This window comes from Anaeromassilibacillus senegalensis, from assembly GCF_001261775.1.
In the GTDB taxonomy this organism is placed as follows: domain Bacteria; phylum Bacillota; class Clostridia; order Oscillospirales; family Acutalibacteraceae; genus Anaeromassilibacillus; species Anaeromassilibacillus senegalensis.
The window spans coordinates 460,123-921,495 of the sequence record NZ_LN868537.1; the positions used below are offsets into that span (position 1 = coordinate 460,123).

424 protein-coding genes, 3 tRNA genes, 1 other RNA gene, 1 pseudogene, 1 CRISPR repeat array, 5 riboswitches and 2 other annotated features (1 of these 437 only partly in view) are annotated in these 461,373 nt (G+C 50.7%); of the genes and pseudogenes, 195 read left to right on the forward strand and 234 right to left on the reverse strand.

What is annotated here, in order from left to right:
- From BN2106_RS07880 to BN2106_RS07910, 7 genes are all read left to right on the forward strand, one after another.
- Positions 1 to 173, forward strand: the 3' portion of a protein-coding gene (locus BN2106_RS07880; RefSeq protein WP_050698009.1) for a phage tail protein I. Its footprint begins 415 nt before the window's first position; only the last 173 of its 588 coding nucleotides appear in the window; its start codon lies off the left edge, out of view; the stop codon is at positions 171 to 173.
- A 17-nt stretch (positions 174 to 190) separates the two neighbouring features.
- Positions 191 to 1,861: a hypothetical protein gene (locus BN2106_RS07885; RefSeq protein ID WP_050698010.1), complete on the forward strand. Its 1,671-nt coding sequence runs from the start codon at positions 191 to 193 to the stop codon at positions 1,859 to 1,861.
- A gap of 12 nt (positions 1,862 to 1,873) precedes the next feature.
- Positions 1,874 to 2,821 carry a DUF6273 domain-containing protein gene (locus tag BN2106_RS07890; RefSeq protein WP_050698011.1) on the forward strand — a complete coding sequence of 316 codons (948 nt, stop codon included), beginning with the start codon at positions 1,874 to 1,876 and terminating at the stop codon, positions 2,819 to 2,821.
- A 13-nt stretch (positions 2,822 to 2,834) separates the two neighbouring features.
- Positions 2,835 to 3,602: a peptidoglycan recognition protein family protein gene (locus tag BN2106_RS07895; protein WP_050698012.1), complete on the forward strand. Its 768-nt coding sequence runs from the start codon at positions 2,835 to 2,837 to the stop codon at positions 3,600 to 3,602.
- Positions 3,603 to 3,617: 15 nt separating this feature from the next.
- Complete coding sequence (locus tag BN2106_RS07900; protein WP_050698013.1) at positions 3,618 to 4,106, forward strand: phage holin family protein; 489 nt, start codon at positions 3,618 to 3,620, stop codon at positions 4,104 to 4,106.
- Positions 4,107 to 4,168: 62 nt separating this feature from the next.
- The gene (locus BN2106_RS07905; RefSeq protein ID WP_050698014.1) at positions 4,169 to 6,157 is read left to right on the forward strand and encodes an SGNH/GDSL hydrolase family protein; all 1,989 of its coding nucleotides are present in this window, start codon (positions 4,169 to 4,171) and stop codon (positions 6,155 to 6,157) included.
- 175 nt (positions 6,158 to 6,332) lie between these two features.
- On the forward strand, positions 6,333 to 6,917 hold the full coding sequence (locus BN2106_RS07910; RefSeq protein ID WP_050698015.1) for a restriction endonuclease: 585 nt from the start codon (positions 6,333 to 6,335) through the stop codon (positions 6,915 to 6,917).
- A 171-nt stretch (positions 6,918 to 7,088) separates the two neighbouring features.
- Here BN2106_RS07910 and BN2106_RS07915 read toward each other — a convergent pair whose 3' ends face one another.
- From BN2106_RS07915 to hsdR, 4 genes are all read right to left on the reverse strand, one after another.
- On the reverse strand, positions 7,089 to 8,453 hold the full coding sequence (locus BN2106_RS07915; protein ID WP_050698016.1) for a restriction endonuclease subunit S: 1,365 nt from the start codon (positions 8,451 to 8,453) through the stop codon (positions 7,089 to 7,091).
- A complete protein-coding gene (locus BN2106_RS07920; protein ID WP_050698017.1) occupies positions 8,453 to 9,868 on the reverse strand; it encodes a type I restriction-modification system subunit M in 1,416 nt (471 codons plus the stop codon). Before BN2106_RS07920 ends, BN2106_RS07915 begins: the two co-directional genes overlap by 1 nt.
- Positions 9,865 to 10,617 carry a type I restriction-modification enzyme R subunit C-terminal domain-containing protein gene (locus tag BN2106_RS16940; RefSeq protein ID WP_330379800.1) on the reverse strand — a complete coding sequence of 251 codons (753 nt, stop codon included), beginning with the start codon at positions 10,615 to 10,617 and terminating at the stop codon, positions 9,865 to 9,867. The genes BN2106_RS07920 and BN2106_RS16940 overlap by 4 nt, the downstream gene beginning before the upstream one ends.
- 66 nt (positions 10,618 to 10,683) lie before the next feature.
- Positions 10,684 to 13,128, reverse strand: a complete 2,445-nt coding sequence (gene hsdR / locus BN2106_RS07925; protein WP_330379801.1) for a type I restriction-modification system endonuclease — start codon at positions 13,126 to 13,128, stop codon at positions 10,684 to 10,686.
- 514 nt (positions 13,129 to 13,642) lie between these two features.
- Between hsdR and BN2106_RS07930 the strand changes: the two genes are divergently transcribed.
- The gene (locus BN2106_RS07930; RefSeq protein WP_050698018.1) at positions 13,643 to 19,426 is read left to right on the forward strand and encodes a DUF3320 domain-containing protein; all 5,784 of its coding nucleotides are present in this window, start codon (positions 13,643 to 13,645) and stop codon (positions 19,424 to 19,426) included.
- 685 nt (positions 19,427 to 20,111) lie between these two features.
- Here BN2106_RS07930 and BN2106_RS07935 read toward each other — a convergent pair.
- Complete coding sequence (locus BN2106_RS07935) at positions 20,112 to 21,173, reverse strand: tyrosine-type recombinase/integrase (protein WP_242846278.1); 1,062 nt, start codon at positions 21,171 to 21,173, stop codon at positions 20,112 to 20,114.
- 752 nt (positions 21,174 to 21,925) lie between these two features.
- Positions 21,926 to 22,306, reverse strand: a complete 381-nt coding sequence (locus tag BN2106_RS15580) for a helix-turn-helix transcriptional regulator (RefSeq protein ID WP_082236416.1) — start codon at positions 22,304 to 22,306, stop codon at positions 21,926 to 21,928.
- Between the two features lie 134 nt (positions 22,307 to 22,440).
- Between BN2106_RS15580 and BN2106_RS16125 the strand changes: the two genes are divergently transcribed.
- Positions 22,441 to 22,608, forward strand: a complete 168-nt coding sequence (locus BN2106_RS16125; RefSeq protein ID WP_154666452.1) for a hypothetical protein — start codon at positions 22,441 to 22,443, stop codon at positions 22,606 to 22,608.
- Between the two features lie 82 nt (positions 22,609 to 22,690).
- On the opposite strand, the gene BN2106_RS07940 is transcribed toward BN2106_RS16125, so the two are convergent.
- A complete protein-coding gene (locus BN2106_RS07940; protein ID WP_050697701.1) occupies positions 22,691 to 23,203 on the reverse strand; it encodes a hypothetical protein in 513 nt (170 codons plus the stop codon).
- Positions 23,204 to 23,619: 416 nt separating this feature from the next.
- Here BN2106_RS07940 and BN2106_RS07945 point away from each other — a divergent pair, with 416 nt between their 5' ends.
- The 22 genes from BN2106_RS07945 to BN2106_RS08045 all read left to right on the forward strand — a co-directional run bounded on the left by BN2106_RS07945 (position 23,620) and on the right by BN2106_RS08045 (position 38,219).
- On the forward strand, positions 23,620 to 23,841 hold the full coding sequence (locus tag BN2106_RS07945) for a hypothetical protein (protein WP_050698020.1): 222 nt from the start codon (positions 23,620 to 23,622) through the stop codon (positions 23,839 to 23,841).
- Between the two features lie 82 nt (positions 23,842 to 23,923).
- Positions 23,924 to 24,145, forward strand: a complete 222-nt coding sequence (locus BN2106_RS07950; RefSeq protein ID WP_050698021.1) for a hypothetical protein — start codon at positions 23,924 to 23,926, stop codon at positions 24,143 to 24,145.
- A 17-nt stretch (positions 24,146 to 24,162) separates the two neighbouring features.
- Positions 24,163 to 25,257: a hypothetical protein gene (locus tag BN2106_RS07955; protein ID WP_407921733.1), complete on the forward strand. Its 1,095-nt coding sequence runs from the start codon at positions 24,163 to 24,165 to the stop codon at positions 25,255 to 25,257.
- A gap of 7 nt (positions 25,258 to 25,264) precedes the next feature.
- On the forward strand, positions 25,265 to 25,528 hold the full coding sequence (locus tag BN2106_RS07960) for a helix-turn-helix domain-containing protein (RefSeq protein ID WP_050698022.1): 264 nt from the start codon (positions 25,265 to 25,267) through the stop codon (positions 25,526 to 25,528).
- A gap of 2 nt (positions 25,529 to 25,530) precedes the next feature.
- Positions 25,531 to 25,824: a hypothetical protein gene (locus BN2106_RS07965; RefSeq protein WP_050698023.1), complete on the forward strand. Its 294-nt coding sequence runs from the start codon at positions 25,531 to 25,533 to the stop codon at positions 25,822 to 25,824.
- An 11-nt stretch (positions 25,825 to 25,835) separates the two neighbouring features.
- The gene (locus BN2106_RS16605) at positions 25,836 to 26,321 is read left to right on the forward strand and encodes a hypothetical protein (protein WP_207641707.1); all 486 of its coding nucleotides are present in this window, start codon (positions 25,836 to 25,838) and stop codon (positions 26,319 to 26,321) included.
- 570 nt (positions 26,322 to 26,891) lie between these two features.
- A complete protein-coding gene (locus tag BN2106_RS07975; protein WP_050698025.1) occupies positions 26,892 to 27,695 on the forward strand; it encodes a rolling circle replication-associated protein in 804 nt (267 codons plus the stop codon).
- Positions 27,696 to 27,963: 268 nt separating this feature from the next.
- Positions 27,964 to 28,331: direct repeats of the CRISPR family, unit length 33 nt; unit sequence GTCAAAATCCACGCCCCGTAAGGGGACGGAAAC.
- A 143-nt stretch (positions 28,332 to 28,474) separates the two neighbouring features.
- Positions 28,475 to 28,885: a hypothetical protein gene (locus BN2106_RS07980; protein WP_050698026.1), complete on the forward strand. Its 411-nt coding sequence runs from the start codon at positions 28,475 to 28,477 to the stop codon at positions 28,883 to 28,885.
- A 159-nt stretch (positions 28,886 to 29,044) separates the two neighbouring features.
- Positions 29,045 to 29,251 carry a hypothetical protein gene (locus tag BN2106_RS07985; protein WP_050698027.1) on the forward strand — a complete coding sequence of 69 codons (207 nt, stop codon included), beginning with the start codon at positions 29,045 to 29,047 and terminating at the stop codon, positions 29,249 to 29,251.
- Entirely contained in the window at positions 29,251 to 29,772 is a 522-nt protein-coding gene (locus BN2106_RS07990; protein WP_050698028.1) for a terminase small subunit, read from the forward strand. Before BN2106_RS07985 ends, BN2106_RS07990 begins: the two co-directional genes overlap by 1 nt.
- On the forward strand, positions 29,765 to 31,129 hold the full coding sequence (locus BN2106_RS07995) for a terminase (protein ID WP_050698029.1): 1,365 nt from the start codon (positions 29,765 to 29,767) through the stop codon (positions 31,127 to 31,129). The genes BN2106_RS07990 and BN2106_RS07995 overlap by 8 nt, the downstream gene beginning before the upstream one ends.
- A 23-nt stretch (positions 31,130 to 31,152) precedes the next feature.
- Positions 31,153 to 32,601: a hypothetical protein gene (locus BN2106_RS08000; RefSeq protein WP_050698030.1), complete on the forward strand. Its 1,449-nt coding sequence runs from the start codon at positions 31,153 to 31,155 to the stop codon at positions 32,599 to 32,601.
- Positions 32,598 to 34,259 (forward strand): phage minor capsid protein, encoded by a 1,662-nt coding sequence (locus tag BN2106_RS08005; RefSeq protein ID WP_050698031.1) that lies wholly within the window; start codon positions 32,598 to 32,600, stop codon positions 34,257 to 34,259. Before BN2106_RS08000 ends, BN2106_RS08005 begins: the two co-directional genes overlap by 4 nt.
- Positions 34,237 to 34,413, forward strand: a complete 177-nt coding sequence (locus tag BN2106_RS16610) for a hypothetical protein (protein WP_207641708.1) — start codon at positions 34,237 to 34,239, stop codon at positions 34,411 to 34,413. The genes BN2106_RS08005 and BN2106_RS16610 overlap by 23 nt, the downstream gene beginning before the upstream one ends.
- A 93-nt stretch (positions 34,414 to 34,506) precedes the next feature.
- Positions 34,507 to 35,100 carry a hypothetical protein gene (locus BN2106_RS08010; RefSeq protein WP_050698032.1) on the forward strand — a complete coding sequence of 198 codons (594 nt, stop codon included), beginning with the start codon at positions 34,507 to 34,509 and terminating at the stop codon, positions 35,098 to 35,100.
- A 6-nt stretch (positions 35,101 to 35,106) separates the two neighbouring features.
- On the forward strand, positions 35,107 to 36,000 hold the full coding sequence (locus BN2106_RS08015; protein ID WP_050698033.1) for a hypothetical protein: 894 nt from the start codon (positions 35,107 to 35,109) through the stop codon (positions 35,998 to 36,000).
- Positions 36,001 to 36,014: 14 nt separating this feature from the next.
- Entirely contained in the window at positions 36,015 to 36,248 is a 234-nt protein-coding gene (locus BN2106_RS08020) for a hypothetical protein (protein ID WP_050698034.1), read from the forward strand.
- 11 nt (positions 36,249 to 36,259) lie between these two features.
- Entirely contained in the window at positions 36,260 to 36,634 is a 375-nt protein-coding gene (locus tag BN2106_RS08025) for a head-tail connector protein (RefSeq protein ID WP_050698035.1), read from the forward strand.
- Between the two features lie 3 nt (positions 36,635 to 36,637).
- Positions 36,638 to 36,985: a hypothetical protein gene (locus BN2106_RS08030; protein ID WP_050698036.1), complete on the forward strand. Its 348-nt coding sequence runs from the start codon at positions 36,638 to 36,640 to the stop codon at positions 36,983 to 36,985.
- Between the two features lies 1 nt (position 36,986).
- Positions 36,987 to 37,364 carry a hypothetical protein gene (locus BN2106_RS08035; RefSeq protein WP_050698037.1) on the forward strand — a complete coding sequence of 126 codons (378 nt, stop codon included), beginning with the start codon at positions 36,987 to 36,989 and terminating at the stop codon, positions 37,362 to 37,364.
- Entirely contained in the window at positions 37,364 to 37,771 is a 408-nt protein-coding gene (locus BN2106_RS08040) for a phage tail terminator protein (protein WP_050698038.1), read from the forward strand. Before BN2106_RS08035 ends, BN2106_RS08040 begins: the two co-directional genes overlap by 1 nt.
- Before the next feature lies 1 nt (position 37,772).
- A complete protein-coding gene (locus tag BN2106_RS08045) occupies positions 37,773 to 38,219 on the forward strand; it encodes a phage tail tube protein (RefSeq protein WP_050698039.1) in 447 nt (148 codons plus the stop codon).
- A 48-nt stretch (positions 38,220 to 38,267) separates the two neighbouring features.
- Here BN2106_RS08045 and BN2106_RS16745 read toward each other — a convergent pair whose 3' ends face one another.
- Positions 38,268 to 38,816 carry a TM2 domain-containing protein gene (locus BN2106_RS16745; protein WP_242846279.1) on the reverse strand — a complete coding sequence of 183 codons (549 nt, stop codon included), beginning with the start codon at positions 38,814 to 38,816 and terminating at the stop codon, positions 38,268 to 38,270.
- 180 nt (positions 38,817 to 38,996) lie between these two features.
- On the opposite strand from BN2106_RS16745, the gene BN2106_RS08055 reads away from it, so the two are divergent.
- The 19 genes from BN2106_RS08055 to BN2106_RS08145 all read left to right on the forward strand — a co-directional run bounded on the left by BN2106_RS08055 (position 38,997) and on the right by BN2106_RS08145 (position 58,825).
- On the forward strand, positions 38,997 to 39,329 hold the full coding sequence (locus BN2106_RS08055; protein WP_050698040.1) for a hypothetical protein: 333 nt from the start codon (positions 38,997 to 38,999) through the stop codon (positions 39,327 to 39,329).
- The gene (locus BN2106_RS08060; protein WP_195891804.1) at positions 39,250 to 39,666 is read left to right on the forward strand and encodes a Gp15 family bacteriophage protein; all 417 of its coding nucleotides are present in this window, start codon (positions 39,250 to 39,252) and stop codon (positions 39,664 to 39,666) included. The genes BN2106_RS08055 and BN2106_RS08060 overlap by 80 nt, the downstream gene beginning before the upstream one ends.
- Before the next feature lie 4 nt (positions 39,667 to 39,670).
- Positions 39,671 to 40,897, forward strand: coding sequence for a hypothetical protein (locus BN2106_RS08065; RefSeq protein ID WP_050698041.1), 1,227 nt, complete (start codon positions 39,671 to 39,673; stop codon positions 40,895 to 40,897).
- Positions 40,830 to 42,338, forward strand: a complete 1,509-nt coding sequence (locus BN2106_RS08070) for a hypothetical protein (protein ID WP_154666455.1) — start codon at positions 40,830 to 40,832, stop codon at positions 42,336 to 42,338. The genes BN2106_RS08065 and BN2106_RS08070 overlap by 68 nt, the downstream gene beginning before the upstream one ends.
- A 1-nt stretch (position 42,339) precedes the next feature.
- A complete protein-coding gene (locus BN2106_RS08075) occupies positions 42,340 to 42,696 on the forward strand; it encodes a DUF6711 family protein (protein WP_050698043.1) in 357 nt (118 codons plus the stop codon).
- 2 nt (positions 42,697 to 42,698) lie between these two features.
- On the forward strand, positions 42,699 to 44,366 hold the full coding sequence (locus tag BN2106_RS08080) for a hypothetical protein (protein ID WP_050698044.1): 1,668 nt from the start codon (positions 42,699 to 42,701) through the stop codon (positions 44,364 to 44,366).
- A 16-nt stretch (positions 44,367 to 44,382) separates the two neighbouring features.
- A complete protein-coding gene (locus BN2106_RS08085; RefSeq protein WP_050698045.1) occupies positions 44,383 to 46,146 on the forward strand; it encodes a BppU family phage baseplate upper protein in 1,764 nt (587 codons plus the stop codon).
- Between the two features lie 10 nt (positions 46,147 to 46,156).
- Entirely contained in the window at positions 46,157 to 47,110 is a 954-nt protein-coding gene (locus BN2106_RS08090; protein ID WP_050698046.1) for a DUF6273 domain-containing protein, read from the forward strand.
- 21 nt (positions 47,111 to 47,131) lie between these two features.
- Positions 47,132 to 47,884, forward strand: coding sequence for a carbohydrate-binding protein (locus BN2106_RS16130; protein WP_050698047.1), 753 nt, complete (start codon positions 47,132 to 47,134; stop codon positions 47,882 to 47,884).
- Positions 47,881 to 48,648, forward strand: a complete 768-nt coding sequence (locus tag BN2106_RS08100) for a peptidoglycan recognition protein family protein (RefSeq protein WP_050698048.1) — start codon at positions 47,881 to 47,883, stop codon at positions 48,646 to 48,648. Before BN2106_RS16130 ends, BN2106_RS08100 begins: the two co-directional genes overlap by 4 nt.
- Positions 48,649 to 48,711: 63 nt before the next feature.
- Positions 48,712 to 49,206, forward strand: a complete 495-nt coding sequence (locus tag BN2106_RS08105; protein ID WP_330379803.1) for a phage holin family protein — start codon at positions 48,712 to 48,714, stop codon at positions 49,204 to 49,206.
- A gap of 53 nt (positions 49,207 to 49,259) precedes the next feature.
- The gene (locus BN2106_RS08110; RefSeq protein ID WP_050698049.1) at positions 49,260 to 51,275 is read left to right on the forward strand and encodes an SGNH/GDSL hydrolase family protein; all 2,016 of its coding nucleotides are present in this window, start codon (positions 49,260 to 49,262) and stop codon (positions 51,273 to 51,275) included.
- Between the two features lie 397 nt (positions 51,276 to 51,672).
- Complete coding sequence (cas10, locus tag BN2106_RS08115) at positions 51,673 to 53,907, forward strand: type III-A CRISPR-associated protein Cas10/Csm1 (protein WP_050698050.1); 2,235 nt, start codon at positions 51,673 to 51,675, stop codon at positions 53,905 to 53,907.
- Complete coding sequence (gene csm2, locus BN2106_RS08120) at positions 53,897 to 54,445, forward strand: type III-A CRISPR-associated protein Csm2 (protein WP_050698051.1); 549 nt, start codon at positions 53,897 to 53,899, stop codon at positions 54,443 to 54,445. The genes cas10 and csm2 overlap by 11 nt, the downstream gene beginning before the upstream one ends.
- Before the next feature lie 12 nt (positions 54,446 to 54,457).
- Entirely contained in the window at positions 54,458 to 55,198 is a 741-nt protein-coding gene (csm3, locus tag BN2106_RS08125; RefSeq protein ID WP_050698052.1) for a type III-A CRISPR-associated RAMP protein Csm3, read from the forward strand.
- Positions 55,176 to 56,132, forward strand: a complete 957-nt coding sequence (gene csm4 / locus BN2106_RS08130; protein WP_050698053.1) for a type III-A CRISPR-associated RAMP protein Csm4 — start codon at positions 55,176 to 55,178, stop codon at positions 56,130 to 56,132. The genes csm3 and csm4 overlap by 23 nt, the downstream gene beginning before the upstream one ends.
- Complete coding sequence (csm5, locus tag BN2106_RS08135) at positions 56,129 to 57,322, forward strand: type III-A CRISPR-associated RAMP protein Csm5 (RefSeq protein WP_050698054.1); 1,194 nt, start codon at positions 56,129 to 56,131, stop codon at positions 57,320 to 57,322. Before csm4 ends, csm5 begins: the two co-directional genes overlap by 4 nt.
- A gap of 1 nt (position 57,323) precedes the next feature.
- Entirely contained in the window at positions 57,324 to 58,091 is a 768-nt protein-coding gene (gene cas6 / locus BN2106_RS08140; protein ID WP_050698055.1) for a CRISPR system precrRNA processing endoribonuclease RAMP protein Cas6, read from the forward strand.
- Positions 58,088 to 58,825 carry a DUF6602 domain-containing protein gene (locus tag BN2106_RS08145; protein ID WP_050698056.1) on the forward strand — a complete coding sequence of 246 codons (738 nt, stop codon included), beginning with the start codon at positions 58,088 to 58,090 and terminating at the stop codon, positions 58,823 to 58,825. The genes cas6 and BN2106_RS08145 overlap by 4 nt, the downstream gene beginning before the upstream one ends.
- A 1,446-nt stretch (positions 58,826 to 60,271) precedes the next feature.
- Here BN2106_RS08145 and ssrA read toward each other — a convergent pair.
- The 3 genes from ssrA to BN2106_RS16135 form a co-directional block, all read right to left on the reverse strand.
- Positions 60,272 to 60,619, reverse strand: a transfer-messenger RNA (tmRNA) gene (gene ssrA, locus BN2106_RS15590).
- A gap of 12 nt (positions 60,620 to 60,631) precedes the next feature.
- Positions 60,632 to 61,096 (reverse strand): SsrA-binding protein SmpB, encoded by a 465-nt coding sequence (gene smpB / locus BN2106_RS08150; protein ID WP_050698057.1) that lies wholly within the window; start codon positions 61,094 to 61,096, stop codon positions 60,632 to 60,634.
- 141 nt (positions 61,097 to 61,237) lie between these two features.
- Entirely contained in the window at positions 61,238 to 61,405 is a 168-nt protein-coding gene (locus BN2106_RS16135; RefSeq protein ID WP_154666456.1) for a hypothetical protein, read from the reverse strand.
- Between the two features lie 94 nt (positions 61,406 to 61,499).
- On the opposite strand from BN2106_RS16135, the gene BN2106_RS08155 reads away from it, so the two are divergent.
- Both BN2106_RS08155 and BN2106_RS08160 read left to right on the forward strand, forming a co-directional pair.
- The gene (locus BN2106_RS08155) at positions 61,500 to 61,742 is read left to right on the forward strand and encodes a hypothetical protein (protein ID WP_050698058.1); all 243 of its coding nucleotides are present in this window, start codon (positions 61,500 to 61,502) and stop codon (positions 61,740 to 61,742) included.
- Between the two features lie 39 nt (positions 61,743 to 61,781).
- The gene (locus BN2106_RS08160; RefSeq protein ID WP_050698059.1) at positions 61,782 to 62,705 is read left to right on the forward strand and encodes a GH25 family lysozyme; all 924 of its coding nucleotides are present in this window, start codon (positions 61,782 to 61,784) and stop codon (positions 62,703 to 62,705) included.
- A gap of 36 nt (positions 62,706 to 62,741) precedes the next feature.
- Here the strand turns inward: BN2106_RS08160 and BN2106_RS08165 are convergent.
- Positions 62,742 to 62,827: transfer RNA gene (locus tag BN2106_RS08165), tRNA-Ser, on the reverse strand.
- A 212-nt stretch (positions 62,828 to 63,039) separates the two neighbouring features.
- Here BN2106_RS08165 and asnS point away from each other — a divergent pair.
- The 4 genes from asnS (at position 63,040) to secF (ending at position 68,682) form a co-directional block, all read left to right on the forward strand.
- Positions 63,040 to 64,437 carry an asparagine--tRNA ligase gene (asnS, locus tag BN2106_RS08170; RefSeq protein WP_407921745.1) on the forward strand — a complete coding sequence of 466 codons (1,398 nt, stop codon included), beginning with the start codon at positions 63,040 to 63,042 and terminating at the stop codon, positions 64,435 to 64,437.
- Positions 64,438 to 64,820: 383 nt separating this feature from the next.
- Positions 64,821 to 66,110, forward strand: coding sequence for an aspartate aminotransferase type Ic (locus tag BN2106_RS08175; RefSeq protein ID WP_050698061.1), 1,290 nt, complete (start codon positions 64,821 to 64,823; stop codon positions 66,108 to 66,110).
- Positions 66,111 to 66,358: 248 nt separating this feature from the next.
- Positions 66,359 to 67,714, forward strand: coding sequence for a preprotein translocase subunit SecD (locus BN2106_RS08180; protein ID WP_050698062.1), 1,356 nt, complete (start codon positions 66,359 to 66,361; stop codon positions 67,712 to 67,714).
- Complete coding sequence (gene secF / locus BN2106_RS08185) at positions 67,711 to 68,682, forward strand: protein translocase subunit SecF (protein WP_050698063.1); 972 nt, start codon at positions 67,711 to 67,713, stop codon at positions 68,680 to 68,682. The genes BN2106_RS08180 and secF overlap by 4 nt, the downstream gene beginning before the upstream one ends.
- Positions 68,683 to 68,740: 58 nt before the next feature.
- Here the strand turns inward: secF and BN2106_RS08190 are convergent, their stop codons facing one another.
- Entirely contained in the window at positions 68,741 to 69,700 is a 960-nt protein-coding gene (locus BN2106_RS08190; protein ID WP_050698064.1) for an RluA family pseudouridine synthase, read from the reverse strand.
- Positions 69,701 to 69,849: 149 nt separating this feature from the next.
- Positions 69,850 to 69,949, forward strand: a riboswitch (TPP riboswitch).
- 73 nt (positions 69,950 to 70,022) lie between these two features.
- Between BN2106_RS08190 and thiD the strand changes: the two genes are divergently transcribed.
- Genes thiD through BN2106_RS08205 form a run of 3 tightly spaced genes read left to right on the forward strand, consistent with a single transcriptional unit; the run spans position 70,023 to position 72,847 of the window.
- A complete protein-coding gene (thiD, locus tag BN2106_RS08195) occupies positions 70,023 to 70,838 on the forward strand; it encodes a bifunctional hydroxymethylpyrimidine kinase/phosphomethylpyrimidine kinase (protein WP_050698065.1) in 816 nt (271 codons plus the stop codon).
- A 30-nt stretch (positions 70,839 to 70,868) separates the two neighbouring features.
- A complete protein-coding gene (thiC, locus tag BN2106_RS08200; RefSeq protein ID WP_050698066.1) occupies positions 70,869 to 72,191 on the forward strand; it encodes a phosphomethylpyrimidine synthase ThiC in 1,323 nt (440 codons plus the stop codon).
- A gap of 14 nt (positions 72,192 to 72,205) precedes the next feature.
- Complete coding sequence (locus tag BN2106_RS08205) at positions 72,206 to 72,847, forward strand: HAD family hydrolase (protein ID WP_050698067.1); 642 nt, start codon at positions 72,206 to 72,208, stop codon at positions 72,845 to 72,847.
- 99 nt (positions 72,848 to 72,946) lie between these two features.
- On the opposite strand, the gene BN2106_RS08210 is transcribed toward BN2106_RS08205, so the two are convergent.
- The 5 genes from BN2106_RS08210 to BN2106_RS08230 are packed head-to-tail and all read right to left on the reverse strand — an operon-like array spanning position 72,947 to position 76,402.
- Complete coding sequence (locus BN2106_RS08210) at positions 72,947 to 73,690, reverse strand: ABC transporter permease (RefSeq protein WP_050698068.1); 744 nt, start codon at positions 73,688 to 73,690, stop codon at positions 72,947 to 72,949.
- 3 nt (positions 73,691 to 73,693) lie between these two features.
- Positions 73,694 to 74,407 (reverse strand): ABC transporter ATP-binding protein, encoded by a 714-nt coding sequence (locus BN2106_RS08215; protein WP_050698069.1) that lies wholly within the window; start codon positions 74,405 to 74,407, stop codon positions 73,694 to 73,696.
- Between the two features lie 42 nt (positions 74,408 to 74,449).
- Positions 74,450 to 75,220, reverse strand: coding sequence for a MerR family transcriptional regulator (locus BN2106_RS08220; protein ID WP_050698070.1), 771 nt, complete (start codon positions 75,218 to 75,220; stop codon positions 74,450 to 74,452).
- A 58-nt stretch (positions 75,221 to 75,278) separates the two neighbouring features.
- On the reverse strand, positions 75,279 to 75,758 hold the full coding sequence (locus BN2106_RS08225; RefSeq protein ID WP_050698071.1) for a flavodoxin domain-containing protein: 480 nt from the start codon (positions 75,756 to 75,758) through the stop codon (positions 75,279 to 75,281).
- Positions 75,758 to 76,402 (reverse strand): TetR/AcrR family transcriptional regulator, encoded by a 645-nt coding sequence (locus BN2106_RS08230; protein WP_050698072.1) that lies wholly within the window; start codon positions 76,400 to 76,402, stop codon positions 75,758 to 75,760. Before BN2106_RS08230 ends, BN2106_RS08225 begins: the two co-directional genes overlap by 1 nt.
- A 151-nt stretch (positions 76,403 to 76,553) precedes the next feature.
- Between BN2106_RS08230 and spoIIIAA the strand changes: the two genes are divergently transcribed.
- The 34 genes from spoIIIAA (at position 76,554) to mreB (ending at position 105,694) form a co-directional block, all read left to right on the forward strand.
- Positions 76,554 to 77,573: a stage III sporulation protein AA gene (gene spoIIIAA / locus BN2106_RS08235; RefSeq protein WP_050698073.1), complete on the forward strand. Its 1,020-nt coding sequence runs from the start codon at positions 76,554 to 76,556 to the stop codon at positions 77,571 to 77,573.
- Positions 77,560 to 78,000: a stage III sporulation protein AB gene (locus BN2106_RS08240; protein WP_242846280.1), complete on the forward strand. Its 441-nt coding sequence runs from the start codon at positions 77,560 to 77,562 to the stop codon at positions 77,998 to 78,000. The genes spoIIIAA and BN2106_RS08240 overlap by 14 nt, the downstream gene beginning before the upstream one ends.
- Positions 78,001 to 78,067: 67 nt before the next feature.
- The gene (gene spoIIIAC, locus BN2106_RS08245; RefSeq protein ID WP_050698074.1) at positions 78,068 to 78,262 is read left to right on the forward strand and encodes a stage III sporulation protein AC; all 195 of its coding nucleotides are present in this window, start codon (positions 78,068 to 78,070) and stop codon (positions 78,260 to 78,262) included.
- 30 nt (positions 78,263 to 78,292) lie between these two features.
- Positions 78,293 to 78,682, forward strand: coding sequence for a SpoIIIAC/SpoIIIAD family protein (locus BN2106_RS08250; protein ID WP_050698075.1), 390 nt, complete (start codon positions 78,293 to 78,295; stop codon positions 78,680 to 78,682).
- 31 nt (positions 78,683 to 78,713) lie between these two features.
- Complete coding sequence (locus BN2106_RS08255; RefSeq protein ID WP_050698076.1) at positions 78,714 to 79,853, forward strand: stage III sporulation protein AE; 1,140 nt, start codon at positions 78,714 to 78,716, stop codon at positions 79,851 to 79,853.
- Positions 79,853 to 80,341, forward strand: a complete 489-nt coding sequence (locus tag BN2106_RS08260; RefSeq protein WP_050698077.1) for a stage III sporulation protein AF — start codon at positions 79,853 to 79,855, stop codon at positions 80,339 to 80,341. Before BN2106_RS08255 ends, BN2106_RS08260 begins: the two co-directional genes overlap by 1 nt.
- Positions 80,322 to 80,879: a stage III sporulation protein AG gene (locus tag BN2106_RS08265; protein ID WP_050698078.1), complete on the forward strand. Its 558-nt coding sequence runs from the start codon at positions 80,322 to 80,324 to the stop codon at positions 80,877 to 80,879. Before BN2106_RS08260 ends, BN2106_RS08265 begins: the two co-directional genes overlap by 20 nt.
- Positions 80,880 to 80,981: 102 nt before the next feature.
- Entirely contained in the window at positions 80,982 to 81,566 is a 585-nt protein-coding gene (locus BN2106_RS08270) for a SpoIIIAH-like family protein (RefSeq protein ID WP_050698079.1), read from the forward strand.
- Positions 81,567 to 81,733: 167 nt separating this feature from the next.
- Positions 81,734 to 82,141, forward strand: a complete 408-nt coding sequence (gene nusB, locus BN2106_RS08275; RefSeq protein ID WP_050698080.1) for a transcription antitermination factor NusB — start codon at positions 81,734 to 81,736, stop codon at positions 82,139 to 82,141.
- A complete protein-coding gene (locus BN2106_RS08280) occupies positions 82,134 to 83,060 on the forward strand; it encodes a tRNA (adenosine(37)-N6)-threonylcarbamoyltransferase complex transferase subunit TsaD (protein WP_050698081.1) in 927 nt (308 codons plus the stop codon). The genes nusB and BN2106_RS08280 overlap by 8 nt, the downstream gene beginning before the upstream one ends.
- Before the next feature lie 11 nt (positions 83,061 to 83,071).
- The gene (gene xseA, locus BN2106_RS08285; RefSeq protein WP_050698082.1) at positions 83,072 to 84,334 is read left to right on the forward strand and encodes an exodeoxyribonuclease VII large subunit; all 1,263 of its coding nucleotides are present in this window, start codon (positions 83,072 to 83,074) and stop codon (positions 84,332 to 84,334) included.
- Complete coding sequence (locus BN2106_RS08290; RefSeq protein WP_050698083.1) at positions 84,309 to 84,518, forward strand: exodeoxyribonuclease VII small subunit; 210 nt, start codon at positions 84,309 to 84,311, stop codon at positions 84,516 to 84,518. The genes xseA and BN2106_RS08290 overlap by 26 nt, the downstream gene beginning before the upstream one ends.
- Complete coding sequence (locus tag BN2106_RS08295; protein WP_050698084.1) at positions 84,515 to 85,393, forward strand: polyprenyl synthetase family protein; 879 nt, start codon at positions 84,515 to 84,517, stop codon at positions 85,391 to 85,393. The genes BN2106_RS08290 and BN2106_RS08295 overlap by 4 nt, the downstream gene beginning before the upstream one ends.
- Before the next feature lie 123 nt (positions 85,394 to 85,516).
- Positions 85,517 to 85,825, forward strand: coding sequence for a 50S ribosomal protein L21 (rplU, locus tag BN2106_RS08300; protein ID WP_050698085.1), 309 nt, complete (start codon positions 85,517 to 85,519; stop codon positions 85,823 to 85,825).
- The gene (locus tag BN2106_RS08305; RefSeq protein ID WP_050698086.1) at positions 85,825 to 86,145 is read left to right on the forward strand and encodes a ribosomal-processing cysteine protease Prp; all 321 of its coding nucleotides are present in this window, start codon (positions 85,825 to 85,827) and stop codon (positions 86,143 to 86,145) included. The genes rplU and BN2106_RS08305 overlap by 1 nt, the downstream gene beginning before the upstream one ends.
- Before the next feature lie 3 nt (positions 86,146 to 86,148).
- Entirely contained in the window at positions 86,149 to 86,433 is a 285-nt protein-coding gene (rpmA, locus tag BN2106_RS08310; protein ID WP_050698087.1) for a 50S ribosomal protein L27, read from the forward strand.
- Between the two features lie 127 nt (positions 86,434 to 86,560).
- Positions 86,561 to 87,832: a GTPase ObgE gene (gene obgE, locus BN2106_RS08315; protein WP_050698088.1), complete on the forward strand. Its 1,272-nt coding sequence runs from the start codon at positions 86,561 to 86,563 to the stop codon at positions 87,830 to 87,832.
- Between the two features lie 5 nt (positions 87,833 to 87,837).
- Complete coding sequence (locus tag BN2106_RS08320) at positions 87,838 to 88,236, forward strand: Mini-ribonuclease 3 (RefSeq protein WP_050698089.1); 399 nt, start codon at positions 87,838 to 87,840, stop codon at positions 88,234 to 88,236.
- A gap of 30 nt (positions 88,237 to 88,266) precedes the next feature.
- Complete coding sequence (locus BN2106_RS08325; protein ID WP_242846281.1) at positions 88,267 to 89,211, forward strand: YitT family protein; 945 nt, start codon at positions 88,267 to 88,269, stop codon at positions 89,209 to 89,211.
- 482 nt (positions 89,212 to 89,693) lie between these two features.
- A complete protein-coding gene (locus BN2106_RS08335) occupies positions 89,694 to 91,016 on the forward strand; it encodes an RsmB/NOP family class I SAM-dependent RNA methyltransferase (protein WP_154666457.1) in 1,323 nt (440 codons plus the stop codon).
- 104 nt (positions 91,017 to 91,120) lie between these two features.
- Positions 91,121 to 92,191 carry a branched-chain amino acid aminotransferase gene (locus tag BN2106_RS08340; RefSeq protein ID WP_050698476.1) on the forward strand — a complete coding sequence of 357 codons (1,071 nt, stop codon included), beginning with the start codon at positions 91,121 to 91,123 and terminating at the stop codon, positions 92,189 to 92,191.
- A gap of 67 nt (positions 92,192 to 92,258) precedes the next feature.
- On the forward strand, positions 92,259 to 93,164 hold the full coding sequence (locus tag BN2106_RS08345; protein WP_050698477.1) for an RluA family pseudouridine synthase: 906 nt from the start codon (positions 92,259 to 92,261) through the stop codon (positions 93,162 to 93,164).
- Positions 93,165 to 93,277: 113 nt separating this feature from the next.
- Positions 93,278 to 94,063 (forward strand): transporter substrate-binding domain-containing protein, encoded by a 786-nt coding sequence (locus BN2106_RS08350; protein WP_050698092.1) that lies wholly within the window; start codon positions 93,278 to 93,280, stop codon positions 94,061 to 94,063.
- A gap of 73 nt (positions 94,064 to 94,136) precedes the next feature.
- Positions 94,137 to 94,862, forward strand: coding sequence for an amino acid ABC transporter permease (locus tag BN2106_RS08355; protein WP_050698093.1), 726 nt, complete (start codon positions 94,137 to 94,139; stop codon positions 94,860 to 94,862).
- Complete coding sequence (locus BN2106_RS08360; RefSeq protein WP_050698094.1) at positions 94,849 to 95,583, forward strand: amino acid ABC transporter ATP-binding protein; 735 nt, start codon at positions 94,849 to 94,851, stop codon at positions 95,581 to 95,583. The genes BN2106_RS08355 and BN2106_RS08360 overlap by 14 nt, the downstream gene beginning before the upstream one ends.
- Positions 95,584 to 95,665: 82 nt before the next feature.
- Positions 95,666 to 96,550, forward strand: a complete 885-nt coding sequence (locus BN2106_RS08365; protein WP_050698095.1) for a zinc dependent phospholipase C family protein — start codon at positions 95,666 to 95,668, stop codon at positions 96,548 to 96,550.
- 20 nt (positions 96,551 to 96,570) lie between these two features.
- Positions 96,571 to 97,029: an S-ribosylhomocysteine lyase gene (locus tag BN2106_RS08370; RefSeq protein WP_050698096.1), complete on the forward strand. Its 459-nt coding sequence runs from the start codon at positions 96,571 to 96,573 to the stop codon at positions 97,027 to 97,029.
- Positions 97,030 to 97,573: 544 nt separating this feature from the next.
- A complete protein-coding gene (locus tag BN2106_RS08375) occupies positions 97,574 to 98,818 on the forward strand; it encodes a CapA family protein (RefSeq protein WP_195891807.1) in 1,245 nt (414 codons plus the stop codon).
- 40 nt (positions 98,819 to 98,858) lie between these two features.
- Positions 98,859 to 98,988, forward strand: a riboswitch (FMN riboswitch).
- A gap of 80 nt (positions 98,989 to 99,068) precedes the next feature.
- Positions 99,069 to 99,638: an ECF transporter S component gene (locus tag BN2106_RS08380; RefSeq protein ID WP_050698098.1), complete on the forward strand. Its 570-nt coding sequence runs from the start codon at positions 99,069 to 99,071 to the stop codon at positions 99,636 to 99,638.
- Positions 99,639 to 99,745: 107 nt separating this feature from the next.
- Positions 99,746 to 99,844, forward strand: a riboswitch (SAM riboswitch).
- Positions 99,845 to 99,945: 101 nt separating this feature from the next.
- Positions 99,946 to 101,130, forward strand: coding sequence for a methionine adenosyltransferase (gene metK, locus BN2106_RS08385; protein WP_050698099.1), 1,185 nt, complete (start codon positions 99,946 to 99,948; stop codon positions 101,128 to 101,130).
- A 66-nt stretch (positions 101,131 to 101,196) separates the two neighbouring features.
- Positions 101,197 to 101,550, forward strand: a complete 354-nt coding sequence (locus tag BN2106_RS08390) for a hypothetical protein (protein ID WP_050698100.1) — start codon at positions 101,197 to 101,199, stop codon at positions 101,548 to 101,550.
- An 89-nt stretch (positions 101,551 to 101,639) separates the two neighbouring features.
- A complete protein-coding gene (recD2, locus tag BN2106_RS08395; RefSeq protein WP_050698478.1) occupies positions 101,640 to 103,871 on the forward strand; it encodes an SF1B family DNA helicase RecD2 in 2,232 nt (743 codons plus the stop codon).
- Positions 103,872 to 104,074: 203 nt separating this feature from the next.
- Positions 104,075 to 104,560 (forward strand): ComF family protein, encoded by a 486-nt coding sequence (locus BN2106_RS08400; protein WP_050698101.1) that lies wholly within the window; start codon positions 104,075 to 104,077, stop codon positions 104,558 to 104,560.
- A gap of 108 nt (positions 104,561 to 104,668) precedes the next feature.
- Entirely contained in the window at positions 104,669 to 105,694 is a 1,026-nt protein-coding gene (gene mreB / locus BN2106_RS08405; protein ID WP_050698102.1) for a rod shape-determining protein, read from the forward strand.
- Between the two features lie 82 nt (positions 105,695 to 105,776).
- Here mreB and BN2106_RS08410 read toward each other — a convergent pair whose 3' ends face one another.
- The 5 genes from BN2106_RS08410 to BN2106_RS08430 form a co-directional block, all read right to left on the reverse strand.
- Positions 105,777 to 108,158 (reverse strand): homocysteine S-methyltransferase family protein, encoded by a 2,382-nt coding sequence (locus tag BN2106_RS08410; protein WP_050698103.1) that lies wholly within the window; start codon positions 108,156 to 108,158, stop codon positions 105,777 to 105,779.
- A gap of 4 nt (positions 108,159 to 108,162) precedes the next feature.
- Positions 108,163 to 108,807, reverse strand: coding sequence for a vitamin B12 dependent-methionine synthase activation domain-containing protein (locus BN2106_RS08415; RefSeq protein ID WP_050698104.1), 645 nt, complete (start codon positions 108,805 to 108,807; stop codon positions 108,163 to 108,165).
- Complete coding sequence (gene metF / locus BN2106_RS08420; protein WP_050698105.1) at positions 108,804 to 109,682, reverse strand: methylenetetrahydrofolate reductase [NAD(P)H]; 879 nt, start codon at positions 109,680 to 109,682, stop codon at positions 108,804 to 108,806. The genes BN2106_RS08415 and metF overlap by 4 nt, the downstream gene beginning before the upstream one ends.
- 194 nt (positions 109,683 to 109,876) lie before the next feature.
- On the reverse strand, positions 109,877 to 111,163 hold the full coding sequence (locus BN2106_RS08425) for an O-acetylhomoserine aminocarboxypropyltransferase/cysteine synthase family protein (protein WP_050698106.1): 1,287 nt from the start codon (positions 111,161 to 111,163) through the stop codon (positions 109,877 to 109,879).
- Positions 111,164 to 111,470: 307 nt separating this feature from the next.
- Positions 111,471 to 111,914 carry an RrF2 family transcriptional regulator gene (locus BN2106_RS08430; protein ID WP_050698107.1) on the reverse strand — a complete coding sequence of 148 codons (444 nt, stop codon included), beginning with the start codon at positions 111,912 to 111,914 and terminating at the stop codon, positions 111,471 to 111,473.
- A 214-nt stretch (positions 111,915 to 112,128) separates the two neighbouring features.
- Here BN2106_RS08430 and BN2106_RS08435 point away from each other — a divergent pair, with 214 nt between their 5' ends.
- Positions 112,129 to 113,511, forward strand: a complete 1,383-nt coding sequence (locus tag BN2106_RS08435) for a sodium-dependent transporter (RefSeq protein WP_050698108.1) — start codon at positions 112,129 to 112,131, stop codon at positions 113,509 to 113,511.
- A 160-nt stretch (positions 113,512 to 113,671) separates the two neighbouring features.
- Here the strand turns inward: BN2106_RS08435 and BN2106_RS08440 are convergent, their stop codons facing one another.
- Together BN2106_RS08440 and BN2106_RS08445 are read right to left on the reverse strand one after the other, a co-directional pair.
- Complete coding sequence (locus BN2106_RS08440) at positions 113,672 to 114,973, reverse strand: anti-sigma-I factor RsgI family protein (protein WP_050698109.1); 1,302 nt, start codon at positions 114,971 to 114,973, stop codon at positions 113,672 to 113,674.
- 55 nt (positions 114,974 to 115,028) lie between these two features.
- Positions 115,029 to 115,592, reverse strand: a complete 564-nt coding sequence (locus tag BN2106_RS08445) for an RNA polymerase sigma factor (protein WP_050698110.1) — start codon at positions 115,590 to 115,592, stop codon at positions 115,029 to 115,031.
- A gap of 522 nt (positions 115,593 to 116,114) precedes the next feature.
- Between BN2106_RS08445 and BN2106_RS08450 the strand changes: the two genes are divergently transcribed.
- The 5 genes from BN2106_RS08450 to BN2106_RS08470 all read left to right on the forward strand — a co-directional run bounded on the left by BN2106_RS08450 (position 116,115) and on the right by BN2106_RS08470 (position 121,110).
- Complete coding sequence (locus BN2106_RS08450; RefSeq protein WP_082236450.1) at positions 116,115 to 116,735, forward strand: N-acetylmuramoyl-L-alanine amidase; 621 nt, start codon at positions 116,115 to 116,117, stop codon at positions 116,733 to 116,735.
- A 72-nt stretch (positions 116,736 to 116,807) separates the two neighbouring features.
- Entirely contained in the window at positions 116,808 to 118,178 is a 1,371-nt protein-coding gene (gene radA, locus BN2106_RS08455; protein ID WP_050698112.1) for a DNA repair protein RadA, read from the forward strand.
- Positions 118,179 to 118,499: 321 nt separating this feature from the next.
- Positions 118,500 to 119,489, forward strand: coding sequence for an efflux RND transporter periplasmic adaptor subunit (locus BN2106_RS08460; protein ID WP_050698113.1), 990 nt, complete (start codon positions 118,500 to 118,502; stop codon positions 119,487 to 119,489).
- A complete protein-coding gene (locus BN2106_RS08465; protein WP_050698114.1) occupies positions 119,482 to 120,666 on the forward strand; it encodes an ABC transporter permease in 1,185 nt (394 codons plus the stop codon). The genes BN2106_RS08460 and BN2106_RS08465 overlap by 8 nt, the downstream gene beginning before the upstream one ends.
- 84 nt (positions 120,667 to 120,750) lie before the next feature.
- A complete protein-coding gene (locus BN2106_RS08470; protein ID WP_050698115.1) occupies positions 120,751 to 121,110 on the forward strand; it encodes a tyrosine-type recombinase/integrase in 360 nt (119 codons plus the stop codon).
- A 256-nt stretch (positions 121,111 to 121,366) separates the two neighbouring features.
- On the opposite strand, the gene BN2106_RS08475 is transcribed toward BN2106_RS08470, so the two are convergent.
- Complete coding sequence (locus BN2106_RS08475; RefSeq protein WP_050698116.1) at positions 121,367 to 121,729, reverse strand: hypothetical protein; 363 nt, start codon at positions 121,727 to 121,729, stop codon at positions 121,367 to 121,369.
- Between BN2106_RS08475 and BN2106_RS08480 the strand changes: the two genes are divergently transcribed.
- From BN2106_RS08480 to BN2106_RS08505, 5 genes are all read left to right on the forward strand, one after another.
- Positions 121,704 to 122,126: a hypothetical protein gene (locus BN2106_RS08480; RefSeq protein ID WP_154666458.1), complete on the forward strand. Its 423-nt coding sequence runs from the start codon at positions 121,704 to 121,706 to the stop codon at positions 122,124 to 122,126. The two genes, BN2106_RS08475 and BN2106_RS08480, sit on opposite strands and share 26 nt — an antisense overlap.
- A 113-nt stretch (positions 122,127 to 122,239) precedes the next feature.
- Positions 122,240 to 123,535, forward strand: coding sequence for a protein rep (locus BN2106_RS08490; RefSeq protein WP_207641709.1), 1,296 nt, complete (start codon positions 122,240 to 122,242; stop codon positions 123,533 to 123,535).
- Positions 123,536 to 123,775: a hypothetical protein gene (locus tag BN2106_RS08495; RefSeq protein ID WP_050698120.1), complete on the forward strand. Its 240-nt coding sequence runs from the start codon at positions 123,536 to 123,538 to the stop codon at positions 123,773 to 123,775.
- Between the two features lie 120 nt (positions 123,776 to 123,895).
- Positions 123,896 to 124,387, forward strand: a complete 492-nt coding sequence (locus BN2106_RS08500; protein WP_050698121.1) for a tyrosine-type recombinase/integrase — start codon at positions 123,896 to 123,898, stop codon at positions 124,385 to 124,387.
- 336 nt (positions 124,388 to 124,723) lie between these two features.
- Positions 124,724 to 125,710 (forward strand): tyrosine recombinase XerC, encoded by a 987-nt coding sequence (locus BN2106_RS08505; protein WP_050698122.1) that lies wholly within the window; start codon positions 124,724 to 124,726, stop codon positions 125,708 to 125,710.
- Positions 125,711 to 125,758: 48 nt separating this feature from the next.
- Here the strand turns inward: BN2106_RS08505 and BN2106_RS08510 are convergent, their stop codons facing one another.
- From BN2106_RS08510 to tgt, 7 genes are all read right to left on the reverse strand, one after another.
- Entirely contained in the window at positions 125,759 to 126,649 is an 891-nt protein-coding gene (locus BN2106_RS08510; RefSeq protein WP_050698123.1) for a site-specific tyrosine recombinase, read from the reverse strand.
- A 21-nt stretch (positions 126,650 to 126,670) separates the two neighbouring features.
- Entirely contained in the window at positions 126,671 to 127,300 is a 630-nt protein-coding gene (locus BN2106_RS08515; protein ID WP_242846282.1) for a stage II sporulation protein M, read from the reverse strand.
- Positions 127,301 to 127,631: 331 nt separating this feature from the next.
- Entirely contained in the window at positions 127,632 to 128,990 is a 1,359-nt protein-coding gene (scfB, locus tag BN2106_RS08520) for a thioether cross-link-forming SCIFF peptide maturase (protein ID WP_050698125.1), read from the reverse strand.
- A gap of 79 nt (positions 128,991 to 129,069) precedes the next feature.
- Complete coding sequence (gene scfA, locus BN2106_RS15595; protein WP_074017471.1) at positions 129,070 to 129,216, reverse strand: six-cysteine ranthipeptide SCIFF; 147 nt, start codon at positions 129,214 to 129,216, stop codon at positions 129,070 to 129,072.
- Positions 129,217 to 129,283: 67 nt separating this feature from the next.
- Positions 129,284 to 129,694, reverse strand: coding sequence for a TIGR04086 family membrane protein (locus tag BN2106_RS08525; protein WP_050698126.1), 411 nt, complete (start codon positions 129,692 to 129,694; stop codon positions 129,284 to 129,286).
- A 71-nt stretch (positions 129,695 to 129,765) separates the two neighbouring features.
- Complete coding sequence (gene yajC, locus BN2106_RS08530) at positions 129,766 to 130,104, reverse strand: preprotein translocase subunit YajC (RefSeq protein WP_050698127.1); 339 nt, start codon at positions 130,102 to 130,104, stop codon at positions 129,766 to 129,768.
- Positions 130,105 to 130,179: 75 nt separating this feature from the next.
- A complete protein-coding gene (gene tgt / locus BN2106_RS08535) occupies positions 130,180 to 131,310 on the reverse strand; it encodes a tRNA guanosine(34) transglycosylase Tgt (RefSeq protein ID WP_050698128.1) in 1,131 nt (376 codons plus the stop codon).
- Between the two features lie 634 nt (positions 131,311 to 131,944).
- On the opposite strand from tgt, the gene BN2106_RS08540 reads away from it, so the two are divergent.
- On the forward strand, positions 131,945 to 133,156 hold the full coding sequence (locus BN2106_RS08540) for an FprA family A-type flavoprotein (RefSeq protein WP_050698129.1): 1,212 nt from the start codon (positions 131,945 to 131,947) through the stop codon (positions 133,154 to 133,156).
- A gap of 148 nt (positions 133,157 to 133,304) precedes the next feature.
- Here BN2106_RS08540 and queA read toward each other — a convergent pair whose 3' ends face one another.
- Positions 133,305 to 134,342, reverse strand: coding sequence for a tRNA preQ1(34) S-adenosylmethionine ribosyltransferase-isomerase QueA (gene queA, locus BN2106_RS08545; protein ID WP_050698130.1), 1,038 nt, complete (start codon positions 134,340 to 134,342; stop codon positions 133,305 to 133,307).
- Between the two features lie 117 nt (positions 134,343 to 134,459).
- Positions 134,460 to 134,641, forward strand: a riboswitch (Lysine riboswitch).
- 167 nt (positions 134,642 to 134,808) lie between these two features.
- On the opposite strand from queA, the gene asd reads away from it, so the two are divergent.
- Genes asd through BN2106_RS08565 form a run of 4 tightly spaced genes read left to right on the forward strand, consistent with a single transcriptional unit; the run spans position 134,809 to position 138,072 of the window.
- Positions 134,809 to 135,888, forward strand: a complete 1,080-nt coding sequence (asd, locus tag BN2106_RS08550) for an aspartate-semialdehyde dehydrogenase (protein WP_050698131.1) — start codon at positions 134,809 to 134,811, stop codon at positions 135,886 to 135,888.
- Positions 135,889 to 135,929: 41 nt separating this feature from the next.
- Positions 135,930 to 136,817 (forward strand): 4-hydroxy-tetrahydrodipicolinate synthase, encoded by an 888-nt coding sequence (gene dapA / locus BN2106_RS08555; RefSeq protein WP_050698132.1) that lies wholly within the window; start codon positions 135,930 to 135,932, stop codon positions 136,815 to 136,817.
- A gap of 31 nt (positions 136,818 to 136,848) precedes the next feature.
- Entirely contained in the window at positions 136,849 to 137,601 is a 753-nt protein-coding gene (gene dapB, locus BN2106_RS08560; protein ID WP_074017472.1) for a 4-hydroxy-tetrahydrodipicolinate reductase, read from the forward strand.
- 12 nt (positions 137,602 to 137,613) lie between these two features.
- Positions 137,614 to 138,072 (forward strand): ACT domain-containing protein, encoded by a 459-nt coding sequence (locus BN2106_RS08565; RefSeq protein ID WP_050698133.1) that lies wholly within the window; start codon positions 137,614 to 137,616, stop codon positions 138,070 to 138,072.
- A gap of 173 nt (positions 138,073 to 138,245) precedes the next feature.
- Here BN2106_RS08565 and tyrS read toward each other — a convergent pair whose 3' ends face one another.
- The 10 genes from tyrS to yfmF form a co-directional block, all read right to left on the reverse strand.
- Positions 138,246 to 139,475 carry a tyrosine--tRNA ligase gene (tyrS, locus tag BN2106_RS08570; protein WP_050698134.1) on the reverse strand — a complete coding sequence of 410 codons (1,230 nt, stop codon included), beginning with the start codon at positions 139,473 to 139,475 and terminating at the stop codon, positions 138,246 to 138,248.
- A gap of 64 nt (positions 139,476 to 139,539) precedes the next feature.
- Positions 139,540 to 139,783, reverse strand: a binding site (T-box leader).
- 30 nt (positions 139,784 to 139,813) lie between these two features.
- The gene (gene recN / locus BN2106_RS08575) at positions 139,814 to 141,490 is read right to left on the reverse strand and encodes a DNA repair protein RecN (RefSeq protein WP_050698135.1); all 1,677 of its coding nucleotides are present in this window, start codon (positions 141,488 to 141,490) and stop codon (positions 139,814 to 139,816) included.
- Between the two features lie 6 nt (positions 141,491 to 141,496).
- Positions 141,497 to 141,946: an arginine repressor gene (locus BN2106_RS08580; RefSeq protein WP_050698136.1), complete on the reverse strand. Its 450-nt coding sequence runs from the start codon at positions 141,944 to 141,946 to the stop codon at positions 141,497 to 141,499.
- Between the two features lies 1 nt (position 141,947).
- The gene (locus BN2106_RS08585) at positions 141,948 to 142,805 is read right to left on the reverse strand and encodes an NAD(+)/NADH kinase (protein WP_050698137.1); all 858 of its coding nucleotides are present in this window, start codon (positions 142,803 to 142,805) and stop codon (positions 141,948 to 141,950) included.
- Complete coding sequence (locus BN2106_RS08590) at positions 142,802 to 143,620, reverse strand: TlyA family RNA methyltransferase (protein WP_050698138.1); 819 nt, start codon at positions 143,618 to 143,620, stop codon at positions 142,802 to 142,804. Before BN2106_RS08590 ends, BN2106_RS08585 begins: the two co-directional genes overlap by 4 nt.
- A 26-nt stretch (positions 143,621 to 143,646) precedes the next feature.
- Positions 143,647 to 145,530 (reverse strand): 1-deoxy-D-xylulose-5-phosphate synthase, encoded by a 1,884-nt coding sequence (gene dxs, locus BN2106_RS08595; RefSeq protein WP_050698480.1) that lies wholly within the window; start codon positions 145,528 to 145,530, stop codon positions 143,647 to 143,649.
- 46 nt (positions 145,531 to 145,576) lie between these two features.
- A complete protein-coding gene (folD, locus tag BN2106_RS08600) occupies positions 145,577 to 146,434 on the reverse strand; it encodes a bifunctional methylenetetrahydrofolate dehydrogenase/methenyltetrahydrofolate cyclohydrolase FolD (protein WP_050698139.1) in 858 nt (285 codons plus the stop codon).
- Positions 146,435 to 146,455: 21 nt separating this feature from the next.
- Positions 146,456 to 147,508: a prolipoprotein diacylglyceryl transferase gene (gene lgt / locus BN2106_RS08605; RefSeq protein WP_050698481.1), complete on the reverse strand. Its 1,053-nt coding sequence runs from the start codon at positions 147,506 to 147,508 to the stop codon at positions 146,456 to 146,458.
- 84 nt (positions 147,509 to 147,592) lie between these two features.
- Positions 147,593 to 148,876, reverse strand: coding sequence for an EF-P 5-aminopentanol modification-associated protein YfmH (yfmH, locus tag BN2106_RS08610; RefSeq protein ID WP_050698140.1), 1,284 nt, complete (start codon positions 148,874 to 148,876; stop codon positions 147,593 to 147,595).
- Entirely contained in the window at positions 148,873 to 150,156 is a 1,284-nt protein-coding gene (gene yfmF, locus BN2106_RS08615) for an EF-P 5-aminopentanol modification-associated protein YfmF (protein ID WP_050698141.1), read from the reverse strand. Before yfmF ends, yfmH begins: the two co-directional genes overlap by 4 nt.
- A 211-nt stretch (positions 150,157 to 150,367) precedes the next feature.
- Here yfmF and BN2106_RS08620 point away from each other — a divergent pair, with 211 nt between their 5' ends.
- On the forward strand, positions 150,368 to 151,294 hold the full coding sequence (locus BN2106_RS08620; RefSeq protein ID WP_050698142.1) for a DMT family transporter: 927 nt from the start codon (positions 150,368 to 150,370) through the stop codon (positions 151,292 to 151,294).
- The gene (locus tag BN2106_RS08625) at positions 151,291 to 152,058 is read left to right on the forward strand and encodes an alpha/beta hydrolase (protein ID WP_050698143.1); all 768 of its coding nucleotides are present in this window, start codon (positions 151,291 to 151,293) and stop codon (positions 152,056 to 152,058) included. Before BN2106_RS08620 ends, BN2106_RS08625 begins: the two co-directional genes overlap by 4 nt.
- 190 nt (positions 152,059 to 152,248) lie before the next feature.
- Here the strand turns inward: BN2106_RS08625 and BN2106_RS08630 are convergent, their stop codons facing one another.
- The 13 genes from BN2106_RS08630 to BN2106_RS08690 form a co-directional block, all read right to left on the reverse strand.
- Positions 152,249 to 159,151: an NPCBM/NEW2 domain-containing protein gene (locus tag BN2106_RS08630; RefSeq protein ID WP_050698144.1), complete on the reverse strand. Its 6,903-nt coding sequence runs from the start codon at positions 159,149 to 159,151 to the stop codon at positions 152,249 to 152,251.
- A 346-nt stretch (positions 159,152 to 159,497) separates the two neighbouring features.
- Positions 159,498 to 161,477, reverse strand: coding sequence for an NAD-dependent DNA ligase LigA (gene ligA / locus BN2106_RS08635; protein ID WP_050698145.1), 1,980 nt, complete (start codon positions 161,475 to 161,477; stop codon positions 159,498 to 159,500).
- A gap of 153 nt (positions 161,478 to 161,630) precedes the next feature.
- Positions 161,631 to 162,272, reverse strand: a complete 642-nt coding sequence (gene yunB / locus BN2106_RS08640) for a sporulation protein YunB (RefSeq protein ID WP_050698146.1) — start codon at positions 162,270 to 162,272, stop codon at positions 161,631 to 161,633.
- A gap of 134 nt (positions 162,273 to 162,406) precedes the next feature.
- A complete protein-coding gene (locus BN2106_RS08645; protein WP_050698147.1) occupies positions 162,407 to 164,389 on the reverse strand; it encodes a bifunctional 4-hydroxy-3-methylbut-2-enyl diphosphate reductase/30S ribosomal protein S1 in 1,983 nt (660 codons plus the stop codon).
- Positions 164,390 to 164,425: 36 nt separating this feature from the next.
- On the reverse strand, positions 164,426 to 165,037 hold the full coding sequence (locus BN2106_RS08650; protein WP_050698148.1) for a lysophospholipid acyltransferase family protein: 612 nt from the start codon (positions 165,035 to 165,037) through the stop codon (positions 164,426 to 164,428).
- Between the two features lie 17 nt (positions 165,038 to 165,054).
- Positions 165,055 to 165,708 (reverse strand): lysophospholipid acyltransferase family protein, encoded by a 654-nt coding sequence (locus BN2106_RS08655; protein ID WP_050698149.1) that lies wholly within the window; start codon positions 165,706 to 165,708, stop codon positions 165,055 to 165,057.
- 53 nt (positions 165,709 to 165,761) lie between these two features.
- Positions 165,762 to 166,427, reverse strand: a complete 666-nt coding sequence (gene cmk, locus BN2106_RS08660; protein ID WP_050698150.1) for a (d)CMP kinase — start codon at positions 166,425 to 166,427, stop codon at positions 165,762 to 165,764.
- The gene (locus tag BN2106_RS08665; protein ID WP_050698151.1) at positions 166,428 to 167,702 is read right to left on the reverse strand and encodes a BaiN/RdsA family NAD(P)/FAD-dependent oxidoreductase; all 1,275 of its coding nucleotides are present in this window, start codon (positions 167,700 to 167,702) and stop codon (positions 166,428 to 166,430) included. It lies immediately after the preceding gene.
- Positions 167,662 to 168,546, reverse strand: a complete 885-nt coding sequence (locus BN2106_RS08670) for a MurR/RpiR family transcriptional regulator (RefSeq protein WP_050698152.1) — start codon at positions 168,544 to 168,546, stop codon at positions 167,662 to 167,664. Before BN2106_RS08670 ends, BN2106_RS08665 begins: the two co-directional genes overlap by 41 nt.
- A 168-nt stretch (positions 168,547 to 168,714) precedes the next feature.
- Positions 168,715 to 169,257, reverse strand: a complete 543-nt coding sequence (locus BN2106_RS08675) for a hypothetical protein (RefSeq protein WP_242846283.1) — start codon at positions 169,255 to 169,257, stop codon at positions 168,715 to 168,717.
- Positions 169,254 to 169,865 carry a J domain-containing protein gene (locus tag BN2106_RS08680; protein WP_050698154.1) on the reverse strand — a complete coding sequence of 204 codons (612 nt, stop codon included), beginning with the start codon at positions 169,863 to 169,865 and terminating at the stop codon, positions 169,254 to 169,256. The genes BN2106_RS08675 and BN2106_RS08680 overlap by 4 nt, the downstream gene beginning before the upstream one ends.
- Positions 169,849 to 170,751, reverse strand: a complete 903-nt coding sequence (locus BN2106_RS08685; protein ID WP_050698155.1) for a DUF5685 family protein — start codon at positions 170,749 to 170,751, stop codon at positions 169,849 to 169,851. The genes BN2106_RS08680 and BN2106_RS08685 overlap by 17 nt, the downstream gene beginning before the upstream one ends.
- 205 nt (positions 170,752 to 170,956) lie before the next feature.
- Positions 170,957 to 172,615 carry an extracellular solute-binding protein gene (locus tag BN2106_RS08690; protein ID WP_050698156.1) on the reverse strand — a complete coding sequence of 553 codons (1,659 nt, stop codon included), beginning with the start codon at positions 172,613 to 172,615 and terminating at the stop codon, positions 170,957 to 170,959.
- A 197-nt stretch (positions 172,616 to 172,812) separates the two neighbouring features.
- Here BN2106_RS08690 and BN2106_RS08695 point away from each other — a divergent pair, with 197 nt between their 5' ends.
- Positions 172,813 to 174,090 carry a response regulator transcription factor gene (locus BN2106_RS08695; RefSeq protein WP_050698157.1) on the forward strand — a complete coding sequence of 426 codons (1,278 nt, stop codon included), beginning with the start codon at positions 172,813 to 172,815 and terminating at the stop codon, positions 174,088 to 174,090.
- Positions 174,091 to 174,093: 3 nt separating this feature from the next.
- Positions 174,094 to 175,818, forward strand: coding sequence for a sensor histidine kinase (locus tag BN2106_RS08700; protein WP_050698158.1), 1,725 nt, complete (start codon positions 174,094 to 174,096; stop codon positions 175,816 to 175,818).
- Here BN2106_RS08700 and BN2106_RS08705 read toward each other — a convergent pair.
- Entirely contained in the window at positions 175,804 to 176,520 is a 717-nt protein-coding gene (locus BN2106_RS08705; RefSeq protein ID WP_050698159.1) for a GNAT family N-acetyltransferase, read from the reverse strand. The two genes, BN2106_RS08700 and BN2106_RS08705, sit on opposite strands and share 15 nt — an antisense overlap.
- A 152-nt stretch (positions 176,521 to 176,672) precedes the next feature.
- Between BN2106_RS08705 and BN2106_RS08710 the strand changes: the two genes are divergently transcribed.
- Positions 176,673 to 176,912, forward strand: coding sequence for a heavy-metal-associated domain-containing protein (locus BN2106_RS08710; protein ID WP_050698160.1), 240 nt, complete (start codon positions 176,673 to 176,675; stop codon positions 176,910 to 176,912).
- Between the two features lie 235 nt (positions 176,913 to 177,147).
- Here BN2106_RS08710 and BN2106_RS08715 read toward each other — a convergent pair whose 3' ends face one another.
- The 5 genes from BN2106_RS08715 to dpsA form a co-directional block, all read right to left on the reverse strand.
- Positions 177,148 to 178,422 (reverse strand): O-acetylhomoserine aminocarboxypropyltransferase/cysteine synthase family protein, encoded by a 1,275-nt coding sequence (locus tag BN2106_RS08715; RefSeq protein ID WP_050698161.1) that lies wholly within the window; start codon positions 178,420 to 178,422, stop codon positions 177,148 to 177,150.
- Positions 178,423 to 179,426: 1,004 nt separating this feature from the next.
- Positions 179,427 to 179,774, reverse strand: a complete 348-nt coding sequence (locus BN2106_RS08720) for a hypothetical protein (RefSeq protein WP_050698162.1) — start codon at positions 179,772 to 179,774, stop codon at positions 179,427 to 179,429.
- 397 nt (positions 179,775 to 180,171) lie between these two features.
- The gene (locus BN2106_RS08725; RefSeq protein WP_050698163.1) at positions 180,172 to 180,651 is read right to left on the reverse strand and encodes a hypothetical protein; all 480 of its coding nucleotides are present in this window, start codon (positions 180,649 to 180,651) and stop codon (positions 180,172 to 180,174) included.
- 78 nt (positions 180,652 to 180,729) lie between these two features.
- The gene (locus BN2106_RS08730) at positions 180,730 to 181,302 is read right to left on the reverse strand and encodes a dipicolinate synthase subunit B (RefSeq protein WP_050698164.1); all 573 of its coding nucleotides are present in this window, start codon (positions 181,300 to 181,302) and stop codon (positions 180,730 to 180,732) included.
- A 5-nt stretch (positions 181,303 to 181,307) separates the two neighbouring features.
- On the reverse strand, positions 181,308 to 182,168 hold the full coding sequence (dpsA, locus tag BN2106_RS08735) for a dipicolinate synthase subunit DpsA (protein WP_074017474.1): 861 nt from the start codon (positions 182,166 to 182,168) through the stop codon (positions 181,308 to 181,310).
- 242 nt (positions 182,169 to 182,410) lie between these two features.
- On the opposite strand from dpsA, the gene murC reads away from it, so the two are divergent.
- A complete protein-coding gene (gene murC, locus BN2106_RS08740) occupies positions 182,411 to 183,793 on the forward strand; it encodes a UDP-N-acetylmuramate--L-alanine ligase (RefSeq protein ID WP_050698165.1) in 1,383 nt (460 codons plus the stop codon).
- A gap of 77 nt (positions 183,794 to 183,870) precedes the next feature.
- Here murC and BN2106_RS08745 read toward each other — a convergent pair whose 3' ends face one another.
- The 6 genes from BN2106_RS08745 to BN2106_RS08770 form a co-directional block, all read right to left on the reverse strand.
- Positions 183,871 to 184,257, reverse strand: a complete 387-nt coding sequence (locus BN2106_RS08745; RefSeq protein WP_242846284.1) for a hypothetical protein — start codon at positions 184,255 to 184,257, stop codon at positions 183,871 to 183,873.
- Positions 184,258 to 184,327: 70 nt separating this feature from the next.
- Positions 184,328 to 184,777 carry a DUF1893 domain-containing protein gene (locus tag BN2106_RS08750; RefSeq protein WP_050698166.1) on the reverse strand — a complete coding sequence of 150 codons (450 nt, stop codon included), beginning with the start codon at positions 184,775 to 184,777 and terminating at the stop codon, positions 184,328 to 184,330.
- Between the two features lie 159 nt (positions 184,778 to 184,936).
- Entirely contained in the window at positions 184,937 to 185,377 is a 441-nt protein-coding gene (locus BN2106_RS08755) for a GNAT family N-acetyltransferase (RefSeq protein WP_050698167.1), read from the reverse strand.
- 484 nt (positions 185,378 to 185,861) lie between these two features.
- Complete coding sequence (locus BN2106_RS08760; protein WP_050698168.1) at positions 185,862 to 187,112, reverse strand: ABC transporter permease; 1,251 nt, start codon at positions 187,110 to 187,112, stop codon at positions 185,862 to 185,864.
- A complete protein-coding gene (locus BN2106_RS08765) occupies positions 187,109 to 187,828 on the reverse strand; it encodes an ABC transporter ATP-binding protein (RefSeq protein WP_050698169.1) in 720 nt (239 codons plus the stop codon). Before BN2106_RS08765 ends, BN2106_RS08760 begins: the two co-directional genes overlap by 4 nt.
- Positions 187,821 to 189,584 carry an efflux RND transporter periplasmic adaptor subunit gene (locus BN2106_RS08770; RefSeq protein WP_050698170.1) on the reverse strand — a complete coding sequence of 588 codons (1,764 nt, stop codon included), beginning with the start codon at positions 189,582 to 189,584 and terminating at the stop codon, positions 187,821 to 187,823. The genes BN2106_RS08765 and BN2106_RS08770 overlap by 8 nt, the downstream gene beginning before the upstream one ends.
- A gap of 449 nt (positions 189,585 to 190,033) precedes the next feature.
- Between BN2106_RS08770 and BN2106_RS08775 the strand changes: the two genes are divergently transcribed.
- Positions 190,034 to 190,570, forward strand: a complete 537-nt coding sequence (locus BN2106_RS08775; protein WP_050698171.1) for an ECF transporter S component — start codon at positions 190,034 to 190,036, stop codon at positions 190,568 to 190,570.
- Positions 190,571 to 190,715: 145 nt separating this feature from the next.
- On the opposite strand, the gene BN2106_RS08780 is transcribed toward BN2106_RS08775, so the two are convergent.
- The 9 genes from BN2106_RS08780 to BN2106_RS08820 all read right to left on the reverse strand — a co-directional run bounded on the left by BN2106_RS08780 (position 190,716) and on the right by BN2106_RS08820 (position 207,600).
- Positions 190,716 to 192,368 (reverse strand): SGNH/GDSL hydrolase family protein, encoded by a 1,653-nt coding sequence (locus BN2106_RS08780; protein ID WP_050698172.1) that lies wholly within the window; start codon positions 192,366 to 192,368, stop codon positions 190,716 to 190,718.
- A 15-nt stretch (positions 192,369 to 192,383) separates the two neighbouring features.
- Positions 192,384 to 193,112 carry a hypothetical protein gene (locus tag BN2106_RS08785; RefSeq protein WP_050698173.1) on the reverse strand — a complete coding sequence of 243 codons (729 nt, stop codon included), beginning with the start codon at positions 193,110 to 193,112 and terminating at the stop codon, positions 192,384 to 192,386.
- Positions 193,113 to 193,419: 307 nt separating this feature from the next.
- Positions 193,420 to 198,948 (reverse strand): glycosyl hydrolase family 95 catalytic domain-containing protein, encoded by a 5,529-nt coding sequence (locus BN2106_RS08790; protein ID WP_195891809.1) that lies wholly within the window; start codon positions 198,946 to 198,948, stop codon positions 193,420 to 193,422.
- 225 nt (positions 198,949 to 199,173) lie between these two features.
- Positions 199,174 to 200,778, reverse strand: coding sequence for a response regulator transcription factor (locus BN2106_RS08795; RefSeq protein ID WP_050698175.1), 1,605 nt, complete (start codon positions 200,776 to 200,778; stop codon positions 199,174 to 199,176).
- A gap of 243 nt (positions 200,779 to 201,021) precedes the next feature.
- Positions 201,022 to 202,023 carry an ABC transporter substrate-binding protein gene (locus BN2106_RS08800; RefSeq protein ID WP_050698176.1) on the reverse strand — a complete coding sequence of 334 codons (1,002 nt, stop codon included), beginning with the start codon at positions 202,021 to 202,023 and terminating at the stop codon, positions 201,022 to 201,024.
- Positions 202,024 to 202,054: 31 nt separating this feature from the next.
- A complete protein-coding gene (locus BN2106_RS08805) occupies positions 202,055 to 203,098 on the reverse strand; it encodes an ABC transporter permease (RefSeq protein WP_050698177.1) in 1,044 nt (347 codons plus the stop codon).
- A gap of 2 nt (positions 203,099 to 203,100) precedes the next feature.
- Positions 203,101 to 204,612 carry a sugar ABC transporter ATP-binding protein gene (locus BN2106_RS08810; protein ID WP_050698178.1) on the reverse strand — a complete coding sequence of 504 codons (1,512 nt, stop codon included), beginning with the start codon at positions 204,610 to 204,612 and terminating at the stop codon, positions 203,101 to 203,103.
- Positions 204,613 to 204,850: 238 nt separating this feature from the next.
- Positions 204,851 to 205,846 carry a substrate-binding domain-containing protein gene (locus BN2106_RS08815; protein ID WP_050698179.1) on the reverse strand — a complete coding sequence of 332 codons (996 nt, stop codon included), beginning with the start codon at positions 205,844 to 205,846 and terminating at the stop codon, positions 204,851 to 204,853.
- The gene (locus BN2106_RS08820; RefSeq protein ID WP_050698180.1) at positions 205,843 to 207,600 is read right to left on the reverse strand and encodes a cache domain-containing sensor histidine kinase; all 1,758 of its coding nucleotides are present in this window, start codon (positions 207,598 to 207,600) and stop codon (positions 205,843 to 205,845) included. Before BN2106_RS08820 ends, BN2106_RS08815 begins: the two co-directional genes overlap by 4 nt.
- Positions 207,601 to 207,794: 194 nt before the next feature.
- On the opposite strand from BN2106_RS08820, the gene BN2106_RS08825 reads away from it, so the two are divergent.
- The 13 genes from BN2106_RS08825 to BN2106_RS08880 all read left to right on the forward strand — a co-directional run bounded on the left by BN2106_RS08825 (position 207,795) and on the right by BN2106_RS08880 (position 218,919).
- A complete protein-coding gene (locus BN2106_RS08825; protein ID WP_050698181.1) occupies positions 207,795 to 208,646 on the forward strand; it encodes a class II fructose-bisphosphate aldolase in 852 nt (283 codons plus the stop codon).
- Positions 208,647 to 208,661: 15 nt separating this feature from the next.
- Complete coding sequence (gene pfkB, locus BN2106_RS08830; protein ID WP_050698182.1) at positions 208,662 to 209,591, forward strand: 1-phosphofructokinase; 930 nt, start codon at positions 208,662 to 208,664, stop codon at positions 209,589 to 209,591.
- Complete coding sequence (locus BN2106_RS08835; protein ID WP_195891811.1) at positions 209,584 to 211,230, forward strand: xylulokinase; 1,647 nt, start codon at positions 209,584 to 209,586, stop codon at positions 211,228 to 211,230. The genes pfkB and BN2106_RS08835 overlap by 8 nt, the downstream gene beginning before the upstream one ends.
- Positions 211,230 to 212,279, forward strand: a complete 1,050-nt coding sequence (locus BN2106_RS08840; RefSeq protein ID WP_050698183.1) for a galactitol-1-phosphate 5-dehydrogenase — start codon at positions 211,230 to 211,232, stop codon at positions 212,277 to 212,279. Before BN2106_RS08835 ends, BN2106_RS08840 begins: the two co-directional genes overlap by 1 nt.
- A gap of 53 nt (positions 212,280 to 212,332) precedes the next feature.
- Positions 212,333 to 213,379, forward strand: coding sequence for an aldo/keto reductase (locus tag BN2106_RS08845; RefSeq protein WP_050698484.1), 1,047 nt, complete (start codon positions 212,333 to 212,335; stop codon positions 213,377 to 213,379).
- Entirely contained in the window at positions 213,373 to 213,813 is a 441-nt protein-coding gene (locus BN2106_RS08850) for an RbsD/FucU family protein (protein ID WP_050698184.1), read from the forward strand. Before BN2106_RS08845 ends, BN2106_RS08850 begins: the two co-directional genes overlap by 7 nt.
- A 110-nt stretch (positions 213,814 to 213,923) precedes the next feature.
- On the forward strand, positions 213,924 to 214,121 hold the full coding sequence (locus BN2106_RS08855; RefSeq protein WP_050698185.1) for a hypothetical protein: 198 nt from the start codon (positions 213,924 to 213,926) through the stop codon (positions 214,119 to 214,121).
- Positions 214,122 to 214,753: 632 nt separating this feature from the next.
- Positions 214,754 to 215,359, forward strand: coding sequence for an RNA polymerase sigma factor (locus tag BN2106_RS08860; RefSeq protein ID WP_050698186.1), 606 nt, complete (start codon positions 214,754 to 214,756; stop codon positions 215,357 to 215,359).
- Positions 215,349 to 216,065 carry a DUF4367 domain-containing protein gene (locus BN2106_RS08865; RefSeq protein ID WP_050698187.1) on the forward strand — a complete coding sequence of 239 codons (717 nt, stop codon included), beginning with the start codon at positions 215,349 to 215,351 and terminating at the stop codon, positions 216,063 to 216,065. Before BN2106_RS08860 ends, BN2106_RS08865 begins: the two co-directional genes overlap by 11 nt.
- Before the next feature lie 6 nt (positions 216,066 to 216,071).
- Positions 216,072 to 216,602 (forward strand): hypothetical protein, encoded by a 531-nt coding sequence (locus BN2106_RS16145; protein WP_154666462.1) that lies wholly within the window; start codon positions 216,072 to 216,074, stop codon positions 216,600 to 216,602.
- Positions 216,603 to 216,835: 233 nt separating this feature from the next.
- Positions 216,836 to 218,077, forward strand: a complete 1,242-nt coding sequence (gene dinB / locus BN2106_RS08870) for a DNA polymerase IV (protein WP_050698188.1) — start codon at positions 216,836 to 216,838, stop codon at positions 218,075 to 218,077.
- 19 nt (positions 218,078 to 218,096) lie between these two features.
- Positions 218,097 to 218,354, forward strand: coding sequence for a hypothetical protein (locus tag BN2106_RS08875; RefSeq protein WP_050698189.1), 258 nt, complete (start codon positions 218,097 to 218,099; stop codon positions 218,352 to 218,354).
- A gap of 1 nt (position 218,355) precedes the next feature.
- Entirely contained in the window at positions 218,356 to 218,919 is a 564-nt protein-coding gene (locus BN2106_RS08880; protein WP_050698190.1) for an SOS response-associated peptidase, read from the forward strand.
- Positions 218,920 to 218,977: 58 nt separating this feature from the next.
- Here the strand turns inward: BN2106_RS08880 and BN2106_RS08885 are convergent, their stop codons facing one another.
- Positions 218,978 to 219,862 carry a LysR family transcriptional regulator gene (locus BN2106_RS08885; RefSeq protein ID WP_050698191.1) on the reverse strand — a complete coding sequence of 295 codons (885 nt, stop codon included), beginning with the start codon at positions 219,860 to 219,862 and terminating at the stop codon, positions 218,978 to 218,980.
- 176 nt (positions 219,863 to 220,038) lie between these two features.
- Here BN2106_RS08885 and BN2106_RS08890 point away from each other — a divergent pair, with 176 nt between their 5' ends.
- From BN2106_RS08890 to BN2106_RS16750, 3 genes are read left to right on the forward strand one after another with little or no spacing between them, the layout of a single operon-like run.
- Positions 220,039 to 220,608, forward strand: a complete 570-nt coding sequence (locus tag BN2106_RS08890) for a sugar O-acetyltransferase (RefSeq protein WP_195891812.1) — start codon at positions 220,039 to 220,041, stop codon at positions 220,606 to 220,608.
- A gap of 32 nt (positions 220,609 to 220,640) precedes the next feature.
- Positions 220,641 to 221,195 carry a flavodoxin family protein gene (locus BN2106_RS08895; protein ID WP_050698193.1) on the forward strand — a complete coding sequence of 185 codons (555 nt, stop codon included), beginning with the start codon at positions 220,641 to 220,643 and terminating at the stop codon, positions 221,193 to 221,195.
- Between the two features lies 1 nt (position 221,196).
- Positions 221,197 to 222,309 carry a cyclophilin-like fold protein gene (locus tag BN2106_RS16750; RefSeq protein ID WP_242846285.1) on the forward strand — a complete coding sequence of 371 codons (1,113 nt, stop codon included), beginning with the start codon at positions 221,197 to 221,199 and terminating at the stop codon, positions 222,307 to 222,309.
- 133 nt (positions 222,310 to 222,442) lie between these two features.
- Here the strand turns inward: BN2106_RS16750 and BN2106_RS08905 are convergent, their stop codons facing one another.
- The 7 genes from BN2106_RS08905 to nagB all read right to left on the reverse strand — a co-directional run bounded on the left by BN2106_RS08905 (position 222,443) and on the right by nagB (position 234,784).
- Complete coding sequence (locus tag BN2106_RS08905) at positions 222,443 to 222,853, reverse strand: DUF3842 family protein (protein WP_050698194.1); 411 nt, start codon at positions 222,851 to 222,853, stop codon at positions 222,443 to 222,445.
- Positions 222,854 to 222,876: 23 nt separating this feature from the next.
- Complete coding sequence (locus BN2106_RS08910) at positions 222,877 to 224,364, reverse strand: DUF1846 domain-containing protein (RefSeq protein ID WP_050698195.1); 1,488 nt, start codon at positions 224,362 to 224,364, stop codon at positions 222,877 to 222,879.
- 105 nt (positions 224,365 to 224,469) lie between these two features.
- Complete coding sequence (locus BN2106_RS08915; RefSeq protein WP_050698196.1) at positions 224,470 to 226,809, reverse strand: ATP-dependent DNA helicase; 2,340 nt, start codon at positions 226,807 to 226,809, stop codon at positions 224,470 to 224,472.
- 202 nt (positions 226,810 to 227,011) lie between these two features.
- Positions 227,012 to 227,314 (reverse strand): hypothetical protein, encoded by a 303-nt coding sequence (locus BN2106_RS08920; protein WP_154666463.1) that lies wholly within the window; start codon positions 227,312 to 227,314, stop codon positions 227,012 to 227,014.
- A 207-nt stretch (positions 227,315 to 227,521) separates the two neighbouring features.
- A complete protein-coding gene (locus BN2106_RS08925; protein ID WP_050698198.1) occupies positions 227,522 to 230,185 on the reverse strand; it encodes a translation factor GTPase family protein in 2,664 nt (887 codons plus the stop codon).
- A gap of 222 nt (positions 230,186 to 230,407) precedes the next feature.
- A complete protein-coding gene (locus tag BN2106_RS08930) occupies positions 230,408 to 233,668 on the reverse strand; it encodes a lectin like domain-containing protein (RefSeq protein WP_050698199.1) in 3,261 nt (1,086 codons plus the stop codon).
- Positions 233,669 to 234,031: 363 nt separating this feature from the next.
- Positions 234,032 to 234,784 (reverse strand): glucosamine-6-phosphate deaminase, encoded by a 753-nt coding sequence (gene nagB / locus BN2106_RS08935; RefSeq protein WP_050698200.1) that lies wholly within the window; start codon positions 234,782 to 234,784, stop codon positions 234,032 to 234,034.
- A gap of 180 nt (positions 234,785 to 234,964) precedes the next feature.
- Here nagB and BN2106_RS08940 point away from each other — a divergent pair, with 180 nt between their 5' ends.
- The gene (locus BN2106_RS08940) at positions 234,965 to 235,369 is read left to right on the forward strand and encodes a putative ABC transporter permease (RefSeq protein ID WP_050698201.1); all 405 of its coding nucleotides are present in this window, start codon (positions 234,965 to 234,967) and stop codon (positions 235,367 to 235,369) included.
- 95 nt (positions 235,370 to 235,464) lie between these two features.
- A tRNA-Leu gene (locus tag BN2106_RS08945) sits at positions 235,465 to 235,551 on the forward strand.
- A gap of 64 nt (positions 235,552 to 235,615) precedes the next feature.
- On the opposite strand, the gene BN2106_RS08950 is transcribed toward BN2106_RS08945, so the two are convergent.
- The 3 genes from BN2106_RS08950 to BN2106_RS08960 are packed head-to-tail and all read right to left on the reverse strand — an operon-like array spanning position 235,616 to position 237,280.
- Positions 235,616 to 235,810, reverse strand: coding sequence for a hypothetical protein (locus BN2106_RS08950; RefSeq protein ID WP_050698202.1), 195 nt, complete (start codon positions 235,808 to 235,810; stop codon positions 235,616 to 235,618).
- Between the two features lie 47 nt (positions 235,811 to 235,857).
- Entirely contained in the window at positions 235,858 to 236,586 is a 729-nt protein-coding gene (locus BN2106_RS08955) for a tRNA threonylcarbamoyladenosine dehydratase (protein WP_050698203.1), read from the reverse strand.
- Positions 236,576 to 237,280 carry a sugar transferase gene (locus BN2106_RS08960; RefSeq protein WP_330379811.1) on the reverse strand — a complete coding sequence of 235 codons (705 nt, stop codon included), beginning with the start codon at positions 237,278 to 237,280 and terminating at the stop codon, positions 236,576 to 236,578. Before BN2106_RS08960 ends, BN2106_RS08955 begins: the two co-directional genes overlap by 11 nt.
- A gap of 260 nt (positions 237,281 to 237,540) precedes the next feature.
- Between BN2106_RS08960 and BN2106_RS08965 the strand changes: the two genes are divergently transcribed.
- The 7 genes from BN2106_RS08965 to BN2106_RS08995 all read left to right on the forward strand — a co-directional run bounded on the left by BN2106_RS08965 (position 237,541) and on the right by BN2106_RS08995 (position 247,719).
- Complete coding sequence (locus BN2106_RS08965) at positions 237,541 to 238,494, forward strand: ROK family protein (protein ID WP_050698204.1); 954 nt, start codon at positions 237,541 to 237,543, stop codon at positions 238,492 to 238,494.
- Positions 238,495 to 238,520: 26 nt separating this feature from the next.
- Positions 238,521 to 239,579, forward strand: coding sequence for an aldose epimerase family protein (locus BN2106_RS08970; RefSeq protein WP_050698205.1), 1,059 nt, complete (start codon positions 238,521 to 238,523; stop codon positions 239,577 to 239,579).
- Positions 239,580 to 240,336: 757 nt separating this feature from the next.
- Positions 240,337 to 240,528: a helix-turn-helix domain-containing protein gene (locus tag BN2106_RS08975; protein WP_050698206.1), complete on the forward strand. Its 192-nt coding sequence runs from the start codon at positions 240,337 to 240,339 to the stop codon at positions 240,526 to 240,528.
- 130 nt (positions 240,529 to 240,658) lie between these two features.
- On the forward strand, positions 240,659 to 242,206 hold the full coding sequence (locus BN2106_RS08980; RefSeq protein ID WP_050698207.1) for a type I restriction-modification system subunit M: 1,548 nt from the start codon (positions 240,659 to 240,661) through the stop codon (positions 242,204 to 242,206).
- Between the two features lie 2 nt (positions 242,207 to 242,208).
- A complete protein-coding gene (locus tag BN2106_RS08985; protein WP_050698208.1) occupies positions 242,209 to 243,399 on the forward strand; it encodes a restriction endonuclease subunit S in 1,191 nt (396 codons plus the stop codon).
- 1 nt (position 243,400) lies between these two features.
- Positions 243,401 to 244,618, forward strand: coding sequence for an AAA family ATPase (locus BN2106_RS08990; protein ID WP_050698209.1), 1,218 nt, complete (start codon positions 243,401 to 243,403; stop codon positions 244,616 to 244,618).
- Between the two features lie 2 nt (positions 244,619 to 244,620).
- Positions 244,621 to 247,719, forward strand: a complete 3,099-nt coding sequence (locus BN2106_RS08995) for a type I restriction endonuclease subunit R (protein ID WP_050698210.1) — start codon at positions 244,621 to 244,623, stop codon at positions 247,717 to 247,719.
- Positions 247,720 to 247,972: 253 nt separating this feature from the next.
- Here the strand turns inward: BN2106_RS08995 and BN2106_RS16755 are convergent, their stop codons facing one another.
- Positions 247,973 to 248,377 (reverse strand): hypothetical protein, encoded by a 405-nt coding sequence (locus BN2106_RS16755; protein WP_242846286.1) that lies wholly within the window; start codon positions 248,375 to 248,377, stop codon positions 247,973 to 247,975.
- A gap of 20 nt (positions 248,378 to 248,397) precedes the next feature.
- Positions 248,398 to 249,165 (reverse strand): relaxase/mobilization nuclease domain-containing protein, encoded by a 768-nt coding sequence (locus BN2106_RS16760; RefSeq protein WP_242846287.1) that lies wholly within the window; start codon positions 249,163 to 249,165, stop codon positions 248,398 to 248,400.
- A gap of 367 nt (positions 249,166 to 249,532) precedes the next feature.
- On the opposite strand from BN2106_RS16760, the gene BN2106_RS09005 reads away from it, so the two are divergent.
- A complete protein-coding gene (locus tag BN2106_RS09005) occupies positions 249,533 to 249,835 on the forward strand; it encodes a hypothetical protein (RefSeq protein ID WP_050698211.1) in 303 nt (100 codons plus the stop codon).
- Positions 249,836 to 250,104: 269 nt separating this feature from the next.
- Positions 250,105 to 250,671 (forward strand): IS3 family transposase, encoded by a 567-nt coding sequence (locus BN2106_RS09010; RefSeq protein WP_154666464.1) that lies wholly within the window; start codon positions 250,105 to 250,107, stop codon positions 250,669 to 250,671.
- A 208-nt stretch (positions 250,672 to 250,879) separates the two neighbouring features.
- Here the strand turns inward: BN2106_RS09010 and guaA (BN2106_RS09015) are convergent, their stop codons facing one another.
- From guaA (BN2106_RS09015) to BN2106_RS09070, 12 genes are all read right to left on the reverse strand, one after another.
- Entirely contained in the window at positions 250,880 to 252,184 is a 1,305-nt protein-coding gene (guaA, locus tag BN2106_RS09015) for a glutamine-hydrolyzing GMP synthase (RefSeq protein ID WP_050698212.1), read from the reverse strand.
- A gap of 109 nt (positions 252,185 to 252,293) precedes the next feature.
- Entirely contained in the window at positions 252,294 to 253,829 is a 1,536-nt protein-coding gene (gene guaA / locus BN2106_RS09020) for a glutamine-hydrolyzing GMP synthase (protein ID WP_195891824.1), read from the reverse strand.
- Positions 253,830 to 253,909: 80 nt separating this feature from the next.
- Positions 253,910 to 255,736 carry a glutamine--fructose-6-phosphate transaminase (isomerizing) gene (glmS, locus tag BN2106_RS09025; RefSeq protein WP_050698214.1) on the reverse strand — a complete coding sequence of 609 codons (1,827 nt, stop codon included), beginning with the start codon at positions 255,734 to 255,736 and terminating at the stop codon, positions 253,910 to 253,912.
- A gap of 46 nt (positions 255,737 to 255,782) precedes the next feature.
- The gene (locus BN2106_RS09030) at positions 255,783 to 257,060 is read right to left on the reverse strand and encodes an adenylosuccinate synthase (protein WP_050698215.1); all 1,278 of its coding nucleotides are present in this window, start codon (positions 257,058 to 257,060) and stop codon (positions 255,783 to 255,785) included.
- A gap of 100 nt (positions 257,061 to 257,160) precedes the next feature.
- Positions 257,161 to 258,591, reverse strand: coding sequence for an adenylosuccinate lyase (purB, locus tag BN2106_RS09035; protein WP_050698216.1), 1,431 nt, complete (start codon positions 258,589 to 258,591; stop codon positions 257,161 to 257,163).
- A gap of 14 nt (positions 258,592 to 258,605) precedes the next feature.
- Entirely contained in the window at positions 258,606 to 260,051 is a 1,446-nt protein-coding gene (gene purF / locus BN2106_RS09040; RefSeq protein ID WP_050698217.1) for an amidophosphoribosyltransferase, read from the reverse strand.
- Between the two features lie 87 nt (positions 260,052 to 260,138).
- Positions 260,139 to 260,846 (reverse strand): phosphoribosylaminoimidazolesuccinocarboxamide synthase, encoded by a 708-nt coding sequence (purC, locus tag BN2106_RS09045; RefSeq protein WP_050698218.1) that lies wholly within the window; start codon positions 260,844 to 260,846, stop codon positions 260,139 to 260,141.
- A gap of 85 nt (positions 260,847 to 260,931) precedes the next feature.
- A complete protein-coding gene (gene carB, locus BN2106_RS09050) occupies positions 260,932 to 264,150 on the reverse strand; it encodes a carbamoyl-phosphate synthase large subunit (RefSeq protein WP_050698219.1) in 3,219 nt (1,072 codons plus the stop codon).
- Positions 264,147 to 265,223: a carbamoyl phosphate synthase small subunit gene (locus BN2106_RS09055; protein WP_050698220.1), complete on the reverse strand. Its 1,077-nt coding sequence runs from the start codon at positions 265,221 to 265,223 to the stop codon at positions 264,147 to 264,149. Before BN2106_RS09055 ends, carB begins: the two co-directional genes overlap by 4 nt.
- 106 nt (positions 265,224 to 265,329) lie before the next feature.
- Complete coding sequence (locus BN2106_RS09060; protein WP_050698221.1) at positions 265,330 to 266,547, reverse strand: LL-diaminopimelate aminotransferase; 1,218 nt, start codon at positions 266,545 to 266,547, stop codon at positions 265,330 to 265,332.
- 68 nt (positions 266,548 to 266,615) lie between these two features.
- Positions 266,616 to 267,452 carry a diaminopimelate epimerase gene (gene dapF, locus BN2106_RS09065; protein WP_050698222.1) on the reverse strand — a complete coding sequence of 279 codons (837 nt, stop codon included), beginning with the start codon at positions 267,450 to 267,452 and terminating at the stop codon, positions 266,616 to 266,618.
- A gap of 272 nt (positions 267,453 to 267,724) precedes the next feature.
- The gene (locus BN2106_RS09070; RefSeq protein ID WP_050698223.1) at positions 267,725 to 269,056 is read right to left on the reverse strand and encodes a glutamine synthetase family protein; all 1,332 of its coding nucleotides are present in this window, start codon (positions 269,054 to 269,056) and stop codon (positions 267,725 to 267,727) included.
- A gap of 447 nt (positions 269,057 to 269,503) precedes the next feature.
- Here BN2106_RS09070 and gdhA point away from each other — a divergent pair, with 447 nt between their 5' ends.
- Positions 269,504 to 270,835 (forward strand): NADP-specific glutamate dehydrogenase, encoded by a 1,332-nt coding sequence (gdhA, locus tag BN2106_RS09075; RefSeq protein WP_050698224.1) that lies wholly within the window; start codon positions 269,504 to 269,506, stop codon positions 270,833 to 270,835.
- Positions 270,836 to 271,047: 212 nt separating this feature from the next.
- A complete protein-coding gene (locus BN2106_RS09080; RefSeq protein WP_154666465.1) occupies positions 271,048 to 272,088 on the forward strand; it encodes a PTS sugar transporter subunit IIC in 1,041 nt (346 codons plus the stop codon).
- Between the two features lie 50 nt (positions 272,089 to 272,138).
- Here the strand turns inward: BN2106_RS09080 and hisF are convergent, their stop codons facing one another.
- Both hisF and hisH read right to left on the reverse strand, forming a co-directional pair.
- Positions 272,139 to 272,897 carry an imidazole glycerol phosphate synthase subunit HisF gene (gene hisF / locus BN2106_RS09085; RefSeq protein ID WP_050698225.1) on the reverse strand — a complete coding sequence of 253 codons (759 nt, stop codon included), beginning with the start codon at positions 272,895 to 272,897 and terminating at the stop codon, positions 272,139 to 272,141.
- Positions 272,898 to 272,910: 13 nt separating this feature from the next.
- Complete coding sequence (gene hisH, locus BN2106_RS09090; RefSeq protein WP_050698226.1) at positions 272,911 to 273,528, reverse strand: imidazole glycerol phosphate synthase subunit HisH; 618 nt, start codon at positions 273,526 to 273,528, stop codon at positions 272,911 to 272,913.
- Between the two features lie 230 nt (positions 273,529 to 273,758).
- Here hisH and BN2106_RS09095 point away from each other — a divergent pair, with 230 nt between their 5' ends.
- Positions 273,759 to 274,346 carry a manganese efflux pump MntP gene (locus tag BN2106_RS09095; RefSeq protein ID WP_050698227.1) on the forward strand — a complete coding sequence of 196 codons (588 nt, stop codon included), beginning with the start codon at positions 273,759 to 273,761 and terminating at the stop codon, positions 274,344 to 274,346.
- A gap of 149 nt (positions 274,347 to 274,495) precedes the next feature.
- Positions 274,496 to 276,055, forward strand: a complete 1,560-nt coding sequence (locus tag BN2106_RS09100; RefSeq protein WP_050698228.1) for an acyl CoA:acetate/3-ketoacid CoA transferase — start codon at positions 274,496 to 274,498, stop codon at positions 276,053 to 276,055.
- 109 nt (positions 276,056 to 276,164) lie between these two features.
- Here the strand turns inward: BN2106_RS09100 and BN2106_RS09105 are convergent, their stop codons facing one another.
- The 9 genes from BN2106_RS09105 to BN2106_RS09145 form a co-directional block, all read right to left on the reverse strand.
- Positions 276,165 to 277,391 (reverse strand): sensor domain-containing diguanylate cyclase, encoded by a 1,227-nt coding sequence (locus BN2106_RS09105; RefSeq protein ID WP_050698229.1) that lies wholly within the window; start codon positions 277,389 to 277,391, stop codon positions 276,165 to 276,167.
- Positions 277,392 to 277,465: 74 nt separating this feature from the next.
- A complete protein-coding gene (locus BN2106_RS09110; protein WP_207641716.1) occupies positions 277,466 to 278,086 on the reverse strand; it encodes an IS3 family transposase in 621 nt (206 codons plus the stop codon).
- On the reverse strand, positions 278,080 to 278,277 hold the full coding sequence (locus BN2106_RS09115) for a hypothetical protein (RefSeq protein ID WP_050698230.1): 198 nt from the start codon (positions 278,275 to 278,277) through the stop codon (positions 278,080 to 278,082). Before BN2106_RS09115 ends, BN2106_RS09110 begins: the two co-directional genes overlap by 7 nt.
- A gap of 109 nt (positions 278,278 to 278,386) precedes the next feature.
- Entirely contained in the window at positions 278,387 to 279,403 is a 1,017-nt protein-coding gene (locus BN2106_RS09120; protein ID WP_050698231.1) for an electron transfer flavoprotein subunit alpha/FixB family protein, read from the reverse strand.
- Positions 279,404 to 279,460: 57 nt separating this feature from the next.
- On the reverse strand, positions 279,461 to 280,243 hold the full coding sequence (locus tag BN2106_RS09125; protein WP_050698232.1) for an electron transfer flavoprotein subunit beta/FixA family protein: 783 nt from the start codon (positions 280,241 to 280,243) through the stop codon (positions 279,461 to 279,463).
- 29 nt (positions 280,244 to 280,272) lie between these two features.
- Positions 280,273 to 281,412, reverse strand: coding sequence for an acyl-CoA dehydrogenase (locus BN2106_RS09130; protein WP_050698233.1), 1,140 nt, complete (start codon positions 281,410 to 281,412; stop codon positions 280,273 to 280,275).
- A gap of 39 nt (positions 281,413 to 281,451) precedes the next feature.
- Positions 281,452 to 282,291 carry a 3-hydroxybutyryl-CoA dehydrogenase gene (locus BN2106_RS09135; RefSeq protein WP_050698234.1) on the reverse strand — a complete coding sequence of 280 codons (840 nt, stop codon included), beginning with the start codon at positions 282,289 to 282,291 and terminating at the stop codon, positions 281,452 to 281,454.
- A 191-nt stretch (positions 282,292 to 282,482) separates the two neighbouring features.
- Positions 282,483 to 283,259, reverse strand: coding sequence for an enoyl-CoA hydratase-related protein (locus BN2106_RS09140; protein ID WP_050698235.1), 777 nt, complete (start codon positions 283,257 to 283,259; stop codon positions 282,483 to 282,485).
- A 17-nt stretch (positions 283,260 to 283,276) separates the two neighbouring features.
- Complete coding sequence (locus BN2106_RS09145; RefSeq protein WP_050698236.1) at positions 283,277 to 284,461, reverse strand: acetyl-CoA C-acetyltransferase; 1,185 nt, start codon at positions 284,459 to 284,461, stop codon at positions 283,277 to 283,279.
- Between the two features lie 336 nt (positions 284,462 to 284,797).
- On the opposite strand from BN2106_RS09145, the gene BN2106_RS09150 reads away from it, so the two are divergent.
- From BN2106_RS09150 to asnA, 3 genes are all read left to right on the forward strand, one after another.
- Complete coding sequence (locus BN2106_RS09150) at positions 284,798 to 284,989, forward strand: hypothetical protein (protein WP_050698237.1); 192 nt, start codon at positions 284,798 to 284,800, stop codon at positions 284,987 to 284,989.
- The gene (locus BN2106_RS09155) at positions 284,982 to 285,167 is read left to right on the forward strand and encodes a hypothetical protein (protein ID WP_154666466.1); all 186 of its coding nucleotides are present in this window, start codon (positions 284,982 to 284,984) and stop codon (positions 285,165 to 285,167) included. The genes BN2106_RS09150 and BN2106_RS09155 overlap by 8 nt, the downstream gene beginning before the upstream one ends.
- 131 nt (positions 285,168 to 285,298) lie before the next feature.
- Entirely contained in the window at positions 285,299 to 286,312 is a 1,014-nt protein-coding gene (gene asnA / locus BN2106_RS09160; protein ID WP_050698239.1) for an aspartate--ammonia ligase, read from the forward strand.
- A 131-nt stretch (positions 286,313 to 286,443) separates the two neighbouring features.
- Here asnA and glgB read toward each other — a convergent pair whose 3' ends face one another.
- The 5 genes from glgB to BN2106_RS09185 form a co-directional block, all read right to left on the reverse strand.
- Positions 286,444 to 288,360, reverse strand: a complete 1,917-nt coding sequence (gene glgB / locus BN2106_RS09165) for a 1,4-alpha-glucan branching protein GlgB (RefSeq protein ID WP_074017475.1) — start codon at positions 288,358 to 288,360, stop codon at positions 286,444 to 286,446.
- A 246-nt stretch (positions 288,361 to 288,606) separates the two neighbouring features.
- Positions 288,607 to 289,827 carry an aspartate kinase gene (locus BN2106_RS09170; RefSeq protein WP_050698240.1) on the reverse strand — a complete coding sequence of 407 codons (1,221 nt, stop codon included), beginning with the start codon at positions 289,825 to 289,827 and terminating at the stop codon, positions 288,607 to 288,609.
- Between the two features lie 102 nt (positions 289,828 to 289,929).
- Positions 289,930 to 290,826, reverse strand: a complete 897-nt coding sequence (gene thrB, locus BN2106_RS09175) for a homoserine kinase (protein ID WP_050698241.1) — start codon at positions 290,824 to 290,826, stop codon at positions 289,930 to 289,932.
- A gap of 35 nt (positions 290,827 to 290,861) precedes the next feature.
- Positions 290,862 to 292,106 (reverse strand): homoserine dehydrogenase, encoded by a 1,245-nt coding sequence (locus BN2106_RS09180; RefSeq protein WP_050698242.1) that lies wholly within the window; start codon positions 292,104 to 292,106, stop codon positions 290,862 to 290,864.
- Positions 292,107 to 292,385: 279 nt separating this feature from the next.
- Positions 292,386 to 294,761 (reverse strand): transglycosylase domain-containing protein, encoded by a 2,376-nt coding sequence (locus tag BN2106_RS09185; RefSeq protein ID WP_050698243.1) that lies wholly within the window; start codon positions 294,759 to 294,761, stop codon positions 292,386 to 292,388.
- Positions 294,762 to 294,852: 91 nt separating this feature from the next.
- Between BN2106_RS09185 and BN2106_RS09190 the strand changes: the two genes are divergently transcribed.
- Positions 294,853 to 295,230, forward strand: coding sequence for a hypothetical protein (locus BN2106_RS09190; RefSeq protein WP_195891814.1), 378 nt, complete (start codon positions 294,853 to 294,855; stop codon positions 295,228 to 295,230).
- A gap of 98 nt (positions 295,231 to 295,328) precedes the next feature.
- Here the strand turns inward: BN2106_RS09190 and BN2106_RS09195 are convergent, their stop codons facing one another.
- The 5 genes from BN2106_RS09195 to BN2106_RS16150 form a co-directional block, all read right to left on the reverse strand.
- Entirely contained in the window at positions 295,329 to 295,520 is a 192-nt protein-coding gene (locus BN2106_RS09195; RefSeq protein ID WP_050698245.1) for an alpha/beta-type small acid-soluble spore protein, read from the reverse strand.
- A gap of 114 nt (positions 295,521 to 295,634) precedes the next feature.
- Positions 295,635 to 296,180: a hypothetical protein gene (locus tag BN2106_RS09200; protein ID WP_050698246.1), complete on the reverse strand. Its 546-nt coding sequence runs from the start codon at positions 296,178 to 296,180 to the stop codon at positions 295,635 to 295,637.
- Positions 296,181 to 296,292: 112 nt separating this feature from the next.
- A complete protein-coding gene (locus BN2106_RS09205) occupies positions 296,293 to 296,514 on the reverse strand; it encodes a hypothetical protein (RefSeq protein ID WP_050698247.1) in 222 nt (73 codons plus the stop codon).
- 258 nt (positions 296,515 to 296,772) lie between these two features.
- Positions 296,773 to 298,293 carry a recombinase family protein gene (locus BN2106_RS09215; RefSeq protein ID WP_050698249.1) on the reverse strand — a complete coding sequence of 507 codons (1,521 nt, stop codon included), beginning with the start codon at positions 298,291 to 298,293 and terminating at the stop codon, positions 296,773 to 296,775.
- A gap of 78 nt (positions 298,294 to 298,371) precedes the next feature.
- On the reverse strand, positions 298,372 to 298,530 hold the full coding sequence (locus BN2106_RS16150; RefSeq protein ID WP_154666469.1) for a hypothetical protein: 159 nt from the start codon (positions 298,528 to 298,530) through the stop codon (positions 298,372 to 298,374).
- A gap of 129 nt (positions 298,531 to 298,659) precedes the next feature.
- Here BN2106_RS16150 and BN2106_RS09220 point away from each other — a divergent pair, with 129 nt between their 5' ends.
- Together BN2106_RS09220 and nox are read left to right on the forward strand one after the other, a co-directional pair.
- Entirely contained in the window at positions 298,660 to 299,070 is a 411-nt protein-coding gene (locus BN2106_RS09220; protein ID WP_050698250.1) for a hypothetical protein, read from the forward strand.
- A 158-nt stretch (positions 299,071 to 299,228) separates the two neighbouring features.
- Positions 299,229 to 300,560 (forward strand): H2O-forming NADH oxidase, encoded by a 1,332-nt coding sequence (nox, locus tag BN2106_RS09225; RefSeq protein WP_050698251.1) that lies wholly within the window; start codon positions 299,229 to 299,231, stop codon positions 300,558 to 300,560.
- On the opposite strand, the gene BN2106_RS16475 is transcribed toward nox, so the two are convergent.
- Entirely contained in the window at positions 300,532 to 301,071 is a 540-nt protein-coding gene (locus BN2106_RS16475; RefSeq protein WP_195891815.1) for a polysaccharide deacetylase family protein, read from the reverse strand. The genes nox and BN2106_RS16475 overlap by 29 nt on opposite strands.
- A gap of 157 nt (positions 301,072 to 301,228) precedes the next feature.
- On the reverse strand, positions 301,229 to 301,951 hold the full coding sequence (locus BN2106_RS09235; RefSeq protein WP_050698253.1) for a M48 family metallopeptidase: 723 nt from the start codon (positions 301,949 to 301,951) through the stop codon (positions 301,229 to 301,231).
- Positions 301,952 to 302,252: 301 nt separating this feature from the next.
- Here BN2106_RS09235 and BN2106_RS09240 point away from each other — a divergent pair, with 301 nt between their 5' ends.
- Entirely contained in the window at positions 302,253 to 302,975 is a 723-nt protein-coding gene (locus tag BN2106_RS09240) for an MBL fold metallo-hydrolase (protein WP_050698254.1), read from the forward strand.
- Positions 302,976 to 303,010: 35 nt separating this feature from the next.
- On the opposite strand, the gene BN2106_RS09245 is transcribed toward BN2106_RS09240, so the two are convergent.
- The 17 genes from BN2106_RS09245 to BN2106_RS09325 form a co-directional block, all read right to left on the reverse strand.
- Positions 303,011 to 303,787, reverse strand: coding sequence for a sirohydrochlorin cobaltochelatase (locus BN2106_RS09245; protein WP_242846288.1), 777 nt, complete (start codon positions 303,785 to 303,787; stop codon positions 303,011 to 303,013).
- Positions 303,788 to 303,806: 19 nt separating this feature from the next.
- Positions 303,807 to 304,442, reverse strand: a complete 636-nt coding sequence (locus tag BN2106_RS09250; protein WP_050698255.1) for a precorrin-8X methylmutase — start codon at positions 304,440 to 304,442, stop codon at positions 303,807 to 303,809.
- A 12-nt stretch (positions 304,443 to 304,454) separates the two neighbouring features.
- Positions 304,455 to 305,957, reverse strand: a complete 1,503-nt coding sequence (locus tag BN2106_RS09255; RefSeq protein WP_050698256.1) for a cobyric acid synthase — start codon at positions 305,955 to 305,957, stop codon at positions 304,455 to 304,457.
- A gap of 7 nt (positions 305,958 to 305,964) precedes the next feature.
- A complete protein-coding gene (gene cobD / locus BN2106_RS09260; protein WP_242846289.1) occupies positions 305,965 to 307,026 on the reverse strand; it encodes a threonine-phosphate decarboxylase CobD in 1,062 nt (353 codons plus the stop codon).
- Positions 307,027 to 307,031: 5 nt separating this feature from the next.
- Entirely contained in the window at positions 307,032 to 308,003 is a 972-nt protein-coding gene (cbiB, locus tag BN2106_RS09265) for an adenosylcobinamide-phosphate synthase CbiB (protein ID WP_195891816.1), read from the reverse strand.
- Positions 308,000 to 308,383, reverse strand: coding sequence for a bifunctional adenosylcobinamide kinase/adenosylcobinamide-phosphate guanylyltransferase (locus tag BN2106_RS09270; RefSeq protein ID WP_050698258.1), 384 nt, complete (start codon positions 308,381 to 308,383; stop codon positions 308,000 to 308,002). The genes cbiB and BN2106_RS09270 overlap by 4 nt, the downstream gene beginning before the upstream one ends.
- Before the next feature lie 18 nt (positions 308,384 to 308,401).
- On the reverse strand, positions 308,402 to 309,166 hold the full coding sequence (gene cobS / locus BN2106_RS09275; protein WP_050698259.1) for an adenosylcobinamide-GDP ribazoletransferase: 765 nt from the start codon (positions 309,164 to 309,166) through the stop codon (positions 308,402 to 308,404).
- Complete coding sequence (locus tag BN2106_RS09280) at positions 309,157 to 309,696, reverse strand: bifunctional adenosylcobinamide kinase/adenosylcobinamide-phosphate guanylyltransferase (protein WP_050698260.1); 540 nt, start codon at positions 309,694 to 309,696, stop codon at positions 309,157 to 309,159. Before BN2106_RS09280 ends, cobS begins: the two co-directional genes overlap by 10 nt.
- A gap of 12 nt (positions 309,697 to 309,708) precedes the next feature.
- Positions 309,709 to 310,767 (reverse strand): nicotinate-nucleotide--dimethylbenzimidazole phosphoribosyltransferase, encoded by a 1,059-nt coding sequence (gene cobT / locus BN2106_RS09285; RefSeq protein ID WP_050698261.1) that lies wholly within the window; start codon positions 310,765 to 310,767, stop codon positions 309,709 to 309,711.
- A complete protein-coding gene (locus tag BN2106_RS09290) occupies positions 310,754 to 312,136 on the reverse strand; it encodes a cobyrinic acid a,c-diamide synthase CobB (protein ID WP_154666471.1) in 1,383 nt (460 codons plus the stop codon). Before BN2106_RS09290 ends, cobT begins: the two co-directional genes overlap by 14 nt.
- Positions 312,133 to 313,338 (reverse strand): precorrin-6y C5,15-methyltransferase (decarboxylating) subunit CbiE, encoded by a 1,206-nt coding sequence (gene cbiE, locus BN2106_RS15800; protein ID WP_050698262.1) that lies wholly within the window; start codon positions 313,336 to 313,338, stop codon positions 312,133 to 312,135. Before cbiE ends, BN2106_RS09290 begins: the two co-directional genes overlap by 4 nt.
- Before the next feature lie 12 nt (positions 313,339 to 313,350).
- Complete coding sequence (gene cobK / locus BN2106_RS15805; RefSeq protein WP_050698263.1) at positions 313,351 to 314,118, reverse strand: precorrin-6A reductase; 768 nt, start codon at positions 314,116 to 314,118, stop codon at positions 313,351 to 313,353.
- Positions 314,118 to 314,849, reverse strand: a complete 732-nt coding sequence (gene cobJ / locus BN2106_RS09305) for a precorrin-3B C(17)-methyltransferase (protein WP_050698264.1) — start codon at positions 314,847 to 314,849, stop codon at positions 314,118 to 314,120. The genes cobK and cobJ overlap by 1 nt, the downstream gene beginning before the upstream one ends.
- Before the next feature lie 2 nt (positions 314,850 to 314,851).
- Positions 314,852 to 315,898, reverse strand: coding sequence for a cobalt-precorrin 5A hydrolase (locus tag BN2106_RS09310; protein WP_050698265.1), 1,047 nt, complete (start codon positions 315,896 to 315,898; stop codon positions 314,852 to 314,854).
- Positions 315,888 to 316,667: a precorrin-4 C(11)-methyltransferase gene (gene cobM, locus BN2106_RS09315; protein ID WP_050698266.1), complete on the reverse strand. Its 780-nt coding sequence runs from the start codon at positions 316,665 to 316,667 to the stop codon at positions 315,888 to 315,890. The genes BN2106_RS09310 and cobM overlap by 11 nt, the downstream gene beginning before the upstream one ends.
- Entirely contained in the window at positions 316,664 to 317,809 is a 1,146-nt protein-coding gene (cbiD, locus tag BN2106_RS09320; RefSeq protein ID WP_050698267.1) for a cobalt-precorrin-5B (C(1))-methyltransferase CbiD, read from the reverse strand. The genes cobM and cbiD overlap by 4 nt, the downstream gene beginning before the upstream one ends.
- A 135-nt stretch (positions 317,810 to 317,944) precedes the next feature.
- Positions 317,945 to 318,124, reverse strand: a riboswitch (cobalamin riboswitch).
- Positions 318,125 to 318,145: 21 nt separating this feature from the next.
- Entirely contained in the window at positions 318,146 to 318,979 is an 834-nt protein-coding gene (locus tag BN2106_RS09325; protein ID WP_082236433.1) for a mechanosensitive ion channel family protein, read from the reverse strand.
- Positions 318,980 to 319,193: 214 nt separating this feature from the next.
- Between BN2106_RS09325 and BN2106_RS09330 the strand changes: the two genes are divergently transcribed.
- From BN2106_RS09330 to BN2106_RS09360, 7 genes are all read left to right on the forward strand, one after another.
- Complete coding sequence (locus BN2106_RS09330; protein ID WP_050698269.1) at positions 319,194 to 319,835, forward strand: phosphoribosyltransferase; 642 nt, start codon at positions 319,194 to 319,196, stop codon at positions 319,833 to 319,835.
- 208 nt (positions 319,836 to 320,043) lie between these two features.
- Positions 320,044 to 320,262, forward strand: coding sequence for a hypothetical protein (locus BN2106_RS09335; RefSeq protein WP_050698270.1), 219 nt, complete (start codon positions 320,044 to 320,046; stop codon positions 320,260 to 320,262).
- Positions 320,263 to 320,430: 168 nt separating this feature from the next.
- Positions 320,431 to 322,251 (forward strand): potassium-transporting ATPase subunit KdpA, encoded by a 1,821-nt coding sequence (gene kdpA, locus BN2106_RS09340; RefSeq protein WP_050698271.1) that lies wholly within the window; start codon positions 320,431 to 320,433, stop codon positions 322,249 to 322,251.
- 14 nt (positions 322,252 to 322,265) lie between these two features.
- Positions 322,266 to 324,335 (forward strand): potassium-transporting ATPase subunit KdpB, encoded by a 2,070-nt coding sequence (gene kdpB, locus BN2106_RS09345; protein WP_050698272.1) that lies wholly within the window; start codon positions 322,266 to 322,268, stop codon positions 324,333 to 324,335.
- Between the two features lie 32 nt (positions 324,336 to 324,367).
- Positions 324,368 to 324,970, forward strand: a complete 603-nt coding sequence (gene kdpC, locus BN2106_RS09350) for a potassium-transporting ATPase subunit KdpC (protein ID WP_050698273.1) — start codon at positions 324,368 to 324,370, stop codon at positions 324,968 to 324,970.
- A gap of 161 nt (positions 324,971 to 325,131) precedes the next feature.
- Positions 325,132 to 327,828 (forward strand): sensor histidine kinase, encoded by a 2,697-nt coding sequence (locus BN2106_RS09355; protein ID WP_050698274.1) that lies wholly within the window; start codon positions 325,132 to 325,134, stop codon positions 327,826 to 327,828.
- Complete coding sequence (locus tag BN2106_RS09360; protein ID WP_050698275.1) at positions 327,821 to 328,519, forward strand: response regulator; 699 nt, start codon at positions 327,821 to 327,823, stop codon at positions 328,517 to 328,519. The genes BN2106_RS09355 and BN2106_RS09360 overlap by 8 nt, the downstream gene beginning before the upstream one ends.
- Positions 328,520 to 328,661: 142 nt before the next feature.
- On the opposite strand, the gene BN2106_RS09365 is transcribed toward BN2106_RS09360, so the two are convergent.
- The 13 genes from BN2106_RS09365 to rpsU all read right to left on the reverse strand — a co-directional run bounded on the left by BN2106_RS09365 (position 328,662) and on the right by rpsU (position 342,135).
- A complete protein-coding gene (locus BN2106_RS09365; protein ID WP_050698276.1) occupies positions 328,662 to 330,032 on the reverse strand; it encodes an ABC transporter permease in 1,371 nt (456 codons plus the stop codon).
- Between the two features lie 39 nt (positions 330,033 to 330,071).
- Positions 330,072 to 331,922 (reverse strand): COG1361 family protein, encoded by a 1,851-nt coding sequence (locus tag BN2106_RS09370; protein WP_050698277.1) that lies wholly within the window; start codon positions 331,920 to 331,922, stop codon positions 330,072 to 330,074.
- Between the two features lie 10 nt (positions 331,923 to 331,932).
- The gene (locus BN2106_RS09375) at positions 331,933 to 332,673 is read right to left on the reverse strand and encodes an ABC transporter ATP-binding protein (protein WP_050698278.1); all 741 of its coding nucleotides are present in this window, start codon (positions 332,671 to 332,673) and stop codon (positions 331,933 to 331,935) included.
- Between the two features lie 335 nt (positions 332,674 to 333,008).
- On the reverse strand, positions 333,009 to 334,412 hold the full coding sequence (locus BN2106_RS09380) for a glycoside hydrolase family 10-like protein (protein ID WP_050698279.1): 1,404 nt from the start codon (positions 334,410 to 334,412) through the stop codon (positions 333,009 to 333,011).
- A gap of 265 nt (positions 334,413 to 334,677) precedes the next feature.
- Complete coding sequence (locus BN2106_RS09385; RefSeq protein WP_082236434.1) at positions 334,678 to 336,582, reverse strand: nucleoside-diphosphate sugar epimerase/dehydratase; 1,905 nt, start codon at positions 336,580 to 336,582, stop codon at positions 334,678 to 334,680.
- Between the two features lie 547 nt (positions 336,583 to 337,129).
- On the reverse strand, positions 337,130 to 337,744 hold the full coding sequence (locus BN2106_RS09390; RefSeq protein WP_050698281.1) for an ABC transporter ATP-binding protein: 615 nt from the start codon (positions 337,742 to 337,744) through the stop codon (positions 337,130 to 337,132).
- 10 nt (positions 337,745 to 337,754) lie between these two features.
- On the reverse strand, positions 337,755 to 338,369 hold the full coding sequence (locus tag BN2106_RS09395; RefSeq protein WP_242846290.1) for an ABC transporter permease: 615 nt from the start codon (positions 338,367 to 338,369) through the stop codon (positions 337,755 to 337,757).
- 154 nt (positions 338,370 to 338,523) lie between these two features.
- Positions 338,524 to 339,579, reverse strand: a complete 1,056-nt coding sequence (locus BN2106_RS09400; RefSeq protein ID WP_050698283.1) for an ABC transporter substrate-binding protein — start codon at positions 339,577 to 339,579, stop codon at positions 338,524 to 338,526.
- A 119-nt stretch (positions 339,580 to 339,698) separates the two neighbouring features.
- Positions 339,699 to 340,112, reverse strand: coding sequence for a CD1247 N-terminal domain-containing protein (locus tag BN2106_RS09405; RefSeq protein ID WP_050698284.1), 414 nt, complete (start codon positions 340,110 to 340,112; stop codon positions 339,699 to 339,701).
- A gap of 100 nt (positions 340,113 to 340,212) precedes the next feature.
- The gene (efp, locus tag BN2106_RS09410) at positions 340,213 to 340,770 is read right to left on the reverse strand and encodes an elongation factor P (protein ID WP_050698285.1); all 558 of its coding nucleotides are present in this window, start codon (positions 340,768 to 340,770) and stop codon (positions 340,213 to 340,215) included.
- Between the two features lie 124 nt (positions 340,771 to 340,894).
- Positions 340,895 to 341,329 carry a type II 3-dehydroquinate dehydratase gene (aroQ, locus tag BN2106_RS09415; RefSeq protein ID WP_050698286.1) on the reverse strand — a complete coding sequence of 145 codons (435 nt, stop codon included), beginning with the start codon at positions 341,327 to 341,329 and terminating at the stop codon, positions 340,895 to 340,897.
- Between the two features lie 4 nt (positions 341,330 to 341,333).
- Entirely contained in the window at positions 341,334 to 341,852 is a 519-nt protein-coding gene (locus tag BN2106_RS09420; RefSeq protein WP_050698287.1) for a YqeG family HAD IIIA-type phosphatase, read from the reverse strand.
- Between the two features lie 106 nt (positions 341,853 to 341,958).
- Entirely contained in the window at positions 341,959 to 342,135 is a 177-nt protein-coding gene (rpsU, locus tag BN2106_RS09425; RefSeq protein ID WP_050698288.1) for a 30S ribosomal protein S21, read from the reverse strand.
- Positions 342,136 to 342,438: 303 nt separating this feature from the next.
- Between rpsU and BN2106_RS09430 the strand changes: the two genes are divergently transcribed.
- A complete protein-coding gene (locus BN2106_RS09430; RefSeq protein ID WP_050698289.1) occupies positions 342,439 to 342,768 on the forward strand; it encodes a helix-turn-helix domain-containing protein in 330 nt (109 codons plus the stop codon).
- An 11-nt stretch (positions 342,769 to 342,779) separates the two neighbouring features.
- Positions 342,780 to 343,508 carry an ImmA/IrrE family metallo-endopeptidase gene (locus tag BN2106_RS09435; protein ID WP_050698290.1) on the forward strand — a complete coding sequence of 243 codons (729 nt, stop codon included), beginning with the start codon at positions 342,780 to 342,782 and terminating at the stop codon, positions 343,506 to 343,508.
- Between the two features lie 152 nt (positions 343,509 to 343,660).
- On the opposite strand, the gene hisE is transcribed toward BN2106_RS09435, so the two are convergent.
- The 20 genes from hisE to BN2106_RS09535 form a co-directional block, all read right to left on the reverse strand.
- Complete coding sequence (gene hisE / locus BN2106_RS09440; RefSeq protein ID WP_050698291.1) at positions 343,661 to 343,987, reverse strand: phosphoribosyl-ATP diphosphatase; 327 nt, start codon at positions 343,985 to 343,987, stop codon at positions 343,661 to 343,663.
- A gap of 18 nt (positions 343,988 to 344,005) precedes the next feature.
- On the reverse strand, positions 344,006 to 344,362 hold the full coding sequence (hisI, locus tag BN2106_RS09445; protein WP_050698292.1) for a phosphoribosyl-AMP cyclohydrolase: 357 nt from the start codon (positions 344,360 to 344,362) through the stop codon (positions 344,006 to 344,008).
- Positions 344,359 to 345,087 carry a 1-(5-phosphoribosyl)-5-[(5-phosphoribosylamino)methylideneamino]imidazole-4-carboxamide isomerase gene (hisA, locus tag BN2106_RS09450; protein ID WP_050698293.1) on the reverse strand — a complete coding sequence of 243 codons (729 nt, stop codon included), beginning with the start codon at positions 345,085 to 345,087 and terminating at the stop codon, positions 344,359 to 344,361. Before hisA ends, hisI begins: the two co-directional genes overlap by 4 nt.
- Positions 345,088 to 345,146: 59 nt before the next feature.
- Positions 345,147 to 345,722 (reverse strand): imidazoleglycerol-phosphate dehydratase HisB, encoded by a 576-nt coding sequence (gene hisB / locus BN2106_RS09455; RefSeq protein ID WP_050698294.1) that lies wholly within the window; start codon positions 345,720 to 345,722, stop codon positions 345,147 to 345,149.
- 42 nt (positions 345,723 to 345,764) lie between these two features.
- Complete coding sequence (gene hisC, locus BN2106_RS09460) at positions 345,765 to 346,832, reverse strand: histidinol-phosphate transaminase (RefSeq protein WP_050698295.1); 1,068 nt, start codon at positions 346,830 to 346,832, stop codon at positions 345,765 to 345,767.
- Between the two features lie 13 nt (positions 346,833 to 346,845).
- Entirely contained in the window at positions 346,846 to 348,132 is a 1,287-nt protein-coding gene (hisD, locus tag BN2106_RS09465) for a histidinol dehydrogenase (RefSeq protein WP_050698296.1), read from the reverse strand.
- A 17-nt stretch (positions 348,133 to 348,149) separates the two neighbouring features.
- Positions 348,150 to 348,782: an ATP phosphoribosyltransferase gene (gene hisG, locus BN2106_RS09470; RefSeq protein ID WP_050698297.1), complete on the reverse strand. Its 633-nt coding sequence runs from the start codon at positions 348,780 to 348,782 to the stop codon at positions 348,150 to 348,152.
- Positions 348,779 to 349,987: an ATP phosphoribosyltransferase regulatory subunit gene (hisZ, locus tag BN2106_RS09475; RefSeq protein ID WP_050698298.1), complete on the reverse strand. Its 1,209-nt coding sequence runs from the start codon at positions 349,985 to 349,987 to the stop codon at positions 348,779 to 348,781. Before hisZ ends, hisG begins: the two co-directional genes overlap by 4 nt.
- A gap of 86 nt (positions 349,988 to 350,073) precedes the next feature.
- Positions 350,074 to 350,760, reverse strand: a complete 687-nt coding sequence (locus BN2106_RS09480; protein ID WP_050698491.1) for a YjjG family noncanonical pyrimidine nucleotidase — start codon at positions 350,758 to 350,760, stop codon at positions 350,074 to 350,076.
- Positions 350,757 to 351,257 (reverse strand): gamma carbonic anhydrase family protein, encoded by a 501-nt coding sequence (locus tag BN2106_RS09485; protein ID WP_050698299.1) that lies wholly within the window; start codon positions 351,255 to 351,257, stop codon positions 350,757 to 350,759. The genes BN2106_RS09480 and BN2106_RS09485 overlap by 4 nt, the downstream gene beginning before the upstream one ends.
- A 13-nt stretch (positions 351,258 to 351,270) precedes the next feature.
- Entirely contained in the window at positions 351,271 to 355,626 is a 4,356-nt protein-coding gene (locus BN2106_RS09490; RefSeq protein ID WP_050698300.1) for a PolC-type DNA polymerase III, read from the reverse strand.
- Between the two features lie 50 nt (positions 355,627 to 355,676).
- Positions 355,677 to 356,720, reverse strand: a complete 1,044-nt coding sequence (gene ispG, locus BN2106_RS09495; RefSeq protein WP_050698301.1) for a flavodoxin-dependent (E)-4-hydroxy-3-methylbut-2-enyl-diphosphate synthase — start codon at positions 356,718 to 356,720, stop codon at positions 355,677 to 355,679.
- Complete coding sequence (locus tag BN2106_RS09500) at positions 356,720 to 357,799, reverse strand: M50 family metallopeptidase (RefSeq protein WP_242846291.1); 1,080 nt, start codon at positions 357,797 to 357,799, stop codon at positions 356,720 to 356,722. Before BN2106_RS09500 ends, ispG begins: the two co-directional genes overlap by 1 nt.
- 4 nt (positions 357,800 to 357,803) lie before the next feature.
- Positions 357,804 to 358,955, reverse strand: a complete 1,152-nt coding sequence (locus BN2106_RS09505) for a 1-deoxy-D-xylulose-5-phosphate reductoisomerase (RefSeq protein ID WP_050698302.1) — start codon at positions 358,953 to 358,955, stop codon at positions 357,804 to 357,806.
- Between the two features lie 91 nt (positions 358,956 to 359,046).
- Positions 359,047 to 359,871 carry a phosphatidate cytidylyltransferase gene (locus BN2106_RS09510; protein ID WP_050698303.1) on the reverse strand — a complete coding sequence of 275 codons (825 nt, stop codon included), beginning with the start codon at positions 359,869 to 359,871 and terminating at the stop codon, positions 359,047 to 359,049.
- A complete protein-coding gene (locus BN2106_RS09515) occupies positions 359,872 to 360,600 on the reverse strand; it encodes an isoprenyl transferase (RefSeq protein ID WP_074017477.1) in 729 nt (242 codons plus the stop codon).
- Positions 360,601 to 360,661: 61 nt separating this feature from the next.
- Entirely contained in the window at positions 360,662 to 361,216 is a 555-nt protein-coding gene (gene frr, locus BN2106_RS09520; RefSeq protein WP_050698304.1) for a ribosome recycling factor, read from the reverse strand.
- Positions 361,217 to 361,930, reverse strand: a complete 714-nt coding sequence (gene pyrH, locus BN2106_RS09525; protein ID WP_050698305.1) for a UMP kinase — start codon at positions 361,928 to 361,930, stop codon at positions 361,217 to 361,219. It lies immediately after the preceding gene.
- A 175-nt stretch (positions 361,931 to 362,105) separates the two neighbouring features.
- The gene (gene sigG, locus BN2106_RS09530) at positions 362,106 to 362,873 is read right to left on the reverse strand and encodes an RNA polymerase sporulation sigma factor SigG (protein ID WP_050698306.1); all 768 of its coding nucleotides are present in this window, start codon (positions 362,871 to 362,873) and stop codon (positions 362,106 to 362,108) included.
- 169 nt (positions 362,874 to 363,042) lie between these two features.
- Entirely contained in the window at positions 363,043 to 363,573 is a 531-nt protein-coding gene (locus BN2106_RS09535; RefSeq protein ID WP_050698307.1) for an inorganic diphosphatase, read from the reverse strand.
- Between the two features lie 207 nt (positions 363,574 to 363,780).
- Here BN2106_RS09535 and BN2106_RS09540 point away from each other — a divergent pair, with 207 nt between their 5' ends.
- The 3 genes from BN2106_RS09540 (at position 363,781) to tsf (ending at position 365,958) form a co-directional block, all read left to right on the forward strand.
- Positions 363,781 to 364,065, forward strand: a complete 285-nt coding sequence (locus BN2106_RS09540; protein WP_050698308.1) for a YlmC/YmxH family sporulation protein — start codon at positions 363,781 to 363,783, stop codon at positions 364,063 to 364,065.
- 146 nt (positions 364,066 to 364,211) lie between these two features.
- Complete coding sequence (gene rpsB / locus BN2106_RS09545) at positions 364,212 to 364,952, forward strand: 30S ribosomal protein S2 (protein ID WP_050698309.1); 741 nt, start codon at positions 364,212 to 364,214, stop codon at positions 364,950 to 364,952.
- A gap of 88 nt (positions 364,953 to 365,040) precedes the next feature.
- Positions 365,041 to 365,958, forward strand: a complete 918-nt coding sequence (gene tsf, locus BN2106_RS09550; RefSeq protein ID WP_050698310.1) for a translation elongation factor Ts — start codon at positions 365,041 to 365,043, stop codon at positions 365,956 to 365,958.
- Between the two features lie 160 nt (positions 365,959 to 366,118).
- Here the strand turns inward: tsf and BN2106_RS09555 are convergent, their stop codons facing one another.
- From BN2106_RS09555 to BN2106_RS09640, 19 genes and pseudogenes are all read right to left on the reverse strand, one after another.
- Positions 366,119 to 366,649: a GNAT family N-acetyltransferase gene (locus tag BN2106_RS09555; RefSeq protein ID WP_050698311.1), complete on the reverse strand. Its 531-nt coding sequence runs from the start codon at positions 366,647 to 366,649 to the stop codon at positions 366,119 to 366,121.
- A 307-nt stretch (positions 366,650 to 366,956) separates the two neighbouring features.
- The gene (locus BN2106_RS09560) at positions 366,957 to 367,406 is read right to left on the reverse strand and encodes an RrF2 family transcriptional regulator (RefSeq protein ID WP_195891817.1); all 450 of its coding nucleotides are present in this window, start codon (positions 367,404 to 367,406) and stop codon (positions 366,957 to 366,959) included.
- 38 nt (positions 367,407 to 367,444) lie between these two features.
- Complete coding sequence (locus BN2106_RS09565; RefSeq protein WP_050698313.1) at positions 367,445 to 368,038, reverse strand: sortase; 594 nt, start codon at positions 368,036 to 368,038, stop codon at positions 367,445 to 367,447.
- Positions 368,039 to 368,040: 2 nt separating this feature from the next.
- Positions 368,041 to 368,364, reverse strand: coding sequence for a hypothetical protein (locus tag BN2106_RS09570; protein WP_050698314.1), 324 nt, complete (start codon positions 368,362 to 368,364; stop codon positions 368,041 to 368,043).
- Between the two features lie 2 nt (positions 368,365 to 368,366).
- Positions 368,367 to 369,416 (reverse strand): Cna B-type domain-containing protein, encoded by a 1,050-nt coding sequence (locus tag BN2106_RS09575; protein ID WP_050698315.1) that lies wholly within the window; start codon positions 369,414 to 369,416, stop codon positions 368,367 to 368,369.
- 2 nt (positions 369,417 to 369,418) lie between these two features.
- Positions 369,419 to 370,267 carry a class C sortase gene (locus tag BN2106_RS09580; RefSeq protein ID WP_050698316.1) on the reverse strand — a complete coding sequence of 283 codons (849 nt, stop codon included), beginning with the start codon at positions 370,265 to 370,267 and terminating at the stop codon, positions 369,419 to 369,421.
- Positions 370,268 to 370,543: 276 nt separating this feature from the next.
- Positions 370,544 to 372,388, reverse strand: coding sequence for a SpaA isopeptide-forming pilin-related protein (locus BN2106_RS16480; RefSeq protein ID WP_050698317.1), 1,845 nt, complete (start codon positions 372,386 to 372,388; stop codon positions 370,544 to 370,546).
- Positions 372,389 to 372,472: 84 nt separating this feature from the next.
- Positions 372,473 to 378,403, reverse strand: coding sequence for a DUF7604 domain-containing protein (locus BN2106_RS09590; protein ID WP_207641712.1), 5,931 nt, complete (start codon positions 378,401 to 378,403; stop codon positions 372,473 to 372,475).
- Positions 378,404 to 378,427: 24 nt separating this feature from the next.
- Entirely contained in the window at positions 378,428 to 379,009 is a 582-nt protein-coding gene (lepB, locus tag BN2106_RS09595; RefSeq protein ID WP_050698319.1) for a signal peptidase I, read from the reverse strand.
- Positions 378,939 to 379,538 carry a hypothetical protein gene (locus BN2106_RS09600; protein WP_050698320.1) on the reverse strand — a complete coding sequence of 200 codons (600 nt, stop codon included), beginning with the start codon at positions 379,536 to 379,538 and terminating at the stop codon, positions 378,939 to 378,941. Before BN2106_RS09600 ends, lepB begins: the two co-directional genes overlap by 71 nt.
- A 323-nt stretch (positions 379,539 to 379,861) precedes the next feature.
- Positions 379,862 to 382,483 (reverse strand): diguanylate cyclase domain-containing protein, encoded by a 2,622-nt coding sequence (locus BN2106_RS09605; protein WP_195891818.1) that lies wholly within the window; start codon positions 382,481 to 382,483, stop codon positions 379,862 to 379,864.
- 132 nt (positions 382,484 to 382,615) lie between these two features.
- Positions 382,616 to 383,173: pseudogene (locus BN2106_RS16950) on the reverse strand (PAS domain-containing protein); the annotation flags it as partial.
- Between the two features lie 392 nt (positions 383,174 to 383,565).
- Entirely contained in the window at positions 383,566 to 384,630 is a 1,065-nt protein-coding gene (locus BN2106_RS09610) for a type IV pilus twitching motility protein PilT (RefSeq protein ID WP_050698322.1), read from the reverse strand.
- Between the two features lie 15 nt (positions 384,631 to 384,645).
- Positions 384,646 to 385,047: a hypothetical protein gene (locus tag BN2106_RS09615; RefSeq protein WP_154666473.1), complete on the reverse strand. Its 402-nt coding sequence runs from the start codon at positions 385,045 to 385,047 to the stop codon at positions 384,646 to 384,648.
- Entirely contained in the window at positions 385,037 to 385,498 is a 462-nt protein-coding gene (locus BN2106_RS09620; protein ID WP_050698324.1) for a hypothetical protein, read from the reverse strand. The genes BN2106_RS09615 and BN2106_RS09620 overlap by 11 nt, the downstream gene beginning before the upstream one ends.
- Positions 385,495 to 385,947, reverse strand: a complete 453-nt coding sequence (locus BN2106_RS09625) for a DUF4860 domain-containing protein (RefSeq protein ID WP_195891819.1) — start codon at positions 385,945 to 385,947, stop codon at positions 385,495 to 385,497. The genes BN2106_RS09620 and BN2106_RS09625 overlap by 4 nt, the downstream gene beginning before the upstream one ends.
- Before the next feature lie 52 nt (positions 385,948 to 385,999).
- Positions 386,000 to 386,314 carry a hypothetical protein gene (locus tag BN2106_RS09630; RefSeq protein ID WP_050698326.1) on the reverse strand — a complete coding sequence of 105 codons (315 nt, stop codon included), beginning with the start codon at positions 386,312 to 386,314 and terminating at the stop codon, positions 386,000 to 386,002.
- A 35-nt stretch (positions 386,315 to 386,349) separates the two neighbouring features.
- Complete coding sequence (locus BN2106_RS09635) at positions 386,350 to 387,393, reverse strand: type II secretion system F family protein (RefSeq protein ID WP_074017478.1); 1,044 nt, start codon at positions 387,391 to 387,393, stop codon at positions 386,350 to 386,352.
- Between the two features lie 70 nt (positions 387,394 to 387,463).
- Positions 387,464 to 388,453 (reverse strand): transglutaminase-like domain-containing protein, encoded by a 990-nt coding sequence (locus BN2106_RS09640; RefSeq protein WP_050698327.1) that lies wholly within the window; start codon positions 388,451 to 388,453, stop codon positions 387,464 to 387,466.
- 380 nt (positions 388,454 to 388,833) lie between these two features.
- On the opposite strand from BN2106_RS09640, the gene BN2106_RS09645 reads away from it, so the two are divergent.
- From BN2106_RS09645 to BN2106_RS09655, 3 genes are all read left to right on the forward strand, one after another.
- The gene (locus BN2106_RS09645; RefSeq protein WP_074017479.1) at positions 388,834 to 390,210 is read left to right on the forward strand and encodes a CCA tRNA nucleotidyltransferase; all 1,377 of its coding nucleotides are present in this window, start codon (positions 388,834 to 388,836) and stop codon (positions 390,208 to 390,210) included.
- Positions 390,211 to 390,223: 13 nt separating this feature from the next.
- Positions 390,224 to 390,718: a DNA-deoxyinosine glycosylase gene (locus BN2106_RS09650; RefSeq protein WP_050698328.1), complete on the forward strand. Its 495-nt coding sequence runs from the start codon at positions 390,224 to 390,226 to the stop codon at positions 390,716 to 390,718.
- A gap of 186 nt (positions 390,719 to 390,904) precedes the next feature.
- Positions 390,905 to 392,215, forward strand: a complete 1,311-nt coding sequence (locus tag BN2106_RS09655) for an alpha-amylase family glycosyl hydrolase (RefSeq protein ID WP_050698329.1) — start codon at positions 390,905 to 390,907, stop codon at positions 392,213 to 392,215.
- Positions 392,216 to 392,381: 166 nt separating this feature from the next.
- On the opposite strand, the gene sigE is transcribed toward BN2106_RS09655, so the two are convergent.
- From sigE to BN2106_RS09680, 5 genes are all read right to left on the reverse strand, one after another.
- A complete protein-coding gene (gene sigE, locus BN2106_RS09660) occupies positions 392,382 to 393,104 on the reverse strand; it encodes an RNA polymerase sporulation sigma factor SigE (RefSeq protein ID WP_050698330.1) in 723 nt (240 codons plus the stop codon).
- A gap of 96 nt (positions 393,105 to 393,200) precedes the next feature.
- Positions 393,201 to 394,028 (reverse strand): sigma-E processing peptidase SpoIIGA, encoded by an 828-nt coding sequence (locus BN2106_RS09665; protein ID WP_050698331.1) that lies wholly within the window; start codon positions 394,026 to 394,028, stop codon positions 393,201 to 393,203.
- A 160-nt stretch (positions 394,029 to 394,188) separates the two neighbouring features.
- On the reverse strand, positions 394,189 to 394,452 hold the full coding sequence (locus BN2106_RS09670; RefSeq protein WP_050698332.1) for a spore coat protein: 264 nt from the start codon (positions 394,450 to 394,452) through the stop codon (positions 394,189 to 394,191).
- Positions 394,453 to 394,465: 13 nt separating this feature from the next.
- Positions 394,466 to 394,648, reverse strand: a complete 183-nt coding sequence (locus BN2106_RS09675) for a hypothetical protein (protein WP_050698333.1) — start codon at positions 394,646 to 394,648, stop codon at positions 394,466 to 394,468.
- Positions 394,649 to 394,789: 141 nt separating this feature from the next.
- Positions 394,790 to 395,161: a type II toxin-antitoxin system PemK/MazF family toxin gene (locus BN2106_RS09680; protein ID WP_050698334.1), complete on the reverse strand. Its 372-nt coding sequence runs from the start codon at positions 395,159 to 395,161 to the stop codon at positions 394,790 to 394,792.
- Between the two features lie 989 nt (positions 395,162 to 396,150).
- Here BN2106_RS09680 and BN2106_RS09685 point away from each other — a divergent pair.
- Positions 396,151 to 397,455 (forward strand): ABC transporter substrate-binding protein, encoded by a 1,305-nt coding sequence (locus BN2106_RS09685; protein ID WP_242846292.1) that lies wholly within the window; start codon positions 396,151 to 396,153, stop codon positions 397,453 to 397,455.
- Positions 397,452 to 399,965, forward strand: a complete 2,514-nt coding sequence (locus BN2106_RS09690; protein WP_050698335.1) for a response regulator — start codon at positions 397,452 to 397,454, stop codon at positions 399,963 to 399,965. The genes BN2106_RS09685 and BN2106_RS09690 overlap by 4 nt, the downstream gene beginning before the upstream one ends.
- 364 nt (positions 399,966 to 400,329) lie before the next feature.
- Here the strand turns inward: BN2106_RS09690 and BN2106_RS09695 are convergent, their stop codons facing one another.
- From BN2106_RS09695 to malQ, 5 genes are all read right to left on the reverse strand, one after another.
- Positions 400,330 to 400,845: a hypothetical protein gene (locus BN2106_RS09695; RefSeq protein ID WP_050698336.1), complete on the reverse strand. Its 516-nt coding sequence runs from the start codon at positions 400,843 to 400,845 to the stop codon at positions 400,330 to 400,332.
- A gap of 21 nt (positions 400,846 to 400,866) precedes the next feature.
- Positions 400,867 to 402,402, reverse strand: coding sequence for a bifunctional ADP-dependent NAD(P)H-hydrate dehydratase/NAD(P)H-hydrate epimerase (locus tag BN2106_RS09700; protein WP_074017480.1), 1,536 nt, complete (start codon positions 402,400 to 402,402; stop codon positions 400,867 to 400,869).
- The gene (gene acpS, locus BN2106_RS09705) at positions 402,399 to 402,806 is read right to left on the reverse strand and encodes a holo-ACP synthase (protein ID WP_050698337.1); all 408 of its coding nucleotides are present in this window, start codon (positions 402,804 to 402,806) and stop codon (positions 402,399 to 402,401) included. The genes BN2106_RS09700 and acpS overlap by 4 nt, the downstream gene beginning before the upstream one ends.
- A gap of 156 nt (positions 402,807 to 402,962) precedes the next feature.
- Positions 402,963 to 405,302, reverse strand: a complete 2,340-nt coding sequence (locus BN2106_RS16765) for a glycogen/starch/alpha-glucan phosphorylase (RefSeq protein WP_050698338.1) — start codon at positions 405,300 to 405,302, stop codon at positions 402,963 to 402,965.
- 18 nt (positions 405,303 to 405,320) lie between these two features.
- A complete protein-coding gene (gene malQ / locus BN2106_RS16770) occupies positions 405,321 to 406,817 on the reverse strand; it encodes a 4-alpha-glucanotransferase (protein WP_050698339.1) in 1,497 nt (498 codons plus the stop codon).
- Positions 406,818 to 407,026: 209 nt separating this feature from the next.
- Between malQ and BN2106_RS09720 the strand changes: the two genes are divergently transcribed.
- The 5 genes from BN2106_RS09720 to BN2106_RS09740 all read left to right on the forward strand — a co-directional run bounded on the left by BN2106_RS09720 (position 407,027) and on the right by BN2106_RS09740 (position 412,615).
- Positions 407,027 to 408,037 (forward strand): LacI family DNA-binding transcriptional regulator, encoded by a 1,011-nt coding sequence (locus BN2106_RS09720; protein ID WP_050698340.1) that lies wholly within the window; start codon positions 407,027 to 407,029, stop codon positions 408,035 to 408,037.
- 27 nt (positions 408,038 to 408,064) lie between these two features.
- Positions 408,065 to 408,310 (forward strand) — a binding site (T-box leader).
- An 81-nt stretch (positions 408,311 to 408,391) separates the two neighbouring features.
- The gene (gene pheS, locus BN2106_RS09725) at positions 408,392 to 409,411 is read left to right on the forward strand and encodes a phenylalanine--tRNA ligase subunit alpha (RefSeq protein ID WP_050698341.1); all 1,020 of its coding nucleotides are present in this window, start codon (positions 408,392 to 408,394) and stop codon (positions 409,409 to 409,411) included.
- A gap of 47 nt (positions 409,412 to 409,458) precedes the next feature.
- Positions 409,459 to 411,843, forward strand: coding sequence for a phenylalanine--tRNA ligase subunit beta (gene pheT / locus BN2106_RS09730; protein ID WP_050698342.1), 2,385 nt, complete (start codon positions 409,459 to 409,461; stop codon positions 411,841 to 411,843).
- A 172-nt stretch (positions 411,844 to 412,015) separates the two neighbouring features.
- Positions 412,016 to 412,264, forward strand: coding sequence for an IreB family regulatory phosphoprotein (locus BN2106_RS09735; protein WP_050698343.1), 249 nt, complete (start codon positions 412,016 to 412,018; stop codon positions 412,262 to 412,264).
- Between the two features lie 54 nt (positions 412,265 to 412,318).
- Positions 412,319 to 412,615, forward strand: coding sequence for a hypothetical protein (locus BN2106_RS09740; protein ID WP_050698344.1), 297 nt, complete (start codon positions 412,319 to 412,321; stop codon positions 412,613 to 412,615).
- 149 nt (positions 412,616 to 412,764) lie between these two features.
- Here the strand turns inward: BN2106_RS09740 and BN2106_RS09745 are convergent, their stop codons facing one another.
- The 3 genes from BN2106_RS09745 to BN2106_RS09755 form a co-directional block, all read right to left on the reverse strand.
- Entirely contained in the window at positions 412,765 to 413,688 is a 924-nt protein-coding gene (locus BN2106_RS09745; RefSeq protein WP_050698345.1) for a 3'-5' exonuclease, read from the reverse strand.
- 32 nt (positions 413,689 to 413,720) lie between these two features.
- Positions 413,721 to 415,541 (reverse strand): translational GTPase TypA, encoded by a 1,821-nt coding sequence (gene typA / locus BN2106_RS09750; RefSeq protein WP_050698346.1) that lies wholly within the window; start codon positions 415,539 to 415,541, stop codon positions 413,721 to 413,723.
- 262 nt (positions 415,542 to 415,803) lie between these two features.
- Positions 415,804 to 415,879, reverse strand: a tRNA-Gly gene (locus BN2106_RS09755).
- A gap of 273 nt (positions 415,880 to 416,152) precedes the next feature.
- On the opposite strand from BN2106_RS09755, the gene BN2106_RS09760 reads away from it, so the two are divergent.
- Together BN2106_RS09760 and BN2106_RS09765 are read left to right on the forward strand one after the other, a co-directional pair.
- Entirely contained in the window at positions 416,153 to 417,181 is a 1,029-nt protein-coding gene (locus BN2106_RS09760) for a DnaD domain protein (protein WP_242846293.1), read from the forward strand.
- A complete protein-coding gene (locus tag BN2106_RS09765) occupies positions 417,178 to 418,179 on the forward strand; it encodes an ATP-binding protein (RefSeq protein ID WP_242846294.1) in 1,002 nt (333 codons plus the stop codon). The genes BN2106_RS09760 and BN2106_RS09765 overlap by 4 nt, the downstream gene beginning before the upstream one ends.
- A 126-nt stretch (positions 418,180 to 418,305) precedes the next feature.
- Here the strand turns inward: BN2106_RS09765 and prfB are convergent, their stop codons facing one another.
- On the reverse strand, positions 418,306 to 419,433 hold the full coding sequence (prfB, locus tag BN2106_RS09770; protein ID WP_050698349.1) for a peptide chain release factor 2: 1,128 nt from the start codon (positions 419,431 to 419,433) through the stop codon (positions 418,306 to 418,308).
- Positions 419,434 to 419,747: 314 nt separating this feature from the next.
- Here prfB and BN2106_RS09775 point away from each other — a divergent pair, with 314 nt between their 5' ends.
- The 6 genes from BN2106_RS09775 to BN2106_RS09800 all read left to right on the forward strand — a co-directional run bounded on the left by BN2106_RS09775 (position 419,748) and on the right by BN2106_RS09800 (position 424,003).
- Entirely contained in the window at positions 419,748 to 420,812 is a 1,065-nt protein-coding gene (locus tag BN2106_RS09775) for an RING finger protein (protein ID WP_050698350.1), read from the forward strand.
- A 191-nt stretch (positions 420,813 to 421,003) separates the two neighbouring features.
- Positions 421,004 to 421,879 (forward strand): UTP--glucose-1-phosphate uridylyltransferase GalU, encoded by an 876-nt coding sequence (gene galU / locus BN2106_RS09780; protein WP_050698351.1) that lies wholly within the window; start codon positions 421,004 to 421,006, stop codon positions 421,877 to 421,879.
- Positions 421,880 to 422,026: 147 nt separating this feature from the next.
- Positions 422,027 to 422,341 carry a 30S ribosomal protein S6 gene (gene rpsF / locus BN2106_RS09785; protein ID WP_050698352.1) on the forward strand — a complete coding sequence of 105 codons (315 nt, stop codon included), beginning with the start codon at positions 422,027 to 422,029 and terminating at the stop codon, positions 422,339 to 422,341.
- Between the two features lie 5 nt (positions 422,342 to 422,346).
- Positions 422,347 to 422,838, forward strand: a complete 492-nt coding sequence (locus BN2106_RS09790) for a single-stranded DNA-binding protein (RefSeq protein WP_050698353.1) — start codon at positions 422,347 to 422,349, stop codon at positions 422,836 to 422,838.
- 44 nt (positions 422,839 to 422,882) lie between these two features.
- Positions 422,883 to 423,140 carry a 30S ribosomal protein S18 gene (rpsR, locus tag BN2106_RS09795; protein WP_050698354.1) on the forward strand — a complete coding sequence of 86 codons (258 nt, stop codon included), beginning with the start codon at positions 422,883 to 422,885 and terminating at the stop codon, positions 423,138 to 423,140.
- A 74-nt stretch (positions 423,141 to 423,214) separates the two neighbouring features.
- Positions 423,215 to 424,003 carry an amidohydrolase family protein gene (locus tag BN2106_RS09800; RefSeq protein WP_050698355.1) on the forward strand — a complete coding sequence of 263 codons (789 nt, stop codon included), beginning with the start codon at positions 423,215 to 423,217 and terminating at the stop codon, positions 424,001 to 424,003.
- Positions 424,004 to 424,117: 114 nt separating this feature from the next.
- Here the strand turns inward: BN2106_RS09800 and BN2106_RS09805 are convergent, their stop codons facing one another.
- The 4 genes from BN2106_RS09805 to pyrB all read right to left on the reverse strand — a co-directional run bounded on the left by BN2106_RS09805 (position 424,118) and on the right by pyrB (position 428,405).
- Positions 424,118 to 425,875, reverse strand: a complete 1,758-nt coding sequence (locus BN2106_RS09805) for a PASTA domain-containing protein (protein ID WP_074017481.1) — start codon at positions 425,873 to 425,875, stop codon at positions 424,118 to 424,120.
- A 67-nt stretch (positions 425,876 to 425,942) separates the two neighbouring features.
- Positions 425,943 to 426,689 (reverse strand): YebC/PmpR family DNA-binding transcriptional regulator, encoded by a 747-nt coding sequence (locus tag BN2106_RS09810; protein ID WP_050698356.1) that lies wholly within the window; start codon positions 426,687 to 426,689, stop codon positions 425,943 to 425,945.
- Positions 426,690 to 426,776: 87 nt separating this feature from the next.
- Positions 426,777 to 427,346, reverse strand: a complete 570-nt coding sequence (locus tag BN2106_RS09815; RefSeq protein ID WP_050698357.1) for a flavodoxin family protein — start codon at positions 427,344 to 427,346, stop codon at positions 426,777 to 426,779.
- On the reverse strand, positions 427,347 to 428,405 hold the full coding sequence (pyrB, locus tag BN2106_RS09820) for an aspartate carbamoyltransferase (RefSeq protein ID WP_050698498.1): 1,059 nt from the start codon (positions 428,403 to 428,405) through the stop codon (positions 427,347 to 427,349). It lies immediately after the preceding gene.
- A 319-nt stretch (positions 428,406 to 428,724) separates the two neighbouring features.
- Here pyrB and BN2106_RS09825 point away from each other — a divergent pair, with 319 nt between their 5' ends.
- The 3 genes from BN2106_RS09825 to mscL are packed head-to-tail and all read left to right on the forward strand — an operon-like array spanning position 428,725 to position 433,375.
- Positions 428,725 to 431,619 (forward strand): acyl-CoA dehydratase activase, encoded by a 2,895-nt coding sequence (locus BN2106_RS09825; protein ID WP_074017482.1) that lies wholly within the window; start codon positions 428,725 to 428,727, stop codon positions 431,617 to 431,619.
- A gap of 56 nt (positions 431,620 to 431,675) precedes the next feature.
- Positions 431,676 to 432,971, forward strand: coding sequence for a 2-hydroxyacyl-CoA dehydratase (locus tag BN2106_RS09830; RefSeq protein WP_050698358.1), 1,296 nt, complete (start codon positions 431,676 to 431,678; stop codon positions 432,969 to 432,971).
- Positions 432,968 to 433,375 (forward strand): large-conductance mechanosensitive channel protein MscL, encoded by a 408-nt coding sequence (gene mscL / locus BN2106_RS09835; RefSeq protein ID WP_050698359.1) that lies wholly within the window; start codon positions 432,968 to 432,970, stop codon positions 433,373 to 433,375. Before BN2106_RS09830 ends, mscL begins: the two co-directional genes overlap by 4 nt.
- 38 nt (positions 433,376 to 433,413) lie before the next feature.
- On the opposite strand, the gene BN2106_RS09840 is transcribed toward mscL, so the two are convergent.
- The 3 genes from BN2106_RS09840 to BN2106_RS09850 are packed head-to-tail and all read right to left on the reverse strand — an operon-like array spanning position 433,414 to position 437,116.
- Positions 433,414 to 434,544 carry a Ger(x)C family spore germination protein gene (locus BN2106_RS09840; RefSeq protein ID WP_050698360.1) on the reverse strand — a complete coding sequence of 377 codons (1,131 nt, stop codon included), beginning with the start codon at positions 434,542 to 434,544 and terminating at the stop codon, positions 433,414 to 433,416.
- On the reverse strand, positions 434,541 to 435,644 hold the full coding sequence (locus BN2106_RS09845; protein WP_050698361.1) for a GerAB/ArcD/ProY family transporter: 1,104 nt from the start codon (positions 435,642 to 435,644) through the stop codon (positions 434,541 to 434,543). Before BN2106_RS09845 ends, BN2106_RS09840 begins: the two co-directional genes overlap by 4 nt.
- Entirely contained in the window at positions 435,641 to 437,116 is a 1,476-nt protein-coding gene (locus tag BN2106_RS09850) for a spore germination protein (protein WP_195891820.1), read from the reverse strand. Before BN2106_RS09850 ends, BN2106_RS09845 begins: the two co-directional genes overlap by 4 nt.
- A gap of 204 nt (positions 437,117 to 437,320) precedes the next feature.
- On the opposite strand from BN2106_RS09850, the gene BN2106_RS09855 reads away from it, so the two are divergent.
- The gene (locus BN2106_RS09855) at positions 437,321 to 437,992 is read left to right on the forward strand and encodes a DUF421 domain-containing protein (protein ID WP_050698363.1); all 672 of its coding nucleotides are present in this window, start codon (positions 437,321 to 437,323) and stop codon (positions 437,990 to 437,992) included.
- Between the two features lie 13 nt (positions 437,993 to 438,005).
- A complete protein-coding gene (locus BN2106_RS09860) occupies positions 438,006 to 438,386 on the forward strand; it encodes a DUF4363 family protein (RefSeq protein ID WP_050698364.1) in 381 nt (126 codons plus the stop codon).
- A 99-nt stretch (positions 438,387 to 438,485) separates the two neighbouring features.
- Here the strand turns inward: BN2106_RS09860 and nrdR are convergent, their stop codons facing one another.
- On the reverse strand, positions 438,486 to 438,950 hold the full coding sequence (nrdR, locus tag BN2106_RS09865) for a transcriptional regulator NrdR (protein WP_050698500.1): 465 nt from the start codon (positions 438,948 to 438,950) through the stop codon (positions 438,486 to 438,488).
- A gap of 101 nt (positions 438,951 to 439,051) precedes the next feature.
- Positions 439,052 to 439,834 (reverse strand): sugar phosphate isomerase/epimerase family protein, encoded by a 783-nt coding sequence (locus BN2106_RS09870; protein WP_050698365.1) that lies wholly within the window; start codon positions 439,832 to 439,834, stop codon positions 439,052 to 439,054.
- A 364-nt stretch (positions 439,835 to 440,198) separates the two neighbouring features.
- Here BN2106_RS09870 and BN2106_RS09875 point away from each other — a divergent pair, with 364 nt between their 5' ends.
- Positions 440,199 to 440,642 (forward strand): hypothetical protein, encoded by a 444-nt coding sequence (locus BN2106_RS09875; RefSeq protein ID WP_050698366.1) that lies wholly within the window; start codon positions 440,199 to 440,201, stop codon positions 440,640 to 440,642.
- Positions 440,643 to 440,748: 106 nt separating this feature from the next.
- On the opposite strand, the gene BN2106_RS09880 is transcribed toward BN2106_RS09875, so the two are convergent.
- On the reverse strand, positions 440,749 to 440,997 hold the full coding sequence (locus BN2106_RS09880; protein WP_050698367.1) for an AbrB/MazE/SpoVT family DNA-binding domain-containing protein: 249 nt from the start codon (positions 440,995 to 440,997) through the stop codon (positions 440,749 to 440,751).
- A 154-nt stretch (positions 440,998 to 441,151) separates the two neighbouring features.
- Between BN2106_RS09880 and BN2106_RS09885 the strand changes: the two genes are divergently transcribed.
- A complete protein-coding gene (locus BN2106_RS09885; protein ID WP_050698368.1) occupies positions 441,152 to 441,400 on the forward strand; it encodes a helix-turn-helix domain-containing protein in 249 nt (82 codons plus the stop codon).
- A 394-nt stretch (positions 441,401 to 441,794) separates the two neighbouring features.
- Positions 441,795 to 443,705 (forward strand): ribosomal protection-like ABC-F family protein, encoded by a 1,911-nt coding sequence (gene abc-f, locus BN2106_RS09890; RefSeq protein ID WP_050698369.1) that lies wholly within the window; start codon positions 441,795 to 441,797, stop codon positions 443,703 to 443,705.
- A gap of 42 nt (positions 443,706 to 443,747) precedes the next feature.
- On the opposite strand, the gene BN2106_RS09895 is transcribed toward abc-f, so the two are convergent.
- The gene (locus BN2106_RS09895) at positions 443,748 to 443,993 is read right to left on the reverse strand and encodes an HPr family phosphocarrier protein (RefSeq protein ID WP_050698370.1); all 246 of its coding nucleotides are present in this window, start codon (positions 443,991 to 443,993) and stop codon (positions 443,748 to 443,750) included.
- Between the two features lie 101 nt (positions 443,994 to 444,094).
- On the opposite strand from BN2106_RS09895, the gene mtaB reads away from it, so the two are divergent.
- Entirely contained in the window at positions 444,095 to 445,384 is a 1,290-nt protein-coding gene (gene mtaB, locus BN2106_RS09900) for a tRNA (N(6)-L-threonylcarbamoyladenosine(37)-C(2))-methylthiotransferase MtaB (protein WP_050698371.1), read from the forward strand.
- A 34-nt stretch (positions 445,385 to 445,418) separates the two neighbouring features.
- Here mtaB and BN2106_RS09905 read toward each other — a convergent pair whose 3' ends face one another.
- Positions 445,419 to 446,729, reverse strand: a complete 1,311-nt coding sequence (locus BN2106_RS09905) for a glycoside hydrolase family 10-like protein (protein ID WP_050698372.1) — start codon at positions 446,727 to 446,729, stop codon at positions 445,419 to 445,421.
- Between the two features lie 154 nt (positions 446,730 to 446,883).
- Between BN2106_RS09905 and BN2106_RS09910 the strand changes: the two genes are divergently transcribed.
- Complete coding sequence (locus tag BN2106_RS09910; protein WP_050698373.1) at positions 446,884 to 447,249, forward strand: zinc-ribbon domain-containing protein; 366 nt, start codon at positions 446,884 to 446,886, stop codon at positions 447,247 to 447,249.
- Positions 447,249 to 447,536, forward strand: a complete 288-nt coding sequence (locus tag BN2106_RS09915; protein WP_050698374.1) for a DUF1294 domain-containing protein — start codon at positions 447,249 to 447,251, stop codon at positions 447,534 to 447,536. The genes BN2106_RS09910 and BN2106_RS09915 overlap by 1 nt, the downstream gene beginning before the upstream one ends.
- 104 nt (positions 447,537 to 447,640) lie before the next feature.
- On the opposite strand, the gene BN2106_RS09920 is transcribed toward BN2106_RS09915, so the two are convergent.
- From BN2106_RS09920 to plsX, 13 genes are all read right to left on the reverse strand, one after another.
- On the reverse strand, positions 447,641 to 448,486 hold the full coding sequence (locus BN2106_RS09920) for a 4Fe-4S binding protein (protein WP_242846295.1): 846 nt from the start codon (positions 448,484 to 448,486) through the stop codon (positions 447,641 to 447,643).
- 90 nt (positions 448,487 to 448,576) lie between these two features.
- A complete protein-coding gene (gene leuS, locus BN2106_RS09925; protein ID WP_050698375.1) occupies positions 448,577 to 450,988 on the reverse strand; it encodes a leucine--tRNA ligase in 2,412 nt (803 codons plus the stop codon).
- 35 nt (positions 450,989 to 451,023) lie between these two features.
- Positions 451,024 to 451,389, reverse strand: coding sequence for a ribosome silencing factor (gene rsfS, locus BN2106_RS09930; protein ID WP_050698376.1), 366 nt, complete (start codon positions 451,387 to 451,389; stop codon positions 451,024 to 451,026).
- Between the two features lie 36 nt (positions 451,390 to 451,425).
- A complete protein-coding gene (yqeK, locus tag BN2106_RS09935; RefSeq protein WP_050698377.1) occupies positions 451,426 to 452,001 on the reverse strand; it encodes a bis(5'-nucleosyl)-tetraphosphatase (symmetrical) YqeK in 576 nt (191 codons plus the stop codon).
- Positions 452,002 to 452,014: 13 nt separating this feature from the next.
- Positions 452,015 to 452,635, reverse strand: a complete 621-nt coding sequence (nadD, locus tag BN2106_RS09940) for a nicotinate-nucleotide adenylyltransferase (protein WP_050698378.1) — start codon at positions 452,633 to 452,635, stop codon at positions 452,015 to 452,017.
- 24 nt (positions 452,636 to 452,659) lie between these two features.
- Positions 452,660 to 452,965, reverse strand: a complete 306-nt coding sequence (locus BN2106_RS09945; protein ID WP_050698379.1) for a YhbY family RNA-binding protein — start codon at positions 452,963 to 452,965, stop codon at positions 452,660 to 452,662.
- 14 nt (positions 452,966 to 452,979) lie between these two features.
- Positions 452,980 to 453,516, reverse strand: a complete 537-nt coding sequence (locus BN2106_RS09950; RefSeq protein ID WP_050698380.1) for a GNAT family N-acetyltransferase — start codon at positions 453,514 to 453,516, stop codon at positions 452,980 to 452,982.
- A complete protein-coding gene (locus tag BN2106_RS09955) occupies positions 453,506 to 454,084 on the reverse strand; it encodes an XTP/dITP diphosphatase (protein ID WP_050698381.1) in 579 nt (192 codons plus the stop codon). Before BN2106_RS09955 ends, BN2106_RS09950 begins: the two co-directional genes overlap by 11 nt.
- 12 nt (positions 454,085 to 454,096) lie before the next feature.
- The gene (gene ftsY / locus BN2106_RS09960; RefSeq protein ID WP_050698382.1) at positions 454,097 to 455,005 is read right to left on the reverse strand and encodes a signal recognition particle-docking protein FtsY; all 909 of its coding nucleotides are present in this window, start codon (positions 455,003 to 455,005) and stop codon (positions 454,097 to 454,099) included.
- A gap of 42 nt (positions 455,006 to 455,047) precedes the next feature.
- Positions 455,048 to 458,626 (reverse strand): chromosome segregation protein SMC, encoded by a 3,579-nt coding sequence (smc, locus tag BN2106_RS09965; RefSeq protein WP_050698383.1) that lies wholly within the window; start codon positions 458,624 to 458,626, stop codon positions 455,048 to 455,050.
- A gap of 34 nt (positions 458,627 to 458,660) precedes the next feature.
- Complete coding sequence (locus BN2106_RS09970; protein ID WP_050698384.1) at positions 458,661 to 459,662, reverse strand: elongator complex protein 3; 1,002 nt, start codon at positions 459,660 to 459,662, stop codon at positions 458,661 to 458,663.
- Positions 459,659 to 460,342 (reverse strand): ribonuclease III, encoded by a 684-nt coding sequence (gene rnc / locus BN2106_RS09975; protein WP_050698385.1) that lies wholly within the window; start codon positions 460,340 to 460,342, stop codon positions 459,659 to 459,661. Before rnc ends, BN2106_RS09970 begins: the two co-directional genes overlap by 4 nt.
- 18 nt (positions 460,343 to 460,360) lie before the next feature.
- Positions 460,361 to 461,368 (reverse strand): phosphate acyltransferase PlsX, encoded by a 1,008-nt coding sequence (gene plsX, locus BN2106_RS09980; protein ID WP_050698386.1) that lies wholly within the window; start codon positions 461,366 to 461,368, stop codon positions 460,361 to 460,363.
- Between the last annotated feature and the right edge of the window lie 5 nt (positions 461,369 to 461,373).

Here is a 461,373-nt window from a genome sequence, read left to right on the forward strand (position 1 = left end):
TAGATCCTGAGAAGTATCGACGTGTTCTCGAAAAAGTGGACTACTACAAAAATTTACGTTCTGTGCTGGATGAAGTGGAATATTACGACTCAGGCGGCACGGCTGCTGTCTATGCGGCAGCCGCTTGCATCGGATGTGAAGTTGAAGATGGAGCAACGGCAGAGCATTATTAGACGGAGGTGTTTTTTCTATGGCAAATTGGATCGGCGTCGTCACAAACGTCGGTAATGCACTCTTTTCTCAATGGCTCGTTGGGACCAAACTAAATATTAGTAGCGCTGCAGCAGGTACAGGAACTGTTCCACCCGCAGCTTTGCTTGCGCAGACGGCTCTTGTAAATCAAAAGCAGGTAGCGAGCATAGTGTCTTACGAACGTATGGAAAAGGGAATTAAACTCAAAGTGCAAATCACTGCACCGCAAACTGGCTATTTTCTCAATCAGTTTGGCTTATGGGGAACTTTGGACAGCGGAACGCCAACGATGGTTGCTATTTTCCAGAACGAAGACAGCATTCCAATTCCCAATCATGCAGATTCCCCTGACTTTGTGTATACTTTCTACGGTATTATTGCCATGTCTAACACGGGAGATTTTTCGGTAACGGTTGATGCCAGTGCAGTAGTTTCGATGTCTACAATGACTGCAGCTATTTCTGAAGCTGTTGCAACGAAGCAAGAGGCAATTAAAACTGTCGGTGTATTAAAAGGACAGGGAAACGGTTCTGTGTCTGCAGCGCTCGCTGGAACAGACTATGTTACACCAAGCAACCTGAACAGCGCAGTAGAAACGCACAGCACTAATTCAGCTGCTCATAGAGATATCCGGCAAGCAGTTGAAACAGCACAGACGGCGGCAAACGACGCAAAGGCGGTTGCGAATGGAATCACTTTAGGGTCAATTTCCGGAATATTGCCGGTCAGCCGCGGGGGTACGGGAAAGACAAGCTGGGTTGCCAATCGTTTGGCTTATCCTTCGGGTAGCACGACGATGACGCAACTTCTTAATCCGACGACATCCGGTTCGTTTCTGCGTCAAAACACCAGCGGCGCTCCATTTTGGACAGGACCAGCCGATGTGCTTGGAGCAATCGGCGCCGTACCAGAAACACGCACAATAAATGGGAAGGCTCTAACAGGCAATATCACTTTGACCGCACCAGAGATGGGCGCTCCGTCTTTGGGGAATGACGGGAAAATCTCATTGGAGCAGATGCCCAATATTCCGCCTGCTGTCACTACATCGGGAAGTGGAAGTGCGTATACCGCTACGATTGATGGTATCACAGAAATTTCAAAAGGATTGCTTATCACAATTATCCCACACACATCGAGCACCAGCGTCAGTCCTACACTCAACCTCAACGGAATGGGCGCAAAGACGATCAAACGGCGATACAGCTATACCAATGATAGTATGGCAAGCGGACAAACCAGCAGCTGGCTTTATTCTGGCAGAACTCAATTGTTGCAGTATGACGGCGGTTATTGGATTGCCATTGGTGCCAATAAACCTTATGGTCCGGATATGTACGGTACAGTGGGAATTTCCAATGGCGGTACTGGGAAGACAAGCTGGACCAGCAATCGCTTGGTTTATGCTTCCACAAGTTCTACGTTAACACAGTTAGCGCCGCCAACTTCTGGAACAGGATATTTATCGCAGGGTGTAAGCGGTGCACCATCCTGGGTTTTTCCAGCTAATATGGAAGTTGGCAGAGCAGATTTTTCAACAGAATCTGCTTCTGCAACTGAGGCGGTTCATGCTTTGGATTCCGATAGTGTAAACGGATACACAATTGTCGTTTCTGATTCAGCACCAACCGATGTTGTGCCTGGGCGGATCACTCTTGTATATGAATAGGAGGATTTGCTCATGCCTTTATATTTGGATTCAAGCTCAACCAATCAAAAAATTTCTAAAATTTATATTGATTCTTCGGATAGTGTGCAAAAGGTAGTAAAAGAAGCGTGGCTGGCAGATGAAGCGGGTGTAAACCGAAAAATATTCAGTATGGGTATTCCTATTGGTCAGCTTCCTATTGGTAGTGTCGTAAAAGATATAAACACAAAATACAATGATGCAGTTATAAGGTTCATTGTAGGGTATAAGGATGTAAATGCCGTACGACTGATTACAGAACGAATTATTACCTTAAAGTGCTTTGACGCAAAGGAACCTACAAATCCAAACAGCCAGAGGAAAAGCTATGGAAATAACCGTTATAGCCAATCTAATATAGATCAATGGTTGAACAGTACTGCTACTGCTGGCACATGGTATAATGCACGCCATGAATACGATACACCTCCTGCAAGTGCAAACGTTAGCAGTAACTATTACGATCAACAGCCTGGGTTTTTAGTGGGCTTTTCAGAACCTCTTAAAAACATCCTTCAGGATGATACTGTTGTAATCGCTTTAAATACAGTCTCGGATGGAGGAGGGTCGGAAACAATCACTAGAAAGGTTCGCCTTATCACCAGGACAGAAGCAGGAAAAGGAAATGAAAATGGAATTGTTGAAGGGGCTCAATGGGAATATTTTAAAAGTTACCAAAACCGCCAAGCATTTCCTACATATGAAGCAGCTCAACAGTCTGAATATTCTGTATCGGCCTCCCAACCTTGGTGGTGGTTTTTGGCTACACCGTATATTGGGCGTGCAGGATCTGTTCGATTTATCTCGGAAAATGATGATCCGATTAGTTTCAAGAATGCTTATGACGGAAGTGGTGGGATTCGACCAGCAATATTTTTGTCGCCTACTACCTTAGTATTTCCGAAGCCAGATACGGACGGCGCATATATGTTGCAATTTTAAGAGGAACATAAATATGGATATAAAAAAGGATCTTTTGACAATTAATTCCTACAGCCGGCCCGGTACAAAGCTTAGCAAAGTTACCAAGATTGCAGTACACTACGTCGGCAATCCAGGAAGCACGGCACAGGCCAATCGGAACTATTTTGAATCGCTAAAGGAAGGAAAGTGCAACAGTAGCGGCCAGCTGATTTATGCATCATCCCACTATATCGTTGGATTGGATGGAGAGATTCTCCAGTGTATCCCGGAAATGGAGATCAGTTACGCGACGAACCAAGCCAACCTGTATAGCATCAGCATTGAGTGCTGCCACCCGGCGGCGGACGGCAAGTTTACAGTGGCCACAGAACGGGCGCTGGTTGTCCTCTGCGCCGATCTCTGCCAGCGGTACAAGCTCGATCCTCTGAAAGATATCATTCGTCATTACGATGTGACGAAAAAGGTGTGTCCAAAGTACTATGTTGATCATCCGGAGGCCTACGAGGATTTCAGGCAACGCGTGCGAAGCTTAATGGTTATTGAGATTGACACCACCATGGACGTCGTACGGCGGCACGGAGACTGCTACACGGTAGCTATGAAATGTGTAGACAAGCCGGTGATCTATCCCGGCACAGAAAAGGTTGTGACGGTCTGCCCACCCTACCCCTACGGCGGCGGCTGGCGGGCGAATATCGTTGCGATAAACCAGGCAGGGAGCAGCACGGGGATTTATACGCGCCTTCCGGATCAGGATAAGACGGACGGTGTACTGCGGTTTGAGTTTAAAATTACATAATAGGAGGATGGACTTATGAACGAACACACCATTATTGGAATCAAAGCAACTATTACTGCGGCCTGCGCCGCTATGTCTGCCTGGCTGGGTTGGTTTGGGTGGCTCGTCGTCGCTTGGGCTGCATGCATGGTCTTGGATTACCTCACCGGATCGGCGGCGGCATGCAGAGCCGGCGAATGGAGTAGCGCAATAGCAAGGGACGGACTGTGGCATAAAGCAGGAGCAATCGTTGCAGTCGCTGCATCTCTACTAACGGATATTTTAGTTGGTTTGGTTGTCAATCACATTCCTGCTATTTCTCTGCCGTTTGCATACACAGTGCTCTTCTGCCCAGTTGTAATCGTGTGGTATATTTTAACTGAATTAGGATCAATTGTCGAAAATGCCGGTAAGCTGGGCGCTCCCGTTCCGCCTTTTTTGGCGCGAGTAATTACCATTTGCAAGGGAAGCGTGGATGCTGCCGGAGATAAGATCTCAGAAGAAAAAGAGGATAAACAGGACTGACAACAACAGCGCCCTGCTTCGTGAGTGGAGCAGGGCGCTTTCGTTATTTTGGGGGTATTCATATGATTACTTTAAATGACAAGTGGATATTATTAGGCAATTGGGGGGATACGGATCTCGGATATGCAGGCGAAAACGAGGTGCGTATCATGCATATACAAATGCCCGAAGTTCTGTATAACGATTGGAGCATTGTTATAGACGTCAAATACGATAATACGAAAAAGAATATTTGGGCAACTGAAAAGAGCATAGACAATGGGAAACTGATTCTGTCAACTGTGATCAGAAAGGAGTATATTCCAAAAGAAGGAAATATCCATATTCAGGTTCGTGCGTCAAGCTCTGATGGCAGAGTTAAAAAATCGTCCTTACTTACCCTAAACATTAAAGATAGCATTAATGCCCCGGATATGGTTCCATTGCCACTTCCATCCGAGTTCTATGAATACGAACAGAATGTCATAAGTGCAAAATCTGCGGCTGAAATTGCAGCAAGTCGTGCTGGACTATCTGAACAGTCTGCGGAAAACTCGGTAGCAGAATGTGAACGCATTCTTGAAGAGGTAAAGGACAATAACACTTGGCGTGAATATGGACAAACACCTTGCAAATTTAATTTATCATTATTTGGAGAAGTAAAGTTAAAATCAGAAGGAGAATGTTCATATTGTATCTATTCCGATACGGTTAAGGACATGGCGAGCCAAGAACGAAATTATTATGGCAGCATTACGGAAGACACCAGCCGTGGTTACTATGAGTTTACGTTGGGCAGCAAAGCAACTGCCTGGTATAATGTGTACTTCAAAATGACTTTCTCTAAACTGGAAATAGGGAAGGCGTACAAGATTTATGTTGATACTACCGGGTTGCAGCCAGGCTCTACGACTGCAACCATGATGTATGGACAATTTCTTTTGGCTGAATTGATCAACGGTCAAAAGGGAAATCAAATCATGGCGCCAACGCGTATATCTTCAGCAGGGCTACATGGATTCGAGTTTGTGCCAACGACTGCTGATATTATCTTGGAGTACTATCCGGGCAATGTATTAGCAGAACTTGTTGCAGGTTACCAGTTCCGTTTTCGTGATTTATATGTAAACCGATCGGGTAGCGGGGATGAGCACACACCTATTTATGAAAAGAGGGGCATATTTAATGGCGAGACTATAATACAGGATGCAGTTTCCGGTTTGAATCTTGAATCGGTTCCGGTTTGCACTGTATGGTATTCTAAAGCACAATCTAACGTTTATACAGTCAACGGTATTCGCCCGGACGATACCGGGAACGTACTGCTCCAGAAACCTCCTTTATCGAGGCTGGAGGGTAAGATACTGGCCTGCTTTGGAGACAGTATTACAGGGAATTTTCAGCCGCCGGTGGACTATCCTTCCGTAATTGCAAAGCTGACCGGTATGCAGGTATATAACTTTGGGGTGGGCGGCTGCCGGATGTCTCAGCACCCGGATCAGTATTATGACGCCTTTAGCATGTACCGGCTGGCAGACGCCGTAACTACTGGAAATTTTGCGTTACAGGAAGCGGCGGTGGGGCATACCGCAAATTATGCAGCCGACCGCGTGACATCATTAAAATCTATTGACTGGACAAAAGTGGACTATGTTACCATTCTATTTGGAACAAACGATATTCAGGGAGGCGTGTCACTGGATATCGTAAATGATCCCAAAGATGTCACAACTTACCTGGGTGCTGCCCGGTACAGCCTGGAAGCGCTCTGGAACCGCTATCCGAATCTGCGGGTTTTGCTTTTGACTCCCATTTATCGCTACTGGGATAATGAACGTATTGATAGCGATGAAAAAATGTTTGGAAACAGGCACTTTTACGAATTTGGAAATGCGCTTCTTCAGTTGGCAAAGGATTACAAAACACCAGCGCTGGATTTATATTATACTTTGGGAATCAACAAATACAACCGGGGGCAGTATTTCTCAACTGGCGATGGGACACATCCAAATGATGCGGGCCGCGTGTTGTTGGGAGAAAAGGTCGCATGGAAGCTGCTGAGTGAGTTTTAATGTCATAAATTACCTCTAGCCCCCGGTGAATGTGGCAGTCTCTTCATGGGGACAAAGCGCTCGACCTCTTTATTGCCAAAATTGCAGGTTAGGGGCTCTTTTATATTTAATGACTATTACACAAAATCTTGATATAATAGGACACACCAAGATAAGTTTGGAAGGGAGTAGTGGTATGTCTAATACTGGAAAATTGTTTGAAGACCTTGTGTACAATATAGTTGTAAGCCAAGTCAATAAGGGGCAATTTTTACTATCTGACCCTAATGTACGTGTTTGCAGGAATGCAAAATACTACTCGAAAGATAGAGAGGCAAATATTGAGTGCGAAATATCCGTAGAAAAATATCTAATAGATCCAAGTACTAACACTGATGTGCGACCGTCTATTATTGTAATTATAGAATGCAAAGACTATTCAGGACCTATTCCAGTCAGTGATGTAGAAGAGTTTCATGCTAAGTTGCAGCAGATCGGTGCGGACAACACGAAAGGTATTATAATTATAAGATCGGGATACTATCAAAAGAGTGCTTTAAAGTATGCGCTATCAAAAGGGATTACCTTAGCAAGGATAATGCCTGAAAATCAAGTGAGCTATATTTTGTATAGAAGGGCAAACAGCTTTTCGAACGTTTTAGGTGCAAGCATGTTCCGAGCGCTCACTGAGCCGGGTTTTTGTTCAGATGATGGCGAGGAATTTTTTTCATTATCCGGAGAAAAGTGCTTATGTAGCCTTATTGATAATTTAATAAAATAAACAATTCTCCTGATCAGCTGTAACAGCCTATCAGGAGAATTGTTTATTTTACGTTATATTGAGTTTTAGTTGCCTTCCGCCCATAATTTCAAGGGTAGCTTCCGTATCCATAATCCACTGGTCTTTTTCTTTGCGCGACACGATCACCGGAATGGGGGCCAGTTTTCCATTTTATAGGATGCTTTTTAAAAGTTCCACCGCACTTTCTTCGGTGGGATCGTTTGTACCAAGCTCCCCGCGAAAAGCACGGGAGAGGATAGATTTTTTAATGAGGTCAATGTTGTCAAGCATAGAACAGAGTTCCTTTGCCTTTTGCTCTTTGGCAAAGAAGTCGTCAAGGATACGGACGATTTCGGTTTGCTCAACTAAAGGAGGTAGATATAGGGGATATGTTTCCATGAAATCTTTTGGTACACGTTGTTGCCCCACTGCGCCGCTCATAACTGCTTGTGCTTTATCCCTAAAAGTACGGTTACGTACAATGTAATATAAATATCGGTTATATAACTCTTTTTCGCACCTTAATACAAAAAATTCAGTTGATCCATAGCCAATGTCGTTTATTAATTTACCAATTATGGCCGACTTTCCGTTCTCCATACAAGGAGTAATTTTCGCAAATACAACGTCACCTTCTGAAAAATTTGTAAATCCAGTACGAACGTCTTTCAGCTTTCGCTTTTGCGGTGCCACTATTGCTCCGTGGATTTCGGACAATGAAGCCATTGGAAAAAAAGAGACATCAAGACTGTCAGGCAGATCTTTTGTATTGGCTTTTTTGGGGTTGACAGTACAAACTTGGCGCAATTCAAATTTTTTCCATGTTTCTATATCCACATCGTTTTCCCTGCGCCATTTGGTAGTCAGCTCGCCAGTAAAGGCTTTATGGAGAATGGCGGCCTTACGGGTTTCAAAACTGTCTAGTGCTGCCTGTGCCTTTTCCTTGACCTCGTCCAGCTTGGAAAATAGTCTTTCGATACGGCCAACGATACGTTGTTGCTCGGCAAGGGGAGGTAGTGGTATAGGATAATTTTGAACGTACTTTGGCTGTGCTCTCATCAAAGATCCACCAACACCAGATACATTTGAAAGCATAAATTCTCTAAAATACTTTGATTGGTAACACCACATTAAATAGTCTGGACTAATCTGGGGCGCACGAATTATAATCCATTCTGATGATGCCAAAAGAATATTTTCTGTATGCTTGGACACTTTCCATACGCGGTTAATTCGAGGATTGATTTTGCACAACAAAATATCGTTCTTCTCTACCAGTTGTTTCGTTGAGCCAATTTCGCTTCCATATACAATTTCAGGGGAATTTTCTGCACTGCTTGGAACACTGTATAATTCAAATGTTGAATCTGGTGACTGTATTGGATTAATTGAAGTACCTCGATATTTATTTATTGCTACAACTCTCGTCCAACACCAATTCCCCGGCACAGGATATGGTTGCTCTGCCTCTGGCACCAACGCCTGTTCCAGCCGTTCCTCCAATGTGAGGTCATCTGCTTTTTTTGCTTTTGCCATTACTCTACCTCCAATGCTCGCAGCTCTTTCACCACGCTCATCAGAAGGTCAACGGCTTCTTCCAGCTGTGCAATGGCTTCTTCCGCACTGTCAGCAGGGTCGGGGAGGTCGTTATAGTCCAAAACGCTGTCGTCCCGAATCAAACCGAGATCAAGGCTGTTGCTCTTGGCGGCAATCTCCTCGCGCGTGAAACAGTTCCAGCGTTCATCCTGTACCGTGTGACGGTCATCCGAGCGGTAAGCCGCCTCAAAGCTCGTAAAATGTTCCGTTTTTAGTGGATTTGTCTTGCCGAAGGAAGGCATATTGGTGCGCAAATCATAGAACCAGACCTCTTTTGTATTGCCCTTATCCGCCGCTCCGCGCGTGAAAAACAGCACATTGGTTTTTACGCCCTGCGCATAAAAAATTCCGGTGGGCAGACGCAACACCGTATGCAGATTGCATTTTTCCATCAAGTCCTCACGGATCTTCTCTCCATCACCGTCGGCAAACAAGACGTTATCTGGTAGCACCACAGCGGCGCGCGATTTCCCATTTGGTTTCAAGCTTCGATAAATGTGTTGCAAGAAATTAAGCTGCTTATTGCTGGTGGGGTAGGTAAAGTCGTCACGGGTAGCTCGCTCACCGCCCTTCTTAGTACCGAAAGGCGGATTGGTCAGCACCACATCAAATCCGCTCATTTGCTTACCGAAGTTGGAGAGGGTATCACCCAGCAAAATTTGTCCGTCAATATCATGGAGCATGGCGTTCATCAAAGCGAGACGGTGGGTTTCGTGCACCAGCTCACATCCGGTGAAGGCCGCTTCTCGCTGAAATTTGGCGGTATCGGCATCCAAATCGAAAAGCTGATCAGTGTGTTCTTTAATATAGCGGTCGGCGGCGATCATAAAGCCAAACGTGCCGCAGGCAGGGTCGTTGCATTTTTCTCCGGCCTGTGGGTCAACAAGGCGGGTCATTACATCGATCAGTACGCGAGGCGTAAAATACTGTCCGGCGCCAGACTTCTTTTCATTGGCATTCTTTTCAAGCAATCCTTCATAGAGATTGCCCAACCCCTCTTCCCGGGCGGAATACCAGTCCAGAGAATCGATGGTGGCAATGATTTTTTCAAGGTTTTTCGGTTCTTCGATGTTGGAGGAAGCCCCTTGGTAAATCTCCCGGACACGTCCGGTGCATTGCTCACCCAGGTGGTTAAGCAGTTCTTTGTAAAAATGTTTCAACTCCGTACCGCTTAAAGCAGTCAGTTTATTCCAGCGATAATCCTCTGGAATGTGCTCTTCGGTACCTGTTTCTTTTGCCATTTTTAAAAAAAGAATATACGTGAGTTCGGTGACATATTGGTGGTAGGTAATCCCATCATCCCGCAGTACGTTACATAAGTTCCATAGTTTTGATACGATTTCTTGGGTTGTCATGCAGTTTTTCCTCCGTCGTCGTATAGATATTCATTGAGTTCTATTACAATGCTCTCTAATTTATTATGAAACACTTTGTTTATCTTTGAAAAACCGCCCTGCGATTTGAAACGTCCGTCCTCGTCAAACACAGATATATTTAGAACAGATTCCTCCATTAGGTACTTTTCCATGCGACCAATCCAGCCCATCTCCATTTTGGAAAAAGAGTGCGATTTTTTTAACCTGTCTACTGCGCGGCGAATGCGGGCTTCGTGGCTTAGAAGTGTGGAACCGATGGCATACCGGCGAATCAAACTGATAATGTCCGCAGCAATTTCTTCGTTGGTAAGCTCAGAGAGCGCGGTATTCAGCTGCTGGGCAGTAAAGCCCTCCCGGTCTAATGAGAGCCGCAAAGTTTTAAGCGTGTCCCGTGTCAGCTCCTTAGGGCGGGTGCAGACGATGCTTAAAGCGGCAATCTCGTTCATGTTGTTTTTTACGTAGTCGGCAAACGCATCCAGATAATCTTCTGGCTTGTTGCCTTTCCCATATCCGCGCTCATGGCTGATGAGGCGGTCTTCTTTGTCGGAAATCACTACGGGGCGGCGGCCATTGGTGTGTATCTCATCCAATAGGGCAAAGAGCATGTCACCGTTTAAGAGGTGGGTTTTGGCATCTTCGGGGCTGCGTTCCAGCACGTCACCAATAAACTGTGTTGGGTCAAGCCCTCCGGACAAATCTATAAAGTGCTCCATTGCCTTTGCGTCCATATCGCGCTTTTTGCGCTGTATCTTGGCAAGTATCTGGTTGATTTGATATTGGACCTGCTGTGGTTCCTACATCGTTTCCAGACCGTTCAGAAGTTGCTCAAAGGTAGCAGAGGGATTTACGACAACGGGTTTCATAGTATTCAGTTTGTCCAAGTCCTCATACACGCCCACCGCATCGTAAATCTCGAAATGGGTCTTATGTATATCCGGACAGAGACGGGTGGCACGCCCCAGCATCTGCTCGTACAGGATACGGGATTTTACCTTGCGCATAAACACAAGGCTTGTGATTTCCGGCACGTCGATACCGGTCGTCAATAAATCCACCGTCACAGCGATGCTGGGAAATCGTTCATTTTTAAAACGTTTGATTGCTTCCAGTACCTTTTTCTTGTTGCCGCCGCCCACACTGCCGGTGATTTTCATAATGGCGTCGTTATCGACGCCGCGTTCAGTGTATAACTCTTTTAAGATCTTTACAATCAAATCCGCATGCTGGTCGTCCACGGCATAAATCAAGGTTTTACCTTGTTCCGGCGATTCAGGGTCGATATCTTGGGAAATTTCTTCCAGTATTGCTCGGTTAAACGGCTCGGTGATAACCTGTCGGTTAAATGTTTCTACATCAAACTGTAATTCGTCCTCAAGCGCATCGCTGTTGGTTATTTCACCTGTTACCGGATCGTAGATGGCCAATGTTTCGCCTTTGGTGTAGTGAATGCCATTTTTACTGAGGTCTGTTCCCAAAAGATGAGGCGCATCGTGATCCACCAAATAGCCTTCGATGACTGCTTCCCGGTAAGAATAGGTGAATACCGGACGGCCAAAAATCTCCGTTGTGTGCTTGGCAGGAGTTGCGGTAAGGGCGATCTTGACGGCATCAAAATAGTCAATTACCGTACGGTATTTACTGACATAATCCCGCTGGTCACGATACAAAAGTTCATCTTCACCCATTTCTTTATCCAATATGTAGCCACGGTGCGCTTCGTCAATGATAATTAGGTCATAATCCGTTACGGCGGGCATGCTTTCTTCATCGTTATACAGGAGGCGCTTGACCATTCCCTGTACGGTACTTATTTGAACGCGGGTTTCCGGATCTATGGATTTTTCATCCAGACCTTTAATGTTATATATGTCGTCCAGCGTCATCAATTCTTCCAGCTTAACTTCTTTGAAAACATCCTGCGCTTGTTCACCCAAGGCAGTTCGGTCGACCAAGAAAAGGATTCGACGGAAACGCCCCGTTTTTAGGAAACGATAGATCATTCCTAAAATGGTTCTGGTTTTGCCGGTACCGGTTGCCATGGCGAGCAAAGCCGTGTTTTGTCCATCTATAATTGCCTGTTCAACGGCACGGATTGCCTTTAGCTGGTATTCACGCAAATTCAGTCCGTCTTTATCACGCAATAAATCGTAGGGCGCTGCTTGGAGCGTTTGATTTGCGCTTGCAATGTCTTTTTTTAATAGTTCCATCATGCCGGAAGGGCTGATCCAGCCTTGCAACGCTCTGGGGGAATTTGACGGCTGACGCAGATCAAGAAACCATATACCGGACTTTGTTTCCAACTGCTTCAAATAGGGTCTGCCGTTGGTAGCAAATGTAAAGGGAACTTTGTAAGCTCCCCATGTGCCAATTAGATAATTTGTATCCTCTTCCCGGATGCAGCGGGGGTAATCCTTGCCTTGATAATCAATGACCGATGGAATGTCCTTGTGTTCGGCTTTGGCTTCAATGATACCCACCAGTTTCGTGTCAATGAATAAGGCGTAATCGGCAAATCCCTTCGCTCCCAGTTTTGATTTTGTTGGCCACTCGGCAATGGCAAGGTTCCGCCCCTTCGTCGGGCGGGTCCCCTTGGAATAACGAAGATGGATTGTATCTGCCTCCCAGCCAACTTTCCGCAATTGTTCATCTATTAAATATCTTGTTTCGGCCTCTGATTTTTGCCGCTGGCTGGCAGCCTTGCTGGCGCGTGCCTTACGATCAGTTTGAGAAACCGACGGGGCAGAAGCCGCTTGCGCTTCGGCTTGTTTTAGCAGCAATTTTTCTTGCTCGTCTATGGTTTTGGTGTCCGGGAGATTTGTTTCCGGCGCTTGCCGCGGCAACGTAAAAGGCTGATTTTGATAATTCCAATCGCCGTAAGTTTGCATAAACCATTCGCAAAGGCTGTGCGCCATTTGCAACAGGGTCTTTCCGTCTTCGATAGACGCATAGTTTTCATGTACCGCACGGTTGCGTGCTTTTCGCAAAGCGTGAAGAACATCTATGATATCTCGTGTAAGTAAGCCTTCGTTACTTAAACGGTTAATGCGGGCAATGGCTGTATTTTCTGTAGGTAATGATATTTTATCGTAGGTGAACATAAGGTTTGCAATTGTTTCGCCTACCATTCCCAGCTTCATCAGGCAGGAATTAGGATCTGAATAAAGATAGGCTTCTGCTGTTTTCCCCAGCTGAGATAAAACTGGAAACTCCTGATCCATAAAGCTGAAATTACTTCCCATCTTTTAATCCTCCTCTAAAAGATTGAATAATCCATTTACTAGCTTTTAAGTATTGCATGAAATAACCCATATTTTCCCCAACGGGCGGCCCCTGAAATTTTTATGTACTCACGTGAAATCTGAACTTAGCACATAGTAAGTTGCCATGGCTCTGTCAGTCCCTTTGCAGTAACATAATCCTAGAGATATCACCATATTCCACCATTTTCTTCATTATAATTCATTAATGCGAGCAATACAAGCAGAGTATGGAAAAGCTGTCAAAGACAAAACCTCGGTGGCCATTTGTAGCCTCAAGAGATTAATCAAATAGGGTGTTTTCTGCTACCATAAATGTACCGAAAAACAATCCGATATCAAGCGATAAATGCGATTTAAAAAAATGATAAAATAATTGCTTATGATAAAAATATTTGGTATAGTTAATACAAAGATTATTTAAAGATTTACGTTTTAATGAGTAAGCATTTATTAAGTTATCTGGCAGGGAAATCAACAGAATGAGGTGGCAATTGTGGGGCAAGGGAAAGAGAATATTTATCTGCGCATAGAAATGATGACGGTGGTCAATTATGCACTGCAGCAAAATTCTGTGCCGGTAATCCAGGAAATTAAAATTGAAAACGCTACAAAACAAGACATTACTGATGTTACAATTCAGGTACAAAGCAGTCCAGCTATTGTATGTCCTTTTGCTTTAAATATAGCTGCGCTTTCAGCAGGAGAATCTTATTCTATTAGGGAGCCTTCGCTTGTATTAGACGGCGCGTATTTAGCGGGATTAACAGAGCGTATCAACGTAATATTGCAAATTTTTGTAAAAAAAGAGTCAAATACTTTAGCTTCCTTTGAAAGGTCTCTGACAGTTCTGGCTTTTGACGAGTGGCCGGGAATAACGGTTCTCCCGGAACTCCTGACTGCATTTATCTTACCAAACCATTCGGAAGTAGTACAAATAAATGCGAAAGCGGCAAAATTTTTGGAACAGTGGAGTGGAGATCCTTCCTTAGATGCATATCAGTCTCGCGACCCCAACCGAGCCCGGTTGCAGGCAGCCGCCATATACGGTGCTTTGCAGGCGCAAAATATTGTATATTCGGTTCCGCCAGCCAGTTTTGAAGCAATTGGCCAACGTATACGATTATGCGATGCTGTTATGCAGCAAAAGATGGGGACCTGTATGGACTTAACGTTACTCTATGCCGCCTGTTTGGAGGCCGCTGGATTGCATCCGTTGCTTCTATTGCAGCCGGGCCATATTTTTGCAGGCGTATGGTTGGAGGACTTAACGTTTCCGGAGGCAATACAGGATGATCCTTCTCTAATAACAAAGCGTTTGGCGGACGGTGTCAACGAAATTGCTGTTGTGGAATGTACCGCGTTTACAGCTGGCAAAGGGTTAAGCTTTGAACAGGCATCTTCTGCTGCGGAACAGAAACTGACGGGAGGGTCGTTGGACTGCCTGATTGATGTTTTTCGTGCAAGATTAAGTGGAATTCACCCTCTACCTTTGCGCGTTTTGGATGGAAATCAATGGACGATTGCTCGTGATGAAGTAGATATTGAAAAGATTACAAAGGCTCCTGCGTCAAAGATCGAAACCGTTCGCGTTTTGGAAGGCCATCCAGAGAATGCTGGAAAAATGGCGCAGTGGGAACGAAAATTGCTTGACTTAGGAATGCGGAATACATTGCTAAATCTCCGTCTTACGCGAACGGTTATTCCAATTCTGTCTCCGTCTCTCCGCGATTTAGTGGAGGCACTGGTGGATCGAGGCGAATTTGGTATTGCGTCGCGTCCGGATGAATGGTCTGTCCGTGAGGAAGATCAAAAGGATCCGGAAAAGCTCGTGTGTACAAGCAATATACATCATTTAATTAAGTGTGAATTTCATAATATGCGATTGCGTACGTCTCTCAGCGAAGGGGAATTGGCCCGGTCTGTCATCCATTTATACCGTTCCGCTAGAACCGCTTTGGAGGAAAACGGGGCAAATACGCTGTATTTAGCCATAGGTTTGCTGCGATGGTATGAAACGAAAACAAGTCAAACAGCGAGATATGCGCCGGTCGTGTTGTTGCCAGTGGAGATTGTCCGGAAATCTGCCTTGAAAGGCTATGTAATCCGCTCCCGAAGTGATGAGGAACCACAGATAAACGTTACACTTTTGGAGAAGCTCAAACAAGATTTTGAAATTACCATTAGCGGGTTGGACCCATTGCCGCAGGATGAAAACGGCTTAGATATTCGGCTTATTTTGGTCAGGATGCGTAGGGCAATTATGGATCAACGCGGATGGGATGTTCTGGAAACAGCAGTTCTTGGAGTTTTCTCTTTTTCCCAGTTTGTAATGTGGAATGATATACGTAATCGTGCGGAAGATTTGCAAAAAAATAGACTTGTGCGCAGTTTAATGGATGGAAAACTGGCGTGGATGCCACCGGCAATGCAATTGGGAGCATGCGTTCCGGAAGAAGGTGTTTTGTTGCCTATTCCAGCGGATGCATCCCAGCTTTATGCTATCGAAGCGGCGGCCCGTGGAGAGAGTTTTGTATTGCATGGCCCGCCAGGCACAGGCAAATCCCAGACAATTACGGCCATGATAGCCAATGCGGTTGCACAGGGTAAGACGGTTCTTTTTGTTGCAGAAAAAATGGCGGCTCTATCGGTTGTACAGCGCCGGTTAGAAGAAATAGGCATTGGACCGTTTTGCTTGGAATTACATTCTAATAAGTCTCAAAAGCATGCTGTATTGGAGCAACTGCGTATGGCAACAGAAATCGCCAATCGAAATGAATCCGCGAACTATAAAGAACAAGCGGAGCAAGCAGCGCAAATGCGTAAGGAGTTGGATGCGTACGCGCGTTCTCTACATCAAAAGAGAGCGTCGGGCCTATCTCTTTTTGAGATGATCAGTGGCTATGAAAAATGCCGGCTTGCGCCGGATACCGTTCATTTCTCCGATGAATTTGCCTTTTCAGCTAATTGCTCTGTGTTGGCTAAGTATAAACTGTTGATTGGTCAGCTTATCGCTGCTGGCAAGGCGATTGGACATCCATATGGAAACCCGTTGCGTTTGATTCCTTTATCCGTTTATACGCAGCAGTTGCACTTCGGTTTGCCTAACGCGCTGATTTCTTACCGATCTGCTTTAGAGCAGCTTGAAGAGGCAGGGACGCAGTTTTCAGAAGCTTTGGATCGGAAGGTACCGGATAGTTTGGAAGAGTGGAAACAACTTTATCAGATAGCCGAAGCGTTAATGAAATGGATTTTCATTCCAAGAGCTTGGGCAAAGGATGAAACCTTTTCTTATTCCATGCAGAAGATGAGAGAAATGTCACGGCATTACCAAAAGGCACGCGAACTTTCCGATGATTTAAACGGTTCGTGGAACAAAGAGTTTTTAAAACAAGATGGCGAAGCTTTACTTACACAATGGCGGCAAATTTCTAGTCAATGGTTTTTAACAAAGGCGTTAGGTCAAAACAAAATAGAGAGTCAACTTTCGCCGTTTGCCCGCAGAATTGTAAATAAAACGTTGTTGGAACGGGACCTAGAACGATTGGTCAATTATCAAAAGGAGCAGTCTGCTGCCAATGAGTTGTTTACGTTCTATAAAGAGTATTTGGAGCCAGTTTTTAAGGGCGAAGATACGGACTGGAAACAACTCGAAACACAAATTGAACAGGCATTGCACGATGCGTCTGAGTTAGCTGAATTGACTGGTGGAGAGGAAATGCGTCTCCGTTTTGCTGCCCGAAAAGAACTTCAGGGCACAATCGGGCAAATGATAGAATCTTATTCTGTTATGCAAGACGCCAAATCCTCGCTGTACTCCCTGCTGGAGGTATATGACGGAGAATGGGGGCCAGCTGATTGGTTACATGGGCAATTGCAATTTTGTAATCAGATGGAAAAACATATTGAGATGCTGCGTGATTGGATTTTATGGAATCGCACCTGCCAGGAAATAGAAAAAGAGGGACTTGGACCGTTGGTGAGAGCTTATGAAAATGGGCTGGAACATGAAAATGTTGAAAGTGCTTGTTTTCGAGGCATTTATAAAGCGTTAATTGAGCATACCATTGACGAGGATCCTGCACTGTTGCGGTTTTCCGGCGCGATGTTCAATGAAAAGATTCAGCAATTTAAACAAATGGATCAAAAATTGCAGAAATTGGCGAAGGTTGAAATATACAACCAATTGACAGCCAAGATGCCTCATTTTGAGCTGGAGGCAGTGCAAAGTTCGGAAGTGGGTATACTGCAAAGAGCCATTCGCAGTGGTGGCCGAGGAATCAGTATCCGACGGTTGTTTGAACAAATTCCTGAACTTTTGACTAGATTGTGTCCCTGCATGCTTATGAGTCCTATTTCAGCGGCGCAATACTTGAATCCGAAATGTAAGCCTTTTGATATTGTGGTGTTTGACGAAGCTTCTCAAATGCCAACTTGCAAAGCAGTAGGAGCGATCGCCAGGGGGAAGAGTGCGGTGATTGTGGGTGATCCCAAACAGATGCCACCGACCAGTTTTTTCTCCGGCAATACAGTAGATGAAGATAATTTACAGCAAGAAGATTTGGAAAGCATTCTGGATGATTGCCTGGCGATCCAATTGCCGCAGGCGTATTTGCTCTGGCACTATCGAAGCCATCATGAAAGCCTGATCTCTTTTAGTAATAGTCAATTTTATGAGAACAAACTTTATACGTTTCCATCGGCGGATGATTTGGCATCCAAAGTTTCGTTAGTGCATGTAGAAGGCTTTTTTGATCGGGGAAAAACAAGACAAAATAAAGCAGAAGCGAAAGCGGTCATCCATGAGTTACAAAGGCGTTGCCACAATCCAGTTTTTGCAAACCAGAGTGTGGGCGTTGTAACGTTTAATATAACACAACAGAGTCTGATCGAAGATCTTTTGACAGATGCTTGTAAAGAAGATGCGGATTTAGAAGATTGGGCATACAACCGGCCTGAGCCACTGTTTATAAAAAATCTGGAGAATGTACAGGGTGATGAGCGGGACGTTGTATTGTTTTCTGTGGGATATGGTCCTGATGAGCAAGGCCGTATTACTATGAATTTTGGACCGCTCAATCGGGACGGCGGTTGGTGCAGGTTAAACGTAGCTGTTTCCCGAGCGCGGGAAGAAATGATAGTGTTTTCTACTATCACTGCGGAGCAGATCAATTTATCCAGGTGCGGCGGGGCAGGTGTAGCTGCCTTAAAAGCATTTTTAAGGTATGCCAACGGTGAGCGAATCGCGGAACAAAAAGAGACAGGACAGGAGCATACGATTCGTAATGGGATTGCGGACATGCTTTGTTGTAAGCTGACCGATGAGGGATATGAAACCCGGACAATGATTGGCCGTTCCGACTTTCGGATAGATGTAGGTGTTGTGGATCCAAGTCAGCCGAAACAATATTTGCTGGGTATTTTGTTAGACGGCCCTATGTACGGCGCAGCTAAAACAACGCGTGACCGTGAAATTGCTCGAGCGGATGTATTAAAAAAGCTGGGGTGGGAGCTTCATCGCATTTGGTCAATAGATTGGTGGATCAACAGTCAAAAAGAATTTGATCGTTTACTGGAACATATAAAGCAAACCGTTGAGAGTCGTAAAAAGCTCCAAGCGGATCCAGAGTACAACCTGTCCGTTAAATCAAGTAAGCGCTTGGTGGCAGATAGCTGCGCGCAGTATGCACCATGTGTCCAGGAATCATGTATTTTACTTTATGAAGCCGCCTCGTTGGCGAAAGAGACGCTCTCTTCCGACGCTTTTTTATTGCCGCAGTATGATAATCGAATTAAAGAGGCGTTTGAACAAGTCCTGAGTGTAGAGGCTCCTATTAGAGAAAGTTTACTAATCCGGCGCGTTCTGCAAAGTTTTGGATTTGGAAGGACTGGCGCCCGGCTGCAGGAACGGGCAGAGATTTTGTTGAAGCAGATGGGTCTTTCCTATACAATGCAGCGAGGCGAAAAATTTTACTGGCGCAATGACCAGAACCCCGATACATATTCAGAATTCCGTCAATCTGGTATAGGAAATCACAAGCGAGACGCGCAGGATCTACCTGTAGAAGAAGTGTCGAATGCGGTTTGCAGGGTTTTGCAGGATAAGGTTGGTCTGCAAAAAGAGGACCTTATTCGTGAAACTGCAAGGCTGCTAGGCTATGCGAGATCGGGTAATGTTGTCGTTGAAGTTGTGACCTACGGAATAAAACATGCCTTAAAGACAAGTAAAATACTTGTAGACGACACAGCCCATTTGTATAACTTAAAACAAAATAGATAATTATCTTGCAGTTCGTTCTCACTTTATTCTTTATCTTTTACTGAAGATATTGCATAGGGCCTACATTGAATCATCATTCTAAGGAAGTAAGCCGGTCAACTGGCACAAGGATTCAAATCCCTTTACCCTCCGACAAAAGCCGCATGGTTAAGCCGTTTTCGGACAACCATGCGACTTTTTTATTGCTTTCAGGCAGGTTCAACAAAAACAGCGCGAAGCTATCCGGAAATGGATAGTTGCGCCACGATTGACAGATTCCAGTTTCGGGTGCAAAATATTTTATAATGTAAAGAAAATCTAATCGAACTCATCTAAAATATCGAGGAGTTCAGAACCATGCAGTGATGGGGAGAAGATCGTCGGGAAGCTTCTGAGCGAGTGTAATGGCAAAAATAAAAGCGCAGCTATTCATTGCGGACGGCTGTATTAAAATTTTAGCCATTCCCACTCTATTCCCACTTTATGTTCAAAGTATTGCATAAAGCCACAAAATAAATCACCCCTGCTAAGGGAGTAGGTCGGGCAACTGGCGCAAGGGTTCAAATCCCTTCTTCTCCGCCAAAAGCCGCATGGTTAAGCCGTTTTTCGGACAACCATGCGGCTTTTTTGTTATGCAAAAGTACGCGGTTTGTGGCACTGCCGCGTGCAAAAAATGAAGCTATTACACACCTATTACACACAGGATTTAAAGCTGATCCACAGCTTTTAAGAGTTCTTCCAAAGGAGTATGAATGTAGTTCTCGTAGGTGGTTTCAAAATCAGCGTGCCCGCCCGCTTCTGCAATCACCGCTGGGGCAATGGTGCTCTTGCTTGCGAGGCGCGTGAAATAGGTATGCCGGCAAGTGTAGGGAACAAGGTGCCGGACGCCTACACGCTCTACAGTCTCCCAATAGGCAGCATAGAAATTGTCTTCATTCATTTCAAGTAGCTTGCGGCGTCGGGAATGCATGAGTTCCCGGATGATGGGGACGATCTTTGTGGCGATCGGGATTCTTCGGTTTGTGCCTGCTTCGGTTTTGTTTCCTCCGATCATATACCGTTCATCCAGATAAATGTTTTTTAAAAGGATGTCGAAGAGTTCTCCCGGGCGCATACCGGTATATAGAAGAATCAGTATGTATCCGGTAAAAGGGTGCAGCCTCTGGCCGATGTCGTTGAGCTCATTAAAGTCTTTCCAAAAACGCTGCACTTCCAGATCGTCAAACGCTTCTCGCTGTTTCTTTTTTAACTCAGGAAGTTCCAGATTCTCTGTTTTATTATAGGTGCAGATTTCTTTTTTCATCGCCAGTTTGTACAGGTGCGAAAGCATGTCTCGCATATCCCTGGCGGGGTAATAGGTATTCGTCATTCTATTGATAACGGTTTGCATATCATCCACACCGGTTTCGGAAATTGGCTTCCGATGCAGGGCGGCCAGTCGCTTCCAGGCATACCCAAGCTTGTCCTTCTGCGATTTGCTGAGCTTTTGGTATTTGCGCGATTCCAGAAACTCGTTGTGCAATTGTTCAAAGGTGATACCTGCTTTGTCGCTTGTGCCCGCCAAAGTAGGGAGGTAGTCCACCGCATCCTTTTTCCTTTCAAAGGTTTTGGTGGCCTTCTTCCGATGAAGATTTCCGTCGTCTCCTATGTAGTAGTAAAGCGTGACTTCGGCAACGTACTTCTTACCGCGCTGATATACGGTTCCGGTACCGTTCCCCCTGGACTTAGGTTTGCGCTCCCTGGCAGCGAGACCCCGCAGTAAAGGCAATATGCAGAACTGTCGGGAATCTCCTTTCCGCATTTTTTGTTTTTACAAATCACGTTGTACCTCCTTGGAAAAGGGCGCAAAAAAGCAGCCCCTTGATTCAAAGGGCTGTGCATGGTACAATATGACTGCGAAATCTTATCGTACCGGCAGCCCGATCGGGTTTGTTGGTCAGCCGCTTCATCCTGTTGGCGCAGGGTGGGGCGGCTTTTTTATTTTGCTGGGTGAAACTTTTTGACATTTTCCAAATATTAGGTAATAATTCGCTAAATTGGTAAATATTACATGTCCGTAAAATTGCATCTCAATCGTTGTAGGGGTAGAAGGGGATTTGTTTAATCCACAATGCCCTGAAACTTCAACGAAGGGGATGAACAATATATGCGGTCAGAATTACCAAAAATTAACATGTCGCCTTTTACCTCGCCCAATCGTTACATTTATAGAGGGATATTTAAATTTAACCTACAGGTTCCCACGGAGCCTGTCTTGTGCGGACTGGGGGCTATTACAATGCGGATAATTTGCATTTCCACAATAGGTCGTAGTTAGTTTATTCAATCCATAAGCTTGCATGGAACCTGACTTTAAAAATACGGGGAATGAGAGGGCTGCACAATGAATGAATTAGAGTTTAAGCAACATATTACCGAAATGGTGAATCACATACATAAAATTAGCAGCTTGGAAAGAATATTGAATCTTATTCTATATTTGATAACAAAAGAATAAACTGGGGCCGGAGAAATCCGGCCTTATTTTTTTTGTCTTAAAGATTCTGCAACGTCGCAAATTACTTTATAAATGACCTGCCATTCATCGTCTCCCAGCTTTGCCAAAGCTTTAAAAAGCGCCTTTGCTGTTTCGTTGCTGCCGGCCATGATGCGGTCAAACATCGCAGTTGTATCCGCTTCATCGGAAAGAAATGTGTCTCCGATGCCTTTTGTGAGCCATAAAAAAGAGACGTTAAATTCTCGGCTAATAGATTTTAAAGATTGTTCAGAGAAATTTCGTCTTCCATTTTCCCATGCACAGACTGATGATCTTGTAACACCTATTCTATCTCCGAATTCTTCTTGGCTTAGGTTTAGCCTTTGTCTTACTTCAATTACACGATCTTTTATAGATTGCTCCAATGGTTACACCACCTTTTACTAACATCATATACTATGTTGTAAGCTATGTCAACATTTAAGTAAAAAAAGTTGTTCACAATGTAATCTTAGTATACTATAATGTAAGCGTAGTAAACAGAAGGGGGTGACATAGAATGGCGAGCATTGAACTCATGACTAAGGTCGCAGTGAAATTTGCTGGAATGCCGAAAGAGGGGCAAGATACAGCGGAAATCTTATTGTGCGGAATGAAACTTATGTACGATGCCTTGAAGGATAAGCTTCCTCCGGATCCCAGCCCGCCCGAAAAGAAACCTGCATAGAAAAAGCTGCCCGAAGGCGTCAAGGAGATGGTGAAAATATACGAGTTTGAAATTGCCAGATTAGTTTTGGCTGTCACAGCTATTATTCTTTCTGTTGCAACAATTGCTTTACGTCGGAGAATATAGGAACTTCTATTTCCTTCTGAAGGTTTCCTCTATTGGTATATATGAAAATAATTATCTTTTGATATGGAAGTAAAAAGGATTCAGATGTTGTACTCAATTTAAAAAGATTACCACTTGCTTCTAACCCTTGGAGCGAAAGAGGAAAGGAAGTCGATCGAATGATTCTTTGATTCAGAAGTTCGGTACCTTTATGATTATTAATTTCCATTATAATTTTGGAATCGTATTCAACATTGTGTGTAACCGACCCATCTGATATAGCTAACTTTGTAATAGAAATTGGTAACTGTGACTTATTGGATATTGTAAAACGTAACGCATATGCTGAGTTTTTATCATTGAGATTTAAGGGGTAAATTTTGTCAAGGAATATATCTACCTTTTTTCTGTTCGAAATTACACTGTATACAAAATTATAAACTGACAAAGCAAATGCTGCGATTGTTAAAATATTTAAAAATAAGTTCATGTTTTTTATCTCCTCTCATCAAAATTTTACCACTCAAAAGAGGTCGATGCAATGATGAAATCTTGCAAAGTAAAAAAGCCGCCCGAAGGCGGCGAGGGGGTGAACATAGTTGGACTCGTCATATTTAAGCCAGCTCAAAGATGAGCTCGCAGACGCATACAAAAGGTATTCAAACTCCAATAAGGTTGGACGTGGAGAGGTGGCACATCAAATTCGGCAGATAAAGCGAGATATTCGGTGTAATTCTATGAAATCGGGAGATACGTAATTTTTATGTAAACTCAAAGTTGCACAAAGTTTTGAGAAGTGATTTTTAGCCGAAAAGTTTATTCTTGGGAAATAAAAATTGTCCCATATCAAATTTGAGAAAGTAAAGCAAACGCGAGACAATTGAAAAGTAAATGAGGTGAATAAAATTGACTAAAGAAGAAATTATGGCGTCTGAAAAAGACCCATTGACCCCGGCAGATATAGCCCCAATTCTTGGTTGCGATCCGCAGCTTATTCGTGTGGCTGCCAAAGATAAGGAAAACCGGCACCTGTTGTCCTTTCCAGTGGACATCATAGGGAACCGCGTGAAAATTCCACGCATTCCGTTTATTCGATCGCGTGGATGGAAGTCAGGTGAAGAATACTGATCAAATCAATTGAAAAAATTGTCTTCTATGTGGTCAGACAACGGGAGACGAGCAGAAATCACGCAATGAAGGAGAACAAGCCGTGAACAAAGACAGTCCATACATAAAGCACAGCCGTCTGGGCGTGATCTTGTTTGTTACCGGCCTGATCGGGGCCTTCCTCACAGCCATGGCGTCGGACAGCGGAATGCTGACCGTCTACCAAGTGTTGATTATGACAACGGCAGAGAGTTTGGCTATGGGGATTGGCGGGTTGCTGCGTGATAAAGATTCACAGAATGGAGGTCGAGAAAAACAAAAATGAAAAGCTGTATGGAGAGAATGAAGGAGAATCACACAGACGAGAAAATCGCTTCGTTTCGGGTAAAACAGAAACTACCGTATGAAGCAAAAATAAACTATGCATACACACGCGCATGGGAGTTCTACAACGAGTGTGGCAAGCGAGGACTGAACTGTCATGTATCCGTAGGTGGTCTGGACAGCATTACTTTGCTGTTGTTTTTGCGGTCCATTGGGATAGATGTTCCAGCGGTTTCGGTATCGACCCTGGAGGACAAGAGCATTCAGGCCATACATAAAACATTGGGAATCATTTCACTGAAACCTTTAAAGAGCAAAACACAAGTTCTGCAGGAATGTGGGTTCCCGGTACTGTCTAAAGAAACGGCGTCGAAGATCGAGCTGCTACAGAATCCATCTCCAAAGAATGCCACAGTCCGGCATGCAATCATCACAGGAGAAACCGGAGCATACGGAGGAAACCGGACAGGCACCCGGATGAAGATGGCTCAGAAATGGCTGGAACTGTTTGCAGGAGGTGAAAATGAACGGGAGGATGTGCAATATCAATGTGCGCCGTTTAAAGTATCCGCCAAGTGTTGCTATTACCTCAAAGAGAAGCCATGTGATGACTGGGCGAAAGAACACAACAGTGTACCGTATCTGGGTCTCATGGCGTCCGAAGGAGGTCGCCGCCAAAAGTCGCTCATGATGAATGGATGCAACTACTTTGGAAAGACAGCGATACGGTCAGCGCCATTTGCGATATTTGACCGCCAAGATCTGTTGCAGCTTGCCCTTGACCTGGATGTACCTGTTCCAGAGGTATACGGCACCATAGAATGCCAAGCAGATGGCACGCTTTACACAACAAGAGCACAGAGGACAGGCTGCTCCATGTGCGGGTTTGGAATCCAGCTCGAAAAGAGACCGCATCGATTTGACCGGCTCTACGAAGACAACCCGAAAGAATGGAATTTTTGGATGCACCGATGTGTGAAAGATCCAGTTACAAATGAAGTATATGGGTGGGGTAGGGTGCTGGACTACATAGGGGTACATTGGACACAGGGATCATTACAAACAGATCTGGACTTGCAAGCAGGGAAAACTGCCAGCAGAAAGAAAGGATGACGAAGACTTGAGATTGCGAGAATATCCATTGGGGAACCGCAATATTGTAGGTGCCCGTGTTACGGAAGCACGCCGCCGTGTGAACATGCCTCAAAGAGTCTTACTTGCAAAAATGCAGGTCAAAGGCATAGAACTGAACACATCCGGTTTATCCAAATTGGAAGGGCAGCACCGGTATGTTATGGATTTTGAACTTGCGGCGCTGGCTGATGTTTTGGATGTAAAAGTGGATTGGCTCCTTGGAAGAGACGACTACATAAAGGGGAAGTAGAAATGCAGAAGGACAAAAAAGAAGCCGCCCTGGGCGTTACGAGCACCCAAAGCGGCAAAGCGAAATGCGACAACATTTCTAATCAAAGTGTAGAGCAGAATAGCGTGAATGTCAAGACGCTGGAAATGGTAAAGGAATTGGTTTGGTTAAAGGAAAACGTGGAAAAGCGGTATACCGCCGGCAAGGTGGATTCCTGTTATGTGTATACCCATGACGATGATAACGGTGCACAGGCAGGTGTTTCCTTTACGTGTGCGGGAGAGCTGTACACGTTGACATTGCATCATGAGGTTTAAATGGTAGAGATATGACACGTGCAGAGTTGATATCCATCTTAAATACGACACTGGATGCTACCTTGAGAGACTGTAAAGAGGACAACCCCATTGTATTCTGGACGTTCTTCATGAATCACTTTGACGGAACAGTTCGCCGCAAAATCGGTGATGATCTGGAACGCAAGGGAAAGAACCGATACACAGGAGAACCAGCAAAAGCCAAACAGACAGAATCTGCGGTAATAAGCAAATGTGACCAGTGCTGGTGTGACACATGCAAGAACTTTGATGACTGTGTGATTGATATGGAGGACTGTGATGCAGAGGTGGAGCCATGTCCCTGTGATGCATGTGTAGACAGAGACTGCCCACCTTATTCACCCATTACAGCGGAACCGCCATGCGGCAAATACCGCGCACACGAAGCAGGAAGGATGGAACATGCCCAAGAAAAAGAACAGAAACAGAATATTTATCAGCCAAAAAGAAGCCTGCGAAAACTGCCAGTGCCATGACTGCGCAAAGCGGGAAATCTGCCGGCTGCGCCGTCCACCGCCTCCGCCACCAGAACGGGAAATGCTGCCATATCCCTGTCAGGGCTGCGGGAGGGATGGGGTTTACCAGCCCTTTGTCCCGAGGACTACGGCGGCGATCTGCCAGATGTGCATAACGTCGTAGGGGGGACCGGTGAAATGAAACCGCCCTATGATAATACAATTTGCCCACTATGCGGAAAGGACGTGCAACAAACGCGTGTCTGGACACATTGTCCATTGTATGAAGCTATGATTTGTCAGGATCACTGCTATGCCGGCTGTTCTTCCAGAAATGAATGGTCCCCGCACTGCAGGTACGATGCCGCATTGGGACAGGTAAACGGCAATTGAATATGAATAAAAATCACCCATCGACATGAGGCCCGGCAGCCGTCGATGGGTGAAGCATTACCCGGATAGTATCCGGAGCAAATACATTGTACACCATCTGCTCCATGTGTATTATCCCAATAGGCAAAAGTCCGGGCCTTTTCTGCCTTGGTTGAGGTATTAACATTACGGGCATAACTGGGAGAGGGAGGAAGAGCGGTGTACCTGAAGAAGACCTGTAAAGCTGGAATCACTATAGAAGTACACAAGAGCTATTCCGCCCGGTACGGCCGAAACATCCCAAGGGGAAAAAGAGAAAGCCGCACACCGGAGGCGATGAAAAAATACAACGAGAAGATGGCGTGGAGAAAGCTCACCCGGCAGATCAACGCGAACTTTGTTCCCGGGGATCTATTCCTGACCTGCACCTACCGGAAGGAGGTGCGTCCGGATCCACAGCGGGCGAAGCAAAATATAGAGAATTTCCTGGACCGTGTACGTAGGCGTTTCAAAAAGGCAGGGGTGGAGTTTAAATACATTCTGGTGACAGCCTATGGAAAGCAGGGCGGGATCCATCATCACGTGATCATTCCTGCATTTGATTATCAGGTTGTTACAGCATGTTGGCCGCACGGAGCTATGCGGTTTGAGGCCCTGTATCCAGATGGCGAATACTCCGCCCTTGCCTGGTATCTTATCAAACAATCCCGCCTGTCCCCAGATGGAAGGGAATCCATTCCCGGGAATCGATGGTCCGGAAGCCGGAATCTTATCAAGCCGGTGGAGAAGGTGCAGGAGGTAGACGCCAGGGAGTGGCGCGAGGAACCGAAACCTGTTAAAGGCTATTACATAGATCCGAATTCTGTAGAGAATGGGATTTCGCCGGTCACGGGGATTCCATATCAGTTCTACAGGATGATTCAAATACAGTCATTACAAAAGGAAAGAGAAAGTTTAACAAATACAAAGCGATCCAAGGGAGAGAAACTAAAAGATAAACGAAGTAAAGGACATTCTAAATAGAATTAAAAGTAAAATCAACCGGTCGTAAGTGTTTAAAGTACAGCGGCTTAAAGAGCAAAAGTCACGTGCGTTGAGCTTTTTCTAACGAGCATATAGATAAAGTGCGAATCGCAAGCTCACATAGATTTCTTAAGAGATTCGCACCTCGCATAGTTACTGGATTTTTTGCATTTTAATTCTCATACAGGGGAATTGTTTTCTCATTTTTATGGGATTCGCATTTTAGGCCTTTACAACCCGCATGGTTACTGGGTATAATAGGGGTGCAGTCAAAATCCACGCCCCGTAAGGGGACGGAAACCCCCTGCTTCCCGATGCGGTAAATCCCGAAGTCGTGTCAAAATCCACGCCCCGTAAGGGGACGGAAACAGCTCTTTCTACATCCAACTGATAAGTTTCATAGGTCAAAATCCACGCCCCGTAAGGGGACGGAAACGGCTGACCGCCAAGCCGCACCAGTAAAATGCGCGTCTAAATCCACGCCCCGTAAGGGGACGGAAACATTCCAAAGCTGCTTTAGCTTTGTAGGATTACCGGTCTAAATCCACGCCCCGTAAGGGGACGGAAACCCGCCCTGAATATCATTCGTCCCATAAAAGATGGGTCTAAATCCACGCCCCGTAAGGGGACAAAAAGAAGCGCCCATTCCGGAAACTTGCCGGAATGGGCGCTTTGTTCGCGTCTAAAAACTGCATCTGTTCCATTTGTGCGATACTTAGAAATAATAGAAGGTATCAATATATCGCATACCACAGCGGTTAAGAATGGAGGCAGGCAGCGTGGGGCGCAGAGACCTGAATTTGGATGAATACAATATCACAAAACTACAGTATCGAGAACTTCATAACTTTTGTTTGCAATATGCTGATAAGAAACAGCAGCTTGCGGAACTGAAAAATCCATATGGGAGTTCACAGGGTTACAATACGCCGACTGGCTGTACAATAGGAGATCCAACTGCAAGGACAGCGGAACGAATCATAATCCTTTCTAAAGAGATTGAAGCAATTGAACAAACCGCTATGGAGATCGCCCCGGAAGAATACCAGAATATTCTGTTGGCGGTAACGGAGGACGTTCCCTGGCATTTCCTACAGCTGTTAAAAGGGTTAGAAATGGGAAGGCATGACTTTGAATGTGCTAGAAGGCGCTTTTACTATAATCTTGCACAAAGAAAAGGGATGATATAAGGAAATATTTTATATTGCTTGGCGTTCTGAACACATACCTATGGTTTATGATAGAATTACCGAAAACAAAATAAAATACAAGATCTTCTTCTCTTCCTTCCGTGATAGCGCTCTGCATTCGCAGGGCGCTATTTCTTTACCTGAAAGGAGGCCATTGTATTGAATTACAAAGAAACGATAGCAGAATGTGAGGCCGAAATAGCCGTTATTGACGCAAAGCTTGCCCAGATCAGAACCAGCAACAATTGGCTGGAGAACGCCCGATACAATCAGCTCTCTTGTATGCGCGGGGACCTGTGTCTGCAGCTCCACGCGGCACGGATCGCAGCGAGCAGGGGCCGGCCACCGGATGGAGGTGATCCGTAATGGCATTAAAAGCAAAACAAAAACGATTCGTTGAAGAATACCTTGTTGATTTAAATGCAACGCAGGCGGCAATCCGCGCCGGATATTCTCCGGAATCTGCTGGATCAATCGGGAGTGAAAACCTGCATAAACCTGAAATCCGCACGCGTATAGACAAGGCTATGGCCGAACGCTCGAAACGGACCGGAATCAACGCCGACCGTGTCCTTATGGAATTGGGTAAGATTGCCTTCATCAATGCCACCGACGTGATCAATATGGATGATGCGACAATCTTGTCTGAAGCCAATCGCGACGACACAGCCGCAATTGCATCCGTGAAAGTCAAGACCATACCCGGAGAAGATGGAGATGGTGTCGAACGGGAAATCCGCTTGGCTGATAAACTAAAAGCTTTGGAATTGCTGGGTAAACATTTGGGCCTCTTTACCGATAAGGTAGAAGTGAAAGGGCAGATCGACACCGGGCAGAAAAAGCTTGAGGACATTTTAAGCCAGCTGCGAGGGGATTCCGGTGAATGAGCGCCTGATACTTTCAGAAAAGTATAAAGCCTTTCTCCGGTGCCGGGCACCGTATGAGTTCCTGGAGGGGACCACGGCCGCCGGCAAAACCACGGTGGGGCTGTTCAAATTCATGCTTCGCGTTGCGGAAAGCCCGAAGAAAATACATATCCTTTCCGGCCTTGACCTTGGCACAATCGAGAAGAACATTATCAACAAAGACCTGGGGATTCTTGACGACTTCGGCCCGCTGGTGGAATACAATGCGTCCGGCCGCGGACAGAATTCCTTGCCGCATTTGCTTTTCCATGCGCCGTCAGAGGACAAAATCGTTTACGTGCTTGGCTACGATAACAAGGCCCGCTGGAAAAAGGCTCTGGGCGGACAGTACGGGTGCCTGTACATTGATGAGATCAATATTGCAGACATGGAATTCGTCCGTGAAGCGTCTATGCGTTGCGACTACCTGTTGGCCACGCTCAACCCGGATAATCCGGATCTTCCTATCTACTCGGAATACATCAACCATGCCCGTCCTTTGCCGGAGTGGGAAAACGAGACACCAAAAGAAATATTGTCGATGCTCAACGAAAAACCAAAGCCAGGCTGGGTGCATTGGTTCTTTTCTTTTGAACATAATCTCGGGTTGCCAGCGGAAAAGGTGCAGCAGATCAGGGACAGCGTCCCGAAGGGTACAAAGCTTTATAAAAACAAAATTCAGGGCCTGCGCGGCCGCGCAACAGGGCTGGTGTTCAACTTGCAGCCGCATAATCTGGTTTCCGCCAAGTGGCTTCTGGAACAGATGCAGAGCAATCAAATTAAATTTCTGCAAGTGTCTGCAGGCGTAGATACATCGTATTCGCAGCAGTCAGCCGATACATTTGCATTCGTGTTTTCCGGTATTACGACCGACAGGCGGAAGATCACGCTGGCCACGGAGGTACACAACAACCGGGGTCTAACAACGCCGCTGGCGCCCAGCGATATACCACCTCTGCTGATCACGTTCTTGGAGAAGTATCGCACCATCTTTGATCTGTTCGCCCGCAGCGTCTTCATCGATTCCGCGGATGAGGCCACGATCATTGAATGCCAGAAATACAAACGTCTGCACGGAAGCGTCTATGAGTTTTGCCCGGCCTGGAAGAAGACAAAAATCATTGACCGTATCAATTTACAGTCCGGCTGGCTGGCGAGCGGGGATTATCTCCTTGTAACAGAATATTGCAGAGCGGAGATTGATGAACTGAATGCATATAGCTGGAAGGAAGACAAAGACAATGAGCCGGAGGACGGCAACGACCATACGATCAACGCAGACCAGTACAGCTGGCTGCCGTACAAAGGCAGGATAGGGGGCAAGGTGATGGTTACTTGAAATTGAGGGAGAAGGTGAAAGATATGCTGCGCAATTGGCTGCAAATCCAGCCCGCAACGCCGAACGGGATCGTAATCCAGGAGCCCTTGGATTTTCAGGCGTCGGTGATACGCAATCAAATTTGGTATCGCGGGGAGGCTGCGGAGCTGGAGCAGCTCTACAAGCAGCTTGGAGCGCAGGACAGTACGAACGCATCCCGGTTTTGGGCTGCCGTGCCCGCCAACGCGATGAAACTGCGCAAAATTCATTCCGGCCTGCCCGCGATCCTGGTAGACACACTGGCGTATTTGGTCAAGTCGGATATGGATGATGTAGCTTTTAAAGACAACTGCGGGGAAGCAGAGTGGAAGGCGATCACAGAAGAACTGGATTTTCAAGATACCGTTGGACAGGGTGTCGCCGGCGCGCTGAAAGCAGCGGACGGGGCCTGGAAAATATCCATAGATATAACCGTATCTCAGTACCCGATCGTCGAGTTTTATGAAGCGGACCGCGTGGAATACATCCAAAGCCGCGGGCGTGTAATAGGTGTGAAATTTTGGTCGGACCATTCAGACGGCTATAAGGTGTACCGGCTATGTGAGGAATACGGGAAGGGGTATGTTTCGTACGCCCTGTATGACGGGACCAGTGAAGTCCCGCTCGACCGCATACCGGAGCTGGCGGAATTGAAACCGGTTGCTTTTGATGGGGACTTCATGATGGCGGTGCCGTTCAAAGTCTTTGAGAGCGCCAAATTCCCAGGCCGCGGAAAAGCTCTGTATGAAAGCAAACTGGACAGCTTTGACGCGCTGGATGAAGTCATCAGCCAATGGTGGGACGCCATGCGCGCGGGCCGGGTGAAAAAGTATATCCCACGCGACCTGTTGCCGGTAGACCCCAAAACAGGAAATCTGTTGCCGCTGAATGATTTTGGCAGCGAGTACATCACTACGGAATCGCTGACGGATGAAAACGGCGTGAGTAGAATCGATACCATACAGCCGGAAATCCGGTATGAAGCGTTTCTGTCTTCCTATACGGCCGCGCTGGACATGTGCCTGCAGGGGGTTGTTTCCCCGGCCACTCTGGGCATTGACGTTGGTAAGATGAGCAGCGCGGAGGCCCAGCGGGAAAAAAAGGATGTCACAGGGTATACGCGCAATACCATAACCGGAGTTCTGGAAAAAGTGCTGCCGCAGCTGGTGTCGACGATCCTGATGGTCAACGATCTTATGCAGGGACGCGCCCCGGGAAACTACGAGCCATCTGTGGGCTTTGGCGAATATGGCGCACCGTCTTTTGATAGCCGGGTGGAGACAGTCAACAGGGCCGCCGCCGCCAATACCATGAGCATAGAAACACAGGTGGATGAGCTGTGGGGGAACAGTAAAGACGACGGATGGAAGACCGGTGAAGTTGCCCGCATCAAGCAACTGCGCGGGATCGAGACGGTAGATGGACCGCCCGCGGTGGGGGATGAGCTGGCATGACTTGGCGTCAAATCGCGGCACTCTTCGAGAAAATAGAACTGCGCCTGATCGCGTCCCTGAAACGGAATCTGGCTGCACACAAGCGCTGGGAGTGCGACGAAGGTTTTAAGTGGCCTGCCTGGCAGGCGGAGAAACTTCATAATCTGGAACGCTTTCGTAAGGAAAATCAGGAGATTTTAAATGAGTACCAGAACGTGATTGATGAAGAAACACAGGCCATGTTGCAGGCGCAGTTTGCAGAGGGTGCGGAAGCACCCGAAGAAAGCCTCCCTGAACCCACTTTCTTCGGCGTCAATGAGCCGCGATTAGAAAACCTGATCGAGGATATCCAACATGTGGAGGGGAAAGCCGAAAGCGCTGCACTGCGCATGATGGACGACGTCTATCGTCGGACCATACTGCAGGCGGAAACGGCTATGTCGGCAGGTGCGGTAACTTTGCCGCAGGCGATCGACCTGGCGGTCAAAGACTTTTTAGAACGTGGGATCACCTGCATTGAGTACAAAGACGGCAGCCGCCACAATATCACCGATTATGTCCAGATGGCTCTGCGCACAGCGGCAACGCGTTCCTACCTGCAAGGGGAGGCACAACGCCGGGAAGATCTGGGAATCGATACCGTACTGGTCAGCCAGTACGGGCAGTGCTCAGAAACCTGCCTCCCCTGGCAAGGGCGCGTATACATTGACGATGTTTGGGGGAGCTGGAACGGGGAACGGGCGGGAGACCGAGGGAAAAGCGTAAACGGAAAATGGTATCCGTTGCTTTCTGTGGCTGTGAAAAACGGGCTTTTTCACCCCAATTGCCGCCACACGCTCTCCACCTGGTACGAAGGGATCAGTACGGTGCCGGAGCCGATGGACGCTAAAAAAATCCGCAGGGACGCCGCTCTTGAGCAAAAACAGCGGGCGATAGAACGGAACATCCGACGCCTGAAACGCCTCTCAGAGGGCACGCAGGAGCCGGAAAAAGCGAAAGAATACCGAAGGCAGGTCAAACAAGCCCAGAAAGAGCTGCGGGACATTATCGCGGAGCACGACGACGTATTGCGCCGCGACTATTGGCGTGAAAAGACCTACGGTGTGCCGGAGGTTGAAAAGCCCGCAAAAACTGCTATACTGAGGGATATAAACACAGACTATCTGCCGGTGACCAATGCTGCAATCCAGCGTGTGCCGCTGTTAAAATCATCTCTACTGACAGACCAACAGAACAAGGAACTGCGGAAAAAGCACAGGGATCTTTTGAGATACGTTCAGGAAGATGCGGTCGGCACAGAAGCGGTTGCCTCGTATGACATGCAGCTTACGGAGCTGAACTGTTGGAAAGGGACGGAGGAGGGGAAGGTGAAACCTCCCAGAGAATCGGTCCCTTATATGGTCATTCACAATCATCCAAGCGACGGTATTTTGGCGGTCGACGATCTTTTGGAGATGCTGCGGCAAGACAACCTGCTGCTGATCACAGCGATTGGAAACGCTGGCCATGTCAGTATGATGGAACGACTTCCGAATAACGATCCGGGCGCCTATTTGGGTTTTGTTGTCCAGGAGGCCGCCCGGAAATCCGGCTGGGACCCCTCGCCGGAAGAGTGGGTGGAATTCACAGAACATATTTTGAAAGCGGGGAAAGACTATGGCTTCAGGTTTATCCGATGAGCGCCGAAAACAGTTGAAAAAGATAGCGTCCATGGCAGAACATTACCCTATGGATTCGGATGAGATGAACATGCTGGACGGCGGCGGGGATCTGCTCAGAAAATGCGCTACGCTTGCCCAGGAATTACTCGATAAAAATACCGCCAAGCCGTGAGGCCGGGCGGTATTTTTATGCCCAAAACATGCTGACGGCATAAAACTCTGCAAGGGAATTTAAGCCGACAGGCTATAAAAGGAGCGGAAAACAATGCGTGATACGTACATGGAACCCAATATCCAACTGTTTGCCGAGAAGCCGGAGGACGGCGAAGAGACAAAGCCTGCGGGTACGCAGGAAGACGAAACCGAAGAAACGGAAACCGGCTTACCCAAATCGCAGGAGGAACTTGACCAGCTGATCAACGAGCGCCTTCGCCGCGCGAAAAAAGATTGGGCGAAGAAAATCCAATCCAAGGCACCGGAAGGTGAACCGAAAGTGCAACAGACATCTCAGGCGACCGATGCGCCGCCAGTTAATCTGGAAACTGACGCTATGCGCATGGAGCTGCTGCAGAGCCGCGCGGAACTGGCCGCCTACCGGGCGAACGTGAAGTCAGAAGCAGTGGAGGACGCGGTTGTGCTGGCCATGCGTCAGGTGGAAAAGGATGGCGATGATCTGGACGACGAAACCATAGCCGAGGCATTGAAAAACATCCTCAAAAGGCACCCGGAGTGGAAAAAAGAGGATGAGAAAAAACAGGGCAGCGGATTTAAAGTTGGTGCCGGGAAAAAAGATTCCCTGGGCGCGGACGATGATACGCTGTCCTCCATCTTTGGTAATGTAAAGAAACTGAAAGGATGATTTTAAATGGCAGTATATGATTATGCGGAACTGTTCACCCGTCAGCTTGCGCAGAAATACGAAAGGGAACTGTGCTCCGACGCACTTACCAAAAGCAACTTAGGGGTGCAGTTTATCAACGCACAGACAATCAAACTTCCGCGTATGACCCTGAGCGGATACAAGGACCACACCCGCACGCCGGGCTTCAACGCCGGCACACTGTCCAACGACTGGGAACCGAAAAAGCTGGAGCATGACCGCGACGTGGAATTCTTCATCGATCCGATGGACATCGACGAAACCAATCTGGTCACGTCCGTAGCGAATATCCAGAACACCTTTGAGGAGGAACAGGCGATCCCGGAAAAGGATTCTTATCGCTTCTCCAAACTGCATGCAGAGCTGTTGCAATACAGCGTGACGCCGGATTCCACGGCGATCACCGCGCAGAATATTTTGGAGATGTTCGACGAGTATATGGCCAAAATGGACGAGGCCGGCGTCCCGGAAGAAGGCCGTATCATCTACGCAACGCCCGCGGTGAGGAAGGTTATCAAAGAGGCAGAGGGTGTACAGCGCATGATGGGTGTCACGTCCGTCGGCGGCATCAACCGCCAGGTGCACAGCCTGGATGATGTTCAGATCAAGATGGTTCCGGCCGCCCGCATGAAGACGAAGTATGACTTTACCGCTGGGTGCGTTCCGGCTTCTGATGCAAAGCAGATTAATTTCATTCTCCTGCATCCGTCTGCGGTCATTTGTCGGGATAAGTACAGCTATATCAAGCTGTTCACGCCGGGCACCGACAGCCGCACCGCCGACGGATACCTGTACCAGAACCGTAATTACGGAGACTTGTTCCTGATTGAGCGGAAGGTTGCGGGTGTTGTAATGAATGCGAAAGCTGCGGGCGCATAACAGGAGGGATTGACATGAAAGCAGTAAAAGCGAATAAGGAATACACGATCGACGAAGCACGGAAGGCACAGTATATCAAGGACGGCTTCGATATCATCGGTGATGACGGAAAAGTGGTACAGCAGGGGGCGGGTAAAACCGTCCCCTTTGCAAAATATCAGGCGGCGCTCGATGAGAACACAGCACTGAAGCAGCAGGTGGAAGACCTGCGGACGATGCTTGCTGAAAAAGAGACGCCTAAAAAGTAAGCGGTGGTGAAATGATGCGGTATATCTCGCTGGAAGACTATTGGAGACTGTACCCTGAAGGACAAGCCTCCGTAGAGGAAATGGAACAAGCTGAGGATGACATTGACGCGCTGACGCTTAACCGCATCGTCGCTCGTGGTATCGAGGCTTTGCCGGAGTTTCAGCGCCGGCTGGTGGTTCGGGCGGTGTGCCGGCAGGCAGAATTCCTGCACGACTACGGGGAGGTTTTAAGCAATCCGTTATCGTCCTACGGTATCAACGGCGTGTCCATGTCCTGGGACAAGAAAACGTTGGTACCGCGGGGACCGGTGCGGACCACAAACGCCGTATACGCCCTCCTGCAGCAGTCCGGACTTACCTATTGTGGATTGGACGGGAGGGGATAGCATATGGCAAAATGGCCTAAGCTTGTTCCTCCCGCCGCTTGCAACACGCCGATCACCGTGCGGCTGCAGGAAGGCGTGGAGGACGACGGCAGCCCAAAATATACCGTGGTGTGGGAAGGCAAGTGCAATTACTCCGAAAAATCCCGGCAGGTGCTGGATGAAAAGCGGCAGCTAGTGGAGCTGCAGGCCCGCACGTTGATCGATGGGGACATTGCCCCGGGGCAGGATATCGCAGGCGAAGCGGAGATCACGTCCGTAGGATCTCCTGGGGTTATACGGCGTATTTATAGCGCATCCCGTGCGCGGTATCCCGACGGGACAGTGAATTTTACACAGCTGGAGTTGATGTGATATGCCCGGCATCCAAATTGTGTTGGATCAGGTTGCAATTGCCCGTCTGGGAGAGGCTGCGGAACGTGCGGCGAGGATGGCGATAGACGCCCTGAAGACAGACGTTGTATCCGCGCAGGTGATGCCCTATGATATGGGCGACATGCAGGACACCCAGACATTCGTGGACGTTATACGCGAAGGGGACCGGATTCTGGCCACGCTGACCACCGGTGCCCCGCAGGCCCGCCGGCTTTACTATCACCCGGAGTACAATTTCCAGAAGGGCAACAATCCAAACGCCGGTGGGTTGTGGTTGCAGCCCTGGTTGAATGGAGAGAAGAAGAGTTTCGTTCAAGATGCGTTCGCAGAGTTCTACCGGAAGGAGGCGGGATTGTGATGCTGATGCTGAAGCAGGTGGCAGAATGGATCAAAGAAATTGATACAGAACTGCCCGGTTGCATTGCCGTCGGGACAATTGACGGAAACAAAGAAAAATATATCGGCGTCTACAACGACCCGAACGCCTCCGGAAAGCAGCGCGTCTGCCTCGGGGGCATAGCGCAGACAACGTACCGGGAAAAGCGCGTCACGCTGCTGGTGCATTGGACAAACTCGGCGGTACAGGCGGAAAAAAAGGCCGCGGAGCTATATGAAAAGCTCTGCGGCCGATCCGGATTTCAAATCGGTGAAGTGAAAATTGTGTACTTGGATCCCGGTGCGGCGCCTGTCTCTGTGGGACGAGATGTGCGGGGTATATACGAGTACGTTATAAACATGAAGATCATTTATGAAAGGATGGGATGACATGGCTAAGACAGGTGTATTCCCGGTTTTTGACAACAAATTTAAAATTGGGACTAGTGGCAGATCGAGCGCGGACTCCGACATGGTGACCATCAAGGAGATGGAAACATTCTCAGTGAAGATCGACGGCAAAGTGCAGGAGTGGAGCCCGATGGAGGAACAGGGGTGGACCAAGCGCATGACCACCGGTAAGGCAATTACGTTGTCTCTTTCTGGCAAACTGTGCCCCGGTGATCCCGGGAACGATTATGTAGCCGCGGCTGCGTGGAAAAGCGGTACGGACTGCGACACCAAGTTTGAATGGGAATTCCCCAGTGGCGCGAAGCTGGCGTTTGACGCGGTATTGAACGTGACGGATATCGGTGGTGGTGACAGCACCGCTGTGGCGGCCTTGGCATTTGACTGCATGTCACACGGCAAGCCGGTGTATACGCCTGCGCCGGAATGAGCATAAAAATAACCGCGCCCCCAAAAAAGGGACGCGGTTATAATTCATTTATTTTTTTAGGAAACAACCAGCGGAATCGGTAAAACTTCCGCAAAGAATTGTAATTAAATCTATAATCCAGCCAAACCAAAAAAGCCCGCCGGTAAAAAGCCAAATAATCCCTGTTCCTACTTTACCTACATAGAATCTATGAAAACCAAAGAATCCTAAAAATAAGCATAAAAAGAATGCCAGCCATTTGCTTTTAATACTAATTCCACCTCTGCCAGTACCGGTATTGGCCATATTCGTATTGGTGTTCGTATTATTAATAATTATTGTTGGCTGTTGTGGCATCTGGGTGGTATATGGATTTGCTGAGAACTGCGTCGGGCTCTGATGCGATTGCACGGGATTCTGGTAGGAGGGCTGCATTGGGGTGGGGTACGAAGGGGCGGGCGAGTTTGGCAATATATCGGGTTTCTGAGGTTGATATGTCGGTTGCTGGTTTATGGGTTGGGCACTGGCTGGTTCAGCTGCTTTTTGCTCTATATCAGCTCCACAAAATGGACAGAATTTGAAACCGCCGACATTTTCGCCGCACTTGGGACATTTCATAAATTCTACCTCCCAAAAGTTCATTATTTGTTCATATTATAAGGTATAACGACAATTTCTGCAATAGAAAAGAAAAATTATCTTGTTTCGTATTTGAGTTTGAATAGGCAGGAAAACCGCACTTTGTTTTGAGTGCGGTTTTCTTATACCTGAATTTTTTATCTAATGGAGGAATTTTAGATGAAGCTTTACACACTTGATGAAAAACTTCTCACCGAACGCCCGGAAATCCGGATTGGAGATAAGGTGTATCCGGTGGATGACAGGCAGAAAACCGTAGAACAGGTTACTAATCTGACGACGAAATACAGCGAGGAAAAAGATTTGAACAAAGGTATAAAAGAGACGTTCAAACTGGCCTTTGGCGACGCTGCCGCGAAAGAAATTGACGAAATGAACCTGCCGTTTGTCGCATATCAGCAGGTGTTCCAGCTTGTTATGGCGGCGATCATGGGAGAAACACCGGAAGCTGTGGCTAAACGATTTCAGGAAGCCACAAAAGCCGAAAAGTGATGCCTGGTATGATCTCGAATACGACCGCATCCTGATCGAGCAGTCCATTGCCAAGCAGTACGGTGTATTGCCGTCCGATCAGCCAGACCTGCATTACGCGGACTGGGCAAAGCTGGTTTCCGGATTGATGGACGATACGCCGCTGGGCCGGGTAGTGGCCGTGCGGTCGGAGGACGACCCGGATATGCTGAAAGCTTTTACACCGGAACAAAACCGCCTGCGCACGGAGTGGAAACAGTTCTGCGGACAAAAGGTCCTACGGGAATCAGATGAAGAAAGTGTGCGGTTGCAGATGAAAAACCTTGAAAGAATGATTGCGTCGATGTTTGGGGGGTGAACTTATGCCGGAAGCAACAGGAACTACAGTAGGTACAATATTTCTTGACCTGCAAATTCTGAACAACGTCAACAAGCAGCTATCTGATATTGCGTCCCGCGCACAGGCAAGTGTTGGACAGGCAATAAAGCGGACCGGAGAAACGGTGCAAGAAGCTTTCACACAGCCTATGGAGCGGGCAATGGAGGCGGTCAACGCGCCGCTTAAACAGACGCGCGATCAGGTGGAGCAAACCGACAGGGAGATTGCGGAGATTGCTGCACGCGCCGCGAGGCGTGTAAACTCCATTAATCCTGAAGCGGCGCTGCCGACTTCGGCCCCGCGAATACTATCGGCTATGGCCTCGCAAATTCAGCGGGGCAGCGGTGATACCAGCACCCCTTCTGCGTTGCCAGACGTTGCCGATACCTTCCGTCCTTCCATCAACGCAGCGGAGCTGTTGCGGCAAAAAATTCAGAATATCAACCTGCAGATGGATGCGGAGTATAGAAAGCTAGGGCAACTGAATTCTGAGTTTGAGAAACTGTCCTTCGGAACAAAAGCATGGGATGACATGTCAGCGAAAATTACAACGTCGGAATCGCGCCTGATCTCCATGCAAGGGACACTTAATGCAGCTCAGGACAAAATGGAAGCAATGGTTCAAAAAGCGATGGAAAGCCAGGAGGAATCGGACGGGTTAAGCTCCAGAATTTCCGACTCGATACAGGAGCAGCAGGACCGGGCAGCAGAAGCTATGGAAAATGCGGCCGAACGCGCGAGAAACGCAACACAGGCGACGGCGCGCATGCAGGCAAACGCATTTTTATCAGCTGCGAGCAGCCAGGCGACAGGGATTGCGCGTATCGGTGCGATTGGAAGAACCGCGCTTGCCAGTTTGCGAGGATTGGCGACGGCTTTGCCGATGGCGGCGGCGTTGGGAGCGCTGAAAGTCCTGCAAAAAGGGTTTGAACTCGCCAGCGAACATTCCAAAGAATTGAAGTCTAATCTGAACGCTTTACAAGCAAATTTGCAAGTGGCCTTCACGCCGATCTATCAGGCGATATTGCCCGCGCTAAACTCGCTTGTGAGTGCGCTCTCCAGGGCTCCCGAGGCTATGGCATCCCTTCATCGCCGGTATATTTGGCACAACCTACAAAAAGGCTCTGGACGCCACGAAGGACATGAAGAAGGAAACTGGTTCTGGATCAGGAGGCGGCAGCGCAAAACAAGGGACGCTTACAAGTTTTAACCAAATTCATACCTTGCAGAAAGAATCGTCCAGCGGGGGGAGCGCAGCGACTGGTGGAGTTGATTTCGGCAAATTGGAATCAGAAGGTAACGCGGCCGCTGAAGGGCTCGGCGCAAAATTTCGGGAATTTGGACAACTGGTGAAAGAAAATATCCCAACAGAAGCTATAGAGAGTTTGGCCAAGGCGTTTGAAAAATTGAAAAAGGCCTGGGACGAGCTTACGGAGGGATTTGATGTTCCCGAATTTGTTGCTCGACTAATCGCACTAGTGCCTACAAATGTGATTAATGCCATTACAGATTTACTCTTGCTTTTATCGGGGTTATTGGAAATTATGAACGGCTTGAAAAATGCGGATTTTGGAGAAGTTCTTGAGGGTTTAAAAGATGCGCTCTTGGGACTTCTGTCTTTACCAATAGATGCCCTAACAGCTTTAATAGATGCTTGGTTTGGAACAAATCTAAGTGAAGAATGGCAGAAGCTAAAACAAGCCATTATGGATTTTGATCTCGCCGAATGGTGGAATGAAAATGTTAAACCTTGGTTTACGTTAGAGCGTTGGCAGCAACTTGGTGAAGATATGAAAAAAGGAATATCCGAAAAATGGAATGAATTTATAACATGGTGGCAGACTACAGGGATTTTTAAATGGTGGCAGGAAAATGTTGCTCCGTGGTTTACAAAAGAAAAGTGGCAAAAGCTAGGAGAAGACATGAAAAGGGGCCTGTCCGATAAGTGGAACGAATTTACGACTTGGTGGGGAAATACCGGTGTGGTGAAATGGTGGAATCAAAATGTCGCTCCATGGTTTACGAAGGAGAAATGGCAGCAATTGGGGAAAGATGCAATTGGAGGCCTGAAAGGAAAATATGAGGACTTCCAGAGATCATTTGATCCTATCAAACAGTGGTGGAGTACCAATATTGCCCCTTGGTTTACAGCTGAAAAATGGCGATCAGTTGGGCAGCAGGCTATCGATGCCCTCACCTCACCGTTTCGGAACATCAAATGGCCCACGCTCAAAATGCCCAAAATCACATGGACCAAAGGCGCTGAAGCCACCGGGTGGATTGCGAACATCTTAAAGGCCATAAACCTTCCCACGTCCTTACCTAAATTGCAGGTTCAGTGGCTTGCACGCGGAGGTATCATCGATCAGCCCACCCTGTCTATGATCGGTGAACGCGGTAAGGAAGCGGTCGTGCCGCTCGAAAACAATACCGGCTGGATTGCACAGCTCGCACAGCAGGTTGCCGCATACATCGGTACCGGTCAGCCGCTTACAGAAGACTCGTTGTACCGTGTCGGAAGGCGTCTGATTTCAGAATTGCCGGCGCAGAGCGCGACCTTTGTCGCCACCATGAACAATCGCATCATTGCCCAAGAGGTCATAAAAGAAATGAAGCGTCAGAACATGCGGTATAGTCCAGTGGGAGGATAAGATGACACTGCTTAAAATAAACGGCGTGGAGGTGGAAGGGCTTGTCAGCGTTGAATTCGGGCTGCAAGACCTTTCCAGCGAGAATTCCAAACGTGATTTGTCAGGAATCATGCACAAGGATGTGGTGGCGCAGAAACGCACGCTGAATTGTAAATGCGGTGTGCTAACACTTGCGCAGGGCTCCAAATTGCTGAAGCTTTTAAACGGTGTCACGTTCAACGTCACCTATCCTGATCTTCTGGATGGTAAGCCGGAAATACGAAAATTTTATGTAGGAGACCGTACCGCCCCGTATTTTACGACTGAGGACGATACGGTCTTTGTCAATGATTTGGCCTTCAGCCTAATCGAGGTGTGATTATGCATCAAACGACAGAGTTATACAAACAACTGATTCGACGGACCGCCCGGCGGCAGATCGTGGGCGGGACCATAACGTTGTCCAGCGGGGAAACGATCGATCTCACCCCGCGAAATGTCGCAGAGGGCGGCCTGGAAATCTCCTGCGCCACCAGCCAGCAGGGCGCGTTTACGATTGGCGCGGCAGTGATCGGGGAACTCACCCTCACCCTCATTAACCATGAAAAGCAATTCGAGGCATCAGATTTCACAGGAGCCGTCATCCGATCTTCCATAGGCCTCCTGACGCAGCAAAAGTGGGACGGCACGAAAACGGTGGAGTGGGTGCCGTTGGGCGTCTACACGGTCGACGAGGCCGTGAAAACCAACGCCACAGTGACCATCACCGCGCTGGACAACATGGCCCGGTTCGAGCGACCGTACAGCGACAGCAAGCTTACCTATCCGGCCACACTGAAGCAGATTGTAACCGACGCCTGTACCGTCTGCGGCGTAACGCTGGCGGCGCCGGACTTCCCGGGCTCCGGCTACACGGTGTCCAGGCGGCCGGAGGAGAAGTCCATCACCTGCCGGGAGATACTCAGCTATGCCGCGCAGCTCGCGGGCTGCTATGCCCGCTGCAACCGCGAGGGGGCGCTGATGGTTGGGTGGTACGACATTGCGGCAGCGCCGTATGAACCGGTCGGCATCCAGTCCTCTGATGTGGCTGCGGCAGACATTGCTGTCACTGGGGTGCAGATCATCCCGCAGGACACGGAAGCCGCCCCTGTCAATTCCGGCGGTGAGGGTTATGTGGTCAAGATAGAAAATAACCCGCTTGCACAGAATAATTTGCAGGTGTTGGCGGACGATCTTGGCGCGCGTCTCGTCGGCTTCACCTTCCGGCCATATACCGTGCAATGCCTGTCCAATCCGTCCCTTGACGTGGGCGACACTGTGCGTGTGACGGACCGGCACGGTACCGTACATACAAGTTTTGTGAGCAATATCAGCTATGCACCGGATGGTTCCATGACCCTGACAGCGGACGCGGAGAGCAAGCTGAGCAATGCTTCCACGCGCTTCACCGCTGCGGAGAAGTTGCAGGAGCAGGTCAATAAGGTGGAAGATGCGGTCACAGAGCAGGGCACGGAGATCAGCCAGACTAAACAGGAAATAGAATTGAAAGCGTACAAAGATGAACTGATTTCCCTCATCAATATCAGCCCGGAAACCATTAAGATCAAAGCGAACCGCATCGAGATATCGGGTGTCATCACTGCGGAGGATTTGGAGGGCGAAGGGACTACCACCATTAACGGCGCCAATATCAAGACAGGGCGAATTGAATCGGTAGACGGAGATTGGTGGCTGGATTTGGAATCTGGGGTAGTATATCTGTCGAAAGGGACTTTCGCTGGCCGCATCGAGTGGGGAGATAATAGCTACATCGATGTGAATAGCAAAGGCCAAACAGTTTTGAAATCAAATAAAGGAGTATCGGTAGTAGCACCTGTCCTTGATGTAGATGGTGATGTTGAATGCACTGATATTATTTGCCGCAAAATTGAGTTTGGTGGCACAAGTCCTACTAGGGACGGATATGACGGGGAGGTGGGTATAACACGTAGCGACAGAAGCAAAAGAGTAATGCTATTTGAAAACGGAATTTTTGTTGGTTATGTGTAAAAAGAGGTGACAGCAATTGACCAATGAAGCAATCAAACTGAATGAGTGGGAAGTCAGCAGCGATACCGTCATGGCTGTGCAAGGCGAGGTCAATGGCCGCACGCTTGCCATTACGATCATCGATCGCAGCGGTGAACTGGACAGCACCAGCAACGCCGAAGTGATCGATCGGCCTCTCAGTCTCACAGGGAAAACATTACAATTGTACGTCGGGAAACCGGATGGAAAGGCCTGCCTTCTGGATGGAACGATCAAAGACGCTGCGAATGGCGTGGCGGAATTCGTGTTGTCGCAGCAGAGCACCGCGGTCAAGGGCAAAGCGTCCTTGGAGGTCTGGATAACGGATGCGCAGGAGAGCACGCTGAAGATCATCGGTCTTACGCTGGATGTGAAGGCGTCCGGGGAAGCTGAGATCGAGAGTTCAAATGAGTTCCAGACATTGAAACAGGCAACAGGAGCCGCATTGGAAGCCGCCGCTGCTGCCAATACCGCGGCGAAAGATGTACAGACAGCGACGACTGCTGCCAATACCGCCGCAGGGAAAGCGAACACAGCAGCGGCAACGGCGAACCAGGCGGCGGCAGACGTCGGAGATGCGGTAACACGCGCCAATACCGCAGCCTCAAATGCAGATAAGGCTACCAGGGACGCCAACACCGCGACAGGCGCTGCAAATACGGCGGCGACCAGCGCGAACACCAAAGCACAGACAGCGCAGAGTGCAGCAACCGCCGCCAATACAGCGGCGACTGCGGCCACGACTGCAGCCGAATCCGCCAATTCAGCCGCGACAAATGCCAACAGCAAAGCAACGTTAGCTAACAATGCTGCAACCGCGGCCAACAACGCCGCATCCAGCGCGAGCAGTGCCGCGACAAACGCCAATAGCAAAGCGACCTTAGCCAACAATGCGGCGTCGGCTGCTAACACAGCGGCTTCCAACGCAAACACCAAGGCAGATGCCGCGGATGCGGCGGCGACCCGCGCCAATGTGGCGGCAGAAGCGGTGGACGGCGCACTGTCAGGGGAAATTGGCCCAGCTATCACGCAGGTAATCAATGAACTGAAGGGAGCGCCAGTGGGGCTGGCTGAGCTTGACATTGCCGGAACCGTACCAATGGAACAATTGCCGATGCTACCGCCTGTTGTAAAGACAGCAGGGTCCGGCAGCGCTTACACGGCGCAGATCGAGGGGATTGGCAGTCTCGCGAAGGGCCTCATGATCGTAATCATCCCGCACGCGTCAAGCACATCTACGTCGCCCACGCTCAACCTCAACGGACTGGGCGCGAAAACGATCAAACGCCGGTACAGCTATACAAAAAGCGTTACGACGTCCGGACAGTCGAGCAACTGGCTTTCAACCAACCAGCCGCAGGTTTTGCAATATGACGGCACCTACGGGATAGCGGTCGGCGCGAACAAGCCGTATGGGCCTGACATAAATGGAACTGTCGGGGTGAGCAACGGCGGTACGGGCAAAACCAGTTGGACCAGCAACCGACTGGTTTACGCATCCAGCACCACAGCACTGACGCAGCTGGCGCCGCCGACATCCGGAACGGGCTATTTGACGCAGAGCGCGAGCGGCGCGCCTTCGTGGGTGTCACCTGCCGATATGGAGGTTGGCAAGGCAGATTACTCCACAGAATCCGGATATGCTACCACGGCGTCATACGCTCAGAGTGCATTCATTGTGGGGGAATACACTTTACTTGTTAGCGATACCACTCCAACAAACGCCCCGGCTGGCCAGATCACCTTTGTCTATGAGTCGTAAGGAGAGTTATATGGCTATTTATTTTCCTGATAACAGCGGCGTACAGCATGAAATAACCTTGGTCGCTGTTGTGACATCAGACGGCATAACCCGGGAGATAACGGAAGCCTGGCATACCGGTTCGGATAATGTAAACCGGATGGTATACCAGTCTGGTCCAAAAACGCTTGGGAGATTGCCAATCGGTTCCATAGTTGTAGACCCGGATAGTAGATATAACGGTGAGACGATTCGGTGGATGGTGGGCGATCAGCAAAGCGGAGCAACCAAACTAATTTCAAAAGATATATTGACTCTAAAATGCATAGATGCAACTGAACCTGAAAATCTTGATGGGTTGCGTCGTACGCTTGGTAATAATCGTTACACACTGTCAAACATAGACCAATGGCTAAATTCTTCTGCTGTTGACTGGTATACTGCAAGACATACCTATGATCAACCGCCAACAGAATCGCGGGTAATGATGGGAAATCCATATCAAGATGAAAGCGGATTTTTAACCAATTTGAGTTTGAATCTACAAAATGCTATGCTGAATAATACTTTTATAGCTGTAAAGAGTGTTATAGATGGTGGAGGATATGACTCATTAATCAGAAAAGTTTATTTGTTATCGCTAACGGAAGTGGCAGGTGGTACCATAAATGGAATAAGTGAAGGAGCCCAATGGGAGTGTTTTACAGATGATAAAAGCCGGAACGCAAACCCAACAATCCAGGCTGTAGAACGATCTACTTACAGACCTGAAGGGCTGAGAGCAGATAAAAGCTGGGCTTGGATACTAAGATCGATTCAAGATAATGATGAGCGAGGAGCTGGGACAACCTATGTCACAAGTACGGGCTCCATTATGAATTCAATGCCAAATTCTGGTGGACACGGTCTGCGTCCGGCGATAACTTTATCAAAAAACCTATTGACCGTAAAAAATCCAGATGGAACACGCGTAATTCAATTTTAAAGATTGAAAGGAAAATACATTATGAAACTTACACTTGCAGATAAATCCCAGTTGGAAATGATCGGAAACCGTGAAGAGCGGCAGCAATACAAGGGGTTGTACCGGGACGGCGTGCGGTTGATCTTCGACGCCGGTACATATACAGACGCTGAATTGCGTGAAATCTTCACAAATTCCGAAAAGACGCAGACCATGACGATCGATGAAGCAGAAAAGTCCCTAAAAGGTTATACGATGTTCGTGCGGTCGGTCTATGAAGAAGAGAAAATCAGTGTCACCATGGTCAAAGTGGAAAGCAGCCGTGAAGTGCAGCTTATGACGCAGGTTGAACAGCAGACCGAAGCGATTGTAACGGTGTTTGGGGCAACCCCTGACAACTTAGCAGAGGAGGCACCCAAGATCCGTGCCGGCATTGAGGCCATGAGCGCATTCGCGCCGGACGCCATTGTACTCCAACATCCGACACTGCTGCCCGCGTGGATCAGCGAGGACCATGAATACACCATTGACGACCGTGTACAGTACGGCGGCCTGCTCTATCGCTGTCTGACGGCCCATACATCGCAGGCCAGTTGGTCGCCAGATGCAGCCCCGTCGCTCTGGGTGCGCATCGACGATCCTTCCGTCGAGTGGCCGGAGTGGAGGCAGCCTGCCGGCAGCACGGACGCTTATCCTGCTGGGGCCAAAGTCAGTCACAACGGCAAGCGGTGGACCAGCGACGTTGACGCCAATGTGTGGGAACCGCCGGCCCAATGGACGGAGGTAGTCGAATGAATATTGTAAAAGATCTGCTGACGATCAATCCTTACAGCCGTCCGGGAACGAAGCTTGGCAAGGTGACCAAGATAGCCGTGCACTACGTCGGCAATCCAGGTACCAGCGCGCAAGCCAACCGGAACTATTTTGAGAGCCTGAAAGCAGGAAGCAGGGACAGTAAAGGGCAATTTGTCTATGCATCCTCCCATTACATAATCGGGCTGGGCGGCGAAGTGGTCCAGTGCATTCCGGAGAGCGAAGTCAGCTATGCGACCAATCAGGCTAATCCCTACAGCATCAGCATTGAGTGCTGCCACCCTTCCATAGACGGCAAGTTTACAGTCGAGACGGAACAGACGCTGGCAGAGCTTTGCGCGGCGCTGTGCCTCCGGTACAGGCTTGACCCGATCGGGGACATCGTCCGCCACTACGATGTGACGGGGAAGTGCTGCCCAAAGTATTATGTTGATCATCCGGATGCCTTTGAAGCCTTCAGGCAACGCGTGAAGGCGATAATGGGGACGGATATTCAGAGCGACACCAGCGGTACCGTGCAGATCAGGCGCGGCGCCTACTACACAGCAAAGTTTACGGGAGTCAATGCAGGTAAGCTTACGGTGACAGCAGGGACTGGAGGCGTGGTGACTGTCGTGCCGATCAACCGCGGCGCGGACAAGCTGGCGGCGATTGTACCAATCGGCAAGCCCGGAGATACAACGGGGATTTACACCACGCTCCCCGGCGGCAAACCGATGAAGCGGTTTGTTGCACAGGTTATTTAAAGCGTGCTTTCATTGTTGACAAAGAGACTGCCAGTAATTAAAGAAGATGGAGGATTATTTTAAATGAACATGGACGAACATGTTGTGATTGGAATCAAAACAACCGTCACAGCGGCCTGCGCGGCCTTGTCCGCCTGGCTGGGCTGGTTTGGGTGGCTTGTCGTCGCTTGGACCGCCTGTATGGTAATGGATTACATAACAGGCTCTGCAGCGGCCTGCCGGGCGGGGGAGTGGAGCAGCGCGGTTGCACGGGATGGTATTTGGCATAAGACAGGGGCCATGGTCGCGATGGTTGCCGCAGCGCTGGCCGACTGGATGATCGGTTTGGTTGTCAACAACATTCCGGCGGTTGTCCTGCCGTGGGACTACTCCGTGCTGCTGTGCCCCGTGGTCCTGGCATGGTACATCCTCACAGAACTGGGGTCGATCGTGGAGAATGCCGGCAAGCTGGGCGCGCCCGTCCCGGCATTCCTGGCCAGGATCATTGCCGCCTGCAAAGGCAGCGTGGACGCGGCAGGGGATAAGCTCGCCGGCGGAGAAGAAAAAGAAGACCAGTGAAAACAAAGCCCTGCTTCTCACGAGGCAGGGCGATTTTCTGTATGGAGGGACACATGATTGTTTTAAACGAAGACTGGACATTTACGTCGAAGGGCGGTACCTCACTTGGCTACGTCGGTGAAAACGAAGTCTGCACCCTGAAAATCCAGAAGCTTGGAACGGAATACTTGGACTGGGATATTGTGCTGGATGTATCCCAGCCAGGCAAGAAGAACATCTGGGCCGTGGAGAAAACAGAAGAAGCCGGTAATATGGTCCTGTCAGTGCTGATCAAACGGGAGTACATTGCTGCCGCCGGGAGCATCACGATCCAGCTGCGGGCCACGCATGCGGACGGCCGTGTCAAAAAGTCTGCGCAGCTCACATTGTCCGTAAGCCCAAGTATCAACGCCCCGGATGTGGTTCCGTCGCCGCTGCCGTCGGAATTCGCGGAATATGAGCTGCGGATTCTGGACGTCAAAGAGGCGGTGGAGGCGGACGCCGACCGGGCCGCTAAGGCAGCGCTCTGTTCACCGCAAATTGGCGAGAATGGCAACTGGTACACATGGAACAGTACAACCGGAGAGCTGAGTGATACCGGAATTCCGGCCAGCGGAAACGCGGAGTGGAACTTCTTTGGAACGACGCCCTGCCGGGTGTCAGGTCCGTCCATCAGTGGGGTGAAAATGGTATCCTCCACGGAGTGCAGTTACCGGCTGTACTCCGATACCGTGAAGGATATGGACAGTGCGGGCCGGACGATGAACTGGCTGACTGAGAGCCATTCCAACGGCGTATATGAGTTTACCGTCAGCATTGTAAATAATAAGCCCAGCGGATGGTATCAGGTCTTCTGGTCCATGAAGTTCACCGGTCTGGAGATAGGGAAGGCGTATAAGCTGTACATCGATACAACAGGCCTTACGCCGGATTCCACGACCACAGGGATGCATTTTGGACGATTTTTGTTGGCCAGTGTAAACAATGGGTCTAAAGGTGATTTGCTTATAAACACCACAGAAGTCGATCATGCCAGATTGAGTTCCTGGGAGTTCATAGCAACGACGCCAGATGTACTCTTGGAATATTACGCGGGAAAAGAAATCTCAGAGTTGGTAAATGGCTATCAAGTTCGCTTCAAGGATTTGTACATCAATTACGCGGACGCGGAGAGCGGACATACCCCAATCCTGAATCAGTCCGGTTCATTTACGGGGGAGCTGGTATTCCCGGAATATACGGACAAATTGCATTATGAATCTACGCCGTCCTGTTCTGTGTACTATTCTGAAGCCAAGTCCAAGCTTTTTACAATTAATGGCAAGGGACCGGATGCAAGCGGCAATATAGAGATTCCAGTCAGCCGGCTGCAGAGCAGGACGCTGGCCTGCTTTGGAGACAGTATTACAGGGGATTTTCAGCCGCCGATGGACTATCCCTCCGTAATTGCAAAGCTGACCGGTATGCAGGTATATAACCTTGGGGTGGGTGGCTGCCGTATGTCGCAACACACGGACCAGTACTATGACGCCTTTAGTATGTATCGGTTGGTGGACGCCATAACCTCCGGAGATTACACATTGCAGGAAGCGGCGGTGGGGCATACCGTAAATTATGCAGCCGACCGTATAGCGTCATTAAAATCCATTGACTGGACAAAGATAGACTATGTCACCATTCTATTTGGAACGAATGATATTCATGGAGGCGTATCACTGGATCACGCAGATGCCCCCAAAGATGTTACAACCTACCTGGGCGCGGTCCGATATAGCTTGAAAGTACTTTGGAGTCGCTATCCGCATCTGCGGGTTTTGCTTTTAACTCCTATCTACCGTTACTGGGATAATGAACAGGTAGACAGTGATGAAAAAATGTTTGGAAACAAGCATTTTTACGAATATGGAAACGCGCTCCTTCAGTTGGCAAAGAATTACAAAACGCCGGTGTTGAATTTGTATGACACTTTGGGAATCAACAAATGGAATCGGAGACAGTATTTCTCGAACGGGGATGGGACACATCCAAATGATTTGGGTCGTGCGCTGTTGGGGGAAAAGATTGCAGGAAAGCTTTTGGGCGATTTTTAAAAATGTATAGAAAATGAAAAAGTGCAGCTGTCCTTTATGGATAGCTGCACTTTTTCTGTCCCCTTACGGGGCGTGGGTTTTGACTGTACCCTCATTATACCCAGTAACCATGCGGCTTGTAAAGCCCAAAAATGCAAATCTACCGAAAAGCAAGAAATAAATATGCAAGCAGAGAATAAATTATTGAAAAATGCAGGAATTAAGCGAGGTGCGAATCAACCAGCAAATTTATGTTTGCTTGGTATTCGCACATGTTTAAAATAGATTAATACTTTCTGTTTCAACATAAAATTATATACAAATTAATTTAAATTATATTGCGCGATATAGAAAAAAGTGGTAATATGGCCAAAAGGAACGCAAAGAGTCGAAAAAGCTCACGCGGAGAGGAGGAAGTATGAAAGAAGATAATTTTGAATGGCGCTGCCTATTATACACGTTGAGGCCAGAATGTGAGCAGCAGGGCTTGCAGGTTCTGTACAAAAGTCTGTGGGACGATATGGACGCATCAGAAGAGGAACAAAAATGGATAGAACAGGCGAGTGAAATCGTCGCCGGAAAGGAATGGCGGGAGAACTCTGGCCGGGGGCTCCAGTCAGTTTTTTATTTGCTCAACGGTGGGCGGGAAGAAAAAACTTTTTATCCAGGCCCGGCTGAGGAGCTGCAGTATCCCACCGAACGGGAAGTACCAGCGAAGGCGTTTTCGGAGCGATTGGAGGTTTGCTTGGAGGGGCTACTCCAGACAAAAGGGGATCCGGAGTGGGCTCTCGAAGTTTGCAGAAAACACCTGTCCTATTACCCGTCCGCCGTTCCCGGCGTATCCCTCTACCAGAAAACGCGTCTGGAAACCTGTCTGGCCAGATGCCTGAGAGACTCCAGTGAGGAAAAGCCGTTCCTGCTGATGACCTGCGGCCTGCCGGGAATCCAAAAGTTTTTATACACGATCTCTGGTAAAGGCGTGTTAAAGTCCCTGCGAAGCCGGTCGTTTTATCTGGACCTGCTGGAAGAGCATTTGATGACAGAGCTGCTGAACCAGCTGGGGCTGTGCCGCGCGCATGTCCTGTATGTCGGGGGTGGGAGCAGCTATGCTCTCCTGCCCAATACGTTGGAAACCGTCAATATTCTGGAGACTTGCCTGCGGAATATCAACCGCTGGCTGCGGAACCGATTTTCCGATGCACTGCAATTCCTGTACGCGTGGGAGCCCTGTTCGGGGGTCGAATTGCAGAACAAAGAGCCGGGGACCTATCAGGCGATTTTTGCCCGCCTGGACCAAAAGCTAGAGGAGCGCAAGAGCCGCCGGTTCGACGCGGAAGATTTGCGGAACCTGAATGCGCAAAAGATGCACGATGCGGGGAGAGAATGCCGAGTCTGCGCGGGAAGCAGACTTCTGGTGGACGATAAAGGTCTGTGTGAAGTCTGTCGGGAATTCCGAGATGTGTCGGCGGGTCTGGTGAACGACGGCCGTGTCGCGGCGATTTGCGGCGCCGTATGGAAGGATAAACAAAACCATTTGACCGTTCCTTCTGCGGACGGTAAGGATTGGTTTGTATATATGCTGGAGGAGGACAGGCTGAAAGACCTCCAAAAAGCAATGGCGGGTACGTCGGTCCGCGTCTATGCGGCGGATGGAAAACACCTGCCACTCCCGCTGGGCTCTTACGCCTATACGGCGGACGGCGTGACCATGCCGACCTTTGAGGAGCTGGCGAAGTGGGCGCGGGGAATCAAGCGGCTTGGTGTCCTCCGGGCGGATGTGGACAACCTGGGAAGCACTTTTACCAAGGGCTTTGAGCGGAATCTGCGAGATGGAACGTGTGGCTCCGGGCTGGCGCTGACGGCGTCCCTGTCCCAGCTGTTGACACAATTTTTCAAAATGTACCTGACAGAAATTTTGAAGGGAAAATACGGTCAGTTCCATCTTCTGAAAAAAGATGAGGGAATCGCTTGGGAACGCAAAGCGATTGTTGTTTACGCGGGTGGGGACGATATGTTTCTGGTCGGTCCATGGAATGAGATCGTGGAGTTGTCCGTGGACATATACAATTGTTTCCGGGGCTTTACGGGTGGAAAGTTGACCTTTTCTGCGGGCGTCGGTCTGTTTCCGTACCACTATCCCATCTATGCAATGGCGGAGGACACAGCTATATTGGAGAGCGAGGCCAAAAATATTAATAGATTAAAAAATGGATTGGCTCTGTTTGGCATGGAATTACGACAGGGGACAGGGGATAAGATGTGTTCCATTGCAAGGCATAAATATACATGGCCTCTTTTCAAAGAAAATGTGGTGAAAGACAAGCTTCAGCGATTGGAGGTCTACTTTGATAAGACCTTTGGACAAGATAGCGGTGGAGGAACAGCCTTTCTCTATCAATTGAAACGGTTTGCGGAAGAACTGGACAAAAATCCGGCTGAAAAAATGAACTTGGCACGGTTTGCATATTTGTTGGCGCGTATGGAGCCGGGCAAGAAAGATCCGAAGCTTGCGGATTTGTATGCAGTCCTGTCTGTTGATTTGTACCGCTGGGTGCGTGATGATATAAGTCGTGGGATGTTATTGACGGCCATAGAATTATACTTGTGCATGGTCCGTAAATCGCGGAAAGAGGAGCGAGAAGATGGAGCGTGATTGGCGGGAAGTACTGGGGCAAGAGTACGATATCCCTTTAAAGCAGACGGAACAAGAGCAGAAACGGAAAGGCGGGAAGGATGACATGAAAGACAACGAAAAAGAGAATATAAATAAGCCGGAATATTTAATAGATGATCGTGATTATGTCAAAATGGCAGATGAAAAGATGAAATCATATGCTCGTTCAGAGGATCAAAAGAACCTGAGACCTATCATCGATTATCATAAACTAACCACCAGCCAGATGAGAAACTTGTATGCTCTTATTACGCGGGTTTACAATAAAATGCGTGCGGGACAAAATATTGCTGTATCGGATTTGACTAATGTTAAAGTAAGAATGGTCTACGATGCAGGTAGAAATTCCGATGTAGCAAAGTTTTTATTGAAGACAGAGCTCCTAACTGGTCTTAACTGGCTTACCGAGAATTTGGACGCTGAAGGAAAGATAAACAAAGAACTTTTTACGCGCTATGCAAATTATATGGAGGCTTTGGTAGCGTATCATTATTATTACAGCAAAAGTAAGGATTGAGAGGGAAAAAGCATGTTGGAAAAAATTAAAATCACAGGGCAGATAGAAGTTGTCACCGGCCTGCACATCGGCGCTTCGGACGTCTATGCAGCCATCGGCGCGACAAATTCCCCGGTTGTCCGAGACCCGATGACGCAGCAGCCCATCATTCCGGGAAGCAGCCTGAAGGGGAAGATGCGCACCCTGCTCGTTAAATCCAAAACTGATAAATATATCTTAGAGGAGCCGAGTCAGGACCCTCAAATGATAGTGCGGTTGTTTGGATGCACTGCCAAAGACAAAGATACGCCGGCGATCCCCTCCCGCCTGCAATTTGTGGATTGCTTTTTGTCGGAAGGCTGTCTGAAGAATTTGCCGGATAGCGGTGCAACAGAGGTGAAAACAGAAAACACCATCACCCGTGCCACCGGTCAGGCGAATCCACGATCCATGGAGCGCATCATTCGTGGAACAGTTTTTGATTTTAACCTGTTCTATACGGTGGAGCGATTCTTCCTGCAAGGAGTCGATGCAAAAACGAAGCCGAAAAAAGCGGAAGAACAAATCCGAAAAGAGATTGCAGAGGATTTTGAAACGCTGGCGGATGGAATTAAGTTGTTGCAGCAGGATTATCTGGGCGGCCACGGGACGCGGGGTAGCGGTCGTATCGCGTTTTCAAAATTACAATTGGAAGCGGTGGGGTACAAAGGGGATTTGGGAGTATTGAAAAATATAATAAATGGTGAGAAACATGATGGAACAATATCTGTATAAGTTTCATTTCAATGGTTCCGTGCATCTGGGGCGGGAAGAAGGCCGCAATGTATTGCAATCGTCCGACATGCAGCTCCGTTCTGATACGCTGTTTGCCGCGCTGTGTGTAGAGGCGGCGCGTAGCGATGATAACATATTAAATCGACTTATCGGCGAGGCGGAGGCGGGACGCCTTTTGGTATCGGACGGCCTGCCTTTCCGGGACAGGGAGCTGTTTCTGCCAAAGCCCATGCTTCTCCGTAGAGAGGGAACTGTGCCGATGGAGTCGAAACAGCGAAAGCAGCTAAAAAAGATTCCGTATATCCCGCTTTCAAAATGGAACGGTTATCTCGCGTTTTTACAGGGCGCAAAACCGCTGGACCAAGGCTTCGCGGACACCTGCAAAGACCTGTACTTTCCGGACGAGCGCACCTGCGCCGCGGTGCGCGGAAAGGAAGACCCGGACCCGTATTTAGTCAACAGCATACGGTTTAATGTGAACTGCGGACTGTACGTCCTCTTAGCGTTTGAAACGGAGGAACTGCGCATCGAAGTAGAATCGCTGTTGGAGTCCCTAAGCGTCAGCGGTGTAGGCGGAAAGCGGAGCATGGGCTTTGGAACGTTCCGGTTGGAGCGCTGCGGCGCGTTGGCTGACGTATGCCCTTCGCTGTATAAGGGGATTACCAAGGAGGGCGCCGAGCACTGGATAACACTGAACACTTCTTTTCCAACGGACGGGGAGTTGGAAGAAGTGATTCCTACTGCCGCATACGCCTTGTGCCGAAGGGGCGGATTTGTCGATGGGATGGGGTACAAAAAGCGCACCATATACGCGTTTGCTGCCGGATCCTGCTTTGAAAAGCGGTTTTCCGGAGAAGTGGCCAATGTTGCGCCAGAGGGATGCCGCCCGGCGTACCGGCTGTTAAAACCGATCTTTTTGGGGGTGGATGTATGAACCTCTTAACAATCCCGCTGACGCTGCACGTTCTGACACCCGTGCATATTGGGTGCGGGCAGCAATTGATGAAAAAGGAATACGTACTTGACCTGGATAAAAACTGCGTATACGTTTTGGACACGAAGAAGTTCCTTCCATGGCTGGTTAAGCGCGGTTTGGACGATGCATATTTTACATTTGTGACGAGCGAAGAGAAAGATTTATATGAATGGCTTCGGGGTAATGACAAAAAAGAAGAGTGGAGAAAGCTTGTCCTCTATACAGTAGAGAGGGTATATGGAGATAAGGATATAAGAGTAATACGGCGGCAAAAAAGCAATTTATCACAGATAGCCGGCCAGGCAGCAAATAATCAGAGTGATAAATTTCTCCCTATTAACCTCATGATGAAGGATCCTTATGGGAGTCCATACATCCCTGGAAGCAGCTTGAAAGGCGCGATCCGCACAGCGTTGTTGAACCAGATAATTCAAGACGACGCAGAGGATGCGAGCATGCAGGAAGTGGTCGATCTATGCAATCAACTAAGAGAAACATTGTCCAATCCAACAATGGATAATAAAAAAATAGAAAATTTAGCAAAGCAGATGCAATCTATAGAACAAGCTTGTCTACATAAATTAAAGCTGAATTTGGTTGCAGATGATAGCGACGCATTGAGGTCCATCATGCGGGGAATATCTATTTCAGACAGCAAGCCTCTAAATGCTTGTACATTAACATTGTGCCGAAAAATCGACTACGATGTGGGGGGCAAAAATCCGTCGTATATTCATTTACTAAGGGAGTGTCTAAAGCCCGGTACGGACGTGCGATTCACTATGACGCTGGATATGGATATTTTAAAGGACACAAAAATTGACAGGATCTATATTGAGAAAGCCATTAAGAACTTTTATATTCTGCAAAACCGAGAGGTTGTCAAAAAGTTTAGAGGATTTGAGTTTGCCGCAGAGGATAAACGCTGTGTACTCTATTTGGGCGGCGGCTGCGGCTTCCACTCGAAAACGCTGCTGCTGCAACTGCTGGGAGATAAAGTGACTCCTGGTACGGCCCGACTATTGCAATTCCTTTATAAGAGGGGAGGCCATAATAAGGGTGAAAGCGTTTCGCCGCACCGGCTTAAATGCACCTACTGCGGAGAAAGAGTATTAATGGGGAAGTGCGAGGTGCGGTTCGGTGGTTAAAATGTGTTTGGAGCTGGAAGAAACCCGGCAGGTTCCCCTTGTCCCCGAGGACGCCTACTGCCTGTACGGCTGGCTGATGGAGCGCGTTTCTCCAGATTTTGCGGATCAATTGCACGAGAGTAATATGCGCCCTTTTTCTCAATACCTGTTTGTACAGCGGGATACGCCGTTCCGGGCGGAATACCATTGGAATCTTTTTACAGAGGAGGCGGCTCGGGAGATCACGCCTCTGCTGTGCCCATCCAAACCGGTCCTTTTGCGCGGTGGAGAGAAGCAGATCCGAATCCGGAGAGCGGAGCAGGAACCGTTTTTGACTGCGGATACGGTTGAGCAGTGCTTCACCGCGTTGGAAATCCCCACCTCTTACAAGATGAATTTTTTAACCCCGACCACGTTTAAAACGGAAGAACACTATGCGTTATATCCCACAGCGGAATTGATCGTAAAAAGCGCCGTGGCCCGCTTTGCGCAGTTGGGCAGCGACGTTGTTTTAGAGGATGAGAAAGTCATCGCGCAGCTGGCCGGCGCGGCCAAGATTACAACCTATTCCCTGCATGCAAAAAAGTATCGAATGAAAGCGTCCTGTGTACAGGGATTCACCGGGTGGGTGCGGCTGGCGATCCATGGGCCGGAGCCGATGCGGCGGTTGTTTCGCCTGCTGATGAACGCGGCGCCGCTGACCGGAATCGGGATCAAAACCGCACTGGGAATGGGCGGCTGCAAAGTAGAAGAAACGTTTGGACGAGACTTAAAAAGGAATTTAATATGATTAAAACGAACATAAAATCATTGCTCAAAACAAAACAGACGTTGCTGGAAGCCAAACTGGACGTTTTATTTAGTCATCCAGTAACAAAAGGAGACCATTGCGAAGGCGCTTGGATTGACTTTTTTAGAAGCTTTCTGCCCAGTAAATTTGCGGTCGATAAAGGATTTGTATTTGATTGCGAGGGAAGTATTAGTGAGCAGATTGATGTGATAATCTACGACGCGCTTTATTCGCCGCTCATCTTTGGAACAGATGCAGGGGAGAAATTTATTACGGCAGAAAGCGTGTATGCGGTGTTCGACTCAAAGCCTGAAATCAATAAAGGAACGATTGGATATACGAATAAAAAAATTCAAAGCGTTGAAACCCTGCGTAGAACTTCGAGAGGTATCATCAGTGCGGGAAAAGAACTGCCTGCAAGGGGGCTACCACCCATTATTGGCGGAATACTTGCCATCAGATCAGTCGAAAAGAATGCCATTGAATCTTATATGAGAGAATTTCATTACATAGACGTAGGATGTGCCATCAAGAAGCATTCGTTCTTGGTTAAAAGAGATGAAGATAAAAAATTTTTATCCTGGGTCTGCAGTACAGAGGAAGAAACCGTTCTTGCTTTCTTTTACATGATATTGGACGAGCTTTATAAAATAGGAACAGTCCCAGCGATTGATATACGTGACTATGCAAACGCAACGTTGACAGACATAAAATTTGAAAAGGAGAACCAATAAAGAATCGAGAATTTTTGTTATATTGTACTTATAATGCGAAAACATTCATGGTAAATTCTAAAAGAGATAAATAAGGCGTCTATCCCAAGCTCATATGCTTATGGGATAGGCGCCTTGTTTATTTTCCCCCTTACAGGGCACGGAGTTAAACCCTATGTCTGAACTTGAATATTGTATGTTCGCTCTGGTTTCCGTCCCCTTACGGGGCGTGGGTTTTGACTGAAAAGGATTACAACACCAAAAAACAAAAAATTGTTTCCGTCCCCTTACGGGGCGTGGGTTTTGACCTTATCCACCATATAAAATCGAATGACGATGTTATGGTTTCCGTCCCCTTACGGGGCGTGGGTTTTGACCTTATCCACCATATAAAATCGAATGACGATGTTATGGTTTCCGTCCCCTTACGGGGCGTGGGTTTTGACTTATGGATCTCAACAATCTCGACGTCGCCAAGGTGTTTCCGTCCCCTTACGGGGCGTGGGTTTTAACCCTAACCCTGCTGCTACTCATATTAACAGCATAACGTTTCCGTCCCCTTACGGGGCGTGGGTTTTGACCAGACCACCAACCCGTGAGGCCGGAGGCATAATAAAGTTTCCGTCCCCTTACGGGGCGTGGGTTTTGACTGCCCGTTTGGGCGGTGCCTGTACATCGAGGAGCAGTTTCCGTTCCCTTACGGGGCGTGGGTTTTGACGAGGCAACTAAAAAGAAAGGTCCCCGTCTGACGACTTCCGTCCCCTTACGGGGCGTGGGTTTTGACAACGAAGTCGCAATGATACTTGTCCTTGGCGAAACTTCCGTCCCCTTACGGGGCGTGGGTTTTGACCATGCAGTAATAATGCAGGGTTTTTGCGGCAACCACTTCCGTCCCCTTACGGGGCGTGGGTTTTGACGTGTTTTAACGGGGATTGCCGTAAGCCGTGGATCACTTCCGTCCCCTTACGGGGCGTGGGTTTTGACTATTTTAAGTGTGACAACGGGCTATACTTTGTTACTTCCGTCCCCTTACGGGGCGTGGGTTTTGACTGCACCCCTATTATACCCAGTATCCATGCGGGTTGTAAAGCCCAAAAGTGCGAATCTTACGGAAAACAGAAAATAAATATACCGGGTAAGAACGAATTATCGAAAAATCCAGGATTTATGCGAGGTGCGAATCTCCAAGGAAATCTATGTGAGCTTTAGGTTCGCACGCAAAGAATATAATTCTATATAATCGATAATAATTAATTTGTTATCTTGAATTATACTGTGGATAAGAAAGGCGGCTTAAGCGCGTTTAAAAATATAAATGATTTGACACAATAGTGAAATAATGACCATGAATTACTTGAAAACAAACACGCTCACCTTATAACGACCAGACAACGACCAAAGGTGTAACTACAAAAAGAAAACCTCTCAAAAAATCCAGCATTTATGCCGATTTTCTGAGAGGTTAAGTGGTGGAGCTGAGGAGAATCGAACTCCTGTCCGAGAACCGCTTGCCCAGGCCTTCTACGAGTGTAGCCGATGTTTTCACATTCCCTCTACACAGCGCCCACAGGCAGGCTCAGTGCTTTAGTAGCCTTTAAGCCGTGACAGGGGTAAAGGCGTTCCCTTGTTCACGTTCACCGCTCATCGACGCCTCTATCCGGGCCGCGGTGCTCCCGGTAGAGACGGCAGCCTAATTAGGCTGCGTACGCAACAGTATTGTTGTCGTTTAATTTTAAGATTGCGGCTTTTAAAGCGGGTCCGCGCCGCTACTCGCTTACCAGGGTTCACAATCCCCGTCGAAACCTTTACAGCCCCATATATAAGGGTTTAACGATTTTTTTCTTTCATCGCCCGGTCAATATCGCGCTTAGCTGCTTTTGCGGCCAAATCCTGCCGCTTATCATAAAGCTTTTTGCCACGACAGAGGCCAACTTGTACTTTAACCAGTGAGTCCTTAAAATACACGGAAAGCGGGATCAAAGAGTAACCGTCCTGTTTAACAAGCCCAAACAACCGCATGATTTCCCTTTTGTGCATCAGAAGTCTTCGTACGCGCATAGGATCCTTATTAAAAATGTTACCCTGCTCATAGGCGCTGATGTGAAATCCATTAACGACCAATTCGCCGTTGACAACCGAACACCAGGCATCTTTCAAGTTGCACTGCCCGCGCCGCAGAGATTTTACCTCTGTGCCGCACAGTTCAATTCCAGCTTCCATACTTTCCTCGACAAAGTAGTCGTGATAGGCTTTTTTATTTTGTGCGATGGTTTTTAAAGACTTGGCCGCCATAAAAAAGCCTCCCTTTTCCGTCTTTGCTGTGGCTATATAGAATACCATAAATTTTGCTTTTTGTCAATTGTGAAGCGGCAAAGAGAGGGCAAAGGCGGTTCCGTCGTCTACAGATATCGCCTTTGCCAAAATAGAGATGCATTATGGTTCGTTTGCAAAATGTTCGGCAAGTTGTTGCCGCACCTCTGCTGATTCGCTGAAAACACTGTTGCTGTAAAGCGCTGCACTGCCGGAAAACTGTTTTGGCAATGCTTTTAAACTTTCCATATAGGCATTCTCATCCCGCGTGTTTGAGAAAATATTTTCCATAACAACACCTCCCGAAACTATTTTGTCTGAGAGGACACAAAAAATTTAAGGAAAATATTTCTCTTAGAATGTTTTTACCAATGGGGTGGTTTAGGTGGATGGCCTGGCCCATGTGGCGGCTTTGGAGGTGGCCCGGGAAGCCCAGGTCCGTGCGGCGGAGGTGGACGATGAAACCAGCCAGGAAAAGGCGTCCCAGGGCCATTGGGGCCGCCGGGAAGATGTGGCCAGATATAAAAACGCATGTGACTTCCTCCTTTCCTTAATAAAGGTATGCGGAAAGAAGTCAAAATGTCGCTTGCCTTGCAAACACCAGGTTGATTGGAAGAGCATATACTGAAAAAGACTTCGACTCTAACTTTATAAGGGAGGATGCACTTTGAAAGGAATTGACGTCAGTGCGGACAACCATGTGGAATGGGAAACGGCGAAAGAGGGCGGACTGGAATTTGCCATGCTTCGATGCGGATACGGAAAAGATCTGGCAAGCCAGGATGACCCTTCATTTGCCGGCAATGTTTCTGCATGTGAGCAATTGAATATACCTTGGGGAACGTATCTGTACAGCTACGCTTTAAATACAGAAGATGCCAGGAGTGAGCTGGCACATATTCTGCGCTTGGTTAAAGATCGGAAACCACTGTTTCCGGTTGTTCTGGATATGGAGGACGCGGATGGTTACAAGGAAAAACACGGTATGCCGTCGCGCAGAGTTCTCACAGATATTATTAAGACGGTTTGCGACGGATTAAAAAAAGCTGGATATCTTGCCGGATATTATGTAAATAAATCCTGGCACGACCATATGATTTATCCAGATGAATTAAAAGAGTACGAATTTTGGTATGCCCGACCGGGATATAGAAAACCGGATTTGGATTGCGGCCTTTGGCAGAATAATATTCCTGCAACAGGGGGCGAGTGGCCCGGCGTTACAACCGGCGGGGAAAACGAATGCGATACGGATGTCAGCCTTAAAGATTATCCGCAGATTGTGCGGGACGAGGGGCTGAATAACTGGCCGAAAACAAACCCGATTTCCATCGACACTACAATGGATGTCACAAAGACGCGCGGACAGTGGTACGGGGTGAAATGCACAGCAGAGGATCCCGCGAAAATTGAGCTGTATCCGGGTACGCCGGACATTGTGACGGTCATTCCGGTCAAACGGGAGGGTGACAGCCAGTTTTTCCTGGTGGTCCCAATTGGACAGCCGGGGCAGAGCACTGGCATTTGGACTCGCTATGGAGGCGACGAAGAGACGGCTCAAAGAAGATTTGTATTCAAGATCGGTCAATAAAAAAACAAGCACCTGTGAAAACAGGTGCTTGTTTTTTGGCGGAGAGGATGCGACTCGAACGCACAATGCCTTGCGGCACACCACATTTCCAATGTGGCTCCTTACCATTAGAATACCTCTCCATATGCAATTTTACGCCGCCGCAACTGACAGCTTGATTATTATAGCGGATGCGTATCAAAAAAGCAAGAGGTTTTTTGAAATTTTTTTCAAAATTATGCAAAAATTTACTTGCACCTTCCCAGAACGTGTTATAATATAAAAACAAACCAATTAAAAGTGCGGCAAAATGCAGAATAACAGAATTGCTGTACAAAAAACAGGGGGAACAAGTATTTTGAAGCGTACAGAAATCACAGAGCTTTATAAAAAAGCACAGGAGCTTGGCGGGAAGTCTGTTTTGGTCTGCGGCTGGGTGCGTACCATCCGTGATTCCAAAGCCCTTGGTTTTATCGATTTGAATGACGGCAGCTGCTTCAAAGGCGTGCAGGTTGTATTTGAAGCGGATAAGCTTTCCAATTACAAGGATATCGCAAAGTTGAATGTTGGCTCGGCTATCGTAGTTACCGGCGAGCTGCTGTTGACGCCGGAGGCAAAGCAGCCATTTGAAATCCATGCGATGGAAATCGCGGTGGAAGGTACATCCACGCCGGAGTATCCGTTGCAGAAAAAACGCCATACAATGGAATATCTGCGTACCATCGCGCATCTGCGTCCTCGTACCAATACATTCAGTGCAGCGTTCCGTGTCAGGAGCGCAGCTGCCTATGCGATTCACAAATTCTTTCATGAAAACGGATTTGTCTATGCCCATACGCCGCTGATTACCGGTAGTGACTGTGAAGGCGCTGGTGAGATGTTTACTGTGACGACGCTGGATCCTGAGAACCCGCCCCGCACAGAGGATGGCACCGTGGATTACAGCCAGGACTTTTTCCAGAAACGTACGTCCCTCACTGTTTCCGGCCAGCTGGAGGCGGAGTGTATGGCGATGGCCTTCGGCAAAGTTTATACCTTTGGCCCAACCTTCCGTGCCGAAAAATCATATACGCAGCGCCATGCGGCGGAATTCTGGATGATTGAGCCGGAGATTGCATTCGCAGACTTGAAGGACGATATGGAGCTTGCGGAAGCGATGATGAAATTCGTCATTCAATACGTTTTGGACACTTGTCCGGCGGATATCGCGTTTTTCAATCAGTTTGTGGACAAAGGCCTTTTGGACCGTCTGCACAATGTTGTCAGTTCTGAGTTTGCCTGTGTTACCTACACCGAAGCGGTGGACCTGTTGATGAAGAACAACGACAAATTTGAATACAAAGTGGAGTGGGGAACCGATCTCCAGACCGAACATGAAAAATATCTGACAGAGCAGGTTTTCGGAAAGCCGGTCTTTGTAACCGACTATCCAAAGGAAATCAAGGCTTTTTATATGCGCATGAACGACGACGGAAAGACCGTCGCGGCGGTAGACTTGCTGGTTCCCGGGATCGGCGAGATCATCGGCGGCAGCCAGCGTGAGGAGCGCATGGATATTCTGTTGCAGCGAATGAAGGACTTTAATCTGGAAGAGGAAAACTACTGGTGGTATCTGGACCTACGCAAGTACGGCGGGACAAAGCACGCTGGATTTGGCTTGGGCTTTGAACGTCTGGTGATGTACTTGACCGGCATTTCCAATATCCGCGATGTGCTGCCTTTCCCGCGGACCACTGGTACAGCGGAATTCTAAAAATGGGGTTTGCGTTTAGACATCCTGCATAAACAATCAATATATAAAGGAAAAACAGCGGCGCGCCGCGTGAAATATTCTCCGCATAATGAAAGGTGGAGGAATGTTTCATGCGGCGTAATTTTTTGTATGGTTTTATTTCTGCGTTTTCTCGTCGTTATGGACAATATTTTTTACAAGGGATTGCGAATAATTTGTCAAATAAGAGAAAATGCAGGATGCTGTTTTTTATCTTGCGTTTTTAAATGTGATGGATTAAAATAGTAAAGGTCTGTTATGGCACAGATTCTTTGATTTTTCAGTATTATATAGGAAGATTGTAAAAGAGGCCTTTTAAAATGGATGCAGGGCCACACGAAAAAAATGCATTTTAATTAAAGGAGATGCTCATTTTGGATTACCGATCAATGTCAAAGGAAGCACTGCAAGGAGCCAAGGCGGAACTGGAAAAACGCTACAAAGACATTCAGGCGATGGGCCTGAAGCTGAATATGGCGAGGGGAAAGCCCAGCCTGGCACAGCTGGATTTGTCCATGCCGATGCTTGACCTTTTGAATTCTTCTTCCAATATTAAAGCTTCCACAGGCGACGATTGCCGCAACTACGGCCTGGCGGACGGCCTGCCGGAAATGCGCGAGCTGTTTGCACAAATGCTCGGAATCGACGACCATAATATTATTGTGGGCGGGAATTCCAGCCTGAATATGATGTTCGATGCGGTTTCCTGTGCGATGACCCACGGTTTTCCGGGCAGCAAGCCCTGGGGACAGCAGGGGCATTTAAAATTCCTGTGCCCGTCTCCCGGCTATGACCGGCACTTTGCCATCACGGAATATTTTGGCTTTGAGATGATCCCGGTTCCGATGACGGCGGAGGGCCCGGATATGGATGTGGTCGATGCATTGATTCAAAATGATCCGCAAGTAAAGGGAATCTGGTGTGTACCGAAGTATTCCAATCCGACGGGTATTACCTATTCCGATGAAACGGTCCGCCGCTTTGCAGCCCTGAAGCCCGCCGCGCCCGACTTTAAGATTTTCTGGGATAATGCGTACTGCGTACATGATTTGACGGATACGCCCGACCAGCTGCTAAATTTGTGGCACGAGTGCCGCAAACAGCACAGCATCGATATGCCCATTTTCTTTGCGTCCACCAGCAAGATTACCTTCCCGGGTTCCGGCGTTGCAGCCATGGGAGCAAGTGAACATAACCTGGCGGTGTTCAGAGAGCACTATTCTTTCCAGACCATTGGCCCGGATAAGTTGAACCAGCTCCGCCATATTTACTTCTTTGGAAATATGGACGGCGTGAGGCTGCAAATGGAAAAACACCGTGCGATCCTGGAGCCCAAATTCCAGATGGTTCAGGCAAAACTGGAAGAGAATCTAAGCGGCAAAAACGTTGCGCGGTGGACCAGGCCGAACGGCGGTTATTTTGTAAGCGTCGACGTATTGGACGGCTGCGCGAAGCGCGTGGTAGGGCTTTGCAAAGAGGCCGGTGTTACACTGACTGGCGCCGGCGCAACCTATCCCTATGGGAAAGATCCGAAAGACAGCAACATCCGTGTGGCGCCGACCTTTCCGCCGGTTTCCGAACTGGAAATGGCGATGGATGTATTCTGTGTAGCGGTGCAGCTGGCAGCAGTGGAAAAACTGCTGGAGCAGGCGTAAGCCAACTGGATAAAATGCGATTGCGACCGGCGGGTGCGTTCTGGCGTCCGCCGGTTTTTGCGTTTTCTTCAGAATCGACACGAAATATTCATATTTCCTAGGAACATTGAGCAAAAAATTGGAGTATTTATAATTTTATTAGATTATTTGTACTAAATTGATTGACTTTTCGGCATAAGAATTCTATAATTAAACCTGTTACGTCTGCGATGGAACGCAGAAACCATTAGACATTGGAGGATTTACGCATGAAGCGAGCAAAGAAACCTGTATTTTTCATCGTCGCCCTCCTGATCTTGGTTTTCGCCTATACCTCTCTGTTTGGGGTACATGGTCAAAACGGAGATAACAGGATCACCTACATAAAAGGTGCCAGCGATATCAGATGGGGAATCGACATCAACGGCGGCGTTGAAGCAACATTCAGTCCGGACACACAGGGTGTGAAGGCAACGGAAGATCAGTTGAATTCCGCTAAAGCAATTGTTGAGCTGCGTCTGGTCAACCAGAACATCACCGACTATGAGCTTTACGTGGACTATAACCAGGACCACATTATTGTGCGTTTCCCGTGGAAAAACGACGAAACTACGTTTGATCCGGAGAATGCCATTCAGGAGCTTTCCGCAACGGCGCTTCTGACCTTCAGAGAAGGTACGGAATATACGGATTCCAACATTGTTCTGCAGGGAAGTGACGTTAAGAGCGCCACTGCACGGATGACGCAGAACCAGAGCACCGGCCAGACAGAATACGAGGTCGGCCTGGAGCTGAGCAGCGAAGGCACTTCCAAATTCGCAGAGGCGACAGAGCGTCTGCAGGGACAAACCATCTCTATCTGGATGGACGATACAATGATTTCCGCGCCGACAGTCAACGCGGTGATCACAGACGGAAAAGCTTCCATCACCGGCGGCTTCACCGCGTCCGATGCATCCGACCTTGCCAACAAAATCAACGCGGGCGCACTGCCCTTTAAACTGGTCACCACCAACTTTAGTACGGTCAGCCCCACATTGGGTGCTTCCGCTCTGGATGCGATGACCATCGCGGGCTTGATCGGATTCATTCTGGTCTGCCTGATGATGCTGATTGTATATCGTCTGCCGGGCTTTGTTTCCATTATTGCCCTGATCGGCCAGATGGCGATCTGCTTCGCGGCGGTTTCCGGTTATCTGCCGTTTATCAACAGCTTTACCATGACGCTGCCTGGTATTGCCGGTATCATCCTTTCGATCGGTATGGGCGTGGATGCGAATATCATTACCTTTACCAGAATCAAGGAAGAACTGAATGCGGGCAAGACCCTTGATGGCGCAATTCAGAAGGGAAATGCAAACAGCTTCTGGGCGATTTTTGACGGTAATATCACCACTATTTTGGTCGCTTTGATCCTAATGATGGTCTTCGGCCCGACCAATATTCTCTCCATGCTGTTTGGACCGTCCACCACCGGCTCGGTTTACTCCTTCGGTTACACGTTGCTGGTTGGCAACATCGGCAACTTCATCATGGGCGTTGGCGCATCCCGCTTGATGCTGAAATCCATCTCCGGGTTCAAGTGCTTCCGCAATAAATGGTTATATGGAGGTGCTGCGAAATGAAGACGTTCAATTTTCAGTTTTGTGAGAAGAAAAAACTTTTCTTCGGAATCTCTTTAGCCGTGCTGGCAATCGGCCTCATTTTTAACATCATCTTTGGCACGCAGCTGGACATCCAATTTTCCGGCGGTGCTGTCATTAAGTACTCCTACAGCGGTTCCATTACCCAGGAAGATGTAGAGAAGATCGTAAAAGATGCATCCGGCAAGGACGTCAGTGTGCGTATCCATGAGGATATGTCCACGGTAAACGATCCGACCATTGCCAACAACAGCGTTTCCATTTCCTTTGCGGGAACGGATTCCATCTCCCTGGAGCAGCAGCAGGCGATCGCCGCCGCTCTGGATGAAAAGCATCCGGACTCCAAATTTGAAGTCATCGAATCCAGTTCTGTTAACCCGACGATGGGCCGCAGTTTCCTGCTTAAATGTGCGATCGCGATCCTGATTGCGTTTGTCCTGCTGGTTGTGTACGTCGGCTTCCGCTTTAAGAAGATCGGCGGTGTTACAGCCGGTATCATGGCGATTATCGCGTTGCTGCACGACGTGCTGATTGTGTACTTTACCTTCGTGGTTTTCCGCATGCCGATTAACGACAGCTTTATGGCGGTTGTACTGACCATCCTGGGCTATTCTTTGAACAATACGATTATCATTTACGACCGTATCAGAGAAAATCGCCGCTTGATGGGGCCGAAGGCAACCTATGCGCAGCTGGTGGACACCAGCATCAATCAGACCCTTACCCGTTCCATCTTTACTTCCCTGAGCACCTTCATTGCGATTGCGGCGGTGTTTGTGGTTGGAACGGTTTACGGTTTGACCTCCGTTACCACCTTTGCGCTGCCGATGATGGTCGGCGTTGTGGTTGGCTGCTATTCTTCCATCTTTATTGCAGGTCCGCTGTATGTAGCGTGGCATGATCATAAGGATAAGAAGCGTGAGAGTGCGCAGGCCGCTGAAACAAAATAAGACAAGATAAAGGTAAACACCGGTCAATTGACCGGTGTTTTTTTGCGCGTATCTGTTGTCAGTCCCAGCTTTTAAAACCATCCAGGAACCAGATTTCTTTCGCTTCGAACGCCCGCCCGTTGAGGTAGTCCAAAAGTCCGGCAGGGGTGGAGAAATCAAACCGCAGCTTATAGGAATACAACGCCTGATATTTAAATCCGCAGGCCTTATTAATCGCATTTGTTCCATATTTTCCGTCGCCGGCAAGGGGATGGCCAATGTAGGCCAGATGGGCGCGGATCTGGTGCGTCCGCCCGGTCAGGAGTTCCACTTCCAGCAGGCTGTAACCGCCGCGCTCCTTCAGGACACGGTAACGCGTCCGGATGCTCTTCGTCTCGCTGGTCGGCTTTTTGGAGATATACACGCGGTTGCGGCTTTCGTTCTTTTCCAGGAAGGCCTCCAGCGTATCTTCTTTTTTGGGCATATGCCCGTACACAATACAGAGGTACAGTTTTGTCAGCTCGCGGTGCTTAACCTTCTCGTTCATGATGCGGAGCGTTTCCGCGTTTTTGGCTGCCATCACGATGCCGCCGGTATTGCGGTCGATGCGGTTGATCAGTGCCGGAGCGAAAGAGGCCTCATTTGCCGGCTGGTATTCTCCTTTTTCATAGAGATAATGCTGAACGCGTGCAATCAGGGAGTCATAGTGATAGTGTTCGTCCGGATGTACGATCAATCCCGGCTTTTTATCCAGCAGCATCAGGTTTTCATCTTCAAACAGAACGTTGAGCTTATTGGGCGCTTTCAGAAAATCGTATTCTTCGGGCGCCTGCTGGAAAAATTCGTCCTTCAGGTACATGGTCAGCACGTCGCCCTGTACCAGCCGAGTGGAGATTTCACAGCGCTTGCCGTTGCACTTGATGTCTTTTTTTCGAATACTCTTATACAGCATCGATTGCGGCAAATTGGGGTAGGTTTTGGTCAAAAATTTATCCAAACGCTGTCCCGCGTCGTTTGGGCCAATGGTTACTTGCTTCATAGACGTCCTCTTCCTGTCATTTTGTTTTTATGATTGATGATTTATTATAGCATGAACCTTCGGCATAGAAAAGGACAGCAGTCAGAATTTGACAGGATGCGCGCAAAATGCTATAATCAAGCACAGCAAAATCCGTAAAAATGAATAGGCTTATTTTGCGGGGGGACTGTTTTCAGTTGAGAAGGTTAAAACCTGACCCTTAGAACCTGTCGGTTAACACTGTCGTAGGGAAGCAAAACTACTTTCAACTTGGAATGGAAGCGCTTGCCCGATTTGGGCTGGCGCTTTTTTTGTTTTACCCCTTGCCGGAAAGGACAACAGAATGAAAAAAGCTTTGACCATTGCAGGCTCGGATTGCAGCGGCGGTGCGGGTATCCAGGCGGATTTAAAGACTTTTTCCGCGCACGGCGTCTTCGGTATGAGCGTCATTGTCTCCGTTGTGGCGGAAAACACCAGCCGCGTGATCGATATCCAGGACGTAACGCCAGATATGATTGGAAAGCAGATGGAGGCGGTATTTGAGGACATCCCGCCGGACGCGGTAAAGGTTGGGATGCTGTCCCGGCCGAATTGTATGGAAGCGGTTGCAGAGGGACTTCGCAGGTATCGTCCGCAGCGCATTGTGATCGATCCCGTCATGTATGCGAAGAACGGCTGCCCGCTGATGGACCCAGGTGCAATCGACCTGCTGATTGAAAAAATTGTTCCCTTGGCGGACCTTCTGACGCCGAACATTCCGGAAGCGGAAAAAATGACGGGTTTGTCCATTCGCGCGCTTGCAGATATGGAGGCGGCGGCGAAACTAATCTCCCGGATGGGCGCGCGGAATGTACTTGTCAAGGGAGGGCATGCGGAAGGAGACGCGGTGGATGTGCTCTATGACGGCGAGACGTTTCACCACTATCGTGCGGAACGGATTCCAACAAAGAACACGCATGGTACCGGGTGTACCTACTCCTCTGCCATCACTGCCAATTTGGCGCTCGGAATGTCTATGGCAGAGGCGGTGGAGCATGCGAAACAGTATGTCACTACGGCGATACGTCATGCATTGGCGCTTGGTAAAGGCCATGGACCGACCAACCATTTTTATGACCTGTACTTACACGGCCTGATAAATGGAGCGGAAATCGAATAAGCGGGCCATATGGCCGGAAGGGGAAACAGCATGGAATTCAAAACACAGATGGAAGCAGCAAAAAAGGGAATCGTTACAAAAGAGCTGAAGCGGGTGGCCGAAAAAGAAGGATACACAGAGCAGGAACTTCTGCCGCTCGTAGCGGCGGGGCGTGTGATTATACCGGTAAATATCCGCCATACCTCTTTGGACCCCAACGGTGTGGGGGAAGGGCTGCGCACGAAAATCAACGTCAATTTGGGCATTTCCGGGGACTGTGCAGACTACTGCGCGGAGATGCAGAAGGTGCAGCTGGCAATTTGCTTTGGTGCAGAGGCGATCATGGACCTGAGCAATTATGGAAAGACGAGGGAATTTCGGCAGAAGCTGATTGAGCATGCCCCGGCGATGATTGGCACAGTGCCGGTATACGATGCAATTGGATATCTGGAAAAGGACCTGATGGATATTACCGCCCAGGATTTTCTCAAGGTAGTCCGTTCCCATGCGGAAGAGGGTGTGGATTTCATGACCATCCATGCGGGAATCAATCGCCGCGCAGTAGAAGCGTTTGAGCGGACCCATCGAATTACAAATATTGTGTCCCGCGGCGGCTCTCTCCTGTTCGCCTGGATGAAAATGACCGGCAATGAAAACCCGTTTTACGAGTATTATGACGACGTGCTCGATATCCTGCGTGAATACGATGTGACCATCAGTCTGGGAGATGCGCTCCGTCCCGGCTGTATTCATGATTCCTCCGATGCGGGACAGATCGGGGAGCTGATTGAGCTGGGCAATTTGACTCGGCGCGCCTGGGACAAAGATGTACAGGTCATGGTGGAAGGGCCCGGGCACATGGCGCTTGGAGAGATTGCCGCCAATATGCAGCTGGAAAAACGCCTCTGCCACGGCGCGCCCTTCTATGTGCTCGGCCCGCTGGTGACAGACATTGCGCCGGGCTACGATCACATTACTTCCGCGATCGGCGGTGCAATTGCCGCAGCAAACGGTGCGGACTTCCTTTGCTATGTGACGCCGGCGGAGCACCTGCGCCTGCCGGATCTTTCTGACGTGCGGGAGGGAATCGTGGCGTCCCGGATTGCCGCGCACGCGGCGGATATTGCCAAGGGCGTCCGCGGTGCGCGAGCGGTAGACGATCAAATGAGTGAGGCGCGCCGAAATTTCGATTGGGATACCATGTTCCAGCTTGCGATTGACGGGGAGAAAGCAAAGGCGTATTATGAGAGCGTACCCGCGTCGGACAAGCACAGTTGTTCCATGTGTGGAAAGATGTGTGCGATGCGCACCACGAACCGGATTCTGAACGGAGAAAGCGTGGAAATTTTACAGGATGAGTGGAAGAAATCCTGACAGGAGGCAACCTTTTGAAACAGTTTCAAGCGGCCATTTTTGATTTGGACGGGACTTTGATTGATTCTCTGCATGTTTGGGAGAAGCTGGACGAGGAATTTTTAAACAAGCGCGGCTTTGCGGTGCCAGAGGGCTACTGCGAAAAAATTGCAACAATGGGTTTTTTGGACGCGGCACAGTATGCCAAACAGATTTTTGGTTTCCCGGAGCCGGCGGAAGAGATCGTCCGTGAATGGAACCAGATGGCGGCGTACGCTTATGGAAACGAGGTAAAGATGAAGCCCCATGCGCGGGAATATCTGCAAAAGCTGCAACGGGATGGAATCATACTCGGTGTGGCAACTGCATTGCCGAAGAGACTTTATACGCCTGTGCTGGAAAACAACGGCATTTTTTCCTGGTTCCAGGCGATCACTTCCGGCGACGAGGTCAGCAGGGGCAAGGGCTTTCCAGATATTTATCTGAAAACGGCGGAAAAGCTGGGTGTGTCCCCGAAGGATTGCGTTGTTTTTGAAGATATTCTGCCGGGTTTGCAGGGGGCTATTGCCGCCGGCATGCAGACTGTGGGCGTTTACGACGCCTGCTCGGGAGGTTCGGAGGAAGAAATGCGCCGCCTGTCCGACGCGTATATCTATGATTTTAAAGAACTTCTGTAAAACAAAGATTTGTTCGATAACGATAAAGTAAATAAAAGGCTGCCGGAAGAATTTTCTTCCGGCAGCCTTTTATTATGCAGTAGGTTTACCTGGTTTCGTTTATTCCCATCGGAAGAACCGGAGTGCAATCGCGATGCAGACAACTGCAATTGCCGCCATAACCACTACAGGCAGCCATATGTCATCTATGGGAAGGCCGAGTGAAGCTGCTTTTAACAGCTTGATTCCCTGTGTCAAAGGCAAAATGTCTGCGGCCTTTTGCAGCGCGGAGGGCATAGCCTCATAGGGCAGCGTTGCGCCGGAAAAGATCAGCATGGGAAAGTAGAGTACACTGGCGATTACGCCTGCGATTTTGGTGTTGGGCGCCACACCTCCCACCATCAATCCGATGCTGAACATGGAGAGCAGCACCAGCAGGTATCCGCACAGGAACAGCGCAAAGGAGCCGCGAATTTGCAGGCCGAAGAAGATGGAGGCCACCAGAAAAAGCAGAACGAGAGAAGCGAGCGCGTAGAGTGTGTAAATTGCCACCTGTACCAGCAGAATCATGGCTGGGCTGACCGGCGTGACCTGAAGGCGCTTCAAAATTTTTCGGTTCCGGTAATCCGAAACGACCAGCGGCAGCCCCATCACGCCGCCGGCACAGATGGAAATACTGGCGAGCGCGCCGAAGGACTGTTCTAAGAAAGTGTAGGATGCTCCTGCGTACGCCGGTTGATCCCCATAAAGAATACCGAGAATCACCAGTACCACGAGGGGCATGCAGATCGCGAAGATAAACATGTCCATCCCGCGGAGAGAAAGCTTCCATTCCGTTTTCAGCATCGTGCAAAAGGTTCTCACAGGCTATTCCTCCTCCGTATACCAAAGATAGGCGTCTTCAAACTGTTCAAAAGGACTTTGCTCGACCGCCTGTGCAACGGTGCCGTAAAATATGGGACGGCCGTGCTTCAAAATGCAGATCTGGTCGCAGAGCGCTTCCACCTCATCCATAAAATGGGAGGTCAGCAAAATGGTCAACCCTTTAGCCTTTAATTCGGAAAGGATTTTCCAGACGTCCCGCCTCGCCCGTGCGTCAAGCCCTGTGGTCAGCTCATCTAAAAAGACGACCTCCGGATCGGGAAGAAGCGCCAGGACGATAAACAGCCGCTGACGCTGTCCGCCGGAGAGGCTGTTGACCGGGCTTTTCTCTTTGTCCGCAAGACCGAATTCTGCCAGCAGGCGACGGAAATCGTCTGCTTTCCGGTAAAGTGACGCAGTTACTTCGCAGAGCTCGCGGACAGTGATCTTTTCCTGGTAATTGGCCTCCTGGAACTGAATCCCTACCCGCTCGAACAGCTTTTTTCGGTCGGTAGCGGGATTCTGTCCCAGAATGCGAACGGTTCCGCAATCCGGCTTCTTTGTCCCTAAGATACATTCAATGGTTGTACTTTTGCCCGCACCGTTTGCGCCCAGCAGCCCAAAAACGGTACCGCGTTCCACGCACAGGTTCAGATGATCGACTGCGGTCAACGTGCCATAGGTTTTGGAAAGGGTTTCGACTTGAATTACACAATCCATTTTTGATCCTCCTTTGTCTCGATACAAAAAGAATACCACCAATCAAAAGACTGGTGGTATAGTGGAGGGTTTATCAAACTGTGTTTTCATTTCCTGTAACATCCTCAGAATGGTTTGTGCGTTCTGTTCCGCGGCCTGCAGGGAGAGAATTAACCGGTCGCATACGGAAATGATGTCGTCATCCGGCCTGGGCGTATTGAGTGCGGTTTTCATGTCCGTATCGGGATCAGCCGAGAGGGAGTGAAGCAGCCGTAAAATAGCTTCCAGCGAGTAGTTGGCACAGCGCAGAACACGAATGATTTTTAACCGAAGAACATCCTCTTCTGTGTATACTCGATAGCCGTTTTTTCTTCGCTTGATCGTAAGCAAACCGTTCATTTCCCAATTGCGGAGCGCGTCCATGGAAATGCCAAGGCAATCGGAAACCTCTTTCCGCCTCATTGTGAAAGATTTCGCCTGCGGTTTACCGGCTAAAAGGCGCTGTACGATATCAATGGCTTCCTCAGCGTTTTTTTGCTCCTGCTGTAGTTGGGACCGGTATTCGGCGGTCATTGACATAGCCCGGTCAAAATCGCCCGCGGCGGCTGTCTTGACCACTTCAATAATTTTTTTACGCAGCCCATTTTGCAGCACTTCCATTTGGAAGGCGAGACGGGCAAGGCGGAATTGAGCAATGTGCCAATCGGTGAAAACGCGGTAGCCGTTTTTTTGCCGTTCCGGTTTTGGGATGAATCCCCATTCCTCATAAAGGCGCACGGTGTTGGGGTGAATTCCAATTATCTTTGCGATTTCAGTGGTTTTGTAGGTTTTCACAGCTTTGCATCCATTCTAATTGCATTTCTGCCGGCTGAACTCATGGCGCGGCAGCCTTTTACAGGTTGTTTATAACAGCAGCAAACTGCTGGATTTCCTCTTCTAAAATGTGCGGGTATTGGAAGTCCGGGCTTTTCTCTACCATCTTCATGACCATCCGATCGCCCCAGCTCATCTTTTCCAAGTGGATTTCCCCGCCGAAGTTTGCTTTGGCCGCTGCATGTTCCAAAAGAGCAGGGGCGTAAAGATTGTTGATATAGTTGGCCTGCGTCAAAGGCGTGGAACAGCAGATAAACAGCCCAAGCTTCTTCTGCAGCAGAAGAGCTTCATTTTGGATGCAGAAGTCTTTCAATTCTTTGCGAAGTTTCAATGCGTACACGGATGCACCCGCAAGGATGCAATCGAAGGCTTGCAGGTCGAGCTTGCCAGCCTGGCTGGCCTCACAGACGGAAACATCACATTTTAAATGCTGTTTCAGGATGGACACGCATTTTTCGGTACAGCCGTATTTACTTGCATAGACAATTAATGTTTTCATCAGGGTTCCTTCCTTTCCATTGGGGGTCGTGCGTAAATTTTTTCAAATTGTTCCAAGTGGCGCTTGAGCTCCTGCAGGGCCTTCGCCTCCTGCTCCGGGTATCCATCGTATTTGTATATCAGCAGGAAGATCGGAGAAAAAAATTGCAGTGCCATGATCTCCGAATCTGCTTCTCTGAAATATCCAACTTGGATCATCGCTTCAAATAATTGGGATTGATTTTGCAATGCGCTTTCAATGTAGATTTTTCGGAAGATATCTTTGACGGATGGATCCCGGAATTGTTCTGTGGTCAGCATACGGCGCAGCGGCGCGGCATATGGATCCTTTAAATAAAACAAGAAAAGCGCTTGAGCACTTTGTTCGATGAGGTCCAGGCCGGCTGCGGCATACTGCCGTGCGACTGAGAAAAAATCGCCCTGCGGCAGGGGAATGGAGGCAGCCTTTTCCTCGTAGCGCCGGTCCATCTCCGTGACCAGGGAATGAAATATATCCTGTTTTCCGCTGAAATGCTTATAAATAGAGCTTTCCCGGATCCCAACGGCCTGCGCAATATCGCGCATAGAGGTTCCATGGAAGCCCTGCTCGGAAAAAAGCTGAAGCGCCGATTCCAGAATGATGCTTTTGGTATCTCTCTTTGCCAAATGCAATCTCCTTTCTATAGGCTATCGTTCGTTCGCTTTCTATTTTAGCTATCAATTGATCTCTTGTCAACCCACAACCGGAATTTGTAAGAGATTTGTTCTAAGCGGGAGGTGTTGTCCATAGATATGTAAAGAAAGGAGGACAAGAGTGATGGATGATACATACAACGGCAGATTTGATACGGCGTCCAAAGCCGTTTGCGACCGGCTGCGCAGGTACCTCCGGCTTTTGCCGCAGGATATCAAGGAACAGGCGCAGGAGATCCGTCTCCGGGTGAACCGGCCGGTTTCCGTGTGCTGCGCGAACGGCGTTTACTTTTTGAATGAAAATGGCAGGCTGTCCTGCAGGCTGGACGAAAAGGGCCTTTGCGCCTCCCGGGAAGACATGGAGGAAACGTTCCGCAATGTGTGCAGCTATTCCATTTACAGTCACCAGAATGAGATTAAAAACGGGTTTGTTACCCTGAGTGGCGGGCACCGCGTAGGAATCTGCGGTACAGCGGTCATTGTGGGCGGTGCGGTAAACGGACTGCGGGACATCAGCTCAATTAATATCCGCATTGCTCGACAGATGTATGGCTGTGCGGACGGCATTATGCGAACGTTGGGAAAGAAAATCTCACAGGGAGTCCTGTTGGCCGGAACGCCTTCCAGCGGAAAAACCACGATCCTGCGCGATATGGCGCGCCAGCTCGCCTCCGGGCTCTGCGGAAACGTCCGGAAGGTTGCCGTGGTGGATGAACGCGGGGAGCTTGCGGGTACGTACCAGGGGGTTCCGCAGAACGATCTGGGAATGAGCTGCGATGTGCTGGATGGGTATCCCAAGGGAGAAGGAATTTTACAGGCAATTCGCTCGCTGTCCCCGGAATTCATTATCTGCGACGAATTGGGCGGCTTTGCCGACGTGGAAGCGGCGGCACAGGGGCTGAATGCGGGCGTTGGGATGATTGCCAGTATCCACGCGGGCAGTGTGCAGGAGCTTTTAAAACGGAAGCAGGCGGTCAGTCTGCTGGAGACCGGCGCGTTTGCCAGTGTTGTCCTGCTGGAGGGCAGCCGGGAACCCGGGCGGGTCGCTGGAATATACAGGGCGGGTGATTTGCTTGATCAAGGGATTGGGGCTGCTGCTCCTGATTCTTGCAGGGACGTTGGCGGGGTATATGGAGTCGCATAAGCTGGCGCAGCGGGTGGAACAGCTTGAAGGGTTTCTGCGCTTTTTGACGGCGGCTCAAACGGAGATCCGGTATTCAGCGGTGGACGTCGCGCAGATTGTGCAGCGGCATGGGAGTGGTCTTGGCTTTTTGCGGAAATGCGCGCAATGCTGCCGGGACGGATGGGATTTTCAGAGCGCCTGGGAAGAGGGGCTGCGCTCCGGAGCAAAAGGGACGGGCCTGACGGAAAAAGACATTTCTGTACTGCGGCGGTTTGGCGCCGGTTTTGGCGCCAGCGACCTGGAGGGACAGCTTTCCCACTGTGACCTGTATGCACAACTGGTGAACAACAGCCTGGAGAGCGCCCGGGAGGATAAAAACCGGAAGGGAAAACTGTATTTTATGCTGGGTTCCTTTTCCGGGGTGACGGTTGCACTGCTTTTATGCTGAGTTCAGGAAAGAAGAGCAATTCCAGTTGCTGTCCTTAATTACTAAAATTGCTCTAGGAGGAAAAAAGATGGATGTGGATTTGATTTTTAAAATTGCCGCGATCGGCATCATTGTTGCCGTGCTGAACCAGCTTTTGGTTCGTTCCGGGCGGGAGGAGCAGGCCATGATGACGACGCTGGCCGGGCTGATCGTCGTGCTTATGATGATTATCCAACAGATTGACGTGCTGTTCCGGTCGATCAAATCCATCTTTGGACTTTAAAGATCCTGAAGGCGGCGGGGAGGTGCACGTATGAACATTGTCGGGATTGCGGGAACGGCACTGATCGCGGCGATTCTTGCTGTTACCCTCAAGCGTTACAATCAGGAATACGCGGTGGTGATCAGTATCATTGCCGGAGTTGTGATTCTGGTGGAAATCCTTTTGAATTTAACTCCGGCAGTCCAGCAGATTTCCACCCTGCTTTCCGGCACCGGGTTGTCCAGCGAGTATGCTATGATCCTGTTTAAAAGTTTGGGGATCTGCTTCCTGGCACAGTTTTCAGCGGATTCCTGCCGGGACGCGGGGGAAAGTGCGTTGGCCTCAAAAGTGGAGCTTGCGGGAAAAATCTCGATTTTGGTGTTATCCCTGCCGCTGTTTGAAAATATTGCGCAGACGGCAATCGGGTTGATCAACGGATGAGCTCTGCGGCGTAAAAAAGGATGGATGTCAATTGAAAAGGACGGTTTGTCTGCTACTCCTGCTTTTCCTGGCGCTGTTTTGCGCGCCTTGTGCGTATGCGGAGGGCGTGGAGGATTTTTACTCGGAACAGATGCAGCAGAGCGGCGCGGAGGACCTGCCGGATTCCCTGCCGCAGGAAACGCGGGAGACGCTGGAAAGCTTGGGGATCAACGGGGTGGATTGGCAGGCGCTCACTTCTATCACGCCGGAAAGCATTTTTTCCGAAATTGGCGGTATGGCGGCGGAGCATTCACAGGGGCCGCTGCACGCTGCCGCATCGGTTGTGGCGGTCATGCTGCTCTGCGCGCTCTGCAGCGGTATGAAGCTGTCCTTTGGAGACAAGCAGCTCGGCAGCGTGGTCGGCATGGTCGGCGCGCTCTGCGTCTGTGCGGTCGTGGTAGCGCCGATCGTCAGCTTTATTCAGCAGACTGCCGATATCATCCAAGCTGCCGCCGGTTTCCTGCTTGCCTGCGTGCCGGTTCTGACGGGAATCATGCTGGCGGCGGGGCAGCCGGTTTCCTCCGGATCCTATCATCTGCTGATGATGGCGGCCGGCAATGTCATTTCCATTGTGTCCGCGGGTGTTCTAGTGCCGCTTCTCAATATTTTTCTGGCGTTGTCCATTGTCTCGGCGGTTTCTCCGGGCGTCAATCTGGGCGGAATCTGCGACGCGTTTCACAAGGTGGTCAAATGGATTCTGGGACTGTGTATGACCGTTTTCACCGGCCTGTTGACCGTACACAGCATTGTGGCTTCCTCCCTGGATGGGACCGCCGCGAAGGCCGCCAAATTTGTGGTCAGCAGTTTTGTGCCGGTGGTTGGCAGCGCGCTGGGCGAAGCGTTGCAGACGGTGACCGGCTGCGTCAAAATGCTGAAGTCCGGCATCGGTGCATTTGGTCTGCTTGCGGGTGCGTTTATCTTCCTGCCGGTGATTCTGCAATGCCTTTTGTGGATGGTGACGCTTGCCGCCTGCGAGGGCATTGGGGATATCTTTGAGTTAAAGGAAATTACCTCTTTGCTGAAAGCCGTTTCCAAAGCCCTGCAAATCATTCTGGCAATTGTACTCTGCTGCATGACTGTTTTGACGGTGTCCACCGTGATCATGCTGGCAATCGGAGGAGGGGGAAACTGATGGGTGCGGTACAGGGCTGGACAATGGCAATCTGTTTGGCGGCGCTGGCTTCCACATTGCTGCAGGGCCTGGCGCCGGGCGGTTCCATGGAACGCATGATCAAATTGGTGGTGGGCGCGTTTGTAATTTGTGCGCTGATTCTGCCGTTGAAGGACTTGGGTGCGCAGATTGCGTGGGCGTTCCAGATGGAGGCGCAGTTTCACCAGGAACCGGACCAACTGCAGAGTACAGTGGATCACCAAATGCAGACCGCCGCGCAGGCCAGTATTACCAACCTTGTGGTGGCGGAACTACGTCGGCTGGACATTCAAAGCGAAAAAATTGCGGTCAAGATGGATACAAACGAGGACAACAGCATAGGTATTAACAAGGTCGAAGTCACATTGGCCGAAGGCTATGACGCGGACTGCGGCCGTGCCCAAACGCATTTGCGGGAAACACTTGGGCTGGAAGTGGAGGTATCTGCACATGGCAGGGAAGGACAATGAAGAAAAAGGCCTGTTTGAGAAGATTGCCGGAAATGAGAAATACCGTAAAATTATTTTGTGGATCGGCGTTATTGGAATGGTCCTGATTTTTCTTTCCGGCCTGTTCAGTCCGGGGAAAGAAAAAAAGGAAGCACCAGCGGCGGCAGAGCAGAACACGAGCGCACAGTCCTATGCCAGGGAGCTGGAAGCCAGCCTGACCGATCTGGTCGCACGGATACAGGGGGCCGGTGAAGCCAAGGTGCTTGTGACGCTCGAGCGCGGAACCCAACAGGTCTACGCGCAGGAGGAAAAGAAAAGCACGCAGACGACGCAGGACCAGGGGTCCAACAACAATACGGAGACCAATTATATTCTGGTAAAGGATGCGGACGGTTCCCAACGCGCCCTGGCGGTGACAGAAATGCAGCCAGTGGTGCAGGGGGTGGTGGTGGTCTGTTCAGGCGGGGATAACCCGGCGGTTCAGCAAAGCATCATCGACGCAGTCACAACGGCTTTAAATATCACGTCGGTGCGCGTATGTGTGGTGAAAGCCGCCTGACAGTTGATTGTGCCGGTTTAAAACGGCTGCTGCAAAGCAGACGGGTTTGTATAGATCGGGCCAACGTTTGGCGAAAATTTAAAACAGGAGGAGTACATATCTATGGGTATCGGAAAACGTCAGCTTGTTCTTGCGGCTTTGGTCGTCGCGCTGGGTGCGGCGGTATATTTAAACTGGCAGTTCTCAGGCGACAACCAGCTGCTTGCGACCAATACCGTCACTTCACAGAAGGAACTGGGGGAAGCGCAGCTTGTCAACGCGTCGCTGCCGTCCTCTTCGTCTTCGGAAGTTTCTTCCGGGGCGGACGCCTCGTCGGAACCGTCGCAGGCGGACACCGGTTCAAGCTATTTTACAGAGGCGCGCTTAAACCGGCAGAAGGCCAGGGATGAAGCGGTGGAACTGCTGGAAAAGGTTCTTGGGGATGCAAAATCCAGCGATGAGGCAAAGAAAGACGCCGTGGCGCAGGCTGCCGTCATTGCACAAAACGTCCTGAAAGAGAGCAACATTGAAAACCTGATTAAGGCCAAGGGATTTGAGGACTGCGTGGTGTTTTTACAGAGCGGTGAATGCAGCGTGGTCGTCAAGGTGAAGGAATCCTCCGCCAATACAGCGGTTGTGATCAAGGACATCGTCGCGGGCCAGTCCGGCGTATCCTATGATAAAATTAAAATTGTAGAGAACAAATAGCGGGCCTGCCCCGTCATTTTGCCCTCTGTCCTGTTTGCTTTTCCGGCTCTTTGTGGTATAATAACCGCGTGGAAGTTTGAAAATCAAACCGGCGCTTTTAACCCTCCACAGAAGTGGAGGGTTTTTTTGTGAGTGCCGGGCAAATTTATACGGCGCGGAGGAACCATATGAAAAGAAGCGATGCGAGAGAGCAGGCCTTTATCCTGACGTTTGAAAGGACCATAAACAAAGACACGATCAGCCATATCATCGATGCGGCCGGCATGTCCAAGGACCTGATTGTGGACGATTTTGCAGAGCGAATTGCAGAGGGCGCGGAACAGCACGAAGCGGAAATCGACGAAAAGATCGAAAAGAACATTCGTGGATGGAAAATGAGCCGCCTTTCCAAGGTGTCACTTTCCTTGCTGCGCCTGGCAATTTATGAGATGCAGTTTGAGAAGGACATTCCAGTCAGCGTGTCCATCAACGAGGCAGTGGACCTGGCGAAGAAGTACGGCGGGGAAGATGATGCGCCGTTTGTCAACGGTGTTCTGGGTTCCATCGCGAAGGAGCTTGGTGGTCCGGATGCCTGATTTTCTGGGGATAGATACCAGCAATTATACGACGTCCGCCGCCTGTTATTTGAATGGAACCGTTGAGCAGGAAAAGCTGCTGCTGCCGGTGCGTCCGGGAGAGCTGGGACTCCGCCAGAGCGATGCGGTGTTCCACCATGTGCAGCAGCTGCCGCAGGTACTGGAAAAGCTGTATGCCCGGATAGATGGCGGCGAGATTGCCGCGGTGGGCGTGTCGAGCCGCCCGCGGAATCAGGAGGGCTCTTATATGCCCTGCTTTACGGTTGGTATGGGTACGGCCCGGTCGATTGCATTGGCGCTGCGTGTGCCGGTGTATTGCTTTTCCCACCAGGAAGGCCACATCGCCGCCGCATTGTATTCTGCAAAGCGGCTCGACTTGTTAAAAAAGCGCTTTCTAGCGTTCCACGTCTCCGGCGGAACAACGGAAGCGGTGCTGGTGGAGCCGGACCACGGTCCGTTGTTTCAGGTGCGGATTGTGGCATCCTCTCTCGATTTAAAAGGGGGACAGGCAGTCGACCGCGTCGGCGCGATGCTGGGGCTGCCATTTCCTTCCGGAAAATTTCTGGAGGAGTTGGCTCTGCAGTCGACCGCAAAATTTTCGATCCGGCCCAGTATGAAGGGCGCAGACTGTTCGCTCTCCGGTATTGAAAACCAATGCCGTGGTTTACTGGAAAAAGGCGCACCCAAAGAGGATATTGCGCGCTTCTGCCTTCTTTCGATACTGGCCGCGCTGGACGGCATGGCGGCGAAACTGCGCGAGGAATATGGAGAGATTCCCATGCTGTTCGCGGGCGGCGTCATGTCCAATGGAATCATTCGCAGTGCATTGACAGAAAAATACGGCGCATTGTTCGCGGAGCCCGCTTTTTCCAGCGACAATGCGGCGGGAATTGCGGTGTTGGCCTCTCTGAGGCGATAAGGAGTAACGTCATGCGTACACCGGCTATGCTCACAGTGACCCAGTTAAACACCTACATTAAATCCATGCTGGATGGAGATCCCAACCTGGCGAGCGTTTTTGTCAGCGGGGAAATCTCCAATTTTACCAATCACTACCGCTCCGGACATTTTTATCTGTCCTTGAAGGACGAAAAATGCGTGATTAAGTCCGTGATGTTTGCACAGTATGCCCGGCGCATTCGTTTTCAGCCGCAGGACGGCATGAAGGTGATTGTGCGCGGGCATGTGAGCGTTTACGAGCCGTCCGGGCAATACCAGCTTTATATTGAGGACATGCAGCCGGACGGCGTGGGCGCGCTGAATCTGGCCTATGAACAGTTGAAGGAAAAGCTGGGCGCGGAGGGGCTGTTCAGCGTGGAACGTAAAAAGCCTCTGCCGCCGTTTCCCACGCGTGTCGGTGTGATTACCTCTCCGACCGGTGCGGCGGTCCATGATATCTTGACGATTCTGGAACGCCGCTGGCCGCTGGCGGAGGTCGTCTTCTGCCCGGTACTGGTGCAAGGGGACGGTGCGGCTCTGCAGCTGGTTGAAGCCCTGCAGCGGATGAACCGGCAGCACTGTGCCGATGTGATTATTCTGGGCCGGGGCGGCGGATCGCTGGAAGACCTGTGGCCTTTTAATGAAGAGTCTCTGGCCCGCGCGGTTGCATCCTCGGAGATCCCGGTGATCTCCGCCGTGGGGCACGAAACGGATTTTACCATCTGCGATTTTGCGGCGGATCTGCGCGCACCTACGCCGTCGGCCGCGGCGGAACTCGCGGTGCCGGATAGCGCGGAGTTGATGCTGAACGTGCAGGCGCAGCAGGCCAGGATGAAAAGCCTGCTTTCGGGCAAAATACAGACTTTATATCAACAGTTAAACGCGCTAAGCTCCAGCCGCGTCATGCGCATGCCGCAGGAGCAGCTTTCTCTGCGGCGGATGCAGGTGGATACGCTTGCGTCCCAGATGCAGAACAGCATGAAACAGAAGCTTGTGCAGGCAAATCAGCAGCTGGCGGAAAGCAGCGGAAAGTTGCACGCGCTCAGCCCGCTGGCGGTACTTGCGCGCGGCTATGCAATTGCAAGCGACGGAGCGGGAAAAACCGTTTCCCGCGTCGCGTCGGTTCGGGAAGGCGAAACGCTTTTCCTGCGTTTGACGGATGGAAATTTATCCTGTATAGTGGAACAGATTAAAAAAACAAGTGGAACAGCCAAGGAGGAAACCACAGATGGACACGGAAAATCTGACGTTTGAGGCAGCGGTGCTTCGGCTCAATGAGATTGTGCGCCTGCTGGAGAATGGAAACGAATCGCTGGACAATTCCATGAAACTGTTTGAAGAGGGCACTGCCCTGGCGTCTTATTGTTACGATGAACTGCATACCGCGGAACAGAAGATTACGCAATTGACAGAGGAGGAAGGGGAGAACCAGGAATGATTCAATCCGATTACCCGGCGATCATAGAGCAAATGCTGGAAGAACTGCTCCCGCAGGAAACCAGCCTTTATGAGCGTTTGGTGGATTCCATGCGCTACAGCCTTTTGGATGGCGGCAAGCGGGTGCGGCCCACCCTTGTGCTGGAGTTCTGCCGGATTTGCGGCGGTAAGATGGAAGCGGCCCTTCCATATGCCTGCGCCGTGGAGATGGTGCATACCTATTCGCTGATTCACGACGACCTTCCCTGCATGGACAACGACGACATGCGGCGCGGAAAGCCGTCCAACCATAAAACCTACGGGGAGGATACCGCGCTGCTGGCCGGTGACGCACTTCTCACCATGGCGTTTGAAACGATGCTTTCTCCCGATAATGTGGCGCTGGCCGGCCCGGACCGGGCGGCTGAGGCGGCATTTATCCTTGCATCCGCCGCGGGTATGCGCGGCATGGTCGGCGGGCAGGTCATCGATCTGGCTTCTGAGGGGCAGGCGATTTCATTGGAAACGCTGCACCGGATGGATGAACAGAAAACCGGCGCGCTGATCCTTGCGGCGGCACGGATGGGCTGTGCCATTGCAGGTGCAAATGAGATCCAGCGCGGCGCGGCGGCCCGCTACGCGCAGGCAGTCGGGCTGTCCTTCCAGATCATGGACGATATTCTGGATGTCACCGGTGACGCCGAATCGTTGGGAAAGCCCACCGGCAGCGATGCGGACAATGGAAAAGCGACCTATGTTTCCCTGATGGGGCTGGAAAAAGCGCAGCAGGCCGTCCGCGATTTGACCGCGGAGGCAGTGAAGGCGCTGGAACCGTTTGGCCCGGAGGCAAAGTATCTGGCCGGGTTTGCCAAAAACCTTGCGGCACGCCAGAATTAAAGCAAAATATATTGACTTTTTTGACACAATGTGCTAACATTGATAAGCCGCATATTACGGGCTATAAGTGGGTTTTCCCGCCCGATAGTAGCGAGACTAAAGAAAAGGCAGGAACTTCTATTCATGTTTGCAGTGATTGAAACAGGCGGCAAGCAGTACAAAGTACAGAGTGGAGACACCATCTTTGTGGAAAAGCTTGCGGCGGAAGCAGAAGCAACCGTTGATTTCAAGGTTGTTATGCTTGAAAACGACGGCGCGTTTAAATTTGGCACTCCTTATGTGGAGGGTGCGTCCGTTACAGGAAAAATCCTGAAAAACGGCAAAGCCAAGAAAATCACCGTTTTCACCTATAAGCCCAAAAAGGGTGAGAAGCGCAAGATGGGCCACAGACAGCCCTACACCAAGGTACAGATCGAAGCGATCAACGCATAATGATTTGTGCTGAGTTCTTAACCAAGCCGAAGGGCGATTTGGTTGGGTTTCGCATCAGCGGCCATTCCGGCTGTGGGGATGAGGGTACGGACATTATCTGCGCGGCGGTTTCCTCCGTTGCGTATATGACGGCCAATACCATCACGGAAATTCTGCGCGTTGACGCGGAGGTACATGCTGAGGAAGGTTATATGCTTGTGCGGGTTCCAGCTGAGCTGGCCAAGGACTGCCGCACTTTGTTTGCGGGCTTTAAGCTCCATATGCTGGGGCTTGAAGAACAATATCCGGAAAATATCAATGTTAGTTATGTGGAGGTGTAAGGTATGTTGAAGATAAACATTCAGTTGTTCGCACATAAAAAGGGAATGGGTTCCACCAAGAACGGCCGTGACTCCGAGTCCAAACGTCTTGGTGTGAAGCGCGCTGACGGTCAGTTTGTTCTGGCTGGCAATATTCTTGTCAAGCAGCGCGGCACACACATCCATCCGGGTGAGAATGTGGGCAGAGGTTCCGATGATTCCCTGTTCGCTCTGGTAGACGGCCGCGTGAAGTTTGAGCGCCTGGGCCGTGACCGCAAGAAGGTCAGCGTCTACGCAGTCGAGCAGTAATTTTTGACAAACCATACAAAATCCCTGCCGGAGCCATTCGGCAGGGATTTTTTTAGCTTTTCTCCGCAAGATATGATATACTGATTTGGCGAAGAAAACGACATTTGAGCGGAATTGGAGTAGAGCGATGTTTATAGATTATGCAAAAATTATGGTAAAGGCCGGAAACGGCGGCGCGGGCGCGGTGGCATTCCACCGGGAAAAATTTGTCGCCTCCGGCGGTCCGGATGGCGGAGACGGCGGGCGCGGCGGCAGCGTCGTCTTTGTGGTGGACGACAATCTTTCCACGTTGGCAGACTTCCGCTATAAGCGCAAATATGCGGCGGAAAACGGAGAAAACGGGCGCGGTGCGCGCTGTAACGGCAAAAGCGCCAAGGACCTGGTGATCCGGGTGCCGCGTGGCACCCTTGTAAAAGATGCCCAGACGGGACGGCTGCTCGCGGACCTTTCCACTGACGAGCCGCAGGTGATCGCCAAGGGGGGAAAGGGCGGCTGGGGAAATATACATTTTGCGACCCCAACCCGCCAGACGCCGCGTTTTGCCAAACCCGGCCTGCCAGGTGAAAGCTTTGAGCTTATTTTGGAGCTGAAGCTTTTGGCGGATGTCGGTCTGGTTGGTTTCCCCAACGTGGGAAAATCCACGCTGGTCTCCGTGGTCAGCGAGGCAAAACCGACCATTGCCAACTATCATTTTACGACGATCACGCCGGTGCTCGGTGTTGTACGTGCAAAGGATGGGCGATCCTTTGTCATGGCGGACATTCCCGGCTTGATTGAAGGCGCGGGAGAGGGCGTTGGATTGGGGCATCAGTTTTTGCGCCATGTGGACCGCTGCCGTCTTTTGGTGCACATCGTCGATGTGGCCGGCAGTGAAGGACGGGATCCCAAGGAGGACTTTGCTGTCATTAACGCGGAACTGAAAAAATTTAATCCTGATCTGGCGGATCGTCCCATGCTGGTGGCGGGTAATAAATGCGACCTTGCGACCGACGAACAGATTGCGGAATTTAAGTCGTTTATTGAAGCTCAGGGGTATGAGTTTTTCCCGATTATGGCGGCGATCCGTTACGATGTTGACCCACTTTTAAATCGGATCTCTGAGCTGCTGAGTAAACTTCCGCCGGTGTTGCACTATGAACCGGAGCCGGAACCTCAGAAGCCTGTGGACGCGTTTGAAAAAAATCAGGTCAAAATTACAAAGCAGGATCATATTTATCTGGTAGAGGGTGAATGGCTGCTTCAGGTAATCAATTCCGTCAACTTTGACGATTACGAGTCGCTGCAGTATTTTCAGCGCGTGCTGATTCAGACCGGCGTGATCGACGCGCTGCGCGAGGCCGGGATTGAGGAAGGCGATACCGTCAGCATTTATGACATTGAATTTGATTTTGTGGAGTGATCGCTTTGGAACGGTTATTTAACGCGGACTGCAATCCAAAGCTGCTTAGCCCGCTGACGCTGGCTTTTATAGGAGACGGCGTGTTTGAATTGTTTGTGCGGGAACGCTTGGTTTGCAAAGGAAACTGCCCGGTCAACAAGCTCCATAAAAACACAGTCGCACAAGTGTGTTGTGGCGCGCAGGCGCTGGCAGCGCAGAAGCTTCTGCCAATTTTGACGGAAGAAGAAGCGGCAGTGTATAACCGGGGCAGAAATGCACATGTTGGACATGTGCCCAAAAATGCGCAGATTGCGGATTATCATGCGGCCACAGCCTTTGAGGCACTGTTTGGCTATGTGTATTTAACGGGTAATATTGAGCGGCTGCGGGAGCTTTTTGAGTTGGTTTGTGAAGCGAACGCATAGCCGATCCATTCTTCACTGGGGGTGTTGCGTTTGCTGCAAAAATTGACCAGAAAACGGACGGAAGAGCTGGCAAAGGATCTGCTTTTCTTTCTTGCGGGCAGCCTTATATATTCTGTATCGGTAAAGATGTTTACCGCGCCAAATCATATTGCGTCCGGCGGTGTCACCGGCGTGTCGATTGTGCTGAACTACCTGTTTGGCACTCCGATCGGCACGATGGCTTTTATCATCAATATTCCAATTTTTATATGGGCAATTATTGAGATCGGTTACAAGCTGGTGGCAAAAACATTTGTTGCTACATTGCTTTCATCGCTGGCAATCGATATGATGGGGGTTATTATCCCGCCGTATGAAGGAAACCCGATGCTGGCTGCGATTTTTGGAGGCGTACTGGAGGGTGTCGGCCTGTCCCTGGTCTTTATGCGCGGCGGTACCACTGGCGGCACAGATATGGTTGCCCGGCTCTTAGGACGTCATTTCCGCCATCTATCCATGGGGAAGCTCATGCTGGGTGTGGATTTCCTGGTCATTGTGTTTTCCGGGTTTGCGTTCCGCAGCATTGAAAGCGCGCTCTACGCGATGCTGACCATTTTTGTTTCCACTCGTTTGATCGATTCGATCCTGTATGGTACGGACATGGGGAACGGCAAAGTCCTGTTTATTATGTCTGAAAAAAACAAGGAGATTGCCCAGACAATTTTGCGGGACCTTGACCGCGGTGTGACAGCTCTGAAATCCCGCGGCGTCTACAGTGGACGAGAGGGAGAGGTTCTGTTATGCGCGGTCCGGCGGTATGAGGTATGTAAGGTGAACGACATCGTGCATTCCGCGGACCCCAACGCCTTTATTATTGTTGGAGAAGCGGGGGAAATTACCGGCGAGGGCTTCCGGGAAGTAAAGCCGGAGGATAAACCGCTGAAGGAGATTTTAGCGGAGGGGAAAAAGCATCTGTCCGGTAAAAAAGAGGAATAGAAACAACTGCATTTCCCCGATTCATAAGCGTGTTCTGGTTGCCCTGAAAGAAAAGGGATTTTAATGTTATCCAAATGAGAAAAATCTGGCGATCTTTTTCATGAAATAAAAAACAGGCGGCCTTGTCAGACAAAGCCGCCTGTTTTGTGCACATCAGTAAGAATACTTAGTTCTGGCTGTTTGTGCTGTTCTTGTTGCTGCACTGGTTTTTGCAGTTCTGGCTGTTAGAATTGCTGGAACGATTCTGACTGTTAGAATTGTTCGTGCTATTCTGACTGTTAGAATTGCTGGAACGATTCTGGCTGTTAGAATTGTTAGTGCTGTTCTGGCTGTTGGAGTTGCTGGAACGGTTCTGGCTGTTGGAATTATTTGTGTTATTGTTATAACTCAATGTATTCACCCCCTTTGCAATTTTATTATTGCTCATTGATTGCCCGGTTATTCTAAATACAAATGAAATTTTTAAAATGGAGGATTTCGCTTTGACAGCTTTACCACAAGCGTTTTTATCGCGGATGGAATCCTTTTTAGGAAAAGAATACGCATCGTTTTTGGCTTGTTACGGAAAACCGCATTTGCGCGGCATACGTTTAAACCCATTGAAATGCGATGAGGAAACGCTGCTGCGCACTCTGCCGTTTGCGGTTTTCCCCACGCCGTTTTCCAGGCTTTCCTATTACACACCAGAGGGAGCGGATAAACTGGGGGCGCTGCCGATGCACCATGCAGGCGCTTTTTATTCGCAGGAGCCCTCCGCTGCTTCCGCGGTGACGGTCCTGGATCCGTTGCCGGGGGAGCGCGTATTGGATTTATGCGCGGCTCCGGGCGGGAAATCCACACAGATTGCCGCTCTGTTGATGGGAAAAGGACTGCTGTGGAGCAACGAGATTGTGAAAAGCCGGGCAAATGTCCTGCTTTCCAATATCGAGCGGATGGGCGTGCGCAATGCAGTGGTTTCTTCGTGCCGCCCGGACGTTCTTTGCGAACGGCTTGCAGGATTTTTTGACAAGGTTTTGGTGGATGCGCCCTGCTCTGGAGAGGGCATGTTCCGCCGGGATGCACGTGTTGTTGAGGAGTGGAGCCCAGAGCATGTGGCTTCCTGTGCTGCCCGCCAGCTTGCCATTTTAAAAAGTGCTTCACAGGCTTTAAAAGAGGGCGGAATTTTAGTTTATTCTACCTGTACGTTTTCACAGGAGGAGAACGAGGATGTCGTCTCTGCCTTTTTACAGCAGTGCAGCGATTTTGAACTGTTGGATTGCGGCGTTTCGTTTGGAAGACCCGGCACGCTTCCGCAGACGCGGCGGATTTTCCCCATGGACGGCGGAGAAGGGCATTTTGTCGCTCGTCTGCGCCGGCTGTCTGCAAATGCCTGCGCGCCTTCCGGTTACTTATATCAAAAGGAATCAAAGGATGCGTTGGAGTGCAGTAAATGGATTTTTAAAAAGCCATCAGAGGGGATTTTGCAGCAGATCAACGCCAGCTTACTTCTGATGCCGGAAGGGATGCCCTGTACAGAGGGGCTGAATGTGCTCCGGGCCGGCGTTCTGCTGGGAGAAAAGAAGCAGCGAATTGAACCGGCGCACGCGGCGTTTATGACGGCAAAGCCGGAAGAGCTTGTATCCGTCCTGTCGTTTTCTCATGATTCCAAAGAAGCTGCCGCCTTTTTGCACGGGGAAGAGTTGGAGGCGCCGGAGTCCTGTAAAGGCTATACCGGGGTGGCAATCGATGGTGTTTTAACCGGCTTTGGCAAATGTTCGAACGGTCGACTGAAAAATCGCTATCCCAAAGGATTGCGGAACCATTAAGGGAAGTTTGTCGAAGTTTGCAGTCACTTTAGAAGGGTAACAGCTTGAAATGGGAAATAAATGATGATACAATAGACGAGAATAATCAGAAAGAGGGCTTTCAAATGCAGGAAATCAGAGTAGAACAAACAAAAAATCCTAAACAGAAACCGGCTCCGGGAGCGCCGCTGCCGTTTGGCACCATGTTTACCGACCACATGTTCCTGATGAATTATGACGAGGGCCAGGGGTGGCACGATCCGCGCATTGTTCCGTATGGTCCGATTGAGATGGAACCGGCGGCAATGTGTTTGCACTATGGCCAATCCGTTTTTGAGGGCATGAAGGCTTACCGTGCGCAGGACGGCCGCATTTTGCTGTTCCGCCCGGATAAAAATATGGCTCGTCTGAACACTTCCAACGACCGTCTGTGTATCCCGCTGATCGACGAAGAACTTGCGGAACAGGCAATTAAAAAGCTTGTATCTGTGGAAAAGGATTGGGTTCCTGCGGAAGAGGGTACCTCTCTGTACATCCGTCCGTTTATCATCGGTGTCGATCCGCACATTGGCGTGCATCCGGCGCAGCATCTGCTGTTTATGGTGATCTGCTGTCCGGTCGGTGCGTATTATCCGGAAGGACTCGATCCGGTTAAAATTTATGTAGAGAAAAATTATGTGCGCGCGGTGCGCGGCGGTATGGGTTATACCAAGACCGCGGGTAACTATGCGGCTTCCCTGAAAGCGCAGGATGAGGCGGAAAAGCAGGATTATACGCAGGTGCTTTGGCTGGACGGCGTAGAGCGTAAGTATGTCGAAGAGGTCGGCACAATGAACGTATTCTTTATGATCGACGACGAAGTGGTCACGCCGGAACTGCAGGGGTCGATTCTGCCCGGCATTACCCGCATGTCCTGCATTGAACTGCTGCAGTCCTGGGGTGTTAAGGTGACGGAACGCCGTATTTCCATCGATGAAATCGCGGCAGCCGCCAAGGATGGACGGTTGAAGGAAGCGTTCGGCACCGGTACGGCGGCGGTCGTCTCTCCGATTGGCCATCTGAAATGGGGCGACGACATCATGAACATTAACAACGGGGAGATCGGTGCGTTATCCCAGCGCCTCTACGATACGCTGACCGGTATCCAGTGGGGCAAAATTCCGGATGCGTTCGGCTGGACGGTCGAAGTAAAATAAGTCGCTGAATGGATGCGGCTGCGTACACAAGACTTTGCGCAGCCGCCCTTTTTATGCGGTGAAGCAGATGAGAAAATTACAGTTTACCGTTCCGGAAGCATATGACGGCGTTCGTCTAAAGGGCTTTTTGCGCGGATATTGCGGCGTTTCGGCGCGGCTTTTAACGGCACTGAAAAAAGAACCGCATGGAATTTCGGTCAATGACGCACATGCAATTGTGCTGGAAATACTGCATATGGGAGACGTCGTGACGCTCCAGCTTCCGGAGGACAGGAAGGAGCTGCCTCCGGCGAAAATTCCACTGCGAATTGTATACGAGGATGCGGACGTTCTGGTTGTGGACAAACCTGCCGGTATGCCGGTTCATCCGTCGCCGGGGCATGACTGCGACAGTCTGGTTAATGCGGTTGCCGCTTATTTCCAGGGCAAAGGAGAGCGGAGATCGGTTCGTCCGGTTTACCGGCTTGACAAGGATACCACAGGTGTAATCCTGCTGGCAAAAAATGCTTTCGCAGCGGCCCGGCTGGCGAAGGGCGTACATAAGATGTACCTTGCCGTCTGTGAGGGCGTTTTACAGGGTAGCGGAACGGAAACCGGACCCATTGGCCTGTGTCCGGGGCATTCCATCCAGCGCGCTGTTATTCCGGATGGAGTTCCGGCGGTGACACATTGGAAAGCCGTTTCAGACAATGGAGCGTATACGCTTTTGCAGGTGCAGATCGAGACGGGCCGCACACACCAAATCCGCGTCCATATGGCGCATTTGCATCATCCGCTTGCGGGAGACGACATGTACAGGGGAGGCTTGGAGCAAATATGCCGCCAGGCGCTTCACTGTGCGGAAATAGCTTTTTGCCATCCGGTCACCGGTGAGAGATATTGCCTTTTCACGCCGCTTCCGGAGGATATGAGACAGTTGCTTGTCGATTTTTGTCCGCAGGATGCACAAGCGTTTTCCGGCAAATCAATTTAAATTGGAAGGTTCCATAAACTTTATTGTGCTGCATAAATATACTTGAATTTTGCATATTCATACGGTACAATACAGATATTGCATCGTGAAATATAATGACGGGGGTAAGAATCATGAAAAAAATGAAGAAACTCGTGGCCTTTTTGTTGGTGGCCGCAATGATGGTCCCGATGGCAGCCTGCGGCAACAAAGTCAAGTCCGTTGGTGACATCCAGAAATCCGGCAAGCTGGTCATGGCGACCAACGCGGAGTTTGAACCGTTTGAATTCAAGGACGGCGACGCGGTTGTTGGCATCGACGTTGAAATTTCCCAGAAGATTGCAGACCGCCTCGGCGTGGAGCTGGAAATTAGCGACATCGCATTTGACACGCTGATCACGGCGCTTCAGTCCGGCAAAGCGGATATTGTTGCCGCGGGTATGACGGCGGATGAAGACAGAAGAAAGAATGTTGATTTCTCTGACGCGTATTTCAATGCATCCCAGGCGATCATTGTCATGAATGACAGCGACATTGCTTCCCGTGGCGATCTGAACGGCAAGAAGGTGGGCGTACAGCTGGGCACGACCGGTGACAAGTATTGCACCAACGAAGACGGTGCGAATGACATCGAGGTAGCGGAAGTTAAGCGTTACAGCAAGGGAATGGAGGCAGTATCCGACTTGATCGCAGGCCGTATTGACGCGGTTGTCATCGACGACTTCCCGGCCAAGAAGCTGGTGGAGAAAAATGCCGATAAAATTCAGAAGCTGGATGAAGCTTTGACAGAAGAGGAATACGCGATTGCAATGCCCAAGGGCAGCGCGGACCTGCAAAAGGAAATCAACGCTGTCATCAGTGAGATGAAAGAAAGCGGCGAACTGGACCAGATCGTCAGTAAGTACATCGCTGAAGAATAAGAAGAGACAATAAACAGAGAGCAGGAGGGCTTTTGCGCCTTCCTGCCTGTTTCTATATCACGGGGAGGTTTGCATGAACACGCTTTTTGCATCGGTTCCGCTGTCCTTTTTTTCGGACCTGGGGCAGCAGTTTTATGACGACTTTATCCTGAAAGACCGGTATCAGTACATTATCCGTGGCTTGGGCAATACCGTTCTGCTCACGCTGGTCGCGGTGGTGATCGGCGTTGTACTGGGAACAGTGGTCGCGTTGGTCCGCATAACCCACCAGAATAATCCCAAAAAGCTGCGCGTTTTAAATGGGATTTGCGGCCTGTACCTGACGGTCATCCGCGGCACACCTGTCGTTGTACAGTTGATGATCATGGTATATCTGATTCTTTCCAGCGGCGAGACGTTGCTGGTGGCGATGCTGGCATTCGGTATCAACTCGGGTGCATACGTTGCGGAAGTGATCCGCAGCGGTATTCAATCAGTGGATCGCGGGCAGATTGAGGCAGGCCGTTCGCTCGGCCTGAGCAACCGCACTACAATGATTAAGATTGTGTTCCCACAGGCGCTGAAAAACGTCGCACCTGCCATTTTTAATGAGTTCATTGCTCTTTTAAAAGAGACTTCCATCGCCGGTTATGTCGGCGTGCAGGATCTGACCAAGGGCGGCGATATCATTCGCAGTATTACATATGACGCGTTCCTGCCGCTGTTCCTGATAGCGGGCATTTATCTGGTTCTGGTAATTCTGTTGACTTCCTGCCTGTCCGGCTTGGAAAGGAGGCTGCGCAAGAGTGATAAGCGTTAAAAATCTGGAAAAAACCTTCCATACGGAGGGCGGAGATATCTTGGTTCTCAAGGGAATCAACCAGGAGATTCAAAAGGGCGAAAAGGTCGTGGTGGTTGGCCCCTCAGGTTCCGGAAAAAGTACGTTTCTGCGCTGCCTGAATTTGTTGGAAATGCCGACTGGCGGCGAAGTTTGGTTTGAAGGCAGACAAATCAATGCGCCTAACTGCAATGTGGACCAGCTCCGCCGGAAGATGGGAATGGTATTTCAGCATTTCAACCTGTTTCCGCATCTCACAGTACAGCAGAATATTACCCTGGCCCCGATCACGTTGAAGCTTAAGACACAAAAAGAGGCGGATGAAAAAGCCATCCAGCTTTTAAATCGTATTGGGCTGGCGGATAAGGCACAGGCATATCCGGCGCAGCTCTCCGGCGGTCAGAAGCAGCGCATTGCCATTGTGCGTGCGCTGGCGATGGAACCGGACGTCATGCTGTTTGATGAGCCAACCAGCGCATTGGATCCTGAAATGGTTGGAGAAGTCTTACAGGTTATGAAGGAGCTGGCCAAAGAGGGCATGACCATGGTGGTTGTCACACACGAAATGAATTTTGCGCGCGAGGTTGCCACCCGCATTTTGTTCATGGATGACGGGCAGGTTTTGGAAGAAGCCAAACCTGCGGAATTTTTTGACAATCCCAAAAATCCGCGCCTGAGAGACTTTTTATCCAAGGTGCTTTAAAACGAAATACGGCTGTGTTAAAATAAGAGATACGCAGGTATCTCTTATTTTTTGCCCAGTGGAGTCGAAGGAGTGGAACGGTATGCCGGCTGCAATCACGCATTACTATCATGCCAAACGGGTTTTGGAAGAAACCAAACCAGAGCAAGAGGTACAGGAAGACGCCTTTTTTTGGGGAGCACAGGGACCGGATTTTTTGTTCTGTCACAGAGGGCTACCCTGGCAGAAAGGGGACTCCTTGGCGGAATACGGTGAAAAACTGCATCAGGAACCGCCAGCCCATATTTTTACTTGTTTGCAGAACTATCAAAAAGTACATCATGACGCGGCTGTATCCGCTTATTGCATGGGATTTCTCTGTCATTATGCGGCGGATCGTGTATGCCATCCCTTTATTCGCTGTCAGGCGGAACAGCTTAATAAAATCGAATCGGGACAGGATTTGGAAATTGCCCACCATCAGGTGGAATCAGCGTTGGACAGTATCATTCTGCGCTATGAGGCGGCTTCCCTGCCGATGGAATTTCATCTGAAAACAACGCTGCCCAAGAATCCGTCCATACAGCAAACAGTTGCGAAACTTTACGCGTTTCTGCTGGAAAGGCTCTACGGAGTTTCCGGAAAAGAAAGCCTTTTGCTTCAGGCAACAGACGATGCCAGGGGTGTCTTTGGCTGGCTGAACGACCGGACAAGCCTGAAAAAGTCGTTGGTAGAGCGCTGGGAAAAAAGACACGGCGGCAAATATATTTACTCCTGCCACATGCGGCCTGTGAGCGAAGGAGATACTTTTGACTATGCAAATGTACTGTTACAGGATTGGCGGTGGCCGCAGCAAAGTGAGATCGTCCGTAAAGAAAGCTTTTTTGACTTGTATGAGCAGTCGGTGCTGGATGCGAAGAAGCTGATCACCGGCTTTTGGGCGGGCGTCGACCCAATGGTAATGACGGAAAACATACCTTTTGAATAAGAAACAAGGAGTGAATCGTTATGGATCGAATTGCAAGCTTTTGCATTGATCACGACAAATTGGTTCCGGGGATTTATATTTCCCGAATCGATGGGGACATCGTGACATATGATATCCGAATGCGCCGTCCCAATATACCTCCATTTTTGGAGAATGCGGCACTACATACGTTGGAACACCTCTTTGCAACCTTTGCGCGCAATTCTCAGTGGAAGGACCATGTTATTTATTTTGGGCCGATGGGCTGCCGCACCGGTTGTTACTTTCTGGTCCGTGATATGAAAGAATCGGACGTGATCCAGTTAATCCAGCAGGTGTTTCAGCAGATTGCGAATTTTGAGGGGGTCGTCCCCGGAACCACTGCCGTGGAATGCGGCAATTATCTGGAACATGATCTTGCAGGTGCAAAAAAGGAAGCGCAGGAATTCCTGTCTGTGATCGCCTGCTGGAAAGAAGAGAATTTAAAATATCCATGTTGAGCATGGCGGCTGTTTTATAGCGAACATTTTTTACAATATAAGAGAGATTCCCCCGCCAATGGCGGGGGAATCTCTCCTATATTTAGCTGGTATTTTTTATTGGAAGGCCCCCCCCTTTTCATAAGCCAGGAAAGTGGGAATTTTAAGTTTTTTTTGTAATATAGGAAAAAAAAAAGATTTTTAGTTTACTAGAAAAAAATTGCAAAAAAGGAAGCGCGGAAATTCCTGTCTGTGATCGCCTGCTGAAAAGAAGAGAATTAAAAATATCCATGTTGGGCATGGCGGCTTTTTTATAGCAAACATTTTTTACAATATAAGAGAGTTCCCCCCGCCATTGGCGGGGGAATCTCTCTTATATTGAGCTGATATTTGTAATGGAATGCCGCCCTCTTTTCAATACGCAAGGAAGTGGCAATTTTACAGTTCTGTTACTAATATAGAAAAAAAGAACGTTTTATAGTATACTAGAAATAATTCACATGAGATAAAGAGATGAAATGAGGGGGCCATGATGAAAAAAGCGAGAAGATACAGAAAAGTCCCAATGAAAAAACGGGTTCCTTCTATTTTACTGCATGTTTTTGTTGCAGGATTGGTGCTGTTTATCTGTGCGCTGTCTGTTTATTCTTTTGCGGGGACCCGGCAGATCCGGAATACCGATGAGGCGTCCAGCAGTTCTTTGCCGGAATCCTCAGAGACTGTTTCCTCTATACCAGAGGCAAGCGCATCCTCTCCGCCGGAAAAAATTCCGCCGGCCACCATTACGATTTTGGGTGTGGGAGATAATTTAATTCACGATGGTATTTATAAACAGGCGGCGAAACGGACAGGGGGAAAGGGTTATGATTTTTCCCCGGTGTACCAGCATGTAGCCCCGTACATACAGGAAGCGGATGTTGCTGTAATCAATCAGGAAACGCCGCTGGCCGGTGACGTTTTGCCCCCCTCCGGCTATCCCCGCTTTAATTCGCCGACCGAAGTGGGGGATGAACTGATTAAAATCGGATTTGATGTGATCAACCATGCCAACAATCATATACTGGATAAAGGAGAACAAGGCGTCAAAGCGACGCTTGAGTATTGGAAGTCCAAAAGTATTCCGGTGGTTGGCGCCTACCAAAGCGACGCGGATATGGAAAATATCCGATTGGTAGAGGTAAATGGCATTAAGACGGCGCATATCGGCGTGACCGAGATGACCAACGGCCTCCAGCTTCCCAAGGACACCCCGTACCATATCCTCTTGACGAGCGAAACAGAACTTCTGGAAAGCATGATAACAAAAGCAAAATCCATGGCGGACGTCGTCGTCGTTTCTGTCCATTGGGGAAACGAATATACGCATAAGCCGACCCAGAAGCAAACGGAACTGGCACAGCAAATGGTGGATTGGGGCGCCGATATCATTTTTGGCAACCACGCACATACACTCCAACCGCTCACGGTTTTAAAGCGTGCGGACGGAACGGAGTGCCCGGTTGTTTATGCCCTGGGAAATTTTGTCTCCGCACAGGCGGACGGACTGAATATGGTTGCAGGTATGCTGCGCATCACGATGACCAAGGATTTTGAAACCGGAAAGACTGTGTTTACCGATATGCACTTTGAACCTATTGTGACGCATTACGGCAAAAATTTTCAGGACATTACCATTTATCCGCTCTCCGCGTATACGGAGGAATTGGCTTCTTCCCATGGAGTAAAGGCAAATACACCGAACTTCAGTCTATCATACATCCAGAATATCGTCGACCATAACATTCCCAAAAAATATCTGACAAACGATTGACAGGGAAAATCGTGCATGTTATAATATTAACAAATTTAAGAGCTGTCTTCGGGGCGGGGTGTGATTCCCCACCGGCGGTAATGCGGCGTCAGCCGATGAGCCCGCGAGCGTAAGCTGATTTTGGTGAGATCCCAAAGCCGACGGTATAGTCCGGATGGAAGAAGAACCGCGCATTTTTGCGTATCCTGCCCCGTGACGATTTGTCACGGGGCTTTTTTTCGTAGACAGCCCAACAAAAGGAGAGGTTTCTATGAAAACAAACACCAAATCCAACATTGTCCGTATGGCGCAGATGGGCATGCTGGCCGCCATCGCGCTGGTTCTTGTCACGGTGACGCAGTTCCCGCTCATTCCGGCGGCGCCGTTTATGAAGTACGATATGGCAGACGTCCCGATCCTGATGGGTACCCTGCTGTTTGGTACCGTTCCAGGGTTGGTGATCCTGTTTGTCGTTTCCCTCGTACAGGCGTTTCTGCTGGGTGGCGACGGTTGGGTGGGCCTTATCATGCATGTTGCTGCTTCCGGCGTACTTGTGGTATTGGTCGGGCAGTTCTCACGCTGGCATCACAAGACCGGCGAAACGATTCTGGGGATGGTTTTGGGAACCTTGGGGATGACCGCCATGATGATCCCGATGAACTTGCTGCTGACCGGGTATTTTCAGGGTGTCCCGATGCAGGCAATTATAGATATGATTCTTCCGGTTATTATCCCGTTTAACCTGATCAAAGCATCCTTAAACTGTGTCATCACGGGCGTCTTGTTTAAAGCATTGCAGCCGTTTGTGCGCCGGAATAAAAGTATGGTGGGACAGCAGTAAGTGCAAAGCATCTGATTTTTTGTCGAATAGAATAGGAATATTTCCTACATTTGCACATTTACAGGGATGATCGTTTGTGTTATAGTAAATACCATCAACTGAATATGTCCTTATCAAGAGCGACGGAGGGAACAGGCCCTGTGATGTCCGGCAACCTGCCGCAACGGCAAGGTGCTAAATCCTGCGGGTAAACCGAAAGATGAGGTTGCTGACAAGCCGCTCGGTTTCCGGGCGGCTTTTTTAGACGCAAAATTCAATTTAGGAACTCAACCGGGACATATGGCAGAATATCAGGAGGTTTTATAGTATGGCAAAGTATTTCTTTTCATCGGAGTCGGTGACGGAAGGGCATCCGGACAAGCTGTGCGACCAGATTTCCGACGCGGTTCTGGATGCGATTTTGGAGAAAGATCCAAAGGCGCATGTGGCCTGTGAGGTGACCGCCACCACGGGAATGCTGCACATTATGGGGGAAATTTCCACCGACTGTTACGTGGATATCGCGTCGATTGCGCGCGAGGTGGCAATTGATGTGGGATACAAAAGCAACCGCTATGGCTTTGACGGCAATACCTGCGGCGTAATCACGTCCATCGACGTGCAGTCTCCGGATATTGCGATGGGCGTCAATGCGTCCTATGAGATGCAAAACGGCGAAGGGCAAGACGAATTTGACCAGATTGGCGCGGGAGACCAGGGCATGATGTTTGGTTTTGCGTGTGATGAAACGCCGGAGCTGATGCCCTTGGCGATCTCGCTGGCGCACAAGGTCTGCAAGCGTCTGAGTGAAGTGCGTAAGAACGGCCAGTTTCCGTATCTGCGTCCCGACGGCAAGGCTCAGGTGACGATCGAATATGAGGACGGCGCTCCGGTGCGCGTCGACACCGTCGTGCTCTCTACCCAGCACAGCCCGGATGTCTCATTGGAAGAAATCCGGGCGGATGTACTCGAACACGTGATCAAAAAAGCCATTCCGGAAAAATGGCTGGATGAGCGCACCAAGTATTATATTAATCCCACAGGACGTTTTGTGGTAGGCGGCCCGGCTGGCGATACGGGCCTGACCGGCAGAAAGATCATCGTGGATACGTACGGCGGTTACGGACGCCACGGCGGCGGCGCGTTCTCCGGCAAGGATCCGACCAAGGTGGACCGTTCCGGCGCTTACGCGGCGCGTCATGTGGCAAAGAACATCGTTGCGGCGGGCTTGGCGAAAAAATGCGAGGTACAGCTGGCCTATGCGATCGGTGTAGCGCATCCGATCTCCATCGCAGTGGATACCTATGGAACATCCGCCTATTCCAGCGAACAGCTGGAGAATGCGGTGCGCAAGGTATTCGATCTGCGCCCTGCGGCCATCATCCGCAATTTTGATCTCTGCAGGCCGATTTACCGGCAAATTGCCAACTATGGACAGATCGGCCGCGAAGAGCTGAACCTGCCCTGGGAACAGAGGGACAAAGTGGATGCACTGAAAGCGGCGCTGCAATAAGGTTTGTTTATAAATTTCATGCGCGGAAATCACCTTGCCACATAGAATGTGGTGAGGTGATTTTTTATGTGGGGACTGTTTTTCAAAGTCGTATTGGTCTTGCTGGCGATTGTCGGCGTCATGGAGCTGTTTCGGTCTTTCTTTTTCTGGCTGCTCCGCACCAAGAACAGCGGGAAGATTTACTGGGTACTCTCCTTTAAAGGGCATGATGAAGAAGCGGAAATCGCGCTGAAGAATGCAATTGAAAAATTGCGGTGGTTTGGCGGGACACAGGAAAAAGAAATTGTCTGTATTGACCGGGGAATGGATGAGGAAACAAAAGAAATTTGCACGATGATCTGTGAAGAAACACCCGGCATGGAACTTTATGAGCCGGAAGAAGCGGCGGAAAGGCTCGCACAAGAGTTTGCAAATACATAGAAAATCGATTATACTAAAGTTTTGGAGAACCTTATAAAAACATGGGGACGTATCAGGCAAAAGCCCGCTGCGCCGGAAGGATTTTGAGGATGCATAAAGAGACGCTTTTGGAAATGACCGGGTCAATCGACCGGATTGTCTTCCGAAATGAAAAGAATGGATATACCGTGTTGGAAATGAACAACGGGGAAGAGCTGGTCACTGTGGTAGGGACCATGCCGTGGGTCAGCGCGGGCGAAGAGCTGCGCGTGATCGGTAATTGGAGCAGTCATCCCACTTTTGGCACGCAGTTCAAGGTGGAGACGTTCGAGCGTTCCAAACCGGCCACAGCGGCCGCCATGCTGAAATATCTGTCTTCCGGCACAATCAAGGGCGTGGGGGCGGCGACCGCCGCCCGCATTGTCGATACCTTTGGGGACAACACACTGCATATTCTGGAAAACGAACCGCAGCGCTTGTGTACTATCAAAGGAATCACAAAGTCCAAGGCCCTGAAAATTGGGGAGGAGTTTCAGCGCGCGCATGGGATCCGGGAGATGATGCTTTACTTCAGCGGTTATGGCATTACGCCGGAGGAGGCGGTGCGTATCTGGAAGCAATTTGGCGCACAGGCTGCGGACCGCGTACAGGAAAACCCATATTGTCTCTGTGAAGAAGGGCTGAACATTGGATTTAGCCGGGCAGACGATATCGCGGCCTCCATGGAGCGTCCGCAGGACGACGTCTGCCGTTTGCGCGCAGGGATCGTATTTGTTTTAAAACACAATGTCAACAATGGACATACCTGCCTGCCTGCGGAAAAGCTGATTACGGCGGCTTCCGGCATGCTGGGTGTAGAAACCGCCTTGACGGAAGAAGCGCTGGAGCAGCTTAAGCAGGACGGCTCCGTGTTATCCCAGCCGCTCAAGGGGAAGGAATTTATTTTCATCCCGAAGTTGCACCGTTCAGAAGTATATATCGCGGGACGAATGCAGATGCTGCTGTGCTATCCCGCGCCGCCGATTGTGGGAATCGATCAATATGTTTCTGCGATGGAGCGGGAGTGCGGCATTCAGTACGCCGAGCTGCAAAAGCTGGCAATCAAAGAGGCGTTGTCCAAGGGCATGCTGATTCTGACAGGCGGTCCCGGTACCGGCAAAACGACCACACTGCATGCGATTATCCGGATTCTGGAGATGAAGGGCGAAAAGGTTCTGCTGGCAGCCCCCACGGGACGTGCGGCAAAACGAATGGCGGATTTGACCGGTAAAGAAGCCAAAACGCTGCACCGGCTGCTGCAAGTGGAGTGGGACGACAATGACGTCCCCGTCTTTTCCCGCAATGAGAAAAATGCGCTGGACTGCGACGTCCTGGTAATAGACGAGCTGTCCATGGTGGATGTTACGGTTTTTGAAGCGGTTTTGCGGGCCTTGCCGCTGGGCTGCCGTTTGATTCTGGTAGGGGACAGCGACCAGCTGTCCAGCGTGGGCCCCGGCAATATCCTGGGTGATTTGATCGCTTCCGAGCGGTTTCCGGTGGTGCGCCTGAATGAGATTTTCCGGCAGTCGATGGAGAGCCTGATTGTGACCAATGCGCATCGGATTGTGTCCGGAGAGATGCCGGAACTCCGTGTGCATTCCAGCGATTTTTTCTTCCTTCCGTTTAACGACGCACAGGAAATTGCGTCCACGATCGTGGACCTGTGCAATCGCCGGCTTCCCGCCAGCTATGGATATTCCCCCATGACGGACATCCAGGTCCTGTGCCCGGGCAGGAAGGGAGAACTGGGTACCAACGAGATGAACCGGCGGTTGCAGGCCATACTGAATCCGCCGGACAAAAAGAAAAAAGAGGCGATGATTAATGGCGTCCTGTTCCGGGAAGGCGATAAGGTCATGCAGGTTAAGAACAATTACGACCTCACCTGGAACAAATCGGATGGGACTACAGGAGAGGGCGTATTCAACGGCGATATGGGCATTCTATACGACATTGACCGCAACGCGTCCGTGCTCACGGTCCTGATGGACGACGACCGTCTGGTTTTATATGAGTTTGAGGCGGCGACCGAACTGGAGCTGGCCTATGCGATGACAGTACACAAAAGCCAGGGCAACGAGTTCCCGGCTGTGGTAATCCCCATGTTCTCCGGACCGCCGCAGCTCTGTTACCGCAACCTGCTTTACACTGCCATTACGCGCGCCAAAACCCTGTTGGTATTGGTTGGCACGCAGAGAACGGTACAGGCGATGGTGGCAAATGCTCGCAAAACCAGGCGATATTCCGGCTTGCTTTCTTTCCTCACCAATGAAGAGGAGCTGCAACAAGGGCTGATTCTATGAAACACCTGCAAAAAACAAGGAAAAAAAGACGTGGGTCATTCTTTTCTTTGCTGATTAACATGCTGTTTCCACCGCACTGTGTGTTTTGTGACGAGGTGACATATCCCGACTGTCCAGTCTGTGCAACGTGTGCCAGGGAGGTCCAGCGAGTCCACAAGCTCAGTCGTTTAAACGAAAGCGCCGATGGAAAGGTCGTTTGGTGTGTGGCACCGTATCTCTATGAAGGAAAGGTCCGAGGTTCTATCCTGCGCTTTAAGTTTTATGGTTGCCGGGAGCACGCGCCGGTCTATGCAAAAGGAATCTGCGAGGAGCTGGCGGAACAGAAGTTTTTGAGCCGGATGGATATTGTGACGGCAGTGCCGCTTTCCAAGCGCCGTATGCGTACACGGGGTTACAACCAGTCCGCGCTGGTGGCAAAAGAGGCCGCGCAGCTTTTGGAACTGCCCTATCGGGACATACTGGAGAAATATAAAGAAAACAGGATTCAACATGAGCTGGACCGCCGGAACAGGGCGAAAAATGTCCGCGGTGTGTATCGGATTTTGCCGGGTGAGGAGATCACAGGAAAGCAAATCCTTTTAATTGATGACATTATGACGACCGGCGCAACGTTGCAGGAATGCGCAGAAGTTCTGCTGCGCGAGGGGGCGGCGTCTGTCTTATGTGCGGTAATCGCCGTGGTGCCATAAGATGTTTGTTGAAAACTTTTTACGGATGCATTATAATAAAAGCCTACTCGTGTACAATAGTCAGTAGGGGTATAGAATATATGGGATTTTGATTGGAAGTGATTGTTAATGCTTGGAACAGACATTGCAATAGACCTGGGTACATCCACGACAAAAATTTATCTGGATGGAAAAGGGATTATTTTAAAAGAGCCCTCGGCAGTCGCGTTTAATGTGGAAACTGAAGAAGTGGTTGCCATTGGCAAGGAAGCCTATGCGATGGTGGGACGTACCTCGGACCGCGTCGATGTTGTGCAGCCGCTCTGTAACGGCGTCATTTCAAATTTTGACATGGCGCAATACCTGATTGGCCATTACATTAAAAAAATCAGCGGCAGCAAGGTGTTTATGCCCCGCGTGGTGGTCAGCGTCCCTTCGCTGATTACAGAGGTGGAAAAGCGCGCGGTCGTAGATGTAATCAGCGCCGCGGGTGTGCGAAAAATCTGCCTGATCGAGGAGCCGGTGGCAGCGGCGATGGGAGCTGGTGTGGATATTTCAACGCCGCATGGAACGCTGATTGTGGATATTGGCGGCGGTACGACGGATATGGCGGTGCTTTCCCTCAGCGGTATTGCCATTTCCCGCTCCATCAAAACGGCTGGCAATACGTTTGATGAGGCAATCATAAAATATATCCGCAGGAAGTATAATCTGATCATCGGCAAACGCATGGCGGAGGAAGTAAAAATTGCGATTGGCTGCGTGTATCCGCGCAAAGAAATGGTTAAGCACCGCGTGAAGGGTAGGAACGCCATGACGGGCCTGCCGCAGTGGGCGGATATTTCCTGTGACGAGATGCTGGAGGCGCTGATTGAGCCCGCTATGGCCATTATCCGGACGGTGCAGGAAATGCTGGAGAAAACGCCGCCGGAATTGATGGGCGACGTCTACACGGACGGAATTATCCTGTCGGGCGGCTCTTCGCAGCTCTACGGGTTTGACCGCCTGATTTCCAAAAAGGCGAAGATGCCGGTCCATATTGCGGAAGAACCGGATATTTGCGTGGCACTGGGCGCGGGAAAAGCAATCCCTTATATTGAAGATATAGAAAACAAGGCGTATGGTGTATTGAACCCGTTAAGTGCGGCCTATTAAGATTAAAAAAACCGTCTGATCGATCGATCAGACGGTTTTTTTGTTTAACATGGAAAGCCTTTGGCTGAACCGGCGGCTTGATTTATTCCCCAAAGAGCTCATGTGCATAGCGCACCGAATCCATCGCATCTTTCACGTAACGGTCCGCATGAATCATATCCGCATATTCCTGTGTCAGTACCGCGCCGCCAACCATGACTTTGCAGAAGGGTGTTTCCTGCCGTAGCATCCGGATGGTTTCTTCCATGCTTACCACGGTGGTTGTCATCAGGGCGCTGAGGCCCACTAGCTTGACGTGGTGTTCCTTCACCGCGTCTACCACCTTTTCGGGTGGCACATCCTTGCCTAGGTCGATGATATCGTAGCTGTAGTTTTCCAACAAAACCTTTACGATGTTCTTGCCGATATCATGGATGTCTCCCTTGACGGTCGCCAGCACGATTTTGTCCTTTTTTACCTGCGACTCGGAGCCAGATGCATCCATTTGTGCCCGAATGACCTCAAACGCCGCTTTTGCCGCCTCTGCGCTCATTAAAAGCTGGGGGAGGAACAAGATTCCCTTTTCAAAATCTTTCCCCACCTGGTCGAGCGCCGGAATCAGCTCTTCGCTGATGATGAGAAGCGGCTCTTTTGTCCGCAATAACTCCTGCGCCGCACTGTATGCGCTTTCCTTCAGGCCGCTGATAATCGCCTGCGATACCGACATTTGCGCCGCGGCGACAGGAGCTGTTTCCGCAGTCTGCTGGGAATAGCGGGCAATATAGTCCATACATTGCGTGTCGCAGCCGCTGAGCGCACAATATGCGTCGTACGACTTCCGCATCGCCTGAGAGTTTGGATTAATAATAGCGGCACTCAGACCGTTTTGCAGCGCCATTGTAAAAAACGCTGCATTAATATTTTCCCGCTGGGGTAAACCAAAAGAAATATTGGATACGCCCAAGGATGTATACAGCCCCAACTGCTCACGCACCAGGCGCAAAGAATCCAGCGTGACAGCGGCGGCCCCTTGTCCCGCACTGATCGTCATGGCGAGCACGTCCACAATAATGTCCTTTTTTTTGATTCCGTACGACGCAGCTGTATCGACAATTTTTTGGGCGACTGCCAAACGCCCTTCCGCGGTTTCTGGAATGCCGTCTTCATCCAGCGTAAGGGCGATCACAACGCCGCCGTATTTTTTAACCAGTGGGAAGATAGCGTGCATGCTTTCCTGCTTGCCGTTAACGGAGTTGATCAGCGGTTTTCCGTTGTATATCCGCATTGCCTGTTCCATAGTCTCCGCGCTGGCGGTATCGATCTGCAAGGGTAGATCGATGATGCTTTGCAGCTCAGTGACAGCGCGGCACATCATTTCGGTCTCGTTGATTTCCGGCAGGCCCACATTGACGTCCAGAATGTGAGCGCCGCTCTGCTGCTGTGCGATGCCTTCCCGCAGGATGTAGTCCATATCGTTTTCCCGCAGAGCTTGTTTAAAACGGGATTTCCCTGTGGGGTTGATTCGCTCGCCAATCAGGATGGGGCGCGCCCCAAACGGAACAGCCTGTGAATAGGAGGAAACCACTGTAAGCGCATGTGATTCCAGTGGCGTGGGCGGAATCTCTTTGCAGGCCCGTACGGTCGCTGCAATGTGGGCTGGCGTGGTTCCACAGCATCCACCGACCATCCAGGCGCCCATGGAAGCAAGTTCCGCCATGGAGGTGGCAAATGCTTTCGGAGATACATCGAAAACGGTTTTTCCGTCGACACAGCGAGGGAGTCCTGCGTTCGGATTGACAATCATGGGGATGGAACAGCAGGATTTCAACTGTGGCAACAATTCTTTGATTTGTTCCGGGCCGAGGCCGCAGTTGAATCCAATTGCATCAGCGCCCAGTCCTTCCAGGGTTGCGGTTGCCGCCGCAATATTGCCACCGGTCAATAACTTTCCCTGCTCGTCAAATATCAGGGTGACAAAGACCGGAAGGGACGTGTTCTCTTTCGCCGCCAGAAGTGCGGCTTTTGCTTCATATGTGTCGCTCATGGTCTCAATCAAAATGAGGTCCGCGCCCGCGTGCTCCCCACAGACAGCAGCTTCCCGAAACGCCGCGTATGCATCTTCAAAAGGGAGGTCCCCCAGCGGCCGGAGCAGCTTCCCGGTGGGGCCGATGTCCAAAGCGATGAGCCCTGTGCCGCCATTGGCCTGCACCGCTTTTTTTGCGGCGCATACCGCACTTCCTATGATCTCCTGAACGGAATGGCCGCAGCCGCGCAGTTTTACTGCATTCGCGCCAAAGGTATTGGTTTTTATAATATCCGCGCCGGCCTTCAAATAAGAGTGGTGGATTTGCTGGATCAATTCCGGTTTTTGCAGATTCCAAAGCTCTGGCAACTCTCCGGCGCCCAACCCGTTTTCCTGCAGGATGGTTCCCATTGCGCCATCAAAGAAGAGCATGCGTTTACCCAACTGATCAAAAATTTCCATAGGTTCAACCCTTTCTAAATGGACAGTTTTTTGCCTGGCAGGTCATACATTTGGCAATGTGGCAGCTTTGCGGTTCCGCTGTTAAACCAATGACCGCCGTCACGGATTTGGATGGGGCCAACATAAAACTGTCCGTCATCGTCAGGCCGATGCGTTTCGGACAGTCCAGAACCGTCAAAAAATCACGCTGATGCGCAATGTCAAAGTCCCCATAGCCGGGGCTGTACCGCGGCCGCAGATAAAGCCCTTTGGCGGCGGCTTCCACAGCAATCGGTTCCTGGCATTCGTCACAGAAGGACTCAATCAGGGACGCCGCACACGCCTGCATGATCACGGCCCGGCTCATCGACAGCTTGGAACAGCGCTCCAGCCGCAGGTCGACAGGGGAACCCAGAGTAGCGGCAAAGAGGATAACCTCTGTACATCCTGTCAGATGCTGGAATAAACTCCTGCTATGTACGGTAATCCCGGCGAATGACACAATATTCGGCGAGACGAGCCGCAGTGGCTCCCGATGGAAAATGTGATGCGGCGTACACGCCTGCAACAGTTCCTCCGTACAGTCTGCAATGTGGTGCAGTACCTCCGGGCTTGGTTCGGCGTTACGATATCCTAAATATCGCAGGACTTCCTGCCGGTCGATGTTCATACTTCTTCATCCCTGATAATGGCGGAGAGGTTACCCATAATCTCTGCGGCAATTTCTGGATTATTCATGGTGTACAGGTGGATATGATTGACGCCGTTGGAAATCAGGTCGATGATCTGTTCCGTCGCGTAAGCAATTCCAGCCTGCTTCATCGCTTTGGGTTTGTCCGAAAATTTATCGGCGATCGCTTTAAAACGCGGGGGAAGTGCCGTACCGGACAGCTCGCACGAACGTTTGATCTGCCGGCTGTTGATCACCGGCATGACGCCCGCGACAATCGGCACGTTGATCTTCTTGGAAAGGACGCGGTATAAAAAATGATAGAGCACATTGTTGTCAAAGAACATCTGCGTCGTTAGAAAATCGCAGCCGCAGTCAACCTTGCGCTTTAAAAAATCAATGTCATCTTCCTTATGTTCGCATTCCACATGGCCCTCCGGGTAGCAGGCTCCGCCAATGCAGAAATCTCCCTGCGCCTTAATGTCCTGGATCAGTTCGCTGGCGTAATGGTACTGCACCGGAGAGGGAAAATCGGAGTCCTGCGGAATATCGCCGCGCAGCGCAAGAATGTTTTCAATTCCGTTTTCCTTCATTTTATCAAGCATGGAGGAAATATCTTCTTTTGTGGAGGACACGCAGGTCAAATGTGCCAGCGCCGGAATGTGATAGGTATTCTGTATTTTCGTAGCAATTTCCAGGGTGCGTTTGGAGGTGCTTCCCCCGGCGCCATAGGTGACGCTGATAAAATTCGGATGAAGCGCCGCAATTTTTTGGACGATCGCATCGATCCGGCTGATGTCTGCGCCAGCTTTAGGCGGAAAGATTTCACAGGAAACGGTAACCCGGTCACTTTGCAACAATTCTTTTATTTTCAAGATGGGGTACATCCTTTCTTTAACGGTTTATCAAGATGGGGATAGAATACCTGACCTGAAACAGTCTCGCTTAAAACTGTACAGGCTTTTTAGTCAGGTGAAATTATTATAGCATACATAAAGAAAAGATGAAATAAAATCCGCATGGAATCGACGGATTTCACTTCATCTTATCTCAGAGGATTTTCTGAAAATCAGGATAACGCCTGCTCTAAATCATACAATAAATCGTCGATATGCTCCGTTCCAATGGAGAGGCGGACGGTATTCGGCTTGATTCCAGATTGCTGCAGCGCTTCCTCCGTCAACTGCGCGTGCGTGGTGCTGGCAGGATGAATTACCAGGGATTTAACGTCCGCAACATTGGCCAGCAGAGAGAAAACCTGCAACCGGTCTATAAACCTCTTGGCTTCCTCTGCACCGCCCTTTATCTCTACCGTGAAGATAGAACCGCCTCCGTTTGGAAAATACTTTTGGTACAGTGCATGATAAGGACTTTCCGGCAGAGAGGGATGATTGACGCATTCAATCTTTGGGTGTTTTTGCAGTGCCTCGACCACACGAACCGTATTCTCCACATGCCGTTCCACGCGCAAAGAAAGGGTTTCCAGTCCTTGCAAAAACAGGAAGGAATGAAACGGGCTGAGCGTTGCGCCTGTATCGCGTAGTAGCACCGTACGAATGCGGGTGATGTATGCAGCGGAACCACAGGCTTCTGTAAAGCGAATGCCGTGATAGCTGGGGTCAGGCTCTGTCAGACACGGAAATTTTCCCGATGCGGTCCAGTCAAATCGGCCGGAATCGATGATCGCGCCGCCGACAGATGTACCGTGGCCGCCGATGAATTTGGTGGCGGAATGGATTACAACGTCCGCGCCGTGTTCAATGGGGCGGAATAAATATGGAGTTGCAAAGGTATTATCTACAATCAGCGGGATTCCGTTGCGATGGGCAAGAACAGCAACCGCTTCTATGTCAATCAGGCTGCAATTGGGGTTACCCAGGGTTTCCAAATAGATCGCCTTGGTATTGGGACGAATCGCCTGTGCGAAATTTTCAATGTGATCCGGGTTTACGAAGGTTGTTGTAATGCCGAACGGGGGAAGGGTGTGGGCAAACAGGTTATAGGTTCCGCCATAAAGCGTATTTGCCGCGACGATGTGGTCGCCCGCCCGCGCGATGTTTTGCACCGCATATGTAATTGCAGCGGCTCCTGAGGCCGTTGCCAGGGCTGCGACGCCGCCTTCCAGTGCGGCGATACGCTGTTCAAAAACGCTGGTAGTGGGATTGGTAATCCGGGAATAGATGTTGCCGGGGTCGCTTAAAGCAAAACGGGCTTCTGCTTGTGCGGAATCCCGGAATACATACGAAGTCGTTTGATAAATCGGCACACAGCGTGCGCCTGTCGCCGGATCGGGCGTTTCTTGTCCAGCATGTAATTGTAAGGTTTCAAATTTCCATTTATGTTCGGTGCGGCTCATTGCAATCACTCTTTCATTCCATTTTTATTAAATTAATAAAATCGCCGGATATTCCACTTCTGAACGCAACAGAGTCTTATTCTGCCAAACCAATTGAAAGCCGCTCAGAAGCTGGTAAACCGAGATTACTCATATGAAAAACGTACAGGAGGGAATGTAGCGGCACATTCGAGCCAGCACCATACGGCTGCATAACAGCCGCCTTACAGAATAAGTCGTCACGTAATATCCCTCCTTAATATAGTAATCCTATAAAAATAATAGGAATTTATTGGATAATGCTATTATACGCAGATTACAGGATTTGTCAAGGGTTCTTGCAATTTTCTTTTTCTGCGATCGCATGCTTTCGATCCAGAAGGTCTTGCAGGGTAATGTGATCCACCACATTATCAATGGCGTCCTTCAATTTCATCCAGACTTCCAGCGTCACACAGGTATCTGCGCGGGCGCAGGGGTTTTCCGGTGTGTCCAAACAGGCGACAGGGGATAGGCTGCCTTCTGCCAGTCTGAGAATCATACCGACAGTATAGGCTTCTGGCGGTTTGGTCAGGTGATACCCGCCATTAGCGCCTCTTGCACTTTTGACGTAACCGGCTTTCGTCAGCTGGCCAATGATCTGCTCCAAATATTTGCCTGATATTGCCTGCCGGTTGGAAATGTCTTTTATGGATATATAGGATGCGTCGTACTGCTCTGCCAGTTCTAACATTAAGCGCAGCGCATAACGTCCTTTGGTTGATATTTTCATGAGAATTCCTCCTCTCAAATTACCTCTATTGTAACACAGTAATATAGTAAACTTCAATGAAAAATTTTGAATAGAAACAAGATAGTTGCTTGTTTCGTAAAATAACATTGAGAAAATTGTATATAATAAAATTCCCCATGTGCAGATGCGGAATATGGCGATACATAGAATATGCGGTTAATGGGGAAAATGAGGAGCGTAAAGGAGTTTTGACATGCAGCGTGAAAAGTTCTCTTCGCGGCTTGGATTTCTGTTGATATCCGCAGGCTGCGCGATCGGATTGGGAAATGTCTGGCGGTTCCCGTATGTAACAGGACAGTACGGAGGCGCGGCTTTTGTTCTGATTTATTTGTTCTTTCTATTAATTCTGGGTTTGCCCATCATGGTAACGGAATTTTCCGTAGGACGTGCAAGCCAGAAAAGTGCGGCGCTTTCGTTTGATGTATTGGAACCAAAGGGTACAAAGTGGCATCTTCATAAATACTTTGCGATGTTTGGCAACTATCTCTTAATGATGTTCTATACCACCATTGGCGGATGGATGTTTATTTATTTTGTCAAAATGCTGCGCGGAGATTTTGAAGGATTAAATAAAGACCAGGTACAAGGCGCGTTCCAGCAGATTACACAAAGTCCCGGTATCATGACAATTGCAATGATCTTTGTGGTTGTGCTTTGTTTTGGAATCTGCTCGTTTGGCCTGCAGAAGGGCGTCGAAAAGGTAACCAAGGTCATGATGGTCAGCTTGTTTGTCATTATGATCCTGTTGGCAATTCGGTCCATTACACTGCCTGGTGCACAAGAAGGCCTGCGCTTTTACCTGTATCCGGACTTTGGAAAGCTCGCGGAAAATGGGATATCCAACACGATCTTTGCGGCGATGGGACAAGCATTCTTTACATTGAGCCTTGGAATCGGTTCCATCGCGATTTTTGGAAGCTATATCGGAAAAGAACGGTCGCTGGCCGGTGAAGCAATCAATGTAACACTGTTGGATACCGGCGTGGCTCTGGTTGCCGGATTGATTATTTTTCCTGCCTGTTTTGCGTTCGGCGTGAGCCCGGACAGCGGTCCAAACCTGATTTTTATAACGCTTCCCAACGTGTTTAACTCCATGGCAGGGGGCAGGATCTGGGGTTCCTTCTTCTTCGTATTCATGTCTTTCGCCGCGCTGTCCACAATTATCGCCGTCTTCGAAAACATTATTTCTTATGCGCTGGATTTGTGGAACTGGAGCCGTAAAAAAGCGGTTTTGGTCAATATTGTCATTGTCATTGTCTTCTCGCTGCCCTGCGTTCTGGGCTTCAATTTGTTAAGCGGCATCCAACCGATGGGACCGGGAAGTAACATTATGGACATTGAAGATTTTATTGTCAGCAATAACCTGCTTCCATTGGGTTCGCTTGTGTATCTGCTTTTCTGCGTTTCCAAATACGGCTGGGGCTGGAAGAACTTCCTCACAGAGGCCAATACGGGCAAAGGCATGAAATTCCCCAAATGGATTCGTTTTTATGTGACTTTTATTCTGCCGTTAATTGTTCTTGCCATCTTTGTGCAGGGGTATCTTGCAAAGTTTTTTCCAAATCTGTTTGGGTGAGTAGAACAGAAAAAGGGCACTTCCGATTCAATGCGGAAGTGCCCTTTTTTGATATAAAAGACCGGCAAAGTTATATTTCCTACTGATACATGTATCGATTTCTGAACAAAAAAGAAGAAGCTATGGAAACTTACCATAGCTTCTTCTTTATGGAGGTACTTTATGTACCCTTTTGCATAACTGCACCTTCGATGCTACCAGGATTCTTGCCCAAATTGCCTTCCGCAGCTGACGATGGCTGTACAGGCTCTACCGCCTCAGTACAGGCGCCATTGCATACAGAAAGTAATTGACCACAATTTTGACAAAACTGTTTTCCTTCGGACTGGTCACATTTGCCTTCACAGATGGAAAGCAAGTTTCCACAATACTCACAATAGGGGCCAATATCGCCTTCCTCTATGAGTACGTTTTGATCCGGATCACCGATAGGGGGGGCACCTGTTGGATCACTGGTTACTGCCGAACTGCTATTCTCCGACGGCTCTTCCTCGGCAGGCTCGCTGCTTTCTGGAGGTGTTACCGGAGGGATACCGCTGTCCTTGACCGTGTCATCGTTGTCACCACTCGGCTTCTTATCCGGTTTTTTATCCGGAGAAGGGTTGCTCGAGCTGTTATCAGGTTCCGGTTCTGATGGGGGAGGATCCTTGACAATGTTATCGTCGCCATCCGATACAAAATCATTATCCACCGGATCTTCAGAAGAGGGTTCTGTTGTAACAACGCCACTTAGTTCAATCTGATGAATGTCTACCAGAGAGGTGAGCTCTTTGATGGACATAGCCGCGAGATCTTGGGCATTCAAACTTTCGTCCGTTGCCGCAAGTTTTTTTACAAAGTCCGCTTTTCCAACCGAAATGTTGTTTTCCTTGGCAAGGGATTTGACATCGTCTGTCAAGGATTCGTTTTGCTGCAGGATCGTTGCTTTCGCATTGTTCCGCTTCAAAGTGTTGTCAACACTGGTGGTAAGCTTGTTTTGCAACCGCTGCGCCTTTTGGGCATCATCATTGGCTACAGAGATCAGAATTGTGTTTTCTGGACTTTCTGGGGACAAATACCCTTTTTGAACCATCGAATCGATGATTTCATCCGTGGCAACTCCCAACTCAGTCCCTTGCAGGTTCATACCATCCAAAACTTTTACGGCGTCTTCATTCAGCGCCCTGTATTTTACCACCGTATCCTGAGGATCCACAGATAGCTCAATACCAGGGTTAACGTCGATGCTGACGATGGAATCTACTGTAGGCTGTACCATATAGAAGATACCGATAATCAACATAAACGCCGCAGCAATCGCACAACTAGCCATTCTAAAGGAGATATGCGATTTGGGTTTGCTCTCCTTTTTAAACTCCACAACAGCGTAATCATTTTGTACTGCCAGGATCTCGCCCAGTACATCGGGAGTAGCTGTCAGAACGGCATTCTTCAAGGATTGCTTCATTTCTTTTCTTGTCATAGTCTCATACGCACCTACATTCCTTGTAGACAGTGCTTAGACCAAGATCCAAAAATCAGCCAGAACTTTCATTTACTGCTTTATGAAGCTTTTTGATCGCTCTGTTGTAACAGGAAAGAACTGTGCCAAGCGGAATCGTAAGCAGGGAGGAAACTTCTCTGAACTTAAACCCTTGGGTTACGTGTAACAGAACAATTTTCCGTTCCTGTTCGTTCAGGACCTCCAGCGCCTTCCTCAATACCAGATTGTCTACAGTGCTGGAAATCACATCGACTCCGATTTGATTTTCCTCGTCAGAAAAATCGGAGGTCTCCTGCTTTTGGACCCGGCGAAGCTCCATATAGGCCAGATTTTTAGCAATTGTAAAAATCCATGCCAGGGGCTTTCCTTGAGGAATATAATGTTGTATCGACTTGCGGACGGAAAGATAGGTATCCTGCATCAGATCCTCCGCGGTCGAGTGGCTTTTGACAATGGACAAAAGATAACAGTAAACAGAATTCTGCGTCATGCGGTACAGTTCTTCAAAAGCGGTCCTGTCACCGTTTGCGACTTCACGCATGAGCGTGTCTGTCAGCTGTTCCTTTTTCCTGTTGTCCCGGTTTCCTGGAACCAACATTTTCATCCCTCTATCAACATAATGAAAAACTCATTGTTTTTATTGCATCCATTTTAAAAAATTTTTAAAAAACTTTGAAACTGCAAAAAAATAGGGCTGCGACTTAGGAAATAAGCCGTCTGGCCTCCATCTGCTCCGTTCAAATTCATGCTCAGATGCGGAAACATTCTATTCTATTATATAAGAAGTTGTCCCATTTGGGAAGGCCCTTATGAAAAACAAAGCAATAAATTTGCAGTCATTATTTATCTAATTATTATACTGACTGGCTTTTTGTTAAAAAACAAGCAAGCAGTTTATACAAAAATAAAAAAATCAAGTCTAAAATATAAAACTTTATATGAATTATAGCATCGTTTTTCCATCCAAAGGCATACAATGTTTTGCTTTACATATATATTCCATGTGAGGTGATTGACATTGGAGGGACGTAAAGGATATTTTGCCCCGGTCGCGGTTTTAATTATCTGCTGCCTGATTTTTCTATTGCTATCTTATTTATCTTACCAGAAGATTGACGAGATGGCATCCAATCTTGCGGCAAAAGAACAGCCGGTCATTGTCCTGGACCCAGGTCATGGTGGGGAGGACGGCGGGGCTGAGGGCGTTTCCAAAATGTTGGAAAAGGACATCAACCTCGCGATTTCCTTGAAACTGCAAAAGATGTTTGAATTGTCAGGCTTTCGTGTGGTAATGACCCGCGATGAAGACATTTCGATTGGCGACGCTGCACTGGATACGGTAAAAGAACGCAAAGTTTCTGATATTCACAACCGCCTGAAGGTGATTGAAGAGCAAGGCGACTGCATATTCCTGAGCATTCATCAAAATCATTTTACCAGCAGCCGGTATTACGGCACACAGGTATTTTATTCCAACAACCATCCGGACAGCAAAACGTTGGCGGAGGATATCCGGGCAAGAGTAGTTCCTCTTTTACAACCTGAAAATACCCGGGAATGCAAACCGGCGACCAGTTCCATCTATTTACTTTGGAATACAAAGGTTCCTGCTGTTTTGGTGGAGTGTGGTTTTCTCTCCAACGAAAGTGAAGCACAGCGCTTAAATGATCCGCAATACCAAGAACAGATGGCGTTTGCCATATACAACGGATTCTTAGATTACTATCAATCGGTTCACTAGGACCTTTGTCTTGTTTTCACAGTCAGCCTCCCGTATAATGTAAAGAAATACATAGGGAATGAGGCGGACAAAATGGCGCAAAAAATTAAAAATGTATATAGATGTACGGAATGTGGCTTTGAATCGGCTAAGTGGTATGGAAAATGCCCGGGATGCGGCCAGTGGAATTGTATGACAGAGGAGATCAAAGAGGTGGCTCCACAAAGAAGCAGCCTCTCCGCATCGAATCGAAGCTCCACCCGGCCAGTAGCAATTAACAATATAGATACAACCGAAGAAGCCCGGTATCATACCGGGCTGACAGAGCTGGATCGCGTGCTGGGTGGCGGTATTGTCAAGGGTTCCCTTATTTTAATCAGCGGTGAACCGGGTATCGGTAAGTCGACCATTCTTTTGCAAATCTGCGAATATCTGGGACAATCCCTGCGTATTTTATATGTATCGGGAGAGGAATCCAGCCGGCAAATTAAGCTGCGCGCAACCCGCCTTGGAGTGAACAGCGAAAACCTTTATATTTTAACTGAAACCGACGTGCAAAATGTCATGGAGCAAATTCGCTGCGATAAGCCGGACCTGGTGATGATCGATTCCATACAAACTATGAATTTTACCGATCTGAATTCTTCTCCAGGAAGCGTCACACAAGTAAGGGAGTGCACCAATGCGTTGATGCACACGGCTAAGGCACTTGAGATTCCCACTATATTAGTAGGCCATGTAAACAAAGATGGAGCGATTGCAGGCCCAAAGGTCCTGGAGCATATCGTCGATGCGGTTCTGTACTTTGAAGGGGACCGCCAAATGCCGTATCGCATTTTAAGGGCAGTGAAAAATCGGTATGGATCAACAAATGAAATCGGCGTGTTTGATATGGGAGACAGCGGGTTGCAGCAGGTGGACAACCCGTCCCTGGCAATGTTGTCCGGTCGGCCGATCCATGTATCCGGGACCTGCGTCACTTGCGTCATAGAGGGCTCCCGTCCCATTCTCGCGGAAATTCAGGGATTGGCCTCCACCACTGGGTTTGGAAATCCACGCAGAATGGCGACCGGATTTGACTATAACCGGATGTCTTTGCTGTTGGCCGTTTTGGAAAAGCGCGCCGGCTACTATTTTTCTAATCTGGACGCATACCTGAATGTTGTTGGTGGGCTGCGGCTGGACGAGCCTGCCGCAGATCTTGCGGTGGCAATGGCACTGGTCTCCAGCTTAAAGGACGTTCCCCTCAGCGAAGACGCCATCGTCTTTGGAGAAGTAGGATTGGCAGGAGAATTGCGCTCGGTTTCCAGCGCGGATGCCCGGATCAGTGAGGCGTCCCGACTTGGTTTCCAAAAATGCATTCTGCCACATCACAATTTAAAGCAGATCCGCGGCAACCACGGCGGAATGCAGCTGATAGGAGTAAAAAACATTAAAGAGGCATTTGAGGCGTTGGCGGAATAGCGGTTTGCTGTGGGTAAACACGGGGTGTTACCTTAATGCAGTGGACGCAGCCGTCTCCTTTATAATTGGTAATAGCCGAAGGCATTTCCAGACTGCAATACCCATCGTGCTGATAGATGCAGTCTACGTCGCATTGAATAATGCTCATAATATTTTTACACCTTTCCTTTGTTTAAACTGGGATTATCTTTGGTGAATCTTGATAGAAATATACATGATCAGTTAAAGGAATCATGGAAAAATAATCGCCGGAAATGCGTCTGTTTCACAGGTATAATTCCCCGTCCCGTTCACAGAATAAAACGGAATGGGGGAATCAGCATGAAAAAATATGTACAGTTAATTACCTTTACATGTGTACTGATCGCAGTAATTGGGTTAATAGGCGGAATGATCAGGAATACTGCGGTAAAGGCGACTGTTGTAAAGGTGAAACCGCTTACAGTTGAAAACTCTGTTACATGCACTGGTAAGGTGGAACGCGTCGCTGTAAGAAGCGTATATCCGCCTACTGCAGCGGCGGTAAAGGAGACATATGTAAAAGTAGGCGATAAAGTGGAGGCAGGTTCTCCTTTGCTGAACATTGTATCTACACCTGTCGTTCCGGACACCACATCTCTTCAGGAAACTTATGCCGCTCTTCTCAGCGGGTATACAACGCAGGGAGAAGTTCCCGCAGTTGGCGATGTGGAAGAAGAGGAAGAACAGGTTTTAACGGCGCCTATTTCCGGTGAGATTACGGCTGTCTCTGTTTCCAGCCAGGGAACTTTGGAATTTGGCAAACCAGCGGTGACGATCGCCAGTGATGAAGGACTTCAGGTTCGGCTGTCTGTTAACGAATCGCAGATATCTGAGATACAGGTCGGACAAAAAGCGGAAATAACCGGAGTTGGTTTTAAAAATTCCGTTTACACTGGAACGGTAAAAAGTATTTCCTCTGAGGCAAAACAATTGATATCTGCAACAGGACAGGAAACGGTTGTGGAGGTAGTTGTCAGTGTTGACAGTCCTGGTGATGATATCAAACCTGGATTTTCCGCAAAGGCTAAAATTATTACAGAGCAGAATGACAACGTCCTGATTGCCCCTTATGAGGCCGTACGAGCGGAAAAAGACGGCTCAGAATATGTGTATAAACTGGAAGGGCAAAGGGTTATAAAAACTCCGATTCAAACAAGCGGCGAATATGAAGACGGGTTTGAAGTGCAGATGGGGCTGAGCAATAACGATAAAATTGTGGTCAATCCGGACTCTGTATCCAACGGTGCAAGAGTGATTCCCCAGGGGGAGGAGGAGCACACCGATGATTGATGTGATCCGGTCCGCATATCATAATCTGGGGAGAAAAAAGGGCAGGACTGTTTTGACAATTTTAGGGATTACAATAGGTGTCGCCTCGGTAATTCTGATTGGAAACATCAGCCAATGCGGTTCAAATGCTTTGACGAATGAGTTGGATAGTCTGGGGCTGAATGGGTTGTCCATATCCTGCCAGACTGGATCAAGCGTTACTCTAAAGGATACGGATTTAAACCTGGTGAAAAATTGCGATGGGGTGGATCAGGCAACTCCGCTCTTAATGCAAAGCACTACGGTTTCCGCGCGGGAGTCAGAGACGAAAGCATTGGTTTGGGGAATCGATACGACAGCCAGCCAAATTGTTTCGATACAAATCCTTTACGGCAGGATGTTTACCAGCAAAGATATCAGCACCAATGCAAATGTCTGCCTTGTGGATGAATCGTTCTCCAGAAATGCCTATATGAGAAGCAATATTATCGGAAAGCATGTTTCTGTTCAGTGCGGCGGTGCTTTGGAAGATTTTGAAGTGATTGGAGTAATTAAGACGGGCAGTGGACTATTGCAAAACATGCTGGGAAATTATATTCCCACATTTGTTTATGTTCCATATACAACGATGCAGACCGCTTCTGGCAGGAGCAGCTTTGACCAGATTGCCGTAAAAATTGATCCCTCCAGTGATTTAGATAGTACAGGTAAAGCCATTGTTGCCACATTGAATCAAAATAATGGGACAACAGATACATTTGTATCCAACAATTTGGCCGAACAAAAGGATGGTTTGGACAACATTCTGAACATTGTAACGCTGATACTATCCGCAGTAGGTGCTATTTCTTTGCTTGTGGCAAGTTTAAGCATTATGACAGTGATGTTGGTTTCTGTCAGCGAGCGTACACGGGAGATCGGTATTAAAAAAGCGATCGGAGCCAAGAGAAAAGACATCATGCTGGAATTTATGCTTGAAGCCATTTTTATTTCTATCTTTGGTTGTGCTGTTGGTATTGTTTTGGGCTATGGAATTTCCTATGCTGGGGCTTCGCTTTTTGGAATTACATTGGGGACACGCTGGGATATCTTTGTATTGTCTATTATATTCTCATTAAGTACAGGGACTATTTTCGGCGTTTATCCTGCTATTAAGGCATCTGCTCTAAAACCCGTGGATGCATTGCGCATGGAATAGATTAAACCAGCCACGCATGGGTTTATTATGAGGATGAAAAAAGGAGCCCGCAGGGGCTCCTTTTTCTGAACCTAAAATTATTATTTGCGCTCTGAGCGGGAACTGAAAACGGGTAAAACACGCCGGATTCGTGTCCCAAAGACGCTTCTGGATCGCCTTACGGCACAAAAAGGCAAGATTTTCGTTTTTGAGAACCGGCTCGACTACCGCAAGCCCCGGACGCGGCAGGCCGTTTATAAAGACCTGCGCCGGGCGGCGAAGCTGTTCCGGGTGACGCAAACTCACTTGAGCCCGCACAGCGCCCGGAAGATTTACGCGGTTTCTGCGTACCGGCAGACCGGCAGTTTGCAGCGCGTGAAGGAGCTGCTGAACCATGACGACGAAGCGGTGACGATGCTGTACGCCATGGCTGACCAGCTGGAGGTGCGACGAAAGAAAAAATGAATGCAATCAAATGGTGGCAATTTCCGCATGTGCGGGATGGCTTGTGGTATGTTCTGAGCCAGATGCTGCAATTCTAACGGAGAGGAGGAAGGCAGCGTCGGATTGTGCAAAACGTTTATTTTGTATGCGCAGCGGAAATTGTCGGCCATATCGAGCAATAGAGCGCCGGAAACGGTGCAAAAGGAAAGGAGCCCCGAAGGGCCCCTGTTTTTTGCGAGGGAAACAATTATACAAAATAAATAAAAGTTTTGTTTAATCAGCCCGGTGGATTTTCACCGGGCTTTTTTTGCGCCTTTTTGGGAGGGCGGCCCCGCTTGGGCCTGGCGGGTTCGGGCTGGAGATCTTTGAAGTTGGGGAGTTTGCCGAGGGGCTCTTCCTCCGGCGGGGGCGGGAAGGTGTGGGCGTGGTAGTTGTTGAGGGCGGCTTCGCGGTAGTCTGGTTTGCCGAGGATTTGGAGGCGCTGTTTTTCCAGCGCGAGCCATTGATTGGCGATGGCCCAGCGCGACCAGTCGGCGCGGGATTGGCCCATTTGGTCGTGGAGTTTCTGCTGGTTGCGCTCGATGATTGCCGCGATGTGGCGGCGCTCGTTCAGGATGGCGTTGGTTTCGGTCTGTGTCATGGTTGGTACTTCCTTTCTGCGTATTTGCGCGGGGCGGCTCTGTTTGGCGATGGGGGCGCTTCCCGCGCGGTTTGGCGGTCTGGCGACAGCGCCGCTAGTCAAGGATTTAGGGGAGGTTGGCGTGCGCCCCAAAGCGCGCGCTTACCGAGCCTTGACCGCCATGGGCGGCGGCGCAGCCGTCCTTGACAAGGCGCTACAATGGGGAGACCGAAACGGCGGCAGGGGGTGGGAGCTCCCGGAGGGTGGAGGACGGCGCAGCCGGACGGAGCCCGAGGTGGGGCCGCGCCTGCCAAGGCGGAGGGAAGCCGGGACGGGAGGCGGAGCTGGACGGAGCGGGCGACCGGAGGGAGCAGGGCCAAGGAGCAGGGAGCCCGGCACGGACGACGGGCTGTGCTAAGGCGGGGGGGCACTGGCCGTGCCGTTGTGAGCGGGCGCCAGCGCAAAGGGCCGAAGGGGACGCCAAATGGGGATGGGGCCCCGTTTGACGGCCCCTGAAGGGCCCGCGACGCATTGGCGCATACCGAAGAAGTGTGCGCGTCCGGCGCACTGGGGAAGGACGGCGTATCCCGCCGCCGCCGCAGCGGTCTGCCTTTCCCTTTGCGGCGGCAAGCACACAACGCGGGACACGAGTGCCCCCGACGCGGCGTGCTGTGCCCGGCTTTTGGGTCCGCGCTTTGCCAAGCGGCGGGGGGCCGAGGGAACCGCGCAAGTGCTGCGCTCCTTCCAAAGCTTCGCACCCGGCCTGCGGCGTCCCTTCCTTATCTTGATACTATAGAAACAGCTCTCAGAGTAAAAAACGCCGAAAATCCGCACGGGGCCTGGGTTTTCCGGGAATCGGCCTGTAAACCGAACGTGTGTTTAAAACCGGTTGAATCAGTTGAAAATAATAATAAAATAGAAGAAAGTGTCTTATTAAGATATTGTGAGCACAAAGAATATGCGTTCCTTGTGGCGACAGCCATGCAGGAGCTTCCCGGCTGGGAGACCAAAGCCCGGCACCTGCTCGAATGCGGCACCTATCTGGAGCTGGACGCGGACGGCCATGTCGTCAAGTCCAACCTCTGCCGCGAACGGTTCTGCCCCATGTGCCAGTGGCGGCGCAGCCTCCGTGTCTATGGGCAGACACAGAAAATCCTTTCCTTCCTCGAGCCGCAGGGGCTGGCTTACCTGCATCTGACTCTGACCATCCCGAACTGCTCCGCCGCCGATCTCAAGGCCCAATGCAAATGGCTCTTCTGGCGCAGCGCCGCCCTGTTCTCCGACCGGCTCTATGGGAAGTCCGACCAGCTTTCCAAATTCTGCCATTTCAAGCGGAGCTTCAAGGGCGTGCTGCGCAGCCTTGAGATCACCTACAACCCCGACCGCGACGACTATCACCCGCATCTGCATTGTCTGGTGGCGGTCCGGCCTTCCTACTTCAAGGGCCGTGACTACGTCTCGCAGGAAACACTGCGCCTGCTCTGGACCGGCTACAGCGCCGGGATGTTCGGTGATCCGCCCGACGGCCTCTGGCAGGTCTACATCTCTCGCATCAAGGAGGGCGAGCGCAACAACGCTGTCGCGGAGGTCGCCAAGTATGCGGTGAAACCTTTTCACATGGATTTGGACATCGAAGGCTACAAAAAGGTGCTGCCCGTGCTCCATGAGGCCATGGCCGGGCGGCGGTTGATCCAGCTGTTTGGCGTGTTCGCCGACGCCGCCAGACAGCTGCGCATCAACCTCAACGACGATCAGGAAGCCACATCATCACAGGGGCCAACCCGCAAATTCAGCTACGTCGGCGGCCACTACAGGGAGGTGTTTTGAATGAGTTCGGAATTGGTGCTGTACATCCTTTCGGCGGCCCGCAGGCCCGTCTCCACGGTCAGCCTGACTTACGACTGTACGGCGGGCGTGTACGAAGTCTGCGCGCTGATCACGGTGCGCTTCACCGACGGTCACGAGGCCATGGGCAAGGGCTGCACGATCTTCGGCGCACTCCATGATCTGATGGTCCGCACGCGCGACGACGCTGCCTACTGGCAGAAATGGGCGGCGCTCCACTAAAGTTTTTGCATCGGGTATGCTGCACTCTGTTGGCAAAAAAAGCAGCCCGTACACCCCTCAGGTAAACGGAGTTGACATTTTGGGGATTGGAGGCTGAGCAGAAAAATGCGATCAGGCTGGATGGAAACATCCGAATTTGAACATGTACTCGCGGCCCTGACGCCGCCGAACCGCCTTGCCTGCGAACTGAGCGCCTGCACCGGGCTGCGCATCTCCGATGTGCTGAATTTGCGCTCTGAGAGGCTTCAGGAGCGCATGACCGTACGGGAGCTGAAAACGGGTAAAACACGCCGGATTCGTGTCCCTAAGGCGCTTCTGGACCGCCTTACGGCGCAAAAAGGCAAGATTTTCGTTTTTGAGAACCGGCTCGATTACCGCAAGCCCCGGACGCGGCAGGCCGTTTATAAAGACCTGCGCCGGGCGGCGAAGCTGTTCCGGGTGACGGAAACTCACTTGAGCCCGCACAGCGCCCGGAAGATTTACGCGGTTTCTGCGTACCGGCAGACCGGCAGTTTGCAGCGCGTGAAGGAGCTGCTGAACCATGACGACGAAGCGGTGACTATGCTGTACGCCATGGCTGACCAGCTGGAGGTGCGACGAAAGAAAAAATAGGTGCAACCAAATGGTGGTAATTTTTGCATGCATGGGATGGCGTCTGATAAGCTTTGGGACAGGCGCTGCAATTCTGACGGAAAGGAGAAAGGCAGGGCTGATTTGTGCAAAACGTTTATTTTGTATGCGCAGCGGAAATTGCATGGAAAAAGACGCACGGTATGACAGCTTACCGTGAGGATGAAAAAAGGAGCCCGCAGGGGGCTCCTTCTTCTGAAAGTAATGCAATTATACAAAATAAAAATTTTGTATAATTTAGGGGATAGCAATTCTTGTGTTCTTTATAAATTCCGAGTATAATAACATTTAATATAATCAAAGTTAGGAATGACTTAAGTGAAACCAGAACTGTTATCTGAAGCACCGCAAATCATACGAAACTTCCTTGGCTATCTTGGAACGGTTAAGGGCAAATCTGAAAAGACGGTTGAAGAATATTACTTGGATTTACGCACTTTTTTTCGTTACATAAAATTTGCACGCAAGTTAGTCTCAGACGATATATCCTTTGAAAAAATCAGCATTTCTGATGTTGACTTGGCGCTTGTCAAAACCATTACTTTAACAGAAGTGTTTGAATACATGAATTATCTCAGCACAGTCCGCCATAATAAACCTTCAACCAGATCTCGAAAGGTTTCCAGTCTGCGGACCTTTTTTAAATATCTCACAAATAAAACGAACCAACTTACTTATAATCCTGTCGAAGAGCTTGAAACGCCAAAGCAAAAAAGTGCTTTGCCTAAGTATTTGACATTGGAACAAAGCTTGGATCTCTTAACTACGGTGGAAGGCAAATTTAAAGAACGAGACTACTGCATTCTTACTTTATTTTTGAATTGCGGGCTTCGTCTATCGGAGCTGGTTGGATTGAATTTAAATGATGTACGCCATCAGTCACGCACGTTACGAGTCCTTGGCAAAGGAAATAAAGAACGTATCGTTTATTTAAACGATGCCTGTGTTTCTGCTATTACCGATTATATTCGTGTACGACCGAAAGACGGCGTTATAGATAAAAACGCGCTTTTTATCAGTCAGCAAAAGAAAAGAATCAGCCCTAAAACCGTACAGTATTTAGTCAAAAAGTATTTGGCTGGAATAGATTTGAAGGGCCCTGGTTATTCCGTACATAAGCTGCGTCATACAGCCGCGACCTTGATGTACCAACATGGTCACGTGGACATTCGTGTATTAAAAGATATTTTAGGCCATGAGAATTTGGGGACGACAGAAATTTATACACATCTTTCAGATGAACAAATGGAGAAAGCGGCCAATGCCAATCCGTTATCACAAGTCAAACAGCGAAAAAAAAATTGAAAAGCGCTTTGAAAATAGTCTTTAACCGCTATTTTCAAAGCGCTTTTTTTATGCTTTTGCCCGTGGATGACAGCTGTTGTAGACTTCTTTAAAATGATCGTTCAGTAAATGCACATACACCTGTGTTGAAGAAATATCTGCATGCCCCAACATTACTTGGATATCCTTTAACTCTGCTCCGTTTTCCAACAAATGGAGTGCAAAAGAATGCCGTAATGTATGCGGCGTTATTTCTTTTGTAATACCCGCTTGTTCAGCATATCCTTTTACGATTTTCCAGAATCCCTGACGTGTCAGCCGCTTTCCATTCAAATTTGTGAACAGGGCTTGTCCTCCGTCAGGAGAAAGAATCAAGCTGCGAACACGGGTGATATAATCCGAAACCGCGGAAACCGCGGCTGCATAGATCGGGATTCTTCGTTCTGCCTTATCGCTTTTACAACGCAGTACTCCGGCTTGCAGATTAACATCTTCCACATTTAAATCAACCAACTCGGATGATCGGATTCCAGTGGCATACAGCAGTTCCAGCATAGCCTTATCCCGGCATCCCTTGGATTCTGTTGGATCCGGCTGAGATAACAACAGTTCAATTTCGTTTCCAGTTAAAATCTGCGGCAGCTTTTTTGAGACTTTTTCGAGCTTGATGTTTTTTGCCGGATTCTCTTTGGCCATTCCGTTTTGGATCAGGAAGTAATAAAAGCAGCGGATGGAAGCGACATTCCTGGTTATGGTCGCATTGGATTTTTTTAATCCAGTCAACCGTTCAATATAGAGATGCATCTGGCTCTCATCCACATCCCCCGGTTCATTCACCTGCTGTTCCTTTAAAAAGCTCAAAAAGTGTTCCACGTCCCGAAGATATGAATCCAAAGTATTGTCTGAAACATTTTTTTGATTTACCAGATAATCACTGAAATCCAAGCAATAGTCCCTCATTTTTACCCTATCCCCTCTGATTTAAAAAGAAAAAAGCCCCGCAAAACAAACGGTGGTCAACAGATCCAGTACCGCAGCTAAAAAACAAATCATTAACGCTTTACCAAAACGGAGAAAATATGCTTTTGTATTTAAACCTCCGCTGTTGGTAATATTGCGGGATAAATGCATGCTTTCTTTGGCAGCTAAAAGCAATGCGAGACAGCAAAGAAAAGCACCTGGCAAAATGACCAGGAAGTTAAAGATAACCCCGTGAAAACCGTAGAGCGCATATAAATAGCCGGAAGTCATCCCCAGTCCGATTCCTCGAAAAAATAAAATGACCGGGACCATAAAAATGCCCCATACGGATAGGCCGCACAAAAAGCAAGCGAATAAAAAAAGAAACGAGGACGAAAAAGATGCTGTTAATACGGAAAAAACCGGCTGAACCGCACGTTCCTGAAAATTACTGACAAACAAAAAATCGATTTTGCTTAAAATCGCCTGATCGATGCTCCTGGCCAAGATGGATCCAAAAACCATTCCTCCCAGAAAACACAATGCCAGTAAAATCATTATGAAATGGTTTTTGATTGCAGAAACCAAACTAGCTTTATCTATGATCTTTCTTCCCCAATTGCCACGCAAGAAAACGTTTGTCCCTTTCACATCCATACCCTCCTAAAGGTTACATTACCTTTAATTGGTATGAAAAAGGCAGACGATTTATGTTAGCCCGACAGAAACATGTAAAGAAGTAACAGAATCTATCATAGTCCATCCATATATACTATAATACTTTTCCAAATGCAGTGCAATATCTCTATGAATATTTCTTGCATTTCCATGCAGAGAGGCAAAAACGCACGTCGGAAATTATGTAAACCTGTTTTGCTTATGTAAACCAGATTATGTTAAATGGGGATGCATAAAAATACACGCGGCTGTATACAATGCATCCGCGTGTATTTTCTGTCATAATTAGAACGATAAACGCATTTTATTCAGCCAAAGCCGCTTGAATCATCACTGCACATTCCAAACGCTTCTTCTCCAGCTTACAGGCGATTTTGTGAGGCTTATGGATATCTCCTTCGTATTGTGAATTATTCGCGTTACAGCCGCCGCTGCAGTAGAATTTAGCCCAGCAGTTTTTACAGTCTTCTTTGCTATACACATTGGCAAGTGCAAACAGGTTTTTCCGCTCCAAGTCAAACGAACCATCCATTACGTTTCCCATTTTCCAATTGTCATCCCCAACGAATTGATGGCACGGGAAAATATCACCCTCCGGTGTAATCGCAATGTATTCGTTTCCACAGCTGCATCCACGGAGCCTCTTGATTGCACAAGGACCTTGGTCTAAATCCAGCATGAAATGGAAGAAATTAAACCACTTCCCTGCCTTCCGATTTTCAATGATTGTATTTGCAAGACGTTCATATTCTTCAAATACGACAGGTAAATCCTCTTCTTGGATTGAGTAGCTCAGATTTGGATCGGAGACCACAGGCTCAACCGATACTTGATCAAAACCGAGTTCTACCAAATGGAGGACATCGTCCGTAAAGTCAAGGTTATACTTTGTAAAGGTTCCGCGCGCATAGTAATCTTTATCGCCGCGGGTAGCAACCAGCTTTTGAAAACGCGGAACGATGGAATCATAGCATCCGCTGCCGTCGGTACGTACGCGGAGACGATCATTGACTTCCTTTCTCCCATCAATTGAGAGAACTACATTGGACATCTCTCGGTTGATAAAATCAATTTTGTCATCCGTCAGCATCAGGCCGTTTGTTGTGATGGTGAAACGGAAGTTCTTATTGTGCGCCTTCTCAATACTGCGTGCGTACGCAACCGTTTCTTTTACGACTTCAAAATTCATCAGGGGCTCTCCGCCAAAGAAATCCACTTCCAGATTGTGACGTCCTTCAGATTTTTCAATCAAGAAATCGATTGCTTTTTTGGCAACTTCCAGCGGCATAAGCATCCTGCCACGCCCAAAATCACCCTTTGCAGCAAAGCAGTATTCACAGCGCAAATTACAGTCATGCGCTATATTTAAGCACATGGATTTGATCGGCGCATTGGTCATCATATTCGCGAACTTTTCATACTCATCCGATGAAAAGAGCTGACCACATTGATACAGTTCTTTCAATTCCTCATAGGCTTCTAAAACAGCAGATTCGTTATATTTCGCCTTTAATGCAGTAAGCATCTCCTGCGGCGGCGTATCTGGTACACTGTCATTTAAATAATCCAGCATGGAATACGGTATCTCATCAAAAAGATGAACGGCGCCGCTGTTGGTATCCATTACAATGCGATACCCGTTTAATATGTATTTATGAATCATTTACTTTTCCCCGTTTGCACAAAATTTAAGGGACAGATTTCCCTGTCCCTTTGTTTAGGTTGGTTCAATTGATGGCTGCTTATCTGTTTGCGTTTTCGCACTTCTGATTTGCAACAGTGCAGGAAGTCTTACAAGCGGACTGGCAGGAAGCCTGGCATTCGCCGCAGCCGCCTTTGACAGCGCTTTCCTTCAGATTTGCCTTATTCAAAGTTTTGATCTGCTTCATCGTGAAACCCCCATTCCATGTAATTTCCTTCGCTTATTATATCACAATGGATGCTATAAGAAAAGTGCTATTTTATTTTACTTTTTTTGCTGACAGCAATCAATCCACCGATTGCGCCGCCAAGTACCATGACTGCCAGACGCGTCAAGGTGGAAAGGATAAACGCTTCGTGTAAAGCGATTACGCCCGCCAACAGGAACAGCAGGAACAAAAACAAGCCTGACAGCGCACCAAGCACCAAGCCGTTTTTCTTGGACATCCTCGCAGCGATATACCCGGCCACAAAAGAGCTTAACGCGGAAACCGCTATAATGATTGGATCAATCGCAAATTGTGGGATATGCTTTGCCTGTACGAATCCAAAGGCGCAGGCAGCGAGCAGAACCGCGCATAATACCGCACCGACGACAGAACCGATCACGATGGAACGCAGCGCGCCGAGTACGGCGTTGTTCTTACTGGATCTTGTAGTTTTCATATGACGCCCTCCTCCAATATCTGCTTTATAGATATTCGGGGAACGTCCAGTATATACTTCCAATGGGCCGCTTATTTTTTGGTGTCGAGCTCTTCGTGCACGGTATCCACGCTGCCGATTGCCCAGCGCTTTACGCGAATCTTTGCACGGTCGGTGCCGGTTTCAATTACGACTGTATCGGTTTCTTCTTTAACGCTTATAATGCGTCCGGAAATACCGCCTATTGTGGTAATTTCATCGCCAATCTGTGCATTTTTGCGCATGGCTTCTTCCTTCTTTTTCTTCTTTGAAGAAGGGCGGATCAGCAGAAGGTAGAAACCTACAATGATCACCGCATAAAAAATGAGGATTGTCCACATGTTGCCGCCGCCGGCAGCCGAGTCCTGAGCAAGGGTAATAAAATTTTCCATTATACGATACTGCACCTCCATATTAATGTTACTAATTATAGCAATAAATGGGTTGCCATGCAAGAGAATTTATTGCTATATCCGCAGCCCAATGCGTTCAATATTTTCCTGATAAAACGTTTCCAACTGATCCTGGTCCAGCGCGCAGCGGATTTTCTCCAATAAAGTATTGTAGAAATAAATATTATGCATCACGCAGAGCCGCATACCGAGCATCTCACCGCTCTTAAAGAGATGGTGTATATATGCGCGGGAAAAGTTTTGGCAGGTTGGGCAATCGCAGGACGGGTCCAGCGGAAGGGGATCCAGCCGGTATTTGGCGTTCATCATATTTCGGCAACCTTCCCAAGTGAACGCATGCCCATGCCGGGCATTCCGGCTGGGCATCACGCAGTCAAAAATATCGACGCCTCTTCGGACTGCTTCCAGGATGTTGGCAGGCGTCCCAACTCCCATCAGGTAACGGGGTTTATCCTCTGGCATCTCCGGCTCCACTGCTTCAATGATGCGGTACATGTCCGCTGCGCTTTCCCCCACAGCCAGTCCGCCGATGGCATAGCCGTCCAGGTCCAGTTCCCGAATCTGCTTCATATTTTCCACACGCAGATCCTCGTAAGTACTTCCCTGGTTGATTCCCCAAAGCATCTGCTTTGGATTGATTGTACCTGGCAAAGCGTTTAAACGGTCGTGCTCCGCCTTGCACCGGTGCAGCCATCGCACGGTACGATGACAGGAAGCGCGCGCGTAATCGTATTCCGCAGGGTTTTCCACGCACTCGTCAAAGGCCATTGCAATGGTGGAACCCAAGTTGGACTGTATTCGCATGCTCTCCTCCGGACCCATAAAAATCTTATGTCCATCAATGTGGGAAGCAAACGTTACGCCCTCTTCTTTGATGTTGCGAAGTTTCGCTAAAGAAAAGACCTGAAAGCCGCCGCTGTCCGTCAGGATGGGGCCATTCCAACGTGTGAACGCATGCAGCCCTCCAAATTCTCTGACGGTATCATCACCAGGGCGCAGATGAAGATGATATGTGTTGCACAGCTGTACCTGGCATTTTAAATCTTTGAGATCGAGGGCCGAAACGGCTCCCTTGATTGCGCCCGCAGTTGCCACATTCATAAACGCGGGCATCTGAATGGTGCCGTGCGGCGTATCAAACGTACCGCGCCGGGCCTTTCCCGACTTTTTTATCAGTTTATACATATACGCAAATAGAATCCTTTCCCACATTTAATTATTCTAATAAAACAAGCGGTGCTGTAACTTACTTGCAGCACCGCCTTCTAGCGTAATTATTATAGCCATTATGCGCAAAAAAGTCAATTCAAACCTAAAAATCATTATGGAAAACAAATGGTCAACGTATTTGCTTTCCTGTTTTTATAAATGTTATTCTAACTTGACGTCTAAAAACAGCATGAACAGGAAGTCTGTTTATGTATAGAAGGAATCAGGCTTTCTGACGCTTATGGATTCACACTAAAACGGCAAATTCTGAATCAAATATTTTTCTAATAAAAATATGAATAATGCCGAAAATAACAAGGTCGATTACACTTGCTTGAAAGTTAAATTATAAAACGAATTTCCTTGTTGAATTCGCCCGTATTCCTTTTGAATCGTTTAAAATATTCTTTCTTCCCTTCTATTGATTTTTCATCAAAAAACGTGTATTCTTGTAATCGGTTAGTAAGAGCTAACATAGTAAAATGCTATTTTGTTGCCAATGCTTTATAGGGCATATCTGTTACGTTAAAACCGAATTTTTTACCAAGCACAGAGATAAATTCTGTTGATAGTCAAGGAACAAAAAATCATAAAAAGGATGTTGATCTTTATGCATTGCACACGTAAACTGACTGATTCCATCCACTGGGTAGGCGGAAGCGACCGTCGGCTGGCTTTGTTTGAAAACCTGTTTCCTATCCCCCGCGGCGTCGCTTATAACTCCTACCTGATTTTGGACGAAAAAACCGCGCTGATTGATACAGTGGACTCTTCGATCACCCGTCAGTTCCTGGAGAATCTGTTCCACGCTTTAAACGGACGTGACTTGGACTACCTGGTGGTCAATCATATGGAGCCGGATCATTGTGCCAATATCGAGGAACTGATGATCCGTTACCCGGCGCTCAAAGTCGTGGGAAATGCCAAAACACTTGCATACATCCGTCAATTTTATGATATGGATCTGGAAGGCCGCACCTTAACAGTTGTGGAAAATGACACGATTTCTCTTGGATGCCATACGCTCCGCTTTTACTTCGCACCGATGATTCACTGGCCGGAGGTTATGATGACCTACGAGGAGAGCGAAAAAATTCTCTTTTCCGCGGACGCTTTTGGAAGCTTCGGTGCTCTGAACGGAAACCTGTTTAACGATGAGGTCGACTTCGACCGGGATTGGCTGGCAGACGCACGGCGATATTACAGCAATATAGTGGGAAAATACGGCCCGCAGGTACAAACCGCGTTAAAGAAGCTGTCCGGTTTGGAAATCCAGATGGTTTGCCCGCTGCATGGACCGGTTTGGCGTAGCAATCTGGATTATCTCCTGGATAAATACGCGCATTGGAGCAGCTATGAGCCGGAGGAACATACGGTTGCGTTATTTTACGGCTCCATGTATGGAGACACGGAAAACGCGGTCAATATTCTGGCTGCCAGTTTGGCTGAAAGCGGCGTTAAAAACATTATGACCTATGATATTTCCAGCACACATGTTTCTACGTTGATTGCAGAAGCGTTCCGCTGCAGCCACCTGGTGTTGGCGGCTCCCACCTATAACAACGGAATTTATCCCGCGATGTTGAATCTGCTGCATGATATGAAGGCATTAAATCTGCAAAACCGCACCTTTGCGTTGATCGAAAATGGTTCCTGGGCACCCTCCAGCGCGAAACAAATGAAAGCACTGCTGGGAGAAATGAAGAACATGCAGGTCTTAGAACCGGTGGTTACGATCAAATCTGCGGTAAAAGAGGATTCCCTTTCTGCACTGACAGAGCTGAAAGAGCAGATTTTAGCATCATTGTCCGATTCACATTGAGGCAAACTATTTGTTTGTTTTTATAACAAATCCACTCATAGAAAAGGGTTCTACAGCTGCCGAAAACCAGCAGTTGTAAAACCCTTTTTAACCGCTATGACGCTAAATTACACAAAAAAGCTTTTGCATACAAAACGAATCAAAAAACTTATTGAATCAACATAGCATCGCCAAAGCTGAAGAACCGATATTTTTCCTCCACCGCCGTGCGATAGGCCTTCATCGTATGCTCGTATCCTGCCAACGCAGAGACCAACATGATCAGCGTGCTTTCTGGCAGATGGAAATTGGTCACCAGGCAATCCAGCGCACGGAACGTATAGCCGGGATAAATAAAAATATCTGTCCAGCCGCTGCTTTCTCGTATGCAGCCCTCTTTCTGTACAATAGACTCCAATGTCCGGCAGCTGGTTGTCCCCACTGCAATGACGCGTCCCCCGCTGCGCTTGGTTTCGTTAATTGCATCCGCTGTTTCTTTGCTGATCGAATAATGTTCCGAATGCATTTTGTGTTCTGTGATTTTTTCCACTGTCACTGGACGAAACGTGCCTAATCCTACATGCAGGGTTACAAACGCTACTTTCACACCTTTCTCCCGAATCCGCTCCAATAACTCCGGCGTAAAATGCAGGCCTGCGGTGGGCGCGGCAGCGGAACCGATCTCTTTGGAATAAACGTTCTGGTACCGTTCCTTGTCCTTCAATTCCTCCGTAATGTAGTGCGGAAGCGGCATCTGGCCGATCTGATCCAAAATCTCATAAAAATTCCCTTCATAGTGGAACTGCGCCAAACGGTTGCCGCCTTCAATGATTTCCAGAATTTCAGCGTGCAGCAGTCCATCGCCAAATACAAACCGGGTCCCCGGTTTGGCGCGTTTTCCCGGTCCCGTCAGTACCTCCCAGACATCGCTTTCCCGGTGCGTAAGCAAAAGAAATTCCACTTTGGCCCCAGTGTCCTCTTTTACACCGTAAAGCCGGGCCGGCAACACGCGGGAGTCGTTCAGCACCAGACAGTCCCCCGGATTTAAATACTCAATTACATCATAAAAATGCTTGTGTTCAACTGCTCCGGTCTTCTTGTTTAAAATCATCAGACGGGAGGAATCCCGCGGTTCCAGCGGCGTCTGTGCGATCAACTCTTTTGGCAGGTCGTAATAAAAATCATGTGTACTTAACTTTTCTTCCATCTCTTTTGATATCTCCTAGTATTTATTCAAACTCCATCTCCCAAAGAAGGAGGCTCGGTTTACTAAAGAAAAAATTGACAACCTAAAGACCGCATGGTATGATGGTTACAACTTCATATACAAGGTAGAGGTGCGGTTTTAAAGAGTACCATGCGATAGGCTGCCAACGCTGTTATGCGTGTTGGGAAAGGGAAAACCGCCGAAGGGGAATCCGGATTTGGCACGTGTTCCTCTGGTTGCAATAGTGAATAACTTTGTAACTGTCATCATATGATTTATGATGGAGCGCTATCGGCGGATCTTCTGTGGGGAAATACCGAACAAGTTCTATTATATTGATTTGGTGACCGGTTTTCAACCGGTTTTTTTATTACGCAGTTTCATTGTTTAACATTTACCGGGAGAATCCGTGCAAACAGAGTTATTTCGTCCCTGTGCAACATATATTTATAGGAGGCATATCATCATGAAAAAGTATCATGTAGGAATCATCGGCGCAACCGGTATGGTTGGGCAGCGGTTTGCGACCCTTTTGGAGAACCATCCGTGGTTTGAAGTAACCGCACTCGCGGCAAGTGCCCGTTCCGCCGGCAAAACATACGAAGAAGCTGTTGGGCCCCGTTGGGCGATGACTACGCCGATGCCGGAGTCCATGAAAAATATGATCATCTTTGATGCATCTGCAGACGTTGAGAAGGTCGCGGCCCTGGTAGACTTTGTCTTCTGTGCGGTAGATATGAAAAAAGAAGAAATTAAAGCACTGGAAGAAGCATATGCCAAAGCCGAATGCCCCGTTATGTCCAACAACAGCGCTAACCGAGGAACACCGGATGTTCCCATGATCATTCCGGAAATCAACGCCGACCACGCAGAGGTCATCCATGCGCAGCGTAAACGCTTGGGGACCAAGCGCGGTTTTATCTCCGTAAAATCCAACTGCTCTCTCCAGAGCTATGTTCCGGCAATTCATCCCCTGATGGATCTGAATGTTACAAAGGTGCTTGCCTGCACGTATCAGGCAATCTCCGGTGCTGGAAAGACCTTTAAAACCTGGCCGGAAATGCTGGACAATGTGATTCCCTTCATCGGCGGCGAAGAGGGCAAATCCGAAAACGAGCCGATGAAAATTTGGGGCCATGTGGAAAACGGACAGATTGTAAATGCCTCTTCTCCGTGCATCACTTCCCAGTGTCTGCGTGTCCCAGTCTCCGACGGACACACTGCGGCGGTCTTCGCCTCTTTTGAAAAGAAGGTAGCGCTGGAGGAAATTGTCCGCAGATGGGAGACCTACAAAGGCGTACCGCAGGAATTGGAGCTGCCCAGCGCACCCAAACAGTTCCTGCATTATTTCCGCGAGGATGACCGTCCGCAGTCCCGGCTGGATCGCAATCTGGAAAACGGCATGGCTGTTTCCATTGGCCGCCTCCGCCCCGACACGCAGTATGACATTAAGTTTGTATGCCTGTCCCACAATACGCTGCGCGGCGCTGCTGGCGGCGCGGTGCTGATGGCGGAGCTGCTCTGTGCAAAAGGATATCTGGATTAAAGCACTCTAATTTTTTATGCTACATTTTGGAGGTCCTACTGATGAAAAAAGTATTGTATACCGGTTCCGGCGTCGCGCTGGTTACCCCCATGCATGCAGATGGTTCGATCAATTACAAAAAATACGGCGAGCTGATTGAATTCCAGATTGAAAACGGAACGGACGCGCTCATTGCCTGTGCGACCACCGGTGAGTCCCCGGTGCTCAGCCATGAAGAGCACTGCAAAGCGCTGGAATATGCGATTCAAAAGGTCAACAAGCGCATTCCGGTGATTGCCAGTACAGGAAGCAACGATACCGCCTATGCAGTGAAGCTTTCTCAGGAAGCGGAGAAACTGGGTGCAGACGGTCTTCTGTTGGTTACCCCCTATTATAATAAAACTTCTCAGGTTGGCTTGGTACGGCACTACGAATACATTGCGGACCGTGTCAACACGCCGATGATGCTCTATAATGTTCCTTCCCGTACCGGCTGCAATATCAAGCCGGAAACGTACCTGGAGCTTTCCAAGCATCCGAATATCAACTCTGTTAAAGAAGCAAATGGGGATATATCCTCTGTTGCACAGAGCATTTCCCTTTGCGGCGATAACCTGCATTTTTATTCCGGCAATGACGATCAAACGCTTCCCATGATGGTACTAGGCGGCAAGGGTGTCGTCTCTGTGTTTGCCAATATCCTGCCGAAGGAAATGCATGAAATTTGCGCAAAATTCTTTGCGGGCGACGTTGAAGGAAGCCGAACCCTCACTTTAAAATATGTGGAGCTGATGAACGCTTTCTTTATGGACGTCAATCCCATCCCGATCAAGGCTGCAATGAACCGTGCCGGTTTTGATGTTGGAAATTGCCGCCTGCCGCTTACCACAATGGACGACGGCGCACTGAAGAAGCTGGTTGCCATCATGGAGAAATATCAGTTGATCTGATCAATCCCGAAGGATCTCGGAGGATGATAAAATGATAAGAATTATTTTAAGCGGCTGCTGTGGACATATGGGGCGTGTCATTGCAAACTGCGTCAAGGAACGTGAGGATTGCGAAATTGTCGCGGGGATCGACATGCACACGCAGTCTCCCTATGCGTTTCCCATCTATGCAAAGCCGGAAGAAATCCAGGAAGAAGCGGATGTATTGATCGACTTTTCCAATCCGGCGCTCCTTTCCCCTCTGTTGGTATTCGGGCGAAGCCGAAACTTGCCGTTGGTTCTGTGTACGACCGGATACAACGTGGAACAGGTACAGGCGGTAAAGGAAACGGCCCAAAGCATTCCTGTGTTTTACTCCCGCAATATGAGCCTGGGAATCAACCTGCTGATTGAGCTGTCCAAAAAGGCGGCGCAGGTTTTGGGGCCGGAATTTAATATTGAAATCATTGAAAAGCACCATAATCAAAAATTGGATGCCCCCAGCGGCACGGCTCTGATGATTGCGGACGAAATCTCTGCTACGGAAACAAGGCCGATGCACTACATGTACGACCGGCATTCCCAGCGCAAAAAGCGCGATCAAAACGAGATCGGTATGCACTCTGTTCGCGGCGGTACTATTGTTGGTGAACACGAAGTGATCTTTGCCGGCCCCCATGAAGTAATCACGCTTTCCCATTCGGCACAGTCAAAAGAGGTTTTTGCCAACGGGTCCATCAATGCGGCCGTCTATTTGGCAAAACAGCCCGCCGGGCTTTATAACATGTCTGACTTATTAAAGTAAAGGGGAATCATTATGGAGCAAGCAGTTATTACCACCTTGAACGATATTACGCTGGTCACGCTGCAAAATTGCCCAGCTGGGCTTACTTCTATTGCTAAGATTTTTCAAAAAATTTCCGAGTTGGGCGTCAATGTCGATATGATTTCCCTCGCTCCCACACACGGCGCCTACACGACTATTTCGTTTACAATCAACGATGAAGACCTGGGAAAAATTCTGAAATTTACCTCCGCATTGTATGATAACCACAGCATCAAAACAATCGTCAGCGGAGGCAACTGTAAGATTGCCGTATACGATGAACGGATGAAAAACACCCCCGGTGTCGCCGCAAAGATTTTACAAGCCGCCGCAGAGGTAGAGACGGATGTCCGTTTAATCTCTACCTCCGATGTGGAAATTTCCCTGCTGGTCACCTCTGCTGACTTCGAGCAGACGCTGGAATCCATTCAGAAAAAAGTAGAAGCGTAAGCATGTTAAAAAGGCCGCAGCTTTTAAAACAAGCTGCGGCCTTTCTTTTCGCTGGATTACATGCCATCGATAAAAATCCTGCTGTGATCGTATCCCAAACAATTATCATAAATAGAGCAAAAGAGCAATGCGGCTAAAACCGCATTGCTCTTTTCTTATGCTAATATTTTATCTTATTCCACGGTGACCTTGTGATACACCTTTTTGCCCTTTTTCACGATGACGTACTTCTTTTCAAAGTTGCCTGCAAGCGTCAGTGTTTCTCCAATCGATGTAATTTTTACATCGTCTACGGAAAGTCCGCCCTGTTCAATCAGGCGTCGGCCCTCCGCACGGGACGGAACCAGCTTCACCTTTGTAAGCATGTCCAAAACACCGATTGTTCCGTCGGTAAAGTCGGCGGCAGTAATTGTGGAAGAAGGCATATTATCCGTGTTGGCGCCTGCGCCAAACAGCGCCCGTGCACCCTCCTGCGCTTTTACGGCCTCCTCTTCCCCATGGATCAGCTTGGTTACCTCAAAGGCAAGAATTTCCTTCGCCTTGTTCAGCTCGCCGCCTTCCAGCTTGGCCAGCTCGTTGATTTCTTCCATTGGCAGGAAGGTCAGAATTTTCAGGCAGCGAATTACGTCCGCGTCGTCGACATTGCGCCAGTACTGGTAAAAATCGAACGGGGAAGTTTTTTCCGGATCAAGCCACACGGCGCCCTTTTCCGTTTTACCCATCTTTTTTCCTTCGCTGGTGGTCAGCAATGTGAAGGTCATACCATAGACTTCTTTTGCTTCCTTCTGGCGGAGAAGCCTTACGCCGCCGATAATATTGCTCCACTGATCGTCGCCCCCAAGCTCCATCACGCAGTTATAACGATGGTTCAGCTCAAGGAAATCGTAGCTCTGCATCAGCATGTAATTCAGTTCAAAGAAGGACAGGCCCTTTTCCAAACGCTGTTTATAGCATTCCGCTGCCAGCATCCGGTTTACGGAGAAATGTACGCCGATATCGCGCAGGAACTCAATGTAATTTAAGTCAAGCAGCCAATCGCCGTTGTTCGCCATGATCGCCTTGCCCTCCGAAAAATCGATCAGACGGGACATCTGCTTTTGGAAGCAGGCAATGTTGTGGTCGATGGTCTCTTTTGTCAGCATCTGGCGCATATCGGATTTTCCGGACGGGTCGCCGATCATACCAGTTCCACCGCCAAACAGCGCGATCGGCACATGGCCGGCCCGCTGCATGTGCGCCATCACCATGATCTGCACAAAGTGCCCCACATGCAGGCTGTCTGCCGTCGGATCAAACCCGATGTAAAAGGTGATTTTGTCGTTGTTGAGCAGCTCTTTAATTTTTTCCTCGTCAGTCATCTGGGCGATCAAGCCCCTTGCCTGTAGTTCGTCATAGACTCCCATATTTTCTTACCTCCAATAATTTTTCGGGGGCGGCTGTAAAATAAAAAACGCCCCCTGCTGTTTTGCAGAGGGCGGATCATCCGCGGTACCACCTCAGTTCACCGTATTCTCACAAATACGGCCTCATGGGTACAAACATACCCGTGCGCTGTAACGTGCGCCCAAACGGCCAAATCTACTGGTATATTCCATACGTTCCATCCGGCGGCTCCAGGAGGTATTTCCACAGACGCTTGTTCCCGTTTTCACCAGCCACGGGCTCTCTTTGCCAAGGGGATCTGTGTACTTCTTCCTATCTTAGCCATTGCTTGTTATTATACGCAAACAAAATCGGAAAGTCAAGCCCCATTCCCCGCCATTCGCAGCATTTCTTCCGCATTTTGCAGGGTCAGATCGGTCATTTCCGCTCCACCGATGATGCGGGCCAGCTCCCGTTTGCGCCCCTCGTGGGTGAGCGCATGGACTTCCGTATAGGTTTTGTCCTCTCTGACGTTTTTTTGAATTAAAAAATGGTGGTTTGCCAATGCTGCGATCTGCGCCAAATGCGTCACGCAGATCACCTGCCGGGACGTGGAAACCTCTTTTAGTTTCAGGCCCACCTTTTGTGCCGCACTGCCGCTGATGCCTGTATCCACCTCGTCAAAAATCAGCGTGTGAATCTGATCTACACCCGCAAGAACCGTTTTGATCGCCAGCATAATCCGGGACAGTTCGCCGCCCGATGCAATGCGCGCCAGGGGCTTTGCCGGTTCCCCCGGGTTTGTGGAAATCAAAAACTGGATTTTGTCGCAGCCGTTGCTGTCCAGTGCTGTTTCTTCCTGCGCAACCACGAAATCAACATGCGGCATATTTAAAAAAGAAAGCTCCTGCTTGACACGTGCGGAAAAGAGTGCCGCCGTTTCTTTTCGATGCTGGGACAGCTTTGCTGCATAACAAACCGCTTCCGCTTTGGCTTCCTGATACGCCGCTGTAAGCTGCGCAATCCGCTCATTGGACAGCTCTATTTTGCGCAGCTGTTCCCGGCAGGTTTCCAGATAGTTCAGCATTTCCTCCGTGCTGCTGCCATATTTTAAGCCCAGCCGATAGAGCAAATCCAACCGCGCCTCGATCTGCTCCAGTTCTTCGGGATCGTATTCAATTTGCGAAAACAGCCGGGTGATTTCTGCGCTGCAATCCTCCAGCTCGTAGCAGAGACTGCGGACGCGTTCCTCCAACACCGCGGCATCTGGCAGGTAATGTCCGGCTTCCAGAAGAGCGTTAGCCGCGCTGCTGACTGCACTGACAGCGCCCACTGAGCCTTCTTCCCCGTCCAGCGCCTCCGCCACCAATTGAAGGGCGGACGCGATCTTCTCACTGTTGCGGTACATTTTGCGCTGTTCATTCAACGCTTCCTGTTCTCCCGGCTGTAAATGCGCCTGTTCCAGCTCATCAATCTGGTACGTGAGCAAATCGATCTGCCGGGCTTTCTGCGCTTCATCTATCTCAAAGGAATCCCGTTCTTTTTTTATACGGAGCATCCGGCGGTATGCTTCTCTATATTGTTGCAGCAGCGTTTCCGGAACCCCCATGCGGTCCAGGTAGCCCATATGGGACTCTGGCGATAAAAGTCCGTAGCTTTCGTGCTGCCCATGGATGTGAATCAACAGAGACCCCAGCTCCCTTAAAACAGAAACTGTGGCCGGTCTCCCATTGACTCGACAGGCCTTTTTACTGTCCATGGAAATTTCCCGCTGTAAGATCAGCGTTCCATCTTCTTCCGGAACATAGCCCAGCTCTTCCAACTTTTTTTCTACCGCTTCGTTGATATTTGAAAAAGCCGCACTGACAAACGCAGAACGCGCTCCGGTGCGGATCAAATCTTTGGAAACCCGTTCCCCCAAAACTGCGTGGAGAGAATCAATCAAAATGGACTTACCGGCGCCCGTTTCTCCCGTCAGGACATTAAAACCCGTTTGAAATTCAATGGACGCCTTTTCAATCACGGCAATATTCTCAATATAAAGCTGAGAAAGCATATTCCATCACCCAACGATTCTTTTTAAATCCGCAGTCAGACGTTCAGCGGATTCATCATCTTTTGTTACGACGAAAATGGTGTCATCTCCCGCCAGCGTGCCTACAACAGTATCCCAGTGAATGCTGTCCATAGCGGCACAAACAGCCTGCGCCATACCGGTCAGGCACTTGATCACAACGATATTCTTTGCATTGTTGATGGAAAGAGCAGAATCCGCCAACAGGGAGAAGAACTTGGAGGAGATGTCGCGTACGGTGTCTTTCCCTGTTGAATATTGGTACTTTCCGTCATGGGAAAGGGTTTTCACCAAGCGCAGTTCCTTGATATCGCGGGAAACCGTTGCCTGCGTTACATCGAAACCGTCCTCCCGCAGACGCCGCAAAAGCTCTTCCTGTGTGTCAATGCTGTATTCGTTAATCAATTCCAATATTTTTGCGTGTCGCCTCGTTTTCATATCAAGGCCTCCTCTCTGCCAGTTTCTCATTGACTACTTCATAGAAATTACTGGGTTTCAATTTTATGATCTGTGCGGTATATGCCGCGCGGGAAATACAAATTGGACAGCGATCCCCAACGGGGACAGCCGTTTCCCCGTCGATGGTCAGGAATATTTCGCTCTCCGAATCCCGACTCGGCAGGACTTCCAGTTTTGCGTCTTCTCCAAAAACAACCGTCCGTGTAAATAGAGAATGCGGACAAATGGGAGACAGTAAAATACAGTTCATGCTTGGGTCAATCACCGGCCCCCCTGCAGAAAGCGAATACGCGGTCGATCCGGTTGGTGTGGCAAAGATCAACCCGTCAGCCCGGTAATCGCACATGTTGGAGTGGTTAAAGAGAACCTTCAAGTCCAGGATGCGGGAAAGAGAGCCCCGAGAAATGACCGCGTCGTTCAACGCATAAAAGGTGCGGAGCTCTTCGCTTTGATTCAAGCTGATTTGCAGCATCATACGTTCTTCCAGAGAATAGTCTCCCTCAACCAGGTTTTCCAGCTTTTCCAGCTCATCTACTTCCAGACCGGCAACAAACCCCAGACGGCCCACATTGATGCCCAGCACCGGCTTATTCGTCATAGCCGCGTGCTTGGCTGCATGAATAATGGTACCATCGCCGCCAATCGCCAAAACGACGTCGCACTCCTGTAACGCCTGAAAAAAATCCGGTGCAAATGTAATCGGACAGCCCGGAAAATCGTCCTGATGCTCCGATTTCATCGTTACCGACGCACCGTATTGACGCAATTGATTGACAACACGGACCGTATGTAATTGTGCGTTGTTTTTTGTAAGGTTTGGGATAATCAGTACGTTCAATGCTGTGCACCACCGTCCAGCTGTAAATGGGATTCCGCGACAAGGGCAGGAATATCCAAGGGGACGCTTTTCGTCTGTTCCGCTTTACTGAGATACAATAAGTATTCGATATTACCTTCCGGCCCTTTTACCGGAGAAAAGGTTAAACCCTCTACAGAAAAGCCGTTTTCCAACACAAAGGTCACGATTTTCTCGATGACTTCCACATGTGTTTTCTGCTCCCGTACGACGCCCTTCTTTCCCACCTTGCTGCGCCCGGCTTCAAACTGCGGCTTGATCAGGCAGACCGCCTGCGCACCGTCCGCCATAAAATTTCTGGCGACGGGAAGAACCAGACAAAGGGAGATAAAAGAGACATCCACACTGAAAAAGTCCACCTGTTCCGGAACCTGCTCCTCTGTAATATACCGCACGTTGGTGCGTTCCAGATTGACGACCCGCGGATCAGTCCGCAGCTTCCACGCCAGCTGTCCGTAGCCGACGTCGATGGCATATACCTTTTGCGCTCCGTTTTGCAGCATGCAATCGGTAAACCCGCCGGTGGAAGCGCCAATGTCCATGCAGATTTTCTTTTCCAGGGAAATTGGGAACAGGCGCATCGCTTTATCCAGCTTTAAGCCGCCGCGGCTGACATAAGGAAGCGTCTCGCCGCGAACCTCCACTTTTGCATCGGCTGGGATCATCGTCCCCGGTTTATCGGATTTTTGATTGTCGATATAGACGTTTCCTGCCATAATCATGGCGCGTGCTTTTTCCCGGCTCTGTGCATGCCCCAGCTCAAAAATCAGACAATCCAATCGTTTCTTTTCTGCCACCTCTGTGCTCCCAGCCTTTCTTTTTGTTATGAAATATTCGGTATTCTCCCCTGCCAGTTCTGTGTTGCATGCAGAATGGTCTGTATCATTCCTGCTTCGTCCAATCCCAAATCATGCAGAGATTCCATCATGGACGATTGCTTGACAAAGCCTGTGATCGCCTGTAAATGATAATTCCCTTCAAAACCGGCTTCGTACAGCATACATTCAAAATGCTCTCCTACGCCGCCCTGCTGAATCCCTTCTTCAAAGAAAAAAACATGCTGTGCATTAGTGGCTTCCAAAACCGCCTGTTGCGCAATGGGCTTAATTCGGTTCAATTTTACAATCCGCAGGGGGATTCCCTGCTTTTGCAGTCTTTGCAATGCCTGGCAGGCAAACGAAAAGAGCCGTCCATACGTAACCAGTACGTTTGCCGCTTCAGTATCTCCGTACGTGCAATAGGCATCGTTTGTCGCCTGGAAATCGTGCGGACGAAACAACTGGCTGCCGCGCGGAAAACGGACAGCCGTGACCCCGCTGCAGCTGTAAATAGCGGTTCTAAGAGAAAGGTAGAGCTCGTCGTAATAAGACGGTGCAAAAACTGTTGTATTGGGAACGGTATTGAGAAACGCCGCGTCAAAAATCCCCTGGTGTGTTTCGCCGTCCTCCCCTACAAGGCCAGCCCGGTCGATGGCAAAGGTAATTTCCAGATTCTGCAGGGCCGCGTCGTGGATGATCTGATCATACCCACGCTGTAAAAAAGTGGAGTAGATGGCGCAGACCGGATGCATGCCCCCGGAAGCCAAACCTCCCGCAAAGGTCACCGCGTGTTCCTCTGCAATACCGACGTCGAAAAAACGGTCCGGATATTTCCGTCCAAATTCCGTCAGGCCTGTGCCGATCTGCATAGCGGCGGTAATGGCGCATATTTTTTTGTCACTGGCGGCCGCTTCGCAGAGGAAATCACCAAACCGGCTGGAAAAGTTTTCACCGGCGAGCGACGCCTTTCCGGTTTCAATATCAAACTGTGAGACGCCGTGAAATACGCCGGGGTTTTGCTCGGCGAAAGAATACCCTTTGCCTTTTGCGGTTGTCACGTGGAGCAAAATGGGGTGATCGATCTTCTTTGCGTTTTCCAAAACCTCAATCATATGCTGCAAATTATGGCCGTCAAACGGTCCATAATAGATGAACCCCATATCCTCAAACAACGTATTGTTGTACAGCAAATGCTTGAAAGCTGCTTTTGATTTGGAGATTGCATGATGAATCGGCTCCCCGATTCCCGGGATTTTCTGCAAGATGCTTTCGACGTTTCCCTTCGCCCGCAAATAGCCGGGCATGGTGCGGATATGTGCCAGGTAACGGGCGATCGCCCCGACGTTCCGGGAAATTGACATGGTATTATCATTCAAAATAACAATAAAATTTTTTGTAAAACGGCCCGCGTTGTTAAGCCCTTCATATGCCAAGCCGCCGGTCAGAGCGCCATCCCCGATGACCGCGATTACATGGCCGGGCTCGTGCCGAATCTTTTTTGCCATTGCAATCCCATATGCCGCGGAGATGGAGGTGCTGGCATGCCCGACGTTGAATGCGTCATAGGAACTCTCTGCCCGGTTGGGATAACCGGACAGCCCTCCGCGGGTTCGTATGGTGGAGAGCTGTTCCCTGCGCCCGGTCAAAATTTTGTGCGTGTATGCCTGGTGCCCGACGTCCCACACAATTTTATTCTCCGGCTCGTGGAATACTTTGTGCAGTGCCACCGTCAGTTCCACAACGCCCAGATTGGAAGCCAAGTGCCCACCGTTATGGGAGACCGTCTGAATAATCTGTTCCCGAATTTCGGAACAGAGCTCCTCCAACTCAGACGGGGAAAGCTTTTGCAGATCACCCGGCTGATTGATTTTTTCTAAAAGGTGCTCCATAGAAAACACCTCGTTTTTTCTATTTTTCTGTTCCGTCGCCAAAATATTATTCCATCAATCCGTTCTGTAATTTTGCAGCTGTCAGCGTATTGCGCAGCAGCATGGCGATGGTCATCGGGCCGACGCCGCCGGGCACCGGCGTAATGTAACCGGCAATCTTTTCCACTTCCGCGAAGTCAACGTCACCGCACAGCTTCCCATTTTCGTCGCGATCCATGCCGACATCGATGACGACCGCGCCGGGCTTGACCATATCCGCTGTGACGAATTTGGGCTTTCCGACCGCCGCAACCAGAATATCCGCCTGCTGGCAGATCTCCTTCAAATTCTTTGTCTTGCTGTGACAGATCGTGACGGTTCCGTTATTGTGCAGAAGAAGCATCGCCATGGGTTTTCCCACGATATTGCTGCGTCCGATTACAACGCAGTTCTTCCCCTGAATTTCAATATTTTGGGAGTGGATCAACTCAATGATTCCAGCCGGCGTACAGGGCAAATAATGAAAATTGCCGATCATGATGCGCCCGACATTGGAGGGGTGGAACGCATCCACGTCCTTTTCCGGAAGGATTGCGTCCACAACCGCCTTTTCGTCCAGTCCCGTTGGCAGAGGAGACTGCACCAGAATCCCGTTAATTTCCTTTTTGACATTTAGTTCATCGATCAGGCGCATCAGCTCTTCCTGTGAGGTGGTTGCGGGAAGGGCATATTCCTCCGAGTGAATCCCCGTTTCCGCGCAGGCCTTCTTTTTATTGTTGACATAGGTCCGGGAAGCGGGATCGTCTCCAACGATAACAACTGCCAATCCCGGCGTAACGCCCTTTGCGATCAATTCCCTGGTTTCCTGCGCTACCTGTGCGCGAACGCTTGCGGATACTGCTTTTCCATCAATCAAATTAGCCATACCAATTCCTCCTGTTATCCCTTATTCTTTATCTTCCTCTGTATCCTTTTCCAAACTTTCTTCTGATGGTTCGGGATTTACCAATGACTCTTTTGAGAACGATTCCAACGGTGTAAGGTCCTCTTCCGGTTCGGTCGTAATCTCTTCTTCCAGACTGTCTGTTTTCGCTGCATCTTCTGTCTCAGTGGAAAATGCGTCTGCCTGAATCAGGTCTTCCGGTACTTCCTCCTGCAACGCGTTCAAGGCAATGACTTCCGCGGATCCACAGCCGGAAAGCGTCGTGCGGTTGCGGAACACAACCAGTAAAATCACACCGGCAATAACGGCGACCGCCGCTACCAGCTGAGAAACGCGCAGATTGGCGATCGGTGTCAAAAGGCTGTCTGTACGGAGCCCTTCAATGAAGAAACGGCCGATGCCGTACCAGACGGAATACAGCAGGAAGACCTGTCCGTCATATCTTCTGAATTTGCGGCAGAAAATATGTAGCAGGACAAATCCGATCAGGCACCACAGGGATTCATAAAAGAAGCAAGGATGTACGGGCCCATTGACGACCGCGCGCGTTCCTTCGCTGACCATTCCCCACGGAAGGTCGGTTTGGCTTCCGAAAGCCTCCTGGTTTACAAAGTTGCCCCAGCGTCCGATGCATTGACCGATTAGAAATCCCAGGGATGCAATGTCCAGTACGGCAGGCACTTTCAGCTTGCAGAGCTTTGCGGTGAGCATACCGCCCAAAAGCCCGCCGATGATGCCGCCGTAGATGCCAAGGCCGCCCTCGCGGATATTAAAGATTTCCATTGGATTGTTCAGATACTTATCCCCAGGGTAGAAGATTACATAATATAATCTTGCACCGATGATGCCGGTAATCATGCCGACCAAGACGCAGTTGACCAGCTTATCTGCATTGATGCGCATTTTTTTGCAGCTTGCCATCGCATACAGGAATGCAAGCATAAAGCCCACCGCGATGATAATACCATACCATGCGATCGGTGCGTTGCCAATTTGAAACGCCGTTTCTTGCACGTGAAACTCCCATCCGAGCTTCGGAAATTGTACGTTATACATATTTTCCACCTTCCCCGCGCGGTCTGAAAAATCAGGAAAGCCGCCAAGCCTCGCGCGGGAAGCCTGGCGGTTCAAAATATATTCTTATTCAGCCGGGTTTACAACGGACAGCGCGGCGTATTCCGCCAGAAGCTGGGAATCCAGCCGGCGCTGCACCGACTGCAAATCCGCGTTGGCGATTTCATCGATGTAGGAGAACAGCTCCCGGTCTGTAAACGCAAAGGAGGCCATGGAATTGGCAATGCTGTCCACACTGTTCAAGGCGGAAACAGTCCTGCCGTACAACGCCTTTTTGGAGCGCTGGAACGATGCTTCGTCCAAACCTTCCCGGCGCAGCCGCTCCGCCTCTTTTTTGATCTCCTCCGCCACGCGCTGCGGGTCCTTGGATTCGCCGGAGAAAATCACGCTGGCGTATCCGGGGCCTTCAAAATACTCGTATCCAAAGGAGGATTCGTTGACCAGTCCTGCGTCTAAAAGCCTGCGGAACAGAGGGGAAGCGTCGGACGCCATCGCCTCCAAAAGAATCTCTATCTCTGCCAGCTCCTTTGCCGTACGCCGGCGGTTCCCCGCGTCTTCTTTAAAGCCCAACTGGAACAGCGGCGTTACAACGGAAAGCTTCTGCTCCACATATGGCTTTACAATTTCACGCGGCTCTTGTTCAAAGATACGCTCGATCTCTACCGGCGCAGAGGGCTTCAGCAGTTTATCGCAGAGCTCCAACACCTTGTTGACATCGACGTTACCGGCCACACAGAGAACCATATTGTTCAGGTTGTAGAACGTATGATAGCAACGGTATAAAAGCTCCGGCGTAATCTTCGCAATGCTTTCCACTGTACCCGCGATATCAATTTTGACCGGATGGGTGTGGTACAATGCCTCCAGCAGGTTAAACATGACGCGCCACTGGGGATCGTCGTCGTACATGCGGATTTCCTGACCGATGATACCCTGTTCTTTTTGAACGGTCTGCTCGGTAAAATACGGGGACTGTACAAAGTCCAGAAGAATCTCCAATGACTCATAGACATTTTCTGTGCAGGAGAACAGATAACAGGTGACGTCAAAAGAGGTATACGCATTTGCGTTTGCGCCTGTTTTTGCATAGCGCGCAAAGGCATCGCCGTCTTCACTTTCAAAGAGCTTGTGCTCCAGATAATGCGCGATTCCCTCGGGTACCGTACAGGCCTCCGATTCGTCGGAGCGTTTGAATGTTGTATCTACAGAGCCGTATTTGGTTCCAAACACCGCATAGGTGGAGTTGTTCTGCTCCTTGGGATACACAAAGATGCGCAGGCCGGATGGATGTTTGACTTCATAATACCGGTCTCCCACGCGGGCACTCTTTACTTCTCTGATCATATTCATTGTGCATCCTCCCCGTTTCCAACCAGGCAATAGACGGTGTCCAAGGTGACCCGGTTTGCCGCATCAATGAGTTCCTGCCGTGTAACGGCATTGATGCAGGCAGCCGCCTCTTCCGGCCGCTGAATCTGATTGGCAAAAGTCTGCGAAAGATACCAGTTGTCAAGCCCGCCGAGAGAATCCGATAACGTGCGGTAGCTGTTCGCCAGGCTCATTTTGGCCGCTTCCATCTCGCTGTCGTCAAAATTGCCCTTTTTTACCTCGTCCAGCTGGCGGAGGATCTCTTCCCTGGCCTTCTGCATGTTTTCCGTTTCCACGCCGCTTTGCACCAGCATGATCCCCTTCATGCTGTTAAACTGTGCGCTGCAATAATAACAGAGGCTCAGTTTTTCGCGGACATTCAAAAACAGCTTGGAATTCGGCGTTCCGCCGTACAGCGCGGTCATCAGTTTGACCGCCGGCACCGCCTCTTCCGGCATCGCCGTTCCCGTCCGGAAGCCCAGCACCAGTTTCCCCTGTGCTACATCCATTTTTTCAGTGACTTCGTTGACGGTATCCGCTTGGCGTACTACCGCATTGGGACAGCTGACGACCGAATCGCGTCCTGCCTGCCGGAATGCACGGGAAAAGCCTTCATATACCGGCTCCGGATCACAATCGCCAAGAACTGTTACCTCCACGCGCGCGCGGCGAATCAAAGCGTTCCATGCATCAGTGATTGCGGGACGCTGCAAATTGCATATATCCTCTTTGCTTCCGTACCGGTTAATCCCAAACGGCTCGTTTTTGCACATAAGCGCTTCGCAGCGCTGGCGCGCATAGGTGCGCTTGTCATTAAATTCCGAATCGATCAATTCGATGGTCTGGCGTTTTTCCTGTTCAAATCCATCCTGCGGGAACAGGCCGTCTTCAAACGGCGGGTCAAACAGGATGCTGCAAAGGAGATTTCCCAGCTCTCTGGAAATTGACTCCCCATCCAATGCATACCGGTCCGCAAGGCCGCATGCGGAGATGGTCAGTACCTGCAGGTCTCCCAGCTTTTGAACGTCCGCGTTTAAAGACGCACCATACAGTTCTGCCAGGCGCTGGCCCAGCTTTGTGTAGTCGGGATATTCCCGGCTGGCGCGGCTCAACAGGAACGGCACCAGAGCGTTTTCCGCCGCCGTGGCCTGACTCATCGGTACGATCAGGTGTACGGACATGCGAACGGTTTTAAATTTGTTATCACGGATGCTTCTAAAATTGACACCGTCACAGATGGTACGCTGCTCAATTCCTATCATTCCATCATCTCCATGTTAAAGTCAGAATCTATTATAGCACACTGCCTGCTGTTAGGAAAGAAAGAATCCTTGAAAAATCTATGAACATGCAAAGGGAACGACTATTTATGCATGAATTTTGTCGATTGACGAACTTGTCTTTAAATCGCTGAAATGCTATAATCAGGGCATTGCATTCGCATGCTATAAAAATGGATTGGGTGGGGTATTTTTGGACGCGAAAAAGAAATCGGTTCTCTCGGAATTTGGCCTGCTGCTGGTTACGATCATCTGGGGCAGCGGTTTTGTTGTGGTGAAAAGCGCGACCGGCAGCCTGGAGCCTGCGGCAATCGTCGCGCTCCGCTTCGGTATCGCCGCCGTATTGATGTGTGTCATCTTTTTTAAAAAGCTGAAGGAGATTGACAAGGGCTGTGTAAAAGCGGGAATCCTTTCCGGATTTTTGTACTATATCGCGTTTTATTTACAGACTCTGGGCGCAAAATATACAACAGCGGGAAAAAACGCTTTTCTGACGGCAATCTATGTTGTACTTGTTCCCTTTTTATACTGGGTTGTTAAAAAACAGAAGCCGGACGGATACAATGTTTCCGCCGCGGTGATCTGTATGGTCGGCATCGGCTTCTTGTCTCTGAACGCAGACTTTTCCATCAACACCGGGGATGCTTTTTCGCTCCTCGGCGGCATTGGTTTTACCGCACAGATTGTGGCTGCTGCTATTTTAACCCAAAAGCATAATCCTATTCTGCTTTCCATCACGCAGTTTATCTTTGCGGCGCTGTTTGCAGGCGTTACCTCCCTGGTGATGGAACCGATTCCCACCAGTATCAGCCAGGATTCCATCAACTTTATTTTATATCTGGGCGTTTTCAGCACAATGATCGCGCTACTGTTGCAGACTGTTTGTCAAAAATATGTCCCAGCTTCCAAAGCGTCATTAATCATGTCATTGGAATCCGTGTTTGGCTGTCTCTGCGGCGCGATATTCCTGCATGAACAGCTGACACCACGGATCCTGGTTGGATTTGTCCTGATTTTTGCCGCAATCCTGCTCTCCGAGGTAAAGCCGTCCTTTCTGCGGTTTGGCCCTAAGAAGACGGTTTCCACAACATTGGAAGACGAAGAAGGCGTTTCTGTATGAATGATCTCTCGCAAAATTTGCTCTGCCGGCCCTTTTCGTTTAACGAATCCAGCCGGAACGGCGTTTTGCTGATCCACGGCTTTACTGCGACGCCCGGCACCCTGCTGCCGCTGGGCGCGTATCTCGCGCGGTATGACTGCCGGGTGGAAGGCATTCTGCTTCCGGGGCATGGAACAAATGCCGCGGACATGGAGCGCTGCTCCTGGAGGGATTGGCTCTTCGCCGCACAGAAGGGGTATGACCGGCTGGCACAGACGTGCGACAGCGTCAGCGTTGTCGGTCTTTCCATGGGAGGCGCATTGGCGCTTCTGGTGGCGGCATCGCGTCCGACAGCTCGAACCGTACCTGTTTGTGCGGCACTGAAGGTCCAAAACCACGCCAGCCGCTTTGCCAGATATGTCCGCCCTATCATGCGGTATTATACGGAAAGAGCACGCGAATCGGACCCTGGGTTTTTGCAGGAATACAATGCCTGCTATGACTGTACCCCGCTGCGCAGTATTGAGCAGCTCAATATCCTGATGAAAAAGGCCCGGCATCAGTTAAAAAATATCCATTGTCCGCTGTTGATTGTACGTGCGGGCAAGGACGCCACGGTATGCCCGGAAAGTGCAGAAATGATCTTGCGGCAAACCGCCTCCGCGAATAAACGCCTGTATACGCTGCCGGACAGTCCGCATGTCTGTACACTTGGCACGGAACGGGACCGGTTGTTTCAAGAGGTTGCCGCTTTTTTGCAATTAGAAAGAAACGCTGATTTGTAAGATAAGATTGAAAATAGACTTTTTTAGCGAAGAAGACCACCCATTAAAAGAATGCTTTGGTTTCAATTGGATCTCGCAACTGTATAAAAGCGCTCATAAAAAGCAATGTCCCCGCACAGCAAGTTCGCTGCGCGGGGACATTTTCCATCTATTAGGATTTTATTGATGGGTAGGTATGGCACACGCACATTTAGGCGACGGTTACCTCGCAATGCTTGCGCGGTTCCTGACCCGGCAGCTGCGTATAGACGCCTGTGCTGGCGCCCGGTGCTCCGGTCGCCCAAACGCGGTAGTAATACGCGTTGCCAATCTTTGCGACAAACTGCGTCTTCAAAACGCCGCCGTTGCCAACTGTAAAGCTGGGAGCCGCCGCTTCTCCGTTTACAACGGTCATCTTAAAGCAATAAGCAGTTCCTCTGTTCAGGGTGAACGGTAGGGTCGTATCGGAGATCACATACGGAGCAGTGGAAACACTCTGCGCGGCATTCACCAGCGCCGTGCCGTTTGCTCCATAGGTATTGTCAGTGCGTACGTTTGCGGTACTACTGGAAGTTGTTTTCCTGGTGTCCTTTTCTTTCAGGCCGTCAATCCGGAGATTCAGGCCATCATGAGCACTGTTTACCTCCGCCTGGCTGTATGTATTGCCCGCCAGGACCGTACGCGCCAAATTCAGCGCCGCTTTGAATGCGGCAACACTAGACGGCGTGTAACAGGAGGTATCGATTTGCGCAGCCTTTTCAACCAGTTTTGCCAGAGCCGTCTTATCCGGAATCAACCGCAGATTTGCAATTGCCGTATAGAGATCCGAAGCAGCCTGATCAACAGCCTTCTGGTTGGCGTCTTGATCCAGATTTTCCGCTGCATCCAACGCGTCCAGGAACGCCTTTCTGCCGGTTTCCAGATACTCGTCCTCCAGAACTTCACGAATCTCCTGCGCCTGTGCAATCAGCATTTCCAGAACGCTTCTGTCCGCTTTGTATTCCAGATCGATCATTGCCTGATACAGGGCATCATAAGCCTTTTCAAGCTCTGCCGCAAGGGGTTCATCCGTGTCAACCGCTTCCTTTGCTTCGGCAACAGCGGTTTGCAGATTTTCCCAGGAAGCAGCGGTGAAATCGCTTTCCGTCAGACCCTCTGCAATTTCCAGCAGATGGTTCAGTTCAGCCGGATCACCGGCGGCAAAGCTAAGCAGGTGGATCGCATCCAGCAGTTCCTTCCAGGCTTGGTTAATCTCTTCCTGTGTAGCGTCTGCTTTCTTGTCTACTTCTTTCGCCGCTTTAAGTGCAGCGTCAAACTTCTTCTGTACGGTCAAAACCGCGTCCAAGTATTCCTCTCCGCCGTCAAGCAGATCTGCCTGCTCGATCATCGTGCGAAGAATCTGCCGGTCGACAACCGTAAACACAAAGTTCAACTTGGCGTCCTCGCTTCCGACGGTAAATGTGTACGTGCAAAGTTCCGCAGAGAAATCAATTGCCTGCTCTCCCAGCAGAGCGGAGGTGAAGGTCCGGTTCTCGTAAGCAGGCACAAACTGGAACGTCAGCTGCGCACCGGTTTCCGCCTTCGCCGAGTAGATACCGTTTGCAGAGAGGATTTCTTCCGCCTCACCCTCTACAGACTGCAGGACCGCATTGCCCGGATAGGTGACAATTACCATGTGTGTTCCCTGTACCGGCTTGTCCAAGCTGTCAATCGCCGCAGACAGCGCTTCCGCTGCGCGGTCGATATCGTCCTGTGCCGCGGTTTCTGCCAGGTTTGCAGCCACTGCAAGCGCTTCTTTCACAGCATTCCAGGAATCCTGTGTATACTGCTCCGGATCCAGCTGCAATGTTTCCATAATAGCTTCGTTCAACGCGGTGCGGTCGGTCTGAGGACGCTCTGAAAGCGTCTTGCTGAATTTTGCATCCGCCCAGTCCGCATGTGCGCTCCAGTTGGAGTTCAGTGCCTGTGTGACAATCAGACGGATTTCCTTTGCGTCTGCCGGAATGGCGACGTCAATTTCCGCCTGCGGCGTTTCGACGTACATCGTCCCGCTCTTAAACAGGCTTACGCCGTCGACTTTGACCTCAAAGACCAGGTTTGGATAATTACCCGCGTCTGTTGCTACTTCCTGGTCAACGCCTACAAACGCCTGGAACCGAGTATAGCCAGCGCCGTCGATATTGTAGATAAGAGTGGAGTCGGCATGCGTGCCGATACCTCTTTCATAGGGGACCGATTCGCCGTTTTCCCCTCTGAGGGTAAGCGTGTTGCCGGCGCTGCTCTTATCCAATTGAATGGAACCATAGCCAACGGTACTCCCGCTCTCATAGGTGAGGTCGGACGCGTACTGCATCGGCTCGGCGTCTCCGTTAAGACGGTAAACCTCCGTACTGGTGTGGTCCGGAGAGATAACGGTAACGGTGGTCTCGTTGGAGCCTTCATAGACAGCCGCGCCGGTGAAGGCGGCGGAGCCTGTGCCTACGCGCAGAGTACCGTTGCTGTTAATGATGACTGTAGCGTCCTTTTCCTGAGCCGTCGCCGTAAGAGTCAGTGCGTCAGCCTTGATATTCAGGCCATAAGCGAACACATCCGGCTGGAACGCGGAAGACAGCGAAGCGCCGTCAACCTGGAGCTTCAAAAGTTTTGCATTGGCGTCGTTGGGCGCCGTAACAGTCAGGGTATAATAGCGGGTAGTCATTCCGTCATCGGCTTTTACTGCAATGATGACTGTATTCAAGCCGATCTTCAGGTCGTCCGCAGAAACGCTTGTCCCTTCTGTCCTTACACCGTTGACCGTGATGGAACAGGTCGCTTCTTTGTCGGCTAAAGCTACTTCAAGGTCGATAGAAGCTTTGTTGGCATTCGGGAGAACGTATTGGTACTCTGTTTCATCTGGATCAAAGCCTGCCAGCGCTTCTCCATCCACCGTTATACCGGATAGGGAGGCATTGGTACCGGCCTTGCGCGTAATATGTACCATTCGCTGCTCCTCAAAAATACCATCCTCTGCAATCGCTTTTACGTAAAAGGAATTGATTCCGGGCTGCAGAACGACATCCGCATGATAGGTTCCGTCGCCGTTATCCACTACGTTCAGCGGCGTCCGCGCTTCGTCTTTGGTGATCGCCAGTTCCCCGCCGTTCAGTGCCGCGGAAACCTGCAGAGTCACGTATTTCTTGTTCGCATCTACCACAGTAAGGCTGCTGTTCGATATGGGCGCGCTCACATCGAACCCAATCTCTGGAACAGAAATTTCCTGGATGGCAACCGCGCTGTTTTTTGCTTCGACAAGCTTCACCGTATATGTATGGTCTGCATCGCGGCGCAGGGTTACGGTACTTCCCACCGGAATGTTGAGGCTGTCGCTGTTTGACAGGCCGGACTGCTCTTCGCCATCCACCAGAACAGCAATGCTGCCCTCACCCGCATTTTTGCTTACATAGCCCAACTTCACAGTGGAAACCGTGCTGGGTACCTTGGCTTCATAAGCGAACCGATCTGCTGCAAAATCTTTTACAAGCACATCGTTGATTGTGATCGCACTAAGCGCCAGGTCGGCCTGCGGCGCCTTGTCAACGGTCACTGTGCTGGAAACCGCGCTTCCAATGGCGTTGTACGCGTCTACGGGATATACTGTACAAGTCAGTTCACCGGCAGCGCCGACGGTGTAGGCGTTTTCGTCCGTCACCTGTACGGAAGTGTTGCCGGCAGCGTCTTTCAATACCCAACGATAGAGGGAACCGGCTTCCGCGTGGTTTTCCGGATCGCTGTAGCGATAGGTTACGCGCGCGGTATCACCCGCGGTGTACGACGCTTGCTCAAACGCCAGCTCCGTTACAGAAGGCGCCTGATTGTCGTAACCCTTAAAGGGGATAGACGTCAGCGTATCCAGATCCGCAGCGGAGGAAACAGAAGTGCCGTCCGATACGCGGAAATTAGAATACTGCACCTGGGTGCCGGCTCCAATGCCGCCCCACACGGCAAAACCGATTTTAAAGCTGTTTCCAATGGTGGCATCTGTGATTGCGGAGACGCCGCCGGTTCCGCTCCACTCTGTCCATTGGCCGCCGTTCGCCTTGTAATACATCTTGATTGTATTCCCGGATTTATGGAACGCCAAATCTGCGGAGGTAACCGCATTATTTGCTGTACCTGTTTCTCCGATTTCATTTGCGACTCTGTTCTTTTCATTTACAACCGCAAAGCCGTTAAAATGATTTTTCTTTCCAATGGTCACATAGTTGTCGTCGTCCTTGTAGAGCAGGAATGACGCGGTATCCCAGGAGTTCGCCTTTTTGACCGGCAGGTTGTCCACATGGACGGCTGTCCAAAGATCGTCCTTGTCCACACCGGAGGGAACGTCATACAGGAACACTTGCGCGTTGTTGTCCTGTTGGTACAAGTCCGTATTCCGCATGACCATGGTGAGATTCTCGCCCGCCGTGTCGATCGCGTAATCGTTTGTGTTCTCACGTACAATGGAGAACTCCGGACGCAGTGCGTCAAAATGCAGCGGGGAAATGATCACTGTACGGGTATCGCTGACTTCTCCGACAGATGCTTTGACGGTGACAATACCGGAAGCCTGTGCGGTCAGAACACCGTTGGCATCTATGCTTGCACTGCCGGTTGCTCCACCGGTCTTAAAGTCTGTCACTGTCCACGACGGCGTTGCATCCGCGCCCTCTACAGAAGCAGTAAACGTATGCGTCGCACCGATGGTGTCGAGGCGAATATTGTCCTCTCCCGCGATTGTCACCTTGCTGGCCTTGGGCGCTTCGGTTCCTTCCACGGTGATACGGATCGGCTCCGAATGTAGCACGGAACCATTCCATTCATAGTACGCATACACGTCTACCGCTCCGGGCTTCAAAGCCGTAACAAGGCCGGACTCGTCGACCGTTGCGATTGAAGCGTCCGTAGTCGCATACTGTACATGCAATGCTTCAGAAGGTGCTTCGTTACGGTTGCGCGTTACGATGGTCGGATCATTGGCCACGTGGATTTCATCCGCGCTGTCCGCCGCGTTGCGCAGGACTGCATACTTTTTCAGTCCGTCATCGTAGGTGTTTCCTTCAATTACAACGTTTTTGCATTTTGTAAACTCATACAGATTGTCGTAACTGTTATTGGGGGTGTTCCCCTGTCCCGCCGTTCCGGTATTGCTGTTTGCAGTGGCGTTCGTTGTCAATTTGACAGAAGCGCCAGGCTGCAGCGTCTGCGTATCGGCGCTGACAGCAAGCTGCACATCCGGATTATAGCGAAGCACGGTATTATCTTTGATGGTCAGGTTTTCCACGCTCTCCGCCTTGACGACACAGTCAAGGTCCATGTTGAACGTATTGCCCTCAATGGTGATATTTTTATGAATCGCCTCGTTGGGGTCCGGAAGTCCGCCGCCCTTTGTCACCGGGTGAATATAGATGGCCGGCGCATACTCCCAGGAGGTTCTGCCGATGGACTTGATGTAGAATTCGTTGTTGCGAATGGTCATGTCCCGGATCGGTCCGGATTCATACCACTCGTCTGAGTCGTTGGACAGATAAATGGTCGCCATGGACATGTTCAAGAATGTGTTATCCTCAATCAGGACCGGATTCTTTGTGGTGCAAAGGATGCCGCGAGTCGTGACATTTTTAAAAGTGTTCCCGCGAATTGTCACCTTCGGCGCGAAGGTAACGTTTTCACATACATAGCGCGGCTGGCCGCTGATCCGGTCTGAAAGATTCTCCGGAAGTTTTTCCGCAAATTTGACCACCATGGTTTTCAAATTGTTGCCGTTTTCTCCCGGGTCGGAAACCACTTCAGAAACGGTATACTCCGTTTCATTGTCGGTTGAGGTGAGCAGGTCTCTGGTATAGAAGACAACCTTATCCCCTACATGGAACTGCGGGAAACCACCCTGTTGCGCATGTATATAGTTCAGTTGCAGGGTATAATCGTCAATCCTCCGCTCCACGCGGGTAAACGTGCCGTGCATATTGATTGGGTCGTCATGAGAATTGGCAAAATTGCAGTTCTCAATAACGAAATCACCTGCCGCACCGGACGCATGGATCGCGTCCGCATAACTGACCGTATGTTTGCCCGTGCCTTCTCTCGGCATAAAGTTGCAGTTGCGGTAGTACACGTTGGTGCACATCTGCGTCAGCCAACCGAATCCGTGCATAAAGTGAACGTTGATGCTGTCTGCAACGACGTCTGTGCTTTCCCAGAAGAATGCGCCGGCGGTCTCACGGTGCGCGGAGCTGCACAGCTCAAAAATCATTCCCTGCTTCTGCATGGCGGGACGGGAGGAATAATAAATACGAACGGTGTTGTTTTCCAGCTGTTCAATTCTGGTCGCATTTTGGAACGGTCCCTGATTGGTAAAGTAAGCGCGGGACATTTCCTCTTCCGGCTGATACGCTACGACCGAATATGCGTTATGAATGCCTCTTTCCGTCCAATAATACTGGCCGGTATAGGGGCTCTTTTCGCTATGCCATACCAGAGTGTTCCCGGATATTTCATAGGGGAAGCAAGCTGGAATGTAAAAATCAGTGTAAGGACTGCCATCGGTTCCCATTCCAACGACGTTCATTTCAGAGACAGTCGGAACAGCGAAATCCCAGGAGAAATCATGCAAAGTGACGTTTTCAGACTTTACGACGGCCAATGCCATCATGTTGCCATGGATCATAAAGAGAGAATCGTTACCTTCCATGGTAAAATCCTTCTGGTTTTCAATCAGAATACCAATCGGCTTTATCGGATGGTCCGTACTGTTGGTGTTGGACGTGTGGTATTCCCGCTTCTGTGCGTAATCCTTGTAAACGTGATATTCACCCTTCGGGAAGCTTACTGTAACGGAAGCAGCGCCGTTTTCTGTCGCCTTGCGAGCCGCCTCAAACGCGTCCCAAATGGCAATTGCACTGTCCTCTTTTCCGCTTGGATCAGCTCCAAAGTCAACCGGATTGATCACAACATCCTGCCCGGTCAAATCTCCGTCCAGATCCTGTGTGTAGCCGGAGCTTTCCGGTGATATTGCTACGGCGCCTGCTAAAATTGACCCCGGCAAAATCATCTGAAGAACCAGCAGCATGGCAAGTAAAACCTTCCATTGTTTCTTCATATCTTTCCTCCATTCTTTATTTCCTCTTTCAAATAGCTGTAAATCGTCATCTCCTTTCTGTATCATTGTCCCTAAAAACCAGCAGCTATTTGTAGAAACATTATACCATATATCATAAATAAAACAAATAATTTGTCCTATTATTACGCACCTGATCATACTAATGGATGAATTCACTTTTTCAATAAATATATTTTTTAAACAGCTGTATCATACCGGTTTTTTCGCTTGCATTCCAGTTAACCTGACAGAACATAATTTTTTGTTACGTTTAGAAGTGGAAAACCCAAGCACTTTCTTAATGTAATAAAAAATACCACGCAGAATTTGTTCTGCGTGGTATTTTTTATAAAATCATCTGCTGAAACTCGTCCTCCGAGAGAATGGGGACGCCGAGCTGCTGCGCCTTTAAAAGCTTGCTTCCCGCCTCTTCACCCGCCAGTACGTAACCGGTCTTCTTTGAGACGCTGCCACTCACTTTTCCTCCCAGCTTTTCTATGATCGCCGTTGCTTCCGAACGCGTCAGCGTCGGCAGCGTTCCTGTCAGAACAAAGGTCTTGCCGGCAAAACGATTGTCGCTGACCTCTGTTTTACTCAACATGTTGACGCCTGCGTCACGCAGTCGTCCAATCAGATGTGCCGTGCTGGACAAATCAAAATATTGCCGGACGCTTTCCGCCATGATCGCGCCAAAACCGTCAATCGCCGCGATCTCTTCTTCCGAAGCCTGGAAAACAGCGTCAATTGTTCGAAAATGTGCGGATAAAAGCTTTGCCGCCTTCAAGCCGATGTGCGGTATCCCCAACGCATAGATCAGCCTGTATAGATCGTTTTCTTTTGAATTTGCTATTGCATCGATCAGATTCTGGGAGGACTTTTCCCCCATGCGCTCCAAAGCTTCCACCTGTTCCTGTTTCAGCGTGTACAGGTCCGCAGGAGACGACACCAGCGCCTGTTCCACCAATTGTTCCAGAACAGCCGGACCCAGACCGTCAATATCCATTGCGTCCCTGCTGCTGAAGTGGATCAGATGGCGCAGCAGCTGCGCGGGACATTCCGAATTTGTGCAGCGTGCTGCCGCTTCCCCTTCCTCCCGTACAACGGGGCCGCCGCAGGAAGGGCAGCTTTCCGGTATGCGGTAGGGTTCGGAATCCGGTTCATGTGCAACGACGGAAACCACTTCTGGAATGATCTCGCCTGCCTTTCGCAAAACAACGGTATCGCCTACCCGGATATCCTTTTCCGCAATGAAATCCTGATTGTGCAGTGTCGCGCGGCTGACCGTCGTACCGGCCAGCGTGATGGGTTCAAACAAACCGGTTGGTGTCAATACGCCCGTACGTCCCACATTAATCTCAATATCCAGAAGCTTGGTTTCTTTTTCCTCCGGCGGATATTTATAAGCTTCCGCCCACTTTGGAAATTTGGAAGTGCTGCCCAATAGCTCACGCTGCGCAAAAGAGTTCACCTTGATGACAGCGCCGTCGATGGAATATCCCAGGGATCCACGCAGTTCTCCAATCCGATGGACTTCCTCGATGACTTCCTGTATGGTATGGCAGGCCTTATAAAACGGCGGAACCGTAAAGCCAAGCTCTTTCAATGCATGCAGCGACTCGTCGTGGTAATGCAATTCCATACCATTGACCTGTTGAATATTAAAGACAAAAATATCCAAAGTGCGGGACGCCGTTACCCGGGAGTCCTTTTGCCGCAGGGAACCGGCCGCCGCATTTCGCGGATTTTTAAATGGCTTTTCATCATTCAGTTCCTGGCGCGCCGCCAGCATATAAAAACTTTCATGGGACATATAGACTTCGCCGCGTACCTCTAAAAAAGGAATCTCGCGGTTCAGCTTCAGCGGCACGGTGCGGATAGTCCGGATGTTTTCCGTCACATCCTCTCCCACCAAGCCATCTCCCCGGGTGGATCCCCGCACGAACAGGCCGTCCCGGTATTCCAGGGCCACAGAAAGCCCATCAAATTTGGGCTCAACAATATAAAGGGGTTCCTCTACCACGCCACGAACACGACGGTCAAAGTCCACCAGCTCTTCTTCCGAAAAAGAGTCGTGCAGGCTTTCCAGTGGAACAGTATGCTCCACCTTTTCAAACGTATTTAATGGAGCGCCACCCACCCGCTGTGTGGGAGAATCCGGTACAATCAGATCTGGATGCTCGTTTTCCAACTGCTGTAACTGGCGGTACAGCATATCATATTCGTAGTCGTCTATTTCCGGCGCGTCTTCCACATAATATTTTTGGTTGTGATAGTTAATCTGTGCAGTCAATTCCTGTATTTGCTGTTTTGCGGTATCTTTATCCATACTGTTATTCTGGTCCCTTCTCCCAAAGACGGGCGATGATCGGCAAAGAGGCCGCCGGGCAAACCATCCCGGCGGCCTTTGCCATTATTATTTGATTATACCCCGGCCTGCTATGCGCGTAAAGTCGGATTTATGAAAATTACGCAAATTTCTTTACTTAAAGTTGGCCATAAGCTGCGGCACTTCTCCGACTATGACGGTTTCTGCTACAGGGATACTGGTTTCCACCTCTGTGGTGGTGTCAAAGCCCGGTAAGAACGAATAAACGCTGGTATGTATGTTTAAAACAATGCGGTGCTTTGTCTGGTTGATTCCCGCCGATTCAAAGGTGCTTTCAAACTCTGCGGTCACATTTCCAACAAGCGTCAGCCGCACCGGCACTTTCGGCCCCCTGCCGTGCAGCAACTCGCTTCCCAGCAAAGTTCCCAGTGCAATACCGGTGTCCATGTGCCCGTCGGTGAGATGCGTTTGCACGCTTTGCAGCAGACTGGCTTTCAGCGTATTCATCTGTGCCATATTGGTGGTGATTGCTAAAATCTGTCCGGTATCGTTTCGTTCAATGTCAACCAAGTCCGTATAAGAAATCTGGTCTTCAATGATTTCCTGTGTCACCGCTTCGTTGACCGCAGATACAAACGTGATACGTGCCTGGTTGGTCACCATTGAACCCACAAAGGGACGCAGCTGTATATCCACAACGACAAACAGGACAACAAATAGCAGCAGGACCGCAATGACCTTGCCCGCAAAAGAATGACGCCGCCGGTAAGGCCTGCTTTTTCTCCATCTTCTCATGAGGCCGCCTCCCTCCCGTCTGAAAGAGTCCATACTCCATCATACGTAAGAGGAATGATCAGGTGCCTGTCTATTTCCAATATCTAAATAAAAAAGGCGCGGAGAAAACTCTCCGCGCCCTAATACTCAAAAATTTATTCTGCGTCAGCCGCTTCTTCTTCAACAGGAGCAACTTCCTCTTCCACCGGCTCAAGCAGAGCACGGATAGACAGGCTGACACGCTTTTTATCAAAGTCGATGTCGGTAATCTTGGCCTTTACGACCTCACCGACCTTCAGGACATCCTGCGGCTTCTCAATTCTGTGGTCCGCGATCTGGGAAATATGAATCAGACCGTCGATACCCGGAATAATTCTGGCAAACGCACCGAAGGTGGTCATTCCAACAACAGTAACATCTGCAACCGTGCCGGTCGGATAGTCGCGCTTGAGGATCTCCCACGGATTGTCCTCCGCGCGCTTGAAGCCAAGGGAAATTTTACCCTTTTCGCTGTCAAGGCCCTTAATATAGACGTTCACGGTATCACCAACATTGACAACCTCGCTCGGATGCTTGATTCTGCCCCAGGAAAGTTCAGAAATATGGATCATACCGTCAATGCCGCCCAAGTCGACAAATGCGCCGTAAGCAGTCAGAGACTTTACAACGCCGGTATATTCCTTACCTTCTTCCGCGATCTCCCAGAACTTGTCCGCCAAAGCCTTGCGCTCGTCCTTGAGGACGGAACGGATGGAACCGACCGCGCGTCTGCGGTTGCGGTTTACTTCGATGATGCGGAATTTAACTTCCTTCTTCAGCAGATCCTCCAGCGGGTCGTTGCGGGATGCGGTTGCCTGAGATGCCGGGATAAATACGCGTACGCCATTAGAAACGGCAATTACGCCGCCCTTGATGACTTCTGTAACAACACCAGTCAGGATCTCCTCGTTTTCCTCTGCCGCGGCGATGGTTTCCCAGCCCTTTGCAGCATCAAGGCGTTTCTTGGAGAGCATGATGGTGCCTTCCTGATCATTGGTGCGCATGATCAGAAGATCCATTTCGTCGCCAATCTTAACCAGATCCTCCGGCTTTACGTTCGGATCGGCAGACAACTCGGCGACCGGAATGAAACCAGCCTGTTTTCTTCCAACGTCTACATAGACCTCGTTGGGAGCAATGCCGACAACCACACCGTGTACCTTCTCATCTGTATTTAAACTTTTGAGGGACTCTTCAAGCATCTCCTCAAAGCTCGTATCGGCACTCTCCGTTGAATTCGCACCCGCGTTTTCAATAAATTCTGACATGGTAACTAGTACCTCCTTTATTATGCTCGCCGGCGTTGAGGCGCCGGCTGTAATGCCAACGGAAGCGGCTCCCTTCAGAGCCGGCAGCGGAAGCTCGTCCGCCGTTTCGATGAGATATGTAGTGCAGTTCTGCCTACAAACATCGCGGAGTTTTGCTGTGTTGGAACTTTGCCTGCCGCCGATGACGATCATCGCATCGCAATGCTCGGACAATTCGGCCGCTTCAGATTGACGCTTTGCAGTAGCATTACATATTGTATCAAAAATTGTGGCATTTGTATATACCCTTTTTATGATTTCCAAACAATTTTCCCACTCTGATACGCTAAAAGTTGTTTGCGCGACAATTAAAACCGGTTTTTGGTTCAAATGTGGAATATTACTTGTCAGCTGTTCCAATTCTACGGCGTCTTTAAATATATAACAGTCGCCGCAATAGCCGCGGATTCCCTCCACTTCCGGGTGGTTTTTGTCGCCCGCAATCAGGACAATTTTCCCCTCAGCCGAAGCTTTTGAAACCAGCGTATGAATTTTTTTGACAAAGGGGCAGGTCGCGTCCGCACATTTTAGTTGCCGTGTCTGAATTTCATCCAACACGCTTTGCGGTACGCCGTGAGATCGGATTACCAGCGTCGCATCAGAGGGCGCTTCCTCCGGCGATTCCACAATTTGTACACCTTTAGCATGAAGCTCCTGCAGGGTCTGCGGATTATGGATGATGGGGCCAAGCGTACATACCTTTTCCCCTTTTTCCAGCAGATCATGCACCATATGAACGGCGCGGTTTACGCCAAAACAAAACCCAGCAGATTTTGCAACTGTAATTTCCAAATGCTTTCTCCTCTCCCCGATGGCAACCCTTTTATTTTACTCTGCCGTGTCCCTTTTATCCAGCAGCAGATTGATCTTTTCCGCAAGCAGGCCGGAAGCCTCCCGTACACCTTTTAAAGACCCGTCCGGCAGGTTTAATCCTTCAAACGGAATCAACTTCCCAAAGCGCACTACAATGCGTTTAAACGGCTTCACCAAGCCTTCGCAGTAAATACAAGCGGGCAAAATGGGGGCTTTTGCCTTTGCCGCCACCAGGACGGCGCCTGCCTTCGGGCGGAACGGGGAATTATCAAACACACAATGTCCCTGCGGAAAAATCCCCACCACACCGTGATCCTGCAAGATTTGTACCGCCGTGCGGACAGATTCCGCGTCCCCTTTGTCCCGCATAACGGGAAACGCACCCAAACGGTACAAAAGCCATTTAACAAAACTTCCGTGATCTGTAAACAATTCCGATTTGGCCATATAGCGAATTTGTCTTTTGACCGGAAGCGCCAGAAAAAAAGGGTCGATCACCGACCGGTGGTTACTGCAAATGATAAAAGGACCTTCCGAAGGAATATTCTCTATTCCTTCAAAGCGAAGGCGGTAAAGCAGCCTGCCCAGCGGAGACAGCGCTTTTTTCCAAAATTGATAGGCAGTCACCGGCATCCTCCCTTTGTTTATGTGATATGTTCCGACAGGGATTCCTCCTGCCCAAGCTCCTGCAGATCGCGCTCGCGGAGCTCACGTATTTTTCCCATGACCAACCGGCTGGCGTTGCGAAATTCCAGTCCGGTTCCGTTTTCAACGCCAAGTTCCTCCGGCTGGATCAGCTCTCCAAAGGAAACAACCGCCTTGTGAAACAGGCGGGTCTTCTTGCTTCCAACCGGTGTGATACAGGCGGGCAGAATGGGCGCATGATTGTTACAGGCAAGCATGACAGCTCCTGCTTTCGGCTGTCCAAATTCCCCGTCCTTGGAGCGGGTTCCTTCAATGAATATTCCAAGCGCACAGCCTTCCTGCAAAAGCTCGGAGGCGCTGTCAATGGCATGAACGTCTCCTTTGCCTCGATGAACAGGGAACGCACCCAACGCGCGCAGGAGCCATCCAAGGGGTTTTATGTCAAACAGTTCCGCTTTCGACATGAAAAAAATCTGTCTGTGCTGTGTAAAAGCCAGACGAAGAGGGTCTGAATTGGCCAAATGGTTACAGCAGACAATGACTTTCCCCTCTTTTGGAAAACGCTCCTGATTTTTTACACGGTAGGGAACAAAAGGCGTTACGATCCATTGCGCCGCAGCTTTGGCAAACGCGTAAAGCGGCGTTCGTTTCATAGGCTAACCACCGTTCTCCGGAAATATCCGGTATCTTTTGAAAATGAAGCGTCTCATGCCAGCTTTTGCCGGATCAGGTCCAGCAGGCGGGCGATGGTTTGTTCCGGGGCCAAGCCCGTGCTGTCCACCAAAACCGCATCCTGTGCGGGAACAAGCGGCGCGATCGCACGATGCGAGTCGTTGTAATCGCGTATCTTCAGTTCCTCCAGTACCTGCGTAAAATCCGCGGCCTGACCTTTTCCCAGCAGCTCTTGATAGCGGCGTGCGGCCCGCTCCTCCGGAGAAGCCGTCAAAAAAATTTTAACCTGCGCATCCGGCAAGACAACGGTACCGATGTCCCTTCCGTCCATGACGACGTTGTTTTTCCGCGCCATATCCTGCTGCAGGCCAAAGAGAAATTCCCGCACCTTGGGGACAGCCGATACATTTGAGGCCGCCAAAGAAATTTCCGGCGCGCGAATGGCATCGGACACGTCTTCGCCGCAGAGCAATACCCGCTGTTCGTCGCCTCGAAATGCCAACGACACCTCAATTTCCAAAAGATGGGATGCAACCGCTTCTGCGTCTGTGGTTGCAATTCCTTTACGGACCATATACAGGCCGATGGCGCGGTAAAGCGCCCCTGTATCCACATAAATAAAGCCGAGCTCTTTTGCCACTTTTCGGGCCATTGTGCTTTTTCCAGCCCCGCCCGGGCCATCGATCGCAATTGCAATCATTTACATATCCTCCAGTGTCATCGAATTGGCCGCCAGCCGCCCCGTGCAGAACGCGATCTGCAGGTTAAAGCCGCCGGTATATGCGTCCACATCCATCACTTCCCCGGCGAAATACAACCCTTTTACCAGCTTGGATTCCATGGTTTTCGGATTGATCTCTTTTACATGGACGCCGCCTGCCGTAACGATCGCTTCTTCAATCGGACGGAAGGCTTTTATGGTAAATCGAAACTGCTTCAACAGCTCTGCAAATGCCAAACGCTCTTCCCTTGTGATCTGGTTGCATTTTTTCTCCGCCGCAATCCCGGAGCGTTTGACTGCTACAGGAACCATTTTATTGGGAAGCAACGCCGACAGAGAGTTGATAAAGTCCCGGTTTTTATTTGCTTCCAGGTCGCGTTGGAGCCGTAGGTCCAGCTGCTCCCGGCTCAGCGCCGGTTTCATATCGATTGAGATGCGATAACGGCCGGGCGCCATCTCCCGCATGTGGGCGCTGGCGCTTAGAATCATCGGGCCGGAAACGCCGAAGTGCGTAAACAGCATCTCCCCGAAATCGCGGTAGATTTCTTTCTTCTTTTTGGTGTCCCAAACGGAAAGCGCAACGTTTTTCAGGGAAAGGCCCATCATTTCCGCGCTGTCCTTTTCCTCCGTCACCAATGGCGCCAAGGAAGGACGCAGCGGAACGATCGTATGCCCTGCCTGCTTCGCCAATTGATAACCGTCCCCCGTGGAGCCCGTTCCGGGATAGGAAGCCCCTCCGCAGGCAACCAAAACATTGGGTGCAAAAATTGCTTCCCCGTTTTGCAGCTCTGCCCCCTGCATACAGCCGTCTCTTACAATCAACTTCTTTGCCTGCCCTGTTAAGAAGCGGACGCCATGTTTTTTGGCATACCGCACCAGCGTATCCACAACGTCTACCGCGCGATCCGACTTTGGAAATACCCGGTTTCCCCGCTCCGTTTTGAGCGGCAAACCTTCCCCTTCAAAAAAGGCCATCACCTCGGATGGCGGAAACGCCGAAGCCGCGCTGTATAAAAAGCGCCCATTCGAGGGTGTTGATGCGATCAGCTCCTGTACCTCGCAATCATTCGTCAAATTGCAACGGCCTTTTCCTGTAATCATCAACTTACGGCCCGGCCGCGCGTTCTTTTCCACCAGGCAGACGCGCAGGCCGTTTTGCGCCGCCGTTCCTGCCGCCAAAAGACCGGCCGCGCCGCCGCCGATCACCAGCACATCATACGGATGGTTCACTTTTATGTTCATCCACCTTTTCATAGACTCCATATTCATCCCAAATGTCTTCCAGTCGTTTAAAGACCGTTTTAACCTCATTGGATTTCTTCAGTGCAATGGTCACAATCAGCGCATTGATCAGGCTGAGCGGCGCGCAAAGGGAATCTACAATAGACGCTATATCGCTGCGCGCCAGCAGCAGATAATCCGCCGCCTCCGCCAGAGGAGAAAGCGCACTGTCAGTGATTGCAACCACCTTGGCGCCGCGTTTGCGGGCAAAATCCATTGCCTTTACCGCTTTGCGGGAATACCGCGGAAAGCTGATGCCGATAACCACATCATTTTCATCAATACGGATCATTTGTTCAAAAATCTCCCCTTCGCTGGTCGCCTGCACCAGAAGGACATTTTCAAACAGAAGATGCAGGTAGTAAGACAGGAAGGTTGCCAGCGCCAAAGAACTGCGTGCGCCCAGTACATAAATCTTTCTTGCACCCGCAATGGCGTCTGCGGCCCTATAGAAGTTCTCATGAGAAGTCTCTTCCATGGTCCGGCGGATGATCTCCATATCCTGACTGAAAATGGAATCCAGAATATCATTTTCCCCGATGCGGTTTGCCGTGACTTCCATTCTCTGTACGGAAGTCAGTTTATTCCGGATCATTTCCTGCATGGCGCGCTGCAGTTCCGGATATCCTGAATAACCAATCTCCATGGCAAAGCGCACCACCGTGGATTCGCTTACGCCGACCGTAGCGCCCAACCGCGCCGCCGTCATAAACGCCACCTTGTCGTAATGCTCCATGATATACTTGGCTATCAGGCGCTGTCCCTTTGAAAAGCTGGACATATTATTCTGAATTCTGACCGTTAGTAAATTATTCATCTTAAACCCATTCTCCACACGATATTGGTCTACGTTGTATTCCCGGCCGAGCCCCGTATGGAAGATCCAGCCGGCATCTTATCTGCATAGTAAAATAGTGGATCCTCCCTCCAAAAGGCGAGGGCGGTTCCACTATATATTAAGTCCTAAAGTTTGAAAAATCAAGTTTTATTTCAGCCGCAGCCACTTGCGAATAAACGGGTGCAGCCGCTTCCAATAGATGAGAATTCCACAGGAAATACAATAATCGTATAGAAAAAATACGACGTTGCCGACCAGCAAAAATACCCATGGCAGATACAGGCCAAATAACGTAAAGCTTTCCGCAGGGACTCCCAATAGATGGAGGGCGAGCCAGAACTCCAAAATCATGGAGAGATTAAACACAGCCAGCTTTGCCAGCCATCCCAGATATTTCTTTTTCATCTGCTCCAGATTCGCCTTTATAATTGGATAATAACCAAAGAAAAGCACGAATATGGCGACCGCTTCTTTATCGACCACGACCAAAACGGAGAGCAGCGACGCCGCAATATAAACGGACCAGGCCCAGCTCTTTCCAATCTCCAATACAGCGATTACCGTAAGCGCGCCCCCGATTGCCGGCAGCGTATAGGAGGCGATTGGGATCAGATTGGTGAGAAACATGCCGGCGGTTGCAAGCGCGGTGAGCATGCCGCACAGGGCCAGCTTCATACTGTTGTTTTTCAACAGCATCCACCGCCTAAACAGTCACAGCAGCAGTCGGCACAGATCAGCGTGGAGCAAACGTCGCAGGGACTGCAGCCCACATAAGGACGCGTGTGAGGGTTATACCCGCCGAACATGCCGTTCCTCTGGTTGACCGCCTGATTCAACGCCGCACGGTATTCCGCATTGCCCGGGTCCATCTGGCAGGCTTTGGAAAAATCGTTGTAGGCTTCCTCCAGCCATCCCCGCTTATATAAAACGGTGCCCTTTAAAAAGTACCATTCCGCGTTACGGCCTTCCATCAGGACGCCGTCCAGAATCTGCTCCGCATCCGCGATCCGGCCGGACATGATCAGGTTCCGCACATCGCTGAACTCGCTGTTCGCACTGGCATAGGACGTATACCCGCCCGGCTGCGCATATCCGCCTGCGGCCCTGTTTTTCCGCTGTGCCATTACAGCGTCATAAGCTTCGTTGACTTCCTTCATTTTTTCGTTGGCAAGGTCCGCGATGGGACTGCCCGAATAGTTGTCCGGGTGATATTTTTTGGCCAGCGCACGGTAAGCATTTTTCACTTCCTCGTCTGTCGCGTTTGGAGATACGCCAAGAATCTTATACGGATCCGACATTCTCTTCTTTCTCCTTCTTAAACAGGATTTCTTTTTGCATATCCGGCAAGCCCTGAAGCACAACATTGGTAACAATCGAGCCGAACTGATGGAACTCCATGATATTGACAGCCGCGACCAATTGAGAAAGGGTTGCATTCAAAAGTTGGTTGGCATAAGCCTTTGCATCCTGTATGAATTCTTCCGTGGTATTTTCGTCAAACTGATATTTTATAATAAAGGGATTAAAAGCGCCTTCTTTCAGGTCTTTCTCCAGATCATCCGCCGCATCTATAATATAGACCCAACGGCCCAAAAAATACCCCGCCTGCCGTACAACACGGTCCTTGGGGCTGAGTTCCGGAGCAGAAAGTCCATAAGCAAACACCTGTTCCATCATCTTGGCGGTAGGCTCTGCATAAAAATCGACGCTCTGTCCTGTATTCTGCTCTGCAGCCGCTTGCTCCACCATTGCCAGGGCGACAATACGGTCCAGCTCCGGAAATTCTTTTTCCGCTTTCCTGCGCGCTGCCGCGGCAAACGGCAGGAGCAGATAGGAACGGATGCGTTTTCCAAAACGGTTGTCCACAATATCGTCGCGAATTTTTTGATACACCAGGATGACGGACAACGCCGCGGCCAGGCGTAATTCTTCTTCTCCGCCTGTACAATAAGAGCATTTTTTCAATGGGTTGACCACACAGTGCCCTTGCTGAAAGCCCGGGCAGCGATCCTTCAGCGACATCAGCGCCAGGGCGTAAAACGTGCAGTCATAGCTGAGGGTCATCCGGGAGAACCAGCCGTAGCTTTTTCCCAGCTGTTTGCACAGGGAACAATATACGCCTTTATATTGTTCATATTCCCGCACCAGCAACTCTGCCTTTTGGGGTCTGATATAACCAAACACGCGGGCACCACCTCACGGGATTGCTCCTACGGCCTGCGCCTGTTCGTATGCAAACCCTTTATATTGACTATACAGTATTCTACTATATTCCATACGGCTATTTAATTAACAATATGTAAACTTTTGCGCTTGCAGACCCGATACAAAGCCACAGGAGACCCTTTGCCCTCTCATCTGTTTCCTTTTAAGAATGTACATGCAAGCTTTATTCATATATTTGCCGAAGTTCTTCCGTGATTTGTGAACCGCCTGTTTGGTTCCACTGGTCAGCAAAATCGTCAAATGCATCGATGGGCTGTTCGCCCGTCACAATTTTCAAAAGGACCGTTTGCTCCAGATTTTTCAGGTCCGGCCAATGCGTTCGCATGAAATCCGTTTCCCGCACAAAGATGGGCGTGATTTTCCGCACCGGGGTCTGCATAAGAAGATTGTAAGCTTCCACCCTCGATTTATATGTCTGCCAGTCATAAGGATTCGGTGCCTTGCCCTTTTCAATTGCGTCCAGATAGGAGCAGACAGAGCGGTAGTTGGATGTTTCCCCCGCGCTGAGAGATTCCAGCGATGTCTCTCCCTTCAACGCCTTTTGTATGGAAGCACCGGATCTGACAAACGCGTCATCATATCCAATGTGCATATTTAAAAGCATGCCGTCTTGATTCAAAGCGGAGGTGAACTCCGGCGCTTTGTCCCGGACATAGTCGAATTGTACGCTTGCCAGCTTCACCGCGATCTCCGGATGTGCAAATCCTTTGCGCACCACAATAAAGCTGCTGTTTGGATTTCCAGCAAACATTGTGACCGCTCCGTCTTCATTTTTGGGGACAAGATACGGCGTCCAATCTGCTTCCGGATTTTTCCGCAGACTGTCCAGCAGCAGTTCACTGCTCCAATAGTTACCGAAAAAGGAGCCGCTGATTCCTTTGGCCAACAAATTTTGACAGTCCTCTTCCGTACGCAGCATAAATTTTGGATCAAGCAAGCTTTCCCGATACAGCCCGGCCACACGTTCCAGTGCCGGTTTCATTTCCTGCTGAACGGAGCCGTACACGATTTCCCCGGAGTTTGCCCGAAACCACTGTTTGGGAAAGGCGCCATAAAGCGTAAAGATCGCATTCAGCATATAGACACCGGAGGAATCCCCTGCAATTTGCGGACTGCACAGAAGGCCGACCGTTTGGCCCGGTCCGTTATTTCCCGGGTCATCCACAACAAAGCGGCGCAGAATTTCTTCAATATCTTCCATGGTCTGCGGTTCTTCCAGCCCCAGCTTTTCCATCCAATCCTTCCGCAGCCATAAATAGCCCGGGCCGTGCGACATTTCCGTTGTGGGCAGCGCCATAAGCTTTCCATCAAAAATGGCGCCATTTAAACACCGGCCTCCATAAGAATCGTATATCTCCTGAATGCGCGGGCTGGCGCAGGTTTCGTAAGCTTCCGTTAAATCCGCGATGAGATCTTCTTCATAAAGCTGGTAGAGCTGCTGGGCGTTGACCGTCATGATATCCGGAAGATCGCCGCTTGCAATCGACATGGATACCTTTTGCCGGAAGTCCTCTTCACTGCGCACGTCAAATGCATTGCAAAAACGGATATTTAAAAAATCCTGCAAAAAAAGCGAATAGGTATAAACCTGTTCCTGAATGGCCTGTTCCTCCGGGTAGCCTCTGCTTTTTCTGCCGATCGTGCAAAGAACGGGCTCCGGGTATTTGCCAAAAGGCGTCGTCTGCGCCTCTTCCCAGGAAACCGCCTGCTGGTAAATCCCTGTGGGTTTTATCGGCGCCTCTTCCACGGAAGGAGCTGTACAGGCAGATAAAAAACACAACAGGCCCGCCAGCATCACGGATCCCCACCTTTTCTTTTTCATGTTTTTCCCTTCCATCTATTCAAAATCAAATCTTACTTATAAAATCATTATAGAAAATCCGACGGATAATTTGTAATAGTTAAATGAATTTTTATGTCATACATTTAATTTTTCATATAACATTTAAAAATCTGTTCTGATGCGGTATCGTTTTATCAAGACTGGTTCTGCAACGTATTTTAAAGGAGGAACGGCATATGCTGCACATGTTGATTGCCGACGATGAACGGGAGGAACGGGAAGGCATTCAGTTCCTGCTTGATAAATATCATTTTGAGGTGGTGACAGCCCATGCGGCGAACGGTAAAGCGGCATTGGAATATCTTCGTGAACATCCAGTGGATATTCTCTTTACCGATGTGCGCATGCCGTTCATGGATGGACTCGCTTTGTCCCGGGAGGGACTTCGTTTACAGCCAAAGATGCGCGTAATTTTATTCAGCGGGTTCAGTGAATTCGAGTATGCCCAAACGGCACTTTCATTGGGCGTGAGCCATTATATTTTAAAGCCTATCCGGATCGAGGAATTTTGCAGTGTGATGGAACAGGTGGTTCAGGAAATACAGAAAACTCGTGCGGAGGAGGAGCGAAGCCTCCGGCAACTTGCCTACGTCAGGGAACATCTATTGTATTCTCTGGTGAACGGAATACCGATGGAAGCGCTGGCAGCCAAAGCCGGTGCGTTTTTTGATCTGTCTTTTTTGGAAGCGTATCACAAGATATTGCTACTGGAATTCCAAAGGGACTTTTTTGAGCATGCAGGCGTTTCCTTTAAGAAAGAGTTTCTTTCACGTATGGACGTTTCTGCGGATTACATTAATTTAAATCCCCGCCAGAGCCTGTTGCTTTTTCCGGGAGATGTTTCGCAAACAAATTGGCGGCAATTGGCCCAAAACCTGTACGACTTTGTCCAGCAATCGTCTGATAAGGTATGTTATATTGCCGTCAGCAGCACCTTTTCCGGGGCCGGCAAGATCTCACAGGTGTTGGACCAACTGGATCAGCTGATAGAAAATCGTTTTCTTATTCCCCATACCTATTTGTTTTTTCAGGAAAGCCTAGCGGAAGACATCCCGGCTGTCCGGCCGGATGAAACCGAATCGCAGGATAGCGGAACGGGATTCACCTCAAAGGAATTGCATCCCGGTTCCACGCCACACAGCTATGTGGAAACGGTAAAAAACTACATCAGGGAGCATTACAAGGAGGAACTGGACTTGGAAAACCTCTCAAATATGGTTTACCTGACACCGCGCTATTTAAGTCACATATTCAAAAAGGAAACTGGATATGGGATCAATAAATACATAAAGGCGATGCGTATGGAAAAAGCAAAGGAATTGTTGGAAAACACACACATGAAAATTGTTTCCATCTGCACCGCAGTCGGTTACAGCAACGTATCGTATTTTATTCAAAGCTTTCGCGAGTACTTTGGAAAGAGTCCTGAAAAATTCCGGAAAAAGGATGCGTAAACCATGAAATCCATCTTGGGTATATTTAAGGACCTCAAGTTTCGTAAAAAGATTCTGTTGAGTTATCTGCTGGTCAGTATCGTCCCGATATCCATTCTGGGGATTTTCTGTTACCAACAGACAACGGCGCTTCTGCTTTCTCAGGAGAAAACGAACCTGCAAACCTCTTTACAGCAGGCCTGTGGGGCAATTAACAATCAGTTGGAGATCTACAACAGTCTTTCCGATTATCTGGCGTTTGACGCTGATCTTATGGAAGCGGCGAATCGTACCTACAACAGCTATCTGGAGCTTTACGATGTATATACAAACACCATCACGCCGACGTTTCTGGCAATGAAAAATCTGCACGATGGCGTAGACCACATCACACTCTATTCCGGGACCAATGTAGAACCGCACGGCGACATGGTCCTCCCTATTGCAGAAATTCATGACGAGCCCTGGTTTGACCAGGCAATGGATTCCGCGAGAATCAATTGGTTCTGCGACGAAACGGCGCAAACCGTTTTTTCCGCGCGGAGAATCCCGGGGCTTGCCGACGGAAAAGAGAGTAAAAAAAATCTCCTCTGTATTGCCCTGAATTACGACACGCTGTTCCAATCCTGCCAGGAGTTGTTACAGAATCAATGCGGCATTTATCTTGTGGATGCAGAACAGACAGTCCTGTTCCAGCAATACAACTCCGACGAAGAACCGCCCGCGGTCTCGCTTCTGCAAAACGGCGAAGGATCTGTTTCCTGGAAGCAAACCGAATACGCGATGATCCGCGCGGACATTCCAGCTTGCGGCTGGCAGGCAATTTTATACAAGCCGACTCATCTGATCACGGACGCGGCCTCCCCCATCGTCTTAACGGTGCTCTGCATGATCTGCATCTGTTTGGTGGTAATTCTCCTCATGGGCGGACTGCTTTCCCGCGCGGTGGTCAGCCGCATTGAAAAGCTGAGAAAAAACATGCAGCAGGTAGTGGAAACCGGAAACATGACCGTTTTTGTAAACAGCCGCTCCAGAGACGAGGTTGGCGACCTGATCCGCAGTTTTCAGAAGATGATTGCCCGGATCAACTTGCTGATCAACGAAGTCTACAAAGAAAAACTCGCACAGAAGGAAGCCGAACTGAAGGCCCTGCAGGCGCAGATCAATCCGCATTTTTTGTATAACTGCCTGTCTTTAATCAATTGGAGGGCCATCCGCTCGGATGCCGCGGATATCAGCGAAATTGCGCAACTGCTGTCGTCCTTTTACCGGACAACCTTGAATAAAGGCAAAAATTTGACATCTGTTGAAAATGAATTGCGCAATATCCGTTCCTATCTGGATATCCAACTGATCATGCACAGCCATCAATTTATCGTACACTATGAAATAGACGACCGGATTTATCCTTACACGATGCTGAACCTGCTGTTGCAGCCGCTGGTAGAGAATGCGGTCATACACGGAATCGACCAAAAGCCCGGGGGTACAGGGTGCATCCGCATCGTTGGAAGGCAAGAAAAAAACGCCATCATCTTTCAGGTGGAAGATAATGGCGTCGGTATGGATGCCGCGGTGGTTTCCCATCTTCTGGAAAAAGATACCGGCGGATACGGCCTGAGAAATGTTCAGGAGCGTATTCAGCTTTATTACGGCAAGGAGTACGGTCTTTTCATTCAGAGTGCGCCAAACTGCGGCACAACCATTACATTAACCATTCCGGCGCGGACAGACTCACTCGGGTCTTGAAGTCATCCAAAACAAAGGCTGTTCCGCAATGGAAAAGCCCAAACTTTTCTGCAAAGAAAACGAAGCGGCGTTTCCCTCTATAATTTGTCCAAACGGCGTCCAGCCCTTGTCGAGCATAATGTTAACCATGTGTGCCTCCAACGCCATACCGATTCCCCGGCGGCGATATTCCGGAAGCACTTCCAGCAGGCCTATGGAACCCTCTTCATGGATGCCGATAAAACCCGCCAATTCTTTTCCAAGGAACGCACCGTACATCACGCCGGATTCCAGACGGCCCAACAAATACTGATCCTCCTGAATCATATGGTACTGCGCTTTAACCGCAGAGAGAAAGGTATTATCCAGCTGTTCGATTTTAATGCCAGTCCGCTCTAGCGAAATCCGTTGTTCTTTGCAATACACGGCCTGATAGCAATCTGGGCCGATGTACAAACGGGATTGCTCTGCCAGCTCCTTTGCATAAAATTTTTGATGGCATTCAATCAATTCCGCATTTCTGATCAACGGAAGCATTTTTTCGGCGGCCACCTCCCGCGCGGCGCTGACCATATAGGTGCCGGACGGCTGATCCAGCAAAAGAACGCCGTCTTGATCGACATACAAAAGCGCTGCACGGCCGCGCCGGATGCTTTCCAGCATGTCCATATGCAGCAGCAAATCAGATTCTAAATAAGATATTGCCTGTTCCTGATCCTTCATATTGGATATCTCCTTTTTCATCGCTTGCTATATGCTACCATATTCACCACCAATTCGCAACGTTCACGCTGTTTTTATAAAAAGTTCTTTGCCCTTTATTGCATTTCATAACAGCCGCATTCCTGGAAATCCTAATGGCGAGGTGATGAGTAATGCCACAGGAAAGCGCAAATTTTATTGTTGAGAATATCCACGGCAAGCACGACCTGAAAGAAGTCAAACGAGAGCTTGACCAGCTGCATGGCGTCCATTCCGTCAGCGTCAACACACAGCACAATCTGGTATGCGTCGATTACGACAGTTCGGGCACCTCATACGATGAAATCGAAAACCGCCTGAACAAAGCCGGATATGAAATTGCTGCCGACGCAAGTCAAATCAACACAAGATAACATTCTGCACGCTCTGTTTTTTGCGTTCTTTTCACTTCTCTTTTGTCTTAAAAAAGAAACGGATAAAAGAATTTCTGCACATGTTTGCAAGGACGTTCTGTTTTTACAAAAATACAGAACGTCCTTCTGTATTTTAATCGTGTAAACATATTTTGTCCGGCTGACCCCTCAAACGCAAAAGAAAGTAATGCCATCCAGATGGCATTACTTTCTTTTTTACAGTACACTAAGTTTTTTAAAGCTGTTTCAGCGACTGGTCAATGTCGTTTAAAATATCTTCAATGTTTTCAATGCCGACCGACATACGGATCATATCCGCGCCGATGCCCGCTTCCACCAGCTGCTCGTCGGACAGCTGGCGATGCGTCGTACTCGCGGGATGCAGTACACAGGTACGGAGATCCGCCACATGGATCACAATGGACGCCATTTTCAGACCCTCCATAAACTTGGCGGCCGCTTCTCTGCCGCCCTTAATCCCAAAGGAGATGACGCCGCAGGTGCCGTTCGGCATATACTTTTTCGCAAGCGTATAATACGCGTTGCTTTCCAGGCCCGGATAATTGACCCAGGCAATCTTGTCGCTCTTTTCCAGATAGGAAGCGACCGCCAGCGCATTGGAGCAGTGACGTTCCATGCGCAGCGCCAGGGTTTCCAGACCCAGATTCAGCAAAAACGCATTCTGCGGACTCGCCTGTGCGCCAAGATCGCGCATCAAGTGCGTCCTTGCCTTTGTGATGTAAGCGGCCTTGCCAAACTGCTTCGCATACACTACGCCGTGATAGGACTCATCGGGCTCCGTAAACTCCGGATATTTGCCGTTCTCCCAGTTAAAGTTACCGCTGTCTACAATGACGCCGCCCACCTGAACGGCGTGGCCATCCATATATTTGGTTGTGGAGTGAATAACGATATCCGCTCCAAACGTAAACGGACGGCAATTGACCGGCGTTGGAAACGTATTGTCAACCAGCAGCGGGACCTCGTGCGCATGCGCCACTTTTGCAAAAAGTTCCAGGTCGGTTACAATCAAAGCCGGATTTGCAAGCGTTTCTGCAAATACACAGCGCGTATTCGGTTTAAACGCGGCGTTCAATTCCTCTTCTGTGGAGTTTGGAGAAACAAAGGTAAACTCAATCCCCATCTCCTGCATGGTTTTATAAAAGAGATTAAATGTACCGCCGTAAATTGCGCTGGAGCTGACTACATGGTCGCCCGCATGGCAAATATTTAATACGGAAATCAGGGAAGCCGCCTGGCCGGAAGAAGTAAGCATCGCGCCCACGCCGCCTTCCATCGCGGCGATTTTCTTTTCCACCGCATCCAAGGTTGGATTCCCCAGGCGCGTATAGAAGAACCCGGCTTCTTCCAGGTCAAACAGTTTACCCAGCGTTTCCGCATGGTCGTATTTGTAAGTGGTACTTTGTACAATTGGCACCACGCGCGGCTCCCCGTCGCCGGGCGTATAACCCGCGTGGATACACTTGGTATCAATATGGTATTCGCTCATGTAATGATTCCTCTTTTCACGTCTTGTTTTTTATTGCGCCCATGGTTTATAGAAAATCCCGAGACATTCACGCGCAACAAAAAATAGATTGTTGTGGCTTTCCTGTCGTTCCGTGCGGAAGTTTCTTCGGAATCAGCTATTTTTTATTGCTCGAATAGCGAAAAAGCGGCCCAAAAGGCCGTATAGGACTTTATACCGTCATGCGAAAACCCCTGATTTCATGCGGGTTTGCGCATATTAGTCCCGTATTGTGTCAATAGTTCTTGCAACATACTTTTGTAAAGTTAGGCGGGATTTGGGCGGGATTTTATCGCCTACAAAACGGGAAACCACTTCGCCAAAGTTTTATATGTGATAAGCCGTCGTCTGTCTGGGAGAGGAATGACGCGGAGTAAAAAACCAGCTGCGAAAGCGGAAAAATAGGACATCCAAAACCCTGACAGAATGGGCTTGCGGACGCGGAAACGAGGGGGCCTGTATCATTTCACCTGTACTCCCTAAAACGGCCTTTTATCGTTCCGCACACCCGCCCCGGCGTGATACTTAGCCCCGTCTCATGCCGGGTCATTCATGCGCGGCTGGAATACCAATTCCACCGAAAACAATCGTGGCAAGCAGGGCAGGAGTATATGCACTCCTGCGATACGCTTGTTGGGTACTGGAACCCAAACCCCGGAAAATAACCGCCAACGGTGTCCTGTTTCATCGTTCTTAACGGGGCGGCTGCGCGTCCTACCGGACGCTGTAAGCATACTTCTTTCCAGCCGGTCAGTCTCTCGTATTCAGCGCCCGAAAAGGCGCATAGCCGCTCCACCTGTGGAGCGTTTGGCAAGGCAGAGCAAGCGGCCCTTGCCGGGGGATTGGGGGAGACCCCCAACAAGCAGATTTTCCATTTTTTCGCCGGGGCGAAAATCGAGAAAATCGCAAAGTGTGTACCACTTTGCACTGCTTGCCACTATTAAGAACGGTTAAAAGGGAAGTACGCATTATACCAATGAAATGCACTACACAATATTCTCACCTAACAGAATTTTGGGCATTGTCGTAAGGCAGCGATTCCACCGTTTATAGAATTGCTCCAATCCCAGCTTACCAACACGCGCATGAGCTTCCTCGTCCTCAAGCGTCCAGTGCAAAATATAAGTAACCTTGCCCACCCACTTTGTCAAACGAATTGGCGGCTTACCCTCTTTCACGGCGTTGAAATCCTCCTGTCGGTGGGTGCGTTTGATGTATTTTACATCAATAACTCCGGGCTGTGAAAGATAAAACGCAGCAACCTCTTTCATCAAAGCCTCAATTTCATCCTGCTTATCTATTTTTGCCTCATAGATACAAATTTCATTAAACATCAAGGCTACCTCCCTGCTTCGTATTTTCCGCCTAAGGCGAATATTCTTGTCCCTTATACTCTAAATTTTAATGTCAAATCTGTCAAGTCGTTTCATCTATTCTTATATTATACCTCAAGTCTTTATGAAATCAGGGCGGGAATTGGGCGGGATTTTGGGCGATTAATGACCTGCAAACTTTTTTAGTACAAGCTGGAAAGAACCGTTAAATTCCCTATTCATCAGCCTTTCCAGCCTCGTTGTCCTTATATGAAGCCGACTGCACAAACTCAAACGCCGCTATTTTTTATTGCATTAAGAAAATCGCGAGATTTTCCACTTCTAAACGCAACAAAAAATGGACTGCTGTGGCTTTCCTGTTGTTTCGCGCGAAGGTTTCCTCGGAATCAGCTATTTTTTATGAATAAAGCAGCGATTTCAGCCACTCTGCCGCTGTGTCTGTGATGGAAACCACTGCCCAGATCAGTAAAATAAAAAGCACCACTGAAACTGCGCGCCAGAAAAACCGTTTGCGCGGGCTCATTTCAGCAGTTTCTTTTCCATCCGGCGCGGTGACTTCCGAATGGGTGACGCCGATGCTCTGCATCAAGTCGATGGCTTCCTGCAGCCTGCCGTAGGGAACAAAGATGTTTTTATTGCTGATTCCGCCTTTGCCCGCATAAGCAGACGCAATGCCTTCCAAACCGCAGACGCGCTCTTCATGCGGGATCTGCTCTTCGTCCAGCGCAGCTGCAATTTGATTACACTTTGTCTCCGTTGCGGTCATCAGCATGACCGGGTCTTCGGCCTGCGCTTCGCGCAGCTTTCTTTTTCCACAGGCCGGGCAGCGTCCGCCCTCTTTCACCAATACCTGACAGCTGGAACAATACAGCATCATTTTTCACATCCAATCTTTTCCCAATCATAGCATATTTGCGCCCTCTTTTGCAATCCCCATTCTGTTCAGCTGCAAGTGTCAGAAAAAGACAGGCTGCGGCTGCTCCCCTTTCAGCGCCGCCAATGCCGCGGGCAGCAGTTGGGTAAAATCAGAAACCAGAGAATACGGCTTCTTTATTGGATCGTCTTCAGACATAGGCACAAAATACACATTTTTTGTGTTGAGAAGCTTCCCGATGTTTTGTGCCGAAGCAGCGAGCGCATCGTTTGTCGCCGGGGCTAGCAGAACCGGACGGCCGATCCGCAGGTTGGATTTTACCGCCATGGTAACAGGCGTATCCGTAATCCCGTTGGCTAGCTTTGCCAGCGTATTGCCGGTACAGGGCGCCACAATCATCAGGTCAACCATCTTCTTAGGCCCGATCGGTTCGGCGCCGACAATGGTCTGAATCAGTTTTCTGCCACAGATTTCTTCAATCTCCTGGATAAAGTCATCCGCCTTGCCAAATCGGGTATCGGTCTTTGCCGCATTATAAGACATAATCGGAACCAGATTGTACCCCTGTTCCGCAAGAAATTTCATCTGCTCCAGCGACTTGGAAAAGGTACAGAACGAGCCGCACAAAGCATAGCCAAATGTTATATCGTTCAAAGCGTTCACTCCTCTATAATATGATAAATGGTATTTTTAATGATATCTCCTGCCGCCTTCGGCGCTACGCGCCCCGGAAGAGACAGTGCTTTAATTGCCTGAATTCCCAGCTTTTCTGCCGCTTCATAATCAACGCCGCCCGGCGCGGAAGCAAGATCGATCAGAATGGTCCCCTGTCGTGCCTTGGAAAGCGTTCTGCGATTGAAAACCAGAGCGGGAACCGTATTGAAAATCAGGTCGTATTGGTCCCTGTCGCAAATATCGTCCGTTTTAATCGACCGATAGCCATAGGACTCAATCCATGCAAAGTCACTGGGTTTGCGTGCGCTGACCGTTACATTAGCGCCGATCCCCCGGAGCATCCACGCAAGAATCTTACCAATGCGGCCAAAACCGACCACCAGACAGTTGCTGCCGTTGATGGTGCCGGGGAACTCCCGCATGGCGATTTCCAACGCGCCTTCCGCTGTGGGAACGGTATTGCGCACGGTAAACTCTTCACGGATATAGTAATCATAGGTATCGATGCTGTCCCAAAGCTCGCTTGTCAAAAACAGCTTTCCCATCATGCCGCCGAACACCTGTTTATGGCACATATATTCAGCAAATTGATCGTCCAGGAGAATCCGGTTCTCACTGTATTGCACGTTCAGGTATTTTCCATCCGTTGTTACGGGCAACGGCAGGATAATATTTTCACATCTGGCGGCAAGCTCCTCCAGCTCAACCTTTTTCACACCTTTTGAAAAATCCACGGTGTCAAAGCCGAGTGTGTATACGGTATATCCGTCCGAGGCAATGGATTCGGCCAACGCGATTTGCCGCCGGTCGCCGCCGATCACACCAAAATTATTAGTATCAATCATTTTGAAAACCTCCAGTACTCGCTGAACCGCGTTCTCTATGGGAAAACATGGCTGTACCCTATAGTATGGAAATTTTTACGCTGTGTGATTATCCTGTGCAAATAAAAGGGACAGTGTCAAAACGCAAATTTTTCTTGAAAATATTCAAGAAATTGTTTATTCTTTTTGGGATTTGCAATATAATAAATTAGTTATGGAAAACACAGATTGCACTTCAATTGACCATGAAGGAGACATATAGAATGGATTGTAAGGATATTTTATCTCAGGTAAAGAGGATTCACTTTGTCGGTATCGGCGGTTCCGGCATGTGCCCGATCGCGGAAATCCTGCATCACAAGGGCTATGAACTCACCGGCTCTGATACCAACGAGTCCGATACATTGCAGCGTATCCGTTCGTATCAAATCCCCGTCACTATGGGACATAAGCCGGAAAACGTGGGCAGCGCGGAACTGGTGGTATATACCGCGGCTGTCAAACAGGACAATCCGGAATTGGTTGCAGCGCACGAAAAAGGGATTCCCACCGTGGAGCGTTCAGAAATGCTCGGCATGGTGACAAAGCGTTATCCCAACACCGTCGCGGTATCCGGCACACATGGAAAAACCACCACCACCGCGCTGATTACACAGATTTTTGTCAACGCCGGAATCGATCCTTCCGCGATTATCGGCGGTAAACTGCCGTTTATCGGCGGCAACGGACGTGTCGGAAAATCCGATACCATTGTGTGCGAAGCCTGCGAATATGTGGATACCTTTTTGCACCTGCATCCGGCAATCTCCGTTATTTTGAACGTGGACGCCGACCATCTCGACTATTTTAAAAACCTGGATAATATCATAAAATCCTTCCGTCAGTTTGCCATGCAGACTTCACAGCTTCTTGTGATCAACGGTGACGACGTAAATTCCCGCAAAGCAGTTGAAGGGCTCACTCACGCGCAAATTCTGACCTTTGGCCTGGACGCGCAAAACGATTATTACGCGGTCAACCTTGCCGACACCAAACAGGCCTGTGAAAAATTTACGGTGATGAAGCGCGGCGAGAAGCTTTGTGACGTGAATCTGAGCATTCCCGGCAAGCACAACATTTACAACGCACTGGCCGCGGTTGCAACAGCCGATTACCTGGGCGTTGCACCCGCCTGCATTGCGGAGAGCCTGCACCAGTTTACCGGCGTACACCGCCGCTTCGAGGTACTCGGCAATTTCGGTGGAGTCACGGTTGCCGACGACTTTGCGCACCACCCCACGGAATTGACCGCTACGCTGACCGCCGCCATGAACATGGGATACCGGCAGGTCTGGGCCGTATTCCAGCCGCACACCTATTCCCGTACCTCCATGCTGCTGGACGATTTCGCAAAAGCGCTCTCTATTCCGGATCACGCAGTTCTCTCCGAAATCCTGGCAGTGCGGGAAGTCAACACCTATAACATCTATGCAAAGGATCTTGCAGAAAAAGTCCCCGGTTGTGTATGGTTCCCTACCTTTGAGGAAATTGCAGAATATGTGATGGCACATGCGCAGGAAAAAGACCTGATTTTGACTCTGGGCGGCGGAGACGTTTACAAATGTGCAAACCTGATTGTCCGCAAATATCAGGAAAAAGGCCTGTAAGTTGGTTTACCGTAAACCTTAGACCGTAAAAAAGCTGAATCCCAGCCAATGAATGGTTCGGATTCAGCTTTTTATTTTTACAATAACTTTAACCATTTCTTTTGTCGATGTGCGTAAAAGTATTTTGCCCACAGATAGACAAAAGGAGTTTTCCACCCGGCATATAGCTCCACTTCGTCTATATATTCTGTTTTATCTCTTTCAATTTCTCTCAAAATTATTTGATGGTTCCAAACGGGAACATGCACGTTTGCCTCCTTTGTATAAACTTCGTACGATTCCTTTTGCAATTGTACCACATGAATCGTATGTATTCCAAAGGAGACCAGGCAAAAGAGCCTAAAATGAAACTGAAAAGTTTTGCCTTCTTCCCAGATAAAATCACTTGCGCTATCCAGTGGTGAAAAAGAAGCAAAACGCTTTGCGATATATTGCAACGTGGTAAGTTGCTGCACTTTTCCCATACCACATTCCGTGATACAGGAAAAACAGATTTTTTTAGTATGATTTTGTGTTTCATTCTTTATCTTTTCTTTACAATTTCATTTGTACCGATGCGTTTTTTGCGGCAGACAATCGCTCCATGGTCTGCCGGATCGCTTTAAGCGCCTCCTCTGGATCATCGATTGAGCTGACCGTCCGTTCCATTGGACACGGCCCGGTTCCCGCACGGTTCATAATCTGCTTTATTATCGTTTGGCAATTGGCTTCTATGCCATGGCATGTAAATATCGCAAGGGCAGTTTCCGTCATAACCGGAGCAAACACCCGTTTTACACCTGCCAGCGCAAACAACAGCGCCGCTGCCTTCCCTACAATCTTATCCGCAGCGGAAAAACCTCGCAAATCAACGCCAGAGGTAATCCAACCGACGAGCGGCGCTACCCCGCGCTTTTCACTTGCATAAAGGACATCCCCTTTGCACAAAACGCAGGTATGCCTGTTTTCTTCCAGCAGCCGGATGGCGTTTTCCCAATCATTCATCGCGTCTGATTCTCCTATTCGCTTCTACTTTTGTCTCAGAGTATCGTGCAGCGGCGGACGACAACATGCATGTATTTGTGCTTTCCCCGCCATAATTAAAAACCGCTAAATGCATCATACGTCTTTTGCCAGGATAATGCAACGAAAGCAACCTGGAATTTACCGCTCCCTTTTCAAATACACCATGTCCACCAATTGTATCCCATCTTCAAATATCAGATGGTCGTAATGATCTACAAAAAAGTTCTTTACTCTGTGAGATTCTGTAAAGCCGCAGCTTTTATAAAAAGAAAGAGCCGAAGGGCAGTCTCCGGTTCCGACAAACAAAACATTGCAGTCGGGATATTGGGAAAATAAAAATTCTATCAGATTTTTCCCATAGCCTTTTCGTTGATGCTCGGGCAAAACAGCGATGTTTTTAAGCTCGTAAACCCCATAGCCCTCATTGGTTATTACGCACTCAGCTTTTACTCCAGTATCATCCAAAACAAACATGTCACCGTTATCCAGATACTTATCCACCATATCTTCCTGTTCATCAGCCAACAAGAGCAAATCAATATAGGCTTTCTTGTCGCCGACAACTTTTGTTATTTCCACTATTTCATCTCCTCTATAAAATGGATTTTTTATGATATTGCGTCTTGGGTTTTTTAACATGGGCCAGATTCAGGGCATTTTACAACCTGTTGGCCCTCCGAATCACAAATCGGAAAGTGCTCTTCTGTTCTCTTTTACAGTATGATTGCGCTCAAAGTCCAGCAAACACTAAAAACGCAATCCGCTTCTGTTTTTTATGTGGAAAAGGGCCGTTGCAAAATACAAACTGCAACGGCCTCGGAAGCACAAAAGGTTCGTAAAGAACCGTATCACTCGTTCCACTCGCTCTTCTCAGGAAAAAAGTTTCGTTCTCTGTGGAGAACGACCAAAGGCGCCGCCTTTGGAAACCGCCGCTTTTCAGAAAAGCGGAAAAACACATTTTGTTCTACACCACAATCGAGTTTTACAACGCACCCTTTCTTAAAATATCTTCTGTCATGGCAGTCCTGTCTCTGCCCTGCAAAAAACATTTTATGATACGTTTTTACTCATAACGCAGGGCCTCAATTGGATCCAATTTTGCCGCTTTATTCGCCGGATAATATCCAAAGAACACGCCGATCATCATGGAGAAACCGACCGCTATGACAATGGATGCCAACGATGGAACGGTGGGCGCCTGCATCAGCATGCCGCCCAGATACCCGAGTCCGGCGCCGACTAAAATACCCAGCGCGCCGCCGATGATACAGATAATCATGGATTCCACAATAAACTGCATACGGATTGCCCCGTCCGGCGCGCCAAGCGCCTTGCGGATGCCGATTTCCCGGGTACGCTCCGTAACGGATACCAGCATGATATTCATAACGCCGATGCCGCCGACCAGCAGGGAAATACCGGCAATGACGGCAATCGCCATGGACATGGTTCCCATCATATCTTTTACCTGAGATACCATGGAATCCATACTCTGTGCTTCCAAATGCATGGTTTTGTTCTTTGCATAGTACCGGTCGTTCAGATAGTCCGCGGACTCCTGCGCAAATGCCTGGTAATCGATGCCCGGCGTCAGAGCCGCATAGAAATAATAGTATCCGGAAGGCGTAATATCCTGAATCCGGTAAGCCGTGGTCAATGGGATATAAATGGAGGTAGAAGAACCGCCGCTTCCCACCATAAAGCTGTTGGTTTGGTCCTTATACACACCGATCACTGTAAAGGTCAAACGCCCCATGGCATCGGTCTGTACCTGCACCTCCTGGCCAAGCACGTCCCCGTTCGGAAAAATCTTATCAGCCAAGGATTGTGCAATGACCGCAACGTACTTGCCTCGCTGTGTATCCGCTTCGCTGATAAACCGCCCTTTTACCATATCCACCTGCAACCCGGTTGCGCCGCTCGCAAAGCCGTCATTGACGCCGCTCAAGCTGACTTTGGAGGTTTCATGAAACTTTGTAATCTCACCGCTTCCAGCGCTTTCCTGCAGGGCGATTCCCAAGATATTGTCACCGAATCTGTTCACATAACTGTCCAGCATTTCGTCGGTGATGACATCTTTATCGGAGTAATAATACGAGCCGGAATAGTCCCTGGGAGACACCTGCAGCGCAATGTTATTGACGCCCATACTCTCCATGGAGGAGCTGACGGTGGCTGTCATAGACTCTCCGACTGAGGTGATTGCAATCACTGAGCCGATGCCGATGATGATGCCCAGCATGGTGAGCAGTGCACGCATCTTATTGGCTTTTAATCCGGCAACTGCCAGAAAGATGTTTTCAAACAGGCTCATTCCACAGCCTCCGATCTCACATAAACATTGCCGCGCTCGCTTTCAATATTGCCGTCACGGATGGTGATGATCCGTTCCGTTTCTTCCGCAAGCTCGGTGTTATGGGTGATCAGCACAATGGTCTTTCCCTGCTTCTCGTGCAGCTCGTGGAAGATGTCCATCACCAGTCTGCCGGTATGGCTGTCCAGTGCACCGGTCGGTTCGTCCGCCAAAATGATTGCAGGGTCGTTGGCCATTGCGCGCGCAATGGCGACCCTCTGTTTCTGGCCGCCGGAAAGCTCGTTGGGCATATGCTTGCGGCGTTCCTTCATTTCCACCATATTCAGCAGTTCTTTAGCACGTTTGCCGCGCTCCCGTTTGGAAAGACCGCTGTAAAGCATCGGCAGCTCCACATTGCCCTGCGCGGTGGATCGCGGAATCAGATTAAAGGTCTGGAATACAAAACCAATTTTTTTGTTACGGATCTGGGATAGTTTCCGGCTGCTCATCTCGCTCATCGGAACGCCGTCCAGTATGTACTCCCCGGAGGTTGGACGATCCAATGCGCCGATGATATTCATCAGGGTGGATTTGCCGGAGCCAGACGCGCCAACGATGGAAACAAACTCCCCTTCATGAATGTCCAGATTAATACCATGCAGGATTTCCAGTTCATTCGGTGTCCCAACATAGAAGGTTTTAATGATGTCCCGCATTTCAATCACTGTTTTACTCATTTACAGCAGCTCCTTGCACACCCGCCGGCATCTGTCCCATCGCAGCGGCATCCGGCATTACGGAAACCGCCATGCCAGGCTGTACCTGTTTGCCGTCCGCAATCAGCATCATCCCTTCCGTGAGGCCTTCTCCGGAAATTTCCACCTCATAATCGGTTTCCAGTCCCTGTGTAACCGGGATGGCCTCCGCAACAGACGTGCCGTCCTCCTGCGTTTTAACGGTGTAGACAACGGTGCTGCCGTCCGCAGCCATTGAAAGCGCGTCGTACGGAACCGCAAAAACACCGTCCTTTTGCTCTGTCACGATGTCTGCCCGCGCGGTCATGCCGATCCGAAGTCCCGTGTCTTTGGAAGAAACAATGACGGTTGCGTCAAACTCCACGTCCTTGGTATTGGCAGCGTCGCTTTTACCGCTGTCTCCAAGGGGCGTTTTTACCGCGGTCGGCGCCACCTTCTCCAGATAACCTTCAAACTCACCGTCTCCGGTCGCATCGGCTTTAATAATAGCCGGCATGTTGGGTTGAATAATGTTGACGTCGTATTCTTTGATTTTGACATCCAGCTGAAGCGCATCCGTATTTTCAATGACAAACATCACGCCGCTGGGGCTGGCGCCTTCTGTCGCATAGACGGCGGTAATCGTGCCGGAAACCGGCGCCGTCACGGTACAGTTCTCCAATTTGCTCTGCATATTTTTCAGCTCTTCGCGTGCGGCGCGATCGTCTGCGGAAAGCTTGCTGCTCTCCACCGCCTGAAGGGAATCTTCCAATCCCTGTGTGACCGCCGCCTGTGCCGATTTTTGCGCCTTCAGCGCATTGTTATATGTATCCTTTGCTTTAGACAGATTTGTTTCAAACGTTTCCAACTGGGTATTGACCGACTTTTGAACTGCATCCAGATTCTTTTTCGCCGTATCATAGGCCTGCTGCGCATCTGTTACATTTTGGCGAAGCTGTGTGATACTGAGACTTGGCGTCCCCTTCATATACAGGGAATCCGCCTCGCTTTCCGCTTCCGCCAGGGCTTCCTTGGCCTCCAGAAGGTCCGCTTTCAGCTCCTCTTCGTCGTCACTTTTGTTCCTGACCGCCTTTTCATACGCTTTCAATGCCTTGTCATAATCCTTTTTCAAGCTGTCATAATAGCTTCCCAGCTCGTTGCGGCGGTCCTTCAGCGCCTGCTCTGCTCTTCCAAGTTCGGTTTCCGCCTTTTCAAAAGCGGACTGTGCCGAAATTTGCTCCGCATTCAAGTTCGCATCCAAATTGGCCTTTGCATTATCCAGATCCTTTTGCGCGTTGTCCACGCTGAGCTTCGCTTCGTTCACAGTCTGCTGTGCGGTATTCAGCTGTGTGTTCAGGCCTTCCTCCACATTGCTCTTTTCATCGTTATACTTTTTCTGACTGGATTTAATCTGTTGTTCGCTTGTCGCTTTTGAAGAAGCAAGGGAAAGCTGTTTCTGCTTAATGCTCTGCTGTAAATCGTCAGAATCCAGGAGGCATAACACATCACCGGCATTGACGCGATCACCGACCTCAACCATAATGTTTTTAATTGGATAGGTGAGATTGGAATACACGTTTACAGCGTCTGTGCTCTCCACATTACCGCTGGTACTGACCGTACTGCGAAGCGTTGTCTTTTGCAGCGGAGAGAGCTCAACGGGCATTGCCATTGGTCCTGTATTCTGGGGCCGCAGGAACATTGCGCCAACTGCAACAGCAGCCAAGATTCCAACAACAATTAAAACTTTCTTTTTCACAATGATCGACCTCCATTATTTTTCCATAAAACACATCAACATAAGACCAATGGAAAACTTGTGATCTTCTGTTCTTTTTAATTGTACCAATCAACTAGTACAATAATACACATGTGTTTCTGAAAAGTCAAGGGATTGATTCGTTTATTAAGATTTATTTAAGCTTTTCATCTATTTTAACAAGTCTGTTCCCTTTCGGGACAGAATCTTCTTAAAAACGTAATAACAAATCCTGTCATGATACACAAACAAGATTTGACAAACCTCCGTTGCGGAAGGTATACTATTTCTATAATTGCTGTCTGAAGGCAGCCGCCATGAACCGATTGAAATCCAATAATGGGACGTACAGCACTTTACCGCCGGTGATATCCCGTGGCAGGAAGCCGCGGATTATGTTTCCGGTTTTTTTGTGTTGTCCAAAAGATTCAAGGAGGGCTCTTTCAGACATGTTTCAGAAAAAAGTACATTTTCAGGCGGTTCGCCTGACGGAAACAGCGCTTTGCATTGCGCTTGGCCTGCTTCTGCCAACTGTATTCCACGCGTTCGGGGCAGGGAATGTTCTGCTCCCCATGCATATCCCGGTATTGCTTTGCGGTCTTTTATGCGGGTGGCAGTACGGCGCGGTGTGCGGCATGGTGGTTCCGTTCCTTTCCAGCGTCTTCACGGGAATGCCCCCCATTTTCCCCGTCGGCACGGCAATGATCTTTGAGCTTTGCGCCTACGGCATGCTGGCCGGCCTTTTGTACCGTGTACGGAACTGGAACGTCTATGCCGCGTTAATTGGCGCAATGTTGGGGGGACGGCTTGTCAGTGGGGTTGCCAATACAATCCTGATGGGGATTGCCGGGAAACCTTACGGCTTTTCTATTTTCCTTTCCAGTGCATTTATCACCGCCTGGCCGGGCATTGTATTGCAGTTGGTATTGATCCCCATCCTGATCCTCAGCCTGCAAAAGTCCGGTCTGATTACCAGAGAAACCTGAAATTGAGCAGTAGAATCACATCGCTTATTCAAACATAAAAATGCCATTGACAGCCTGAAGCTGTCAGTGGCATTTTTTATTGATGCAATTTCTCAGCGATAAAACTGGTTTTCAACCGAGTGATAAATACAAGACAGCAAAACGATTAAAAATTGCCTAAAAGCTTTCCGGCAATCTTTTCCCCCAACAGCGCGCGGCCCAGATCATTGGGATGCGTACCGTCGCCAACGGGGAAATAATATGCCCGGTTAATCTTGTTGATGCCTAAAGTGCGATACAGGTCAACCGCCGGCGTTTTGTAATCCGCCGCCACTTGCAGAAGCCCGTCGCCGAACTCGTAAAGGTGCTTGCCGCCTGTGAAGGTCTTATCATCACTGTCCGTTTGTGTGTCGTTCCAGTAGCGGTAAATTGGTGTGAGCAGCAGCACTTTGAGATTGGGGTACGCCGCCCAAAGCTTTTCCAGTGCATAACGGCAAGCACCCAAGTACGTGGTGGTGTCCTTTGGATCCTCGGTGTTATCCAGCGCAACCCCGCCTTGGACGTCGTTGGTCCCATACAGGACTGTCACATAGTCCACTTTGCTCCAGTCGATGGCCTTTAAGGTTGCCACGCGGTTCGCTGCGTAATTTGCGGTATGTCCCACCGCCGCTTCCTGTAATGTGTAATCTTTGGAGGTTATAGCATCCACCAGCCGATACATGCTAAAGGCGTCATAGTACTGGTCGGTATGATGACTCATCCGGCAGCCACCCACTCCAAGGTTATACACCTGCATACCAGTCAGCTTTGCAATTACGGAGGGATAGTCTACCGGCGGCTGAAAATCCCCTGTAATGCTGTCTCCAAAGCAGGCCAGCGTCCTGCCCTGCAGACGGCTGACCGGAATCTCTATATTGCCGCTTGCATCTGGTTCCCTGCCATTGATTGTAAAAAGTTTAGACTTGGCTTCAGAATAGTACACGGAACAGGCTGGTGTCGATTCATAATGCAATTTGTCCGTGTATTCCGGGAATACCAGCTCCCCCGTAAATGAACCGGACTGATTCAGGATTGGAGTATGTCCGCTCTCTGCGTCCGCGTAATTGATGTACAAATCCTTGAAGCGAACCTGATAGCCATTTACCAACTCTGAGATTTCTTTACCCGCGTAATATTCCAAAAGTACATCTGGCGTCGTTGCTACGAACTCCCAGGAATTCAATCTGGCATGATCGACTTCTGTGGTGTTTATAAGCAAATCACCTTTAGACCCATTGTTTACACTGGCCAATAAAAAACGCCCAAAATGCATTCCTGTGTTTGTTGAATCCGGTGTAAGCCCTGTTGTATGGATATACAGCTTATAGGCCTTCCCCACTTCCAATCCAGTAAACTTCATGGAAAAGAAAATTTGATACCAGCCACTGGGTGGGGTATCCCCGATGGTCACGGTAAATTCATAGCATCCGTTCTCATTGTTCTCCGTCAGCCAGTGCAGTGTCCGGCCCGCGCTGTCCATGTCTTTTACCGTATCGGAATAGACACGGTAACTGCACGTCCCAGATGAAACCAGTTTGACGCTGCCAATAGAAGAACCTGACAGCCGGCAGGGCGTCTGACTGTAAAATATCCAGTCCGACCCGCCGCTCACAGGGATGTCCACAGTCACCTCCCTGGAACCGTCGTATTCCCCTTCCACCGCTCCGGTAAACATCAGCTTGTTTGGATTTTTCAGCGCCTGCGGCAAATTTGCCAGCGAATTGTAATCCATCTGCTTATCTCCGCTCGTTGTACGGATTTTCGTAATGTAATCGGCCATTTTCTAACCTCCTCATCAAAATAACAGGACCCCATCCTGGTTCATTTCAGGCGCCTTTTTCAAAATCAGTACGCCACGGGAATCCATATCCGGCGTGGTACGGAAAACCAGCGTTCCGTCCGCGTCTACTCCGGGAGCCCTGCCAATCCCAAGCAAAGACTCCACATATTCTTTTATTTCTTCCCTGCTCATGCCTGTTCCCGAAGCGGCGACCCCCGTGTCATGCAGCCCTTCAATCGAATCATCCCACACATACCAATTGCCGTTTTCGCCAATTTGCGGTGAACAGCGGGCGGCTTTTGCAGCGCGGTCCGCGTCGGTCTCCACAGCGCTCTTTGCGTTCATAATCCGCATTTCATAATCTGTAAATTCCGACGGCAGCGGTGACGGCAATACATCTGGTGCGTTGATACTGTTCTTCACGCTAAAACCTAATTTCGCGGACTTTTTCACACGACCATCCGATGCACTTGCCCGAAGCTGTGCAAGAATTGTTCCGTTCTGCAAACCGTATTCTTTTTTTACTGGAATAGATAAACGTAAATTTCCGTTTTCCAACGTTTTTTCGACTGCCCAAATATTCCTTTTTTTATCCTGTACCGTCTCCAAAACGATATTCCACGTCCAATATTCGGTTCCGAAGACTTGTATTTGGATGGTATGCACCTGATTCTCTCCCACATATCCAAGGACAGTATCCTCCCCTTTTACTGAAAAAGTCCAGTTTTTATTTAATATAATCACTAACCCACCTCCTCTGCATCAACATGCCAAATCATTTCGTAAAGATTCCCCCCTTTCATATACAATTTTTCAATCCCATAAATTTGCCTGTGCGGGTAAATTCGCATAAACAAAAGGCGGTTCCAGCTATTAACTGGAACCGCCTTTTTAAAGTCTTGCCGTATTTGAAAATTCAGTTGGGATTATTTGCAGATGTTACGTCACGAAACATCCTCTTTATCATCCGCCGCCGTTCGTCACCGTGTAATGCTTCTGTGTGGTTTCGCCGGGAATCTTCAGTTGGGACGCGCTTACAGCGAAAATTACTTTAAACAATTGTGATAGCACAATGCTGTTGCGGTTTCTCATTTGGCATCGCGGTATACACGCCGGTGCTCTGGCCGGGTGCGCCAACCGCCCAGACCCGGTAATAATACTCATTTCCGATTCTTGAGACAAACTGGGTTTTGAGTACATTGCCGTTGCCTACCGTAAAGCTCGGCGTCATGACACTGCCGTTAAGAACCGTCATCTTAAAGCAGTACGCGCTGCCCTTCTTTAAGGTGAAATTGACAGTCGTGTCGGAACGGACGGATTTCTGTACCGCCGCGCCGGTCACGGCAACCGCTGTTCCTGCATTGCCATAAGCATTGGAGACGTTGCCAGAGGAACCACTGGCCGGTTTGCTGGGTCTTGTGGGCTTCATGGGTTCTTCCGGTTTCTCCGCCGGAAGCAAACCATTGCGGGCTTTCCATACGCTGGCGATTGCCGCCGTAATTTCTTCTGGTTTCGCATCCTCATTGTAATACATATCCCAAGCGTCGTCCAGAGAGGTGCGCAGAACCGCATAGCTTTCCTGGGTATAATCGTCCGGATCGAGTGCTTCGGATTCGTCAAGCAGTTCCTTCAGGGCCTCTCTGCTGGGTGTGAGACGCAGATCTTCGATCGCTTCACGCAACGATTCTGCCAGTTTGTCGACTTGCTCCTGGGTTGCATTGCCGTCTGCCAAAAGTTCTTCGGCTTGCGGAAGCAGTTCGCTGAAGCGATCTTTTTCCGGACCGTCCATATATTTATCCAGATCGATTTCCTGTGCTTCCTTTACAAAGAACTCCAAAGTTTCCGTGTTTGCGCGGTATTTCAAGCGCATGATCGCGTCGTACAGTTGATTGACCGCTTTTTCGACTTCCGCCTTCAGCGTTTCGCCCTCGTCATTGTAGATTTCTTGCGCATAGGCGAGCGCTTCCGCGTAACCTTCCCGACTGGCCGGAGTAAAGGCCTCTAAATCCAGCATGAATGCGTAATCAAGCCAGTATGCCAGCTTATCCTTGGTGCCTTCTTCGAAGGAAAGGTAATGCATCATATTGAGCAATTCTCTCCATGCTTTATTTACCCCGTCCTGTGTTGCCGCGCTGTCTTCATAAACAGCCTGCGCCTTATTGCGCGCGGCGATAAACTTTTTGCGGACAGACAGTACCAGCTTTTCAAGCTGCTCGTCGGTTACTTCATTCGCCTTATTCAGCATAGTTTCCAGGATGTCCTTATGTATGGTCGTAAAGGCAAACCGCAGGGAGATCTTGTCTTTGGGCATGGTAAACGTATAGGTAAAGCCATCCGCTTCAAACGGGATTTCCGCTCCGTTCAGCGTTGCCCCTGCAAACGGGCCGTTTACCGGGGTAAAGGTCAGGCGGATTTCTTCGCCCGCCTGAACAGCCGCGCCAAACATGCCGTCCTTCTCGATGAGTGCTTCATACGCACCCTCCACGGACAGTTCCGCGTTTGCTCCGTACTGTATCGTCAGGACCTGCTGATCGGACGTGATGCGAACCGTTTTTTCGGCGCGGACGGACGGGTCGGCCTTGCAAAGGGCGATTACCGTGACGTCGCCCACACGCAACGCTTTCAGATTTCCGTTTTTATCGATGGAAGCCGCGCCGGTTCCGTTTTCCACCAGATAAACGGGTGCAATTCCAACCGAAATCCAGTCCATGTTGGAAATGCCGGAAGCCTCTACCTCTGCCGAAACCCGCATGCTTTCACCGATCTGGAACGTGTCCTGCGGGACGTTGAGCGTGACCGCATCGATGGGATAATATGTGACCGGCTTATCCTTCTCAACGAACTGGAAAGCTGACGCTTCTTCCGCGGAAACCAACGTGCCATCCGCTGAAATGCCCTTTGTACCATCATCGATCAGGATACGGTACCCGTCTTTCTCTGCGGACAATTTCCAGACCGCGCCCTGCACGTTCTGGACCAGCGCACCGTCTTCTGCGGCCAATGCGCGGCCCGACCCGGTGTTGATCAGTCTGATACCGCCGCCCTGCTGGGATACCAGCTTCCAGACCTGATGCCTGCCGTAGTCCTCCTGTGCGGGGATGGTCATGATATTGCCGTTGGAATCCATCTTTTCCGCGCTGAGGTATTCTCTGTTTGCTTTGTTTTGGAACGCGACGTAGCCGTTCTTTGTGACAATGCGCTTCCACTTCTGCGCATCGTCTTCCGGATTCTTCACCGTATTGCAGACCTTGTCCGTCTCCGGATGGATGGCAAGGACCTTTTGGCTGGCGCCATCCCAATCGCCACCCTTCCATTCCTGACAGGTCTCAAGATACACATAGCCGCCGCCCGCGTTGGCCAGGCGCAGCTGTGAGAGTCCCGCCGGGTCCAGGGACGCCCCCGCGCCCCAGCTCCACATTTCGCCGTATTCGTCCGCCCAGTTGTTGCCGCGGACAAACAGATAGACCTTATTAGAAACATTCAGATACCCTGCGGTTTTACCGGGTGTCTTCCAGGACGGCAGCTTGCCGTCGTCGTAGACATAGGAGGGGAACTCTGTCCACAGCGCGTTGTCCGGCAGGGTAGCTTCCATTGTCTTAGTGGAAACAGTTCCATTTTCCGCACGGTTCTGGTCCTGTGCAGTCAGGGCACTTTCTCCACTCTGAACAACATAATATCCATCCTTCACCTCGGAGAGGGAGAACATCGCCGTAACGGTCTCGCCCTCGGAAAGGGACAGGCGCACGTTTCCATTTTTATCGAATTCCGGCGTTTTTCCGTTTATCTGAACATTTTTCCAAGCAACACCGCATTTTAACGTGATGGTTTGATCCGTATTAGAAGTAATTTCAGCCCGAACTTCACCGTTTGCCCGGCTCCATTCCATGCTGTCCACCGTCGCCTGGGTTCTGGCATGCAGGCCGGTGATACTACCCTCATCCCAATCTTCCGGAAGCGCGGGTAAAAGCTCAATTTCACCATTGCGGTTACCGTCGTTTTCGGTCTCAAAGCCATCCGTTGTGATGCCGGTACGGGAGAACAGCAGGCCTTCTTGTACGATTCCCACCATGCCGATCTGCGTGTCTGTGCAGTAGGCGGAACTACCGTTCACATTGTGAGCGGTCGTCATGGAACTGTGATAAATTTTTCCCGTCATGCCGGGCTTCAGTGAATCAATGATGCCCTGGCCGTTTTTCAGACGGGCTTCGCCCAGACCCTTGTGCATCCAGCCATGGCTCTGCTGGGAATTCTGTCCGTCTCTCGCTTTCAGCGCCATGGTAAGTTCCGCACCCGCCTTTAGATTTACATTGTCCTCCGTCTCATAGCCAGGCCATACCGGGTACAGATGGCTAAAATGGCGATGGCCATAATTCTCACGATTTTCACATTCGTCAATGGACCATTCCATCAGGTCTCCCTGCTTCTGGTATTTGTATTCCGGAAGTTTTGATTTCAGATCCTGCCATTTCTTTACTTCGGAAGTATCTCCAATCACGCCCGCCATGGCGATTGCCATGTCCAAGCCGTCTCTTGCCGCCGCGATGTCCATGGTGGAGTTGATCTGTACGACATCCTCATTGGGTTTTTTAGGATGGTTCTCCGGAGAGTAAGTGGGCAAAAGCATATAGCGCTCACCTTCCGCCAACTCCCTGTGTTCCGAGTCATAGCAGGTTTTTCCCTCTGCGTCCATATAGTAACGCGGGTCCACAAACTGCTCCCAGAAATGCGCGTGCTTGCACAGCAGAGGCCAGAGGATATCCTCCTCCAAGTTGAAACCCTCCGCTTTGACACGGTCCACATCTGATTCGTCCAGATTGAGAACCTCCGCCAAAGAATCGACGTCCACGTCCTCGCCGACCGGAATGATCTCGTTGCCGTAGCACTGCCAATACTCGTAGATTGGAAGGAGCTGCCAATCGGTGCCCGCGTTCCAACTGAAGAATGGATTGCCCGCATTAAAGTGATAGATGAAGCCGTTTTCGCCGTCCGTGCGGCCGGAGGCCATAATGGCGTCCTCCATACCGTAAATCTGCTCCGCATTATATTGGAAATCGTCCACGATGCGCAGCATAAAGTCGATGTAGCCGCGGCCAAAGGTCTTCATGCTGCCGACGTTCGCGGCGGACACCTGCAGATTGACGTTCGCATCCGTTGTGTAATCAGCCTGCCAGTTTGGGTTAAATACACCGGTCCAAATGCCGCCCAGTCGAGTGGTGGAGTATCCGGACGCGCAGATCGCCGCGTAACGGCCCGCGTTGAACGCACGCTCGACCATCGCCGGACACAGAGTCGTTTTGTTCGCCCGCTGTTTTTTCAACAATGCCTCATTTGTCAGCGCTCGATCCGATTCGTCTCCATGAAGATCCAACTTTACACTATTGAACAACGGCGTATGAATCCTTGTATGCGCGGCCAGCGCATTGTCATAAGAAAAGTCCACCGGAGCGTCAGGGTTCTTTTCTGCGTAAATATCCTCCACCTCTGCGATTTGTGCGCACAGCTTGTCCACCAGTTCGTAAGAATCCGCCCGCGCAAATTCCTCCATGTTACCCAATGTATCAATGCTGCGGTCCAGCGCTGTGATTAAAACGACTTTTTCCGCGTCGGTGATTTGAATGGCGGCCTTCTCGCCGATGTTTTTCGCATCAGTCGGCTCCAAAGCAACCTTTTCCTTTGCGCCGTCTGTCAGCACGCGCGTGACGCCCGCATAGCCGCCCTCGTTCAGAAAACTGTTTTCAAAAACTGGATAATGTACGATTTGCCCGATATAAGAAACGTCCTCCGGGACCAGCACTTTATACCGCACATCCGGGGTATTGCCGGATTCACGCGGGATAGAGGAAATATCGTCCAAGGAGAGCGTCAGGTCGAGCTTCTCCCCCTCTGAAGACTGGGTGTATTCCGTAATGATGACGTTATCCGCGCGGGAGGTAAAGGTCCGGCGCAGCCAAACGCCCGCTTTATCCTCAAAGCCCACGCCAATCTCAGCTTTTTCATAATTAGTCCAGCGCTTATAATTTTGTGTCTCGCCGCGCCCTTCCATATCCACGCGGAGCTGATTCCCTGGATGATAGGAATAATCGTACCCGCAGGCCCATTTTTCATCCTCGGCAATTCCCCAAGATTTCTTTGCCTGGGCTTCAATCAGCTTCCAGGCTTTCCCCTCCGTCTCGGCGGCATATGGGTCTTTTACCATGGCCTGACGAAGCTCGTCAAGCTTTTGATAAACTGCCGGCGTGTCCATCCGGTCGTTGTTCGGCATGTTGAACTTGGTGTTCTGGAAGATCATTACATCGCTCAGGGGGTTGCAGGATTCCAGCAGGGCGATTTCGCCGTTGCCGGTCACCATGCTTTCACGCCAGCGGAGATGGTCCTTTTGATTAAGCGGCGTTTCTCCCTCGTAGTCCATCGCGTCATAGGTGACGGATACCACGCCGGTTTCCCCTTGCAGGGGATCGTCCAGGAATTGATACGTGGCGCTATCGCGGGACATCTCCTTCGGTTTTGCCGCGGCCATCGCCCCCGACGATGCAGTTAGCAGCATGGAACAGGTCAATAGCAGGGAACAAAATTTTTTCATCACCAATTTTTTCATCCTTTCTTCCGTATCATTTATGCTTTGGAGGTACTTCCGTAGCTCGGTTTAAAAATCTTCCTCTCCCCTTTCCAAACCGTCTTTGCCGTTGTCTTTCAATTGCAAGTATAACAAAACGAATCTGCTTGCAGAATGGAAAATTTGATCAAAAACAGGCAAAATGCAATGCTGTTCCCATGTAAAATCCGTTATATTTACATATAATCAAATTTATGTATGAATCGACTCTCGGAACTCATTGGGGGACATCCCATAATATTTTTTAAAACAGTAGCTGAAATAGTGCGGATCCGCATAACCGGTTTCCTCCGCGATTTCGTAGTTCTTTTTGCCGCTTGTCAGGATCAGATCCTTCGCCTTTTCCATACGCATTTCTGTTAAATAATTAACAAATGTAGCGCCGATTTCCTTTTTAAATAATGCGCGAAAATAACTGGCGCTCAGGTGAAGTGTATCGCTCACAAAATCTGCGGAAAGCTCCGGGTCTGTCAGGTGTTCCGCGATGATCTGCCGGGCCTGGTCCATCGCAGCGGAGCAGCTTTTTTTGCGGCTGAGCTGCACGCTTTTCATCATGCTCCGGCAGGTTTTGCGGATCAGCTCCAGCATTTCAGGTGCAACGCGCATCGCGAAAACCTCTTTCAAATCCGATTCAGAAAGAATTTCATCCGTGTTCAGACCAAGGGTATCCGCCTCCCGCAGCAGGCTCAAAAGAATGGAAAAGGTGCAGAACCTTTGCTGGACCGGCCCAGCGGGCTCCAGAAGCGTACTGGATAATTCTCCGAGAAGCGCTTCCACCTGCTCACTGTCCGCCAGTTTAATCGCGGCGACCAGACGTTCTTCCTCCGCTCTGCAATAAACTTTAAAGTCCTGCCGCTTCGGCTCGATATCCTGTATGGAAATCACACGATTCCTGCCGATGGATTCCCGATACCCCAGCGCCGCAAGGCTGCCTTCATGGGAATGGCAGATTTCGCTGCACCGGCGGCATGGCGCGCCTTTGCCGATGGTCACCGTGAAATGCAGGTGCTTTTCCACAACCGCGCGCAGCTCTTCCAGGCAGGAGGTAAATGCCCGATCCAGATACGGTGCGCCGGAACGCCCACACGCAACCAACGTCACATCCTTACCGCCCAGCACCGCCATGCCGACATCACGTGTCTCCATCAGCTCTTTTCCCATGTTGTAGATTGCAAAAAGCGCCATTTCCGGAGACTCCTGAGAGAAGCCGCAGTCCGGCGGCATCGGATCCGGCAAAATGACCGCCGTCTGGAAAACCGATGCATCCAGACAGTTCAGTTCCAGCATTCCCATCTTCTCTTTTGCCTCCTGATCGGTAACCGTTCCGGAAAGAAGTCCATTGAGGAACAGGCTCTGCACCACCGCACGGTTCTCCTGATAAAAGGCAGACAAGTATTTGAAGTTGCCAGCCCGCCGGTATTCCTCGTCAATCTCCGCGCGAATCTCACGCAGAATTTCCGTCAGGCTTTCCGATGTAACAGGCTTTAGAATGTATTTCATAACGTGCAGGTCGATCGCCTGCCGTGCATAGTCGAAGTCGTCGTGGCCGGTCAGAAAGGCAATCTTTACCTGGGGGAACTCCTGACGGATTTCCCGTGCGGCCTCGATTCCGTTGATAAACGGCATATTGATGTCTGCAATCACCAGGTCGGGCGGGTCCCTTTTAACCTGTTCTACCAACTCGTATCCGTTGGAGCAGCAGCCTGCCAGCGTAAACCCACAGGTCTCCCATTGTAAAAGGCGGGCAACATTGTTGCGCACCAGCGCCTCATCGTCCGCAAAAATCAGTTTATACATACCGTGTCCCCTTCCGCGCGGCACATACGCACCGTTTGAAGCCATTCATTGTATTGTTTATTTAGAGTTTTCGCATAGACTCCTTCTCATATATGGAAATTAATTTGTCTTTTATTGTAATCTTCTGCTATTCCCTCTTGATGCAGTTGATGCATTACCATATACTGCCAGGCCACCGCAGAACCATTGCCCTGCGGTAGCCAGCGGAATTGAAGAAAGAAGGATTTTGAGGGTTTCTTCTTGTTATTGATTTAAAATGGCGTCGATCTCCGGCTCCTGATAGTTCTCGGAGGTCACCATCGTAACGCCCGTATCGACGTTCTTATCTCCAATGGTTTTACCATTGATCAGGTCCACCACCAGGCTGACGCCTTTGGACCCCATCGCGGAAGGCATCTGCACCGCCGTGCCCTTGATCGTCCCGGCGGCGAGGCCCGCCTTGATGTCGTCGGAGTTGTCGAAGCCCACAACCGCGATGCGATCGGTCAGGTTCTTTTCCGTCACGGCCTGCGCCACACCGACGGCGGACTGGTCGTTTGCACCCCAGATGCCTTTGAGGTTCGGATTGGCGGAGATAAAATCGGTCGCCTGGTTGGCGGCTTTTGTCGGGTCGGAATCACAATACTGCACACCGACAATGTTGATATTGGGATGGTTGTTTTTGATCTCATCCGTGAAGCCTTTTTCACGGTCTACCGCGGTCTGGGTGCCCGCGGCAAAATTCACAATGGCAACGTCGCCCGAATCGCCGACCAGTTCCGCCATCAACTTGGCGCATTCCGCGCCCGCCTGCACATTGTTGGTTGCAAGGAACGCGTCGTACACATCCTCAGAGATGCCGGAGTCGATCATGACGACCGGAATGCCCGCGTCCTTCGCCTTTTTAACCGGTTCGATCAGAGCGTCCTTGTCGCAGGCGGCAAGGATGATACCGTCATACTGGTCGCTGATGCAGGTTTCCACAATCTGCACCTGCTTGTCAATGTCCGCCTCGGTGGGCGGGCCAAGGTGAGTCACCTCCACATTGCCAAGTTTCTGCGCTTCCGCGTCGGCGCTCTTTTTGACCGTCTGCCAGTAGGTAGAATCCACCATCTTGGTTACGAGCGCGATTTTGAGCGTGTCTCCGCCGCCGTCGTTCCCGGAGGGTGTGCCGCCCGCCGGCGCGGCGGGGGTGTCGGTGGAGCAGCCCACAAACAGAGCTGCGGAAAGTGCCAGCGTCAAAAACATACGGATGATCTTTTTCATTTTTTGTTCCTCCTAAAAATTAATATAGGGATTAAAGATTGTTCTGCTTTTTGCGGCGCAGGGTGTCGTACCACACGCCGACGATGATGATACCGCCGATGATTACCATCTGGACAAACGCATCCACCTTGACAAGATTCAGGCCGTTGCGCAATACGCCCATGACTGCCGCACCGATGACCGTGCCGAGAATGCCGCCCTCGCCGCCCATGACGGAGGTGCCGCCGATGACGGCCGCCGCGATGCCCTCCAGCTCATAGCCCTGGCCCGCGTTGGACTGTGCCGAAGCCAGACGTGCCGCCAGCAGGATTCCCGCCATGGCGGAGGTTGCGCCGCAGAGCACATAGGCCATCAGTTTTGTGCGGAATACGTCGATACCGGAGAGACGGGCCGCGTCCTCATTGGAGCCGATCGCATAGAGCCTGCGGCCAAAAGCCGTCTTTGCCAAAACGATTCCCAGCACCACGGCCAGAATCAGCATCAATACCGCCGGGAACGGGATGCTACCAAACAAGGTGCCGCCGCCGATGAATTTGAAGGAAGCTACCAGGTCCTTATCCGCCAGACTCTGTACGGACACGGGCTTGCCCTGCCCCACCAGCTGCGTCAGCCCGCGGAATGCAAACTGTGTGCCCAGTGTGGCAATGAACGGTGTGACGTTCATTTTTGTCACCACCAGGCCGTTGATCAGGCCCGCCAGCGCGCCGGCGCTGATGCCCAGAAGGATCGCGACCGGCAGGCTCCAGCCCATGGTCAGGCACTTTGCGCAAATGATGCCGCCGAAGCCCACAACCGAGCCCGCGGAGAGGTCTGTGCCGCCGGTAATCAGCACAAAGGTCAAACCAAAACCCAAAATTGCATATGGCGTGATCTGCAACACAACTGTCAGCAGATTGTTTACCGCCACGAATTTCCCCTGCGATAAAACGCCGAAAAGAATAATCAGCAGAAGCAACACGCCGAACGCCATAAACTTCTGGATAAACTCGCCCAGCTCCGTTTTGGAAACCGGTTTCAGCTTTTGCGCCTCTTTTGTCCCAACGGCGCGTGGAGCCGCTTTTTCTTTGATACTCAATGTTACGCACCCTTTCTCATATCGCTGTCGTTATCCCTGATGCCCGCGGCCAGCCGCAGAATTTTCTCCTGTGTCGCCTCTTCGCGGTCCAGTTCGCCGGTAATCCGGCCCTCGTGCATCACCAGCACACGGTCGCTCATGCCCAGTACCTCCGGCAGCTCAGAGGAAATCATAATGATTGCCACGCCGTTGTCGCTGAGCCGGTTCATCAGCTCGTAGACCTCGTATTTGGCGCCCACGTCGATGCCGCGCGTCGGTTCGTCAAAGATCAGCACCTTGATGTCGTTGCACAGCCATTTAGCCAGGACGATCTTCTGCTGGTTGCCGCCGGAAAGATTCTGCACGGTCTGCTTCATGCTGGGCGTTTTGATGCGCAGGCTTTCGATGTACTGCCGCGCGTTGTCCCGCGCCTGCACGTCGTTGATCAGGCCCGCGCGGCAAAGCTCCGGAATATGGGCCAGATTAATGTTGCGCTCTACGGTCATGTTCAGCGCCAGGCCGTCACGTTTGCGGTCCTCCGTGATGTAGCCGACGCCGTTCTTAATAGCCGCCTGGATGCTGTGCACGGGAACCTGCTTGCCGTCGATGAAGATTTCCTTGCTTTCCGTTCGGTCCGCGCCGAAGATCGCCCGTGCCAGTTCTGTGCGCCCCGCACCCATCAGGCCCGCCAGTCCGACGATCTCGCCCGCCCGCACCTGAATCTCCTTGACGTTTACCTTGCTGTTTTTAACGTTGCGCGCCTCAAACCGCACCGGGCCAAGCTTCCGCTCATAGGCGGGAAACTTTGCCGTCAGTTCGCGTCCCACCATCATCTGAACCAGCTCATCGATGGTCACGTCCGCATAATTTCGCGTCCCTATGTACTGACCGTCCCGGATCACGGAAACCCGGTCTGTAATGCGCGCCAGTTCTTCCAGCCGGTGCGAGATATAGAACATGCCCACGCCTTTCTCTTTCAGTTTGTGAATGATGGCAAACAGCCGGTCGATCTCCGATTCCGTCAGCGCGGCAGTCGGCTCGTCGAGCACCAAAATTTTGGAGTGGAAGGAGATGGCCTTGGCTATCTCCACCATCTGCTGTTCCGCCACGCTCAGACTGCGCACCAGCGCTTTGGGGCTGATGTGCAGCCCCAGGTCTTCCAGGATCGCCTGTGTCTCCTGATACATCTTCCGGTCGTCCACAAAGGGGCCGCGTTTTGCCTGCCGGTCCAGCCAGATATTATCCGCTACGGAAAGCTGGGAGCAGAGGTTGAATTCCTGGAAGATGATGCTAATCCCCAGCTCCTGCGCTTTTTTGGTATTTTCGATGGTCACCTGTTCCTCACCGATGAAAATTTCTCCCTCTTCAGCATGGTATACGCCGGAGAGCACCTTCATCAGCGTGGACTTCCCCGCGCCGTTTTCCCCGCAGAGCGCATGCACCTCGCCTTCGTTCAAGGTCAGGCTGACGTCGCTCAGGGCCTTTACGCCGGGGAACGATTTGGAGATGTGCTCCATGCGCAATAGTTCCGCCATTTCGTTTTTCCCGCCTTTCGTGGGGCATTCCAAAGGGTGCCCCGCATGGATCGTTGATTGAATCAAAGAGAACCGTTTCGTTTTTACAGGTTTATCTTACCAGCCCAAAAAACGAAACAGAATGGGAAAAACGACTGCAAGTGGTCAAAAAACGACGGTCACCGGACGGCGGCCGCCGTTTAAAAACAGATAAAAAACAGGAAATGCCCTCTATCCCATTCGAGATAGAGGGCATTTTTCATGCGATAGATGGGAGAACCGTTTCTACTTCGGAGACAGACGGACCGGTAAAGGGAAAGATCAACTGCTGGTGTTCCCGTGAGAACAGGTTGCCCCGGTCCACCACCGTCACATCCGTATAGACGCTCTTTTCATATGATTTCCCGGTTAGGATCTGATAGGCGGTTTCCACACTGTAATACCCCATCATGTAGGGATTCTGAAGGACCGCCACATCAAGGATTCCTCTTTCCACATAGGCGGCTTCCTCGACCATGCAGTCGATCCCGCCAAGGAATATGTCCGCACGGTCTGCCTGATCCAACGCCCGCGCTGCGCCTGTGGCAGATTGAGCATTCAGGCCCGCTATGGCGGCGACGTCGGGAAACACATCCAGAATCTGCCGCGTCTGCTCCGCTGCGGTGTCCACATTGGAATCGCAATAGAGCACCGTTTCCACCGTAAAGCCGGACTGCTTCTCCATGTAGTCGCGGAATCCCTTTTCCCGCTCAATGCCGGGCGAAGCGTTCTGCACAAAGCCGATGACGCCGATCTTCCCGCCATCCGGCAGCCGTGCCGCCATCTCCTCCGCGAGGATGCGGCCCGCCTCATAGTTGTCCGTGGAAACCGACGCCTTCCAATGATCACTGTTGACAAACGAATCGATCAGCACCACGGGAATGCCCGCGCCGGTGACGTGTTCCATCGGTTCCGCCATCAGGCTGAAATCCCCGGCGGCGAGGATTACCGCGTCGGGCCGGCGCTCCACCGCACCTTCAATGAAAGCACGCTGATCCCGATAGTCCTTTTCTTCCTTTGGGCCCATAAAGTTGACCCTGACCCGGTAGGTGCCCGCCGCCGCCTGCGCCCCGGCATACACACTTTGCCAGTACTCCGATTCCGTGGACTTGATGATGAGATCCACCTCGTATTCTGCGGGCCGCGCGCTGCATGCACAAAGCAGCAGCAAAAGAACCGCGGCCAGCACAGCAACTTGTAAACGCCGGTATTTCATTCGCGCGTCACCGTCCCTTCCTCCTCTCCCGCAAGCGGCAGCCAGACCCGCACCGTTGTTCCCTCGTCCAGCTCGCTTTCATACTGCAAGCCGTATTCCCTGCCAAACAGAAGCTGGATGCGGTCGTTGACGTTCTTGACACCAATTCCCGATTTGCTTTTGGCCTTGGATTCTAAAATATGCGCCAGCTTGTCCGGCGGGATCCCAAAGCCGTTATCGCACACAACAAACAGGAGCTTCCCGTCCCGCACCTCGGCATTTACCCGTATCTCTCCCGGATACGGCAGGTTGGAAACACCGTGCAGAATGGCGTTTTCCACCAGGGGCTGCAGCACAATTTTAAGCGTCTTACAGGTCCTTATTTCCGGCGGCGCGTCGATTGTATAGGTGAACTGGTCGCTGTACCGCATCTTCTGGATGATCAGGTAGTTTTCCGCATGGCGCAGTTCCTCTTCCACTGTGATGGTATCGTGCCCGCCGGACAGGGACAAGCGAAAGAACTGTGCAAGCGCGGAGATCATCTTCACCACATTGGCATTGTCCCCGCTCTCCGCCATCCAGACGATGGAATCCAGCGTATTATATAAGAAATGCGGGTTGATCTGCGCGTGCAGCGTCTTCATCTCACTTTTGCGCAGCCGCTGCTGTTCTTCCACCACCTGCACCATCAGGTGCCTGATGCGGTAAATCATATTGTTAAAGGAGCGCGAAAGCTCTTGCACCTCGTATACGCCGTGTTCCGTGGAAAAGGCGTCGAGGGACCCGTCCTCCACTTTCCCCATCACGCGGATCAAGCGGCGGATCGGGTTGGTTGTAAAATAGGACACGACGACAGACAGCACCAGTACAATGAGGGCCGCTGCCACTGCGATCATTGTAATCAGGTTTGGCAGCTCTGTCCCGTAGTAAAACAGCCCCTGCAGGGGGCTGACACCCACGATCCGCCAGTTGGTGCCGGACAGCCCGCGGACACTGACGGAAAACCGTTTGTTTCCCAAATCCAAAATGGTGTCGCCCGGCCCGATCGACGCGGCGCGCTCCACCGCCTCGTCGGCAATGCCGTAATAAATCATCTGCTGATTGGGATGATAGATCAGCTCCCCGTTCTCATCCAAGATGAACAGGTAACCGCCCTGCCCCAACCGGTTGGAGCAGAGCTGCTGGATGCTCTGGAAATTCATGTCCACAAGGATGATGCCCATCTGTGTACGCCCGTCTTCCTGCCAGTTGACCCCTTTGCTCAGAGAGAGCACCCAGGGGTATTCCCCGCCGTACAGGCGCTGTACATGGGGCGCGGAGATGTAGTAATTTTTGCTGCCGGGCGGCACGCTGCGGAACCATTGCTCCTCCTTGATCTGTGCATAGGATTTGATCGGCCGCGCGTCCGTCTTCAGCAGCAGCTCGCCTTCCCGGCCAAACACCGCGATGGTATCGATATCTCTGCGCAGAACAAAGCGCGGCGCTTCCTCCCGAATTCCCCCGTCCTGCAGCATGGCCGCCACGGAATCCGAAACCTCTACCATCTCGCTCAAATAGCCGTCAATATTCTGCCGCAGGTTGTCCACGATCTGCGCGTTGGTCATGCGGATTGTCTCATCCGTCGCGGCGTCAAACCGGTTTTTCATCAGCAGAGTAATGGCCAGCACCGCTGTGACCGCAATCACCGTTGTGCTCACCGCGATCACCATCAACAGGCTGTTCCACTTCATATTCCGCGCGATTGCCCGCCTGAAGCGCTTCCACTTTTGCCGCATGCTTTTCCCCCTTTCAGGCGTTTTCCACATTGTAGCATAAAGCCCCTGGTGGGGAAAGAGCGGTTCGGATAGTCAGATGGATTTCGCCGGTTTTGCGTCGGATATTCCCTTCTTTTCTTTCTCCGCATTCCTTATCCTTGAAGCAAAGAGGAGCGTTTCGTTTTTATGACCACAGAAAAGAAGGAGGTCTTTTTATGCCTTTGGTTACCACCGAAAGCATGCTGTTGGACGCACAAAAGGGCGGTTATGCCGTGGGGGCATTCAACGCCGAAAACATGGAGATGGTACAGGCCATCACGGAGGCCGCAGACGAACTCTGTGCGCCAGTCATTATTCAAACCACCCCCGGCACCGTGCGGTATGCCGGTTTGGACTATTATCTGGCAAACACCGCCGCCGCTGCGGAGCGGATTCCCGTGCCCGTTGCCATGCATCTGGACCATGGGGACAGCTTTTCTCTCGCTGTGCAGGCGCTGCGCGCCGGTTACACTTCCATCATGATTGACGGTTCCAGAAAACCGCTCGAGGAAAACATTGCGCTGACCAAAGCGGTCGTGGACGCCTGCCGCCCAAACGGTATTCCCGTGGAAGGCGAGCTGGGACAGGTCGGCGGCAAAGAGGACGATCTGGAGGGCGAACGCGCAGGCTACACGGACCCGGAGGAAGCCGTCCGCTTTGAGCGGGAAACCGGCGTTTCCTCACTCGCCGTGGGGGTCGGTACCGCACACGGCGTATATGCCTCGACGCCCGTTTTAAACGTGGGGTTAATCGATGAATTAAAAGCGCGCCTGACCGTGCCAATGGTTCTGCATGGCGCATCCGGTCTCAGCGATGAGGCGATTCAAGCCTGCATCCGGGCGGGCATCTGCAAAGTCAACTTTGCGACGGAGCTGCGCGTCGCCTATACCCACACAATCCAATCCTACCTGAGTCAAAACCCCGGCGCCATCGATCCCAAACAATATTGCGCGGCGGGCCGGGAAGCGGTCAAAACGCTTGTGAAAGAGCGCATTCTGGTCTGCGGCTGCGCCGGGCGCGCCAGATAAGAAGGAGTGGACGATATGATCACTACCATAACGCTCAACGCAGCAATCGATAAACTGTACCGGCTGGAAACGTTCCAGCCGGGCAAAGTCAACCGCGTCTCTTCCTGCGCCGCCACGGCAGGCGGCAAGGGCCTGAACGTATCCCGCGCCGTCGCGCTCCTGGGGGAGCCCGTCCTGGCGACCGGCTTCTGCGGCGGGCACAGCGGTGCATTCCTCAAAGAGCTTCTATCGCAGGACCAGATTTCCAGCAGTTTTGTACCCATTGCAGGGGAAACACGCACCTGTATCAATCTCATCGACGGAACCGGGACCAGCACGGAACTGCTGGAGCCCGGCGCACCGGTGGACGAAGACGATTTGCAGCGGTTTAACGTGCATTTCGACGCGCTGTTGCAGGAGACGCAGCTCACTGTTTTTTCCGGCAGTCTGCCGTGCGGATGCCCCGAAGACTTCTACGCCTGGCTGATCCGATGCGCACACAACCGGGGCGTACGCACGATTCTGGACGCCAGCGGCGGGGCGCTCGCAAAAGGAATTGCCGCAAAACCGTACCTGATCAAGCCAAATCTTGAAGAACTGGAGGTGCTCACCGGTACGTCCATCCATTCCAAAAAAGACGCGGCACGCGAGGCAGTAAAGCTCCACGAAAGCGGCATTGCCTGCGTCGTTATTTCCCTTGGGAAAGAGGGCGCGCTGCTGGCCTGTAAAGAAGGCGTATTTGAGGGAACCCCGCCGGACGTTCCGGTAAAAAACACGGTCGGCTGCGGAGACAGCATGGTCGCGGCGTTCGCGGTGGCCATCGCACGAAATTACAGCGCGGAAGCAGCCCTGCAACTTGCGCTGAGCGTCTCCTCCGCCAATGCCATGTGTGAAAAGACCGGTTTTTTTCATCTGGACGATCTCGCGGCGATTTTGTGCAAGGGGCAGGTGAACCGCCTTGGATAACGCGCGAACCGATCTGCTGCTTGCAATCGACGTTGGAACCTCCGCATGCAAAATTGCGGTGTTCACCCCGGAGGGACGGGTCCTTTCCTCCAGCACGCGGGATTATGAGGTGCTCTACCCTGCTCCCGGCTGGGCGGAACAGGCCCCGGACCTCTGGTGGAAGGAAATCTGCACCGGCGTCCGGGATTGCCTCGAGCGTGGAAATCTTTCTCCCGGCAGGATTGCGGGCATTGGGATCGACGGCCAGAGCTGGTCCTGCATTCCGGTGGACCGGGAGGGCAACGTCCTGCACAACACCCCCATCTGGATGGATACCCGCGCACAGGAAATCTGCGGCGAATTGACGCAGGAGGACCGGGAAGCGCTTTTCGCGGTCAGCGGAAATCCCTTTAAACCCTCCTATACCACACCCAAAATTCTTTGGTTCCAGCGGAACGCGCCGGCGCTTTACCAAAAGACGCACTGCTTCTTGCAGAGCAACGGTTATGTTGCATACCGCCTGACCGGACAACTGACGCAGGATTTCTGCCAGAGCTACGGTCTGCATGTATTCGACATCAGAACAGGCGTCTACAGCGAAGAAGCGGCAGCCCGGCTGGGAATCGACCTCGGTCGCCTGCCGCCGCTGTTTCCCTGCCATGCCGTGGTGGGAACCGTGACAGAAGCAGCGGCCCGGCAGACGGGGCTGCTCTCCGGTACGCCCGTTGTGGCGGGCGGGGGGGAGGTGGGTAAGGGGAAGGCGGTGGGGGCCGAAAAGGGGGGGGGTGGGGGGGGGGGGGTGCAAGGCCGAGAAAAGGGGAGGGGGGCGGGGGGCGGGGGAGCGGGCGTCTACCAACCGCGCCAGACGCAGGAGCAGGGCGGGCAGGCGGGCGGTATGAGCATCTGCCTGAACAAGCCGATTCCCCACCCCTCGCTGATCCTGAGCCCGCATGTCGTTCCCGGCGAATGGCTGTTGCAGGGCGGCACTGTGGGCGGCGGCGCAAGCCTCCGTTGGCTCGCACGGGAACTGGGAGAACCGGAACGCCTTCTCGCAGAAAAAGAGGGCGGAACCGTCTTCGCCCTTCTGGACCGGCTCGCGGAATCTATTTCGCCCGGCGCGGACGGCGTACTCTTTCTCCCCTACCTCTCCGGGGAACGTTCCCCCATCTGGGACCCACACGCGTCCGGCGTCTTCTTCGGCCTCAGCTTCCAAACGACGCGGGCGCATCTGTTCCGCGCGCTGCTGGAAGGTGCGGCTTTCTCTCTGCTGCACAACCTGCGCACGGCAGAGGAAGTGCAGGTGCAGACCGAAACCCTGTACGCAATGGGCGGCGCGGCGAACAGCCGCCTTTGGACACAGATCAAAGCCGACGTAACCGGCAAAAAAATCTGCGTGCCCGCTTCGGACACCGCGACCGTTTTGGGAGCGGCGATTCTGGCCGGTGTGGGCGTGGGCATCTATCCCGGCTTCACGGAGGCGGTCCGCGCCACAGTCCAGATTAAGCGGAAACATATTCCCAATCCGGAGAACCGCGCCGTCTATCAGGCGCTGTATCCCCTTTATCTGGAGCTGTACGAACGTTTAAAACCGACAATGGAAAAGGCCGCCGCACTGCAGAACGCGCGGGTTGGCCGGGAAAACAGAAAGGTGGTCATATGATGAAAGCAGCGGTATTGCACGGGGTTAAAGACCTGCGGTATGAGGAAATCGAAACGCCAAGGGCAGGCCCCGGCGAGGTGGTGGTTCGCGTCAAGGCCGCAGGCATCTGCGGTTCCGATATTCCAAGGGTCAACGGCCCCGCGGCGCATTTCTACCCCATAGTGCTGGGGCATGAGTTCTCCGGCGTTGTGGAAGAAACCGGAGAAGGCGTTTCCACCATTTCGCCGGGCGACCGCGTCACCGCGGCCCCGCTCATCCCTTGCATGGCCTGCCCCGACTGCCAGAAGGGCCGCTATGCCCTCTGTAAGCAATACACCTTCACCGGTTCCAGCACATTCGGCGGCTTTGCAGATTTCGTCAAGGTTCCGGCGCAGAATGTGGTCAAATTCAGCCGGGACGTTGACTTCGTCCAAGGGGCCTTTTTTGAGCCCGCCACGGTGGGCCTGCACGGCCTGAACTGCGCCCAATATCACGGCGGCGAGGATGTGGCAATCCTGGGCGGCGGCACGGTGGGGCTGTTCACCATGCAGTGGGCCAAACTGCTTGGCGCGCGCCGCACCGTAGTGTTCGACATCAGCAAGGAACGGCTGGAACTGGCGAAGCGTCTGGGCGCGGACGAGGTGATAAACACCACCGACCTGGGCTTTCTGGACCGCGCGATGTCGGTAACCGAAAACCGGGGCTTTGGCTTTGTGTTTGAAACCGCCGGGCAAAACGCAACCATGCGCATGGCCTTTTCCCTCGCGGCCAACCGGGCGGGCGTCTGTTTCATCGGCACCTCCAGCCGCGACCTGCAATTCCCATGGAAAGAATTCGAGCTGATGAACCGCAAGGAATTTCGACTCACCGGTTCCTGGATGAGTTATTCCGCCCCCTTCCCCGGGGACGAGTGGACCATGACGGCGGACTATTTCAGCAGCGGGAAGCTGCGTTTCGACCCCGCGCTGGTATATAAAACCTTCCCCATGCGGGATGCGGCGGAGGCCTTCCGCCTGTTTGAAACCCCGGGCGCGGTCAAGGGAAAGGTCATGCTGGTCAACCCGGATTAAACGGCCAATATTTTACATATAAAAGGAGAATCGCTATGTCAAAACCCTTTATGATGTCCCCGGATGCAGTGGACACCTCCAAGCTTCCCGTCAGGACCCTTTATACCGGTGCAAAGCTGCCCGGCGTGGGCATCGGCACCTTCGGTTCCGACCGCTTCAGCGGCGACGACATTGCTGCCGCCGTTTCCGGTGCGCTGCGCGTTGGTTACCGCTTTGTGGACTGCGCCGCCTGCTATGGCAACGAGGATTTGGTCGGCAGCGTTTTAAAAGAGGCCATCGATGGCGGCCTGCCCCGCGAGGAGCTGTTCGTCATGTCGAAGCTGTGGAATGACAAACACGAGCCGGAAGACGTGATCGCCTCCTGTAAGCAGACCCTCAAGGATTTACAGATCGACTATCTGGACTGCTATCTTGTGCACTGGCCATTCCCGAATTTTCACCCCGCGGGCTGCGACGTGGATTCCCGTTGGCCGGACGCCCGCCCATACATTCATGAGGAATTCATGCGCACCTGGCGTGCAATGGAAAGCCTGGTGGATATGGGACTGTGCAAACATATCGGCACCTCCAACGTCACCATTCCCAAGCTGGAACTGATCCGCCGCGATGCGCGCATTCAGCCCGCGATCAACGAGATGGAGCTGCACCCGTGCTTCCAGCAGGGCGAGCTGTTCCGCTATTGTCTGGATCACCATATCCAACCGGTCGGCTTCTGCCCCATCGGTTCCCCCACGCGTCCCGACCGCGATAAAACCGAGGATGATCTCACGGACATCGAGCAGCCGGTGGTTAAGCGTATTGCCGAAGCGCACGGCGTTCATCCCGCGGTGATCTGCGTCAAATGGGCGGTGGCGCGCGGACAGGTGCCAATTCCATTCTCCATTCGCCCGGCGGAATACCGCAGCAATTTACAGTGCGCCACAGAGGACCCGCTCACAGCGGAGGAACTGGAAGCACTCAAAAGCGTGGAACGCAACTGCCGCCTGATCAAAGGGCCGGTATTCCTGTGGCCCGGCGCAGAATCCTGGCTGGACCTGTGGGACGTAGACGGCACCATCCCCGGCTGGAACGGCTATGAGCGGGAGGTTGCATCATGCTGAAAGGGATTCCCCCCATCCTCTCGCCGGAGCTTTTAATGGCGCTGGATGAGATGGGCCACACCGACGAACTGACCATCGGAGACGGCAATTTTCCGGGCCATACCTACGGGAAAAAGGTGATCCGGCTGGATGGGCACGGTGTGCCGGAGGTGTTGGACGCAATCCTGCAGCTCTTCCCACTGGACGCTTACGTGGAGCATCCGGTCGCGCTGATGGCGGTGGTTCCCGGCGACCCGGTGGAAACGCCCATCTGGGACGAGTACCGGCGCATTGTGGCAAAGCACGATCCCCGGGGTGCAGCCTGCTTTGAGGAAATGGACAAATGGGAATTTTACCGGCGCACACAGGAGAAATCCGCCCTTGTTGTCATGACCGGGGAAACCGCTCTGTATGCCAATATCATTTTAAAAAAAGGCGTCGTCACAGGTTCATAAAGAAAAAACGCTCGCTGTGTGCGTACAGCGGGCGTTTTTCATCGATCGTTTTTGCCGGTTTCCCTCATATCGTATTTTTTACGGGACACACTATTTCTGAGGTGATTAAAATGGCAAAACAAGGAATGGCCCGTCCCGATTGGACCAAGCAGCCCAAAAACGACGTCCCGCCCGTGCCGCAGATTCAGGGCAAAGCCAAGCACGGCAAAGATCATGCGCGCCCAATCATCGCCGGAACCGCATCCCCGGAGCTGAAAGTTTACCATGAACTGAAAGGCGACGGCTCTGTTGGAGACCCGAATCCTTAATCTTGACCGCCCTTTTACCGGGGCGGTTTTTTTATGTCTTTCTTTATCGCTGCGGATTTATTTGGTGTGTTTAAAACACATTCATATTTCTATTTTATCATTTCTTATTTGCATAAATTTGACTGTTAAATTTTTACATTAAAAATGTCGATATGGGTTGGTAAAAATTTTTCACATGATATAATAAAGTAAACATAGGTGACTTACCTGACAATAAAGGAGGGAATATATGCATTTATTTTCCGTATTGTAAAAATAGCAGTCACAGGCAACGTAATTCCTCTTCCTTGGTGCACTTTGAATTAATTAAATCAAAAATATTTTGAAAATTCGTCGAATCGTGTCACAAAACGCATATCTCCAGAGGTTATATTAGGTAGCTTTGCAATTTATATTTTGGAGGTATGTCAAATGAACAGAAAACAAAGAAAACGGCACGCAAGGAACCTGGATTACATCAACCACAGCTTAAACAACATTCTATTGAACCAAGCGCACCTGTACATGATTTTGGAACGAATCGAGAAAAAAATCAATAGCGAAGCTCCCCAAAAATCGACGAAATAACACATTTATTGCATCTTAATATCTCATCTAATTATGTTGTATGGTATAATCTGGATGTCATTTAAATGGTAAATATTTCAAACATGAACTGGGGAATTATCAAATTGGTCATAATCGTTATCAACAATACAAAGATCCCGCTGGATACATCATCAAAGATTGGCGAAATCTTTCACACACAAGCAAAGTTGATGTATTGCACCGCATTGGGTATTGTAAAAGACCCGCACGAAGCGGAGGACGTTGTGATGGACGCAATTACAAAAATGCTGAGGTATTCAAAAGCTTTCGCAAAAGTGGACGAAAAATCTTTAATAAGGTACGTCTTCATTATTACAGAGAACACCGCAAAAGCGAAGCTCAAGAAAAACAGCCGCAACCCCTGTGTGGACGGTGTGGAATACAACGATGCGATTTTCAGCGATTCTACGTATCATGATAACACAACGGAAGACCTTTTCTTCGCAAAGTTCGAGAACATGGACCTTCTGCGCACACTTTCTCCGGACTACAGAGACGTGTTGCTCTTGAAACAATACTATGGACTGAGCTATCGGCAAATATCAAAGCTGTTGGGAGTCACGGAAGCGACGGCTCGCCAGAGATTTTCAAGGGTGGTCAAGCTGATCAAAAACACCTATGACAGCAAGGAGGTATCTGATGAGCCATAAAGATAATTTGACAGATATACAAAAACATCATCTGACCGCCTTCACTGTAAATCAGGCAATGCTGATGGAACTGCCCTCGGAGGAAGAAATCAACGCAACCACCATTCCGCCAAGTCTGCAGCTTCGTATGGATCAGCTTTTAAGCGACTACGAGCGCAAGCAGAAAACCTCTCAAGTTAAAAAGCACTTTACCAAAATCGCGGCCTGTATTCTGCTCTTTACGGTACTGCCTTTGTCGGTTGCCATGTCTGTTGAGGCCAGCCGGGAAATGATTATCAAATTTTTTGGTGGTTACTTCAGTATTTCAGAACAGCAGGAACCGCCAAGAAGGGATTTCGATCCAAATCTGCCTCTTAAAGATTATAAGAACATTTATTTACCTGAATGGATGCCTGAAGGCTACATCATAACTGAGTGGACCAATTTAACTGATCCGATGACAATTATGTATACGGGTGATCGCAGTAGAATCAGATTTTTTCAAAGTTCCACAAACCTAATCCAATATGAAGACAGCGACATAAAAGACCTTAACATGTATAAGGTAGGGGATCAGACCTATTTTTACGGCAACAAAGAAAATAGCGATGAATTTCTACATAAGTTGCTCTGGCAAAAAGACGGGGTCTATTTTTCTTTAGAAGGTTCAGAAGATCAGGGTATTCTATTTAAAATTGCGGAAAGTATAAAATGGAAGGGAAACTAAAAACATATGTTAAAGAAAATATTGGTTAGTTTATTAGCGGCGTTTATGATGGCATCGTCTTGTACACTGTTTGCAAGTGCGGCACAAGTAACGGAATCTGTTGAATTTACTGTAACAGGAGACAGTGTTATTTTCGCTTCTGATACCCTTAGTGCAAAACAGATTGATTACTTAAGAGGAAACAACAGAAACGGCATTGCAGAAGTAAACATTCAACCCCGTTATAGGTTTATCAGTTCGTGTGGTTTAGGATTTAACCCGGACGGAAAAAAAGTAAAGATTGTAGCATATACAAACTATTATTCTGACATTGCTACATCAGCCTATGCGGAAGCAACGTTAGAACGATATGTTGATGGTTCCTGGTCCTTCTATAGAATGTGGAGAGACACATCTTATACGGATTTGCCTGCTCAAGCAGGGACAACGCTTACTGTTCCAGCGGGAAGATATCGTTGTACGAGCCTCCACACTGCTACAGATGGTACATACACAGATTCACAAATAATTGATGGTGGCGAAAAAAACATCGGTTAAATAACAAAATTATTTCTTTACCTCTGTCTGTTCCCCATACAATAAAACAACCGCGCAACCATCCAGTATGGATGGCTGCGCGGTTGTTTTTTATCTCAATCCTAGCCAAAAAATGACTCCTCAGTCCTTCATGATCATTTCAAATAAAGATCTACCATCATTTACCGCTTGAATAGTACCAAACGCACGTTCTATAATATAGGTAAACAGAACGTGTGTTTGAGGTGAAGAAAATGGAACGCGTTGTCTTACACTGTGATATGAACAATTTTTATGCCAGCGTGGAATGTCTGTATCAACCTAAACTGCGCGGCAGGCCGGTCGCGGTTGCGGGCGACGTGGAACAGCGGCACGGGATTGTACTGGCCAAAAACTACGAGGCCAAGCGGTTTGGCGTGGCGACCGGGAACCCGCTCTGGATGGCAAAGCAACTTTGCCCGGAAATTATATTCGTCCCTCCCCACTTTGACCGGTATCTGCAATTTTCAGCGCTCGCGCGAGAAATCTACAGCGACTATACCGACCAGGTAGAGAGTTTTGGTCTGGATGAATGCTGGTTGGACGTCAGCGGCAGTACGCACCTGCTGGGAGACGGACGTACCATTGCCGACGAGCTGCGCCGCCGCATCAAATACGAACTGGGCATCACCGCCTCTGTAGGTGTCTCCTTTAACAAAATTTTTGCAAAGTTAGGCAGCGACCTGAAAAAGCCGGATGCAACAACCGTGATTACACGGGACAACTACCGTGACGTAGTGTGGCCCCTGCCTATGTCGGACCTGCTTTATGTGGGGCCTGCAACCGCGCGCAAGCTCCAGAGCTACGCCATTCATACCATTGGAGATTTGGCTCTGGCGCATACGGATTTTTTGCGGGGCCTGCTCGGCAAAATCGGATTGATGCTGTGGAGCTTTGCCAACGGGCATGACGCCTCCGCCGTCACCAACGCAGGCGTGCATCCGGTCATAAAATCAGTCGGCAACAGCACCACGACGCCCAAGGATTTAGTATCGGATGACGACGTCAAAATCACACTGTTTATCCTCTGTGAAAGCGTCGCGGAACGGCTCCGGGAACAGAACTTTCAATGCGATACCGTACAGATTTCCATGCGGTACGTCGACCTCTGGTCCTGTGAGCGCCAGCTCAAGCTGGATTTTCCCATCTGCAATTCAGAAAGCCTTTTCCAAGCCGCTTTTCATTTATACCAAAAGCACCGCCTGCCGGATAAAGCCATCCGCAGCCTGGGCGTGCGTGCCTGCGGGCTGTCGCTGGCTGAAAATATCCAGATTTCATTTTTGCCGGAAATCTCCTGTGCCCAGCGCCAGGATGACCTGGAGCATGCCGTCGATGATATTCGGCGCCGATTTGGGCATTTTATTATACAACGAGGAATTGCCCTGACCGACCATGCGTTGTCCCACTTAGACCCAAAGGCCGACCATGTGATTCATCCGGTCGGCTTTCTAAAATAACGGATAAGAGGTGCGCATTATGGAAACCCGGAAAGTATATGTAGAAGTCGATGCGCATTTCGGCTCAGACGGCCGCCTGTTCCCTACCGCCATCACCTGGGAGGACGGCAGGCATTTTGAGATTGACCGGGTGCTGGACGCCAGGCGCGCGGCAAGCCTCAAGGCCGGCGGCGTGGGTACACGATACCGGATCAGGATTCTCGGTAAAGAACGCTATTTATGGTACGAAGGGCCGGGATGGTTTGTGGAAGCCCCCGCCTTATCAGCAGGAGGATAATATGTGCGGACGATATACGCTGTTTACGGACAGTGAATATGAAGATATAAGAAAGATCATTGAAGAAGTAGAACGCAAGCACGGCGAGGGCTGTGTAAAAACAGGTGAAATATTCCCTACCAACGTGGCGCCTATTTTATTGCATACGGAAAAAGGTGTGGCTGCGGATGCCGCAAAATGGGGCTTCCCTTCCTTTAACGGCAAAAGCACCATTATCAACGCACGGTCGGAAACGGCTGCGGAAAAGAGGACCTTCAGCAAAAGCCTGATGACACGCCGCTGCGTGGTGCCCAGCACCGGCTTTTATGAATGGGATGCAGAAAAGCAAAAGCGCCGCTTTACGCTCCCCGCTTCGGGATCGCTCTATATGGCCGGTCTTTATAGCGACTACCAGGGCGAGCGGCGCTATGTGATCATGACCACTGCGGCAAACGAATCCGTTATAAATATTCATGATCGCATGCCGGTAATCGTACCGCGGGAAAAAATTGACAGCTGGATTACAAACGTTGCATCCGCCTTTGAAATCATGAACGGTAAACAGCCAAAACTCAGCATAAAATAAAACGGCCCTGATCTGCCCGCAAAGGCAAGTCAGGGCTGTTTTATTTTTATATGCGGACTTACTCCGCCTGAAACTTTTCCCGAAGCATCTGCAAAAATCGTTCCGTCGCTCTGGAAAATATCTGGTACTTCTTCCAGACGATGTAAAGCGGCGATTCCAGACGCGGCTCAACCGGCCGGAAGCAAAGCGGGCTGTTCCCGGCGGTGTTTACCAGCTTATCCAATGTCAGCGCGTATCCCAATCCCTCTTCCACCATCAGGGAGGCGTTAAAGATCAGGTTGTAAGTCGCTGCAACATGCAGGGAATCGTATCCCCGTCCCAGCCAGTCGGACACGCGGCTTTTGCCCAGCGCCTGCCGGGAAAGCAACAGCGGAACGTCCCACAAGTCCTCCGCGCGGATGCTTTCTTTTTGTGCCAGAGCGCTGTCCTGACGCATCAATACGCCCCAAACATCCGTGACAGGAAGCTTGAGATAGTCGTACTTTTTCATGTCGCTGGGCTCAATCATGATGCCGAAGTCCAGAAGGCCTTTGTCCAGCCGCTCCCCCACGTCGTCTGCATTGCCGCTGAACAGATGGTACCGAATCAGCGGACATTTGATTTGCAGTTCCCGCGCGGTCTGGGCGATCAAACGAATCGCGTCGCTCTCTCCCCCGCCAATATAGATGTCACCGACGGTGACGTCTTCCGTCTCACGAAATTCAGATTCCGTTTTCTCCACCAGTTCCACAATTTCATTGGCCCGCTTCCGCAGGAGCACCCCGTCCTCGGTCAAAACGATTTTCCGGTTTCCCCGGATAAACAGCTTTTTTCCCAGCTCCTCCTCCAGATCCATCAGCTGGCGGGAAAGCGTCGGCTGGGTCAGGTGCAGGTAATCAGCCGCACCGGAGATGCTTTCTTCCCGGGCAACCGCCAGAAAATAACGCAATACACGAAGCTCCATTGCGCGCCTCCTTTCACTTTACTTTTACTATAGCATCGAATTTTTATGCTTGTCAAGTATAGATATGTATTTAATATAGGTATTTGATATTCGAGAAGGGAGTCGATATAATGTAACTGTAAGAGATGGCAAAGAAAAAGCAAATCCGGCAAACCCAAATGGAGGAATGAATGAGGATGGAACTACAGGAATTTTTGGATCACCTGAACCGCGGAGAACGGGTGGTAAATGGATCGAAAACGCATCAGTTTATGAGTGCGGCTGCGTTTGAAGCGATGCGGCTGACCGCGGAACTCAACAACAGCTTTCATGATCTGGATGAGTGCCGGGAGCTGTTTGCACGCATCATCGGCAAACCGGTGGACAAAACCTTTGCCCTCTTTCCCCCTTTTTACACCGACTTTGGCAGGAACATCACAGTGGGAAAAGGCGCCTTTATCAATTCCGGCTGCCGCTTCCAGGACCAGGGCGGCATCACCATCGGCGCGGGAAGCCTGATTGGTCATAACGTGGTGCTGGCAACGTTGAATCACGAGATAGACCCGGCCCACCGAAAAGACATGCATCCCGCTCCAATTGTCATAGGATGCCATGTCTGGATCGGCGCCAATTCCACCGTATGTCCCGGCGTAACCATCGGTGACGGCGCGATTGTGGCAGCCGGCGCGGTGGTGACGAAGGATGTTCCCGCAAACACGATGGTGGGCGGCGTCCCTGCAAAAGTGATCAAACACATTTCACGATAAAATCATTCCAATTAATACAGGAGGAAACTATTATGAGCAAGCAAATACTGATCATTTCCACCAGTCCCCGCAAGGGCGGCAATTCCGACGCTTTGGCCGAGGCCTTTGCCCGGGGCGCACGGGAAGCCGGCCAGCAGGTAGAAAAAATTTGCCTGTATGATAAAACCATTGGGTTCTGTAAAGGCTGTCTGGTCTGCCAGAAGACCCAGCGGTGTGTCATTCGCGACGACGCAGACGTTATCGCCCAAAAGATGCGCGTTGCCGACACAATCGTTTTTGCTACCCCTGTCTACTATTATGGGATGTGCGGCCAAATGAAAACTTTGCTGGACCGGGCCAATCCGCTTTACTCCGCCGATTATGCATTCCGCGACATTTACCTGCTGGCTGCAGCGGCGGAAGCAGAGGAAAGCGCCGTGGAGGGAACCGTCCATGGGCTGGAAGGCTGGATTTCCTGCTTTGAAAAGGCACGGCTGGCCGGGGTTGCCTTCGGCGGCGGCGCGGACGCGGTGGGAAGTATCCAAGGCAATCCCGCTTTGCAAAAAGCCTATGAGATAGGAAAAGCCGTTGTGCAAGAGGGAGTGTAACATGAAACGGCAGCTGTTCCTTGCCGCCGCACTGCTGCTATCCCTATCACTGGCAGCTTGCAGTCCAACGCCCCCGGAACCGCAGGCAGAAGCGCCTGTCTCTTCTGCCATTGACAGCGCAGCCGCAGAATCCAGCTCTTCTATGGAAGCGTCGCAGCCAATGGAAGTGACATTGCCGGAAGACCTGTTGGTTCAGGTACAGACCGCCGATGGCGACGTCATCCTGTTCCAGCTGAACGACAGCACCGCGGCAAACTCGCTTTACCGGCAGCTTCCCTTGACAGTACAGATAGAGGATTACGCGGGGAGCGAAAAGATTTTCTACCCACCTGAAAAGCTGGACATAAGCAATACCCCTTTGGCACAAGGCCCCGCGGGAACCCTTGCCTATTACGAACCATGGGGCGACGTCGCATTCTTTTACACGGCCTGCCAGGGCGCTTCCGGATTATATGAACTCGGGGAAGCGGTATCCGGCGCAGAGCAGATCCCGGCCCTGTCCGGAGAAGTACGGATCACAGCAGCGGAAGAATTGACCGGGCCGGACAAAGAGCCAAGCTCTTCCACCCCGCCACAGAAAGAAGTTCCACCACAGGAAACAAAGCCCGTCTCCTCTGCCCCACCTCAAGCATCAAAAACGACCGCTTCCACTTCGCCTCAGGAAATAGAATCCAGTGCGCCTGCCCCCTCCCCCGCCGTTTCTGCACCAAAAGAACAGGAGACAATGCAGCCGCCATCTTCTCAGGAGGATCCTGCTCCGATGCAGCCGCTTCAAGTGAAAGTGGGAACCCAAAGCTTTACCGCCACGCTCCATGACAATGAAACGACCCGCGCTCTTATACAAAAACTGCCTCTGACGCTTACCATGAGCGAAATGAACGGCAATGAGAAATACCATTATTTCTCCGACACACTGCCCACCAGCGCCAGCCGGCCGGCCAGCATCCGTGCAGGCGACCTGATGCTTTTTGGCTCCGATTGCCTGGTGCTGTTTTATGAGAACTTTTCCACCACTTACAGCTACACGCCATTGGGCAGTATTGACGATCCTGCCGGGCTTTCCGAAGCGTTGGGAACAGGTGATGTGCAGGTGGTTTTCCGGATCGCAGAATAACAGCATTGCAATGAAATTTACTCCCACTGCAAAATACAGATCCGCCTTGGAGCTTTTTTGCTCTTATATAACAACATAGAGAAAGAAGCGATCGTTTGGAGAAATTCCAAACGATCGCTTCTTTCTGCCACATTTATTCCTGCGCAAAGGACTGAATGGCAGCCACTGCTTCCTCAATGTACCTGGTCAGCGGTTTTTCCACATTGCCCGCAACATGAATCCGGCACTTTTCTATTGGAATCAAAACTTTCTGGGCAGGGCTTCCGGATACCGCGGCGGCCATCGCAGGCGTAATCTCTCCCCACATGGCATTTGCCATAATAATACCGATTGGACCGGCGATAACATCCGCCGACTTTGCATTGAAAATCGCAGGATTCTCGCCTGTTGCACCGACGCTCGCCCCCGCTTTCAGCATGGCGGAGGTTGCAAGCGAGTTGGTTCCCACTGCGACAATCTGCACCTGCGGCATCGCCTGGCGAAGCTTCTCAATCAGGCATTTCCCGATTCCGCCGCCCTGTCCGTCGATCACTAAAATCTGCATCGTAACGGTTCCCGTCTTTCCTCTTATTTATGGTAAAGCTTCTTTGTCTGGTATTTTGGCTCACAGGTCAGGTTCACGCCCAATTTTCGGAACGTCATCTCGTCTACCTGCGACAAAATCACAGAGGAATGCGCCTCACAGCCGCGCAGCCTGGCCAACTGCCGCAACGCAAGCTCCGCCGTGGGATTTGTCGCCGCGCAAATGGAAAGTGCGATCAGGATTTCGTCCGTATGCAGGCGCGGATTGATATTCCCCAGGTGGCGCGTCTTTAAATTCTGGATGGGTTCAATCACAATGGGGGAAATCAACGGCATGGTATGGCTGATGCCGCCCAAATGCTTTAACGCGTTCAGCAGGACCGCGGCGGACGCGCCCAATAGAGACGAGGTTTTTCCCGTGATAATGGTGCCGTCACGCAGTTCGATCGCCGCGGCGGGCATACCTGTCTCTTCCGCCCGTTTTAACGCGGGTGCCGCAACCTTCCGGTCCGCGACTGTCACGCCTGCCTGATTCATCAGGAGCTCCAGTTTAAAAACAGCCTCTTCCGTAATGCGGCCCTGTCTCTGCTCGCACATGGCGTGATAATACCGGCGGATGATCTCCTGCCGGGAGGCCTCTTTGCAGGCTTCGTCGTCTATAATACAATTGCCAACCATATTGACGCCCATATCCGTGGGCGAATGATACGGGCTGTTGCCTGCTATTTTCTCCAGGATCGCATTTAACACCGGAAAGACCTCCACATCGCGGTTATAGTTTACGGTCGTTTCCCCATACGCCTCCAAATGGAATGGGTCGATCATATTGACATCATTCAGATCCGCTGTCGCCGCCTCATACGCCAGATTTACCGGATGCTTCAACGGCAGGTTCCAAATGGGAAAGGTCTCAAATTTCGCGTAGCCGGACTTGAGACCATGCTTGTACTCATGATAAAGCTGAGAAAGGCAGGTTGCCATTTTTCCGCTGCCAGGTCCCGGCGCGGTCACAACAACCAGCGGACGGCTTGTCTCCACATACTGGTTTTTCCCAAATCCATCGTCGCTGACAATGTGCGCAATATTGGACGGATACCCTTCAATCGGATAGTGCAGATAGACCGGCACGTGCATTTTCTCCAGTAAATTCCGGAACGCATCCGCCACCGGCTGGCCGGAATACTGTGCAATGACCACGCTTCCCACATAAAGGCCGATATCGCGGAATGCATCGATCAGGCGCAGCACGTCGGCGTCGTAAGTAATTCCAATATCTCCGCGAATCTTACTTTTTTCTATATCCGCTGCATTAATGACAATGACAATTTCCACCTGGTCGGAAAGCTGAAGCAGCATCTTCATCTTACTGTCCGGCTGAAAGCCCGGCAGCACGCGCGATGCGTGATAATCGTCAAAAAGCTTGCCGCCCATTTCCAGATACAGCTTATTATCAAACATATCAATTCGCTTCAAGATATGCTGCGATTGCAGCTCCAAATATTTGTCGTTATCAAATCCTACTTCTGCTTTCATTTTTTACCTCACTCATCCTTATACCCAAAAAGAGCAATATCGTATTTATTATAATAAAACAAAAAAGAGATTACAACTTGAATTTGGAAGTTTAGGAAAATTACCTTACCAAAATTCGCGTAATTTCTCGCAAAGTTCTTCCCTATTTCTTACATATTGAGCATGCTGCCAATGAGGAGGGAACAGCGCACGGTAAGAACTCGTTGTAAAACGGCTGTCGATCAGCAATACGACACCGCGTTCCGACTCACCGCGAATGACGCGCCCGGCCGCCTGCTGCACCTTGTTCATTCCCGGAAACTGGTAGGCATAGGAGAATCCCATTCCGTTGACTTGATCATAATAGTCCCGCAAAATATTTTGCTCCACGTTGATCTGCGGGAGCCCGACGCCGATGATTGCCGTTCCAATCAGGCGGTCCCCCTGCAAATCCACACCCTCTGCATAGACGCCGCCCAAAACGCAGAATCCCAAAAGGGATTCCGAATCTGCCGTATCAAATTGCTCCAAAAACTGCTCCCGTTCCACTTCTCCCATGCCGCTGCTCTGCAAAAGCGTGCGAACCTGCGGATAAACCGTCCGAAACACCTCATACACATCGTTCATATACCGGTAGGAGGGAAAATAGGCCATGTAATTGCCGCGCTTCTCCCGCATCATGGCATACAGCATGTCGGCAATCGGCCGCAAACTTTTCTCCCGGTCGTTGTACTTGGTACTGATCCCGCCCGCGATAAAAACGCCTAAGTTTTGTGCGTCAAATGGAGATGGTAACGCATATTTCTTTGAAGTCTCATCCCCACCCAAAACGGAAGCAAAATAGTCCAGCGGAGAAAAAGTAGCCGAAAACAGGATGGAGGAACTGCCCCGCTCCATTGCCTGGCGAAGCAGTGCGGACGGGTCCATGCACAGGAGTTTGACACGCACCTCGCTCCCCTGTACCGCAATGTAGGTCAAATAATGGTCGTCGTATAATTCCGTTATTTTAAGGAAAAAGCGGGCGTCAAAATAGCATTGTAAAACCTCTTGAACCATTGATTCGCCCCGGTGGCGCTCCATCCACTCTTCCATACAATGAATAAACTGATGGAGCAGATGAACCAGCTCTTTGGGAAATTCTTTCTGCGTGATTCCCTTCTGTCCCAGTTCCTCACATTGCTTGCGCATGGAGAGCATTTCCGCGTTGACTTTTCCCAACGCCTGGTAAACGCGCTTGTTCTCTTTGCCAACCAGCCTTTTTGCCTCCAGAATCTGCGCTTTGCTGAGCAGAGCGGAATACATGGAACGAGAACGATCCACCAGATTATGTGCCTCATCGATCAGGAACACAATCTTTTCTTTCTTACCGGAAAAGAACCGTTTTAAGTAAACCACCGGATCAAACAGATAATTATAGTCTCCAACGATCGCGTCGCACCAGAGGGATGCGTCCAAAGCCAGTTCAAACGGGCACACTTTATGCGTTTCCGCGTACAACGCGATCGTCTGCCGTGTCATTGCCTCTTCATGCTCCAGCAGATCATACAGGGCATCGTTGACGCGGTGATAGTATCCGTCCGCATACGGGCACGCTTCCGGATTGCAGTTTCGTTCTTCTAAAAAGCAGATTTTATCTTTTGCGGTCAGTGTGATCGTTTTGAGCCGCAGGCCGTTCTCCCTCATGCGAAGAAGCGCGTCTTCCGCCACCTGCCGAGTAATCGTCTTTGCCGTCAGATAAAAAATGCGTTCCGTCTTATCCTCTCCCATCGCTTTTATCGCGGGAAATAAGGTGGACATGGTCTTTCCAATGCCTGTAGGCGCCTGGCAAAACAACATACCGTCAGCTGCAATCGTACGGTAGACAGCCGCCGCAAGTTGCCTCTGTCCTGCCCGATAAGATGAAAAAGGAAACTTCAGTTCCTGTATGGATTGTTGTCTTACCGCAAGCCAACCCTGCTGCAACTGCGCCCATTTCTCATATTGATCCAAAAGGTCAAAATAGAACCTTTGCAATTCTTCCAACATAAAGATGCGCCGAAACACTTTGATCTGATCCGTGTCCACATGATAATAACGGAGCTGCACGGTTATTTTCTCCTGCTGATGCTGCACCCCATAAAAATAAGCGTAGCACATGGCCTGTCCCCAATGTGCATGGTTAAAGTCTTCCGCGATCCGTTCCAAAGGGACCAAGGTTGTTTTGATTTCATCAATGACGATTCCTTCTTCGTTTGTAAGAATGCCATCCGCCCGTCCCTCAACCTGATAGGTGATTCCGTGGTGCTCGGCTGTATAGGACAAAAAAACTTCCGCCTGGTATCCTTCCCCTCCGGCTTTTTGCAGCTTACGGTGAATCCGCGCGCCCTCATCCGCCCGATTTATCCCGCCAAAGCGATTATCCAGACTTCCGCTGCGCAGGAGGAACTCCACTAAATTTTTTACGGATATTTTCACTTGATTTTGCATCGCAAGTCCCCCCTCTCCCACACGGTCTCTGCATCTCTTCCCTTAAATTGGAACCCACACAACGCAGCATTCTGATTCGTCAGATTCCTACTATAAAACTTCTTAAGTATAACAGATAACAAAGCATTTTACCACGGATAAAAGCTGCTCTGTCAAAATGAAACGCAGCCTCATCAAATTGTGAGGCTGCGAAATTTCAGGATTATATAGACGGTTTTCCATTGCGCATACGCAGCAACATTTGATAGGCGCCGTTGCTGGCGGTACTGATCAAAGCTGCGTTAAAAGGAATCAACGCCCAAACGTTCCAGGACTGCGTAAAGCCGCCCTTCGCCGCGGTAGCAATTCCCAGAATGAGCACGGCAATGAAATAACTTAACCACTGTGTCGGCATCTTTACCAACCCCTTTACATTTTTCAGCATTTGTGTAAAAAGGCCGGTAATGGCAGCCGCGCCGGCAAAGGACAGCAGGACATCCCATGTCAAAAACATACTAAAATCCAAAATGATTCTCCTTGCTTAAGCAAGACAACCGCTAAAGCGGTTTTTGTCTTTCATCTTTATAAATGACGGACCGACGCTCTCCTTTCTTAACTCTCTATTGTATGAACTTAGAAAAAAATTGACCATCTGATCTTATTAAAGAGAAAACCGTATAAACAGCTTTTACTTACGCTGTCATACGGTTTTTTTTAATGTATGAATGTACATTTAACTTCTTTTTTTAGGGGTGCTCAAGGCATCCCTAACTTTGATTGGCTTCATACGGAGCCGATTATTCGCCAGGATTTCTGAAATTTGGCCGTTGGCCTGCTCGATCTCCGCACGGAAACCGGTCGCGGAGAGCCGCAGCGCTCCGTGCCCTAAAATGATCAGCTGTTCTGCCGCATCGGAGGTAGCGACACGGACACGGTACTTTCTTCCTATCTCCGCAGTCGTTTTTTCAATGTAGGCATCCGCCGTTTCCGCCTCTTTTGTATATACCACATAAATATTATGGTACCGCGACACTTCACCAATATTGCCGGGCACCTTATAAGCATCAAAAACAAGGATAACTTCACATTTACGGAAGCCCTGATAGTTGCTGAGTAAATCCATCAGCGCCTGTCGCGCGGCACCAAGATTTTCCCACGCTGCCTCCTTCAATTCTTCCCAGGCAAAAATAATGTTGTAACCATCCACCAACAAATACTCAGGGTCCATATTTCTTGGTGGAAGTTCAATATGCTCCTGTTGGTCTTCCTCCCTGTGTACAGGCCGCGGCAGAAACGCCCGCTGTTTGACGGGGCCATAAGTCTTTTCAAAAATGCTTTGCAGCTCTTTGTCCTGCTCCAGCGTACCGGCATAAGAGACGGAACGCGGCGCACGTGTGGGAACTTGTTCTATCTCCGGCTCTCGCACCTCCTGATTGAAACCACTGTCCACATGCATGTGTTTCCGCACCTGGTCCCATTTGACAGTAAAGCCCGCGCCGTGCTCGCAAAATACAGAATCTGCCGGATGAACCAAATCCCGCTCACTTTCATACCCGATTTCTGCAATCACTTCATCCGGGTTATGGCATGTATCATATCCCGCTAAAACGCAGGATAGCCTTCCCCGGCCTTTGGTGTAGGATACCAGCTCCTTGGAATAGTCCCGCATACAGGCAACCGGAGCGAAACCGGTCAGGATCGCTTCTTCCCCTTCGGTTTCCGGCTGGGAAGCATTTCCGGACATTCGCTGCAGGTCAGCCATGGCACGCCCTACACATTCCACCGGAACTTCCAGACGGTAACGGTACCACGGCTCCAATAAAACACTTTTGGCACACATCAATCCCTGGCGCACCGCCCGATACGTCGCTTGGCGGAAATCTCCACCTTCCGTATGTTTCACGTGCGCGCGCCCTGCCATAAGCGTTATTTTCATATCGGTAATTGGAGAACCTGTCAATACACCCACATGAACGCGTTCTTCCAGATGCGTCAGAATCAGCCTCTGCCAATTGCGGTCCAGCACATCCTCGCTGCAAACCGTATCAAATTGCAGGCCGCTACCCCGCTCACCCGGCTCCAACAACAGATGGACTTCCGCGTAATGCCGCAGTGGTTCAAAATGTCCGACACCCTCCACCGGTTCTGCGATCGTTTCCCGGTAAACAATGCTGCCTGTACCAAACTGAACCTCCAATCCGAACCGTTCTGCAATCAACTTTTGCAGAATTTCCATCTGCACTTCACCCATCAGCTGAATATGAATTTCCCTCAGTATTTCATTCCAGACAATGTGAAGCTGTGGGTCTTCCTCTTCCAGCTGGCGCAGTTTGAGCAACGCAATATGAGGATCGTACCCGTCCGGCAAAAGGACCTGATACGTAATGACTGGTTCCAGCACCGGTGGCTCAGACGCTTCTTCCGCACCCAAGGCTTCACCGGGATACGTCCGGCTCAATCCGGTCACCGCACAGACCGTTCCCGCCTGCACTTCCTCCACTGCCCGAAATTTAGTTCCTGAGTAAATGCGAATCTGATCTATTTTTTCCTCCCAGATTTGGTCCGCCGCAAGCTCGTCCCTGCGGTTTGTCAGCGGCATGCGAACCCGCAGGCTCCCCCCCGTTACTTTTAAATAGGTCAGCCGGTTCCCCTGCGAATCCCGTGCAATCTTGTAAACTCTGGCGCCAAAAGCAGGCGGAAACGTTTTGCAGCAGGTATAGCGTTCCAACCCCTTTAAAAAGGCGTCTACTCCATCCAATTTCAGCGCAGAACCAAAATAGCAGGGAAAGAGCCTGCGCCGTGCAATTAAGTCGGTAATTTCCTCATCGGTAAATGTTTCTGTTGCTAAAAAGTGTTCCAGCGCCGATTCGTCGCACATCGCGATATTTTCCCAGAACTCCGCTGGGACCTGCCCCTCACTGAAATCCACGCAGCCGCCGTTGAGCCGCTTTAATTCCTGCAATAAAGCCGTCTGACCGGTTACAGGTAAATCCATCTTGTTGACAAACAGAAAGGTCGGAATCTGATATTTATTTAAAAGCTGCCAGAGTGTCCGGGTATGGCCTTGCACCCCTGCGGTGCCGCTCACGACCAACACCGCATAATCCAGCACCCGCAGTGTCCGTTCCATTTCGCTGGAAAAATCTACATGACCTGGCGTGTCGAGCAAAGTGATTTCCAGATTACCTACAGAAAGCACCGCCTGCTTAGAGAAAATGGTAATCCCTCTCTCCCGTTCCAGCGACTCCGTATCCAGAAAAGCATTCTGATGGTCTACCCGGCCCAGCTTTTTCAGCTGTCCGCTTTGAAAAAGCATTGCTTCTGAAAGCGTGGTTTTCCCAGCGTCCACATGGGCAAGAATTCCCACCGCCAACTTTCTTTGCTCTTTACATTCCATATATGATAAATTCTCCTTTTTAGGGGTAAAAGTTCCCATCTACTGTAACATACCCATCGCAAGTTTCTTTATTGTAAAGGGAAAAAAAGAAAATGTCAAACAACGGCAGTTCATCTGATAAAACAGGGCCTCAGCCACTGCAAAAGGCAAGACGATTGGACGACTCCATACAAAAGGGACGCAACGCCACGCATGGCCTTGCATCCCTTTTAAAATATGATTTTATCCTATGACAACCGAACAATGCATCTGCGCCGCTTCGCCCGGCATCGTGGTATACACGCCTGTTTTCGTCCCCGGGGCGCCGACTGCCCAAATGCGGAAATAGTAGTCATTGCCGATCTTCGCTACAAATTGCGTTTTAAAGATATTTCCGTTGCCTACGGTAAAGCTTGGCATTGCGGTACTGCCATTTAAAACGGTCATTTTAAAGCAGTAAGCGCTTCCTCTTTTCAATGTAAACTCCATCGTTGTATCAGAGCGTACAGACGCTGGGGCAGGCACCGTTACCGTTGGTATTGTCAAAACCGGAACAGTTGGGGCAGTTGCCACGGCGGTTCCGTCCCCCGTTGTGTTAGAAGAGGTATCTCTTCTACTGCCTCCTCCACCGTTGCCACCGCCGCCTCCAGAAGAAGGCTTTTTCCCGTCCAATTGGCGCTGCTTATTAATAAGTGTCTCCGCCGCAGCATTCTTTTGATCCGGCGTCGCATCCAGATTTGCCTGGACTGCTTCCGCAGCCTTCAATGCCTCGTCAAACGCCGCTTTTACATCGGTTGTACCTTTGGTATAACGATAATCGTTTTTAACCGCCTTCGCGCTGCTTATCGCCTGATCCAGCTTATTCGTTACAACACGAATTCCGTCCAACTGCTTCAACTTTTCCTGCAACGCTGTTTCTGCTGCAGCCATTTCCCTTAAAGCGGCTTGCTCATTCGCCAAAAGCTCTTCCGCATCCTTTAAAGCCTTATCAAAGGCTTCTTTTTTGCTTGCCGTTGCATAGGTATGCTCTGCTGTATTTTCAACCTCTTTTGCTTTAGTAATGGTTTCTTCCAGATTGTCCTTTACAAAATTTGCGCCGTCCAACTGCGCCTGCTTTTCCTGTAACTCTGCCGCTGCCGCCTTCATCTCTTCCAATGACGCACTCTGATTCTGCAAAAGCGCCTCCGCAGTGCTCAAGGCCTTGTCAAAGGCGGCTTTTTTCTCTGCGGTCGCATAGAAGTAATCATACGCATCTTTTGTTTCTTTTGCAGCAGACACTGCTTGGGTCAGATTTTCTTTTACAACCTCCGCACCATCCAATCGCCCCTGCTTTTCTTGCAACGCAGTCATTGCCGTATCCATATCCTCAGGAGCCGCATCCTTATTTTGCAAAAGGCCCTCCGCTTTTTTCAGCGCCTCATCAAAGGCACTTTTCCTGCTTGCGGTTGCATCAGTATAAACGCATGTATTTTTAACTTCCGTTGCTTTAGCAATGGTTTCTCCCAGCTTGTTTTTTACAAAATTCGCGCCGTCCAGCTGCGCCTGCTTTTCCTGTAATTCTACTGCAGCCGCATCAAGCTTTTCCTGCGTTGCATCCAAGCTTTGTAAAAGCTCTTCCGCATCTTTTAAAGCCTGATCAAAAGCCGCTCTCTTCTCTGTATCCGCATAAACATAATTCAACGTACTTTGGGCCTTTTGGGCATTAGAAACCGCTTTTATCAGCGCATCTTTTTCGAGAAACGCCTCATGTCCATCGACAGTCAGCGCCTTTAAGCACACGTTTGCAAGCGTAACTTCACTTTTTCCATCTGAGCCATAAAGAGTTCCCTCATAATCCAAAATATCCAGCCAGTCTTCGCCGTCATAGCTGACAAAGCTTTCTCCTCTGCTGCAATCGGCTTCAGCCGTCACACCATCACAATATCCGTTCAGCTCGCAGGCAATCGGATAGATGGTCTCATGATCCCACATTTGATCGGTGGTTCTGGGAATTTTCATCGTTACAACAACCGCAAACTTTTCACCTTCATAAACCGGAACCGGAGTGTCTAGCTCAATCGTGTGATAACCCGCGTACGGTTTTGAACCGGTTTGTTCTGTTTTGTACGCTTTTTTGCCGCTGGTTGGGTCGGCGTCATCCTGCAGATCGGTATAAACCTGAATAGAGTACGTGCAATCGTAGGTTGTTGTATAAAATGCCGCCGCTTTAATGGTCTCATTACCTGTTGCGGTAAACACATTGGACATTTTCATCGGTGCTGTGGGGTTATCCGCCAAGCCGAGCGTTGTACTCCAGCCGGTGCCGTCATACTGGTAATTGTGATCATACGGCTGGTCTGCGGAAGCGATGAACTGGCAGGTTTCAGAAATGGAACTGTCTTCATAGGAAAGATAGAAACAGCCATCCATCGAATTGACATCGCCATCCAAGCCCCAGCTGTTGCGAATCAGCCAACCTCCGTCGTTTTTCGGCTGTCTCCCGGTTGTGCTGTTTTTAAAATAAGAAGCCGGAATCGTGTCATCCCAACCAATAATCTGCACTGCATGGTCCAAATTTACCTTCTCAGGGCCATTATATGGCTGCATCACATATATTTCTTTATCAATTTTTTTAATGTTATATTTACTGGGTTCTGCTGATTTGTATGATACAGAAACGCTGCTGCCATCCATCAGCACTTGTTTAATCGCGGCGCCGTTCCATTTTCCATCTTGATCTTTCGTCGGCAAATAATTGCTTTCCACCAAATAATAGGGAGCCACATAGTGGTATTCTTCTCCCACTTCTCCATATTTTTCGTCATTTTTTAAAATGTATTGTCCGTTGACATAATTAAAATCATTGTAGCTTTCCGGATAAGGGACATCTTCTTCCAATTGGAAGCCAATTCTGGATAAGGTTGCATTTGCCATAAAGGTATTGCCGCCAAATTCATACCAGGGATATGCCATGTTCTTTGTTTTATCTGAGGAGTTACCCCAAGGCTGGAAGGTATCTCCTGCGGTACCATCCTCCGGCGCATCCGGGTTTGCTAAGCCGTTATAAGTGAAATACGCCAAATGACGCGGCGAAAAAACGACGTCATTCTCCGGAAATAATTCAGACTCAGCCGAACCGGCCGCCGCAAATGCCCAGCAGGTTCCCCAACGGGTTTGATTTCGGGTTTCATCCCTTATCTCACCTTTATTGCGCATATCATAGGCTCTGGGGAAACTTCTCGCTGCTCTTGCAAGTGTTTGGGGAACATAAGCCTGCTGCAAATAGGATGGATTCATAAACGGCTGTACATATCCAGAATGTTCGCGTTCCATTTCGCCCGTTTCTTCATCCCAATCCTCTTCCGATTCCGTCCATGCGGAATTTGGTACGCTGGCAGTGAACTGAGACGCGAGCTTTTCCGTAGATGTTTTCGCAAAGCTTGTCGTCACTGTCAAAGGACTGGCCATCATAGAAAGCGCCAATAAAAAAGAGGCTACTTTCCGGCTCTGTTTTGAAAAACGCATCTTTACACTTCCTTTCCATAAATTCTAAATCAAAGATCTTACATTTAATTCCTGTTTAAATCTGTTATTTAACCTGTGATATTTCTAAATATATACCTATGTGTCAAATATTGTCAACTTGAATTCCATCAGAACCAGATGAAATTTAGCACAATATTTCTTTCTAAATCTTAGCAAAAAGAGAAAAATAAGAATCAAATCATGGTGCTTTTGAAAGTTTTTTACAGCAATCTTTCTACTGTTTCAACAAAGTAAAGTGATAATACTTCACCTGTGGACATTTCCATACAGAAAATTTAAGGCTCTGATTTTACACACAATTTCGTGTAAAATCAGAGCCTTTATTTTGCCTGTTAATAAAAATCAATCGATTGCAGAGGGACATTTTTCCCGAATAACCGCCATCGCCGCCTCGTCGCCAACCACGGTGACATCCGGATGCACCTGCAGGATCGACGCGGGAACCTCCGGCGTAATCGGTCCAAACAGGGACTCATAGAGAATTTCCGCTTTTCCCGCACCATTTGCAACCAGCAGAACCTTCTTTGCCCCCATAATCGCACCGATGCCCATTGTGACCGCATAGCGCGGCACTTCTTCTTTACTGGCAAAAAAACGGGCGTTTGCATCGATTGTTTTCTGCTTCAGAGTAACGCGGTGCGTCTCCTTAATAAAGCTCTCACTCGGCTCGTTAAAACCAATATGGCCGGTATTGCCAATGCCTAACAACTGCAGATCAATACCGCCCAGGCTATCAATTAATTTGTCATAGCGGTGGCCTTCCGCTGTAACATCCTTTGCCAAGCCATCCGGTACATGCGTATTTACCATTTGAATATTAATATGCTTGAAGAAGTTTTCCTTCATGTAGTAGTGATAGCTTTGCTCATGTTCCGGAGCCAGCCCGCAGTATTCATCCAGATTAACGCTGCGTACCTTTGTAAAGTCCACATCTCCCTTTTCATACCAGTCGATCAATTGGGAATATACCCCCAATGGTGTGGAACCTGTAGCAAGGCCAAGGACGGAATCCGGTTTTAAAATGACCTGAGCGGAAATGAGATTTGCGGCTTTCCTGCTCATTGCGGTGTAATCCGGTGCGCTGAAAATCTTCATACAAACCTTCCTTTCGCGGCCGCAAACTGCCAACTTTTTTGACAGTGGCAGCCAATAAAATATTCTGCTTCTATTATACCTTTTTTATCAGGAATAGCAACAGCGTAGGCCGTATATTTATTGCCCAATTTGCAAACAATTGTGACAAGATATGCAAACAGGAGGGTACAACACTACACTATGAAAAAAGACGCTGTTTTATTCGCCACAGGAGGCATTATTTATCCCGCTTTGGAAATTGCCAGCCGTGGCTATAGCGATGTTTCCATGTCAATTGCAGGCGGTGTATGCCTCTGCCTGATCAACCGTTTTTGCAATGGCCCTTTTAAAAAGAAAAGCCTGTCCTTTAAATGCTGTGTCGGTTCCGGCATTATCACCTCTGTGGAGTTCTTGACTGGCATTGTCGTCAACGTCCTGTTGAAGCAGAACGTATGGGATTATTCCAACCTTCCCCTCAATGTTTTGGGACAGGTCTGCCTTCCCTTTTCGATCCTCTGGTTTTTCATCACAATCCCTGCGTTGGGCCTCTGCGGATTATACGACAAAATAAAAGGAATTCCACACAGAAAGCGCATTGCCAAATAAAAACAGAAGCAAAGAAATTCCAATTCCTCTCAAATTGGCGGCGACAAAACGTTGATTTTATTGTATTGCTATGGTATAATATTTTTCGTTCATTCGCCGCTGTGGCGGAATTGGCAGACGCAAGGGACTTAAAATCCCTCGGTGGAAACACTGTACCGGTTCGATCCCGGTCAGCGGCACCAAAAGGCCTTGCAGAGTATTATGCTCTGCAAGGCCTTTTGTTTGAAATATCAGAAAATCATCTGGTTACAGGTCGTCTGCATCCTGGACGGGATACAGGTCGTCCTGGGGCGTGCCGGTATAGCTGCCGCCGACGTCCGAAAGGATGCTGCCTTTCCCCGTTTGTTTCATCATGGATGCTACTTTTTCGGCCTTCTGTTCTGCGCCGGACTTCTTCTTGGACTGCTTGTTTGCCAAGAGTCCGTTTTTTCCTTCTACCATAAAATCACCCCTATGGCAGTATTCCCTCATTCAGCAAGAATATGACTTTATGTAGCAGGCCGCATGCCTTCTGTCAAATCCATTACAACTGCCGAAGCCAGGATCAGTCCGGCAACAGACGGGACAAACGCCACACTGCCGGGAGTCTGACGTTTGGAGGAGTCCGTTTCTATTTCTTCCGCTTCTTCCCTTGGAGCAGGCTGTTCTTTGGAATATACAACCTTTAACGCCGGTATGTTTCTTTTCTTCAGTTCTCTGCGCATCACCCGGCAAAGCGGGCACACCGATGTATTGTAAATATCGGCAATTTCAAATTGTGTTGGGTCCAGCTTGTTTCCCGCGCCCATGCTGCTGATGATGGGAATTTGTTTTTCCCGGGCAATTTCTGCCAGCGCCAGTTTTGCGGAAATGGTATCCACCGCGTCTACAATGTAATCGCAGCCGTCTAAAAAGTCTGATGGCATTTCCGGCAGAAAAAACATGGAGTAGCATTCAATTTGAACCTCTGGATTGATTGCGCGGGCACGCTCCTTCATAACGTCCACCTTTTGCATGCCGATCGTCCGGTGATCCGCAATGATCTGCCGGTTGATATTGGTTAAGCTGACTGTGTCGTTGTCAATCAACAGCAGCCGTCCAATCCCCGTGCGTACCAAAGCCTCAACCGTATAGCCTCCCACGCCTCCAATCCCAAAAACCGCGACACTGCACTCTTTTAACCGTTGGATGCTCCGCTTGCCAAGCAGCAGCTGGGATCTGGAAAATTCATTCAGCATGTTCGCTGTCTCCTTTTGATATAAATACGGCGATTACCGTCTGAAACAGAATACATATGTCTTTCCAAAATGAAATCTTCTTCATATATTCCAGATTCAAAGCCATTTTAGGCGGTAAAATTTTTTCGATATAAACTTCATCGGTATTTTCACAGGAACTGAGCAACGCGTCCTCATCCTTGAAGGCGATGCTGGCAGGCGCCGTTATACCCGGGCGAATCAACAGGGTAGCCATCTGCTCCGGCGTATAAATATCCACATATTTGCGTATTTCCGGACGGGGGCCGACCAGGCTCATCGAACCGTTCAATACATTTAACAGTTGAGATACCTCATCTAGCCGAAACTTACGGATCAAATGCCCCACCCTGGTAATACGCGGATCGTGTCCGACGGTGATGGAAGGGCCAATTTGATCGGCATTTTGAACCATCGTGCGAAATTTGTAGATTCGAAAATCCTGATTGTATTTTCCCACCCGCACCTGGCGATAGAAAACCGGCCCCTTGGAATCCAATTTGATTGCGGCAGCCAATAGTAACAGAAAAGGGGACAATATCGCCAACAAGATCATTGACACAAAAATATCAAAGGCGCGTTTTGCCGCCAGTGAGAATTTTCTCTTCTGCAAGCCTTCCCAATAGGCTTTTGTATATGTGTTCTGCATTTCTTCCGGTAAGTTTTCATAGCTCACGGCATGATCTCCCATCCACATATTTTTATTATTATAGCATAAAAGTGCTTTGAGGAACAGATTTTGCCCGCTCTTTCTCATTGTTACTTCTTTTTTAAAGCGTTATTCACGAAAACCACAGAAAAAAAGCGCGTTCCTTATTTACATTTTATATAAAAAAATGTTATACTAAGTTGAGATATGATTTAACACGAGTTATATATTGAATGAAGAAATGTTGCTGCTTAATTTCTATGTAAAAACACAAGGAGGTTTTTTTAATGGCATATTATTTAGGAATTGATTTGGGCGGAACCAATATCGCAGTAGGCGTTGTAGATGAAAACTATCAGATTATTGGAAGAGGAAAAAACAAGACAAAAGTCCCCTGCTCTTCGGAGGAAATGTGCGAACAGCTCGCCGTGACTGCCTTTGCTGCTCTGGAGGACGCCGGCATCTCTATCGACGACATTCCATGGGTTGGAATCGGAACCCCTGGTACGGTCGACCGCGACAACGGCGTTGTGGAGTTCTCCAACAACCTGTATTTTAACAACTTTCAGTTAAAACAAATGCTGCAAGAAAGAATGAAAAAGAACGTCATTGTCGAAAACGACGCCAACGCTGCGGCATATGGAGAGTTCAAGGCCGGCGCTTTGAAAGGCGCCAAAAACGGCCTTGCCATCACTTTGGGCACCGGCGTTGGCAGCGGCATTATCATAGATGGAAAAATCTATGCCGGCACCAATCACTGTGCCGGTGAAATGGGACATACGGTCATCGTATTCAATGGCCGGCACTGCTCCTGCGGGCGCAACGGCTGTTGGGAGCGGTACTCTGCGGCAACCGGACTGATCATCAGCACCAAAGAAGCCATGATGGCAAATCCGGATAAGGAACAGCCGATCTGGAAGCTGGTGGATGGCGACATCGAAAAGGTCAGCGGACGGACCGCCTTTGACGCCATGCGGGCGGGCGATCCCATCGGCAAACAGGTGGTTGACGAATATATCGCGTATCTTGGATGCGGTCTTGCCAACTGTGTCAATACCCTGCAGCCCGACATTCTCTGCATCGGCGGTGGTATCTGCAATGAAGGTGAGACCTTGCTGGCGCCCCTGCGCGAATACGTAGACAAAGAGCAGTACGGCGGCGCAAAAATCCGCACCAAGATCTGCAAAGCACAACTCGGCAACGATGCGGGCATTATCGGCGCCGCACTGTTGGGAATCTGATAAATGATTTATTAGAGGGATGGAATATGAGCATTGAACAACATATCTTCGGCGAGATGCCGAACGGAACAAAAATTCATTTGTACACATTAAAGAACAACCATAACGTTTCCATTCAAGTGATGGAATATGGCGCAAGAGTCGTCAGTATCCATGTTCCTGACAAGAATGGAACCTTTTCCAATGTGGTGCTGAGCCACGACACCTTGGAAGAGTACCTTGCCGATGGAGATTTTCTGGGCGCCGCAGTGGGACGGTACGCAAACCGGATTGCTGACGGCACTGTCCGTATCGATGGAAACACCTACTCTCTGAGTCAGAATGAAAACGGCAATACGCTGCACGGCGGATTCCAGGGATTCCACCAAAAGGTATGGCAGGTAAAGGACAGTAACAACAGCGACGATGTCCCCTCAATTTCTTTTATCTATCACAGTCCTGACGGAGAAGAAGGATTCCCCGGAAACCTGGATGTCACCATTAAGTATACCCTCTCCACGGACAACGCGCTGGTGATCGACTACGAAGCAAGAACGGACACGGCTACACTTGTCAACCTGACTAACCACAGCTTCTTTAATCTATCCGGAGACCCGGGGCAAGACATTCTCTCCCACGAGCTGCAAGTCAACGCGGATTCTATTACAGTTGCCGGAAGCGGACTGATCCCCACCGGTGTTTTCTCTCCCGTCGCAAACACCGCCGCGGATTTCAGGCAGGCCAAACCGATCGGTCGTGACATTCACGCGGAAGAACCTCTGCTGCTGCAATGCGGTGGATATGACCACAACTTCGTCCTGTCCGCTGAGAGTGGTATTAAGAAAGCTGCGGAGGTATATGAGCCTGTCAGCGGCCGTGTGATGGAGACCTTCACGGATATGCCGGGCATGCAGCTTTACACAGCAAACGGCTTCCCGGAGAATGTGTATGCCAGCGACGGAGTTCCGTTACAGGCGCACCATGCGTTTTGTCTGGAAACCCAGTTTTATCCGGACTCCCCGCATCATTCCAATTTCCCCAGCGCCGTACTGACCCCCGCAGACGTATATCGCCACACGACGATTTATAAGTTTTCTGTGCGGTAACAAACGACTAAAATATCAAAAACAGCTGTATGCAAATATGATTGCATACAGCTGTTTTTTGTACACTAAAGCCCACGGCTGTACCGGGGAGTTTCAAAAAAGCATTAGCGTTCAGTAGAAAAAGCAGAGAATTAAACAGACAATACGTGAGTAAATAAATATTCTATATAAAAACGGTTATAGCGAACGTTTGCGTTAGGGAAGTGTGGCAGACGCTGACGTTAGGGAGTGAACCGCTCTAATTTGGTTGGCCGTCCCATTTTTTCTTGTCCAATCCGTTCCCTCACTTTGGAACATCCTAAATATAGCCTATAAGATATCCTAAAGTCAATAGATTTATGGCAACAATTATTATATTAAAATTAGGGTTAACAGCAAAAAATCCCGAAAGCCTGTTGCATCAGCAAGCATCCGGGACTTTCTTATTTATTCCCACTCGACTTCTATTTCGTTTTAAATGGTAATTATATGTATTTTTTAATTCTCTTTTGTTGTTGATTTTTGCAAAATGACACGCACTTTATCCGCATTATCTAAAACTTTTGTAGCTAAAATGTAGCCAGCGATTTTCATTCACCTCAACACCTACAAGCCACTGGATACGATTAAAGTAGATAAATAGCTTAACAAATAGCATCTCTTTTGAGGTGCTATTTGTTTTTGCCTAATTCTCTTTATCATCATCAAATTGTGCGAAATCCCTATTTTTTAGTGCAATTTATGCTATAATATATTTTTAAGAAACGGAGGGTTTTATATGAGTGAACTATCAAAACCGGAACCATGGGTAAACACAAAAGAAATCGCCGAGCACATGGGTGTCACTGTGGAAACTGTTCGTAAGTGGATTAAGCTTGAAAAAATACCTTGCCACCGCATCGGTAAGCTTTGGAAGTTTAAAGTCAGCGAGGTTGACGAGTGGGTGACAAGCGGACAGGCAACCGAGTAGTCGGCCATACAGAAAACGCCCATTTTACTGGCCGCCATAAATTCATGATAGTATATGACAACACAAAATTCAGCGAGCTCAGCCCTAAAGGTTTGAGAATTGCTCAGTACGATTATATGGAGGAATAAAAATGTCAAGTGCAGCACAGAGAGCCGAACTGCAATCTAAAATATGGAAAATAGCCAATGATGTTCGTGGCTCCGTAGATGGATGGGATTTTAAGCAATATGTTTTAGGAACACTTTTTTATCGTTTTATCAGCGAAAATTTTTCTAACTACATCGAAGGCGGCGATGAGAGCGTTAAGTATGCAGAGCTTGACGATAGCATCATCACCAAAGAAATTAAAGAGGATGCTATCAAGACGAAGGGTTATTTTATCTACCCCAGTCAGCTGTTTGCCAACATTGCTAAAAACGCAAATACCAATGACAGCTTAAATACCGAATTGAAAGCAATCTTTGATACCATTGAAAGTTCAGCCAACGGATATCCTTCGGAACTGGATATCAAAGGCTTATTTGCCGATTTCGATACCACCAGCAACCGCTTGGGAAATACAGTCAAAGACAAAAACAGTCGTTTAGCCGCTGTTATAAAAGGCGTGGAAGAGCTGGATTTTGGCAAGTTTGAGGATAACCAAATTGATCTCTTCGGTGATGCCTATGAATTTTTGATCTCCAATTATGCTGCCAATGCGGGCAAGTCAGGGGGAGAATTTTTCACGCCTCAAAGCGTTTCAAAGCTGATTGCAAAGCTGGCCATCCACAAGCAGACAACGATCAACAAGATTTACGACCCTGCTGCCGGTTCTGGCTCGCTGCTGTTGCAAGCAAAAAAGCAATTTGATGCTCACATTATTGAAGACGGCTTCTTTGGACAGGAAATCAATCACACAACCTATAACCTTGCCCGCATGAATATGTTTTTGCATAATGTTAACTATGATAAATTCAATATTGCACTGGGCAACACTTTGACAGACCCTCAGTTTGGCAGCGACAAGCCCTTTGATGCCATTGTGTCCAACCCGCCATATTCCATCAACTGGATTGGCAGTGATGACCCAACCCTCATTAACGATGACCGCTTTGCCCCTGCCGGTGTTCTTGCACCAAAGTCGAAAGCGGACTTTGCCTTTGTGCTCCATAGCCTGAGCTATCTTTCCGGCAAAGGGCGGGCGGCTATCGTCTGCTTCCCTGGTATCTTTTACCGTGGTGGTGCAGAGCAGAAAATCAGACAGTATCTCATTGACAACAACTTTGTGGAAACGGTTATCTCGCTGGCTCCAAACCTTTTTTACGGCACCTCTATTGCTGTTAATATCTTGGTTTTGTCCAAACACAAGAGCGACACAAAAGTGCAATTCATTGATGCCAGCGGTGAAGACTTTTATAAAAAAGAGACCAATAACAATGTGCTGACAGAAGACCATATTGAAAAAATCCTCACGCTGTTTGACCGAAAGGAAGACATTGACTATGTAGCAAAGTCTGTGGATAAGGATAAAATTGCGGAAGAAAATTACAATCTTTCCGTAAGCTCTTATGTAGAGGCTAAAGACACCAGAGAAGTCATTGATATCAATGTGCTGAACGCAGAAATTAAAACAACCGTTGCAAAAATTGATAGGCTTCGTGCTGAGATCGATGAGATCATTGCGGAAATCGAGGTGTGAGCATGAGTAGATTAGATGAGCTGATAAAGGAACTTTGTCCAGATGGAGTGGAGTGTGCTCCACTTGAAGAATGCTGTAATATCTTAGATAGACAGCGTAAGCCTGTTACAAAGTCAGCGAGAGAAATAGGCCAATACCCTTATTATGGTGCAAATGGAATTCAAGACTATGTTTCGGAGTATATTTTTGACGGTACATTTGTTTTAGTTGGTGAAGATGGTAGCGTCATAACTAAAAATGGTAATCCAGTTGTCACATGGGCTAAAGGGAAAATATGGGTCAATAATCATGCTCATATTATTGAAGAAAGGGATGGAGTTTTATTAAGATACTTGTACCACTTTATCCAGACAGTTGATGTTACACCATTGATTCATGGCAACATTCCCAAACTTACAGGTGGCGACTTTAAAGCAATCCTAATCCCCCTCCCCCCTCTCCCTGTGCAAGAGGAAATTATCCGCATATTAGACAATTTCACGGAGCTTACAGCGGAGCTTACAGCGGAGCTTACAGCGAGAAAAAAACAGTATGAATATTATAGGGATAGTTTGCTGTTGCGGAACAACAACATTTCTATGGTTCCATTAAAAACCGTAGTAAAGAGAAGCTGTTCGGGAGGAACTCCCACAAAAGGAAATAGCTCGTACTATGATAATGGGGATATTCCTTGGTTACGTACCCAAGATGTGAAGTTTAATGAAATATATGAAATAGATAGCTTTATAACAGAAGAAGCGGTAGCAAAAACATCTGCCAAATGGATCCCCTCTAACTGCGTTATTATAGCTATTTCAGGAGCAACGGCTGGACGATGTGCAATTAATAAAATACCTACAACCACCAATCAGCACTGCCTAAACTTGGAGATTGACGATTCAAAAGCTCTATATAAATATGTTTTCTATTGCGTTTATAGTCAATACGAGGAATTGATTTCAAAAAAACAAGGGGCAAGAGGTGACTTAAACTCATCGTTGGTATTGAGTCTTGATATCCCTATTCCATACCCAAACGATGTAGAAAAATCACTTGCCGAGCAACAACGCATTGTCGACATCCTTGACCGCTTCGATACTCTTTGCAACGACATTTCAAGCGGTCTGCCCGCCGAGATAAAGGCAAGGCAGCAACAATATGAATACTACCGTGATAAGCTGCTTGCCTTTCCAAAGGCTGAATTAGAGGTGTAGTATGGGAAAAAGTTTAAATGAAATCGCACAAGAGCTAAAAAACAATAATAAAAAGGTACAGCTAATTTACGCCTTCAATGGAACCGGCAAAACAAGACTCTCCAAAGAGTTTAAAGAATTAGTTGCGCCTAAAGGCGATGTAGAAATCGAGGATACAGGATTAGCGAACAAGAAAATTATTTACTATAATGCCTTTACTGAGGATTTGTTTTACTGGGACAATGATTTAGTGAATGATACTGAGCCGAAGCTTAAAATACAACCAAATGTTTTTACGCACTGGGTCTTTGTAGACCAAGGACAAGAGTTAAACATCAGCAAAAATTTTCAATATTATACAGATGAAAAATTAACACCTCACCTTAATGCACAATATACTACTAAAAATGATGGAGGAAAAGATTTTATAGTACCAGCCTTTTCAGAAGTTACGTTTTCCTATGAGCGTGGCAATGAAGATTTTTCAGAAAACATTAAAATATCAAAAGGTGAAGAAAGCTGTTTTATCTGGAGTGTTTTTTATTCACTGCTTAAACAAGTGGTGGAAGTTCTTAATATTGATAAGGATAGTATAGACCAAGAACGGGAAACAGATAGTTTTGATAATTTGGAATATGTATTTATTGATGACCCCGTGACTTCATTAGATGAAAATCACTTAATTGAATTTGCAGTGGATTTAGCTGAAATAATCAAGGAAAGTATATCTGACTTGAAATTTATTATCACTACGCATAACCCTCTTTTTTACAATGTGCTTAGCAATGAATTTAATAATAATAATAAAAAAACAGGTTATAATCCTAACAAGCATTTTAAGAAGCTCTGTCTGACAAAGACTGAAGACTCCACTTATGAAATAAACAGCTCCAATGACTCACCATTTTCTTATCACCTGTTTTTATTAAATGAAATTCAAAAAGCCGTTGAAACTGGGCAAATATACAAATATCATTTCAATTTTATGCGTAATATTTTAGAAAAGACATCAACCTTCTTAGGGTATGATGTTTGGGGCGATTTGCTATCCCCTGTCAAAGGTGATAAAGAAGCGTACATAAAAAGAATCCTAAACTTGTCAAGTCATTCAAAACACTCAGCTGAAGAAATTGTTATGATTACAGACGATGACAAGCGAGCACTAACAAATCTTGTTAAGGAAATTTCAGCAATATACAGATTTAACGGCAAGCAAAATAAATACGGTGAGGAGGTTTGAAAATGTCCGAGTTTAACATAATCGCTGAATCTAACAACTTTATCGTTTTAGATAAATATACAAAGATTGAGCAGCAAGGTGCCAGCTACCAAACCGAAGCGGATTTAGAGCGTGAGCTCATTGCCGATTTGGTGAACCAAGGCTACGACCATCTACCAAAGCTCACGACCCCAAAGGCAATGCTTGAAAATGTCCGGGTGCAACTGCAACTGCTGAACAAGATGGAGTTTTCGGATGACGAGTGGAAGCGTTTTTGTGAGGAGTACTTAGATAAACCAATTGACAGCCACATCGACAAGACACGCAAAATTCATAACGATTATATCTACGACTTTGTTTTTGACGATGGACATATCCAAAACATTTATCTGGTGGACAAAAAGGATATCGCAAAAAATAAGCTGCAAGTCATTTCACAATTTGAACAAACCGGAACCCACGCCAACCGATATGATGTTACCATTTTAGTCAATGGGCTTCCGTTGGTTCAAGTTGAGCTAAAAAAACGTGGAATTGCAATCAAAGAAGCGTTCAACCAAGTAAATAGATATAGCAAGGAGAGTTTTAATTCGGAAAACTCTCTGTTTAAGTATCTGCAACTCTTTGTTATCTCCAATGGAACCGATAGCCGCTATTTTGCAAACACGACAAAGCGAGATAAAAACAGCTTTGATTTTACGATGAACTGGGCAAAGTCAGACAATGCACTGATTAAAGATTTGAAGGATTTTACGGCAACATTCTTTCAAAAAAACACATTGCTCAGTGTGCTTCTGCTATACTCTGTTTTTGACAGCAGCGACAATCTGCTCATCATGCGCCCTTATCAGATTGCCGCAACAGAACGAATTTTGTGGAAGATTAAAAGCTCCTACTACGCTAAGAAATGGCGCACCACGGAAAGCGGCGGATACATTTGGCATACCACCGGCAGCGGAAAAACACTGACAAGCTTTAAAGCCGCACGCCTTGCCACCGAGCTGGATTTTATCGACAAAGTGTTCTTTGTTGTGGACAGAAAAGACTTGGACTATCAGACGATGAAAGAGTATCAGCGTTTTTCTCCCGACAGCGTAAACGGCTCTGAAAACACCGCTGGGTTAAAGCGCAACATTGAAAAAGATGACAATAAAATCATTGTGACTACCATTCAAAAGCTGAATCATCTGATGAAAAGCGAAGCGGATTTGCCTATTTATAACAAGCAGGTCGTTTTCATTTTTGACGAAGCACATCGCTCACAGTTTGGCGAAGCGCAAAAAAATATTCACAAGAAGTTCAAACAGTATTACCAGTTTGGGTTCACCGGCACCCCCATCTTCCCCGAAAATGCTCTTGGCGCCGAAACCACGGCTTCTGTGTTTGGGCGTGAATTGCACTCCTATGTTATCACTGATGCCATCAGAGATGAAAAAGTGCTTAAGTTTAAGGTTGATTATAACGATGTTCGCCCCAAGTTCAAATCAATTGAAATGGAGCAGGACGAGAAAAAGCTGACTGCTGCCGAAACAAAAGAGGCACTGCTGCACCCTGAAAGAATCAAAGAGATTTCACAGTATATTTTGAATAATTTTAGGGTGAAAACACATCGTTCCCATGCAGGGGCAAAAGGGTTCAATGCCATGTTCGCTGTAAGCAGCGTTGATGCGGCAAAGCTCTACTACGAGGCACTGAATGACTTGCAAAAGGAAAGCGAAAAACCTCTCAGAATTGCAACGATTTTTTCTTTTGCGGCCAACGAAGAACAAAATGCCATTGGTGAAATTGTTGACGAAACATTTGAACCCACCGCTATGGATAGCAGTGCAAAAGAGTTCCTAACTTACGCTATTAGCAATTATAATACTATGTTCAAAACGAACTTCGGCGTGGAAAGCAAGGAGTTTCAAAATTATTATCGTGACCTTGCAAACCGTGTAAGAAAACAGGAAATTGATCTTTTAATTGTGGTTGGAATGTTTTTGACGGGCTTTGATGCACCAACTCTAAACACGCTCTTTGTTGATAAAAACCTTCGTTACCACGGTTTGATTCAAGCATTTTCAAGAACGAACCGTATTTATGATTCCACAAAGACCTTTGGAAATATTGTTACTTTCCGAGATTTGGAGAAAGCTACCGTTGATGCCATCACTCTTTTTGGCGATACCAATACTAAAAATGTTGTGCTTGAGAAGAGCTATAACGAATATATGCAAGGCTTTACCGACATTGCTACCGGCGAAGCCCGTCGTGGCTATGTGGAACTGGTAAAAGAGTTAAATGAACGCTTTCCTAATGTCGACGAAATCGTAACAGAGAAGGATAAAAAAGATTTTTCCAAGTTATTTGGTGAGTATTTGCGAGTTGAAAATATCCTTCAAAACTATGATGAGTTTGCGAGCTTGAAAGCATTACAGTCGGTTGATTTGCATGACCCTCAAGCCGTTGAAGCGTTCAAGTCTGCCCACTATGTAAGCGATGAGGAAATTGCAGCTATGCAAGAAATCGCCGTGCCGGAAGAAAGAATTATTCAAGATTATCGTTCTACCTATAATGATATTCGTGATTGGCTCCGCAAAGAAGGTGCTGGTAAGGAAAAAGAGGCATCCTCGATTGACTGGGATGATGTTGTCTTTGAGGTTGACCTCTTAAAATCACAAGAGATAAATCTGGATTATATTCTCGAACTCATCTTTGAGAAAAATAAAAAGCTGCAAAATAAAGAAACCTTGGTTGATGATGTGCGTCGTCTCATCCGTTCAAGTGTAGGCAATCGTGCAAAAGAAAGTTTGGTGGTTGATTTTATCAATCAAACAGATTTAGATAAAATCGAAGATAAGGCAAGTATCATAGATGCCTTTTTTTCGTTTGCTCAAGCTGAGCAATTAAGAGAAGCGGAAGAATTGATTCATGCTGAAGAGCTCAACCAAGATGCTGCAAGGCGCTACATCCTCACATCGTTGAAGAAGGAGTACGCCAGTGAAAACGGAACAGAACTCAATGAAGTTTTGCCTAAAATGAGCCCGCTGAACCCTAAGTATTTAACGAAAAAGCAAACCGTATTTCAGAAAATAGCTGCCTTTGTCGAAAAGTTTAAAGGTGTGGGCGGCTCGATATAGGGTAAGGATTTGTATTAAAAGACCAGAATGGAATTTCTACGTAAGGCGTAATGGCAAGCAATGCACGGGTATATACCTTCCGTGCTTTTTGCTTGTTGGTGCATTACCCCAAACCCCAAAAGGACAGAGCATTTTGCTCTGTCCTTTTAAGCTGCTATGCGTCTGCTACGTCCGCCTTACGGCGTGCTATTTTTTAAAGATTATCGTTCATCCTGCGACATGAGTTTTGTCGTTTTTGTTGGCTGCTGCACATTCAAAATCCAATCAATATTATGCTTCGCCATCTGCAAATCCACCATCTCCTGCCGAGCCTGTTTGTACTCAGCATAGAGTTTGTTTTTTGTGAAGACAGTGTATCATATTCCGTTTTTTGTGCATCCATAGACGGCAACTTTTCCAGCCCAAGCTTATCAAATTCTTGCTTGGCAGTCTTATGTAATAGTAGGTCAGATTCATGTGCTGCCAAAAACTTTTTGCTATATCCCGACTGCCGATACTGCACATAAATATCACGGGTTTTGCGATAGGTGTCAATGCTCTTTTGCAGGCTGGTAATTTCAGAAAGTCGCTTTTCATTCGCCTTAATTTTATCCGAAAGCATATCAAACCGCCGCCCTGCCTCCTCCTCCTTTGCAGATAAAACCTCGTAATCATCCAATCCATTTTCCTGCAAATAAATCAGAGTTTTTGCAGCCTCTTTGAGATTAAAAGTCTTTGCCCACTTTTCATATCCGAACCTTTGCCTTGTTGTATCTTCGCTTCAATGTCAATAAGCATGTTCGGCTTTTTACCGGCAGGAGAAAGAGCCTTTTTCTTCGCCATAGGTTTTACAATCTGCTCACACTCAAGCCGTTTTAAAAGTTCGTGTACTGTATAATTCTCACCCAAAGAATCCAGGCGGATAAACCGCTTTCCCTGCGGCAGCTTCACCGCTAAGTGTGCCTTGTGCTTTACTTCGCAACCAGCTTTACGTAGAGCATCCTTTAATTCCTCTAAGGTCAAACTTTGTTCAAGGTTTGCATCAATCAGCTCTGCTAAACTCTCCCGAAGCGTAGGCTGTTTTTCATCACCAATCCATGTGCCATAACTGCCACGGCTCTGCTTTGGCTTCTCAATAATGGACAGCCCATTTTCTGCACATAGCCTATCTGAAATCTTTCGAATGGCAAAGCTGAATCCCCAGAAGTTGCGAAACTTTTTGGTGTAATCCAGCGCAGTAGAATTAAAGATAATGTGCGAGTGGACATGAGACTTGTCCACATGAGTACAAACCAGAAAAGCGTGTTTTCCCTTGGTCAGCGACATAGCAAGATCATAGCAAATCTTGTTGGCGGTGGCAGGGTCAATCTCGCCGGTCTCAAAGCTCTGCCGCAAGTGGTAGGCAATAATATTACGCTCCCCTTGGTCTCTGCCGGTGAGCTGTGCATATTGCCGCTTGGATAGCAAAAACTCCTAATCCGCCATCATAGGGTCGCATTCATAAGAGGAATTCCATTCACCATCATCAGTCTTTTCTGGATTTTCTACATAATCCGTAGACTTGCCCAGTGCCGTTGCCACACTTCGCCCTTTGCCAGTGTGCAGGGGCATTATCTTGTTGTTGCCATATACACCTCCATAAAAATTGTGGGGCGGAGCATTGCCATATCGCATTGCCCGCCCCTTGGTTTATCTCAACTTTGACAAGGATTTGAGTACCTCTCCAAAGTCGGATTTAATGGAATCCATCTGATTTGGAGTATACCCCGAAAAACGGACAGTGAAATAAAACACCTCCTGTTGTAGAATAGGAACTACAGCAGGAGGTGTTGTCATGTCCAGACAATATGCAAAAGTAGTATTTTTAAGTGAGGAAATATTACGCCGAAAAGCAGCAGGAGAAACCGATCGAGAGATCGGTAAGAGCTACGGATTGACAAAGGAACAGGTTTATAAATTGGTAAAACGTCAACGCCGCAAGACTCATCTAATTGCCAGCGGCTATGTCCCACAACCCAAAGGTCGGCCATGCAAGAATCCGGAAAATGAGGAACAGCGCCGTAATAGTGAAGTGATTCAGCTGCGGATGCAGGTAGAACTGCTCCGAAATTTTCTGTCCGAAGCTGGAAGGAGGTGAGGTTGAAGTATCGTGTCATTGAACGATTCCGTAGGAAATTTCTCATTGAAGCCATGTGCCGTTTATTTTAAGTATCTCGCAGCGGTTATTACGATTAGCGAAAACGACAAGGCAAGCCCGCAAGAGATCAATGGCTCATGGAACTCATTCTTGACTGTCAGCAGCGCTGCAAACAAACCTACGGCGTTGGATTCAGCGCCATACCGGCAAGAATGTCAATTTGAAAGCCATTTTGCGCATCATGCGTAAATTCGACTTGCTTTGCTCAGATACGCCGCCGCAAGCTCTATACGCACTACAAACAGGCGGTACACAAATACCCGAATCTGCTGAGGAGAGCTTTCAACCAGCCATTACCCAACCAATTCTGCGTGACCGATATTATTACTTACATCTCTATGGCTAAGGGAATTCTGTATCTATATGCCGTGATTGATCTGTGCGGTAAATTGGTCCTGGCCTACTGCGTCGGCAGCGACATGACTGCCTCACTTGTTACGGACACCATACGCGACGTATGGCAAAAAGAAAAGGTCGCTGATGGACTTTCCCTCCACAGCGACCAAGGGTCTCAATACACCTCACAAGCATACTTTGACCTAAGTCAAGAATATCACTTTCGCCCCTCAATGTCCAGCCCTGGATGCCCCTATGGCAACACCGCCATGGAAAATTTCTTCGGTACGCTCAAGACCGAGTGTCTGTACCGCATGAAGTTTTCCTGCCGTTCTGAGGTCAAACAGGCCGTTGCCGAATACGTTCAGTTCTACAATTTTGAGCGCATCAATTTGATAAGCGGCCTCACTCCGTTTGAAATCTGGAGCAAGGCCGCGTAATCCAGCGCTATTCTACGATAGGGTGTTTTTTTATTTGTCCGCTCACCAGGGAGCTGTCCAGTTGTCGTTCAGCAGGGCGGTTTTGCTTGTCCCTTGCAATCATTCTCTTGAGTACCGGGCCGACACGAAGTAGTATCAATTTAGTATCAAGCGGCAAAGTGACAGGCCAAAAAGCCTGTATTCATGCGGCTTTGCGCCCTTTCGGACTTCATTCCCACTCAATGGTGGCCGTAGGCTTTGGAGAAAGATCGTAGCAAACGCGATTGACCCCCTTGACCTCTTTCAATATCCGGTTTGTGATCTTCTGCAATACCGGCCAGTCGATGGTCTCAATGGTCGCCGTCATGGCATCGATGGTGTTAACCGCACGGATAATGACCGGGTATTCAAAACAGCGGGCACTGTCGCGGACACCAACCGATTTAAAATCCGGAACAACCGTGAAATACTGCCAGACCTTCTTGTCCAGCCCTGCAATATGGAACTCTTCCCGCAAAATGGCGTCTGACTCCCGTACTGCCTCCAAGCGATCCCTGGTGATCGCACCCAAACAGCGCACACCCAAGCCGGGACCCGGGAACGGCTGCCGATACACCATCTCCGCCGGTAAGCCAAGCTCTACGCCGCAGGCACGCACTTCGTCTTTAAACAGCTGACGAAGCGGCTCAACCAGCTCAAATTTGAGGTCTTCCGGCAGACCGCCCACATTGTGGTGAGATTTCACCATTTTGGCGGTTTTGGTTCCACTCTCAACAATATCCGGGTAGATGGTTCCCTGCGCCAGGAAATCGATTCCCTCCAGCTTGCGTGCTTCTTCTTCGAACACACGGATAAACTCCGCACCGATGATCTTACGCTTTTGCTCAGGATCAGCAACATCCGCCAGCTTGGAGAGAAAACGCTCAGAAGCGTCTACATATACCAGGTTGGCATTTAGCTGATTGCGGAAAACAGAAACAACCTGTTCCGGCTCTCCTTTTCTCAGCAAGCCGTGATTGACATGGACACAGGTGAGCTGCTCCCCGATCGCTTTCAGCAATAGTGCTGCGACAACGGAGCTGTCCACACCGCCGGAAAGCGCAAGCAGCACCTTTCGGTCCCCCACCTGACGGCGGACCAGCTCGATCTGATCGGCGATAAAGTTTTTCATATTCCAGTTGGCTTCTGCTTTACAGATGTCAAACACAAAGGGCTTTAGCGCATCGCAGAGCGATGCTTCATCCTCCGGAAGCTTGTCCATCATTTGTTCGGCTTTACCGTTGTGTGCAATGGAGAGAATCGGCAGACCGCAACCGTAAAGCTCCTCCAATACATCGATCTGCATGCCGTCCACCACATTGTTCGGGCCGCCGTTTAAAATAATACCCTTGGCATTTGGCAGTGCCTTGAGTTCACTCGCGGTCATATCATGGGGATAAATTTCACTGTACACGCCAAGACTGCGAATCGCACGTGCTACCGTCGTATTTTCCGTACTACCAAGGTCCAAAATAACAATCATATCCTGTTTCATCTGGTCTCCTTCCTGCTCCGCGCACATGATTCCAGTATGTTGGTTCCGTGCGGAGCCACCACCAACATCCCATCTATACTGATGCTCTTTACATCTCTAATTGAAAATCCTACTCCCATTCAATGGTTGCCGGCGGCTTACTCGTGATATCATAAACTACGCGGTTGACATTCTTTACCTCATTAATGATCCGGCTGCTGGCAGATTCCAACACATCATACGGAATACGCGCCCAATCGGCCGTCATGAAATCCGTGGTAGTCACACCGCGCAGTGCGATGGTATTGTCATAGGTCCTTCCATCACCCATCACGCCGACGCTCTTAATTCCGGTCAGTACTGCAAAATACTGATTGACTTTGCGATCCCAGCCCGCTTTGGCAATCTCCTCACGGAAGATCGCGTCCGCATCCTGAAGGATTTCCAGCTTGTCCTTTGTAACGTCGCCCATGATACGGATGCCAAGCCCGGGACCTGGGAACGGCTGCCGCCACACCAGATTTTCCGGAATTCCCAGCTCCAAACCGACCCGGCGCACCTCATCTTTAAAGAGGTCGCGCAGAGGCTCGATGATTCCTTCAAAACCCACGTCCTCCGGCAATCCGCCGACGTTGTGGTGGCTCTTAATGGTTGCAGCCTCCCCTTCGCCGCTTTCCACCACATCCGGATAAATGGTCCCCTGACAGAGATACTCGATTCTCCCCAGTTTTCCGGATTCCTCTTCAAACACGCGGATAAACTCTTCTCCAATGATTTTACGCTTTTGTTCCGGTTCCTCCACGCCCTTCAAACGATCCAGAAAACGGTCCTGTGCATTGACACGAATCAAATTCATATCAAATTGCTGCCGGAAGACGCGCTCCACCTCATCGCCTTCGTTCTTCCGGAGCATTCCGTGATCAACGAAGATACAGGTCAGGTTTTTCCCGACCGCCTTGTGTACCAGCACAGCCGCCACGGAGGAATCCACGCCGCCGGAAAGCGCACAGAGAACTCGCTTATCTCCAACGGTTTCTTTAATTTGCTGAATTGTCTCCTTGGCAAAGGAAGACATCACCCAATCCTTGGAGCAGCCACAGATATGATAGAGAAAATTTTTCAGCATGTCCATTCCATAGACGGAATGTTCCACCTCCGGGTGAAACTGAAACGCATAAAGGCGCCTGCTGTCGTCTGCCATAGCGGCGACCGGACACGCGTCGCTTGTTGCGGCGACTGCAAAGCCGGTTGGAACTGCGGAAATATAGTCCGTATGGCTCATCCAGCAAACCGACTCCTCCGGGACTCCCTGAAACAGCGCCGCTTCTCCCTGAACACGCACAGGCGTTTTTCCATACTCGCGAACCTCGGAGCTGCTGACTTCTCCCCCCAGGAGATAGGCCATCAGCTGTGCGCCGTAGCAAATTCCGAGCACCGGAATTCCCAGGGAAAAAATCTCCTTCTCGCAAACCGGCGCACCCTCCGCATAGACCGAATTGGGGCCACCGGAAAAGATCACGCCCTTATACCCCGCGTCCGCGATTTGTTTTGCCGGCGTTTTATAAGACTTAATCTCACAGTACACATTGCAGTCGCGCACTCTGCGCGCAATCAGCTGGCTGTACTGTCCGCCAAAGTCTAAAATCAGGACTGTTTCATTTTTCAACATACTGAATTTTCTCCTTATTCAGGAAACTTCTGTACCTGTAACGATACAGAAGCTTCCCCTTAACATCTAATCTTTGCTTATTCTACCGTGACCGACTTTGCCAGATTGCGCGGCTTGTCGATGTCGCAGCCCTTCATAGAAGCCACATAATAGGCGAAGAGCTGCAACGGAATCACCGTCAAAGAAGGCAGCATAACATCATTTGTCTGCGGAATATAAAACACATCATCCGCGGTCTGTTCGATCTGCGTATTGTTCTCCGTCGTCATTCCCAGAACCACCGCGCCGCGCGCCTTGACCTCCTTGACATTGCTCATCATCTTATCGAACAGCTTCTGATGGGTCGCCAGCGCAATAACCAACGTCCCTTCCTCCACCAGAGAAATGGTTCCATGCTTTAGTTCTCCCGCCGCATATGCATCGGAGTGAATATAGGAAATCTCCTTTAGCTTCAGGGAGCCCTCCAGAGACATGGCATAGTCCAGATTTCTGCCGATGAAGAAAACATCCTTTGCATTAAAATGCCGGGACGCCAGGTACTGAATGTTTTCCTTATGCTGCAAAATCTGCTCAATCTTGTCCGGAAGCGTCTGGAGCTCCGCAAGAAATGCACGGTACTCTTCCTCCGTCACTTTCCCCAAGAGGTCTGCCATATAGATCGCCAGCAAGTATACCACCGCAAGCTGCGTACTATACGCTTTTGTAGTGGCAACGGCAATTTCTGGCCCCGCCCAGGTATAAATGACGTCGTCAGAATCGTTGGCGATGGAGCTGCCCACCACGTTGACAATGGAGAGGATTCGCGCGCCAAGGCGCTTTGCTTCACGCAGGGCCGCCAGCGTATCCGCCGTTTCGCCGGACTGGCTGATGACCAGCACCAGTGTCTTCTCGTCGATGATCGGCTGACGGTAACGGAACTCGGAAGCAACGTCCACCTCCACCGGAATGCGGGTCATCTTCTCCAATACATACTTTGCCACCATTCCCACATGGTAAGCGGAACCGCACGCCACGATAAAGATTTTCTGGAACGCTTTGAGGTCCTCCGCCGTCAGGCTGATGTTATCCAACACCACACGGCCCTCTTTGATACGCGGAGAGATGGTATCGCGGACCGCCTTGGGCTGCTCCATGATCTCCTTGGCCATGAAATGCTCATAGCCGCCTTTCTCCGCCGCAGAGACATCCCAGTCGATGTAGACCGGCTCCTTTGGAACCAGTTCCTGGTCCATATCGTAAATCGAAACGCCTTCGCGCTTGATGACCGCAATTTCATTGTCATTTAAACGATAGATATTGCGCGTTTTATTGAGAATGGCGGGTACATCGGACGCGATGAAATTTTCGCCTTCCCCAAGGCCGATGATCAACGGGCTGTCCTTGCGGACCGCAATCAACTGATCTGGCGCGTCCGCGCAGATGATGCCCAACGCATAGGAACCTTCCACCTTCTGCAGCACTTTGATCACCGCATCCAGAATATTACCTTTGTAGTAGTATTCCAGCAGCTGCGCGACAACCTCCGTATCCGTTTCAGAAACAAACGAAACGCCGCGGCGGACCAGATGGTCCTTCAGCGCCATATAGTTTTCAATAATGCCGTTGTGCACCACGGCAAATTTTCCGGAGTCGCTCACCTGCGGATGAGAATTGATATCCGACGGCGCGCCGTGCGTCGCCCAACGGGTATGCCCAATACCGATACACCCCGGCACGTCTTTGCCGTCGTGAATCAAATCCTTTAGTACCTGCAACCGCCCCTTCGCTTTGACCACCCGCAGCGACGTGCCGTCATAAACGGCCACACCCGCGGAATCGTAGCCGCGGTATTCCAGCTTTTCCAAACCCTTGAGCAAAAAAGGCGCCGACTGATCTTCGCCGATGTATCCCACAATACCACACATAACAAATCCCCCTTATGCGGGCCCCAATCCCGCATGTCTTTCAAAATTATCTGTAGATAATATCTTCGCGGGCCGGACCATTGGAAACAATCTTGACCGGCACACCAATCGCCTGTTCCGCAAACTCGATGTACTTTCGTGCATTTTCCGGCAAATCCTCATACTTTTTAATGCCGCGGATGTCACAGTTCCAGCCGGGCAGTGTCTCCAGAATCGGCTTGCACCGCTTCAGCTGCGCCGTCGTCGGGAAGTAATCGATCCGCTTGCCGTCGAGCTCGTAAGCCACGCAGACCGGGATTTCTTCCAGATAGCCCAGCGCGTCCAAAACGGTAAACGCCACACATGTCGCCCCCTGTGCCTGGCAGCCATACCGTGAAGCAACCAAATCCAGCCAGCCCATACGGCGCGGACGTCCGGTGGTTGCGCCGTATTCGCCGCCGTCGCCGCCTCTGCGGCGCAACTCGTCAGCTTCTTCCCCAAAAATTTCGCTGACAAACTCGCCGGCTCCCACTGCACTGGAATACGCCTTCACAACGGTAATGATTTCCTTGATCTCATATGGCGGAACGCCGGCTCCCACTGCGCCGTAACCGGCCAGCGTGGAACTGGAGGTCACCATGGGATAGATCCCGAAATCCGGATCCTTCAAGGCGCCCAGCTGGCCCTCCAGCAGAATGTGTTTCCCTTCCTTGACTGCATTTTGCAGCAAGGTAAAAGTATCTGCCACATAAGGCGCCAAAAGCGCCTTATACTCCATCAGCTTGCTGTATACCTCATCCACTGTCAGTTCCGGCTGATGATACAAATCTTTATATAATACGTTTTTCAGGGTAATAACATGCTCAATTTTTTCCTTTAAACTGTCCTCGTCGTTAAAAAGCTCACTGACCTGAAAACCGATTTTTGCAAATTTATCGGAATAAAATGGGGCTATACCGGACTTTGTGGAACCAAAGGACTTGGAAGAAAGGCGCGCTTCTTCAAAGCTGTCCAGCGCCACATGATACGGCATGACCACCTGCGCGCGGTCGGAAACCAAAATATTGGGCTTCGGCACGCCGCGCTCTTCCAAGGATTTTAATTCCTTAATAAAGTTCTCCACGCTCAGCGCTACGCCGTTGCCAATAATATTGGTAATATGGCCATAGAATACACCGGATGGAAGCTGATGCAGCGCAAATTTTCCGTAGTTGTTAATGATGGTATGTCCCGCATTGCTGCCGCCCTGAAAGCGGATGACAATATCGGACTGCGCGGCCTCCACGTCGGTGATTTTGCCCTTGCCCTCGTCACCCCAGTTGGCGCCCACAATCGCTGTTACCATAGATTTACACCTGCCTTTTCATTCTGTGCGCTTCCGCGCAAAACCAGATTCCGCCGCCTCTGAAAAGGGGCGGCGGCTCGAACTCCGCATATTTGCGGGATTATAAAGAAATCTCCGCTTTTTCGGTCGGAATGGACACATAGTCCGCCAGAGCAGACTGCACGGTATTCCGAACAAACTCCTCCGTCTGCATCGGCGCACAGCCCACATATTTTTCCGGACTGACGATGCCCTGTAACTCCTCCAGCGTAACGCCGAAGATCGGATCGCCGGCGATGCGGGACAGAAGATCGTTTTCCCCGCCCTCTTCCTTGATTACCTTGGAAGCTGCCATGGAATGCACACGGACATGCTCATGGAGCTGCTGGCGGTCTGCACCGCGCTTAGCCGCGTCCATCATGATATTTTCCGTCGCCATGAACGGAAGCTCCCGGCGAAGATGCTGCTCAATCACCTTTGGATAGACTACCAGTCCATCCGCCACATTGCTGTAGAGGTTCAGAATGCCATCCACCGCAAGGAAAGCTTCCGGGACACTGATGCGCTTGTTGGCGGAGTCGTCCAGCGTGCGCTCAAACCACTGTGTGGCTTCTGTCATTGCGGGATTCAAGCTGTCCGCGATCACATAGCGGGCAAGCGACGCGATGCGCTCGGAACGCATCGGATTGCGCTTATACGCCATCGCAGAGGAACCAATTTGATTTTTCTCAAACGGCTCTTCCACCTCTTTGAGATGCTGCAGCAGGCGGATGTCATTGGAGAACTTTGCCGCACTCTGCGCAATGCCGCTCAAAACGGAAAGCACCTGGCTGTCCAGCTTGCGGGAATACGTCTGGCCGGAAACGGCATAACAGCTCGCATAGCCCATCTTCTCCGCAATTTTACGGTCCAGCGCTTTGACCTTTTCATAGTCTCCGTCAAACAGTTCCAGGAAGCTTGCCTGCGTGCCGGTCGTCCCTTTGGAACCGAGCAGCTTTGCCTTGCCAAGCTGATATTCCACATCCTCCAGATCCATCAGCAGATCCTGGATCCACAGGGTTGCGCGCTTTCCGACGGTGGTCGGCTGCGCGGGCTGGAAGTGGGTAAACGCCAGCGTGGGCAGGTCTTTATACCGCATGGCAAAATCAGAAAGGACACGGATGACGCTCACCAATTTGTTGCGCACCAGCTTCAGGGCATCCATCATGATGATGATATCGGTATTATCGCCCACATAGCAGGAGGTTGCGCCCAAATGGATGATCGCACGCGCGTTGGGACACTGCTCTCCATATGCATACACATGGGACATGACGTCGTGGCGCACCACCTTTTCGCGCGCCTCCGCCACCTCGTAGTTGATGTCTTCGGCATGCGCCTTCAACTCGTCAATCTGCTCCTGCGTAATGGGAAGGCCAAGTTCTTTCTCGGTCTCCGCCAGGGCGATCCACAGCCTGCGCCAGGTGCGGAATTTTTTATCCGGAGAAAACAGAAACTTCATCTCCGGGTCCGCGTAGCGGGAGGACAACGGGGATTCGTATGTATTCTTCAATCTGGCAACCTCCCTCAATCTTTCCGGATGGGTTCGCAGTATTTATTTTCTTTGGACGCCAGGGAATGGGTCGGGATCGGCGCGGGATAATTGCCGGAGAAGCACGCGTCGCAGTAGTGACCCAGCGCGCCGTTTGTTCCCAGCATCTTCGGCAGGTTTTCCAGAGAAAGGAATTCAATGGAATCCGCAAACGACATCTTGCCAATTTCCTCTACCGTATGATGGCAGGCAATCAGATCGTCCTTGGACGGAATGTCCGTGCCAAAATAACACGGCCACAGGAACGGCGGAGAACTGATGCGCAGATGCACTTCCTTGGCGCCGGCGTCCTTCAGCATGGAAACAATATGCGCGCAGGTGGTGCCGCGTACAATGGAATCGTCCAGCATCACGACGCGTTTTCCCTTTACCGCGCTGACAATGGAGTTCAATTTGATGCGTACGCTGCGCTCGCGGGCCGCCTGGTCCGGCTTGATGAACGTACGGCCAATATAGCCGTTTTTCATGATGCCCTTCTGGAACGGAATACCGGACTCCTCGCTGTAGCCGATTGCAGCATCTACACCGGATTCCGGTACGCCGATGACCATATCGGCCTCCACCGGGTGCTGGCGGGCCAGCAGCCGGCCGGCCTCCTTGCGGGCTTCGTAAACACTGATGCCATCCACCATACTGTCGGTTCTGGCAAAGTAAATGTATTCAAAAACACAAAGGGATTTTTTCGTCTGCACCGGCAGCATAATGGAACGGAGACCGTCCGCGTCCACCACAACTACTTCGCCGGGCTCCACATCGCGGACAAAGTCCGCGCCGCACGCGTCGAGCGCGCAGGTCTCGGAAGCAATCACATAGGTATTTTCAACCTTGCCGATACAGAGCGGACGGAAGCCGTTGGGATCACGCGCTGCAATCAGCTTCTGCGGACTCATTACGATCATGGAATAGGAGCCGTGCACCTTCGGCATCGCGCGGCAAACGGCCTCTTCAATGGAGGATGCTTCCACACGCTCCCGGGCGATCATGTACGCAATGACTTCCGAATCGACGGTCGTCTGAAAAATGCAGCCGCGGTGCTCCAGCTCATGGCGCAGCTCATATGCGTTGCTGAGGTTTCCGTTGTGCGCAATCGCAAGCGTCCCCTTGATGTAACGCATGACCAGCGGCTGGGAGTTCTCCCGCGCACTGGCGCCCGCGGTGGAATAGCGGACATGTCCAACCGATATCTGCCCAACCAGGCTATTCAAAATCTTATCGTCAAACGCTTCCGTCACCAGCCCCATTTCCTTATAGCAGGAAATAACGCCGTTGTTGTTGACCGCAATGCCGCAGCTCTCCTGTCCTCTGTGCTGCAGCGCCAGCAGGCCGTTATAGGTGGCATAAGCCGGGTTCAAAGCGCCGTCCGGGGAGTATACGCCAAAGACGCCGCACTCCTCGTGCGGTTTCGAGAAATCATAATCCATTACAGATCCCTTCAAAATCTCACCATCCTAAATTATTTCTCAAACAAAGCCCGGTTGCACGGGCTTGCTCCATGCCAATTTTTCGTCTTAGAGCCCGATTCTCTTCATCATTTCCGCATAGGCTTCTTCTACGCCGCCCATATCTCTGCGGAAGCGGTCCTTGTCCAGTTTTTCCTTGGTATCGGCATCCCAGAAACGGCAGGTATCGGGGGAAATCTCATCTGCCAGAATGATTTTGCCGTCCGGCGTCTTACCGAATTCCAGTTTGAAGTCCACCAGAATAACATTGAGCTGCTTGAAGTACTCTTTCATAACCTCGTTGACCTTGAACGCCATCTTCTTGATGGTATCAATTTCTTCCTGCGTTGCCAGATTCAACGCCAGCGCATGATAATCGTTAATCAGCGGGTCGCCCAGATCGTCGTTTTTATAGGAAAATTCGATGGTCGGCTGCGCAAACTCGATGCCCTCTTCCACGCCAAAGCGCTTTGCAAAGGAGCCGGCGGAAATATTGCGAATGATAACCTCCAGCGGAACAATCTCGACTTTTTTCACAACCGTCTCGCGGTCGCTCAGCTCTTCCACAAAGTGCGTGTCGACGCCCTGTTTTTCCAGCAGCTGGAACATGCAGTTGGACATACGGTTATTGACGACGCCCTTGCCGACAATGGTGCCCTTCTTCTGGCCATTGAACGCGGTTGCATCGTCTTTATAATCCACGATGCAAAGATTCGGATCCTCTGTGGCAAATACTTTTTTGGCTTTTCCCTCATAGAGCTGTTCACATTTTTTCATGATGACGTCCCCCTGTTATAGTTCATTTCAAATTAACATGTATAAAACAGGTATTGCCGGGAGTAAAAACTCCCGGCGAAACCGGTTAGATAAAATTCAGGAAACTGGATACCTTGGTGATATCGATGACGGAGAGCTGCGTCGTGTCCACATTCTGCGCGCAGGTCAGGAACGCGTTCGCCGTATCCAGAGAGGTCAGGCAGGGAATGCCCGCCTCTACCGCGTTGCGGCGGATCAGATAGCCGTCGCGGTTATGCGAAACGCCCTTGGAAGGCGTATTGATCACCAGATTGATCTTACCGGACAGGATATGGTCCAGAATGTCCGGCTTTTCCGCGCCGATTTTGTTGGTACGGATGGTCGGGATTCCGTTGTCGTTCAGGAACGAAGAGGTTCCGGCTGTCGCGTAAATGGTCCAGCCCAGCTCATAGAGGCCGCGCGCAATGGGCAGAACCTCCTGCTTATCGCTGTTCTTGACCGTAATGATGGCGTTGCCGTGCTTGATCATGTGCGTACCCGCACCATAGAAGGACTTAATCAGCGCCTCGTCAAAGGTGCGCGCCACGCCGAGCACTTCGCCGGTGGACTTCATCTCCGGTCCGAGATTGACATCCGCGCCGTACAGCTTTTCAAAGGAGAACACCGGCATCTTAATGGCGATGAGGTCCTTTTCCGCCTGAAGGCCGTATTCGTAGCCCATCTCCGGCAGGGTCTTGCCGAAGAACGTGCCAACTGCCAGCGGAACGATCGGGATATCCGTCACCTTGCTGATATACGGCACCGTACGGGACGAACGCGGGTTTGCCTCGATGACATAGACCTCATTGTCCTTGACGATAAACTGGATGTTCAACAGGCCCTTGACCTTCAATGCCTTTGCAAGACGGCGGGTATACTCCACAATGATATCCTGCATGTCTTTGGAAACACCGATCGCCGGGTAGACGGAAATACTGTCTCCGGAGTGAACGCCGGCGCGCTCGATATGCTGCATGATGCCCGGAATAACGGAATCCACGCCGTCGCAGACCGCGTCGACCTCGACCTCCGTGCCCATGATGTATTTATCGACCAGAATCGGATGCTCCTGCGCGATCTGGTTGATGATCCCGATGTCCTCAATCACATCCTCATCGCTGTAGGCGATGTGCATGCCCTGACCGCCCAACACATAGGACGGACGCACCAGAACCGGATAGCCAAGCTCGTTGGCCGCCGCAAGGGCTTCCGCACAGGTAAACACGGTGCGGCCCGCTGCACGCGGAATCTCGCACTCGTTGAGTATCGCGTCGAAACGCTCTCTGTCTTCCGCGGCGTCGATGCTGTCAAAGGAGGTGCCCAGAATCGGGACGCCCATTGCCTCGATCGCACCGGCAAGCTTAATGGCAGTCTGTCCGCCGAACTGAACCACAGCGCCGTCCGGCTTTTCCAGCTCCACCACATGGAGCACATCCTCCGGGGTCAGCGGCTCAAAATACAGCTTGTCCGCAATATCGAAGTCCGTACTGACGGTCTCCGGGTTATTGTTCATAATAATGGTTTCGTATCCCAGGTCGCGCAGCGCCCAGACGCTGTGGACGGAGCAGAAGTCGAATTCGATGCCCTGTCCAATACGGATCGGGCCGGAACCGATGACCAGCACCTTTTTGCGGTCGCTTCTGCATACGGATTCGTTCTCCGCACCATAGCTGGAATAATAATACGGTGTGGCCGCGTCAAACTCCGCCGCGCAGGTGTCCACCATTTTATAGACAGGCTTAATATTCCACTCGTTCTCCAGCGCGCGGATTTCCTCCACGGACTTGCCGCTCAACTCGGAAATGGTCTGATCGAGGAATCCGTAGTCCTTCGCTTTATAGAGCAGCGCACGGTCCAGCTCTTCGCCCGCCAACGCTTTTTCCACATTGATGATTTCCACCAGCTTGTCCAGGAACCACAGATCGATCTTGGTGATGTGGTGAATTTCCTCCGCGGTAAATCCGCGGCGCAACGCCTCCGCCAGAACAAACAGCCGGCGGTCGTCCACCACATGGAGGCGTTCCGCCAGAACGTCGTCGGTCAGGCTCTTCAGGTTCTTGTCAATCAAGCTGGTCATATTGATTTCCAGGCCGCGCACGGACTTCATTAGCGCGGATTCAAAGGTCGGCGCAATGCCCATGACCTCGCCCGTCGCCTTCATCTGCGTGCCCAGCAACCGCTTCGCGTTCTGGAATTTATCGAACGGCCACTTCGGAATCTTGACAACGCAGTAGTCCAGCGTCGGCTCGAAGCAGGCGTATGTCTTCTGTGTAATCGCGTTCTGGATTTCATCGAGCGTGTAGCCCAGCGCAATCTTGGATGCGACCTTCGCGATCGGGTAGCCGGTTGCCTTGGAAGCCAGTGCGGAGGAACGGCTCACACGCGGGTTCACTTCAATGACGCAGTATTCAAAGCTGTTCGGGTTCAGCGCAAACTGCACGTTGCAGCCGCCTTCCACCTTCAGCTCGGTGATGATATCCAGTGCCGCACTGCGCAGCATCTGGGTTTCCTTGTCCGCCAGCGTCTGGCAGGGCGCCACAACGATGGAGTCGCCCGTATGAACGCCGACCGGATCAAAGTTTTCCATATTACAAACCGTGATGCAGTTGCCGTTCTTGTCGCGCATCACTTCATATTCAATTTCCTTCCAGCCGGAAATGCAGCGCTCGATCAGCACCTGATGCACACGGCTGCGGTGCAGGCCTAAAGACGCGATGGAAATCAGCTGTTCGCGGTCATACGCGATGCCGCCGCCGCTGCCGCCCAGCGTATACGCCGGACGCACGACCACCGGATATCCGATGCGGTCCGCCACCTGCAGGCAGCGGTCCAGATCCTCCGCAATCTCGCTCTCCGCGCAGGGCTGGTGGATGCGCTCCATCGCCTCTTTAAAGAGCTCGCGGTCCTCCGCCATGCGGATCGTGTCCGCGCTGGTGCCGATCATCTCTACGTTGTGCTCTTTCAGGAAACCGGATTCCTCCAGCTCCACCGCCAGATTCAACGCATTCTGGCCGCCCAGAGTCGGCAGAATGCTGTCCGGCTTCTCTTTGATGATGACTTTCTTGATCGTCTCGACCGTCAGCGGCTCGATATAGACTTTGTCCGCGATCTGCTTGTCCGTCATAATGGTCGCCGGGTTGGAGTTAATCAGAACGACCTCGACGCCCTCTTCCCGGATGGCACGGCAGGCCTGTGTGCCCGCGTAGTCAAACTCCGCAGCCTGTCCGATAATAATCGGGCCGGAGCCGATGATGACAACCTTTTTAATCTCTTTTCTCTTGCTCATATGCGGCTCCCTCCCATCAAATCAATAAATCGGTCAAACAAGAATCCGGTATCCAGAGGACCGGAGGAAGCTTCCGGGTGGAACTGCACGGTGAACACCTTGCCGTTTTTATAATTCAAACCTTCAACGCTGCCGTCGTTCATGCTGATAAAGCTGACGTCCGCAACGGCAGGGTTCACGGAATCGGCGTTAACAACGAAGCCGTGGTTCTGAGAGGAAATGTAGACCCGGTTGGTAGAAAGGTCTTTCACAGGGTGGTTAATGCCTCTGTGTCCGTATTTCAGCTTATATGTATCGCAGCCCTGTGACAACGCCATGAGCTGATGTCCCAGGCAGATGCCAAAGGTCGGAATCCCGTGCGCATAGATGCGCTTGAGCTCCGCAATTGATTTTGCGCAGGCCTGCGGGTCGCCAGGGCCGTTGCTGAGCATCACACCGTCCGGCGCAAAGGCCAGGTAATCTTCCAGCGTTGCGTCGTACGGGAAGCATTTGACCGTACAGCCGCGCTTCACCAGGCAGCGGATAATGTTGTGCTTGACGCCGTAATCCGCCAAAGCGACTTTTATCGGACCATCGCCGTAGAGTTTCCCCTCGCGGTCGCTGACCGCCGGCACGTGGGATTCCAGTACAAACGCTTCAATCTGCTTTTTCATGGAATCGAGATCGACCTTGTCACCGTACGCGATCATGCCGCGCATGGTGCCGCTCTCGCGCAGAACGCGTGTCAGCGCACGGGTGTCCACGCCGCAGAGGCCCGGAACCTTGTTCTGCTTCAGATAAGTGTCCAGATCCACATCGCAGCGGAAATTACTTGCGATACCGGAGACAGAGCGCACAATAAACGCGCCCAGCCACGGTTTTGTAGACTCCGCATCGTCGTAGCAGATTCCATAATTGCCGACAAGCGGATACGTCATGACAACGCCCTGCCCCGCATACGACGGGTCCGTGAGGAGCTCGGTATACCCGCACATTGCGGAGTTGAATACGACCTCACATACGACGTCGTGTTCATAACCAAAGCCCGTGCCCTCAAATGTCATGCCATTTTCGAGCATAAGGAGTGCTTTCATTCAATCACCAACCGTTTCTTTTTATTCAGGGTCCCGTTCTCGGGATATTTACAGCCAAATGGCCCCGGACTCCAAACGGAGCGGGGCTGACTTTGTCACCATTCGATCAGCTGAACGCTTCCACGATCTTCTGCACAGCTTTTTCGGTATTCTCTTTTGTATTAAAGGAAGTCAATCGGAAGAAGCCTTCCCCGCCGGCGCCAAATCCGGAGCCCGGCGTGCCGACAATGCCCGCCTTCTGCAGCAACAGGTCAAAGAATTCCCAGGAGGTCATACCCGCCGGTGTTTTCAACCACACATACGGGGAATTGACGCCGCCGTACACGGTGAACCCGGCCTTCTGCAGTCCCTCACGAATAATCTTTGCATTATTGAGATAATAAGCGATATTCGCGCGCACTTCCTTCTGACCCTCCTCGGAATAGACCGCTTCCGCACCGCGCTGCACCACATAGGAAACACCGTTCATCTTGGTGGACTGGCGTCTGTCCCAAAGCTGATTCAGGGAAACGCCGTCGTATACCAACTCCTTCGGAATAACACTGAACGCACAACGTGTCCCGGTAAAACCGGCAGTCTTGGAGAAGCTGCGGAATTCAATGGCGCACTTCTTTGCACCCTCCACCTCATAGATGCTGTGCGGCATCTCCGGCTCGGTTATAAAGGCCTCATAGGCCGCATCGTAGAGAATAATAGACTGGTTCGCCAGCGCGTAATCCACCCATATTTTCAACTCTGCCTTGGTGATGCCGACGCCAGAGGGATTGTTCGGGAAACAGAGGTAGATCATATCCACCGGCTGCGCGGGCAGCTCCGGCAGAAAATTGTTTTCTTCCTTGCAGGGCATATAGACAATTTTGTTCCAGCCCCTGCCTTCTTCGTAGTCGCCGGCGCGGCCGGCCATCGCGTTGGTATCCACATAGACGGGATAAACCGGATCGCAAACCGCCACGACGTTGTCTATTCCGAAAATGTCGCCAATGCTGCCGGTATCACTCTTTGCACCGTCGCTGACAAAGATTTCATCCGCGGAAATATCGACCCCACGCGCCTGAAAATCATGCTTTGCAATCGCGTCTCTCAGGAAGGCATAGCCCGCCTCCGGGCCGTAGCCGCGGAACGTTTCCGCCTCCCCCATTTCCTCAGCGGCATCACACATAGCCTTCACAACCGCCTTCGGCAGCGGGCGCGTCACGTCGCCGATGCCCAGACGGATGATCTCCATATCCGGATTCTGCTCGGTAAACGCGTTTACCTTATTTTTAATATCTACAAACAGATAACTTGCGGGAAGCTTTACAAAATTCTGGTTGACCTTCAACAAATGAAAAAACCCCCTTTTCGTCTGACTTTTTCTTTTTCTGCTCTTATATGACCCAATAGGATATTATATCAGATTTCTATGGTCCCGTCAAAAACAAACGTGGCGGGTCCTTCCATAAAGACGTCGTTTGTCTGTTCGTCCCAATCGACCACCAAATCGCCGCCCTTCAGATGGACGGTCACCCGGCGGCCGGTTCTGCCATTCAAGGCGGACGCCACCGCACTGGCACAGGCGCCGGTCCCGCAGGCCCAGGTTTCTCCGGAGCCGCGCTCCCAGACACGCATCTGGATTTCCTCCGGGCTGATCACCCGCACAAATTCCATATTGACCTGCTCGGGAAACATTTCATGGTGTTCCATCTCCGGGCCGAATCGCGGGAGGTCCAATCCATCCACATCCTCCACAAAGGTCACGCAGTGCGGATTTCCCATCGAGACGCAGGTGATATACCAGATATTTCCGGACGGAGATTGTACCGCCTCGTTGATTACCCGTTCTTTCAGAAATTGTACCGGAATTTTCGCAGCCTCCAGTTCCGGCGGGCCCATATTGACACGCACGGAAGAAACTGTTCCATCCTGGATATTTAAATGGAGCGTTTTAATCCCGCTCCGGGTTTCCACCTGAAGAACATCCTTTTTGACAAGCCCCCGGTCGTAGACATATTTCCCCACGCAGCGAATGCCGTTGCCGCACATCATACCGATGGAGCCGTCTGCATTGAACATCTCCATTTTGCAGTCCGCCACATCGGAAGGCTGGATTAAAATCAGGCCGTCCGAACCCACGCCAAAATGGCGGTCACTCAACCGTACAGCCAGCTCCGACGGATGCGCGGGCGTCTGCTGGAAGCAGTTTACATAAATATAGTCGTTGCCAATGCCATGCATTTTTGTAAATTGCATTTTTTGTTCCCCTTTCTGTCCGGTTGGAAACCGTTGGCATTATGAGGACGCACTCAACGTTTCCAAAACCTGCATCACGGTTTCACATATTTTTCTGCCGGAATTCATACTGCGCTTCTGCAAAAGCGGTGCGCAGCGGGTTCTGACATGTTGCAACAAAGAATCAAATTTTCCTTGCATTCTCAATATTCGCATTCGCAACTATAATATTCCTCACGTTTTCCTATTCCAATCCGGTTGAACGCCTGCAAAAGGGATGTTCTAATGATAGATTAAAACTTATTCAGATAGCGCTCAATTTCCCACTGGGAAACGCGCGTGGTGTATTCCTTCCACTCATGACGCTTCGCCTCTACATACTTGCTGAAGACATGATCGCCCAGCACCTCTTTGACAAACGGGTCCGCTTCCATGCAGTCGACCGCTTCAATCAGGTCCGCAGGCAGGTTCTCAATACCGCTCGCAATGCGGTCTTTCTCTTTCATGTCGTAGATATTGACGGATACCGGGTCCGGCGGCGTCAGCTTATTTTTAATGCCTTCCAAGCCCGCCTGCAGAAGCAACGCAAACACCAGGTATGGGTTGCAGGCCGGGTCCGGGGAGCGGAGTTCTACGCGCGTACCCACGCCGCGGGTATCCGGCACACGGATCAGCGCGCTGCGGTTGCTGGTGGTCCAGGCAATATAGCAGGGTGCTTCATAACCGGGCACCAGTCTTTTATAAGAATTGACCAGCGGATTGGTCAGCGCGCAGATGCTCTTGACATGCTTGTCGATACCAGCAATAAAGTGATGGGCGATTTCGCTCAGGCCCGATTCCGAATCGGGATCATAAAACGCGTTTTTACCGTCTTTAAACAACGACATGTTGGTATGCATACCGGAGCCGCACTGCCCATAAACAGGCTTTGGCATAAAGGTGGCGCACAGGCCGTGGGAATCCGCTGCAGACTTTACCACCATTTTAAAGGTAAGAATATTATCTGCGGCGGAGAGCGCCTCGCTGTATTTAAAGTCAATTTCATGTTGGGCAATTGCCACCTCGTGGTGGGAAGCTTCAATTTCAAAGCCCATTTCCTCCAGCGTCAGGCAGATATCGCGGCGGCAGCTCTCTCCCAGATCGGAGGGGCCCATATCAAAATAGCCTGCCGTGTCGTGCGTGATGGTGGTGGGATGACCGTATTCATCCGTATTGAACAGGAAAAATTCGCACTCAGGGCCGACATTGAAACTGTATCCCATATCCGCGGCCTCTTTGAGCGCCTTTTTGAGGATATAGCGCGGATCGCCTTCAAAGGGCGTGCCGTCCGGCTTATACACATCGCAGATCACACGCGCAATCCTGCCGCGCTGCGTATGCCAGGGTAAAATGACGAAGGTGTCCAGGTCCGGCCAAAGGTACATATCGGACTCTTCAATACGCACAAAGCCCTCAATGGAAGAACCATCAAACATGCATTTGTTGTCCAGCGCTTTTTCAATCTGGCTTGTTGTGATTGCAACATTTTTCAGTGTACCAAAGATGTCTGTAAACTGCATCCGGATAAATTTTACGTCGTTTTCCCGGATGATCCTGATGATGTCTTCCTTGGTGTATTTGCTCAAAGCCGTATCCCCCTAAAAATAAAAATAACAAGGCTGTTCCTGAATGCAGAACCTCCTTGTCAAATTACTGTGGCTGCGAAAATCAGCCGTATATCGTTTTTATTTTATTCTATTTGACAGGTTGTGTCAATCATTTTTACGGGGCAGGATTCAATTTATGTTTATGCACAAATTTTGAAAATTATTCCTTCGATTTCCGGCGAAAACACAGGCATCATGCAACATCCACTCTGTTTTCCTGCAAAACCCTTGAAAAAACTTTGATTTTCCTCCAAGAAAATCTTGAAAAAGCGGTATCTATATGCTAAACTGTTGAAGTAAAAAAAACGAAGCCTGCAAACTGCCGTTTTTTCATGCATATGTAAAATGTCATTCTGCTCCGCGCGGCGGACCGTGGCTTTGCGGGTACACAATGAATGGAAATGAAATATAGGAGGCTGTGTAAGTATGTCTTATGTGAGCGAACAGTTGGAAAACGTCATCCACCTGAACAAAAGCGAGCCGGAGTTCATTCAAGCCGTCACGGAAGTCCTGAAATCCCTGGAGCCTGTGATTGAGCAGAATCCGCAGTACGAAAAAGCCGGTATCCTGGAGAGAATCACAGAGCCGGAACGCCAGATCAAGTTCCGCGTCGCCTGGGTGGACGACAGCGGCAAGGTACAGGTCAACCGCGGCTACCGCGTACAGTTCAACTCCGCGATCGGCCCGTACAAGGGCGGCCTGCGCTTCCATCCGTCCGTCAACCTTGGAATCATCAAGTTCCTTGGCTTTGAACAGATTTTCAAGAACTCCCTGACCGGCCTGCCGATCGGCGGCGGCAAGGGCGGCTCCGATTTTGACCCGAAGGGCAAATCTGACCGCGAGATCATGGCCTTCTGCCAGAGCTTCATGACAGAGCTCTACCGCCACATCGGCCCGGACACAGACGTCCCGGCGGGCGACATCGGCGTGGGCGGCCGCGAGATTGGCTACCTGTTTGGCCAGTATAAAAGAATTCGCAATGCCTTTGAAGGCGTGCTCACTGGCAAAGGCCTCAACTTTGGCGGTTCCCTTGCCCGTACCGAAGCAACCGGCTACGGCCTGCTGTATTTCACCGATGCAATGCTGAAAGCGAACGGCAAGAGCATCAACGGCGCAACCATCGCCATCTCCGGCGCCGGCAATGTGGCGATCTACGCCTGCCAGAAGGCACAGCAGCTGGGCGGCAAGGTCGTCACCATGAGTGATTCCACCGGCTGGATTTACGATCCGGAAGGCATTGACCTCGCGGCCATCAAGGAGATCAAGGAAGTCAAGCGCGCCCGTCTGAGCGAGTACAAGAGCTACCGCCCGAACGCCGAGTATCACGAAGGCAAGGGCGTCTGGAGCGTAAAGTGCGACATCGCACTGCCCTGTGCAACCCAGAACGAGCTGCTGATTGACGACGCAAAGATGCTGGTTGCCAACGGCGTCTACGCTGTTGCGGAAGGCGCGAATATGCCGACCTCCATCGAGGCAACTGAATACCTGCAGGCAAACAACGTTCTCTTTGCCCCGGGCAAAGCCAGCAACGCCGGCGGCGTAGCAACCTCCGCTCTGGAAATGAGCCAGAACAGCATGCGTCTCCACTGGAGTTTCGATGAGGTGGATTCCAAGTTGAAGGGCATCATGGAGGACATCTTTAAGAACGCTGCGGATGCCGCGGAGAAGTACGGCTATCCGAAGAACTACGTTGTGGGCGCCAACATTGCGGGCTTTGTCAAGGTCGCGGACACCATGATGGCGGAAGGCGTCATCTAATCGGGGCTTTTTATATCGTCTCATATTGCAATGATTCCCGCGCTGCTGGCGAGGTGTGCGCGGTTTGAACCAACCAACCATATCCGGTATTGTAGAAGAAGTAGCGGTTATGTGGGTTTTATTCCCGCATAGCCGCTATTTTTCTGTCTGTCCGGATTTGTTTGCCGCTTTACAGGAGGCGGAACAAAATATATTAGAAATGGGTGCAGAACATGGAAATGGAAAAAGCAACGGACAACAAGGCACTTCAGTTGGTAAAGAAATTTTTTCAGCGGTATTTCATCGATGCGATGAGCGCAATGGCGCTGGGCCTGTTTTCCTCCCTCATCATTGGACTGATCATGTCCCAGCTGAGTAAGATTCCCTTTCTCTCCTTTCTGGAGCCGTATTCCGCAATGGCGGCTGCGTCCTCTCCCGTAGTCGGTTCCGCCATCGGTGCGGCAATTGCCTGGGGACTGAAATCCAAGCCCCTGGTGGTGTTTTCCTGCGTGGTATGCGGCGCGTTCGGCTATCAGGCCGGTGGTCCTGTGGGGGCATACGTTGCAGCGGTTGTCGGCGCGGAGCTGGCACGATTGGTCAGTGGTAAAACCAAGGTGGATATTGTGGTAACGCCAATGGTGACGATCATTACCGGCAGCATCGCCGGCCAGTTGGTCGGCCCTTACATCCAGAGCTTCATGAGCGGACTGGGTGCGGTTATCAACCACGCGACGGAGCTCTCCCCCCTGCCGATGGGTATTTTAGTCTCCGCAATCGTCGGCATGGTTTTGACCGCACCGATCAGTTCCGCGGCGCTCTGCATCATGCTGGACCTCAATGGGCTTGCCGCGGGCGCTGCTGTGGTCGGCTGTTCCGCCCAGATGATCGGATTCGCCGTAGCGAGCTTCCGCGAAAACAAATGGGGCGGCCTGCTCTCTCAGGGAATCGGAACCTCCATGCTGCAATTCAGCAACATTATGCGCAAACCGCAGATCTGGATTGCACCCACGCTGGCCAGCGCGATCCTCGGCCCCATCTCCACCTGTGTATTTCAAATGACCAACACCGCGACCGGAGCCGGCATGGGCACCAGCGGACTGGTGGGCCAGTTCGGCGCATTTGCCGCGATGAGTGGAACCATGCCGCAATGGCAGATCTGGGTCGAGGTGCTTTTGATGCACTTTATCGCGCCCGCCATCCTGACTCTGATAATTGATTTTGCCCTGCGCAAAATTGGATGGATCAAAGAAGGCGATATGAAAATTAACGTATAAACGAACGGAAGCCGCTCACGTTTGTGAGCGGCTTTTCATTTTCTCTGCATTTACTTTCTGACCGATATCCCCCTGCCCGTCAAGTAAGTTTTCAATTCCGGTATGCTGATTTCTCCAAAGTGGAACAGAGATGCGGCAAGAACCGCATCCGCTTTCCCCTCGGTAAACGCGTCATAAAAGTGCTCCAGTTTTCCGGCTCCGCCGGATGCAATAACCGGAATATTGACGCTTTCCGAAACAGCGGCGGTCAGTTCCAAATCATATCCATTCTTTACGCCGTCACAGTCCATGCTGGTCAGCAGAATTTCCCCCGCACCCAGACGCGCCGCCTTCTTTGCCCATTCTATGGCATCCAGTCCGGTATCCACACGGCCGCCATTCAGGTAAACAGTCCATCCGCCCTCCGGCTTCCGTTTCGCGTCGATCGCACACACCACACACTGGCTGCCAAATTTTGCAGCCGCTTCGCCGATCACCGCGGGGTTTTTAATCGCTGCGGAATTGACGGAAACCTTGTCCGCGCCTGCACGCAGCAGGGCTGTAAAATCGTCCACAGTGCGGATGCCGCCTCCCACTGTAAAAGGGATAAAAATACAATCCGCCACCTTACTGACAATATCCAATATGATGCCCCGCGCCTGCGCAGAAGCGGTGATGTCCAGCAGCACCAGCTCATCCGCTCCCTGGCGATCATATTCTTTTGCGGCTTCCACCGGATCTCCGGCATCCACCAGATTGACAAAATTGGTCCCTTTCACCACACGTCCGTTATTGACGTCCAAACATGGAATGATTCTTTTTGCATACATGGCGTCTTCCTCCTCAGTTCCGGTCTATCAGGGAAACAAAGTTTTTCAACATCTTCAATCCCGTGCGTCCGCTCTTCTCCGGATGGAATTGCGTGGCAAAGAGATTGCCTTTTTGAACAGCGGCGTCAATCTCCACGCCATATTCCGTCGTTGCGGAAACGACGTCGCGGTCTTCCGCATGCAAATAGTACGAGTGAACAAAGTACACATATGGATTTGCTTCCAAGTTTTGAAAAATCCCTTCCGGCTTACGGATGTTTAAAGAATTCCATCCAATGTGGGGAATCTTTAATTGGTCCTTTTCCGGGATTCTGCAAATTTGTCCTTTCAGTACACCTAACCCGGAAATACCGGGGTCCTCTTCGCTTCCTTCAAACAAAAGATGTAAGCCCAGACAGATCCCCAAAAACGGCTTCCCGCTTTCAATAAAATCCAGTGCCGGCTGGACCATTCCCGACTGGTTTAAACATCGCATGGAGTCGCCAAACGCACCCACTCCCGGCAAAATTGCTGCCGATGCTTCCTTCAGCTCCTCTTTGTCCGCCGTCACTTTCACCTCACAGCCTATATAATGAAACGCTTTTACCACGCTTTGCAGATTCCCCGCCCCGTAGTCAATCACCGCTATCATTGCTGTTCCCCCTGTCTTTTCATGTTCATGTACTTTCACACATTGCTAAGCTAAACTATCATTTATTTTACCATTCGCGTGACAAAAAGGCAAACATTTTGTAAAATAAAGTTCCCGTATATTGATTGGCAGGCACATGGGCATTTTTTACCGTATCGGTACATACTCTCTTATTGGCCCCTGATCAAGCAAGCGGACAATATGAATGATAATAGGATGAGGGTAGAAAAATGGATTACATATCTTTAGTTGGAATTGCGGTCGGACTCTCCATGGACGCCTTTGCAGTGTCCATTACAAACGGCGCCGTCACCAAACAGGTCGACGCCAAATTTGTAGCAAAACTGGCGGTAAGCTTCGGTCTTTTTCAGGCCGGAATGCCCATGATTGGCTGGGCCATTGGTAAAGCCGGCGAAGGCCTGATCAGCAGCGTGGACCACTGGATCGCCCTTATTTTATTGGCCTATATTGGCATCCAAATGCTGCTGGAAGCGCGCAAAAAACGAAAAGAAGGCGCTGTGGAATGTCAAAGAGAGGCGATTGGCTTTAAAACCGTCATGGCGCTGGCGGTCGCAACCAGTATTGACGCACTCGCCACCGGTATCATCCTACCGACCGCCGTCGGTGCGGCCACTCTCCCGGCAATGCTGCTGTCTGTGTCTTTAATCGGTCTCATCACGTTCCTTTTATCCACATGCGGGATTGCAATCGGAAAAAAATTTGGCACACTGTTCTGCAATAAGGCAGAGGTCATTGGCGGAATCGTTCTGATTGGAATTGGATGCAAAATATTTCTGGAACACATGTTTATCCTTTGAAAACAATTGCAGGCGACTTTGTCTAAAAGCGATAAATCTACAGATTCCTACCGGAAAAGCGGGATTCTCCCTTGAATTTCTCCCTCAGTATGATATAATATTAACAAGCAAACAAACAGCTGAAAAGAAGTTTAATGGGAGGACTGCTCATGTCTGTAAAAGTATTGACTGCCAGAGAGGCAGCGGATCTGATCCCCAATGGAGTAAACCTGGCGACAAATGGATTCATTGGCGCTTCCTTTCCGGAAGAAATCGCCATGGCGGTTGAGCAGCGCTTTTTGGAGACGGGCGCTCCGAATGATCTGACTTTGCTTTTTTGCGCCGCGCAAGGCGATTCAAAGGATAAAGGCCTGAATCATTTTGCCCACGAAGGAATGGTGCGCCGTGCGATCGGCGGCCACTGGGGACTTGCTCCCAAGCTCGGCAAAATGGTTGCAGAAAACAAAATTATTGCATACGATTTCCCGCAGGGCGTCACAGCACACATGTTCCGTGATGCGGCCGCGCATAAACCCGGTACCATCACGCATGTTGGCCTGGGTACGTTCGTCGATCCCCGCCTGCTGGGCGGCAAGCTGAACGATCTCACCAGAGAGCAGGAAGATCTGGTAGAGCTGATGGAAATCGGCGGCAAGGAATATCTATTCTATAAAAACCAGCCGGTAAACTTTGCAATTATCTCCGGCACCTATGCTGATGAAGACGGCAACATTTCCATGGAGCATCTGGGCGTCAAAGCGGAAGCCCTGGTGGTCGCGCAGGCCTGTAAAAACTCCGGCGGTATCGTTGTCGCGCAGGTGGAACGCGTGGTCAAGGCCGGCTCTCTGGACCCGCAGAAGGTAGAAGTTCCCGGCATTTTGGTCGACGCTGTTGTGGTTGTCAGCGACATGAAATATCACATGCAGACATTCGGCACCCAGTACAACCCTGGATTTTCCGGTGAACACCGCATGGGCGCCGGTGAATTTACCCCCGCTCCCATGTCCCCGAAAAAGATTATTGCACGCCGCGCCGCGCTGGAACTCAAAAAGAACGGCGTCGTCAATCTGGGGATCGGTATCCCGGAGTATATTTCTTCCGTGGCAACAGAGGAAGGCATTTTGAACGACTTCACTTTGACGGTAGAATCCGGCCTAACCGGCGGCAGCCCGCAGAGCGGCCTGGACTTTGGCGCCAGCCTTAACCCGCGCTGCATCATGTCCCAGCCTTCCATGTTCGACTTCTATCAGGGCGGCGGTCTGGACCAGGCGTTCCTTGGCTTCGCCGAGGGTGATACCGAAGGAAACGTGAACGTTTCCAAATTTGGCGTAAAATTGCCGGGCTGCGGCGGATTTATCGATATCTCCCAGAACGCCAAACAGCTCTTCTTCTGCGGTACTTTCACGGCAAAGGGATTGAAAACCGAGGTCAAAGACGGTGCCCTTCATATCCTCTCTGACGGCAGCATTGATAAGTTTAAGACCGATCTGGAACACATCACATTCAGCGCTAAAACCGCCAAGAAGAATCGTCAGCCGGTTATGTACATTACAGAACGCGCTGTTTTCGAGCTCAAAGAGGACGGCCTCACCCTGATCGAATACGCGCCCGGCGTTGATATTGAAAAAGATATCTTTGCACACATGCCGCAAAAGCCACTTGTCTCTTCTGATTTAAAACCGATGGACGCACGTATTTTTAACGAAGATAAAATGGGCTTGTCCAAATAAACAGATGATAATGGATCAAATAAGAGTGATTCCCCCGCCTTTGGCGGGGGAATCACTCTTATTTATTAAAAATTTTTTATATGTGACATCCATTGTAGTAGAGTCCATTTTACTGGTTTACCGCATCTTCCTGATAGAACGCAAAACGGTCTCTCCCTAAACGCTTTGCCGTATAAAGCGCCTGATCCACCATTTGAAAAAGTGTTTCAAAATTTGCACCATCTTCCGGGTAAAGCGCAACCCCAATTGAGCAGGATAGCGGATAGCCATATTTCTTTCCAACCTCCGCGTTGTGAAAAACATTGATAATCCTGTTACAGCAATTGCAAATCCCATCCCGTGGAAAAATAGGCCTTCCTTTCAATAAAACAATATATTCATCCCCGCCAAAACGGCCAATGATGTCATCTTTTCGGAATAAATCATCTAATTTTTGGGCTATTTCCTGTATGACCTCATCCCCTACCTGATGCCCCAACGTATCATTGACCCTCTTAAAGTGGTCAATGTCAATGAGGAGCAGGACGCAGGATTGCTCAGGCTCCCCGGCAAGGACCTGCCGAATACGTGTTTCCGCCGTCAGCTTATTATATAACCCTGTCGAGTCGCGCTGCGCCATTTCGCGTAGGCCCTCCGACTCCCTTTTTAATTTATCAATATTCAGCCTTCGCCCTAAGATTTTTTCCGGTTTCCCCTCTCGATCGCCCAAAACAATGCCGCGGAGCTGTGTCCACTCGTAAGCATCGCAGATCCGTGAGTATAACCGAAGCTGAACCTCCTTCAGCTCCCCAACACATTGAGGCCCCCGGAAAAAATTATAAAACAAGTCCGCTTCATCCGGATGGACCACCTTGCGGTCGATTGTACCCTGTACAAATTGTTCCCCGCTCGCCAAAATATTCCAGTCGTTGGAATCACAAATTGTATCATTTTTCAAATCAAATTCAAAAATTACATCATTGGAAAGCTTGGCCATAAGTCGATAGCGTTGCTCCGAAAACTCCAACTGGTTCCGTACCCGCTCGTACTCCTTTTGAATCAAGCCACCCATTTCCAGTAAATCGGCGGTTGCTCCCTCTGTAACCACCTCTTGGCCTTCCGGATAAACCAGATGGACAAATGTATTGCGCAGTTTTTTTAAAGGATCGATATGCCACTGGTAAAACAGGATTCCCACAAGAATTCCGATCCCCATCAATGTCAAAAGCAAGCCCCAAATAATCCAAACAAAAGTACTTCCCTCTCGCAGGTGGATCGTTGTATACACAATCAAAATCAATAAAATCAAACTTTCCGCACACCTCAACAGATGGACCGTTAACCGCTTTTTTTTCATACCTACCCCGCACGCCTTTCAAACATTCTGTTTTTCCATTATACTACAAAACCAATATTTTTCTTCATTAATTATCATAAAAGGCGGGATAAATTTATAAAAAGCCATAAAAGAACCCCCTTCTGCACTCTGAACTGAACAGGTCCATATTGTATGGACAACACAAAAAAGGGCCCCTGATAGGAAAAAGCAAGGATTGGGTGGAGAGGCGGTGCCTCTCCAGTTTTTAACTGGATGCGCTCATGGTTGTAGAAGTAGATGAAGCGATCGATCATGTCATTGGCCTCCTGATAGGAAGCGGGCTTGTGGCGGTAGATGCATTCCGTCTTGAGAATGGAGAAGAAGTTTTCTGCCATAGCGTTGTCATAACAGTTGCCCCGCCTTGACATGAACGGCGCAATGTCGTATTCCTGAGTCAGGTTGAAGTATGCCTGAGAGGTGTACTGAAATTCCTGGTCGCTGTGGAGGTACAACTCCGCAGCGACTTTCTTTTTCTCACCCTTCATGGCAAAACGAATCGCATCCAACACCAAATTTACCGTCTGCTGCGTCCCGGTCTTGTAAGCCACAATGCGGCTGTTGTTGAGGTCGTGAATTATGGACAGGTACAACACACCTTGCTTTGTATAGATGTAAGAGATGTCCGTTACCCATTTGCTGTCAGGCCTATCTGCATGTAAATCTCTGTTCAGCAGGTTTTTGGATTTATGTACTTGCTGCCAGCTTGCGAAGCTTCTCTCGCTGTCGCTTCAGTAGTCTTTTGACTTACATAATTGTCCTTGAATCCGAACTGTTCCGCCACTTCACGCTGGCTTTTTCCTACTGCTATCATTGCCTCGATCTCCGGCAACAGCATTTGTACATGTGTATCATTGCGTTTTTCCATGACAATACCCCCTGATGTAGTCTATCTTCCTACATCAGGGGGTACTTTATCACTGTCCATTTTTACTGGACCTGTTCATTTCGCAGAAGGGTGTTTTGTTACCCAGAAGTTACGCGTTGCGAAGCGCCAGTTCTTCTTTCAGCTTCTCTGTGAAGATCGGCAGAACCTTTGCAACATCGCCAACAATTCCGTAATCCGCCACCTCAAAGATCGGGGCGTTTTCGTCCTTATTGATTGCAATGATCACATCGGAATCCTCCATGCCGGCGAGATGCTGGATTGCGCCGGAAATACCACACGCAATATAGAGGTTCGGACGGACCGTTTTACCGGTTTGGCCAACCTGAACATCCTTTTCCGCCCAGCCTGCGTCCACACAGGCTCTGGACGCGCTGACCTCGCCGCCAATAACGTCGGCCAGATCCTGCAGCAGCTTGAAGTTCTCCGGGCAGCCAACGCCGCGGCCACCGGAAATCAGAATCTTTGCATCCTGAATGTCAATCTTATCGCTGACCTTCTTGATGACTTCCAGAACTTCCACGTTCTTATTATTCGGCTCAAAGCCGGGATTGAAAACTTCCACCGGGCAGGAAGCACCGTCGACCGGCTTAATCTTCTGCATCACGCCAGGGCGGACCGTCGCCATCTGCGGACGATGCTCCGGACACACGATGGTCGCCATAATGTTGCCGCCAAACGCCGGTCTGGTCATCTTCAGGTTCTTGTTCTCCGGATCGATTTCCAGCTTCGTGCAGTCTGCGGTCAGACCGGTATGCACTCTGGCAGACACACGCGGTGCCAGGTCGCGGCCGATCGCCGTTGCACCGTAGAGCACCACAGCGGGCTTATACTTCTCAATCACATTGTACATCGCATGGGTATAAGGCTCTGTGGTATAGGGCTCCAAAGCCTTATCATCCACCAGGACAACCTTGTCCGCGCCGTAGCGGGCAAGCTTCGGACACAGCTCTTCCACCTGATAGCCAAGCAGAACAGCGGTGACTTCGGTTCCCAGGTCGGCGGCAAGCTCCTTCGCTTTGCCGAGCAACTCATATGAAACGCCGGTAATTTTATTATCAACCTGCTGGACAAATACAAATACGCCTTGATAATCCTGAATATTCATTATTTTGCTCACCACTTTCAATTACTGAATGATATAAAAACGAATTCACACGGCAGACTAGATGATGAATTTTTCCTTGAGCTTCTCAATCATGTAATCCGCGGACTCTTCCGGGTCAAGCTGGACAACCGTGCCAGCCGCCTTCAAGCTCTTTGTGAATGTCTGGAAAACTCTGGTCGGTGAGCCTTTCAGGCCGATATTTGCCTGGTCAACCTGAATGTCTTTCAGGCCCCAAACCTTGACTTCTTTTTCTCTGTATGCATCGAAGATACCGCCCGGCGTCATGTAACGCGGCTTGTTCAGCTCGGTCAGGGCGGTGATCAGGCAAGGCATTTTCGCTTTCACGATGTGATAGCGGTCCTCATACTGACGCTTGACAATGACGGAATCGCCCTCCACCTGAATATCCTCCGCATAGCTGATGTTCGGGATGCCGAGGTGCTCGGAAATCTGCGGGCCGACCTGTGCGGTATCGCCGTCGATCGCCTGGCGGCCTGTGATAATCAGGTCATACTTGAGGTTCTTGATCGCCGCTGCAATCGTTGTGGAGGTCGCCCAGGTGTCGGCGCCGCCGAACGCTCTGTCGGAAACGAGGATTGCCTCATCTGCGCCCATTGCCAGCGCCTCACGCAGCGCGGCGTCCGCCTGCGGGGGACCCATGGAAACAACCGTAATATGTGCGCCCTGAGCGTCCTTCAGACGCAGAGCGGCTTCCAGACCCGCCTTATCATCCGGATTGATGATACTCGGCACGCCGTCACGGATCAGGGTACCGGTGACGGGGTCCAGCTTAACTTCATTGGTATTCGGAACCTGCTTAATGCAAACTACGATATTCAACAAATTTCACTCCTTTTGGCCTTTATCGACTATTTAATTACGTTAGAGGAAATAACCATGCGCTGCACTTCGCTGGTGCCTTCGTAGATCTCTGTGATCTTGGCATCGCGCATCATGCGCTCAACCGGATATTCTCTCGTGTAACCATAGCCGCCGTGGAGCTGTACCGCTTTGGTGGTTACTTCCATCGCTACTTCCGCGGCATACAATTTCGCCATCGCAGCCTCTACGGAGAAACGCTTCTGCGTGTCCTTCGCAACCGCCGCGCGGTATACCAGATAACGGGCTGCTTCAATCTTGGTCGCCATATCGGCAATCTGGAACTGTGTATTCTGGAACTTCGCAATCGGTCTGCCGAACTGCTTTCTTTCCTTGACATAATTGACGGTCTCTTCCAGCGCACCCTCCGCAATGCCGAGCGCCTGCGCCGCGATACCGATACGGCCGCCGTCCAGGGTCTGCATGGCAATGCCGAAGCCCTTGCCTTCCTGACCGAGGAGGTTTTCCTTCGGAACAATGCAGTTCTCAAAGATCAGCTCCGTGGTAGAGGAACCGCGGATACCCATCTTCTTTTCTTTGGTACCGATCTTAAAGCCCGGGAATTCCTTCTCCACGATGAACGCGGAAATCCCCTTTGTGCCTTTGCTCTTGTCGGTCATTGCAAAGATAATATAAATATCGGCCTTGCCGCCGTTGGTGATAAAGATTTTGCTGCCGTTGAGGACATAGTGGTCGCCCTCAAGAACCGCCTTGGTCTGCTGGCCGGAAGCGTCCGTGCCCGCGCCCGGCTCTGTCAGTCCGAATGCACCCAGCTTCTCGCCGGAAACCAGCGGGCGGAGATATTTTTCTTTCTGCGCCGGAGTACCAAACTTTTTGATCGGGTCCGCGCCCAGGGACGTATGTGCGGAGACGATAACGCCGGTGGTACCGCAAACCTTGGAAAGCTCTTCCACGCAGAGCACATAAGTCAGCGTGTCGCAGCCCTGGCCGCCGAATTCCTTCGGCATCGGAATGCCCAGGAAACCGAGCTTCTGCATTTTCGCAACGGTTTCAGCCGGAAAACGCTCCGTCTCGTCTACTTCCTGCGCAAGGGGCTTTACTTCATTTTCCGCAAACTCTCTGAAGAGCGTACGGGCCATTTCTTGTTCTTTGCTCAGTACGAAATCCATACCTGTTCCTCCAAATTCAAATTTACGCCAAACAATTTCTTATCTGGTGTAATCGTAGAATCCCTTGCCGGTCTTCTGGCCGAGCTTGCCGGCGCGGACCATTTTTCTGAGCAACGGATGCGGACGGTACTTCGAATCGCCCGTCTCAGCCTGCAGAACCTCCATGATCGCCAGGCAGACATCCAGGCCGATCAGATCGCCCAGAGCGAGCGGGCCCATCGGATGGTTTGCACCGAGCTTCATCGCGGTATCGATCCCCTCAACAGAAGCGACGCCCTCTGCGTAGATGCCGACTGCTTCGTTGATCATCGGGATCAGGATTCTGTTGACAACAAAGCCAGCCGCTTCGTTGACCTGCACCGGGGTCTTGCCGATGCTCTCGGAGATTTCAATAACCTTCTTCACGGTCTCTTCCGGCGTAGTCTCACCGGCGATGACCTCCACCAGCTTCATAACAGGAGCCGGATTGAAGAAATGCATGCCGACAACCGCTCTGTCAAGGCCGTTGGAAATCTCTGTAATGGACAGGGAGGATGTATTGGTAGCGAAGATGCAGTCCTTCTTGCAGATGGCTTCCAGCTGCTTGAAGATTTCTTTCTTCAGCTCCATTTTTTCCAGAGCGGCTTCCACAACGAGGTCGCAGTCTGCGACGATCTCATTGGTACCGGTGGTGATTTTCGCCAGGATTGCATCCGCGGCAGCCTGCTCCATTTTGCCCTTTGCAACTCTCTTATTGAGGCCCTTTGCAATCTTTGCCTTGCCGCCTTCTGCCCACTCCGCCTTTACGTCGCAGAGCTTTACTTCATACCCTTCGGTCTGTGCAAATGCCTGTGCAATGCCGGAGCCCATGGTGCCTGCGCCAATAACGCCAATTTTCATAATGAAAAACCTCCTGAATCATTGTTGATTATGTTAAAATCCCGTATAAAAGGCTGCATCACAACGGAAAAACACAAATTAGCTGAACTTGGTGATTTCCCCCGCTAAAAGCAGGGGAAATCAGTCTTAAAATTCTACCGATATTTTGTATAAACCATGCGTTGTGACACAAACCTGCTGCGGAAACGAACTTATCGATTTACAAACGGTTCCGGCTTGCGCTTTTCAACAAAAGCGGTCATGCCGTTCTTCTGATCCTCCGTCTCGAAGCAGCTGCCAAAGAGCTTCTCTTCGATGACGATTGCTTCGTCGATGTTGACCTGGAGACCGTCATTGACAGCCTTCTTGGAAGCACGGACCGCGATCGGAGCGTTTCTCGCGATCTTCTCCGCCAGCTTCATCGCCGCGCCCATCAGCTCATCCGCCGGATACACCGCGTTGACAAGGCCAAGGCTGAGCGCTTCGTCCGCCTTCACCTTTGTGCCGGCATACAGCATTTCCTTCGCCTTGCCGACATTGATTGTACGGGCCAGTCTCTGCGTACCGCCAAAACCGGGGGTGATACCCAGACCGGTTTCCGGCTGTGCGAATACCGCGTTCTCGGAAGCCAGGCGGATGTCGCAGCTCAAGGACAGCTCACAGCCGCCGCCGAGCGCAAAGCCGTTGACAGCCGCGATCACCGGAATCGGCAGGGTCTCCAGCTTGCGGAACACGTCGTTGCCCTTTTTGCCGAAGGCTTCGCCTTCCGCCTTGGTCAGGGTGCTCATCTCTCCGATATCCGCACCGGCGACAAAGGACTTCTGGCCCGCGCCGGTGAGAACCACACAGCGAGTCGCGTCAAGATCAATCGCATCAATTGCCGCTTCCAGATCGGCCAGGACCTCGGAATTCAATGCATTCAGAGCCTTTTCGCGGTCGATGGTCATAACGCCCACAAAGCCCGTCTGCTCATATTTCACAAAGCTCATGTTTTAATCGCTCCTAATTATTTGTAGTTCTTCACGATTGCCGCAACGCCCATGCCGCCGCCTACGCAAAGGGTGGCAAGGCCGTACTGGGAATCTCTCTTCTGCAGCTCATGCAGCAGGGTGACCAGGATTCTGGCACCGGAAGCGCCGACCGGATGGCCCAGAGCGATTGCGCCGCCGTTGACGTTTACCTTGGACATGTCGAGTTCCAGATCCTTCGCAACGGCGAGGGACTGTGCCGCGAACGCCTCGTTTGCTTCGATGAGGTCCATGTCGGCAACATTCAGGCCGGCCTTTGCCATCGCCTTGTTGGTTGCGGCAACCGGGCCGATACCCATAATGGACGGCTCAACGCCTGCGGAAGCACCGGCAACCCACTCTGCCATCGGGGTGACGCCGAGTTCCTTGGCCTTCTCTTCGCTCATCACAACGATCGCAGCAGCGCCGTCGTTGATGCCGGAAGCGTTTGCAGCGGTTACGCTGCCGTCCGCCTTGAACGCCGGGCGCAGCTTTGCGATGCCTTCTGCTGTGACGCCGGCACGCGGGCCTTCGTCCTTTGCAAACATAACAGTTTCCTTCTTAACCTTGACCGGGACTGGAACGATCTCATCGTCAAAGCGGCCTTCCGCCTGCGCCTTCTCGCACTTCTGCTGGCTGGCAGCGGCGAACTCATCCTGCATCTCGCGGGTCAGGCCGTACTTCTCCGCCACATTCTCAGCGGTGATGCCCATGTGGTAGCCGTTGAACGCATCGGTCAACGCGTCGTTTACCATAGTGTCGATGATCGTAGCGTTGTTCATACGATAGCCAAAACGGGCCTGGGTCATTGCATACGGAGCGGAGGACATGTTCTCCATACCACCGGCGACAACGATGTCCGCTTCGCCAGCCGCGATCATCGCCGCAGCCATGTTCACGCATTTCAGGCCGGAACCACATACGTTATTAACGGTCAGAGCCGGAACTTCAATCGGAACGCCCGCGTTCACAGAGGCCTGGCGCGCAACGTTCTGACCCAGAGCGCCCTGCAGAACACAGCCCATCAGAACTTCATCAACCTGCTCCGGAGCGACGTTCGCTCTCTTCAGAGCTTCCTTGATAACGATGGAACCAAGTGTGGCAGCCGGGACATTGGCCAAAGAGCCGCCCATTTTACCGATTGCAGTACGCACAGCACCTGCTAACACGATTTTTCTAGACATGATTTTGTTCCTCCATTTCATTATTCACTAACCCGTTTGTTTGGCTGGATCAGCGGGTTAATCATTGACTTAAGGTGTATGTTAAATATATCACAATCCTGAAGATTATGCAAGAGCTTCCACCGGGGAAAATGAGAAAATGCGCATTCTTGTCAGAAATTTGCCATAAATTGTCCCGCCTCAGCACAGCCTTGTTCAAATTGCTGAATGTCGAAAAACCGCACGAAAAGAAAACGTTAAAAAATTAACTTACAGCTTCTCTGCGGCTTTATAACGCATTTTGTCGCATATTTGGAACATACTAATTTTCAGTTGAATACAGAAAGGAGGCAGTTTATGCCAACCGACTTTCAAAACTTTATAAATACCGACGAGCAGGCGCGGAAATATTACCTTTCCCTGCCCGAATACCTGCGGGAAATCGTCAGCCGCGAGGAAAATCACATCCGGTCATACGAGGAACTCAAGCGTCACGCCGACTATCTGATGGAGCACAACAACTATGCGGACGGCGATTTTTATGGATGACAAACTGTATCAATATCTGAGATCCCACGAGGAGGTAAACCGTTTCTTTATGGCACTGCCGGACGACCTGCAGGCTGCCATGTCCGGGCAGGCAGAGGTTACCCCACAAACCAAACCCTACCTGGCCTATATTAACCTGCTTATGGATTCAGAAAACGACGGTTCTACTTTTGCGTAATGATTGCAAAAAGCGCCTTTTAGAGGTATAATGAAAAACATGATTCCAGCGGTGGAGCGTGTTCTGAAAAACGCAGCCTCTTGCGGCTGTGTTTTTCTTTTGCCCCCGCGACAGAAAGGATTGTTGCTGACATGGCTTTGAGCAATTTGATTCTACCCAAGGATTACTCTTCCAAGCTCGATATTATAGAGACGGAAATTGCGATCAAACTCGCAAAGGACACCTTTGAGCGGGAGCTGGCCTCCGCCCTATCCCTCACCCGTGTTTCCGCTCCGCTCTTTGTCCGGCCGGAAACCGGCCTGAACGACGACCTGAACGGTGTCGAGCGGCCTGTTCAATTTGACGTAGCAGAGATTCACGCGGACGTACAGATCGTGCATTCCCTGGCAAAATGGAAGCGCATGGCGCTGGCCCGCTACGGCTTCACCGCCGGAACCGGTCTGTATACCGATATGAATGCCATCCGCCGCGATGAGGAACTGGACAATCTGCATTCCGTATATGTGGACCAGTGGGACTGGGAAAAGGTCATCACAAAAGAAGAGCGCGTGATGGAAACCCTGCAAAACACCGTACACGGCATCATGGGCGCATTACATAAAACCCAGATGGCATTAAAGGAACGCTTTCCATCCCTTGATTGCTTTATTCCCGAGGAAATCACCTTTGTCACCAGCCAGGAGCTGGAAGACCGTTATCCCGACCTGACGCCGAAGCAGCGGGAGGATACCGCCGCAAAGGAATACGGCGCAGTGTTCATCTCCCAAATCGGCGGCGCGCTGCAATCTGGCAGGCCGCATGACGGACGCGCGCCAGATTACGACGATTGGTCCCTGAACGGCGACATCATCATATGGTATCCGGTTCTGAACCGTTCCCTGGAGCTTTCCTCCATGGGCATCCGTGTGGATGCGGATACGCTGCGCCGCCAGCTGGAACTCTCCGGCTGTCAGGAGCGCGCGGAGCTGCCGTTCCACAGCATGCTGCTGGAGGGCCGCCTGCCCCTGACCATGGGCGGCGGAATTGGACAGTCCCGTATCTGTATGGCGCTGCTACAAAAAGCACATATCGGCGAAGTGCAGTCCTCCGTCTGGCCCGACAGCATGCGCAACGCCTGTGAGGGATACGGCATCCATCTTCTCTGAGCAAAGTCAACGAGCCTGTATCATAAAAAATTGGTTTAATTGACGATTCCCCCCGCTTTTAGCGGGGGGAATCGTTTTTATACTGCAAAATTTTGTGCAAAGCACGCCTTGTGATCCAGGCTCTTTTTGGCTCACTCGTACTCCGCAATGGGACCGCGCGTACCCGCAGGTTCCTGCATGGAAACACCGATTCCCGGCCTCTTCAGTGCCGAAATGTTCAGCTTTGGAATTTGCTTGAAAATGCAGGCGCTGAACGGTGCAACGGTCAACTCCAGCATATATTTACCGCCGCGCAGGGAAGCGCGCAGTTCTTCCGCATTGACTTTTCCCTTGCCGCCAAACGCCGTATCGTCCGTATTGATCAGCTCTCCGTACACCCCGTAATGGGAAACCGGCAGACGGTAATTGACATACATTCGATTGGAGAAATTCAGCACAACGTAAAGATCGTTTTTGTCCAGATCACTGCGCTTATATGCAAAAACACACTGAGAAGCGTTATTAACGTCCAGCCAGGTAAAGCTCTGCGGATGGTAGTCCTCCTGATACAGCGCTTTTTCCTCCAGATACAAATGCTGCAGAGCCTGGATATACTGGTAAAAATCCTTGTGCGCCGGGTAATCCAGCAGATTCCATCCCAGCGCTTTTTCCTCATCCCACTCCTTGAATTCCGCCAGTTCGTTCCCCATAAAGTTCAGCTTTTTGCCGGGATGGGTATACATGTACAAATAGAGCGTGCGCAGCTGGTGGAACTTTTCCTCATAGTTTCCGGCAATTTTATCGATGACCGTCTTTTTTCCATGTACCACTTCATCGTGTGACAGGGGCAGCAGGAAAATATCGTTGTAAAAATACCCCATGGAAAAGCTGAGCTTGTTGTGCACGCTGGACCGGTGTGTCGCGGGAACGGACAAATAATCCAGCGTGTCATTCATCCATCCCAGGTCCCATTTATAATCGAATCCCAATCCGCCATATTCGACCGGAGCCGTCACTTTCAAGAAGTTGGAGGAATCCTCCGCGATCAACATGACGTCCGGATGGCGCTTTTGAAGGGCATAGTTGCAATTTTTCAGGAACCACACGCCGGTTTCATTGACCGGACCGTTGGTATCCCCATTTCGATACAGCAGATTGGAAACCGCATCGTAACGGATCCCGTCAAAATGGTAATAGGTAATCCAAAAATTGATGGCGGATTTCAGGAAGCTGATCACATGCGGCTTCGTATAGTCAAACAGGACGGTTCCCCATTCGCTGTATCGCGCGTCCTGATATTCGCTCTCATATACAAACCCGCCGTCAAACTGATGCAGCGCGTAAAAGTCTGTGACAAAATGCGCGGGCACAAAGTCAAGGATGACGCCCACCCCCTGCTCATGACAACGGTTGATAAAATACATCAAATCCTTCGGCTTTCCATAGCGGCTGGTTGCGCTGAAATACCCGGTCACCTGATAGCCCCAGGACTTATCAAATGGATATTCCGTCAACGGCATCAATTCAATATGGGTATACCCCATCTTCTTCACATACGGAATCAGAAGTTCCGCCAGCTCATCATACCGGTAGAACCGCTCGTCCTCCGGCAGGTCCTTGATTTTCCACGATCCGGCATGCACTTCATAAATGCTCAGCGGTTTGTTATAGCCCTTGTCGCGCGTTTGCAGCCAAGCTTCATCTGTCCAGGGGAAATCATTGAGATTGTATACAATAGAAGCCGTATTGGGCCGCAGCTCGCTGTAAAACGCAAAGGGGTCCGCGCGATCATAGGTTTCTCCCTCCGCCGTGTAAATCTGATACTTGTACATTTGCATTTCCTGTACGCCCTGCACAAAGATGCTCCAGACGCCGGAAGGATGCCGGTCCATATCGTAGCCTGTCCACCCGTTAAAATCCCCGATCAGCCGTATCCGGGCCGCATTGGGAGCATATACCGTAAAACGCGCGCCGTCCTGGTCATATTCGTGGCACAGATGCACGCCAAATACCTGGTAGCCCTCTAATGAGCCGCCCTGCAGGTATGCATCCATCAATTTCATATCCATTTTCCCTCTCCTTCCTTTTTCCAAAAGGGCTGGTATGTATTATATCATATTAAACAAAAAAGAACCATATCCGTCAGTAATTTAAGCGAAAAATATTAAAGGGTCTGTATCACAATGCACAGCTTGCATAAAATGCCGGCATGATAAGAGAGACTTCCCCCACCTTCGGCAGGGGAAGTCGTCCATTCAGCCTATTTTATGCGTTCTGTCAATTATGACACAGACCCTTAATTGATATGTAAAAAATCAGGAATTGATGGAATCGCTGAAGAATTTTTCATGAACCGCGGCAACCGCCTTATCCGCGTCCGCACGGTCGATCAGAACGGAAATCTTGATCTCGCTGGTGGAAATCATATGAATGTTGATATTGGCTTCATACAGCGCTTCAAACATCTCCGCCGCAATACCTGGATGCGTCTCCATCCCTGCGCCAACAGCGGAAACCTTTGCAACATTCTCATCATAGACCACGCTGGTGGCGCCAATCAGCTCCACGTAGGGATTCAGAAGCTCGATGGCCTCCTGCAACTTATCCTGGTCGATGGTAAAGCTGATATCCTTCGTGCCGTTTCTGCCGATGGACTGCAAAATGATATCGACGTTTATGTTCTTTGCCGCCAGCTTGGAGAAAATCTTAAACGCAAGGCCCGGTCTGTCCGGCACGCCTATAACGGAGATACGCGCAACGCGCTCGTCCTTTGCAATTCCGCTGATCATCATCTTTTCCACTTTAGTTGCCTCCTTCACAATTGTGCCTTTTGCCCTCTTCAAGCTGGACAAGACCTCAAGCTGGATATTGTATTTCTTTGCCATTTCAACCGATCGGTTATTCAATACCTGCGCACCCAGGGACGCCAACTCCAGCATCTCGTCATAGGAGATCACGTCAAGCTTCTGTGCGTCCTTAATTTTACGCGGGTCTGCGGTGTAAACACCTTCGACGTCCGTATAAATCTGGCAGAGGTCGGCGTTCATTACAGACGCGATTGCCACGGCACTGGTATCGGAACCGCCGCGGCCCAGCGTAGTCATATCGTCATAGCGGTTGACACCCTGGAATCCGGTGACAACCACAATATTTTTCTTATCAATTTCTTTTTTAATACGATCCGGCGTCACTCGCTTGATGCGCGCTGTGCCATATGCGGAGCTGGTATAAAAACCGGCCTGCCATCCCAGCAGAGAAACCACCGGAAACCCCAGCTTTTCAATGGCCATCGCCAGCAGGGAAGCAGAAATCTGTTCACCGGAGGTCAACAGCATATCCATCTCTCTTTTACTCGCATTGGGATTGATTTCATTTGCCTTTGTGATCAGATCGTCTGTTGTATCGCCCTGCGCGGACACCACCACAATGACGTCGTTGCCCTCCCGGTACTTCTCCGTGACGATGCTGGCCACGTTAAACACGCGCTCGGCGTTGGCTACGGAACTGCCGCCAAACTTTTGGACTATAAGGCTCATTGGTTCATCCTCCGTCTCTGAATGAATAAAATCTGCAAAGCGCCTATGTTAGATGGACGCTTTATCTATCAAAACCGGTCTCCCGGTAATTTCTCCAGTTGATCAGGCCATAAAAATCTGAGCGCCCTTGGAATCGGCATTCAGAATTTTGATCTGCCAGCCGGTGATCCCCTTTTCTTCCAAGTGGCTGCCGGCGTACTTGACAAAGTTATCCGTATCCGCGGAATCAACCATGGAGATGATTGTGGGGCCTGCACCGCTGATATATGTTCCCAGTGAACCAAGTTCATAGCTGAGGCGGAACACATTGTCCAGATCGTCGATCAGACCAGAGCGATACGGCTGGTGAATCTTATCCTGCACCGCGACGCGCAGATTTTCCAGCTTTCCGGAGAACAAAGAGGCTGTCATTAAAGCGGAGCGGGACAGATTGTAAACAGCGTCCGCGCGGGGATACTGTTCCGGCAGAACCGAACGTGCCTTTTCCGTTTTCAGCTCAAACGGTGGAATGAAGAGGGCAAAGCGAATTTTTTCTGAAACCGGCACGCTTACGCTGTACACCCGGCCCGCCTCTATCGCGGAGGCAACCAGACCGCCCTCAATTGCAGGCGTGGTATTGTCCGGGTGGCCTTCGATCTTCGCCGCCAGATTGATGAGATCCGTCTGGGTGAGCGGGCTTCCCAACAGGCGGTTCGCGCCCAAGATCCCGGCCACGATACAGGCGGAGCTGCTTCCCAGACCGCGCGCCATTGGAATATCGTTCTGCTGAATCAGTCTCAATCCCGGCAGCTTGCGTCCACACTGTTCATATACCTGCTTGGCAGCCCAGAAAATCAGGTTGCTCTCATCCGTCGGAATGACAATATCATCCTTGGAGGAAATATCCAGTGTATCGGACTCTTCCATCCAGACTTGATTGTACATCGTCAACGCAATTCCCAGTGAGTCAAATCCGGAACCAAGGTTTGCGCTGGTCGCCGGAATCTGTATTCTAATCATATGATTCTTACTCTCCTAATTTTTGTTTCTATCTATTACAGTTCACCGATGCGAATGGTGTTTTCAACCGTTACACCCAGCTCGGAAAGCTTATTCAGTCCGGCAAGAATTTCACGTTCGGGCTTTTGATCGGTCACAAAGGCGATTTCGCCCGGCTGCGCATTCTTTCGGATCAGCTGAGAAATACCGCCCAGCAGATGCTTTGCGTTGCCCAAAGCCAACGCCTCGTTGTCCGCCTTGGCGCGTACAAACATGCTGACTTTATCATCCAGATAGTTTTCCACATACTCCGGGGAACCGTCGCTCCAAAACAGGTACTTCCGGGCTTTAAAGTGCTTGACGCAGTCGATGACATCCGCTACAACCGCGCTGGCGGTCGGCAGTTTGCCCGCGCCTTTTCCGTAGAACACCACGTCGCCGGTGGAATCGCCGCGCACCATGATGCCGTTGAAAACGTCGTCAACATTCGCCAGCTGGCTTTCACGCGGGACAAACATCGGGCAGACAATGATCTGCAGCTTGCCGCTCTCCGCCATTTTCACCTGGCCAATCAGTTTGACCACGCCGCCCCAGAGATCCGCATACTCCACATCTGCCAAAGATATGTTGGTGATGCCCTCTGTATGCACCTGATCGGGATAAACATGGCGCCCAAAGGCCAGAGAGGCCAAAATGCAGATTTTACGGCAGGCGTCGTGCCCTTCCACATCCGCCGCCGGGTTGCGCTCCGCGTATCCCAGCTTCTGTGCCAGGGCCAGTGCGTCCTGGAAGTCCATCTGATCGTGAATCATCTTGGTCAGGATAAAGTTTGTCGTGCCGTTGAGGATGCCGGCAATCTCAATTACATCGTTCGCCGCCAGACACTGGCTGATCGGACGGATGATAGGGATGCCGCCGCCGACGCTCGCCTCAAACAGGAAGTTGACGTTCTTCTCCTGCGCCAGCTTTAAAAGCTCCGCACCCTTTGCCGCAACAAGCTCCTTATTGGAGGTGACGACGCTCTTACCGGCTTCCAGGCAGCGCCTGGTATACTCAAACGCCGGGTTCAGGCCGCCCATAACCTCCACCACAACGCGGACTTCGGGGTCGTTAATGATATCCTCAAAGGATTTTGTAAAGGTATCTGCAAAAGGACTGTCCGGGAAATCCCGCAGGTCCAAAATATATTTAATCCGTATTTCTTCTTTTGCACGCTTTGCAATGTTGTCCGTATGCGTCGTGAGCACTTCCACCACACCGGATCCAACTACGCCATAGCCCATAACCGCTATCTGTACCATCTACAAGCACTCCCTATATTATATATTGCCGCCGATTCAATTTTTGTCTCATCCGTCACGGCGGATTTTCACATGGAATGGATACGCCGCTTCTTTAACAGCGTAAATACTTTTACAGTTTACCATTTTTTGATTAGACATTCAATATCAAAAAACACAACAATTCGCGCTTTAGCACAGTAATTTATAAAACACTTGTCAAAATGCCAGATGCAACCCAGGTGCTTTTTTCCTGCAAAAAGGGATGCGCGCCCTTTTCAAGCGTCGCATCCCTTTGGTTTATCCAACCGGGACCACTCCCGGCGGAACCATATCGTCGTTGCCCGGCTGCACATAAACATTATCGTCTGCCGGCACGCTGACCGGAGGCTCCATCGGCTCCGAAGGCGTATGGTTCGGCGGTTCCGGCTGATGATTTCCGGAATCCACCGGCGGTTCTGTCTGAGTGGGATCGGAGGGTGTTTCCGGAGGGTTGGAATCGGTTGGTGGCACGGACGAAGGTTCTCCCTCCCCGCCTTCCGAACTTTCTTCCGGATTCTCCACCTCGTGCGCAATATCGCATTTTCCGGGGAATTCTCCTTTTTTATACCAGCCGGTCCCGGTTTTAGGACACACGCCTGAAACCGCCAGTTTTCCGCTCTGCTGGCAGAAGGTTGCCGCCGTTACTTCTTCGTCATATGTGAACTTCAGAGGTTCTTTGTCCTCCAAATAATTCGCCATAATTTTCTGCCAAATGGAAATGGCATACTTTTTCTCCGTATTATTCATCGCGGTGGGCGTGTCCCGGTATCCGGTCCAAATCCCCGCAACAGCGTACGGCGTACCGCCGATGAACCAGCTGTCCTTCTGATCGTTTGTCGTTCCGGTTTTGCCGAATACCTCCCAGCCGGAAATAGCCGCTTTGCTTCCGCTTCCCTGTGAACCGACAATAACCCGATTCAACAACTTATGCATTACAGAGGACGTCTGTGAAGAAATTGCCTCCACCGGCTCCGGCGTACGATTATCCAGAATGACGTTTCCGTCGTGGTCTTCCACATAATAATACGTGTACGGCTTATAGAAATTGCCGCCGTTTGCAAAAATCTGGAACGCGGCGGTCATTTCACGCACGGTTACGCCCTCGCTCATTCCGCCGACCGCGATGGGAGCCAGGTCGTTGTCCGCAGGCTGTAAGCTTTTAAAATTCAGCTTATCCTTCAGGAACGTATAACCGACGTCCGGTGTAATTTCCTTGCAGATACGGGCCGACGGGGCATTTCGGGAATTCTCCAGCGCAAATTCCACCGTCATGCTTCCCAGATACCGATTATCAAAGTTTTTTGGGCCCGGCTTATTGCCGCTCCAATTTTCCAGGGGCTCGTCCTCCACAATTGTGGAATAGTTAATGGCATTCATTTCGATTGCCGGCGCGTAAACGCCGATCGGTTTAATTGTCGAGCCCGGCTGGCGCTGTGCGTCGGTTGCAAGGTTCATCGGGCGGTTCCTGGTCTTTTCGCGCGCACCGACAACCGCCAGCACCCGTCCATTATAATCCATCGCCATATAGCCCAGATCAATTTTATGGTTTTCCGGCAGGTTTTCCGGATCTTTGATAACCTCTTCCGCAGTTTCCTGCATTTCGGGTTCCATGGCACTGTAGATTTTAAGTCCGTCGTGATAGATCATGTCTTCCGCCTTGGCGCTGGTACAACTGTACAGCTCCATCAGGTCTTCCTTCACGTCTTCAAACATGGTTTCCACGTACCAGTTCCAGATCTGTGTGTTGCCGCCGCCCTCTTCCTTCTGCTTGCCAACAAAAGTCATATGCCTGGACTTCTCCATTGCCTCGTCGTATTGCTTCTTGCTGATCTTTTCCTGGTTATACATCTCCGTCAGAACCGTCTGCTGGCGGCCCATATTGTTTTCCGGATAGACCAGAGGCGTATAGCGGGACGGATTCTGCGTAATCCCCGCAATGGCGGCGCATTCCGCGATATCGCAGTCCTGTATATCCTTATCAAAATAAAGGTTTGCCGCGGCCTGCACGCCATTTGTACCGCTGCCGAAGGGCACCACATTGAGGTACGTTTCCAGGATCTGTTCTTTGCTGTACGCTTTGTTCAGGTTCAGCGCACGGAAAATCTCTTTGACTTTCCGGGTCAGGCTGACGTCCTTATCCCCTGTCACATTCTTAATCAGCTGCTGTGTGATGGTGGAGCCGCCGTAACTGCTTCCCTGTGAGAAAAGATGCGTCACCGCGCCGAACGTACGGTACCAGTCCACGCCCTCATGCTCCCAATACCGCTTGTCCTCAATGGCAACAATTGCATCCTTCATCGCCTGCGGAATCTGATCGTAACTGACCCAGATACGGTTTTCATTGCTGTGCAGGCTCAGGTATTCCACCGGATTTCCATCATCGTCGTTCACATAAATAAAGCTGGTATAATTCAGCTTCAGTTTATTAAGGTCATAGCTGATCGTTTCATCCTTCATACTCCAGATAAAGGAGATCAAAAACGTGCCGACGATTATACCTGTCACCGTTAAAATTGCGATTAAGGTTAAAAATGCTTTTCCAATGATCTTTCCGATCGAGCCTGCTGTGGCAGCCGCAGCACGGTCCTTCAGCGGTCCCGTATTGCCAAACTGATTGATGTCGGTTTTTCGCATGAAGCGCCACCTCCCAACCTTCTTCATAGAATGTGCAAAGACTTTGCATATTTGACTGAAATTACCAAATAATAGACCTGAGGTGATTTATGTGAAAAAGCTCATGATACTTTTGGCGAGCATAGACGTACTGTTAATCGGTATGCTTCTAATGGGATACCCCGCCAAATGGTTTGCGACTGTACCGCCGGAGGAATCCAGCTCAAATATAATGTATTATACCCCGGAGGACGCATCAAGTCAAGAAAGCAGCGGCGCATACGCCATGGCAAGCGGCGGTGAAACCTATACGGTCCGCAGTTATCAGGGACATATCGGGATTTTTTTAAACGACAGCCAATTTCCATACGACGAAATTGACGTAGCAGTCGCTACCCTGCCGGAGGCCGATCAAACCCTTTTGGAACAGGGCATTCTGGTAACAACCCGCGAACAATTGAACCAATTGATTGAAGATTATGAAAGCTGAACCACCTTGTATTTCCGCAGGCATTTTGTCTGCGGAAATTTTTATTTATTTATAGAAAAAGCGCCATACCGTTTGGTATGGCGCTTTCGGGGAAACATTTATTTCATGCTCTCTTCGTACTTCTTGATCATGGTCTTAACCATCTGGCCGCCAACAGAACCAGCTTCTCTGGAGGTCAGGTCGCCATTGTAACCCTGCTTCAGGTTCACGCCGACTTCCGCCGCAGCTTCCATCTTAAAACGGTCAAGTGCCTCACGAGCCTCAGGAACAACATTCTTATTACTAGACATAATCAATACACTCCTTAAACATTTTTATTTTTGATTTGATTTGTTTTGCGTTTGCTTTCCTATTTTGCGTCCTTGGAGTGATTTTATGACTGTTAATTTTTTCAAGTTGATTTGTCAGGAAATCCGGTATCCATTGGAAGCGTCCACACCGGACAAAAGCAGCACCATACATATGGAAAGAATCTGCCGCGGACTGAGGGCAGCGCCAACCTCCACCGTTATATCCCCCGGCTCAACAATCTCTCCTGTCAGCGTGGGGACGCTTCTCTGCAGGCTCATAGCCGCCGAGCCGTAGTCCAGGCTGGAGATGGACAGCGTATCCTTCGCACTCATGCCGCAGGTCATTGCGGCAGCGCCCGCCTCCTGCAGCAGCGCGGCAGCTTTCAGATTCTGCGGCTCCAGTACACACAGGAACCCTGGTGGGACCCGCAGCTTTTCTTCCGCCTCAAAGCTGTTTTTAAAAAGAAGAATGCCCTTCTCCGCCTGCAGCTGTGGCACGTGCTCACAATCACAGATCAGAAATTTTTCTTTTCCTTCGCCGCTTTTTTGAAAAAGTTCCGGATGATAATAGCTGACTTCGCCGTACCGCGCCAGCGCCGGCAGCAGCACCTTTGCAAGGGAATGATCGCTTCTTTTTCCGCAGAGCAAAATGTCGGTCATTTATCTCGTACACTCCAAACCGGCCATAGCCGAATCCGTTTTCCCGCAGAACGGGCATGAAATCAGTATTTGCCGCGGAACCGTAAATATGTAGAAGGACTGGAAAATTTATCTATTCTTTCTGCTTTAAAAACGTTTCCAGATATCCCTGCAGCTGACTGGCCCGTTCATGATCCAGCTGGATGCTGAGCGGGCGCAAATCCTGACCGCTCTCCTGCCCCGCCGCATAAACCCACATGGAAAAATAACGTGTATCCATATTAATATCCATTACAGTGCGGCTTTCCACGCGGATCGGCCGCTTGCATTTTCGTATCTGTGTAATTCTTGCCATACGATTTCTCCTATTATTTTTCATTTGATTCCAGCAAACGGGAGACGGTTACCAGTTCATATCCGTCTTCCCGGAGAGATCTTACAATTCTTTTTACAGCGGCCGGCGTATTCAATGCACTGCTTTGAAAGCGTATAATGGAGCCCGGCTTCACCTGAGACAATACCCTTTTGTGAATTTGCTCTGGTGGAATATTTTTCCAGTCAAGCGAATCGCCGTACGGTGCAAAAGAAAAAGAGTGCATAAAACAGATTCCCTCTATAACTGAAACGGCGGTTGCCAGCGAATGGTTATGACGTCATCCGTGAGCGCGACTTTTTCAATAAAAAGCTGTGCGATCACTTTCTTTTGCTCTAAAGAAAAGGATGGCCACTGTTCCGCCAAAACGTTTAAGTGAAACGTCTCCTGCTTATTTTGTTCCTTTTTCTGTAAAATACAGGTATGTAATTCCAATTTTTTTTGGTCCAGGTTTTCAATCTCCCTGCCAATGTAGCCTTCCACCACTGCGCTCCCCGCGGAAAGCTGTGCCAGCAGACGGTTGATTTGTTCTTCTATCTGGTCCAGTTCCGCCTGCAGGGCCCGTTCCTCTTTCGTACACTGCTCCGGCGGCGTATAGGTCCAATTTCCATGCAGCCGGACCATACGGAGAAGCTGCCGCTCTACCGCCCGCTCCACTTCCGGTACATGATACACCACGGAATGGCCGGGGCAGCTTCCGGTATTTTTCCTGCCGCTGCAATGAAAGTATTTTCGTTTTTCCCCGGCGGTGGTTCCGGTATCCACCGTCATGGCAAAGCAGCAGCGCCCACAGCAGATGATTCCGGAAAGCCAGCTGTTTTTCCCCCTGCCGCTGTTTTTTAGCGGGCTGTTCCGGTCCAGCAGACGTTGACAAACCAGAAAAACGTCCGGTTCAATTACTCCCGGATGCAGCGCGGGAGATACGATCCGCCCTGCAATGCTCCCCCGTTCGCGCGCGCCTTCAGGCTGTTTTCCATACAAATAACAGCCGTTCCCGCCCCTGGCGGCAAACGGTTCCCATGCAATACGGCATCCTTTTTCTTTATAATAGGCAAACACATCCTCATTGGACTTGACATAGATTGGATTGCGCAGGATGCGGCTCAGCTTGCCGGAATCCCAGTTTGTATTCCCCCGCGGGCCCGCGATTCCTTCCGTATTCAACTCTTTGGCGATCTGTCCCAGAGACCGGCCTCCCTGCGCATAAGTATGAAAAACCCGCCGCAGAACCGGTTCCTGCGCTTCATCCAATACATAGGTATGGGTTTTTTTCCCCTCTACCCTTGTTTCAACCTTACAAAGGCCATAGGGCGCCGGACCTCCCAAAAAGAATCCTTTTTCTCCGCGCGTATAATAATTGTCCCGGATTCTCTGTTGAATCGTTTCACGCTCCAGCTGCGCGAATACCATGGTGATGCTCAGCATCGCATTCCCGATTGGCGTGGATGTATCAAATTTTTCCTGTGTACTTTGAAAATCCACACCGTACTGTTTAAACAGCGCGATCAAATTGGCAAAATCCAAAAGGGAACGGCTCATCCGATCCAGCTTATAAATAATAACCTTTGCGATCTGTCCCGCCCGCACATCTCTTAGCAGCGCCTGAAAGCCAGGCCGCTCCATGTTTTTGCCGCTGTAGCCCTGGTCCTGATAGATCCGGTACGCTTCCCCTGCGGTTTCATTTTTACATAACTGAATTTGACTTTCAATAGAAAGGCTGTCCTTCTTCTCAACAGACTGCCGTGCATAAATGGCAATCACATGCTCACCCGCCTTACAAAGAAACGGAGCTGCCGCAGGACTGCGGCAACCCCATTATAGCAGTTCCTATTTCTCCATTCAATGCTCCGCAGAGGACGGTTCCGTCCGCTTATTCCGGTCAAACGCCTTCATTGCCGCCCCTACCCTCTGGACAAATTCCTGCCGGCCCTTTTCTTTTGGCGAATCCGCAAAGATATTTCGTACCGTAAAACCGTTTTCCTGGACCACTTCCGTCATATGTATCCACCCTTTTCATTCAGCTTAAGACAGTCTCTTGTATGTTCATACTTATGAGCGGATACAGCGGATTATGTTTTCACTTCCCCATACGTTTTCGCATAGAATAGAACACCTGATATATAGGCGGTGATCCAAACGAATCATTTTTGTATCAGCGATCTGCCGGAAGAAACCCAGCAACAGCTGAAAATCATAGACAAATCACAGTGGTATATCCTGGTTATCATCGGTGCAATTCTGCTGTCTTATTACTCTGTCAGTATCCAGCGGAAACAGTTGATCTGTTCCGCCACGGATCCGGAACTGTGCAAATGCATGCCAAAAACGCTTCCGTTTCAGGCACTTTCCAGCGTTATGGTCATTACAGCCCTGCTTTTCTATTTTAAGCTTTCCGGCAACAGTGTGTGCCAGGCCCGCAACGACCCCAAACAATTCTGCCGCGCTAAGATCAATCATAACGCAGATATCCTGGTCATCGTTGCCGCGTTGCTTCGCTTTGGACTTTTGGTACAGGGCGACACACATCTGGACGATTGATTTCCCTGCGGAACCAGGCAAAGCTTTGGCTTTCCTGGTCTGCGGGAAGCGCAGCGGACAGGCCTTTTAAATGTTTATTCCTTCCAAATATGTACATACTAGCAGCAATCCGATTGATTCTCTGCGAAACCCAATACGAAAGTGAGGAACTGTGCAATATGAGTAAGATTGTTATCATCGGCGCCAACCATGCCGGCACTGCCGCCGTCAACACCATTTTGGATCTGGATCCCTCCAATGAGGTGGTCGTTTTCGACGCCAACTCCAATATCAGCTTTTTAGGCTGCGGTATGGCACTGTGGATCGGCGGGCAGATTGCCGGCCCGGAGGGGTTGTTCTATTCTTCCCAAAAGCTGTTGCAGGAAAAAGGCGCTATCGTCCATATGGAAACACTCGTAAATAAAATTGATTTTGACCGTAAAATTGTGTACGCGGAGGACTCCAGCCACTCCCAGTATGAGGAACCCTATGACAAGCTGATTCTGGCAACCGGTTCGCAGCCGATCATCCCCAAAATTGAAGGATGTGATTTGGAAAATGTACAGCTGGTCAAGCGCTACCAGGACGCGGACGAAGTCATTCATAAGCTTCATACCGATGAGATCAAAAAGGTCGCCGTTATCGGCGCGGGCTATATCGGCGTGGAGCTTGCCGAGGCCTTCAAGCGCAACGGCAAAGAAGTCGTTTTAATCGACTGCGCCCCCACCTGCCTTTCCAGCTATTACGACGACGATTTTTGCAGCCTGATGGCGGAAACGCTGCGCAGCCATGGCATTGAACTCGCATTTAACCAGACGGTTACAAAAATCGCCGGCAAGACAAAGGTGGAAAAGGTGATTACCGACCAGGGCGAATTTGACGCGGACATGGCGGTGCTGGCCATTGGCTTTAAGCCCAATGCCAAGCTGGGCGCGGAGCAAATCGCGCTGTTTAAAAACGGTGCTTATCATGTGGACAAAGAACAGCGCACAAGTCTGCCGGACGTCTATGCCATCGGCGACTGCGCCACTGTCTACGACAACTCCATCGACGACGTCAATTACATCGCGCTTGCAAGCAATGCAGTGCGTTCCGGCGTCATCGCCGCCAACAACGTCTGCGGCGGGCATGTGGAAACCGAAGGCGTACAGGGCTCCAACGGTATCAGTATCTGGGGCTTTAATATGGTATCCACCGGCCTTACGCTGGAGAAGGCGCGCCGGTTCGGATTTGACGTCGCTTCCGCGGACTTTGAAGATTACCAGAAACCGCGGTTCATGAACCACAATGAAAAAGTAAAAGTCCGCATTGTGTATCGCCGTGACACACGCGTCATCCTCGGCGCGCAGATGGCCTCCCGCTATGACATGTCGATGGGAATCCACATGTTCTCTCTTGCTGTACAGGAAAAGGTCACCATCGACCGGCTCAAGCTGCTGGACCTGTTCTTCCTGCCCCACTTTAACCAGCCGTACAACTATATCACCATGGCGGCATTGGGCGCCGAATAACATCTAAACCGGCATTTTCTTTTGTATGGAGTGCTTCTACGTCCCACTGAACAAATAGCAGGCGCGCTTCTTCCACAGCCGCCACCAATTCTGCGTTCTCCTCCCCGTAGGGAGACCGAAACAGCTTTGGCGTTCTTCCAAGGATCGATTCCACTTTTTCATTACAGTTTTTTATCTGTGCAATGATCTGCTCCGGAGACATCTTTGCCATGTGAGGATGCGTGTCGGAATGATTTCCAACCTCACACCCCGCCGCTGCGATTTTCTGCAGCGTATCGGTGTGCGTCTCCGCCCAGCGGCCGGTGACAAAAAAAGTTGCTTCTGCCTGATTTTGCTGTAATACCGTCAGCAGCTCCTCAATTTGCCGGTCGTTCCACTCCACATCAAACGTGACCGCCACCTGCTTATGTTCCGTTTGGACGCGATAAACCGGCGCGGAAGAAAGGCCCGCCGCCGTCCAAACCGCCTGGATACCGCGCGCACCAATCATACAGGCCAATACCAATGCCAAACAGCTGAAAAGCAGGATCAGTGCGCGTCTTTTGGAAAGAATCCAATAAATTTGGTTTGCGCGGGGACGTTTTCTCTTTTTTAAATGGTATACTGCTATAAAAACACCCCCTCGGCAAATTGTATGCCAAGGGGGCTTGTTTGTATTTATAAAGGAATCATTCGGTATAGCAGTTAATCCTTTGTTCCCGCAGCAACCGTTTTCTCTCCCTGTGGTCCGGCATGACCGCGTCCAACACCGCGTAGAACTGCGCAGAGTGATCCGCTCGCACCAAATGCGCGAGTTCATGCGCCACCACATATTCCATACAGGCAACAGGAGCCTGCGCCAGATACAGATTGATGGTCACCACCCGTTTGATGGGCAGACAGGAACCCCAACGTGTCTTCATCCTGCGGATACGAAACTGCGGCATGGGAATTTGATACTTTTGAAAAAGCGGAAACACCGTCTCCACCGCCCGCGTCAGGGCCGCCTCACAACAGGCACGGTACCAGGCTTCAAATAGGCGTTTGTTATGAGAAAAATCTTCCGGGTCGTTTACAAACATACGCAAATCATTTCCCTCCGGAACGATCCGTTCCCGGTTGGAAGGCTCCACCTGCAATTCATAGCGCTTTCCAAATAAGCACACGGGCTCGCCGCTTTGATAGGTAACGGGCATCTGCTGTACCGCTCGTCCCGCATAATATGTCCTGGCGCGCACGATCCATTCCGCGCGGCTGGAAACAATCCGGTCGACTTCCTTGGAAGCAACTTTTCGGTTGGCGGACACACAGACAAGCCCGCTCGGTAAAACGCGTATATTAACATTTTTCACACGTTTCCATTCCAGTTGATAAGCAATCGTCTCGCCTTGATAGCAAATTGTTCGTTCCATACCACACCTCTTTACTCGCCCTATTCTAACGCAGAAGCACGTAAAAAGCAATTCTGTGTTATACTGATCACAGATACCAGGTGTGATGAAAGGGAAATCTTCCAAAAAGGATCACAACGGTACTTTCCGGAAAAGCCGGACGCTTTGTCCCATTTTACATTCGCACAGAAAAACCATTCGCCCTGACCGGTCATTGGACGATACTGCATCACATGCCGATCAAAAGCTTTCCGGAAATATTGAAACTTGGCTGGAGAAACCTGCACCCTCTTACAATATTCCATGAAAAGGAGCTGATTTTATGAAGCCCGTTTCCATTTGGTATTTATACAACAGCGGCTTTGCAGTAAAAACAGAACGGCACTTCCTGATATTCGACTATTTTCTTGATTCTCCACGCTCCGGCGGCTTGAGAGACGGCGTCGTCGATCCGGCTGAATTGCAAGATTCCAACACCGTTGTTTTTGTTTCCCACAGCCACCCCGACCACTTTAACCGTAACATTTTTCAATGGCGCAAACAAATACCTTCCATCCAGTATATCTTATCGGACGATATCAGCACTTCTGAAGAGTGCCTGCGGGTAAGCGCCGGAAAAAGTTACAGCCTCGGAGATTTGGAGATACGGACGCTCGCTTCCACGGATTTGGGCGTTGCATTTCTGGTTCAGGTAGACGGTCTCTGCCTTTACCACGCGGGGGATTTGCATTGGTGGCACTGGAACGACGAACCAGAAGAGGCCAACCGGCTGATGGCGCAAAGCTTTCAGGAGCAAATCGACAAATTGGAGGGAATTCCCATTGATATTGCATTCATCCCCGTCGACCCGCGCCAGGAAGAAAACGCCCTGCTGGGCTTGCAGTATTTTACACAGCACGCCGACGCAAGGATGCTTGTTCCCATGCACTTCGGTTCCCAATTTTCTATTTTTGACCGTATTTTCTCAGACCCGCAGACATTGCCCTGCTGGAACCGTATTGTCCGCTTATCCCAGCGCGGGGAAACATGGTTTTACCGTCCATAAAAAAATCAGGTGCCGCCTATGCTGCACCTGATTTTTTATGTCTCCTGCATCGCGTCCTTCGCATGCCGCACATAAATGGCACGAATATCCGTGTACTCTCCAAGCCCTTTTAAAACGGCTTCCACCGGATAACCGTCCGCTTCAAACGCTGTTTTCCAGGAATCAGTTTCGCCCGCCATATCGTTTCGTGCATGGTCTCCTGCCACCACCATCAGCGGTGCAAGCACCACACGTTCCGGTCGAAACCGGCTGACCTGACGGCGAAGGTTGTCCAATTCCGGGTATCCTTCCACCGCACCGACAAAAATATTCTGCGCGCCCCGTTCTTTGAACACATAGTCCAGCGCGGCGTAAGCGGCGTTTGCAAAATGTACGGTCCCGTGCCCCATCAAAACAAGCGCTGTGCTCTCCGGCAGGGAGTACGCCTTTTGAATGGCCGCCGCAACCTCATGGTAATCCTCTGTTTGGGTCAACAACGGCCTGCCGCAGTAAATGTGGTCAAAGCGGGCGGCATATTGCTTTACCATTTTGCATAGATCCTCATATTCTTCGCCGTTGACAACATAGGTCGGCTGACAAAGAACCGACGAAAAACCATCCTTTGCCAATCGGCCAAGCGCCTGCCATACGTTTTCCGTCGGCTGCCCCCTTGCCGCCAGCTTGTGCAGAATGGTCGGGCTGGTAAACGCACGGCGGACCTCCCAACCCGGAAAAGCTGTCCGCAATGCTTCTTCTATCGCGCCGATCGTCTTTTCACGGGTTTCGTCTACGGTTGTTCCAAAGCTGACTGCCAGAATTGCTTTTTTCCCCACGATCTGTTCTCCTTTATTCTCACAATTTCCGATCTTCCGCCAAATAAAGCAGCGCATTGCAAATGGCCGCCGCCACATTGCTGCCGCCTTTTCTGCCGCGCGCAATAATGTAAGGCGATCCGCCCTGTAAAATCAACTCTTTTGCCTCTACTACATTGACAAATCCAACCGGTGCACCGATCACCAGTGCCGGTTGGATTTCTTTTTTGCAGATCAACTCATGCAGGCGAATCAGCGCCGTTGGCGCGTTTCCAATTGCAAAAATGAACGGCCCAGCCAACCGCGCCGCACGCTCCATACTGACGGTCGCTCGGGTAACGCCGCGGTTTTTTGCCTCTCTCGCAACATCTGGATCCGCCATAAAACAAAAGGCCTCCCCGCCCCAGCGTGCAAGACTTTTTTTATTGACGCCTGCCTTCGCCATTTCCGTATCCGTCACGATGCAGGCGCCGCTTTTCAGCGCCGCAATCCCCTTTTTTACGGCGTCAGGCGAAAAACAAAGATTTTCCACATAGTCAAAATCCGCGGTCGTATGGATTACCCGCTTGATCACAGGCGCTTCGTCCGGGTTTAGCACCCTTTTTCCCAGCTCCGCTTCAATGATGGAAAAGCTACGTTTTTCTATCTCTCCCGGCTGTATGGTTGTAAACTGCATAATGTTCTCCTTTTAAACACCCTGCTTTAAAATCTGGTAAATCATGCGCATATCCAGACTTTCGCGCAGGGTATCCGCTAATAGATTATACTGTGTCTCTTTAAACGCCTGCTGGTCGATCTCGGGAAGCATGTCCGCGTCCAGCCCTTTGCGACGCAGGAGCGACCGTATCAGTGCGGGCGCCGCCTTTCCGTCAAAAAAGCCGTGCGCGTAAGTACCATAGACATTGCCATATACTGCGCCGTCTTCCTTTTCCTCTTTTCCCTGCTCCGCCATTGCAACAAAGGGCCTGGTTCCCGCTTCCCGCTCCGTTCTCCCCATATGAATTTCATAGCCTTCAAACGGCGTGCCGGATAGTCCCTCCAGAACACCGTTTACTGGCAAAACAGAACCCTTCACACGGGTGCGGACCTTTTCTTTTTCATACACAGTGGACACCGGAAGAAGCGCCATTCCCTCAATCTCTCCGCCGCCTTCGACGCCGAATGGATCACTGATTCTTTTGCCCAGCATCTGGTATCCGCCGCAGATTCCCAAGACTGGATTCCCCTGCTTTGCATATGTCACAATACAGGACTCTAAACCGTTTTCCCGCATCCATTGCAAATCTCCCATTACGTTTTTCGTACCTGGAAGAAGCACCAGATCCGGGCTGCCAAATTCTCTGACAGACTCCACATACCGCACGGAAACGCCGGGCATTCTTGCCAGCGGGTTAAAGTCCGTAAAATTGGATACCTTTGGGCAGCGGACCACCGCAAGATCGATTAAATTGCCCTGTTTTTTTTGATGCAACTGCTCTGATAAGCTGTCCTCGTCATCCAGTTCGATCCGCATATAAGGAATCACACCGGCAAAAGGCACATGCGTGCGCTCCTCCAGCATACAAAGGCCCGGTTTTAAAAGCTCCACATCGCCGCGGAACTTGTTGATAACCATTGCCTTAACCCTCTCGCGCTCCGCAGGATCCAACAGCGCCATGGTCCCATACAGGGAAGCAAACACGCCGCCGCGGTCGATATCTCCTACCAACAGCACCGGAGCCTTTGCCAGCTTTGCCATTCCCATATTGACAATATCGTCCTGCTTCAGGTTGATTTCCGCCGGGCTTCCGGCGCCTTCCAAAACAATGATATCATTTTCCGCCGCCAAGGACTGGTATGCCTCCAGAATCGGGGCAATCAGCCGCTTTTTAAATGGGTAATATGCGGAAGCATCCATATTTCCAATCGGCCTGCCGTTAACGATCACCTGCGACCCAGTGTCATTCGTCGGTTTCAGCAGAATCGGATTCATTCGTACCGAGGGCTCTACACCGGCGGCTTCCGCCTGCATCACCTGCGCACGCCCCATTTCCAGCCCTTCCGAAGTGATATAGGAATTCAGCGCCATATTCTGGGATTTAAACGGCGCGACCCGATATCCATCCTGTTTAAAAATCCGGCACAGGCCAGCGACCAAAAAGCTTTTTCCCGCATTCGACATCGTCCCCTGCACCATGATTGCCCTTGCCATCCGGCCTTCACCCCTCTAAGCTGTTTTTTAACGCAGCAATCAGCTGTTCATTTTCTTTTCGTCCGCGCACCGCAATACGCAGGTAGTGGTCATTCAGACCCCTGTAATTCCCGCAGCCGCGCACTAAGACGCCCTTGTTCGCAAGCCGTTTTCGGATGGATTCCGCATTCTCCATGCGGAACAGAATATAATTGGCCTCCGTAGGATAAACCTTTGCTCCAAGCTGTTCCAGATGTCGTGCCAGCCACGTGCGTTCTTCTCTTATGCATTGCCGTGTCTCACGCAGATAAGCCTCATCCGTCAGAGCCGCTATGCCCGCTCTTTGCGCGGGAACAGAAACGCTCCACGGCTGTCCCACTGCATATAATACATCTATAAAATGGGGATCGGAACAGAGTGCGTATCCGCACCGCAGCCCGGGCATGGCGTATATTTTTGTAAACGCTTTCAGCAAGAGCATATTGGGATACCTGTTCAAATGCGGCTTCATTGTATGTTTTTCCGGCTCGTTTAAAAAATCATTGAAGCATTCGTCCACCACAAGGCGGATGGATAAATTTTTACATCGTTCTGCAATCTGCAAAAGCAAATCTTGTTCGATCGTCCGCCCGGTTGGATTATTGGGATTACAGAGAAACAATATATCGATCTCCGGCGTCAATTCCCGTAAAAAATCCTCTGTAAAGGCAAAATCATTTGTTTCTTCCAATGGATAAAACCGGCAGTTGCAGCCGGCAGTCAACAGCGCCTGTTCATATTCTGCAAAGGTTGGAGCCGGCAAAAGCGCTGTTCGCGGCTTTGCCGCGGCGGCAATGCGAAAAATCAAGTCCGCCGCGCCGTTGCCACACACAACCTGTTCCGCAGAAACGCCCTCATATGCGGAAACCGCATCCCGCAGTGCGCGGCAGAGCGGATCCGGATAATGCACACACTCTTCGAGGGAATCCAGTACCGCTTTTATCGCTCCCGGAGGCATACCAAGCGGATTGATATTGGCGGAAAAATCGAGCGGCACTTTTCCCTGTTCTTTCTGTACCGAGTAAACATCACCGCCGTGTATCAAATTCACACACATCACCCCCAACATAGCAACATACAAAAACGAAAAATCATGCATAAAAGCAGCATCAGAATCGACGCCCCATATAAAAGCCGATTGGCCCGCCGGATATCCTCCGGCACAACCGGTCTCATTTTGTCTCCGATCGTCGGCTTAGCAACAAGCTTACCAAAATAAGAAGCGTCCCCTGCCAGCTGTACACCCAACGCACCAGCGCAGGCCGCTTCTGTTTGCGCACTGTTCGGGCTCGCATGGCAAAAACGGTCGCGCCGATAGACGCGAAGCGCATTTTTTGCATCCAGTCCCAAGGGACGAGCAACCAGGATCATCAGCCACGCCGACAGTCTGGACGGAATAAAATTCAGAATATCGTCCAGCTTTGCCGCGGCCCTACCAAAGTGCAGGTATCGCTCGTTTTTATAGCCTACCATGGAATCCATTGTATTGACTGCTTTGTAAAACACGCCCAATGGCGCACCGCCCAACGCCAAAAAGAAAAGCGGCGCTATTTCCCCATCAGAGGTATTCTCCGCCACGGTCTCCACCGCCGCCTTCGTCACGCCGGTTTTAGAGAGCGCCTGCGTGTCGCGTCCAACGATCATGGATACAGCCTTCTTCGCACCCTCCAGATCGTCTTTCCGCAGATGATCATATACCTTCATACTTTCTGTTCGAAGAGATTTTGCCGCCAGCATTTGATAGCAAAGCAGCGTTTCCAGAGCAAAATATAACCAAACGTTGATTTTTCTGAAAAGAAATAGAAGTGCGCCCACCGCGAACAGAGAGAGCAACGGCACCAAAACAGCAAGCAAAACGCCCGCTGTCTGTTCTCCCCGTTTTGTTTTTGGGAAGTGCGCACGTAAAAGCGTTTCCAGCTTTTGAATCAGCCATCCGATTAACCGCACCGGATGCGGCAGCCATTGCGGATCCCCAAAGCACAGGTCCAAAAGGAAGCCCAACAAAAGCGCCGCGAAAGAGCCGATCATACTGGAGCCTCCGGTTTGATACAGGCCGCAATCCCGCAGAACACGCGGTCCACCCGTTCCGCGCGCTGGGCCAGCATGCAGCAGATTCGCCCCGTCTGCTCCCTCCACTCGCGTTCAAACGCGTCAACCGGTACGATTCCACAGCCGATTTCATCGCACAAAATCGTGATTTCCGGATTCTGAAACAACACCTGTTCTACTGCTTTTCCCGGAGCCTGCCCAAGCAGCATCAGCCTGCGGATCTCTTCGTGCAGTGCGTTCCAAATTGGCATATTTTTCGCCTCATCGCACGTATACGCTACCTGTGACGCCACACCGCTCATTTCCTGTAATACCCATTGCAGTTTCCCCTGTTTTGCACCGCCAATTACCAGATGCATGTTTCCTTCTCCCAACGTTTATATTTTCTGCACAACGACTGCCGCCAATAAAATGGCCAGCTCGCACACCTGTAAAAACCATCCAGCCAGGTCGCCGGTGGTTCCGCCGAATTCCCGTGCGGACATCCAACGATAATATGCAAACGCCGCAAATGCGGCAAACAACACCGCTGCACCGGTTTTAACCTCTATCAGCAATAAAAATATTATCAACGCAACCAAGCTGGCCGCCAGCACCCAAGCCGTACGCCGTTTGTCCGCCGCGCGGGAAAACATCGCCAACAAACCGCTGTTTTTTGCACACGGAAAACAAACCACGGAAAGGCCGCTCAACACGCGGGAAAGTATAAAACCAATCGCCAGAATGCACAACGATTTTCCATTCGGCTCCAATTCCTGCCACAGACAAAAAAGCAGCAGGAAATAAACGCAGCAGCCAATGACGGCAAACGCGCCGCTGTTGGAATCCTTCAGGATTTCCAGCTTGCGTTCCATCGGTTGCCGGGACCCCAGGGCATCCAATGTATCGCAAAACCCATCCAAATGAATTCCCCCTGTCAAAAGGGCCGGAATAACCGTTGCAATTCCAGCAAACAGGGCTTTCCCAATCCCACAATGGACGGAAATAGAAGTCCACGCAACCAGAACCAGGCCGATTACCGCGCCGATCAGCGGGAAAAAGCACATGACATACCGCATATCGTCTTCGGTCCACTCCGTATGCGGTACAGGCAGGCGGGAATACATCGAAAAAGCGATACAGAACGATCGAATCAGACGCACGCTGTACTTTCCCCTTTCCCCTTATGCAGAATCGGAATAGAACATACAACCTCCACCAAGCGATCCGCTTTTTGCGCCAAAGCGGCGTTCACGCGCGCCAGCCTTGCGATATATGCCATGGTGGACGCATCATATATCATTCCATCCGAAAACACCAAATTGGAAACGACAACGGCATTATCGGCCAGTTGACATAAGCGATCCATCCCGCGCAGGATCCGTTCGCAGGCCAACTTCCCCGCACCGTCCGGACTAAAACACTCGTTTGCCAATAAGTTGGACATGCATTCCAACAAGACGACCGATCCTGAAGGAACCGCGACATGTTCCAATGCCAGCGGGCACTCCACCGTTAAAAAGCCTTTCCCTTCACGCAGAGCAATGTGCCGCTCCACACGCGCCCGGCTTTCCGCGTCGTTTGCCTGCATGGTCGCCAGATAGATGCGCGGCGTACCGGAAAGTTTCATCACCAAAGCTTCGGCATATTCGGACTTTCCGCTGGCGGCGCCGCCCAGAACCAATGTCAACATTGTATATACCTCCTAGGCTAAGGGCTGATACGGTGCAATTTCGATCTGCTCAAACGTGCGCATCCCATTGTAAACCGCACATGCCATATCCAAAATCGGCAGGGCGGCCACAGCGCCCGTTCCTTCTCCTAACGACATATTAGCTGTGATAAACGGCTGCAGCTCCAACTCCCGCATCAAAAGCTGTCCCGCCGGTTCACTGGAAACATGGGACGCCAGCAAATACCCTTTAACGAATGGGCACAGACGGACCGCCGCCAACGCCGCGGCCGCGGAAATAAAGCCATCCACTACAACAGGGATACGCGCCAGAGCGCCGCCGAGAAACACGCCGGCCAGCCCCGCCAAATCCAGCCCTCCGACCTTACAGAGCACATCTACCGCGTCATTGCAGTCCGGTTTGTTAATCGCAATTGCCCGTTCAATCGCCTGTATCTTCTTTTTCAGCCCCTCGGAAGACAACCCCGCGCCGCGTCCCGTAACCTGTTCCGGCGGCAAACGCAGAAACACGGCGGTGATCGCGCTGCTGGTGGTCGTATTGCCAATCCCCATTTCACCTGTCGCCAGGATTTGATAGCCATTTTCCTTGAGCTCCAGCGCCAATTGAATGCCTGTTTCCAGCGCCTGAATCGCCTGTTTGCGCGTCATCGCAGGGCCATTCACCATGTTCTGCGTTCCATATGCAATCTTTCGATGCAAAATTTTTCCTCCCGTCACATCGCGTGCAACGCCGATATCCACTGGAAAGACGTCCGCATGCGCCACCTGCGCCATCCGGCAGACGCTGGTATCCCCTTTGGAAAGGTTCTCCGTCACAACAGCGGTCACCTCCTGTCCGGTCTGTGTGACGCCCTCCTGCACGACGCCGTTGTCCGCACAGAATACGGTCACGGCTCTGCGGCTGAGGTCAATTTCCGGCATCCCAGTCATACCGGCAATGCGCGCCAGCGCTTCTTCCAAAAGGCCCAGGCTGCGCAGCGGTTTTGCAATGCTGTCCCACCGCTGCCAGGCAAGCTGAATGGCGGTTTCATCCGGCGGGACAATCCCGCGAATCGCTTCATCTAAAGTCATTGATCTGCTCCTTTTTATAGCTCTGGCATCGTTGCAAAAAGGATACGGCCATCCTCGGATTGGAACAAAAGTGCAGGTGGGGATACCCCGCATAGAGCGTATCGCCCGCAAAAACACAGTCCCACTCGCTTCCATTGGACACCTTTCGCGCCCGGAAAGACGCGCCGCAGTCGGTGCTGTCCCAATAATGAAATTCATGCACCGGTATGGTTTCTCCTTTATTGCAGAGAAGGTTTTTCTCTTTGGCTCTCAAAGTCGCATAGCCAAAGCGCTGTAATCGATCGGTTCGTTTTCCTTTGATGGGAAGCACGCCGGCCATCCTTCTGCAAGCGCCGGTTTCATCCTCAATCGACGCATGCAGATATAAAAAACCACCGCATTCCGCAATGCAGGGCAAGCCGTTCTGCACGGCCTGTTTCACCTGCGCGCGCATGGAAAAGTTCGCTTCCAGCTCCTGTGCAAATACTTCCGGGTAACCGCCGCACAGCAAAAGCCCACTGCATTCCTCCGGCAGTTTTTCATCCTGCAAAGGGCTGAAAAAACAAAGCTCCGCACCCATTTTTTGCAGCAACCGGATAGAATCCGGATAAGAAAAGCAAAAGGCTTTGTCCCGGGCAACCACAATGCGCAGTCCTTTGGAAATAACGGGAATCTCTTGACGTCCAACCGACAAAGGCTCCGCCCGCTTTGCCAGTGCAAGAAGGCGGTCCAATTCTATGTTTTGTTCCGCCTGAAACGCCAGCATATCCAGCTTGTTTTGCAAGCCCCGCACTTCTTCCGCCGTTACCAAACCCAGATGACGGCTTTCCAACACGGCTTCCGACATCTTTGGAAGAAACCCCAATGACGCAATCCCCAAGTCCTGCTCGACATGCTCCTTCAGCGCCGGATACTGCGTGGGAGACAACCTGTTAAAAATCACACCCGCAATGCGGCTGTCCGGCCGATATTTTAAAAATCCTTCGATTTGTGCCAACAGGGAAAGCGCCGCGCCGCGCGCATCCACAAGCAATATTACAGGACTTTTCGTCACGCACGCCATATGATAGCTGCTCGTTCGGTCCGTCATGCCGATTCCGTCGTAATATCCCATCACGCCCTCTAAAACGGCAATGTCAGCTTCCTGCGCATTTTCACACAGAAGGGAACGGACCGTCTGTTCCTGCAAAAGGAACAGATCCAGATTTGTCGAAGGAACCCCCAAAACCTCCCTGTGAAACATGGGATCGATATAATCCGGGCCGCACTTAAACGCCGCCGCACGTACACCGCGATTTTTCAGCGCGCGAAGGATCGCGCACGTCACCGTTGTTTTACCTGAACCACTGGCGGCCGCGGCAAGAAGAACGCGTGGCTGCAGCCCGATCACAGCCCCGCCCCCTGCCCGCTGAGCACATAAACCGGATTTTGTCCCAGCATCATATGGTACGGGCCGGCCTGATTTGCCCTGGCAACCGAAACCTGTGAAATCTCTACATCTGTAAAACGCAAAGACGTAAACGCATCGACCGCCGCGTGCAAGGTCTCCAGCGTAATGGCGTTGATTACGATCCGCACCTTTGAATTCTTATAAAGAGCCGTACGCATCACCACCTCCAAATGACCGGAACAGCCGCCGATAAACACGCTGTCAGGCGCGGGCAGACCATCCAACACCGCGGGCGCTTCTCCCTTGACAACGTTCATATGCAGGACAGAAAATTTGCTGCGGTTCTGCCGGATCAGTTCCACCGCATCCTCCTCTTTTTCCACTGCATAGATGCTTCCGTATTTTGATTGCAGCGCCATTTCCACCGCCACCGAGCCTGTACCGGAACCGACGTCCCAGGCAACGCTGTCCGGCTGAAGCCGAAGCCGCGCCAGGGAAACCGCACGCACCTCGGATTTGGTCATTGGCGCGTCTCCCCGCAGAAAAAGGTGGTCGGGCAGTCCAAACCCCGTCAGATTCAGGACATTCGGATTTTGAATCAGCAACACGCTGAGCGGGTGAAACTCCCGTTCGGATAACTCCTGCGCGGTTCCCGTCGTCACGCGTTCATCCGGATAGGACAGACGCTCCCCCACAGATACAGACACCTGTGCAAGTCCGGCATTGCACAAATTCCGGCAGACAACCTGCGCGCTCAACTGGCCCGCCAGAACAAACACCTTTTCGTGGGTCTGCACTGTGCCCACCAGATTTCCCGTTCGTCCGTGCAGGCTGATTAAATGCACATCCTCCCATGATTGGTGCAGCTTCGCACAGAAATAAGAGACCGAGCTGATTCCGCAAAATTCTTTGATTGGGTATTCCTGCAAAAGCACCCGCAAACGTTTGGCGCCGCTGTAAAATCCCAGATCTCCGGAAAAAACAACGCCGATCACACGATGCTGCGGATGCGATCGAATATAGGCGGCAATCTGTTCTGAAAGCGTCAAAGCACGCTTTTCACAGGGTAAATCCTGAAACGCTTCCAGCATTCGCTGTGCACCAATCAGGCAGTCGCATTGTTGTAGCGCTTCCCATGCGCCAATGGTCAGCGTATCGCGGTTTCCCATCCCAATGCCGACAAAATAAATCTGTTCCGCCATCGTGCCGCCTCCTTACAATGAAAACCTTTGTTTTAAATTTGACCAAACGGACTCTAACAAATCTCCCGGCGTCTGCGGCGGTCTTCCAATTACAATCGTTTGAACTCCCGCCGCCTGCGCCGCCTCCAGTTTTTCCATGAATCCACCGGCTTTTCCGGATTCTTTTGTTACCATTGCTCGAATCGTAAACTGATGCAATAAAGCCAAATTTAACTCTTTGGAAAAAGGTCCCTGCATGCAGATCAAATGGCTTGGCGTTATGCCCAGCTCCAAGCCATGCCGGACCGCTTCCACACTGGGCAGGATTCTCACAAACAATCTCTGTTGATAATCCGGTATTTGTGTAAAGGCGGACAGGTCTTTTGAACCCGTCGTCAGCAATACGTTTCCCTGTGTTTTGCGCAAAGCGTCAACCGCTGCCTGCACCCCATCCACATACAGGCAACCTTGCATTTCATGCAAAGGTTCTTCTGCCTGCTCACGCAAAAGGCGCAAACAGTCCACTGCCAGTTTGCGGCAGGCGGACTGAATATGCCTTGTCGCTAACACGGCATACGGATGCGTGGCATCGACCACACAATCCACTGAATGCGCCTGCAAAAATTGCTCAATTTGTTCCTCCTCCATCCGGCCCTGCAAGACCTGCAGCCCCGCGTGCGGCAAAAGAGACGCTCCATAACCAGTCGCAACGCTGACATAGATTTGCAACCCATGCCCAATCAGGCGTTCCGCCAGCTCCCGGCCCTCGCTGGTCCCGGCAAACAGTAATACAGACGGCATTATGCTTCCTCCCGGTATCCCCGCGGCGTCACCAGTTTCCCTTGAATCATTTTTGTCTGCGAATTTCCAATAAAAACTGTTGTAAACATGTCCGCCTGGTAGCGCTGTAACTCCTCCAACGTCATATATGCGGCGGTTTCCCCTTTGCGCCCGATGTTCCGAACCACACCGGCAGGCGTATTCGGTGAGCGGAACCGCAAAAGAATTTCGCAGGCTTTTTGCAGATAGTCCGCCCGTTTCTTGCTGGAAGGATTGTACAGGCAGATCGAAAAATCAGCCTCTGCTGCACAGGCCAGACGCTTCTCAATCAGTTCCCAGGGCGTTAAAAGATCGCTCAAGCTGATCACCGCAAAATCGTGGGAAAGCGGCGCACCCAACAGGGCCGCCCCGCTGCATGCCGCTGTTACCCCCGGAATCACCTCTACCTCCAGGTCCGGATAAACGGACGCCGCTTCCAGAACCGGACTTGCCATTCCATAAACACCGGCATCCCCGCTGCAAACGATGGATACGGTCTTTCCGCCGGCGGCTTCTTCCACCGCGACCCGGCAGCGTTCTCTCTCCCCCCGCATGGGCGTAGAAATCTGCTTTTTCTCTGGATAAAACGGTGCAATCTGCTCCACATATCCGGTATACCCAACAATGACATCGCTTTTCTCCAGCGCGGCTGCGGCGCGGTTGGTCATCTGCTCCGGTGCGCCTGGTCCAAGCCCTACAACGTATAGCTTCATATCTATTCTCCTTCCGCGCGTGGAAAAACAACCGTCCACGGCTCCGCCGCAACGGCAACTGTCACCCCATCGTAAACCTGCTTTGGGAGAATAAGGCGCTCTCCGCCGATGACAGCCGCCCGTTCACAGACATTGTCCACACCGGTCACTTTTTTTACAAAATCCGAGCCGGAAAACTGACCGGAAACCCGCTCTAAGTGCTCTGCTGTATAAAATTTTCTGTCAAGCCTATAAGCTTTACAGAACTCAAGAATGCCGATTTCATGCGCTTTCAGGTCAATCGATGCAACTTTTCTCACATTTTCAATGTAAAGTCCTATCCCTTGCAAGGCGTTTTTTACAACATTCTCTATTTTTCCCTTAGAAACACCCTTTTTACAGCCAATTCCCACAGTTAAGACACGTGGAATCAACCAACAGGTCGTTTGAAAGCGCGGCCTTGACTGCAAGGAAATCTGGATACCGATTTCCCCTTCCTGCATCCATGCCAGCCCATTCGGCAATGTTCCCTGCACAGGAAAGTCACTGTAGAAACCAACCGTTTGCCCGTTCAGCAGCGCGGCGGATACCGCCTTTGCCGCCGCAAAATCAGCGATCATCATTTGATTTTCCACCGCCCAGGTATCCACCGCAAACAGTCTGTTGACATCCGTAGCGGTCGTTATGACTGGCGTTGCGCCGGTCCGGTTGGCAATTACCTTTGCCAACGCATTTGCGCCGCCAACATGCCCGGAAACCAGAGATATCACAAAATGCCCGCATTCATCCATTACAAGGACGGCCGGATCCTCTTTTTTACTCCGCAGATACGGCGCGATGCTCCGCACGGCTATTCCGCAGGCACAGACAAACAGGAGTGCGTCTGCATGGAAAAAAGCCTGCTCCGTCCAGTTGGAAAGCGTTTGTTGAAGCGGCATAACGGATGTTTGCACCGCATAGTTTTCCGGGGCAAACGCTTGACAGCTATGCCCTTCTTCTTCCAGCAAAAAGGCCATTTGGGCCGCCAGCTTTGCTCCTTTTGCAGAAAAGGCAATCAATTCAATCTTCATGTATGCTCTCCGGACACCCGGCTGTCCGGTATCCATGGGAAAAAGAGGGGTCATACAATTTAGAGCGGTCATACTGATTTCCCAAAAATCCGCCCACCAGAATCAACGCTGTTTTTTCGATTCCGTTTTCTTTCGCCATTCGCGGCAGCTCCTCCACCGTCCCGCGTACCACCTTCTCATCCGGCCAGGTCGCTTTATACACGATCGCAGCCGGCGTATCCGATGCGTATCCGCCGGAGAGCAGATGTTCCCTGAGCGCCTTTAAATACCCTGTACTGAGGAAAATCACCATTGTCGCGCCGTGCGAAGCCAGTTTTTCAATCTCTTCCCTTTCCGGCACAGGGGTACGTCCCGCCATTCGGGTAATGATAACCGACTGGGAAACGCCGGGCAGCGTGTATTCCGCGCACAGAGCGGCGGCGGCTCCGCAAAAGGAACTGACTCCCGGTACCACTTCATATGCAATGCCCTGTGCATCCAGTGCGTCCATCTGCTCGCGAATCGCTCCATAGAGGCAGGGGTCCCCCGTATGCAGCCGCACCACCGTTTGACCGGCTTTTTCCCCCGCGCGCAACACCTGCAATACTTCTTCCAGCGTCATACGGGCGCTGTCATAAATCCGGCACTCCGGCTTCGTATACTCCGTAAGAATCTGCGGATTGACCAAAGAACCCGCATAAACAACGACATCCGCCTTCTGCATCAGGCGTGCGCCACGAACCGTGATCAGGTCCACCGCTCCGGAGCCTGCCCCTACGATATAGATCATGTTTTATCTTCCTCTCTGAGCCGCCTCATCAGGTCAGCGGCCCTGTCCGTCTGCCCCAAGACGCCATAAGCATCGGAAAAAGCAATTGCTGCGGTCTGCAAACTTCCATGTACGCGCAGATCCATGTGATCGGCAATTTTTTTTAGGACAGTATCCATTACCGGATGCATAAGCGCTTGTCCATCCAGTATGGAAAGCGCTTCATCTGTTGCAGCACAGTCCATCAACTGGGCAATTACGGACGCGTCCGCCCCATGCAGCGCCGCATGGGCCGCTAAAATCTCCATCCGTCCATCAGCATAACGGGAATGCGTATTCATGATGCCGCCCGCCAGTTTTACCAGTTTTCCAATATGGCCCACTAAGAGAATACCGTCGAATCGAAGCTCCACCGCAAGGTCCAACATGTCCCCCATATAATTGCTGCACTGCACCGCCCTGCACGGCAGGCAAAGACCATCATGTAAAAACGTTTCCCCATAATTGCCGGGTACCACCGCCGCCACCTGCGCGCCGTTCGTTTTCATCTGCGTCAGCTCGGCACGTATTGTCTCAATCAACGCGCGTTCGCTCATTGGTTCTACAATACCGGTTGAACCCAGAATCGAAATACCACCCTCGATTCCCAACCGGGGATTAAAGGTTTTTTTAGCCAGTTCCGCACCATTGGGAACGGAAATCCGAACGAGCATTCCGCCTGGATACGCATAGTCCCGGCAGACCTCTTGTACATTCCGGATAATCAGTTCGCGGGGACCGGGATTAATCGCCGCTTCCCCTACCGCACATTTCAGTCCTGCCCGCGTGACGCGCCCAACGCCTTCGCCGCCTTCCACAAGAATGTCTTGGTCGATACGGGTCACATGCGCATAAACCAAAACGCCGTTGGTAATGTCGGGGTCGTCTCCACTGTCTTTTTGAATGGCGCAGGAAACCTCCCCTTTTTCGATCCGCACATTCTGGACGGTCAAACGCAGAAAAATCCCCTTGGGCGTCATCAGGCTGACTTCCTCTATCTGCTTTTCAGACAGGAGCATCACCGCCGCCGCTTTCGCCGCCGCGGCGGCGCAGGAACCCGTTGTGTAGCCGCAACGCAGCCGTTTTTGTCCCCGGTATACGTATTCCTCCAGCTTCAACGGCATACCTCCTGTAAAAACAAAAAAACCATCCAGTAACTCGCATTACCGAATGGCGTGAATTGCAAATGAAAATGGGCGCGGCACCCCCGCGCATCATGTTCACTTATCAGCCACACGCGCTCCAGTACCGTGGAGGGTCGCATGAATAGGAATACGGCAGGTATTCTGGCTCATACATCGACACACCGCTCCGCCTTCCCGGTTTACCAGTGGCTCATTGGGGCAGCGCTCCGTATTCACAGCAACGGACTTGCGCAGGATTCACACCTGCTTCCCTTTTTATCCGCAAAAGCGGAACCTGTATTCTGCTGATTATTTTAAGCGAATTTCCTTTGTTTGTCAACTGAGGTGATTCACATGGACATCCATCTGCGGAAAGGGAATATTGATTCCCGCCTGATCAAAGGCCAGCTTGACGTCCTCCTGCATCTGATAATACAGCGTATAATAGTCGTCTGTTTTGCACCAGATGCGAACAACCATCTGGATGCTGCTGTCCTGATGCTCGCCCACCGCAATCAACGGCTCCGGTTCCCTTTCAACCAGCGGATTTTTCTCCGCAAGCGCGCGAAGCAGCGCCTTTGCCTGGGCAATATCGGCATCGTAGGCGATGGAATAACTGAGATCCAGCCGCCTGGTCATCATCGCAGAGTAATTGGTGATGGTGCTCACCGTCACCTTTGAGTTTGGAATGACGATTTCCTTGTTGTCAAACGTGCGCAGTGTGGTGAACATGATTTCAATCCGCTCCACTTTGCCCTCCACGCCGTCCAGCAGGAGGTAGTCCCCCACGGCAAACGGTTTGGTAAAGATAATCTGTGCGCCGCTGGCAATATTGGTCATATTATCCTTCAACGCCAGACCGATCGTCACACTCGCGGCGCCCAACGCGGTAATTACGGAAGCGACAGGCACACCAAGCCGTGCCAAAGCTGTAATACATACAAATATTTGTACAGTTGCCTTAAGCAAAGAACAGATAAACGAGATGACGCCTGCCTCCGCTTTTGTGCGGGACATGGCACGCCTCATAAACCGGACAACAAGTTTGCTGAGCCACCAACCTAAAACCAAAATGATTATCGCACTGAGTATGTCGCCTAATAAACCTGGCCCTGACTCTTCCAACCACTTTAGAAAAGATTCCCACAGCTTATCAGATGCATTCCCCACAAAAACGCCTCCCCTTGGCTATTTCATATGACTACTCATTAAATATACTGGAAACGATCTTGAAAAACAAGCCCTTACAAAGAGAATTTGGGTGTATTTTGTATAGTTTAACCTATATTATTGAACTTTGTATTGCATATTTTAGAAACAAATGTTATAATGCAATTGTAACCAAAAGAAAATTCATTCCAGCAATGGAGAATGGAGGCAGTTTATGGAAAGCAGAGCAATCAAGATTAAATCCCCCAAAAACAGCAAAATATCCATCAGTGTGATTCCGGGTCACTTTGCAACGAACCACTCACACGTCAATTACTATATCGACATGACCAGTATCAAACACCGGCATGCAATGGCTTATGAAGCCGCCGCAACCATGGCGATGCGCTATGAGAACAACACGCCCATCGATACAATCATCTGTATGGACGGCTGCGAGATTATTGCCGCTTTCCTTGCGCAGTATCTGGCAAAGTCCGGTATTATGTCGATGAACGACAAAAGCGATATTGCTATTATTACCCCGGAATTCAACAGCAACGGGCAAATGATTTTCCGCGATAATATTCAGAAAATGGTCTGGGAAAAGCGGGTTCTGCTGCTGGTCGCCTCAGCGACCACGGGTAAAACCATCAACCGTTCGCTGGAGTGCATCAAATACTACGGCGGAAGCGTCATGGGAATTTCCGCTATTTTCAGCGCAATCTCTGAAATGGGCGGCATCCATATTGACAGCATCTTCACCAGCAGTGACGTGCCCAATTATCAGACTTATCTGTTTAAGGACTGTCCGGATTGCCAGCAAAAACGTAAAATTGACGCCATTGTCAACAGCTATGGGTACTCAAAAATCTAATGTAAGGGCCATTAAAGCCAATCGGGATTATGTTTCCTGGTTGGCTTTTTTATTTCTATAAATCATAAGCATATTTTGCGCCGCAGCTAAAAAGCTGCGGCGCTTTTTTGATCTTTACGTTTTTTTAACCTCATTGCCTGTTCCCCTGCAACCATCTTAACGAGACGGCACTTACAATAATGGTAGAGAACACAAAGGAGGAAAAAGTATGAACATAGATACAATGGATATCCGCCATCCAGACAATGTGAAAAAACACCACAAATACAACATAGAACCGTTTCTCGGCCAATTTACCAACCGTCATCCGTTCCTGTCTTTTTGGGCGGTGCTGGTGGGAATTCCCACAGTGGTGCTCAGCGCCGTCGGGGTTTTGGCAACTATGATAATTCTCCCGATCGCCTGGCTGATGGGCTGGCCTTTATAAAATCTTAACGCTTTTACCTCGTCTCCTTATACCGAATTAAACGCGCCTGTATTAAACTGAAACGCAAAAGGAGGAAGACAATATGCAAATACTGATTGGCCTGATCGGCCTGACTGCCGTGGCATTGTTGGTCTACTATGTCGCGATTCTGATGAGAGGTGACAAACAATGATGGGAACGGTCATACAGTACATCCTTTATCTCGTAATTCTGGTTCTCCTGGCAATCCCCCTTGGGGCTTACATCGGCAAGGTCATGAACGGTGAAAAAACCATTCTGTCAAAAGTTTTTGTCCCGTGTGAAAATCTGGTTTACAAAGTCACGCGAATTGATAAAAACGAGCAGATGAATTGGAAAAAGTACACCGTATGCACCCTGCTTTTTTCCGCTGCCGGTTTGGTGGGGCTTTTTCTCCTGCAAATACTGCAGGGCTTTTTGCCAGGGAACCCACAGCACCTTCCCGGCGTCCCATGGGATCTCTCGTTTAATACCGCCATCAGCTTCGTAACAAATACCAACTGGCAGGCGTACAGCGGAGAAAGCACGCTCAGCTACTTAACGCAATCTCTGGGCCTGACGGTTCAGAACTTTGTGTCCGCCGCAACCGGCATCGCTGTCCTGTTCGCATTGATTCGCGGCTTGATTCAGGTAAAAAAAGAGGAGTTAGGAAGCTTCTGGGTGGACATGACACGCGTTATCGTCCATATTTTGCTCCCTTTAAACCTTGTAATTGCGGTTTGCCTGGTGGGCGGCGGCGTAGTACAAAATTTAAAGCCCGCGGAAACTGTTGATCTGCTTGAACCGATCGCTGTAAGCGCCAAGGGCGAAATCCTTGAAAACGCTGATATTGATCTGGAAACCCAAACCGTTACCGTAAGCGGAGAAACCATTTCCAATGCACAGATCGTCACACAGCAAATTGTTCCGCTCGGCCCCGCTGCCAGCCAGATTGCCATCAAGCAGACCGGTACCAACGGCGGCGGATATTTTGGCGTGAACGCTGCGCATCCCCTGGAAAATCCAAATCCATTCACCAATATGATGGAAATGATCTCTTTGCTCTTAATTCCTGCGGCCCTCTGTTTTACCTTTGGGCGCAATATTAAGAATAAAAAGCAGGGAATCGCTATCTTCATGGCCATGTTTCTCTGCCTGGCGCTCGCCTTGTCCGTGGTTGCCGTCAATGAGCAGCTTGCAACGCCGCAGCTTTCGCAAAACGGCGCCGTGGATACCGCTGTTTCGCAGATGCAGGCAGGCGGCAATATGGAAGGGAAAGAAACGCGTTTTGGTATTGCAACCTCCTCCACCTGGGCGGTCTTCACCACTGCCGCTTCCAATGGCTCCGTCAACTCTATGCACGACAGCTATACCCCGCTCGGCGGTATGATTACCATGCTGTTGATGCAGTTGGGCGAGGTCATCTTTGGAGGCGTCGGCTGCGGGCTCTACGGTATGCTCGCCTTCGCCATCCTGACGGTATTCATTGCCGGGTTGATGGTGGGCCGCACGCCGGAATTTCTCGGCAAAAAGATTGAACCATATGAGATGAAATGGGCCGTGGCGGTCTGTCTCGCCACACCGGTTGCCATTCTGATCGGCAGCGGAATTGCCGCCGCGCTCCCCAGCGTGGCGGATAGCCTAAACAACGGCGGCGCACACGGCTTCTCAGAGATCTTGTATGCGTATTCTTCCGCCGGCGGGAACAACGGGTCTGCTTTTGCGGGATTTAACGCAAATACCGTATTTTTAAATGTTTCGCTTGGGCTTGTGATGCTGTTTGCACGCTTTATTCCCATCGTCGGCACCATGGCGATCGCGGGCAGCCTTGCGTCCAAAAAGAAAGCTGCCACGACGGCGGGAACGCTCTCTACCACCAATGCCATGTTTGTATTTTTGCTGATCTTTATTGTGCTCCTGGTTGGCGCGCTGAGCTTCTTCCCTGCGCTTTCTCTCGGTCCGATCGCGGAATACTTCAGCAGCATTGTTTAAAGGAGGTTTTAGAAATGGCAACAAAAACAAAAAGCCCCTTTATGGATCAAAAGATACTGGCGAGAGCAACCAAGGATTCTTTTATCAAGCTTGCACCTAAAACGCAGGCTAAGAATCCCGTCATGCTGTTGGTTTACATCTCCGCGATTTTGACCACCATTCTGTGGGTCGTTTCTCTGTTTGGTTTAAAAGATGTCGGTTCCGGGTACACACTGGCCATTGCTGTTATCTTGTGGTTCACCGTGCTGTTTGCCAATTTTGCGGAAGCCATCGCGGAGGGACGCGGCAAGGCGCAGGCCGACGCGCTGCGCGCTTCCCGGAAGGATGTGGAGGCACATCAGATTCCCTCTGCGCAACAAAAAGACACGGTCACCTGCGTCCCCTCCGCCTTGCTGAAAAAGGGCGATTTCGTAATTGTAAAAGCCGGTGAGCAAATTCCCGCGGACGGCGAGGTGGTTGACGGCGCCGCATCTGTGGATGAAAGCGCCATTACCGGCGAGTCCGCGCCGGTGATCCGTGAGAGCGGCGGTGACCGCAGCGCCGTCACCGGCGGCACCACGGTTCTTTCTGACTGGATTATAGTGGAGGTCACCAGCGAAGCCGGCCAGAGCTTTTTAGATAAAATGATTGCTATGGTCGAAGGCGCCTCCAGAAAGAAAACGCCAAACGAGATCGCGCTGCAAATCTTCCTGGTCGCATTGTCCATCATCTTTATTCTGGTCACGGTTTCCCTCTACACCTATTCCATCTTCTCCACCAACCAGGCGGGTATTGCCAACCCCACTTCCGTCACTACCCTGGTTGCCCTTCTGGTCTGCCTCGCCCCGACGACCATCGGCGCATTACTCTCCGCCATCGGCATCGCGGGTATGAGCCGTCTGAATCAGGCCAACGTCCTCGCGATGAGCGGGCGTGCGATCGAAGCCGCCGGTGATGTAGATATTCTGATGCTGGATAAAACCGGCACAATCACACTGGGAAACCGTCAAGCAAGCGCGTTTGTGCCGGTAGACAGCGTCTCTGCCGAAGAGCTGGCAGACGCCGCACAGCTTTCCTCCCTTGCCGACGAAACGCCGGAAGGCCGCAGTGTGGTCATTCTGGCAAAGGAACTTTTCCACCTGCGCGGCAGGAGCCTGAGCGATAAACATATGCATTTTATTCCTTTTACAGCTAAAACCCGTATGAGCGGTGTTGACTACGAGGGAAATGAAATTCGCAAGGGGGCGGCCGATTCCATCCGTGATTACGTTTTGGAAAACGGCGGCGTCTACAGTGAGGAATGCGAAGAAACGGTCCGTAAAATTGCCGGGCAGGGCGGTACGCCACTGGTGGTAGCGAAAAACCACAAGGTACTCGGCGTTATTCACCTGAAGGATATTATCAAGCAGGGCGTACAGGAAAAGTTTGCGGACCTGCGCAAAATGGGCATTAAGACCATCATGATCACCGGCGACAATCCTTTGACCGCGGCCGCGATTGCGGCGGAAGCAGGTGTGGACGATTTTCTCGCAGAGGCTACGCCGGAAGGCAAGCTCGCCATGATCCGGGATTTCCAGTCAAAAGGCCATCTGGTTGCGATGACAGGCGACGGCACGAACGACGCGCCTGCACTGGCGCAGGCGGACGTCGCCGTGGCCATGAACAGCGGTACACAGGCCGCTAAGGAAGCGGGCAACATGGTCGATCTGGACTCCTCCCCCACCAAGCTGATCGACATCGTCCGCATCGGCAAACAGCTTTTAATGACCCGCGGCAGCCTGACTACCTTTTCCATTGCAAACGATGTGGCGAAATACTTTGCAATCATACCCGCACTGTTCATGGGGCTTTATCCCGGTCTGGCCGCGCTCAATATCATGGGGCTGCATTCCCCGCAGAGCGCTGTGCTGTCCGCCATCATCTACAATGCGCTGATCATCGTCGCACTGATCCCGCTCGCATTAAAAGGCGTTAAATATCGCGAACTGCCTGCTGGGAAGCTTCTTTCCCGCAATCTGCTGATCTATGGTGTCGGCGGGCTGGCAGCTCCCTTCATCTTTATTAAATTGATCGATACGCTGCTTGTTCTGTTGGGATTGGCATAATACTAAACTCTGATAAAAAGGAGAGACAGATTATGAAAGCAATGAAATCCACCCTTTTACGCACCGTGCTGTTTTCACTGACCTTTACGATTATCTGTGGTGTGATTTACACCGCTCTGGTCACCGGCATTGCCCAGCTGCTCTTCCCCAAGCAGGCAAACGGCAGCATCATTGAAGTGGGCGGAAAAAAATATGGCTGTGAGCTATTGGGACAGCAATACACGGACGACGCACACCTTTGGGGCCGCATCATGAAAGTGGATGTCGGCACCTTCACGGCGGAGGACGGCACGCCGCTGATGTATGCCGCTCCCTCCAATCTCAGTCCGGCGAGTGAGGAATATCAGGCCCTGGTGCGGGAGCGCATCGAGAAGCTCCGCGCCGCAAATCCCGACATGGATGAAACTGCCATTCCGGTGGATCTGGTCACCTGTTCCGGGAGCGGCCTGGACCCCCACATTTCTCCCGCTGCCGCGGAATATCAGGTGCCCAGGCTGGCAAAAGCCAATCAAATAACGGAAGACGAAATCCGCGCCATGATCCGGGAATGTACCGATGGTAAATGGCTGGGCCTATTTGGAGAAGAAACCGTTAACGTGTTGGAAGTTAACCTTCGTTTGGATGGCATTCTATAAATCTTTATACGTTCTTAATACCCTTAACGCGACCCATTATGTCACGTTAAGGGTATTTGTGTTATAATAACCGTCGGGATATAAAACATAGCTTCAGCGATAAAAGAAACTAATTTCAAGATTCATATGGTTAAATAACCTAATGGAATGAGGTGAGGCTCATGGACGGTTTCCGATCCGATCCCGATGAACTCCTACGAAAGATCAAAAAAGAAGAGCGTTCCCAGCAGGTGACAGGCCATTTAAAAATTTTCTTCGGGTACGCGGCGGGCGTTGGCAAGACTTACGCCATGCTGAAGGCCGCTCACGCCGCTCAACGACGCGGAATGGATGTTGTCATCGGATATGTGGAGCCACATGCCAGGCCAGAAACGACCGCGCTTTTTGAAGGGCTGGAACAGCTCCCCGATCTCGTCGCTGCACATAGGGATATCACCCTGCATGAGTTTAACCTGGACGCCGCCATGCAGCGCAAACCACAGCTGATCCTGGTGGATGAACTGGCACATACAAATGCGGAAGGCTGCCGCCATGCAAAGCGGTATCAGGATATTCAGGAGCTGTTAAAGGCGGGGATCCATGTATACACAACGATCAACGTGCAGCATATCGAGAGCTTAAATGATATTATTGCTTCCATTACCGGCGTAGCTGTACGGGAGCGCATTCCGGACTCTGTTTTTGACAACGCCGATCAGGTCGAGCTGGTCGACATCGAGCCGGAAGAATTAATAGAGAGATTGAACGCCGGAAAAATATACCGGGAAACACAGGCGCAAAAAGCATTGGGAAATTTCTTTGATATTAAAAATTTGACCGCTTTGCGGGAAATCGCTTTGCGGCGGTGCGCGGACCGGGTCAATCGGATGTCTGAAAAAGTGCGCCTGTCTCACCGGGACATCTATTACACCGACGAGCACATTTTGGTTTGCGTCTCCTCCTCTCCCACAAATTCCAAAATCATACGCACCGCCGCGCGGATGGCAAACGCCTTTAAGGGTGCCTTTACGGCTTTGTTTGTGGAAACGCCCAGCTTCCTTCAAATGAACGAAGCAGATAAAAACCAGCTGCGGGAAAACATTCGCTTGGCGCAGCATTTGGGAGCCACTTTAGAAACCGTATATGGAGACGATATTCCCTTTCAAATCGCGGAATTTGCCCGTTTGTCGGGCGTCTCCAAAATTGTCATGGGGCGCAGCAACATGCAGCGGAAATACGTCTGGAGTAAACCGTCGTTAACGGAAAGGCTCATCACATTGGCGCCAAATTTGGATATCCACATCATTCCGGATCAAAATACTCCCATCTACAAACGGAAACGTATGCGGCAAAAGAAAGGACGCGTCGTCCTGCTGGACGCAGTCATCAGCATCTTGCTGCTGGTGGCTGTCACGCTGGTCGGATTTGCATTCCGACAGCTTGGTTTCTCAGAAGCTAACATCATCACGGTTTATATTCTGGGCGTACTGCTCACCGCCGCGTTTACAAACCAGCGTATCTACAGCCTGATCTGCTCCGTGGTCAGCGTTCTGACCTTCAACTATTTCTTTACGGAACCGTATCTGACGCTGAAGGCCTATGACGAAGGATATCCTGTTACCTTTTTGGTCATGTTTCTGTCCGCCTTCATCACCAGCACGCTGGCCGTGCGGATGAAACAGCAAACAAAGCAGGCCTCTGAGGCCGCGTTTCGCACCAAAATCCTGCTTGAAACCAATCAGTTGATCCAAAAAGGGAAAGGCAAAAACGAAATTATTTCCGTTGTCGCTAATCAATTGGTTAAACTGCTTCGGCGCGATGTAATCTTCTACTTAGCGGCGCAGGATACGCTCTCCGAGCCCATCCCCTTTACCGTCGGCAGCCCCCCCATTTCCCCGGCATATATCGCCGCCAATGAACGCGCGGTCGCCTCTTGGGTTTGCAAAAACAACAAGCATGCCGGCGCTACCACAAATACGCTTGGGAATGCAAACTGCCTGTATCTGGCGATCCGCGTCAACGATACCGTATATGGCGTTGTGGGAATTGCCATGCCGGGGGAACCGCTCGACACATTTGAAAACAACATTATGCTTTCTATTTTGGGTGAGTGCGCACTGGCGCTTGAGAACGAAACAGCACTGAAGGAGCGTGAGCAAAGCGCCCTGCTGGCAAAGAATGAGCAGCTCCGCGCCAACCTGCTGCGTTCCATCTCCCATGACCTGCGGACGCCGCTGACCTCGATCTCCGGCAATGCCGGTATTCTGCTGGCCAACGCAAACGACATGGATGAGAAAAGCCGCAAAAAGCTCTATCTGGATATCTACGACGACTCTCTGTGGCTGATCAATCTGGTGGAAAATCTTTTGTCCGTCACCCGCATCGAAGACGGCACCATGAAGCTGCGCCTATCCGCCGAGCTGATGGAAGAGGTGATTGCGGAAGCACTGCGGCATGTGAACCGTAAAAGCACGGAGCACAAAATTGTCGTCCAGCAGCCTGACGAGTTTTTACTCGCTAAGATTGACGCGCGTCTGATCATTCAGGTAATGATCAATATTGTGGACAATGCCATCAAATACACGCCGCCTGGTTCCAATATCACCATTACGACTTCCGCTCAGGATGGCAACATTATTGTTGAGATTGCCGATGATGGCGATGGCATCCCGGACGACGCAAAGGCCCATATTTTTGAGATGTTTTACACCGCAAACAAAGGACTTGCCGACAGCCGGCGCAGCTTGGGGCTGGGCCTGTCGCTCTGCAAATCGATTATCGCCGCGCACGGCGGCGAAATTTCCGTACGCAACAACTCCCCCAAAGGAACCATCTTCCGTTTTACATTACCCAAAGAGGAGGTAACGTTACGTGAATAAACCACTTGTACTGGCCGTAGAGGATGACGCGGCCATTCGCAACTTAATCTCCACCACACTGGAAACGCACAACTATAGGCATCTTACCGCAGCAAGCGGGGAATCCGCCATTATGGAGGCAGTTTCACACAATCCGGATGTCGTATTGCTCGACCTGGGCCTTCCGGATATCGATGGCATTGAAATCATCCGAAAAATACGATCCTGGTCCAACATGCCAATTATTGTCATCAGCGCCCGTAGTGAAGAAACCGATAAAATAGAGGCGTTGGACGCGGGCGCAGACGACTACTTGACAAAACCCTTCTCTGTGGAGGAGCTGCTTGCCCGTCTGCGCGTCACCTTCCGCCGGTTGAATTACTCCGCCAACAATACGGGAAATGAAAGCGCCGTATTTGAAAACGGGAATTTGAAAATCGATTACTCCGCCTGCTGTGTATATTTGGACGGAAAGGAGCTGCATTTGACCCCGATTGAATACAAGCTGCTTTGCCTGCTCTCCAAAAATGTAGGCAAGGTCCTCACGCACTCCTTTATCACACGGGAGGTCTGGGGCAGTTCCTGGGAAAACGACGTTGCTTCCCTGCGCGTCTTTATGGCAACCCTGCGGAAAAAAATTGAAAAGGACCCTTCTTCTCCCCAATACATTCAAACCCATGTAGGAATTGGCTACCGGATGCTCAGGGTTTAATCATATCCTAAAAAAGTGGTTTCTTCTCAATGGACGTTTCCACAAATAATTGGCAAAAATAGCGATTCCCCTTCGCCGCAGGCGAAGGGGAATCGCTATTTTTTATGCGCGCACACTCCATTGTGAGACATCCATTTTTTGATTATTCCTGTTTGATTGCCGTCAAAGCGCTGATCTTCACTGCACGGTTCGCCGGATAAAACCCGGAAACCAATCCAATCATTGTGGCGAACACCAAAGCGCCCAACGCAAGCCACGGCGGAATGATGGAAATACTGGTTCCGCCCATTCCCATTCCAAACATACCGCCCATCGCGCTCCCTTCTCCTCCGGCTGAAAACGTGTTGATGCCAAAGGAGATTGCGTAGCTGAAGGCGAGTCCCAATACGCCTCCTATAAAGCCGATGGTCCCGGCCTCCACCAAAAACATCGCGCGGATATTGCCGATCACGCAGCCAAGCACCTTCATTACGCCAATTTCACGCGTCCGCTCATAAATGGACATGATCATCGTGTTGGTGATGCCGAGTGCCGCAACCAGCAGGGAAATCGCGCCCAGTCCGCCCAGGATCATCTGGATGGTACGCATCTGCTCTTCCAGCGGTTTGCGGATGCTTTCCATGCTGAATGTATCGGAAAATCCCATCGCCTGAATCGCTTCCTGCACCTCCGCCACCGTCTCCACGCTGTCCGCCTTAACGCTGACATTCTGGTATCCCTGCGCCTGCTGCGTTTTGTCCACCTTGATCTTATTGATCTTGTTATACTTTTCCTGCAGCTCCTTTGCAAAGGAGATATCCATGAAAACCGCGTAGCCCGGCGGTGGACTGCGGCTCCAGTCGTCCCCCATGACGCCGATGCAGTTCAATTTAATCGGTTTCTGCTTCTTGCTGGCTGTCGTGGTTCCAGGCGAATTGCTGTCCTGTTCATTGATGACCAGTTCCAGCTTGTCCTCCAGCGGATCTACATAGGGATCCGGAATGTTTCCCGTCACATCCGGCTGTTCAAAAATCATGTTATTACTGGTCTTCTTCGTGTTATAAAAATTGTAAAGTGCGGAATGTCCAAACAGAATGGTATGCGCATCAAAATCTTCTCCTGGCATTTCGCCGCGCTCTACAGTATACCCAAAATCATTGAGCGCCTTCATATTGACGCCGTAAATCTGCCCTTGATACGCATATTTTCCGCTGTTGATCGTCACCGCGTTCCAATCCAGATTATATACCGGTGTAACCGCCGCCACATGCGGCAGGGCGGCTATCTGTTCTACCGCTTTATCATCCAGCGGATTGTCGGTATTCGTCTGGTTGTAATTGTTAATCTGTATAATCGTCAGATCTCCCATACCCTCCATCATGGTATTCATGCTTTCCCGAATTCCGATACCAAAAGAAACCATGACCACAATGGCGCAGGTGCCGATAATAACGCCGGCGACGGTAAGAAGCGTACGCACTTTACGTTTAAAAAGGTTACTCAGGCTCATACCAATCATATCTTTTATTTTCATACGATGAGCCCTCCTTTCCCTAACACCGACGGCCTCATTTTATTGTTTCTCTTCATTGGCCGCCATATCGTCGTAATCGTCGTCCTCTTCCAGCATGCGCAGTTTTCTGGCCTTCACTTTACGTCGAATCAGGATAATAATGATAATTAACAGAATTGCGCCGCCTGCCACGACCAAGCCGACAGCCCAGATGGGAGGCCCGGAAGTTTCCGGCGGGATTTCGGGAGGCATTTCTCCCCCATCTATTCCCCCGTTCATGTCCGGCAGTGGGATGACATCGCACGCGAATTCTTTCTGTATTTCTTTTAAGTCTCCATTGGAATCCTCATAAGAAAAGGTCGCCGTGCCGGACATCGTGCCTTCCTCCAGCGGCGTGAGAGACGCGTCGAAGGAGTCGCCGGTTCCGGAATCCACGTTGCCGATATAAGTAGAAGCCTCTGTGGAAGTAAAGTTTCCTTCCAGAGAAACGGATAAGTTAAAGATTTTGCTCTTGCCCTTATTCACATAGTTAATGCTGAGCTGGCCCTGGTCTCCCATGTAAATTGGTCCATAAAGGTCTACCTGGTTGACCTCAAAGCGGTCCGGCTGTGTCAGCGGAATTGCGATGGTTTCCGTCCCCTTCAAGTCCGACTTACGGACATTATCCACCACTGCCTCATAGGTGTAGTCAATGGTGACGCCGTAGGACTTGGGCGCCGCATCCACCTTGGGATAGAGCGCAATTTTCTCCTGAAAACTTCCGCCGCCGCCCACCTTGGGAATAAAAAAGGTGTTGGACGAGTTGGCAGGCGTAAAGGCCACCACACCTTCGTCGCCGTCGGGCGCAGCAGATACCGTCATTTTCAGGTTTTCAATCGCGACGTTCGGACTCGTATTTTTAAAGTTCATGCTCAACACAAATTCCTGACCGCCCGTGACAGAAAGCCCGCCGTAATCGTAATTCTGGATAATGATCTGCGGGATACTGGTGGAAAGACCGTCCTCTTTGTCCTCTTCGCTCACCTTAGTTCCTTTGATCGGGATAAACATACGCGGAGAGATATTGGATTCCGCCGCCAAATCGCTGGACGAAAGCTTGACGGCAACCGGATAGCTCTTGTCTTCCATTTTGGTCGCGCAGACCAGCGGATACGTCAGTGTCGCTGTCCCCTGCGCCATCAGGGAGTCGATATAGAGTGTATCGGTCGTCCCGCGCATGGAAATATCTGGCGCGTTGGTGTTATCAAACGCAGCCACAATATTGTTGCAAACGACGCCGCTGTTATTTTTAATCGTCACCTTCAGGTTAAACGGATCGCCTTCTTTAATACCGGTTGGAGGGTCTGTCTCATAGGAAACCACCGTCAAAATCGGCTTCTTTTCCTCATCCTCCGAGCTGGTCGTATCGCCAATTGGATCAAAAATTGTTTTCTGTACGGTAAAGGAATTCAGCTTCCCTCCGTTAGAATCATAATAGGTAATTTTAAAACGCAGCGTACCGACGGCGTCGCCAACGCGCTTCATGTACTTTTCCGGAATCGTCAGCTTATAGGAAAAGTCAGATTCCGTCAGCGCCCCGGACTCCGTTGGGTCGGGTATTTCCACATCCTCGGTAATAATTTCGCCCTTTTCGGTAGAATAGCTTTTCTTGCCCAGAGAAATCGCACTTGTCACACTGCTGACGTCGATATCAATGTTTTCCGGCAGTGTTCCAATAAAATCGTCGTGGTCAAAAATAAATGTCGCCTCAAACGGGGTCCCTTTGGAAACCGTCTGCTTCTCGCTGTACACCTTGGGGTCCGGCTGGTATTTCACAGTATCCGCCGCCGCCGGCAGCGATGAAACGACAACGCTGCAAACCAACACCAGCATCGTAAGAAGTGCCATCCCTTTTTTCACTGTCTGTCTCATAAGTTCCTCCTTATCCGTTTGCGGCGGCGGAAACCGGTTCCGCTTTGTCCGCAAAGGAAAGTATTGATTGATTGGGTCCGTCGCTGACAATGCTGCCGTCATGCAGGTTGATGATTCGGTCCGCATACTGTGCAATATTGATATCATGCGTTACGATAATCAGCGTCTCGTGATAGCGTTTGGCCATTCCTACCATGATTTCCATGACGTCGCGGCTGGTCTTGCTGTCCAGGTTGCCGGTCGGCTCATCCGCAAAGACAATTTTCGGCTTGGCGACAAACGCCCTGGCAATACCAACGCGCTGCTGCTGGCCGCCGCTCATCTGTGTCGGCTTATGCATCATGCGGCTCCCCAGCCCAACTGCTTTGAGCATATGAACTGCCTCTTTGGTTCGCCTTCTCTTATTTACGCCTTTGAACATCAAAGGCATCGCTACGTTTTCAATGGCAGTCTGCGTCGGCATCAAATTGTACGACTGAAAAACGAAGCCAATATTTTGCTGGCGAAACCGCGCCCACTGCCTCTCTGAGAATGAGGTGACATTCGCTCCTGCAATGACGACCTTCCCCTTTGAGGGCTTTTCCAGTCCTGCCATAATATTCAGCAGGGTGGATTTACCAGAGCCGGAGGTTCCCAGAATACAGCAGATTTCCCCTTGTTCGATCATAATATTGATGCGTCCAAGTGCGACAATTTTCTCGTCGTCTACCCGGTACACTTTTCGGATATCCTTTACTTCAATCAGGCTCACGGTTGTTCTCCTCTTATGTACAAACGTAAAATTACCACATTTTTGGCAAATTGCTATGCTATCATCGCATAAAGAGACAAAGTCTTTATCACAACGCTACAATGTTCGTTCATGCGTCAAAATCTCTGATTTTGCTGACGCCGTGCGGTTATTATACCATATAACAGAAATAATTGCTCTATTTATGAAAAGACTGTAATTTTTTCTTCATTCTTTTTCAACATATCTTCTCTGTTTCGTGTTAAAAACGCAAAACAGCCCGCCGGGCAGGAATATCTCTCCTGCCGGCGGGCTGCGCTGACTCCCATATTTCTATGGAAATCGTTTACCGGTCCTTATCCATTCAGGAGTTTTTTAACATTCTCCATCTCCGTTTTGGTCTGCGTATTATCCAAATACGCCCACGCGTACAACATAAAGCCGTCGCATCCCAAGCTCCGTGCCGTCTGAATCTGACGGGATATGATATTGTTCGATTTTTCCCAGCCGCCGGAGGTCGTACCCGCCTTATAAAGCGCAAGGCCGATATAGATCTTGACATCCTTTGCCGTCACCATGCTCTTCCACTGCTTTGTCAGTTTCTCATAGGGGGCGGTTGGATGGTCGTAGGTCCAATAGATCTGTGGGCAGATATAGTCGATATAACCAGGCGTACTACACCAGGTATACACATCCGCGCCCGCGTTCAGATCGTTGGTGATATTTCCCTGCGGGGAAATGCCAAATACCACATTGGGCTTTACCTCTTTAATCATCTTATAAACAGATGAAACCAGGCTGTTGATATTTTGTGTGCGCCACTTTCCAATTTCCAAGGTGGAACCACTGGCTATGTAGGCTTGCTGGTCAAGCGTTACTTCCTTGGAGTTGACGTTGAACGGATAGAAATAGTCGTCAAACTGCACGCCGTCCACATCGTATTTCTGAACCACCTCTTTAATCCCATTGACGATATAATCCCGCACCTGCGAGTAGCCGGGATTCATGTATACACCGTCGTCTTTTGTAAAGGTCCAGTTGGTTTTTGCCGCGTCCTTCTGCCACACGGTGTGCGGACTGTTGGAAGCCAGCGTCGGCGGGTAGTTGCCCTTCTTGATTCGCAGCGGATTAAACCACGCATGGAACTCCATACCGGCCTGATGCGTAGCGGAAACCATATACGCCAACGGGTCGTAGCCGGGGCCTTTTCCCTGCGTGCCGCTCAGGAAATGCGTCCACGGATAATAACTGGACGGGTAAAACGCATCTCCATGTGAACGCACATGCACCACAAGGGCGTTTGCGCCGCTGTTCTTCGCTTTTGCTATAATATCATTGTATTTTCTTTGGAACGCTTCATAGCTCTTATCGGCGTCTTTGCTCATGTCCAGGCTGAGAAAAGGCACCCATACGGCCCGCATCTCTTTTGTCTGCGTCACGGCGGGAGCATTTGCCTGCGGACTGTCCAGCGTTCCTTCTTTCAGCTCCGCGTCCGGTGTTCCGGTTGAGGGCGTTTTCTCCAAAAAGATCGGATTGGAGGAGGGCTCCTCCGAAACGGGCTCATGCGATACGACAATTTCCGGGGAACTGCTGCCGGGAAGCTCCGGTAATTCAGAGGACTCCGGCGCCAGCGATTCGCTGGAAACCGTACTGCTGGAGGAAACCGGCTCTTCCGGCGCCGGCGTGCTGGTACAGGCCATGCTTGTGCACAACAGGGCGGCAGCGGCAAAAGCCGCCAAAATTCGCTTCAATGGCTTCACTTTGGTACTCTCCTTTTCTCTACGTCTCACGGTCGGTACGTTTCTGCGCTTTTTATTAGTATCATGCGGAAGCGCTTACCTATAAAAATTATGTATAGTATACAGGAAAAAACCGCCTATTTCAAGAAATACAGCTTAAGATATCCACTTTTCCTCAATCAGGCATCATTCCAAAATGTGGTTTTCCGCAGCAAAAAGCGCCTTCCTATATAATACAGGAAAGGCGCTTAAAATCTTTCACACTTTGTACAAATAATTTTAAAATTTATGCCTTCTGCTCTTCCACTGCCAGCAAGTCGCTCTTTTCGGCGTGACCGGAGTATGTGGGCACCAGCCTATGAACAATTTCCATCATCTTCACGTTGTCAAAGCCCGCCACTTCACGCAATCCTTCAATCTCACTCAGGAAGCTGTCCTCATCAAAGGGAATGGGCTTTCCAATGTAGATCAATTCGTGCGATGTTTTTTGACAGCCGCCTTCGCTGTCCAGTAAAAGCTCCTCATAGAGCTTCTCTCCGGGACGCAGTCCGGAATATTCAATCCGGATATCCACGTCCGGTTCCAAACCGGAAAGACGAATCAGATTGCGCGCCAAATCAACAATCTTGACAGGTTCTCCCATGTCCAGAATAAAGATTTCCCCGCCGCGCGCCATGCCGCCTGCCTGAATGACCAGACGTGCCGCCTCCGGGATTGTCATAAAATACCGGATGATCTCCGGGTGCGTGACCGTCACCGGACCGCCCGCCGCAATCTGCCTTTTAAAGAGCGGAATCACACTGCCGTTGCTGCCCAATACGTTGCCAAACCGGACCGCAACATAATCTGTCACCCTGCTGTGGCGGCTGCAATACTGAATGATCAGCTCGCAGATACGCTTTGTTGCACCCATAATATTGGTCGGATTGACCGCCTTATCGGTGGAAATCATAACCATTCGTTTGACGCCGTATTTATCACAGGTCTGCGCCACATTTAACGTGCCGAAAACATTGTTTTTTACCGCTTCCCCAGGGCTGAGTTCCATCAGCGGCACATGCTTATGCGCGGCCGCATGGAACACAACGTCCGGTTTGTACACGGAAAAAATATGCTCCACACGCGCTTTATCCCGCACAGAACCGATCAGCACGTCCAATTTCAGGTTGGGGAACTTCATAAGGAGCTCGTTTTGCAGGTCATAAGCGTTGTTTTCATAAATATCGAAAATAATCAGCTTTTTAGGATGGAAGTGAACGATCTGACGGCAAAGCTCCGAACCGATGGAACCGCCTCCGCCTGTAACCAGCACGGTTTTCCCCTGCAGATAACCGCTGATTTCCGCAATATTCAGATCCACTTCGTCGCGTCCAAGCAAATCGAGAATATCCACATCACGGACCGTGAGGTGCTCCATGTTCTCTTCCAGGATTTCATATAAAGCGGGAATCGTCTTCAGCTTGCAGCCGGTCTTTGCACAGATACTCAGAATGTCCTGCCGGTCCTGCTTTTTTGCCGAGGCGATCGCCAAAACAATTTGATCCACATTGTAGCGCGCCGCCATGCGCGGGATGCTCTCGCGCCCACCGACTACCTTAACGCCATGAATCCGGGTGCCGCGCTTGCTCTTATCATCGTCAATCGCAACCACCGGAATGCCCTTGCTCTCCGGCGCCGTCTTCATATCCTTAATCACCAGGGAACCCATCTCCCCCGCGCCGACCACCATGACGCGGTGGAATTCCTCCTGGTCCGTCTGTGACTGCTTGCGCTTACGCCTGTGCCACAGGCGGATGGCAAACCGCGACCCACCGACAAACAGGAACATCAGTGCCCAGCCCATCAGATAAACAGGAATTGGCAAACGATTGGTATGGAAAACCGGCTCCGCCATAACAAAGCCCATTGCTGTGACCAGGACGCTTGATATGGTGACACCATAAAAAATTTGCAGCAATTCGTCCAAGCTGGCAAACTGCCACATCGTATTATAGAACCGCGCCAAAAAGAAGACCAGGATGCAGATACCGGTCGCCCACGGGATCTGTTTCTGGAAATACTCAAATTCCCACCAGGGCACATTTCCATCGAACCGAAGCATCAGCGCAATCCAATAGCTGAAATACACCCAGACGATATCAAAAACCACCTGGGGCAAAGCAGACCAGATGCTGGCTCTTTTTTGTCTCATTATCATTCCCCCAACTGTATCAATCCTGCGGGCTCCCGCATCTATTTTATGGGTTTTTATCCCTGTTTTTTAAGCAGTGAGCTTATTTAAGCATGCCCGATTCCATGTGGTGTTCACACCACTCTGTATCTTCATTCACTTCACCAAGCTGGCATGCTTTAATGTTCTCCCAGCCGTCGGAAGCTCCGCTTCCGGTCACGGCGTGCGGTTATTATAGCATGTCCGATTTCACATGGTGTTCACACCACCCTGTATCTTCATTCACTTCACCAAGCTGGCATGCTTTAATGTTCTCCCAGCCGTCGGAAGCTCCGCTTCCGGTCACGGCGTGCGGTTATTATAGCATGTCCGACTCCATGTGGTGTTCACACCACCCTGTATCTTCATTCACTTCACCAAGCTGGCATGCTTCAATGTTCGCTCAGGCGTCAAAATCTCTGATTTTGGTAACGCCGTGCGGTTATTATAGCACAAATTCCCTCTATTGGGAACAAATTCTCTCCATGCTCCGGAAAATCCTCTAAAATCCACGTTTTTTGACCGCGGGTTATGCATGGATTTTCTCTGTTTGCACAATCCTCAAAGGCGGCCCCTCCAAGTAGACAATGCGGTCCGCCAGCAAGCGTGCTTCCTCCAGATCGTGCGTCACCAGGATTTTGGTCTTTCCTTTTGTATGCGTGCATAATAAATCCATCATTTGCCGCCGGGTAGCCTGATCTAGCGCACGAAACGGCTCGTCCAGCAGCAAAGGGTCTCCACCGTAGGCTAAAGCCCGCGCCAATGCAACTCTTTGCCGCATGCCGCCGCTCATCTCTGCGGGACGTTTCTCCGCCGCATCCTCCAATCCGACCAGACGGAGCCACTCCATTGCGGCCTCCTTCTGAGAATGTTCCCAAACAACCGAGACATTTTCAACCGCACTGATCCACGGCAAGAGGCGGTCTTCCTGAAACATATAAGAGATTTTCTGCCGCTCCATTCCAGCTATCGTTCCGGAATCCAGTCTTTCCAAAGAAGCGATACATTGCAGCAGCGTCGTTTTCCCGCATCCAGACGGCCCGAACAGACAAACAGTCTCCCCTTGGGGAACCGTCAGGGAAAAATGGTCCAGAACCTTCTGTGGTCCGTATGTTTTGCAGACGTCTTTTATCTGTAATTCCATCGTTTTCCCCTCAAGACAGGCTGTATTTTCGGCTGACAGCACGCATGATATGGGTCATCATCCATTCCAGCAGTACACTCAGCAGGATGACCACGACCGTCCAGGCGAACAAATCCACCGTTTCAATATAAATCTTAGCGCTGTAGATATGCCCGCCGATCGAATATTTTGTATTGGCCAGCACCTCCGCCGCAACGCCCGCCTTCCATGCAAGGCCCATCCCCGTTGTACATGCCGCCGTGAAATACGGCAGGATGGAGGGCACATACACGCGCCGTACCGTCTTTGCCGCACCAAAACGATATACCCGCGCCATCTGCAAAAGATTCCGGTCCGTTTTGGCGATTCCGTTGGTGACATTGGCCCAAACCACAGGCAAGACCATCAAAAAGGACGTAAAAGCAGGGACATAGGGCGATTCAATCCAAACCAATGCCAGCAGAATAAACGAGGCAACAGGCGTCGATTTCACAATCGATATAACGGGACGAAACAAACCATTCGCCAAACAAGATACAGAGGTCAATACCGCCAGAACCGTCCCTGTGAACACTGCCGCTAAAAAGCCGCTTACGATGCGGACCATGGAATATCCCGCGGACAGCCAAAATTCTGTTTCCCGCATAAGCTCTGTCAACCGGAGAAAAACGCGGACAGGCGATACAACCAGTATCTCCTGTTTGACCGCTAAATATAGAACCTGCCAGACTGCCAGCCAGAATAAAGCGATCAATATTTTTTGCACGACTCGCGCCGGATATGATTTCCTGCCAGTTTTTTTATTTTTTATAGTAAAAATCATCTCCGGGCAATTCCCCTCCAACGGATTTCGGGTTCTCGTTGTAAAGCACCATTAAAAAGTCCGGCATTTTCTGTTGCATCTCTTCCCCATCTATATACACGATATTGCAATTCGGGATCGCTTTCTTTGCCACTGCCGCCGGCATGATATCATATTTTTCAGAAAGTTCCGCCGCCTCATCCACATGTTCGTTGGTAAACGCAATGGAGGCCTTGTACTCCTCTAAAAAGGCGTCGAACGCCGCTTTATTGTTTTCTGCGAACTCCTTGCGCACAACGAGGCATCCCATCGTAAGAACACTTTTGTCCCCCGCCACTTTGTTCCATTCATCCGTCAGATTCAGTGCCACTTTCAGTTCCGGATTCTTTGCCGTCACCTGGGTGACAAAGGGTTCCGGCAGAACGGCTACCTTGGATTTGCCGGCCAAAAGGTTTGCCGCCAGTTCTGTATGGTCTGCCTTGTATTCGATTGTAACATCTTTTCCGGGTTCCAATCCATTTTCCTCCAGAATATAGTTCAGCACATATTCCGGTGTCGCGCCCTGCCCGGAAGAATCAATGGTTTTCCCTTTTAAGTCCTGTATGCTGCCGACGGTTTCTCCATCCGTCACCACATACAGAACGCCGAGCGTGTTGAGCGCGGCAAGCTGAACGTTCCCAGACGTCTTATTGTACAAGATAGACGCCGTATTGGAGGGAACCGCCGCCACATCGGCTTCCCCGCTGGAAATCATGGAAACGGCGGCATCCGGACCGGCGACTACTGTCGCTTCATAGCGGTTCGCCGTCTTGTCCGCTTCGCTGTCGCTCATCAACTTTACCATCCCAAGGCCGGTAGGACCCTTCTGTGCTGCAATCCGAATGGTAATCTTTTCTTCCGGTTCACTGGACGGAACTGCTGTAGAGGAGCCTGCCGCACCGGAGGACGGAGCCGTACTGCTGTCCGCAGATTGTGGAGCGCCGCAGCCAGCCATTACCACGGTAAACAGGCAGAACGACACAATCATTGCAGTAAATTTCTTTGTGATTTTCATAATGGAATCCCTTCTTTTTAAAACGTTGTTTCCTCAAAAAAGCACCGCATCTGTATGATCAGATACGGTGCCTTCTATCTCTTTGGATTATGAATCTATAGAGGGCGCTGGCGGGGATTTTATTCGCAATCCTCGCAGCCGCAAGAGCAGCAATCCTCGTCGCACTCGTCGAGATCGAACTCCAATGTTTCGCCGCAGTTCGGACAGTCCATCTGGCCGTCTTCAATAATATCTTCAGACAGGCAAATGGTCTCATGACAATTCGGACAGGTTACTTCATAGAAGCAATCTTCGTCGTCCTCATCATCTTCATCGAAATAAAAGTCCTCTTCCAGCGAACCCAGGTCCTCGTCAACCGCGTCGAGCTGATCCGCCATATCATTGCAGGTATCCTCCAGATCGGACATGCTCAGCGCCAGATCGTCCAGCAACTCAATGATTGCATTCAGAACCTTGACCTCTTTTTTGCTCCCGTCGAGCTCCAGACCCTCCGCCAAACCGCGGATGTACGCAACTTTTTCTGTGTTCGTCATGACTTGTGCCTCCTTTTTAATGTAAGCTTCTTTATTATAAATTCCACGCGCCTTGGGCACGCGGCAAAGCTTAGGCTTCCCTACCAAAAGATAGTGTGCCTTATGCGCGCTCCATATATTCGCCTGTGCGGGTATCGATGCGAATGGTTTCGCCCTCGTCGATAAACAGCGGGACCTTAATTTCCGCGCCGGTCTCCAGCTTCGCCGGCTTCGTCGCATTGGTTGCGGTATCGCCCTTAAAGCCCGGATCGGTCTCCACAATGACAAGTTCGACAAAGTTCGGCGGTTCTACGCCAAAAACATTGCCCTTGTAAGAAAGCACTTTGCAGTCCATGTTTTCTTTAACAAATTTAAAGTTATCATTCAGAACACTCTTATTGATCGGAATCTGCTCAAAGGTTTCAGAATCCATGAAATAATACAGATCGCCATCGCTGTACAGGTACTGCATATCCTTGCGCTCTACGAACGCGGTGGGGTATTTGTCGTTCGGGTTGAAGGTTTTTTCTGTAACCGAACCGCTGATTACATTTCTGATCTTCGTACGGACGAACGCAGCGCCCTTGCCAGGTTTTACGTGCTGAAACTCGATAATGGAATAAACATTGCCTTCCATTTCGAATGTAACACCGTTTCTAAAATCTCCTGCAGATATCATGACTGTATCCTCCAATAACTAATTTACTATCCTTTAGTGTATAATATTTCCCGCTATTTTTCAAGACAAATTTTTACAAAACAGCAAACTGCGATAAAACCGCTGCGGTTTTGTTTTATCCAGCTTACATCAGGTCTTTCAGCGCTGCTAACGCAAGAAAATAGCTGTTTTTTCCAAAGCCGGAGATCTGCCCCGCACAAACATCCGCAATCACGGATTTGTGACGGAATTCCTCACGCGCATGGATATTTGACATATGGGTTTCAACAAAAGGAATCCGCACACAGGCGATGGCGTCGTGCAGCGCATAGCTGTAATGCGTCAGCGCACCGGCATTGATTACCACACCGTTATAGATTCCCCTGGACGCGTGAATTTTATCAATCAAATCGCCCTCATGATTGGATTGGTAGATATCGCAGTCGTATCCAAGCTTTTGCGCATGCTCCAGAATCTGCGCGTTGATGTGTTCTGCCGTTTCTTCCCCATAGATTCCTTTTTCCCGGACCCCAACCAGATTGAGATTCGGGCCCAAAAGAACAAGCACCTTCTTTTTCATACCGCTACTCCTTAAAATACTGCGACCCACGCCCGATGCGTTCCGCCCGCCTGCGAATTGGCTGCTCCAGTGCACGGCGGATCCGGAAAGAAAGCGTATCCTCCAGATCTTCGGGCGCGAGCAGAATGGATTTCACTCCAGACAGGTTGGCGCCAATTACATCGGTAAAAATCTGATCGCCAACCGCCACGGTCTCTTTCCTTCTTGCACCGAGTTTCCGCATTGCACGGGTATACGCCATTGGAAACGGCTTCATGGAAAAAGAGAGAAACGGCAAGCTGAATTTCTGCGCGAACGGTGCAACCCGCTTTTCAAAATTGTTTGACAGGATGATGATACGAAAGCCTTTTTGACTCATTTGTTTTGTCCACTCCACCGCGCCGGGAAACGGCTCCTGTGCGCCGTGAACCGCCAGGGTATTGTCTACATCCAGCAAAATGGTGTTCACACCCATTGCATGCAGCAGCTGCGGCGTGATATCCAAAATGCTCTTCACTGAGACAGTAGGCAAAAAGAAAGCCATTTGACACCTCCGCATGTAGCCCGAGCCTGCCCCGACCCGGATAACATCAAAAAAGCGGGCAACATGCCCGCTTTTTGTTAAAAATTCATTCTAAAGCCGACAACCCTTATCTAAACTTGCGTTTACGGGCCGCCTCGGACTTCTTCTTGCGCTTGACAGACGGCTTTTCATAAGCCTCTCTCTTGCGAACTTCAGCAATTACTCCAGATCTGGCGCACTGCTTCTTGAATCTTCTCAGAGCACTGTCCAAGGATTCATTGTCCTTAATTCTGATTTCAGCCATTTATTTCCCTCCCATCCGCCGAAAGGCAGGGGTTATGAGTAAGAGTCATATTACATAAAAGATATTATACAGACAGATTTCCCATCTGTCAAGTCTTTCCGCATAAACTATCAAAATTCCGGTTATGCTTTCAGAAAAACCAATTATCTCCTTATATAATATCCCTGACTACCAACTGAATGATTTTTATTATCTCATATTACAAAACAAAAAGCAATACGTAAATGCAATTTCATTCAATAAAGATTGCAAAAGCGCAAAGATGTGCTATACTGGAATAAAACTTTATGAGGGGGCGTTCCCATGGAACTCCGGGAAAAGATTAAAAACCGGCGAATTGAGCTGCATCTCACCCTGGAAGATGTGGCGCATGCGGTCGGCGTCAGCTCCGCAACAGTTTCCCGCTGGGAAAGCGGCGAAATCGCCAGCCTGCGCGGGGATAAGATCGCCCTGCTTGCCCAGACGCTTCAGGTAACGCCCGCCTATTTAATGGACTGGAGTACACAGAGCGCTGTTCCCAGCCAACTGGACAAGGTCTACTTTAATTTTGCACGCGAAGCACAGGAAAACGATATCGATCCGGACGACATCAAGCTGGCCATCGATATCATCAAAAAGCTGCGCCGGCGCTGAATGGAGGGCCTATGCACCATCATTGTACAAAAGCGGAGCTTTACCGGGAAATCCATCAGCTCTGCGAGGGACTGAACATCACGCGGGATGGGTATCCGCTGGATATGATTCAATTTTGTCAGGAGCGGCCGGACATCGAGGTGGCCTGCCCCTGCTTTAAAACGCCCGGACTGAAAGGGATTTCCTGTCTGTCGACGCAGGGGGAACCAAATGTGATCCTGTTAAACGGGACGCTTTCCTGGAAGGAAAACAATTTTACCTGTGCACACGAGTTGATTCACATTACACTGCACAAGGGCGGCCCGGCTAAATCCTTTAACTGTTTTGAAAAAGCCAAGCCCAATCAAGATGCTTTCCTGGAGTGGCAGGCAAACGAAGGCGCGGCGGAAATCCTGGCGCCCGCCCATTTGCTTTTTCCATACATAGCGGAACAATATTCTCAACTCACCACCTGGAAGGATTACGGTTCCTTTAAAGCCAAGCTGGCGTCCATCTTTTCCGTGACAGAAGCTGTCATCACCTACCGGTTTGAAAGCCTAAAATACGAAATCTCACAATATCTGGCGGGAACTCCTCTCGACCGCGTTCAGTTTTTGTCCGCTTCCAGGCAGCGTCAAGCCGGTATCTCTGTTCGTTCGCTGAACGACCTGGAAGCAGAATTGCTGCATAAAGAAACTGCCACCTTTAAAAAGATTCACGACCGCAAGCTCAACCTGCGTTCCATCGATATCCATTCATAAAAAAACATTAGATAAAACTTTAGCAAGATAAAAGCGATTCCCCCCGCCTGCGGCGGGGGGAATCGTTAATTCAACCCATTTTTATATCTGCTGACAATCACAATACAGTTCGATTATGAAACACAGCCAATTATAAGACCATCGCATTTTTATTATGAGTTCTTATCCACCTGATGGAACTGCTTCAGGTTCCCGGTTTTTGCGCTGCGTTTTCCCAATTCCGTCTCCACATCCTCCAACCGGATACCGGACTGCACCATCAAAACGGTAAGGTGGTACAATAGATCGGAGATTTCCAGAACTGTCTCTTCGTTTTTGCCGTTCTTTGCCGCGATAATGACTTCGCTGCATTCTTCGCCGCATTTCTTCAGAATTTTATCCAGCCCCTGTTCGAACAGATAGCAGGTATAAGAACCCTCCGTATGGCTGTCTTTGCGGGCCAGCACAGTCTGATAAAGTTCGTTGAGCACATTATTCATCCTTGTAACTACCGTCCTTTATGAATTTGTATCCGCTTCTCGCTGCCAGATGCGTTGAAAAAAGCAGCTGTGCGCCCCTGTATGGCAGGCAGGGCCGGTCTGTACCACCGTCACCAGCAGTGTATCGTCATCGCAGTCTCCGTCTATGCTGACAATCTTTTGGAGATGCCCGGACGTCGCACCCTTGTTCCACAGCTCCTGCCGGGAGCGGCTGTAAAACCAGGTGTACCCGGTCTCCAGTGTCTTGCGCAGGGACTCCCGGTTCATATAGGCAAGCATCAGCACTTCATTGGTGCCGTACTCCTGCACAATCGCCGGCAGCAGATCCCCTTTTTTAAAAAAGCGTTCTATGAACGCTTCGTCTATTTGTTTCATTCCGTACGGACCCCTTTACAAAGATCCACTGCCTGACGCAGGCTCAGGTCTCTGGTGTAAAGCGCCTTGCCGCAGATCGCGCCATGCAGCTTCAGAGCGGTCAGCACCACAATGTCCGTCAAACTGCTGACGCCGCCGCTGGCGATTACCTTGCAGGAAACCGCACGGTTCAGCTTGTCCAGCATCGTGTAGTTCGGTCCATCCATCATGCCGTCGTGAGAAATGTCGGTAAAGATAATATACTTTACACCAATATCCTCCATCTGCTTTGCCAAATCAATATAGTTTACGGTAGAAGTTTGTAGCCAGCCTTCCGCTGCAACGTTTCCATCGCGTGCGTCGATTCCTACGGCGATCTTATCCCCGTGCTTTTTCACGGCTTCTTTGACCAGCGCCGGGTTATTCAGGGCTGCGGAGCCCAGGATTACCCGGGAAATGCCGTTTTCCAAATAATAATCGACCGTCTCCATCGTGCGGATCCCGCCGCCCAGTTCCACCTTCAGATCACACTGTTTGATCACGTCAAAAATCAGCTCTGTGTTAACCGGCATCGCGTCTTTTGCACCGTTCAGGTCGACCATGTGCAGCCAGGTCGCGCCCATCGCCTCAAACGCCTTTGCCGTATCGGCGGCGCTTTCTGCGACTGTATAGGCGGTATCGTATTTTCCCTGCACCAAACGCACACATTTTCCATCCTTGATGTCAATTGCAGGCAGAATAACCATCTAGCCTACCTCCTATTCGTATTTTCCAAATTCCCTTATCAAAAGGAGTCAGGCAGGAACTACAAAGAACCCTTTGTGGAGAGAACGCCGCCGCCGGTTTGCACCGCCGCCAGCCGGAGCGCGTGTGCCGCCGCTTTGAAGATTGCCTCCGCCTCATGGTGCGCGTTGGAACCATACTCCAAACGGACATGCAGCGTAATTCCCGCATTTGTTGCAAATGCGCGCAGAAATTCCTCCGTCAGGCACAGATCGTATTCCCCTGCGCGTTCCTGTGAAAAATCCGCCTGGAACGCAAGGAAGGGCCTTCCGCTTACATCTACCGCGGCGAATGCGAGCGCTTCGTCCATCGGTACAAAGAAGCTCCCGAAGCGCGCAATGCCGGATTTGTCGCCAAATGCCTGCGCAAAGGCTTTTCCCAATACAATGCCGGTATCCTCCACCGTATGATGCCCGTCCACATACAGGTCCCCTTCCACGGAAACCTGCAGCCCAAAGCCGCCGTGGACGGCAAAAGCCGTCAGCATATGGTCAAAAAAACCGATTCCCGTCGAAATTTGAACCGGACCTCCATCAAGGGAAAGTTCTATCGTAATATCGGTTTCCCGGGTCTTTCTGGTCTGCAACGCGGTTCTCATAGCCGTACCTCTCTTTTGAATCCTATTTATTTTACACCATTTTTACAGGTTTGTGGAGGATGAAAGCAGTTCTTTAAAATTTTCTAAAAATCTTTCATTTTCTTCTGGACTGCCAGCAGTAATTCTGAGCGTATCGCCCATAAAACGAACAGCAATTCCTTTTTCCAGAAGCGCGTCAAAAACACGGCGCGCGTCGGGCAGCCGAACCAGCACAAAATTGGTACAGCTGTCATAAACATGCAGCTTTTCCGGAAAAGCCGTTTCCAACTCCTTAACCGCCTGGTACAAGGCTTTTCGTGCGCCGATCAACTCCGCAATCGCCTGATCCAGCACTTCCCCGCTGTTCAGGATGATGGTTCCGACCTTCTGTGTAACGGAATTGACGTTGTACGGAGACTTAACCGCACGCAGCGCACGGGTCAGTGTGGGATTTGCCACCGCAAAGCCCAATCGGATGCCCGCCATACCGAACGCCTTGGAGCAGGTGCGCAAAATGATCAGATTGTCGTACTGCTCCACCTCACTTAAAAGGGACTGATCCCAGAAATCCATGTAGGCTTCATCCAAAACCACCAGCGCGGAGACCGACCGGATCAGCCGGCGCACCTCCTCCCGGTTCAAGCCCAGGGAGGTAGGATTGCAGGGATTTGAAAACAGGAGCAGCTTTGCACCGCTGTCGTTCGCGGCAAAGATCAGCTCGTCCACATCAATGGTCAAATCCTCGCCCTTTTGGTAGACGACGCTTTTTGCCTCCACCAGAGAGCTGTAGAAACGGTACATGGAGAAATCCGGCGCAACGGTCAAAATCGCATCGCCTTTCATCAAAAACGCCGTCTCAATGATGGAAATCAGCTCATCCGAGCCGTTGCCCGCCGTCACCAACGCGGGATCGACCCTGTAATATGCACCAAAGCTGGCGCAAAGCTCTTTTGCGTAGGGATCGGGATACCGGTTAAAGGGAATATCCGCCATGGCATACTGTGCCTGCTCCAGCAGTTCCATCGGCATTTCCAGGAAGGACTCGTTCGCATCCAGGCGGATCGGGTATTCACCCTCGATCGGGTCGTAGGGCTGCAAGTCCTTCAGCTTTTCATTTAATGTAAAAGGCATATTGGCTCCTCCGTTACTGGCCGCGCACACGGATGGAATTGGCGTGTGCGGTCAAACCTTCCGTTTCGGCGAGCTTAATAATGTCATCCTTTGATTGCAAAAGCGCCTCCTGCGTGTAATAGATAAAGCTGGACTTTTTGACAAAGCTGTCCACAGAGAGCGGCGAGAAGAAGCGCGCCGTGCCGCTGGTGGGCAGCACATGGTTCGGGCCGGCAAAATAGTCACCCAGCGGTTCCGGGGACCAGTTGCCCAAAAAGACGGAGCCCGCGTTATCCAGCTTGCCGATAAATTCCATTGGATTGGCGGCACAGACTTCCAGATGTTCCGGCGCCAGCTCATTGGCAAATTCTACGGCTTCCTCCATCGTATCGCAGAGCATCACCGCGCCAAAATTGTCCAGCGACTGGTTAATAATATCCTTGCGGGAAAGGGTTTCGATCTGGCGGTAAAGCGCCGCAATCGTTTCCTCCGCGATTTTCTCCGACGTCGTCAGCAAAATAGAAGAGGCCAGTACATCGTGTTCCGCCTGAGACATCAAATCCGCCGCTAAAAATTCCGGATTTGCCATTTCGTCCGCAATGATCAGAATTTCGCTCGGTCCCGCGATCATATCAATATCAACCGTGCCGTAGAGCTGCCGTTTCGCCGTGGCAACATAGATATTGCCGGGACCGACGATTTTATCAACTTTGGGAACGGTCTCTGTGCCAAAGGCCAGCGCTGCGACTGCCTGTGCGCCGCCCATCAGGAAAACGCGGTCCACACCCGCCACCAGCGCCGCCGCCAGAATATCCGGATTCGGTTTGCCGTCTTTACCGGGGGGCGTCACCATAACCAGCTCGCCCACGCCGGCGATCTTCGCGGGAATCGCGTTCATCAGCACGGAGGACGGATACGCCGCCGTGCCGCCGGGCACATAGAGGCCAACTTTCGCCAGGCCGCGCACACGCTGGCCCATCATGACGCCGTTTGCCTCCGTGTTCATCCAGCTCTGTTGTTTTTGCCGCGCATGGAAATCGCGGATATTTGTCGCCGCCTTTTTTAGCGCTTCCACAAAAGCAGGATCGCAGTCTTTGACCAGCTCCTGCATATCCGCCTGATCGATGACCATTTTTTCCGGCACACTGCCGTCGAAGCGCTCCGTATAGGCGCGCACGGCAGCGTCTCCATTTTTGCGCACCGTTTCCACAATCTCCGCAACCGCTTCATCCACCTTTTTGCCGGAGTTCGCGCTGCGCTCCTTGAGCTGTTCAATAAAAGCGCGGCCAAAATCGCCGCCCTGTTTGACATACTGTATCACTTGCGGGTGCCTCCCTTCTATTTTTCCTGCGTCGCCTGTTCCATCTGTGCGACCAATTCTTCAATCTCCGCCTTGCGCAGCTTGAGACTCGCCGTGTTGACAATCAGCCGCGCGGAGATATCGCATACGGTTTCCACAACCTCCAATCCGTTTTCACGCAGAGTGGAACCCGTCTCCACAATATCCACAATCGCATCGGAAAGCCCCAGCAGCGGCGCCAGTTCCACGGAACCTTCAATTTTGATAAAGCGAATATCCATCGCCTTGCTTTCAAAATAGTTGCGCGCCACATTGGGGTATTTTGTTGCAATCGTCTTGCTGGCGTAACCGCTGAAAAAGTCAGATCCTTTCGGCGCGGCCAAAGCAAACCGGCAGCGGCCAAAGCCGAGGTCCAGCACTTCATAAAAGCTGGTGCCGTATTCCATAATGGTATCCTTGCCCACGACGCCCAGATCGCAGACGCCGTGCTCCACATAGGTGATCACGTCCGCCGCCTTGGCCAGCACGACCTCCAGATGCTCCCCCACGGGAAGAATCAACTTGCGGCCTTTATTTTTCACTGCCTCACAATCAAACCCGATTGTTTCAAACAGGGCTACCGTATCCTTTTCCAAGCGGCCCTTTGTCAATGCAATCCGTAACGGTTTCATACCTTCTCCCCTATCCCATTCATCGTCTCCACCGAGCCGTTGACAAAGTCGACACGCCGGATACCCTGCGCCCGCGCATAGGCAAGCGCTTCCTCGCGGGTTGTAAACACAGAGCTTTCACATTTATAGCCGCTTCCCGCCAGCTGAGACGCATACTGTAGCGCCTTGATCTCATAGCCGCTGTCACTGTGGACCAGAATATCCACCGCCTTCGGCGGCTGAATCCGCCCCTGCTTGAGCAAAAGTTCCGCCAGGGCATCCACATTGACGGCAAAACCGACCGCCGGCATTGGGGAGCCGAATTGTTCGGAGAGCTTGTCGTACCGCCCTCCCAGCAGGATTGCATCGCCGATGTTCTCCATGTACGCACTGAAGATGATCCCCGTATAGTAATCATTGCGCTGTACCAGCCCGAGGTCTACAATCATTCGGTCGCCCAGCCCAAGCTCCACCAGGGATTGATACAGCTCGTGCAGATAAGCCAGCGTAGCGCTGGATTCCTCATCTTCGCAGAGCGGTTCCGCCTGCGCAAAGACCTCTTCTCCACCAAATAAGCGCGGCAGACGGCGGACGGCGTCTACCTGCCGGCTATCCTCCAGCGTGTCCAGAATGGTATTGAGCGCCGCGTAATTCTTTGACTCAATACTGCTGCGAATGTCCTCCCGCAGGTCGTCGGAAATCGGGAGCTGTGCTGTCAACGCGCGGAAAAAGCCCGCGTGCCCCAGTTCCAGGCGGAAATTCGGCACACATTTGCTCAACGCCTCCACCGCCGTCACAATCACTTCCAGATCCGCCCGCCGGCCCGCCGCGCCCAGAAGCTCAATCCCTGTCTGCATCATCTCATTTCGGCGGCCCGTCAGCCCCGGGTTGCTGCGGTAAATCTGCTGTACGTAATACAGGCGGATCGGCTTCCGCTGCTTTTGCAGGCGGGTCGCCGTCATCCGCGCGATCGGGATGGTGGAGTCCGGGCGCATGACCACCAGCCTGCCGTGCCGGTCGCTCATCTTATACATAATTTCCTGTGCAATGCCGGAGAAGTCCGGATCAAATACATCGTAAAATTCCAGCCCGGGCGTAACCACTTCGTTAAATCCTCGGGAGGAAAACACGCCGGTGAGCGTCCGTTCCACATAGCGGTGTGCCAGACAGTCCTCAAAAAGAAGGTCTTTTGTACCTTCCGGTGTAATCATATTGTAATTCTTCATAGGAAGCCTACCATTTCCTTGTATCATTCGCCTTTCACTTTAGCGTGCTAATATAATATCACAGTGAACTATCCCTGTCAACTGTTTCACACAATTATTTTCCTCAGTTCGTCCAACCGGCAAATGCGGTAATCCACCCGGATTCCTTTGTTTTCCGCCGTTTCATCCGGACAAAACCAGCAGGTATCGATCCCCGCGTTGACGCCGCCCTGTATGTCCGAGCTCAGCGAATCACCGACAATCAGCGCTGCCTCCGGATCAAAATTCGGAATCCGCGCAAAGACGTAATCAAAATACGCCTTCATCGGCTTTTGATATCCAGCATCCTCCGAGACAAAAATTCCCTTCATAAAGCGGTCCAGTCCGGAGCTTTGCAACCGGCTGTACTGCGTGCGGGAAACGCCGTTGGTCACCACATATAAGCCGCAACGGGCCGCGCAATAGGCGCAGATTTCCTCCGCGCCGGGAATCAAAAAATGGCCCTGTCCCAACGCATCCTGGTACTCGTCTTCAAATGCACGCCCGTCCCCATGAATGCCGAGTTCTTCGAACAACCGGACAAAGCGGGAATAGATCACCGTTTCCCGGCTGATCTCTCCCCGCTCAAATTGCTTCCATAATCCATCGTTAATCCGATGATAGATTTGTTTGACACGGCTGTCCAGCGAATAGCCATGTTTTTGAAACGTCCGTTCCAGCGCGGCTCGTTCCGACGCCTGAAAATCAAGCAGCGTCCCGTCCACGTCGAACAATATGGTTTTGTAAGTCTTCAAACCGATTTCTCCCATTCCGGCAGCGCTTCCGCGTGCCGGCAGTATTCCTCCGCCGAGCGGAAATTGCCCTGGATCTCTTCCATCGTCACTGGTCTGCGAACCTGTGCCGACATCCCCATTGCCAGGGAACCATCTGGAATCTCCATCCCCTGCGTCACCAAAGCACCCGCGCCGATAATACAGTTCGCGCCGATTTTCGCGCCGTTCAACAGAATTGCCCCCATGCCGATCAGGGTGTTGTCCCCAACGGAGCAGCTGTGAAGGATCGCCCCATGCCCCACAGTGACGCCGTCGCCAATCCGGATCGGGCAGCCCGCATCCACATGCAGGACGCAGCCATCCTGGATGTTGGACCGTTCTCCGATGACGATAACATCGTTGTCCGCGCGCAGGACGGCATTGTACCAGACGGAGCTTTGCTCTCCCAGCGTGACGTCTCCTATTACGGCTGCGCCCGGCGCAACATGTGCGGTCTTTGCGATTTTGGGCTGCTGCATGTGATTGCCTCCTTTAGAACAAGGTCATCTGTGAGCTTGCAGGCAGGTCTTTGAGAGACCCCGCCTGGGACAGCATCTCTATGACGGATTTTGACACCTTGGACCGCCCCTGTAAATCGTCCACCGAGATGTAAGGGCCGCCTGCGCGCGCCTCCGCCAGTGCGTTGGCCGCCGCCTCTCCGACACCCGCCAGAGAAGAAAACGGGAGGCGGATTTTTCCATCCTCCACCATGTAGCGCTTTGCGTCGGATTTGTACAGGTCTACCGGCAGCACCTCGATGCCGCGCGCCAGCATCTCATTGGCGATTTGGAACGTAGAATAGGCCGCTTCTTCCTTAGCGCTGGCCTCCTTGCCCTTCATGCTGATTTCATTCATGCGGCGGCGCACCGCGTCGCGCCCCTGAATCACCGTGGCGCCGTCAAAATCTTCTCCGCGCACGCTAAAATAGGCTGCATAATATTCCACCGGCGTATGCACCTTGTACCAGCCGAGGCGCAGCGCGGAAATCATATATGCCGCGGCGTGTGCCTTTGGGAACATGTACTTAATCTTCAGGCAGGACTCAATGTACCATTCCGGCACATTGTGGTCGCGCATCGCCTGCTTGTGCTCATCCGTCAGCAGCACCGGCGCCTTACCCTTACGGGTGATCTCCATGATTTTAAACGCCATCTTCGGTTCCAGGCCCTTCAGCAGCAGATACGTCATGATGCTATCGCGCGTACCGATCACCTCTGAAATGGTGCAGGTTCCATTTTTAATCAGATCCTGCGCGTTGCCCAGCCATACGTCCGTTCCATGGGACAGGCCGGAAATCTGTAACAGGTCGGAAAACGTCTTCGGCTTTGCGTCCACCAGCATCTGGCGCACAAATGGCGTACCGAGCTCCGGCAGAGAGAAGGTTCCCGTCTGGCAATCGATGTCCTCCGGCGTCACGCCCAATGCCTTCGGCGATTCAAACAGGGACATAACCTCCGGGTCACTCATCGAAACGGACATAACCGGGATACCGGTGTACTCCTCCAGATAGTGATAAATAGTCGGCACATCATGCCCCAGCTCGTCCAGCTTACAGATCGTGTCGTGGATGGAATGGAAATCGAAGTGCGTGGTGATGTTATCGGAATTCTGATCGTTCGCCGGATGCTGTACCGGGCAAAATTCATAAATATCGTGGCCCTTCGGCACGACAACCATGCCGCCCGGATGCTGGCCCGTGGTGCGTTTGATCCCCGTGCAGCCGACTGCCAGTCGCAATTCCTCCGCGCGGTGCAGAACGCTGCCGCGCTCTTCTGCGTATTTCTTGACAAAGCCGATGGCGGTTTTGTCCGCCACGGTGGCAATGGTTCCGGCTTTGAAAACGTGATCTTTGCCAAACAGCGTCTCCGTGTAGCGGTGCGCGCCAGACTGGTATTCACCGGAAAAGTTCAGGTCGATATCCGGCGTTTTGTCTCCGTCAAAGCCAAGGAATGTTTCAAACGGGATGGTGTGCCCGTCCCGGTTGTAATCCGTGCCGCAATTGGGACACTTTTTCGGCGGCAGGTCGAACCCGGAACCATAGCTGCCGTCTTCAATAAATTCGCTGTTTTTGCAGTTGGGACAGATATAGTGCGGGCACAGCGGATTGACCTCTGAAATACCGGACATGCTTGCCACAAAGGAAGAGCCGACCGACCCACGGGAACCCACCAGATAACCGTGCGCCTCCGAATCGGCCACCAGCTTCTGCGCCGTCATGTACAGCACGGAGAAACCGTGCTTGTTGATCGAACCCAACTCTCTCTCTAAGCGCTCCTTGACAACAGCGGGCAACGGGTCGCCGTAAACTTCCTTTGCGCGCTTCCAGCAGATTTCATTTAACTGTTCTTCCGCGCCGTCGATGAACGGCGGGAACACGCCTTCCGGAATGGGACGCACCTGTTCGACCATATCCGCGATTTTATTGGTATTCGTCACGACGATCTCATAGGCTTTTTCCTTGCCCAGATATGCGAATTCCTCCAGCATCTCATCTGTTGTACGCATGTACAGCGGCGCCTGCTGGTCCGCATCGGAGAAGCCCTGCCCCGCCATCAGAATTTTGCGGTAATCCGCATCCTTTGGATCCATGAAATGCACGTCGCAGGTCGCGACAACAGGCTTATGCAGCGTCTCTCCCAGCTTGACAATAGTGCGGTTAAACTCACGCAGTTTTTCTTCATTCGGTACGTCGCCGTTGCGCACCATGAACTGATTGTTGCCCAGCGGCTGAATCTCCAGATAATCGTAAAAGCTGGCGATATCGCACAGCGTGGACCACGGCTGTCCGTTAAAAATCGCGCGATAGAGCTCCCCGGCCTCGCAAGCGCTGCCGATAATCAGCCCCTCGCGGTACTTGACCAACACGCTCTTGGGAATACGCGGCTTTTTAAAGAAATAATCCAGATGCGAAAAAGAAATCAGCTTATATAGATTTTTTAATCCGATCTGGTTTTTTACCAGGATGATCTGATGATACGGACGCATCTTTTTGGGGTCGCCGCCAGCCAGCGAGGTATTGATATCCTTTACGGTCTTGGCGGCGGTATCCTCTTTCAGACGGGTCAGCAATACCAAAAAGATTTTGCCGAGCACCGCCGCGTCGTCGCAGGCGCGGTGGTGGTTAAACGGGTCCAGCTTGAGGTGTTTCGCCACGGTGTCCAGTTTGTGGTTTTTCAAATCCTTGAGCATCGCGCGGCACATGGGAAGCGTATCGATATAGGTATACGGAAACTCCATGCCGCAGCGATCCGCGGCGATCCGCATGAACGAGGTATCAAACTCCGCGTTATGTGCAAGCAGTACCACATCTTTCCCACAGAAGGCGTAAAACTGTTCCAGTGCCTCTTTTTCCAGCGGCGCATCCTGCACCATCTCGTTGGTAATGCCGGTCAACTCCGTAATTTTAGGAGGAATCGGCATCCGCGGATTGACAAACGTATCAAAGCTGTCCACAATCTCGCCGTTTTTGATGCGCACCGCGCCGATTTCTGTGATCCGCTCCTTGTTGGGGCTCAGGCCTGTTGTTTCAATATCAAAAGAAATGAATTCTCCGTCCAGAGACTGATCGGAACTTCCAGTCACCGCTGGAACCATATCGTTGATAAAATAGGACTCCACACCGTAGATCACTTTAAATTTGCCACCCTTGCCGGTGATCTTTTCCAAAGCATTCATTGCGTCGGGAAACGCCTGCGCCACACCGTGATCTGTCAGCGCAATAGCCGGCTGCCCCCACTGGTATGCGCGGTTGATCAGGTCTGCAACCGGGCTGACGCCGTCCATACTGGACATATTGGTATGCAGGTGAAGCTCCACACGCTTTTCCGGCGCGGTATCCATGACCTTTACCTGCTCCACTGTGGAAATCCCCTTGGGTCGCAGCACGATCTCATGATCGTATTTGTCGTACTCCACATCCCCGCGCACAATAATGGTCATGCCCTTTTTTAGGGTATCCAGCGCCTTGCACTGCTGCACCATCTCAATGATTTTCAGGGTGATGGAACCGGTGTAGTCTGTGATATTGATGGAATAAATCTTCCGGTTCTGATCGCGTGTCAGCTTGGACTCCAAAGAGAAAATCTCGCCCCAAATGGTGACGCTGCCGATGTCCGGCGTAATGCGGCTGATGGGAATTGGCTTCGCCTTTGCGGGACGTCCATATAATTCTTTTGCAGTTTCCGGCAGAATCGCAGGCAGCATGGTTTCCGGTGTACGCACACTGATGGTCTTGGCCTTTTTCTTTTTGACCGGCGCGCCATCCTGCATGCTTTGCTCGTATTCCTCCACTTCCCGCACCACCTGCTCGCGCCGGACTGTCTCTTCCTGCTTCTTCTGGCGCTCTATGTATACAACGCTGTCGCTCTCCATTGAGGTCACACCGTCGAATTCCACCTGCAGGCTGACGCCGAATTCCTCCTGCAGCATCTGAGAGAGCATCCGGTCCGCCTTGCGGGAAAGCAGCAGATTCATGCCGCCGTGGCTGAGCGTGATGATCAGCTTCCCATCCTCCACGCGCGCCTTGGAGTTATTCAGCGTCCCGTTAATGCTGGCATCCCGGCGCTTCAACTCCTGCACGAGATTGGGGTAGTATTCCACCGAAAAACTTCCCGTTGGAAACCGCGGCGTCAAAACCGCCCGGTTAAGCTGCAGTGCCTGGCATCCACTGATCTCTTTTTCTGCACGGAACAGCGTATAACGGTCCACCAGCGCGGGAAACGCCACTTTCGCCGTCAATATCCGCTTCTGCGTGTCGATTTGCAGCCCGGCAATTTCTCCCTTGTGCATGCTCTCCGGATATCCGGAAAGCTTTATGTAAGGCCCAAAAAATTCTCCAAATGTTTTCAAAACAAATATCCTCCGGTCAGTGCAAACGTGCGCGCAGACGCGCGCACGCATTACAGCTTTTCTACCTCTTTGACCAGCTCGTCCACCAGCTGTTCCTCCGGCACTTTGCGGATTACCTCTCCCTTTTTAAAGAGCAGGCCAACGCCGTCTCCTCCCGCAATGCCGATGTCCGCTTCACGCGCTTCTCCGGGACCGTTGACCACACAGCCCATCACTGCCACTTTAATCGGCTTCTTGCAGCCTGCAAGGCGCTTTTCCACCTCCGCGGCAATGCCGATCAGATCGATTCTCGTGCGCCCGCAGGTCGGGCAGGAAACAAACTGTACCCCCTCCGAGCGCAGATTCAGCGCCTTCAGGATGTCGAAGCCTGCAGCGACCTCTTTGACCGGATCCGCCGTCAGGGAAACGCGGATCGTATCCCCAATCCCACGCTGTAACAGGGAGCCAATACCGATGGCTGATTTAATCAGGCCCATGCGTTCTGTGCCCGCTTCCGTCACCCCGAGGTGCAGCGGATAGGTACAGCTTTGCGCACACAATTCATAGGCGCGGATCATGGTATCCACGTCAGAGGATTTGATGGAAAGGATGATGTCATTAAAATTAAAGCGTTCCAACAGGGACGCATGGTATAGCGCGCTTTCCACCAGCGCCTCCGGCGTGGGGCTTCCATATTTCGCCAGGATTTCTTTTTCCAGCGACCCGGAATTGACGCCGATCCGAATCGGAATCCGCTGTTTCCGGCAGGCGTCCGCCACCGCCTTTACGTGTTCGTCGTCCCCGATATTGCCGGGGTTAATGCGGATTTTGTCGATCCCCGCGGCAACGGATTCCAACGCCAGCCGATAGTCAAAATGAATATCTGCAACCAGAGGGATTTGAACCGCCTGTTTGATTGCAGGAATCAGCGCGACCGCCTCCCGGTTGGGGATCGCCGCGCGGATGATCTCACATCCGGCCTGTTCCAGCGCTTTTGCCTGCCGAACATTGCCTTCTATATCCGACGCCGGCACGTTCAGCATAGACTGTACGCTGACGGGCGCGCCGCCGCCCATGGCCACGCCGCCCACCAGCACCTGTTTTGACTTCCGCACTATCCACCAAGTCCTTTCCCTGTCACCAGCCGCAGAATATCGCTGAAGGTGATGACCACCATTAAGCACATCAGCAATACAAAGCCGGCCGCGTTGACCCAGCCCTCATATTTGGGATTGATCGGCTTGCGGCGCACCGCTTCCACAACCAGGAAGACCAGCCGCCCGCCGTCCAATGCCGGAAACGGCAGCAGGTTGACCACGCCCAGGTTGACCGTGATAATCATCATCATATACAGAATATTATTAATCGCGGTGCCAAAGCTCTGCGCCAGGCCCTGTGAGGCGACCTCTCCAATGGCGCTAGCCGCGCCGACCGGACCCGCCATATCATTCAAGCCAAACTGGCCGCTCAAAAGCCCCGCCAGGCTGTACCAGACCATCCGCACAGTGGAGACCGTATCCTGCCAGGATTTCACGAGCAGCGTTCCCACATTTTTCTGGATCGGCTCCACGTAAAAGTCAAGCATCAGCATCGGCTTTCCGTTGTTATCTTTTGTGTTGAATTTTACGTCCTGGAAGGTGATTGTCTGTCCATCGCGTAAAACTTCAACATCCACGGAATCCGGGTTTGCCGTGGCCAGTGCAAAGCTCAAATCGCGGTCCGTATTCACTTTATAGCCGTCCACACTTGTAAATGTATCGCCAATCTGTAAGCCCGCGGCCTGTGTCGCCGCCCCGTCCTGAAACTTTCCAATGGTCGTAGAATTAAACGCGGGCTGCTGGCCCAGCAGAATCATCATCAAGACAAGACCGAGCACGATGTTCATCACCGCACCCATAACGACTACCAGAATACGCTTCCAAACCGGCTTACTGCCAAACGCGCCTTCCTCCGAGCTGTCCTCATCCTCGCCCTCCATGGCACAGAAGCCGCCGATGGGCAGCAGGCGGAGCGCATACTTCGTTTCCCCTTTCTGGAAATGAAACAGCGTCGGCCCCATCCCAATGGCAAACTCATTGACCCTTATGCCGGAGAGTTTTGCCGTGATAAAATGACCGAACTCATGGATGAAGACGATAAATCCGAAAAGCAGAACCGCTATGATTACCAATAAAACCTGTAAAATAATGATCACCTCGTCAGTTCGCCGCCCGCAGCACGAATTCCCGCGCCGCCGCATCGGCGTTCAATATATCATCGACGGACGCAATTTGTTTCACATCCGGTTGATGTTCCATCGCCTGTGTTACCAATTCACCAAGCCGCGGCAGGGAAATCCGATGCTCCAGGAACAGGCGCACCGCCTCTTCGTTTGCACCATTCGCCGCCGCTGGGGCCAAACCGCCGCGCTCCAATGCACGCCGGCAGGCGCGCAGGCAGGTGAAGGTCTCCATGTCCGGCTCTCGAAAGGTCAGCGTCCCGCATTTAATCAAATCCAGTTGCTCCACGGAAGAAGCCATTCGCTGCGGCCAGGTCAGCGCATATTGAATGGGAATGCGCATATCCGGCACGCCGAGCTGCGCAATTACTGAATGGTCCTGGTATTCAACCATGGAATGCACGATGCTTTCCCGATGTACGACCACGTCTACCTGTTCACCCGGCAGGCCAAACAGCCAACAGGCTTCCATCACTTCCAGCCCTTTGTTCATTAACGTGGCGGAATCAATGGTTACCTTTGACCCCATATTCCAGTTTGGATGCTTCAGGGCCTGTTCCGGCGTCACCTGCGCCAATTCCTCTTTTGTCATGCCGAAGCACGGGCCGCCGGAAGCCGTCAGAATGATGCGCTTCACTGCCTTCTTTTCCGGGCAGCCCTGCAAACATTGAAAGACCGCGGAATGTTCGCTGTCCACGGGAAGAATTTTGACACCGCGCGCCTTTGCTTCCGCCATGACCAGCGCACCGCCCGCCACCAGCGTTTCCTTATTGGCAAGCGCCACATCCTTGCCGGCACGGACCGCCGCCAATGTCGGCAGTAAGCCGACCATCCCCACTACTGCGTTGCAAACAACATCCGCGGGGGCAAAAGAAGCGGCTTCGCAAAGTCCTTCCATGCCCTGCACCACCCGCACCGGGGTGTCCGCAACGGCAAGCCGGAGCTTTTTGGCCGCATCTAAGTCAAAAACCGCAACAAGTTGCGGTTTGAATTCTCTGATTTGATTTTCAAGAAGCGATACATTGCGGTTTGCCGCAAGGGCGCACACCTTTAAATCCAGGCGGCGCGCCACATCGAGCGTTTGCAAGCCGATGGAGCCCGTTGCGCCCAACAGGGAAAGGTTTTGTTTCATAGGAGTCCCCTTCCACAAAAAAGAGCACAGACCCTTATCTGTTTTTCAGAATCTGTCCTCTTTATGAAGTATTATGAACGACTTGCTCGTTTTATATAACAACAATCGGAAAAAACTGCACCCAAAAATACACGAAGGGCGCTACAAAAATTACACTGTCGAACCGGTCCAGAATGCCGCCGTGCCCGGGGATCACTTCCCCAAAATCCTTAATATGACAGCTCCGTTTGATCAAGGAGAAGCTCAGGTCTCCAATCACCGAAAGCGCTGCGCCAACCAGTCCGATCACAAACAGGGAAACGTACGAAATCTGCACCTGATACGCATAGAATATCGCGTGAAAAATGTATCCGAAGACCAGCATTGCCGCAATGTCTAAAACAAAGCCGCCAACCAGGCCTTCCACCGTCTTTTTGGGGCTGATCTGTGGACAAAGCTTGTGCTTACCCAGAAAACTTCCCGCAAAAAACGCGCCGACATCCGCAATCCATGCGGAAAAAATGGCGATGATCACATAGAACATGCCGTGGTTATGCCCCATAGAACGCAGGCCGACCAGCGTCTCCAGCGCCGTGGGGATCAGCAGGGTCATGCTGTACACCACGCCGATCTCCCGGAAGGTAAACATCTGATGGTAAAAAATCAGGGACACAAACAGGATCACCGTATAAATATAATAGACTGCCTGCTGCCAGACCGGATCCTGCACCAGCGGCAGCACGGCGGCGAACACCGCGCTGGGCAACAGCAGGATGGAATTCTTCGACATGCCCAGGGCAGAAATAATTTCCACCACGCCCATCACCGAGATCAAAGAAATCGCCAGGTTGAGCGCCATGGGAAAAGAGCGGTTAAAAATGACAATTGCCAGTAAAAAAACCACCAATGCCGCGCCGGAAGCCACTCTCGATTTCAATTAAATCCCTCCAAAGCGCCTGTTTCGCTGTGCGAATTCCATCAGGGCGCGGTCCAAATCTTTTGTGGTAAAGTCCGGCCACAGGATATCCATACTTACATATTCACTGTACGCGGACTGCCAGAGCAGAAAATTGGAAGTACGATTCTCTCCGCTGGGCCGAATAATTAAATCGGGGTCGGGCTGTCCCGCGGTGTAGAGACGCTTTTCAATCAGTGCTTCATTAATATCCTCCGGCACCAGGCTGCCGGCCGCCACCTCCCGCGCCAATTGGCGCATTGCATTCGCCAGCTCCGCCCTGCCGCCATAATTCATGGCGATGTTGAGCACCATACCCGTCTTATCTTTGGAAGACTCCTCCGTGCGCCGGATCAAATCCTGCAAATTCGGCGCAAACGCAGACGTATCACCAATAAAACGCGTGCGAATGTTTTCATCTGTGAAATCCCGGAGCGCTTCCTCCATGTACTGTTTAAAAAGGCGCATCAACGCCGTTACCTCGTCCTGCGGACGCTTCCAGTTCTCTGTGGAAAACGCGTAAACCGTCAAATACGGGATACCGATTCTGCTGCAGTACCGGGCAATCGTGCGGAACGTATTGGCGCCGGCCGTATGGCCCGCTGGGCGCGGCAAGCCGCGCTTTTTGGCCCAACGGCCGTTGCCGTCCATGATGATTCCCAGATGGTTTGGCAGCATTGCCGTTCCCAGCTTTTGATTTGAAGCTTTCATGCCATCCGTCCTGTCTTCCTATTAATACGCAAAAGGGGGATAGGTTCATTCCGGAAAACAGTTAGATTTCCATCAATTCCTTTTCTTTTTTTGCAAAGATCGCATCCATCTCTTTGGTGTACTTGTCCGTGAGATCCTGGGTCTTCTTCTCCGCCTTTTTGAGCTCGTCCTCGCTCAGCTCCGCTTTTTTCTCCATGGCTTTCAGTTTTTCCATTGCGTCGCGGCGAATGTTGCGAACCGCAATTTTGGCCTCTTCCGCCATTTTGCTGATCTCCTTGACCAGCTCCTTACGGCGATCCTCCGTCAGCTGCGGGAAGATCATACGAATTGTCTTTCCATCGCTCTGCGGATTGATGCCGATATCGGACGTCTGGATCGCCTTTTCAATGGCGCGGCAGACAGAGGCATCCCAGGGCTGGATCACCAGTACGCGCGCTTCCGCAACAGACACGGCCGCGAGCTGGTTGACCGCTGTGGGCGTGCCGTAATAATCGACCTTAACTTTTTCCAAAACTGCCGGGTTTGCTCTTCCCGCACGGATTCCCGCATAGGCATGGGACAGATTGGAAGCGCTTTTTTCCATGCGCTCTTCCGCATTTTTCAGTACTTCTTTCATTTACATATCCTCCTTCACAATTGTGCCAATTGCTTCGCCGCAAACTGCTTTTTTGATGTTTTCCGGGTCATCAATGCTGAATACCAAAATCGGGATGTGATTGTCCTTGCACATGGAAGCCGCCGTGCTGTCCATGACTTTTAAATCCCGATTTAAAACGTCCATAAAGGAAAGCGAATCAAATTTGACCGCATCGGGGTTCTTTTTGGGGTCGCTGTCGTAAACGCCGTCGACCATCGTCGCCTTTAAAATAATATCCGCGTCAATTTCCGCCGCGCGCAGGGACGCTGCCGTATCCGTGGAGAAGAACGGATTGCCTGTGCCGCAGCCGAACACCACCACGCGCCCTTTTTCCAAATGCCGCACGGCGCGGTTGCGAATATAAGGCTCTGCAACCTGCTGCATGGAAATCGCCGTCTGCACGCGCACCGTTACACCCAGCTGCTCCAGCGCGTCCGCAACGCCGAGCGCGTTGATGGTCGTCGCCAGCATGCCCATGTGATCCGCGCGGGTGCGGTCCATTTTACCGCTGCTGCGGCCACGCCAGAAATTACCGCCGCCCACAACGATGGCAATTTCCGTGCCCATATCCACACACTCTTTGATCGGCTTGCAAATCTTCAGAACCGTATCGAAATCAATCCCGTGGGACTCCTGTCCCGCAAGGGATTCCCCGCTCAATTTTAAAAGAACCCGTTTATATTTAGGCTGCAAATTGAACAACTCCTACTATAAATTTTTGTAAAATTGGTTTGGACTTCTATTATTTTACAATATGTATTTCGCAATGTAAAGTCTTTCCGCCGCAATTCACCTATTATTCACAAGTGTGCCGGATCAGGCCGCAGAACCAATAAAAAAGACAGGGTCTTCCCTGTCTTTTTCTTCCTTATATATCCTTTTTGATTTTACTGAGCGCACCTTTTTCCAATCTTGAGACCTGCGCCTGGCTGATCCCGATTTCCGCTGCTACCTCCATCTGGGTCTTGCCGCGGAAAAACCGCATGGTCAAAATCCGCTTTTCCCGGTCGCTCAGATCGCTGATGGCTTCCTTCAAGGCAATTTCATCCAGCCAGTTGCTGTCGTCGTTGTTGTCTCCCACCTGATCCATCACATAGATGGTGTCTCCCCCGTCGGAAAAAACCGGCTCGTACAGGGAGACTGGTTCCACGATGGATTCCAGTGCAAGTACGACATCCTCCCGGGGAAGGTCCAGCTCTTTGGCAATCTCGTCGATCGTAGGTTCCCGGTTGTTTTGAGCAGTCATGCGCTCCTTGGCCTGCATCGCTTTGTATGCGGTATCCCGCAGGGACCGGCTGACCCGGATGCTGTTGTTATCCCGCAGGTAGCGCCGGATCTCGCCAATGATCATGGGAACGCCGTAGGTAGAAAACCGCACGCCCTGGCTCATATCAAAATGGTCGATCGCCTTGATTAAGCCGATGCATCCCACCTGGAACAGGTCGTCCAGGTTTTCTCCGCGGTTGGTAAAGCGCTGGATCACGCTGAGCACCAATCGGAGGTTGCCGTTGATCAATTCTTCTCTTGCACGCATGTCGCCATCCTTCACGCGCGTCAGGAGCTCTGTTTTTTCCTTTTCGGTCAGCACTTTCAACTTTGCTGTATTTACGCCGCAAATGTCCACTTTGTTATACACTGCACATTGCCTCCCGTCTTCTATTCGCAATCAGTATTGCCATGAACCGGAAGGAACATGCACAGGGAAAACCCAAAGGAGCATCTGACTCAACCAGCAAAAATGGAAAAAGCCGGACGGTGTCCGGCTTTTTATGATCTGTCAAGCTGATTAAAAATTTATTTTATTTTCAGCGGCAATAATTTTCGAGATAGCTGTCCAGACTCTCCTGAATGATCTGTTTGGCCGCTTCGGTGTCTCGCACATTGTCGATAGCCGTCGTCTTTCCCTCCAAAGCTTTATAAACAGAAAAGAAATGCGACATTTCATCAAAAATATGCTTGGGAAGCTCGCCGATATCCCTGTAACCGTTATAAGTCGGGTCGTTGAACGGAATGGCTATAATCTTTTCATCTTTGAAGCCGCTGTCCTCCATGCTGATGACGCCGATGGGATAGCAGCGCACCAAAGACAGCGGGTGGATGTTCTCCGAGCAGAGCACCAGCACGTCCAGAGGATCGTGGTCCGCGGCGTAGGTCCGCGGGATGAAGCCGTAATTCGCCGGATAGTGCGTCGAGGTATACAGGACGCGGTCCAGGCAGAGCAGGCCCGTCTCCTTATCCAGCTCATATTTTGCCTTGCTTCCCTTGGTGATTTCGATTACCGCACAAAAGTCGTCTGTTTTAATGCGCTTCGGCGATATATCGTGCCAGATATTCATAAACATTCCTCCTTTTTCGGCTGAGCTCCAGACGCAGCCCTCTTGTTTATTATTGTAGCATTTCATACGGAAAGAATCAATTGATTCTATAGGGTTTATGCAGATTCGGACAAATTATGCAGCATTCCACAGGGAAAAGCCGCATAGATATAAAGGAAAACCACAATACTTTTTAAGATTGCCGGTCTTCCGGCTGGAGGGATTTCCATGAACTGCAGAATTGCGGATATGCGCCATAAAGAAGTGATCAACGTAAAGGACGGTACGCGCATCGGGCTTGTATGCGATGTGGAAATTGATACCGTCACCGCCCGGGTGCTGTCGCTCGTCATCTACGGCCGTCTGCGTTTCTTCGGGCTTTTCGGGCGTGAGGACGACATTACCATCAAATGGCAGGATATAGAAGTCATTGGTGACGAAACCATTCTGGTATGTTATAATGACATTTATCGTGTGAAAAAACGCCCGCGTATATTCGGAGGCGGCGGATAAAAAATATTCCTTGCAATTATCGTCGCATTATGCTATAATAATGCGCGCAAAACACACGCCGATGCTGGACGAACCGGTGCTCTTTTAAAAAGAGTTCTGCGTCCTAAATCAAAGCGCGGCGGAGGAAAAACCAAGGAGGATTTATCATGGCAGTTGTATCTATGAAACAACTTTTGGAGGCCGGCGTACATTTCGGCCACCAGACCAGAAGATGGAACCCGAAGATGGCTCCGTACATCTTCACCGAACGCAACGGCATCTACATCATCGACCTGCAGAAGACCGTCAAGAAACTGGAAGAGGCTTACAACTTCGTACGCGACATCGCGGCGGAAGGCAAGTCCGTTCTGTTTGTCGGCACCAAGAAGCAGGCGCAGGATTCCGTCAGAGATGAAGCGGAACGCGCAGGCGCTTATTTTGTCAACGCAAGATGGCTGGGCGGCATGCTCACCAACTTCCGCACCATCCGCCGCAGAATTGACCGTCTGAATCAGCTCAAGGCTATGGAAGCGGACGGCACATTTGATCTGCTCCCGAAGAAGGAAGTTACCAAGCTCCAGCTCGAGATTGAAAAGCTGGAAAAATTCATGGGCGGCATCAAGGACATGAAGCAGATCCCCGGCGCTCTGTTCATCGTCGATCCCCGCAAAGAGAGAATCGCTGTTGCGGAAGCCAAGAAACTCGGTATTCCGATCGTTGCGATTGTTGACACCAACTGCGATCCGGATGAAATCGATTATGTTATTCCGGGCAATGACGACGCGATCCGCGCTGTCAAACTGATTTCTGCCACCGTGGCGAACGCGATCATCGAAGGCAGAGAAGGCCAGATGGGCGCAGCCGAGGCGGAAGCAAAAGAGAACGAAACGGAAGAGGTTGCGGGCTAATTTCCAACCCTTTCAAATAAATAGAATTGATAAAAGCGCCGGAGGGACTTGTTCCCCCCGGTGCGTTTAAAAAATGGAGGTAATTAAAATGGCTGCTTTTACAGCAAAAGACGTTGCAGCGCTTCGTGAGAAGACCGGCTGCGGAATGATGGATTGCAAAAAGGCGTTGGCAGAGGCCGACGGCAACATGGACGCCGCAATCGACTACCTGAGAGAAAAAGGCCTTGCCGCGGCAACCAAGAAGGCTGGCCGCATTGCAGCAGAAGGCGTTGCATTTGCCTGCACCAACGATAGCAATAACGTGGGTGTTGCGATCGAAGTCAACGCAGAGACGGACTTCGTCGCCAAGAATGCGGATTTCCAGGCTTTTGTAAAGACCTGTGCAGACACCGTTATGGCAAACAATCCGGCAGATGTAGACGCGCTTCTCGCCAGCACCGCTGTTGGCACTGAGATGACCGTTGACGCTCTGCTGAAGGAAAAGATTCTCACCATTGGCGAGAACATCAAAATCCGCCGTTTCCAGCGCTACGAAGGCACTGTCGTTTCCTATATTCATGGCGGCGGCAGAATCGGCGTTCTGGTAAAGTTTGAGACCGCTCCGGAGGTTGCCGCGAAAGAGGGCTTCCAGGAGTATGCCAAGAATATCGCGATGCAGATTGCCGCGATCGCTCCCGCTTATCTGGACGAGTCTTCCGTGCCGGCAGACGTTGTTGAGCATGAGAAGAAGATTCTCACCGAGCAGGTTATTGAGTCCGGCAAACCGGCAAACATTGCGGAGAAGATCGTTGTTGGCAGAATGGGCAAATTCTTCAAGGAAGTTTGCCTCGTCGATCAGGCGTATGTCAAGGACAGCGACCTGTCTGTGAAACAGTACACTGAAAATGTGGCGAAAGAGCTCGGCGGCGAAATTAAGATTGTTGCGTTTGTGCGCTTTGAGAAAGGCGAAGGCCTGGAGAAGCGTGAAGACAACTTTGCTGATGAAGTTGCCAACATGATTAAATAATCAAAACTTAACAGAAAGCGCTGGAATGTAAGCAATGAGACATTTCAGCGCTTTTTTCTTTTTTAGCGAAAGTCCGCCTTACATGGCAATATACATTTAGAGGACCTGCGTACCATTGTACCCTGCTGTGGCCATCGAGACAAACTGCACGTTATTTACGTTATTTAACTGTATATCTATAACTTCTTCCTGTTGTAAGGATATCTCCACCATTACATTTGTACGGTACATCTTTTTCATAACGGAACCCAAGTTTTTGAATTATGTGCTCAGAAGCTGAATTTTCTATTGCATGAATCGCAATACACTCCTTGATTTTCAAAACTTCTTTTGCATACTGCATCACTCTGTTCATAGCTTCTGAAGCATAGCCCTTTCCCCAGAAACTTTTTCCGAGATTATAAGAAATGTCCCAGTTTTTTTCTTCTTCATTAAAGTAAATCAGACAAGTTCCTATCATTTCAGACGTCGCCTTCAAAAGGATTATCCATCTATTCCATTTTTCGTTTTCTACATTGTCCAGCTCAAATTCAACAAATTCTTTTGTATCACTTATATCATTGCTCGCTTTCCAATACATGTACCTTGATACATCTTCATCCTGCATCCAGCAATCAAAAATTTCATCCATATCGTCTGCATGAATTTCTCTTAAAATTAATCTTTCTGTTACCAGCTTAGGTATAGTCATGTTTTTTCTCCATTTATGCTGATTTGTCAATTATGCCTTTTCTATACTTTAATTAGAAATCATGAATCTGTCAAGAAATTTCGTTTGTTTTATGCCGTTCTCAGTCTTTAGAAAGACGGGTAGAAATTAAGCAGGTTGCACGGCGCTTGTCAACCTGTATATAGCAGGCAACGCTAACATCTTTTTCCCATATCTTAAAAGTGGATTTACTCCCAGCAATCCAAAACAAGCTTCATACCATATAAAAACCCGCTAAATCCAATTAAAAACGGATTTAGCGGGTACTTTTTTATAACATTCTCTCTTTTCACTGCGCCCGGCTCTCCTGCAACAGTCCAGAACAGGGATTGCCCCCGGCACAACGCAGAATTTCCGCAATGCTGGCGATTTTTAAAATCGCTTCCAACTGATGCTGAAGCGCCCGATAGACGCCGTCCACAAGCCGGTATTCCGGCATAACTGTCATAGAAACACAGCTATCCACGTCAACATGGACAATTTGCATCGTGGTTTCGGTGATTTCCGCAATGTCCCAAAGCGTAACCTTGTCAGGAGCCTTTGCAAGATAAAAGCCGCCATTGACGCCGCGCGTAGACGCAACGATACCCGCACCACGCAACTCATTTACAATACTAAAGACATATTGCTTTGGAATCCCTACCGCTTTCGATAAATCCTGCGCAGAAGTGACTCCCCTGTGCCCGGCAAGATAGATGACGATGCGGATTGCGTAATCCGTTTTTGCATTCAGCTGCACGATCTGCAAGCCTCCTTTCTACCCATTTGCTGTTAAAATCAGCCTCTGACCAAACGCTCACAGCGTACCGTAATGCGTTTTTGGCCATCAAAATTACAAGTAAACAAGGTTAAATCCCAATCTCCAGACTGCATTTCCTCTGTGTCATACGCGTCTAATGAGGTAATCTCCATCACTGCGTAATAATAGATCTGACCCGTCACATCTGTAAAAACGACTTCGTCTCCCCTTTGCAGGGCAGATAGGCTTCCAAAGTGTTTTTTGTAATTATGTCCCGCCAAAATCATGGAATCGTTCAAAAAAGAACCGCTGTAGCGGCAGGGCGACGCTTTTAACTGCGCATCGCTGCATTCCTTTTGAATAGGAAGCTCCAGTGAAAGAGACGGAATCTCAATGACTCCGATATATTCCTGTCCCTCCAAACAAACTGTTTGCATCGTCTTAACGTCTGCTTGAGACGTCTCTGTAACCGCGACCGGGGCAATGACACGCTCTTCCAGTACATTGGAAATCTGCCTCGCGTATGCCTCGCCACGCTGCTCTTCGTACAGATTTGACATCGCCAATCCAAGGGCGCCTACGATCAAGAGCACTCCGGCAATCATGAGCACTGCACTTCGTTTCCTTTTCATCCTCATCTCTCCCGTCCTTTAAACGAGCAGAACCAGCCGGTACCAAACAGTGTCAATCCCATGACAGTGATGACAGGGATGGGCCACCAGGACCCTTCCCTCCACGGCTCTTTATCCTTCGGCACCGGAGAATCAGGGATATTCACTGTATCTCCGGACGCAGTTTTATTTGGAATCTCTTCCATATACGTACTGACGGTCTCCAGCGCCGTGGTTTCCCCTGTATTTGCCAGCCCATTATAGGAACTCTTCATTGCCAGGCTAAGCGCACTCACAATCAGCAAAGCACCAACGATCATAAATAAAACGCCGTGTTTCTTTTTCATTCTCACCTCTCCTGTCCTTTAAAGGAGCAGAACCAACCTATACTGAACAGCATTAGTCCCACAATGGTCAAAACAGGCACCGGCCACCAAAGCAATCCGGTCTGCGGCAGTTTGCCCGTTGGCACCGGATCATCTGGAATATCCTCCGCCATCGTGGGCTCCGTCTCATCCGGCTTTTCGCCGCCTGGCGGCGGTTCATCCGAGATATTTTCCATATATGTGTTGGTAATTTTCAGGACGGTAGCGTTCTCCGTATATGTTACCCAATAGGGGTCCGGAACATTGCGTTCCACAACCGTCCAGTCGTATTGGCTGCTCAAATCACGCCAAGTGTAACGCCAATAATTCTCCTCGTTTAGAATGACCGTTCTATGAACACTTCCATCCTGAAGCAGCGAAACTTCTACTTTCTGTGGACGCTGTTCCTGATGGCCTTCATCATCCCACACTTTTAAAACAGTGATCTCCTCTGTATCGGGCTTTGGCCTCTCCCCTCCCCCGTTCGGCTGGGACTCCATTGTACATTTTGGTTCAACCCGCACAGTATACTGCCAGGTATCGTTCTCCAGGCCGGGCAGACATACCAGAAACGGCGCACAGCGGTAAGTCTTTTTTCCTATGGTTTTACTTTCCGCTGTTACAAGGTAGAGTCCTACGTTTAGTGTGCCAAAGGAGAGCTGCCCGGAACTGTCTGTGCTCCTCACAGCAAGCGGATTGATACGGTCTGCCGCGGCATAAACGGCAAGCGTGTTTCCCGCGGCATTCCACCCATCGGCATCCAGATGATTCAAATTGACCTTATAGTCCTGAAAGTCTCCGCTTAAGGTAAAGCGCGCGCTTTCCGATACGTCCGCCACGCGGTACAGCCGAAAACGAGCTTCGGCAATCGCTGTATTATTATAACGAAAATGAAGCGATAAGGTGGTTTCCCGTTCCAGGTCAATTCGGCCAGCCGCGAAAGCAACGGGGATCAGCATACTGAAAACCAAGGTAAACATCAGAAAAAAAGCAAAGAGCTGTTTAAATAACAAATGCACTCGATTGCTTCTCATGGTTAACCACCTCCCTTTTGATCGTTTTGATCGTCTTTTTTTACTTTTTTCCTTTTCCCGGAGCTAAACAATAACCATCCCAGTAAAACAAGAAGGATGGGAGCTGCCACAACCGGCGCGACCAACAGGGGATCAACCTGTACTGCATCCGCTGAAACACGCAATACAGAAGCGCCCTTTGTCCTCACGCCCCGCACCAGCAGACGATGTGTGTTGACCGCATAGGGGGTACAGGTAACCAGCGTCACGTGGTCTTCCCCGGGAACAACCGCCAGCCTGGAGACGTCCTCCGGCTCTACAATTGATATCTGGTCCACCTCATAGGTCAGTACCTCATTCATGACAGCAATTGTGAAAGTATCTCCTAGTTCCAAACGGTCCAGGTCCGTAAAAAGTTTGGCGGTCGGAAGCCCTCTGTGCCCGGTAATAACTGCATGGGTGCCTTCTCCGCCGATTGGCAGGGACGACCCTTCCAAATGACCGGCACTGTGCTGTAAAATCCGTTCAGATGTACCATGATAGATCGGCAGCGAAACACCGAGCTTTTTGATTTCGACATATCCCATCATGCCATCACCGGTAACATTGAGCTGCGAAAGATAGTTGTCGTCGACCGGCTCCCCGTTCAAGAACTTTCCAACCCCAGACGTATGGTTATACGATTGGGCCGATTCCAAGATTGCATCATATTCATCCTCTGTCATCGTGTTAAGCGCTTTATCGTAACTGGCAATTGCATGTGTCGCGCTGAACTGATTGATATAATTGCTGACAGTCGGATAGGACAGCACGCCCAGCCCGATCAAAAAAATGACGAGCAGCAATATTGTAGACCATTTTTTCTTTTTCATCCGAATCTTCCCATATCATTTCAAAAAATTGCCTGCACATACATACGGCGGCAGGGAGAACGCAGGGATAAAACAAATGTTTCCCGGCGCTCTCCCTGCCGCCGGACATCTTCTGCGCAATTCTGCAAAGAACATGCCGGCGGTCGTTTCTAATGGGGTAAATCATTTACCATGATTTTTATACAGAATAAATTTTTGCAAATGTATTTTTTACGTCTTACCGGGGCAGCTGAAAGGACCTTCCCTCCCAACACAACTTTTGAAATATTGGATGCTTTACGCCTGCTCGCTGCCTCTCATGCGGCGCTTTGTGATCATCAGGACAACTGCGCCGAGCATCAGGCAGCCGCCGATTACATAGAACAAAGTGGTACCGACGCCGCCGGTGCTGGGCAGGTTCATTCCGGTGCTGTTGGCAATGCCAGCTTTATAGTAACCGGAGCCGGGCGTGCCTGCCTCTACCTTGACTACATCCTCTACCGTGGTGCTTTCCGCCTCTACATAAGCCGGGGCAAAGCCTTCGGGTCTTGGATCATTTTCAAAAGCGGTCATAACTTCACCATTGCTGTTCATCCAAACCGGCACGCCGTTGATCTTGGCCTGTTCGCCTTTAACCTCTGTTGTATAGGTATAATGTGTAACGGTTTGGTGCTCTGTGGTTGTATAAGGAATGTTGTTCGCATCAATTGTGATTGTAACCGGCTCATTCATCAAATTATATCCGGTCGGAGCCACCGTTTCTTTTAGATAATAGGTGCCTTTTTCCAAACCTGCATATTTTGCTGCACCATTCGCATCGGTAATCAGCGTCACCTTATTGCCTTCACTGTCCTTAACCGGCTTTGTGCAGGCCTTGTCTGTATAGATTTCAAACTGTGCTCCGGCAAGCTTTTCGCCTTCGTTTTTCTCTTCAAACTTGTCGATGACCAGTGCATAGGTGTATACAATTTCCTTGTCCTCGTCTTTGCCGTAGCCGGGTTTGTCGCCGGGACGGTCTTCGCCGGGTTTCCAGCCATTCCCGTCAAACGGAGAGTTGCTGTAGATCAGATCCACATCATTGGGGTTGCCAAGACCGGTGCCGATCGCCGCTTCAGAAGTGATCACTGCCTTATATTCGACTGTTACAAAATCATACTTTGCAATTTCATCATAGGCAAAATCCACATAGAAAGTACCGCCGTTCCCGGCAACGCCCGCGACGTCTGCCGTATAGGCCGCACCATCCAGAACAACTGCATTGTCGGGATTGGTTGTATGGCCTTTGACAACAATGGAATCAGCAGTAAACTTCAGGCCATTGCTCAATGTATCGCCCGCATAGAAGGTCTTGTTGGTAGCGCCTGCCGGATAGGTGGGGACCGCGATAGTCAGCTTGTAGGAAACGGTATCGCCGATGCTGGCGGTCTGCTGATGTTTGTCGTGCTTGTCGCCTTCCTGCTTGCCAGTGGTGATCGCTTCGTCGGTCACCGTGCCTTCTGTGATTTCCTTGCCAACGCTGGGAGTAGAGGTCTTCATTTTCACAGAATATTCTTGATAAATCTGGTATACATCTTTTCCATTCACATTTTTGACCTCGGGCTCTATTTCTGCCGTAACGGTCTGATAAATCTTTGCACCGGTGGAAGCACCGTCGCCCAGGATGATGTATTGGCCCATAGGCATCGTTTCAAAAGTCGCAACACCCTGATCGTCTGCAACAGCTGTATTGGTAGCGTTCGGCTTAGGATCCTGCGCTTTAATGTAAGCGGAGAACGCACCCAAAAGCGGCTTAATTTCATCTTCACTCATGTCGCAGTACTTCTCAGCGGTCAGGCCCGCCCAAGTCGTCCCCTGCTCACTCTTCAGGAAACTCTGGAATACCTCGCTGAACGTATAGCCCAGTGTATTGTTGACGTCGTTATAGGTGATGGATACCACCTGATAAGCCAGAAGATTATCGCCGCCGTTGGCAGCTTCGTTCGTGGGATCCGCCACACCCACGACAATGGTAGCCGTGGAAGCAGGTGTAATCGTCTTGAGGGCGCCCTTACCCTCACTGGTCGCCATAGCCGGGACACACAGGGAAATCACCATAATCAGTGCCAGTGCCAATGCGGAAAGGTGTCTAAAATGCTTTTTCATAATAATTCCTCTCTTTCTTTTACTTGTTGCTCTTCATAAAATTAAACGTTCTTGTTTCATACGACATGATTCTGTGTGGAGGATTTACATGTTCCTCCTTTCACCAAACCGTTTCATCAAATATATGGCGCTTGCCGCTGTGATCAGCAGCAGTCCCAAAGCGGTATACAGGGCCGTACCTGCACCGCCCGTCTTGGGCAAATTGTAACCATCCGTGTTCATAATCTGGATGCCTGGTATGCCGTCTTCCACCGGGAGAATCGCCTGCGCCATGGATTGCGCCGCACCGTTGCCCTGGACATCCACTCCATCCGGTTTGAGGAGGAAGTGAACAGGCTTGTTTAAAAGCTGGTAACCCGTCGGCGCTTTGGTCTCAACCAGGTAAAACTCCCCCGGCGCAAGGCTGCGTACCGTAATCACCCCATCTTGGTCTGTTATCAGCGGGGTTTCATTTACTTTGATCCCATATGTATTGTCCGCACCGGGAATCGGCCCGGCGCTTGCACTCCCTTGATTTGCCGCACGGTAAAGATCAAACGCCGCGCCGGGCAGCAGTTTCCCCTGATCCATCAAATCGGTCTTCCGGATCATCAGGCTGCATCCCACGACCTGTATCACCGGATGATCGTAAGGCTCCTTGTAGCTCTCTCCATCTGCTACATACTTCACTTCAGCAGATTGGTTGGAATGGAACCCCGGTTTTTTTGAGCTGGTTTCATTGTCATAGCGGCTGTTGCTATAATCGGTATATGCATCGCCCCTCATATCGCCGTACCCATCCAATCCATTTTTCAGGTTATCCGCGTATTCGTTGTAAGCCGTTTGGGTGGTCTTAACGTTAAAGGACAGCGTGTAGGTACAGTCGTTTTGCAGCTCATAGTTTGGGTCAAATACAACCTGCACTGTGCCTGTGGTGGTATCCGCCGTTCCCGGCGTGGGGGTATACGTCACGGTTTGAACCACAGAGATTTTTGTACCATCATCCTGCGTCACCCGATTGCCGGGTAGCGCCGCCCCTATGGTTCCCTGCGTTCCCGGACCGGTTCCCCGCCAGAGGGGCACCACCGTACCGTCGGCCTTTCGCATCGTAACCAACACATCCGGCTGTTCGCCGTACCAGTTTACATATTGGCTCAGGCGGTCTGTAATCGCAGCGTAGCTCACTGGCTTACCGTACATGATACTGTGGAAGGCGTCTTCTATCGCCCCTGTATCATTGGCCACAAAATAATGTTCACTGCTGGTCGCAATCTGTTTTAGGGTTCCTTCCATTAAAGGACTCTGCGTATCCTTTGTACTGCCCACGCCCAAAGAATAGAAAACTGCATCGTCATGCTTTTTACGTAAGGATTCTGCATAGTTAACCGTCGGCTGCTTAGCGTAATTGCCTGAGCTGCTCGTACCAGTTCCAAACCGTCCCTGAAAATAACCGCTGTCAAAAGCACCGGGCATATTATAATTTCCAGGTGTAAAATAAATCCTGTTTGAACCGCTGGGCTGATAATTCAGTCTGCCATAATAATCTTTCTCGTCAGAGACCCCGTCTGTATCTGGACTGAGGTAATAATAGGTCGGAAATCCATCACTGATAAAAATCACGTAACGGTGTACATCCGGACGTTTGCTTTCAGATTCATCCAGCAGATTTCCTGCTTTGCGCAACGCCTGCATGATATTTGTACCGCTTCCTGAACTATTGCTGACGCCCTGCTCTTTAAGAATATCTTTGAGCAAAGGTTTCAGATCATTGCTCTCCAACGTTTGATAATCTTTGCTCCATCCAGTTTTACACCAGGCATCTTCCGTGCCGGAGCTATACAGCTCGTTTGAGGTTGCCCCGTTTTCAGTTGTCAGCCCCTTCCACGAACCGGAGTATCCCACGACGCTGACGTTATTCCGTGGGTCGCTGTCCAAGACCTTTCCCGCGAGCCATTTCGCATTATCCACAACTACTTTAGCGCGGGTATTGCCGCCCATATCTCTGGTCTGCATACTGTTGGAATTGTCCAGCACCAACACAACGTCTGCCGGTGAACCGATCATTCCTGCCTTTACATTTAAATATAGACGATAGAGGTCCGTGAGATTTGCTGTGCCGTCATCCAGCGTGGTATCCGGGTTGTTTTGGCCGTCCCGCAGGGCATCAATGGTTTTATTGTGCTCCAGGCCCATCTTATCCGGGATGATCGCCTCTTTTGTATTCGTGATGGTATAGTCCACATTGAGGACTTCTTTTTCCTGCTGTTCATAAAACGTAAAGGTGCAGCCATTTTTCGCAGCAGTCGTCGTATTCGCTGAATTACTGTTTGGGATACTGTTCATGTAATATTTTGAATTTCCATTCAATGCATAAAGACGACCATAAGAATCGCTGGAAAAAACGCTGCTAATTGTGCTTGAACTGTTTTGTGTCGCAGCATAGATATAATAGTACCCATAGTATTTATACAGCGCTAAGTCCCTGTGACTGTCTACGTTAGTCAGCTTAAATCCGCTTCCTTTGGCAGCCGCCGTCCACTCCGCGCGTACTCCCAACTGATCATTCACTGTGTAGGTAGTTAAATTGGAACTGCTGCCTGAGTAACCTAACGCTTTTCCGTTGGAGTTGAATACCAGCCGGTAGGTTCCACCGTTCGTAAAACCAGATACTTCCTGCCAGACTGCCGCATGCTCCATTTCCTCTGTCCGGTTGATCACCGCTTCATAGCCTTCCACCGCTTCTTCTTCCACCGTATAGGAAATCTGTTCGCCGTTTTTGTCCAGCGGAAGGTTATTCCAGGTGTATTTCCATGCATTGCGGCTGTTCAGTGTGACTGGCGGCTCTATACGCACCCCGTTTTTTACCAGCCAGACCTTGAGGTTTTCCGGGTGATTTCCGTTATTTCCGACCCATTCCTTGGCGACGGATACATTAGCCGTTTGCCCACCCTTTCGATTTATGATGGGAAATGTGTCGTTCTCCGGTGGGACTTCCCCATTCAGGGTTAGGCCGCTTTCGGTAACCTGCACTTTCCAAGGCTCGGCGGGCAATATAAAGCCATCCGCCGTTTTGGATTCAAACAGCAGGTACTTACCCAGTTGCAGATTGCTGAAAACAACTCTACCCGATGCATCAGAGGTTTGGGACTGCATCGGAACCGAACTTGGCTTTTCCCAACTCTCGTCAGCCGCATATAGCTCAAAAGCCACGCCGCGCAAGGCATTCCCACTGGAATCTGTTGTTTCCAGGATCAGCTCTTTTGTAATTCCTCTGTAAGTGTTCGTTATAACGGTTCGCGCCTGGCTGTTCACACGGACCGAATGCTGATGAATTTCCTGGGTGCTCCGAATCGCTTTATTCGCCAGGATGGAACCTCCAAGGGTCGCGTTCTGATTGACTGTCCCCTTTGGAACCAGGATAACGCCAGCCGCCGCGTCCTGCATACTGACCGTACCATTGTAGCAATCTCCGTTATTGACCACATTCCAGATCATGCGGCAATACTCTGGTTTCCATCCCTCCGCATTGTTACTGTTGGGTCCTACTTCGGGAAGAACAACACTGCCTCCCCTTACCGCTGAACAATCCAGATTGACCACCAGATACTGTTCTTCTCCCAATGGAATGCCGCTGTTCAGGTTCTGGTCGCTTTCTCCGATGCTGTTCGCGATCAGTTGCTTTGTAATGACTCCATCTGCGGGAACTTTTACGTTCAGGAAACGCACCCCCGGCGTTGCCAGGTCAGCACGGTCATAATCGGTCGTACAGGAAGCCAATTCTCTGGAAAGCGCTTCCAGCCGCTTAAAGTTTGCCTCCCAATCCATGTTGGTAGGCTTGCTGATTGTCTCCACATTTTGTACGGTGAGCTTATCTCCTTTGGAGGTCGTGATTATCCTGTCTTCTATGGCATTTTCTTCACCCACATACAGGGCACCGCCGCCGTCTATATTCATTTGGCCGCTGGTTCCAATGGTAAAGCTGTCTATATAGCTGGTTTTGTTGTCGTAACCCGCACCACCGTTCAAACCGCCGTTTAAATTCAGCGCATCGTAAGAAACGGTAAAACCGTCTCCCTGTCCTTGCTGAATTCGACTACCGCTTTCATCCAGCTCAAAGACCCGGTAATCCCCGGGGGATAAGCTCACAGACTCAGAATCGGCGCCGATAATATCGAAGGTCTGTACCGGTTTGGCATTCTCCGAAGCGTCCGCTTCATATACGCCAAAGGAATACGTTGTATGATCCGGCGCGGTTCCCTCTATCTGATTTGTAACAACGAGCGTCAATTTTTCGGAATCAGCCTGCCCGCCGTTTCTGGCAGTACCGATCACAAACCCTTCGTTTAACGTCAGGTTCTTTACCGCAATTACGCCCTCCATACGCCCCTGAGCTTCCATCTCGTTGGCAAATACAGCAAACTGACCGGTAACACCAAACTGGTCCAGAAGGTGCTCCACCGTAATCGAATGGCTTCCCGCCTCTACCAACACCACACTGTAAATGGAGAAGTGGTCCGTGCTCATTACAACCGACCCGTCTTCCCGCATCCAGGTTTCCATATCGGTGGCACTTTTCGCTTCCTCGTCTACATGGTACACCTTTGCGCGCGTACTTCCCGTCTCTGTCTCTATTAAATCCGAAAAGGTAACCGTTACCGGTTTGAGCGGTTCTACTTCCTCATCATCCAGAAGTAGCTTGATGTCAAATAAGCGCCGCTCAATCGGCTGCATTTCGTCCGCTTCCACCGCCCTGTCCAGAGCATCTAAGGCTTCCGGCGCCGGTGCATTAGGCCCTTCCTCCTGCAACGGCAATTCTTCCACTTTCAGAACGAGATCGCCTGCCGGGAACGCGTCCTCCGTGCCGGTCATGGCCACAGTCACGCCGCTGTCCGTCACCGCTGTGAGCGTCCGCTCTTCCAGTGTCTCTTTCCAGGTCAGTTCCAATGCGGCGGTACTTCTCGCCGCTGTGTGCAGTGCTTTCTCATAATTGTCTGCCATTGCACAATAGAACTGCAGGAACTGATCCTCTCCATCCCGGGCCACGAATTCTAATCGGTCCGGGTCACTGTCCTCCAGAGTCGTATTAGAGGAAAGGTTCTTCTCTTCTGCGAAATTCTCTGTACCGGCTTCATCCGCCGATGCCTCGGAACTGACGGAAGAGGAACGTTCCTCTTCCAATGTACCATCTTCTTTCAAATCAGAAGATGCAGTTTCTTCAGCAGAAACAGTTTCTTTGTCCAATTCCACTTCGGAAGACGTTTCCTCCTGCTCCTGTGCGGATGCAAATTCATCTACATGGTCTTCATCTTTCTGTTTCCCGTTTACCTCAGGCTCTTCTACCAGGACATCCTCAGACATTTCATCATCCAGTGCATATGCAGGCTGGAATATGTTTGCAAAGAGGCCTTCCTGGGAATCTTCGTTCTCTTCTGTTTGCTCCGGCTGCAATTCCTCCTGCGGAGAACGATCGGCCTCCTGCGCAGCCGCGCTGCTTTCCTCTGAAGATGATTCGGCGGGCGCCTCCGGCGTTTCTTCCAGCGGCATATCGCCTTCCTCCGCATTGTTTGGTTCCGTCCAACTATCAGATTCACACATAAGAGTAAATGCCGTTGTTTGTCCGGGCTCCAAAACAAACCAGTAGTTGACTTCTCCCTCTGCCTGCCAATCGCGGTTCAAAACCAGTGCGCTTCCATCTTCCGCTTCTATCTCGCAGGTTTCCTGCTCGTCAAATTCGTATTCTTGGGACAAGCCGCCGCCGTTGCTCAACGTACGCAGTACAAACACAAACGGTTCTTTCCCTTCCGGAGCTTCCGCCGTCATGTGGGTTTCCAGCGTTTCTCCCAATGTAGCTACTGTCTGCACCGCTTCTATCTGTGGCTGCGCTTTTGCCATACTGATCGCGGGCAAACTCAGTGCACCGTAAACAGAAGCAGCAATCATCACACAGGCCAGTGAAAGCGCAGCGTACGCACGCCTCTTTTTCTTATGCTTTTTCAGGTAGCTTCCCACTTGATCCATCAATTTATTGCGCAACACTTTCACCTTCTCCACTCTTTTAACTTAGTTAATCGCCCCTATCCGGTCAAACGGCCAGAAGCGGAACCACACCTTTCCGACCACAAACTCATCGGAAATACAACCGATTGCCGACGACCGGCTGTCGACCGAAGTCGACCGGTGGTCTCCCATAACAAAAATCCGATTATCCGGAACCTGGTAGGGAAATTCGATGTCGCACTCCCCCAGGCTTTTTTCAAAAAGATACGGTTCATCCAGCTCGTCTCCATTGACCAAAACCGTACCGTCCTCACGGATCACAATCTGGTCGCCCTGCAGGGCAATGACCCGTTTGAGTAATATTTTATTATTATAATAGAACGCCACCACCTCGCCGCGGTGAAACTCTCCCATTTTAGTCGCCAGAACCAACTCTCCGTTTTCCAGAGTCGGCTCCATGCTGCTGCCGTAAACCTGAAGAATTGGTAAGAAGATCGTTGCAATCAGCACAGCCACAGCTGCAACCGTTATCAGAATGTATAAAGTCCCGCGCATGGTGCGCGAATAGTCTCTTTTACGGCTCCTTCGCTGCAGTTCCTTGTTCAACTGGTCCAACGTTGGCCGTTCCAGCTTCTGCTTTGTCATATTCAATATCCTTTTCTATTGCTTGATTCGTCTTCTGCTGCAAAAATGTTAAATCCGGTGCTGGAATAACGACTTGAATGCCTGACGCAGACAGTATCGCTTTCAGTCCCGCATGGCTTTGGTAAAAGTCCTCCAATCGGGCTTGCAGCTCTTCCCAGTATGCATTCGCTTTCTTTTGGGACTCCTCTTCCAGCATACGGCAACGTGCTTCCAAATCTTTAAGGCGCAGTTCCATTTGCAGCGCAGCGTCTGCTTCCTGCTTTTCCATTTGCTCCTTGACGGCGTTTTCACGTTCCTGTACATTAAACAGATATTGATCCGCAGCCGCCTGCGCGGCCTGAAAGACTTCGTTTAACTTAAGTGCGGCTTCCGCCAGCGAGCCACATTCTTCAACTGCTATCTTTCTCGCAAACAATTGCGCTTGTAAATCGGCAATTTGTGTCTGCGTCTGTGCAAGCTCCGCTTCCTGGTCGCGTATAATGGTCAACAGCTCTGTTTTACTCAGGCTTCTGATTTCTTTTTCCGTCATATGACAACCTTCTTATTCTATCGGATTTCTTCTAATTATGAAGATAGCAGGTCTGATCATTTAAAAGAGCCATTCTATACTGTTTTGGACAAGTATAGTATTTTACCGGTAAAAAACGGCTTTTGAGCCGCTTGTTTTACATGAGGCACGGTTTTCTTGTGTGAAATTTTCTGTTTTAAGTATACATAGCGTGCATTCCAAAGACGTTCCTTCGGCGTTCCAATTCCGTGCCAAATCAGAAAAACAACTATAAAAAAATCTGGTTAAAAATGACTATTTTTTGTCATTTTTAACCAGATTATATCTTGTAGCTTTATTTTATCTCAATTTTGCGCTGCTTCAAGGGCAGCAAGCGTCGTTTCTCCCCAACTGTAATTGTTCATGTAGCTTCCACGGAAAAGTCCCCGCCCAGTATCAGCCCCCTCCAAATAGAGGTAGTAATCGCAGGTAAAGTGAGAAATATCCACACATCGCCCGTCGTTTCGGGACAGCAGAATGTCCCCGATCCCCGCCTTGTCCAAACTTTGTTTCAACCGCAAGGCTACCTTACGGTACCGGCTGAGGGTAGTTTTATTCAAAGGTTCATCTTCCCAGAGCAAGCTTACCGCCTCGCTGGAGGATAGAATGCCACCCCGCCGGTCCACCAGGATTGCCAGCAGCTCCTTCGCCTTTGCAGAACTGAACGAAAGCGGTTCGTTATCGACAAACAAATCAAAATATCCAAAAGTCCGGACAAAAACCCGCTTTGCTTCCTTCGGCTCTTCTTCGGTCGCCAGATGCTCCTCACTTGGCGCATTGGTTTCGCGCTCCACATGAATAAAGCCGTCGCCGCCATTATTTTTCGCCGCACACAGCCCCTTGTCCGCGAGTGCATAGAGCTCGTCGAATGTCCTGCCATCCTGTGGGAACAAAGCCACACCAATACTGACCGTCACACCTATTTTTTCTGCGTACCGGTTCCGGACCGCTTTACAGATGGAATCCGCCCGGCGCATGACCAGGGATGCGTCCGGAATATTGGTCAGATAAATCAGGAAATTGTCCCCCTCCAGCCGGGCGAGCAAATCATAAGAGCGAAGCATCGCGCCCATTACCTGGCTGAGGTTCGTCAAAAGCCGGTCTCCCTCCAAACGCCCATGAACATCGTTAACGGCTTTAAAATGGTCAAGGTTCAGCATCAAAAACGCATGATACATTTCTGTATTTTCATTGATCCGATTTACCTGGTCGCAAAACGCATAGCGATTTAACAGGCCGGTTAAAAAATCCCGTTCAGCCCGCCGCCGGAGTGAAAGCAGCTGCCGTTTCTCCGCGTCAATATTGGTAATATGGAATACACCGCGCACATCCGCGGAATAAGGATCCTGAAACATCCGGACGTTTTCCCGGACCCATACCTCCCGTCCGTCCAATATCGCCAAAAATTCCAGTTCTTCCCCCTTTTTGCCGTCCGCATACGCCTGAAGCAAGCGGAACCGATTGTTAAACTTTCGATATTCCGCTTCCGACTGAGGGGAAATACACCGCTCCACAGTGCGCTGAACCACTCCATCCAACGTTCCGTCACTTTTACCGCAAATGGAACGCATAAGCAGCCCCTTTTCCTGGTCGCAGCGGTCTCTCGTGAGATTAAATACATAATAACTATACTGATCGGATGCAAAACCTTCAAAATACTGCAAAAACTGGCAATTAGCCAAGTCCAGCGCATAGCGGTCATTTATGTCCTCATAAGAAATTATAGCATAAGACGGCTGACCGCCGGCATCCTTTACCAAGGTAAAGTCCACCTGATACCAAGAAAATTTGTTCATGGCATCTTTTCTGCAAACCCGCGCGCTGCCGGCAGCATCTCCCTGCAGGATCGACTGGTAGAGCGCTATGTATGCTTCCTGGCTTTCTTTTGCCACCTGTTCCAAATGCAGGTCGTGCTCATCCCGGATACGTATTGCCGTCATCAGCCCAAATCGTTCTGCCGTTTGGTCATCCAGATATGCCATGCGCTCGACCAGGTCAAATTTGAAGATGGTCCGCCCACTGTGAGTGGCAATGATCCGCAGCAACTCCTGTTCCTGGCACAGCCGGTCCAGCTTTTTTTCTTTCTCATGGCGGTCGGTAATATCTTCCAACGTTCCAACCGCAGAAACCGCTGTTTTATCCTCGGCATAAATCGTTGTGTAACGCACCGAAAACCACCGGTAACTTCCATCCTTAACCTTCCATTGCAGCACAGTCTCCCCGTTGGGCCGCCCCTTCTGAAGCTCCGTATGAAAAGCCTGATAGCGCTCTGCACTTTCCGGAGTCAGTCTTCCCAGAGAGAGAATGCTCTGCGGCACATCTTCTATTACATTCGGCATACCCAAACGCTCTGCAGACCGCCCTGCTATCTCCAGACGCTTCGCTGCAAGATCATACCGGCACAATATTTTATCGCTCTGGTCAATCGCCAACCAAAATTCTTCCTCTTTGGCTCTTAAACGCATCTCATCTTCCTTGCGCTTTGTGATGTCCAACAAAATGCTGAAGTAAATTAATGTTCCGTCATAGTATCGGTCCAGCTTCGTGTGGTCGCTGACCCACAGGTAAGTCCCATCCTTTTTGCGCACGCGATACTCCAGCTCATATTCCGGCACGGGAAGGTGAACAGACATGCCCAGACTGTGTATGCGTACTCCATCTTCCGGCGCCAACAGATTTTGATAGCCGGAGCGGAGAAGCGCCTGAAATTCATTTGTGCTGTACCCCAACAGCAAGGGAATATTGGACGAGATCAGCAACGGCTCCAGCGTTTCCGCATGGCGGATCAGAATGCCGCCGACATCATAGCGGCTGAATACCTCCCGAAAATAGGCCAGACGCTTTTTTTCCAACTCAGCGGCTACAATCTGTTCGTTATCGTTTAAAATCAGATACCATTCTTGTTCGTCTTCTGAAGCCGGGGACATATGTACAGCAAGAGAACCAATCCGATTGTTTTTTCCACGGAATATCCAGTAGAAATCTTTCTCTCGCAGCTGAATTGTTTTTGAAAATTCCTCCGGATACACGGACAAACGGTTTAAATCATTTTCACATGAGTTATAAAATTCCTCTTCCACGTAGCCAACCATTCGGAAAAAAGCGGGATTTGCGCTGCAAATGCGTACCTGGCCCTGCCGTTCCAGACAAATCCGTGCCACTCCCAAGGGAAACATGTTGAACGGACGATCCAATTTTTGTATATTGTGGCAAACAGCCTCTCCTTCTTCATCAGCAGGCAATTCTTTGTACAGCGGCAATTTTGTGACATCTTCCACTATGCCAAAAAAAATCACTTGCTCCGCGGAGCGTTCCAAAATCATTGCGGAAATTGATAAGCAACGGGTGATTCCATCAAAACAAACCGCATTTCCCGCATATTGAAACTCACTTCTTCTTGAGGTGGAACGCAGCAGACTTACACGCAATTGATTTCGCTTTGTATCCGTAAGGCCCTTCCATACCGGTTCCAAACCTTGGTATTCATGTCCCAGCAGTTCCCGATAGCGCTTATTTGCCTTTATTAAAACCAAGCTCCCATCCTGCTGTAAACAGCATACGCATGCCATCCCAGGTATTTCCTCCAAAGAAAATCTTTCCCAACGGATTGCATTCATCTCATTCACAAAATCTCCCCCAGACGTTCATTTAGCCGCAGACTTTTTTCTAAACTGTCTTTGTTAACAATCGGAAACCCTTTCGGCCTGTTTTCCGACTTTGGCTTTTTGCATAGTTAACCATAGAAATTCAGACTTTTGATTCCTTTAAAAAGTCTGAAAATGTTCTAATTTTTTTCATTATTAACCCGTATTATACAACATAATTTACTTTTTATTTCTGATACTGGAAAAATCCCTGATAAAGTTCGTTTAAATATTTTCGAAAATTGTTCTTCACTTATTCATACTTAAACCATTTTATACCATTCATGTACCATTTTAAAATCCTTCAGCATATAAAAAAGCGGCTTATTGTTTACCAATAAGCCGCCTTCCGCCATTTTTGCCGCCTATTTTCCAGACGCGATCCGGCGCTGCATCTGCTCTGTTCCATTGGCATGCTCCAGAGCAGTGTCTGCATGAATCACGCCCTGCTGCCAAAGTCGAAATATGGATTGATCCATGCTCACCATGCCCTGGCTTCCGGACGTTTGTATGACGTTGTCAATTTGATAGCTCTTATTTTCCCGAATCATGTTCCGGATGGCCGCATTGTTATGCATAATTTCAAACGCAGGCCGCAGACCTCCGTCCTTATCCGGTATCAGCTGCTGAGAAATTGCCGTGTGCAGCACCATACTCAGCTGTACGCGCACCTGATCCTGTTGATCAGACGAAAAGCTGTCGATAATGCGGTCAATCGTGTTTACCGCGCCTTTTGTATGCAGGGTTGCAATGACCAGATGCCCTGTCTCCGCCGCCGTCATGGCGGTGCGGATGGTTTCATAATCCCGCATTTCTCCCAATAGAATTACGTCCGGCGCCTGCCGCAGGCAGGCCCGCAGTGCGGAGAGATAATCCGCCGTATCAATGGCAATTTCCCGCTGGCTGACAATACTCCGGCAATCCCGGTGTAAAAACTCAATGGGGTCTTCCAGGGTGATGATATGGGCGGCACGCGTGTGATTGATGCGGTCAATGACGCAGGCCTGCGTAGTCGATTTACCGCTGCCCGCCGTACCGGAGATCAAGACCAATCCGTGCGTTAAATTCGCCACAGACATGACCTCATCGGAAATGCCCAACTTTTTATAATCCGGGATATCAAACGCCACCACCCGGATCACCGCCGCGAGAGATCCTCTCTGGCGGAAGGCGCTGACACGAAAGCGGGCCAATCCAGGTTGGGCAAAGGAAAAGTCGTCGTCTCCCTGCAATAAGTAGTCCTCTATATTTCTGTTTGCCATTGTATATATTTCACGGATCAAAGATTCGGTCTTCTGCGGCAGAAGGCGTTCCTGCTCCATTGGAAGAATCTTTCCATCAATTTTATAGCTTATGAATCCCCCGGCTACAATAAAAAGGTCTGAAGCCCCATCCGTTACCCCACGCTGTAAATATTCCAACAATGCCATACGGTTGTTTCCTCCTTATTCGCCTTCCCAGACAGACAGACTTTCATCCGGCGTCCAGTCGGCTGTGGATACCTCCTGCCAACGGAGGACCGTCCAGGTATCCGTTTCTTTTTGCAGAGTCACCTGCAACTCCTGTGTATCGGATACCTGACAGGTATAGCGGTAACAGTTCCCCTCCCGGGTCACGCCCTCTGGACTTTCGCCCGCCCGCAGATGGGCAAAAATCTCCTCCGCTTCCGCATCGGCCGCATAGTACTCCGCTACCGCCTGCACGGAAGCGTCCGACAGGCGCGTATCCGCCTGCACGGTGGATAAAACCAGCAGGGCAAATGTCGTCAGGCACAATACCGCGAAGATGACCAATAAAGAACTTCCCCCTGCGACAAAAGGCGGCGCAGTACGCCGTTTACGATGCATGCGCGCTCACCTCCTGCCAGGCCGCCGTCAACTGGAACAGGATTTCCTGGGTACCGTTCTCCCCTGCACCGGCAACCACCTGCACGTTGGCTTTACAAAAGCCCTCTAAACCGGTAGGCTCTGCAACCACCCGCAGGCAATAGCGGAATGGCATTCCGCTGGGCACTTCCCGCCATTCCGGGTCATAGAATACCTGCCAATCCCCCTGAAGGACCTGCCCGCCCATGCGCTCCGCAGCCGCAAGCTGCGCTTGCTCCGCACTGTCTCCCGTGGACTTCATGATCTCTGCGGCAGTCTGCGCCATTTGGACCGCCTGATCCCGTTCCTCATTGTAGATGGACTGACGGCTGGCATACATAAACGTCTGTACACAAAGCGCCGCCGCCAAGGCAAACGCAAGCAGCATCAGTACCTGTTCCATCAGAACCAATGTCACGCGGCTCCGGTTCACGACGCCACCTCCCTTCCGCTGCGCAGGGAGAGAACCAACGTCTCCGTCCCTGTTTCAACGGTCAGAATGTTTTCTTCTTGATGAAATTCCAATGTGGAAGTTTGCAGTACCTCGGTCCCATCCTGGGGGGCAAATGTTCCATTCGTTTCCGCAAACAGTTCCCTGACCGCGCCGTCATACCAGTAAATGCGGGTATCATAGGTTGTACCCTCAATCTCCTGTCGCAAATACAGCGTGGATATGCCGTCGTTATGGTTCGGTTCCGAAAAACCTCCGACAAAAACCGCGCCCTCCCGGTCGCCGTGGCGCACTTTGGCCGCGATATACTGCGCGCAGATACGCCGGTTGTAACTGTCGGAGCCCCGCTCCGCCACCCTGCGATAACTGTTTGCACCGGCAAAAAGCACCAGCAGCAGGGTCGCGGCAAACACGGTAAAAAGAAGCAGCACAACCAAACTTTCTATATGACCCTGTCTTCTTTGATTCCTCATGATACACCTTTCATTGAAGCGGCACTACCGTAATTTCCGGCATTTGGTTATCCGCAAAAATCTCATAAAACACGGCAAATCGTTCGGAATCGATTTGGATTCCATAACGCCGCTGCAATTCCTCCAACGTGGGAGGATAGGCTCCCTCTGTTGTATAGCAGGTCACAGCTGCACGCCGCAGGCTGTTTTCCAGCTGCTTCCGCGCCTCAGTGCTCTGCCCATCCTGCAGATTCCCTACCGCCGTAAAGAGCGCCAGCACCCCACACAGCACGAGTGCCGGAAGAAAAAGAAACTTCCACACTTGGAATTCACTGCGCCGCCTCATATCGTCCCCACCTTCTTATACTCTCTTGCGCCGCATTATAGAGCGGACATGATGTGAATGAGCGGCAGCATGACCGACAGGAGAATCGCACCGATCATCAAGGATGTTACAATGACCAAAGCCGGCTCCACCCGGCCCACTGTTTCTTCGATGTTCTCTTCGGCTTCCTCTTCAAGCCTGCGGGCAATCTCCGCCATCACTGTATCGCCGGAACCACTGCGAAACCCCAATGCCAGCAGTCGGCAGGAACCGGCGGGCATCAAATCACTTTTTTGCAGCGCCTCAGCAAGTCCGGCGCCGGCAAACAACCGGTTCCGGCAATTCTCCATCCGTTCCATCGCGCCAGCCGTATCCCCGGCAAAGGGCGCCGCCGTTTCCAAAGCTTGCTCCATGGACAAACCGCTCCGCAACCCCATCGACAAGGCGGAGGCAAACCGGGCCGTGGCAATCTTTCTGGACAGTCCCTTTTCTCCATGGTGCCGGTTCCACCAACTTAGAAACGACATGCGCAGAGATGCACTCGCCGTAAAGGCCGCCACAATTGAAACCGCCAGGGCCAGCACGACGCACAGTGCCGGCATGCAGGCGTTTAATACCACTCCCAACTGTAAAAGCCCGCCGCCTAAGCCTGTCAGTCCTGTCCCCATCTGTGCAAAAACCTGATCGAACACCGGTAATACCTTTGCCAACAATACGACCAGCACAACCAACATCAAAAGCGCCAGTATGGATGGATATAAAAGAGCGTTCCGAATTTGCCGGCCAAGCTTTCCCTGCGCCTCATAATGGTTGGCCAAGCCCTCAAACACCTCTTCCAGCCTTCCGGACTGCTCCCCAACCCGGACCATTTCCACCAGATAAGCCGGAAACATCTCCGCGCCCTCCAAAATGGCGGACAGCTGTTCCCCGCCCTCCGCCTGCGCGGCTAGTTCGGCCAGCAACGCAGCGCTTGCGCCGTCGCTTTCTTCCGCCAGCAGGCACAACGCGTCGGCTGTTCCAACACCCGCCCGAATCAGCAGGGAAAGCTCCATGCAAAAGTCTGAAAGCGCTTCATTGGACAAAATTATTTTTCTCATCATACAACCGCCTCATAAAAAATGAACCTGCACCAAAGTACAAGTCCATTTTATCAATGTTTTTCCTTCGCTTTTAATAAATATATTTCGCGCTGTAGTTGGCATCGTTTCCAATATATTCCATAATCTTTTTACTCTGCTTCCCACTGGAAGCGAAAGTCGGATCCATCAGCTTCCAGGAGGTCCCATCAAAATAGACGACTCCTTCAACCCAACCGGTTTCCTTGGAATACACATTGATCCAGGCGTGGTAAATGCTGCCGCTGTATCCCACCACCAGTTTCGTAGGTACATTCTGGCTGCGGAGCATGGCGGCCATCACCGCGGCGTAGTCAAAACAAATTCCTTTTTTCTCCGACAAAACCGTATCCAGAACCGGCAGGTATCCGCTCTGTACAGAAGCCGCTTTTTGATCATCATACGTGATGTTCTTAACCACATAGTCGTAAATTGTCTGCACTTTTTTCAGCGGATCATTCTCGCTTCCCGTCAGTTCCGCCGCCTTTTTAACCACCTGGCTGTCCGGCGTATAATTCACATACTGATTCGGCAGCAGAAACGGGGCAAATTCATCCTTCAGCGCAGCCGTAAACGTAACGGATACGACCGTTGCATAGCTGGTTCCGGAAATATTTTCAAACACCGTTACCTTATAACTGCCGTTGCCGTCGGACAAGGGAAAAGTCGCATAGTCGGCTCCCGCCGTCAAATTGTATGTATACGCAGTTCCGCTGGGGCCTTTGACCTGCGCTTTGAGTTTCTTACTGCTAGCTGCGGCGTATCGCGCCATCACATACCCGTCGGCTGTATTGGAATAGTCGATCTCTGCTTTCTCGCTCTTTTTCACCAGCGAACCGGAGGCCTTCGGCATTGTATTGTTTGGAATCGCCGGCGCTTTTGCCAGCGCTACCGCCTCCTCTTCAATATCTTCAATGCCCAAATCCACGGATGCAATATACGCGTCCGATTCTGTCGCCTCCGCGGGACCCGACGCACAGCCGGCGCCGAATAAAAGAAGAAGCGCCATCAGCACCAACCCGATCTTTTTACCAGCCCGATTCATGAGCCTACTCCCCTATTCTTTCCTGCATTAACATCACTCTATCTATTTACATGTTACTTTTATCTTATAATAGCACAGCCTGTCTCATATGGAAAGGATAATCAGAGAATATTTAAAAATGTGTTTTGAGCCAACCTTTTCAGCTGATTCTTCTTCTGCCACGCTTTTTTCATATCATCTTAAAGCGAAAACCTCAAAACGATGAGCAAACCTTTTCACTGTACTGCAATTGACAACTCCCAATTGAATTATCCGGAAATTCAGGTATAATATAGAAACGAGTATTCCATGGACTGTAAGCCCTATATACAAACAGCTGTCATTGTGTTCAGATACATATGGGTCTTTTGTTTTATTTAAGAAGAAATTGAGGTGAAGCGATGCCTTCCACCAAGAAGCGTTCCGGTATCGGCAGACTTCCCCACCCGATCCACCCTCCGCAGCAGGTTCTTATTTTGCTCCGTCTGCTGCAAGAGCAGGGGTTTGAGGCATATATTGTAGGCGGTTGTGTCCGGGACAGTTTTCTCGGCCTGTATCCAAATGACTGGGATATCACCACCTCCGCCATGCCGGACGAAGTGGTCAATGCATTGCCCGGTTACCGCATTTTGACCACAGGGTTAAAGCATGGCACCGTCACGGTTCTGACCGACGATATGCCGGTTGAAATCACTACCTACCGGATCGACGGTGCCTATTCAGACGGACGGCATCCAGATGCCGTTTTCTTTTCCCGCAGCCTGCGAGAGGACCTGGCTCGTCGGGATTTCACTGTCAACGCGCTCGCCTATTCTCCCGCCATCGGCTTGGAGGACCATTTTAACGGATTGCACGACCTGCACAGCCGCACACTGCGCTGTGTGGGAATTCCAGAGCAGCGTTTTCAGGAGGATGCGCTCCGCATTTTGCGTGCGCTCCGCTTTGCCGCGACGCTCGGCTTTACCATTGAAAAGAAAACCGCTTATGCAATCTACCAACAAAAAGAGCTTTTGCGGCAAATTTCTGCGGAACGCATCCAGGCGGAGTTCAGCAGGCTGCTTTGCGGGCGCAATGCAGAACGCATCCTCCGCAAATACAGGGAAGTTATTGCCGTCTTTATTCCGGAAATCCAGCCGATGGCAGGGCTGAACCAACACAGTCCCTACCATATTTACGATGTGTGGGAACACACCATTCACGCGGTCTCCGCCGTCGAGCCTGTTCCGGAATTGCGGCTGGCCATGCTGCTGCATGACATTGGCAAACCCCTGTGCTTTTCCATGGACGCAAAAGGGATCGGTCATTTTTATGGGCATCAAAAGCTGGGCGCTGATCTTGCAGAAAAAATACTGGAACGCCTGCGCTTCAGCAGGCAAACCGTCCAGACGGTAACGGCACTGGTCCGCTACCATGATATTTCCATAACAGACGACGAGGTACGCGTCAAACGCTGGCTGAACCGGCTGGGAGAGCCGCTCTTCCGCATGCTGTTACAGGTGAACCGGGCCGATACCGTCGCGCATTCCGCTGCTGCCGCCGTACGCATGGAGATGATTCGCCGGGAAGAATTTGTCCTGGAAAAAATTCTGGCGGACAAGCAGTGTTTCCAGCTGAAGGATTTGGCGGTCGGCGGCAAGGATTTGCTTGCAATCGGCGTTCCTGAGGGACAATCCGTCGGCAAAGCGCTGCAATCGCTGCTGGAAGCCGTGATCGAAAAACGCTGCTTTAACCAAAAAGAAGCGCTTCTGGTTTACGTCAAAAAGCATATCTTGAAATGAAAGGAGCCGCCGCATGCCGGAATTTGTACAGCATACCATCGGTCCTGTCTACGATACCACATCGAACATCCTGATTCTGGGGACAATGCCCTCCCCCAAAAGCCGGGAATACGGTTTTTTCTATTCCCATCCGCAAAACCGTTTTTGGCGCGTGCTTGCGGAGCTGCTGCAAACGCCGGTTCCTTCCTCCAATGAAGAAAAGCGCCGGCTTTGTCTCAGCCATCACATCGCCCTGTGGGACGTGCTGCAAAGCTGCTCCATCGAGGGCGCGGATGACGCCAGCATCCGTGAGCCTGTTGCCAACGACATCGCCGGACTCTTGCGGGAAACCGGTATCCGCAAGGTTTTTACCACCGGAACAAAAGCCGCCGCACTTTATAAACGGCTCTGTTTTCCGTCCACCCAGCTCTCCGCCATCGCGCTGCCATCCACCAGCCCGGCAAACTGCCGCCACTATTCCTACCCGGACCTGGTGGATGCCTACCGCGTCATACTGGAATATTTATAAAGAATGTGCAAAAGATAGGCTTTGGATTTTACGTGACAAATCTGCACATTTATTGTATAATAGCAACATAACTCTTTCTTATTTCTTTGGATTGGAAAGAGAAAGTAGACAAATAGCCGGCTAACCGCTGTTAGCCAGGTTTTGTCTTTGCAACAATTTTAAACAGCGGAGAATGGGGTTTTTACCATGTGGGCTTATGAAAGTGTCTTTTATCAAATATATCCTCTGGGGTTCTGCGGCGCGCCCCGTCAGAATGACGGCGTTTTAGAGCCGCGCATTCGGAAAGTCGCGGATTGGATTCCGCATATAAAGGACTGCGGCGCGGACGCCATCTACTTTTCGCCGATCTTTGATTCCGATGCACACGGCTATGATACGCGCGATTACCGCAAGCTGGACTGCCGCCTGGGCTCCAACGAGGACTTTGCCGAAGTATGCGGGGAACTGCACAAAAACGGAATCAAAGTTGTGCTGGACGGCGTATTCAACCACGTTGGCCGCGGATTCTGGGCCTTCCAGGACGTTTTAAAAAACCGGGAGCAGTCCCCTTACAAGGACTGGTTCCACATCAATTTTGGCGGAAACGACGGCTATAACGACGGGCTTTGGTACGAGGGCTGGGAAGGCCACTACGAACTGGTAAAGCTCAATCTGCGCAACGAAGCCGTGATTGAGCACCTGTTCTCCTGCATCCGCGGCTGGGTGGATGAATTCGACATCGATGGCCTGCGCCTCGACGTCGCCTACTGTGTGGACCGTGATTTTCTGCGCCGCCTGCGCGGCTTCTGCGATACATTGAAGTCGGAATTCTTCCTGGTTGGAGAAATTCTGGGAGGCGATTATACCCAGATCATGAATGATCAGATGCTTCACAGTGCGACCAATTATGAATGCTATAAAGGGCTGTTTTCCAGTTTGAATTCCATGAATCTGTTTGAAATCGGCCATTCCCTGCTGCGTCAGTTCGGCCCGGAAAACTGGACGCTTTACAAGGGAAAACATCTGCTCAACTTTGTCGACAACCACGATGTGGCGCGCATTGCGAGTAATCTCACCACCAAAGAGCACCTTCCCCTCATTTACGCCCTGTTGTTCGGTATGCCGGGCATCCCCTGCATCTATTACGGCAGCGAGTGGGGCGCAGAAGGCAAAAAGGAACACGGCAGCGACGATTCCCTCCGCCCCTGCTTTGAAACGCCGGAAAGCAACGAATTGACCGAATGGATCGCCAAATGCGCCAAGGCGCACAAGGACAGCAAGGCTCTGTGCTACGGCGATTTCCATTCCATCCTGCTCACCAACAAGCAATTTATTTTCGAGCGCAGCTTTGAGGGACAGCGGGTTCTGGTCGCCATCAACGCGGACAGCGAAGCCTGCGACGCACATTTCAATGCCAATGCCGGGCGCGCCAGAGATTTGATCACCGGCGAAACGCATGACTTTGGCGGTGGAAGCCAGCTGCCGCCCTACAGTGCGTTTTTCTGGGAAATTTATTGACGGGAACACAAGGGTCTTTGTAAAATCCGCACAGCATACCAGAACCACAAAATAAACGATGCGAAACTGATATAATAAACGCCCATGAACTCCGGTTTTCATTGGAGTTCATGGGCGTTTTATCACTATGTTATCATCGGATTTTTTCTGTAACAGCTCCTTTCCTTCAGCTGACCCGCTCCAGGTCCCGTTTCAGCCGTTCAATGATACGCTTTTCTAGACGCGATATGTAGGATTGGGAAATGCCCAGACTGTCCGCCACCTCCTTCTGCGTATGTTCTTTCGTATGATTCAGGCCGAAGCGGAGCTGCATGATTCTCTTTTCGCGCGGGGCCAGATGTTCCACCGCGTTTAACAGCAGGTCCCGTTCCACCTCCTGTTCAATCCCGTGGTTGACAACGTCCTGCTCGCTGCCCAGTATGTCGGAGAGGAGCAGCTCGTTTCCATCCCAGTCCACGTTCAGCGGATCGTCAATGGAGATTTCATTTTTCTGTTGGGAGCTCTTCCGCAGAAACATCAGAATTTCATTTTCAATACAGCGGGAAGCATATGTCGCCAGTTTGATATTTCGTTCCGGACAAAACGTGTTGACCGCTTTAATCAAGCCTATGGTACCAATGGAGATCAGGTCTTCCACGCCGGCATTGCTGGATTCAAACTTTTTTGCGATGTAAACCACCAGACGCAGGTTATGGGTGATCAGCGGTTCCCGGGCATTCTGTTTTCCCTTCATAATGTTTTCCATCACAATTGCTTCTTCGTCGCGCGTCAACGGCGGCGGCAGGGTTTCCGGGCCGTTGATGTAATGGACCTCTCCTTGCAGGCCCAGACGGAGCAAAAAAAACGACCATTTGCTTTTCAGCCATTGAAACAGGCTCCATTTTTTCATTTTCAACGCAGTTTCCCTTTTTACCGCTGCCGCCGCGGTCTCAATTCTCCCGCCCTCGGCCAGATTTGGGCGGAATCAGCCGTCTGCTCACGGCATTCAGGACAACAGGTCGGGATTGAGCAGCGCGCTGAAATCCCCTCCCGAAAGAGATTCCCGGCTGACCGCAATATAGACGTCCTTTGCTTCTATTTTCTTTTCTCCGGCGAGGATCACCAGTTTATCCGGACGGAACGCGGGCAGGATACCGCTTCCTGAAACCGTCTGAAACGGAACCACACGGAAGGAAGTCTGTTCTTCTTCCGGAGGCAAGATTTCACGAAATGCACTTTCCTCCACTACCACCACCGGAAACCCCGAAAACGGCTCCACAAGGGTATTTCCCGTGTCCACCTTCGCTTTGCAAACCCCGGTTGCCCCTTTATAATCAATCCATATCCGGCAAAAAAGGAGCGACGGATTTTGCCGTCCTGTGACGCGCTGGATAACGCGGATAATCAGGTAGCACAATACCGTTACCACCAGCAGGAACAACGGCGAAATTTCGAAATAGACGACGGAATTTTTAATGAGCAGTCCCTGAGGCGCGATGAAAAACCACAGGCAGAGCATAAAACCAGCAAAGGCAAAATTGGTTATGTAGAAGCAGGCCAGCTCCCGCAAAAACAGCTTGAGCGTTCTGCGCGGAAAAGCTGCAAGTACAATCGTGGCAGACATCGCCAGCTTGACCAGAAGCGATAAAACGGAGGGCAGCTCCGGAAAGAAAATACTGAGCGCGTAAAACGCTCCCAGCGCCGCCGCCGCAACCAGCCGCCGCCGCTTGACGGAAATACTGAGAAACCGTGCAACTGCCAAAAGCAAAAAATAGTTGATAAACAGGTTGACGCCGATTAGTACGTCCAGATAAATCGTCTGCGTGTGTGCCATTCCCCCTTTCCCTACGGTGAAGCTGTATCATTGATCTTTATTATAGCGGGTCCATTTTGCTGTTTCTGTCAGAAATTGAAGGGTGTCCCGCACCTTTTTCCGTTGGAATGACAAAAAGAGCCGGTCCAAAAGATGTTTCTTTTGGACCGGCTCCGCTTCTTTAGCCCTGTGGGTTTTCGTTTTGATATTTCTGCTTTGCCTGCTGAATCTTTTGCTGCTCCGCCTGCGGAGTCGTATACCAGCCGCGTTTTTTCATCTCGTCAAACACATCCGCCTGGATTTGGTGTTCCTCGGTCAGAATGTTTAAAAACTCGTCGCGGATATTCGGCGTCGCACATTCATTCGTGTACGTGTTGTACGTGTCTGTAATAAATTTCTGTGAAGTCAAAACGTCGTCAAATACTTCTTTTTCCTGCATACTCATCGCATATCCCTCCCTAATTCAAAAAGCTCAGAAGCTTTTCATAATGGGTCTGGTGTTTTCCGGCAATTGCTTCGCATTTTTGCTTCAATTCCGGATCCGTACACTGTTGGGCATATGCTTTGCATTTGGTAATGAGCAGCTTTTCCCCGCTGAGCTGATCCTCAATTGCAGAGAGCTCCTTTTCGGTCAATGCCATTGGAACACATCCCTTCTTTTGTTTGCGCCTGCCCTGCGGCCGCGCCTTCTTTATTTTGAAAGAATTCTTCTGTTTTTATACCATATGGGGCAAAAATATGATGCCCCGCCGGGCCGCTATCGCCTGCTGTTATCCTGCAGCTTATGTAGCCCGGCGAACCTCTTCCGTACTGCCCAATCCAAAACTGATGCTCAGCGCCTGATCCACCTGTTCCATGGACGCGCGGTCAATGCGTCCCATGCGCTCCTTCAGTCTGTGCTTATCTATGGTGCGGACCTGTTCCAATAAAACCACCGAATCCTTCGCCAGGCCAGTATTTTCCGAGTCGAGCATAATGTGCGTGGGAAGGTTTGCCTTGGCACGCTGGCTGGTGATTGCGGCCGCGATTACGGTTGGACTGAACCGGTTTCCTACATCATTCTGAACAATTAGCACAGGGCGCACTCCGCCCTGTTCCGAGCCGACCACAGGGCTTAAATCGGCATAGTAAATATCGCCTCTTCTAATGTTCACTCTTTTCACTCTCCGAATAATCATGTGATGCCGGTTTCTTAATCGTTGTTAAGATATTGAAACCAGCTGAACTGTCTTGCTCATGAGCCTGTTTGTATTGTTGGCGGCGCCATTCGCGTTTATGCACAACGCTGCGACGCCATAAAAAATTTTTCCAGGCCCGTTACCATAATATTAGAGAGCGGCGTGGGTTGGCACAAAAACAAAACTGATAAAAATAGTTGCGTTTTACCAGTTTTTGCGTGCTTTCTCTTTGACTTGGCAGAAAAGGAATTTTTGTTCCCTTCAAAGGAAGAAAATCTGGCGATTTTTATTGATGTATAATAAAATAATAACTATTCGGCGGTGGTAAGATCTTTTTACTGAAAAACATGAAAGCAGCGCTTCCGCTGCGTGCAATACAATCCTGCAAGGGTAAAATGGTGCCCAAGCGAGCAAACAAGGTATAAACAGCAGCATGAAGCAATAAAACAAAATGAACTGTTTGACATTTTTATGCGCTACTATTAAAATGAAAAAGCTGGTTATCTTTTTATTCCCCCTGGGCAGATAAGGTGAAAAGCCCGGACTGTACATAGCTATCCATATTTTTTTTGGCAAAACACACTTCCACAAATTGATTGCCATACCACCAATAAAAAGAGCGTCTAAACCGTTGAAAACAGGTCTGAGGATTTGCTCTCTACGATTGAATATCGACGGAAAATCAAGTATTCTTAACTATAGAGAGGATAGACCTCATTTAAAGTCCTTCAATTGACATAAAACTGTTGCCTTTGCAAACGGGGCGCCTCCACAGGAAAAGGCTGACAACAGAAATCTCATGACCGCACACGCTCTTGAGGCAAAAGTTCTTGGGGGTTGGTGTTCTCCATGCGACCCTGTGTAAGGTTCTGAAAACAGCCCCGTTGTTTAGCATTGAAAACGAAACACAGTGAGCTTGTGACTGGACCCAAAGACCGGTCATGCTAATTAGAAGAGGAGACCGTATGAGACTGATAAAACGAATGGCCGCGGGACTGGCGGCCGCCCTCCTGCTGGGAGTGTTGTCTGGCTGCGGCGGCCGGCAGGGAGAAAATATCGTGTTTGACAGTGCCCTGGAGGACGCCGGTTCGGAGACACATCTGACGTTTTTCGGTTTCAAATACGAAGCGTTGAATGTCATGGCCATTGAAGACGCACTTCATCGCTATATGGACACCTACCCCGAAGTCTCCATCTCCTACGACGGAATCAAGAGCCCGGCGTATTTTGATGTGCTGGAAAAGCGGCTGGCCACCGGGAACGAGGACGACGTTTTCATGGTGGACCACGAACGGGTGTTGGAGCTGGGAAACCAGGGAAAGCTGGCAGACCTCTCCGGTCTCTCCACGCTGGACAGCTTCAGCGAACTGGCCAAGAGCCAGATGGATGCGGACGGCAAAGTTTACTATGTCCCCACCTCCATTTCCGCCTTTGGCCTCTACTGTAACCTGGATCTCTTGAAGCAACACGGGCAGACCGTCCCGGAAACCTTGCCGGAACTGCAGGCAGTGTGCGATTACTTTGTATCCGAGGGAATCGTTCCCATTGTCGCCAACAACGACATTTCTCTGAAAACCGTGGCCATTGCAAAGGCAATGCTGCCCATCTATCAGAGCGGCCACACCGCCGAGGATATCGCCCGCTTCAACAGCGGCCAGGCGGATTTGGCTCAGGCGCTTCGTCCCGGCTTTGCGTTGGTGGAGCAGATGCTGGACCGGGGCTGGATCGATGCGGATGAGGCCCTGCAGACCGCTAAGACCAAGGACGATCTGGCACTGTTCGCAAAAGGCGACAGGCCCTTCATGCTCACAGGCGCGTGGGCAGTGTCCCGGCTGCGGGATCTGGAACCTGGCTTTCAGTTCGAGGTGCATCCTTATCCGATTCTGGAAGACGGGAGCGTGCTGGTTATCAATGTAGATACGCGCATCAGCGTCAATGCGGACAGTCCGAATGTTGAGCAGGCCAAACAGTTTGCGGAGTTCATGACCCAAAAGGACGTCATGTGGGAATTCGTGGAAAGCCAGAGTTCCTTCAGCCCGCTGGAAGAAAACCGGCTGGCAAAAGACAAGGCCATACAATCCATCGGACCGTATTTGAATAACGGGCGCAGCGTGCTGGGTTCGGACGACAATCTGCATTTCCCCATCTGGGATATGACGCGGCAGTGCGTGGTGGAGCTGCTAGAGGGGGGCGATGCGGATTCCGCTACCACCCTATTGGACGCGCAGATCGCGAAATGGATACATACAGAGGGGGACGGCGCGGAATGAACATCAAACGGATCGGTCGTTTTGTGGTTCCGGTGCTGTTAGCAGCAGCATTCATTGCAGGCGGCATATTTTACATCACCGGCGTGCGGGACGCGCTCTGGACCAAGGCGGTCACGGACATTCTGGAAACCACCACACAGGGCCGTCACGCGCTGGATACCTATCTGGAAAAGGATGCAGATGCCCTGCGTCAACTGTCTGTCGAACTTGCTGAACAGGACTCCCGGGACGCCGCTGCGATCCTGGACGAACTGCGCCTGCACCGTTCAGAGGAGACAACGTATATTTGTGTGGATCTGGACGCCGGGAGCGCCTATTCCGTAGAACTGAAGACGGGGTATCCCCTGGATGAGGAACAGTTGGAGCTGTTCCAAAGTATGGGGGAACAAGGTATTCGGCGGCCCTTCCTGGACGGGCACACCGGCGTGTGGACCATTGGCATGTATAAGCGTTTCACCTTTGCGGACGGTGCGCAGGGCTATGTACAAAAGATGCAGCCCTTGTCATCGGTTGCGGACCGCTTCTCCCTATCGTTTTATAATGACGCCGGTTTTTCCTACGTCGTGGACCGGGCAGGTAACATCTTAATCCGCTCTCAGCACCGCAACAGCAACCGGACCTTTCAGAACCTCTTTGACATCATCGATCTGCAGAATAACGATCAGCAGGCGGTGGATTCCTTCCGCTGTGCGCTGGAGGAAGGCAAGCAGGGGGTGGCCCGGTTTCAATATCAAGGGGAAGACTATGTGTTCTGCTACGTGCCCATGGAGCGCGCGGCGGATTGGTATGTGGTCTCCATCATTCCGGATCAAGTCATTATGGAGCAGGCGAACAGCATCCTGCGCCAATCCCAGCTCTTGATCGTGTTCATTCTTGCCGGTATGCTGGCGCTGGCGGCGGTATTTCACATCTACCGGGACTCCACCCGCCGCGTGTTGCAGGCGGAAGAGACAGCCCGCAGGGCGGCCGAGAGTGCAAATCATGCGAAGAGCCGCTTCCTCTCCAACATGTCTCACGATATCCGCACCCCTATGAACGCAGTCATTGGCATGACGAAGCTGGCTTCTGACCATATAAACGAGCCGGAGAAGGTGCAGGAATACCTGAAAAACATCCGCACCTCCGGTCAATTGTTGGTGGGGCTGATCAACGATATACTGGATTTGTCCAAAATAGAGAGCGGTAAAATGACGCTGAATAACGATACCGTGTCTCTGGTGGATCTGATGACGGAACTGGTGAGCATCGTACAGCCCACCGTACAGCAGAAACGGCAGGTGTTCAACATTCGCCTGCATCGCGTGGAGCACGAGAAACTCTGTCTGGACGCCCTGCGTTTGAATCAGATCCTGCTCAACCTTCTCTCCAACGCCATGAAATTCACCCCCGAGGGGGGCGGCATCAGCGTGGACGTGACTGAGAGCCCCTCTGACCGGGAGGGGTACGCCCATTTCACTTTCCGGGTGGCAGACACTGGCATCGGGATGAAAGCGGAATTTCTCAAGGATCTGTTCACCTCTTTCGTAAGGGAACAGGACAGCCGTGTCAGCCGGATTGAGGGCAGCGGCTTGGGTATGGCCATTACAAAGATGATTGTGGACCTGATGGAGGGAAGCATTCAGGTGGAGAGTACACCGGGGGCGGGAACCATCTTTACGGTAAATCTGGACTTCCAGGTGGAGAGCACCCAGCCGGAGCAAATGCTGCCCCCGCTTCGGGTGCTGGTGGCGGACGACGACCCACTGACGTTGCAATCGGCGGCGGAGATGCTTCAGGAGTTGGGCGTGGAGGCGGACACGGCCGAAAATGGAGCGGATGCCGTGGAACGGGCGGTGGCCGCCCGCAGGGAAAACCGGTCCTATGACCTGATCCTTCTGGATTGGCGGATGCCGGGCATGGACGGCGGTCAGGCCGCCCGAACCATTCTGAACCAGGTGGGAAGCAAGACTCAAGTGGTCATCTTCTCCGCCTACGACTGGGCACGTATCCAGCAAACAGCCCTGACAGATGGCGTTGCGGGCTTTATCCAAAAGCCCTTCTTCAAGTCCACCCTCAACCGCTGCATCCGGCAGTATGTGTTGGGCGAGGCGGCGCCGGACACCACCCGGGAGGCAGCGGCGTCTCTGTCGGGCAGGCGCATCCTGCTTGCAGAGGACAATCTCCTCAACCAGCAGATTGCACAGGAACTGTTGGAAGGCTTTGGTGCAGCGGTGGAAACCGTGGACAATGGGCGGGAATGCGTGGAGCGCTTTTCCCACGCCCGGCCCGGTTATTTCGACCTGATCCTGATGGACGTTCACATGCCGGATCTGAACGGCTACGAGGCCACCCGGGAAATCCGTGCCCTGCCCCGGCCGGACGCGATAGAGATTCCCATTCTTGCCATGACGGCGGATGCCTTCTCTGAAGATATTGCCGCCGCCAAGGAGGCTGGCATGAACGGTCATCTGGCAAAACCCCTGGATATCCCCGCTATGATGCATGAGATCCGAAAGCTGCTGGGGAGCTGAAGGCCGTCACAGGACCGGAACGGGCACATTCTTTGATTATCCCTCTTTCGCCGTTTTCAATTGTGGCAAGCAGTGTTTTATGTACACCATAAAATACTGCTTGCCACTTTTTTGCCTCAGCGAAAATCCATGTCGTCTGCTTGTTTTGGAACCCTCTCTGCCATCATGCAATGGCAAAATAGCTATACAGGCAATAAAAGCCGTTTCGCTTTACCAATTTATAAATGCTTTTCCGTTAACTTAGCGGAAAAGCACTTCTTATTCTCTTTATTAGGTCGAAAATTCAGTGATTTTATTAACGAAATAAAAAACTGCCGTTTACACGCAACCCGGCGCAAACGGCAGTTTTTTGCTCAATTTATTTTCAGGGAATCGTATCATTGTATTCGGAAAAAACAGCGGTAAAATTTTTCTGCGGTACAGTGAGATTTACAAGGCGGCCCGTTTCCGGGTCTGCTGTGAGGGTAAACGCACAGCCGTCAAACTCGCCCATAAAGGTATTGTTCTCCCCTGCCGTTAACACGTCGGACCGGCTGGCATAATCCAGCGTCTCCTGTAGAATGACCGCAAAATTGGCCTGCGGCAAGGGGCATGTATCGCTTTGTGCCTCAAGCCCGGCATAAGTGGTACTGAAACTGTCCCCACTCCAGTAATATCCCATTCCCGCGAGATCTTCCGGCTGTAAAACAGAAAATCGGATGATCCCCGGCGCAGTACGTTCCACCGTGCAAATGGTCTGCGTTTCCCCTGCCGTGATCTCGGCCTTGCAGGAAAACAAAAACACCAAATCCGACGCCTCAAGAGAAGGCGTCACGGCAGAACAGGAAACAATCCAGCAGCATTGTAACATCGCAAGCAGACAAAGTGCCGCTTTGCGCATGGGCATCCCTCCGGAGAGCGTTTACCGCTCAATTTCTAAAAACAGCTCCGGAAGCTTTTCAATCATATCCGTCGGCAGCATGGCACATTTGGAAAGCTGCTGTGCGCAGCGGTCGCCCGCCAGGCCATGCAAGTACACGGCGCCTGCCGCAGCGGTCAACGGATTGACCCCCTGCGCGACAAACGACGCGATCATACCCGCCAGGACATCGCCGCTGCCGGCCTTTGCCATGCCGGGATTCCCGGTGATGTTGAGGAACGCCTTCCCCTCCGGTGAAACGGCGATCGTGCCCGCGCCTTTGAGTACCATGGTCACGTTGTGCTCCGCCGCAAACTTCCGTGCATATTCCAACCGGTGCGCCTGCACATCCGCGACTGTCGTTTTCAACAGGCGCGCCATCTCCCCCGGATGCGGCGTCATGACGACCGGCCCCTTGGCTGTTTTCAATACATCTATATGTTCCGCTACAATATTTATGCCATCGGCGTCGATAACCAACGGGCATTTCGCCGTAGAAATCAGCTTTGTGACCATTGCCGTGGTCCCAGCTGATTTTCCCATACCGCAGCCGATCAGACACGCGGTGGAACGCGAAAGGAACGCAAACAGGTTGCGTTCGCTCTCACCGGACAGCATCCCGTTGGGCAGGTTGTTCAGCAGCGTGTAGGTCGGCTCCGTCACATTCTGGGCTACAATCGGGTAAATTAACGAGGGCAGCGCCACATTGACCAATCCCGCGCCGCACCGTACCGCCGCTTTGGCACTCAGTACCGCGGCGCCCGCCATGCCCACGCTGCCGCAGACACAGAGCAGCCTGCCATAGCTGCCCTTGTTGCTTTCCGGCTTCCTGGGCTTTACCATCGCGCGCGCCACATGCTGCTCCGTCACTTCCAGCGTGGTCGGCTGGCGGTTGATCAGTGCGGACGTGATCCCAACCGGCACCACAGCTACCTGTCCGCAATACGTCTTACCCGGCTGCAACAGATGTGCATTCTTCAGCGTTGTGAAGGACACCGTATAATTGGCGCGGATGCATTTCCCCTGGATACTTCCCGTATCGCAGAGAACACCGCTGGGAACATCCAAAGAAATTACCATGGCGGAGCAGCTCTTCACCACAATGAACAGTGGGTGCAAGTACTCCGGTATCGAACCGTGGAACCCAATACCGTAAATTGCATCCACTATGAAATCGGCGGAGGAAAGCATTGGTGCGATCATCTCCGGCGTTTCCAAATAATCCACGGTCTTAACCGCTGTATCGGCCAGCTTTTCATACATCTCCCGCGCGATATCGGTTCCCGGCTGCCCTTCTACCAGAACGACAATCACCTTTGCACCGAGCTCTGCCAGATGCCGCGCGGCAACAAAGCCGTCCCCGCCATTGTTGCCCTTGCCGCAGAGCACCACAACGCGCTTTTGGTCAACCGGGAAACGCTTTTTGATAAACCGTGCGGCGGCGGCGCCTGCGTTTTCCATCAGCTGTAAATAACTGATTCCCGCCTTGACGGCGCTCTTCTCCAGGCTGCGTGTTTGCTCCGCGTTCAATACCTTCATTTATGTACCTCTCCTTTATCTCCGGATCCTTCCGCAAGCGGGGCTTTCTCCCCGATCACGACTGCCGCCGCATACATCTTTGTATGCGTCACACTTACCGTAAAGGTCAAGCCCCGTTCCTGCGCAATTCGCCCGGCCGCACCACTCAGTTGCAGCAAAGGCTGTCCCAATTTACCCCTCAGCAATTCCACTTCGCAGAGAGCAAACCCACGCACCCCCGTGCCAAGCGCCTTGGCAAACGCCTCTTTTGCGCAAAAGGAAGCCGCCGCACTCTGCGCGGAAAATCCGCGCTCCCGCAAAAAAGCCAGTTCAGCCGGGCCAAACACCTTTTCACAGAAGCGCGGATTTTGTATTGATTTTTTTATTCGGTCTACTTCAATCAGATCAATTCCTGTCACCAGCATGCTATCCCTGCTTTACAGCGTTTTATACCGGAATGTCCTCGGTTTTAGCCAGGCCCCGATGTAACGCAGCTTTGTTTTCATATGATAGCTTATTGTACCACATTTCGACAGCATTGACAATTCTTGGAGCAACCATTTTTATAAAAAGAGACTTCCTTATTTTTCCACTTCCCAGATTTCCCTCGCATACTCATGAATGGTGCGGTCGCTGGAAAATTTGCCCGCATTTGCGGTGTTGAGCAGACATTTCTGTGTGAAATGGAACCGGTCGCGGTACTCCGCATTCGCACGCAGTTTCGCCTCGCAGTACGGGATAAAATCGAGCAGCAGGTAGTAATTGTCCGGTTTGTGCCAGCTGGCGCCCAGCAAAATTGAATTGTAAAGATCCTGGAACATGCCCGTCCCGCCGTCGTCAAACGTACCGTCGACCAGGCAGTCCATCGCCTTTTTGATACGAGGATTCTTCTCATACAGCGCCTTTGGATCGTACGTGTCCGCCAATTTTTCGAGATCTTCCACGCGCGCGCCGAAAATATAGTTGTTTTCCTCTCCGGCCTGTTCCACAATCTCCACATTTGCGCCGTCATAGGTGCCAAGCGTCACGGCGCCGTTCAGCATAAACTTCATGTTTCCGGTTCCGGAAGCCTCTGTGCCCGCCGTGGAAATCTGCTCGGAGATATCGGCCGCGGGAACCAGTTTTTCCGCATAGGAAACATTGTAATTCGAGACAAACACCACCTGCAACCGGTCCTTCGTCTCCGGGTCGTTGTTGACCCGTTTGGCGATTTCATTGATGAACTTGATGACACCCTTAGCACGGAAATATCCCGGAGCCGCCTTGGCTCCAAAAAGAAATACCGTGGGATAAAAATCCTTGATGCGGCCGTCCTTTATGCCAAAATAAAGATCCAGGATGGAAAACGCATTTAACAGCTGACGTTTGTACTCGTGCAGGCGCTTCGCCTGAATGTCAAAGATAAAGTCCGGATCGATCTGCACCCCGTCATGCTTCCATACATAATCTGCCAGCTGCTGCTTTTTCAGGTATTTGATCTCCGCAAACTGGCGGATTGCGGTTGCGTCGTCTTTGTACGCTTCCAGACCCTTCAGCTTATCCAAATCGGTAATCCAGCCGTTGCCGATTTTGCCCGTGATATACCCGGCCAGCTCCTGGTTGGCCAGGGCAAGCCAGCGGCGCTGGGTAATGCCGTTGGTTTTGTTATTGAAACGCTCCGGATACAGCGTATACCATTCGTGCAGCGCAACATTCTTAATGATCTCCGTGTGGATTTTTGCAACGCCGTTGGTGGAGTGCGTCCCAAAAATTGCAAGGCGCGCCATGTGAATCTGTCCGCCGTCTATGATCCGGTACGGTTTCTGCGCTTCCCCTGTCACGCCCATCGCAGCCAGTTCCTTTTGCAGCGTTTTGTCAATCAGCACAACATAGCGGTAAACCTGCGGCAGCACGGAGCGGAACAGGCGGACGCTCCATTTTTCCAGTGCCTCCGCCATAATGGTGTGGTTGGTGTAGGCGAAGGTTTGGCGGGCAATTTTCAGTGCGCGCGCAAAGGTCAAATGCTCGTTCATCACCAGCAGGCGCACCAGTTCCGCAATGGACACAACCGGATGGGTGTCGTTCAACTGGATCGCATAGGTCTCCGGGAACGCGGAGAAATCGTCCCCATGCACCGCTTTATAGCGCCGGATCAAATCCTGCAGGGAGGCGCTGGAGAAAAAGTATTGCTGCTTCAGGCGCAATCGCTTGCCCTTATCTGTATCGTCATTGGGATAAAGCACACTGGAAATCGCTTCCGCCTCGTTGCGCTCTTTTACGGCAAGGTCGTATTTCTGCGCATTGAACAGGTCGAAGTCAAAGCCATTGACCGGTTCCGCCTGCCATAACCGCAGGGTATTGACCGTCCCGCCGCCGTATCCGATCACCGGCGTGTCATAGGGTACGGCATATACGGACTGATTTTTAAATGTAATCAGGACTTTTTCCTCTTCCTTTCGGATGGACCAGGGATCGCCGAAGCGCTGCCAGTCGTCCGCCGTCTCCTTTTGAAAGCCATCGGCAAAATACTGCTTAAACAAACCGTATTTATACCGGATGCCGTAGCCGTCCAGCGGAATCTGGTGGGTAGCCGCGGAATCCAGGAAGCAAGCTGCCAGCCGGCCCAGCCCGCCGTTTCCCAGCGCCGCGTCCTCAATTTCCTCAAATACGGAAAGCTCAATATTATGTTCATTAAACAGCTCCGTGAGCTGTTCCAGTAAGCCAAGATTCAAAAGATTGTTGTAAATCAGGCGGCCAATGAGAAATTCCGCAGAAAAATAGCAGGCGCGCTTTTGCTCCGCAGGTTTTCTCCACTCCGGGATAATTGCTTTCATGGTCGCCTTGGAAACCGCGTTATATAATTCAACTGTGCTGGCGTCCTGAATGCCTTTTCCGTATTCCAGCTCCAACGCCTCACAGATATCGCTTTTAAATGTATTCATGTTTCACACTCCTTTTTCTCATCGCCCGTAAAGCTCCGTCAGCTCTTTCAGCCACGACGCCAGCTCGTCTTTCAACTGCTCCCGGCACAGGCGCCAGCGCCAGTTTCCGCCCAATGTAGACGGAAAATTCATGCGCGCGCTGTTTGGCAGGAACAACAGGTCCTGCATCTGGAACAGCACCGTATTTGCCACACTTGCATACCCCGCTAAAACAACTGCTTTGGGGATATCGCTTCTCTTGCGCACTTGCAGGTACTTCATGGCATACCGCGCATCCGCGGGTTTCATATTGTTATAGCGTCCCGCCAGCGTCTCGTTGTCGTGCGTACCGCCGTATACCACCATGTTCTGCGTGTAGTTGTGCGGAAGATGCTCGTTTCGCGCATCGGAGTCAAAACCGAACTGAATGATCTTCATGCTGGGATAACCCGCCTGCTTCAGTACCTTGCGCACCTGTGGCACCACGACGCCCAGGTCTTCCGCAATCACTTTGGACTGTCCGACCGCGGAATCGATGGCCTTGATCAGCTTTGCTCCGGGGCCTTCCCGCCACTCCCCCGTCGCGGCGGTCTCTGAACCGTAAGGAATGGCATAGTACCGCACCACGCCGATAAAATGATCGACACGGATCACGTCGTACAGCTTTGCAGAGTGCGCCATGCGTTCTTTCCACCAGGCGAAATCCGTCCGCTCCATAGCGTCCCAGTCATACAAAGGATTGCCCCAGAGCTGGCCCGTTGTGGAAAATGCATCCGGCGGCACCCCCGCCACGCTGATGGGACGGCGTAACTCATCCAACTGGAACAGGCCGCCATGAACCCACACGTCCGCGCTGTCTAACGCCACATAAATCGGGATATCCCCGATGATCTGCACACCCTTCTCATTTGCGTAAGCTTTGACCCGGTTCCACTGCTCGAAGAATTTATACTGGCAAAAACTCCAGAACGCGCGCTCTTCCGTCAGCTCCGCTTCCCAGCGCGCTATGGCCTCCGGCTGGCGCAGGCGGAGTTCTTCCGGCCAGCGCAGCCATTCCTGATTGTTAAACTGTTCTTTCAGGGACATAAACAGGCTGTAGTCATCCAGCCAGCTCTTTTGCGTTTCACAAAACCGGCGGTATGCTTCCGTCCCCTGGTGGCGGCTGCGATGAAACGCCTTCCGCAAAATTGGGAACCGGAACCGGAACAGCCGTTCATAGTCCACATCGTCCGGGGAAGTTCCCCAGCTATAGCCGCTGACCTCCCGCTTTTCCAGCAGGCCTTCCTCCACCAGCGTATCCAGATCGATAAAATACGGATTCCCGGCAAAGGCGGAGAAGGATTGGTAGGGGCTATCTCCAAAGCTGGTGGGACCAACCGGCAGCACCTGCCAATAGGTCTGCCCGGCTGCCAGTAAGAAATCGACGAAGGCAAAGGCGTCCCTTCCCAGCGTACCAATACCATACGGGGACGGTAAACTGCTGACCGGAAGCAGAACCCCCGCTCCACGCGGCAATTGTTTGTTTATTTTTGGCATAATCTCACCCTTATCACGAAAATATACGAAACTATTTACCGCGCTCCATAATACCAAATCCTACCGCCAATGTCAACTCACCGCTGTTCCGTTTCAAAAGAGACAACCATTTTCTACTAAAAATGTGCTTATCCTCTCAATATCCTATTGAAACCCTGTACTATTCCCGTTATACTGATAAACGCAGTTCAATAGACAGGAGGCAGCCTATGGCAACGATTAAAGACATCGCAAACCGACTCGGCATTGCGGCAAGCACCGTCTCCAAGGGCCTGAACGGCGCCAGCGACGTCAGCGAGGAAACCCGGCAGCTCGTGCTGGATACCGCCGTAGAAATGGGCTACGCGTCCAAACGCGTACGGCGCACAGGCAAGCACAAGGTTTGCATCCTGATCGAGAATATGGAATACAATCATATCGATCAATTTGGTTACGAAATCATTGTAGGGTTTAAAATGGCTGCGGTACGCAGGCACTGTGAGGTCACTGTGATTCCCACCAATCTGAATATGCAGGCAAAGGAGAAATACGATTCCTTTATGCTCAAGCATGGTTTTTGCGGTGCTTTCCTTTTGGGATTTGCCCTGCACGATGATTATATCAGCCAGGTGGAGCACACAGCCGTCCCCACGGTACTGCTGGATAATACCCTGCAAAACCGGTATGTGGGTTATGTGGGAACGGACGGCTTTGAGGGAATCGAAGCGCTGATCGCTCTGCTGGCAGAACAGGGGCACCGCCGCATCGCCCTGCTCAACGGCTCCAAAAACAGCATGGTCACAGAGGAGCGCCAGGCCGCCTTCGTCCAGTCCATGGAGCGGCATGGGCTCCCTGTCGACTGGAGCCTGATCGAAAACGGCTGGTTTGTCGCGGACTGCGCCAAATACCACGTGGCCAAATTCCTGGAGCGGGGTGCGACCGCCATTGTGTGCGCCAGCGATTTAATCGCCTCCGGCGTGGTCGCGGAGCTCAAACGGCTGGGCAAACGGATCCCGGAGGACGTCAGCGTCACCGGCTTTGACGATCTCCCCATTGCACAGCACCTGACGCCCACTCTGACCACCGTGCGGCAGGACCGTGTTTCCCTGGGAAAAAGCGCCTTTATGCTGTTGGAGGAATTGATTGGCGGAGTCAGCATCAGCAAGCTGTTGCTGCGCCCGGAACTGATCATCCGGGAATCCACCGGCCCCTGTCCGGAATCCGTCGAAAAAAGCTTGTAATTTCCATGAAAAGATGATATATTAAAATATAACGCGAGGAAAAAGGAAAGTAGCTTTTTACCTGTCAGACAGAGAGGGCGCGTCACCGGCTGTAAGCGTGCCTGTGAACCGGAAAAAGTGAAGTTCCCTTTGGAGCGGCACGGCTGAATGATATGTATTCTAGTAGGCTGTGACGGTGGGCGCCGATAAAGGCCAAAAAGCTGTATGCCCGTGTTTTCACACGGCATAAATCAGGGTGGTACCGCGGAGTGCTGACACGCCTTCGTCCCTTACTTTGTTAAGAGGGACAAAGGCGTTTTTTATTTACAAAAATTTGTCCCTGAGACCCACAATACGGAAAGGAATGATCAAACCATGAAGCAGAAGCTGGAAGAAATCCGCGCAAGCGCGATGCGCGAGCTGGCGGAAGCAACCGGACCGCAGGCTCTGGAGACCCTGCGCGTGAAGTATCTTGGAAAAAAGGGTGAAGTAACCGCCATTCTCAAACAGATGGGCAAGCTGACGCCCGAGGAGCGCCCGGTCATCGGCGAGCTGGCCAACAAGGTTCGTACCTTTATTGAAGAGGACCTGACCAAACGCGCCGCCGAATTAAAAGCGGAGGCGACCAAAAAGCGTCTGGAACTGGAGCGCATCGACGTGACCCTGCCGGGCACACACCGCGAGCTGGGCGTTCCGCATCCCCTGTCCATTGTATTGGATGAAATCAAGGAAATCTTTGTGGGCATGGGCTTCGACATCGTAGAGGGTCCCGAGGTCGAATACGATTACTACAACTTTGAAGCGCTGAATATTCCCAAGGACCATCCGGCGCGTGATACGCAGGATACCTTTTATATCAACGACAATATTGTCCTGCGCACGCAGACCTCTCCCGTGCAGATCCGTGTGATGGAGAAGCAGCAGCCCCCCATCCGCGTCATCTCTCCGGGCCGTGTCTACCGTTCCGACGCGGTGGACGCCACACATTCCCCGCTGTTTCACCAGATCGAAGGCCTTGTGGTCGACAAGGGCGTTACCTTTGCTGACCTGAAGGGTACGCTGGAAACCTTTGTCAAACGATTGTACGGCGAGGATTCCGTTGTGCGCTTCCGTCCGCACCATTTCCCCTTCACGGAGCCGAGCGCCGAGGTCGACGTGCAGTGCTTTAACTGCCACGGCGAGGGCTGCCGCCTCTGCAAGGGCGAGGGTTGGATTGAGATTCTCGGTTGCGGCATGGTGCACCCGAAGGTGCTCTCCAACTGCGGCATCGATCCGGAGGTCTACAGCGGCTTTGCGCTGGGCATGGGTCTGGAGCGCGTTGTAATGCGCCGCTACAACATTGACGACCTGCGGCTGTTCTATGAGAACGACGTGCGGTTCCTCAAGCAGTTTTAAGGGCGTTCTGAAGAATAACTTTGACATAGAAAGTGTGGTAAAAAGCAATGAATCTTTCGATGAGATGGCTGAAGGAATTCGTGACGCTGGACGAAATGCCGATGCGGGATTTCACAGAAGCGATGACGATGAGCGGTTCCAAGGTGGAAGGCTGGGAAACCGAGGGCTGCGAGATTGAAAATATTGTGGTTGGCAAAGTGCTCAGTCTGGAAAAGCATCCGGACTCCGACCATTTGTGGATCTGCCAGATCGATGTGGGTGCGGATGCGCCGATCCAGATCGTGACCGGTGCGCAGAACCTGAAAGAAAACGACGTTGTCCCGGTGGCGCTGCACAACTCCATTCTACCGGGCGGCAAGAAGATTAAAAAAGGCAAGCTGCGCGGTGTGGAAAGCAACGGCATGCTCTGTTCTCTGGGCGAACTGGGACTGACACAGCACGACTTCCCCTATGCCGTGGAAGACGGCATCTTCGTACTGGGCGACGACTGCAATCTGACCCTTGGCGCGCCCATCTGTGAGGCGATCGGCCTGAACGACACCAAAGTGGAATTTGAAATCACTTCCAACCGTCCGGACTGCTTCTCCGTGATCGGCCTGGCGCGTGAAGCGGCGGCAACCTTTGATAAAGAGCTTTGCCTGCATACGCCGGCAGTCAAGGGCGGCAATGGCAGCTGTGAAAACCTGCTCGACGTCAAGGTGGAGGCCCCGGACCTTTGCTCCATCTACTCCGCCAAGATTGTGAAAAACGTGCGCGTAAAATCCTCCCCCCGCTGGATGCGCGAGCGCCTGCGCGCCATGGGCGTGCGCCCCATTAACAATATCGTGGACATCACCAACTATGTAATGCTGGAATACGGCCAGCCGATGCATGCGTTCGATCTCCGTTTTGTTGACGACTCAAAAATTTGTGTGCGCCGGGCCAAAGCAGGAGAAACCATTACGACGCTGGACGGCGTGGACCGCACTCTGACTGAGAAACAGCTCGTCATCGCGGATGCAAACAAGCCAATCGCCATCGCGGGCGTCATGGGCGGCGAATACAGCGGCATCATGGACGACACCACGACGATTGTATTTGAGTCCGCCTGTTTTAACGGCGCTTCCGTGCGCACCACCGCGCGCGACCAGGGCATGCGCACCGACGCCTCTTCCCGCTATGAGAAGGGCCTGGACCCGAACAACTGCCTGCCTGCGCTGGAGCGTGCCTGCGAACTGGTCGAACTGCTCGACGCCGGCGATGTAATGGACGGCGTGGTGGTCGACAACCATTCCGGCAGCGAGCGCCGCAGGATTCATCTGGACGTCGACTGGACCAACCGTTTCCTCGACACACACCTCACCGGCGAGGAAATGAAAACGATCCTGAAAAAGCTGGACTGCACCTTCGACGGCGAGGATGTTCTCGTTCCCACCTTCCGCCCGGACCTGGAGCACAAGGCGGATATTGCCGAGGAAATCGTGCGTTTCTACGGCTATAACAAGGTGCCCGGCACCGATCTCGGCGGCGGCGCACAGGGCAAATATACCCCCCGTCAGAAATTCCTTGCAAAGCTGAGCAACACCATGTTCGCGCTCGGTGCCAGCGAAATTATGACATACTCTTTTATCAGCCCCAAATATTACGACAAAATCTGCATGCCGGCGGACCATCCCCTGCGCAAATCCATCATCATCAGCAATCCGCTCGGTGAAGACACCAGCATCATGCGCACCGTCGCACTCCCCTCCATGATGGAAGTGCTATCCCGCAACTATAACAACCGCAATGAGTCCGCCTGCCTGTTTGAACTGGCCAGTGAGTATATCCCCACCACGGAGAACCAGCTCCCTGAGGAAAAGACCACACTGATCGCCGGTATGTACGGCAACAAGGCCGATTTCTTTACGGTAAAGGGCATGGTCGAACAACTTCTCGCTGCCGTCTCCATGACCGGTTATGACATTGCTGCTTCCAGCGAGGAATACAGCTATCACCCGGGCCGATGCGCCGTACTGCGCATCGACGGCAAACAATTGGGCGTCATCGGCGAGCTGCACCCGCAGGTTGCGGAAAATTACGGCATCGGTGAACGCGTCTACAGCTTCTCCCTCGACGTTGACCTGCTGTTCGCCTGCGCCAAACCAGAAAAGACCTACACGCCGCTGCCGAAATTCCCGGCGGTCACACGCGACCTGGCACTGCTCTGCGACGACCGCATTCCGGTTCTGGATCTGGAAAAGGCCATTGTCAAGGGCGCTGGAAACCTGTTGGAAAAAATCAAGCTCTTTGACGTATACAAGGGTGCACAGATCGAGGACGGTAAAAAAAGCGTCGCGTTCAGTATTACACTGCGTTCCAATGACAATACTCTAACAGAAGAGCACACCACCACTGTGATGAAAAAGGTGATGGCGGAGCTGGAAAAGATCGGTGCGAATCTGCGTTCCTGAGGACAACATTCTTTTTTACAGCCTTTCCCATGCTGTTTACAAATTAAACCTTGAAATTGTGCGTTGTATGTTGTATCATATATTATAAATATCATTATGTTTTCGGTGCACGTTGCATAAATCCTGACTTTATGCGGCGATTTAAAAAGTATGATACATTGGAGGTGTTTCCATGTTTGATGATAAGACAATGACCTTCTCTCTGGGGCAAAACCGTGAGGATGATATTAAACAGATTCTGACGATCGTGTATGATGCCCTGAAGGAAAAAGGATATAATCCGATCAGCCAGTTGGTCGGCTATATTTTGTCCGAAGATCCAACATACATTACCACACATAACAACGCGCGCAGCCTGATCCGCAGAATCGACCGTGACGAACTGCTTCAGGTCCTGCTCAAATCCTATCTGGGCGATTAAGCCACTGGACGAATGATATTAAACGAAATTCATGAATAGAAGGATGGTACCGATATGAGCGAAAAGAAGGAAACGCAGCAGTTCCCCATGTATAAAGGCAAGCCCCTGGTCCGTTGCGGCGACGTCATTTACTACGGCAGCATGAAAGATAAATATGTGATCAAAATGGAGATCAAAAGCAAAAAGACAGTGCAGGATATGGAGGTTGCAGACAAGGTAACCGTACAGCTGATGTACACTGACCCCAATATCCGTTCCCGCAAGCAGATTGTAAAATCCAGCGAAAAGGAAGGCCTGTATCTGGCAATGGATATTGCCGACGCCTGGCTGACCAGAGCGTTGGCCGAATAAAAATGTACAAAAGCCGGCGTTCTGAATGGACGCCGGTTTTTTATGGAAAGAAAGAACGGTTGCGCCGTAAAAATGCAACCGTATCTCGCATATAGCAAAAACAGCGTTTCTGACTGGCTGTCTTAACCGGTCACAAACGCTGTTTTTCTTTAATCTTCTGTTTTCAAGTCTTTCGTCTCGTCTTTGATCTTTTTTACCGCGACGGCTTCCACCGTCTTGACGGTTTCTTCCTTCGGCTTCTCCCGGAACGGAAGGATATATTTCTTAACCAGCAGGCCTTCGTATTTCAGTTTGAACTGTACGCGTCCATAGAATTTGTGCTGGCAGTTCCGGCAGATAAATTCCGCGCGATAACTTTTGTTTTTTAATTGCCACTCGCTCAGACGGTGCGCCCGCCTGCCGCAGAGGTCACAGTTAAAAATCATGTCGCTCCGTTTGATCAGCGGATTGGACAGGTCGCAGATGACAACGGTTTTAAACTGGATACGGCGGTAGAATTCGTCGTCCACCGGTTGGATAAACGGCGTCAGGCTCTCCGGCGTATACAGCTTTTGGAAACACCGCAGGGAAAGCAAACTGTCGCCCAGCGCGCGGTGGTGGTCAAAGCCGTCCTCGTTGATTTCCAACAGCTGTGCGGAGGTTGAAAGCCCCATCTGTTTGGTCTTATCGTAATGCAGCATCATTTCGCAATATGCCTGCAGGTTGACATACTGCTGTAAAAACGGCACGCGCTCATTCCCGCAGAAGTACCGGCAGTTTTCAATCAGCGCCAGGATATCGGACGTTCCCCAGGTCATCAGAATCGACTGATCCGCCCACTTCTTGAACCGGCTGATCACCTGCATGTACTGCAAGCCTCCCGCCAGTTCTTCATTTGTGATGCTGGTCAGCGTCCGGATTTTCCCGCTGATTTTTTTCCCCACCTGCGGACGGACAAGCGCCTCAAAGGTGTCGAGAATATTTAAATTTTCGTCAACCTTTACCGCGCCAAACTCAATGATTTCATTGATAAAACCCTTGAGACGGCGGCTGTAGGTGCCGTTCCACTCCAAGTCCAGTATTACAAAATTCATACCTCTGGCCGTACCTCCGGTGGGAATTTTTCTTATTTATTCCTGCTTGCCTGCTTCATACGCTGCTCTCTGTCCAGAATCTGTTTGCGCATCCGGACGCTCTTGGGCGTCACTTCCACCAATTCGTCCTCTTTGATGAACTCCAGGGACTGCTCCAAACTGAGGATACTCGGCGGCACCAGCTTCAGCGCTTCATCCGAACCGGATGCGCGGGTATTGGTGACGTGCTTCTTCTTACAGACGTTGACGGTCATATCTTCGCTCTTCGGGCTTACGCCGACGATCATGCCTTCATAGACCTCCACGCCGGGTCCCACGAACATTCTGCCGCGGTCCTGCGCCTGCCACAGGCCGTATCCGGTGGTCTCGCCCGTTTCATGTGCAATCAGGGAACCCTGCGAGCGGCGCTGAATTTCCCCTCTGAACGGCTCATAGGAATCAAATACGTTGTTCATAATACCGTTGCCGTTGGTATCCGTCAGGAACTCCTGACGGTAACCCATCAATCCGCGCGCCGGAATTTTAAATTCCATATGCGTCACGCCGGTATCGCGGGTACCCATGTTGACAATTTCCGCCTTGCGGGTCCCCAGCTTTTCCATCACCGCGCCGACATAGTTGTCCGGCACTTCAATCATCAGCAATTCAATCGGCTCGCAAAGCGTGCCGTTGATCTCTTTATAAATCACCTGCGGGCTGGAAACCTGAAATTCATAGCCTTGGCGGCGCATCTGCTCGATGAGAATGGAGAGGTGCAGTTCCCCGCGGCCGCTGACTTTGAACGCATCCGTGGTTTCCGTCTCCTGCACGCGCATGGCTACATTGGTCTCCACTTCTTTAAACAGACGGTCGCGGATGTTACGGGAGGTGACATACTTGCCCTCGCGGCCCGCAAACGGGCTGTTGTTGACCATAAAGATCATGGATACTGTCGGCTCGTCAATCTTGACAAACGGCAGCGGCTCAATACAGTCGGGCGCACAGGCGGTTTCGCCGATGTTCAGGTCCGCCACGCCGGAAACCGCCACCAGGTCGCCCAGCTTTGCCCCTTCTACTTCCACACGTTTGAGGCCTTCAAACTGATACAGCTTGACGACCTTTGCATTCTTGGTCGTTCCATCCAAACGGCAAAGCACGATGTTCTCTCCCGTATGAATCTCACCGCGTTCCACACGGCCGATGCCGATGCGGCCCACGTAATCATCGTAGTCCACATTGGAAAACAGCACCTGTGTCGGGCCGTTCATATCTCCTTCCGGCGCGGGAACCTCGCGGATGATCATGTCAAAAAGCGGCTGCATATTCTCTCCCGGGACGCTTGGGTCCAAGGTCGCATAGCCGTCCCTGCCGGAAGCATACACCACCGGGAACTCCAGCTGGTCGTCGTTTGCACCCAGCTCAATAAAGAGGTCCAGCACTTCGTCCACCACCTCAGTGGGGCGCGCGCCGGGACGGTCGATTTTATTGACCACCACCACGGGCTTCTTCCCGAGGCCCAGCGCCTTCTTCAGCACAAAGCGCGTCTGCGGCATGCAGCCTTCAAATGCATCTACCAGCAGCAGAACACCGTCCACCATCATCAGAATGCGTTCCACCTCACCGCCAAAATCGGCGTGGCCAGGGGTGTCCACAATGTTGATCTTTACGTCGTTATACATAACCGCCGTATTCTTGGAAAGGATGGTGATACCGCGTTCCCTCTCAAGATCATTGGAGTCCATGACGCGTTCCGCCACTTCCTGATTGGCACGGAAAATGCCGCTTTGCTTCAGCATTTGATCAACCAATGTCGTTTTGCCGTGGTCAACGTGGGCAATAATTGCAATATTTCTTAAATCCGTTCTTACGTCCATTCAAAAACCCTCTTTTTTAAAATTCACAAACGTTTATATTATAACATAGTGCTTCCCATTCGGGTATGGATTTTGTTCTAAAATTTTGTACACGGTCGAAATCAGTCTTATGATTTTTGTCGTTTCCTGACAAAAGCCGGATCTGGCAGCTTTTTTTACAACCTGTGGTTTTGCTGCCAATACATACATTGTGCTCCATTTCCATCCGCTCATGCCGTGTAAACAAAAAAATCGTCCACTCGTTTGAGTGGACGATTTTACTTGGAGCGAACGACGAGGCTCGAACTCGCTACCTCCACCTTGGCAAGGTGGCGCTCTACCAGATGAGCTACGTTCGCATTTCCCGCAACCGATTTCCTTGGTGCGAGAGTTATTATACGATACCTGTTTTATTTTGTCAACGGTTTTCTGCAATTTTTTTCAAGTTTTTTATAAGGCTTTTCCAGGTTCCCTATTTACAGGCCGTGTGCTATAATAGCTTCACGCAGATTTACCCTGCGAACAACCAACGACACCAGGTTGAAATAACAACAGAAGCCTGTCTTCGGGCAGGTATGCTATTATAACCATATTTAAACACATTCGGTAAAAACTTTGGGAGTGAACTTATTTTGTATGCATTAAATCTGGGTGCATGGAACGCGGTTTTTGCTGTTCCCTGTGCCGTTGTCGATCAGCATTTGAAGCTGGCAAGCCCCAACCAATTAAAGGTATTGCTCTGGGTCCTGCGAAACGCCGGACATACCTTTGAAATACAGAACATCACTTCTGCCCTGGCAATCTCTCCGGAGGAAGTGGAAGACGCGCTTCTCTATTGGGAACAGGATGCCGGGCTGATCCTCCGCAATGGGATTGAATTTAAGCCAAGCCAGGTGGAACCGTCTGCCAGTATGGAGCCACCCACACCTATAGATCTGCAGAACCAGTCTGCCGCGGTTGATCCAGCACCTCAACCCGCCAAAAAGCCCGCTGCCGTCTTAACGCGCCCACAAAAGCCGGACAACGCCTTCGTCGCAAAGCGAATGACCGAGTCGCAGGAAATCGCATTCCTGATGCAGGAAGCACAGAGCATTCTGGGACGCCTGCTCAGCAACGGTTGTTCTGCAACGCTATTGATGCTGCACGATGACTTCGGACTGCCGGCAGACGTCATTCTTATGTTGCTGCAATACGCCGCGAGCGCCGGAAAAACCAGCACGCGCTATATTGAAAAAGTTGGGATGGACTGGGCGGAAGAGGAAATTTTCACCCATGAAAAGGCGGAGGAAAAACTGCGCCGCATTGCGGAAAATGCCAAGGCCTGGCATGTGGTGGAACAATCCCTGGGCATCACCAAGCGCTCCCCCACCGCTAAAGAGGAGTCCTTTGCCGCCGCCTGGGTCAATGACTGGCATTTTTCTGCCGCGATGATCCGGCAGGCCTATGAACGCTGCGTGGATACGAAAGGCCAGCTCAGTCTGAGCTACATGAACGGCATCCTGACCCGCTGGCACGACCAGGGAATTGGTACCGTACAGCAGGCGGAAGAGGAAAAGGCGAAAAAGCTTGCCGCCCGCAAACAGGAGTCGGCGCGGAAAAGCACCTATAATATCGACGAATATGAGCGCTCCGGCGCATTCGATACTTTTGACGGGAAGTGATTGGATTGGGTTACAGCAAAGAGGTGTATCTGGCCGCCAGTGCAGCACTGAGCGAACAAAAAAGCCGGGCGGAAGCACACGCGGAACGGCACCGCACCGAGCTTTACAGCGCCTTTCCCCGCGCACAGGAAATTGAAAAGGAACTCTCTGCCACCGCGATCTCTGCGGCGAAGGCCGTCCTTAAGGGCGGAAATACACGGGAATTGCTCAGCCAACTGAAAGAGCGCAACCAGGCGCTGCAGCAGGAATTGAACGGCATTCTGCAAAAGGCGGGGTTGCCAAAGGACTATCTGGAGCCGCACTACGCCTGCTCCCAGTGCTGTGACACCGGTTATATCGACGGACGGACGTGCTCCTGCCTGAAAAAGCTGCTACGTTCGGAGGCATATAAAAGTCTGAACACCCTGACCCCGCTCTCCCTCTGCACCTTTGAAACGTTCGATCTGCGCTATTATTCCAGCGAACCGGATTCCTCCGGCCGTTCGGAGCGCGGCATGATGGCCCGCGTCCTGGACATCTGCATGACCTACGCGGAGAACGTTTCCGCCGGCAGTTCCAACCTGATCATGATGGGCGGCACCGGGCTGGGAAAAACACACCTTTCACTTGCGATCGCCAACGCCGCCATTGAAAAGGGCTTTGGCGTCGTCTACGGTTCCGTCAACAACATGATTGCCAAGCTGGAGCGCGAACATTTTGGCCGCGAACAGGATCTTTCCACCGGGCAGCTTCTGCTGGACTGCGACCTGCTGATTCTGGACGACCTCGGCACGGAATTCCGGACGGCATTTGCCGTCTCAGAAATTTATAACATTGTCAATACACGGCAAATGGCGCAGCGGCCTACCATTATCAGCACCAACCTGACGATGAAAGAGATTGAAGAGCGGTACACGGAACGGTTTGCCTCCCGCATTTTAGGTGGCTATGTACGCCTCCCGTTTACTGGAAAAGACGTTCGCCTGCAAAAGCGCATGCGGCAGATAGAAAATACATAAAAAAGACCTGTATCACAATGCATGGAAACCGGCAGAACGAGCGATCCCCCGCCTGTGGCGGGGGATCGTGCTTATTCTGCCAAAATTTCATGCAAATTTGTGGTACAGGCCCTTTTATTTAGAGAATCAGTCGTCATAGTTGCCGAGGGTACCAAGGCTCTGCGCTTTCAGATATGCATTGATAAAGCCGTCGATATCGCCATCCATCACCGCATTGATGTTGCCGGACTCAAAGCCGGTGCGGTGGTCCTTTGCCAGCGTATACGGCATAAAGACATACGAACGAATCTGCGAACCCCAGGCAATTTCCTTCTGTACGCCCTTGATATCTTCGATGCGCTCCAAATTTTCGCGTTCCTTGATCTCAACCAGCTTGGATTTCAACATGCGCATCGCGACGTCGCGGTTTTGGTACTGGCTGCGCTCCACCTGGCAGGAAACCACAATCCCCGTCGGGATATGGGTCAGACGGACTGCGGAAGAGGTCTTGTTAACCTTCTGGCCGCCCGCACCGCTCGCGCGGTATACGTCCATTTTGATATCCGCCGGATCAATTTCCACCTCAATGGTATCGTCAATCTCCGGCATGACCTCCAGAGAGGCAAAGGAGGTGTGGCGGCGGCCGGACGCATCAAACGGGGATACGCGTACCAGGCGGTGCACGCCTGCTTCACTTTTCAGGAAGCCATAGGCGTTCTCTCCTTCAATCAGGATGCTGGCACTTTTCAGGCCGGCTTCTTCGCCGTCCAGATAGTCCAACGTTGTCACCTTATAGCCATGGCGCTCACTCCAGCGGTTGTACATGCGGTACAGCATTTCCGCCCAGTCCTGCGCCTCCGTGCCGCCCGCGCCCGCGTGGAACGTCAGAATCGCGTTCTTTCCATCGTATTCTCCCCGCAGCAGGGTGGAAAGCCGCTGCGTCTCCAGGCTGTCCCTGATTTTTTTCAGTTCCTCTTCCACTTCCGGAAGCAGGGTTTCGTCCCCTTCTTCGTTCCCCAATTCAATCAGTGCCAGCGTATCCTCATAGGCGGTGCAGAGGTCCTCATATGCCGCAATTTTATTTTTCAGCATACTGGACCGCTGCAGAACCTTTTGAGAATTCTGAGCATCGTCCCAAAAGCCCGGCATGGAAGCCTTTGTATCCAATTCTGCGATTTCATTGCGCATGCGCTCCAGTCCCAGCGCTTCGGAGAGATCGTCGATATCCGGCTTGAGCGCCTCCAAATCCAGCTTACGTTCTTCAAATTGCAGCATAGTACCATCCTTAAAATTCAAATAATATACATTTACCCACATACAGGCATCTAACTGATTTATTATAGGGGATTTCCCGGCAATTGTCAAAGTATGGAACCGACAAAATACAGGATAAAAGGTTCCCTCTGGTTGGGTAACCGGCAATAATTTTCCTTATTCCGGTAAAAAAGCTTAATTTATGAATATGATGAAAACTTATGCGCAGAAAGCTTGCAGTTTTTCCGGAAAACAGATAAAATAATGTATTACAGGCTGCACAGCAGCCACTTTTATCAGCCAACATGGTTTTCAAAAATTAAGGAGGACCTTAAATGGATTATATCGGTTTGAAATGCCCTGTGTGCGGCAAACCGTTTACCGCTGAAGACGATATTGTCGTCTGCCCGGAATGCGGCGCACCCTATCATCGCGCCTGCTACCAGGAAGCCGGACATTGTATCTTTGAAGAAAAGCATGGTACCCCGGATGCCTGGAAGCCGCAGAGCGAGGAAGAGCCGGAAGCGCAACCGGGCAAAAAGTGCTTCCGCTGCGGCAAAATGAACGCGGAAAACGCGCTGTTTTGCGACCAGTGCGGGCAGATGCTCAGCGAGGATGCCGCCGGAACCCCGCCGCCCGCGCCGGGAAGCTACGTGCCATACGGCAAACAAACGAGGAACGACGCCCCGCCCTATCAGAACCCGGGTATGCCCAACCAACCCTACGGGATGCCAAACCAGCCGATGCCTTTTGCAATCGACCCTACCGGCGGCGTGCGTCCGGAAGAACCGATTGAAGCGGATATTACCGCTGAGGACATGGCTAAATTTGTCCAGAACAACCCTCAATATTATGTCCCGGCTTTTTTCAACTTAAAACGCTATCGCCGGAATCGGTTTAATTTTGCCGCATTTTTATTCTCCGGAGGCTGGATGCTCTACCGTAAACAGTATAAATGGGGAACCATCATCACGGTTCTGCAGGCGCTGGTCTACGTACTTTCTACATACGTTTCCTTTTGCTTTACCACGCCGCTGATCACCGACCTGATGCGTCAGATCGGTGTGGACCTCAGCACCGCCTATCCCACTATGGAACAATCTCTGGAATTCATGTCCCTGCTGATGCAGCAGGCGCCGTGGCAGATCTTTTTGATCTGGGTGCCCAGTATCCTGTCTTTTGTGCGTCTGGGAATTATGCTGTTTACCGGTTTTAACGGAAACCGGATGTATTTGAACCATTGTACCAGCAGGATTCAGACCATCCGCACGGAAAACCCCGACGCAGCAGATTGTGCCGTGCGCCTGCAGCTGCAGGGCGGCGTCAACACTTCTTTGGCAATCTGTCTGCTGGTCTGTTACATGATCGTGATTTATTTGCCTCAGCTTTTGCTATACTAAGAGCATGCAGTAAATAAAATTACAAGCGGAGACGGCGCGTGACAAGGTGAAGGGCGCTGATGGACCTGGCGCCTGTCCATGACAACAACGCAGCGCCGGACTGTTGAAGATATTTGCTGTAACTGTTCCCGTATCATTGGGCGCGACCGCGGTTTTACGCGCTTTTATCTGATTATAAGGAGGACCCTCCCATGAAGGTAACAAAAGCAGTTATTCCCGCCGCCGGCCTCGGAACCAGAGTGCTGCCGGCCACCAAATCCATGCCAAAGGAAATGCTGCCGATTGTGGACAAGCCTGCGATCCAGTACATTGTCGAAGAAGCCGTTCATTCCGGCATCACGGATATTCTGATCATCACCAATCGCGGTAAAGGCCTGATTGAAGATCATTTTGACCGCGTACCGGAACTGGAAGCACGTCTGACCAGCGGCGGGCCGGAAAAAGAAAAAATTCTGAAGGAAATCGTGGATATCTCCCATATGGCGAACATCTATTTCGTCCGCCAGAAGGAAACGCGCGGCCTCGGCCATGCCGTCAACTGTGCACGCTCCTTCGTCGGCAACGAACCATTTGCGGTCCTGTACGGCGACGATGTGATTATCGGAGAAGACCCGGCCTGCGCACAGCTGATCCGCGCCTATGAAGAATTCGGCTTGGGCGTGCTGGGCGTCAAAGAAGTGACCGCGGAAGCTATCACCAAGTACAGTTCCCTGAAGGTGGACAACATCCACGACAATTACTACAAATGTACGGACATGGTGGAAAAGCCCACGCCGGATAAAATCATGTCGCTGTTTTCCATCCTGGGCCGCTGCATCCTGACGCCGGACATCTTTGATATTTTGGACAGCACTTCCCCTGGTGCGGGCGGAGAAATTCAGCTGACCGATGCCATGGGAACGATGGCGCGCAGCAAGGGCATGGTCGCAGTGGACTTTACCGGCACGCGCTACGATATGGGAAACAAGCTGGGCATTATGCAGGCTTCTGTAGAAGTGGCGCTCAAGCACCCGGAAATCGGTGACGCATTTCGCCAATATCTGAAGGAAGTCAGCAAAACCTTATAATATTTAATTGAAAATGCAGGCATTAAAAAGTTTTTATTGACGCGAACCTGCTTCGCTGATATAATAGATTCGTTAGCCGCATCATGGCTACAATCCTTGCTCCAGAGGTTCATCTGGGGCCTAACGTCCAGAAGGAGGTGCAATACAATGCCAGAAGTAAAAAATTCCTATGAAACCGTTTTCATTCTTTCCACCAAACTGGGAGAAGACGGCATCGCGGCACTGGTTCAGAAGTTCAAGGATTTGATCGCTGCAAACGGCACGGTCGACGGCGTTGACGAGTGGGGCAAGCGCAGACTTGCTTACCTGATCAACAAAGAGGCCGAGGGCTACTATGTGCTGATCGATTTCACGAGCGTTCCGGCTTTTACCGCGGAGCTCGACCGTATTTACAAGATCACCGACGGTGTTCTTCGTTCTCTGATCATCAAGAAAGAACCCGAAAAAGCGAAGAAAGAGTGATTTAGATGCTCAATGTTGCTGTATTGATGGGACGCCTTGTGGCCGATCCTGAACTGCGCCACACCGCGAACGACATTTCCGTTACCAGCTTCACGCTTGCTGTGGACCGCTCGTACGTAAAGTCCGGCGCGGACAGACAAACCGATTTTATCGACATTGTCGCCTGGCGCAGCACTGCGGATTTTGTATGCAAATACTTCCGCAAAGGCCAGCTGGTAGCCGTGCAGGGTGCGATTCAGACCCGCACGTATACGGATAACCAAGGCAACAAGCGCAAAGCTTTTGAAATCGTGGCGGACAACGTCCATTTTGCCGAATCCAAGCGCGACAGCGCCTCCGGCGGCGGCAATTACGCCAACAACTATGGCGGCGGTTACGAAAGCAATAATTATCACTCCAGAACAGAGACCGTTGCAGAACAGCCTGCCCCCGCTTACACCAGCGGAAACACGGGCGACTTTGAGGAGATCCCCTCCGACGATGATCTGCCGTTCTGATTCCCCAGTTCCCTGAAAAGAATGAGAAAAAGGAGGTTTCCGTTATGGCATATAACAACGATAGACCGGAGCGCGACAACCGCCGTGGCCGCAAGGGCCGCAAAAAGGTTTGCAGCTTCTGTGTCGACAGAATCGATACCATCGATTACAAGGATGTGGCCAAGCTTCGCCGCTTCATTTCTGAAAGGGCAAAGATTCTGCCCCGCCGTGTGACCGGCACCTGTGCACATCACCAGCGTGAACTGACCGTCGCGATCAAGCGCGCCCGTCATCTTGCGCTGCTTCCGTTCAGCAGTGACTGATTGATTTCGCATTTTAAGCGGACGCAATTGCGTCCGCTTTTTCTTTTTATTCGAACAATGTCAGGAGGTTCTCTATGCTTATCGATGCCCATGTCCACATGTTTTCTGAAAAGATCGCGCAGAAGGCGCTCACCAACCTTGCAAACATCTGTAAAAGCCCTTATTTTACCAACGGCACACTGGCCGATACCAAAGAAAAGCTGCGGGAGTGGGGCGTCGATGCAGCCTTTGCAATGAATATTGCCACCAAACCCAGCCAACAGACCATTGTCAACAACTGGGCCGCATCCATAGACGACCCCATGTTTTATTCCTTTGGTTCCGTGCATCCGGACGCCCCGGATGCACTTGAGGAACTGCGGCGCATCAAGGAGCTGGGCCTGCACGGTGTAAAGCTGCATCCGGATTATCAGGAATTCATGATTGACGATCCCAGGCTTTTCCCAATCTATGACGCGATTGCCGCACTGGAACTGCCGGTCACCTTCCACACCGGATGGGACCCCCTGTCCCCCGACCTCGTCCATGCCTCCCCCAAAGCGGTGGCCAAAATTGCCAGGCAGTTTCCCAAGCTGACCATTATCGCGGCGCACATGGGCGGTATGGCACTTTACAAGGAATCTGAGGAATATGTCGCGGGACAAACGATCTTTATTGACACGGCAATGTCCGCACGCCTCTGCCAGCCTGAGCAGTTTGAACGAATCGTTTCCAAACACGGCTCTGAGCGGGTGCTTTTCGGCAGCGACTGCCCATGGAGCCGGTCCTGCGATGAATTTGATTTTATTGAGCGCACCCACCTGAGCGACCGGGAAAAAGAAAACATTTACTTTAAAAATGCGCAGGCTCTACTGCATCTTTAGACAATGGAAACACCCCGTGATAAATGGGTTTACAGGAAACCACTTATCACGGGGTGTTTTTATACAAAAATGCGGCATTGGAGATTTCTCCACGCCGCACTGCAATTGACAGATTTATTCAGACATACGAGGCGCCGTCTGTCCTTCGGTTCCAACCGAAGAATCTTTCTCTGAGGAAGACGAGGGTTCTAACTCATCCTTTTGGGGGCCACTGCTGATGATAATAACCACCTGTGAACCATACGCAAGGAGGTCGCCTTCGCTTTTGTTCTGGTATCCAATGGTCAGCCCTGCTTCTACAACGTCGCTGTATGCCTCTGTTTTTGTTGGAACAAAGCCTGCCGCCGTCACGGTTGTGGATGCTTCAGCCAGTGTCATTCCAAAAATGGACGGGAGCTTGCGCATTTCCGCGCCCTTGCTCACCACGACAACAATGGAAGTCCCGTACTCCACCATTTCGCCTGGCGCCGGAGATTGGGAAATAATCTCGCCCTCCGGTACCTCATCGTTAAACTGTTCCGAAGAACGGAGTATCTGGTACTCTCCGCCGGAAGACGTCGTTTCTGTAAGGGCCGCATAATTCTGTCCGATTAATGTGGGTACTTCAATCAACTCGCCTGTGTTTTCCGCGGGAATGCTGGAAGCAAGGGGCGCCATCGCGGGAGATTCCGAAGGAATGCTGGAGCTGGCCTCTGCCGGTCCACTTGCATTCGACGAGGAATTGGCACCAGACTGCATCGGTACCATTCCCCCATTGGACAACCAGAAAACACCGATCGCCGTAAAGAGCACCAATGCCAGGGCACAGGGAATGAGTACCCATGCGGCTGCAGGTGCACCGCTTTTCTTCTTCTCCGGATAAGAGGAGGATGCATGCAGCAGCACCTCCGGGTCCTCAATCGTCGCCGTAATCGTAGGCGCGGCGGAAAGCTCCGCGCGCAATCGTTCAAACGTAGCGGTTCTCTGATCCGGCATCACCTGCAAGGCGTTCGCCAGCGCTGTCACCACGTGCGGCGGAATGGTTCGCAGGATCGAAGTGGAGATCAGCAGCCGGGCGTCCGTACGGCGTTTTAAAGCGTCCTGCGGCAGCTCCCCTGTCAACGCGAAGAAGATGGACGCGGCAAAACCATAGACGTCCGTGGCTTCATCCGGCGCGTAGCCAACCACATATTGCTCGATGGCTGCGCAGCCGGGCACCAGATGCATCGGCAGTTCCGTATCCGCGCGGCGGACCGCCGGAATGCAAAAACCGCCCAGCTTCATCTTCCCATCCTTCATGATACAGAGGGTGTCCGGGGAGATCCCCAGGTGATTAATCTTCGCCGCGTGCATGGTACTGAGCGCGGACAAGACCGGCATAAACAGCGGGCGGGCTTCATTCCAGCCCAAGCTACCGCCGCTGCGCTCGATAAAATAGCGCAGCGTAATGCTTTCCTCCCACTCGGAAACCGTATATGCCGTGTGGTTTTCTTCAAAAATATCATAGCTTTGAATGATTGGGGTCAGCTCGCGCAGATGCGCAACCTCACGGGAAAAGCTTAAAAAATCAGCCAGATACTGGCTGAAGGCCAGTTCGCTTCCCGCCTTTACCCGAATCTCCGTGCTGCCGTCCGCTCTCCCGCAGATTGCCTGCGGAAAAAACTCCCGCAGCTCAACCGGTATATGCAAAACAGTATCATATCCGATATAAAGGGTTCCTTCTCCATTGCTGGATTTGGCGCTTCCCACAATGTACCGGTCCTGCAGAACCGTGCCAACCGGCAGCGCATACGGCTCCTGTACACCGCCCGACTGGCATCCGCAATGGGGACATTCACTTTTTCCGGCTGTATCGGACATGCAGTTCATGCACAGATTTTCAAAGCCAGTCATGTCGCTTCCTCCGCTTTATCAATGTTTGGTAAGGAACTATCCTTATTGTTGCTGAAAAAAATCCGTTTTATTCATCGTCATCCTCATCCGCATTTTCCCAGTTATGCCAAACATTCTGCACATCGTCGTTGTCTTCCAGTGCATCCAAAAGCTTCCGCATCTTAATGATGGACTCTTCTTCTGTCAAAGCGGTATAGGTGCTCGGAACCATTTCCACCTCGGCGGAAACGAATTCATAGCCCTTTTGCGTCAGGTCGTCCAGGACGCCGCTGAAGTCCTCCGGCTCGGTATATACCTCAAATACATCCTCGTCGGCCTGAAAATCCGAAGCACCCGCCTCCAGGCAGTCCTCCATGACCTTGTCCTCTTCCAGCCCCTCTTTTTCGATCACGATAACACCCTTTTGAGAGAACATAAAGGAAACGCAGCCTGTGGTTCCCAAATTGCCGCCAAACTTGTCAAAATAGTGGCGCACATCGCCTGCCGTACGGTTGCGGTTGTCCGTTAGGGCCTCCACGATTACGGCGATGCCGTTCGGGCCGTACCCTTCATAGGTTATGTTTTCATATTTGGTATCGTCGCCTTCGCCCGCTGCCTTTTTGATGATACGGTCGATATTTTCGTTCGGTACGTTTGCCGCTTTTGCCTTTGCAATACAGTCCTTCAACTTGGAGTTGGAAGCCGGATCCGGACCGCCGCCCTCTTTTACAGCAACTGCCAATTCACGGCCGATTTTGGTGAAAACCTTCGCTTTTGCGCCGTCGGTCTTTTCCTTTTTCCTTTTAATGTTGTTCCACTTAGAATGGCCTGACATATAAAATCCTCCTGCATGTTAAAGTCTCCGGACCGGGGCCGTTAATCCGCTCTGATTCCGGATATGATCAAAATTTGTAAGTTTACATTACGTTTTATCATAGCACATTTCTCTCTTAATGGCAAGGGCCGCGCCTTTCGCGCGCTCCAAAGCATCCGCTGCTTCCCGCTCTGTTGCCCGGTCCGTCCCACTCCAGACAACCGTATGCAGCAGACGGGTATTCATCACGGAAAAGATCATCTTGAGCTGCCGCTCCATGATTTCTGCTCCGTCGCCACTGCCGCAGGCGGCCAGCAGTACCGCGTGCTTCGGCTTTTCAATCGGCGGCTTCTTCCCCAGGGAAAACCGTGCCTCAAAATAGCGCTGGGTGCGGTCCACCATCGCCTTGAGCGGCGCGGGAAAGGTAAGATTGTACACCGGACTCGCGACAACCAGCAGGTCGGCCCGCCGGATATACGCATCGATTCTGTCAAAGTCGGGATTGGAGCAGCCTTCCTTCTTTTTGCAATAGCCGCAGGCGGTACAGGGCGCGATTTGTTCCGCATACGCATCCACAAAATCCACGGGCGCGCCGTCAAACGGTTCCAAAAAGGCATGCAGCAACCGGGCGGTATGTCCGTCCGCATGCGGAGAACCGTACAAAACCAGAATTTGCATTTAAATTAACGTCCTTCCGTCGCAGTACTTACATTCCAGCATATCGCCGGATGCAAAAAAGAGCTTTGGCAGATACGTTTCCGTTTGGGTGATGCATTTGGGATTGGAACATTTTGCCGGATGGCTGTCCCGGACCGGCGGTTTTTTCCGCTTATACTGGGGATTCATCAGCATGCTGAAAATGAGCGCCATACGGGCATACATCCCATAAACCGTCTGTTTAAAATAAGCGGCGCGCGGATCCTCGTCGACATCCGGCGTAATCTCATCAACACGCGGCAGCGGATGCAGCACTTTTAAATCCCGTTTGCCCATGTTCAGCTTTTCTTTATCCAGCACATAAACGCCCTTTTGTGCCTCATACTGCGCCTCGCTGGCAAAGCGCTCCTTTTGAATGCGCGTCATGTACAGCACATCCAGCATCGGCATCGCCTCGCTCAGGCTGGGCACCTCGACGAACTTGCAGCCCGCCGCATGCATAATGTCTTTGACATAGTTGGGCAGCGCCAGTTCCGGCGTGGAAATCAGCACAAAGGAATTCCCCCGGTAGCGCGTCATGGTCTTGATCAGGGAATGGACGGTGCGCCCATATTTCAGGTCCCCGCACAGGCCGATGCAGAGATGATCCAAACGTCCTTTTTCATTATATAAGGTTACCAGATCGGTCAACGTCTGTGTGGGGTGCAAATGCCCGCCGTCTCCGGCGTTGATCACCGGCGAGCGCGAGTACATGGCCGCCGCCTCTGCCGCTCCCTCCAGCGGATGCCGAACCACCAATATATCCGCGTAGCCGCTGACGACGGTAACCGTGTCTTTTAAACTCTCTCCCTTGCTTACGGAAGAGCTCTGCGGGTTGTCAAAGCCGATCACTTCCCCGCCCAGCCGGAGCATCGCCGTCTGAAAAGACATCTTCGTACGGGTGGACGGCTCATAGAACAAGGTTGCCATGATTTTCCCCCGGCAGGATTCGCAGTACTCCTTCGGGTAATTGCGGATCTGGTTGGCCAGCGCGATCATTTCTCCAATCTCATCCAAACTGGACTGATCCAAATCGATCATATTGCTGATCTGTACGATGCCGCCCAATTTACTGAGCTGGACTGTATCGCGAAACTGATTGATATCCAAACGTACCACCTCTTTGTATTTTTCCCATTCTATCATTCTTCCACCTATTTTACAACCCGCTCCCCCAAACTTCGACACCAGATATTGGAGTACCGGAATTAACAGAACATCTCTTGACATTTCCCTCCCTTTTTCGTAAAATAATGTATCAGCGATTTAATAATTAACATTGTAAACTACTTAGAAGGCGCACTTGGTGCATATACATGAATGGTCAATCAACGCCGCTGGGCTAAGAGAGGGTGTCATTTTGAAAGTCGGGTTAGACGTCGGCTCCACCACGATCAAGTGTGTGGTGCTCGACGACCAGAATCAGATCATCTACAAATCGTACGAGCGTCATCTCTCGCAGATTACGCAGAAAATTTCAGAACTCCTGACAAAGATACGGGACGAGGTCATGCACGGTGCGGACGCACAGATCACCATATCCGGTTCCGCCGGAATGGGCGTTGCGGAAACATGCGACCTCCCCTTTATGCAGGAAGTGTATGCCACACGCGTCGCCATTGGCAAGCTCATCCCGGATGCGGACGTCATCATTGAGCTTGGCGGTGAAGACGCGAAAATTTTGTTCCTTTCCGGCGGCATGGAGGTTCGCATGAACGGCACCTGCGCCGGCGGCACGGGCGCTTTCATCGACCAAATGGCAACGCTTCTGGACATTTCTCCAAATGAAATGGATCAGCTTGCGGAACAGTATGAAAAGATCTATACCATTGCTTCCCGCTGCGGTGTGTTCGCAAAGTCCGATATTCAGCCGTTGCTCAACCAGGGTGCGCGCAAGAGCGATATTTCCGCCAGTATCTTCGCCGCTGTCGCCAATCAGACCATCGCCGGTCTGGCACAAGGCCGTAAAATTGCCGGGAATGTCGTATACCTGGGCGGCCCGCTGACGTTCCTCCCGCAGTTACGCCAGGCGTTCGACACGGCGCTGCACGTAAAGGGGATTTGCCCGGAAAATTCCTTGTACTTTGTCGCGCTGGGCGCGGCTTTCAGCAGCGATACCTCTGTCGACATCGACACCGCTTTAAAAAACGTGGCCTCTTATGGGACAAAAGCCGCGTTCCTGTCCATAGATCCGCTCTTTAACAATCAGGAAGAGTTCGACGCGTTTCAAAAACGGCACGAAAGCTGCCGCGCTAAACGCGGCAACCTCAACACCTACAAAGGCCCTGCCTACCTCGGCGTTGACGCAGGCTCCACCACGGTAAAAACCGTTTTGATGGGTCCCGGCGGCGAGGTGCTGGACTCCACTTATCAAAGCAACTCCGGTAATCCGGTGCCAATCATCAGAGAATATTTACTGGGGCTTTACAAAGAGCATCCGGACATTCAAATTCGTTCCTCGGCTGTAACCGGCTACGGCGAAGAGCTCCTGAAGAACGCCTTTGGCATCGACTTCGGCATTGTTGAGACGGTGGCGCATTTTACCGCCGCCAAACATTTTCTTCCCGATGTGGATTTTGTCATTGACATCGGCGGGCAGGACATGAAATGCTTTAAAATCCACAACGGCGCGGTGGACAATATCTTTTTGAACGAAGCCTGCTCCTCCGGCTGCGGCTCCTTTTTGCAGACGTTTGCCAACACACTGGGATACAGCATTGAGGAATTTGCCAGGCTGGGCCTGTTTGCCAAACATCCGGTGGACCTCGGTTCCCGCTGCACGGTATTTATGAACTCCTCCGTCAAGCAGGCACAGAAGGACGGTGCGACTATGGAGGACATCTCCGCGGGCCTTTCTGTCAGCGTTGTAAAAAATGCGATTTATAAGGTTATCCGTGCGTCCTCCGCCTCCGAACTGGGCAAAAACATCGTCGTGCAGGGCGGTACTTTCCTGAATAACGCGGTCCTGCGCGTTTTTGAAAAGGAACTGGGCGTCAATGTAGTGCGGCCGGACATCTCCGGTCTGATGGGCGCCTACGGCGCGGCACTTTACGCCGCGAAAAAGGCGGGCGACTCCAGTACCCTGCTCCCCCTGTCTGAGCTGGAACACTTCAAGCACGAGGTCAAGGTCACCTCCTGCGGCCTGTGCAACAACAACTGCCGCCTGACCATCAACATCTTTGGCGGCAACCGGCGTTTCATCGGCGGCAACCGCTGTGAAAAGCCGGTCACAAAGCGTTCCAGTCAAAGCGAACAGAACATGTACGCCTATAAGCTGCAACTTCTCCGCTCCTATCAGCCGAAGCCGGGACCGCGCGGCAAAATCGGCCTGCCGATGGGCCTGAATCTGTATGAGCTCCTGCCGTTCTGGTACACCTTCTTCACGCAGCTCGGGTTTGAAGTGGTGACCTCTCCCCTCTCCTCGCGGGAATTGTATATCAAGGGGCAGGCCAGTATTCCCAGCGACACGGTATGCTTCCCGGCCAAGCTGATGCATGGCCATGTCGATGCGCTGATCGAGCAGGGGATTCAAAATATCTTTTACCCCTGCATGTCTTATAACTTTGATGAAAAGCTGGGCGATAACCATTACAATTGCCCGGTCGTGGCCTACTATCCGGAGGTCATCGCGGCAAATACCAGCGAGCTGCACGGCCTGCATTTCATTCACGATTATGTGGGCATCCACCGTAAGCGCGATTTCCCTGTCAAAATGCATGCCATTCTGGAACAGTATTTTGACGGCATCCCTTTGGCGGAGGTCAAACAGGCGGCAAAGGCCGCTTACGACGCCTACGATGCATTTATGAAGCAGATCCGCCAGAAGGGCAACGAGATGATTGAGGAAGCCCGCAAGCAAAACAAGCCGATTATTGTGCTCAGTGGGCGCCCCTACCATCTGGACCCGGAGATCAACCACGGCATCGACAAGTTGATCACCAGCCTGGGTGCGGCGGTCATCTCCGAAGACGTCATCAGCCCCAACGTGAAGAAGTTCCGTGTGGGCGTGTTGAACCAGTGGACATATCACTCCCGCCTGTACGCCGCCGCGGAATTCATCGGCACACAGAAGGACATGAACCTGGTGCAGCTCGTCTCGTTTGGCTGCGGCGTGGACGCCATCACAACCGATGAGGTACGCAGTATCCTCGAAAAACATGACAAGATTTACACACAGATTAAGATAGACGAAATTACCAACCTCGGTGCGGTCAAAATCCGGCTGCGCAGCCTGTTTGCCGCTCTGGAGGGTTAACCGGGAGGTTCCCGGCTGTGATCGGGCCTGTGCCTGATCCGAAAGGAAGATACGATATGGCAGAATTGCAATTTGATAAAACCGGCCGCCTTCTCTTTACCAAAGAGATGAAAAAGGAATACACCATCCTCTGCCCGATGATGCTTCCCATTCATTTTGAGCTGTTTGTGGACGTATTCCGCAACTGCGGCTACAATGTGGAACTGCTGACCACCAGCGGCCCCAATATTGTGACAGAAGGCCTGAAATATGTCCATAACGATACCTGTTACCCCGCCTTACTGGTCATTGGGCAGTTCATCGACGCGTTGCACAGTGGGAAATACGACCTGGACCGCACCGCCCTGATCATCACCCAGACCGGTGGGGGCTGCCGCGCCAGCAATTACATCCATTTGCTGCGCAAGGCGCTGCACAAAGCGGGACTGGACCAGATTCCGGTTATCTCCCTGAACCTATCCGGATTGGAAAGCAATCCCGGATTTTCCATCACGCTGCCGATGATTCGCAAGATGGCGGCGGCGGTCGTCTACGGAGACGCGCTGATGCTGTTGAACAACCAGGTCAAGCCGTATGAGCTGGAACCGGGCGCAAGCGAACGCATGGTGCAGAAATGGACCAAAGACCTCTGCGCACAGTTCCGCCAGGGTAAGGGCATGGGCCTGAAGAGCGAGGAAGCCAATCTGTTCCAGATTGTAAAGGACTTTGCCTCCATTCCCATGCAAAAGGTGCCGAAGGTCAAGGTCGGCGTCGTCGGGGAAATCTATGTAAAATATGCGGCGTTCGCCAATAACCATCTGGAGGACTTCCTGGCGGAGCAGAACTGTGAAGTCAACGTACCCGGCCTGATGAGCTTTGTCCAGTTCAAGGTGGACAATCGCCTGGAGGACATCAAGCTGTACGGCGGCAGCAAAGCCAAGTACATGGTGGTCAAAACCCTGATGGACTACGTCACCAAGATGCAGGATATCCTGATCCGGGCCGTCAAAACCGAGCCCAAATTTGCTCCGCCCGCCACCTATAAGCACATTAAGAGCCTTGTTAAAGGCGTGATTGGCTACGGGGACAAGATGGGAGAAGGTTGGCTCCTCACGGCGGAAATGCTGGAGCTGGCGGAGTCTGGCTTTGAAAACATCGTCTGTGCGCAGCCGTTTGGCTGCCTGCCCAACCACATCTGCGGAAAGGGGATGGTCCACCGCATCAAAAAGGTTGCACCCAATTCCAACATCGTTCCCATTGACTACGATCCCAGTGCCACCCGGGTCAACCAGGAAAACCGTATCAAACTGATGCTCGCGGTCGCCCGTGAAAAGCTGGCCGCCGAGACAAAACAGGAGGTTTCTGGCAAATGAAAAAGATGTTGAAAGAATTTAAAGAATTCGCAGTGCGCGGCAATGTGATGGATATGGCGGTCGGCGTTGTGGTCGGCGGCGCATTCAGTAAAATTGTCACCTCTTTGGTGGACAGCATCATCATGCCGGCACTTTCCCTGATCACCGGAAAGGTCAATCTGTCCGATCTGGCTTTTACAATGCCGGTTTCTGGCACCGCGCCCATCGTGCTGGCATACGGCAGCTTTTTGCAAACCGTATTGGACTTCATCCTGATTGCGTTTTCCGTCTTCCTGATGGTAAAGTTTATCAACCGATTCCACAAGAAGAAGGAAGAACCGCCCAAGGCAGAGCCGGTTCCCAGCAAAGAAGAAGTGCTGCTGACGGAGATTCGCGATCTATTGCAGGAGCAAAACGAAAAATAGAAAATAAAAAAGACGGCAGGAAATTTCCTGCCGTCTTTTTATCTGCTGCCGCTTTCCAAACCGGTGATCTCCTGCCCGCCGCGCCGCAGCTTTGCCTCCACTGTCACGGTAAATTTTGCGTTCGCCATCTCCTGCTTCCAGTTTTCTCCATGCATTCTCCAGTACTCCGGGTCGCTCTGATACACATGACGGCCAAAGTTAAAAATATCGCTGCTGTTCTTTTTGATGCCGGTAATAATCGCTTCCTCGCATTCCTGTTTTAAGCGCTGTCCCAAAAGCTTTTCCAGGTTCTGATACATTTGAAAGTCCAGCTTTTTTCCGCTGACCATATCCGCTGCGGCGATGCTCGCGCCGCATTGAATGGAAATATCAAAACGGAGCGGATCCCCGTCCGTGACGGGTTCTATTTTGGCGTCCGCTTTTTCCAACTCGAAGGTCACTTTGCCGATTTCCGGCACACTAAGGACTTCCGTACCGCCTTCCAGTCTCCCTGTCAGCAGCAGAAAGCCGCGCGTCTCCTTTTCGTCGAGCTGGGTTTTCAGCTTATCCCCTTGGAATACGGCTGTACCCGCCGCCATGATCTCCTTTTCCTGTTTCTGTACAACAGGCAGATACGGCGACGAACCTTCGCCGCGAAGCTGGTTGATCACGTCCAGCATCTCCGCGTTGACGGTTTTTCCGTTGTATTTGCCCGCTTTGGCGACCTCTGCGATTTCACGCGCCTGCACATATTTTCCGTCTTCTTTTTTGGTATTCAGGACACCTTCCGCTGTGCCGTTCGCCATCAGGACATTGACAGTGGGATGCGCCTCCGGATAGCGGATAAAAAAATCAACCGTATCGCTCAGCCCCCGCTGGGCACACGATTTTCCCAGCACCAACAGCAGGCTGTGGCTGTACAGCGGCTTTTTGCCTGTTGAAAGGGTGACCGCATTCATCGCGTCCATCGCAGATTTCCCCTCTCCCTGCAAGACCGCCACGGTGTCGTCATCCTTTTCCCCCACCTGGCTCACCTGCATCGTCGCCTTATAGGAATCGTTTTCATAGTCGATTCCCACCCCCTGGATCAAAAGGCGCTGGCTCAGCTGCACCTGATAATGACAGCCCTGCAGCAGAAAGCTGCACAGCAGGCAGATAAAAAGACAGACTGCACAAAATCTTTTTTTCATACCTTTGCATCCTTCCCTGAAAGCTTTTTCCTTTTGACAATGTCAACCACCAGCAGGACACCGGGAAACAAAACCGCCACACAGCACGTCAGGATGAAGAGCAGCGGCACGCCGTAAAACAGGCGCTGCAGCGGCAGGGACTTCGTTGTCAATACCGACAGAACCGCAACCGCGATCGCACCAAACGGCAGCACAACCCGGCTCGCCATCTTATTGGTCGCTTTCCGGGCACAGAGCATGAACAGATAGGCGTCTGTAGACATCTGAATGATCAACCCTGCCGCCCAGATGGTGATGAAAACAACGTCCAGCCGTTCCAGAATGCCGGCGTCCGCCAGAGCGGCAGCCGTGTATACCGGAAACAGCTGGTTCTTCAAATAGCTTCCGCCCACACCAACCATTCCCAGGATTAAAAAAGAAATCAGGCTGTAGATTCCCACATTCCATGCGACAAAACCGTGTTTTTTCTTTCCATGGACGCGCGGCAGCAGCAGCGCCATTGTGGCAAAGCCGGTACTGCGGGCCAAAAACAGAGCGGTACCGGTCAGCATCTGCTCCGGCCCGTTATAAAGCAGCGGCTCATAATTGATCATCTGTATCTTGGGCAGAAGTGCCACACCGATCCACACAATGCCGATCACCATAATGACCAGAACAAATCCGGCGGTACGCGCCACCGCTTCAATTCCCTGGTACGCCGTATAGCAGATCACGGCCACAATGGCAAACGCAATCAGCCAGACCGGCATTAAGGGTTCCATCACATTGTTAAGAAACAGCTGAAAGAACGACAGATAATAGCTGTCAATTGCCATAAAATACAAGCCGTATAAGAGCACAAAGACAAGCATGCCCGGCTTTCCCAACAGCTTTTCGGACAGGTCCAAAACGTTTTCCGTCCGGTTGCGCCGATGCAAGAAATACAACGGGAGAATGGCGATAAAATTAATACCCAACGCAAGCGCTGCCGACAGGATATTGTCCATCAAATTGCTGCCGCCGCCCAAGAGGGTGTTAAACGTCAGCATGATGACGCTTCTGTTGACAAACAGAATGGAAAAAAGCTGTCCGGCACTGATACAATATTTTCTTTGCGTCATAATTCATTTCCTTTTTGATCCGCATTTTTGATATCCGAGCCCGGCATATTCTGCACCAGCTCCACATCCTTGGAAAGCACCCGCCAGCTTGCCCGGACCAGCACATCGCGCATACTTTTCAGATTGAAGGGCGACAGCGGCGCGCTGAAGGGAATCTGATACACCATCTCGCTGCAAATGTTGATGATCATGACCATTAAGCCCAGCGCCAATCCCCAAAAACCCAGCGTACCGCCCACAACAATAAAGGCAAAGCGCATGATGGCAATCGGGCCGTACATGTTGGGTGTGACATAGGAGGCGGTTGCTGTCAATGCGATAACCATCAGCGTCGGCGCACCCACCAGACCGGAGTTGACGGCCGTTTCTCCAATGACCAGCGCGCCGACGATACTGACCGCGTTGCTCAGCGGCTGTGGAACCCGCAGGCCCGCCTCACGCATGATCTCATACAGAAAATGTATGATAATCGCTTCCAGCATAACGGGAAAAGGTGTGGTCGCCTCTGCCTGCGCGATTTTCAGCATCAGCGCTTCCGGCATAAGCTCCGGATGGAAGGTTGTGGCAGACACATAAAAGCCCGGCAGAAAAACCGCCAGGAAGAAGGAAAAGAATTTTAACCAACGGCTGAATGTGGCGTAAAACGGGCGAAACGCATAGTCGTCAAAGCTTTGGAAATTCTCTACAAAGAGATGCGGCACAACCAGTACGTTCGGCGTACCGTCCACAATGACAGCGACGCGTCCTTCCGCGATCTTTCCGCAGACCGTGTCCGGCCGCTCTGAAAGGCCGACGCCGGTAAAAATAAAATGACTGCTGCGCCGCACCATCTGGTGTGAAATATAACCGGCGGCCAGCACCGTTTCCATCTGTACATCTTTGATCCGTTTTTTGACGCGGTTGAGCACCTCCGGAGAAACCGTGTCCCGCAAATAGCAGATGCAAATGTTTGTTTTGCTTTCTTTCCCTATGGTAAACAGCTCAAATTTGAGCTTCGGCGTATGCATTCTGCGCCGGATCATCGACATATTGATCAGAAAAGGCTCCACAAATCCCTCGCGGGAGCCGCGCTGAGTCACTTCGTTCTGCGGCTCGGAAATGCCGCGGAAGGAAAAGCCCTGTACGCTGAACGCCATCATGCGGATACAGCCGTCGATCGCCAGAAGTGCAAACCCGTTCATCAGCTTCTGCATCGCCGCATCGTATGTGTCCACCGCCGTTTGGTCCACCGTGGCCAGGGTATTGTTGCAGATGTAGTCAAATTTTTTTACAGGGTCCTGTTCCAGAATTGTACCGTTCAGTATGGGATTCATAATGCCCTGTGCGATGACCTGTTTATTGACCATGCCTTCCAGCGTCAGCAGGGCGGCGTCTGTACCGGTAATTTCAAATTTACGCATCACAAAATCGGCGCTGCCGTCAAACTGTGTATCAAAATAGTTTAAATTCTCTTTCAAGGATGCTGCCATCATTGCTATCACCTCATCACGGTTAATTTTGACAATCTGCCCGGCAATTATACACGCTTTCTTTGCAATCCTCTTCCCGGAATTTCGGCTGAAAACAGAATAAACCGCTGGTAACCGTCCATACTGTTTCCAGATGCAAATAAAAAAATCACCTCCGCTGCCTGTGTATGCGGAGTAAAAATCTAAACAGAATGGTGGCATTAACGTATGGCAATCTCTTTAATCAGAACCCTGCTGCTATACATAGTGATTATTGTAGCAGTCAGGCTGATGGGCAAGCGGCAGATCAGCGAACTGCAAACCAGCGAGCTGGTGGTCACCCTGCTGATTTCCGACATTGCGGCGATTCCGATGCAGGATACCGGACAGCCTCTGGTGAGCGGTTTTATTCCCATCGCGGTGCTGGTCATGTGCGAAATCCTGGTTTCCGTTTTAATGCTGAAAATCCCCAAATTCCGCAGGATGGTCTGCGGGCGTCCCATTGTCGTCATCAGCGACGGTAAGCTGATCCAGGCGGAAATGAAACGGCTGCGTATGTCCACCGAAGACCTCGGCGAACAGCTGCGCGAAAAAAGCGTGTTCAGCCTGGAGGACGTCGCGTACGCGATCATCGAGACAAACGGAAAGCTCAGCGTCATCAAAAAGCCGGATAAAGAGACGCCCACCGCAGGTATGATGGGCGTAGCCCTGCCGAACACCGGTATCGAAACGGTCGTTGTCAGCGACGGCGTCATTTCGGAATTTGCCACAAAGCTCTGCAACAAAACGCCGGAGTGGATAAAGGGCATTCTGCATGCAAAAAACGTACGATTAGAAGATGTATTCATTATGACCGCCAACACAAAGGGCGACTATAATATTATCCCAAAGGAAATATAAGGAGGGGAATCCAATGAAACGGCTTTGGGCCTCTGCTATCATTCTGGTGGTTACCCTGACGCTTTGCTGGCTGGGAATTAACACGACGCTTAACCACTCCACGCATTTGAGCGAAGCCCTGGAACAGGCACAGGCAGCTGTGGAAAGCGGCGATATCGCAACCGCCATTCAGTTGAGCGAACAGGCGGAATCCGATTGGAGGGATTCCCATCAGATTATGTGTACGTACATCCCCCATACGCGGTTGGAATCGCTCGATATGTCCCTGTCCACATTGGCGCCATTGCTGCGGCACGGCGCTCTGGACGAGTTCTCCGCCGAACGGGCGCGCGCATCCGCACAAATTGCCAGCCTGCGTGAAACAGAACTGCCTACTTTGCAGAATATTTTATAAAAGACCAAAACGGCTGTTGTGTTTGTTATAAACACAGCAGCCGTTTCTATCATCCCATACAAAAAGGACAGCGGGAACCATCCCGCTGTCCTTGCTTTTTTACTTTAAAGACCTGGATTTCATGATCCGGTCCAGTTCCTCTTTGAATGTTGCAATATCCTTAAACTCCCGATACACGGATGCAAACCGTACATACGCCACTTCATCCAGCTCTTTCAGCTTTTCCATCGCAAGCCTGCCAATCTCGTGAGAGGGAACCTCTCTGTCGAGGGAATTCTGCATGCTCCCCTCAATCTCATCCACCACCCGCTCCAGCATGGCAACGGAAACCGGGCGCTTCTCGCAGGCGCGCAGCAAACCGTTCATCAGCTTATTGCGGTCAAAGCTCTCACGGGATTTATCTTTTTTAATCACAATCAAAGGAACTGTTTCAATCACTTCATACGTGGTAAACCGTTTTGCACATTTCAGGCACTCTCTGCGCCGCCGAATGCGCTCCCCTTCGTCTGTGGGACGGGAATCGATCACCTTGCTCTCTTCATAACCGCAATATGGGCATTTCACATGCATTACCCCTCTACTATAGCGTTGGATTCTTTAGGCTAATTGTAACATATTTGTAACGGTTTATTCAAGCTTTTTAGATCGAAAAGTTCAAGAAAAACCTAAATCAGACGTTCTACGACCGACCTCGCCATACAAACCTCCTGCAAATTTTTAAAATTACTCCGGTAAACCTCTATGATCAGGTCCCCCTGATAGCCAAAGTCCGCGATCAATCTGCGAAAACGGTCGTAATCCATTGTACCGGACCCCGGCAGCAGACAATCCGACTGCGGCGTGTTGTCATTGATATGGATATGGATCAGGCGTTCGCCCATTGCGGCACAGACGGCATAAGGGTCCTGCCCCGCACGGACCGCCTGCTTGATATCGCATACAAACGCACAGGTATCCTTCAGATAGGAACGCATCTGAGAGATAAACGCGGGCGTTTCACTGCGGAACTGGTTGACGTTTTCCTGCGCCAGAGTCACGCCGTAGCTTTTCCCCAAGGCATATAAAGCCGCGTAGCGTTCAAAATAGGCTTCCTTTGTCAATTTGCTGTATTGGTAGTCTCTTTGTCCGTGCAGCACCACAATTTCCGCCCCCAGCAGATTTGCGGCTTCAAAATACTGCTTATAAAATTCCAGACTGTCGCGGAACCTGCGCTCATACTCCGAAAACAATAAAAAGCCTTCGTATCCGGAGGTAAACGGATGGACCGATTTAATCCGGGCGCCGTATGCGTCCGCGTGCTTTTTTAATTCCTTCAAATAAACCGGTGAAAGCTCTGAAAACGTATTTAAAAACACTTCAAACAGGCGAAAATCCATGGAAAGCAGCGTGGAAAGCGACTGCTCCAGTTCCATGGGATATAGGCAAGCTGTGGAAATCCCCACCTGCATATGCGCAGCACTCCTTTTTGTTTGCTGAACCCCGTCCAGCGTTGATTTGTTTATTATATCATCGAATGAATGAAAAATCCAGTTTATTCAAGGGGATTCCCGTGCATACTAAAAATAAAAAATAGTTGATTCCGAAGAAACCTCCGCGCAGAACGACAGAAAAACCACAGCAGACCATTTTTTGTTGCGTTTAGAAGTGAAAAATCTCACGATTTTCTTAATGCAATAAAAAATAGTTGATTCCGAAGAAACCTCCGCGTGGAACGACAGGAAAACCACAGCAGTCCATTTTTTGTTGCGCGTGGCTATCTCGGGATTTTCTATAAACCATGGGCGCAATAAAAACAGAAAGGCGGTAACAAGGATGGTCACCAATCAGAATACACAGCTATTAAAGGAAATCTATGAGGCATCCGCCATGGGCATGGAGGCAACCAAGCTGGTCCTCCCCAAAGTAACCGATGAATCCCTGCGCGGAGAAATTGAGCGGCAGGCACAGAAATACAAGGGGCTGGCGGTAAAAACTGAAAAAATGCTGGCAAAGCAGGGCGAAACGCCGGACGCGGAACCCGCCATGAAAAAAGCCATGCTTTGGGGCTCCGTACAGATGAATACGCTGGTCGACTCCTCCCCCACGCATATTGCGGAAATGATGATCAGCGGCACCACCATGGGCATCATCGACATGACCAAAAAGCTGAACCAGCTGGATGAAGCCGACGCGGGCGCCAAAAAACTGGCGGAAGAATATATCCAGGGCGAGCAGAAAAATATTGAACTCCTGAAGCAGCATTTGGGTACTGTTTAAGTTCCGCCGTTTCATTTTGCCAAGATTGCAAAAAACACCTCCCGCATCTTAAAACAGTGCAGGAGGTGTTCCCTTTTCACATTTACATCTTTGTCTATTCCTATTTTCATTTCAACTCTGCAATACAATTATCGCAAAGATAATAACCCGATACAACTTTTTTCAGATTCTCTGTCGACCTGCATTTCAAGCATATTCTGGTTGCCTTTCGCAAGATAACCTGTTCGTTCTCCTCGTCTACCAGAATCTCCAAACCACTTGTTTCTTCAATGCCTAATACATGTCTTACTTCGACCGGGAGTACCACACGTCCCAATTCGTCTACTTTTCTGATTACGCCCGTTGATTTGACCATTGTTTACAGCTCCTATCTTGTGTTCTATTTTGCCTGTGTACTTTCCATACATGAGCAAAATTTCCGCGTTTCTGATCTTTAACACAAGAATACTGCTTTTTTATGTTAAAGTCAAGAAAAATAAGCATCTTTAACATATAGGATAGGTGTTATTGTGAAAATTTATGATTACAATGGGCGTAAAAATATATCTGGCGACCGTATCAGAGAAGCCAGATTAAAATTAAAACTGTCCCAGGCTGAACTTGCGGCTCAAATGCAAATTGAGGGCATCAATATTGAGCGTGACAGCATCAGCCGAGTGGAAATTGGCACACGCTTTATCCCTGACTACGAATTGCCTGCATTTTCAAAGGTATTGAATGTTCCTGTAGAATGGATTTTGGGAATGAAAGATCACTGAGTGTCTATGTTTTGGACGACATAGGCACTCTTTTATATTGCCAGCAATTTTCCGTATCTGCGACCGGATAACCCCGGTCTTGATTTCATTCCGCAAATTCTTTATAATGGTAGGGGTTGTTGCAGTTTGTATTCTGCAACGGCCCCGGAAGTCCATCCGGTCGTATAAAAGGTTCGTAAAGAACCATATCACTCGTTCCCACTCGCTCTTCTCAGGAAGAGAATTCCGTTCTCTGCGGAGAACGGCAAAGGGCTCTGCCCTTTGATCCCGCCGCTTTTTAGAAAAGCGGAAAAACACATTTCGCTCTATGTTACAATCAAAACAAGGGCTCCCTATTTTATATGACAGCCACTGCGCACGGCAGCGCCAGTGGTTTCTACAAAGGAGAATCCCAATGGCCTTGCTGAGCGCAAGCAATCTTCATAAATCATACGGCACGGACCTGGTGTTCCGCGCCGCTTCCTTTGAAATACAGGAGGGTGACCGGATCGGCCTGGTGGGTGTAAACGGTTCCGGCAAAACCACGCTGTTCCGCATTCTGACCGGCGAGGAAACCGCCGATGAAGGCGACGTCTATAAAGCGAATGCTACCGTCCTGGGATATATGGAACAGCACGTCTGCCGCGATTTGGAGCGCAGCGCATACAGCGAGGTGCTGACGGTCTTTGCAGACCTGCTGTCCATTGAAAAAGAATTGGACGCAATCAATCTGCAATTGCAGGTACATCCTTCCGACGAGCTGATCGAACGCCAGGCACTGCTGAACGATCAATTCGTTCACTCCGGCGGGCTCACCTGCCGGGCGCGGGCGCGTTCCACCCTGCTGGGCCTCGGCTTCGACGATCAACAGATGAGCATGCCCATCGGCGTGTTGAGCGGCGGACAGAAGGCAAAGTTACAGCTTGCCAAAATGCTGCTCTGCGGTGCAAACCTGCTGCTGCTGGACGAGCCGACCAACCATCTGGACATCGCCTCCGTCGAATGGCTGGAGGACTTCCTCCGCTCCTACAGCGGTTCCTTTATCGTCATTTCCCATGACCGGTATTTTCTGGACCGCATCACCAACCGCACTTTCGAGATGGAAAACCACAAGCTTACCCTGTACAAGGGCAACTATACAAACTACTTACAGCAAAAGGAAGAAAACAACCTCGCCCTACAGCGCAAGTATGACAACACCACAAGGGAAATCCACCGCATTGAAGGCATTGTGGCCCAGCAGCGGCAGTGGAACCGCGAAAAAAGCATCAAGACCGCGGAAAGCAAAATGAAAATGATCGAGCGATTGGAAAGCACGCTGGAGCGCCCGGACGACAAGGTGGAAACTATCGACTTTGACTTTGGCATCAACCAGCGGGGCGGCAACGACGTCCTGACGGTCGATCACCTGGCGCTGGGCTTTGATGGAAAGGCGCTGTTCCGCAACGTCAGTATGCACGTCAAACGCGGCGAGCGCATCTTCCTGATCGGGCCGAACGGCTGCGGCAAAACTTCCTTTTTAAAAAGCCTGTTGGGCATTTACAGCCCTTCTGGCGGAGAGGTCCGCTTCGGTGCGGGGATCGACACCGGGTATTATGATCAGATTCAGGAAGGGCTTCATCCGGAAAAGACTGTGCTGGACGAAATCTGGGACTCCTATCCCCGCATGACACAGACGGAAGTCCGCAGTGCGTTGGCGGTCTTTCTCTTTAAAGGGGAAGATGTGTTTAAAAGCGTGTCCGCCCTGTCCGGCGGCGAGCGTGCGCGCGTTTTGCTGCTGCGCCTGATGCTCTCCCGCGACAATTTCCTCCTGCTGGACGAACCGACCAACCATTTGGACATCGGCTCGTGCGAGGCGCTGGAAAACGCCCTGCAAAGCTATGAAGGCACCCTGTTCATCGTTTCTCACGACCGTTACCTCATCAACAAGATTGCGAACCGCATCTATTATCTGGATGAGAACGGTGCAACAGAATACGCTGGCAACTACGATTACTATCTGGAAAAAACGAAGGCGGCGGCTGTGGAAAAAGCACAGTCCGCCGTCCCCAAGGAAAACGCCTATAAGCTGCGCAAAGAGCGCGAAGCCGCCATCCGCAAGGATCGTGCGGCGCTCAAGCGTCTGGAATCACGCATCGCAGAAACAGAAGAAAAGATCGCTGAGACGGAGGCAGAGCTCTGCAAGCCGGAGGTTGCCAGCGACTATCAGGCGACGTTGGAGCTGGCACAGGCATTGGAAACACTGAAGGAAGAAAACGAAACGCTTTTCCTGGACTGGAGCGCGCTCAGCGAAAAGCTGGAGGAACAGGAAACGCAGCAACAATAAAAGCCCAGCCAATCGGCTGAGCTTTTCCTTCTTTCATCCCTTTTATGACGCCCTTTGGAACACCGCTACCTGTTGCAGGAAATCCTGCACTTCCGGCGCGTCGCTGTCCACTTCAATTTGAATCGGTTTTGATAAATCCAGGCTGAAGACGCCCATAATGGATTTTGCATCAATTTTATATTTGTCCGTTGTCAGATGGATCCCAAAGGGAAACTGATTCGTCAGCGATACAAACTTCTTCACTTCTTCAATGCTTGTCAGCATAATCTGTGTCTTACACAATGCCATTACCTCCATCTCTTTTCGTTTCTTATTTTATAATCATAGCGCAGGAAAAAGACCGGGTCAATACATTATTTGTAAATTTTATTACATACAGGAGCTTCAAAATGAAAGTTAGCGTACTCACTCTCGGCTGTAAAGTCAACCAATATGAATCGCAGGCCATGCTGGAACAACTGGTTTCCGCGGGTTTTTCCGCATGCGAAACGTCCGCGGAAAGCGATGTGGTACTGATCAATTCCTGTACTGTCACCGCAACCAGCGACCAAAAGGTGCGCCAGACGCTACATCGCGCCCGGCGGGCCAATCCCAACGCTGTGATTGTGCTTACCGGCTGTATGCCGCAGGCCTTTCCCGAGTTGGCGGAACAGCTGACCGACGCGGATATTGTTTTGGGCAACTCCAATCGGCGCTCCCTTTTGCCGGATATTCTGCAATATCTCTCCTCCCGTCAGCGCATTGTGGACATCGTTCCGCATGAAAAGACCGCCGCGTTTGAAAGCATGCACGTCGACCGCTTTTATGAGCGCACCCGCGCCTTCATCAAAATAGAGGACGGCTGCAACCGCTTCTGCTCCTATTGCATCATTCCCTACGCGCGGGGCCGGGTCCGTTCCAAACCGCTGGAAGAACTGAAGCAGGAGGTTGCGGACATCGCGGCAAACGGCTACCGGGAGGTCGTACTGACCGGCATCAACCTCTCCGCCTATGGGCAGGAGCTCGGCCTTCACCTCTGCGACGCGGTGGAAGCCGCCTGCGAACCGGAAGGAATTGCGCGGGTACGTCTCGGCTCTCTGGAACCGGAGCAGCTCAGCGAGCCCGTCATTGCCCGTCTGGCACGGCAAAAGAAGCTCTGCCCGCAGTTTCATCTCTCCCTGCAAAGCGGCTGTGACGCGACGTTAAAGCGCATGAACCGCCACTATACAGCCGACGAATACCGCACCATTGTCCGCAATTTGCGCGCGGCATTTCCAAACGCCGCCATCACCACAGATATTATGGTGGGATTTCCCGGGGAAACCGAAGCGGAATTTGTGGAATCGCTTGCCTTTGCCGAAGAAATCCGCTTTGCCAAAGTCCATGTATTTGCCTACTCACGCCGCCCCGGCACCAAAGCCAACGATGCGCCCGGCCAGGTGACGCAGCGCGTCAAAGAAGAGCGCAGCCGCCAGATGATCGCACTGACGCAGAAAACCAAGGAAGCCTTTTTTCAGGAGCAGCTCGGCCGCACGGAAAACGTTCTTTTTGAGCGTGAAACCGCCAAGCATGTATATGACGGATACACGGAAAACTATACCCCCGTCAAGGTCAGCAGTACAGAAAATCTCTGCGGGCAGATTCGGCCAACCGCTCTACAGGAGGCTGACGCGGAATGCTGTTTTGGCAGGCTGGTCTGAAAGGCCTGTTTGAACTCTTTAGTCTGAGCAGAATTTAACCATTCAATTGTTTGATCACATTCTGGATTTCTTCTTTTGTTTGATCTGCATTTAAATATTCCCAACTGTAAAACATGAATCCGTCACAGTCGGTTTGTCTTCCCAAAGAGACCTGCTGTGCCAGAATGTTGTTGGATTTTTTCCAGGTTCCGTCGTCCGCGTCGGAACCTGCTTTATATGCAGCCAAACCGAAATACAGCTTGATGTTGTCGTCTTTGACCATCTGTTTCCACTGATCCGCCGCCACATTAAACGGCAAGGTGGGATTTTCAAAATTGACGTACAACTGCGGGCAAATATAATCCACATAGCCGCGCACAGAACACCACGCGTTGACGTCCGCGCCGATTTTCAGGTCGTTTTCAACGTTGGCCTGCGGAGAAATACCAAATTGAACCTCCGGCTTCACGCTCTTAATTTCGCTGTAGGTGAGCTGCACCAGCGCATTGACGTTTGCGCGGCGCCACTCCTGCAAATTGAGCGGCGTGCCATTCCTGGCCGCGGACTGTGTATATTCGCTGTAAGCCGCCTGGTCAAAGGAGGCATCCTCCGTGGGATAAAAATAGTCGTCGAACTGGATGCCGTCCACGTCATAATTTTCCGCAATCTCCTTTGCCCCATCGGCAACCAGCTTGCGGACTTCCTTGTATGCCGGGTTAAAGTATTTTCCCGTGTCGGTCTGAACGATCCACCCTGCTTTAGCGGCGTCCTCTTTCCAGAGGTTGTACGCGTTCGTCTGCGCCAGGATGGAAGGCGTATCCCCCAGCTGCACGCGCATGGGATTGATCCACGCATGGAATTCCATCCCGGCGTCGTGCGTCGCTTTTACCATGTAAGCCAGCGGGTCGTAGCCGGGATTCACCCCCTGCGTTCCGCCCACAATATGGGACCATGGATAGAGCTCCGACGGATACAGCGCGTCGCCAAACGGACGGACATGGACAATCAGCGCATTCATACCGACCGCTTTGGAACCGGCAATGATGGCGTCAAATTTCTTTTGGAACGCCGCTTCGCTCCGGTCTTCCTCCTTGCTCATATCAAGGCTCATGTAAGGAACCCAAACGGCGCGCATTTCTTCCGTGGCCGCCGGCGCTGTCACCACAGGAGACTCCTGCTGAACAGAAGACGACGCAGGCGGTTCCTCTGCCTGGGAAGGCCCCTCGGAGGATATCGTTTCTGGTATAGAGGTTTGCGCCGGCTGCGTGCCGCCGCTGAAATTGACCGCCATGCACAATGCAACCGCAATGACAAGCAGGCAAACGCACGCCAGCAGGCTGTGGCGATGGAATAGCTTAATCACCATATTGATTCTTCATCCTTTCTCTCAGCGGCTTCCCGCCGTTCCTGTCGCTTTGTCCAATTGGTTCCATTGTAACGCAACCCATTTGACAGATTGGCGCAAATCGTGTAGGATGGCTAAAGAATCCCGATCATCGGCTTTACTGGAGGTGTAAACCTTGTTTTTTCTGATCAGTATTGTTGCCGGCGGCAGCGATTTAGGCCAGCGGCGTTGTACCATGCCCTGCTGTGGACCTGTAAACGTCTACCTGTCTTATACCTTTCAACAATTCACGTTCTTTTTCATTCCCCTCTTTCGTTTTAACAAGCAGTATTTTCTTACCTGCCCGCAGTGCGGCGCAATCTACACACTCACCAAAGACGAAGGAAAGCGGTTGGAAAAAGACGCGGACGCGCGGGCCGATCCCGCTTGTATGCACTTGGTGCGGCAGACTCATCACAGCCATTGCCCACGGTGCGGCGCACCGGTTGAAGCAAACAGCCGCTATTGCCCGCAATGCGGCGCTTACTTAGGAGGTCAATGATGCAATACTGGATTCTGTATTTTGTTTTTATCAGTCTGGTCGCGATTATCCTGACGGTGCACGACAAAGACGCCGCGCAGAAACACCGCTGGCGCATCCCCGAAGCCACCCTGCTTTGGGTTGCCGCGCTCGGCGGTTCCGTCGCCATGTACTTCACCATGCAGATCATTCACCATAAGACCAGGCATAAGAAATTTATGATTGGGATTCCGGTGATTTTCTTTGTCCAGTTGATCGCAATCGCATTTATTACCGGGCAAATTTCTTTTCCAAATCTGTTTCACTAAAAAATCCCTTCCGCTGGCCAAAGCAAATGGCAGGCGGAAGGGATTTTCTGATAAAAGGATAAAATAAATAATATAATCTGGTTTCATACGGCAAGATCATTCTGTTATAGATGCAGCGATTTGCTCGGACACTCGTCTATACATTTAAAACATAATATGCACTCTGTTCCGTTTATACGTTTACGAGAATTATTGACAACATCAACATCCATAGGACAAACCTTTTTGCATTTTCCGCAGGAAATACATTTATCCATATCGTTTTTGACGCGCAATAAAGTATAATAGCTTGCTGGTTTTAAAAATACAGTGATAGGACAGATATATTTGCAAAAAGCACGGTTGTCCTGAAGCGCAAAAGCCAATCCTATCCCTAAGGCGTAATATAAAACATTTCCAATGATAAAACTCCAGAACATAATCTTTTCAATGTTGGGCAGCTGGAGTACAAAAAGCGCACCAATAAATAAGAACGAGCAAGCAAACACGGCGTACCGGATAAAACCAATCTTTTTTCTTGGATGCCTTGGTACTTTATAGGGCAGCAGATCAAGAAGCATAGCTGTCCAACAGGCATATCCGCACCACCCACGGCCAAAAAGAAGCGGGCCCGCAATTTTTGCAACCACGTAATGAATGACTGCTGCCTCAAACACACCTAAAAACAAATAATACCAAAAACCTTCAATCTGCATGTTCTCGCGGGATATAATTCCAAGATACACAAGCATATATAGGCCCACGGCAAACTGGACAATCGTACGGGCATATTTTAATTTTCTAATATAAAAAGCAATTCCAAGTGCAAGGCATATTCCTATGTAAGAAAAGTTGAATAAATAAAAAATATTATCAAGCATCAACCACAGTGTTACAGCAATTGCTTCAAAAAGCAACCATAAAGCCGTGGGAAACAGATACTTTTTAAGCAGCAGTTTTTTATTTTGCAATGAGCCCACCTCACATTCGCCTTATTTGCATGAAGGCCTATATAAATAGAGCCGCTGCACACTCTTTGTGCAGCGGCTTCTGTCCCTGAATTATTTTGCAACAATGTTAACCAGTTTTCCCGGTACATATATTTCCTTGATCAGCTTTTTGCCGTCGATCTCTGAGGCAATCTTGGCGTCTGCCTTTGCGGCGGCCAGAACCTCATCTTTGGAGAGATCTGCGGCAATCTCCAGACGGGTGCGCACTTTACCGTTGACCTGTACCGCAATCTCCACGGTTTCATCCTTGCACTTTGCTTCATCGTAAGAAGGCCATGCCTGCTGGCAGACCATACCGCCAAAGCCCTGTTCACTCCAGACCTCTTCGGTCACATGCGGGGCAAACGGATTGATCAGAATGGTAAAGGTTTTCAGCTCTTCCCGGGTGATGGAGCCGTCTGTCGCCAGCTCGTTCAGCAGGGACATCATTGCCGCAATCGCCGTATTGAACTTGAGGTTCTCAATATCCTCGCCGACCTTTTTAATCGTTTTATGGAACAGGGACTCCATATGCGGGCGAATCCCGTCCCCAGCAATCAGGTTCTCCTGCAAGTTCCAATACCGCTCGATGAAACGGCGGCAGCCCTTAATGCTGGAGGTGCTCCACGGCGCGGCCTTTTCAAAGTCGCCAATGAACATCTCATACATGCGCATGGTATCCGCGCCGTACTCGTTGACAATGTCATCCGGGTTGACGACGTTGCCGCGGCTCTTGCTCATCTTCTCGCCGTTTTCGCCGAGAATCATACCGTGGCTGGTGCGCTTGGCATACGGCTCCGCGGTGGGAACCACGCCGATGTCGTAAAGGAACTTATGCCAAAAACGGCTGTACAGCAGATGCAGCGTGGTGTGCTCCATGCCGCCGTTGTACCAGTCAACAGGTGTCCAGTAGTCCAGCGCCTCTTTGCTCGCCAGTGCGTCGGGATTGTGCGGGTCCATATAGCGCAGGAAGTACCAGGAAGAACCCGCCCACTGCGGCATGGTATCCGTCTCGCGCTTGGCCGGGCCGCCGCAGTGCGGGCACTTTACATTGACCCAGTCCGTCATGTGCGCCAACGGGGATTCGCCGTTGTCCGTCGGCTCATACGACTCCACCTCCGGCAGGCGGAGCGGCAGCTCGCTCTCCGGGAGCGCGACAAAGCCGCACTTCTCACAGTGTACAATCGGGATCGGCTCGCCCCAATACCGCTGGCGGGAGAAGACCCAGTCGCGCAGTTTGAAGTTGACCTTCGGCTCTCCGATGCCCTTTTCCTTCAGGTACTCCGTAATCTTTACCTTTGCGTCTTCCACGCTCAGGCCGTCCAGAATGCCGGAGTTGACCATAACGCCGGTTTCGCAGTCGGTAAAAGCTTCCTGCTCCACATCGCCGCCCTTGACGACTTCAATGATGGGCAGGTTAAATTTCTTTGCAAACGCCCAGTCGCGCGTATCGTGCGCCGGGACTGCCATGATCGCACCGGTCCCGTAGGATACCAGGACATAGTCAGATATAAAAATGGGAATCTCCCTGCCGTTGACGGGGTTGATGGCCATGACGCCGTCCAGACGGACGCCGGTCTTGTCTTTTGCCACTTCGGTGCGCTCAAAGTCGGACTTCTTGGCGGCTTCCGCCTGATAAGTACGGATTTCCTCCATATTCTTGAGCTGGTCCGCCCACTTCTCAATCAGAGGATGCTCCGGAGAAATAACCATGTATGTCGCACCGTAGAGCGTATCCGGACGGGTGGTATAGATCTTCATTTTATCCCCGGCAGTCGTCTCAAAATCGACTTCCGCGCCGGTCGAACGGCCGATCCAGTTGCGCTGCTGCGCTTTGACGCGGTCCGGATAATTCACCAGGTCCAGATCGTCGATCAGGCGCTGCGCATATTCGGTGATTTTGAGCATCCACTGGGATTTAACCTTGTGGACCACCTCGCTGCCGCAGCGTTCACAAACGCCGTCGACCACCTCTTCGTTCGCCAGCACGCATTTGCAGGAGGTGCACCAGTTGACGGACATCTCCTTTTTATAGGCCAGGCCATGTTTGAAAAGCTGCAGGAAAATCCACTGCGTCCATTTGTAGTACGCCGGGTCCGTCGTATTGATTTCCCTGGACCAGTCAAAGGAAATACCGAGCGATTGCAGCTGCTGCTTAAAGCGCGCAATGTTCTTCTCCGTAACGATCGCCGGATGCACGTGATTCTTGATCGCATAGTTTTCCGTCGGCAGGCCAAACGCATCCCAGCCGATGGGATACAGCACGTTGTACCCCTGCAGGCGGCGTTTGCGCGCAACGATATCCAGCGCCGTATAGGAGCGCGGATGGCCGACATGCAGCCCCTGCCCGGACGGATACGGGAATTCTACCAATGCAAAATACTTTGGCTTTTGAAAGTCCGCGTTGGAGGCATGGAATACGCCCGCCTCTTCCCATTTGTCCTGCCACTTTTTCTCAATCGGTCTGTGGTCATATTTGTTCATGTTCTGATTCGCTCCCATATTGTATCTTATATTGATTACTCGTTTGCCTTCAGTATTTCTGTGATATCCACGTTTTCGCCATCCTGCCACAGGCGGTCCAGGTCATAGAATTCACGGGATTCGCCGGTAAACACATGGACGATCACGTTGCCGTAATCCAGCAGAATCCAGGAATTTGAACGGTATCCCTCCGTGTGCTCCGCTGCAACGCCGCACTGCTCCTTGAGCTGGAATTCCACCTCGTCCGCCAGAGACTTTACATGTGTGCTGCTTGTACCGGTCGCCAGTACAAAATAATCCGCCAGAACGGAAATATCATGAATGCCAATCAGTTTCAAATCCTGTCCCTTTTTCTTGTCCAGTATCTGAATGGCCTTTTGCGCCAGTTCCAATGGTGTCATTTTCTTCTCCCCTTCTTTAAATAGGCCTTTGCCCGTTTACATGATGGATTGATATTCCAGCACCGCTTCATTGTAGGCGGCGATGGAATCCGGATGAATCGCCAGACGGCGGTCCGTCAGGTCCTGGATGGTGTAGGTCATGCCGTGCAGCAAAGCCTCCAGCAGGCCCTGTTCCGCCGCGCGGCGCATATCCTCCACGCCGGGATAGTCCCGGTCGGAAGAGGTAAAATCAGCCACAAACAGTACCTTTTCCAGCAGCGACATATGCGCGCGGCCGGTGGTGTGGTACCGTATCGCGTTTAAAACCTCCTGATCCTCAATACGGAGCTCATTTTCCACGTAAGCGGCGCCGAGCATGGCATGCCAGAGCTTCTGTCCGCTGCGCTCTACCTCCGTCAGGATAATATCGTATTTCGTCATCAGTTTCATCTGTTCTTTGGGCGGCATATCCTTCATGATATCATGCAGGATTCCGGCCGTATAGGCTTTTTTTTCATTTGCGCCGTATTTCTTCGCCAGACGCGCTGCCTCGTCCGCCACCGCCAGGGAGTGCTGATAACGTTTCTCGCTCAAGAAAGGTTTTATAATCGCCTTGTAATCCTTATGGCTCATTTTACCGCTTCCTTTACTGTTCAGTATTGCATCGAACCGCACGATATAAGCCCTTTTTCTCAATATACGTTGCAACTCCGGCGGGCACCAGCCCCCGGATGTCTTTTCCATCCCGCACCGCCTCCCGGACCATTGTGGATGAAACAGGGAGGAAGGCGATATTTGCCAGAATCGTTTTCGCACCGCTGGCCGCAATCTTTTTTGCATATTGTTCCAGTCTGGCAAGGCCGTATGCACTGCGCGGCGCGGCGCAAATGGTCGCCAGCGCGTAAATGCGCTCCGGCTCGCGCCAACGGTCCAGCGTCAGGAACATGTCTTCACCCACAATAAAACAGAGCTCATAGCCGGGATATCTGCGTTTTAACGCGGCGAGCGTCTCAGACGTGTAGCTCGGCCCGCCCCGGCAAATCTCCAAGTCGCTGACCTCATAAGGGGTTCCCTCACAGGCCAGGCGGCACATGGCCACCCGGTCCTCCGCTTCCGCCAAATCCGGCGCCGCCTTATGCGGCGGAACAGAGGTCGGAATAAACAATACCTGTTCCGCTTCCAAAAGAGATGCGAACTGGCGTGCAAGATGCAGATGACCGTTGTGGATGGGATTAAACGTCCCTCCCAAAATTGCGATCCGTTTCATGGCGCTCGATTCCTCTTTATTCTATTACTTTTTCCCTGATTTGGGAAGAATTATTTTCGGTTCCTTCTCATTTCTTCGATAAAGTACAAATTTGGAGCCGATCACCTGCACAACATCGGCCTTAACCTCTTCTGCGATCTGGTCCGCCGCCTCACGGGAAGAGACCGGTGCGGTTTCCAGCACCTTGCCCTTGATCAGTTCGCGCGCAGTCAGCGCGTCGTCGGCCTGCTTGGTCAGCTCCGGACCCAGACCGGATTTCCCCACCATCACGATGGTATCGATATCCACCGCAAGAGAGCGGAGATAAGCGCGTTGTTTACTGGTCAGCATGATATTTCTCCTTTTTATCTGATAATCTTTTCAAAACAATAGAACGGCGCCTGATCCCACGGCCCACGCTGCAAGCAGAGCTCCCCGGCCAATTGATAGCCGTTTTTCCGATAGAGCGACACGCCAGGCGTATTGCTCGGAAGCACATCCAGTCGAATGCTGGTTTTTCCGTTCTGCCGCGCATATTGATCGGTAAATTGCAGGAGTGTTTCAGAAATTCCCCGGCGAAAATATGCGGGATGCACCGCAAGCGTATGCACCACCAGGATTTCATCCGGCCGGTTTCCCGCTTGCCAGGAGACATCCGCATACCGCTCCGGCTGGATGCCGTCCAGAATGCAGGTTCCCGCTACAGCGCCTTCCTCCAGGCACACATACAGCGCGCCGGATTGAAGCCCCTCCTCCGCTGTCTCCCACGTCGGATAGATGTCTTTTCCCCAACCGGGATAGTTGACGTGCGATTCCAAATAGTCCGTCAGCGCATCATACAGCTGTGCAACCGCATCCAGATGCTCCGGCCCTGCCAGACGCACATGCCTTTCATCCGCCATGCTGTCTCTCCAAACATTCCGCAAGTTTCCTCAGCGCCTTTCCCCTGTGGCTGACCGCGTCCTTCTCGGCCGGGGTCAGCTCCGCATAGGTCTTTTCTCCCACCAGAAAAATCGGGTCGTAGCCGAAGCCGTCGGTTCCGCGCGGTGCAAACGCGACACTTCCCTCACAGACGCCCTCCACGTCGATGCGCGTTCCATCCGGATACACGACGCAGATTGCACTGACAAAACGCGCGGTCCGTTGCTCCGCTGGGACATCCTTCAGTTCGTTCAACAGTTTCCGGTTGCGGTCCGCATCTGTCGCATCCTCTCCCGCGTATCGCGCAGAGTAAACGCCCGGTGCACCGTCCAAGGCGTCAACCACAATGCCGGAATCATCCGCCACCGACGGCATCCCGGTCTGTTTGCAGGCTGCTTCCGCTTTGAGAAACGCATTTTCCGCAAAAGTGGCCCCGGTTTCCTCCACCTCGTCCAGCTGCGCGGTGGTTACCTCGATGTGCAGCGGCTCCAGAATCCGCTGCAACTCCTGCACCTTATGTTGATTGTGGGTTGCCATTACATACTTCATACCACACGCTCCTTATCTGGTAAACAGCGCCTCGGAAAACGCCCGCGCGTCAAAGGGCTGCAAATCATCCAGCTGTTCCCCCACACCGATATATTTGACCGGCAGATTCAACTCTTCCCGGATGGCAAGCACCACGCCGCCGCGGGCCGTGCCGTCCAGCTTGGTCAGCACAATGCCGGTAATGTTCGCCGCGTTCTTGAATTCCCGCGCCTGATTGACCGCATTCTGACCTGTTGTGGCGTCCAACACCAGCAGGACTTCCTTGTCCGCGTCCGGCAGTTCCCGGTCGATCACACGGTTGATTTTTGCCAGTTCATCCATCAAATGTTTCTTGTTGTGCAGGCGGCCCGCCGTGTCACAGATTACAACGTCCATTCCTCTGGCCTTCGCCGCCGCCACGGCATCAAACACGACGGACGCCGGATCGGACCCCTCCGCCTGTTTAATCAGGCCGCATCCGCTGCGCTCCGCCCAAACCTCCAGCTGTTCGATTGCCGCCGCACGGAACGTATCCGCCGCCGCAAGCAACACTTTTTTGCCATCCTGGCGCAATTGATAGGCAATTTTTCCAATGGTCGTGGTTTTCCCCACCCCATTGACGCCGATGACCAATACCACGGACGGCTTTGTGCCAACTTTTAAAGCTTCCTCGCCGCCGATCATCTCCGCCACCGTTGTCCGCAGCATCTCAAAGATTACCTGCGGGTCGCTGACGCGCTCCTCTTTACAGCGCTTTTTAACCGCTTCACAAATACGTTCCGCAGTGGGCACACCCGTGTCCGCCATGACAAGCAGCTCTTCAAGCTGTTCAAACAGCGACTCATCGATTTCCGTATAGGAACCCAGCATTGTGTCCAGCGAAGAGCTGAAGCTTTCCCTTGTTTTTTTCAAGCCTTCTTTGATTTTAGAAAATAGACCCATGCTTAACAAACACCTGCCTGTTTCAATATTCTTTGATCCATGCTATTTTGCGGCGCCGATGCCGAGTTTCTGTTCAATTTCATCCGCATGCAGTTCCAAAAGTTTGGAAACACCCTCGTCCTGCATCGTGACACCATACAGCACATCCGCTTCTTCCATACTGCCGCGGCGGTGGGTAATGACGATAAACTGCGTGTTTTTGTTCATCCTGCGCAGATAGGCTGCGAAACGGTCGACATTGACATCATCCAGCGCCGCCTCAATTTCGTCCAGCATACAGAACGGCGGCGGGCTGACCTTCATAATAGCGAAGTACAGTGCGATCGCCACCAGGGCTTTTTCTCCACCGGAGAGCAGTTCCAAATGTGTGACAATCTTACCCGGCGGCTGAACGGATATTTCGATGCCGGAACGGAGCACATCCTCCGGGTCGGTCAACGCCAGATTCGCCGTACCGCCTCCAAACAGCTCTTTGAAAGTCTGGAGGAAGTTCTCATTGATCTGTTTAAACCGGGTGACGAACAGCTCCCGCATCTGGCGCGTCAGGTCCCCGATGAGCCGCAGCAGCTCGTCGCGGCTTTTTTCCACGTCCTCCACCTGCGTTTTCATAAAAGCGTAGCGCTCGCTGACTTCTTTGTATTCTTCCACTGCCGCGACGTTGACCGTTCCCAGCGCTTTGATCTTCCCCTTCAGCTCGTTCAATCGTTTCTGCGACTGCCCGGCATTTTCAATCGGCACGCCGATCTCCTCCGCTTCACGGCGGGTCAGTTCGTATTCTTCCCATAAACGGCTGATAATTTCATCGTATTCCTTTTGCAGATTTGCCTTGCGCTCTTCCAGGCGCGCCAGCTCATGGCCGACGGTTTCCCTTGCGCCGGACTGTTCGCGTTCCTGAATCCGCAGCTCGGAGGACTGTTTTTCATATGCCATCCGCTGGGCGTTGATCTCTTCAATTTTCTTTGCAGACTGTTCTGCACGCTCCCGCAAACCGGCGGCCTGCTGTTTCAATTCGTCTATTTGGGTCTTCAAGACGTCGATCGACGTGCATACCCGCGCCTTTTCCAACTCCAATGCCTTCCGATGGCCTTCCCGGTCCGTTTTACGGCGTTCAATGTCCGCAATTGCATTGCGCAGGGATTCCACATCCTTCTGCGCGGAAAGGCAGGCAAAGCGCATCTCCTGTAAGTCCACAGATAGGGTATCGCAAATCTGGTTCTGCTCACTGCGGCTGGAGCTGATCTCGTTCATCTTGCCCTGCAATACGGAAATTTGCAGCGTCGCATCTTCCATCCGGCGCTCCGCTTCTTCCTGCAATGCCTGCTGTTCCGCCAAACGTATGTTGGCGGTGGTGCGCTCCTCCTCCAATGCACGGATATCGCTGCCAATGGTCCGGATGTCGTCCTGTGCGCGTTTGTGCTCCGCCTCAATCCGAATACGCTCTTCCTGCGCGGTCGCCAGCTCGCCCTTTGCACCGGAAAGCGCCGCCTCTGCGGCGGACGCTTCCTCCGAAGCGGTCTTCCATACCGCTTCGGCCTGGGCCGCCTTCTCCCGCAGCTGTTCCGCCTGCGCTTTGATGCGTTCAATTTCCGCCGCACGGCCCAACAGCCCGGCGTTTCTCGCCAGGGAACCGCCCGTCAGGGAACCGCCAGCATTGACTACCTGCCCGTCCAATGTCACGATCCGGAATTTGTACCGATACCGTTTGGCGACAGCCGTCGCGGCGTCAAGATCCTCCACCACAACAATGCGGCCCAGCAGGGAATTTTTGATCCCGTTGAACCGATCCTCACAATCGCAGAGTTTTCCCGCGATGCCGACCACGCCGGGACAATCTTCCAGCCCAGGCTCGTCCAGCACATTGCCGCGGATATTGGAAAGCGGCAAAAAGGTCGCCCGACCACCGTTGCGCTGCTTGAGGAAGCCGATTGCCCGTTTTGCGTCCTGCTCCGTCTCCACCACGATATTCTGCATCGCCGCGCCCAGCGCGATTTCAATCGCCACCGCGTATTCCCGCGGGACCTTAATCAGCCGGGAAACCGGGCCGAGAATCCCGCCGAGCGTACCGTGCCCCGCCTCTTTCATGACAACCTTGACGCTCTGCGAAAATCCCTCCAGATTGCGTTCCAGATCCTCCAGCAAACGCGCCTTGCGCGCACATTCGTTGGCATCCAAATGCAGTCGATCGCTCTGCTGCTTGGCATTTTCCACACGCTGCCGGCGGCTGTTCAGGCGCAGTTCATAACCCTTCACCGTGTTCCCCAACGCCTGAATGCGGTCCTGTGTATCCACCAGCATTTGAGCGTAATCTGCGCCGCTCTGTTCCAGTTCCTGTGCGCGGAGCCGCTTCTCAGCCAACGACTCTTCCACTGTCTGCATGCGAAGCTTGATTTCTGAAATAGTAGAAGCCGCCGTCATCGATGCCAGCTTTTGCTCCGTAGATGCCGTGGACAGCGCGTTAATTTGGCGGGAATACGCGTCAATCTGGGAAACAGTTTCCCCCATGCCGCGCCGCAGCTCTTCCAAACGCGCGGAACAGGCGTTGCTTTCCACCTCCTTTTCCAAGACAAAGCGGTCTTTTTCCGCAATTTCCGCATTTTTGGCAGCGATTTCCGCGTCCATATCCTTTCCGGACTGATCGGACTGTGCGATTTCCCGTTCAATGCGCGCAATGTTCTGCCTGCTATGTAGAATATCGTTTTCAAAGACGGAAATTTCTCCGTCCTTCGCCATGGCGGCTTCTTCCAAGCGGGAAGCCTCCTGCCGCACCTCGTCCACCTTGGCGGTACAGGCATTTGCCTGCATAAAGCTTTCTTCTATGCGGCGCTCAATTGCCGCCAGTTGTTCTTCTATTTCATTATAATGATTTTTAGCGATGATAATACGGTCGTCATGCTCGCGCAAAACTTTACCGGAACGCTCGAGCGTATTCAGCCAAAGACTGATTTCCAGCGTGCGTTTTTCTGAAGCATATTCCAAATACTGCTCCGCTTTTTCCGCCTGCTCCTTCAGCGGCCCGACACGGTCTTCCAGCTCTGAAAGGATATCGCGCAGGCGCAGAAGATTCTCTTCGGCCTGGTTCAGGCGGCGCTCCGATTCTTCTTTGCGGTAGCGAAAGCGGGAAATCCCCGCCGCCTCTTCAAAAATCTCGCGCCGGTCCTCGCTGCGCGCCGCGACAATGCTGTCGATCTTGCCCTGACCGATGATGGAATAACCATCGCGCCCCAGCCCGGTATCCATGAACAGCTCGTTGATGTCGCGCAGACGGACCGCTGCCTTGTTGATCATGTATTCACTGTCTCCGGAGCGGTAATACCGCCGCGTGATGGAGACAGTGTCGTTGTCAAAGGAAAGCTGGCGGTCTGCATTGTCGATACACAGGGTCACTTCCGCAAATCCCTGCGGCTTTCTGGCGGGCGTGCCGTTGAAAATGACATCCTCCATACGGGTACAGCGCAAAGTACGGGTGGACTGCTCCCCCAGCACCCAGCGGACAGCGTCGCTGATATTACTTTTTCCGCTGCCGTTCGGCCCAACTACCGCGGTAATGCCCTGATTGAACGTCAACGTGGTTTTATCGGGAAATGTTTTAAACCCCTGGATCTCCAAAGATTTTAAGAGCAAGCTGTCACATCCCTTCCGATGGAAATATGGATTTTCAAAGCGCGTTTACCTGAAATTGTCCCAAATCAATCTGCGCATCCTGCACAAATCGTACTGAATACCCCATTTGCGTCAACGCGGTAAGGTTCTTTTTCTTTTGACCCAATGCTTTGGAAATATCTTTTGGATTTACTCTGATTTTTATAGTAAATCCAATATCCATATCATCTTTTAAGCACTTATAAACTTTATTGTAGAATCTATGACTCTCGCAGAGTTCCCGAAAAGCGGGGTGCCACGGCCCCGCCAACCGGTCCCGCTCCAATTCCGGCGTACTATGTAAACCAAGGCGAATAACCCGGATCTGTTCCCCTTCAAAGAAATCCAGCAATTCCGCGCACAACGAAACCGCTTCCTCCAGTTCCATGGGGAAATACGCGCCGCTCTGATAAAGCGCTTCCAATTCTGTTTCCCGCATAACGATCGTTGGATAAATGCGGATTGTATCGGGCTTTAAGGCCGCAAGCCTGCGGGCCGTATTCATCGCCCCCGCAGGCGTGTCGCCATAAAGACCGGTCATCATTTGCAGTCCCAGAGAAAATCCGTATGCACGAATCTGCGCGGAAGCCTTTTCCACTTGAGCCGAGGTGTGTCCGCGCCGGTTGCAGTCCAGCACACGATCATCCATGCTCTGCGCCCCCAGTTCAATGGAAGACACCCCATACCGCTTTAAAAGGGACAATATTTCTTCATCGATGGCGTCCGGCCGGGTGGAAATACGAATTCCCGCAAAACCATCTTTTCCCACAAACGGGGCCGCCGCTTCCAAAAGAGAGATCATATCGCCGCGTTCGATCGCAGTAAAGCTCCCGCCAAAAAAGGCAATTTCCGCACTTTGTATCTCCTGCAGACTTCTTTGAGCGGTCTGAACCGCTTCGATCACATCCCGCGCTGTTGGCTGGATTTGACGGCCCGTAATGCTGCGCTGGTTACAGAAGCTGCATTGGTGTAGACAGCCGTTGTGCGGCACAAACAGCGCTACGTTCGCGTGTTTCAATAGCCCATCAGCTCCAGCGCCTCACGCGCCGCCTGCTGTTCAGCTTCTTTCTTGTTGCGCCCGCCGCCCTTGCCGATCACATTGCTGTTCAGATGGACCTCCACGGTAAAATGCTTGTCGTGGTCGGGGCCGCTTTCACCGATCAGCACATACTCCAGATGTTCCTCGGGATTTTGCTGCACAATTTCCTGCAGCGCGGTTTTATAGTCCTTAAACGCTTTTGGCCTTTGTGTTTTGAGCATTGGCAATACAAAGCGCAGAATAAACTTGCGCGCTTCTTCCATGCCTGCGTCCATATAGATCGCTGCAATGACCGCCTCAAACGCGTCTGCCAGAATGGAAGAACGTGTGCGCCCGCCGGAATTCTGCTCGCCATGGCTCAGACGCATGAATTTTCCCAAATCGATCTGCTTGGCAAATCCGCAGCACGCCTTCTCACATACAAGCGCAGCGCGGTTTTTGGTAAGGTCTCCCTCCGGCATTTCCGTATTATTCTTAAACAGATAATCCGCGACAACAAAGCCAAGGACAGAATCGCCCAAAAACTCCAAACGCTCGTTGCTTTGCTCCTTTCCCTTCGCCTCGTTGGCGAAAGAAGAGTGTGTTAAAGCGGTCAATAAAAGCTGTTTATTTTTGAAATGGTACCCCAGTTTTTCTTCAAATTCTTTATAGTCCGTCATATCCAGACCTCCTGAAAATCAATCCGCGGCATTCTCCTTATACGCAGCCACAGACGCGGTAATTTCATCCACCACATTGCCCGCTACATACGCTTTGGTGAGACGCAGTGCATTTTTCACCGTCTTTGCTTTGGCGCTGCCATGGGTTTTAAAGACCGGTTTTGCCGCGCCCATGATCGGCGCACCGCCGTATTCGTTGTAATCCATGGTTTTCTTCATCGCCGTCATATCTTTTAACACCAAAGAAGCCGCCAGCTTATTCTTCCCGTTTTTCGTGAAAATCTCCTTGATCATGCGCATCATGGTGGTGGAAACACCTTCATACATTTTCAGCAGCATATTTCCAGTAAAGCCGTCGGTCACCACAACCTCCGCAGCATCATCCGGAACCTCGCGCGCTTCAATGTTTCCAACAAAATTCAATTTGGATTCCTTCAGCAACGCATACGCTTCGTGCTGCAGCTCGCCGCCCTTATGCTCCTCTGTGCCGATATTTGCCAAACCCACACGCGGATTCTGGACTTCCATTACCTTGTTCATGTAAATGGAACCCATAACACCGAACTGACGCAGCATCTCCGGCTTGCATTCCACATTGGCGCCGCAGTCAATCAGCATGAAAAACCCTTTCCTTTTGGGAAGTACTGGTGCAAACGCAACGCGTTTGATATTTTTAATGCGTTTGACAATCATGGTTGTTCCAACCACCAGCGCGCCGGAATTGCCGCCGGAAAGAAACGCATCCCCCTCACCAGCCGCAAGCTTTTTCAGTCCCAACGCCATGGAGCTGTTGGATTTAGACTTTAAAATTTCCCCCGCGTGGTCCTCCATGGTGATGACGTCCGGCGTATCCGCAATTTCCATCCGGTTCAAAGAAATATTGTTCTCCTTTGCCACACGGCGAATTTCCGTCTCGCTGCCGGTCAGCAGAATATCAATGTCCAACTCCTGCACAGCTTCCGCGCAGCCCTTCAGGATTTCCAATGGAGCATTATCTCCACCAAACGCATCTACAATAATTTTCATTGTTA

Bases quoted from the DNA above. Each gene is read 5' to 3' on its own strand.
- BN2106_RS07885 (WP_050698010.1), top strand. From the start codon at position 191: ATGGCAAATTGGATCGGCGTCGTCACAAACGTCGGTAATGCACTCTTT.
- BN2106_RS07890 (WP_050698011.1), top strand. From the start codon at position 1,874: ATGCCTTTATATTTGGATTCAAGCTCAACCAATCAAAAAATTTCTAAA.
- BN2106_RS07895 (WP_050698012.1), top strand. From the start codon at position 2,835: ATGGATATAAAAAAGGATCTTTTGACAATTAATTCCTACAGCCGGCCC.
- BN2106_RS07900 (WP_050698013.1), top strand. From the start codon at position 3,618: ATGAACGAACACACCATTATTGGAATCAAAGCAACTATTACTGCGGCC.
- BN2106_RS07905 (WP_050698014.1), top strand. From the start codon at position 4,169: ATGATTACTTTAAATGACAAGTGGATATTATTAGGCAATTGGGGGGAT.
- BN2106_RS07910 (WP_050698015.1), top strand. From the start codon at position 6,333: ATGTCTAATACTGGAAAATTGTTTGAAGACCTTGTGTACAATATAGTT.
- BN2106_RS07915 (WP_050698016.1), bottom strand. From the start codon at position 8,453: ATGGCAAAAGCAAAAAAAGCAGATGACCTCACATTGGAGGAACGGCTG.
- BN2106_RS07920 (WP_050698017.1), bottom strand. From the start codon at position 9,868: ATGACAACCCAAGAAATCGTATCAAAACTATGGAACTTATGTAACGTA.
- BN2106_RS16940 (WP_330379800.1), bottom strand. From the start codon at position 10,617: ATGGACGCAAAGGCAATGGAGCACTTTATAGATTTGTCCGGAGGGCTT.
- hsdR (WP_330379801.1), bottom strand. From the start codon at position 13,128: ATGGGAAGTAATTTCAGCTTTATGGATCAGGAGTTTCCAGTTTTATCT.
- BN2106_RS16125 (WP_154666452.1), top strand. From the start codon at position 22,441: ATGGCGAGCATTGAACTCATGACTAAGGTCGCAGTGAAATTTGCTGGA.
- BN2106_RS07940 (WP_050697701.1), bottom strand. From the start codon at position 23,203: ATGAACTTATTTTTAAATATTTTAACAATCGCAGCATTTGCTTTGTCA.
- BN2106_RS07955 (WP_407921733.1), top strand. From the start codon at position 24,163: ATGAAGGAGAATCACACAGACGAGAAAATCGCTTCGTTTCGGGTAAAA.
- BN2106_RS07965 (WP_050698023.1), top strand. From the start codon at position 25,531: ATGCAGAAGGACAAAAAAGAAGCCGCCCTGGGCGTTACGAGCACCCAA.
- BN2106_RS16605 (WP_207641707.1), top strand. From the start codon at position 25,836: ATGACACGTGCAGAGTTGATATCCATCTTAAATACGACACTGGATGCT.
- BN2106_RS07990 (WP_050698028.1), top strand. From the start codon at position 29,251: ATGGCATTAAAAGCAAAACAAAAACGATTCGTTGAAGAATACCTTGTT.
- BN2106_RS08000 (WP_050698030.1), top strand. From the start codon at position 31,153: ATGCTGCGCAATTGGCTGCAAATCCAGCCCGCAACGCCGAACGGGATC.
- BN2106_RS08005 (WP_050698031.1), top strand. From the start codon at position 32,598: ATGACTTGGCGTCAAATCGCGGCACTCTTCGAGAAAATAGAACTGCGC.
- BN2106_RS16610 (WP_207641708.1), top strand. From the start codon at position 34,237: ATGGCTTCAGGTTTATCCGATGAGCGCCGAAAACAGTTGAAAAAGATA.
- BN2106_RS08010 (WP_050698032.1), top strand. From the start codon at position 34,507: ATGCGTGATACGTACATGGAACCCAATATCCAACTGTTTGCCGAGAAG.
- BN2106_RS08015 (WP_050698033.1), top strand. From the start codon at position 35,107: ATGGCAGTATATGATTATGCGGAACTGTTCACCCGTCAGCTTGCGCAG.
- BN2106_RS08020 (WP_050698034.1), top strand. From the start codon at position 36,015: ATGAAAGCAGTAAAAGCGAATAAGGAATACACGATCGACGAAGCACGG.
- BN2106_RS08025 (WP_050698035.1), top strand. From the start codon at position 36,260: ATGATGCGGTATATCTCGCTGGAAGACTATTGGAGACTGTACCCTGAA.
- BN2106_RS08030 (WP_050698036.1), top strand. From the start codon at position 36,638: ATGGCAAAATGGCCTAAGCTTGTTCCTCCCGCCGCTTGCAACACGCCG.
- BN2106_RS08035 (WP_050698037.1), top strand. From the start codon at position 36,987: ATGCCCGGCATCCAAATTGTGTTGGATCAGGTTGCAATTGCCCGTCTG.
- BN2106_RS08040 (WP_050698038.1), top strand. From the start codon at position 37,364: ATGCTGATGCTGAAGCAGGTGGCAGAATGGATCAAAGAAATTGATACA.
- BN2106_RS08045 (WP_050698039.1), top strand. From the start codon at position 37,773: ATGGCTAAGACAGGTGTATTCCCGGTTTTTGACAACAAATTTAAAATT.
- BN2106_RS16745 (WP_242846279.1), bottom strand. From the start codon at position 38,816: ATGAAATGTCCCAAGTGCGGCGAAAATGTCGGCGGTTTCAAATTCTGT.
- BN2106_RS08055 (WP_050698040.1), top strand. From the start codon at position 38,997: ATGAAGCTTTACACACTTGATGAAAAACTTCTCACCGAACGCCCGGAA.
- BN2106_RS08065 (WP_050698041.1), top strand. From the start codon at position 39,671: ATGCCGGAAGCAACAGGAACTACAGTAGGTACAATATTTCTTGACCTG.
- BN2106_RS08070 (WP_154666455.1), top strand. From the start codon at position 40,830: ATGAAGAAGGAAACTGGTTCTGGATCAGGAGGCGGCAGCGCAAAACAA.
- BN2106_RS08075 (WP_050698043.1), top strand. From the start codon at position 42,340: ATGACACTGCTTAAAATAAACGGCGTGGAGGTGGAAGGGCTTGTCAGC.
- BN2106_RS08080 (WP_050698044.1), top strand. From the start codon at position 42,699: ATGCATCAAACGACAGAGTTATACAAACAACTGATTCGACGGACCGCC.
- BN2106_RS08090 (WP_050698046.1), top strand. From the start codon at position 46,157: ATGGCTATTTATTTTCCTGATAACAGCGGCGTACAGCATGAAATAACC.
- BN2106_RS16130 (WP_050698047.1), top strand. From the start codon at position 47,132: ATGAAACTTACACTTGCAGATAAATCCCAGTTGGAAATGATCGGAAAC.
- BN2106_RS08100 (WP_050698048.1), top strand. From the start codon at position 47,881: ATGAATATTGTAAAAGATCTGCTGACGATCAATCCTTACAGCCGTCCG.
- BN2106_RS08105 (WP_330379803.1), top strand. From the start codon at position 48,712: ATGAACATGGACGAACATGTTGTGATTGGAATCAAAACAACCGTCACA.
- BN2106_RS08110 (WP_050698049.1), top strand. From the start codon at position 49,260: ATGATTGTTTTAAACGAAGACTGGACATTTACGTCGAAGGGCGGTACC.
- cas10 (WP_050698050.1), top strand. From the start codon at position 51,673: ATGAAAGAAGATAATTTTGAATGGCGCTGCCTATTATACACGTTGAGG.
- csm2 (WP_050698051.1), top strand. From the start codon at position 53,897: ATGGAGCGTGATTGGCGGGAAGTACTGGGGCAAGAGTACGATATCCCT.
- csm3 (WP_050698052.1), top strand. From the start codon at position 54,458: ATGTTGGAAAAAATTAAAATCACAGGGCAGATAGAAGTTGTCACCGGC.
- csm4 (WP_050698053.1), top strand. From the start codon at position 55,176: ATGATGGAACAATATCTGTATAAGTTTCATTTCAATGGTTCCGTGCAT.
- csm5 (WP_050698054.1), top strand. From the start codon at position 56,129: ATGAACCTCTTAACAATCCCGCTGACGCTGCACGTTCTGACACCCGTG.
- cas6 (WP_050698055.1), top strand. From the start codon at position 57,324: ATGTGTTTGGAGCTGGAAGAAACCCGGCAGGTTCCCCTTGTCCCCGAG.
- BN2106_RS08145 (WP_050698056.1), top strand. From the start codon at position 58,088: ATGATTAAAACGAACATAAAATCATTGCTCAAAACAAAACAGACGTTG.
- smpB (WP_050698057.1), bottom strand. From the start codon at position 61,096: ATGGCGGCCAAGTCTTTAAAAACCATCGCACAAAATAAAAAAGCCTAT.
- BN2106_RS16135 (WP_154666456.1), bottom strand. From the start codon at position 61,405: ATGGAAAATATTTTCTCAAACACGCGGGATGAGAATGCCTATATGGAA.
- BN2106_RS08175 (WP_050698061.1), top strand. From the start codon at position 64,821: ATGCTCATTTTGGATTACCGATCAATGTCAAAGGAAGCACTGCAAGGA.
- BN2106_RS08180 (WP_050698062.1), top strand. From the start codon at position 66,359: ATGAAGCGAGCAAAGAAACCTGTATTTTTCATCGTCGCCCTCCTGATC.
- secF (WP_050698063.1), top strand. From the start codon at position 67,711: ATGAAGACGTTCAATTTTCAGTTTTGTGAGAAGAAAAAACTTTTCTTC.
- BN2106_RS08190 (WP_050698064.1), bottom strand. From the start codon at position 69,700: ATGAAGCAAGTAACCATTGGCCCAAACGACGCGGGACAGCGTTTGGAT.
- thiD (WP_050698065.1), top strand. From the start codon at position 70,023: ATGAAAAAAGCTTTGACCATTGCAGGCTCGGATTGCAGCGGCGGTGCG.
- thiC (WP_050698066.1), top strand. From the start codon at position 70,869: ATGGAATTCAAAACACAGATGGAAGCAGCAAAAAAGGGAATCGTTACA.
- BN2106_RS08215 (WP_050698069.1), bottom strand. From the start codon at position 74,407: ATGGATTGTGTAATTCAAGTCGAAACCCTTTCCAAAACCTATGGCACG.
- BN2106_RS08225 (WP_050698071.1), bottom strand. From the start codon at position 75,758: ATGAAAACATTAATTGTCTATGCAAGTAAATACGGCTGTACCGAAAAA.
- spoIIIAA (WP_050698073.1), top strand. From the start codon at position 76,554: ATGGATGATACATACAACGGCAGATTTGATACGGCGTCCAAAGCCGTT.
- BN2106_RS08240 (WP_242846280.1), top strand. From the start codon at position 77,560: ATGGAGTCGCATAAGCTGGCGCAGCGGGTGGAACAGCTTGAAGGGTTT.
- spoIIIAC (WP_050698074.1), top strand. From the start codon at position 78,068: ATGGATGTGGATTTGATTTTTAAAATTGCCGCGATCGGCATCATTGTT.
- BN2106_RS08250 (WP_050698075.1), top strand. From the start codon at position 78,293: ATGAACATTGTCGGGATTGCGGGAACGGCACTGATCGCGGCGATTCTT.
- BN2106_RS08260 (WP_050698077.1), top strand. From the start codon at position 79,853: ATGGGTGCGGTACAGGGCTGGACAATGGCAATCTGTTTGGCGGCGCTG.
- BN2106_RS08265 (WP_050698078.1), top strand. From the start codon at position 80,322: ATGGCAGGGAAGGACAATGAAGAAAAAGGCCTGTTTGAGAAGATTGCC.
- BN2106_RS08270 (WP_050698079.1), top strand. From the start codon at position 80,982: ATGGGTATCGGAAAACGTCAGCTTGTTCTTGCGGCTTTGGTCGTCGCG.
- nusB (WP_050698080.1), top strand. From the start codon at position 81,734: ATGAAAAGAAGCGATGCGAGAGAGCAGGCCTTTATCCTGACGTTTGAA.
- BN2106_RS08280 (WP_050698081.1), top strand. From the start codon at position 82,134: ATGCCTGATTTTCTGGGGATAGATACCAGCAATTATACGACGTCCGCC.
- xseA (WP_050698082.1), top strand. From the start codon at position 83,072: ATGCGTACACCGGCTATGCTCACAGTGACCCAGTTAAACACCTACATT.
- BN2106_RS08290 (WP_050698083.1), top strand. From the start codon at position 84,309: ATGGACACGGAAAATCTGACGTTTGAGGCAGCGGTGCTTCGGCTCAAT.
- BN2106_RS08295 (WP_050698084.1), top strand. From the start codon at position 84,515: ATGATTCAATCCGATTACCCGGCGATCATAGAGCAAATGCTGGAAGAA.
- rplU (WP_050698085.1), top strand. From the start codon at position 85,517: ATGTTTGCAGTGATTGAAACAGGCGGCAAGCAGTACAAAGTACAGAGT.
- BN2106_RS08305 (WP_050698086.1), top strand. From the start codon at position 85,825: ATGATTTGTGCTGAGTTCTTAACCAAGCCGAAGGGCGATTTGGTTGGG.
- rpmA (WP_050698087.1), top strand. From the start codon at position 86,149: ATGTTGAAGATAAACATTCAGTTGTTCGCACATAAAAAGGGAATGGGT.
- obgE (WP_050698088.1), top strand. From the start codon at position 86,561: ATGTTTATAGATTATGCAAAAATTATGGTAAAGGCCGGAAACGGCGGC.
- BN2106_RS08340 (WP_050698476.1), top strand. From the start codon at position 91,121: ATGCAGGAAATCAGAGTAGAACAAACAAAAAATCCTAAACAGAAACCG.
- BN2106_RS08345 (WP_050698477.1), top strand. From the start codon at position 92,259: ATGAGAAAATTACAGTTTACCGTTCCGGAAGCATATGACGGCGTTCGT.
- BN2106_RS08350 (WP_050698092.1), top strand. From the start codon at position 93,278: ATGAAAAAAATGAAGAAACTCGTGGCCTTTTTGTTGGTGGCCGCAATG.
- BN2106_RS08355 (WP_050698093.1), top strand. From the start codon at position 94,137: ATGAACACGCTTTTTGCATCGGTTCCGCTGTCCTTTTTTTCGGACCTG.
- BN2106_RS08365 (WP_050698095.1), top strand. From the start codon at position 95,666: ATGCCGGCTGCAATCACGCATTACTATCATGCCAAACGGGTTTTGGAA.
- BN2106_RS08370 (WP_050698096.1), top strand. From the start codon at position 96,571: ATGGATCGAATTGCAAGCTTTTGCATTGATCACGACAAATTGGTTCCG.
- BN2106_RS08375 (WP_195891807.1), top strand. From the start codon at position 97,574: ATGAAAAAACGGGTTCCTTCTATTTTACTGCATGTTTTTGTTGCAGGA.
- BN2106_RS08380 (WP_050698098.1), top strand. From the start codon at position 99,069: ATGAAAACAAACACCAAATCCAACATTGTCCGTATGGCGCAGATGGGC.
- metK (WP_050698099.1), top strand. From the start codon at position 99,946: ATGGCAAAGTATTTCTTTTCATCGGAGTCGGTGACGGAAGGGCATCCG.
- BN2106_RS08390 (WP_050698100.1), top strand. From the start codon at position 101,197: ATGTGGGGACTGTTTTTCAAAGTCGTATTGGTCTTGCTGGCGATTGTC.
- recD2 (WP_050698478.1), top strand. From the start codon at position 101,640: ATGCATAAAGAGACGCTTTTGGAAATGACCGGGTCAATCGACCGGATT.
- mreB (WP_050698102.1), top strand. From the start codon at position 104,669: ATGCTTGGAACAGACATTGCAATAGACCTGGGTACATCCACGACAAAA.
- BN2106_RS08410 (WP_050698103.1), bottom strand. From the start codon at position 108,158: ATGGAAATTTTTGATCAGTTGGGTAAACGCATGCTCTTCTTTGATGGC.
- BN2106_RS08415 (WP_050698104.1), bottom strand. From the start codon at position 108,807: ATGAACATCGACCGGCAGGAAGTCCTGCGATATTTAGGATATCGTAAC.
- BN2106_RS08425 (WP_050698106.1), bottom strand. From the start codon at position 111,163: ATGAGCCGCACCGAACATAAATGGAAATTTGAAACCTTACAATTACAT.
- BN2106_RS08430 (WP_050698107.1), bottom strand. From the start codon at position 111,914: ATGAAAATATCAACCAAAGGACGTTATGCGCTGCGCTTAATGTTAGAA.
- BN2106_RS08435 (WP_050698108.1), top strand. From the start codon at position 112,129: ATGCAGCGTGAAAAGTTCTCTTCGCGGCTTGGATTTCTGTTGATATCC.
- BN2106_RS08440 (WP_050698109.1), bottom strand. From the start codon at position 114,973: ATGACAAGAAAAGAAATGAAGCAATCCTTGAAGAATGCCGTTCTGACA.
- BN2106_RS08445 (WP_050698110.1), bottom strand. From the start codon at position 115,592: ATGTTGGTTCCAGGAAACCGGGACAACAGGAAAAAGGAACAGCTGACA.
- BN2106_RS08450 (WP_082236450.1), top strand. From the start codon at position 116,115: ATGGCATCCAATCTTGCGGCAAAAGAACAGCCGGTCATTGTCCTGGAC.
- radA (WP_050698112.1), top strand. From the start codon at position 116,808: ATGGCGCAAAAAATTAAAAATGTATATAGATGTACGGAATGTGGCTTT.
- BN2106_RS08460 (WP_050698113.1), top strand. From the start codon at position 118,500: ATGAAAAAATATGTACAGTTAATTACCTTTACATGTGTACTGATCGCA.
- BN2106_RS08465 (WP_050698114.1), top strand. From the start codon at position 119,482: ATGATTGATGTGATCCGGTCCGCATATCATAATCTGGGGAGAAAAAAG.
- BN2106_RS08480 (WP_154666458.1), top strand. From the start codon at position 121,704: ATGGCGTTGGTTTCGGTCTGTGTCATGGTTGGTACTTCCTTTCTGCGT.
- BN2106_RS08475 (WP_050698116.1), bottom strand. From the start codon at position 121,729: ATGACACAGACCGAAACCAACGCCATCCTGAACGAGCGCCGCCACATC.
- BN2106_RS08495 (WP_050698120.1), top strand. From the start codon at position 123,536: ATGAGTTCGGAATTGGTGCTGTACATCCTTTCGGCGGCCCGCAGGCCC.
- BN2106_RS08500 (WP_050698121.1), top strand. From the start codon at position 123,896: ATGGAAACATCCGAATTTGAACATGTACTCGCGGCCCTGACGCCGCCG.
- BN2106_RS08510 (WP_050698123.1), bottom strand. From the start codon at position 126,649: ATGAGGGACTATTGCTTGGATTTCAGTGATTATCTGGTAAATCAAAAA.
- scfB (WP_050698125.1), bottom strand. From the start codon at position 128,990: ATGATTCATAAATACATATTAAACGGGTATCGCATTGTAATGGATACC.
- scfA (WP_074017471.1), bottom strand. From the start codon at position 129,216: ATGAAGCAGATCAAAACTTTGAATAAGGCAAATCTGAAGGAAAGCGCT.
- BN2106_RS08525 (WP_050698126.1), bottom strand. From the start codon at position 129,694: ATGAAAACTACAAGATCCAGTAAGAACAACGCCGTACTCGGCGCGCTG.
- yajC (WP_050698127.1), bottom strand. From the start codon at position 130,104: ATGGAAAATTTTATTACCCTTGCTCAGGACTCGGCTGCCGGCGGCGGC.
- tgt (WP_050698128.1), bottom strand. From the start codon at position 131,310: ATGTATAAACTGATAAAAAAGTCGGGAAAGGCCCGGCGCGGTACGTTT.
- BN2106_RS08540 (WP_050698129.1), top strand. From the start codon at position 131,945: ATGCATTGCACACGTAAACTGACTGATTCCATCCACTGGGTAGGCGGA.
- queA (WP_050698130.1), bottom strand. From the start codon at position 134,342: ATGGAAGAAAAGTTAAGTACACATGATTTTTATTACGACCTGCCAAAA.
- asd (WP_050698131.1), top strand. From the start codon at position 134,809: ATGAAAAAGTATCATGTAGGAATCATCGGCGCAACCGGTATGGTTGGG.
- dapA (WP_050698132.1), top strand. From the start codon at position 135,930: ATGAAAAAAGTATTGTATACCGGTTCCGGCGTCGCGCTGGTTACCCCC.
- dapB (WP_074017472.1), top strand. From the start codon at position 136,849: ATGATAAGAATTATTTTAAGCGGCTGCTGTGGACATATGGGGCGTGTC.
- BN2106_RS08565 (WP_050698133.1), top strand. From the start codon at position 137,614: ATGGAGCAAGCAGTTATTACCACCTTGAACGATATTACGCTGGTCACG.
- tyrS (WP_050698134.1), bottom strand. From the start codon at position 139,475: ATGGGAGTCTATGACGAACTACAGGCAAGGGGCTTGATCGCCCAGATG.
- recN (WP_050698135.1), bottom strand. From the start codon at position 141,490: ATGCTTTCTCAGCTTTATATTGAGAATATTGCCGTGATTGAAAAGGCG.
- BN2106_RS08580 (WP_050698136.1), bottom strand. From the start codon at position 141,946: ATGAAAACGAGGCGACACGCAAAAATATTGGAATTGATTAACGAATAC.
- dxs (WP_050698480.1), bottom strand. From the start codon at position 145,530: ATGGAGCACCTTTTAGAAAAAATCAATCAGCCGGGTGATCTGCAAAAG.
- folD (WP_050698139.1), bottom strand. From the start codon at position 146,434: ATGGCTAATTTGATTGATGGAAAAGCAGTATCCGCAAGCGTTCGCGCA.
- lgt (WP_050698481.1), bottom strand. From the start codon at position 147,508: ATGTATAACGTACAATTTCCGAAGCTCGGATGGGAGTTTCACGTGCAA.
- yfmH (WP_050698140.1), bottom strand. From the start codon at position 148,876: ATGAATATGATCAGAGAAGTAAAGAGTGCCCGCGTGGGAGACCGGTAT.
- yfmF (WP_050698141.1), bottom strand. From the start codon at position 150,156: ATGATAGGAATTGAGCAGCGTACCATCTGTGACGGTGTCAATTTTAGA.
- BN2106_RS08625 (WP_050698143.1), top strand. From the start codon at position 151,291: ATGAATGATCTCTCGCAAAATTTGCTCTGCCGGCCCTTTTCGTTTAAC.
- BN2106_RS08630 (WP_050698144.1), bottom strand. From the start codon at position 159,151: ATGAAGAAACAATGGAAGGTTTTACTTGCCATGCTGCTGGTTCTTCAG.
- ligA (WP_050698145.1), bottom strand. From the start codon at position 161,477: ATGGATAAAGATACCGCAAAACAGCAAATACAGGAATTGACTGCACAG.
- yunB (WP_050698146.1), bottom strand. From the start codon at position 162,272: ATGAGAAGATGGAGAAAAAGCAGGCCTTACCGGCGGCGTCATTCTTTT.
- BN2106_RS08655 (WP_050698149.1), bottom strand. From the start codon at position 165,708: ATGAAACGAACGCCGCTTTACGCGTTTGCCAAAGCTGCGGCGCAATGG.
- cmk (WP_050698150.1), bottom strand. From the start codon at position 166,427: ATGATTGCAATTGCGATCGATGGCCCGGGCGGGGCTGGAAAAAGCACA.
- BN2106_RS08665 (WP_050698151.1), bottom strand. From the start codon at position 167,702: ATGAAAAGGTGGATGAACATAAAAGTGAACCATCCGTATGATGTGCTG.
- BN2106_RS08670 (WP_050698152.1), bottom strand. From the start codon at position 168,546: ATGAATAATTTACTAACGGTCAGAATTCAGAATAATATGTCCAGCTTT.
- BN2106_RS08680 (WP_050698154.1), bottom strand. From the start codon at position 169,865: ATGTCGGATCCGTATAAGATTCTTGGCGTATCTCCAAACGCGACAGAC.
- BN2106_RS08690 (WP_050698156.1), bottom strand. From the start codon at position 172,615: ATGAAAAAGAAAAGGTGGGGATCCGTGATGCTGGCGGGCCTGTTGTGT.
- BN2106_RS08695 (WP_050698157.1), top strand. From the start codon at position 172,813: ATGCTGCACATGTTGATTGCCGACGATGAACGGGAGGAACGGGAAGGC.
- BN2106_RS08700 (WP_050698158.1), top strand. From the start codon at position 174,094: ATGAAATCCATCTTGGGTATATTTAAGGACCTCAAGTTTCGTAAAAAG.
- BN2106_RS08705 (WP_050698159.1), bottom strand. From the start codon at position 176,520: ATGAAGGATCAGGAACAGGCAATATCTTATTTAGAATCTGATTTGCTG.
- BN2106_RS08710 (WP_050698160.1), top strand. From the start codon at position 176,673: ATGCCACAGGAAAGCGCAAATTTTATTGTTGAGAATATCCACGGCAAG.
- BN2106_RS08715 (WP_050698161.1), bottom strand. From the start codon at position 178,422: ATGAGCGAATACCATATTGATACCAAGTGTATCCACGCGGGTTATACG.
- BN2106_RS08720 (WP_050698162.1), bottom strand. From the start codon at position 179,774: ATGTTTAATGAAATTTGTATCTATGAGGCAAAAATAGATAAGCAGGAT.
- BN2106_RS08725 (WP_050698163.1), bottom strand. From the start codon at position 180,651: ATGATGCTGTATTGTTCCAGCTGTCAGGTATTGGTGAAAGAGGGCGGA.
- dpsA (WP_074017474.1), bottom strand. From the start codon at position 182,168: ATGATTGATACTAATAATTTTGGTGTGATCGGCGGCGACCGGCGGCAA.
- murC (WP_050698165.1), top strand. From the start codon at position 182,411: ATGGATTGTAAGGATATTTTATCTCAGGTAAAGAGGATTCACTTTGTC.
- BN2106_RS08745 (WP_242846284.1), bottom strand. From the start codon at position 184,257: ATGGGAAAAGTGCAGCAACTTACCACGTTGCAATATATCGCAAAGCGT.
- BN2106_RS08750 (WP_050698166.1), bottom strand. From the start codon at position 184,777: ATGAATGATTGGGAAAACGCCATCCGGCTGCTGGAAGAAAACAGGCAT.
- BN2106_RS08760 (WP_050698168.1), bottom strand. From the start codon at position 187,112: ATGAGCCTGTTTGAAAACATCTTTCTGGCAGTTGCCGGATTAAAAGCC.
- BN2106_RS08765 (WP_050698169.1), bottom strand. From the start codon at position 187,828: ATGAGTAAAACAGTGATTGAAATGCGGGACATCATTAAAACCTTCTAT.
- BN2106_RS08775 (WP_050698171.1), top strand. From the start codon at position 190,034: ATGTTTCAGAAAAAAGTACATTTTCAGGCGGTTCGCCTGACGGAAACA.
- BN2106_RS08780 (WP_050698172.1), bottom strand. From the start codon at position 192,368: ATGGCCGATTACATTACGAAAATCCGTACAACGAGCGGAGATAAGCAG.
- BN2106_RS08790 (WP_195891809.1), bottom strand. From the start codon at position 198,948: ATGAAAAAATTTTGTTCCCTGCTATTGACCTGTTCCATGCTGCTAACT.
- BN2106_RS08795 (WP_050698175.1), bottom strand. From the start codon at position 200,778: ATGTATAAACTGATTTTTGCGGACGATGAGGCGCTGGTGCGCAACAAT.
- BN2106_RS08800 (WP_050698176.1), bottom strand. From the start codon at position 202,023: ATGAAAAAGATCATCCGTATGTTTTTGACGCTGGCACTTTCCGCAGCT.
- BN2106_RS08810 (WP_050698178.1), bottom strand. From the start codon at position 204,612: ATGGCGGAACTATTGCGCATGGAGCACATCTCCAAATCGTTCCCCGGC.
- BN2106_RS08815 (WP_050698179.1), bottom strand. From the start codon at position 205,846: ATGAAATACCGGCGTTTACAAGTTGCTGTGCTGGCCGCGGTTCTTTTG.
- BN2106_RS08820 (WP_050698180.1), bottom strand. From the start codon at position 207,600: ATGCGGCAAAAGTGGAAGCGCTTCAGGCGGGCAATCGCGCGGAATATG.
- BN2106_RS08825 (WP_050698181.1), top strand. From the start codon at position 207,795: ATGCCTTTGGTTACCACCGAAAGCATGCTGTTGGACGCACAAAAGGGC.
- pfkB (WP_050698182.1), top strand. From the start codon at position 208,662: ATGATCACTACCATAACGCTCAACGCAGCAATCGATAAACTGTACCGG.
- BN2106_RS08840 (WP_050698183.1), top strand. From the start codon at position 211,230: ATGAAAGCAGCGGTATTGCACGGGGTTAAAGACCTGCGGTATGAGGAA.
- BN2106_RS08845 (WP_050698484.1), top strand. From the start codon at position 212,333: ATGTCCCCGGATGCAGTGGACACCTCCAAGCTTCCCGTCAGGACCCTT.
- BN2106_RS08850 (WP_050698184.1), top strand. From the start codon at position 213,373: ATGCTGAAAGGGATTCCCCCCATCCTCTCGCCGGAGCTTTTAATGGCG.
- BN2106_RS08855 (WP_050698185.1), top strand. From the start codon at position 213,924: ATGGCAAAACAAGGAATGGCCCGTCCCGATTGGACCAAGCAGCCCAAA.
- BN2106_RS08860 (WP_050698186.1), top strand. From the start codon at position 214,754: ATGGTAAATATTTCAAACATGAACTGGGGAATTATCAAATTGGTCATA.
- BN2106_RS08865 (WP_050698187.1), top strand. From the start codon at position 215,349: ATGAGCCATAAAGATAATTTGACAGATATACAAAAACATCATCTGACC.
- BN2106_RS16145 (WP_154666462.1), top strand. From the start codon at position 216,072: ATGTTAAAGAAAATATTGGTTAGTTTATTAGCGGCGTTTATGATGGCA.
- dinB (WP_050698188.1), top strand. From the start codon at position 216,836: ATGGAACGCGTTGTCTTACACTGTGATATGAACAATTTTTATGCCAGC.
- BN2106_RS08875 (WP_050698189.1), top strand. From the start codon at position 218,097: ATGGAAACCCGGAAAGTATATGTAGAAGTCGATGCGCATTTCGGCTCA.
- BN2106_RS08880 (WP_050698190.1), top strand. From the start codon at position 218,356: ATGTGCGGACGATATACGCTGTTTACGGACAGTGAATATGAAGATATA.
- BN2106_RS08885 (WP_050698191.1), bottom strand. From the start codon at position 219,862: ATGGAGCTTCGTGTATTGCGTTATTTTCTGGCGGTTGCCCGGGAAGAA.
- BN2106_RS08890 (WP_195891812.1), top strand. From the start codon at position 220,039: ATGGAACTACAGGAATTTTTGGATCACCTGAACCGCGGAGAACGGGTG.
- BN2106_RS08895 (WP_050698193.1), top strand. From the start codon at position 220,641: ATGAGCAAGCAAATACTGATCATTTCCACCAGTCCCCGCAAGGGCGGC.
- BN2106_RS16750 (WP_242846285.1), top strand. From the start codon at position 221,197: ATGAAACGGCAGCTGTTCCTTGCCGCCGCACTGCTGCTATCCCTATCA.
- BN2106_RS08905 (WP_050698194.1), bottom strand. From the start codon at position 222,853: ATGCAGATTTTAGTGATCGACGGACAGGGCGGCGGAATCGGGAAATGC.
- BN2106_RS08910 (WP_050698195.1), bottom strand. From the start codon at position 224,364: ATGAAAGCAGAAGTAGGATTTGATAACGACAAATATTTGGAGCTGCAA.
- BN2106_RS08915 (WP_050698196.1), bottom strand. From the start codon at position 226,809: ATGCAAAATCAAGTGAAAATATCCGTAAAAAATTTAGTGGAGTTCCTC.
- BN2106_RS08925 (WP_050698198.1), bottom strand. From the start codon at position 230,185: ATGGAATGTAAAGAGCAAAGAAAGTTGGCGGTGGGAATTCTTGCCCAT.
- BN2106_RS08930 (WP_050698199.1), bottom strand. From the start codon at position 233,668: ATGCGTTTTTCAAAACAGAGCCGGAAAGTAGCCTCTTTTTTATTGGCG.
- nagB (WP_050698200.1), bottom strand. From the start codon at position 234,784: ATGAAGATTTTCAGCGCACCGGATTACACCGCAATGAGCAGGAAAGCC.
- BN2106_RS08940 (WP_050698201.1), top strand. From the start codon at position 234,965: ATGAAAAAAGACGCTGTTTTATTCGCCACAGGAGGCATTATTTATCCC.
- BN2106_RS08950 (WP_050698202.1), bottom strand. From the start codon at position 235,810: ATGGTAGAAGGAAAAAACGGACTCTTGGCAAACAAGCAGTCCAAGAAG.
- BN2106_RS08955 (WP_050698203.1), bottom strand. From the start codon at position 236,586: ATGCTGAATGAATTTTCCAGATCCCAGCTGCTGCTTGGCAAGCGGAGC.
- BN2106_RS08965 (WP_050698204.1), top strand. From the start codon at position 237,541: ATGGCATATTATTTAGGAATTGATTTGGGCGGAACCAATATCGCAGTA.
- BN2106_RS08970 (WP_050698205.1), top strand. From the start codon at position 238,521: ATGAGCATTGAACAACATATCTTCGGCGAGATGCCGAACGGAACAAAA.
- BN2106_RS08975 (WP_050698206.1), top strand. From the start codon at position 240,337: ATGAGTGAACTATCAAAACCGGAACCATGGGTAAACACAAAAGAAATC.
- BN2106_RS08980 (WP_050698207.1), top strand. From the start codon at position 240,659: ATGTCAAGTGCAGCACAGAGAGCCGAACTGCAATCTAAAATATGGAAA.
- BN2106_RS08985 (WP_050698208.1), top strand. From the start codon at position 242,209: ATGAGTAGATTAGATGAGCTGATAAAGGAACTTTGTCCAGATGGAGTG.
- BN2106_RS08990 (WP_050698209.1), top strand. From the start codon at position 243,401: ATGGGAAAAAGTTTAAATGAAATCGCACAAGAGCTAAAAAACAATAAT.
- BN2106_RS08995 (WP_050698210.1), top strand. From the start codon at position 244,621: ATGTCCGAGTTTAACATAATCGCTGAATCTAACAACTTTATCGTTTTA.
- BN2106_RS09005 (WP_050698211.1), top strand. From the start codon at position 249,533: ATGTCCAGACAATATGCAAAAGTAGTATTTTTAAGTGAGGAAATATTA.
- guaA (WP_050698212.1), bottom strand. From the start codon at position 252,184: ATGAAACAGGATATGATTGTTATTTTGGACCTTGGTAGTACGGAAAAT.
- glmS (WP_050698214.1), bottom strand. From the start codon at position 255,736: ATGTGTGGTATTGTGGGATACATCGGCGAAGATCAGTCGGCGCCTTTT.
- BN2106_RS09030 (WP_050698215.1), bottom strand. From the start codon at position 257,060: ATGGTAACAGCGATTGTGGGCGCCAACTGGGGTGACGAGGGCAAGGGC.
- purF (WP_050698217.1), bottom strand. From the start codon at position 260,051: ATGGATTATGATTTCTCGAAACCGCACGAGGAGTGCGGCGTCTTTGGC.
- purC (WP_050698218.1), bottom strand. From the start codon at position 260,846: ATGAAAAAATGTGAACAGCTCTATGAGGGAAAAGCCAAAAAAGTATTT.
- carB (WP_050698219.1), bottom strand. From the start codon at position 264,150: ATGAGCAAGAGAAAAGAGATTAAAAAGGTTGTCATCATCGGCTCCGGC.
- BN2106_RS09055 (WP_050698220.1), bottom strand. From the start codon at position 265,223: ATGAAAGCACTCCTTATGCTCGAAAATGGCATGACATTTGAGGGCACG.
- dapF (WP_050698222.1), bottom strand. From the start codon at position 267,452: ATGCAATTTACAAAAATGCATGGCATTGGCAACGACTATATTTATGTA.
- gdhA (WP_050698224.1), top strand. From the start codon at position 269,504: ATGTCTTATGTGAGCGAACAGTTGGAAAACGTCATCCACCTGAACAAA.
- BN2106_RS09080 (WP_154666465.1), top strand. From the start codon at position 271,048: ATGGAAATGGAAAAAGCAACGGACAACAAGGCACTTCAGTTGGTAAAG.
- hisF (WP_050698225.1), bottom strand. From the start codon at position 272,897: ATGTATGCAAAAAGAATCATTCCATGTTTGGACGTCAATAACGGACGT.
- hisH (WP_050698226.1), bottom strand. From the start codon at position 273,528: ATGATAGCGGTGATTGACTACGGGGCGGGGAATCTGCAAAGCGTGGTA.
- BN2106_RS09095 (WP_050698227.1), top strand. From the start codon at position 273,759: ATGGATTACATATCTTTAGTTGGAATTGCGGTCGGACTCTCCATGGAC.
- BN2106_RS09100 (WP_050698228.1), top strand. From the start codon at position 274,496: ATGTCTGTAAAAGTATTGACTGCCAGAGAGGCAGCGGATCTGATCCCC.
- BN2106_RS09105 (WP_050698229.1), bottom strand. From the start codon at position 277,391: ATGAAAAAAAAGCGGTTAACGGTCCATCTGTTGAGGTGTGCGGAAAGT.
- BN2106_RS09115 (WP_050698230.1), bottom strand. From the start codon at position 278,277: ATGGAAAAACGCAATGATACACATGTACAAATGCTGTTGCCGGAGATC.
- BN2106_RS09120 (WP_050698231.1), bottom strand. From the start codon at position 279,403: ATGAATATTCAGGATTATCAAGGCGTATTTGTATTTGTCCAGCAGGTT.
- BN2106_RS09130 (WP_050698233.1), bottom strand. From the start codon at position 281,412: ATGGATTTCGTACTGAGCAAAGAACAAGAAATGGCCCGTACGCTCTTC.
- BN2106_RS09135 (WP_050698234.1), bottom strand. From the start codon at position 282,291: ATGAAAATTGGCGTTATTGGCGCAGGCACCATGGGCTCCGGCATTGCA.
- BN2106_RS09140 (WP_050698235.1), bottom strand. From the start codon at position 283,259: ATGAGCTTTGTGAAATATGAGCAGACGGGCTTTGTGGGCGTTATGACC.
- BN2106_RS09145 (WP_050698236.1), bottom strand. From the start codon at position 284,461: ATGTCTAGAAAAATCGTGTTAGCAGGTGCTGTGCGTACTGCAATCGGT.
- BN2106_RS09150 (WP_050698237.1), top strand. From the start codon at position 284,798: ATGCCAACCGACTTTCAAAACTTTATAAATACCGACGAGCAGGCGCGG.
- BN2106_RS09155 (WP_154666466.1), top strand. From the start codon at position 284,982: ATGGATGACAAACTGTATCAATATCTGAGATCCCACGAGGAGGTAAAC.
- asnA (WP_050698239.1), top strand. From the start codon at position 285,299: ATGGCTTTGAGCAATTTGATTCTACCCAAGGATTACTCTTCCAAGCTC.
- glgB (WP_074017475.1), bottom strand. From the start codon at position 288,360: ATGGATATGAAATTGATGGATGCATACCTGCAGGGCGGCTCATTAGAG.
- BN2106_RS09170 (WP_050698240.1), bottom strand. From the start codon at position 289,827: ATGAGCCTTATAGTCCAAAAGTTTGGCGGCAGTTCCGTAGCCAACGCC.
- thrB (WP_050698241.1), bottom strand. From the start codon at position 290,826: ATGATTAGAATACAGATTCCGGCGACCAGCGCAAACCTTGGTTCCGGA.
- BN2106_RS09180 (WP_050698242.1), bottom strand. From the start codon at position 292,106: ATGGTACAGATAGCGGTTATGGGCTATGGCGTAGTTGGATCCGGTGTG.
- BN2106_RS09185 (WP_050698243.1), bottom strand. From the start codon at position 294,761: ATGCGAAAAACCGACATCAATCAGTTTGGCAATACGGGACCGCTGAAG.
- BN2106_RS09195 (WP_050698245.1), bottom strand. From the start codon at position 295,520: ATGTCTAGTAATAAGAATGTTGTTCCTGAGGCTCGTGAGGCACTTGAC.
- BN2106_RS09200 (WP_050698246.1), bottom strand. From the start codon at position 296,180: ATGACCGACATTTTGCTCTGCGGAAAAAGAAGCGATCATTCCCTTGCA.
- BN2106_RS09205 (WP_050698247.1), bottom strand. From the start codon at position 296,514: ATGGCAAGAATTACACAGATACGAAAATGCAAGCGGCCGATCCGCGTG.
- BN2106_RS16150 (WP_154666469.1), bottom strand. From the start codon at position 298,530: ATGACGGAAGTGGTCCAGGAAAACGGTTTTACGGTACGAAATATCTTT.
- nox (WP_050698251.1), top strand. From the start codon at position 299,229: ATGAGTAAGATTGTTATCATCGGCGCCAACCATGCCGGCACTGCCGCC.
- BN2106_RS09235 (WP_050698253.1), bottom strand. From the start codon at position 301,951: ATGGAACGAACAATTTGCTATCAAGGCGAGACGATTGCTTATCAACTG.
- BN2106_RS09240 (WP_050698254.1), top strand. From the start codon at position 302,253: ATGAAGCCCGTTTCCATTTGGTATTTATACAACAGCGGCTTTGCAGTA.
- BN2106_RS09250 (WP_050698255.1), bottom strand. From the start codon at position 304,442: ATGCAGTTTACAACCATACAGCCGGGAGAGATAGAAAAACGTAGCTTT.
- BN2106_RS09255 (WP_050698256.1), bottom strand. From the start codon at position 305,957: ATGGCAAGGGCAATCATGGTGCAGGGGACGATGTCGAATGCGGGAAAA.
- cbiB (WP_195891816.1), bottom strand. From the start codon at position 308,003: ATGATCGGCTCTTTCGCGGCGCTTTTGTTGGGCTTCCTTTTGGACCTG.
- BN2106_RS09270 (WP_050698258.1), bottom strand. From the start codon at position 308,383: ATGCATCTGGTAATTGGCGGTGCAAAACAGGGGAAACTGCAATGGGTA.
- BN2106_RS09280 (WP_050698260.1), bottom strand. From the start codon at position 309,696: ATGTTGACATTGGTTCTGGGCGGCGCCGCCAGCGGAAAGTCCGAATAT.
- cobT (WP_050698261.1), bottom strand. From the start codon at position 310,767: ATGACTTTAGATGAAGCGATTCGCGGGATTGTCCCGCCGGATGAAACC.
- cbiE (WP_050698262.1), bottom strand. From the start codon at position 313,338: ATGGCGGAACAGATTTATTTTGTCGGCATTGGGATGGGAAACCGCGAT.
- cobK (WP_050698263.1), bottom strand. From the start codon at position 314,118: ATGCCGTCTGTATTACTGTTTGCCGGGACCAGCGAGGGCCGGGAGCTG.
- cobJ (WP_050698264.1), bottom strand. From the start codon at position 314,849: ATGAAGCTATACGTTGTAGGGCTTGGACCAGGCGCACCGGAGCAGATG.
- BN2106_RS09310 (WP_050698265.1), bottom strand. From the start codon at position 315,898: ATGAAGATTGAATTGATTGCCTTTTCTGCAAAAGGAGCAAAGCTGGCG.
- cobM (WP_050698266.1), bottom strand. From the start codon at position 316,667: ATGATCTATATCGTAGGGGCAGGCTCCGGAGCGGTGGACCTGATCACG.
- cbiD (WP_050698267.1), bottom strand. From the start codon at position 317,809: ATGCCGTTGAAGCTGGAGGAATACGTATACCGGGGACAAAAACGGCTG.
- BN2106_RS09330 (WP_050698269.1), top strand. From the start codon at position 319,194: ATGGAAAGCAGAGCAATCAAGATTAAATCCCCCAAAAACAGCAAAATA.
- BN2106_RS09335 (WP_050698270.1), top strand. From the start codon at position 320,044: ATGAACATAGATACAATGGATATCCGCCATCCAGACAATGTGAAAAAA.
- kdpA (WP_050698271.1), top strand. From the start codon at position 320,431: ATGATGGGAACGGTCATACAGTACATCCTTTATCTCGTAATTCTGGTT.
- kdpB (WP_050698272.1), top strand. From the start codon at position 322,266: ATGGCAACAAAAACAAAAAGCCCCTTTATGGATCAAAAGATACTGGCG.
- kdpC (WP_050698273.1), top strand. From the start codon at position 324,368: ATGAAAGCAATGAAATCCACCCTTTTACGCACCGTGCTGTTTTCACTG.
- BN2106_RS09355 (WP_050698274.1), top strand. From the start codon at position 325,132: ATGGACGGTTTCCGATCCGATCCCGATGAACTCCTACGAAAGATCAAA.
- BN2106_RS09365 (WP_050698276.1), bottom strand. From the start codon at position 330,032: ATGAAAATAAAAGATATGATTGGTATGAGCCTGAGTAACCTTTTTAAA.
- BN2106_RS09370 (WP_050698277.1), bottom strand. From the start codon at position 331,922: ATGAGACAGACAGTGAAAAAAGGGATGGCACTTCTTACGATGCTGGTG.
- BN2106_RS09385 (WP_082236434.1), bottom strand. From the start codon at position 336,582: ATGAGACAAAAAAGAGCCAGCATCTGGTCTGCTTTGCCCCAGGTGGTT.
- BN2106_RS09390 (WP_050698281.1), bottom strand. From the start codon at position 337,744: ATGGAATTACAGATAAAAGACGTCTGCAAAACATACGGACCACAGAAG.
- BN2106_RS09395 (WP_242846290.1), bottom strand. From the start codon at position 338,369: ATGCGGGAAACAGAATTTTGGCTGTCCGCGGGATATTCCATGGTCCGC.
- BN2106_RS09400 (WP_050698283.1), bottom strand. From the start codon at position 339,579: ATGAAAATCACAAAGAAATTTACTGCAATGATTGTGTCGTTCTGCCTG.
- BN2106_RS09405 (WP_050698284.1), bottom strand. From the start codon at position 340,112: ATGACGAACACAGAAAAAGTTGCGTACATCCGCGGTTTGGCGGAGGGT.
- efp (WP_050698285.1), bottom strand. From the start codon at position 340,770: ATGATATCTGCAGGAGATTTTAGAAACGGTGTTACATTCGAAATGGAA.
- aroQ (WP_050698286.1), bottom strand. From the start codon at position 341,329: ATGAAAAAGAAGGTGCTTGTTCTTTTGGGCCCGAATCTCAATCTGGTT.
- BN2106_RS09420 (WP_050698287.1), bottom strand. From the start codon at position 341,852: ATGGCTTTCTTTTTGCCTACTGTCTCAGTGAAGAGCATTTTGGATATC.
- rpsU (WP_050698288.1), bottom strand. From the start codon at position 342,135: ATGGCTGAAATCAGAATTAAGGACAATGAATCCTTGGACAGTGCTCTG.
- BN2106_RS09430 (WP_050698289.1), top strand. From the start codon at position 342,439: ATGGAACTCCGGGAAAAGATTAAAAACCGGCGAATTGAGCTGCATCTC.
- BN2106_RS09435 (WP_050698290.1), top strand. From the start codon at position 342,780: ATGCACCATCATTGTACAAAAGCGGAGCTTTACCGGGAAATCCATCAG.
- hisE (WP_050698291.1), bottom strand. From the start codon at position 343,987: ATGAATAATGTGCTCAACGAACTTTATCAGACTGTGCTGGCCCGCAAA.
- hisI (WP_050698292.1), bottom strand. From the start codon at position 344,362: ATGAAACAAATAGACGAAGCGTTCATAGAACGCTTTTTTAAAAAAGGG.
- hisA (WP_050698293.1), bottom strand. From the start codon at position 345,087: ATGGTTATTCTGCCTGCAATTGACATCAAGGATGGAAAATGTGTGCGT.
- hisB (WP_050698294.1), bottom strand. From the start codon at position 345,722: ATGAGAACCGCGTTGCAGACCAGAAAGACCCGGGAAACCGATATTACG.
- hisC (WP_050698295.1), bottom strand. From the start codon at position 346,832: ATGCCTTTTACATTAAATGAAAAGCTGAAGGACTTGCAGCCCTACGAC.
- hisG (WP_050698297.1), bottom strand. From the start codon at position 348,782: ATGAAACCGTTACGGATTGCATTGACAAAGGGCCGCTTGGAAAAGGAT.
- hisZ (WP_050698298.1), bottom strand. From the start codon at position 349,987: ATGAAGAATTACAATATGATTACACCGGAAGGTACAAAAGACCTTCTT.
- BN2106_RS09485 (WP_050698299.1), bottom strand. From the start codon at position 351,257: ATGCAGCAGCCCAAAATCGCAAAGACCGCACATGTTGCGCCGGGCGCA.
- BN2106_RS09505 (WP_050698302.1), bottom strand. From the start codon at position 358,955: ATGAAACAAAACCTTTCCCTGTTGGGCGCAACGGGCTCCATCGGCTTG.
- BN2106_RS09515 (WP_074017477.1), bottom strand. From the start codon at position 360,600: ATGAAAGCTTCAAATCAAAAGCTGGGAACGGCAATGCTGCCAAACCAT.
- frr (WP_050698304.1), bottom strand. From the start codon at position 361,216: ATGAAAGAAGTACTGAAAAATGCGGAAGAGCGCATGGAAAAAAGCGCT.
- BN2106_RS09535 (WP_050698307.1), bottom strand. From the start codon at position 363,573: ATGAATATCTGGCACGATATATCGCCGAAGCGCATTAAAACAGACGAC.
- BN2106_RS09540 (WP_050698308.1), top strand. From the start codon at position 363,781: ATGAACTGCAGAATTGCGGATATGCGCCATAAAGAAGTGATCAACGTA.
- rpsB (WP_050698309.1), top strand. From the start codon at position 364,212: ATGGCAGTTGTATCTATGAAACAACTTTTGGAGGCCGGCGTACATTTC.
- tsf (WP_050698310.1), top strand. From the start codon at position 365,041: ATGGCTGCTTTTACAGCAAAAGACGTTGCAGCGCTTCGTGAGAAGACC.
- BN2106_RS09555 (WP_050698311.1), bottom strand. From the start codon at position 366,649: ATGACTATACCTAAGCTGGTAACAGAAAGATTAATTTTAAGAGAAATT.
- BN2106_RS09565 (WP_050698313.1), bottom strand. From the start codon at position 368,038: ATGAAAAGGAAACGAAGTGCAGTGCTCATGATTGCCGGAGTGCTCTTG.
- BN2106_RS09570 (WP_050698314.1), bottom strand. From the start codon at position 368,364: ATGAAAAAGAAACACGGCGTTTTATTTATGATCGTTGGTGCTTTGCTG.
- BN2106_RS09575 (WP_050698315.1), bottom strand. From the start codon at position 369,416: ATGAGAAGCAATCGAGTGCATTTGTTATTTAAACAGCTCTTTGCTTTT.
- BN2106_RS09580 (WP_050698316.1), bottom strand. From the start codon at position 370,267: ATGAAAAAGAAAAAATGGTCTACAATATTGCTGCTCGTCATTTTTTTG.
- BN2106_RS16480 (WP_050698317.1), bottom strand. From the start codon at position 372,388: ATGAAAAAGCATTTTAGACACCTTTCCGCATTGGCACTGGCACTGATT.
- lepB (WP_050698319.1), bottom strand. From the start codon at position 379,009: ATGACAAAGCAGAAGCTGGAACGGCCAACGTTGGACCAGTTGAACAAG.
- BN2106_RS09600 (WP_050698320.1), bottom strand. From the start codon at position 379,538: ATGACGGAAAAAGAAATCAGAAGCCTGAGTAAAACAGAGCTGTTGACC.
- BN2106_RS09605 (WP_195891818.1), bottom strand. From the start codon at position 382,483: ATGTCCCCGGCTTCAGAAGACGAACAAGAATGGTATCTGATTTTAAAC.
- BN2106_RS09610 (WP_050698322.1), bottom strand. From the start codon at position 384,630: ATGGCATTGTTGGAATATTTACAGCGTGGGGTAACGGATGGGGCTTCA.
- BN2106_RS09615 (WP_154666473.1), bottom strand. From the start codon at position 385,047: ATGCATCGTAAACGGCGTACTGCGCCGCCTTTTGTCGCAGGGGGAAGT.
- BN2106_RS09630 (WP_050698326.1), bottom strand. From the start codon at position 386,314: ATGAGGCGGCGCAGTGAATTCCAAGTGTGGAAGTTTCTTTTTCTTCCG.
- BN2106_RS09635 (WP_074017478.1), bottom strand. From the start codon at position 387,393: ATGATGAGAAAAATAATTTTGTCCAATGAAGCGCTTTCAGACTTTTGC.
- BN2106_RS09640 (WP_050698327.1), bottom strand. From the start codon at position 388,453: ATGAATCGGGCTGGTAAAAAGATCGGGTTGGTGCTGATGGCGCTTCTT.
- BN2106_RS09645 (WP_074017479.1), top strand. From the start codon at position 388,834: ATGCCTTCCACCAAGAAGCGTTCCGGTATCGGCAGACTTCCCCACCCG.
- BN2106_RS09650 (WP_050698328.1), top strand. From the start codon at position 390,224: ATGCCGGAATTTGTACAGCATACCATCGGTCCTGTCTACGATACCACA.
- BN2106_RS09655 (WP_050698329.1), top strand. From the start codon at position 390,905: ATGTGGGCTTATGAAAGTGTCTTTTATCAAATATATCCTCTGGGGTTC.
- sigE (WP_050698330.1), bottom strand. From the start codon at position 393,104: ATGAAAAAATGGAGCCTGTTTCAATGGCTGAAAAGCAAATGGTCGTTT.
- BN2106_RS09665 (WP_050698331.1), bottom strand. From the start codon at position 394,028: ATGGCACACACGCAGACGATTTATCTGGACGTACTAATCGGCGTCAAC.
- BN2106_RS09670 (WP_050698332.1), bottom strand. From the start codon at position 394,452: ATGAGTATGCAGGAAAAAGAAGTATTTGACGACGTTTTGACTTCACAG.
- BN2106_RS09675 (WP_050698333.1), bottom strand. From the start codon at position 394,648: ATGGCATTGACCGAAAAGGAGCTCTCTGCAATTGAGGATCAGCTCAGC.
- BN2106_RS09685 (WP_242846292.1), top strand. From the start codon at position 396,151: ATGAGACTGATAAAACGAATGGCCGCGGGACTGGCGGCCGCCCTCCTG.
- BN2106_RS09690 (WP_050698335.1), top strand. From the start codon at position 397,452: ATGAACATCAAACGGATCGGTCGTTTTGTGGTTCCGGTGCTGTTAGCA.
- BN2106_RS09695 (WP_050698336.1), bottom strand. From the start codon at position 400,845: ATGCGCAAAGCGGCACTTTGTCTGCTTGCGATGTTACAATGCTGCTGG.
- BN2106_RS09700 (WP_074017480.1), bottom strand. From the start codon at position 402,402: ATGAAGGTATTGAACGCGGAGCAAACACGCAGCCTGGAGAAGAGCGCC.
- acpS (WP_050698337.1), bottom strand. From the start codon at position 402,806: ATGCTGGTGACAGGAATTGATCTGATTGAAGTAGACCGAATAAAAAAA.
- BN2106_RS16765 (WP_050698338.1), bottom strand. From the start codon at position 405,302: ATGAATACATTTAAAAGCGATATCTGTGAGGCGTTGGAGCTGGAATAC.
- malQ (WP_050698339.1), bottom strand. From the start codon at position 406,817: ATGCCAAAAATAAACAAACAATTGCCGCGTGGAGCGGGGGTTCTGCTT.
- BN2106_RS09720 (WP_050698340.1), top strand. From the start codon at position 407,027: ATGGCAACGATTAAAGACATCGCAAACCGACTCGGCATTGCGGCAAGC.
- pheS (WP_050698341.1), top strand. From the start codon at position 408,392: ATGAAGCAGAAGCTGGAAGAAATCCGCGCAAGCGCGATGCGCGAGCTG.
- pheT (WP_050698342.1), top strand. From the start codon at position 409,459: ATGAATCTTTCGATGAGATGGCTGAAGGAATTCGTGACGCTGGACGAA.
- BN2106_RS09735 (WP_050698343.1), top strand. From the start codon at position 412,016: ATGTTTGATGATAAGACAATGACCTTCTCTCTGGGGCAAAACCGTGAG.
- BN2106_RS09740 (WP_050698344.1), top strand. From the start codon at position 412,319: ATGAGCGAAAAGAAGGAAACGCAGCAGTTCCCCATGTATAAAGGCAAG.
- BN2106_RS09745 (WP_050698345.1), bottom strand. From the start codon at position 413,688: ATGAATTTTGTAATACTGGACTTGGAGTGGAACGGCACCTACAGCCGC.
- typA (WP_050698346.1), bottom strand. From the start codon at position 415,541: ATGGACGTAAGAACGGATTTAAGAAATATTGCAATTATTGCCCACGTT.
- prfB (WP_050698349.1), bottom strand. From the start codon at position 419,433: ATGCTGCAATTTGAAGAACGTAAGCTGGATTTGGAGGCGCTCAAGCCG.
- BN2106_RS09775 (WP_050698350.1), top strand. From the start codon at position 419,748: ATGGATTATATCGGTTTGAAATGCCCTGTGTGCGGCAAACCGTTTACC.
- galU (WP_050698351.1), top strand. From the start codon at position 421,004: ATGAAGGTAACAAAAGCAGTTATTCCCGCCGCCGGCCTCGGAACCAGA.
- rpsF (WP_050698352.1), top strand. From the start codon at position 422,027: ATGCCAGAAGTAAAAAATTCCTATGAAACCGTTTTCATTCTTTCCACC.
- BN2106_RS09790 (WP_050698353.1), top strand. From the start codon at position 422,347: ATGCTCAATGTTGCTGTATTGATGGGACGCCTTGTGGCCGATCCTGAA.
- rpsR (WP_050698354.1), top strand. From the start codon at position 422,883: ATGGCATATAACAACGATAGACCGGAGCGCGACAACCGCCGTGGCCGC.
- BN2106_RS09800 (WP_050698355.1), top strand. From the start codon at position 423,215: ATGCTTATCGATGCCCATGTCCACATGTTTTCTGAAAAGATCGCGCAG.
- BN2106_RS09805 (WP_074017481.1), bottom strand. From the start codon at position 425,875: ATGACTGGCTTTGAAAATCTGTGCATGAACTGCATGTCCGATACAGCC.
- BN2106_RS09810 (WP_050698356.1), bottom strand. From the start codon at position 426,689: ATGTCAGGCCATTCTAAGTGGAACAACATTAAAAGGAAAAAGGAAAAG.
- BN2106_RS09815 (WP_050698357.1), bottom strand. From the start codon at position 427,346: ATGCAAATTCTGGTTTTGTACGGTTCTCCGCATGCGGACGGACATACC.
- pyrB (WP_050698498.1), bottom strand. From the start codon at position 428,405: ATGATCGATTTGGATCAGTCCAGTTTGGATGAGATTGGAGAAATGATC.
- BN2106_RS09830 (WP_050698358.1), top strand. From the start codon at position 431,676: ATGGCAGAATTGCAATTTGATAAAACCGGCCGCCTTCTCTTTACCAAA.
- mscL (WP_050698359.1), top strand. From the start codon at position 432,968: ATGAAAAAGATGTTGAAAGAATTTAAAGAATTCGCAGTGCGCGGCAAT.
- BN2106_RS09840 (WP_050698360.1), bottom strand. From the start codon at position 434,544: ATGAAAAAAAGATTTTGTGCAGTCTGTCTTTTTATCTGCCTGCTGTGC.
- BN2106_RS09845 (WP_050698361.1), bottom strand. From the start codon at position 435,644: ATGACGCAAAGAAAATATTGTATCAGTGCCGGACAGCTTTTTTCCATT.
- BN2106_RS09850 (WP_195891820.1), bottom strand. From the start codon at position 437,116: ATGATGGCAGCATCCTTGAAAGAGAATTTAAACTATTTTGATACACAG.
- BN2106_RS09855 (WP_050698363.1), top strand. From the start codon at position 437,321: ATGGCAATCTCTTTAATCAGAACCCTGCTGCTATACATAGTGATTATT.
- BN2106_RS09860 (WP_050698364.1), top strand. From the start codon at position 438,006: ATGAAACGGCTTTGGGCCTCTGCTATCATTCTGGTGGTTACCCTGACG.
- BN2106_RS09870 (WP_050698365.1), bottom strand. From the start codon at position 439,834: ATGCAGGTGGGGATTTCCACAGCTTGCCTATATCCCATGGAACTGGAG.
- BN2106_RS09875 (WP_050698366.1), top strand. From the start codon at position 440,199: ATGGTCACCAATCAGAATACACAGCTATTAAAGGAAATCTATGAGGCA.
- BN2106_RS09880 (WP_050698367.1), bottom strand. From the start codon at position 440,997: ATGGTCAAATCAACGGGCGTAATCAGAAAAGTAGACGAATTGGGACGT.
- abc-f (WP_050698369.1), top strand. From the start codon at position 441,795: ATGGCCTTGCTGAGCGCAAGCAATCTTCATAAATCATACGGCACGGAC.
- BN2106_RS09895 (WP_050698370.1), bottom strand. From the start codon at position 443,993: ATGGCATTGTGTAAGACACAGATTATGCTGACAAGCATTGAAGAAGTG.
- mtaB (WP_050698371.1), top strand. From the start codon at position 444,095: ATGAAAGTTAGCGTACTCACTCTCGGCTGTAAAGTCAACCAATATGAA.
- BN2106_RS09905 (WP_050698372.1), bottom strand. From the start codon at position 446,729: ATGGTGATTAAGCTATTCCATCGCCACAGCCTGCTGGCGTGCGTTTGC.
- BN2106_RS09915 (WP_050698374.1), top strand. From the start codon at position 447,249: ATGCAATACTGGATTCTGTATTTTGTTTTTATCAGTCTGGTCGCGATT.
- leuS (WP_050698375.1), bottom strand. From the start codon at position 450,988: ATGAACAAATATGACCACAGACCGATTGAGAAAAAGTGGCAGGACAAA.
- rsfS (WP_050698376.1), bottom strand. From the start codon at position 451,389: ATGACACCATTGGAACTGGCGCAAAAGGCCATTCAGATACTGGACAAG.
- yqeK (WP_050698377.1), bottom strand. From the start codon at position 452,001: ATGAGCCATAAGGATTACAAGGCGATTATAAAACCTTTCTTGAGCGAG.
- nadD (WP_050698378.1), bottom strand. From the start codon at position 452,635: ATGAAACGGATCGCAATTTTGGGAGGGACGTTTAATCCCATCCACAAC.
- BN2106_RS09945 (WP_050698379.1), bottom strand. From the start codon at position 452,965: ATGCTGACCAGTAAACAACGCGCTTATCTCCGCTCTCTTGCGGTGGAT.
- BN2106_RS09950 (WP_050698380.1), bottom strand. From the start codon at position 453,516: ATGGCGGATGAAAGGCATGTGCGTCTGGCAGGGCCGGAGCATCTGGAT.
- BN2106_RS09955 (WP_050698381.1), bottom strand. From the start codon at position 454,084: ATGAAGTATGTAATGGCAACCCACAATCAACATAAGGTGCAGGAGTTG.
- ftsY (WP_050698382.1), bottom strand. From the start codon at position 455,005: ATGGGTCTATTTTCTAAAATCAAAGAAGGCTTGAAAAAAACAAGGGAA.
- rnc (WP_050698385.1), bottom strand. From the start codon at position 460,342: ATGACGGACTATAAAGAATTTGAAGAAAAACTGGGGTACCATTTCAAA.
- plsX (WP_050698386.1), bottom strand. From the start codon at position 461,368: ATGAAAATTATTGTAGATGCGTTTGGTGGAGATAATGCTCCATTGGAA.